Annotated in this window: 375 protein-coding genes and 1 pseudogene (1 of these 376 running past the window's edge); 248 read left to right on the top strand and 128 right to left on the bottom strand. The window is 41.0% G+C overall.

What is annotated here, in order from left to right; all coding sequences use genetic code 11:
• The 4 genes in view from B3P16_RS07105 to B3P16_RS07090 are tightly spaced (at most 9 nt apart) and all read left to right on the top strand, a layout consistent with a single transcriptional unit that may run on beyond the window.
• Positions 1 to 588, top strand: partial view of a phytoene desaturase family protein gene (locus B3P16_RS07105; RefSeq protein ID WP_286842086.1) — the 3' end only. It extends 891 nt beyond the left edge of the window; 588 of the gene's 1,479 nt are visible here — the last part of the coding sequence; its start codon lies off the left edge, out of view; its stop codon occupies positions 586 to 588.
• Between the two features lie 4 nt (positions 589 to 592).
• Positions 593 to 1,429, top strand: a complete 837-nt coding sequence (locus B3P16_RS07100) for a phytoene/squalene synthase family protein (protein WP_046675142.1) — start codon at positions 593 to 595, stop codon at positions 1,427 to 1,429.
• Between the two features lie 9 nt (positions 1,430 to 1,438).
• On the top strand, positions 1,439 to 1,897 hold the full coding sequence (locus tag B3P16_RS07095; protein ID WP_115050190.1) for a sterol desaturase family protein: 459 nt from the start codon (positions 1,439 to 1,441) through the stop codon (positions 1,895 to 1,897).
• A complete protein-coding gene (locus B3P16_RS07090) occupies positions 1,894 to 2,595 on the top strand; it encodes a lycopene cyclase domain-containing protein (protein ID WP_286842084.1) in 702 nt (233 codons plus the stop codon). Before B3P16_RS07095 ends, B3P16_RS07090 begins: the two co-directional genes overlap by 4 nt.
• 106 nt (positions 2,596 to 2,701) lie before the next feature.
• Here the strand turns inward: B3P16_RS07090 and B3P16_RS07085 are convergent, their stop codons facing one another.
• A complete protein-coding gene (locus B3P16_RS07085; RefSeq protein WP_286842082.1) occupies positions 2,702 to 3,034 on the bottom strand; it encodes a hypothetical protein in 333 nt (110 codons plus the stop codon).
• A 75-nt stretch (positions 3,035 to 3,109) separates the two neighbouring features.
• On the bottom strand, positions 3,110 to 3,670 hold the full coding sequence (locus B3P16_RS07080; protein WP_286842079.1) for a Crp/Fnr family transcriptional regulator: 561 nt from the start codon (positions 3,668 to 3,670) through the stop codon (positions 3,110 to 3,112).
• A 406-nt stretch (positions 3,671 to 4,076) separates the two neighbouring features.
• On the opposite strand from B3P16_RS07080, the gene B3P16_RS07075 reads away from it, so the two are divergent.
• The 3 genes from B3P16_RS07075 (at position 4,077) to B3P16_RS07065 (ending at position 6,753) form a co-directional block, all read left to right on the top strand.
• The gene (locus tag B3P16_RS07075; protein WP_286842077.1) at positions 4,077 to 5,150 is read left to right on the top strand and encodes an ATP-binding protein; all 1,074 of its coding nucleotides are present in this window, start codon (positions 4,077 to 4,079) and stop codon (positions 5,148 to 5,150) included.
• A 15-nt stretch (positions 5,151 to 5,165) separates the two neighbouring features.
• On the top strand, positions 5,166 to 6,095 hold the full coding sequence (locus B3P16_RS07070; RefSeq protein WP_286842075.1) for a helix-turn-helix domain-containing protein: 930 nt from the start codon (positions 5,166 to 5,168) through the stop codon (positions 6,093 to 6,095).
• 76 nt (positions 6,096 to 6,171) lie between these two features.
• Positions 6,172 to 6,753 (top strand): NAD(P)H-dependent oxidoreductase, encoded by a 582-nt coding sequence (locus B3P16_RS07065; protein ID WP_286842074.1) that lies wholly within the window; start codon positions 6,172 to 6,174, stop codon positions 6,751 to 6,753.
• A 94-nt stretch (positions 6,754 to 6,847) separates the two neighbouring features.
• Here B3P16_RS07065 and B3P16_RS07060 read toward each other — a convergent pair whose 3' ends face one another.
• Together B3P16_RS07060 and B3P16_RS07055 are read right to left on the bottom strand one after the other, a co-directional pair.
• A complete protein-coding gene (locus B3P16_RS07060) occupies positions 6,848 to 9,046 on the bottom strand; it encodes a hypothetical protein (RefSeq protein ID WP_286842072.1) in 2,199 nt (732 codons plus the stop codon).
• A 263-nt stretch (positions 9,047 to 9,309) separates the two neighbouring features.
• Positions 9,310 to 9,828: a ferritin-like domain-containing protein gene (locus B3P16_RS07055; protein ID WP_112375903.1), complete on the bottom strand. Its 519-nt coding sequence runs from the start codon at positions 9,826 to 9,828 to the stop codon at positions 9,310 to 9,312.
• A gap of 365 nt (positions 9,829 to 10,193) precedes the next feature.
• Between B3P16_RS07055 and B3P16_RS07050 the strand changes: the two genes are divergently transcribed.
• The 6 genes from B3P16_RS07050 to B3P16_RS07025 all read left to right on the top strand — a co-directional run bounded on the left by B3P16_RS07050 (position 10,194) and on the right by B3P16_RS07025 (position 15,103).
• Complete coding sequence (locus B3P16_RS07050; protein ID WP_286842071.1) at positions 10,194 to 11,318, top strand: aldo/keto reductase; 1,125 nt, start codon at positions 10,194 to 10,196, stop codon at positions 11,316 to 11,318.
• Positions 11,319 to 11,382: 64 nt separating this feature from the next.
• Complete coding sequence (locus B3P16_RS07045) at positions 11,383 to 12,054, top strand: Imm19 family immunity protein (RefSeq protein ID WP_286842070.1); 672 nt, start codon at positions 11,383 to 11,385, stop codon at positions 12,052 to 12,054.
• Positions 12,055 to 12,233: 179 nt separating this feature from the next.
• Entirely contained in the window at positions 12,234 to 12,785 is a 552-nt protein-coding gene (locus B3P16_RS07040) for a putative glycolipid-binding domain-containing protein (RefSeq protein WP_286842068.1), read from the top strand.
• A gap of 138 nt (positions 12,786 to 12,923) precedes the next feature.
• Positions 12,924 to 13,262 (top strand): hypothetical protein, encoded by a 339-nt coding sequence (locus B3P16_RS07035; protein ID WP_070566791.1) that lies wholly within the window; start codon positions 12,924 to 12,926, stop codon positions 13,260 to 13,262.
• Between the two features lie 165 nt (positions 13,263 to 13,427).
• Positions 13,428 to 13,625 (top strand): hypothetical protein, encoded by a 198-nt coding sequence (locus B3P16_RS07030; protein WP_286842066.1) that lies wholly within the window; start codon positions 13,428 to 13,430, stop codon positions 13,623 to 13,625.
• Between the two features lie 71 nt (positions 13,626 to 13,696).
• Positions 13,697 to 15,103 carry a sialate O-acetylesterase gene (locus B3P16_RS07025; RefSeq protein WP_286842064.1) on the top strand — a complete coding sequence of 469 codons (1,407 nt, stop codon included), beginning with the start codon at positions 13,697 to 13,699 and terminating at the stop codon, positions 15,101 to 15,103.
• A gap of 270 nt (positions 15,104 to 15,373) precedes the next feature.
• Here the strand turns inward: B3P16_RS07025 and B3P16_RS07020 are convergent, their stop codons facing one another.
• Both B3P16_RS07020 and B3P16_RS07015 read right to left on the bottom strand, forming a co-directional pair.
• Complete coding sequence (locus B3P16_RS07020) at positions 15,374 to 16,195, bottom strand: DUF6896 domain-containing protein (RefSeq protein ID WP_286842063.1); 822 nt, start codon at positions 16,193 to 16,195, stop codon at positions 15,374 to 15,376.
• 142 nt (positions 16,196 to 16,337) lie between these two features.
• Entirely contained in the window at positions 16,338 to 17,387 is a 1,050-nt protein-coding gene (locus B3P16_RS07015) for a hypothetical protein (RefSeq protein ID WP_286842061.1), read from the bottom strand.
• Between the two features lie 348 nt (positions 17,388 to 17,735).
• On the opposite strand from B3P16_RS07015, the gene B3P16_RS07010 reads away from it, so the two are divergent.
• A complete protein-coding gene (locus tag B3P16_RS07010) occupies positions 17,736 to 18,251 on the top strand; it encodes a YegJ family protein (RefSeq protein WP_286842060.1) in 516 nt (171 codons plus the stop codon).
• Positions 18,252 to 18,470: 219 nt separating this feature from the next.
• Positions 18,471 to 18,899, top strand: a complete 429-nt coding sequence (locus B3P16_RS07005; protein WP_286842058.1) for a hypothetical protein — start codon at positions 18,471 to 18,473, stop codon at positions 18,897 to 18,899.
• 211 nt (positions 18,900 to 19,110) lie between these two features.
• Here the strand turns inward: B3P16_RS07005 and B3P16_RS07000 are convergent, their stop codons facing one another.
• Positions 19,111 to 19,830, bottom strand: a complete 720-nt coding sequence (locus B3P16_RS07000) for a hypothetical protein (RefSeq protein ID WP_286842057.1) — start codon at positions 19,828 to 19,830, stop codon at positions 19,111 to 19,113.
• A gap of 160 nt (positions 19,831 to 19,990) precedes the next feature.
• Between B3P16_RS07000 and B3P16_RS06995 the strand changes: the two genes are divergently transcribed.
• The 3 genes from B3P16_RS06995 to B3P16_RS06985 all read left to right on the top strand — a co-directional run bounded on the left by B3P16_RS06995 (position 19,991) and on the right by B3P16_RS06985 (position 22,528).
• Positions 19,991 to 20,284: a hypothetical protein gene (locus B3P16_RS06995; protein ID WP_286842055.1), complete on the top strand. Its 294-nt coding sequence runs from the start codon at positions 19,991 to 19,993 to the stop codon at positions 20,282 to 20,284.
• 80 nt (positions 20,285 to 20,364) lie between these two features.
• Positions 20,365 to 20,724, top strand: coding sequence for a hypothetical protein (locus B3P16_RS06990; protein ID WP_286842054.1), 360 nt, complete (start codon positions 20,365 to 20,367; stop codon positions 20,722 to 20,724).
• Between the two features lie 391 nt (positions 20,725 to 21,115).
• The gene (locus B3P16_RS06985; RefSeq protein ID WP_286842052.1) at positions 21,116 to 22,528 is read left to right on the top strand and encodes a DUF4932 domain-containing protein; all 1,413 of its coding nucleotides are present in this window, start codon (positions 21,116 to 21,118) and stop codon (positions 22,526 to 22,528) included.
• A gap of 153 nt (positions 22,529 to 22,681) precedes the next feature.
• Here the strand turns inward: B3P16_RS06985 and B3P16_RS06980 are convergent, their stop codons facing one another.
• Positions 22,682 to 23,143: a VOC family protein gene (locus tag B3P16_RS06980; RefSeq protein WP_286770975.1), complete on the bottom strand. Its 462-nt coding sequence runs from the start codon at positions 23,141 to 23,143 to the stop codon at positions 22,682 to 22,684.
• Between the two features lie 253 nt (positions 23,144 to 23,396).
• Between B3P16_RS06980 and B3P16_RS06975 the strand changes: the two genes are divergently transcribed.
• On the top strand, positions 23,397 to 25,841 hold the full coding sequence (locus B3P16_RS06975) for a TonB-dependent receptor (RefSeq protein ID WP_286842050.1): 2,445 nt from the start codon (positions 23,397 to 23,399) through the stop codon (positions 25,839 to 25,841).
• Here the strand turns inward: B3P16_RS06975 and B3P16_RS06970 are convergent.
• The 8 genes from B3P16_RS06970 to B3P16_RS06935 form a co-directional block, all read right to left on the bottom strand.
• A complete protein-coding gene (locus tag B3P16_RS06970) occupies positions 25,838 to 26,647 on the bottom strand; it encodes a helix-turn-helix domain-containing protein (protein ID WP_286842048.1) in 810 nt (269 codons plus the stop codon). The two genes, B3P16_RS06975 and B3P16_RS06970, sit on opposite strands and share 4 nt — an antisense overlap.
• A gap of 289 nt (positions 26,648 to 26,936) precedes the next feature.
• A complete protein-coding gene (locus B3P16_RS06965; RefSeq protein ID WP_286842047.1) occupies positions 26,937 to 28,079 on the bottom strand; it encodes a TlpA disulfide reductase family protein in 1,143 nt (380 codons plus the stop codon).
• A gap of 33 nt (positions 28,080 to 28,112) precedes the next feature.
• Entirely contained in the window at positions 28,113 to 29,747 is a 1,635-nt protein-coding gene (locus tag B3P16_RS06960) for a S41 family peptidase (protein ID WP_286842045.1), read from the bottom strand.
• Positions 29,748 to 29,766: 19 nt separating this feature from the next.
• Entirely contained in the window at positions 29,767 to 31,770 is a 2,004-nt protein-coding gene (locus B3P16_RS06955; RefSeq protein ID WP_286842044.1) for a TlpA family protein disulfide reductase, read from the bottom strand.
• Positions 31,771 to 31,781: 11 nt separating this feature from the next.
• Complete coding sequence (locus tag B3P16_RS06950) at positions 31,782 to 33,140, bottom strand: RagB/SusD family nutrient uptake outer membrane protein (RefSeq protein WP_286842042.1); 1,359 nt, start codon at positions 33,138 to 33,140, stop codon at positions 31,782 to 31,784.
• Between the two features lie 12 nt (positions 33,141 to 33,152).
• Entirely contained in the window at positions 33,153 to 36,689 is a 3,537-nt protein-coding gene (locus B3P16_RS06945; RefSeq protein ID WP_286842040.1) for a SusC/RagA family TonB-linked outer membrane protein, read from the bottom strand.
• A gap of 28 nt (positions 36,690 to 36,717) precedes the next feature.
• The gene (locus B3P16_RS06940; RefSeq protein ID WP_286842038.1) at positions 36,718 to 37,746 is read right to left on the bottom strand and encodes a FecR family protein; all 1,029 of its coding nucleotides are present in this window, start codon (positions 37,744 to 37,746) and stop codon (positions 36,718 to 36,720) included.
• A 169-nt stretch (positions 37,747 to 37,915) separates the two neighbouring features.
• Positions 37,916 to 38,512 (bottom strand): RNA polymerase sigma factor, encoded by a 597-nt coding sequence (locus B3P16_RS06935; RefSeq protein WP_286842036.1) that lies wholly within the window; start codon positions 38,510 to 38,512, stop codon positions 37,916 to 37,918.
• Positions 38,513 to 38,911: 399 nt separating this feature from the next.
• On the opposite strand from B3P16_RS06935, the gene uraH reads away from it, so the two are divergent.
• The 5 genes from uraH (at position 38,912) to B3P16_RS06910 (ending at position 42,511) form a co-directional block, all read left to right on the top strand.
• Positions 38,912 to 39,307, top strand: coding sequence for a hydroxyisourate hydrolase (gene uraH, locus B3P16_RS06930; RefSeq protein WP_286842034.1), 396 nt, complete (start codon positions 38,912 to 38,914; stop codon positions 39,305 to 39,307).
• Positions 39,308 to 39,351: 44 nt separating this feature from the next.
• Complete coding sequence (locus B3P16_RS06925) at positions 39,352 to 39,528, top strand: hypothetical protein (protein ID WP_286842032.1); 177 nt, start codon at positions 39,352 to 39,354, stop codon at positions 39,526 to 39,528.
• Between the two features lie 88 nt (positions 39,529 to 39,616).
• Entirely contained in the window at positions 39,617 to 40,540 is a 924-nt protein-coding gene (locus tag B3P16_RS06920; RefSeq protein WP_286842031.1) for a TIGR01777 family oxidoreductase, read from the top strand.
• 175 nt (positions 40,541 to 40,715) lie between these two features.
• Complete coding sequence (locus B3P16_RS06915; protein WP_286770988.1) at positions 40,716 to 41,279, top strand: Crp/Fnr family transcriptional regulator; 564 nt, start codon at positions 40,716 to 40,718, stop codon at positions 41,277 to 41,279.
• Positions 41,280 to 41,356: 77 nt separating this feature from the next.
• Positions 41,357 to 42,511, top strand: a complete 1,155-nt coding sequence (locus B3P16_RS06910; protein WP_286842029.1) for an acyltransferase — start codon at positions 41,357 to 41,359, stop codon at positions 42,509 to 42,511.
• 847 nt (positions 42,512 to 43,358) lie between these two features.
• Here B3P16_RS06910 and B3P16_RS06905 read toward each other — a convergent pair.
• Positions 43,359 to 43,925 (bottom strand): fasciclin domain-containing protein, encoded by a 567-nt coding sequence (locus B3P16_RS06905; protein WP_312744988.1) that lies wholly within the window; start codon positions 43,923 to 43,925, stop codon positions 43,359 to 43,361.
• A 275-nt stretch (positions 43,926 to 44,200) separates the two neighbouring features.
• On the opposite strand from B3P16_RS06905, the gene B3P16_RS06900 reads away from it, so the two are divergent.
• Together B3P16_RS06900 and B3P16_RS06895 are read left to right on the top strand one after the other, a co-directional pair.
• Positions 44,201 to 44,599 carry a hypothetical protein gene (locus B3P16_RS06900; RefSeq protein ID WP_120336466.1) on the top strand — a complete coding sequence of 133 codons (399 nt, stop codon included), beginning with the start codon at positions 44,201 to 44,203 and terminating at the stop codon, positions 44,597 to 44,599.
• Positions 44,600 to 44,782: 183 nt separating this feature from the next.
• Entirely contained in the window at positions 44,783 to 46,939 is a 2,157-nt protein-coding gene (locus tag B3P16_RS06895; protein WP_286842027.1) for a TonB-dependent siderophore receptor, read from the top strand.
• A 364-nt stretch (positions 46,940 to 47,303) separates the two neighbouring features.
• Here the strand turns inward: B3P16_RS06895 and B3P16_RS06890 are convergent, their stop codons facing one another.
• The 7 genes from B3P16_RS06890 to B3P16_RS06865 form a co-directional block, all read right to left on the bottom strand.
• Positions 47,304 to 47,753 (bottom strand): DUF1569 domain-containing protein, encoded by a 450-nt coding sequence (locus tag B3P16_RS06890; RefSeq protein WP_286842026.1) that lies wholly within the window; start codon positions 47,751 to 47,753, stop codon positions 47,304 to 47,306.
• Between the two features lie 186 nt (positions 47,754 to 47,939).
• Positions 47,940 to 48,755: a KilA-N domain-containing protein gene (locus B3P16_RS06885; protein ID WP_286842025.1), complete on the bottom strand. Its 816-nt coding sequence runs from the start codon at positions 48,753 to 48,755 to the stop codon at positions 47,940 to 47,942.
• A 233-nt stretch (positions 48,756 to 48,988) separates the two neighbouring features.
• Positions 48,989 to 49,216, bottom strand: a complete 228-nt coding sequence (locus B3P16_RS24315; protein ID WP_376752079.1) for a helix-turn-helix domain-containing protein — start codon at positions 49,214 to 49,216, stop codon at positions 48,989 to 48,991.
• A gap of 152 nt (positions 49,217 to 49,368) precedes the next feature.
• On the bottom strand, positions 49,369 to 49,911 hold the full coding sequence (locus B3P16_RS06880; RefSeq protein WP_286842023.1) for a carboxypeptidase-like regulatory domain-containing protein: 543 nt from the start codon (positions 49,909 to 49,911) through the stop codon (positions 49,369 to 49,371).
• Entirely contained in the window at positions 49,889 to 50,419 is a 531-nt protein-coding gene (locus tag B3P16_RS06875) for a hypothetical protein (protein WP_286842021.1), read from the bottom strand. The genes B3P16_RS06880 and B3P16_RS06875 overlap by 23 nt, the downstream gene beginning before the upstream one ends.
• Positions 50,420 to 50,517: 98 nt before the next feature.
• Entirely contained in the window at positions 50,518 to 51,027 is a 510-nt protein-coding gene (locus B3P16_RS06870) for a GtrA family protein (RefSeq protein ID WP_286842019.1), read from the bottom strand.
• A 487-nt stretch (positions 51,028 to 51,514) separates the two neighbouring features.
• A complete protein-coding gene (locus tag B3P16_RS06865; RefSeq protein ID WP_286842018.1) occupies positions 51,515 to 52,411 on the bottom strand; it encodes a helix-turn-helix domain-containing protein in 897 nt (298 codons plus the stop codon).
• A gap of 194 nt (positions 52,412 to 52,605) precedes the next feature.
• On the opposite strand from B3P16_RS06865, the gene B3P16_RS06860 reads away from it, so the two are divergent.
• The 5 genes from B3P16_RS06860 (at position 52,606) to B3P16_RS06840 (ending at position 56,036) form a co-directional block, all read left to right on the top strand.
• The gene (locus tag B3P16_RS06860; RefSeq protein ID WP_286842017.1) at positions 52,606 to 53,172 is read left to right on the top strand and encodes a sugar O-acetyltransferase; all 567 of its coding nucleotides are present in this window, start codon (positions 52,606 to 52,608) and stop codon (positions 53,170 to 53,172) included.
• 5 nt (positions 53,173 to 53,177) lie between these two features.
• Positions 53,178 to 54,230, top strand: a complete 1,053-nt coding sequence (locus B3P16_RS06855) for an alpha/beta hydrolase (RefSeq protein ID WP_286842016.1) — start codon at positions 53,178 to 53,180, stop codon at positions 54,228 to 54,230.
• Between the two features lie 187 nt (positions 54,231 to 54,417).
• Positions 54,418 to 54,834 (top strand): cupin domain-containing protein, encoded by a 417-nt coding sequence (locus tag B3P16_RS06850; RefSeq protein WP_286842014.1) that lies wholly within the window; start codon positions 54,418 to 54,420, stop codon positions 54,832 to 54,834.
• A gap of 84 nt (positions 54,835 to 54,918) precedes the next feature.
• A complete protein-coding gene (locus B3P16_RS06845) occupies positions 54,919 to 55,572 on the top strand; it encodes a carboxymuconolactone decarboxylase family protein (RefSeq protein WP_286842012.1) in 654 nt (217 codons plus the stop codon).
• 23 nt (positions 55,573 to 55,595) lie between these two features.
• Positions 55,596 to 56,036 (top strand): putative quinol monooxygenase, encoded by a 441-nt coding sequence (locus B3P16_RS06840; RefSeq protein WP_286842011.1) that lies wholly within the window; start codon positions 55,596 to 55,598, stop codon positions 56,034 to 56,036.
• 190 nt (positions 56,037 to 56,226) lie between these two features.
• On the opposite strand, the gene B3P16_RS06835 is transcribed toward B3P16_RS06840, so the two are convergent.
• On the bottom strand, positions 56,227 to 56,667 hold the full coding sequence (locus B3P16_RS06835) for a DUF1569 domain-containing protein (protein ID WP_286842009.1): 441 nt from the start codon (positions 56,665 to 56,667) through the stop codon (positions 56,227 to 56,229).
• Positions 56,668 to 57,252: 585 nt separating this feature from the next.
• On the opposite strand from B3P16_RS06835, the gene B3P16_RS06830 reads away from it, so the two are divergent.
• The 10 genes from B3P16_RS06830 (at position 57,253) to B3P16_RS06785 (ending at position 74,223) form a co-directional block, all read left to right on the top strand.
• Positions 57,253 to 57,789, top strand: coding sequence for an RNA polymerase sigma-70 factor (locus B3P16_RS06830; RefSeq protein WP_070566790.1), 537 nt, complete (start codon positions 57,253 to 57,255; stop codon positions 57,787 to 57,789).
• Positions 57,790 to 57,862: 73 nt separating this feature from the next.
• Entirely contained in the window at positions 57,863 to 58,843 is a 981-nt protein-coding gene (locus B3P16_RS06825; protein ID WP_286842007.1) for a FecR family protein, read from the top strand.
• Between the two features lie 85 nt (positions 58,844 to 58,928).
• Positions 58,929 to 62,435, top strand: a complete 3,507-nt coding sequence (locus B3P16_RS06820) for a TonB-dependent receptor (RefSeq protein WP_286842005.1) — start codon at positions 58,929 to 58,931, stop codon at positions 62,433 to 62,435.
• A 10-nt stretch (positions 62,436 to 62,445) separates the two neighbouring features.
• Entirely contained in the window at positions 62,446 to 64,437 is a 1,992-nt protein-coding gene (locus tag B3P16_RS06815; protein ID WP_083295986.1) for a RagB/SusD family nutrient uptake outer membrane protein, read from the top strand.
• 85 nt (positions 64,438 to 64,522) lie between these two features.
• Complete coding sequence (locus B3P16_RS06810) at positions 64,523 to 66,025, top strand: alpha-L-fucosidase (RefSeq protein ID WP_286842003.1); 1,503 nt, start codon at positions 64,523 to 64,525, stop codon at positions 66,023 to 66,025.
• Positions 66,026 to 66,152: 127 nt separating this feature from the next.
• On the top strand, positions 66,153 to 68,684 hold the full coding sequence (locus B3P16_RS06805) for a glycoside hydrolase family 2 TIM barrel-domain containing protein (RefSeq protein ID WP_083295985.1): 2,532 nt from the start codon (positions 66,153 to 66,155) through the stop codon (positions 68,682 to 68,684).
• Between the two features lie 207 nt (positions 68,685 to 68,891).
• Positions 68,892 to 70,343, top strand: a complete 1,452-nt coding sequence (locus B3P16_RS06800) for a hypothetical protein (protein ID WP_286842001.1) — start codon at positions 68,892 to 68,894, stop codon at positions 70,341 to 70,343.
• Entirely contained in the window at positions 70,330 to 71,889 is a 1,560-nt protein-coding gene (locus tag B3P16_RS06795) for a hypothetical protein (RefSeq protein WP_286841999.1), read from the top strand. The genes B3P16_RS06800 and B3P16_RS06795 overlap by 14 nt, the downstream gene beginning before the upstream one ends.
• Entirely contained in the window at positions 71,870 to 72,268 is a 399-nt protein-coding gene (locus tag B3P16_RS06790) for a hypothetical protein (protein ID WP_286841998.1), read from the top strand. The genes B3P16_RS06795 and B3P16_RS06790 overlap by 20 nt, the downstream gene beginning before the upstream one ends.
• Positions 72,269 to 72,273: 5 nt before the next feature.
• Complete coding sequence (locus tag B3P16_RS06785) at positions 72,274 to 74,223, top strand: leucine-rich repeat domain-containing protein (protein ID WP_286841997.1); 1,950 nt, start codon at positions 72,274 to 72,276, stop codon at positions 74,221 to 74,223.
• Between the two features lie 148 nt (positions 74,224 to 74,371).
• On the opposite strand, the gene B3P16_RS06780 is transcribed toward B3P16_RS06785, so the two are convergent.
• Positions 74,372 to 75,217 (bottom strand): TlpA family protein disulfide reductase, encoded by an 846-nt coding sequence (locus B3P16_RS06780; protein ID WP_286841995.1) that lies wholly within the window; start codon positions 75,215 to 75,217, stop codon positions 74,372 to 74,374.
• 125 nt (positions 75,218 to 75,342) lie between these two features.
• Here B3P16_RS06780 and B3P16_RS24310 point away from each other — a divergent pair, with 125 nt between their 5' ends.
• A complete protein-coding gene (locus B3P16_RS24310; RefSeq protein WP_376778176.1) occupies positions 75,343 to 75,594 on the top strand; it encodes a helix-turn-helix domain-containing protein in 252 nt (83 codons plus the stop codon).
• 282 nt (positions 75,595 to 75,876) lie between these two features.
• On the opposite strand, the gene B3P16_RS06775 is transcribed toward B3P16_RS24310, so the two are convergent.
• From B3P16_RS06775 to B3P16_RS06745, 7 genes are all read right to left on the bottom strand, one after another.
• Positions 75,877 to 76,155, bottom strand: a complete 279-nt coding sequence (locus B3P16_RS06775; RefSeq protein ID WP_376778175.1) for a zf-TFIIB domain-containing protein — start codon at positions 76,153 to 76,155, stop codon at positions 75,877 to 75,879.
• Between the two features lie 183 nt (positions 76,156 to 76,338).
• A complete protein-coding gene (locus B3P16_RS06770; RefSeq protein ID WP_286841993.1) occupies positions 76,339 to 77,118 on the bottom strand; it encodes a TerC family protein in 780 nt (259 codons plus the stop codon).
• A gap of 520 nt (positions 77,119 to 77,638) precedes the next feature.
• Positions 77,639 to 78,169: a hypothetical protein gene (locus B3P16_RS06765; protein WP_286841991.1), complete on the bottom strand. Its 531-nt coding sequence runs from the start codon at positions 78,167 to 78,169 to the stop codon at positions 77,639 to 77,641.
• Positions 78,153 to 78,671 (bottom strand): hypothetical protein, encoded by a 519-nt coding sequence (locus B3P16_RS06760; protein WP_286841990.1) that lies wholly within the window; start codon positions 78,669 to 78,671, stop codon positions 78,153 to 78,155. The genes B3P16_RS06765 and B3P16_RS06760 overlap by 17 nt, the downstream gene beginning before the upstream one ends.
• 186 nt (positions 78,672 to 78,857) lie before the next feature.
• On the bottom strand, positions 78,858 to 79,397 hold the full coding sequence (locus B3P16_RS06755) for a hypothetical protein (protein WP_286841989.1): 540 nt from the start codon (positions 79,395 to 79,397) through the stop codon (positions 78,858 to 78,860).
• Between the two features lie 341 nt (positions 79,398 to 79,738).
• A complete protein-coding gene (locus tag B3P16_RS06750; RefSeq protein WP_286841987.1) occupies positions 79,739 to 80,086 on the bottom strand; it encodes a hypothetical protein in 348 nt (115 codons plus the stop codon).
• A gap of 124 nt (positions 80,087 to 80,210) precedes the next feature.
• Positions 80,211 to 80,465 (bottom strand): KilA-N domain-containing protein, encoded by a 255-nt coding sequence (locus tag B3P16_RS06745; RefSeq protein ID WP_286841985.1) that lies wholly within the window; start codon positions 80,463 to 80,465, stop codon positions 80,211 to 80,213.
• Between the two features lie 309 nt (positions 80,466 to 80,774).
• Between B3P16_RS06745 and B3P16_RS06740 the strand changes: the two genes are divergently transcribed.
• Positions 80,775 to 81,305: a cysteine hydrolase family protein gene (locus B3P16_RS06740; protein WP_286841984.1), complete on the top strand. Its 531-nt coding sequence runs from the start codon at positions 80,775 to 80,777 to the stop codon at positions 81,303 to 81,305.
• A gap of 115 nt (positions 81,306 to 81,420) precedes the next feature.
• Here the strand turns inward: B3P16_RS06740 and B3P16_RS06735 are convergent, their stop codons facing one another.
• Positions 81,421 to 81,807: a hypothetical protein gene (locus B3P16_RS06735; protein WP_286841982.1), complete on the bottom strand. Its 387-nt coding sequence runs from the start codon at positions 81,805 to 81,807 to the stop codon at positions 81,421 to 81,423.
• Between the two features lie 304 nt (positions 81,808 to 82,111).
• On the opposite strand from B3P16_RS06735, the gene B3P16_RS06730 reads away from it, so the two are divergent.
• From B3P16_RS06730 to B3P16_RS06685, 10 genes are all read left to right on the top strand, one after another.
• Complete coding sequence (locus B3P16_RS06730; RefSeq protein ID WP_182983839.1) at positions 82,112 to 82,696, top strand: RNA polymerase sigma factor; 585 nt, start codon at positions 82,112 to 82,114, stop codon at positions 82,694 to 82,696.
• Between the two features lie 54 nt (positions 82,697 to 82,750).
• On the top strand, positions 82,751 to 83,959 hold the full coding sequence (locus B3P16_RS06725; RefSeq protein WP_286841980.1) for a FecR family protein: 1,209 nt from the start codon (positions 82,751 to 82,753) through the stop codon (positions 83,957 to 83,959).
• Between the two features lie 177 nt (positions 83,960 to 84,136).
• A complete protein-coding gene (locus tag B3P16_RS06720; RefSeq protein ID WP_286841979.1) occupies positions 84,137 to 87,676 on the top strand; it encodes a TonB-dependent receptor in 3,540 nt (1,179 codons plus the stop codon).
• Positions 87,677 to 87,710: 34 nt separating this feature from the next.
• Complete coding sequence (locus B3P16_RS06715; protein WP_286841978.1) at positions 87,711 to 89,462, top strand: RagB/SusD family nutrient uptake outer membrane protein; 1,752 nt, start codon at positions 87,711 to 87,713, stop codon at positions 89,460 to 89,462.
• A gap of 11 nt (positions 89,463 to 89,473) precedes the next feature.
• Positions 89,474 to 90,355: an endonuclease/exonuclease/phosphatase family protein gene (locus B3P16_RS06710; RefSeq protein WP_286841977.1), complete on the top strand. Its 882-nt coding sequence runs from the start codon at positions 89,474 to 89,476 to the stop codon at positions 90,353 to 90,355.
• Positions 90,356 to 90,420: 65 nt separating this feature from the next.
• On the top strand, positions 90,421 to 91,488 hold the full coding sequence (locus tag B3P16_RS06705) for an SGNH/GDSL hydrolase family protein (RefSeq protein WP_286841976.1): 1,068 nt from the start codon (positions 90,421 to 90,423) through the stop codon (positions 91,486 to 91,488).
• A 76-nt stretch (positions 91,489 to 91,564) separates the two neighbouring features.
• Positions 91,565 to 91,837 carry a DUF6984 family protein gene (locus tag B3P16_RS06700; RefSeq protein WP_313158820.1) on the top strand — a complete coding sequence of 91 codons (273 nt, stop codon included), beginning with the start codon at positions 91,565 to 91,567 and terminating at the stop codon, positions 91,835 to 91,837.
• A gap of 11 nt (positions 91,838 to 91,848) precedes the next feature.
• A complete protein-coding gene (locus tag B3P16_RS06695; protein WP_286841972.1) occupies positions 91,849 to 92,241 on the top strand; it encodes a hypothetical protein in 393 nt (130 codons plus the stop codon).
• Positions 92,242 to 92,590: 349 nt separating this feature from the next.
• On the top strand, positions 92,591 to 93,718 hold the full coding sequence (locus B3P16_RS06690) for a TlpA disulfide reductase family protein (RefSeq protein WP_286841970.1): 1,128 nt from the start codon (positions 92,591 to 92,593) through the stop codon (positions 93,716 to 93,718).
• 227 nt (positions 93,719 to 93,945) lie between these two features.
• Positions 93,946 to 94,437 (top strand): hypothetical protein, encoded by a 492-nt coding sequence (locus tag B3P16_RS06685; protein ID WP_286841969.1) that lies wholly within the window; start codon positions 93,946 to 93,948, stop codon positions 94,435 to 94,437.
• Between the two features lie 27 nt (positions 94,438 to 94,464).
• On the opposite strand, the gene B3P16_RS06680 is transcribed toward B3P16_RS06685, so the two are convergent.
• Positions 94,465 to 94,671, bottom strand: coding sequence for a hypothetical protein (locus B3P16_RS06680; protein WP_286841967.1), 207 nt, complete (start codon positions 94,669 to 94,671; stop codon positions 94,465 to 94,467).
• Between the two features lie 174 nt (positions 94,672 to 94,845).
• Entirely contained in the window at positions 94,846 to 95,877 is a 1,032-nt protein-coding gene (locus B3P16_RS06675; RefSeq protein WP_286841964.1) for a PDDEXK nuclease domain-containing protein, read from the bottom strand.
• 480 nt (positions 95,878 to 96,357) lie between these two features.
• Between B3P16_RS06675 and B3P16_RS06670 the strand changes: the two genes are divergently transcribed.
• From B3P16_RS06670 to B3P16_RS06650, 5 genes are all read left to right on the top strand, one after another.
• Complete coding sequence (locus B3P16_RS06670) at positions 96,358 to 96,792, top strand: hypothetical protein (RefSeq protein WP_286841963.1); 435 nt, start codon at positions 96,358 to 96,360, stop codon at positions 96,790 to 96,792.
• A 156-nt stretch (positions 96,793 to 96,948) separates the two neighbouring features.
• Positions 96,949 to 97,704, top strand: coding sequence for a helix-turn-helix domain-containing protein (locus B3P16_RS06665; protein ID WP_286841961.1), 756 nt, complete (start codon positions 96,949 to 96,951; stop codon positions 97,702 to 97,704).
• A 64-nt stretch (positions 97,705 to 97,768) separates the two neighbouring features.
• Positions 97,769 to 98,305 carry a dihydrofolate reductase family protein gene (locus tag B3P16_RS06660; RefSeq protein WP_286841959.1) on the top strand — a complete coding sequence of 179 codons (537 nt, stop codon included), beginning with the start codon at positions 97,769 to 97,771 and terminating at the stop codon, positions 98,303 to 98,305.
• Positions 98,306 to 98,485, top strand: coding sequence for a peroxiredoxin family protein (locus B3P16_RS06655; RefSeq protein WP_172393929.1), 180 nt, complete (start codon positions 98,306 to 98,308; stop codon positions 98,483 to 98,485).
• 74 nt (positions 98,486 to 98,559) lie between these two features.
• Positions 98,560 to 99,258: a hypothetical protein gene (locus B3P16_RS06650; RefSeq protein ID WP_286841958.1), complete on the top strand. Its 699-nt coding sequence runs from the start codon at positions 98,560 to 98,562 to the stop codon at positions 99,256 to 99,258.
• Between the two features lie 133 nt (positions 99,259 to 99,391).
• On the opposite strand, the gene B3P16_RS06645 is transcribed toward B3P16_RS06650, so the two are convergent.
• Together B3P16_RS06645 and B3P16_RS06640 are read right to left on the bottom strand one after the other, a co-directional pair.
• Positions 99,392 to 99,631 carry a hypothetical protein gene (locus B3P16_RS06645; RefSeq protein ID WP_172394862.1) on the bottom strand — a complete coding sequence of 80 codons (240 nt, stop codon included), beginning with the start codon at positions 99,629 to 99,631 and terminating at the stop codon, positions 99,392 to 99,394.
• On the bottom strand, positions 99,628 to 100,089 hold the full coding sequence (locus B3P16_RS06640; RefSeq protein WP_286841956.1) for a hypothetical protein: 462 nt from the start codon (positions 100,087 to 100,089) through the stop codon (positions 99,628 to 99,630). Before B3P16_RS06640 ends, B3P16_RS06645 begins: the two co-directional genes overlap by 4 nt.
• A gap of 57 nt (positions 100,090 to 100,146) precedes the next feature.
• Between B3P16_RS06640 and B3P16_RS06635 the strand changes: the two genes are divergently transcribed.
• From B3P16_RS06635 to B3P16_RS06620, 4 genes are all read left to right on the top strand, one after another.
• Positions 100,147 to 100,332, top strand: a complete 186-nt coding sequence (locus B3P16_RS06635; protein ID WP_286841955.1) for a hypothetical protein — start codon at positions 100,147 to 100,149, stop codon at positions 100,330 to 100,332.
• A gap of 271 nt (positions 100,333 to 100,603) precedes the next feature.
• Positions 100,604 to 100,936, top strand: a complete 333-nt coding sequence (locus tag B3P16_RS06630) for a DUF6984 family protein (RefSeq protein ID WP_286841953.1) — start codon at positions 100,604 to 100,606, stop codon at positions 100,934 to 100,936.
• On the top strand, positions 100,933 to 101,298 hold the full coding sequence (locus B3P16_RS06625; protein ID WP_286841952.1) for a hypothetical protein: 366 nt from the start codon (positions 100,933 to 100,935) through the stop codon (positions 101,296 to 101,298). Before B3P16_RS06630 ends, B3P16_RS06625 begins: the two co-directional genes overlap by 4 nt.
• A gap of 76 nt (positions 101,299 to 101,374) precedes the next feature.
• Positions 101,375 to 101,782, top strand: coding sequence for a hypothetical protein (locus tag B3P16_RS06620; RefSeq protein WP_286841951.1), 408 nt, complete (start codon positions 101,375 to 101,377; stop codon positions 101,780 to 101,782).
• A gap of 72 nt (positions 101,783 to 101,854) precedes the next feature.
• Here the strand turns inward: B3P16_RS06620 and B3P16_RS06615 are convergent, their stop codons facing one another.
• From B3P16_RS06615 to B3P16_RS06590, 6 genes are all read right to left on the bottom strand, one after another.
• Complete coding sequence (locus B3P16_RS06615) at positions 101,855 to 102,559, bottom strand: hypothetical protein (RefSeq protein WP_286841950.1); 705 nt, start codon at positions 102,557 to 102,559, stop codon at positions 101,855 to 101,857.
• A 115-nt stretch (positions 102,560 to 102,674) separates the two neighbouring features.
• Positions 102,675 to 103,286: a Crp/Fnr family transcriptional regulator gene (locus B3P16_RS06610; protein WP_286841948.1), complete on the bottom strand. Its 612-nt coding sequence runs from the start codon at positions 103,284 to 103,286 to the stop codon at positions 102,675 to 102,677.
• 74 nt (positions 103,287 to 103,360) lie between these two features.
• Complete coding sequence (locus B3P16_RS06605; protein ID WP_286841947.1) at positions 103,361 to 104,989, bottom strand: hypothetical protein; 1,629 nt, start codon at positions 104,987 to 104,989, stop codon at positions 103,361 to 103,363.
• Between the two features lie 5 nt (positions 104,990 to 104,994).
• Complete coding sequence (locus B3P16_RS06600; RefSeq protein WP_286841945.1) at positions 104,995 to 106,065, bottom strand: HlyD family secretion protein; 1,071 nt, start codon at positions 106,063 to 106,065, stop codon at positions 104,995 to 104,997.
• A gap of 2 nt (positions 106,066 to 106,067) precedes the next feature.
• Positions 106,068 to 106,661 (bottom strand): TolC family protein, encoded by a 594-nt coding sequence (locus B3P16_RS06595; RefSeq protein ID WP_286841943.1) that lies wholly within the window; start codon positions 106,659 to 106,661, stop codon positions 106,068 to 106,070.
• Positions 106,662 to 106,733: 72 nt separating this feature from the next.
• Positions 106,734 to 107,291 (bottom strand): TolC family protein, encoded by a 558-nt coding sequence (locus B3P16_RS06590; protein ID WP_286842383.1) that lies wholly within the window; start codon positions 107,289 to 107,291, stop codon positions 106,734 to 106,736.
• A gap of 353 nt (positions 107,292 to 107,644) precedes the next feature.
• Between B3P16_RS06590 and B3P16_RS06585 the strand changes: the two genes are divergently transcribed.
• Positions 107,645 to 108,547: a helix-turn-helix domain-containing protein gene (locus B3P16_RS06585; RefSeq protein WP_286841941.1), complete on the top strand. Its 903-nt coding sequence runs from the start codon at positions 107,645 to 107,647 to the stop codon at positions 108,545 to 108,547.
• 89 nt (positions 108,548 to 108,636) lie between these two features.
• On the opposite strand, the gene B3P16_RS06580 is transcribed toward B3P16_RS06585, so the two are convergent.
• The 11 genes from B3P16_RS06580 to B3P16_RS06530 all read right to left on the bottom strand — a co-directional run bounded on the left by B3P16_RS06580 (position 108,637) and on the right by B3P16_RS06530 (position 119,188).
• The gene (locus B3P16_RS06580; RefSeq protein ID WP_286841939.1) at positions 108,637 to 109,749 is read right to left on the bottom strand and encodes an NAD(P)-dependent alcohol dehydrogenase; all 1,113 of its coding nucleotides are present in this window, start codon (positions 109,747 to 109,749) and stop codon (positions 108,637 to 108,639) included.
• A 63-nt stretch (positions 109,750 to 109,812) separates the two neighbouring features.
• Positions 109,813 to 110,703, bottom strand: a complete 891-nt coding sequence (locus B3P16_RS06575) for an alpha/beta fold hydrolase (RefSeq protein WP_286841937.1) — start codon at positions 110,701 to 110,703, stop codon at positions 109,813 to 109,815.
• Between the two features lie 95 nt (positions 110,704 to 110,798).
• Positions 110,799 to 112,367, bottom strand: a complete 1,569-nt coding sequence (locus tag B3P16_RS06570) for an ABC transporter permease/substrate-binding protein (protein ID WP_286841935.1) — start codon at positions 112,365 to 112,367, stop codon at positions 110,799 to 110,801.
• The gene (locus tag B3P16_RS06565) at positions 112,364 to 113,287 is read right to left on the bottom strand and encodes an ABC transporter ATP-binding protein (protein WP_286841934.1); all 924 of its coding nucleotides are present in this window, start codon (positions 113,285 to 113,287) and stop codon (positions 112,364 to 112,366) included. Before B3P16_RS06565 ends, B3P16_RS06570 begins: the two co-directional genes overlap by 4 nt.
• Before the next feature lie 12 nt (positions 113,288 to 113,299).
• Entirely contained in the window at positions 113,300 to 114,478 is a 1,179-nt protein-coding gene (gene egtB, locus B3P16_RS06560) for an ergothioneine biosynthesis protein EgtB (RefSeq protein ID WP_286841932.1), read from the bottom strand.
• A gap of 18 nt (positions 114,479 to 114,496) precedes the next feature.
• Complete coding sequence (locus B3P16_RS06555; protein ID WP_286841930.1) at positions 114,497 to 115,492, bottom strand: L-histidine N(alpha)-methyltransferase; 996 nt, start codon at positions 115,490 to 115,492, stop codon at positions 114,497 to 114,499.
• Between the two features lie 22 nt (positions 115,493 to 115,514).
• Positions 115,515 to 116,483, bottom strand: a complete 969-nt coding sequence (locus B3P16_RS06550) for a zinc-binding alcohol dehydrogenase family protein (protein WP_286841928.1) — start codon at positions 116,481 to 116,483, stop codon at positions 115,515 to 115,517.
• Positions 116,484 to 116,488: 5 nt separating this feature from the next.
• Complete coding sequence (locus B3P16_RS06545) at positions 116,489 to 116,887, bottom strand: YybH family protein (RefSeq protein WP_286841926.1); 399 nt, start codon at positions 116,885 to 116,887, stop codon at positions 116,489 to 116,491.
• Positions 116,888 to 116,920: 33 nt separating this feature from the next.
• Positions 116,921 to 117,142: a tautomerase family protein gene (locus tag B3P16_RS06540; protein WP_286841924.1), complete on the bottom strand. Its 222-nt coding sequence runs from the start codon at positions 117,140 to 117,142 to the stop codon at positions 116,921 to 116,923.
• A 247-nt stretch (positions 117,143 to 117,389) separates the two neighbouring features.
• Positions 117,390 to 118,115 carry a LytR/AlgR family response regulator transcription factor gene (locus B3P16_RS06535; RefSeq protein WP_286841923.1) on the bottom strand — a complete coding sequence of 242 codons (726 nt, stop codon included), beginning with the start codon at positions 118,113 to 118,115 and terminating at the stop codon, positions 117,390 to 117,392.
• Positions 118,112 to 119,188: a sensor histidine kinase gene (locus B3P16_RS06530; RefSeq protein WP_286841921.1), complete on the bottom strand. Its 1,077-nt coding sequence runs from the start codon at positions 119,186 to 119,188 to the stop codon at positions 118,112 to 118,114. Before B3P16_RS06530 ends, B3P16_RS06535 begins: the two co-directional genes overlap by 4 nt.
• 248 nt (positions 119,189 to 119,436) lie before the next feature.
• Here B3P16_RS06530 and B3P16_RS06525 point away from each other — a divergent pair, with 248 nt between their 5' ends.
• Both B3P16_RS06525 and B3P16_RS06520 read left to right on the top strand, forming a co-directional pair.
• Entirely contained in the window at positions 119,437 to 120,453 is a 1,017-nt protein-coding gene (locus B3P16_RS06525; RefSeq protein ID WP_286841919.1) for a hypothetical protein, read from the top strand.
• 239 nt (positions 120,454 to 120,692) lie between these two features.
• Positions 120,693 to 121,463, top strand: a complete 771-nt coding sequence (locus tag B3P16_RS06520) for a sce7726 family protein (protein ID WP_286841918.1) — start codon at positions 120,693 to 120,695, stop codon at positions 121,461 to 121,463.
• Between the two features lies 1 nt (position 121,464).
• Here the strand turns inward: B3P16_RS06520 and B3P16_RS06515 are convergent, their stop codons facing one another.
• From B3P16_RS06515 to B3P16_RS06500, 4 genes are all read right to left on the bottom strand, one after another.
• Positions 121,465 to 122,562 carry a beta family protein gene (locus tag B3P16_RS06515; RefSeq protein WP_286841917.1) on the bottom strand — a complete coding sequence of 366 codons (1,098 nt, stop codon included), beginning with the start codon at positions 122,560 to 122,562 and terminating at the stop codon, positions 121,465 to 121,467.
• An 11-nt stretch (positions 122,563 to 122,573) separates the two neighbouring features.
• Positions 122,574 to 123,671 (bottom strand): HigA family addiction module antitoxin, encoded by a 1,098-nt coding sequence (locus tag B3P16_RS06510; protein ID WP_286841916.1) that lies wholly within the window; start codon positions 123,669 to 123,671, stop codon positions 122,574 to 122,576.
• A 19-nt stretch (positions 123,672 to 123,690) separates the two neighbouring features.
• Complete coding sequence (locus tag B3P16_RS06505; protein WP_286841914.1) at positions 123,691 to 124,020, bottom strand: type II toxin-antitoxin system RelE/ParE family toxin; 330 nt, start codon at positions 124,018 to 124,020, stop codon at positions 123,691 to 123,693.
• 143 nt (positions 124,021 to 124,163) lie between these two features.
• Positions 124,164 to 126,569, bottom strand: a complete 2,406-nt coding sequence (locus B3P16_RS06500; RefSeq protein ID WP_286841912.1) for an NACHT domain-containing protein — start codon at positions 126,567 to 126,569, stop codon at positions 124,164 to 124,166.
• Positions 126,570 to 127,415: 846 nt separating this feature from the next.
• Between B3P16_RS06500 and B3P16_RS06495 the strand changes: the two genes are divergently transcribed.
• Positions 127,416 to 128,285 (top strand): HEPN domain-containing protein, encoded by an 870-nt coding sequence (locus B3P16_RS06495; protein WP_286841910.1) that lies wholly within the window; start codon positions 127,416 to 127,418, stop codon positions 128,283 to 128,285.
• A gap of 2 nt (positions 128,286 to 128,287) precedes the next feature.
• Here B3P16_RS06495 and B3P16_RS06490 read toward each other — a convergent pair whose 3' ends face one another.
• Positions 128,288 to 128,557 carry a helix-turn-helix domain-containing protein gene (locus B3P16_RS06490; protein ID WP_286841907.1) on the bottom strand — a complete coding sequence of 90 codons (270 nt, stop codon included), beginning with the start codon at positions 128,555 to 128,557 and terminating at the stop codon, positions 128,288 to 128,290.
• Between the two features lie 513 nt (positions 128,558 to 129,070).
• Here B3P16_RS06490 and B3P16_RS06485 point away from each other — a divergent pair.
• From B3P16_RS06485 to B3P16_RS06470, 4 genes are read left to right on the top strand one after another with little or no spacing between them, the layout of a single operon-like run.
• Positions 129,071 to 129,424, top strand: coding sequence for a hypothetical protein (locus B3P16_RS06485; RefSeq protein WP_286841906.1), 354 nt, complete (start codon positions 129,071 to 129,073; stop codon positions 129,422 to 129,424).
• 1 nt (position 129,425) lies between these two features.
• Positions 129,426 to 131,009: a TlpA family protein disulfide reductase gene (locus B3P16_RS06480; protein WP_286841904.1), complete on the top strand. Its 1,584-nt coding sequence runs from the start codon at positions 129,426 to 129,428 to the stop codon at positions 131,007 to 131,009.
• Positions 131,010 to 131,029: 20 nt separating this feature from the next.
• Positions 131,030 to 134,209 carry a SusC/RagA family TonB-linked outer membrane protein gene (locus tag B3P16_RS06475; RefSeq protein ID WP_286841903.1) on the top strand — a complete coding sequence of 1,060 codons (3,180 nt, stop codon included), beginning with the start codon at positions 131,030 to 131,032 and terminating at the stop codon, positions 134,207 to 134,209.
• A gap of 11 nt (positions 134,210 to 134,220) precedes the next feature.
• Positions 134,221 to 135,582 (top strand): RagB/SusD family nutrient uptake outer membrane protein, encoded by a 1,362-nt coding sequence (locus B3P16_RS06470; protein ID WP_286841902.1) that lies wholly within the window; start codon positions 134,221 to 134,223, stop codon positions 135,580 to 135,582.
• 44 nt (positions 135,583 to 135,626) lie between these two features.
• Here the strand turns inward: B3P16_RS06470 and B3P16_RS06465 are convergent, their stop codons facing one another.
• The 4 genes from B3P16_RS06465 to B3P16_RS06450 all read right to left on the bottom strand — a co-directional run bounded on the left by B3P16_RS06465 (position 135,627) and on the right by B3P16_RS06450 (position 138,700).
• Positions 135,627 to 135,962: a hypothetical protein gene (locus B3P16_RS06465; RefSeq protein WP_286841901.1), complete on the bottom strand. Its 336-nt coding sequence runs from the start codon at positions 135,960 to 135,962 to the stop codon at positions 135,627 to 135,629.
• A gap of 170 nt (positions 135,963 to 136,132) precedes the next feature.
• Positions 136,133 to 136,705 (bottom strand): MauE/DoxX family redox-associated membrane protein, encoded by a 573-nt coding sequence (locus B3P16_RS06460; protein WP_286841900.1) that lies wholly within the window; start codon positions 136,703 to 136,705, stop codon positions 136,133 to 136,135.
• 110 nt (positions 136,706 to 136,815) lie between these two features.
• The gene (locus B3P16_RS06455) at positions 136,816 to 137,601 is read right to left on the bottom strand and encodes a hypothetical protein (protein WP_286841899.1); all 786 of its coding nucleotides are present in this window, start codon (positions 137,599 to 137,601) and stop codon (positions 136,816 to 136,818) included.
• A gap of 106 nt (positions 137,602 to 137,707) precedes the next feature.
• On the bottom strand, positions 137,708 to 138,700 hold the full coding sequence (locus B3P16_RS06450; protein ID WP_286841897.1) for a helix-turn-helix domain-containing protein: 993 nt from the start codon (positions 138,698 to 138,700) through the stop codon (positions 137,708 to 137,710).
• Positions 138,701 to 139,017: 317 nt separating this feature from the next.
• On the opposite strand from B3P16_RS06450, the gene B3P16_RS06445 reads away from it, so the two are divergent.
• The 17 genes from B3P16_RS06445 to B3P16_RS06365 all read left to right on the top strand — a co-directional run bounded on the left by B3P16_RS06445 (position 139,018) and on the right by B3P16_RS06365 (position 156,139).
• Positions 139,018 to 139,158: a hypothetical protein gene (locus tag B3P16_RS06445; protein WP_153847820.1), complete on the top strand. Its 141-nt coding sequence runs from the start codon at positions 139,018 to 139,020 to the stop codon at positions 139,156 to 139,158.
• 76 nt (positions 139,159 to 139,234) lie between these two features.
• On the top strand, positions 139,235 to 140,119 hold the full coding sequence (locus B3P16_RS06440) for a hypothetical protein (protein WP_286841895.1): 885 nt from the start codon (positions 139,235 to 139,237) through the stop codon (positions 140,117 to 140,119).
• 46 nt (positions 140,120 to 140,165) lie between these two features.
• Positions 140,166 to 141,197, top strand: a complete 1,032-nt coding sequence (locus B3P16_RS06435) for a hypothetical protein (protein WP_286841894.1) — start codon at positions 140,166 to 140,168, stop codon at positions 141,195 to 141,197.
• The gene (locus B3P16_RS06430; RefSeq protein ID WP_286841892.1) at positions 141,194 to 141,937 is read left to right on the top strand and encodes a LytR/AlgR family response regulator transcription factor; all 744 of its coding nucleotides are present in this window, start codon (positions 141,194 to 141,196) and stop codon (positions 141,935 to 141,937) included. The genes B3P16_RS06435 and B3P16_RS06430 overlap by 4 nt, the downstream gene beginning before the upstream one ends.
• A 34-nt stretch (positions 141,938 to 141,971) precedes the next feature.
• Positions 141,972 to 142,265, top strand: a complete 294-nt coding sequence (locus B3P16_RS06425) for a helix-turn-helix domain-containing protein (RefSeq protein ID WP_220801679.1) — start codon at positions 141,972 to 141,974, stop codon at positions 142,263 to 142,265.
• A gap of 357 nt (positions 142,266 to 142,622) precedes the next feature.
• Complete coding sequence (locus B3P16_RS06420; protein ID WP_159727975.1) at positions 142,623 to 142,793, top strand: hypothetical protein; 171 nt, start codon at positions 142,623 to 142,625, stop codon at positions 142,791 to 142,793.
• Positions 142,794 to 142,855: 62 nt separating this feature from the next.
• Complete coding sequence (locus B3P16_RS06415) at positions 142,856 to 143,497, top strand: DUF6266 family protein (protein WP_159727973.1); 642 nt, start codon at positions 142,856 to 142,858, stop codon at positions 143,495 to 143,497.
• Between the two features lie 89 nt (positions 143,498 to 143,586).
• Complete coding sequence (locus B3P16_RS06410; protein ID WP_286841888.1) at positions 143,587 to 143,973, top strand: hypothetical protein; 387 nt, start codon at positions 143,587 to 143,589, stop codon at positions 143,971 to 143,973.
• The gene (locus B3P16_RS06405) at positions 143,892 to 144,506 is read left to right on the top strand and encodes a CHAP domain-containing protein (protein ID WP_286841886.1); all 615 of its coding nucleotides are present in this window, start codon (positions 143,892 to 143,894) and stop codon (positions 144,504 to 144,506) included. Before B3P16_RS06410 ends, B3P16_RS06405 begins: the two co-directional genes overlap by 82 nt.
• A gap of 32 nt (positions 144,507 to 144,538) precedes the next feature.
• Complete coding sequence (locus B3P16_RS06400) at positions 144,539 to 144,964, top strand: hypothetical protein (RefSeq protein WP_286841885.1); 426 nt, start codon at positions 144,539 to 144,541, stop codon at positions 144,962 to 144,964.
• 397 nt (positions 144,965 to 145,361) lie between these two features.
• A complete protein-coding gene (locus tag B3P16_RS06395) occupies positions 145,362 to 145,967 on the top strand; it encodes an RNA polymerase sigma factor (RefSeq protein WP_159333192.1) in 606 nt (201 codons plus the stop codon).
• A gap of 104 nt (positions 145,968 to 146,071) precedes the next feature.
• Positions 146,072 to 147,244 (top strand): FecR family protein, encoded by a 1,173-nt coding sequence (locus B3P16_RS06390; protein WP_286841883.1) that lies wholly within the window; start codon positions 146,072 to 146,074, stop codon positions 147,242 to 147,244.
• A gap of 213 nt (positions 147,245 to 147,457) precedes the next feature.
• Complete coding sequence (locus B3P16_RS06385) at positions 147,458 to 150,895, top strand: TonB-dependent receptor (protein WP_286841881.1); 3,438 nt, start codon at positions 147,458 to 147,460, stop codon at positions 150,893 to 150,895.
• A gap of 11 nt (positions 150,896 to 150,906) precedes the next feature.
• Positions 150,907 to 152,532: a RagB/SusD family nutrient uptake outer membrane protein gene (locus tag B3P16_RS06380; RefSeq protein ID WP_286841879.1), complete on the top strand. Its 1,626-nt coding sequence runs from the start codon at positions 150,907 to 150,909 to the stop codon at positions 152,530 to 152,532.
• Between the two features lie 74 nt (positions 152,533 to 152,606).
• Positions 152,607 to 153,749: a SusE domain-containing protein gene (locus B3P16_RS06375; protein WP_075993610.1), complete on the top strand. Its 1,143-nt coding sequence runs from the start codon at positions 152,607 to 152,609 to the stop codon at positions 153,747 to 153,749.
• Between the two features lie 13 nt (positions 153,750 to 153,762).
• The gene (locus B3P16_RS06370) at positions 153,763 to 154,887 is read left to right on the top strand and encodes a glycoside hydrolase family 76 protein (RefSeq protein WP_075993609.1); all 1,125 of its coding nucleotides are present in this window, start codon (positions 153,763 to 153,765) and stop codon (positions 154,885 to 154,887) included.
• Between the two features lie 67 nt (positions 154,888 to 154,954).
• Positions 154,955 to 156,139, top strand: a complete 1,185-nt coding sequence (locus B3P16_RS06365) for a glycoside hydrolase family 76 protein (protein WP_286841877.1) — start codon at positions 154,955 to 154,957, stop codon at positions 156,137 to 156,139.
• 201 nt (positions 156,140 to 156,340) lie between these two features.
• Here B3P16_RS06365 and B3P16_RS06360 read toward each other — a convergent pair whose 3' ends face one another.
• Positions 156,341 to 156,796 carry a PA2169 family four-helix-bundle protein gene (locus B3P16_RS06360; protein ID WP_286841875.1) on the bottom strand — a complete coding sequence of 152 codons (456 nt, stop codon included), beginning with the start codon at positions 156,794 to 156,796 and terminating at the stop codon, positions 156,341 to 156,343.
• 305 nt (positions 156,797 to 157,101) lie between these two features.
• Here B3P16_RS06360 and B3P16_RS06355 point away from each other — a divergent pair, with 305 nt between their 5' ends.
• Both B3P16_RS06355 and B3P16_RS06350 read left to right on the top strand, forming a co-directional pair.
• The gene (locus tag B3P16_RS06355; protein ID WP_286841874.1) at positions 157,102 to 158,085 is read left to right on the top strand and encodes a YihY/virulence factor BrkB family protein; all 984 of its coding nucleotides are present in this window, start codon (positions 157,102 to 157,104) and stop codon (positions 158,083 to 158,085) included.
• Between the two features lie 97 nt (positions 158,086 to 158,182).
• Positions 158,183 to 158,368: a CsbD family protein gene (locus tag B3P16_RS06350; protein WP_046675215.1), complete on the top strand. Its 186-nt coding sequence runs from the start codon at positions 158,183 to 158,185 to the stop codon at positions 158,366 to 158,368.
• Between the two features lie 51 nt (positions 158,369 to 158,419).
• Here B3P16_RS06350 and B3P16_RS06345 read toward each other — a convergent pair whose 3' ends face one another.
• The 6 genes from B3P16_RS06345 to B3P16_RS06320 all read right to left on the bottom strand — a co-directional run bounded on the left by B3P16_RS06345 (position 158,420) and on the right by B3P16_RS06320 (position 167,931).
• A complete protein-coding gene (locus B3P16_RS06345; RefSeq protein WP_286771067.1) occupies positions 158,420 to 158,683 on the bottom strand; it encodes a SemiSWEET transporter in 264 nt (87 codons plus the stop codon).
• 46 nt (positions 158,684 to 158,729) lie between these two features.
• Positions 158,730 to 161,060, bottom strand: coding sequence for a BamA/TamA family outer membrane protein (locus B3P16_RS06340; protein WP_286841873.1), 2,331 nt, complete (start codon positions 161,058 to 161,060; stop codon positions 158,730 to 158,732).
• Positions 161,026 to 166,419, bottom strand: a complete 5,394-nt coding sequence (locus B3P16_RS06335) for a translocation/assembly module TamB domain-containing protein (RefSeq protein ID WP_286841872.1) — start codon at positions 166,417 to 166,419, stop codon at positions 161,026 to 161,028. The genes B3P16_RS06340 and B3P16_RS06335 overlap by 35 nt, the downstream gene beginning before the upstream one ends.
• A gap of 94 nt (positions 166,420 to 166,513) precedes the next feature.
• A complete protein-coding gene (locus tag B3P16_RS06330; RefSeq protein WP_156167705.1) occupies positions 166,514 to 166,672 on the bottom strand; it encodes a hypothetical protein in 159 nt (52 codons plus the stop codon).
• A 302-nt stretch (positions 166,673 to 166,974) separates the two neighbouring features.
• Positions 166,975 to 167,703: a PRC-barrel domain-containing protein gene (locus B3P16_RS06325; RefSeq protein ID WP_286841870.1), complete on the bottom strand. Its 729-nt coding sequence runs from the start codon at positions 167,701 to 167,703 to the stop codon at positions 166,975 to 166,977.
• A 45-nt stretch (positions 167,704 to 167,748) separates the two neighbouring features.
• Positions 167,749 to 167,931, bottom strand: coding sequence for a hypothetical protein (locus B3P16_RS06320; RefSeq protein WP_046675220.1), 183 nt, complete (start codon positions 167,929 to 167,931; stop codon positions 167,749 to 167,751).
• Positions 167,932 to 168,521: 590 nt separating this feature from the next.
• Between B3P16_RS06320 and B3P16_RS06315 the strand changes: the two genes are divergently transcribed.
• The gene (locus tag B3P16_RS06315; protein WP_286841868.1) at positions 168,522 to 170,003 is read left to right on the top strand and encodes a TlpA family protein disulfide reductase; all 1,482 of its coding nucleotides are present in this window, start codon (positions 168,522 to 168,524) and stop codon (positions 170,001 to 170,003) included.
• Positions 170,004 to 170,314: 311 nt separating this feature from the next.
• Here B3P16_RS06315 and B3P16_RS06310 read toward each other — a convergent pair whose 3' ends face one another.
• The 3 genes from B3P16_RS06310 to B3P16_RS06300 all read right to left on the bottom strand — a co-directional run bounded on the left by B3P16_RS06310 (position 170,315) and on the right by B3P16_RS06300 (position 172,855).
• Positions 170,315 to 170,686, bottom strand: a complete 372-nt coding sequence (locus B3P16_RS06310; RefSeq protein ID WP_286841867.1) for a helix-turn-helix domain-containing protein — start codon at positions 170,684 to 170,686, stop codon at positions 170,315 to 170,317.
• Between the two features lie 189 nt (positions 170,687 to 170,875).
• Entirely contained in the window at positions 170,876 to 172,636 is a 1,761-nt protein-coding gene (locus tag B3P16_RS06305; protein WP_286841866.1) for a hypothetical protein, read from the bottom strand.
• Between the two features lie 27 nt (positions 172,637 to 172,663).
• Positions 172,664 to 172,855 carry a hypothetical protein gene (locus B3P16_RS06300; RefSeq protein ID WP_286841864.1) on the bottom strand — a complete coding sequence of 64 codons (192 nt, stop codon included), beginning with the start codon at positions 172,853 to 172,855 and terminating at the stop codon, positions 172,664 to 172,666.
• A 606-nt stretch (positions 172,856 to 173,461) separates the two neighbouring features.
• Here B3P16_RS06300 and B3P16_RS06295 point away from each other — a divergent pair.
• From B3P16_RS06295 to B3P16_RS06270, 6 genes are all read left to right on the top strand, one after another.
• Entirely contained in the window at positions 173,462 to 175,024 is a 1,563-nt protein-coding gene (locus tag B3P16_RS06295; protein WP_286841862.1) for a hypothetical protein, read from the top strand.
• Positions 175,025 to 175,074: 50 nt separating this feature from the next.
• Positions 175,075 to 175,239 (top strand): hypothetical protein, encoded by a 165-nt coding sequence (locus B3P16_RS06290; protein WP_286841861.1) that lies wholly within the window; start codon positions 175,075 to 175,077, stop codon positions 175,237 to 175,239.
• 575 nt (positions 175,240 to 175,814) lie between these two features.
• Positions 175,815 to 176,144, top strand: a complete 330-nt coding sequence (locus B3P16_RS06285) for a helix-turn-helix transcriptional regulator (protein WP_286841860.1) — start codon at positions 175,815 to 175,817, stop codon at positions 176,142 to 176,144.
• A gap of 553 nt (positions 176,145 to 176,697) precedes the next feature.
• Positions 176,698 to 178,194: a tetratricopeptide repeat protein gene (locus B3P16_RS06280; protein ID WP_286841859.1), complete on the top strand. Its 1,497-nt coding sequence runs from the start codon at positions 176,698 to 176,700 to the stop codon at positions 178,192 to 178,194.
• A 497-nt stretch (positions 178,195 to 178,691) separates the two neighbouring features.
• A complete protein-coding gene (locus B3P16_RS06275; protein WP_286841858.1) occupies positions 178,692 to 178,880 on the top strand; it encodes a hypothetical protein in 189 nt (62 codons plus the stop codon).
• A gap of 32 nt (positions 178,881 to 178,912) precedes the next feature.
• Positions 178,913 to 180,406, top strand: coding sequence for a hypothetical protein (locus tag B3P16_RS06270; RefSeq protein ID WP_286841857.1), 1,494 nt, complete (start codon positions 178,913 to 178,915; stop codon positions 180,404 to 180,406).
• A 118-nt stretch (positions 180,407 to 180,524) separates the two neighbouring features.
• On the opposite strand, the gene B3P16_RS06265 is transcribed toward B3P16_RS06270, so the two are convergent.
• Positions 180,525 to 181,394 carry an AraC family transcriptional regulator gene (locus B3P16_RS06265; RefSeq protein WP_286841855.1) on the bottom strand — a complete coding sequence of 290 codons (870 nt, stop codon included), beginning with the start codon at positions 181,392 to 181,394 and terminating at the stop codon, positions 180,525 to 180,527.
• Positions 181,395 to 181,689: 295 nt separating this feature from the next.
• On the opposite strand from B3P16_RS06265, the gene B3P16_RS06260 reads away from it, so the two are divergent.
• The gene (locus B3P16_RS06260; RefSeq protein ID WP_286841854.1) at positions 181,690 to 182,292 is read left to right on the top strand and encodes a Crp/Fnr family transcriptional regulator; all 603 of its coding nucleotides are present in this window, start codon (positions 181,690 to 181,692) and stop codon (positions 182,290 to 182,292) included.
• Between the two features lie 164 nt (positions 182,293 to 182,456).
• The gene (locus B3P16_RS06255) at positions 182,457 to 184,901 is read left to right on the top strand and encodes a glycoside hydrolase family 95 protein (RefSeq protein WP_286841852.1); all 2,445 of its coding nucleotides are present in this window, start codon (positions 182,457 to 182,459) and stop codon (positions 184,899 to 184,901) included.
• A gap of 68 nt (positions 184,902 to 184,969) precedes the next feature.
• Here B3P16_RS06255 and B3P16_RS06250 read toward each other — a convergent pair whose 3' ends face one another.
• Positions 184,970 to 185,437, bottom strand: coding sequence for a PA2169 family four-helix-bundle protein (locus tag B3P16_RS06250; protein ID WP_070568325.1), 468 nt, complete (start codon positions 185,435 to 185,437; stop codon positions 184,970 to 184,972).
• 206 nt (positions 185,438 to 185,643) lie between these two features.
• On the opposite strand from B3P16_RS06250, the gene B3P16_RS06245 reads away from it, so the two are divergent.
• The 5 genes from B3P16_RS06245 to B3P16_RS06225 all read left to right on the top strand — a co-directional run bounded on the left by B3P16_RS06245 (position 185,644) and on the right by B3P16_RS06225 (position 193,128).
• Positions 185,644 to 187,359 (top strand): FAD/NAD(P)-binding protein, encoded by a 1,716-nt coding sequence (locus tag B3P16_RS06245; protein WP_286841850.1) that lies wholly within the window; start codon positions 185,644 to 185,646, stop codon positions 187,357 to 187,359.
• A 138-nt stretch (positions 187,360 to 187,497) separates the two neighbouring features.
• Positions 187,498 to 191,112: a response regulator gene (locus B3P16_RS06240; protein WP_286841848.1), complete on the top strand. Its 3,615-nt coding sequence runs from the start codon at positions 187,498 to 187,500 to the stop codon at positions 191,110 to 191,112.
• Between the two features lie 77 nt (positions 191,113 to 191,189).
• A complete protein-coding gene (locus B3P16_RS06235) occupies positions 191,190 to 191,564 on the top strand; it encodes a response regulator (RefSeq protein WP_159333172.1) in 375 nt (124 codons plus the stop codon).
• Positions 191,561 to 192,388, top strand: coding sequence for a CheR family methyltransferase (locus B3P16_RS06230; RefSeq protein ID WP_286841847.1), 828 nt, complete (start codon positions 191,561 to 191,563; stop codon positions 192,386 to 192,388). The genes B3P16_RS06235 and B3P16_RS06230 overlap by 4 nt, the downstream gene beginning before the upstream one ends.
• Positions 192,389 to 192,471: 83 nt before the next feature.
• Positions 192,472 to 193,128 (top strand): response regulator transcription factor, encoded by a 657-nt coding sequence (locus B3P16_RS06225; protein WP_286841846.1) that lies wholly within the window; start codon positions 192,472 to 192,474, stop codon positions 193,126 to 193,128.
• Positions 193,129 to 193,217: 89 nt separating this feature from the next.
• On the opposite strand, the gene B3P16_RS06220 is transcribed toward B3P16_RS06225, so the two are convergent.
• The 3 genes from B3P16_RS06220 to B3P16_RS06210 all read right to left on the bottom strand — a co-directional run bounded on the left by B3P16_RS06220 (position 193,218) and on the right by B3P16_RS06210 (position 200,959).
• Complete coding sequence (locus tag B3P16_RS06220) at positions 193,218 to 194,759, bottom strand: hypothetical protein (RefSeq protein ID WP_286841844.1); 1,542 nt, start codon at positions 194,757 to 194,759, stop codon at positions 193,218 to 193,220.
• A gap of 20 nt (positions 194,760 to 194,779) precedes the next feature.
• A complete protein-coding gene (locus B3P16_RS06215; protein WP_286841842.1) occupies positions 194,780 to 197,824 on the bottom strand; it encodes a SusC/RagA family TonB-linked outer membrane protein in 3,045 nt (1,014 codons plus the stop codon).
• 405 nt (positions 197,825 to 198,229) lie between these two features.
• Positions 198,230 to 200,959: a DUF5695 domain-containing protein gene (locus tag B3P16_RS06210; RefSeq protein WP_286841841.1), complete on the bottom strand. Its 2,730-nt coding sequence runs from the start codon at positions 200,957 to 200,959 to the stop codon at positions 198,230 to 198,232.
• A 273-nt stretch (positions 200,960 to 201,232) separates the two neighbouring features.
• Between B3P16_RS06210 and B3P16_RS06205 the strand changes: the two genes are divergently transcribed.
• Positions 201,233 to 204,634 (top strand): family 43 glycosylhydrolase, encoded by a 3,402-nt coding sequence (locus B3P16_RS06205; RefSeq protein ID WP_286841839.1) that lies wholly within the window; start codon positions 201,233 to 201,235, stop codon positions 204,632 to 204,634.
• A gap of 33 nt (positions 204,635 to 204,667) precedes the next feature.
• Here B3P16_RS06205 and B3P16_RS06200 read toward each other — a convergent pair whose 3' ends face one another.
• Positions 204,668 to 205,147 carry a hypothetical protein gene (locus tag B3P16_RS06200; protein ID WP_286771094.1) on the bottom strand — a complete coding sequence of 160 codons (480 nt, stop codon included), beginning with the start codon at positions 205,145 to 205,147 and terminating at the stop codon, positions 204,668 to 204,670.
• A 189-nt stretch (positions 205,148 to 205,336) separates the two neighbouring features.
• On the opposite strand from B3P16_RS06200, the gene B3P16_RS06195 reads away from it, so the two are divergent.
• A complete protein-coding gene (locus B3P16_RS06195; RefSeq protein WP_286841838.1) occupies positions 205,337 to 206,260 on the top strand; it encodes a hypothetical protein in 924 nt (307 codons plus the stop codon).
• Between the two features lie 51 nt (positions 206,261 to 206,311).
• Here B3P16_RS06195 and B3P16_RS06190 read toward each other — a convergent pair whose 3' ends face one another.
• Both B3P16_RS06190 and B3P16_RS06185 read right to left on the bottom strand, forming a co-directional pair.
• Positions 206,312 to 207,772 (bottom strand): tagaturonate reductase, encoded by a 1,461-nt coding sequence (locus B3P16_RS06190; RefSeq protein WP_286841837.1) that lies wholly within the window; start codon positions 207,770 to 207,772, stop codon positions 206,312 to 206,314.
• Positions 207,773 to 207,962: 190 nt separating this feature from the next.
• Positions 207,963 to 208,934, bottom strand: a complete 972-nt coding sequence (locus tag B3P16_RS06185; RefSeq protein WP_286841836.1) for a helix-turn-helix domain-containing protein — start codon at positions 208,932 to 208,934, stop codon at positions 207,963 to 207,965.
• 95 nt (positions 208,935 to 209,029) lie between these two features.
• On the opposite strand from B3P16_RS06185, the gene B3P16_RS06180 reads away from it, so the two are divergent.
• Complete coding sequence (locus B3P16_RS06180) at positions 209,030 to 209,527, top strand: transposase (protein WP_286841835.1); 498 nt, start codon at positions 209,030 to 209,032, stop codon at positions 209,525 to 209,527.
• A 53-nt stretch (positions 209,528 to 209,580) separates the two neighbouring features.
• Here the strand turns inward: B3P16_RS06180 and B3P16_RS06175 are convergent, their stop codons facing one another.
• Complete coding sequence (locus B3P16_RS06175) at positions 209,581 to 209,796, bottom strand: hypothetical protein (RefSeq protein WP_115050329.1); 216 nt, start codon at positions 209,794 to 209,796, stop codon at positions 209,581 to 209,583.
• 512 nt (positions 209,797 to 210,308) lie between these two features.
• On the opposite strand from B3P16_RS06175, the gene B3P16_RS06170 reads away from it, so the two are divergent.
• The 3 genes from B3P16_RS06170 to B3P16_RS06160 all read left to right on the top strand — a co-directional run bounded on the left by B3P16_RS06170 (position 210,309) and on the right by B3P16_RS06160 (position 216,923).
• Entirely contained in the window at positions 210,309 to 213,416 is a 3,108-nt protein-coding gene (locus tag B3P16_RS06170; protein WP_286841834.1) for a SusC/RagA family TonB-linked outer membrane protein, read from the top strand.
• Positions 213,417 to 213,431: 15 nt separating this feature from the next.
• On the top strand, positions 213,432 to 215,036 hold the full coding sequence (locus B3P16_RS06165) for a RagB/SusD family nutrient uptake outer membrane protein (protein ID WP_286841832.1): 1,605 nt from the start codon (positions 213,432 to 213,434) through the stop codon (positions 215,034 to 215,036).
• A 252-nt stretch (positions 215,037 to 215,288) separates the two neighbouring features.
• On the top strand, positions 215,289 to 216,923 hold the full coding sequence (locus B3P16_RS06160) for an alpha-L-fucosidase (RefSeq protein WP_286841830.1): 1,635 nt from the start codon (positions 215,289 to 215,291) through the stop codon (positions 216,921 to 216,923).
• Positions 216,924 to 216,928: 5 nt separating this feature from the next.
• Here B3P16_RS06160 and B3P16_RS06155 read toward each other — a convergent pair whose 3' ends face one another.
• Entirely contained in the window at positions 216,929 to 218,635 is a 1,707-nt protein-coding gene (locus B3P16_RS06155) for a trypsin-like peptidase domain-containing protein (protein ID WP_286841828.1), read from the bottom strand.
• Positions 218,636 to 218,873: 238 nt separating this feature from the next.
• On the opposite strand from B3P16_RS06155, the gene B3P16_RS06150 reads away from it, so the two are divergent.
• From B3P16_RS06150 to B3P16_RS06120, 7 genes are all read left to right on the top strand, one after another.
• Positions 218,874 to 219,461 (top strand): RNA polymerase sigma factor, encoded by a 588-nt coding sequence (locus tag B3P16_RS06150; protein WP_046675251.1) that lies wholly within the window; start codon positions 218,874 to 218,876, stop codon positions 219,459 to 219,461.
• A gap of 65 nt (positions 219,462 to 219,526) precedes the next feature.
• The gene (locus tag B3P16_RS06145; protein WP_286841826.1) at positions 219,527 to 220,723 is read left to right on the top strand and encodes a FecR family protein; all 1,197 of its coding nucleotides are present in this window, start codon (positions 219,527 to 219,529) and stop codon (positions 220,721 to 220,723) included.
• Positions 220,724 to 220,835: 112 nt separating this feature from the next.
• Positions 220,836 to 224,207 carry a SusC/RagA family TonB-linked outer membrane protein gene (locus B3P16_RS06140; protein ID WP_286841824.1) on the top strand — a complete coding sequence of 1,124 codons (3,372 nt, stop codon included), beginning with the start codon at positions 220,836 to 220,838 and terminating at the stop codon, positions 224,205 to 224,207.
• Between the two features lie 43 nt (positions 224,208 to 224,250).
• On the top strand, positions 224,251 to 225,744 hold the full coding sequence (locus B3P16_RS06135; protein WP_286841822.1) for a RagB/SusD family nutrient uptake outer membrane protein: 1,494 nt from the start codon (positions 224,251 to 224,253) through the stop codon (positions 225,742 to 225,744).
• A gap of 12 nt (positions 225,745 to 225,756) precedes the next feature.
• Entirely contained in the window at positions 225,757 to 226,563 is an 807-nt protein-coding gene (locus tag B3P16_RS06130; protein ID WP_286841820.1) for a DUF4843 domain-containing protein, read from the top strand.
• Position 226,564: 1 nt separating this feature from the next.
• On the top strand, positions 226,565 to 228,016 hold the full coding sequence (locus tag B3P16_RS06125) for a PKD-like family lipoprotein (protein ID WP_286841818.1): 1,452 nt from the start codon (positions 226,565 to 226,567) through the stop codon (positions 228,014 to 228,016).
• Between the two features lie 32 nt (positions 228,017 to 228,048).
• A complete protein-coding gene (locus B3P16_RS06120) occupies positions 228,049 to 229,191 on the top strand; it encodes a TlpA disulfide reductase family protein (protein WP_286841816.1) in 1,143 nt (380 codons plus the stop codon).
• A 139-nt stretch (positions 229,192 to 229,330) separates the two neighbouring features.
• Here B3P16_RS06120 and B3P16_RS06115 read toward each other — a convergent pair whose 3' ends face one another.
• The 8 genes from B3P16_RS06115 to B3P16_RS06080 all read right to left on the bottom strand — a co-directional run bounded on the left by B3P16_RS06115 (position 229,331) and on the right by B3P16_RS06080 (position 244,546).
• Positions 229,331 to 230,146 (bottom strand): sialate O-acetylesterase, encoded by an 816-nt coding sequence (locus B3P16_RS06115; protein WP_286841814.1) that lies wholly within the window; start codon positions 230,144 to 230,146, stop codon positions 229,331 to 229,333.
• Positions 230,147 to 230,246: 100 nt separating this feature from the next.
• Positions 230,247 to 231,977, bottom strand: coding sequence for an RICIN domain-containing protein (locus B3P16_RS06110; RefSeq protein WP_286841812.1), 1,731 nt, complete (start codon positions 231,975 to 231,977; stop codon positions 230,247 to 230,249).
• 31 nt (positions 231,978 to 232,008) lie between these two features.
• A complete protein-coding gene (locus B3P16_RS06105) occupies positions 232,009 to 233,694 on the bottom strand; it encodes an endo-1,4-beta-xylanase (protein ID WP_286841810.1) in 1,686 nt (561 codons plus the stop codon).
• 23 nt (positions 233,695 to 233,717) lie between these two features.
• Complete coding sequence (locus B3P16_RS06100; RefSeq protein ID WP_286841808.1) at positions 233,718 to 234,743, bottom strand: DUF5627 domain-containing protein; 1,026 nt, start codon at positions 234,741 to 234,743, stop codon at positions 233,718 to 233,720.
• Positions 234,744 to 234,759: 16 nt separating this feature from the next.
• On the bottom strand, positions 234,760 to 236,523 hold the full coding sequence (locus tag B3P16_RS06095) for a RagB/SusD family nutrient uptake outer membrane protein (RefSeq protein ID WP_286841806.1): 1,764 nt from the start codon (positions 236,521 to 236,523) through the stop codon (positions 234,760 to 234,762).
• Between the two features lie 21 nt (positions 236,524 to 236,544).
• Entirely contained in the window at positions 236,545 to 239,424 is a 2,880-nt protein-coding gene (locus B3P16_RS06090; protein ID WP_286841804.1) for a SusC/RagA family TonB-linked outer membrane protein, read from the bottom strand.
• Positions 239,425 to 239,451: 27 nt separating this feature from the next.
• Entirely contained in the window at positions 239,452 to 241,350 is a 1,899-nt protein-coding gene (locus tag B3P16_RS06085) for a RagB/SusD family nutrient uptake outer membrane protein (RefSeq protein ID WP_286841802.1), read from the bottom strand.
• 13 nt (positions 241,351 to 241,363) lie between these two features.
• Positions 241,364 to 244,546 carry a SusC/RagA family TonB-linked outer membrane protein gene (locus tag B3P16_RS06080; protein WP_233789149.1) on the bottom strand — a complete coding sequence of 1,061 codons (3,183 nt, stop codon included), beginning with the start codon at positions 244,544 to 244,546 and terminating at the stop codon, positions 241,364 to 241,366.
• 439 nt (positions 244,547 to 244,985) lie between these two features.
• Between B3P16_RS06080 and B3P16_RS06075 the strand changes: the two genes are divergently transcribed.
• The 14 genes from B3P16_RS06075 to B3P16_RS06010 all read left to right on the top strand — a co-directional run bounded on the left by B3P16_RS06075 (position 244,986) and on the right by B3P16_RS06010 (position 268,158).
• A complete protein-coding gene (locus B3P16_RS06075) occupies positions 244,986 to 249,062 on the top strand; it encodes a hybrid sensor histidine kinase/response regulator transcription factor (RefSeq protein ID WP_286841800.1) in 4,077 nt (1,358 codons plus the stop codon).
• A 183-nt stretch (positions 249,063 to 249,245) separates the two neighbouring features.
• Positions 249,246 to 249,914, top strand: a complete 669-nt coding sequence (fsa, locus tag B3P16_RS06070; protein ID WP_115050365.1) for a fructose-6-phosphate aldolase — start codon at positions 249,246 to 249,248, stop codon at positions 249,912 to 249,914.
• Positions 249,915 to 249,921: 7 nt separating this feature from the next.
• On the top strand, positions 249,922 to 250,779 hold the full coding sequence (locus B3P16_RS06065; protein ID WP_233789148.1) for a transketolase: 858 nt from the start codon (positions 249,922 to 249,924) through the stop codon (positions 250,777 to 250,779).
• Between the two features lie 28 nt (positions 250,780 to 250,807).
• The gene (locus tag B3P16_RS06060; protein WP_286841796.1) at positions 250,808 to 251,770 is read left to right on the top strand and encodes a transketolase family protein; all 963 of its coding nucleotides are present in this window, start codon (positions 250,808 to 250,810) and stop codon (positions 251,768 to 251,770) included.
• A gap of 113 nt (positions 251,771 to 251,883) precedes the next feature.
• The gene (locus tag B3P16_RS06055) at positions 251,884 to 252,720 is read left to right on the top strand and encodes an alpha/beta hydrolase (protein WP_286841794.1); all 837 of its coding nucleotides are present in this window, start codon (positions 251,884 to 251,886) and stop codon (positions 252,718 to 252,720) included.
• 121 nt (positions 252,721 to 252,841) lie between these two features.
• Entirely contained in the window at positions 252,842 to 255,298 is a 2,457-nt protein-coding gene (locus B3P16_RS06050) for a glycoside hydrolase family 95 protein (RefSeq protein WP_286841792.1), read from the top strand.
• A 28-nt stretch (positions 255,299 to 255,326) separates the two neighbouring features.
• The gene (locus tag B3P16_RS06045) at positions 255,327 to 256,886 is read left to right on the top strand and encodes a glycoside hydrolase 43 family protein (RefSeq protein ID WP_286841791.1); all 1,560 of its coding nucleotides are present in this window, start codon (positions 255,327 to 255,329) and stop codon (positions 256,884 to 256,886) included.
• Between the two features lie 6 nt (positions 256,887 to 256,892).
• Complete coding sequence (locus B3P16_RS06040; RefSeq protein ID WP_286841789.1) at positions 256,893 to 258,269, top strand: glycoside hydrolase family 43 protein; 1,377 nt, start codon at positions 256,893 to 256,895, stop codon at positions 258,267 to 258,269.
• A gap of 11 nt (positions 258,270 to 258,280) precedes the next feature.
• Entirely contained in the window at positions 258,281 to 260,185 is a 1,905-nt protein-coding gene (locus tag B3P16_RS06035; RefSeq protein ID WP_286841787.1) for a sialate O-acetylesterase, read from the top strand.
• A 78-nt stretch (positions 260,186 to 260,263) separates the two neighbouring features.
• The gene (locus B3P16_RS06030) at positions 260,264 to 262,363 is read left to right on the top strand and encodes a hypothetical protein (RefSeq protein ID WP_286841786.1); all 2,100 of its coding nucleotides are present in this window, start codon (positions 260,264 to 260,266) and stop codon (positions 262,361 to 262,363) included.
• Positions 262,364 to 262,532: 169 nt separating this feature from the next.
• On the top strand, positions 262,533 to 263,945 hold the full coding sequence (locus tag B3P16_RS06025; RefSeq protein WP_286841784.1) for an MFS transporter: 1,413 nt from the start codon (positions 262,533 to 262,535) through the stop codon (positions 263,943 to 263,945).
• A gap of 13 nt (positions 263,946 to 263,958) precedes the next feature.
• Positions 263,959 to 265,110 carry an endo-1,4-beta-xylanase gene (locus B3P16_RS06020; protein WP_286841782.1) on the top strand — a complete coding sequence of 384 codons (1,152 nt, stop codon included), beginning with the start codon at positions 263,959 to 263,961 and terminating at the stop codon, positions 265,108 to 265,110.
• Between the two features lie 5 nt (positions 265,111 to 265,115).
• Entirely contained in the window at positions 265,116 to 266,087 is a 972-nt protein-coding gene (locus B3P16_RS06015; RefSeq protein ID WP_115050380.1) for a glycoside hydrolase family 43 protein, read from the top strand.
• Between the two features lie 19 nt (positions 266,088 to 266,106).
• On the top strand, positions 266,107 to 268,158 hold the full coding sequence (locus B3P16_RS06010; RefSeq protein ID WP_286841779.1) for an alpha-glucuronidase: 2,052 nt from the start codon (positions 266,107 to 266,109) through the stop codon (positions 268,156 to 268,158).
• 33 nt (positions 268,159 to 268,191) lie between these two features.
• Here the strand turns inward: B3P16_RS06010 and B3P16_RS06005 are convergent, their stop codons facing one another.
• Positions 268,192 to 269,055 (bottom strand): helix-turn-helix transcriptional regulator, encoded by an 864-nt coding sequence (locus B3P16_RS06005; RefSeq protein WP_286841777.1) that lies wholly within the window; start codon positions 269,053 to 269,055, stop codon positions 268,192 to 268,194.
• A gap of 366 nt (positions 269,056 to 269,421) precedes the next feature.
• Between B3P16_RS06005 and B3P16_RS06000 the strand changes: the two genes are divergently transcribed.
• Together B3P16_RS06000 and B3P16_RS05995 are read left to right on the top strand one after the other, a co-directional pair.
• Complete coding sequence (locus tag B3P16_RS06000; protein WP_286841776.1) at positions 269,422 to 270,438, top strand: zinc-binding alcohol dehydrogenase family protein; 1,017 nt, start codon at positions 269,422 to 269,424, stop codon at positions 270,436 to 270,438.
• A gap of 122 nt (positions 270,439 to 270,560) precedes the next feature.
• On the top strand, positions 270,561 to 272,999 hold the full coding sequence (locus B3P16_RS05995) for a mechanosensitive ion channel family protein (RefSeq protein WP_286841774.1): 2,439 nt from the start codon (positions 270,561 to 270,563) through the stop codon (positions 272,997 to 272,999).
• Positions 273,000 to 273,328: 329 nt separating this feature from the next.
• Here B3P16_RS05995 and B3P16_RS05990 read toward each other — a convergent pair whose 3' ends face one another.
• Positions 273,329 to 274,612, bottom strand: a complete 1,284-nt coding sequence (locus B3P16_RS05990; protein WP_286841772.1) for an MFS transporter — start codon at positions 274,610 to 274,612, stop codon at positions 273,329 to 273,331.
• Positions 274,612 to 275,706 carry a zinc-binding dehydrogenase gene (locus tag B3P16_RS05985; protein WP_286841771.1) on the bottom strand — a complete coding sequence of 365 codons (1,095 nt, stop codon included), beginning with the start codon at positions 275,704 to 275,706 and terminating at the stop codon, positions 274,612 to 274,614. Before B3P16_RS05985 ends, B3P16_RS05990 begins: the two co-directional genes overlap by 1 nt.
• 202 nt (positions 275,707 to 275,908) lie before the next feature.
• Here B3P16_RS05985 and B3P16_RS05980 point away from each other — a divergent pair, with 202 nt between their 5' ends.
• Positions 275,909 to 276,802, top strand: coding sequence for a sensor histidine kinase (locus B3P16_RS05980; protein WP_286841769.1), 894 nt, complete (start codon positions 275,909 to 275,911; stop codon positions 276,800 to 276,802).
• A gap of 167 nt (positions 276,803 to 276,969) precedes the next feature.
• Here B3P16_RS05980 and B3P16_RS05975 read toward each other — a convergent pair whose 3' ends face one another.
• A complete protein-coding gene (locus B3P16_RS05975) occupies positions 276,970 to 277,656 on the bottom strand; it encodes a class I SAM-dependent methyltransferase (RefSeq protein ID WP_286841767.1) in 687 nt (228 codons plus the stop codon).
• 221 nt (positions 277,657 to 277,877) lie between these two features.
• Entirely contained in the window at positions 277,878 to 278,582 is a 705-nt protein-coding gene (locus B3P16_RS05970) for a hypothetical protein (protein ID WP_286841765.1), read from the bottom strand.
• 134 nt (positions 278,583 to 278,716) lie between these two features.
• On the opposite strand from B3P16_RS05970, the gene B3P16_RS05965 reads away from it, so the two are divergent.
• The 6 genes from B3P16_RS05965 (at position 278,717) to B3P16_RS05940 (ending at position 282,530) form a co-directional block, all read left to right on the top strand.
• The gene (locus tag B3P16_RS05965; protein WP_286841763.1) at positions 278,717 to 279,094 is read left to right on the top strand and encodes a hypothetical protein; all 378 of its coding nucleotides are present in this window, start codon (positions 278,717 to 278,719) and stop codon (positions 279,092 to 279,094) included.
• A gap of 83 nt (positions 279,095 to 279,177) precedes the next feature.
• Positions 279,178 to 280,032, top strand: a complete 855-nt coding sequence (locus B3P16_RS05960) for a FixH family protein (protein ID WP_286753604.1) — start codon at positions 279,178 to 279,180, stop codon at positions 280,030 to 280,032.
• A gap of 42 nt (positions 280,033 to 280,074) precedes the next feature.
• Positions 280,075 to 280,566 (top strand): c-type cytochrome, encoded by a 492-nt coding sequence (locus B3P16_RS05955; protein ID WP_159333138.1) that lies wholly within the window; start codon positions 280,075 to 280,077, stop codon positions 280,564 to 280,566.
• A 9-nt stretch (positions 280,567 to 280,575) separates the two neighbouring features.
• Positions 280,576 to 280,962, top strand: a complete 387-nt coding sequence (locus tag B3P16_RS05950; RefSeq protein ID WP_286841761.1) for a hypothetical protein — start codon at positions 280,576 to 280,578, stop codon at positions 280,960 to 280,962.
• Positions 280,963 to 281,002: 40 nt separating this feature from the next.
• Entirely contained in the window at positions 281,003 to 281,869 is an 867-nt protein-coding gene (locus B3P16_RS05945; RefSeq protein ID WP_286841759.1) for an AraC family transcriptional regulator, read from the top strand.
• 487 nt (positions 281,870 to 282,356) lie between these two features.
• The gene (locus B3P16_RS05940; RefSeq protein WP_167450493.1) at positions 282,357 to 282,530 is read left to right on the top strand and encodes a hypothetical protein; all 174 of its coding nucleotides are present in this window, start codon (positions 282,357 to 282,359) and stop codon (positions 282,528 to 282,530) included.
• A 49-nt stretch (positions 282,531 to 282,579) separates the two neighbouring features.
• On the opposite strand, the gene B3P16_RS05935 is transcribed toward B3P16_RS05940, so the two are convergent.
• Positions 282,580 to 283,338 carry a TIGR03915 family putative DNA repair protein gene (locus B3P16_RS05935; protein WP_286753607.1) on the bottom strand — a complete coding sequence of 253 codons (759 nt, stop codon included), beginning with the start codon at positions 283,336 to 283,338 and terminating at the stop codon, positions 282,580 to 282,582.
• On the bottom strand, positions 283,338 to 284,591 hold the full coding sequence (locus B3P16_RS05930; protein WP_070568095.1) for a putative DNA modification/repair radical SAM protein: 1,254 nt from the start codon (positions 284,589 to 284,591) through the stop codon (positions 283,338 to 283,340). The genes B3P16_RS05935 and B3P16_RS05930 overlap by 1 nt, the downstream gene beginning before the upstream one ends.
• Before the next feature lie 183 nt (positions 284,592 to 284,774).
• On the opposite strand from B3P16_RS05930, the gene B3P16_RS05925 reads away from it, so the two are divergent.
• Complete coding sequence (locus tag B3P16_RS05925; RefSeq protein WP_201638912.1) at positions 284,775 to 285,281, top strand: pyridoxamine 5'-phosphate oxidase family protein; 507 nt, start codon at positions 284,775 to 284,777, stop codon at positions 285,279 to 285,281.
• 106 nt (positions 285,282 to 285,387) lie between these two features.
• Here the strand turns inward: B3P16_RS05925 and B3P16_RS05920 are convergent, their stop codons facing one another.
• Both B3P16_RS05920 and B3P16_RS05915 read right to left on the bottom strand, forming a co-directional pair.
• Positions 285,388 to 285,540 carry a lmo0937 family membrane protein gene (locus tag B3P16_RS05920; protein ID WP_112376008.1) on the bottom strand — a complete coding sequence of 51 codons (153 nt, stop codon included), beginning with the start codon at positions 285,538 to 285,540 and terminating at the stop codon, positions 285,388 to 285,390.
• Positions 285,541 to 285,604: 64 nt separating this feature from the next.
• Positions 285,605 to 286,102, bottom strand: coding sequence for a ClbS/DfsB family four-helix bundle protein (locus B3P16_RS05915; RefSeq protein ID WP_286841757.1), 498 nt, complete (start codon positions 286,100 to 286,102; stop codon positions 285,605 to 285,607).
• Between the two features lie 366 nt (positions 286,103 to 286,468).
• On the opposite strand from B3P16_RS05915, the gene B3P16_RS05910 reads away from it, so the two are divergent.
• The 5 genes from B3P16_RS05910 to B3P16_RS05890 all read left to right on the top strand — a co-directional run bounded on the left by B3P16_RS05910 (position 286,469) and on the right by B3P16_RS05890 (position 291,195).
• Positions 286,469 to 286,918, top strand: a complete 450-nt coding sequence (locus B3P16_RS05910) for a protein-disulfide reductase DsbD domain-containing protein (RefSeq protein WP_286841755.1) — start codon at positions 286,469 to 286,471, stop codon at positions 286,916 to 286,918.
• Positions 286,919 to 287,113: 195 nt separating this feature from the next.
• Complete coding sequence (locus B3P16_RS05905; RefSeq protein ID WP_286841753.1) at positions 287,114 to 287,536, top strand: hypothetical protein; 423 nt, start codon at positions 287,114 to 287,116, stop codon at positions 287,534 to 287,536.
• Positions 287,537 to 287,561: 25 nt separating this feature from the next.
• Complete coding sequence (locus B3P16_RS05900; protein ID WP_236560245.1) at positions 287,562 to 288,158, top strand: outer membrane beta-barrel protein; 597 nt, start codon at positions 287,562 to 287,564, stop codon at positions 288,156 to 288,158.
• 444 nt (positions 288,159 to 288,602) lie between these two features.
• The gene (locus B3P16_RS05895) at positions 288,603 to 289,814 is read left to right on the top strand and encodes a GTP-binding protein (protein ID WP_286841751.1); all 1,212 of its coding nucleotides are present in this window, start codon (positions 288,603 to 288,605) and stop codon (positions 289,812 to 289,814) included.
• A 694-nt stretch (positions 289,815 to 290,508) separates the two neighbouring features.
• On the top strand, positions 290,509 to 291,195 hold the full coding sequence (locus tag B3P16_RS05890; RefSeq protein ID WP_286841748.1) for a class I SAM-dependent methyltransferase: 687 nt from the start codon (positions 290,509 to 290,511) through the stop codon (positions 291,193 to 291,195).
• Here B3P16_RS05890 and B3P16_RS05885 read toward each other — a convergent pair.
• The gene (locus B3P16_RS05885) at positions 291,179 to 292,156 is read right to left on the bottom strand and encodes a hypothetical protein (protein WP_286841746.1); all 978 of its coding nucleotides are present in this window, start codon (positions 292,154 to 292,156) and stop codon (positions 291,179 to 291,181) included. The two genes, B3P16_RS05890 and B3P16_RS05885, sit on opposite strands and share 17 nt — an antisense overlap.
• A gap of 417 nt (positions 292,157 to 292,573) precedes the next feature.
• Here B3P16_RS05885 and B3P16_RS05880 point away from each other — a divergent pair, with 417 nt between their 5' ends.
• Entirely contained in the window at positions 292,574 to 293,446 is an 873-nt protein-coding gene (locus B3P16_RS05880; RefSeq protein WP_286841744.1) for a sensor histidine kinase, read from the top strand.
• Positions 293,443 to 294,156 (top strand): LytR/AlgR family response regulator transcription factor, encoded by a 714-nt coding sequence (locus B3P16_RS05875; RefSeq protein WP_112376016.1) that lies wholly within the window; start codon positions 293,443 to 293,445, stop codon positions 294,154 to 294,156. Before B3P16_RS05880 ends, B3P16_RS05875 begins: the two co-directional genes overlap by 4 nt.
• A gap of 12 nt (positions 294,157 to 294,168) precedes the next feature.
• Here the strand turns inward: B3P16_RS05875 and B3P16_RS05870 are convergent, their stop codons facing one another.
• Positions 294,169 to 294,408: a hypothetical protein gene (locus tag B3P16_RS05870; protein WP_286753615.1), complete on the bottom strand. Its 240-nt coding sequence runs from the start codon at positions 294,406 to 294,408 to the stop codon at positions 294,169 to 294,171.
• Between the two features lie 260 nt (positions 294,409 to 294,668).
• On the opposite strand from B3P16_RS05870, the gene B3P16_RS05865 reads away from it, so the two are divergent.
• A complete protein-coding gene (locus B3P16_RS05865; RefSeq protein ID WP_159333130.1) occupies positions 294,669 to 295,697 on the top strand; it encodes a sulfite exporter TauE/SafE family protein in 1,029 nt (342 codons plus the stop codon).
• 134 nt (positions 295,698 to 295,831) lie between these two features.
• Entirely contained in the window at positions 295,832 to 298,288 is a 2,457-nt protein-coding gene (locus B3P16_RS05860; protein ID WP_286841742.1) for a PIG-L family deacetylase, read from the top strand.
• Between the two features lie 164 nt (positions 298,289 to 298,452).
• Here the strand turns inward: B3P16_RS05860 and B3P16_RS05855 are convergent, their stop codons facing one another.
• Positions 298,453 to 299,220 (bottom strand): DUF4382 domain-containing protein, encoded by a 768-nt coding sequence (locus B3P16_RS05855; protein ID WP_286841741.1) that lies wholly within the window; start codon positions 299,218 to 299,220, stop codon positions 298,453 to 298,455.
• A 133-nt stretch (positions 299,221 to 299,353) separates the two neighbouring features.
• Positions 299,354 to 301,645, bottom strand: coding sequence for a family 20 glycosylhydrolase (locus B3P16_RS05850; protein WP_286841739.1), 2,292 nt, complete (start codon positions 301,643 to 301,645; stop codon positions 299,354 to 299,356).
• A 369-nt stretch (positions 301,646 to 302,014) separates the two neighbouring features.
• On the opposite strand from B3P16_RS05850, the gene B3P16_RS05845 reads away from it, so the two are divergent.
• From B3P16_RS05845 to B3P16_RS05775, 15 genes are all read left to right on the top strand, one after another.
• Complete coding sequence (locus B3P16_RS05845; RefSeq protein ID WP_286841737.1) at positions 302,015 to 306,010, top strand: hybrid sensor histidine kinase/response regulator transcription factor; 3,996 nt, start codon at positions 302,015 to 302,017, stop codon at positions 306,008 to 306,010.
• 361 nt (positions 306,011 to 306,371) lie between these two features.
• The gene (locus B3P16_RS05840; protein WP_070568055.1) at positions 306,372 to 309,494 is read left to right on the top strand and encodes a SusC/RagA family TonB-linked outer membrane protein; all 3,123 of its coding nucleotides are present in this window, start codon (positions 306,372 to 306,374) and stop codon (positions 309,492 to 309,494) included.
• Position 309,495: 1 nt separating this feature from the next.
• Positions 309,496 to 311,346, top strand: a complete 1,851-nt coding sequence (locus B3P16_RS05835; protein WP_115050423.1) for a RagB/SusD family nutrient uptake outer membrane protein — start codon at positions 309,496 to 309,498, stop codon at positions 311,344 to 311,346.
• Between the two features lie 12 nt (positions 311,347 to 311,358).
• The gene (locus B3P16_RS05830; protein WP_046675306.1) at positions 311,359 to 312,036 is read left to right on the top strand and encodes a DUF3823 domain-containing protein; all 678 of its coding nucleotides are present in this window, start codon (positions 311,359 to 311,361) and stop codon (positions 312,034 to 312,036) included.
• A 123-nt stretch (positions 312,037 to 312,159) separates the two neighbouring features.
• Positions 312,160 to 314,073, top strand: a complete 1,914-nt coding sequence (locus tag B3P16_RS05825) for a family 43 glycosylhydrolase (protein WP_286841735.1) — start codon at positions 312,160 to 312,162, stop codon at positions 314,071 to 314,073.
• 26 nt (positions 314,074 to 314,099) lie between these two features.
• Positions 314,100 to 316,598 (top strand): sugar-binding domain-containing protein, encoded by a 2,499-nt coding sequence (locus B3P16_RS05820; protein WP_286841733.1) that lies wholly within the window; start codon positions 314,100 to 314,102, stop codon positions 316,596 to 316,598.
• A gap of 250 nt (positions 316,599 to 316,848) precedes the next feature.
• Entirely contained in the window at positions 316,849 to 317,640 is a 792-nt protein-coding gene (locus B3P16_RS05815; protein ID WP_046675309.1) for an alpha/beta hydrolase, read from the top strand.
• A gap of 125 nt (positions 317,641 to 317,765) precedes the next feature.
• A complete protein-coding gene (locus tag B3P16_RS05810; RefSeq protein ID WP_286841732.1) occupies positions 317,766 to 319,616 on the top strand; it encodes an FAD-dependent oxidoreductase in 1,851 nt (616 codons plus the stop codon).
• Positions 319,617 to 319,640: 24 nt separating this feature from the next.
• On the top strand, positions 319,641 to 321,068 hold the full coding sequence (locus B3P16_RS05805; protein ID WP_286841731.1) for a DUF5009 domain-containing protein: 1,428 nt from the start codon (positions 319,641 to 319,643) through the stop codon (positions 321,066 to 321,068).
• Between the two features lies 1 nt (position 321,069).
• The gene (locus tag B3P16_RS05800; protein WP_286841729.1) at positions 321,070 to 322,386 is read left to right on the top strand and encodes an MFS transporter; all 1,317 of its coding nucleotides are present in this window, start codon (positions 321,070 to 321,072) and stop codon (positions 322,384 to 322,386) included.
• Between the two features lie 5 nt (positions 322,387 to 322,391).
• Positions 322,392 to 323,081: a GDSL-type esterase/lipase family protein gene (locus B3P16_RS05795; RefSeq protein WP_286841727.1), complete on the top strand. Its 690-nt coding sequence runs from the start codon at positions 322,392 to 322,394 to the stop codon at positions 323,079 to 323,081.
• Positions 323,078 to 323,797 (top strand): GDSL-type esterase/lipase family protein, encoded by a 720-nt coding sequence (locus B3P16_RS05790; protein ID WP_286841725.1) that lies wholly within the window; start codon positions 323,078 to 323,080, stop codon positions 323,795 to 323,797. The genes B3P16_RS05795 and B3P16_RS05790 overlap by 4 nt, the downstream gene beginning before the upstream one ends.
• Positions 323,794 to 324,732 (top strand): DUF4434 domain-containing protein, encoded by a 939-nt coding sequence (locus B3P16_RS05785; protein WP_286841724.1) that lies wholly within the window; start codon positions 323,794 to 323,796, stop codon positions 324,730 to 324,732. The genes B3P16_RS05790 and B3P16_RS05785 overlap by 4 nt, the downstream gene beginning before the upstream one ends.
• Positions 324,733 to 324,867: 135 nt before the next feature.
• On the top strand, positions 324,868 to 326,034 hold the full coding sequence (locus tag B3P16_RS05780; protein ID WP_201638931.1) for an AGE family epimerase/isomerase: 1,167 nt from the start codon (positions 324,868 to 324,870) through the stop codon (positions 326,032 to 326,034).
• Positions 326,035 to 326,044: 10 nt separating this feature from the next.
• Entirely contained in the window at positions 326,045 to 327,886 is a 1,842-nt protein-coding gene (locus tag B3P16_RS05775; RefSeq protein WP_286841722.1) for a carbon starvation CstA family protein, read from the top strand.
• Positions 327,887 to 327,923: 37 nt separating this feature from the next.
• Here B3P16_RS05775 and B3P16_RS05770 read toward each other — a convergent pair whose 3' ends face one another.
• Both B3P16_RS05770 and B3P16_RS05765 read right to left on the bottom strand, forming a co-directional pair.
• Positions 327,924 to 329,153, bottom strand: a complete 1,230-nt coding sequence (locus B3P16_RS05770; RefSeq protein WP_286841720.1) for an ROK family protein — start codon at positions 329,151 to 329,153, stop codon at positions 327,924 to 327,926.
• 164 nt (positions 329,154 to 329,317) lie between these two features.
• Positions 329,318 to 329,440: a hypothetical protein gene (locus B3P16_RS05765; RefSeq protein ID WP_262896106.1), complete on the bottom strand. Its 123-nt coding sequence runs from the start codon at positions 329,438 to 329,440 to the stop codon at positions 329,318 to 329,320.
• 25 nt (positions 329,441 to 329,465) lie between these two features.
• On the opposite strand from B3P16_RS05765, the gene B3P16_RS05760 reads away from it, so the two are divergent.
• The 5 genes from B3P16_RS05760 to B3P16_RS05740 all read left to right on the top strand — a co-directional run bounded on the left by B3P16_RS05760 (position 329,466) and on the right by B3P16_RS05740 (position 338,225).
• Entirely contained in the window at positions 329,466 to 332,675 is a 3,210-nt protein-coding gene (locus B3P16_RS05760; protein ID WP_286841718.1) for a SusC/RagA family TonB-linked outer membrane protein, read from the top strand.
• Between the two features lie 23 nt (positions 332,676 to 332,698).
• Positions 332,699 to 334,402, top strand: a complete 1,704-nt coding sequence (locus tag B3P16_RS05755) for a RagB/SusD family nutrient uptake outer membrane protein (protein WP_286841716.1) — start codon at positions 332,699 to 332,701, stop codon at positions 334,400 to 334,402.
• Positions 334,403 to 334,420: 18 nt separating this feature from the next.
• On the top strand, positions 334,421 to 336,088 hold the full coding sequence (locus B3P16_RS05750) for a DUF5018 domain-containing protein (protein ID WP_201638935.1): 1,668 nt from the start codon (positions 334,421 to 334,423) through the stop codon (positions 336,086 to 336,088).
• Positions 336,089 to 336,159: 71 nt separating this feature from the next.
• On the top strand, positions 336,160 to 337,353 hold the full coding sequence (locus B3P16_RS05745; protein WP_286841714.1) for a copper amine oxidase: 1,194 nt from the start codon (positions 336,160 to 336,162) through the stop codon (positions 337,351 to 337,353).
• The gene (locus B3P16_RS05740) at positions 337,350 to 338,225 is read left to right on the top strand and encodes a hypothetical protein (protein WP_286841713.1); all 876 of its coding nucleotides are present in this window, start codon (positions 337,350 to 337,352) and stop codon (positions 338,223 to 338,225) included. Before B3P16_RS05745 ends, B3P16_RS05740 begins: the two co-directional genes overlap by 4 nt.
• A 122-nt stretch (positions 338,226 to 338,347) precedes the next feature.
• Here B3P16_RS05740 and B3P16_RS05735 read toward each other — a convergent pair whose 3' ends face one another.
• Both B3P16_RS05735 and B3P16_RS05730 read right to left on the bottom strand, forming a co-directional pair.
• Positions 338,348 to 339,046 carry a type 1 glutamine amidotransferase domain-containing protein gene (locus B3P16_RS05735; RefSeq protein WP_286841712.1) on the bottom strand — a complete coding sequence of 233 codons (699 nt, stop codon included), beginning with the start codon at positions 339,044 to 339,046 and terminating at the stop codon, positions 338,348 to 338,350.
• A 132-nt stretch (positions 339,047 to 339,178) separates the two neighbouring features.
• On the bottom strand, positions 339,179 to 339,754 hold the full coding sequence (locus B3P16_RS05730; RefSeq protein ID WP_286841711.1) for a Crp/Fnr family transcriptional regulator: 576 nt from the start codon (positions 339,752 to 339,754) through the stop codon (positions 339,179 to 339,181).
• A gap of 687 nt (positions 339,755 to 340,441) precedes the next feature.
• On the opposite strand from B3P16_RS05730, the gene B3P16_RS05725 reads away from it, so the two are divergent.
• Entirely contained in the window at positions 340,442 to 341,794 is a 1,353-nt protein-coding gene (locus B3P16_RS05725; RefSeq protein WP_286841709.1) for a MutS-related protein, read from the top strand.
• Between the two features lie 256 nt (positions 341,795 to 342,050).
• A complete protein-coding gene (locus tag B3P16_RS05720; RefSeq protein ID WP_286841707.1) occupies positions 342,051 to 344,894 on the top strand; it encodes a hypothetical protein in 2,844 nt (947 codons plus the stop codon).
• Between the two features lie 221 nt (positions 344,895 to 345,115).
• On the opposite strand, the gene B3P16_RS05715 is transcribed toward B3P16_RS05720, so the two are convergent.
• Positions 345,116 to 345,664, bottom strand: coding sequence for a hypothetical protein (locus B3P16_RS05715; RefSeq protein WP_159333120.1), 549 nt, complete (start codon positions 345,662 to 345,664; stop codon positions 345,116 to 345,118).
• A 706-nt stretch (positions 345,665 to 346,370) separates the two neighbouring features.
• On the opposite strand from B3P16_RS05715, the gene B3P16_RS05710 reads away from it, so the two are divergent.
• The 5 genes from B3P16_RS05710 to B3P16_RS05690 all read left to right on the top strand — a co-directional run bounded on the left by B3P16_RS05710 (position 346,371) and on the right by B3P16_RS05690 (position 350,372).
• Positions 346,371 to 347,138 (top strand): pentapeptide repeat-containing protein, encoded by a 768-nt coding sequence (locus tag B3P16_RS05710; protein ID WP_286841705.1) that lies wholly within the window; start codon positions 346,371 to 346,373, stop codon positions 347,136 to 347,138.
• A gap of 377 nt (positions 347,139 to 347,515) precedes the next feature.
• On the top strand, positions 347,516 to 347,854 hold the full coding sequence (locus tag B3P16_RS05705; RefSeq protein ID WP_046675346.1) for a PadR family transcriptional regulator: 339 nt from the start codon (positions 347,516 to 347,518) through the stop codon (positions 347,852 to 347,854).
• Positions 347,851 to 348,525 carry a hypothetical protein gene (locus tag B3P16_RS05700; protein ID WP_070568014.1) on the top strand — a complete coding sequence of 225 codons (675 nt, stop codon included), beginning with the start codon at positions 347,851 to 347,853 and terminating at the stop codon, positions 348,523 to 348,525. The genes B3P16_RS05705 and B3P16_RS05700 overlap by 4 nt, the downstream gene beginning before the upstream one ends.
• 18 nt (positions 348,526 to 348,543) lie before the next feature.
• On the top strand, positions 348,544 to 349,536 hold the full coding sequence (locus tag B3P16_RS05695) for a hypothetical protein (protein ID WP_070568012.1): 993 nt from the start codon (positions 348,544 to 348,546) through the stop codon (positions 349,534 to 349,536).
• A gap of 170 nt (positions 349,537 to 349,706) precedes the next feature.
• Entirely contained in the window at positions 349,707 to 350,372 is a 666-nt protein-coding gene (locus tag B3P16_RS05690; RefSeq protein ID WP_286753677.1) for a hypothetical protein, read from the top strand.
• A 106-nt stretch (positions 350,373 to 350,478) separates the two neighbouring features.
• On the opposite strand, the gene B3P16_RS05685 is transcribed toward B3P16_RS05690, so the two are convergent.
• Positions 350,479 to 351,414, bottom strand: coding sequence for an alpha/beta hydrolase family protein (locus B3P16_RS05685; protein WP_286841703.1), 936 nt, complete (start codon positions 351,412 to 351,414; stop codon positions 350,479 to 350,481).
• 665 nt (positions 351,415 to 352,079) lie between these two features.
• Here B3P16_RS05685 and B3P16_RS05680 point away from each other — a divergent pair.
• Together B3P16_RS05680 and B3P16_RS05675 are read left to right on the top strand one after the other, a co-directional pair.
• The gene (locus tag B3P16_RS05680; protein WP_286841701.1) at positions 352,080 to 353,480 is read left to right on the top strand and encodes an inorganic phosphate transporter; all 1,401 of its coding nucleotides are present in this window, start codon (positions 352,080 to 352,082) and stop codon (positions 353,478 to 353,480) included.
• Between the two features lie 81 nt (positions 353,481 to 353,561).
• Positions 353,562 to 354,395, top strand: coding sequence for a universal stress protein (locus B3P16_RS05675; RefSeq protein ID WP_286841699.1), 834 nt, complete (start codon positions 353,562 to 353,564; stop codon positions 354,393 to 354,395).
• A gap of 181 nt (positions 354,396 to 354,576) precedes the next feature.
• Here B3P16_RS05675 and B3P16_RS05670 read toward each other — a convergent pair whose 3' ends face one another.
• Positions 354,577 to 354,948: a nuclear transport factor 2 family protein gene (locus tag B3P16_RS05670; RefSeq protein ID WP_070568001.1), complete on the bottom strand. Its 372-nt coding sequence runs from the start codon at positions 354,946 to 354,948 to the stop codon at positions 354,577 to 354,579.
• A 263-nt stretch (positions 354,949 to 355,211) separates the two neighbouring features.
• On the opposite strand from B3P16_RS05670, the gene B3P16_RS05665 reads away from it, so the two are divergent.
• Positions 355,212 to 356,798: a glycoside hydrolase family 16 protein gene (locus tag B3P16_RS05665; protein WP_286841697.1), complete on the top strand. Its 1,587-nt coding sequence runs from the start codon at positions 355,212 to 355,214 to the stop codon at positions 356,796 to 356,798.
• Between the two features lie 58 nt (positions 356,799 to 356,856).
• Here B3P16_RS05665 and B3P16_RS05660 read toward each other — a convergent pair whose 3' ends face one another.
• Positions 356,857 to 357,612 carry a helix-turn-helix domain-containing protein gene (locus tag B3P16_RS05660; protein ID WP_286841695.1) on the bottom strand — a complete coding sequence of 252 codons (756 nt, stop codon included), beginning with the start codon at positions 357,610 to 357,612 and terminating at the stop codon, positions 356,857 to 356,859.
• A 158-nt stretch (positions 357,613 to 357,770) separates the two neighbouring features.
• The gene (locus B3P16_RS05655) at positions 357,771 to 359,027 is read right to left on the bottom strand and encodes a hypothetical protein (protein ID WP_286841693.1); all 1,257 of its coding nucleotides are present in this window, start codon (positions 359,025 to 359,027) and stop codon (positions 357,771 to 357,773) included.
• A 144-nt stretch (positions 359,028 to 359,171) separates the two neighbouring features.
• Here B3P16_RS05655 and B3P16_RS05650 point away from each other — a divergent pair, with 144 nt between their 5' ends.
• The 3 genes from B3P16_RS05650 (at position 359,172) to B3P16_RS05640 (ending at position 361,050) form a co-directional block, all read left to right on the top strand.
• On the top strand, positions 359,172 to 359,738 hold the full coding sequence (locus B3P16_RS05650; RefSeq protein WP_286753690.1) for a Crp/Fnr family transcriptional regulator: 567 nt from the start codon (positions 359,172 to 359,174) through the stop codon (positions 359,736 to 359,738).
• A 52-nt stretch (positions 359,739 to 359,790) separates the two neighbouring features.
• Positions 359,791 to 360,240, top strand: a complete 450-nt coding sequence (locus tag B3P16_RS05645) for a DoxX family protein (protein WP_070567990.1) — start codon at positions 359,791 to 359,793, stop codon at positions 360,238 to 360,240.
• Positions 360,241 to 360,339: 99 nt separating this feature from the next.
• Positions 360,340 to 361,050, top strand: a complete 711-nt coding sequence (locus B3P16_RS05640) for an HAD family hydrolase (RefSeq protein WP_286841691.1) — start codon at positions 360,340 to 360,342, stop codon at positions 361,048 to 361,050.
• Positions 361,051 to 361,128: 78 nt separating this feature from the next.
• Here B3P16_RS05640 and B3P16_RS05635 read toward each other — a convergent pair whose 3' ends face one another.
• The 3 genes from B3P16_RS05635 to B3P16_RS05625 all read right to left on the bottom strand — a co-directional run bounded on the left by B3P16_RS05635 (position 361,129) and on the right by B3P16_RS05625 (position 365,534).
• Positions 361,129 to 363,660, bottom strand: a complete 2,532-nt coding sequence (locus B3P16_RS05635) for a TonB-dependent receptor domain-containing protein (protein ID WP_286841690.1) — start codon at positions 363,658 to 363,660, stop codon at positions 361,129 to 361,131.
• Between the two features lie 154 nt (positions 363,661 to 363,814).
• On the bottom strand, positions 363,815 to 364,504 hold the full coding sequence (locus B3P16_RS05630; protein ID WP_286753693.1) for a LytR/AlgR family response regulator transcription factor: 690 nt from the start codon (positions 364,502 to 364,504) through the stop codon (positions 363,815 to 363,817).
• Positions 364,494 to 365,534, bottom strand: coding sequence for a sensor histidine kinase (locus B3P16_RS05625; protein WP_159333108.1), 1,041 nt, complete (start codon positions 365,532 to 365,534; stop codon positions 364,494 to 364,496). The genes B3P16_RS05630 and B3P16_RS05625 overlap by 11 nt, the downstream gene beginning before the upstream one ends.
• Positions 365,535 to 365,842: 308 nt before the next feature.
• Between B3P16_RS05625 and B3P16_RS05620 the strand changes: the two genes are divergently transcribed.
• The 3 genes from B3P16_RS05620 (at position 365,843) to B3P16_RS05610 (ending at position 368,380) form a co-directional block, all read left to right on the top strand.
• Positions 365,843 to 366,799, top strand: coding sequence for an aldo/keto reductase (locus tag B3P16_RS05620; protein ID WP_201640178.1), 957 nt, complete (start codon positions 365,843 to 365,845; stop codon positions 366,797 to 366,799).
• A 19-nt stretch (positions 366,800 to 366,818) separates the two neighbouring features.
• Positions 366,819 to 367,301, top strand: a complete 483-nt coding sequence (locus B3P16_RS05615; protein WP_286841687.1) for a YdeI/OmpD-associated family protein — start codon at positions 366,819 to 366,821, stop codon at positions 367,299 to 367,301.
• A 92-nt stretch (positions 367,302 to 367,393) separates the two neighbouring features.
• Positions 367,394 to 368,380: a Gfo/Idh/MocA family protein gene (locus B3P16_RS05610; protein WP_286768519.1), complete on the top strand. Its 987-nt coding sequence runs from the start codon at positions 367,394 to 367,396 to the stop codon at positions 368,378 to 368,380.
• 283 nt (positions 368,381 to 368,663) lie between these two features.
• On the opposite strand, the gene B3P16_RS05605 is transcribed toward B3P16_RS05610, so the two are convergent.
• Both B3P16_RS05605 and B3P16_RS05600 read right to left on the bottom strand, forming a co-directional pair.
• Positions 368,664 to 369,641, bottom strand: a complete 978-nt coding sequence (locus B3P16_RS05605) for a cyclase family protein (protein WP_286841685.1) — start codon at positions 369,639 to 369,641, stop codon at positions 368,664 to 368,666.
• A 9-nt stretch (positions 369,642 to 369,650) separates the two neighbouring features.
• The gene (locus B3P16_RS05600) at positions 369,651 to 370,634 is read right to left on the bottom strand and encodes an aldo/keto reductase (protein WP_286841683.1); all 984 of its coding nucleotides are present in this window, start codon (positions 370,632 to 370,634) and stop codon (positions 369,651 to 369,653) included.
• A 332-nt stretch (positions 370,635 to 370,966) separates the two neighbouring features.
• On the opposite strand from B3P16_RS05600, the gene B3P16_RS05595 reads away from it, so the two are divergent.
• On the top strand, positions 370,967 to 372,649 hold the full coding sequence (locus B3P16_RS05595) for an FAD-binding dehydrogenase (RefSeq protein ID WP_286841681.1): 1,683 nt from the start codon (positions 370,967 to 370,969) through the stop codon (positions 372,647 to 372,649).
• 170 nt (positions 372,650 to 372,819) lie between these two features.
• On the opposite strand, the gene B3P16_RS05590 is transcribed toward B3P16_RS05595, so the two are convergent.
• A complete protein-coding gene (locus B3P16_RS05590; RefSeq protein WP_286841679.1) occupies positions 372,820 to 373,689 on the bottom strand; it encodes a DMT family transporter in 870 nt (289 codons plus the stop codon).
• Between the two features lie 348 nt (positions 373,690 to 374,037).
• Between B3P16_RS05590 and B3P16_RS05585 the strand changes: the two genes are divergently transcribed.
• Positions 374,038 to 375,321, top strand: a complete 1,284-nt coding sequence (locus B3P16_RS05585) for a Gfo/Idh/MocA family protein (RefSeq protein WP_286753697.1) — start codon at positions 374,038 to 374,040, stop codon at positions 375,319 to 375,321.
• Between the two features lie 12 nt (positions 375,322 to 375,333).
• Positions 375,334 to 377,094 carry an alpha-L-fucosidase gene (locus B3P16_RS05580; protein ID WP_286841677.1) on the top strand — a complete coding sequence of 587 codons (1,761 nt, stop codon included), beginning with the start codon at positions 375,334 to 375,336 and terminating at the stop codon, positions 377,092 to 377,094.
• Between the two features lie 115 nt (positions 377,095 to 377,209).
• On the opposite strand, the gene B3P16_RS05575 is transcribed toward B3P16_RS05580, so the two are convergent.
• Positions 377,210 to 378,076, bottom strand: coding sequence for a cold-shock protein (locus tag B3P16_RS05575; RefSeq protein ID WP_286753699.1), 867 nt, complete (start codon positions 378,074 to 378,076; stop codon positions 377,210 to 377,212).
• A 300-nt stretch (positions 378,077 to 378,376) separates the two neighbouring features.
• Here B3P16_RS05575 and B3P16_RS05570 point away from each other — a divergent pair, with 300 nt between their 5' ends.
• From B3P16_RS05570 to B3P16_RS05545, 6 genes are all read left to right on the top strand, one after another.
• Entirely contained in the window at positions 378,377 to 379,276 is a 900-nt protein-coding gene (locus B3P16_RS05570; protein ID WP_286753700.1) for an SPL family radical SAM protein, read from the top strand.
• A gap of 662 nt (positions 379,277 to 379,938) precedes the next feature.
• On the top strand, positions 379,939 to 383,205 hold the full coding sequence (locus tag B3P16_RS05565) for a SusC/RagA family TonB-linked outer membrane protein (RefSeq protein ID WP_286841675.1): 3,267 nt from the start codon (positions 379,939 to 379,941) through the stop codon (positions 383,203 to 383,205).
• Positions 383,206 to 383,209: 4 nt separating this feature from the next.
• Entirely contained in the window at positions 383,210 to 384,952 is a 1,743-nt protein-coding gene (locus B3P16_RS05560) for a RagB/SusD family nutrient uptake outer membrane protein (RefSeq protein WP_070567962.1), read from the top strand.
• 482 nt (positions 384,953 to 385,434) lie between these two features.
• The gene (locus B3P16_RS05555) at positions 385,435 to 386,676 is read left to right on the top strand and encodes a quaternary amine ABC transporter ATP-binding protein (RefSeq protein ID WP_046675375.1); all 1,242 of its coding nucleotides are present in this window, start codon (positions 385,435 to 385,437) and stop codon (positions 386,674 to 386,676) included.
• A 2-nt stretch (positions 386,677 to 386,678) separates the two neighbouring features.
• Positions 386,679 to 387,506: an ABC transporter permease gene (locus tag B3P16_RS05550; RefSeq protein ID WP_046675376.1), complete on the top strand. Its 828-nt coding sequence runs from the start codon at positions 386,679 to 386,681 to the stop codon at positions 387,504 to 387,506.
• A 1-nt stretch (position 387,507) separates the two neighbouring features.
• Entirely contained in the window at positions 387,508 to 388,347 is an 840-nt protein-coding gene (locus B3P16_RS05545) for a glycine betaine ABC transporter substrate-binding protein (RefSeq protein ID WP_088162284.1), read from the top strand.
• Positions 388,348 to 388,414: 67 nt separating this feature from the next.
• On the opposite strand, the gene B3P16_RS05540 is transcribed toward B3P16_RS05545, so the two are convergent.
• On the bottom strand, positions 388,415 to 388,675 hold the full coding sequence (locus tag B3P16_RS05540; RefSeq protein ID WP_286841672.1) for a hypothetical protein: 261 nt from the start codon (positions 388,673 to 388,675) through the stop codon (positions 388,415 to 388,417).
• Between the two features lie 185 nt (positions 388,676 to 388,860).
• On the opposite strand from B3P16_RS05540, the gene B3P16_RS05535 reads away from it, so the two are divergent.
• The 16 genes from B3P16_RS05535 (at position 388,861) to B3P16_RS05460 (ending at position 409,744) form a co-directional block, all read left to right on the top strand.
• Positions 388,861 to 389,847, top strand: coding sequence for a helix-turn-helix transcriptional regulator (locus B3P16_RS05535; RefSeq protein WP_070567956.1), 987 nt, complete (start codon positions 388,861 to 388,863; stop codon positions 389,845 to 389,847).
• 160 nt (positions 389,848 to 390,007) lie between these two features.
• Entirely contained in the window at positions 390,008 to 390,832 is an 825-nt protein-coding gene (locus B3P16_RS05530) for a siderophore-interacting protein (RefSeq protein ID WP_070567954.1), read from the top strand.
• Between the two features lie 15 nt (positions 390,833 to 390,847).
• Complete coding sequence (locus tag B3P16_RS05525) at positions 390,848 to 392,197, top strand: MATE family efflux transporter (RefSeq protein WP_070567951.1); 1,350 nt, start codon at positions 390,848 to 390,850, stop codon at positions 392,195 to 392,197.
• 118 nt (positions 392,198 to 392,315) lie between these two features.
• The gene (locus tag B3P16_RS05520) at positions 392,316 to 395,537 is read left to right on the top strand and encodes a SusC/RagA family TonB-linked outer membrane protein (protein ID WP_286841669.1); all 3,222 of its coding nucleotides are present in this window, start codon (positions 392,316 to 392,318) and stop codon (positions 395,535 to 395,537) included.
• A gap of 12 nt (positions 395,538 to 395,549) precedes the next feature.
• The gene (locus B3P16_RS05515; protein ID WP_070567949.1) at positions 395,550 to 397,043 is read left to right on the top strand and encodes a SusD/RagB family nutrient-binding outer membrane lipoprotein; all 1,494 of its coding nucleotides are present in this window, start codon (positions 395,550 to 395,552) and stop codon (positions 397,041 to 397,043) included.
• Entirely contained in the window at positions 397,043 to 399,505 is a 2,463-nt protein-coding gene (locus B3P16_RS05510) for a phosphocholine-specific phospholipase C (RefSeq protein WP_286777422.1), read from the top strand. The genes B3P16_RS05515 and B3P16_RS05510 overlap by 1 nt, the downstream gene beginning before the upstream one ends.
• A gap of 146 nt (positions 399,506 to 399,651) precedes the next feature.
• Positions 399,652 to 400,416 carry a response regulator transcription factor gene (locus tag B3P16_RS05505; RefSeq protein WP_254667741.1) on the top strand — a complete coding sequence of 255 codons (765 nt, stop codon included), beginning with the start codon at positions 399,652 to 399,654 and terminating at the stop codon, positions 400,414 to 400,416.
• A 10-nt stretch (positions 400,417 to 400,426) separates the two neighbouring features.
• Positions 400,427 to 401,785 carry a HAMP domain-containing sensor histidine kinase gene (locus B3P16_RS05500; RefSeq protein ID WP_070567946.1) on the top strand — a complete coding sequence of 453 codons (1,359 nt, stop codon included), beginning with the start codon at positions 400,427 to 400,429 and terminating at the stop codon, positions 401,783 to 401,785.
• A 124-nt stretch (positions 401,786 to 401,909) separates the two neighbouring features.
• Positions 401,910 to 402,392 carry a hypothetical protein gene (locus B3P16_RS05495; protein ID WP_070567944.1) on the top strand — a complete coding sequence of 161 codons (483 nt, stop codon included), beginning with the start codon at positions 401,910 to 401,912 and terminating at the stop codon, positions 402,390 to 402,392.
• Between the two features lie 67 nt (positions 402,393 to 402,459).
• On the top strand, positions 402,460 to 403,461 hold the full coding sequence (locus B3P16_RS05490) for an ABC transporter transmembrane domain-containing protein (RefSeq protein WP_286753707.1): 1,002 nt from the start codon (positions 402,460 to 402,462) through the stop codon (positions 403,459 to 403,461).
• Positions 403,451 to 404,812 (top strand): HlyD family secretion protein, encoded by a 1,362-nt coding sequence (locus B3P16_RS05485; protein WP_070567940.1) that lies wholly within the window; start codon positions 403,451 to 403,453, stop codon positions 404,810 to 404,812. Before B3P16_RS05490 ends, B3P16_RS05485 begins: the two co-directional genes overlap by 11 nt.
• Positions 404,813 to 404,819: 7 nt before the next feature.
• Entirely contained in the window at positions 404,820 to 406,250 is a 1,431-nt protein-coding gene (locus B3P16_RS05480; protein WP_070567938.1) for a TolC family protein, read from the top strand.
• 129 nt (positions 406,251 to 406,379) lie between these two features.
• Entirely contained in the window at positions 406,380 to 406,898 is a 519-nt protein-coding gene (locus B3P16_RS05475; RefSeq protein WP_070567936.1) for a hypothetical protein, read from the top strand.
• Positions 406,885 to 407,385, top strand: coding sequence for a hypothetical protein (locus tag B3P16_RS05470; protein WP_070567934.1), 501 nt, complete (start codon positions 406,885 to 406,887; stop codon positions 407,383 to 407,385). Before B3P16_RS05475 ends, B3P16_RS05470 begins: the two co-directional genes overlap by 14 nt.
• A complete protein-coding gene (locus B3P16_RS05465; RefSeq protein ID WP_046675390.1) occupies positions 407,369 to 408,118 on the top strand; it encodes a YoaK family protein in 750 nt (249 codons plus the stop codon). The genes B3P16_RS05470 and B3P16_RS05465 overlap by 17 nt, the downstream gene beginning before the upstream one ends.
• 162 nt (positions 408,119 to 408,280) lie before the next feature.
• Complete coding sequence (locus tag B3P16_RS05460; protein WP_070567931.1) at positions 408,281 to 409,744, top strand: glycoside hydrolase family 76 protein; 1,464 nt, start codon at positions 408,281 to 408,283, stop codon at positions 409,742 to 409,744.
• A gap of 52 nt (positions 409,745 to 409,796) precedes the next feature.
• On the opposite strand, the gene B3P16_RS05455 is transcribed toward B3P16_RS05460, so the two are convergent.
• Both B3P16_RS05455 and B3P16_RS05450 read right to left on the bottom strand, forming a co-directional pair.
• Complete coding sequence (locus B3P16_RS05455) at positions 409,797 to 410,576, bottom strand: response regulator transcription factor (protein ID WP_046675391.1); 780 nt, start codon at positions 410,574 to 410,576, stop codon at positions 409,797 to 409,799.
• Positions 410,577 to 410,578: 2 nt separating this feature from the next.
• Positions 410,579 to 413,734: a sensor histidine kinase gene (locus B3P16_RS05450; protein ID WP_175442027.1), complete on the bottom strand. Its 3,156-nt coding sequence runs from the start codon at positions 413,732 to 413,734 to the stop codon at positions 410,579 to 410,581.
• A gap of 176 nt (positions 413,735 to 413,910) precedes the next feature.
• Between B3P16_RS05450 and B3P16_RS05445 the strand changes: the two genes are divergently transcribed.
• The 9 genes from B3P16_RS05445 to B3P16_RS05405 all read left to right on the top strand — a co-directional run bounded on the left by B3P16_RS05445 (position 413,911) and on the right by B3P16_RS05405 (position 429,711).
• Entirely contained in the window at positions 413,911 to 415,071 is a 1,161-nt protein-coding gene (locus B3P16_RS05445) for an aldose epimerase family protein (RefSeq protein ID WP_070567927.1), read from the top strand.
• A gap of 200 nt (positions 415,072 to 415,271) precedes the next feature.
• Positions 415,272 to 418,433 carry a SusC/RagA family TonB-linked outer membrane protein gene (locus tag B3P16_RS05440; RefSeq protein ID WP_286841664.1) on the top strand — a complete coding sequence of 1,054 codons (3,162 nt, stop codon included), beginning with the start codon at positions 415,272 to 415,274 and terminating at the stop codon, positions 418,431 to 418,433.
• 5 nt (positions 418,434 to 418,438) lie between these two features.
• Complete coding sequence (locus tag B3P16_RS05435) at positions 418,439 to 420,259, top strand: RagB/SusD family nutrient uptake outer membrane protein (protein WP_070568304.1); 1,821 nt, start codon at positions 418,439 to 418,441, stop codon at positions 420,257 to 420,259.
• 10 nt (positions 420,260 to 420,269) lie between these two features.
• Positions 420,270 to 420,944 carry a DUF3823 domain-containing protein gene (locus B3P16_RS05430; protein WP_046675395.1) on the top strand — a complete coding sequence of 225 codons (675 nt, stop codon included), beginning with the start codon at positions 420,270 to 420,272 and terminating at the stop codon, positions 420,942 to 420,944.
• A gap of 2 nt (positions 420,945 to 420,946) precedes the next feature.
• Positions 420,947 to 422,992, top strand: coding sequence for a beta-L-arabinofuranosidase domain-containing protein (locus tag B3P16_RS05425; RefSeq protein WP_286841662.1), 2,046 nt, complete (start codon positions 420,947 to 420,949; stop codon positions 422,990 to 422,992).
• Positions 422,993 to 423,030: 38 nt separating this feature from the next.
• Positions 423,031 to 424,875, top strand: a complete 1,845-nt coding sequence (locus B3P16_RS05420; RefSeq protein ID WP_254667740.1) for a glycoside hydrolase family 2 protein — start codon at positions 423,031 to 423,033, stop codon at positions 424,873 to 424,875.
• A gap of 90 nt (positions 424,876 to 424,965) precedes the next feature.
• Positions 424,966 to 427,440 (top strand): glutaminase family protein, encoded by a 2,475-nt coding sequence (locus tag B3P16_RS05415; RefSeq protein ID WP_286841660.1) that lies wholly within the window; start codon positions 424,966 to 424,968, stop codon positions 427,438 to 427,440.
• A gap of 53 nt (positions 427,441 to 427,493) precedes the next feature.
• Complete coding sequence (locus tag B3P16_RS05410) at positions 427,494 to 428,582, top strand: family 43 glycosylhydrolase (RefSeq protein WP_201638972.1); 1,089 nt, start codon at positions 427,494 to 427,496, stop codon at positions 428,580 to 428,582.
• A 67-nt stretch (positions 428,583 to 428,649) separates the two neighbouring features.
• Positions 428,650 to 429,711 carry an acyltransferase family protein gene (locus B3P16_RS05405; RefSeq protein WP_286841659.1) on the top strand — a complete coding sequence of 354 codons (1,062 nt, stop codon included), beginning with the start codon at positions 428,650 to 428,652 and terminating at the stop codon, positions 429,709 to 429,711.
• Here the strand turns inward: B3P16_RS05405 and B3P16_RS05400 are convergent.
• Entirely contained in the window at positions 429,703 to 430,647 is a 945-nt protein-coding gene (locus tag B3P16_RS05400; RefSeq protein ID WP_286841658.1) for an alpha/beta fold hydrolase, read from the bottom strand. The genes B3P16_RS05405 and B3P16_RS05400 overlap by 9 nt on opposite strands.
• 424 nt (positions 430,648 to 431,071) lie before the next feature.
• Here B3P16_RS05400 and B3P16_RS05395 point away from each other — a divergent pair, with 424 nt between their 5' ends.
• The 8 genes from B3P16_RS05395 (at position 431,072) to B3P16_RS05360 (ending at position 438,757) form a co-directional block, all read left to right on the top strand.
• Positions 431,072 to 432,577: an ankyrin repeat domain-containing protein gene (locus B3P16_RS05395; RefSeq protein ID WP_286768544.1), complete on the top strand. Its 1,506-nt coding sequence runs from the start codon at positions 431,072 to 431,074 to the stop codon at positions 432,575 to 432,577.
• A gap of 118 nt (positions 432,578 to 432,695) precedes the next feature.
• A complete protein-coding gene (locus B3P16_RS05390; RefSeq protein WP_070567915.1) occupies positions 432,696 to 433,181 on the top strand; it encodes a DUF2271 domain-containing protein in 486 nt (161 codons plus the stop codon).
• A 13-nt stretch (positions 433,182 to 433,194) separates the two neighbouring features.
• Positions 433,195 to 435,393 carry a PepSY domain-containing protein gene (locus B3P16_RS05385; RefSeq protein WP_046675402.1) on the top strand — a complete coding sequence of 733 codons (2,199 nt, stop codon included), beginning with the start codon at positions 433,195 to 433,197 and terminating at the stop codon, positions 435,391 to 435,393.
• 85 nt (positions 435,394 to 435,478) lie between these two features.
• A complete protein-coding gene (locus B3P16_RS05380; RefSeq protein ID WP_286841656.1) occupies positions 435,479 to 436,459 on the top strand; it encodes an FAD:protein FMN transferase in 981 nt (326 codons plus the stop codon).
• 326 nt (positions 436,460 to 436,785) lie between these two features.
• Entirely contained in the window at positions 436,786 to 437,343 is a 558-nt protein-coding gene (locus B3P16_RS05375; protein ID WP_286841654.1) for an RNA polymerase sigma factor, read from the top strand.
• A gap of 12 nt (positions 437,344 to 437,355) precedes the next feature.
• Positions 437,356 to 437,694 (top strand): hypothetical protein, encoded by a 339-nt coding sequence (locus B3P16_RS05370; protein ID WP_286841653.1) that lies wholly within the window; start codon positions 437,356 to 437,358, stop codon positions 437,692 to 437,694.
• Between the two features lie 238 nt (positions 437,695 to 437,932).
• Positions 437,933 to 438,226: a hypothetical protein gene (locus B3P16_RS05365; protein WP_070567901.1), complete on the top strand. Its 294-nt coding sequence runs from the start codon at positions 437,933 to 437,935 to the stop codon at positions 438,224 to 438,226.
• 75 nt (positions 438,227 to 438,301) lie between these two features.
• Positions 438,302 to 438,757 carry an Hsp20/alpha crystallin family protein gene (locus B3P16_RS05360; protein ID WP_286753724.1) on the top strand — a complete coding sequence of 152 codons (456 nt, stop codon included), beginning with the start codon at positions 438,302 to 438,304 and terminating at the stop codon, positions 438,755 to 438,757.
• A 671-nt stretch (positions 438,758 to 439,428) separates the two neighbouring features.
• On the opposite strand, the gene B3P16_RS05355 is transcribed toward B3P16_RS05360, so the two are convergent.
• Positions 439,429 to 440,013: a DUF4126 domain-containing protein gene (locus B3P16_RS05355; RefSeq protein ID WP_112376080.1), complete on the bottom strand. Its 585-nt coding sequence runs from the start codon at positions 440,011 to 440,013 to the stop codon at positions 439,429 to 439,431.
• A 266-nt stretch (positions 440,014 to 440,279) separates the two neighbouring features.
• On the opposite strand from B3P16_RS05355, the gene katG reads away from it, so the two are divergent.
• The 21 genes and pseudogenes from katG (at position 440,280) to B3P16_RS05250 (ending at position 459,585) form a co-directional block, all read left to right on the top strand.
• Positions 440,280 to 442,559, top strand: a complete 2,280-nt coding sequence (katG, locus tag B3P16_RS05350; protein ID WP_286841652.1) for a catalase/peroxidase HPI — start codon at positions 440,280 to 440,282, stop codon at positions 442,557 to 442,559.
• Positions 442,560 to 442,966: 407 nt separating this feature from the next.
• The gene (locus tag B3P16_RS05345; RefSeq protein WP_159333077.1) at positions 442,967 to 443,368 is read left to right on the top strand and encodes a hypothetical protein; all 402 of its coding nucleotides are present in this window, start codon (positions 442,967 to 442,969) and stop codon (positions 443,366 to 443,368) included.
• A gap of 82 nt (positions 443,369 to 443,450) precedes the next feature.
• The gene (locus B3P16_RS05340; protein ID WP_046675411.1) at positions 443,451 to 443,795 is read left to right on the top strand and encodes a hydrogenase maturation nickel metallochaperone HypA; all 345 of its coding nucleotides are present in this window, start codon (positions 443,451 to 443,453) and stop codon (positions 443,793 to 443,795) included.
• An 11-nt stretch (positions 443,796 to 443,806) separates the two neighbouring features.
• Positions 443,807 to 444,535 (top strand): hydrogenase nickel incorporation protein HypB, encoded by a 729-nt coding sequence (gene hypB, locus B3P16_RS05335; RefSeq protein ID WP_159333076.1) that lies wholly within the window; start codon positions 443,807 to 443,809, stop codon positions 444,533 to 444,535.
• A 155-nt stretch (positions 444,536 to 444,690) separates the two neighbouring features.
• The gene (locus B3P16_RS05330) at positions 444,691 to 445,221 is read left to right on the top strand and encodes a hypothetical protein (RefSeq protein ID WP_286841650.1); all 531 of its coding nucleotides are present in this window, start codon (positions 444,691 to 444,693) and stop codon (positions 445,219 to 445,221) included.
• Positions 445,222 to 446,223, top strand: coding sequence for an ABC transporter substrate-binding protein (locus tag B3P16_RS05325; protein WP_286841648.1), 1,002 nt, complete (start codon positions 445,222 to 445,224; stop codon positions 446,221 to 446,223).
• Entirely contained in the window at positions 446,220 to 447,236 is a 1,017-nt protein-coding gene (locus tag B3P16_RS05320) for a FecCD family ABC transporter permease (protein WP_236560239.1), read from the top strand. Before B3P16_RS05325 ends, B3P16_RS05320 begins: the two co-directional genes overlap by 4 nt.
• Positions 447,233 to 448,060, top strand: a complete 828-nt coding sequence (locus B3P16_RS05315) for an ABC transporter ATP-binding protein (RefSeq protein ID WP_286841647.1) — start codon at positions 447,233 to 447,235, stop codon at positions 448,058 to 448,060. Before B3P16_RS05320 ends, B3P16_RS05315 begins: the two co-directional genes overlap by 4 nt.
• A 79-nt stretch (positions 448,061 to 448,139) precedes the next feature.
• Positions 448,140 to 448,733 carry a GNAT family N-acetyltransferase gene (locus B3P16_RS05310; RefSeq protein ID WP_286841646.1) on the top strand — a complete coding sequence of 198 codons (594 nt, stop codon included), beginning with the start codon at positions 448,140 to 448,142 and terminating at the stop codon, positions 448,731 to 448,733.
• A gap of 42 nt (positions 448,734 to 448,775) precedes the next feature.
• Positions 448,776 to 451,214: a TonB-dependent receptor gene (locus B3P16_RS05305; RefSeq protein ID WP_286841644.1), complete on the top strand. Its 2,439-nt coding sequence runs from the start codon at positions 448,776 to 448,778 to the stop codon at positions 451,212 to 451,214.
• A 186-nt stretch (positions 451,215 to 451,400) separates the two neighbouring features.
• A complete protein-coding gene (locus B3P16_RS05300) occupies positions 451,401 to 451,751 on the top strand; it encodes a hypothetical protein (RefSeq protein WP_070567885.1) in 351 nt (116 codons plus the stop codon).
• A 176-nt stretch (positions 451,752 to 451,927) separates the two neighbouring features.
• Positions 451,928 to 452,230: an urease subunit gamma gene (gene ureA / locus B3P16_RS05295; RefSeq protein ID WP_070567883.1), complete on the top strand. Its 303-nt coding sequence runs from the start codon at positions 451,928 to 451,930 to the stop codon at positions 452,228 to 452,230.
• Between the two features lie 18 nt (positions 452,231 to 452,248).
• Positions 452,249 to 452,554: pseudogene (gene ureB, locus B3P16_RS05290) on the top strand (urease subunit beta); the annotation flags it as partial.
• A 65-nt stretch (positions 452,555 to 452,619) separates the two neighbouring features.
• Positions 452,620 to 454,341 carry an urease subunit alpha gene (ureC, locus tag B3P16_RS05285; protein ID WP_070567879.1) on the top strand — a complete coding sequence of 574 codons (1,722 nt, stop codon included), beginning with the start codon at positions 452,620 to 452,622 and terminating at the stop codon, positions 454,339 to 454,341.
• Positions 454,342 to 454,499: 158 nt separating this feature from the next.
• Positions 454,500 to 455,087, top strand: coding sequence for a hypothetical protein (locus B3P16_RS05280; protein WP_159333071.1), 588 nt, complete (start codon positions 454,500 to 454,502; stop codon positions 455,085 to 455,087).
• A gap of 3 nt (positions 455,088 to 455,090) precedes the next feature.
• Positions 455,091 to 455,666, top strand: coding sequence for an urease accessory protein UreE (locus B3P16_RS05275; RefSeq protein ID WP_159333070.1), 576 nt, complete (start codon positions 455,091 to 455,093; stop codon positions 455,664 to 455,666).
• 42 nt (positions 455,667 to 455,708) lie between these two features.
• Complete coding sequence (locus B3P16_RS05270) at positions 455,709 to 456,398, top strand: urease accessory protein UreF (protein ID WP_286841642.1); 690 nt, start codon at positions 455,709 to 455,711, stop codon at positions 456,396 to 456,398.
• Between the two features lie 12 nt (positions 456,399 to 456,410).
• The gene (gene ureG / locus B3P16_RS05265) at positions 456,411 to 457,049 is read left to right on the top strand and encodes an urease accessory protein UreG (protein WP_046675418.1); all 639 of its coding nucleotides are present in this window, start codon (positions 456,411 to 456,413) and stop codon (positions 457,047 to 457,049) included.
• A gap of 2 nt (positions 457,050 to 457,051) precedes the next feature.
• Positions 457,052 to 457,849 carry an urease accessory protein UreD gene (locus B3P16_RS05260; protein WP_159333069.1) on the top strand — a complete coding sequence of 266 codons (798 nt, stop codon included), beginning with the start codon at positions 457,052 to 457,054 and terminating at the stop codon, positions 457,847 to 457,849.
• A gap of 10 nt (positions 457,850 to 457,859) precedes the next feature.
• Entirely contained in the window at positions 457,860 to 458,750 is an 891-nt protein-coding gene (locus tag B3P16_RS05255) for an urea transporter (protein ID WP_286841640.1), read from the top strand.
• 28 nt (positions 458,751 to 458,778) lie between these two features.
• Positions 458,779 to 459,585, top strand: coding sequence for a DUF2490 domain-containing protein (locus B3P16_RS05250; protein WP_286767941.1), 807 nt, complete (start codon positions 458,779 to 458,781; stop codon positions 459,583 to 459,585).
• On the opposite strand, the gene B3P16_RS05245 is transcribed toward B3P16_RS05250, so the two are convergent.
• Together B3P16_RS05245 and B3P16_RS05240 are read right to left on the bottom strand one after the other, a co-directional pair.
• Positions 459,582 to 460,469: a helix-turn-helix domain-containing protein gene (locus tag B3P16_RS05245; RefSeq protein ID WP_159333066.1), complete on the bottom strand. Its 888-nt coding sequence runs from the start codon at positions 460,467 to 460,469 to the stop codon at positions 459,582 to 459,584. The two genes, B3P16_RS05250 and B3P16_RS05245, sit on opposite strands and share 4 nt — an antisense overlap.
• A gap of 150 nt (positions 460,470 to 460,619) precedes the next feature.
• Positions 460,620 to 461,198, bottom strand: a complete 579-nt coding sequence (locus B3P16_RS05240; RefSeq protein WP_159333065.1) for a DUF1572 family protein — start codon at positions 461,196 to 461,198, stop codon at positions 460,620 to 460,622.
• Positions 461,199 to 461,373: the final 175 nt, after the last annotated feature.

Below are 461,373 nucleotides of genomic sequence, written 5' to 3'. Positions count from 1 at the left end.
AAGAGTAGGACCTTTGCCCCTTCGAGTTTGATATATTATCTGGGGATGAAATCGTCCATTCCAAATCTAACGCACCACACACTGTTCTTTGAGCATCCGTTGGACGATCATATTGACTGTATATATGGTGAAAAAAAATGGCCCCAAAATCCACTGTTCTATGTATGTTGTCCATCCAAAACGGATCCTTATGTGGCTCCTGCAGGCAGTGAGAACCTCTTCTTGTTGATGCCATTGGCGACAGCTATCTCAGACGATGATGAAACACGTGAAAAATACCTAATTAAGATGTTAGAGCGTTTGGAAAAGCATACTGGTACAAAAAACCTATACGAGCAGATTACATACAAGAGAAGTTACTGCGTAAGCGACTTTATCAGCGATTACAATGCTTACGCTGGAAATGCTTATGGGCTAGCAAATACATTAAAACAGACAGCGGTATGGAAACCCAAGATTAGAAATAAGAAAGTCCATAATCTTTTTTATTCAGGTCAGCTGACAGTTCCTGGTCCCGGAGTACCTCCATCCATCTTATCGGGGAAAATTGTTGCCAAAGAAGCCATTGAATTATATCGTAAAACATAAGACCATGAAAAAGCTATTTGATGAACTCGCTTATGAAGTAAGCAAAAAAACAACTGAAAAGTATAGTACAAGTTTCTCGCTTGGTATATTGGCCCTCAAGCCAAGCATTAGGGCTAGTATTTATGCAATCTATGGCTACGTAAGGTTGGCTGATGAAATAGTCGATAGTTTTCATGGTTATGATAAGCAGCGACTTTTGGCGCGGTTGTACCTCGAGACTAACTGTGCTTTAGAGGAAGGTATCTCATTAAATCCGATATTACAGTCTTTTCAGGAGACGGTGCATAAGTATGCTATCGACATCGAGCTAATCCGACAATTTCTGCATAGCATGGAAATGGATCTGAATAAAGTCGACTATAATTCCGAACGTTATAAAGAATATATTTATGGTTCGGCTGAAGTGGTGGGGCTGATGTGTTTACAGGTTTTTACAGAAGGTAATAGAGAGCGCTATGAGGAGTTAAAACCTTACGCCATGAAACTGGGTTCTGCATTTCAAAAAATAAACTTCTTGCGTGACCTCAAGGACGATTATCAGGTGCTTGGACGTACCTATTTTCCAAACCTGGATATGGCGGTGTTTGACAATGCACTCAAAAGCCAGATTGAGGATGAGATACACAGCGAATTTAAGGAAGCGCTTTTGGGAATCAAAAAATTGCCTGCATCGGCAAAATTTGGCGTTTATCTGGCTTATAAGTATTATCTTTCACTATTTGCGAAGATTCGGAAAAAATCCTCCAAAGAAATTTTGGAAAGCAGGATTAGGATACCTAATGCGCAAAAAGCCTATGTAGCTTTTAAAAGTTATCTACGTTACAAAGCTGCTTACTTATAAAATAGAGCTATGAATTTTATTACAGTATTGGTCACTTTTATTGCTATGGAGGGCGCCACCTGGCTTATCCATAAATACATTATGCACGGCTTTCTCTGGATATTGCATCGCGATCACCATGATCACAGCAATGCGGGGTTTCTGGAAAAGAATGATTACTTTTTTATCATTTTTGCCCTTCCCACGATCGCGTTGATGTATTTTGGGTCGTTAAAGGGGTACAATTATCTGTTTTATATTGGATTGGGAATTATGCTCTACGGTATGGCATATTTCTTTGTGCATGATATATTTATCCATCAACGTTTCAAATGGTTGAGTAAAACGAATAACCGTTACTTTTTGGCGCTTCGTCGCGCCCATAAACAACATCATAAACATTTAGGCAAAGAGGAGGGCGAGTGTTTTGGCTTTTTATATGTTCCAATGAAATACTTTAAAATGTATACTAACAATGAAAAAATATGATGCAATATACTTATTCGCTTATCTTATTTTTTACGGTCATAATCTGTTTTGTCGCATCCTTCGACAAGCGGCTTCGATTCGATCGTGAGTTGACCCCATTTTTAAAGGCATCAGCGCTTGTTGCTGTATTTTTTATAGCTTGGGATGTCTGGTTTACCAGTAAGGGAGTGTGGTGGTTTGATACAAGATATACCTTGGGACTGGCTATAGCAGGACTACCATTGGAAGAATGGCTATTCTTTATCTTCATCCCTTTTTCATGTATTTTTACCTATTTCTGCATCGATAAATTTTTTAGATTGCAATCGCTATCGGCCTTCAATAATATTGTTGTCTTTGTAAGTGTCATTATATGTGCTGTTGTTGCTCTTCGATATGCTGACAGAATCTATACCGTAGTTACCGCTGCTGTGACTATGGTGACATTGGTGCTTTTTCACTTTGTATTTCGGATACAATGGATTACGCAAGCCTCTTTAGTCTTCACTTTGCTGATGCTGGGCTTTTTACCTGTCAACGGCATACTAACCGGAACAGGATTGGAGTCCCCTATTGTCAATTACAATCCAATGGAATTTATGGGGATTAGGGTACTTACGATTCCGGTTGAAGATGCAGTGTACGGATACACTCAGTTTTTGTGGGTTCTTTACTTTTTCAAAAAGTTTCAAAGTATGCCCCTAAAATCCAATCTATAAAGTGGATGCATTTGGACAGCTCAAATAAGCTCAGAAATCCGCTGCTTTATTATTTACTTTATCGACTCTCACTTTGAATTAAAAATACCTTAATTAAATTTTTTTCTTATTGTTTTACCCAGTAAAAAGTTTTTGAAAAGATGCCTTTATGGGCCACAATTTTCAACGTTTTTCCCTGCAGGTACATTTCGCAATTGCCCTTTTGGCCGGTATCATGGTTTTGCACAGTCCCCTTCCATTCATTTTTTTCAAAACGCACATTGTAGAGGGTTGGACGTCCTTTGGGATCAAGACCAGAAAATTTTCCGTTGCTGTAAGTGATGGTGATAATGAAGCCTTCCTCGGTTTTCCATTTACCTGCAAAATTATCATTGGAGGATTGAGCAACACTCATTATTGCCATGAAGATGATGACAAGGGATGACAGTATTTTTTTCATATGTAATGATTTCATACTGCAAAGCAAATTAAAATAATCTGCAGTGTTTTTAATATATCTTAAAAATGAAATCGACTACCTGCACGCGCGTATCACGCTTAGTGTTTGTTGGGTAATACCCAGATAGGAGGCAATATGTCCCAAGGAGGCTCTTAGCAATATGCCAGGAAATTTGTCGAGCATATTTTTATAGCGTTGCTCGGCAGTTTGAAATTGTAATGCAAGAGTTTTTTCGGATAGCATACTAATCACTTGCAGCGATACCTGCAGCCGGAAGTCCTTAAAAGCAGGGATGCTATTACAGAGTTCGTCGAGTTTGCTATAGGGGATAGCACGCAAACAAGCTTCTTCCAATACCTGTTTACCATAGGGGTGGGGGCGGTCAAAAAAAACACTTTCAAAAGATATCAGGAAATTATTCTCGTCGAAAAAATAATGAGTGATATCCTTTCCATCTAAATTATAAAAAGCGCGTAATAATCCTTTTTCAATAAAATAAACATTTTGGTGGTGATTGTCAGGATGTGCCAGTACAGTACCTTTCGCAAATATTTGTTTACTAAAGGCTCTGCCGATAGCATCACATTCGGCGCTGTTCAATTTTATGTTTCTAAGTAGATAAGATAAGAGTTCCATTTACTTCAAATATAGAAAAATGCAACAGGCTGCCCATAATTCCTCTCCAAATTTATTTGAATATTCTCCAAGTCCATCAGGCAATAAATGGATTAATTTCACCGTTGGCAAAAGAGTGTGAAATGTATGCCCAAGATTGAATTTTTTAATACCTAATGGATTTTGCAGCAAGTTGCTTTAAGTAGGAGATAGTATCTGGTATAAGAAATGATATTTCAGCCCTTACCAAGCTTTCTATTTTGTAGCAATCCTGTAACGATTGATGTCAGTAATCAATTCAGGCCTATTGCTGTTTAAAATGAATTTAAAAATTTTTAGATGGACCCAAATTACGGTTTTGAGCTTTAATACCGCAAAACAATATCTGTTTTTTTCTTGTTTTTATTCATAATATATAGGCTATTTTATGAATAAAAACAAGAAAATTAGTGACTTAACTCAACTCAACGAAGACCTGGAAAACTATTTTAGCAATACCATTATCCCGCAGTTATTCGTTGATTCTAACTTAATTTTAAGAAAGTTCACTCCACCAGCAATGAAGCAGTTTGATCTTAAATCTGAATTCATAGGAATGCCGCTAGAGGATATAAGAGAAAATTTTAGATTTCCGACCTTTATCAGTAATATAAACACGGTGATAGCGACAGGTAAAATCTTGGAGAAAGAAATACAGACTACAGATTTAAAGTGGTACCAGATGAATATACTCCCTTATCATGTCCGTAATGAGAACCGGACGAATGGAGTCATTATTACATTTGTAGATATTACGCCAAGAGTAAAGGATCTTAAAGAACAAGAACGGCTTGTTCTAGAACATGAGTTGCTGCTCGATACAATAGCCCATGATATTAAAAATCCATTATTGGTACTTAAACTAACATTTGGGTTAATGAAGGAATTTAAGGATAAAAATTCAGCGAAATTCTTGCCCTTAATGCAAAATCATGAGAAAAGTTTGGTAGAAATAAAAAAAATAATAGATGATCTGACCGAAAGTCGTTGGGAAAAGCAGAAGTATCAGGCATCAACTGAACTGATCGATCTTCCAAATATTCTAGAGGACGTGCGGTTGAGTTTAGCACCGCAGCTGATAGAAACCGATGCAATCATCCGACAGGATTTAAAAGTTTCGGAATTTACTTTTGTACGACGTAAGCTGCGTAGTGTGCTCTATAATCTGATGAATAATGCGATTAAATATACACCAGAGTCACAGTCTCCAGAAATTCTAGTGCAATCTTTCAAGGAAGATGGCTATGTCGTTATTTCTGTAAAGGATAATGGGATAGGCATGGGGCCAGAAGTGCAGCAGACGATTTTTGAGAAATTTAAACGCGCAACCAAAATGGTCGATGGATCTGGCGTAGGTCTATATTTGGTCAATACGATTGTGACACAAGCTGGTGGAAAGATCGACTTAATAAGTGAGCCTGGGCATGGAACAGAAATAAAGATCTTTTTGAAGCAAGATTAGGTTTGAACTTCGGAAATGATTGATTTAATTGATCATGTTGAATTTGTTCGTAGATTAGAGGAGAAACACCAAAATAGCAGTAGCAAAAGATCAACAGTTTTAATATGGATGCCACAAATCATGAAAGCAGACGAACAGACATATCGTAGTTACAGGCTTTCCATTGCAAGCGAATTTGAAACGGTGTTTTCTCATTTTTATTTTGCAGAGAACAATTCAGCAACTGCCCTAACGAAAACATTGTTGCCGTCTTTTCAGACTATTATGGTGTTCAACTTTGGTACAATAGTCCGATTGGTTTCTGATGCCAAAAATGAAATCGAGGTGGGCAAATGCATCGTACTAGGTCCCTTAAAATCTGCCTTTGAATATACACTTCTCCCCGGATCACAAATTTTAGTGGTTAATTTCAAGGGCGATGCGTTTTATCGTTTTTTTGGAAAGGCATTTCTTTCAGACCATTTGCCAATAAACCCAGATGAAGTTATGGGTGAAAATTGTTTTAGCTACCTGTGGCATCAGTTGAACGGTATGACAAGTGTATCAGACCGAGTAAACTGCATTCTCGATTTTTGCAGACCTTATTTAAAATCACAGCACATCACCGCGGCTTTATTGGCTAATTTTAAAGACAGTACACGCAATCCAGTCAAGACCATTGCCGAAGAAACCGGGCAAACTGAAAGAAATGTGCAATTGACGCAAAAAAAGCATTTTGGCTATAGCTCCAAAGAGCTTAGTCGATACCAGCGTTTTGTAAAAGCAATTGAACTGATACAACATGTTCTTTTATCATCGAAAAAAGTGGACTGGTTTGAAATTATAGCTGAATGTGGATATTACGACCAAAGCCAGCTTATCCGGGATTTTAAGCATTTTATCAATCTTTCCCCAAGAAATTTTGTTCGATTTCAGCAAGATATCTGCCGGGCTTCAGGAGAATAGCCTTTTCGTTTTCTTACAATTTTTCCGTTTACTTTCAGGCTACTTTTGTTTTATTCAATTACTTAAAACAAAAAAAATGAAACATTTTATTATTTATGCCCATCCAAATACGGCAAGTTTAAATCATTTATTCAAGCAAACAATTGAAGAAACACTCCTGCAACAAAAGAACGAAGTTGTAGTCAGGGATCTGTATCAGCTTAATTTCGACCCTGTGCTGTCCCTTGAAGATATGGACGGACAACGCAGGGGCATCGTAAGCGAAGCAATTAGAAAGGAACAGCAACATATTGCCTGGGCTGAAGCTGTTACCTTTATTTATCCGATATGGTGGACAGGTATGCCGGCTATGATGAAAGGGTATATCGATAGGGTATTCAGCTACGGATTTGCCTATAGGTACGATAACGGAGTACAAAAAGGACTGTTGGCCGGTAAGACCGCCTACATTATCAATTCACATGGAAAATCAAAGGCTGAATATCAGGAAATAGGAATGGATAGGGCGCTGATACTGACCTCCGACAGAGGTATCTATACCTATTGTGGCTTCGATGTGAAGTGCCATTTATTCTTTGACCGTGCCGACCGTGCAGCAGCAGAAACGATAGATGAATGGAAAATGGAAATCGTTGATGCTTATTCCTTGGTTCGATAAAGTCCTTTTACCAAGAAGTTAATTTCAGCTATATTAACTTCTTGGGAGGACGGAGGTGATCTTGATCGGATATGCTATCAACTTTTTTGTTCATCTATTTTCTTGTTATTCTAACCATCCCAGCTCCGGCTAATTCGTAAAAACCAGTACGACTTGAATGCACACGTTTATATGATGATTTAACTTTTTGTTCTACGCTTATTTTGGTTAATACTTCCCTGGAAAAGCCTAAAAGCCTCATTTGTGCCCGGAGCAGATCACTGCCCTCCAATCGGAAAGTGACTGAATCTTTGCCGGCTCGAAAGTTTGAAATTGGGTAATTTATAAAAACTATTCCACCCCAATTGGCCACTTTAAAATACTGTCGTGGTATGATACCAAAGGCCAGTCCGGCGCCATATACTTCCTGGCCGACTTCACCGCTTTTCTCCCAGCCATCATGTATGTCTTCAAGTGGAATCCATAGATCTTTTTGTATTTCACCCGTTTTGGTTTTTTCGACAATCATTTCTGTCGGAAGTAGCGGAGGGTAATAGTAGGCGAGTCGGCCTGCAGCATACTTGATAAATTCCGGGATCAATATTTTTAGCGATGGAAGAATAGCCATTCCTGCTGCCACCTCAAGATAATGATGCAGGGCAGCAAATACTTCCAGCTCTTCGTATGCCGCGGTATAGGGGGCATCTTTCAAGGGAAAAACAGAAAAAAAATAAGGAAAGTTTTTGCCGTAACCATAATTGCAGTCCCACAATTGACAGTTTTTAAATATGCCGGCGAGGCAGCAATAGCTTAGTTTTAGGTAATGCTCATCGTCGGTCACCTTATACATCTCCAAAAAGGCCCCCGCAGCAAATGCCGTATTGTTGGCCTGATAAAATATATCAAAGGCCAGACCGTCTAAACTTTTAAGTGCTCTGCTTGCTTCCAGAAAAAATCGTTTTTCTTTGGTCAGCTGCCAGGCCAGGAGCATAACGTGTGCATATGATCCCGGGACGTCTTTTTCACCACCTTTACCTGGAGTCGTTTCGGCTTTTAATACCTCCAAAGTGGTCATCTTATAAAAGACAGGCCATTGATAGTCAAAATGTTTGGCAACCTTTATCGCATAATCTATCGAATCCAGAAATAGTTTTTCAGCCATCTTGTCGCCCCGCAATGCAAGCCTGGCGAGGTTTAACAAGGGGTGATGTAGATACCAGGAGTCCATTACCATCTCACTCTTTTGCTCTTCGGAATGATCCAAGTCATCTTTTAACGAAGGGTGCCACCTGACTAAACTCTTTATAGACTTATCATAAAATGAGGTGAGTCCATCGGAGAGCTCCTGCAACAAAGGGTGATGTTCTCCGGTCCAGCTAAGATACTCATGCAATGGGAGTATGACGGCAAGCTGCACCATGATTTCTGCAGGCGTTTTGTAGTCGCCCACATAAGCATTCAGATAAGGACTGCCGTCTGTTTGTGTCCAGCAACCTTTGTTGTTCGAAATATTATCCAGGATCTTTTCAGCCGACTGCAGCCAATTATGTTGGCTGGCTTCAGGCTTAGGAAGGAGGAGGTATATTGATGCCAGTGAATCGAGGTAACTTTCAACGACCTCGACGTCACTTTCGGGAATCTTTTCATCGAGCTGTACAAAAGCATCCGAAATGATATATTCTTTATTGGCCGGCAATGGTTTTTCAGCGTTTACAGGAAACTGGAACCCCAGTTCTGGCCATTCACCGCCGACAGTTTCCCGGAGTGATACTTCTGTTTCCTGGCAATAGGGAGACATGGCTGTGAGATTCTGAAAATAGAACACCGAACCGGCTTTTGGCTTTGTCATACTAAAATAAAGCTGTCCTGACCGGGATCCTACCTGTTTGGCATGTATTTTCCCCACTGTATTTTCAGTATTTCCATCTTTAGTCAAGGGAACAATATCGCGGGGCCAAAACGGGATAAGAAGCGGTAATTTCGTTCGCAAGGTCGTGGTATAACGAAAGGTGGCGCGCAGACTTTCGGGAAAGAAGACAATGATTCGATAATAGGCTAACCTAGTAGAAGCAGTGATCAGGATCTCATCGGGAGCTTCGGAGATCGTCACCTTTTCAAACCTGCTATTCATCCCAAAGGCCAGTCTAAAGGCTATGCTAGCGGGCGTTGGCCAGATAACCACGAGCCAAATCGAATCGCCTGCATTATGAATTTTGAGTCTGTATGTTTTTAGGTCTATTTCAAAAATAGACGTAGAATCTGCTATATCAGCCTGGACCGTTGCTGTCCAAGGAGTGACGGGATTTATCATCATGCTAATTTCTTAACTGTATAATGTGCTTGTCTCCTTATAGGAAGAGGAGCAAGGTAACAATCGTTTTAACAATTGATGTTTATGGTACAACTACGGTGAAAACGTGTTTGTCCTGTTTTTCAATTAGGCTGATGAAAGGAATAACTAAGCTTTGAAGAAAATAAAGTGATTGTGGCTAGGGATAGGATGTGTTTTGCTAAAGATACCTCAATGGACGATTGCACAGGTATAATAAATGCCCGGATTACCGGGCATTTATTAACTTATGACGCAGACTCGTTTACTGACGAGACGGCTATTTCTGTGAGTAATGTATCGGTTTGCTTTTCCTCATCTAGTGTTTGTTGAAGCAATTGCTCGGCTTCAGTATGGTTCATTAATTTTGCAAATGTGACAAGGCAACCATAGCTGGCGATTTCATAATGTTCAACTTTTTGGGCTGCAGAAATGAGTGCCGCATCTAGTGCTGGATCGCCTTCAAAATTTTCGATGATTTCATCAGCTTCCTCCAGCAGACCTTCCATAGCTTTACATTTTTTCCCGCGGGCAGCAATGCCCAACGCTCCAAATACTTCTTTAAGCCGCTCGATCTGTCCTTCAGTTTGGCTGTGGTGCTCCTCAAATGCTTGTTTTAATTGTTCGTCTTCTGCGGCTTTGCTCATTTTCTTTAAACCTTTTAAGAGCTGTTTCTCCGCGCCTAAAATATCTTTTAATTCGTCTACAAATAACTCATGTAAATGCTCGTTTGGCATTTGTTGCTGATTTTGATTCGATTTTGCCATAATTCTTTTTAGAGATGGACATGAGTGGGGAGAAGATCGTTTTTAAAAATTCTTAATTTTGATTTCCGCTTTGTCAAATCGGTAGTACAATTATTGGAAAAGGTCTAAAACGTATTGCCGGGGATCAACTATTTCTAATTTTTTTCAGTGTGATTGATCATACCAATCTATTTCTTGGTGTGGTCACTAATAGTATGCGATCGTCCTTCATGCGATAGCGATGGTCTGCTATAGTGATGATCTTCTAAAACAAAGCAGGCCTGAGAATGGTTTTTTTAGCAAGAATCCTGATTGCTATATGCATATTGAATTTGGCCATTGCAAATAAATAGAACAGTCAAGGGAATTTAGATAAGGTGCCGCGTATGAAAAGAAAAAAATTTATAGTGCAAACAGGCCTTGCAGGATCGGGCTTAATCTTTAGCGCAGCGGCACCTAATATTTTGGTAAGAACAATTAAAGAACTTAGTATGGTAAAACCTGATAATTTAAGCAAACACAGACGTTTTCGCTCCAATAATAAAGCCGGGTTTGGTGGCGTGGCATTAGGGAATGGCTTTCAGCAAAACGCAGATCTAGAATGTCTCCAAGCAGTAGAAGCAGCTTGGAATGCTGGGATACGATTATTTGATACTTCCCCATGGTACGGATTAGGCATCAGCGAACGCAGAATGGGCTTGTTTTTAAAAGATCAGCCACGCGACAGCTTTACCCTTTCCACTAAAGTAGGACGACTCTTAGAACCTAAAGAGGACTTTACCATGGAACAGTTGTTATGGAAGGGTAAAATGAATTTTCGTTATCAATACGATTACAGTGCTGCCGGTGTGAGAAAAAGCGTAGAGGATAGCTTACAGCGCATGGGATTATCATCTATAGATATCGTATATATTCATGATCTTTCACCCGACAATGGTGATATGAAAGACAGCTATGGAAGTTACTTTGAGCAAGCGGCGAAAGGAGCGATGCCCGAGCTGACTAAAATGAGAGAAGAAGGCATAATAAAAGGATGGGGGCTAGGTGTCAATACCATCGAACCAATTTTGCAAACATTAGACGTGGCAGATCCCGATATTTTTCTTTCAGCCTGCCAATATTCGTTGATTAAACATGATGACGATTTGAATAAGGTTTTCCCAAAGATCGCTGAGAGAGGGTTGTCGATTGTTGTAGGCGCACCACTGTGTGCTGGATTTCTGTCAGGCAGGGACCGCTATCTGTATGATGGAACGTTTCCTGCTGGGGTTAAAGAAAAGTTGAATGCTTTACAAAGGGTGGCTGACGATCATGCTGTAGACCTGCGGACAGCTGCATTGCAATTCGCTGCAGCACCAGACGAGGTTTCAGGAGTGATACCCGGAGCACATACCGTAAAGCAGGCCATTCAAAATGCGGAATCTTTCAAGACTAAAATTTCCGCCGATTTTTGGGAAGAATTAAAACATGAAAAATTAATTGCGGCAAATGCTCCCGTACCAAAAGCATAGCATTTAGAATCGTACCTTAAATAAATTGGCTTGCCGTATCGAATTTGAATAACAGTATCTAAATATGAATAGACAAATTACACAAAACAACATAAAAGACAATACATTCTTTTGGTATAGCTATATTAAATGGTTCAATGGATACGACGAAATAAACGAGATCAACATTGACGAAGCATTAGAAGTTATCGGCATTGACAAAGAAAAATTAGCGGAATGGGAAGAACGATTTTTTTCGCTAGATGACTTTGGAGAAGTTTCAAAATTTATCGAAGGAAAATTAGATGGAGATACGACCTTCTTAATTGAATTTCAAGATCATGAAATTAGATTTTTTCTTAACGACATTTACTTTGGGAAGTTAGGTGGGCATTTTGAAGCTTGGTTTCTAACTTGGGATGAACTGTTATCACTTCAACAGTTTGAACAATTATTTCTGCTTATGTTACCAATGACAGCAATTGAAAGAGAGCAAAGAGACCATGCGAAGCAGATTATATATAACCATTTAAAGACAGTACCACAGTTTGAGCAAAGTGCGGAATATATTTCTAAATGTATTTTAAACGGACTTTTAATTGACGAGGTCTTTTTTGAGCTTGATGAAGTGGGTACAGTAAACAATCAAAATCATAGTGTTCGAAATATTCGAAAATATCCAAGATATAAAGAAAACATAATTGAATTGAATAAAATCTTAAAAAAAAAATGCAATAAAAAACTCGGCTCATTATAGTTACGCCAGATCCGCGGCTCATGAAATTCTGGTGCGATCTTTCAAAGAAAATGGCTATGTTGTTATTGCTGAAAAGCTCTTTGATACTTTGCCAAATAAAAAGTTTTTTTAAAATGCCTTAATGCGCCACAATTTTGATTAAAGTCTCTGCAAAAATGAGCGATAAATAAATTTTAAAGATGAAAATATTAATTTGGAAGGGCATTATCTACAATTCCCTCGAATATTTTAAACTGACACAACAGGGAGGCTTTTTTATGGTCGATTCCAACATTATTGGGTATTATGAAGATAAAATCTATACCCTCAAATATCATTTGAAGATTGACGAGCATTGGAATGTTCAAGGTCTTGATTTAGAATATGAAGTGAATGGCGTTAATAAAAGAATAAAAGGAAATAAAGTTAAAAATGACTGGGAAATAAATGGATCGATTATAATCGATTTTCAGGGTATTGATTATATTGATATCTCCCTCACACCATTTACCAATACACTTCCGATCAATAGTTTGAATCTCGAAGTCGGTGAGAGTACGGATATCAAAGTGCTCTATTTTGATATTCTAAACGACGGCATAAAACCAGTTCATCAGAACTATTCGAAAACGAACATGTTAACCTTTCAATACAAGAATGTTCCGAAAGATTTTGATGCCGACCTTGAAGTAGATCATTTGGGTTTAGTGGTCAATTATCCGGGGTTATTTACCAAGGTAGCCGAAATTTAGCAAGCATCTTCCGGAGCTCAGAAAAACCTCGATTTATAGTCCCTGCGTTTGCACCGGAAAAGGCGAAATCGTGACGAAGTTTCTAAAAACAATATTCCTTTTAGTGCTGTCTTAGCTATGTAACATAAACAGAGCACAATGAATTTTGATATGATTAAATGTGAGGACCTCGGCCAGGCCATACATATACCAAACACGACGGACGACCATCACGAAGAAACCTGGTTTGTGAAATTTGGCGAGGAAATAATAGGTGTTGGACTTTTTCCAAAACAAAGCTCGAACTGCGTTTTGGCAATCGTTGGCGATAGCTATGACGACAAGAAAATACTGGGCGACATTGATGCACATGATAAAGTGATTATTGAAGGATTGAATATCGCTTTTGAAGGCTACTTAAGATCCATCCGCGGTGATGTAGTCATCGGCGAAAAGCAAGTAGATGATTTCTCGCACAATAATCAAAAGTTGGATTAATACCCTATAAAAAAACTGCTCAACTGTTGAGGCAGTTTTTTTTATCCTTAGCGAAGTACGCTTGTGCGGCTTTCATTTCCAGAGCAATGGTATTTCTAGGACGGACGTAACCAAGGTCGTGCAGGAGATAGACCTTAAGGAGTTGTTTTACAGGTAGCTTTGCTTATGCCGACACATCTATCGCCCTACAATGAACAAGGTGTTCCGGTTGGCAGAGCCAGATTTGACAATCTATGGCTGTTATTAGGCTACTGGCATACCATTGGCGCATTATTGGGAAATATGTTAAAGGGAATTTATTTTTCGCTGACATCTGCAGAAGGTGCGTATATTAGAATCGCGATAGTTAATATACCAAAATAAAAAGACCTCTTCGAATTGTACTATTATTCGAAGAGGTCTTTTGTGGATAGCTTACACTATAAATCAATATTATGAACAAATTTCTTTTCTTTCTAATTCTATGTTTTTTTGCGTTATCATCGCGTGCGAACATTCGGTTACCGAGTATTCTGGCCAACAATATGGTGCTACAGCAACAATCGTTGTCCCAAATATGGGGGTGGTCCAAGCCGGGTGAAAAAGTCCGAATTACCACATCATGGGACAATAAGACCGTGGAGGTAACAGCAGATGGAAATGCTAAATGGCAAACGTCAGTTCATACTCCGAAAGCTGGAGGACCCTATACGATTGTATTTGAAGGAGAAAATAAAATTGTTCTTGACAGTGTATTTATTGGTGAAGTGTGGGTTTGCAGTGGGCAGTCCAATATGGAATGGAACTATTACAATGGTATTTCCAGTATTAAAGATGAGTTTTCACAACTTGACAAGCTTAATATTAGATTATTTCAAGTGACTAAGACAACTGCACAAACGGTACAAGATAATAATGAAGGAAATTGGATGGTTTGTGACAGCAATGCCCTGAAAAATTTCAGTGCAGTTGCCTATTATTTTGGAAAAGTCCTCAACAAAGAATTGAATGTTCCGATTGGTTTGATTAGTAGCAACTGGGGCGGTACCCCAGCCGAGGTATGGACCCCTGCAGAACTGATTGAAAATAATAGCATTTTAAAAGATGCGGCATCTCAAAAGAAATCTACATCATGGTGGCCCATTGCACCAGGCTATGCCTATAATGCAATGATCGCACCGTTTACTAATTTTAATATTGCTGGCGCGATATGGTATCAAGGAGAAAGCAATGTTGAAACAGCTTCGAGTTATACCCAATTAATGGAGACCATGATTGCATCCTGGCGGAAGTCTTGGCATAAAAATTTCCCTTTCTATTATGTACAGATTGCGCCAAATAGGTATTCCAACCATCATGTAGGAGCCCTACTCCGAGAAGCACAGACTAAGACTCTCGCAACAGAAAATACAGGTATGGTTGTCATTTCAGATTTGGTCAACGATACATTGAATATCCATCCGACAAATAAAAAAGACGTTGGTTTACGTCTTGCAAACTATGCTTTGTCGGAAACTTATGGCCTAAGTATAGGTAATTATAAAAGCCCAATGTACAAGTCATTTGTCGTGCAGAATAATCAAATTGTGGTTGATTTTGACCATGCTGAATCCGGTCTGACAATAAAAGGAAACGAAGGTAAGGAAATTTTTATTTCGGGAGTCGATAAGATATTTTATCCTGCCATTGTAAAACTAAAGGGTCAGCAGATGATTGTTTCAAATAAGCAGGTAAAAAATCCAGTGGCTGTTCGGTACCAATTTAGTAATACGGGGATTGGCAATTTATTTAGTAAAGAAGGCTTACCTGTCGCTCCTTTTAGAACGGATACTTGGCCTGTTGATACGAGCAAAATTAAATAGCATTTTGGTATGATAAATATGAATACAGTTAATTTGTTTGTTTCCATTTATTGTTGCCCCCAATTTGGTGGATATCCCATTCCATTTTGCCCTAAAAAGATGATAAAAGGTTTTTTGTTATCTTTCCAAATATATACTTGCGCGGCATAGTTCATTGTAAATCCAGTGTCAATGTCTGGGTTAATGGGAAATGTAACAATATAGTATTCTCTATTGTCTTCGGTTTCCTTCCAAAGATTAGTTGGATCATTTTTAATTTCTTAAGAAACTTTATCGATTGCGTTGGTTTATTCTATCACCAAGAAACTTCCAAAGGTTGAATTTGGATTTCTTCTTAATTCCCTCAATATGCTTTCCGAATATTTTTTCTAAATTCGGGTCGTATTTAATCTCAACTTTCTCTCTATCTGCGACAAAAGTGCCAGTGTGGCCAGGAACAGTAGAAGGGATTTCTTCAAATTTTCCTAGTGCGGTCATTTTATTTATTATTCTTAAACCGTCGGCATATTCTACAAATAGGGGAATTGGCAGAGGCCTATAGCCTGGAGACGACAGGATAAATTTCATAAAAAAATATGGATCTAAATCGCCAAACTCGAGTCCAAAGGCAAGAGGAACCTCAATACATTGTTCCGTTGTCAAATGTTGAAAACCGCAGTGAAAACCATGGATGAAATATCTCCATTCAGCAACTGTTCCTATCTGTCGATCGTCTCGTTTTAACTCGTTAAATGTATCAAGTGGAAAATCCTTGTTTAAGTTTAATTCAAGTTTGTCGACCAATAGAAATACTAATTGCTCACCTAGTTTCCTGTAATCTTTCGCACATTGTTCGAAAAAGTCCTGTTGGTCTTCAATCTCTTGATCTGTAATAAGCTTTACAATGTTTAGTTCAGGTTCGACCGTATGGGTCAAAACTTGGAAACCTGAAAGTGCATGTTCGAGGTAGTGTCCGACTTGTTCCCGTTGTTTATTCGTCTTTCCTTCAAAAATAATCTTTAAAGCTATTTCCCTTGAAATGGATTTAATTTCATCTACTGTCGGAATTTGGTCAATTGACTTAATCGTGATTATATCTGTTGTTCTGTCCAATGCAATTCGTTTTAAATCGATCAGTTATGGCTATTTTTTATTCGTTTTTCCATGTCTACTGCCCATTTTTGCTATTCACCTTGTTGAGAAAATACGGTCATTCATCTCGAATGCCAAGCGTTTTAAGTAGATTTTTTTGAGGTTATTCGTAAACAAAATCATCATTCTTAAAGGTCTTTTTGTGATACTGCCGAGCTAGTTCGGCAAAGCGGTTATTTCTTTTATCACTGCCCAAAAAGCCGCCGACACTTTTTACATTAGTATTTTCAAATACAGGTATGAAATTTTCGGCATTTTGATTTCCGTTCCAAATAATGAATTCTTGTAGATTTGGAGCATTTTTTAAGGAAGATAGGTCAGATAATCCTTTCATATCTTCGAGTGAAATCCGTCTCAGTATTTTATTGCTAGATAGATCTGGGAAGATAGTTACCTGTTTCAGCGATTGGATAAACAGATTTTGGAGTGTGGGTAACGCTGAAATGAATGATAGATCCGAAAGTGCACGTACTTGCCAAAGTTCTAGGTATTTAATAGATGGTAAGGTTTTTAGTGCCTCAAAGCTTTTTATTCCCCCCAACTTAATATCGACGGACCACAGGTATTTTAAGCCATTAAGATAATCAATGTTGGGAGTCGAGATCGAGCGGAGAACAATTTTTTTGAGGTCCTTTAGTTTGCTGATTGCATTGATTCCCTTTTGGTGTCCTTCAAGATAGAGGTATTCTAGGTTTTTGAATCTTTCAATACAGTCAATTTGCGGTTTCTTGGATCTGGTGCGATATAAGGATAATTCTTTTAGATGGGGATTGATCTTTTCTAAAAAATCAAAATTATCCAAATTTAAAATACCCACAGCTAGCATTTCTAAGTTTTTGAGCTGGGCGATAGTATTAATTCCTGTAGCTTCGATCAGACAATCTATTGAAATCCTTCTTAGAGAAGGGATACGCTCCAGAAAAGTTAAGTCACAAGCTGTAGCATAATGTCCAAAAATCCGTAATGCAATATCTGGCCTTTGGGAGAAGAAGATCCTTTCCAATAAATCTATTTCCTTATTTGATAAAGGATCGGAAAATTGGATGGATTTTGTATTGATATCCTTTGCAAGAGCCTTTAAATCTGCCTCTTCAAAACCTGTTGAAATACTGTAATGTCCTGAATCTCTATTTATACTGTGTATGCTCATCATAAAAGGTTTGACAACTAAACATAGCAAAAAATTGTTGAATATAAACTGTTTTCGCGCACATATTAACGTGAAAATTGATATAGATTGGGAAGGATCTTTGAATGAGGGACAATTCGGTATTTCTTCAGATTATCGTGAAACACAAAACTGATCTGGGGATGATGTTGTGCCGAAAAAAGTGCGCCATCTCCGAATACCACAATTTTTCTTATTTTTAGGATATGCTGTTTAAAAAAATGCCCTTTAAAAGAAGGTAAACGTTGTCGACGAAATTCGAAATGCTAAAGCCGAGTTCTTTTGCGCTATTTAAATCGCTCAGTAAAGATTGTATATGCAAAATATTAAAAGATGAGATCAAATATTTTAAGACCTATTTTATTTGTTGCCGTCAGTAGTGCGCTGCTGCTGGCATGCCAGTCTCCGTCCATAAAAGATAAAATTGAAAATGATGAGGTTATCGGTTTCCGTTCTGATGATGAAGCAATGAACGCAGCTATAGTAAAGGCGAAAAACTCACTCAACCAGTTTGTACAGGCTGTTGAAAAACCGCAAGAAGGGTATGAAGCATTTGCACTTAAAATAGCATATGATACTCCTGATAAAAGTTTAGAGCATATTTGGGTCGGCGATATCAGCTATCAAAATGGTCAATTTACCGGCGTTGTCTCTAACAGTCCGGTCTCTACAAAAGAGGTCGCTTTTGGCGATACCGTGGTGATTGATAAACAGAATATATCAGATTGGATGTATTTAGATAAGGGAATATTACGTGGAGGTTATACGATCCGAGCCATGCGTGATCAACTGTCAGGATCGGAAAAGGAAGAATTTAATAAATCGATCGATTTTGTTATAGAAGACTAGGAGTATTTTTACTGGTTAAAAGCATTTCCATATCCTAAACTTTTGCAATATTGTTTCATAAATGAGAGCCTTATTAATTATAGATATGCAATTGGGGAGTTTTAGACCCTATGAGCTACGGCATGATACCTTCGCTGTTATTGATCGGAATTATTAATATGAGTTAAAGTATAGCATAATATATCGTTAAATGCGAGTCTACATTTAAAGAACTAAGAAATGACTAGGGGAAAAATAAAGAGAAAGTTTAGTTTACCTCAATCTGAATTATTTAAAAACGATGCAGCGATAGATTTGGATGGTATTTATCTTGATCTACATAATGATTACGACTGTGTTAGATTAGCATATAACGCAGCATCCAGTGAATTTCGTCTTAATTTTAAACGTATCGACCTCGAAACTGATCTTAATTATGATCTAGTTGAGTTAGTGTTCATAGATACTGTTATGGAGACTTGCTTGCTTGTTTTTGACGAAGATTTCTTTGCTGAAATTAAGACTATTGATCTGTTGTACCGTGGTCGGTTTGAAAAGGGCAATGAGCTAGCTGAGTTTGATAGTTCTGGACGATCATTGTACTATATAAGTTTTTATAGCGGATTAGAATTAAAGGTATTTGCAAGAGCACTAGAAGTTGAGTTATAGAATAACTTTTCCTAAATACCCCCCAATTTAAGAAGCAGTAAATGTGCAGTAAATTTTCTCAAATTCGATAGTCTTGTTTTCCGAAGTCTATTTAAAACCAATTGGAAAATCATTTGACAAAAAGAAATTTCCACACCTTTTCACATTCCACTTAGTAACTGGATTCATCTGCAAGTTTTTTGATAGTTTATATACGACACTTGCCTGCTGTTTAGTAATATTCGTAATAATTGCTTTGAAAATATTGCGCCCTCCTTAGAGCGGAATTATCCGCAATGAGTTGATTTATGTCGTCTATTATTGCGTTAAGCCGTTTGATTTGATTTAATTTCCGCTGAGGTTCAATTCCCCCATTATTCGCTGTTTCATCAGTTACAAGCTGCCGTAGGCCCTGAATATACAGCTGTTTTTGTTTGTTGATAGCATATGTTTTCCGAAGCCCGCTCTTATCTTTTGGAATTAGGTAAATTGAATATTCTACTTCCGCGAGTAGTCTTTTGTGCTGATGTCCAAAGTACGAACCTCCTTGTTCTATTAATGCAAATAATTCATTTATTTTTGAAAATAGCTGAAATAATCTTTTGCGCTGCGTAGTATATTTCTGCTCACCATTTACCTGCATTAAGAAGTAGGAATAGAGCATACAATAATTATCCTGTCCAGCCTCGCTGGTGAACTCCACATCGTGTTGGAGGTGATAGCTCAATGTAGGATCAAAAGCCTCTTCAAATAGAAATTCAGGATGATTACTTAAAATATTGTCAAAATCCTCCCGACTGTAAACCAGCGAGTCATTCGTTTGAAAATGCAGTACGATTAATGAATCTGTTGACCGTGATATTGCAGCAGCTTTTGCCAAGGTTCCGTTTTTATATCCCAATAGTAGTAATATAATAATACAGATCTGAGGTATTTTTACAACTAGCTTCATAATATGGCTTTAATGGTTTTGAATTTACAAAACAGGAGGTAAAAAGGCAAAATATATAACTCATTAACAAATCCTACTTCCAGCCATCATCATTGTCATTCTTAGCTCTTGTAAAAAAGATGAAAAGATAGCCATTGATAACCTGATCGGCAAATGGACCGTGGCAAATGATGATCCTAGAATGGCCGTTGATGGTTCCGTTACCTACAAATTCAATTCAGATATGACCTGTGTTAAAAATATCTATGATGCGCTTTCAAATCGAGACACGACTATTTCCCGGACCTATGTATTGAGCAATGATAAGACTTTAGTGACGCTCTACGATGAGCGCAAGATATATACAGAACAATATCTGATTAAAAAATTGAATACGAAGGAAATGAAATGGGAAAATGCTTCCCCAAATGACGGTAACGAGAATAAGAGGTTAATTCGATCTAGCGATCAATAGGTTTCAATAACTTTTAATTTACCCACTAGATTTTGGTTAACAATTCTGATGATATAAATGTCATCCAATATGAACCAACCATGATAAAATTCGACGGATCGATTTTAACACTGATAGCAAATGGGAAAGAATTGCTTTTTGGTGACCAAGCGCAATATCCAGTAGACCAGATAAAGATTTATAAGATAATCATGAATGACATGGGTGTGCCTCTGAAATATAGCATCAATAGGGAAGGGAAATTTATTATGATTATTTTGGATAAAGTTGAATCCAGTACATTCTACATACAACTTAACTCCAAGGCCTTCAAAATTAACTATAATTCAAAAATTGATCAAAAGTCGCCCTGTAAGAATTATAAACTTATAGATATAAAACAAAATAACCTTTCTGGAAGCTATGATGGAAAAAATCAAGTTTGGATATTAAAAAAATAATAACATACCTGTCGAAAACAAATTAGATCTAACGGAAAGCATCTGCCAATTATATAACGCTATACATTCATTACTTTTAAGAGATAAAGATGTTTTATCAACTCGTCGAAATTTATGGAGTCCAATATTTTTTATAATATTCTAACTGCGATTTAACATCGGGATCTTTCCTTTTTAATTTCCTGTAATATGTATTAGTGAATAAAAAGACTATAGAAAACGGCTGACAGCCTGTTCAATACTGAACGGCTAGTGTTCAATAACGGTCAGTATTAAAAAAGGAATTCAGTCATAGTGTGTTGGCAAATAGCGTATTATATTTATTGGCAAACTATTTGGAATCCCCATACATGTATCAAATAAATAAAAGATAGTAAAACCTATTTCCAATATGTTCGAAAAAACTTCTAAATATGTATTGATTGTCCTATTCAGTTTATCATTTATGCTTACCTATGGGCAGCGTAATCAAATTATGGATAAGCCAAAAGTTGATGAGCGTATCGAGATTCTAAGTATAGTATTTAGACTTGCCGGCAATCAAGAGTATAGCTCAACTATTTTTAAGAGCTATGTTGATCGGATCAATCAACACTACGGTCCTTTTAAAGAACACGAATTGATCACCTTTGTCAATAAGATTAAAAATGAAAATGGCATAGGTTACGATGCCGTGATGAGTATGGCTATACATCTAGATGATAAATTCAGCATTAAGCAAAAAAATATCGACGAAACCCTAGACAAAAGGTGGAGTAGAGCTAATGCTCTTCAATTCGCAACACTGTTAAAGAAGTTTTACAAAGACAGTAATAGTAAACGATTTTTTCAGGATAACCAGGCACTGTACAATGAGGTACAAAAGCGTTTTCTTCCAATTTATGAACATATTGAATTGGACTGGTATCCTAAATTCTATGGTAAGAAACCATCCGAAAAGTTTTTGGTTGTGAATGGTTTGGGGAATGGTGGCGGTAACTATGGGGTAGCTATTAAAAATCCACAGGGTCATAAGGAAGTCTATGCTATTATGGGCACATGGAATATGGATAGTCTTGGCATGGCGCAATTTCCGTTACAGAGCTATTTCCCTACATTACTTCACGAGTTTAACCACTCCTTTGTTAATTATTTACTAGAAAAAGACACGACAATTTTTAGAGACAGCGGTGTAAAATTATATAGCATCGTGAAGGAGAAAATGAACGGGCAGGCCTATGGTAGCTGGCAAACGATGTTGAACGAGGCGTTGGTTCGAGCTGCGGTTATCAAATATCAAAAAGATCACAATTTCAGCTCCGAAGAAATCTCAAAAGAAACCAATGAACAGCTAGATAGGGGATTTCTTTGGATTGAAAAACTTGTTGATGAACTTGAAAACTTTGACCGTCAACGAAACAGATATCCCAGTTTAGAGAGCTATATGCCTGTACTTGCCAAGGCTTATCAATCCTATGCTACAGATATTTCTTCTTTAGATAAGACCTTTGAAGAAAAAAGACCAAAAATCATATCTTTTGAGGGAATTCAGGATGGACAAATTAATGTCAGCAGTACATTAGGGGAGCTGAAGATAAATTTTGACAAGCCGCTATTAGGACAGGGACGGTCATTTAGGGGAATCTCCAAAGAAAGTTTTCCGGTGATAAAAGGACAACGCTATTCCCCAGATAAGAAGTCTGTTATCATTGATTGGGAATTGGAACCGAACAAGACCTATGAAATTATCATGACAGGAAAAGCATTCCGGACTGCAGATGGGATACCGATGAAAGACCATTATCTAAAATTTAGTACAAAGTAATTGATTTGTATATTTAATTTGTCTAACATGCCCGAAATACAAAGAAATGAAAATCCCATTCCTCGTTTAGCATGGCGTGGTCATCCGATCACCCTTTTGCGTTATGCAGTATGACTAGGACGTGCTGGAACATGGCTTTGTCGTTAATTAGTTTTAAAAATCGGCAATAATGATTTTTTTCATTCCCATCATTTTTTTGAATGCGCCGGGTCTTTTGTTGAGTTCCTCCCAATTTTCAGGACAAACCTGCCAACTTAATCCATATTTGTCTTTCAGCCACCCACAAACGCTCTCCTGTCCTCCATCCGATGTGAGTGCTTCCCAATAGTAGTCTATTTCAGCCTGATCTTTGCAGGGGATCATCAGCGAGATAGCCTCGTTAAATTTGAATATCGGTCCGGCATTGATTCCGATAAGACGCATTCCCAGAATCTCAAACTCAACGGTAAGCACTTTTCCAGCAAAGTCTTTCTGGAAATCAGCCAGTCCTTCGGCTTCTGAATTCGGGTAATACGTAATATTGATTATTTTTCCATCTTTGAAAACCGATAAGTAATATTCTGCGGCTTCATGTGCGTTGCTGTCAAACCAAAGGTTTGGAATAATCTTTTGCATAGCTTTATATTTTTGGGTTATTTTTTCTTTTTCAGTATAGCCTACAATTGATACTCCGCTATTTCATTCAATTTGGATTTTGATCATTTGCAGTCTTACAAATCTAATAGATTTGTTATTTGATCGACTTGGCATAGGATAAGAAATAGAAATACATCATTATTGGGGTCGATTTGAAAATACTGTGGTATAATTTTCAAGTAATTGTTGCATGGTTATTAACTTTTCTATTTTTGGGGAAACTTAAACATCAGTGAAAAGACTAATTACCCTACTCTGCCTTTTATTGTCGATAACAACAGCGCTTGCACAAAAAGCCGTACTTTTTGGAAGTGTCAAGGATTCTATTACAAATTCGCCAATCTCTTTTGCCAGTATAGCTGTCCTCGATATGCGCGGTCATGTTGTCGATGGGACGGTAGCAGACTCAGTAGGTAGTTTCCGTTTCTTCAAACTGAAAAAAGGACAATACACTATTGTTTTTAAATTTATCGGTTATCGTCAGAAAAAACACGTTGTGGATTTTGATGGAAAAAGTCCGGTCGCTCTTGCAGAAGTACCGCTGGTGGGTACAGAACAGCGCTTGACCGAAGTCAAGATTGATGGAGAGCTTGCTGCGCAGAAGCATTCAGCTGATAGACAACTTTATCAAACTAGCCAGTATAAAAACGCGGTCGGTGGTACAGCTTTGGATATTGTAAAAAATCTACCATCCGCTGCTGTGGATGGAAACGGTAATATAAGTATGCGGGGGAATACAGGTATTATTGTTCTTGTCAATGGTAAGCTTTCGTTTTTAGATCCAGCAACAATTTTAAGCCAGATTGCAGCGAACGATGTGAACGATGTCGAATATATCACCAGTCCATCAGCACAATTTGATCCTGACGGCAAAGGAGGGATAATCAATCTTAAGACAAAAAAAGCTGTATCGGATGGATTTGGCTGGATAATCAATCTTCAAGGGGGATTGCCCAGTATAGACAATTATGGGAATCACAAAAGCCAAAAGCGATTTGGCGGAGATATTTCTTTCCAGCTCAAAAAAGATAAACTCGAGCTGAATGGTTCGGCCAATTATCTGCGCAATGACAACGCCGGTTTTCGAGAAGGTGACGTATATACCATCATTGGGGATAGGCAGACTTTCTTCCCGTCTAAAGGCGAACGTAGTTTTGACAAATACAATTTTGGGGTCAGACTGAACGGTGTATATGAGCTGTCCAAGAAACAGCAATTTAATCTTGGTTTGCTGGCATCAAGGAAATTCCAGGACCGATTAGCAGATATCTATTATACAAATCGAACGATCCAACCTTCAACAGGAGCTGAACTCTCAACAACAAATTATTTTAACTCTAATCTCCAGAATAAACAGGGGGAGTTCTATCTTATTGATTTCAATTATCAGTATAAATTCAATGACGCCCATGTCTTGCAGGCAGCTGCAATTTATGAATATGCCAATATCTATGGATCGACCAAGAATGCGAATATCGAACGCGGGATTGATACTGTCCAATGGACAAATAACAATTACACCAATCCTTTACGCGGATTAAGGATATCTGTCCAACATCAATGGAAATTGCCACATGGTGAGCTTTTAAGTGGTTACCAATTAAGAAACGATAGGCAGAGCGGTAATTTTGAATATTTCGCCACTGAAAAGCCAGGTGAGGCCATGAAAATTATTCCTGAATTTACAGGGAAATTAAATGCAACAAATAGGGTACATGCTATTTTTAGCCAATATGATCATAAACGTGAAAGGACACAGCTTTCACTTGGACTTCGTTATGAATATTATCAACGTGATGTACTTTTAGTTCATACTGGGGTAGAATATCCATACGCTGTCCACCAATTGTATCCTTCTTTCAGTTTGATCCACAGCCTAAGCGACGATTGGTCCTGGAAGTTTGCTGCTGCGCGGCGGGTTCAACGCAATAACAATTTTGAGCTTAATCCTATACCCGAACGTGAACACTCAGAGACCTTAGAACAAGGGGATCCCACCTTGTTGCCAGAGTTTACAACGAATATTGAGACAGGTGTCGTAAAGAAGTTAAAAAAGGGAAGTATATTCTTAAATACATACTACCAACACACGCAAAATCCAGTCCAACGCGTTAATTCTGTCTATGCAGATACCATCCTCAATCGGGTATTTACCAATGCAGATTACGCTACACGATGGGGAGCAGAAATAGGAGGGGAGGGGAAGATCCTTCCTTGGTTAAGAATGAATGGTGGAGTGAACCTATATCGTTATAAAATTTCAGGACAGGTATTGACTTATAAAATGATAACTAGCAATAGTGATTGGGTCTATTCCATGAATGCTGGGGTTCAAGCAGATTTCGCTAAGGATTGGAGCACGGGTCTACAGGTTAATTACCTCTCTGCAAGGCCTACGGTACAAGGAAGAGATTCTAGATTTTTTACCCCTCACTTTAATCTGAGTAAGGCTTTTTTGCAAGGGGCGATCAAAGCACAGCTCCAATGGCAGTTCATTGAACTTGGCAATTGGGGAGTCAATGAACAACGTATTACGACATCCTCCAATGATTTTTTTACGACTACCAACTATATTTATGAAAAAAATATAGTGATGCTCAACCTTAATTTTAATATTCACAAGTTAAGTCAATCCTCAAAGCTACCTAAGAGTGAGTTTGGTGAGAAGGAGTTTTAGTCATATTGTTTCTTGAATTCTGAAGGTGTAAAGCCAGTAAATCTTTTGAAATATTTTGAGAAGTTTGATTTATCGGTGAAGCCCAATGAAAAAGCAATTTCGGCGGTAGACTTGTTGGTATAGAAAACAAGTCTCTTTGCCTCTTTGATAATATAGGTTGCCAGTATCTGGGAAGCCGTGTTATTTGTGTCTTTTTTGCAGGCAGCAGTCAGATTTTGAGGACTTGTATGGAGCAGATTCGCATAGTAAGCAACATTATTGATGATTTTTGAATCCGTATTTAATAGTTCAATAAATCTGACATATAAATCGTTGGATAGCGATGTGGGTTGCTCGGTTTTGTCTGTATTTTCGAGTACCTTAGCCAATAATGATCTAAACAATCCCTCTTGGCATATTTTGTTTTCTTCTTGTGCTAATAGCCTGAGGAGGGTGGGTATGATCCCGTTTTCTTTAAGATATATGGTGTCTAATTTACTGATCTCATCGATCATTCTAGCGATTTCAAGATCTAAGCTCAGGTCTATAAATGATTTTTTTACCAAGAGCACAAAACCTTCGATTGGGGTCGTCAGCTCCCAATGGTGTACAGATTCCTTCCGAATGATCAGTACGCAGGGCGTTTTGATAGGGCTTTCATGGCCATCAATTACATGGCGCCCCGATGTGGACGATAAAAATACAAGTTCCAGGTATCCATTGTGCCTATGCGGTTTGGTTACAGCTTTTGAATTGTCAAATGCTGCAATCTTTAACAATTTCTTGGGCTCGAGCTTATCTTTTATTAAGATTGTTTTGCTGATCATGTACGTTCATTAGAAAGGTAAAAATAAAATAAATCCTTGTATCGAAGGCACAATTTATTATCTATGAACTCAGCATATGCCGACGGATCTGACGATGTAGATCCATTTCAGTTTTGAATGACTTTGGCTAACCTTATCGTCGCAGGCAGTTTTAGTTTACTTTCAATTTGCAGAGTAGGAATGGAAGGCTGATTGCGCAAAAGGAAGAACGGCTGCCTTGAGGGGGCAACCGTCTCCACTAACTAAACATATGACTACACTGAGCAAAGTCTACCAGTGCAGGTTTTAACTATTTGCCAAAAATTTCAGCTAGTTTTTTATCTAACTCTTCACCACGCAAATATTTAGCAATGATTTTTCCATTTGGATCAACCAGGAAATTCATGGGAATAGCCTTGACATCGTACATGGCCCCAGCTTCATTTTCCCATCCCTTAAGATCACCCACCTGCTTCCAAGTCAGTCCATCATCCTGAATAGCTTTTAACCATTTCGCTTTATCTGCGGCTTTATCCATGGAAACCCCTAGAATTTCAAAGCCTTGTTTCTGATATTTCGCGTAGGCTTTTACTAAATTTGGATTTTCACGACGGCAAGGGGCACACCAAGATGCCCAAAAATCAATGAGGACATACTTTCCACGGTAGTCCGATAACTTGACCGGTTTACCGTCCACATCGGGTTGTGTAAAATCTTGTGCTTCTACCCCTTCGCTTGTTTTTTTGACCAAAGCGATACGCTTAGCAAGATCCTTTCCGAGAATAGAGTTCTGTAAACTCGGATCCAATGTGCCAAATATTTTTTCGGCTTTGATGGCATCAAATTCGGGTGGTAATGTGGAGTTAAAAGCCATTAATGCCATGTAGCTTTTGGGATTTTTGGAGACGTAATCCAGTTTTGCATCTATCGTCTGCTGTTGTATCGCATTAGCCCGATCCTCTAGGGTTTTGATATATTTGGGATCTTGTTGATCTGCAAGCGATTTGGATTTATACTCATTTTCAAGTCCCTCATACTGATCGTATATTGGTTTTAACATGGTATTAACCCGTTCATTTTCAGCATTCAAAGGCGATCCAGTTATTTTCGCATGTTTGATAGAATCTGCAGCTGCGAATTTGATCGTTGTTCCTTCTATCAAAAATGCTAGTATATCCTGCTTGGGTGGTTTAGCGGGATTAAAAGGAGCATTGTCGTGAATGATACGCAAATGTGCTTCCATCGGTGAAGGAATGCTTCCTTTAAACTCAAATTTTCCGTCTTTCATATCTACGGAATCAATGCGTTCTTTTCCGTCATAATTAAGACGAAGATAGGCTTTTGCAGGTTTGTTTAGTTTACCTACAGTTCCTTGCAAGGTATAATTTTGTTGCGCATATCCTAAAGCTGGCAATATGCAGGCTAACGCTAAAGCCCATTTTATCTTCTTCATATTCATATAATAATTCTTGTACTATCCTAAAATCTATTTAGACACTTTCGTCACGCCTATTTTTACGCTTTGCCCAACGATGTTTGTCTGTAATAGTTGTTTATAAAGCTTATCATCACGAAGGACAAATAAGGCCTCCTTGAAACTTTTGTTCGACTCATTTCTGACACGTGCCATATAATCGCCACCGGTGTAAAGCAAAGAAGCAACCTGTGCTTTAAATTCAATATCAATGGCATCATGAGCGTCTAGATGACTTTCCGACGGGATCGCAATGGATCGCTTATGTGCTCCAGCAACTAGTTGGCGGTGAACTTCTTTAGGGACTTTAAAGCGGGAATTAAATGCATCAAAGTTCGGATATGCACTCAGAAGCGCTGTACGATTTTGCTGCACAAATTCAATCCCTCCTTTAGCGACAATACCGTTGTTCATCAGCTGTGCCATCCACGTGCTATATTCATTGGTATCGATAGGCACAAAACGGTCTGGCATAATTCCGCCGCCTCCATACACCGTTCTTTTATTTCCCAAAGTGCTATACTTTAAGGAATCTGGAAAAGAAATATGTCCTTCTTCCAGCAGCTCTTTGGATGCCATACGGCGACTAAAATCCTGAAAATAATCTTCCTTTCCTTTTGTATAGGGTTTCTGAATCGACCGACCGGAGGGGGTATAGTAACGTGCGCCGGTAAGCTGCATTTGTGAACCATCGGGTAATGGGACGGGTTTCTGCATTAACCCTTTTCCAAAACTGCGTCGACCGATGACCACGGCGCGATCCCAGTCCTGAAGTGCTCCTGTAACGATTTCACTGGCTGAAGCCGTAGATTCATCAATTAGAACGACCAATTCTCCATCATAAAATTGACCATAACCACCAGTGAAGTAGTAATCTTTTCCGCCTTGGTTTGGTACGGAATAAAAGACAATTTTTTCTTTGGGCAAAAACTCGTCAGCGACACCAATAGCAGATTGCACATATCCGCCACCATTACTCTGCAGGTCTAGGATCAATTTTTTCATACCCTTATCTTTGAGACTCTTTAAGGCAGCGTCTATTTCCTGACGCGTAGTCTGATTGAAAATTGAAAGGGAAATATAACCAATCTGGTTGTCGACCATATAACTTTCGCGAACAGATTTCTCCAGTATATTTTCGCGAATAATGCTTATCTCCTTACTTTCCTTGCTTCCCGGAGACATTATCGTTAACAAAACTGGCACATCTTTTTCGCCACGCAATTTTTCCATAATCTCGCGGTTGCCCCATTTTTCCCCAACGATGCTATCGCCATCGATCCGGAGTATCTGATCGCCCACGCGTAATCCTGCACGCATGGCTGGCCCATCAGCATTTACTTTAGAGACGAAAGTCTGCTCATTGTCTTTTAGGAATTGGATGCCAATTCCAGCGAAACTTCCACTCATGGCCACATTCATCTGCTCCGCTTCCTCACGACTAGTGTACCGTGAATGGGGATCTAAATCAGATATCATCGCCCTAATCGCGGCATCTACCAAATGTTCTTCATTTACCTGGTCGACATAATTCTGCTGAATAAGCTTAAGTGCCTCCTCAAATTTATATTTTGGATTCATCTGCGCCTGCAGCGATAGCCCCACACCAAGCATTCCCACGAGTAAACTCGTTGCTTTCCTATTCATATTGTATCTTGATTTAAATCTATTTTTCGTGTTTAAGGATTTCAATCGCAAGGGATAGTTCATCCATCAATTTACTGGGACTTCCTGAATACCCGCCTGAGCAATAGCGCACACGACCGTTTTTAACAATGATCTTGCGTGGAATGGATGAATCACCAAATAGAGGAACCAATTGTCCGAATACGAGATCTTGCCCGTTAGTCTTTGGATTCACACTGTCGTGCAATAAATTGAAACGGAAGCCTTCCCCACGAACATAGTTCACGGATTTATCTTTATAGTTCCCATTCTGCATGGTTCCAAGCATATATATCGCAACCTCTTTATTCTGTGCATATTTGTCGACCAAAAGCTGCATTCCCGGAAATGCCATGATACATGGGCGGCACCAGGTCGCCCAAAAATCCACAACAACAATTTTATCTTTCCAATCCTCTGGTGTGATAAATAGCCCTTCAGCCGTTTCCAGACGAAAGTCAGGCATCGGATGATCCACCCAGTTATGGTCTACATAGGCTTGCATGGCAGCTTTTTCCTCGTCCGATTTTAACCCCGCCAGATAAGCTTGATAGCCACTATCATCATTGAGGTGTCCTTTTAAGTAAATTGATTTTAGTTTATCAAACATCCGCGGAGTCATTGCGTTGTAACGGGCACTCATTTCCAGTAAAGGCAAAATTTGCTTTTCATCATTTAGTGCCTCCAGCACTTGAAGATTAATTTGATTGAGTTCGGCGTTATTGTATTTGCCATCTTCAGAGAGCAGTAAAAAATATTTTCGCGCTTCCGCATATTTTTTAAGATCGTTTAGCAAAGAAATATGCGTAAAAAGGCGGTCATCTAAATTTTTTACCACATTGGAATCTGCCTGAGCCTGACGATCAAAATCATCTTTGTAAGAATTATCGCCGCGACGAGCAATCATTTTGGGTAGGATTGCTTCAGACACCTGATAGAGGCTATCTTTACCGACCATTTTAAACATATAGGCACGCATAATGTTCCAGCGCATCAACTCATTTCCTGTTCTAAAATCGAGATCATCGTATAACTTCGCAAACTTGTCGAGCTGTTTGGTTTCGAAGTATGCCGATCCTAGTCCTCGGTATACCGCATAATAGATAAACCCCTGACCATTGGGATGCTGACGCCACTGCTGAACAGGAAAACGTTGTAAAAACTTTTCATAGGAAGTGATTATTTCAGCGTTACTGTGATTGCCACTCATCGTATTACTATAAGCAATAAAACGAGCGGTTGCACCTGTCGGATAATCGGTATTAACCCTTTTCTCGATCAATTGTATCACTTCATTGTCTTTTAGTCTTGAACTAGCAAACGAATAAAGCTGACCGAGCACTTCATCGCTTAAATCTTTTTGTTGTAATTGCTGCGTAATCAGCTTTCTGGCATATGCAGGAAAAGCATCCCCCAAAGCCAATTTTTGTAAATTCATAAATGACTGAAAATAGCGAAGGTATTGTTTACCTGATGAGGCAAATTCCTTATCCGCTAAACTTCTCATATAGTCAGCAGGCATCGCAGCCGGCTGCGTATTATAGTATGAAAAAATTCCCCCGCCAGCGATCTCAGGCTGCTGGAAAGCAGCTTCTCCAAGGTAGGCGCCAGGAACAGCTTTTCCTTTCGCATCACTTAAAGCTACCGCATAGCCCCGATCCTGATTGTTATCTGTTACGTCGGGATGATCAAATTCGCCCTGATAGAATTTTACCGCTATAAAAGCTGTCGACGGTTTAACGGGTACAGTGGCTGTCCATATTCCCGCTGCATTTTTGTCCATGGGAAGACTAATTTGCCTCCACGAAAAATCTTCGAACAGAAAACAGGCCGCATTTATTGCATCGCTAAATTCAAGATCTTTATCCTTTGCATTGTATAGTATTTGAACAGGTTCAGATGTTCTAGGTTTGGCTGGTTTAAAAACACTGCAGTCAAATCGAGGCTGTGCATATGACACAGCCTGAACAAACAACAGTACTAAAAAAATAAGTTCTTTTTTCATTTTATATTATATTACATTGGTCTTTGACCTATTTCTGGATTGAACTGTAAATATTTATTTGCTACTGGGTATACATAGCTAGCACTATTAATTTTGAGCGTATAGTCTTGATTTATAAATTGTCTTTTAAATTCTTTCGCCAATTTATCATCAAGATTGAACCGACGCATATCCAGCCATCGTAAACCTGTTCCGAAAAACTCCCTTCGGCGTTCATCGACTATAAGCTGAAGTGCTTGATCAGCAGAATTCGCCACTAGAGGTGTAAAATCCTGTTGCTTGAATCGCTTTGAGCGCAGCTTGTTAACAAATTCCATTGCTGTCGTCGTATTTCCTTTTCGCGCCTCAACTTCTGCTTTGATAAGCAACATCTCTGGAACAGAAGGTCCAGCATTAGGAGCACCGACCATCACGCTCATTTTTTTTGAGCGCAACGCGCCACTTGGCATCTGACCGGTGCCGGCTTGCATATAAACTGTACGTCGAAGATCTTTGATATCAAAAAGAGAAACCAGCTCGGGATTTAATTGTTGATCAATCATTTGTCCAACCTGCTTTAAAAAATAGGTTTCTGGATGATTGAACGGAAGAGGGTATCCAGATGCCGATGTCGCGAACTGTTGTAAATCTAAAAGTGTTGCATTGTATTGAAGGGCTGCATCTGCATGCGTAGCAGCTAAATCGAAATTACGCATATGAAGATGTACAATGGCCAACAATGCTTCTACAGCTGCTTTATTGGGATGCCTTTTAGTACTTGCTGTGGTCGGAATATCAACTAATGCTTCGTTTAGATCCTGAAGTATTTGCGCATACACCTGGGCGAGCGATGCCCTTTTTAGCGAAGCAAATAAATCAGGTTGTAAAAGCAGTGGTACCCCCATTGCATTTCCGGCAGTCTGTGGGTCATAAATGTCGCCATAAAGATTAGCCAACACAAAATAAGCATAAGCTCTTTGGATTTTCGCTTCTGCCAACAGTGCACGCTTCTCCTTCTCTAAACCATCTTGGCTCTGCATAACTCCAGCAATGACTTCATTGGCCGTATAAATTTGTTTATAAGGTCTTGACCAGTTTAGATCTTCTGTATTATCCGGCACAAGCTGCGAGGACCAAATATAGGGCCACGCGACACTTTCAGTTTGTTGTTGTTGGTATGCCAGGTTAGCAAAAGTGATGTCGTCACTAGATAATATCGGTGTACTAAAAGTAGGCGAAAATACCGTTGAATTATTTAAGAGATAAGCATAATCTGTGGTATACTTTAATTCCCTACGATTATACTGTTCAACTTCCACATACTTACGGCAGCCCTGCATTACGGCTGTCAGCGCAAAAATCGATGCAAAAAAAATATATTTGGTTTTCATGCTGTTTATTTTTTAAAAGGTGGCGTCAATGGTTAAGAAAAAATTCTTGGTAGGCGGCAAATTATTATAGGTATTCGTGCGTACATACAGCGGATCAATTCCTAGTTTATTTGCTTTCCAAAGAATACCTAAATTTCGTACGGCAGCGTTTACACCGACAGATTTAAACGGCGTCCGCTTCAGCGAAGTTGACGGTACGCTATATCCCAACGATATCTGTTGAAAGCGTATATGGCTAGCATCAATGACCATCGGATCGGAATCCCTAAACCTGTTGAAGCTATTTGTATTTATGTTTTTTAAGCCCGGTACATTTGTTGTTGCTTCATCACCCGGATTTCGCCAACGCTCCGTCTGCATCTTGTTAGTGTTAAGCACGCCATAGAAAGTTCCTTGGTATTGTGGATAATTACCAAATGTTTCTAGACGTTTGACATTTCCCAGATCGTAGGTTATGCGAAAGCCAAGATTAATACCTTTATATGAAAATGTATTCATAAAACCACCAAAGTAAGGCGCCGTTTTACGTCCCATATACACGAGATCTTCACGGACAAATACATTGCGTCCCCCTTGTGTACTCTTTACGATGTCACCGTTGGCTTTGGCGATCTGTGACTGTCCCGTCTCATCGAGGCCGGCCCACTTATAGGCGTATAGATAATCTAAGGGCATCCCCTCTAAAATCGAACCATTGATGTAGTTACTAATATCTGTTGCTATTAAACGTGAATCCGTAACTTTGTTGGTGTTGTAGGAGAAATTAAGAATGGAGTTCCATGAAAAGTCTTTCTGGCGAATGATAAGTCCCTGTATTCCGAGATCGATCCCATTAGATTGCATTGTTCCGCCATTAAATTGAAGGTCTGTCCACCCATATGTCGCATTATAAGGAAAAGTGTATAGGATATCACGCGTGTGTTTTTTATAAAGATCAAATGCTATGTTTAATCTGTTATTGATCAAACTGACATCAAGTCCGTAATTTTGTGTATACACTTTTTCCCATCCAACCTCGGGATTTCTTGGCTGTGATATTGAGGCTGGTATTTCACCTGTTGCATAATCAGCCCCTTCAACGCTGATGATGGTAACATTGGATCCGCCCTGTGGCACTGTACCACCGACACCATAGGTAACACGTAGATTCAGCGCATTCAGCCAATTGACTTCTTGCATAAAACGCTCGGACTTGATATTCCATTTGGCACCAGCTGACCAGATTGGTTTAGCTCGCTTCGATCTTGAAATACCAACCAACGTAAGATCGTCAAAACGTGCACTTGCAGACAAAATATATCTATCTTTGAGAAATGATAATGCTCCATTTGAATAATAAGACATCTTGCGTAGGTTAGCTCTGCTAATGCCATCTGAACCTGTAATCGATTGCTGCCAGCCCTCTATCCCCATGAAGCTACCAAGCTGATTATAAGGAGCGATTGAATAGGTGTCTTCATTAAAGCCATATCCCGTTTGTGATGAGCTAAAGCCTGTTTGAGAACTGATCTCTGCTCCTGCGAGAAGATTTAAATTAACGAAGTCACCCCATGTCTTATTGACATTACCTTGCAAGCGAATATTATACTGTGTGGCATTTTGGTCTCGCAATGCTATTCTTCCGCCCTGTACAAAATTTTTAGTGAACGTATTATTTTGGAAATTGACAGTTGAATAGTAATTTAAAAAGTCACGCATCGAATAACTTTTCAATTCGTCAAGATTTCGACTGTTTGCAATAGTACGTTGGAGCATACCTGAGAGGCTGATGCTAGCCCAACTATTCACTTTGGCGTTGAGATCAGCATTGATTCTTATCCGATTGTCTACCGTGGTATATTTGTTGTATTCCAGTTCATCTATTGGGCTATAGGTCCAGTCATATAATCCAATCTCTTTTAGATCTGCTGCTACAGACTCTGTAAAACGCAATGATCTCCGATTTCTACTCCCATCGGGATTAACCAACAATTCGTATGGCCTTAATCCCTCAGTCGAATTACCGATGGCATTTGCCGCAACTTGGTTAGCAACAGTATTTGTATAATTATAATTCAATCCGGTTGTCAAACTTAATCGTTGATTTAAAAAGTTTGTCGATAAAGTTGAGTTCATAAAAAAGGACTGGGCCTGATTGGATCGAAACACAGGAACATCCTTTGCGTAGCTGCCCGAAAACGCATAGGTTGTCCTTCCATTTCCACCTGAAAGGGAAAGGTTATGCTGTTGGGTCACTGCATTCTGTAGCAAGTATTTCCGAATTTGGCTGGTATTGTCAATTTGACCTAAACGATCGAGCTGTTTAGCTAATTCATCATCGCTGATCAATCCCTTTTTATTTTTATACATCCATTGAACCGCTTCACTAGCTGGTTTATTGGTGTTAAAAGGTTGCCATGACGAATTCCAATCTTCCGGATCAGCTATCCATCCATAATCGAACATTTCTTTTTCAAAATCAATATACTGTGCAGTTGTCATCCGATCCAAGCTATTGAGATCAGCTGGAGCAGAAATACTGAGGCTGGTATTATAAGAAATGACGGGTTCGCCTATACGTCCTTTTTTTGTTTCAATGACGATAACACCATTTGCGGCCTGCGCACCCCATATGGAAGCTGCTGCCGCATCTTTAAGTACGGTTATACTTTCGATATCTGCCGGATTTAAACGACTCAATATTGAATTGTTGGCAAATTGCGTGGTATTTTTTACCAAGTCCTGATCGATTGCGGGAAAGCCGTCTATGACAATAAGCGGACGCTTGGAATCGCCGTCTGTATTGAAGGTGTTTATCCCTCTGACGGTGATTGAATTCTTCACCGGGTCAATCTGTACGCCAGGAATCATGCCAGCAATGCGATCCAAAAGATTAATGGATGGCACTTCCTTCAACTGTTTAGCGGTAATTTGGCCAAATGCCCCAGTTGCACGATCTTTTGCAATTTTTTGGTATCCTGTCGACACAACTTCAACCTCATCCAGTTGATTGTTAACCGAGCCCAAGGTGACATTGATCTGTGTATCGTTGCCGATGACCTTTCGAGTAGGCTCCATACCAACATAAGAAAAAATGATTGCCTCTGCTGGATCCTTCAGGCGCAGGGTATAGCTTCCATCACTACTGGTGGTTACACCCGACCGCACGGCGTAGCCATCCGGTATGACAGTAACACCAGCAAGTGCTATCCCGTTATTGTCTTTAACCTTACCCGTAATGATTTTCCAGAAGCGATCGTCTCCATCATTGTCACGTTTACCCCGCGAATCCTTTATAATTGTGAAGTAATTGTTCTGTACATAAAGAAACAAGAAGTTGTTTGGATAAAGAAGTTCTTTTAACACTGTCTCCACAGGAAGCCTTTTGTTTTTCGGAATATGCTCACTGTTGACAAAGGCATCCCGGATCAACCCCTCTTCATAGGAAAATTTAGTTCCGTAGATCCGGGTAACTTCGCTTAGAGCCTGACTGAGACTAGCTCTTTTTTGCGCAAAACTACCCGTGGTACTCAACAGGCAGACTATAGGCACAAGTAATTTAGTTTTCATAAATTTCGATTGATTAGTGTTCGTTTTTTTAATTAGGCTTTATTATTATTTGTTTGTTTTTCATTTCGATGTTTACATTCATGGTATGTTTGATAACGAAGAGGATGTCATCTACTTTTTTGACTGGTATAACACCTGTAAATCGCTTATTGAGTAATGCTGGATCTTCTACTACGACTTGATAGCCATAGTTATCTTCCAAAACATTTACAATATTTGCTAAGCTATTATGTTCTATACTGAGTTCACCGCGTGTCCAGGATAGCGCTCTGTTTGTATCGTTAGTGAAGACCTGGCTTGCTTTTGCCGATGTATCATAGACGAAGGTCTCTCCTGGTTTTAGTATACGATCTTCACCGTTTTGTCCCTGAATACGGATGCTCCCTTCAAACAGAGCCACTTCAGTACGTCCACGACGGTCTTTCACATTAAACTTTGTCCCCAACACAGTCAATGAAAGATCTCCCACGTGCACAACAAAGAAGTCGTTTTCGCGCAACCGATTTTTAACGGCTGTATGTTTTACCTGAAACATACCTTCTCCTTCAAGCCAAACTTCGCGCGGTTTATCCGTTTTCCAACTACGTACGTATGAAATGTGAGAATTACTATTTAGTCTGATGATTGAAGAATCCGGAAGGGAAAGTTCACGTTGTTCACCGAAGGCCGTATTTGTCTCTTTTGTCCCAAATTGGCTAACATCATATGTCACCATAATAAGTAGCACGATTGCTGCTGCGGACGCTGTCCACCTAAATAAACTGCGTAAGACACGACTACGTTGTTTTTTCCTTTCGAAGATTGGAATTTCAGCTTGAATCCTCTTCCAGCGCTCGTCACTACTTAAGGTACTTTGCGCAGTCGTCTGATTTTGGATCAACAAGATCCATGTTTTGGCAAGAGCCATTTCGTCCAATAAATATGGATAATGAAGATGAAGTTCAGACCAAAAATCGGTTGAGGCGTCTGCCGGCATTAAAGCCGCCAATACAAAATCCTCATCCGCAAAAAAATCTGCTGCCTTGTAATCTTTATATTTTGATAATCGAGAGTTCATACTGTTTTATATAGGTTACACCCCTCGACAGAATTTTACCCCAATAAATTTTATTTTTTTTTGAAAAATAGGTCGCACCAATCAAATCATCAGAAGACAGCGTATAACTGAACAAGATGAATAAATACTGGTTATATTTATTGGAGAAAATTTGCCTGTAGGCGAAGATCTAATTGTAACGGAGCTGGTTGAGTATATAAAATAGTACCAATAGACCAAATGTTCCGAAATGTTTTCTCAAACTATCCAATGCACGGTAGTACAATTTGTACGTATCTTTGGTAGAGAGCGCCATGATCCCGGCGATTTCATCATACGACAATTCTTCAAAAAAACGCAGGTGGATAATTTCTCGTTGACGTGCTGTCATCTGCATAAGTGCTTGATCAAGCTTGATTTTTATCTCTAGGGCACGCTCATGGCGTATCATGCTGAGATCATGAGGTAGCTCGATGGTAAACGGCAAATAATCGACAGAGGATTTTGTAACATCGGCTCTTCGGAATGATTGTTCAATTTTCTTGATCAGCGTCCGCCGAAAAGCCTTAAAAAGATAGTTTTTTACAGCTACTTCTGAACTTAAAGAATCTTTGTTACACCAAAGTTTGACAAAAAGCTCTTGAATGCTGTCTTCGATAATTTCTTCGTTCTGGGTAAATTTGAATCCGTAATTGAACAACAGTTTGTTATAGCGTTCAAAAAGTATTTTGAACGAAGGTTCATGTCCAACTTGAAACATTTTCCAAATCTGTTGATCAGAGTTCATTTATAAGTTTGAGATGTTTTGTTTTTCAGTTTAAGTAGATAAAATTTCATCCAAATCTAGTAATTTTTTTCAATCAACCTAATCTTTGGTTAGATATGACTACAGCGCTTCAAACACTTTTTATTTGATTCTACCTTGGAAATATTGTTATTTTAGTATAATTTTATACTTAATATCGTGTTTTTTAGAATAAACATATTCTAATTAACAAGCAGTGCTGGCCTTTAGGGAGTTAAACCATAATTGGACAGTTGGCAAATAACTTGAGGAGAAAATTATAGTGGTGACAGTGATCAAGCTATTAAATAAAACAGTCAAAATTGAAAAAGCTAATCATTAGTAAATGAATTATTTAACGAAACAAAGATGAATATAGCGATGATGCATAAAAAAAGGTACATGATCATGTTGTTATGTATGTTGGTGGGATTGACGGCATTTAGCCAGAACAGTAAATATCAATTATCAAGTCACATTCTGGATCTTTCAAAGGGAAGCCCTGCACCCGATGTTAAAGTTGATTTGGAGAAATTGATGCCAAACAAGCAATGGGTAACTGTGGCCAGTGAAAAAACGGATAACAACGGTCGCATCGGTAATTTCCTGGAAACCGGTAAAGTAGACAATAAAGGGGTATATAAACTTAAGTTTTATACGGAAAGTTATTTTCTTAACCAAAAAATCGAAACATTTTACCCATTCATCGAAGTTGTTTTTGAAATCAAAGATGATAAGCATTACCATGTTCCGATCACTGTTAGTCCATTCGGATATGCAACATACAGAGGTAGCTAAGTAAAATGAAATAATCGTAGAATCGGAAGATAATCTATAGGACTATGAAGAGACTATTTGATGAACTCGCATATGAAGTGAGCAAAAAAACGACCGAAAAATATAGCCCCTACAAATATTATCTTTCACTTTTCGCGAAGATCCGTAAAAAATCTTCAAAAGAAATTTTAGAACATAGGATTCGCATACCGAACACCCATAAAGCGCTTGTTGCCCTTTAGAGCTATTTGCGTTACAATATTACTTATTTATAAGACAGCGCAGCACTCCGTTTCACGATGTTGTAGAAAAAATTAAAAAAGCTTTTATATGAAAAAGATCTTAATTGCCGGGGGTACTGGTTTTGTAGGTGGGTATCTTACTGCACACCTTAGGAAAATTGGTTATGAGTTACACCTCCTTACGCGGACACCCAAAGATCAATCTTCAAGCGGCATAAAATATTTTGAGTGGGATCTGAAAAAAAGCTTTATAGATATCAATGCCTTCGATGGAATAGATGCCATCATTAACCTCACTGGTGAAAATATTAGTGCAGGTCGATGGACTTCCTCGCGTCGCCTTGAGCTTATCGAAAGTCGTGTATTATCATTGAATTTACTATTTGAATACGTCAAACGTCACGACCTTAATATTGATAAAATCATTTCATCATCTGCAGTAGGTTATTATGGAGCATATACTTCGGATAACATCCTTTCTGAAGATTCTAACAGTGGAAATGACTTCTTGGCTCATATTTGTAAGGTATGGGAAAAGGCTGCATGGCAGTTTGAAAGCTTGGGTGTCAAAACCATTATTTTACGGAAAGGTATTGTCCTAGGCCGAGATGGGGGAATGTATGCCAAGCTTGCTCCTTTGGCAAAACTTGGTATTAATGTTTCTCTGGGCGATGGAAAACAATATATTCCCTGGATAGACATACATGATGTCGTACGCTTGTATGAATTTATACTTGATCGGACGGATATTCGGGGTGTGTATAATGCTGTTGCTCCACAACATATCACGATGAATGATTTTGCGTATGTGCTGCTCAGGTCATTTGGTAGGAGCAGCTTTTTGCCAAATGTGCCTGGTTTCGTTATTAAACTATTGTATGGTGATATGGCTGCTATGCTATTAAATGGTTCTCCTATAAGTGCCGAAAAAATTAGGAACAGAGGATTTAAATTTAATTATGATACCATTGCAAGATCACTAAACAATTGCAGTAAGTCATTCTTTATTTAAGTAGGTTGACTTGGTAGCTATCTTTTTATTTATTTCCACTGAAATTGACGGATACCTTCATTCTTTTATAGTCAAAAATTAAACAGTAAGACAGCCTTGAATGCAGAAGTGGTGCGGCTTTATAAATTTCTTTTCTTTAGCTTTGTCGTTTACCAAAAATTGAAAATAACCTTTCATGGATAATATCATCGCATCTATACGTAGGCATTTTGATATAAAAGAAGAGTCTTTAGAAATTTTGCTTAGCAATTTAAAAGAACTGAGTGTGCCCAAAAAGGCCATATTGATACAACCAGACAGAAGTGATCGGAATATTTATTTTGTAGAAAACGGAATTGCCCGCGCCTATACGGTACGCGATGGAAAAGAAGTTACTTCCTGGTTTAGCAAAGAAGGCGATCTACTTTATTCAACGAATAGTTTCCACGGACCCGTACCGGGTTATGAGAGTGAATCAGTACAGATTCTTGAGGATTCGGTGTTATATTTTATGCCAATTGATCAGCTGGAAGTACTTTGTCGTAGTCATATCGATATTGCTAACTGGATGCGGTATGTACATCAAAAAGCCTTTTTGGAGATGGAGCGCAGGTTAATCAATCGATTTTATCTTTCGGCCGAAAAACGTTACGAAGATTTTATGGCAAATCACTCAAAATTAATCCAAAGGGTAAATCTGGGCTATATAGCGTCCTATCTTGGCATATCTCATGTGACACTTTGTTCCTTGCGAAAATAGTGCTATTTCTTTAACTACTTAAAAATTGTTCAGCGGTAGATTGTCTATTTTTGCATCTTAACCAAACTACGTTGAACATGCAAACCTCTACTTCTAATTTTGATCAGCAAAGAATTGTCTGGGTTGATGTATTGCGTTTTATCGCTATAATTATGGTGATTGCCATTCACTGTTCCGATCCATTTAATGTGTCGCCCGAAGCGCGATCAAATCCGGATTTTAACTACTGGGGTGCTATATACGGCTCACTTCTCCGGGCCTGCGTGCCGATTTTTGTTATGATTACCGGGTTGCTTTTGCTTCCTGTCAAAATGAATATCGGTGACTTTTATAGAAAGCGTCTTCTGCGCATTACAGTTCCTTTTTTATTGTGGTCTGTACTGTATAACCTCTTTCCTTGGATTACGGGTATACTCGGTCTTCCCTCAACGATCATATCAGGAGTGTTTGCCTATGCTCCGAAAGACGCTGCCCAAACTTTGGAGAGTGCGCTTGTTCAAATTTCTTTGATTCCAGTTAAATTTAATGTGTATACCGTGCCTATGTGGTATATCTATATGTTAATTGGCGTTTACCTTTACATGCCTTTCTTCTCTGCTTGGGTAGATAAGTCAACTCCAGGGCAGCAGAAAGTTTTTTTAGGAATTTGGATGTCCACGCTTTTTTTGCCTTATGCCTATTCATTTTATTCCAAAGAGCTATTTGGTCTCAGTGCTTGGAACAGTTTTGGTACATTTTATTATTTTGCTGGATTTAATGGGTATTTACTGCTTGGGTATATATTGACACATCGCTTCAAAGTATGGTCCTTTCGCAAAACACTTTTAGTTAGTATACCCTTATTTGGTATTGGGTATGGAATCACATTTAGTGGTTTTAAATGGATGGTAGCCGATCCCAACTCTAGTGAGGACCAGATCGAACTGTTTTTCTTATATTGTTCACCACAGGTATTAATGATGACATTAGCCATTTTTTTGTTGGTTCGAACCATTAAGTTGAAGTTACCAAAATGGAGAAAGCTGTTTTCAAATATTACAAAATGCGGTTTTGGAATTTATCTGATACATTATTTTATTGTAGGTTTTGGTTATTGGCTCGCTAACATAAGTGCTATTCCGATATCGTTAAAGATCCCTGTTACTGCAGCTATTGTTTTCTTGGTCTCATGGGGTTTTGTCGCTTGTTCATATAAAATGATTCCTCGGGCATCAAAATGGATCTTTGGATAATCTGCTTTATAAAGTAAGCTAATGATTATAAGGTCGTGTGTTTTCCTGAAAAATAGGTTGCATCTAGATGTAGATAAATGAAAATAAATATATTGTATCTTTAGTGATGGCTAAAAATAATGTATTTACGTTCAATCAGGTTTTACCATATCCTACAAGTTGGAGCCTCTTCATTATTATTCCCTGTTTGATATGCTATAGTATCTTATACTATATTTTTTTTAAGGCAATATTCCATCTGTCGTTCATGATGTTTTTCATGCTTATCTACTTAGGTACATGTTATATCATTTTAAAAGCGTTCTCCGTACGTATGACAATTTGGTTTGATGAAGATTGTATGTATGTACAAAAAGGAAGTGGAGCTCCGAAGAGGTTCTTAAAAAATAATATTTATGGATTTTATGCTTACAATTATGAAACCCAAGCAGCTAACTTAAAAACCTCAAAGATATATTTCAGGTTCTGTTTGACAATTGGGAAAGATATTTATTTAAACGATGTCGAATATAAAAACAAATATGATGACATTAAGGGCAGCAATCTGAAGAAATTTCTCAAATCGGCACAAACAGAATTCCACTTTTCGAAAACACCTAAAAACAGTCTTCAAAACATATATTGGTATTCCAATCAACATTAGGAGGGCTATTTTGGTTTGAGAAAAACGAAGTATACTAAGTTTAATGAACGAATTCCTTATTGAAAACCGTTCGGATGAGAGGAAAGAATAAAACGAGCAATGTAATATTGCTCGTTTTATCATTATTGACAGCACTTTGATGTGATAAGAAAACATCATTGAATCTATGCCGACAATAGATAGTTGATTCTATGGTAACAATATTTAGGGCATCAATACAGCATCAACCACATGGATTACCCCATTGGATTGATTGACGTCAGCGACCGTTACCTTTGCGCTGTTGCCTTTTGCGTCTTTTACATATACATCGTTCCCTTTCATCCAAAAAGTAAGGTTGCCACCTTGCACTGATTTGGCCACGTAAGTTCCTTTACCATCTTTGATTGCTTTGGTGATCTGCGCGGCACTCCATTTTCCAGGAATCACATGGTAGGTCAATATTGAGGCTAATTGAGCCTTATTTTCTGGAAGCATTAAGTTATTTAGGGCCTCTTTGGGTACTTTAGCAAAAGCGTTATTGGTAGGAGCCAAAACAGTAAAAGGACCAGCTCCCTGTAAGGTTTCTACAAGTCCAGCAGCTTTTACTGCAGCAACCAAGGTAGTATGATCCTTGGAATTGACTGCATTCTCAATAATGTTTTTGGAAGGATACATCGGTGCACCACCTACCATAACAGTTTTTTCCTTTGTTTGAGCCTGACCCATATAAGTGCTTCCCAATAATGTTGCTGCAGTGGCAGCCGCCCATAAGATTGATTTAATTTTCATGATCTTTATTTTTTATCTGTTATTTAAAAGCTTTATATGATCATTTACGATGAAATGGAGAGCTTGGATTGCATTGAAGAATAAAATTTGCTGATCCTGATAAAATAGCGATTAGTAAATGAAAAAATTGATAAGAAAACTATAAAGCGGGTTTGTATTTGATTTAAGCGGCGTTTGTCAAATTTATCAATTATATAGCTGTTAATCTGAAAAATGAGCTATGATATTAGATAAAAAATGTACGGAAAACATTTATATTTGCAGCAATTATACAAATGGATGTAAAAAGATTTAAATCGGGTACAATAGCTATTCTTTTGCTATGCTTCATGTTGATGAGCTTCAGCCGGATTTTTATTTTGATAAGTTTTTATGCAAACCGTAGTGAAATTGTCAGCACCTATTGTGTAAATAAGAAAAATATTTCGTTACGCTGCGAGGGGAAATGTTTTTTGATGCGTATGTTAAAAAAAGAGGCAGAGCGTGAAAAAGACGTTCACGAATATTTCTCAAAAATTCCAGTTATGCTTTGCCGCCATTATTTCCCAATAAATATCAGTAAAGCAATTGTATCAATACGTATAAATGAACGGCATAAAGCGCATGATACTTTATTTCGTAAGTTTGATTTTTTTAATAAAATACTTCGGCCGCCCACGGCTTTGGCAGCATAAGTCTGTATGATTTGTTTGGCTTTATTCAAGTTGGACTCAACAGATCCTCTACCCTATAATCTTCACTTATTAGTTAGAATTGAACTTTAGTCGACATCCTGCCCCGGTTTTTGCCGCTTTTGCTGGATATGGTTTAATTCTAATTTCACATTGGCTATTGGTCGAATTTAATTTATTACACTCTTGAAAGCGCTATATTTAAAGTATTTTTTAATTTTTACACTTCTATTTACATTTTTCAGCGGCGATGCACAGACGCAATATTTAGATACGCTATTGCCAAAACAGCTTGACTCCGTTTTTATTAGATCCCAGTTTAGGAAAGATAGATCTAGCTATCAGTCTGCACGCATAAACATTCCTGATTACGAGAATCCGCAGGTTACAACAAGCGTAGGTACCAGCCTAACCAAAAATAGAAACTATTATACCCAGACGGCTATGTTGGCAAATGCAGCCGGCGTAACCCCTAGCTGGGCAGGTGTTGCACCTTATTTTACAATTCGTGGATTTCGGACCAGAAGTAATTTTAGAAATGGCCTCAATGCTTATCTACACTACAGCGATGAAAATAGTAATGTACAGCAGCTGGATGTCATAAAAGGACCTAGCGGTACATTGTTTGGCGGTACAAATATGGCTTTCGGTGGATTGATCAATGTGCTTACCTATATTCCCGTTGATAGTATATTTACAAATTTTTCGCTCGCTACGGGCAACAATGCCCTCCATCGCGCCAATATTGAAATAAATACACCACTGGATTCAGCACATAAATCCCTTTTCAGAATGTTTGGGACATATATCTCTAGAAAGAGTTTCCAGGATCAGGGATTGAATAAAGGCCTTTTCCTGGCACCAAGTTTTAGCTATCAGTTGAGTCCTGACCTTAAGATTAGAATGGAGGCGGAATTCTTGCACAGAAATACCACAAATAATCCCTTGTTTACACCGAGTAATCCGCTTATCGGCGGTATTGCTACAAACGTACAGCATTCTAACGATCTCAATTTGGACTACTACAGCTCTTATACGAATAACAGCTTGCTATGGCGAACGTCTTCATTGAATTTTTATGGAAAAATAAGTTATGCCATTTCGCCTGACTGGCAGTCTGAAACAAATCTGGCCAGCACAAACAGTACATCAAATGGCGATTATCAAACAAACCTTCTCGCCAACAATAATGCTGCCGTAGCAAGGAAGGTATTACACTATGAATCCGAGGATATCAGTAACTATCAGGTCCAACAAAACTTTATCGGTAATTTTAAGATAGGGGGCTGGGCAAATAAATTATTGATCGGTCTTGACTACCAACGCTATAGTTATGGAGCAAACTATAAAAATGCTGGTTACGTGGATACAGTAGCTATTGCTGGTCCTTCTGCTGCAGCTAATTTATTTCATGCAGATCTGATCCGTAATCTCGTAGTTTCCAAGCAGCCCAATAATTCGGTCGCGCCTCAAAATAGCTATTCGGCTTATGTTTCAGACGTTATCAAACCTACCGATGCGTTGACGCTGATGCTCAGTGCCAGGTACGATAGATTAATCAATTTGGGTACAAAAGATCTATTGACTGCCGTCACAACTGGGGATTATAAACAGTCGTCCATTACGCCTAAAATAGGTCTGACTTATCAGCTTATTCCAAAAGTTATAACAGTTTTTGGAAATTATATGAGCGGATTCCAAAATCTCGCTCCGACGAGTGCAAATGGCATTGTTTATAATTTTAAACCCCAATACGGAAGCCAGCTCGAGTCTGGTGTCAAAATAGCGGTTCCTAACAATGCACTTGACCTTACTCTGAGCTACTATGATATCAGGGTGCGCAATTCGGTGATTACAGATCCAGAAGATGCCACAAAATATATTCAGGGAGGAAAACAGTATAGCCGTGGTGTAGAGTTCGACATACAGTCCGAACCATTATCCAATTTTTTTATACATGCGGGTGGAGCTTACAACACCAGTAAGTTAACGGTTGCAGATGCAGCCGTTCAGGGATTAAGGCCTGTAAACGCTGGTCCAAAATGGTCTTTCACCTGGTATGCTAGCTATGAACTGCCGGTAAATAGTGACAGCAGGTGGAATGCTGGATTTGGAGGGAATTACGCTGGTGAGGATCTCTTTATCAACAGTAAAAGCGCTGGGAGTTTTTATACCAATGCTTATACACTTTGCAATGGCAATATAGGTTATGCTTATAGACAGTTTCAATGTAGATTGACTTCCGAAAATTTATTTAATACACGTTATTATTATGGTGGAAGGGGTTTTATTACACCAGGCAACCTGCGGCAGTGCATTTTGTCCATGACTTTGCGTTTTTAGTGCTGTTATCATAATAAGCCTATTGATGGGTTATTTAGTGCTTGTTCTACAACCTAAAACTGGAAGAGTTTGTAAAATCATACTGCGATGAGGTGAGTGGTTGCATCTCGTTGGTGGTCCGATACAGTTTGCTGAAGAACATTAGTTATATTTATTCATCAAATTATCGTTAAGCGTGTTTAACATGAAGGAATTATTAATTATAAATATTTGCGTATTTGGAGCACTGTAGACAGAAAGCTAGAAAACATATAGAAGAACTCACACCGAGCAGAATCAATGCCCGTTGGATCAACGAATCTAAAAACTTTTCTTTCCTTGAGATTCTATTGTATAATATGCGGCATATTTGTGTTTTTTTTGGTTATGCTCCAAACTGCTTTAAATGGTGGTTGCAATGTTTGTATATGAACTGACCTAATTGGACTCTGGACATTCTACCAAAGAACCAATGTACAAATGTATCTTTTTCAAATGTTTCATATTTCTCGATTAATAATTTCCAATTTCGTTTCTCCATTTCTAAATCATGGATGTCTTCATCTACGATAAATACAGCGGATGTGGGTGCGTTTTTGCCAAAACTTGTTGTTTCATCTTTCAATATCTCCTTTATCGAATTTTGACCAAACATTCGGCCTAAAAATGAATGCTTAACTTTTATGGATCCTTGGTAATATTGTTCACATAATATACAATGCCTGACCATTTGCGTTACTGTCATTTTTCCCCAAAGCACATCGCTGTCCTCGTTTAATAAATTAATTCTTTCGATGACCGCTTCTCTTATGTTTTTCTCAAATATTGATTTCATATTAGGAACATTTATCTATTCTATCTGGATTTTGATCATTTGAGTCTTACAAATCTAACAGATTTGTTCTTCGATCGACTTTGCATAGGATAAGAAATAGAATTGCTTATCTAACACTTTGATGATAAGATTTATTTAAAACTCGTCATATTTCCAGTTAGAGGAATGGATAAATAAGAAACCTTTCTATTTCAATTTTTTAACAGCCTTATTTTCTACGAGTGACCTCATTTGTGTTACCGCTACTTTATTCAGTTGCATAAGCCGTTCATTTTGTGGTAACCCTTGTTGAATTAATAACGCGTTTATACTTTCCATGTTGCTTAGCACGACCAGCTGTTCTATAATCGCGTAGTCCCGGATATTGCCTTTCTTATCAGGATTTGCATCTCTCCATTCCTTAGCGGTCATACCAAATAGTGCGACATTCAGTATATCGGCTTCGTTGGCATAAACGGAATTCGCTTGCTGCTTGGTAATTTCTGCTGGAATGAGGTTTTCCTTTATTGCATCAGTGTGAATGTGATAATTTACTTTGGCTAGTGTCCTTTGTAAGTCCCAGTTCAATTTCAAACGATCATTTTCTTCATCTTTTAGACGCTGAAATTCTTTGATTAAGTAAATTTTAAAATGGGGGCTAATCCACATACCGAATTCAAAAGCTATATCAGGATGCGCATATGACCCCCCATATCTTCCTGCGGTTGCTTTTAAGCCGATAGCATTTGTCTTCTCAACCCAATCTTTAACACTGATTTTATAACTGTTAAGTCCGGCCTGACTTTTAATTATGGCGAATTCGCCATAATTAAAAAGAGGGTTATAAATGCTTTCCCAAATACCCAGATATTCAACTGTGTTTCTGTTTCGAAGCCAATCAGAAATGAAAAAGTCTCCATCTTTAGCTTTTAGCATATCAGTAAGTGAAATAAACTCGTTACCATTGTCGAGGATGATTGTTATTTCCTTTCCCTGTACATTAATTTTTTTATTCTTTGCCATACATTTAGATTTGATAAATTATTCTTTGTCAGTTTGAGAAAACTAGACGGAATAACTGGCTATTACAGTTTTTATTTTACGCGGGTAAATATACTAAAAAAAATAGCATTTTATAATCCGGCGTATATAAAGATTTAGAATAAAAACTTTAAGAAAACCTTAAAATCTCTGACTTTTCGGCGGTTTATTACAAGATGCTGAATACATCAAAACGGCACATGCTTGTTTATTGGTTACCTGATATCAAATAATTGGTGTTGAATAATTGTTATTTTATGGTGGATTTTATGTGGTCTCCTACTAAGTTCACTTAGACCATCAATACCAGACTCTTTAAATCGTTTAACCCATTTTCTCAGTGTCGGCCTAGTTATGCCACACTTTAAACATACAACACCTGCATTACCAATGGCCTCATAAAGCATTACCCATTCAAAGCGCTTTTTTACCTCATTTTTCATTACTGCTGACTTATGTTAAAATGATGGTAAAGCTGGTAGTTCTACCATCATTTTAACATAAAGTTATTGAAAGGATCTATATGAATCCCACATCTTATACGTGGTTTTTTAAGCAACGAGATCACAGCTTCAGCTTAGGCGGTACGATGCTATTACCTCTTTCGTTTTTTCATTTCTTCTATCTCTCTCTTTAGCTGGTCTCGATCTTTTTTCTTGGAAAAGTCTTGCTCCGTTGCAGAATAATCGTACTTGAATAGTCTCGCTTTTACCTTGGTGTTATTGACAAAAATACCAAAGTCTATGTTTGCAATCGTAAGAAAACCAGCACTGTTTCCATCAATTTCGATACTTCCAAATTTTTTGAGTTTTGCCAGTTTTGTATGAAAAGCCCCATCATTGTCAGAAGATGTTTTTTTAAGTGTATTTCCTTCAGAATCTAAAAATTGTATCTCGGCATTGGGCACCTTTCTTTTTGTCTTAGCTTCAGTGACAATGCCTGAAATCGTTACCGAGTCTTGCGAATCGTTCTCGTCTAAATAGCTAGAAGCTTCGTACCCGCCCAATACGTTATTGTTTTCTGTTTTGGGTCTGATGATAGCGCAGGATGAGAAACAAAAGATCCAAAAAAAGACAGAAATTTTAATAGCCCAGATCAAATTACAATACCTATATCTATTTTCTATTTGCTTTTTCAACTTCTTTCCTCAACTTTTTCTGATCCTTTTTTGAACCTATTTCATTAATATACATGGGCTGCCTTGGTAATTTTATGTCTAAGGCGTAGGTTTTAAAATTTGGCGCAATGTAAACATGTTCGATAGTCATCCCCGTTCCAAATGTATCTACAATAATTTTTCCATGGAGCAATCCCTCGGATGGGATCGTTAGCGAAAATTCTCCTTTTTTATCTGTGATGGCTGTACCAATTGTATCACTCTCTGAACTAAGAAAGAAAACTCTAGCAGAAGGAACATTTTCATTATTATGGCACATGCTCACTTTGCCTTTTATTAAAGGCGATATCTCATCATCTGTATAACCTTTACCACATTGGCTATAACTGCTGCAGTTGTTTTGGTCTATATCAACCCAGTCGTTATAATTCTTCTTAGTGGAACAGTTAAAGAGTGTAAGCAAAAGAAGAAGTTTAACACCCCAAACGCGATCCTTTTTGTTTAATACCATTGTCTTTTCTACTATCATATTGTTCGACCCGTTCATATTAAGCAACAAAAATCGGATGTATTTTATCGCTCATCTTGGCAATGCTGTTTTATAATGCTAACCTGATATTTAATTGACTATATTTTTTTTCTAAATGAAAAAACCTGTTGCAATACATAGCTGAAAACAGAAACTACTACCGTCGTAAGTAGCGCGGAAGGAGTCGGATAGAAATGAAGTTTTTCAACAAAGAATTTGATACAGATATAATTTAAGACAATACATAGCAATACAACGAGAAAATATCTGAACAGATGTATCCTCCTTTTACGATTTGCTTGTTGACTAAAGACAACATACATATTCAAATAAAATCCCAAGGGAAAGGTGATCAGGAAAGCCACTATAAAAGCAGCAATATGCGGAGTTACCGCTAATGTTTCAGTAAATTGTATAATTTTCTTTCTAAAAATAAAATTATACGATATGAAATAAATGAAGATGTTTAGGGCAGCCACTCCACCACCACAACTTGCATACCTAAATGTTTTGATTGGTATAAAATGAAAGAAAATTTTATGGATGTAATCCAATATTGTTATTATTAGATCTTTAGCGACTAAATGAAGTTTTCTTAACAAAATCATATATTATTTCGAGGTATCTTTTTAGACAGATGCAATACTAGCGTTTTATTTTAACAATTTTCCTTTTATACCAAAGTGAAGCTAAATTTTTAAAACTTATTGGAATAGCTTTGGGTTGTCTAGCAACTATTCTAACATTAACTAGCTTTAAAGCAAACGATAGTAGCGCTTTAGGTATTTCGCACTATGTAATTCACACAGGAATTTATATTAATGATGGAACTGCAATGACAGCGTGCGGATATGAAAGCTACAACAGCCAAATTAAGTTGGAGGAAATCTTCATTACAGTAAGGCTTATGCAATTTTCGATTAACCTGTTTAGTGGTCGGATCCGGTCCCTGTTAATTCCGACATTGATTTAGCTCTTTCTCACGATGGAACCATTTCTTCCACCAGTATTTCCACCGTTGTTGGTGTCTGTATTTTTGTAGAAGCCGTAGGCCCCAGATCCTCTTGCATTACAGTTTTTGTGCAGTAAAATTTATCAATTTAAATTCCTATACTCATTCGGTGTAACACCCGTTTTTTGTTTAAAAAGGCGGGTAAAATGCTGCTGATATTTAAAGCCTAGTTCACTGGCGATTTCGTTAATGCTTTTGGAATGATCAAAGATTCTTTCTTTCGCTTCATCTATCAATTTAGCTTGTATGTAATCCAATGCTGTGCTTCCTGTTTCCTTTTTGATAAGGTCTCCGAAGTAATTCGGAGAAAGATGTAGTTGATCAGCGCAATAACTGACCGAGGGAAGTCCCAGTAAAAGTGTTTTGTCTGATTTGAAATAATCGTTCAACAACTTCTCAAACCGTACCAAAATATCACTATTGACATTGCTTCTTGTTATAAACTGCCGGTCATAAAAACGCTGGCAATAATTTAGCAAAAGCTCAATATTGGAAACGATCAATGTCTTGCTATGCTTGTCGATATTTTGATCAATTTCTTCTGCTATTTTTTCAAAGCAATGCACAATGGTTTTGCGCTCCTTTTTGGATAAATGCAGTGCTTCGTTCACCTCATAAGAAAGAAAGGTATAATCTTTTATATGCTTTCCCAGGTTCGTTCCTTTTATAAAGTCGGGATGAAAGACAAGTCCATACCCGGAGGGTTTTATGGCAACACCTTTACTGTCAATTCCATAAATCTGTCCGGGCGATACGAATACCAATGTTCCATCTTCATAGTCATAGGGCTGACACCCATACCGCATATCGCCACATTTAATATTTTTCAGAAATACAGCATAAATGCCCATATAACGCCGGAAATTCTGAACAGTTGGTATTTCATTGAAATTGACGACACTGACTAGCGGATGCAAGGTGTCTACCCCCATGCTGTCATTGTACTGCTTGACCGTATCATATCTATCGACCTGCTCCATAACTTAACAAATTTGAATTCAAATCTACTAAACCTCAATCTGTTTTTCCCATGATCGGGCGTAATCTGTAAAACTGGTAAATAAATCCGTATCCTGTATAAACAATCAACCTGGTTAAAAGAAGAAATTTGTATAACCATGGTGGAGGTAAACTATACTCCATATGATGATGTTTCTTAAAATTACTTTAATATATGGAATCAAACCCCACAGACATTTTTCAGCGGTTACGAAATGGAGAGATGATATCGTCCAATGATCCGCAAGCCTATAAGATGCGTGAAGCCGCGCACGCGACAAAAGAGCTCCTCGTTCAGATGAACAACAGCGCTGATCCTACGGAAGTTAGAAGCTTTCTAAGCAAGATAACAGGCAGCGAGATCGATGAAAGCGTTACTGTTTTTACTCCGCTTTATATCAACTATGGTAAAAATACCCGTATAGGAAAAAATGTGTTTATCAATTTTGACTGTACGTTACTGGATTTAGGAGGCATTACAATTGAAGATAATGTACTCATTGCTCCGAAAGTCAGTATCTTATCAGAAGGGCACCCTATAGCCGCAGCGGATCGGCAGTCTCTTGTTCCTGGCCATGTCCATATCAAAAAGAATGCATGGATCGGTGCAAATGTAAGTATTCTGCCGGGCGTCACCATCGGCGTAAATGCGATAGTTGCAGCAGGAGCGGTCGTAACAAAAGATGTTCCTGATAATACGATTGTGGGAGGCGTACCGGCAAAAATTATTAAATCAATCTAAGATAAATGAAACAGATAGCCCTAACTATACTTATGATCATGGCCGTTTTTACACAGGCATTCAGCCAGACCAAATCAGTTAATAAATTGAGCAAAATGAATACAGCAACAGAACACTATACCTTTGAGTTAAGTAATAAAGTAGTCCGTCAGAAAGTGAGTTTTAAAAATCGTTACGGGATTATATTGAGCGGAGATCTTTACCTTCCCAAAAAACAGGGCATTGAGCCATTAGCCGCACTTGCCATTAGCGGCCCATTCGGAGCGGTAAAAGAGCAGTCTTCAGGATTGTATGCCAACCAAATGGCAGAACGTGGCTTTGCAGCTTTAGCATTTGACCCCTCTTTTACGGGAGAGAGTGGCGGGGAACCCCGCGCCGTTGCTTCGCCCGATATCAACACGGAAGATTTCAGTGCGGCAGTAGATTTCCTCGGGATCCAGAGAAATATTGATCGAAGCAAAATTGGGATCATTGGTATCTGTGGATTTGGTGGCTTCGCGTTAAATGCGACTGCAATCGACAAAAGGGTAAAAGCCGTAGCGACGACAAGTATGTACGATATGACAAGGGTCATGTCGAAAGGTTATAATGATGCTGTCACACTAGAAGATCGTACAAAAACATTGGAACGATTGGGCGAGCAACGCTGGAAAGATGCGGAAGCAGGAAGCTTTCACTCCGGACCACTATTAAATCCCGAAAAACTGAAAGGCGATGAACCACAGTTCGTGAAAGATTATCACGATTACTATCGCACAGCAAGAGGGTTTCATGAACGTTCACTTAATTCAACGGGAGCATGGAATGCAACGAATGCATTATCGTTTATGAATATGCCCATATTAACCTATATCAAAGAGATATCGCCAAGGCCGCTTTTGATCATTGCAGGGGAAAAAGCGCACTCCCGTTATTTTAGCGAAGATGCTTTTAAAGCGGCATCTGAACCAAAGGAACTACTTATTATCCCGAATGCTGTCCATGTTGATTTATACGACAGGACTGATGTAATTCCTTTCGGCAAGTTGGAAACATTCTTTAGGGAATATTTAAAGTAAAAGATATGAGAAGATGCCTTTTGACAATCCTAGGGTGGATTTCCGTTCTGTGTAGCAGCTTTGGCCTCTGCATGGAGAATCGAGAATGTAACAGTTACTTTGAATGGACAAAATGAAACTTCTTATCCTAACAATTGTTGTACTGTTTACTTGTACACAGTCATTCAGTCAGATTAAATCAAATAAAATGGAGACAACAGTACCAAAAATCAGTGATTTCCCAACGGGAGATGAAAACACAGGCTTTGCACAATATTTTAGCGGAAAATCCTGGAATGCACCGCTCACATCCAACAAAGACCTCAATGTACCGATGAATAACATCACCTTTGCACCCGGTTGCCGTAATAATTGGCATAAGCACACAGGAGGTCAGATACTTATTTGTATAGGAGGGGTAGGGTATTATCAGGAGCGTGGAAAAAAAGCCCGCCGATTAAATCCCGGAGATGTAGTTGAGATAGCGCCAAATGTAGAGCATTGGCATGGAGCTGCACCCGAAAGCTGGTTTTCACATATCGGCGTGGCCTGTAATCCGCAAACAAACGAGAACATCTGGCTCGAACCTGTTACTGATGGAGAATATAAGGTAGCGGTTAAGTAGCAGTTAGAATTCGATATTATGCACAAATTTAAATTCCTAAAATGGATATTGTTTTTTGCTATTATCCTCTTAAAAATAAATAAAATGAATGCACAAAATAGTGCGGAGAGGTTGAATGCAATGCAGCAAAGCTTAGTTGCTATTTCAGCACTTACCGCTACAGGAGATCTCGAAAACCTGAAAGTACAGTTAAACGCTGCTCTCGATGCGGGAGTTTCCATTAATGAAATCAAAGAAGCTTTGGTCCAACTATATGCCTACTGTGGTTTTCCAAGAAGCCTCAATGCCCTCAATATATTCAAAACCGTTTTGGAAGAAAGAAAAGCAAAAGGCATTACGGATAATATTGGAAAGGAAATCGTAGTGGAGAACAGCACAGCCGACAGATACGAACAGGGGCGAAAAGTGCTGGAGACATTGACGAAGACAGCACAGGCAAAACCTGCTCCCGGTTTCGGAGAGTTTGCACCACGTATAGATGCCTTTCTGAAAGAACATCTTTTTGCCGATATTTTCAATAGTGATGTGCTTAGCTATCAGCAAAGGGAACTGGTTACAATTTCTGCTTTAGCGGCAATGGCGGGAACAGAGGGACAGTTGCTGGCGCATATCGGAATGGGATCGAATACAGGTATTACAGCGGGACAGATAAAGACACTGTTCGAAGTTATTGAAAAAACTGTAGGCAAGGAGCGGGCCGAAACCGAAAGAACTGTTATTTCTACAATGGAAAAGTAAGCACTATTAAACATTTAAATGATATGGATAAAAATATTTTCGAATACCGTGTTTGGGTTAGATGTACTTTGCAGGTTGTTATTGCAACAGCGATGCTTTTTGGTATGATCCATATAGCCCAGGCTCAACAGCAGGACATAATGGTGCGCATTTCAGAAATTGAGATACATCCTGAACATTTGGAACAGTATAAAGACATACTCAAAGTGGAGGCCGAAGCATCGGTAAGGCTTGAAGTAGGTGTTATCGCGATCTTCCCGATGTTCCAAAAGGACAGCCCAACACAGGTAAGGATACTAGAAATGTACAAAGACAAGCAAGCCTATCAGGCACATTTGAAAATCGAACATTTCCAAAAGTATAAGACCGGTACGCTCCACATGGTCAAATCATTAAAGCTTGTGGATATGGAGGCATTGGATTTGAAAACCGCAATACAGCTATTTAGCAAACTGAAAGAATAGATTGGATGAATACCTAACATTATTCGCCGTAGAGATTCGAGGAGAAAATATACATCAATAAATAACGATATAAAGGGACTGGAGTATAATTCGATTACCACTGGATCTGTAAGGCAGCTACAAAAAAATGACCTCCCCCCAAAAAACAGTATAACGCCTGACCCATGTAGAGGTTTCGTGGTTTTTTTGGTTACGCTCCAAACTGCTTTAAATGGTGGTTGCAATGTTTGTATATGAACTGGGCTCTGGATATTCTACCAAAGAACCTATGTAGAAATGTATCTTTTTCAAATGTTTCATATTTATCGATTAATAATTTCCAATTTGGTTTCTCTATTTCTAAATAATGTATGTCTTCATTTACGATAAATACAGCGGATGTGGGGGCGTTTTTGCCAAAACTTGTTATTTCATCTTTCAATATCCCCTTTATCGCATCTTGACCAACCATTCGCCCTAAAAATGAACGCTTAACCTTTATGGATCCCTGGTAATGTTGTTCACATAATATACAATGCTTGACCATTTGCGTTACTGTCATTTTTCCCCAAAGCGCATCGCTGTCCTCGTTTAATAAATTAATTCTTTCGACGACCGCTTCTCTTATGTTTTTCTCAAATATTGATTTCATATTAGAAACATTTATCTATTCTATCTTGATTTTGATCATTTGCAGTATTACAAATCTAACAGATTTGTTCTTCGATCGACTTTGCATAGGATAAGAAATAGATTTGCGTATCTAACGCATTGATGATAAGTTTAACTTCAAACGGTCATTTTCTTCATCCTTCAAACGTTGAAATTCTTTGATTAGGTAAATTTAAAAATGAGAACTAATCCATCGGCCTGAAAATATCCGCTCCGAAGTATAAACGTCGTGACAACCATTACGTAAATACAATAAATTACAAAGGATAAAATTTTACCCGCTTTGCTCATAATCCTCTGTTTTGTTAAAGTTTTCATTCCGAATATTCTTCAACCAAGTAAACATAATATAGTTTTAATTTAATAAAAAGAGATTTATAATTACGAGTCCTCAACAAAATTTAGACTAATTTTTTATTTAAAAATTTTATAGATCATTTTATACATTTGTAAAAAAATGTTAATATTGTACTTATGTAATACATAATATTGTTGGCATTTTTCATAATCTAACCAATTAGTCTTAAACATCTGCTAACCATTGAAGAACAATTTAATTACCGATATGGAATCGAATCAAGTGGAAAGTCAAATAGAGCACAAAATTTTGCGCTGTCTAAAAGACGGAGATATGCAAGCATTTTCCTTAGTATATAATTTTTACTGGGATGGCCTCTATACCTTTGCTTTACGATTGATGAAGGAAGAATCACTAGCACAAGATGTTTTACATGATGTCTTTACTGAGTTGTGGGCCCGTCATAAAAGATTAAACATCCAATCATCGTTAAAAGATTATTTATTCATTTGTACAAAAAACAGATGTTTTAAACTGCTGGGGAAATTACGTAGGTTAAATGAATTAGAGGAACACCTGTTGTTAGACATAGCTGTTGAGCATGATGAGCTTTCATATAAAGAACTCTCTGATCAGCTTGATGGATTATTAGCGAGACTTCCTACCAAAACAAGAGCAATATTTATCATGAGTCGCGAAGATGATTTATCCTACAAACAAATCGCCAAAAAAATGAACCTTAGTATCAAATCTGTAGAATATCATATATCAAAAGTCTTGAATAAATTACGAAAAGCCTTATAATTATATTCACCTTTTCGTTATTTTGTCATATTAACAAATTAAAATCTTTCAAATTCATCCGTATTATAAGCATATGCCCCTAAACGATAGAGAAGATATAAAAAAACAGACTTTTGATCGTATTCTAACAACGATTAGTAGAAAGAAACGTAAAAAGCGTTTGTTGAACGGGGCTATCCTATTTTTTGTTTTATCTATTTGTTCTACTAGCTTATACATTTTTTATCCTCGCTCCATTAATATCTCCCCCCAAAAATCTGAGCACATTTATGCGGATATTACAGCTGGAGACATCACAATTTCAGGATCAAGGCCCATGTCCCTTGCTGAATGGGAGAATAATAAAAACAAACCTTTCAAAGTCAGTAAAAAGAAAGATATGTTGATTATTGAACAGACAGAATCATCAACCTCCGAATTTGATGATGTTGTTCTGCGCGTTGGGGTTGGTGGATTGTATAAGGTTTTGTTAAAAGATGGAACTATAGTATTTCTTAATTCTAATTCTGAGCTGAGTTACAAAGGCGATTTTTTAAAAAATCGGATTTTAACTTTAAAAGGAGAAGCCTTTTTTGAGGTTGCTAAGAGACAGCAGGCTGATATTAAACAGGAGTTTATTGTTCTGACAGATAAACAGCGGATAGCTGTTTTAGGTACAAAGTTTAATGTTTTGTCTCGTGAAGGAGCCGAGCAGACTGTATTAACAGAAGGAAGTATAGCTTTAAAAAGTATTAAATCAGGAAAAAACAAGTTGCTTGTTCCTGGAGAGATGGCCATGCTGGATGATCAAGGATCTATTGATAAAACAATTGCTATAACCGAAGATTATACGTCGTGGAAAGATGGTAATTTGTATTATGAAAATAAAAGCTTGCGCTATATTCTCTCAGATCTTTCTAATATCTATCCAATTCATTTTGATCCCAATAAAGTTCCTAATCGAAATTTTACACTTTTTCTTAAAAGAGATCGCTCGTTTTCTGAGATTTTGGATCTCATAAAAAGATCAGGCAATTTGAACATCACGTTAAAAGGTCATGAATTAATTTTTTAAAAAAATTTTTTAGGGTAATCGCGTTTGGGAGACTCTTTATTGTAAGAATGGGAATAATGCCCCTTTTACAATAAAGCCTAAAAATATGAATAAAAAATTTCACCTGAGAAAAAACAAATTTTGGTTTGTTCGGGACCAATCTGCTTTAACTTTTCTAAAGCGATCGTCAAGAATAGGTACTATCCTTGGTTTAATAGCTCTCCAAAGCCTTCCCTTAGCCAAGGCACAAGAATTAAACCTCAATCTAAAAAATGCAACCTTATCAGAGGTCCTAAAAGAGATACGTAAACAAACGGGATATCAGATTATTTATGATTCGGATATTTTGCAAAACAAAAAATTAATCTCTTATTCTGGTTCCAAATTGGATTTGAGGTTAGTGTTGAAAAAAGCGCTCACGGAGCAGGATCTAGATTTTGTGATTGAAGGTAAAACTATTATTGTTAAACCACAGGAAAGGAATAGTTTCAAAAATATCCCAAATCAAAAATTAGAAAAGATAGAGATTAAAGGTACAGTTTTGAATGCATCGGGAAAACCAATTGCGGGTGTGACTGTGACAGAAAGAGGTACCTCAAATACTGTATTGACAGCAGAAGACGGAACATTTACTTTAAAAGTAGCAAATGAAAAATCTATTTTGGATTTTTCCTATGTGGGGTATGCTTCTTTAAGTGAAAACGCTAGTCGCAACCCAATGCTGTTGACAATGGTTAGTCAGGATAGAGCCTTGGAAGAAGTTGTCGTAGTGGGGTACGGAACTCAAAAGAAGGCAAATTTGACTGGTGCGGTTTCTTCCCTTGATGGTAAAGAGTTAGAGTCAAGACCTGTGCAGAATGTTGGACAGGCGCTGCAGGGCATGATTCCTGGGTTGAATTTACAGACAACTGGATTGGGCGGCGAGCTAAATCAAAATCTAAGCGTCAATATCCGTGGTGCGGGGACGATAGGCGTAGGGTCGAGTTCATCAGTTTTGGTTTTAATTGATGGGATGGAAGGTAATATGAATGCGCTGAATCCTCAGGATATTGAAAATATCACCGTGCTTAAAGATGCAGCAGCTTCTGCTATTTACGGCTCCAGGGCACCTTTTGGAGTTATCCTCATTACAACAAAATCTGGAAAATCGGGGAAGATAACAGCAAATTATAACAATAATATAAGACTGGGCAAGCCAAGAGGGCTACCAACGATGTTAGATTCCAAAACATTTGCTTACTATTTTAATGAAGTCGCAGCAAACGATGGTGAGGGTGCAAAATTTTCGCAGGAGGTATTGGAACGGATTGACGCTTATCAGAAAGGAGAAATAGAAACGACAACTACCCCAAATGCTAGTGACAGATTTCAATACTATACGGGATCTAATGGGAATACAAACTGGTTTAAAGAGTTTTATAGGGACTTTACAACTTCCCATGAACATACGCTCAGTTTGAATGGCGGTACTGAAAAGCTAAATTTTTATAGTTCTGCAAATTACATGGATCAAAATGGTTTGAACAGATTTGCTAATGATAATTTTCAACGATATTCGATAGCTACGAAAATCAATGCAAAGATTAGCGATAAGGTGGACCTCATGTACAATACGCGTTTTGTACGTGAAGACTACGAAAAAGCAAGCCATATGAATGATTTATATTATCATAATATAGCGAGAAGATGGCCTACGATACCTTTGTACGACCCAAATGGAAATTATTCCGAACCAAGTGAAATATTGCAGCTGCAGCAAGGAGGACGTTCAAAATTTCAGAAAGATTTTCTTTATCAGCAGCTACAATTACATTATCAGCCAATCAAAAACTGGAATATAACAGGAAATGTCAATTACCGCATTACGACTCAAAATGACCATGCCGAAATTTTGAAAGCTTATTCAAATGATGCAAAAGGAAACCCGTTTCTCCTTGCAGTAGGATACAATGCTGCGGGGTATACCAATGTGTCTGAATACAATCGCAAAGACGAATATTTCAGTACAAATTTCTTTTCAGATTATTCCTTTGACCTCAACGATGATCATCATTTCAAAATTTTGGCTGGTTTCAATTCAGAGCTCAATAAGTATAGAGATCTCAATGGAAGCATGAGCGATCTGATCACAGATAATATACCGACATTGAATACTGCCACCACCAATCCAAGGGCTTCTGGGGGCTATCAACATTGGGCTACCGCTGGTTTTTTTGGACGATTAAACTATAGCTACAAAGATAGGTATCTTTTTGAGGCTAACGGACGATACGACGGCTCTTCACGTTTTCCAAGAGATTTGCGCTGGAATCTCTTCCCCTCAGTTTCCGCTGGATGGAATGTAGCAAATGAGTCATTTTGGCCTATTAAGGAGCATGTTTCCATGTTTAAGTTACGTGGTTCCTATGGCGAGTTGGGAAACCAATATACGGACAATTGGTATCCTTTTTATGCAACAATGCCAGTAAGTATAGCTAATGGTACCTGGCTTTTGAATGGACAAAAAACAAATACAGCCAGTGCACCTGGGCTTATTGCCTCAACTTTGACCTGGGAGCGTGTATCAAGCTGGAATGTGGGGTTGGATCTGCGGGCACTTTCCAATCGTTTAGGTTTATCTCTTGAAGTCTATCGTCGGAATACATTCGATATGATAGGACCAGCACCAGAACTTCCCGCTATTTTGGGTACAGCTGTGCCGCGATTAAACAATGCCGAGATGAACTCCAGAGGCTTTGAAATTGAGTTAAATTGGAAAGATCATATCGGTAAATTGAATTATAGCGCGCGAGCTGTCCTTTCCGACGACCGTCAGACAGTCACCAAATATCCTAATCCTACAGGTACGTTGAGTACCTGGTACGATGGCCGCAAGAATGGGGAGATCTGGGGATATCAAACTTTAGGAATAGCACAGAGCGCAGAAGAAATGGCTGCACACCTCGCTAATGCCAAACAGTCTTTCGGGACAAACTGGCAAGCTGGGGATATTATGTATGCTGATCTCAACGGGGACGGTCAGGTTAATAATGGAGCCAATACGTTGGCGAACCCAGGGGATTTGGCAATTATAGGAAATTCGGCCCCACGCTATCGTTATAGTTTTGATTTAAATTTCAATTATAGTGGATTCGATTTAGGGATTTTCTTGCAAGGTGTTGGAAAACGCGATTATATGCCCAATGGCCCATATTTTTGGGGGGCGAATGGCGGGATGTGGCAGTCTGCTGGATTTGTTGAGAATATGGACTTCTACCGCGATGAGAATTCCACGATGGTACAGAACGGTGTTTTAGGTGTTAATAAAGATTCCTATTTACCAAGACCTTATTTTAACACCTCAAAAAATCAGCAAACACAAACTAAATATTTGCAGAGCGCCGCTTATTTACGTTTAAAGAATGCTCAATTTGGATATACGTTTTCTCCACAGCTATTGGCCAAGATAGGATTTACCAAAATTCGTATTTATGCATCAGGTGAGAATTTGTTGACTTTTACCAAAATGGCTAAGGTTTTTGATCCGGAAACCGTTGGACTAGGAGGATGGAACGATGGAAAAACATATCCATTTTCGACGACTTATTCTTTTGGCCTTAACTTGAATTTTTAATTAGATATATATGAAAACGACATATTATTTTTCTACAATTTCTTGGTTGTTATCGATGACCGTGCTGTTCACTTTGCATTCCTGTAACAAGTATCTGGACAGGGAACCCTTATCCAATGTAACGCCGCAGGAATATTTAAATACCGAAGCTGATTTAGCCGCATATACGGTTGGACGTTATGCCTTTCCATCACATTCTGGCTGGGGGCTTGGCACATTTGCCAACGATAACGGTACCGATAACCAGGTGACTTCAAGTTATTCGACTCGTTGGGTTCCGGGAGAATGGCGTGTGCCGAGTTCGGGCGGCGAATGGGATTTTGCTCAGATTAGACAGTTGAACTATTTTCTCGAACAGGTACTTCCAAAATGGAAGAGCGGTAAGTTAACAGGAAATTCAGCAAATATAACTCATTATGTGGGTGAAGCGTATTTTTTGAGAGCGTATGAATATTTTAATAAAGTACAGGCGCTGGGTGATTTTCCGATTGTTAAAAATACACTCAAAGATAATATGGAGGAGCTGACGGCTACTTCCATTCGACAACCTAGAAATATGGTGGTTAGATTTATTCTTTCTGATTTGGATTCGGCAATTACGTTGTTGAACGATGTAGCCCCTGACGGAAAAAACCGTATTTCAAAAAAGGCCGCTTTACTTTTTAAATCTCGTGTAGGGTTATTTGAAGGCTCTTGGCTAAAATACCACAAAGGAACTGCTTTCGTCCCTGGCGGAACTGGCTGGCCGGGCGCAAAATCGCACCCAAATTTTTCGATCAATATCGATAATGAGATCAATTATTTCTTAGAACAGTCGATGACTGCAGCTGCTCAGGTAGCCGATGCAGTCGAACTTGTCGGAAATACAAAGGATGATGGTTATAATTCATCTTCGAACCCCTATTTCAAAATGTTTGGCGACGAGAATCTAAATGGTTACAGCGAAGTACTTTTATGGCGGAGTTATTCAATGCCTTTAGGAATTACGCATGCTGTAAATCACTACATGAACCGTAATGGCGGAAATTCTGGATATTCTAGAGGCCTTGTGGAAAATTTTACGATGAAAAACGGACTGCCTATTTATGTTTCGAACTCCGGTTATGCAGGCGACGATTCCATCAGCCTCGTCAAAAAAAATCGGGATAATCGCTTACAGCTCTTTATGAAAGCACCTGGTGAATTGAGTTATACCAACCAGATTTCTTCGACAGGTGCTGTACAGACAGAGCCGAGACCAGATATTATCGGACTAGCCGAAACAAGGTACGTGACAGGTTATGCCGTGAAAAAAGGAATGAGTTATCTTTTTGCCCAAGCTGAGGGACAGACTGGTACCACAGGCTCAATTATATTTCGTGCTGTTGAGGCTTATTTAAACTATATTGAAGCAAGTTATCTTGCAAAGGGAATGATCGATGCAAAAGCGAATAGTTACTGGACAAAAATCAGAGAAAGAGCAGGTGTAAATACAGATTTTATGGCAACCGTAAATGCGACAGACATGCAAAAGGAAGCTCAAGGTGATTTTGCAGCATATTCTGCTGGGCAGTTACTATCCGACAAACTTCTTTATAATATTAGAAGGGAGCGCCGTTTAGAACTAGTTGCTGAGGGATTTAGATTTAATGATCTTAGGCGTTGGCGGGCGTTGGATCAATTGGCAAGCAATCCATACATTATTGAAGGGATGAGACTGTGGGGGCCTATGCAAGACTGGTACAAAGATAAAGGTGTATCGACTTTAATCGTACCCGGCACAGCAGGAAAAACCGCAAATGTGTCCTCACCACAGGAAAGTCAATATTTAAGACCCTATCGGATTAATCTTTCGGCTAACAATCTTGTTCTAAAAGGCTATAGCTGGACCAGTGCCCACTATTTGTCTCCTATAGCCATAAGTCATTTGAGCATAACTTCAACAGATGGTAGCCCAGCTGGTTCAATTATTTATCAAAATCCGAATTGGCCTTTAGTTGCCAATCAGGGAGCCAATCAATAATTGGTCGGAACCTTTACGAAAACTTTGAAGATAAGATAGTTCGGAGATTATTCCGGCTATCTTATTTTTGTCAGATAAATATCAAATGAAGAAAATTAATATCATTACTTTACTATTATTGGCAGCGGTATTTGATGCTGCGGCTCAAAATATGATAGCCTTACAGCCCGGAGAATCAGAATCTGCTATTGTAACCAAGGCCGCCAACGTGATACCGACCCAAAGACAGCTTGATTGGCAAAAGCTGGAAGTGACCGGATTTCTCCATTTTGGGATCAATACCTTCACAAATAAGGAATGGGGTGAAGGGAAAGACGATCCAAAATTATTTAACCCGACACAATTAGATGCAGAACAATGGGTTAGGACTGCAAAGGAAGGTGGAATCAAACTTTTGATTCTTACCGCGAAGCATCACGATGGCTTCTGCCTCTGGCAAACGAACACAACAGACTATTCGGTTAAAAATTCTCCTTACAAAAAGGGAAAAGGAGATGTCTTTGGCGAACTTGCTGCGGCCTGTAAAAAATATGGTATGAAGTTGGGCGTATATCTTTCCCCTTGGGATCGACATGAAGCTTCTTATGGGTCAGAAGCTTATAATGATTTTTTTGTTGCCCAATTGAGCGAATTACTGACCCGATATGGTCAGATTGAAGAAGTTTGGTTTGATGGTGCTAATGGAGAGGGACCTAACGGTAAAAAGCAGGAATACGATTGGAATCGTTATTATCAGGTTATACGTGAAAAACAACCTGAGGCCGTTATCGCAGTTATGGGACCCGATGTAAGATGGGTCGGTACAGAAACAGGGTATGGACGGGACACAGAATGGTCAGTTGTACCGGCTAGTAACCTAGCACAAAATCATATAGCTGCAGGATCGCAACAACAGATGAATATCAAACCGGCCGGAGATATGCGTCATAAAGATCTTGGGAGCCGAGAAAGGATCAAAGAAGCAAAAGGGCTGGTATGGTACCCAGCGGAAACTGATGTTTCTATACGCCCGGGATGGTTCTATCACGAGGAAGAGGATAACAAAGTCAAAAGCCCGGGTAAGTTGATGGATATTTATTTTAATTCGGTGGGGAAAAATGGTGTCTTGTTGCTTAATATTCCACCAACAGCTGCAGGCTTGATTCATTCGGTAGATGCTGCAAATTTAAAAAAGTGGAATGACTGGCGCACAGCATTGTTTTCGAAAAATCTTTTAAGCAAAGCCAAACTCCAGGCTGCAGGCCTCGTTTTAAAAAAATGGAAAAAAATGCCATTCTGGACGACGAAAGATGAAAAAATCAGCATAGCAACTTTTGAATATACCCTACCTAAAGCAACCGCGTTCAACGTTCTTTCCTTACAGGAAACCATCGCTTTAGGGCAACGTGTCGAGCGATTTAATTTGGAGATCTGGCAAGATGGAGTCTGGAGAGAAGTGTCGAAAGGAACTACTATCGGTAACAAACGTTTATTGACTTTTCCGACAGTTAGTGCCCAGAGATTAAGAATCAACATTTTACAATCTCGCCTAAACCCGCAAATAGAACAGCTGGGACTCTATTTCAATGAAAGAGGAGCATTTGAATAGCACATCATGATTTCAGCTTTAATTCCAATCACAAAAGATCTGAATAATTTTATTATGTTATACATAAGTTGTATTTTCGGATCTTCAATTTGTTTTTATGAACAAACTCAACCTTAAAATGCTATAGATGCAAAAAGAATCTAAATCTTATTTATCCATTTTTTCAACCCGAGGACTGAAATTTATACTATGTGCAATAATATCTATTGGACCAAATACTTTATTTGCTCAGGAACGAATAGTAACCATGCTCGAGGATGGATGGAAATTTACAAAACATGATCAGCCAAACTTCGCTGATATCGGATTGATTACAAGCGAATGGCAGACTGTTCGTGTTCCGCATGATTGGGCAATTTATGGCCCATTTAGTGCCAACAATGATAAGCAGCATATGGCTATTGCTCAAGATGGACAAAAGGAAGCATTGGAACATGCAGGTCGGACTGGTGGACTTCCGTTTGTAGGCGTTGGCTGGTATCGTAAAGAATTTGAATTGCCACAAAACGTTCAAAATAAGCGCACGGTTTTACAGTTTGATGGTGCTATGAGCAATGCTGTCGTTTTTGTGAATGGGAAAAAGGTCGGCAATTGGCCTTATGGCTATAATAGTTTTTATTTTGACGTTTCCGAGTATGTGAGTCCGGGTCAAAATTTGGTCGCGGTAAGATTAGAAAATAAGTCTGAGTCATCCCGCTGGTACCCTGGCGCAGGATTGTATCGAAATGTTCGATTGGAGATCACTGAAAAAACAAGTATTGCACATTGGGGCACCTATATTACGACGCCTGAGATCACAAAGGATTTCGCTCGAATTCAGGTTCGGACTGATTTAGCCGGTATAGATCTATCGAAAGATTCTCTTTCCTTAGAAACTATTCTTATCGATAGCCATGGACGCATCGTGGCGAAGAAGAATGATCAGATAGGCAACTACCAGATCCAGCAGATGCAACAGGAATTGTTCGTTGAGAAACCACAATTGTGGGAATTGCAATCCCCCAATTTATATAAGGCTGTCAGCAAGCTCTATCAGAACGGCAAATTAATCGATAAATATCAAACCGTATTTGGAATCAGAAGCATTGCTATGGTACCCAATAAAGGGTTTTATTTGAATGGAAAACTGACCGTATTTAAAGGAGTGTGTTTGCATCATGATTTGGGGCCTTTGGGAGCAGCTGTGAATGATGCCGCTATTAGGCGGCAGTTACGAATAATGAAAGATATGGGCGTTAATGCCATTCGCACTTCCCATAATATGCCGGCTCCGGAGCTGGTGCAAGCCTGTGACGAAATGGGTATTATGCTAATGGCGGAAAGTTTTGATGAATGGAAAATTCCCAAAATGAAGAATGGGTACAATCAATATTTTAACGATTGGGCCGAAAAAGATCTTGTAAATCTGATACGGCATTACCGCAATAATCCAAGCGTTGTGATGTGGTGTATTGGAAATGAAGTACCCGAACAAGGAAGTCCTGATGGATCTAAGGTCGCGAGATATCTGCAAGATATTTGCCATCGTGAGGATCCATCTCGCCCCGTTACCCAGGGGATGGACAACCCTGATGCGGTTATAAATAGTAGCTTTGCCTCAACGATGGATGTTGCAGGCTTTAATTATCGTCCATTTAAATACCCCGAAGCCTATAAAAAGTTACAACAGCAGTTAATTCTTGGTACTGAAACTGCGTCTACTTTGAGTTCTAGAGGTGTTTATAAATTTCCCGTTGAACGAAAATCGATGGCAAAATATGACGACCATCAGGCTTCGAGTTATGATGTAGAGCATTGTTCCTGGTCGGATTTGCCTGAAGATAACTTTATTCAGCATGACGATCTACCTTACGCAATAGGTGAATTTGTCTGGACAGGGTTCGATTATTTGGGCGAACCGACACCCTACTATACAGATTGGCCAAGTCATAGTTCTTTGTTCGGTATTGTAGATCTTGCCGGTATCCCTAAAGATCGATATTATCTTTATCGTAGCCATTGGAACCAGGAATTGCATACTCTTCATATTCTTCCTCATTGGAACTGGAAGGGACGCGAAGGACAGAAAACGCCAATTTTTGTCTATACAGATTACCCTGCAGCGGAAATTTTTATCAATGGAAAAAGTCAAGGAGTAAAAAAGAAAGATTTTGATGTTACCTTGGTAAATTCTAACGATAAAAAGGCACAAAATGATTTTATGCGTCAAAAGCGCTATCGTTTGATGTGGATGGATACTAAATACGAACCGGGTACGGTTACGGTAGTTGCCTATGATTCTTTAGGAAATATAGCTGCAAGAGATAGTGTAAAGACGGCAGGTAAGTTATATACTGTACGTTTAGACGTTGATCGGAAACAATTGAAAGCAAATGGAAAAGATATTGCTTTTATCACAGCTACGCTGGTTGATAAACAGGGGAATATAGTGACAGGCGAAGACCGAGAATTAAAATTCAAGGTAAAAGGTCAGGGGGCATTTAAGGCTGTGGCGAATGGAGATCCAACAAGTTTGGAATCATTTCAGAAGCCTTTCATGAAGTGCTTTAATGGTCAATTGGTTTTTCTTGTTGAAAGCAGAGACTCTGTTGGGGAAATTATAGCAGAAGTAGAAGGAAAAGGATTGAAGAAAGCAAGCGTCAAATTAACGGTGAAGTAAAAGATATGTTTCATCCTATAATGCTGTACAATCAGATAATATAGGTGTGTGTATAGATGGAATTTGCTTGTGGGGCACGATAATCTCATAAAGGTCTATTAAATATTGTAGAGAATTATTTGGCCTAATTAATGCATCAATTAATTATGTTTAAAAAAATGCTTTTGATACAACCTTTTTAATATCTTTGGTGAGTAACTTCATTTTATGAAAAGAGCTATTTTTTACCATTGTGCTCAGCTATTTTTCTTAATTCTAATTTTATTAATTGGAGGATGTTCCAAGAAGGAGAATATTGCGAGCAAAACCGATGAATATATTGATCAGGCAGAAATATTAAATCCTTTGAATCTTGTTGTAAGTGCTGCAAACAAAGATTTAATAGAGTTATCTTGGGATAAGGTGAACAGTTCGCATTTTAAGCCAGTATCCTATGCGATATATGTCGATAATAAGCTTGTAGCGAAGGATCTTAGTATAACAAAATACAGCTTAATTAATTTGCTTGGCGATACAAATTATAAGATCCGTGTAATTGCGAGTTCCCAAACGGGAATAACACAAGAACAAAGCATAGATGCAAGAACTGTTGGAGGCAGCACAACTAACGGAAGTACTTATGTTGAATACAAAATTCATACGCAATCACGTATAACGGGCAATAATAGCATCCGTCTTCTGGAAGATGGTGGACATTTAATCTGTACATTTTTGCAGCATGAGGGGGGAGAAACAAATTTTAAACTGATTGTATATCGTACAAATAATAAAGGCCAGATTATATGGTATCGCTTGATCCAGGATCTAAATTATTATGATTTACCACCACATGTAGTGTTGCCTTCTAAGCAAGATGAAGCTTTCATTATTGTTAAACACGATATTTATGTCATTGATCAGACAAATGGTAAACTGAAACTGGAGAAGCCCGTTTCGATAGATTTGTCTCCGAATGATTACGTTTCATCAGTTCAGTTTGACGCGTCACATAACATGATCATGGGTACAGGTGGGGGAGAGCTGTTAAAGGTTACTACCAGCGACTTTAAAGTTGTTTGGAAACGTAAAAATAGCTCCGTTGGCATTTCTTCAATTCAGTTAGACAATGCGCAACAGATCTATTATAGTTTGCTTGATTCTGAAGCAACAAAAATTAAGGTGCAAAAAACAGATCGGGACGGTAATGTGCTGGCTACTTTTGAGTTTGATGGAAAGCTTCCTGGCGATTACGAACGTCAATACCATATGCCTATTTTACTGAAAGATAAAAATGATATTTTTTATCTCTGGGGTTTTGACTTCTATTCCTATTCGTTAAGGTATGTCAAATTTGATAAGAATGGCAATGTCAAGGCAAAATTGGGTGAGTACGTCAATTTAAAGCCAGCAGGAGCTTTTTTTGATAATGATAACAATATTGTGGTCTATGGACAGCAAGAAGGTGGTGGAATATCCACTTATGGTACTATAAATAAGTATGACAGTGATCTGAAGCTCTTATCGACTTTACAATATCCTAATTTGGAGATGCATATGTTTAAAAATATGACCCAGAATGTCGATAATTCATACAACCTGTTTTTCTATTATATACAAACCTGGTCCTATGAAAATTTGAATTTCATTTATATTAAAACAAAATCAAATGGGCAACTTTAACAAATACCTTTGTCTACTGGGGCTTGTTTTTCTTATGTCGGCCTGTAAAACTGAAAAAAATGAGGTTTTTCCAAGGATTATTAATGAGGCCATCACTAGTGTCCGGGATAAAGAAATTTCAATGACCTATCAGATTTCCAGTCTAGGATATACAAAATCGGGCGTCAGGTACTATAAAAAAGATAATCCCAGTCAAGGAAAAAGTGTTGAAGCTGTTCGTGAAGGCGATATGTTTCGACTCACATTGAATGAACTGGATTCCGAATCTACTTATATTTTGGTGCCTTACCTCGAGTATAATGGCAACACAATAGAATCTGAGCGTAAAACTGAAGTAACCACAACTGCTCCATTCCCAGAAGATTTTACGCTCTTTTGGCCAAATACAGAGGCAGAGTATGATGAAAGGGGCCAGTTTAGGACTGTGGTTGAAGGGAAGAATCTTAATAATATTAATCTGAGGGATATTAAATTTCTATTTGGAATGGACACGCTTCACATGAACTATCCCATTGCAACGAAAAATGGAACCTATCAGATCAGTCTAACGGGTTATTATCCGTATCGAGACGGCAATTATATGTTGCGCGTGATTTATAAAGAGAAAGAGATCATTGGTCAGGCTATTGATTTTATTTATAAGGGAAATACATTGGCCATAGGACTGAAAAAGACGAACTGGAGAACTAATTATCCTTCGATCTGCAATGACCAAATCTATTATTTTTGGAACAATTCCGTTTCACATTTTGATCCTGAAACGAGCCGGTTGCAGAATATTGCTCATATTCCCGATACGATGGGGGTTATTCCGCCAAAGTCCGTATCCATTGGAAATCGAATATTTTTTCTTGCAGTGCCAGTTAGCCATATTTTGCCTTCGCTAGAGCCGGACCTTTTCAATGGTTATGAGTTGTTTTGTCAAGCTTTTGACATTGAAAAATGCGAATTTTCAAAGTACTATTTTAGCCGGCCCCAACTTAAAGAATCGCACGGTTATAGTAATCATAGTATCTTTGTGCACAATAATGCGGTCTACCAAACGTATACACTTACAGTGAATTCTCGTGGAATAAAGAATATTGTCGCCAAATATAACCCGACAAAAGATAAATTTGAGGAGATCGCCACTTTCGATACTAATTTTTCCAGTGAATGCTTTGTCTCAGTTAAAGGCAGATTATATGCACTTGGAGTTTCAAATGTATTTGACCAAGGTTTCAATATCGGGTATACCTTAACGATATATGCTGTTGACGCGAACACATTTAAACTTACAGAATTATATCGTGTCGGAACAACAAATCAAACCTATCCTTATGCGCCTGTCGGTGCCATAAATTTTAATGGTGATATATTACTGGCATTGGACGTCAATAATTTTATGATGTACAACATAGTAAAAAACACGCTAAGTCCTATCTATTTAAGTATTAATGGAAATCATATGTATTTTGGCGGAATGTTCACTTATAAAGACAAGTATTACCTCAATGCTGATATTAACTTTTTAGAAGGCTCAATTTATGAAATGTCTATTCAATAAAATTGCTGTAAGCTTGATGTTTGGGGTTCTATTATTCCTGTTCAGCTCCTGCAAAAAGGAAACCATATACAACGAAATAGATGCTTTTGCAGATATTCAAAATAAAGTTACTTTAGATAAAGGCCAGTACATACTGTCTTTTACACTTGCTTCGTATCCATATAGTAAAGTTGAAGTATATGTACACGATGATCTTGCTGTTATGTACAAACAGACCGGAGGAAAAATCTACAATGCCGTGAGTCAAAATAACAATAAGTATAGTGTGTTCTTTTCCCCTTTAGAAAAATCGAAAAAATACTATTATCAACTGATTGTTAACGACAGCAACGGGAATTCAGTGCGTTCAGCAATATTTAATTTTACAACTCAACCTTAATATCCATGTATAATAAGTCTGCATTATTTTGGTGTTCATTTCTTTGTATTTTTTTTGAAAGCTTTTTATTTGTAGCCTGTTCAAAGAAGGAATACCAGGATGTCCTGAAAACAGTATATGAACCTAAGGCCGAGCCCACTGAACTATATGACGAATTCACCGTCCAGCTAAAGGGTAGCGCCTTACAAAAAGGGGAAACAGGTACATGGAGTATAACTAAAGGAACTGTGGTAGAAGATTATGTGAAAATAGATGATCCTAGTAACCCTAATTCATTTTTTAGGGGAATACCTGGTGAGGAATATGAACTTACATGGACAGTAACACGTCTCAGTAATAGTAATTCGGCCACAGTGAATGTTAAAATACCCGAGTTACATATCGAGATTAAAGAAAACACACCTTCATCTTTTAAGACGATACTTCACTTTGCAGTGGATCCTAAATATAAAGGTAAATGGTCTTTCGATAAAGCTTATGGTCACCTACATAGTACATACCACGACGGATTGGCTAGACCAGTAGAAGAAAACCCTACTATTGAACTGCATGGTTATTCGAATACCAGCTACCAAGTTACCTATACGATGACTTATGCTGGGAAAAATTATCAGTTTACCAAAAAGGTACAGACCGGCGAATATCAGGAAGACGAGGCATTAAATGAATTGCAAATGGGGCGCGGTGGGCGTGTTGTTGAAGATAAGGACGGGCATATTATTGAAATGAATATGCAGGCTTCGGGTATAGCACATCGTTTTAATGATCCGGGCTCTTTTCCTGCGCTTAAGGCATTTAAATATCTGAGGAAGCTTATTTTAGGTGGATCTTCATTGAAAGATGTTCCGACTATTTTCGGCGATCATTACCTTGCTCTTGAAGAACTTAGTCTGGATGGGGTAGGCTATTATCTTACCATTCCCGATAATTTTGGCAATCTAACCAAATTGAAATCATTTCACCTCACACCGATGCGAACCCCCGATTTGGGATATACCGTGGTATTGCCAAGAACTTTTGGAAATTTAAAGTCGCTTGAAACCCTTATTATGCGGTATGTAGGAGATGTAGATTTCAACGGCACGTTGGGTAAACTGGTCAATTTAAAACACCTCGATTGCTTTGTTACTCAGATCCCTTCAGACTTTGGAAACTTGACTCAATTGGTTTCTACAGAAATTCTAGCTCAGCAAGCCTATATCCCGTCAAGTTTGAGTAAATGCCATAATTTGAGGTTCGCACGGTTCAGTTTCGTATATCCGGGATCATCGCCAGTCACACTGCCATCCGATATTGACAACATGGTGAAGTTAGATACATTAGAAATTTATGGAGAAAGCAGGCTTCAGCAGCTGCCACAATCTTTTGGTAACCTCAAAAGCTTAAAACAACTTTGGATTCAAGGAGAAAGCTTGCAATCTATTCCTGATAATATTGGAAATTTGTCTAATCTTAGATTCTGGTTAGTGGGCGGTAATTTTAAAACTTTACCGGCTTCGATAGGTAACCTTAAAAAATTAGAAGATCTTTGGCTTTCCCCATCAGTGGAGAAGCTTCCAGATGAGTTCGGCGGATTGAGTAGTTTATCCTACCTGAATATGGAGAATAGTAAACTGACAACTCTACCGGAAACATTCGGAAAGCTTAAGAGCCTGAAGGAAATCAATGCAAGGGCATCTTCGATTACTGGTTTTCCAAGCAGTTTTGGACAATTGGACGGTCTGCTAAAACTGGATTTCAATTATAGCAAGCTCAAGAAATTTCCTGTAGAGATTTGTGCTTTGAAGGCTGTGAATAATGTTATTTTGAACGGTACAAATTTGGGTCGACTTCCCGATGAAATTTATTCCATGCGCTCAGGTGTGATTTTTACGCTATATCAATGTTTGAATATGGACTATGATCAATTAAAGGAAATCACTGCGAAAAGAGATGGTCTTGTATTTTATTATTGATAAACGGAGCATTTTTTATATGAACATGTCTAGCTTTGCATGCTAGCTTCCTCCTTAATAAAAGCAGGCCTTTCCAAAAGAAGGAAATGAGACTAAGAGGTTGGTTATTGTTGTCGGTTTAATGTAAGATGTTAAAGTCTACCACTTGTCAATCCATCATTAATTGTTTTCTTAGCTCAGCATACTCTTTGAGAGCTCCATCGGGTATACCTTTATCCATTGCAATCAATTCTCTATTTCGTATAAGTATTTCCGTAGGATAGCTATCGATATTGAATTGTTCGGTGAATCTTCCATCTGGATCGTATAGAAAATTAATTCCTTGCAAAGCTTGGTTATGAATCGTATAATAGTCCTGGAAGGCTGTGTATGAATCTATTTTCCCGTCAACGATAACATAAATAGACAGATCAAGGTTTTTGATTGCCTGTAAATATGTTAATTTTTTGAGACATGGGCCACAGGAAGTAAACATAAAGTCTATTAGCACAGGGCGCTCAAGATGAATGTTTACAGAATCTTTTTGGACAGAAACAAAAGGGTGTAACGTAATACTATTCAAGCTTAATGAAGTTTCAACAATTTCTTTTCGGACGATCAATTTTGGGTAAATTCCAAAAGAATAGAATAAAATGATAAAGGAGCTGACCAATATCATGATCATCCTGTTTTTTGGAAGTATTATAAGGATAGCGAATGCGAGAAAAAAAAGAATTGTGATAACCGGAAAAACAAACGGTACTAGGCCATCAGAATTCACATAAAGTCCAAAAACTGTTAAAAATAAAATTGGTAATACTATTAGTATTTTGTTTTTTTTAATAGGCATTACTCGGTCTATTAAAAATAAACCGAGTAGAAACAAAGAAAAAATTGGTAAGTATTTAAATCTGACATCGGCCTGAAAATATCCGCTCCTAAGTATAAACATTGGTAGAACCATTACATAAATACAATGTATTACATAGGATAAAATTTTACCCGCTTTGCTCATAATCCTCTGTTTTGTTAAAGTTTTTATTCCGAATATTCTTCAACCAAGTACGAATAATATAGTGTTAAGTTAATAAAAAGAGCTTTATAATTACGAGGCCAAAGCAAAATTTGGACTAGTTTTTTATTTATGCAGATAGGTTATTTATCTCTAGAAAGCATCTGACTCGTATCGTCAAAGATGTCACAGGACTCGGCCGCAAATCCATACTAGAAGAAATTGCTATCTCTGAAGCTGTTATTTTGATGAATGTATCAAGTATGTCTGTGAAAGATGTGATGCAGGAACTAAATTTTTCAGATTATGGCACTTTTAGTAAATTCTTTAAATTGCATTTGGGACGGTCACCTATGACCTATCGCAATCAAAGTCTTTAACGACAATTATCTGAAAAAAATCTTGATTAGCATTCTTTGTATTTAGTTTCACTCCGCTATGAAGCGTATTCTCACGGCGAGTAACACATCCCTGCATACCAATCGATAATATACACATTGGTGCCTAGGCTAAATTGTTTCGTGCCATAGCGGGTTTGTAGTTTCCCTATCAATGGCGTAATCATGGCATATTACAAATATCTTGGTATTGTTCGGCGATCAAGTAAAAACAGAAGCCCGATCTGCATTGGGCTTCTTGTCTTAAAATTCTTTAGACTATTTTTAATCAAAATCAAATAGGTCGGAGAGAAAAGATTTCTTTTTCCGACCATGCGGGTACTTGTGATTGTCCGCATATCGATCCTTATCACGGTAATATTGCTGTGATTGATCATTTTCTCGTTCGTACTTATTGTAATTGTCAGCATCTTTGTTGATAGTAGGGTTACCGTTGTTTTCGGAGCCTGCTTGTTCCAATAATTTATCCAGTTCTCCTTTGTCCAGCCATACACCTCTACAATTTGGGCAATAGTCTATTTCAATTCGGTGACGTTCTGTCATAAGCAGTGTTTCGTTACAATTAGGACATTTCATATTTTTCGACATTAATGAGAAAACAATATAATCAATAATAGAAAGACTGCTGCTTTATCAATTTGATATTTAGCAATTTTTAACTTATGGAAGCTTTGGCAATTAGTTATTTTAAGTAACGCGCAAGTTATTCAGAATTAGGAATTGGTCTTACACATCTTTCTTGTTTAGATCTGAAATTTTCTTAATTGCCTTATTTTGCGACCGTATATTCAAAAATTCAACCATGACGGAAAACGCCATGGCAAAATAAATATATCCTTTTGGAATATGCTGATCGAATGCTTCCGCAGTCAAAGAGACGCCAATAAGCAATAAAAATGCAAGCGCTAGCATTTTGACCGAAGGATGATTGTTTACAAACCTGCTTATAGGCTCAGCCGATACCATCATAATTCCTACAGCGACAATCACTGCGGCTATCATCACACCTATTCTGTCTACCATTCCCACAGCGGTAATAACTGAATCAAGAGAAAATACAAGATCCAGGATAAGTATTTGAATAATGATATTTGTGAAGGTTACCTTTTTTAAGTTTTTTGATCCCGCTTCTACATGGCCTTCAACACGATGATGAATTTCAGTTGTCGATTTATAGATTAGGAACATTCCACCAAAAAATAGTATGAGATCCCGACCCGAGAGCGAAAGGTGCCTAGTAATTAAAGGATTATTTGTATTAAACCAACCTGCGATATCTACGATTGTTGCTGTAAGGCCCATAACCCATTTGATTGAAAATAGGAGCGCAACGCGCATAATCAATGCCAAAGCAAGCCCTAGTTGCCTCGCTTTTTTTTGTTGGTCAGTTGGAAGTTTACTACTTTGTATCGAGATAAATACAATGTTGTCAATACCCAGAACAATTTCTAGTACTGTAAGTGTAAAAAATGAAATCCAAATCTGAGGGTCGGTTATCCATTCCATAGTTTTGTTTTTATATAATTTTTCTAATACAAATCGAATTTTTAAAAGTTCCTGTATGGAATTACGTTTTATTCGTTCTCTCAGGTTTCTCAATTAAGTAACCTATAACTTCCTCATTTGGTTTTGATCGAATATCAATTTTAACTATGCCATTGGAACAAATTGCTATTAGTAGTTGAACAAATTTTATGTTATTCATTGCTCTGGAATCACAATTCCAAAAGAAGCAACTAAATATAAGCGATTAAAGTTTCCAAGAGGACAAATCCTTACTTTTTCGATATCTCCTCTCACTATTGCTTATATATCAGTGAAAACTAACTCTAATTGGTATAGCAAATGTTGCTATCAAATTGAGATCGACTGCTGCTTCTATATTGCTGTTCCAAATTGGCTGGTGCGGCCATTTTTAAAAATTTAATCCAATGACGCTGTTGTGTTACACGCCCTTTAAATAAAAATGTGAAGTCCTTTCGAACTCCACATTTCTATAATTAATACACTTTGTGGTACGATGCTGTTACCTCTTTTGTTTTTTCATTTCTTCTATCTCTCGCTTTAGCTGGTCTCGATCTTCTTTCTTGTAAAATTCTAACTCCGTTGCAGAATAATCGTACTTGAATAATCTCGCTTTTATTCTGGTATTATTGACAAAAATACCAAAGTCTATGTTTGCTATAGTGAGAAAACCAGCACTATTTCCATCAATTTCGATACTTCCAAATTTTGAGAGTTTTACCAGTTTTGTACGAAAAGACCCGTTGTTATCAGAAGATATTTTTTTAAGTGTATTTCCTTTAGAATCTAAAAATCTTATCTCGGCATTGATTACCTTTCCTTTTGTCTTAGCTTCAGTAATAATGCCTGAAATCGTCACAGAATCTTGCGAATCGTTCTCGTCTAAATAGCTTGAAGCTTCGTACCCGCCCAATACTTTATTGTTTTCTGTTTTGGGTATGATGATAGCGCAGGATGAGAAACAAAAGATCAAAAAAAAGACTAAAATTTTAATAGCCCAGATCAAATTATAGCACCTATCTATGTTTTTCATTTGCTTTTTCAACTTCTTTCCGCAATTTTTTCTGGTCCTTTTTTGAACCTATTTCATTAATATACATGGGCTGCCTTGGTAATTTTAAGTCTAAGGCGTAGATTTTAAAATTTGGCGCAATGTAAACATGCTCGATAGTCATCCCCGTTCCAAATGTATCTACAATAATTTTTCCATGGAGCAATCCCTCTGATGGGATCGTTAGCGAAAATTCTCCATTTTTATCTGTGATGGCTGTACCAATTGTATCACTCTCTGAACTAAGAAAAAAAACTTTAGCAGAAGGAACATTTTCATTATTATGGCACATGCTCACTTTACCTTTTATTAAAGGAAATACCTCCTCATCTGTATAACCTTTACCTCGTTGACTATAGCTGCTACAATTATTTTGGTCTATATCAACCCAGTCATTATAATTCTTCTTTGTAGAACAGCTAAAGAGGGTAAGCAAAAGAAGAAGTTTAAAACCACAAAGGTTTAACTTTATGCGTAATGCCATTATTAATTTGGACCTTTTTTATATTTCAAATAATAAACAAAAATTCTTTATATGAATAGATTCCGTTGTAAACAAGATGAAATTTTTAGCACCATAAAAAGCTGTTTTTTTACTTGCTTGTACCTACCTCTAAAATCTAACTCATTTCAATATTAATAATTTTTCTGAGTTGATTCTCATTTATATCTATTTATTATTTTGATTCTTGATTTCTTTAATCTCTTTTTTCGAAAGGGGTATTGTGCTTGTCATAACTCCATTTATAATAAACAGTTTCACAGCTATTTCTATTTGTGAATAAAATCGGCCCATATCAACTTTCGCGATTTCAAGTTCACCTAATGAATTTCCATCGGATCCATTTATATTAATATTCCCGACAGTAGGTTCAGCTTTTATGGTAAACTTAAATCTTCCTTGACTATCAGCTGTTTTTCTAACAATTAATTTATTATTTGTATCCCGAACTTCAATTTCTGCATTTGGTACTATTTTATTACTTCCTCCCATGCGTACTTCTCCTTGAAGTGATATTATTCCTTCCAGATCTTTATCATCTTTTAAATATTTTATATTATAGCCCCCACTGTTTTTTCCTTTAAAATAATTGGCATCTCGTTTCCTAATCGATATACAGGAAAACAATGTTACGGAAAAAATTAAAAACAAGAATTTAATAGCCAAGTTTTGTACCTTTTCTGGATGTACCCTCTTTAATAATTCCATATTGTTCTGCTTTAATAGTATTAGTTATCCTAGTTTTTGTCTCATCGTCCAATTTGTATCCCATCAATTCACCATAACTTTTAAGACTTGTCGATATATCAGTAATAAAGTTTTTAGTTATTATACCATGCTGTAAGCTGTTTTGATCTACGTTCAAAGATAGTTGTATATATTTTTCAAATAATTGTGGATACGCTAATTTACTGTTTACAGGATCATCTTTTGCCCATGCAACAATAAAAGCGCGTATAGATTCATGCTGGATCGACTATTGACCTGTTGTTAGCTACTAGTGTCCATAATGGATGCCGCCAGTTGCCTTGGCTCATCATGGCGACGTACTATTTCAATTTTTTAGCGGCTTTATTTTCTACGAGCGACTTCATTTGTGTTACCGCTACTTTATTCAGTTGCATAAGCCGTTCATTTTGTGGTACTCCTTGTTGAATTAATAACGCGTTTATACTTTCCATGTTGCTTAGTACGACCAACTGTTCTATAACCGCGTGGTCTCGAATATTGCCCTTTTTATCAGGATTAGTATCTCGGCATTGTTTGGCAGTTATTCCAAATAGTGCGATATTAAGTATATGGGCTTCGTTGACATAAACGGAATTTGACTGTTGTTTGGTGATTTCTGGCGGAATAAGATTTTCTTTGATAGCATCTGTATGGATTTGATAATTCACCTTAGCTAGCGTTCTAAGCGAATTCTAGTGCTATGTCCTTATGAGCAAAAGTTCCCCCCGCACCTTCCAGCTTTAGAAATTATACCAGTTGCGTTGGTATTTTCTATCCAGCGTTTGGGAGTCATCACAAAACTATTGAGACCAGCTTGTTTTCTAAACCCGTCGAATTTGACGGGTTTAAAATTGGGATTATATATACTTTCCCAAAACCTAAGAGTTCAATTGTATTGCGATTTCTCATCCAGTTTTTAATTAAATCGTCAGTATGTGCCGAATCTTTGTGTCTGGCAATATCGGTAAGTGATATGTAATCATTTTGATGTTCTTGATACAGGAGAATATCTACTCCTTGTACATTAATCTTTTTATTCTTTGCCATATATTTAGATTTGATAAGTTCTTCCCGTCAGCTCGAGAAAACTAGACTGCATATTGGCTATTAAAATTTTATTTTACTTTTTATGAAGATAAATGGACTAAAAAAAATAGTAATACATAAATAGATATATCAAGATTTAGAATAAAACCTCAAGCCCTTCTTCCTTTTACTTCGAATCCACAGGTTTGATTGCTTAAATTGTTCCTATATAAAAAATGTTTTTATCTAAATTTTTGTCCGATACCAGACGGATGATGTTGAATAATGAACATTCGGTATATTTATCAATAATATAGATTTAGTTCACAAATGAGAGCCTTACTAATTATAGATATGCAACTGGGGAGTTTTAGACCCTATGAGCTGCGGCAGGATACCTTTGCTGTTATTGATGGGATAAACAGGCTTTCTGATGCATTCAGAAAGAACGGAGACTTGGTCATTTTTATTCAGCATGATGGGACAAAGGAAAACTGTTTCATACCCGGGACAGAAGAGTGGTCTTTGTTACCTGAGTTGATCAAAGGTGCCGCAGACATATTTGTTTCTAAGACAGCGAATGATTCATTTTATAAAACTGATCTTCAGACGATATTGAGGAGTAGGGGAGTGAAGGAACTGATCGTGACCGGATGTGCTACAGATTTCTGTGTGGATGCCACTATAAAATCAGCCTTGACGAGAGACTATTCTATTACCGTGGTTGCTGATGGACACACCACTGCCGATAGGCCCATAATTCCAGCTCGGCAAGTAATTCAGTATTTTAACTGGCTATGGTCAAAGATGACGCCAACAGAAGGAGGGATTAAAGTCGAAACATGTGATGCAATTTTATAATTTATATCAAAACAAGATAAGACTTCTAACATATAGATAAGGCAATCCTTAATTTTTGGATTAAATAGCAACAGGAATTGATATTGTTAGATTGTATTCAATGACCCGCCGTCAACTAACTGAGCGGTTCAATCCATTGGGGTATACCGATAAACATATCATTTACAAATTTTTCTGTATACCGTTGCATTCCAGTTTCTTCCTTATCAAAGTAGGTCTTTATTTTTGAGTATACTTTAGGATTGTAGCATAACTTGACACGGAAGTTTTCAACCCATTCAGCCTGTATAACGATGGTAATTAATTTTTTCGTATCTCTGGACAAGCCGATTACGGTAATAGCTTGGCACATCCCGGCATACCAATCGATAATATATACCTTGGTGCCCGGGCTAAACTGTTTCGTGCCATAACGGGTTTGCAGTTTTCCTTGACCATAGCTAATTTCCTGTTTGATGTTAGCTACTAATGTCCATAATGGTATAGGTTCTAAATGATCCATATGACTTTACTGGTTTTTGAATTTACAGAAAAGAATCTAACATGGCAAAATATGGAGCTCATTAACGATGATTTCTATCTCTATTTGTAATACTGGTATTACGTTGCCCAGATATATAGTGTCCGTTGTGAATAAACTTTTGTGAAAGAATGGCCTATAGATCGCTTTGTTGGGTAGTAGCCCTGCTGAAAACTGACTGAAATTTTGGGATACTCATATTTCATTTTGAAATAACCTTGCATTTATATAGATTTAATATAAGTTTTGTTGCTTAGACCAAGTGTAACCTAGGGAAAATATAACCATGGATTTAAATGCAGTTCCATTGAGTCTTGATGAGTTTAATCGCTTTAAATTGGGAGACGAGAAGGTTTTTAAAAAGATTTTTGATTTTTATAGGCCTTTGATGTATCACAAGGTACGTCGTGTATGTTCTTCCGAATTAGACGTGGAGGAGGTTATGCAAGAGATTTTTGTGCAACTTTTTCTAAAACGGAATTCAATCCCCTCTGCGGAAGCTATCTTTCCATTTTTATTTTTAGTAGCAAAGCGAACGGCCATCACTTTGTTTCGAAAAGAGTTGTCTAGACAAAAATATCAAGTATCACAATTGGCAGAATGGGATGAATTAAGTGATGAATTAGAGCGGACAATCGCTCATAAAGATTTAGATAAAGTACTCAAGACGATTGTATCCTGCTTACCGCCACAGCAAAAACTTGTATTTCATAAGAGCAAAATAGAGGAAATGAGTTATGCAGAAATTTCCGAAGAAATTGGTATTTCCAAAAATACCGTACGCAACCATCTTGTAGCAGCATGCCAGTTTGTACGTTTGAAACTTGACGGCTTACTTTTAATCCTTTTTTTAATAAAAAATATCTTTTGACTAGTTCATCGATCCTAGTTGTACGAATAATATTATAGAGTACAATAGATAAGTATGTCCAAAGTAGAAGCATATAAGATTATTATCAGCCAATTTTTGGCAAAAACATTAGACGAGCGTGCAAAGCAAAATTTTGCCAATTATCTCAATGATCCGGATTTTTTGAATGCGTGGCAACAGCTTATGGACGAGGGAGAGAAAGAGCAGTCTCCAGACAATCAAATTGCGCACGATAATCTTTTTAAGACAATCATTGAAGATGAAAGAATAAAAGACCAAGTTGTTTCCAGCCCAATTGCAAAGAGATCATCAATTCACATTCTACAGTATGTCAGTATTGCAGCTATATTGTTGCTAGTTGGTATATCTGCTTCGATCTTCTTCTTTATACAAGAAAATAGACCGGATGACCGGGCAATGGTCAACAGTCTACCTGCGGTAGTTCCCGGATCCCAAAAAGCCGAAATAATTTTAGAAAGTGGCGAGCGTATAGATCTCGAAAAATTAAAATTGGATACGATTATAGATAATGGTGCGTTTGAAATTATCAAATCCGACAAAGGTGTTATATCCTATCGTCTGAAAAGCTCAGGGACTAGCAATCAGCAGACAGCGTATAATACAATCGTTACGCCACGAGGTGGAGAATATAAGCTACTATTGGCAGATGGCACAAAGATTTGGCTGAATGCCGCTACTACACTACGTTATCCAATTAGTTTTAATGGTGATGAAAGAAAAGTACAATTGCAGGGTGAAGCTTATTTTGAGGTTGCTAAACAGGTCTATCAAGGAAGACGAGTGCCCTTTATTGTTCATGCAGGTAATCAGAAATTGGAAGTTTTAGGGACAGCATTTAACCTTCAAAGTTATGGCAAATCGATCGTGACAACTTTGGTGGAAGGCAAGGTGAAATTAAATGTTCAAGATAGCCCACAGGACAACCTCTACTTAAGTCCTGCTGAGCAAGCAGTGTTTCAATTTACGAGCAAAAAGTTTCTAAAGACAGCTGTTGACCCGCGCTATTTCATTGCCTGGAAAGAAGGAAAATTTGCTTTTTACAATACACCTATTGACGAAGTCATGGAAATTATCAGTAGATGGTATGACGTGGAAGTCCACTTTGATTATCATCCCGAAAACTTTGCTTTCTCGGGCACAGTGTCAAGATATGATAATATCGACAAACTACTCCGTACGATCGAACTAGTCGGAGATATTCATTTTGAATTGAAAGGGAGGAAAATTTATGTGAAAAGATAACCCATAAAGAAGAGTTCAGGAGCGTTACGACCGCCCCTGAATTTGTCTTCGAAAAGACCAGGCTGAAAAAGATTTAATAGACTTAAAAACCATTACAACCGTATGCAAAAGTACAAAAAAAAACGGTATGGAGATCCTTTGCCTAAAAGTAGGATCTCTGCCAAAAAAGAATTTGCTATGAAAATGTCATTAGCGATTCCCTTGTTGCTGGCCTCTAACCTCCAGTTGAGTGCAATTACATTTGGGCAAGGAGTCAATTTCCAAAAGAAAAATGCCAAACTCGAAACCATATTAAAGGTTTTAGAAGAACAGAGCGGTTACAATATTCTGTATAAAGCTACTTTGCTAAGCAATGCCAAGCGTATCGATGTCGATTACAAAAATGTACCTTTCGAATATGCATTGAAGGATGTGCTTGAAAACTATCAGATCGTCTATAAGATTATGGACAATAATGTCGTATTAAGCAAGCCAGCTTCTACAGCAGCGGGAATCCCGTGGAATCGATATGTTCCAGGTCTCAATAATACTCTTGTCCTTCAACAGCGTCGCGTAGGGGGAAAAGTGGTCGATTCAAAGGGCAATCCAATTAGCAATGTTATTATAACGGAGAAAGGTACGGATAATAGAACAACTACCGACGACAATGGTAGGTTTGAGATTCGCCTTAAAACAAATAATGATCAGCTTGTATGTTCAATGTTAGGCTATCAGTCCAAGGAGGTCAATGTAAGTGGACAAAATGAGATTCAAGTTAGCCTAGATATGGCTATTACTGCTATGGATGAGGTCGTTGTAGTCGGTTACGGTGAACAGAAAAAAGTTAACCTAACCGGGGCGGTGAGCCAAATATCGGGTAAGGAGTTTGAAGATCGTCCTGTCACACAGCTTACCCAAGCCCTTCAGGGCAATATTCCCAATCTCAACATTGTCTTTGGATCAGGAAAACCCGGTACAAGTGGTTCAGTCAATGTGAGGGGAAATACATCCATTAACGGTGGTGGTCCATTGATTTTGATTGATGGTATTCTAGGTACCTTGGATCGTATTAATCCCAATGATGTAGAGTCCGTAACGGTGCTTAAAGATGCTTCCGCAGCGGCTGTTTATGGAGCGCGTGGTGCCTTCGGTGTTGTTTTGGTCACAACCAAAAAAGGGGGTAAAAATGGAAAGACCTCCATTGAATATAATAATAATATTGGTTTCACTACCCATGCCACAAATACTGATTTCATAACGAGTGGTTATTGGAATGCGAAGATCAACGATGACGCTATGTACAACGCATTAGGGTATCGGACCACGCGTTATACCGATGAGGATTATGAAGAATTACTTGCACGTGTTAACGATAAGACTGAAAATCCGGACAGACCCTGGGTTGTGGTTAAGAAAGATGCTAGTGGTAATGACATATATCGTTACTATGCCAACTTCGATTGGTTCAATTATTTGTACAAAAAAACAAGGCCAAAAAACGAGCATAATCTTTCTTTTTCTGGATCTTCTGGCAATACACGTTATGCAATATCTGGTTCCAAGGCGAGTGAACAAGGGATATTCAATATTGATCCCGATAAATTTGGACGTTATAATCTACGTGCAAATATCGCTTCAGATATCCGAAGCTGGCTGACCATCAGCAATAGCACACATTTTTTCAAATCCAGCTATGATTGGGCCGGATTGGAAAATAATTTCAGCACCGTTGCCAACAACGTGAGCAATAGTCCGACCTACCATTATCATGCGATGTACGTGCCGCGAAATCCGGATGGCACACTTACGGGGTATTCGGGTATTAATAGTTATCCTATTGGGTACGGCCTGCACAATGCGCTCGAAAGCGGCACAATGCGTGGCTATACGCGGGGTACAGAATTTACCAATATGACAGAAGCGGTTTTGAAATTGGGAAAAGGCCTATCCCTAACTGGAAACTATTCCTATCGTGAATATCGTTCTGACTATTCCTACCGACAGACCAAACAGTACTATTCGAAATATCCGGGACAGCTCGAATTGTCTTCACTCGGAGCTTTAAATCAGGATAAGCTTCGGGAAAATATGGGTAAATATGCTTGGCATTTTATCAATGTTTTTGCTACTTACCAAAAAGATTTTGGCGATCACCACCTTACTGTGATGGGCGGTTTTAATCAAGAAGACCGTTTTTATAAGCGTATTGGAGGAATTGGTCAGGATCTATTGTCTGAGAATTTAAATGATCTTGATTTGGTGATCGGGGAGAAGCAGTTTGAGGCAGGTGGCGATGAATGGGCAGTACGTGGAGGGTTCTATCGTGCCAATTACGATTACAAAGGCAAATACTTGCTAGAGGTAAGTGGTCGATACGATGGTACCTCACGTTTTCCAAAGCACAGTCGTTTTGGATTCTTTCCATCCTTTTCTACAGGCTGGCGCATCAGCGAGGAGAAGTTCTTCGCTCCACTGAAAAACAAGATCAATAACCTGAAGATTAGGTATTCGTACGGCTCACTTGGTAACCAGGAGGTGGATACCTATGCTTATATTTCATCCATGGGTACAGGTCAGATCTCCTATTTAGTCAATGGTCAAAAGTTAAATGTTGCCAATAGTCCCGCGCCGGTAGCGCCCACATTGACTTGGGAAAAAATTACCACCAGCAACATTGGCCTTGATTTTAGTTTACTTAATAACAAGCTCGATTTTCAATCTGATTTTTATGTCCGGCAGACAAAGGGTATGCTGAGTAAAGGCAAAACCCAGCCGGCTGTATTTGGTGCATCGGAACCCAAGGAGAATGCAGCCGACCTGAAGACCAAAGGTTTTGAGCTTTCCCTTTTATGGAAGGACCATTTTGATGTAAGCGGAAAACCTTTTAATTATTCCGTTAGGGCAATGCTGTCAGATTATCAGGCTGAAATTACCAAGTTTGCCAACGATGCTGGGCTATTGAGCAATTATTATACAGGACAAAAATTGGGCGAAATATGGGGGTATCATTACGACGGATTTTTCAAGACAACCGAAGAAGCACAGGAGTATGCGAAAATCGTCAATCAAGATCAGATCAATAGGCGTCGTGTTCAGGCTCCCACAGCAGACTTGCGTATGCTTCAGGCAGGTGATATCAAAATCTTGGATCTCAATGGCGATGGTATCATTGATGCTGGCGATAATACGCTTTCCAATCCTGGTGATCGTACCATTATCGGAAATGATCAACCGCGTTATTCCTATGGGTTAAACCTAGGAGCGAATTGGAATGGCATTGATCTTTCCGTCTTTTTTCAGGGAGTAGGGAAGCAAAACTGGTATCCTAATCTTGAAGCACAAGCTTTTTGGTCCGTTTATGCCAGACCATACGATTCATTTATTCCGTCTAATTTTCAGGATAAGATATGGTCGCCAGAAAATCCTGATGCTTATTTCCCTTTTTTACGCGGCTATACAGCACAAAACTCTGAACTTTCTGTCGCCAACGATATGTATATGCAAGATATAGCCTACCTAAAGCTGCGTAATCTGACTGTAGGTTATACATTTCCAGTCACACTTACTCAAAAGGCAAAGATCAATAAGCTACGTGTGTTCTTCAGTGGAGAAAACCTACATACCTGGACGAAGTTGAAGACCGATTACATCGATCCCGAACAAGTAATGAGCGATAATACGGGGCGGAGTTATCCTGTAGGCCGCGTCTATTCTTTTGGAGCTCAGTTATCGTTTTAATTTATACATGACGATTATTTAAAATGAAAACATCATGAAAAGAAATCTTAATATTTTTACACTTATTGTTGGACTTGTGGTTGGCTCATGCAACAACGACTATCTGGAACGATATCCCATAGCAGAGCTGGCCCCTGAAAACTATTTTCGGACCGCTTCCGAGTTGCAGACCTTTACCAATGCTTTTTATGCAGATCTTCCTGATGCGCTGGCCATACATTACAATACACCGGGTCAGGGCGATGACGAAGCACGTAATACGCTCGCTTCTGAATTTCAGGGCACCCGTACTACTCCAGCAAGTGGAGGAGGGTGGACATGGACATCCCTTCGCCGTATAAATTTCTATCTTGAAAATTCGCACAAATGTGCAGATGAGGCAGCACGGTTGCAGTATGATGGTATTGCTCGATTTTTTCGTGCATATTTTTATTACGACAAGATCGTTCGCTTTGGTGACGTACCATGGTATGACAAAGTAAATCAGCTTGATGATCCTGCTATGTTCAAACCGAAGGATTCCCGTAAAGTTGTTTTCGCTAAAATACTTGAAGATCTTGATTTCGCTATAACCAACTGTAGCACAACTAAAAGCGCTCAATTGATCAGCAAATGGACCGCTTTGGCTTTTAAATCCCGCATGTGTTTATTTGAGGGTACATTTCGCAAATACCATGGCTTGGGCGATTGGGAAGACATGCTTCAGCAAAGTGTGTCTGCCGCCGACGAGTTAATGAAGTCCAATACCTACAGTATCTACAAAAGTGACCCAAATAAAGCCTATCAGGAGCTGTTCATTGCAGAAGATGCCAATCCTGCAGAAATGATCTTGGCGCGGCAGTATAGCGCATCTGTTCCTTTTGTCCATTCTGCGAATTTCTATATTTTGTCCGCTTCTTACGGCCGTCCGGGTATGGTTAAAGAACTTGTGAATAATTACTTGATGAAAGATGGAAGCCGATTTACCGACAAGCCTAACTTTGATAAACTATCGTTTTACGAAGAAACGCAGAATCGCGATCCGCGGCTATCGCAGACGGTTCGCACACCTGGCTACAAGCGTATTGGTGCGAATACAACATCAGTTCCTGATTTTGCAACATCAGTAACAGGTTATCAATATATTAAGTATATTCTTGCACCGGGCTTTGATGCTGGGCAAAGCACCAATGATATGCCCATTATCCGTTATGCAGAAGTATTACTTAACTATGCCGAAGCAAAGGCCGAATTGGGTACAATCAATCAGAATGATATTGACAGATCCATTAAATTACTTCGGGATCGTGTCAATATGCCCAATTTGGTGTTGGCCGATGCCAATTCCAACGCTGATCCCTATCTTTTGGCTGCTTACCGCAATGTTAGTAAGAGTGGCCAAACAGGGGCAATCTTGGAAATTCGCCGAGAGCGCCGTATCGAGCTTGTAAAAGAAGGGTTACGCTATAATGACCTGTTACGCTGGAAAGAAGGAGCGAAAGTTGCCAAACCATTTTATGGAATGTATTTTCCTGGAGCAGGCGAATACGATTTGGATCAAGATGGAAAATTGGACCTGGTGATTTACGAAGGCACTGCGCCTACCAAAAAACCTGGTGTCCAATATCAGAAACTGGGTGAACTGGTTTTGGAAAATGGAAAAAATGGTGGCCGTATTGTCAATTTGCCAGACATTCTAAAAAAATGGACAGAGGAAAAAGATTACTACTATCCAATTCCGACACAAGAGCTTCAGTTAAATACCAAGCTCGAACAGAATAAAGGTTGGGATAAATCAGGTACTTAAAGAAAAAGAAAATGAAAAATTATAAAAACTTATTTGTTATTGCCATCATTGTGGCTGCGAATGCGTGTATTGCAAATGCGCAGGAAACATTAAAGATTGTCTCGTATAATGTCCTTTATGGATTAAAGAAAGATTCGGTCAATATATATCGGTTTGTAAACTTTGCAGAGGACTGGAAGCCGGATGTGATTGCCCTGGAAGAAATGAATGGATATACCCAAAAGACGCTGGAACAATTGGGACAGCGTATCGGTCACGACTATGTTTTACAATCTAAGGAAGATGGATTTCCTGTGGCCATTACCTCCAAGTATCCTTTGGTCAATTTTAAGAAGGTCACTGAAAATATGTGGCATAGCTACATCTATGCGAAAATAAAAGGTGTACACTTTTTTGTCATTCATTTTTCGCCATTCAGTTATGAGAAGCGATTGAAGGAAGTGACGGATATCTTGGCGCAAGTCAATGAGATGCCGAGTAACGAACCTATACTCATTATGGGTGACTTTAATTCTCTGGATATATCGGACAAGGACAAATATGGAAAGGAAGTTTTGGACGCTATGAAGCAAAGTGAGCAAAAACATGATCACATCCGTAACTTGCACAATGGAGCGATCGATTATTCTGTATTGGGGAAACTGCATGAAGCAGGATTTAAAGATACATATCGTTTGTTACATAAGGAGTTTGAAAGTTCTGTTCCGACTTTTAAGGATGGTAATGGCAATATCAAACAAAAGAATACCGGTCATCCTAAACGTATTGATTTTATTTGGGCCAATTCAGTAGCAGCCTCACGGGTTACCAAAAGTGGTATTGTCAAAAATGAATATACACATTATATTTCTGATCATTACCCAACATTTATAGAGCTTAAGCTCAGTAAATAATAAAATTCGCCCCCATAGGGGGCGAATTTTATTACGACTTTTGTTTATCATTAATTTAAAGTGCAATGAAAAAAAAGATCAGTACGCTTCTCTTTATCATCCTTATTTGTAGTTCATTTTCTAGCTATGCGCAACAAGTTATTCCTGCATCTAAATTTGAGATTCAAGGAAAGCCTTTTGAAAATACCCGTAGATATCATCGTGTAGACACATTAAAGTATAAAAATCTTCCTGCTGCCGTAAAGAAATTGTATACACATGGTACTGGAATGTATGTCACTTTTAAGAGTAATACCGGTAAACTATCCCTGAGATGGAAAACAGTCGATGCGGAATTGGGTAATAATTCGACGCCGATCATGTCACGGGGATTTGATGTATATGTAAGGGATGTAGACGGTTGGCGCTTTGCGGGGGTGGCTCGTCCCGATCTCAAGAACGCAGAAAGTAAGGCTATATTGGTCGAGGATATGGCTAAAACCGAAAAAGAATTTCTTCTTTATTTTCCTTTGTACAAAGAGTTAGTGGATTTTGACGTGATTATTGATGAGAAGGCATCCTTTGTAGCCACTAAGCAATCATTTAATAAAAAGGTGGTGGTTTATGGCTCCAGTATTGTCCATGGTGCTTCGGCAAGCCGTCCGGGCTTAGCTTATCCGGCGCAATTAGGGCGTAAGTTGAATGCCAACGTGCTTAACATGGGGGTCAGTGGCAATGCCCGCATGGAGCCCGCCGTAGCTGATATGCTTAGCGATATCGGTTCTATAGATTTGATTATCATGGATTGTGTTCCAAATAGCAGTCCGGAGGAGGTGAAAGAAAGGACCTTTAATTTCGTAGCGCGGCTACGTAAATCACATCCGAAGGTACCCATATTGCTCATAGAAAGTATCACACGTCAGATAGGCAACTATAATCTTAAATGGCGTGCCCGATTGATTGCGCAAAATAACAATTTTAGGCAGCAATATGAAAGACTGAAGCAGACGGGATATAAAGATTTATATTATTTACCAACCGATCATTTGATAGGTGATGATTCCGAAGGAACGGTGGATGGCACACACCCAACAGATGTCGGATTTGAAAGGATGCTAAAAATAATTGGCGCTAAAGTAGAGGCTATCCTTTAGCGCTCGCATGAGGAAGAAAAATAGAGGCAAAAGAAGACTGCCCACTACGGAATCAAACTAATTTCCTGTTTGGTTCGTGTTAGGCTATTGGACGACGCAATTATCTCTTTTTTGGAGCTTGTTTGTTGAGGAGATGGACGATGGTGGAATGGGCAGCCTTCAAGTAATTGTAGAAGGGGAGGATCATAGGCGCTTTGGTGGCGTACTAGCCGATATGGATTCGCATGATACAGATGGTATGTATCTGCTTATATCTGTTGTAGTAGATACCGATGATAATTTTTATGAACTGGATATTTTCAAAGGTGATTTTTCTCCGTTGATAAAACTGCCTGAATTTTCACTCTAATAGATTACAATATGGATGAAATAACTATAAATGAAGAGTTTGGAGACTTATTCGCTTACAATCTAAGTGTGAATTTTCAAAAGAAAGTCACGGAAATATATTACGGTGAGTATATAACAGAAAACGCGTCTCCGATTAAGAAAATGATTTTCGAAAATGTTGTCTGGCAGGAGTTTTCGGAGTTTGATTTTGTCAATATCTTCAATCTAATAGAAATTGAAAATAGCTTTGAAGTGTTTTTCAATAGCCATTTGCGCTATTTTAATCGCATGAAAAATTATATTGCTGAGGATAAAATGAATGCAATGAAAATGCCAGATTTGTTCTATTACACTTTTCGTCAAACGAGTGGTTTCAACTGCTTCATAATTACCAAGGCAGCATTGAGAATCGAATTTCTATAATGCTATTATCCTAGTATATTGGAGAATAAAATTCTTGTCATCCTCAATATCTAAATTCTTGAATAGAATACCAATTGCATTGGTGTTTTCTATTTTTAAACCCTTCAAATTCGACGGGTTTAAAATTGGGGGCAGTACAGGGAAATACATTCATTCCTCATCTGAACGTTGGACATCGGATATGAGCGGCGTGCTCAGAGCTCCCTGCTGAAATACGTAGGTCTAAAAGCGATTTTTAATTGTTTTCTAGAAATATATTATGCTAAAAAAATCATTAAAAATTTTCTATTTTCGCATTTGGAATTAATCCGAAATCTAAGTTAAATTATACCCCTGAACATATAAATTTATGAAATTAGCATTTCTCGCTCTAGCCTTGCTATTAAGTGGACAATTGTTGTATGGACAACAAAATTATTTTACTATTGAAGGAAAGCTGACCAAGAAAACGGCCTATAAATATATTTATCTCAACTATGAAAGTACGGAAGGTTTTAAACAGGATTCATCTCTTATAAAAAATGGAGCTTTCTATTTTAAAGGCGTTCCCGTGTATGGAACATATGCCTCTATTCAGTTAAAAGAAAGCGGGAGATTGAATCCAGATAGTGGAAATCAATTTGATTTTATGATTGAGCCCGCCAATATTAAGATTCATGTGGATGGAAATTTTAATGAGTCCCGTATTGATGGATCTCAGATCGCTAAAGACTTCCAAGAAATCAAACGTATTTTAAGGCCTGTGGAACTAGCGCGAACAAGATGGTACGAAAGATATAATCAATTCAAGATGACGGCGAATCCAGATAGTAACGAACTGAATAAGTATAGTATCGAATATCAAAAAATTGAAAAAGACGAAACGGATTTAGTCATTGATTACATTGGTAAACATCCGGGAAGCTTTTCCAGCTTAATGGCACTGGGAAAGTTTTACCGTCGATTAAAAGTAAGGCAAATAGAAGATTTATGGGACAGTTTGAATGATCCTCTCAAACAAACTTCTTTAGGTAAGGAATTTCGCAGGCAAATCGATCGTATGAGTGCAGTTCAAATTGGAAAAATAGCTCCTGATTTTAGTGCTAGAGATACATCCGGAAATTTGGTGTCGTTGAACAGTTTAAAAGGAAAATATCTGCTGTTGGACTTTTGGGCTAGCTGGTGCGGACCCTGTAGAGAGGAAAATCCTTATGTGTTGAAAGCCTATCAAAAATTCAAAGCTAAAAATTTTGAAATTTTAGGGATTTCTTTGGATGATGAAACTACAAAAGAAAAATGGCTTAAAGCCATTCAAGAAGATCAATTAGTGTGGAAACAGGTTTCCGATCTTAAAGGCTGGCAAAGTGAGGTAGCTGAATTATATCATGTAAGAGGAATTCCCCAAAATTTTCTTTTGGATCCGAAGGGCCTGATTATAGCCACTAATCTTAGGGGAGAGGAGCTTTTAAAAACACTGGAAGATATTCTAGGGAAATAACTGAGTAAGCTAAAAAGATTCCTTTAGAAACAGTTTGCAGGCAAATAAAAGTGAAGCATTTTTATAACTGGAAAAAATATGATAAAGTATCAAAAAAAACAACGAGTAACATTTTTTAATGCTTTGGCCTATGTTAGTATAGGTACTTGATCACCTTTGTTCTGAGGAGGTACCAAATGTGTTCTAACCTAGAGAAAAAATAAATGATTTCTTTTAAATAAAAGCTAATGTATTTTAAACTAAAATTATCAAGTGATCCCAAAATTATCGGTGTGAGGAACGGGATCTATCAAGTTGAATTGATGGAAAAGGTTTTTACAAAGGAATACTTAAAGAAACTCGATGCTTATTTCCATACGGGAAGTTCTTGGACGCTGAAAGACGCATTACCCGATTTCTCTGTTTATTTTCAATTTAAAAAGTTGAAACTGACAAAAGAAACGAATTTCATGAGCTTCTGCCCTCACTTTAATAACTGCCTTTTTCTAATTGACGATAGATCGCTTAAGTTATTGGAATCATTTAATATTCAATCACATCAACTTTATCCAAGTATTATCTCTGACCCTATTAATTCAGCGGAAATTCATTCGTATAAGATGTTCTTTGCCTTAATGCAAGATTATGATATCGTTGACTTTAGTAAATCGGTCTTTTATACGGGAGGAAATGAGAAATTTCAGGCCTTTTCCTCAAATAAAAGTATTAGCGCTGAATAATGAATTTGATTCAAAACTGGACCTTTTCTATTCTCGCGTAGGTGGAGTTTTCATTTCTGAGAAATTGAGATCGGCCCTTGAAGAAAATGGCGTTACAGGTCTTGAATTTGATAATTCCGTTGAGGTAATATTTTGATCAACAATTTTTGCTCGTATGTCCATTGGTGAACTACCCTGACCGCTGCGCTCATGCTTTTCGTAGCCAAGGTGGCCGTCCATTTGTCCTTCGAGCATTAGCGATACTGCTCGTGCCTGTATTCGCGGAAAAACGATTGCAGCTCCAAGCCGTTCTTAAAACTCTTTAAAACTCCTTCTCGTTTAAATACATCACGGTAATTCTTTGAGTGTTATATGCTATATGGTCGCTAACCCCATGTTGTTAAGCCTTTTGATATCCCCAAAAGATAATCAAGGTTGTAATTCATCATCTTTGAAAAATATGCTTAATTTTTCTTCTATTTCTTTTGCATTTGGCAGTAGTTGTTTGTATTTTTTTGGTAATGATTTTGTTGTGCTATACGTCGCAACTCCAATAGGCAAAGAAGATGTGCTTAGCGAATATTCAACAATAGTTCTGTCCTTGGATTTACATATTATTATACCAACGGCATTATTCTCATGTTCGAGCTTTACTTTGTCATTCAACACTGAAAGATAGAATTCCATTTTTCCTTTGTATTCTGGTAGAAATTCGCCAATTTTCAATTCGATAGCAATAAGACATTGTAGTTTTCGATGAAATAATAACAGGTCTATAAAATAAACTTTATCATTGACCTCTAATTTATATTGACTGCCTAAAAAAGTGAAATCATTTCCCATTTCAAGCAAAAAGCTTCTTACATTTTTTATTAATGCCTGTTCTAGTTCACTTTCTTCATGTTGATCGGCCAAGTTCAAAAAATCGAAGGTATAGTGATCTTTTATCGCTAACAACGCATTTTTTTTTAAGCTATCACTTAATGTTCTGTCCCAGTTCGTTTGATTAAGGAGATAGCTTTCGAAACTCTTATTTTCAATTTGATTAATTAATACGTCTTTTGTCCAGCCGAATTTTTTGGTTGCTTGGATATAAAATTTACGCTCTTGTTGATCCTTACATTTAGATAATATGGCGATATGTTTTGTCCAACTAATTTCTCCAACCAATGGTTGGAGATTTGGATTATCATTATATTCATTATAAAATTGAGCCATATACCACAGGTTTGTTGTAGAAAATCCACCTATACCCGGAAACTCCTTTTGAAGCTCAGCAGATAGTTTTTGGACTATTGATTTTCCCCAACCGTCTTGCTGCTTGAACGTTATTGCTTTACCAATGTCCCAATATAATGCAATTAGCTGAGTGTTAACGACTTTTAAAGAATCATATTGTGCCTTTTTGACACGATCTTTTATTTGTACAAAAAATTCCTGTTCAAGCTTGCTTAAGTTCATGGTTAAACTATTTACTTTCCAAAAGTAACCCCGTTTCGATTTTTGGGTATCTTTACGAGACTCCTTTCTCTGAATAAAAGTTTAAATATACTAAAAAAAATAGTAATATATATCTTGTTATATATAGAAATTTAAAATAACAACTCAAGAAAAGCTTAAAACCCCTGACTTTTCGGTATCTCCCCAATACCGCTTACATACACCTTCTTTTCCTCAAATAGCGGTTCCAGCCCGTCGACTTTTACTATACACTTTAAAGAAAAGAACTATGGCAAATCAATTTTTAATTAAGAATACGATGCAGGACTACAAGGCACCACTCCAGTCTATTCAGGCGTTAAGCTACTGGGCTATTACAAAAAAGGAGATACCCCGGCACCAGTTATTTATTATTTCTCTTAAAACTATCCTGGACCAGACGATGGGGGTAGTGTTATTGCAGCGGGCGGGATTAAATTGATCCATAATTTCGTCGGTAACGTGAATATGTTATATTTTGGCGCTAAAGGTGTCGAAACGGGCGGACAGTTACCACATCCAGATGATCATCCTTATTTACAAAATGCGTTAAACTACTGTGCAGGCAAGGGAAAATGTATCAGCCTTCCGGGGCGCAAATTCTATACTTCAAAAACACTTAGTATACCACATAACAGCATCGGAGGGGGCATTGTTAGCGAACGAGGGAGTAATTCCTATGTTAAATCCTGTATCGAATTGATGGCAAGCTCTACGGACCTATATACCATAAGAAACTACTCGCAGGGGACAACATTTAAAGATGTAGCCATTAGAGGTAGATCCGTCAGTATTGCAAATTCTGTAACCGTATTGTTCAAAAGGGTGGATGCATACCCCAATTCGGGCGACCCATGGAAAGACGATCTGGAACAAATTCTTCTATTCATTCGATAGTGGCAATGCCAATCGGGAGAATTTTGTCTTGATCAACAATAAGACAACAGATGGCTGAGTATAGGGATTATATAAATCGATAGTTCCGAAAAATAACCTTTATATTTATCTGTTTCTATAGTATCAGTGCAATTGGCTTACTCAGAAATAATAAAAATGATTGAAGAAATAGCTTACCGGCCAAAATATCCGCTCAGTGAATTTATAGATTATATCTGGGTAGGAAAGTCGCCTAATCTTACCATGGATTTTATTCATCATGCTGCTTTGTTTACCGAACTTATTTTCAGTTATGGTGATGAGTTCGACATCAGAGGCATCAATACCGAAAAGATAAACGGTCGTACAGGAGTTCAGGTGCTATCGGGTTTAAAAAATCGACCTTTTCTGACCACAACAAATGGAGCTTACGCGTGCATAGGGTTAATCTTAAAGCCGTTTTGCTATGGCATACTGCTCCCAAAATTAGGGAGCTCATCTTTGGAAGAAGTAGCTTCGATTTTATTTGATTGTCTTTTTGCTGCCGAGAATCCTGATTTTGCCCAAGCCGAAAAATGTTTGTTGAGGGTATTCGAAACTTTAAATACCGACCCTCACTTGATGAGGTTCGAAGCACATCTGGCTACTGAAATAGCAGGAAAGGGAATGCTGAGGGATTTCAGTAAAGTGCTGCTGATTTCGCAGAAAAGTTTCATTCAGAAATTCAGAAAGCATTATTTTTTGACTCCCAGTGAATATCTGAATCTTTACAAAGTGAATAAAGCGATCATATTGCTTCAGAACAATTCGCTGGAACGATTGACTGACATTGGGCTGAAAGCTGGATTCTATGACCAGTCTCATTTTATTAGGGTATTTAAAAAACTCAGTGGTTATACTCCAAAAGAATTTTCAAAATTTGGAGCAGGGTAAATTCTGTACAATTTTAAATGTGTCGAAGGATTTAATTTTGTGGTATAACTTTAAATACATAAAAATGAATCAAAAAAACAAAGTCTTCATTGCCACCAGTCTGGACGGATATATTGCCGATAGGAACGGAGAAATCGATTGGCTGCTTTCCATACCGAATCCCGAGAAGGATGATATGGGCTATAAGGAATTTATTGCACAGATTGATGCACTGGTCATGGGCCGCAAAACCTTTGAAGTGGTTTGTGGTTTTGACGAATGGTATTATGATAAGCATGTTTTTGTGTTGAGCGACAGTATGACGGAGATCCCCGCAAAATTCAGGGATAAAGCTTCTCTTGTCAAAGGCTGCCTAAACGATGTACTGGCTGAAATTCATGGAAAAGGATATCATAACCTGTATATCGATGGGGGAAAGACCATTCAGGGCTTTTTGAAAGAAGACCGGATTGATGAGATGATTATTACCCTGATTCCTTATCTGCTAGGGGAAGGAATCCCTTTGTTCGGAGATCTTTCCGAAATGTTGAAGTTCGAAGCTGTGGGTACAAAAATCTTTCTAAATTCAATCGTTCAAAATCATTTTGTAAGAAAAAGATAAATGGATGGAGATTTCGGAGGCTTTGATCATATGATTGGCTGGCAAAGTGAGGTAGCTGAATTATATCATGTGAGAGGAATTCCCCAAAATTTTCTTTTGGATCCGAAAGGCGTGATTATAGCCACAAATCTTAGGGGAGAGGAGCTTTTAAAAACACTGGAAGATATTTTGGGGAAATAACTGACTAAGCTAAAAAGATTCCTTTATAAACAGTTAGCAAGGTTTATTACTTTTGTCAAATTATTAAACTATTTATGCGTTTTATATTTTCATTCTGTGCTGTACTTTTAGCAAGGGAAATATTTGAGACCATTAACCGTGGTTCAGATGCTTATGATATTTTACTTGGCGCAGTAGCTTTCCTACTTGTTTGTGGTTACCTTTATTTGGAAAAGGCTTACGGTTGGCTTAAGTTTATTGGTTTAGCAAGCTTGATTTCCTTTTGTTTTAATATTGAAGCACTAAATCAAATTAACATCTTTAAAATATTTGTAAAATCCCTGCCTATATTATTCAATATTTTCATTGGTTTAATCGCTATAGTTAACATTGCAGTATTTATTTTGATGACACTTGATTGGTGGCATAAAAAGTTCAATAAGCCTAAAAATAGGATAAAGACAATGAGCGAAATCTTTCCAAATCAGAAAGAAGACATACCAGCTGAAAACTTTCAATTTATGCAGCAGGTATTTATATCATTTTTAACTGCCCACAGCGTGAACGATGTTTGCGAAATTGACGAAAATGCAGACCTTCTCATCACAGAACTCCACTCAGATGATGAATATGATTTGTTATTCCATATTGACATATTAGGCCTAGTAAAGGATTATTCAGCGCTCGTTCCACAGCCTAAACTGGAAGAATTTGTTATTCTTTTTATTAAGTCATACTACGATGAGGTGAGCGAGTACCATACATTTAGATTTTCAGATTCATTTTCTTCTTAATAACCCTACATCTTATTTATAAGCATCCTGCCTAGTACCTTAAGTTTTTCCTAGGCGATTCTTTTTTAATAATTCCATATTGTTCTGCTTTAATGATATCCGTCTCGTCCTGAAAAAACTTTACGCCCGGCTTTTATATTTCCTCCTCATAAACCACCTCAGCTTCGAAATGTTCCATAAAAATAGTCAGTTCATCGGTGGTTAGCCAGGATTTATTATTGCGGTGCATTTTCCATTCGCCATTCAATATTGATATAGAGGTTATAAAAAAATTGTTGATCATTACTTGGAAGGAGCCACCCCCATACAGCTTTGAAATGTCGACATATTGAGGAATACCATCCACTAAACAGCGGAACATAATAGACTTCATCGCTCTTTCACCCATTTTATCTCCCCTCGCTGAATCATGGCAATATACTTCTGGATATGGTCATCAGTCAGCGGTGTTTCCGCTTCCAGGTGATATTCGAATTTCTTAGAGAACTGGTCATACTGTATCGAAGCAACATAGAAATTGTTTACATACACGTGCCATACTCCACCTTTCTTTGCGCTCACACGGACAATATTTCTTTTCCCGTTCGTGTAGAACAATTGAGGTGAATCGTGATCGAACCGAAGAATAAGCGCATCTATACAAGCGTCTTTCAAGTCATCTGGCATTACACCATAGGCGAGTTCCCATTCTCCCTGTGAACGCCTGAAGACGTAGAAACTTAGCCCATCCTTGCCATACAGATGATAATCACGCATGCCCATACCTTTATCCTCTATGTTCATCCGAACATACATTACCCGATTTCTACAATGGACTTCTAACGGTTTCATAGATCAAAATTACTAATAATATTAGTAATATATCAAGATAAATTTTAATTTTGTGAAATGAAACTAAGCAAAGAACCACCAACAGGGTATATAGACCACATTCGGAAAATGGCTTTATCAGCTGCACAGGGCGTAGGAATTGAAGCCGGGGCACGTATTTTGGAAGAGGGATTAAAGGCTTGGCCCAGTGAACTGGATGTCGCAATAAAATGGATTGTTATGGAGCGTAAAAAACTTAAATAGTGCTCGGCACTCTCTGTTGAAATGCTTAGGTCTAAATGTTCGAATTTGTATCATGTCAATGTTTCGCTGTACGGTTATCCACCGTCGGAGCCCATAAGTCTGTCTCTTCAAAACCTGTCGGAATACGATAATGTATGGATCCTCTATTTATATTGTGTATGGTTATCATAAAAGGTTTGGCAAATAAATATAGCAAAAGTTTGATTTGTTTAAGTGATTATTGATCTTTATATAGATGAATCTTTGATAAGCCAATAGAAGTATGCGAAATATGAAAAGAAGACTTAGCTCTGCGGAAGTAAAGCTGATTTCCTATTTGGTGCGGGATACACCAGAGGGAGCCCGCATCATAGCTTCATTGGAAGACCTATTTGTTGAGGAAATGGACGACGGCGGGATGGGCAGCCTCCAAGTAATTGTCGAAGGAGAAGACCATAGACGTTATGGAGGCACTGTAGCCGACATGGATTCTCATGATGTCGACGGAATGTATCTGCTTATCTCTGTTATAGTGGATACTGATGATAATTTTTATGAATTAGATATTTTCAAAGGTGATTTTTCTCCTTTGATAAAGATTCCAGATGTACCAATAAATTTATGATGCGGTATTTAAACGAAGATGAAATTCAATCCAGATTGAGACTTGGAAAATCAGTGGAGCAGTGGTTGGGTGTTGTTCAGGAAACAGATTATACCATACTCAGATGGTTGAGCATTGATAAGGTAAGCGACGAAAGTTTTTCTGTGGCTTATTTCGAATCATTTGATGAGGGAAATGAAGATTTCTTGGATATCTATTCGTTTTCATTGGTTGATCCAGATGAGCCATTTGGTGTGATACATACTTTTTCTTCAGTTGCTGATGCGTTAGAATTTGTAGGGCTAACTTACAAAGCGTCTCCTCATAAATATACTTCGGCTGGAATGGTTCAAGAAGAGTATCGGGATTATATTAATAGTTGACCTTATGTATGTAGACATACATAAGATTCCGCAAAGACTGTATCGCAATGTCATTCATTGAAGTAAATTACTAAATATGAAAACCACAATTTTTCTTTTTTTCATTATCGTACTAGTCTCTTGTAGTTACTATACTGGTGAAATGATAGGAACTTACAGCCCTGCTAACTATACAAACACCTATGATACAATTCAGCTAGGGACTAATAATATATATTATCGCCGGGTGTATGATCGGAATAAAAAGCTAGTGCTGAAAACCAAAGGAAAGTGGAAAGTAGATCACGATTTAATAGTGTTTGAACCACCTTATTTTTGGAATTTAGATAGAGATTTAGTGAAGTTTCCTGAGCTTTTAAACGATACAATAAGTAATGGGATTGGATATATAGATGTAAATAGCGGTAGGATAGAATTTTGTGTTGGCCATTATTCTGCTGATATCCCAAATCAAAATTGTTATAAAAGAGTAGCAGATGAATAGCACTAAATGCTTATTTCTTACTTTATTGCCGGTCGGTGTGACTATAATGCCCCCTTCAGAAAAGGTGCGCTATTACTTCCTACTTGTCACTTTCAAATCCCTAAAAAAGCCTTCAGTTCCGATATCCACAAAAAGACCGATTGCTCCAGTTCTATCAGCTCCCATTTTGAGATCATTGACAATAAGGTAGGGCTCTTTCGCATCATTGATAAATAGCTTGGCTGTTTGACCCTTTACCTCTATTTTTAATTTGATCCACTCATTGGGCGCAATAGGTGCATAAGATTCATATTGTCCTGGAGCAGTAGCTCTTGAATCCGTAAATTTAAAATTCGGATAAGAAAAGTATTGAATAGTCCGGTTTCTTCTCAGCTGATCATTGGCGACGCTATTTGTAGGACGTACATAGATACTTTCAAATCGGGAATTATCCTCATTGATCCGAAAGGCGAGACCGATAAAACCTCTGGCATGTGCAGGTGCGTCTGGCAGCAATCGGGATAAAACTTTTACCTCTATCACGCCATCTTTAAAGTCTAAATTATTAACCCTAACATAAGTAGCTTCGTCATCTGCCAGCACTTTTGGCGATTTGGTCACTCTGACCGCTTTTTTACCATCAATGTTTTGGATAGACATAGAGGTCTGAATTGCAGTGAGCCGACTTTCTTCCAGTTTTATTTTTTGTGCAGCTGCCGTATTTAAATTTAGGCCGATAGCTAAAACCATTGCAAAAATAAGGGTATAATTCCCCGTGTAACGCTTAACTTTCTTCATCTTATATTCTGCTATTAGTAACTTCAACAAAGTTAGTCTATTCATTCCTCTATTAGCTATGAACAATTTTAAGAAATACACTTGGACTAGTTTAAGCATCACATATAAATCAACTTTATTCCTTTTTACCCAGGGCCTTTTTTCGGATCTTGCTCAGAAATTCAGAGGTGATGCCCAAATAAGAAGCAATCTGTGTACTCGGAAGTCGATTGAGTAGGTGAGGGTATTGTTTCTGAAAGGCAAAATAGCGTTCATCTGCATTAGAACTTATATTTAAGAGAATCCGGTTTTGGTATTCCATTAGCTTCTGTTCAATGATGATCCTAAAGTTGCGGTCAAATTTATGGTAGTTTGTATATAGATACAAAAGATCTTTGTGTTGTATCTGTAATACAATGGCAGGTTCTATCGCTTCTATATACAACCTACTCGGTTCTTCATTGTAAAAACTTTGAAAATCTGCTATCCAATCACCTTCGGCTGCAAACTGTAGCGTGTGTTCCTTAAAATTCGTGTCTATGGCAAACATCTTAAAGCAGCCTGAGATAACAAAATAGTAGTTGCGGCAAACTTCCCCTTCCTGGAGCAGAAAACCTTTTCGTTTGACTATCCTTTGTGTAAAAAGCCGCTTCACCTCGTCCTGTTCATTTGTGTCGAGAGGAAAAAATTGCTTGAAATTATCAATCAGTATTTGCAGTGGCTCTTCGTTGTGCTGTATGTGTTCCAACTGGATTGTGTTTTAATACTAAATTTACATGTTAATGCTAAATATACTATTTTTGTTTCCATCCAAGTAATTGTCTATCGGTACTTTTTCGAAAGGACGTGACGTAATTTTCTCCAAGGAGGAATTCGGCTGATAAATGGCTTGCCAAAATGAATACCTATCAACAATACGACTACCAAAATCCCTAAAAGGGTCATCAATCCAAATATTTCACGGCCAGCCAATAGTGCTGCCTGCTGATTTAGCTTTGCATATAACGCTTTTCCCGCAATTTTAGCAGCGTCTGCACTCGTATGCCCCATTCCTAACATTTTGGTATAGCTACTCCGATGTAAGTCTGACGCTAGTTGGTTAAATTGGTCAACTTTTGTTGCTAGTTTATTTTGATAATCCAGAGTACGCCAGTATTCTACATAACCTATTATGGAACTAGGTATGAGACTTCCCAGTGCATTCCTTGCCATGGCAAGATAACAGAGAACCTGCGTGAAAATGTGGAGTCCAACATTCTTGGTTACATATTTTCCTACTCCTGCAAACACAAGCATATTTCCGAAACCCCGTAAAAGGTATGGGAGTGCTAAAACTTCTGTATCGGCATAGTTTCCTAACGTAAAAAAAAATAGGAGATAATACACTGTAAGAGCAGTGAAAGCGATCATAAAAAACATTTTGAATGGGCCGTTGATTCGCAAAAACCAGTAGTAACTGAAAAGAGCACCGAGAATGATGCCAAAAACTATCCACCAGTTCAAATTGCCGGAGCTGAGATCATCCATACCCAAAACTCCCGTGGTAAAAGGTCGCAATACACTACCACTTGCACTTAAAAATGGCTGAAGTAAAAGTATAAGCAAAATAGCAATATTGACCGATTTAATCGTAAATACTTCCACTTTGACATACGGCCGTCTAGCAGTGATCATTCGTGAGATCGTCAGAACGAGAAACAAAATCGACGCCCAAAGTGAATATCTTATTTTTTCGGATTGAAACCAGTCTAAAACTTGTCCATAGGTAAAAAGGTAAGTGAGGCTGGAAAACAAACAAGTCCATAGAAAATAACCCAGCCAATCTATACCAAACAATGGTAGTTTTTTTGCAACGCGCGTATGTCGCATAAGAAGTTGTACAAGAAGGATCATCACCGCATGCAAAGCGATCATTATTTTATAAATAGCCTTCCAGTCATAATCATAATTAAGTCCGATTGCCCAAATTCCTGATAACTGGCCGCTCAGTAGGACGATACCTAAGGCTACACTAAAAAATACCCCGTAATCCTTGGAGGGCGTAATAATGAGCTGAATCGAGACCAAAGTTTCAAAAGTTCCCAGCATTTTTGCTGTTCCTAGCATGAACGAGGCTACGGCCAGTATGGGCATGGCGTCTGTTAAGGTCGTGATGTACATCATAACGATAACAACAATTGAACAGCCTATGATAAGTTGCTGAGAGGTAAACCTGAGCTTAAATCGAAACAGCAGCGGATAAACAAAGCATATCCCTACCATGCTCATTTGATAAAGGAAGTTTAGATCTTCCTTTAACATCTGATTTATTCCCGTGATCGTTCCTGTCAATGTCAGGTAAGCTGTGTTTGAAAACTGGAATATAAATGCAAAACAGACAAACAGAATAATCCGTAAATGACGAGGTACAGCGTCTTTAAAAGCAACAATAGCATGTTGTGGAGGAGTCATGGTAATTATATTTTTTGATGCTGAATTTCCACGATTACATTCATGCCAGCTTTCAGCTGCTCCAGAATCGTCGGTTCTGTATCTTTTTCAAAATCTATTCTCACCGGTATTCGCTGTTGAATCTTAACAAAGTTTCCTGTAGCATTGTCAACAGGTACCATAGAATAAACTGAACCCGTTGCTGAAGCGAACGCCTGTACATGTCCCCACAGAATTTTATCTGGGATACCGTCTACCTTGATCTGTACACGGTCACCGATTTTTATTTCAGACACCTGCTTCTCTTTGAAGTTTGCCGTGATCCATCGGTTGTCATTATCTACGATATTGGTTACTTGCTGCCCAGCCTGCACCAGTTGTCCGCTGGTAACCGTACGGCGACCTAAAAATCCATTGCATGGTGCCGTGATGACGGTATAATTTAGGTTCAATTCTGCTATTCGCAACTGAGCCTGTGCCCTTTTAAGAGCCGCAGTGTTGACATCGATTTTGCTGGCCGCTTCCTTCACATTTAAATGATTTCCTGTTCTGCTTCTTTCGAGTGTTTCGAGTTGGGCTTTTAATACCTCATAATCACTTTTTACCTGATCAAACTGCTGTTGCGTAACCGATTCTTTTTGAAGAAGAAAAGTATATCTGTCATAATTTTTCTGCGCATTCCATAATTTGGCTTTTAGCTCAGCGATATGGCCTTCAGAAATATTGACGCTATTTTCAACAGTATTAATATTGGACACAGTTATTTTTTTGCCCGCTTGTGCATCCATTAGCGCAGCTTCGGCAAGTTCCTTTTGCGCTAGATAATCTGTATTATCAATAACAAGTAAGGTGTCACCTTTCTTTACCCACTGAAAATCTTTGAAGTGTACACTTTCAATATATCCGCTGACCCTTACATTTATTGGGGTGAGTAACTGCTGTACCTGTGCGTCGTCCGTATAGAGATCTTTATTGAACCGTATGAAATATTTACAAACATAAAAAATTAGAAATAAGGCGATAATCCCAATTGTAAGGTTGATGACTTTTTTTAGTTTATTTTTTTTATGCAGGATTTGATGATCTGTATTGCTCATGTCTAAAGTTCTCCTAAAGTTTTTAACAGTTGATAATAGGTGTATAAAATTTGCACTTTGGCCTGAGTGATCCGTAGGCTGGCTTCAAGTTTCTGGTTGCTGGCGTCCATGACTTCGGTATTTAGAGCCAACTGTTCGATGTAGTTGTCAGTAATTCGTCTGTAATTTTCATCAGCCAATTCTTGTTGCTTATAGAGTGTTGTCAGTTGGTTGTAGGCTTCTCTACATTTAATAAATTGATTCCTAACATCCCGAGTGATCGTTTCTTCGGTCAGTTCTTTGTCGATGCGACTTATACCTACGTCCTTTGAGGCGATTTCTATTTTCTTTTTTGAAAGATATAGATTGGAAATAGGGAAGGTTAATTTAGCGCCTATCGCGTTGTTATTCGCAAATATATCCTTGGCTGGTATATCAAAAGTGTAAGGTCGCGTAAGCGCGCTGGAGAGAAAAAGTGACAATTCAGGTAGATCTGATGAGCGGGCTAGTTTTAATTTTTTATCCGCCACGGCCATTTTTATTTTAGCTACACGATTGTCCGTATTCTTTTGTAAAGCGCTTTTCTGCAGCCCATCGGTTGTTGTTAAAAAAAGCATCTGACCGATTTTCTCTGGAATTTCGATTTCTGTATCTGGAATAACGACCGTGTTTTCGGGTAAGGATAAAGTTCATACAATATTATTGTTGGCTATCGTAATATGCTCCTTTAAATTGGCCAAGGCGAGCTCAAAAGTTGATACCAATAATTCATTGCGAATTCTATCGCTTTTTAATGCGATACCGGTCTGGTAACGACTATTTATTTTTTCTAATAACTCTTTACCTAGGACAATGTTCTTTTCATACACTTTCTTTTGTTGGTAGAGCTGATATAGATCCAGATAATAACCTGCTATTATAAGTTTTACAGACTGTGAATTCTTTTGAATATTGAGCGCTGCAAGTTCACGCTCTAATTCAGCTATGTTAATATCGGCCGTCAACCGTCCACCGGTATATAAATATACACTGGCTTGCATCGCATAGGAATTCGAAAAATGGGGCATTGGATAAAACCCGGTTGCCATTGTCCCCAATCCCAAAACGCCTACATCCGTTAGATAGCCGGCAGAGGCAGCGAAGCTTGCTGTAGGGAGTCTATTGTTTTTTTTGTCCTGAACTACCGATTCTGCCCGAGAAAGATATGCTTTACTCAACTTTATCTCACGATTTTTTTCCATAGTCATGTCAAATATATTTTCCATTGAAAGCCGGAGAGAATCTTGTTTGGCAAATAGACAATTATACTGTCCTAACAAGCATACCAATAAAAACAACTGTTGAGCCTTAAGCATTATACTCATTTTTGTATCAGATTAATATGCAAAATTCCAAAGTATTTATTTAAATCACCATAGATGAAAGCAATCAAAACATATCTATAAGTAATGTTGTTTTGATAGCTATCAATGGCTGAGTAGTAACCGGGTTTTAATAAAATGCATTTTTTAGCGATTTTGTTCGTAATAAATTTAATTCTCCATCGATTGTAAGACGATGTATTTTTATATATTTATATATATAAGTTATATTTGTTTACATGGAAAATTTATCGATTCATCCATTGAGGGAAATGGAAATTCCAGCCATAATTCAGGGGATGGGTACCGATCAGCAGACCCCCGATCTACTGGTTTATGACTCGTTAAGATATACCTCAGGATTTATTCAGTATAAACCTTTTCGCTCTAGACACTTTTCGGTAATCTTGGTTGCCCGAGGAGTCCTCGAGTTGAACGTCAATCTGTTTGAGTACAAATTAAAAGCTGGAAACGTAATTATCATTCCACCTTTGGCCATCAGGGAGATGAACTGGAAAGAGGGGGAGACGCATTTTATATCGCTTATTTTCACGCCGGATTTTCTGCGGGGTTCTGGGATCTTGGGCAAATATTTTGATATAGCCAATTTTGTAAAGGAAGGTTTGGTGCCATATAGAAAGATAGATGAACAAGATCATCATTTACTTGTTGATCTCATTCGTGTTATTAACAATCTGCTGGAAAGGGATAAATTATATGGAACTGATCTGGAAATTCTGAAAAACTTATGTGGGAAGATCCTTTTAAAAATTCAGCAATATTATGATGATCTGGAGACAGACAAAGATGTATCGTCTACTATCATTTATCGATTTTTAAAGCTTCTGTCCCTGCATTACCTTACTGAGCGGGAGGTAAGATATTATGCTGGACAACTTCATGTGCATGAGAAATACCTCTCGCAGTTGCTCAAAAAAAAGACCGGGAAAACAGCACGTCAGTTTATTATAGATATGGTTATTCTCGAAGCAAAGGTTTTATTGGATAATAGGTCGCTGGCAGTCAAGCAGGTTGCTGACTTACTTAATTTTGAAAATCAGTTTCATTTTAGCCGTTTTTTTAGGCAATACGCTGGCGTATCGCCAACTCTTTATCGAAAAGGTATAAGGGATCAAAAATGAAATATCCTATCGATAAGCTTGGAGAATAGATCTGTATGCTTATCGATAAGATATTTACCGCTTACATTAAAATAAGTACAGAAGGAGTACTATTTTTTGTATTGCCCGATTAATAGGACAGATTTTATTGTTTTTCCCTTTTCAGAATCTTCCACGGCCTTATTAATATCTTCAAAAGCATATGATCTGATCAACCTGTCAAATGGGAATTGTCCATTTTTGTACATTTTGATTAATTTAGGGATAAATTCTTCAGAGACGCTGTCGCCTTGGTTGACGAACTTAATTTTATAACCTTTTGTCAGGAAGATATTTGTTTCCAGTTCCAATGGTTTCGTTGCCACGCCAATAATAGCCATTTCACCTACAGGTGCCATGCTGTTTAGGCTATTATTGATCACCTCACTTCTTCCAGTAGTATCCACGGCAAATTGGGCTCCGTTGGGTAAAATCTCCAGAATCCGTTGGGGCACATTTTCATGGAGCGAATTGATGGTATGCGTTGCTCCTAATTCCTTGGAAAAGGCTAATCGCTCATCGTTGATATCTACAGCAATGATTGTTGTGGCAGAAGATGCTTTGGCTGCCATCACAGCGGAGAGACCTACAGCTCCCGCACCAGAAATGACAATGGAGCTTCCCACCTTAATCTTTAGGGTATTGATGACTGCTCCGGCGCCGGTCTGAATACCACAGCCCAAAGGACCTAGGATCTCCAAGGGAGCATCTTTCGGCACCGATATAACATTGTTTTTGTGCGCTATGGCATACGTCGCAAATGATGATTGCGAAAAGAAATTATCGCTGATATCTTTCCCGTCTTTATCATGGTGGTGATGATGACCGTCTATGTTGGCTCCTGAAAAGTTGCGGTCAAAAAACTCGTAACAATAAGCCGGGTTTCCCGTTCTGCAGATTTCACATTCGCCACAAAAGCCATAGGTCAGGACAACGTGATCACCCACTTTTAAATGATGAACGTCCTGCCCGACTCTTTCAATTACGCCAGCGCCCTCGTGTCCCAATATAACTGGAAAATTGGGTGAACCCATAATAAAGTCTCGGGCCACCATATCGGTGTGGCAGATGCCTGTGGCAACGATTTTAACAAGGACTTCTTCCGCTCCAGGTTCATCCAATGTTACTTTTTGCAATTCAAATTCGCTACCTTTTTCTTTAACTATTGCTGCTGTAATTTCCATGGTTTCAAAATTTTATGATTGACACTCTATTTCAATACATTTATTTCCTTACTTTATCATCTTTTAGTCCGTGTTATTCAAAAATGGTGTGATAGTTGTCCATACTGCTGGGAAATTTGCCAGAAAAGCCGGATGAGGGGCATTGGGTATAATACCAAGTTGCACATTGGGTAGCAGGCGATAAGCGTCTATCACGGTGTTGAGCGGTGCATTTTGGTCCTTTTCACCCGCCAGAAGCAATACAGGACATTTGATTTGATCAAATATATTTTTCCGAATATCTACAGTATTATAATAATTATTAACATTGCTGAACCATTCATCAATTTGCTTTGGTTCAGGTCTGAGCTGTAGCTGTTGCTTCCAATACGCTTCATCAAATGTAAGTGCTGAAGATAGATTCATATCAAATTTTCTAAAACCCTTTTTCCATTCACCTGCTCCGATAGCGACCAGTTTACTTATCTTTTCCGGATAATTTTTGGCAAAGAAATAACCTGTATATGCTCCGTCGCTAAAGCCCAATATTGTTACTTTTTCTTTTGTGATTGATTGAACAACATGCTCAACGTCCCTGGCTTTTTGTTCATAGCTTGGTACCGATGATCCTATCTCAGATTTGCCATGACCACGCGTTGAGATTGCGATCACTTGATAATAGCGGGAAAGGCTATCTATAAATTGTCCCATGTCCAAAGGTGAACCAACAATCCCCCCATGTAGGACCACAAACGGTTTGCCTTTGCCATAGATTTCATAATAGATCTGAGCGCCGTCAGATTTTATATAGTGGCCCGCTGCAGGATTATTTCCGTAAGGAACAGCGGAAACAGGATTGGCGTCCGTTTGCATAAAATACCGTAATTTTTTTATTTCCTGCGCAAAACCGGATAGCGATATTAAAAGAACAGCAAAGGATAATAGTGCTCTAGATTTTAAGATTTTAATATTCATTTACTTATAAAAATTAAATTTCTAAGTCATACAAAATTCCTTATAAAACTTAAATTTTACTCTTGAACAAGTTTAAGAAATGATGTTAATCTTGTTTAAGATTTACCTTCCAGAAAATGTTTGAGATCGGATATTTTCTTGATATTGAGCTCTTCGGATTGCTTTTTACGCATCATCAGTGCATAGGAATTGTTAAACCCGAGCGGTTTTAGCCATTGTATGCCATACGTTTTCTTGAACGCTGTATTTACATAATCGTAAGTTTTTGTTGGGCTTTTCGTTACCTCTTTTATGGTCTGTTCCGTCGGTTTTAACAATACCAAGAGTCCTGTGCCCGTATATTCGGGATAAAAATCTATTGCATCATCCATTAGAGCATCGAAGCAGATCTTGGTTCCACCCAGACCGGTCTTTGTCTCTGCTTTATAGTCCGTCTGGCCTTCTATCAACATGCTGTAAATTTCTGCGAGAATATATTGTTCGCCGAAGATTTTGGAGCCAATGCGCACTGTTCCCGTTTTTAGTTTGCCGGGAGTTTTAAATAAATTATTCTTTACTAGGAAATCTTTGGCTATTTTTTCAGGAGTCTGATTTTGGTAATCCGATCGGTAATTGAGTTCGGTCATTGTGCTGTCGTCTATTTTCCCGGCCAGCAGATTGAGCGTTTCTTCCAGTCCAGCAAATTTTTGCAATGTTTTGGTTTTGATAATGGGAGCGGCGTAATAGGGCGGAAAGATTTTCTTGTCATCATCGATTACATAAAGATCAAAGGCTTTGATTCGACCATCAGTTGAATATCCGCTGATGACATCCAGTTCACCATCGAAAGCCGCCTTGTACATAATCGCATCGTTGACGATTGTTGGGTTGAGATTGATGCCATAGACTGATCGTATGCCAATATCCCCGTCCTGTCTCCCCATAAACTCTGGGGTGAAACCTGCTCTTAACATTTTATGCGAATCTCTAGGCCAGAGATAAATTGCAGTAATGCCCAAAAGAACGGCTGGAATAAAGTAAGTGAGTCTACGCAGTTTCCTTAAGCTGGATTTCTGGATCAGAGCAATAATCTGATCCAGCAGTATGGCTAGCAATGCTGCCGGAATAGCGCCTGCCAGGATCATATTGCTATTATTGAGGGAAATTCCGCCGAAAATAAATTCGCCCAAGCCTCCCGCTGCCACAAATGAGGCTAGTGTAGCTACACCGACGTTTATCACTGCAGCTGTCCTTATGCCGGCAATGATGGTAGTCATTGCCAGAGGAAGCTCGATTTTAAACAGCAATTGGCTTTTGTTCATACCCAAGGCCTTAGCAGCCTCCATTACCGTTGCATCTACCCCCGAGAGTCCAGTATACGTATTTCGGATGATCGGTAGCAGTGCATAGATCAGCAATGCAATGATAGCTGGTTTTGCTCCGATTCCGAAAGCCGGTATCATAAAGCCCAGCAAGGCTATACTGGGGACAGTCTGCAATATTCCAGCTATTCCTAACACGGGATTAGCAAGAGTACGTTTTCTAGCAATGAGTATACCTAAAGGAACACCAATACCTATAGCCAGCAATAACGATAGGAAAGTCAGCCCAAGATGTTGGATGACCTGAGTAAAGAGTTTTTCGTGTTGCTCGACAATAAATTGCCATAGGCTTTGTTGCATCATCTGACTTGTAGTTTTCTATAATCGCTAAATGCTTTTGTTAATTTTTCATAATATTCAGTATGCCTGTTATCAATTCCTAATTTTTGCAGGGCATCCCAGATGCTGGTATTGTCCTGGAAATGCAGTTCTTTTTTTAGTGCCGCGAGTTCCGTTAAAAAAGGGTTTAAATCAGTCAGCATTGTGATTTTGTATTCAAGTAAAAGCCGATTTGCTGCGAAGAACTGCTGTACAAAGTCATTTTTTGGCCGGAAAAGTATTTCTTTCGCAGGTCCTATTTGTACGATTTTCCCTTTATCCATTAAACAGATTCGATGGCCCAATTCAAAGGCTTCCTGTACATCATGAGTAACCAACAGAATAGTTTTACTTTTAATTTCCTCGAGCGATTTAAATTCCGAATGAATATCGGTTTTCGTCAAATTGTCGAGTGCACCAAAAGGTTCGTCCATCAACAGTACGGGAGTGTTGGCAATCAGTGCCCTAGCGATACCCACGCGTTGTTGCTGTCCACCACTCAGTTGATTTGGAAATCTTGCAAGGACATCTTCTTTGAGGTTAAGTTTATTGATCAGTTCCTCTGTTCTGGTCTGTATCCTCTTTTTATCCCATTTTAGCAGTTCTGGGACTACAGCGATATTCTGCCGGATGGTATAATGAGGGAATAAACCGGCATGCTGCATGACGAAACCGATGCCCATGCGGAGGTTTTCTATCTTCGTGCTCCGGATATTTTGACCATCAATGATGATATTGCCCGAGTCGGGTTCGATGAGGCGATTGATCATCTTGAGTGTTGTGGTTTTACCACAGCCACTCGTACCCAACAATACCAATATTTCTTTGTCATTGGCCTTTAACGAGATATCGTCAACGGCGGTTATACCATTAAAACTTTTAGAAACCGATTCTATCGTAATCATAGGTGCGAATTTTTATTTGGCAAGTCTGATCCCTGTAAACTGCGAACGCAGATCGGCGTGAAAAAAATTACGATATGTATTTCGGCTATGCCCATTAGGCGTAGCTACCGAGGCTCCCCTCAATACCATTTGATTAACCATAAATTTTCCATTGTATTCACCCACGGCACCAGCCTCTTTCTTAAACCCGGGGTACGGAAGATAAGCACTTCCTGTCCATTCCCAGCGTTCACCCCAATGAAATTTTTCAGAAGCGATTTCCCATTCCGCTTCGGTAGGCAGTCGCATACCTTTCCATGCAGCGTAAGCAGATGCTTCATAATAATTGATATGGCATACCGGTGCCTCCATGTCAACTTCCTGGAGGCCTGACCAATCATAATTCATCCATTTACCATCTATTAGATGCCAGTATAATGGGGCTTTAGCATTGGCTTTTTTCACCCATTCCCAGCCTTCGGAGTGCCAATATCTAAAATCGGTATAGCCTCCATCCGCTATAAATTGTAAATATTCTCTATTGGTGACAAGGTTATTCGCTATTTCAAAATCATGTAGATACACCCGATGACGTCCCAGTTCATTATCAAAACAGAATCCGCTTTTATTAAATCCTATCTCATATATTCCCTCCATTATTTTAACCATGGTCGGTAGTTGGTTGTTTTGCTCTACAGAAATAGCATTATTGGTATATGGAGGGAAAAGTGGGTTATGCCCCAAGATATATTTGATGTCTGTCAATAATAACTCCTGATGCTGCTGTTCATGATTGAGTCCGAGTTCAATTAGGTTAATTATATTTTCGCTCAAATCGCCATTTTCAATAAAATCCAGCATCTGGCGATCCACATAATCTCTATATCGATATATGTCTGCAACCGATGGACGACTTAGGTTACCTCTGTCGGTACGAATCACTCTTGACCCTACAGTTTCGTAATAGCTATTGAATACAAAATTATATTGCTGATCAAACAGCTGATAGGCCGGGGAGTTTGCTACAAGAATAAAAGTCTCGAAAAACCATGTTGTATGCCCGAGGTGCCATTTTGGGGGGCTTACATCTACGATTGGTTGTACGACATAATCCTCAATTTCAAGGGGTGCACATAGTTGTACTGAATGCATGCGGATATTCTTAAATTTTGATTGCAATTCATTGATGTTCTCAGTCGTATATGTAGTCATTGTTTCTGTCTTAAAAATTTATTGTACTTGCCAAACTGCGTCTACAAACCAGTTTTTCCGGTCGCTTATTCTCCCTATACTACTAAAACCAGCATACCTGGCTAGTTGTTCGATTTCAGCTATAGAAAATTTCTGTGACACCTCCATATAAGTAAGTTCATTTTCGCGGAAATGGAATGTTTGGCCTGCAAGTGAGACCTTTTGATCTATTTGACTGACCAGGTAACTTCTGCATGCTCCACTGATCGGATCATAGTGTTGATAATGCTGGAATTTGTTCAAGTCGAAATCCGCACCCAGTTCGTTGTTGATCCGGTTCAGAAGATTGAGGTTAAAAGCTGCGGTGATACCCGTTTGATCATTATAGGCATTTAGGATCGTAGCTGGATTTTTTCGTAGATCAAATCCAACAACAAGCACATCTCCTGTATTCAGCTTGCTATTGAGCTGCTTGCAGAACTCATCGGCCTCCTCTAGTTCCATATTGCCAATGTTACTTCCCAGAAAGAGGACAATTTTTCTACGTGTTGAAAGGGTACTAGCTTTATCGAGCATCTCAAAATATTCTCCTTCCAAGGGTAAGATATCTAAGCCGGGTATTCCCATACGGAGATTTTGCTTGAGTACAGAAATGATATTGCCTGAAATATCGATGGGCATATAAGTAAAATCCATACCCTGATCTACGAGATATTTAAGAAGAAAGCTGGATTTCATGGCGTCACCTGCTCCCAGTTCGATGAGATCGAAGGGCTGATCCGAACCTGCCGTTACGATATTGGCCAACTCCCTAGTTTTATTGGAGAAAATATCCAGTTCGCAGCCTGTCAGATAATATTCCGGCATTGACATAATGCGTTGAAACAGTTTGTCTCCGTTGCTGTCGTAAAAATACTTTGAAGACAGTTTTTTGGGATAGTGGCTCAGACCATTGACGACATCGCAATAAAATTTCTCTTGCACCTGATTTTCTGCGAGTATTGTGCTTGTTTGTACAGCTAAGTTTAACTCCATAGATTCACATTATATTTAAGGTTTAGGTTAGCACGACTATTTTTCCACCGCCTGCATTGCTCTCCATGTAGCGGTGAGCTTCCACCAGCTGATCCAGCCTAAATGTATGCTTGATTATAGGGGAGATCTTTCCGTGTTCGATGTTATCTACAAATTGTTGAAAATACTTGCTTTCCACACGTAGCTGACCACTATCGTAGCTGGTCAGCTTGACCGTTGGGGGGATATATTCCATTGGTGCAAAGTCGGCAATTGACCATTGTTCGGATAGCATTCCTGTCATGCATACCGTACCTCCTGGACGAACACATTGCAGAGAGTCTTTTAATGTAGATGTTCCAACCAGTTCCAGCACTTTATCAATAATGAGGTTTTCTTTATGAATTTTTTCAGTTAGGTTTCCATCATCGATCAGTACCCGATCCACACCCTTTTCTAGCAGAAATCTTTCTTTTTCTACGGTACGTGTCGTAGATATTACTTTCAGCCTATTTGTTTTCGCCATCTGAGCGGCGAGTAAGCCAACTGAAGATGTGCCACCACGGATGAGTAGTGTTTCACCGCTTGCAATGCCAAGGGCGAGATGCAGTGAGCCGTAGCAGGTTTGGAACATCTCAGGGAGCGCACCTAAGATTTCCCAAGAAAGGTCACTTTCAAAAGGCATGAGAATCGTTACTGGTAGAAGTGCATATTCCGCATAGCTGCCATCAAAATCACGACCCATTCCACCCATAAAAGCAGCAACTTTTTGGCCTTTAAGTAACGTTCCACTGGGATCAATTTCCACTTCGCCTACACATTCAATTCCAAGTACGCGAGGAAATACAACATCGGGTGAAAGCCCTTTCCTGGTCATGATTTCAGAGCGGTTGAGACCAAAAGCTCTGACTTTGACCAGTACTTGCCCCTCGGAAGGTGTTGGAATAGGTTTCTCTGACATACAGAGATACTCTGGATCACCAGGGCGGTAGAGTATGAATGCTTTCATCATTTATTCTAACTCGCTATGGTCGATAAATTATTAAACATATAGCGAAAGATCTTCCACTGACCAGCCTCTTTACGGAAGACGAAAAAATCCTGGCTTTTCTTTTCTGAAACGATATCCGATACGACATCTTTTGTCGATGTGCTGGCTGCGGCAGCGACAAAAGCGTAGTCTGTATCAATACTGATGTTTTCAATAGCATAGGTAATATTGAATTCTTTTCTTTCAAAAAAATTACCTGATCTCTTGAATAAAAGCTGTGCTTTGGCAAGTGTTTTAAATCCTTCAGGCATAAATAATCCATCTTCGGTATAGAAGGAAGAGATCATATCCGTCCTTGCAGTATTAATGGAGTTAGCGTATTCCTGGAGTATGCTAGTAATTTCCTTTTCTGCTAAATTTCCCATAACATTTTTGTGTTTAGAATTTCTTATTAATGATTAATAGCCCGGTTTTTTATAAAGCTTATCCAAGTTGGGCTTTATCTCTGTTTCATAGACCTGCTCCATCCATTGTTCTTGGGGTACATCTTTTATATCAACAGATATATACTCTTGGGGCTTTTCGGCATGTTGCTGAACAACCTTGGTGATTTCCTGGGCAATTATTGATTTCTGTTCCTCAGAAACACCCGGATACAATTTTACGACGATGTGTGGCATTTTTTTTGATTAAAAGTTGAAAAAAATTGATAGCTAATTCATCATATGGGAGCTGTTATCTGAACAACATCATCAGATGATGTACAAATTTGCGGACAAATAGTTTGTTATAGGAATAAACAAGTTTAAGAACTACTCTTAAACTTGTTTAAGACTGAGGAGTATATGGAAGGGGGCAGTAAGGGGGGCAGGTCAGCTAAAGAGCAATCAGGGGAGATCATAATGATCGAAGAGATATAGCCCCATGCTACATATCTGGGTTCAATGTTCCGCCGGCATATATTTTGAAGAATTCCTTTTTGTAAACATCGCCCAAGGGAATTTCGTTTTCCCCCATATAAATGGTATGGTGATCAAATGAATCTATCAGATTGATATTAACGACATAGGACTTACTGACCCTTAAAAATAATTCGGGCGGTAGCTTCTGGTAAATCGTCTTTAGATTCATGGCCGTTATAAGCTTTTGGTTCTTGGCATGTATCACGACATAATCTTTCAGCCCTTCGATATAGCGGATATTGACAAAGTTTATTCTAAAAAAACGACGTTCAGCTTTGATGATAAGATAATCTTTTGTATTTCCTGCTAAAGTACTTTTCTCATTATTTTCTGATAAGAGTTTATGATACAGTTTAGCCTTATTGATTGCTTTCTCCAGTCGGATCTTATCAATTGGTTTCAATAAATAGTCGATCGCATCGAGCTCGTAGCTATCCAGTGCGTATTTTGGGTAAGCTGTAGTAAAAATCAGAAGTATATCTTTGGAGAGTTGGGCGGCAAATTCAAGGCCGGTTACCATGGGCATCTCAATATCCAGAAAAATGATATCCACCTGTTCTGTTTCTAAAAATTTGAGCGCCGCGGGTGCATTTGAAAACATACCTAAAATTTCCAGGTCAGATACATCATTTATCAAAGCGCGCATTTCCTGCCTTGCCAGGGGTTCATCATCAATTATAATACAGTTCATAATGGGAGTACTAATTTGATTTCATATTTTGTTTTTGTCGACACGATGTCGAGTGAATACTCGCCACCATATAACAATTCGAGCCGACGTTTTATATTGACCAGCCCCAGACCATTACTTTTCCCCATAGTCGAAAGTTTAAAATTGGGATCTATTGAATTGACACAGTGAAAGTAAAGGATATTATCCCTGATCAGGATAGTTACCCGGACGAAAGATTCCTCATCATTGATATCTACACTATGTTTCACTGCATTTTCGACAAAGGTCGTGAAAAGATTTGGCGGAATAAAAATGCTCCCTATCGTCTGGTTATCGCTCTGACTATCGATTTCAACGCGGAGGTTTTCCCTTCTGAGTTTTTCGAGGTCCAAAAAATTGGTCAAAAAGTTAATTTCTGATTTTAGCAGCGTGTATTCGTCATTATTTTCATAGAGTTGATATCTCAAAAACTCCGATAGCTTCATGATCACCAGTCCTGCTTTGTCGGGATCTATACGTACCAGAGATTTGATACCATTGAGCATATTAAAGAGGAAATGTGGGTTAATCTGATTCCTCAGTTCATTCAGTTCCATGTTGAACGCAATGCTGTTTAATTCAGCTATCCGTTGGCTGTCTTTCATCCAGCGCTGAAAGAGTTTGATCATGGTCGTCACCAGTAGGATAGGGATCAATATGATAATGGATTCATAAAACCTTCTTCCGTACGTATCCATTTGAGTAGCTGCTATATTCTTGGGGAATAATATATTTAAAATATAAGAGATCAAATTTAAAGAAAGTACGACCAATAGGATGACCAGTATAAAATAGATGACATAACGTCCTTTGAAGAAAAACAAAGGCACAAGTAGATTGATATTGATATAAAACATCAAAATCAATGGGACATATACTACAAGGAGTTTTAAGTATCTGACAGAACCATTGTATTCTGTTACTTCTTTGGAGTAGGCAAGCATAGCGAGTATTCCGAGCAAGAGCACTACGTGCCGCCATAGCCTATACTTGTCTTCGGTGACAAAGCGGATAACTTTTATATCCTGTACCTCCATTGCATTGTATCCCATGATTCAAATTAAGCGAAATGTTAAACAAATATAAGCGATGCGTGTAGCCTATACACTGTAATTTATACAAACCCTACCTCATTTTTATACTAAATCAATTGGCGGAGCTATTTAGTATAAAATGTAAGTCTGTTTGTATAAAATTAAAAAATAAGCTTTTTTCTAATCCTTTCTTTGTCCTGTTCATTCCATATGCTGATGTGCTCCCTTCACATATGCGATACGTACTTTAAACGAGATATATTGAAATGATAAAAAAACTAGTGTTGGTCCTGATGGTTATCTTCCAAACTGTTCAGGCATTTTCCCAAGATAAAGAAAGCGGTGTCAAAAGTATAAAAGACAGTACAACAGTACCGAGGCGTGTGGTTGCCTATGCCGCGGATAAATTCACGATAGTGCGACCACTAAACATTGAGTTTTCCAATGCTTCCCCATATAATTTCACTTCTAAGCGAGGCGGCTCCAATTTGCGGGAAAGCAGAGTCAGTAATTTTACGCAGCCCAAGGTCAGTGCCAGTTTTAATTTTATCAAAAAGAAGACCTGGCTACTCGGAGCTACTGCGGGGTACAGATATACCAGTGCCGAGGCCAATATGATCGATCCCTTTACAGGCAATATGACCGTGCTCGACCAAAAATTCCATTATCTATTTTCTGCTGTCAACTTTACTTATTTCTCAAAGCTATTTGGCAAAAGAACGATCTATTCCTCCAGCCTTATCGCCGATGGTAGTGAGAAGCACGTTGAGCGTGTCAAGGGATTACTTACAGGCGTTATGGTGCTCAAGGCCACCGAACGTACAAAAATGACAGTTGGCTTAGCTGTTAACATTGATCCGACCACGCAGATTCCGGTCATCCCTGTATTTACCTATGAGCATAAATTTAATAATGGACTAATTGCAGACATTACCCTTCCTAAGAGTATCTATCTCAGGAAATATATGTTCAATAATACTGGACGGCTTTCTTTAGGTACCGAAATGGATCAAACGACATTTTATTTGTACGATATAGATGGTACCGATCAGCGATATCAATATCGGCAATTGGATATTAATAGTGGGGTGATCTATGAACATGCCATTGGCGATTTTGTGGTTACAGGCAAGACAGGGATTAAAATGACCCCATCAGGACGGTTATTCAGAAAAGAAGATTCCTTTAACGATGCGGTATTTGAGACCAAGCCAGATCCAACTTTTTATTTTAATGTTGGTGTTTCTTTCAATCCGTTCACTGTACTGAAAAAGAAAAAATGAGGTGTCCGGAAAATTTTTATTTCTGTGGCTTAAATATTAAATTAGCCAAGATAAACTGAAATTGGATTGAAAGATTTTCCTCTCCTTTTGCTGTAATTTTCCCAACTTTTTATGTAAGTTTGTCCAGCTAGGCCCGCGTAAGTTATTAGAAAAAATCAAACTATTTTTGTGTTTCAGATTAAAATATGAAGGCCTATATTTTGTTAATAGGTCAAAAATAATCTTTAAAAGTTTTCTAGATGAATCAAGTTTGCGAATTGAATATAGATTCCAAGATTGTTAAAGAAATAGCAAAAGCTTATAGTACATTGGACTATGTACCGAAGTTGCGAAATCTTTTGAATCTTGTTTATCCAGAAAAGAAAACGAACAAATTTTGTAAACTCGATTTGCATAAAGAGATTAACAATCTTTTGTTGAATAGTTATGAAGGAGAGCCTATTTTAAAGTACAAGTTATTTAAAGCTTTTGTTAATAGGGATGTCGTAGCGGCTTATGAGATCAAGGTTAAAAATAGCCGAGTAGATTTTCTTACTGTAGATGATGCCACGACGAGTTTTGAGATCAAATCAAGCCTCGATAATTTAAACAAGCTTTCAAAACAATCTAGCGATTACTTAAGTGCGTTTGACTTTAATAACATAGTTATTCATGAACGGCATTTGGTTAAATGTTTAGAAATTGTACCGAAAAGTTTTGGGATTATTACAGTACATCAAAATGGGTACGAAATCGTCCGTAAACCTACCTTCAATAAAAGTACAGATCCATTTGAACAGTTGAATCTGTTAACGAAAAAAGAGTTGTTGAAGAATTTCGGTATGATAGAGACCGATGATATTTTGAAAAAGCTTGACAATATTGAAATTAATAAAATATTCAAGTTAGCACTCAAAGAACGTTACAAAACGCGGTGGGATTTTATTGTCAAGAATTCTGCCGACATCCTTCCAATAGATCTCCAGTTTTTCTTCAAGACAAATGTAGAGCCAGCTCTTATCTATAATTAGGCTAAAGAATTCCAGCCTCTATTTTGCGTTTGATACAGTGGAGATAATGTAGCATCGATATTCGTTTAAACTTTGGTTGGCTTTTAGATGGTTCAATGCCGCTTACCATATCATTTATCAATTTCCATCCTTGATTTCCACTGTCGAGAAATTGTATTGTAGAATTTTGCATTCTGGTTGTCGCGTCTGATTTTAATACGTCTGGAATTATTATGTCGAGAAAGTCTTCAAGTTTAGGTTTGTCTCTTTTCAGTCCCTTATAACCATAATAAGAGTTTTCTATAGCATCATAATAAATAAAACCAGGGCTGACCACACCGCCTTTTGTTAATAGATCCTTCTTTATTCCCGCATAGTCAGCGAACCCATTTCCTCCCCATAATCTGAAGTTTAATTGTAATGAGTTGTCAGACTTTTCAATTCTATTACCATGATCTAATCCTGAATTAGTTGTTTGGTGGTGTATCGCACTGTTTATAAATATAATGTTGCACAAATCAAACGTCTTAGCATAATCGAACATAAAGTTTACTGTATCTAAATCTTCATCGTTTGATAAACAGTATTCTTCAAGATCAATGAATAAATAATCAGTTGATCTTGCTACTTTGGCAATTTGTTGAATATCGTTATTGAAAGTAAGAATAGATGTTCTAAATGCTAGATCAATGAAGTCAGGTCTAAGATCATTTTCTTGTAGAATGATGGAGTTTGGTTCTCCAGTTCTTTGTGAAAATGTTGTTATCACAGGAATTATTTTACTACGTAAGGCTTTCAAACCTAATAAGTGTGATGTTCTTGATTCTCTTTTTCCCACAACAGAATTTAGAAAAACTAAAGCTTCTTTATCCATTCTAGAGAGTACTTTCAAATGAACCGGTAGATCAATAAAGACTCTATCACTTTTTATTTCTTTAAGAAAAGGTAGAAAGGCTTCATGAAACTCAGGTTCAGCTTTTTTCTTTGAAGTATGCTTTCGTTCGAGTTTCTTAAATATTTCGATATATGGATATATCTTATCCCCAAAATCGAAGCTTGACAGAACTTTTTTCTCTTCTTGACGATATCTAAATATTGGTGTATAAATAGGTGTCCCCATGGCTAATGACTTTAATATTTTATGAAATAATCTAGATTGATTTTTACTTTCAAATTTCCTCCAAAATGAAATGGTACCCTGTTTAAATTTTGAAGACGTCCTAATACAATTGCAGGATGGGTATTATATTTTCTTGCTACTTTTCTAATTGCGCCTTCTGTAATAGTATCTTCAATGTCTTCTAAAAAGGAATCAGGGAGGAGCCAGTCTCTAGCAAAATCATTAGCTTCTTGTTCTTTATCTTTATCATTCGCTACCTCCTCAAACTCTTCAATAAAAACGTCCTTTTTACCATGTAACAAAATATGCCCAGCCTCATGATAGAAAGTAAACCAAAAATGATCATTGGTCTTATAGCGATCCGTTATCTGAATTATGGGAGTGCCGGCAATCCATCTTGTTGCACCACTGATAGGCGCCTTTGAAAGACTCTTCGAATAAATGACTGCGACTCCAACCTCATTACATTTTTTTTCTAATTGTTCTGCAAAATCTTCTGGTTGCTGTTCAACAAGAATTTTAATGTCCAACAAAACAGATTTAAAAGCATCTTTATTGTAACTTGGTAGTTCTAATTTACGTAGTCTCAATTCCCCAATCCGTAGCCACGCAGCCATATTACTTAAGAGAGAGTTCAACTTATTGCTCATTCTAAAATCTGTTCCAACATAATTATCAATATAGACATGCCGCCATTGAATAGGCGAGGCTACACCATAAAATCTTAAACATTCTTCGGCTAATTCACTGTTAGGCTTTTTGGAAGATAAAAATCCCAAATCATTTAATTCTTTAAGAGGTTGTTCTTTGACCCAATCAATACATTGTTCCAAGAACTCCTCTTGCTCTATTCGGGCCAATTTTTCACGATAATTAGCTTCCCTGTTTAACCAAAACTGAGTATCAATACCTAATACTTTTTCAAGTTGAAGTGCAGTGTTTACTGTAATAGGTGCCTTGCCTGAAATTAAATCATTTACCTTTCCTGGTGTTTTGCCAATCCTCTCAGCGAATTCTGCTTGCGTCATTTTTAGAAATTCCAATGTTTCTAAAATTGTATCACCAGGTTTTGATAGTAATTCTCTCTCTATTTCTAAGTTCTTGCTCATATCTATATTTCAATTAGAATTAATGATAGTCTGTCGTGTCAATAATTCGAATGTCGGTCACTCTTATTCTATCTATCTCACCTGTTGGGGTGAGCGGAATTGGATCGTTGTCTATTTCAAAAATCAACCGGTGATTAGGAGAAATATTTACAGCCCATTCACCATCTCGATTTCCGGAAAGCGCATGACAGTTGGCAGCTTGTATTTGCATGAGGACATTGAGGTTGGGTGATGCCTCAATATCATCTAATCGTGCTTGTACCTTTTTTGCCATGGTACCAAATGCTTTCTTGATCTCAGCCGCCGATGAAAATTTTTTTTTAATTTTATTAGAATAAGTGATCTTCATTCTTTAATATTTTTATTACCTAAAAAAGGTAATAATTTATACAAATATAAATAAGATTTTATAAACTCAAAGAAATAACAAATCAAAATTTATGATTTGTTATTTGGAAGTTTCATCTGTTAAACAAAATTATTGGATTAAATTTATTGTAATTTAAGGTCGTTCTTGGTTAGATCTATCTGGTTTCTTAACACCTCTTGAATTAGAAATTTATTTTTAGTCATTTTTCGTTTCAACCTTAAGTAGACTTTATCGTCAACTTGCTTTTTTAGTTTTAAGAAGTTTATATCTACATATAAGATTCTATTCCAAACTACATCATCATTAATTAGCTCAGAAAAAATTTCAAAAGAAGTACCGTCATGACTTTTAAATGCAATGAAATAAGCGATATTGTATAACGTTATGAGATTATAGTTTTTATTTCCCTCAATTAATGTGTTTTGGAGGTAGTTGAATATTTCTTCAGTAGCAATATGTTTTGAACTGAAAGTTTGATTAAATATTATTCTCGATTGGTTTATTATATTGACAAAAGGAAGACCGTGAAATACAGAACTTTCATCTCTAGCACCAATATTTATTTGTTCTATAAATTCATTAAATTGTTTGAGGAGTTTTTTTGCAACAAGTTCTCTGTTGCTGATAGAGACTGCATGACTTGCTTGTAAACATTTGGAATGTTGATTGAGGTATTTCATATTGTCCCAACTATTTAAAGGAATTACTTTTTCCAGTATTTTTTTATGAAAACTAAACTTTTTTGGCTCCTTTCCACAATAAAATACTTGAGCATTATCCCACCACTCAGTCAGAAAATTATCAATTAATATGTCATCATTTTCGTCATCTAAGATAAGGCTGGCGAAAAATTCTTGAAAAAAATGGTTGAAGAAATGAAAGCTATCTCCCTGTACTTCGTAGTTGATAACACCCCGTTTAGTTTTTAAATACTCAATAAAATTATCTACATCGTCAAGTTCTTCATAGCTATAAGATTTTCGTAAATCATTTAAATATTCTTTGAGAAGTTCACTACTTATAGTATTTCTCCCTTCGTCGTGCATCCTGTAAGAAACAAATCCTAAAATCAACTTTAATTGTTCATATTTATATTGTGAATTAACACCTTTATTACTATCCCAACGATCCAGATATATATCTGTAAACTTATTATAAAGCTCAAATATATTTGCGGGTAATTCCTTTAAATCTACTTTATCATCTCGGTACATAGTCGCGATTAATGTAAGAGATAGAGGAGTTCTCTGCAAAGAAGTATCAAGAAGGCTGTTTTTTATAGCTCTTAAAAATGTGTTAGCTTTATTGTTATCGTTTGGTATAATTTTTTTAACAAGCTTAACGGCTTGGTTAAAATTAAAAGGGAGTATTTCAACATCTTCAAAGTTTTCTAATTTCGAATTGTTTTTCGCAAAATTTAGATGTCGTGTTGCAATGATTATTTGAATGTTATCGTGGAAGTTGGATTTTGAAAACTCATCAATCTTATTAAGAAATTCTAATCTATCATCTTCGTTACTTATAAAATCAACAGAATCTACTAATACAATTAATTTATTAAATTCTTTTACATTAAAAGGGTCGCCACTCGTTAGTCCTTTATATTGTTCTTGAATTAAATCATCAATGTTGATGTTAAAATTTTGATCATTAATATCTAGGTAAAAAACACCTGTTTTTGTATCAGAATTATTCGTTAAGGCCAATAATCCAGTCCGTTTTAATAAAATTGTTTTACCAGAAGTTGGAATTCCGTGTATTATATAGTTCTTACTTGATGAAATTATTTCTTTTGATATATCAAACTCCCCTTCTTGCAATTTACTGTCTTTTTCATCAAAGGTTAAGTATTCATTTATCTTTCTAATTTCTTTTGAAAAACTCGTTTGAACGTTTATAAATATTTCATCAATGTCATCAATCTTAAGATCATATATGTCGTTAAAACTACTTATATCAGATAATTGCTTTATTTGTTCTTTAATAAACGTGTTTAAAATAGGTTCTTTGTTGTCTAAGAACTCTTCTTTGCAATTCGTTGAAAATTCTCTTTCTAAATCTTGATAATCCCAGATCTTGATATTCTCTTTTATAGCATCTGATATATTGTCTCCAATTACATCAATACAATTTTTTGTTACATTACCATTTATAATAATAAAGAATCTCGATATACGTTTGTCTATCCCTTTTAAATCTTTATAAGGTCTTGTACTAGCCAGCTGTATTTGCATGCCAATTTCACCTCCAGGAAGAAAGTCATTTTGTTTCGCAGGTTTATTCTTAACAATAGCACAAAACCACTTGTCCTCTTCGAAATCAGAATCATATTTAGAAAATACTAGATCCTTTCCATACTCATTATTGCCATGAGTGATCTTTACATTTTGGAAACCTTTATTTTTAAAAAGTTGTTGTAAGTATTCGAATAATACAGGTTCTAAACAATTTTTTTGAATATATTCTAACTTTTCTTTTACGCTATTGAAAATTATCTCTTTAGGATTTGTTGATTTTCTTTTATTCATAACTTTTAAGGATACTACGGGAATTAATAAAATAGGTTTGATAAATATAGTTAAACAAATCGAATAAAAAAGAAATCTCTGAATTACGTTATAATTTTAATCGCAGAGATATTTTTATTTCATATGATATGTGATTCAAAAGATTTGTTTGATTATCACTTTAATAGGTACTTTACTTATTCCACAAGCAGCAATTCTTTCATAATTTTCGTTAATTTACCCTATGAACCAAGTTTCTCATTTACCTCAATAGAAGTAATATGAATTAGCTGAAATCGTGAAGATCATCTGTGATATAACCAATCCGGCTTAGGTAATTTTGTTTGGAAGTCAAGCTACTGGTAAGTGGGTAGAGGATGAGTATGTAGATAAAGGAACGACCTATAACTATATTAGTGATTACGATTTATTGGCGGCACTATAGGAAACTAAAAATATCAACAAGTAGAAATGTTAAGATTTATAATCATACCCTATTGTATAAAAATAGAGTCAGTGCTAAATTAAATACCAAACATGATTGATAAACCAACCGCATTTTACACGTATAACCTTCTTTTCGGAATCTTTTCGTTTCTTATAACAGTTACGGTTAGAACGAATATAGTCTATGGCGCTGTCGACAATTTTAGTCTAGCATCCACTATTATAACAATATGGAATTGGTTCATGCTCTTAAGTTTAGCTATTGCGGCTCTTCAAACTCTGGCATTTACTTATAAAAATGGAGGGATTCGATACGTGTTTATAAGTATACTAGTTATAATTTGTTTGATTATTACGTTTATAGGTATGTTCTTTATTCCATCAGGATCAATTCTATCATAATTTTCGTAAATTTACCCTATGAACCAACTGTCTCATTTACCTCAACACAAACAAGACGAATTAGCTGAAATCGTTGGAATTATCTGTGATATAACTAATCCGGCTAAGGTAATTTTGTTTGGAAGTCACGCTACTGGCAATTGGGTAGAAGATGAGTATGTCGATAAAGGAACCACATATACCTATATTAGCGATTACGATATTTTGGTGGTTCTATCTGATAATGAAAAAGGGGAGGAAGTTGAGATTGCGAGTAAGATTGATAACCGTACAGGGAAGTTTAAAAATGAGGTAAGCGCGATTGTACATTCAATTTCTTATATCAATAGCGGTTTAGAAAGGGGGCAATACTTCTTTAGCGATATTGTCAAAGAAGGGATAACGCTCTATGATAGCGGAGAATATTCTTTTGTCGAAAGTAAGCCTTTGACTAATGAACAGCTAAAAGAACTTGCTATTGAAGATTTTAATAAATGGGTTAAAAGTGGCTCGAGGTTTTTGGAAGCCACTAAACTTCTGTATGATGATTTTTCTAAAAGGAATTTGCCTTTGAACGAAGTGATTTTTAATCTTAATCAATCAGCAGAAAGATTTTATAGTGGCGTTTTATTAGTATACACTGGATATAAGCCTAAAACCCACCGTATTAAAGCTTATCGTAAATATGCTAAACATGTCTCAGAAGATCTTTATCAAGTCTTTAGATATCCACCCACAGACAGTGAAGAAAATAGATTGTTTAAAATCTTAAACGATGCTTATATAGATGCCCGTTATAAAGACGATTATTATATTGCACCTAGCGATCTAAAAAAATTAATTAGTAAAGTTGAGAAATTGGAAGCTGTTGTCACTGACCTTTGCGAAGGCAGAATCAATTCGTTATAAGGCTATTTAAAATTACAGAGATCGTCAATCTTCACTTCCAAAGCTTTCGATATTTGATGAATAATATAGATAGATGGCGTGACTCGGCCATTCTCGATCCTACTTATTGCTTGATAATCTTTAAAGCCAATTAACGCGGCTAATTGAGGTTGAGTTAATTCCTTATCTTGTCTTAATTCCTGAATCCGGGCACCTAGCTGTTTTCTGAATTTTATTTCCTTATCATCCATGTAAGCTAATGAAGGGATAAAAAGAAATATTTTAATAAACATATTTGTTTAGTCTTAACTCTTTTTATATCTTTGTGTAGTCATTCATTGGTGCCAGCGTGAGAAACTGAAAACCAAGACGAATGAACATTATAAGCTTAAAAGAATACAGAAAATATTTAGATAGGGCCTCCCTTATTTATTTAAGGATATGGTCGCGTAGTTTCTCACGCTCAACCATTGAGCAGGGGAGGTTCCTTTTCTATTCATCATATGCTGGGAGTATAGTATTTAAGGATCAATTGATTCTTAAAATTTGCCCTCCGGAATAGTTTTTAAATAATTATTCCTTTTCGAATTCAGGTTCGGAGAGGAATAAATCAGTCTACAAAAAGTCTGAACTTCTTTAACTGATGCGGTACCGTTTTTATTAAATCCTCGTGTAATTGTTTTATAACCGCATTTGAGACGCCCTTTTATTTACCACGCGTAACTTTTTTCAAGGGGACCATCATATGCGTTAATTTAACGTAATGGGGTCATTTTGTTTAAAGTTATGCCCTAAAAACTTAAAAAATGAAACCCAAATGCAATTACATTCTCGCGTTAGAAAGAACTCTTTATGACGTTCATCAATCTGATTATTACCCTTTAAAAGACATTGAAGCTTTTTGGAAACAATATCCAATTGGTCTAATCAGAGACAATCTTATTGAACTCCAGTCAAAAGTAAATTCAGAACAGCTTTCTGCATTCTCACTAGACTTATTGAAAGCTCTTGTTGCTTATCTGACAGCACATTTAAACAATTTGGATTTGACTCCACTATCTCTTTCGGAGGGTTTCGAAGCGAGCAAAGAAGAGTTAAAGGCAACTAAGGAAATCTCGGATTTCTTTGATCGTGTATCTCCATCAAATACCAATTCCTAAAATGATGAAAAAATTAAAACTACAATCCAATAGCAGTGCACTGCTATATATTCAACTACTAAAGATCACGGTACTTGTGATCTTATACTTCTTAGTTTCTATGTTTAGTTTATCAGCTCAGACGCCCCGCAAGAACAACGGGGCCGATGGGCTACTTTCAAGATCAGCAGTTAAAAAACTGAATCTTTTAATTGCTTTATGTTCATTGTGCTTTCCAACTATGCTAAAGGCACAATTTTATACGCCAGATTCGAGTTCTTTATATGTAGGCGATAAAGTGCCGGAACACTTTTATACTAAAAAGTATAAGTTATTTGACCTTAAATCTAAAGCTGAATCAATCGGTGATCTGAGTGCCGATCGTGACAAGTTAATCGTATTGGACTTTTGGGCCAACTGGTGTAAGCCTTGTCTCTACTACCTGATGAAAATGGATTCCATCTCCAAAGAATTGGATCCGTCCAAAGTAAAGATTATCCCTGTTACTTATCAGTCTAGTAAAGATCTGATCAAAATAGCCGAGCGTTTTGGTTGGAACTATCGATCCATTACCGAGGATACGGTATTGGCCAAAATGTTTCCGCACCAAAGCCTACCGCATATGATCTGGATCTACAAGGGGAAGGTGGTCGCTAAACCTAAGTCAGACTATGTCTCCAAGGAAAATATCGCATTGATCCTACATGAAGATATGCCCAAGATGGTGCAGAACAATGCCATCAAAGCGGTAGATCCAAACAAGCCCTTGTTTACAGCGAATAATGGTAAAGCAGATCTTTTGGTAGATCAAAAGGGCTTTAAGATGGCTGGTTTTGTGGATCAATATTTTACGGTTCCCCTGACTATTTACCGTGGCAGGGATAGTATGTTGATCTATTCAATCAATAATCCATTGGACCAGCTTATTTATCAGGCTTTCCGTCAGGATGTCTTCCAGCTATTTGATATTACATCGGCCTTTCAGTGGAATGTATCGCCATCTATCCTGCAAAAGCAATCTTTTCATGAGCCTGTACCAAGCTATCAAGGCGACTATGCACATGACTTGAAAGTAAAGGATTGGATGTTGTACAATTACTATAGCTATGCCCTACAACTACCGGCATCGCATACTGATGCTGACGCTATGCATCTCTTACAGCAAAGGCTTCAAAAGGCAATACTTGCTCATTTTGGGTTAAAAGTAGAGCTTGTTCGCGGTCCTCGAAAGCGGTACGCTGCACTGCAAAGAAATCGGCCATTATCGGTCGTAAAACAGCTATTGCGGCAGCCCTTATCGGCAAAGCAATCTGCCGATACTGTACAGGCAAAGGTTGCCTTTTTTGATCAGCCACATTTTCAGCTATTTGTTTCTGCACCGCTCAGAAATATGAAACAACTCGAGCTAGATGAAAATGCTGTCATTAACGAAACGGATATACCAAAAGATTTCATAGCATCTTTTGCATTCCCTAAATCTATGCGACAGGCAACGGAGCTACAATCTGTACAACAGGAACTGAAACGCTACGGTATGAAAATCGTTATCATGGATCGAAAAGTACCCATGCTACGCGTTTCGGAAGTCAAAAAAATCAATCGCTAATCCTTAATCTTTGCTAGAAAATGAAACGTATCATTTTACTCTATATCTATCTCTTCCCAGCACTATTATGGGCACAATATCGGGTCACCGGGATAGTATCCGATAGTATCGGAAACCCCTTAGAAAAGGTGTCAATTGTGTTATTGCCCCAGGGGCTGCAGCAATCGAGCGCAAAGGATGGTTCCTTTGTTTTCCTCCTGGGCAGTAACGCCCGTATCCAATTTAGTATGGTTGGGTATGAGCGCAAGGTAATAGAACTGGAAAAGGGGCGGGACCAGCGTATTAACGTTGTGCTGTCCGCTAGTCAACAAAAATTGGACGAGGTATTGGTTAATACGGGTTATTACAAAGTGGACAAAAGTCGTGTAACAGGTTCGTTTAATACCATTGACAATAAACAACTGCAGTTTAATCCCAATGGTAACATCATTGAACGACTCGAAGGCATTACACCGAGTCTCCAGTTCGATCGGAAGTTTAACGTCAATGAAAATGTGGGCGAACCCGCATTACGACTTCGGGGGCTGAGTTCCATTCAGTCCAGCACTGAGCCATTGATTATCCTCGATAATTTTCCATACAAAGGAAGTATCAATACGATCAATCCTGATGACATTGAAAGTATCACAATATTAAAAGATGCCGCTGCCGCCAGTATATGGGGGGCACGTGCCGGTAACGGAGTGATTGTGCTTACAACAAAAAAAGGACGGGCAGGCGATGCCATAAAAGTAAGCTTCGGTACTCAGCTTGTCCTGTCCGATCGGCCCGACCTTTTTTACAATCTCAATTTTCTGGATTCCAAAAGCATGATGGAGATCGAAAAAACATTGTTCGACCGTGGTTATTATAAGAAAGCCAATCAGACAATGCTGCCCGATTATGTCTCGCTCTTGTTCAAATTGAAGGAAAATAAGATCGATCAGACCGAATTTGACCAGATTAAAAACCGTATGGAAATGCAGGATATTCGGCAGGAAGCCAGGGAGGAACTGTATCGTCAGGCAGTAACGCAGCGTTACAACCTAATGCTTTCCGGTGGTTCTGCCAAAAACCGTTTTGTGCTTTCGGGTAGCTTCAATAAGGATCTACTGAATGTAATCGGTAATAAAGCACAGCAGTACACACTGCGTGGAGCCAATGAGCTTAAGTTAACATCCCAGCTAACACTGAATACAGAAGTGCAGGTTGCAAGGTTAGACAATGCCAATAATGGTTATAACCTGACGAATCTGAACGGAACAAGAACCTTATCTCCATATACTTTTCTGCGTAATGTGGATGGCACTGCAGCTTCAACCAACTATAAATATCTACGTGAATATGTAGAACAGGCTGAAAGCACAGGCTTGCTCAATTGGGATTTTAAGCCATTGGAAGACCGTGAGCTCTTAAATAAATCAAACCAAAGCAAGAATCTGTTGCTCGCGGCCGGATTAAATTATAGGTTGCTTGACGGATTGTCTCTGGATTTCAAGTATCAATACCAGAATATAAGCAACAGCTCGCAGTATTGGTACGATAAGGACAGTTATTATGTACGTAACCTTGTCAACCAATACACGCAGACGGATATGACGCGGATCATCCCATACGGTGGTATATTGGAAGGTGGTACCAACCGTAATATTGTTAATCATAATTTTCGTTTGCAAGGAAATTATCAGAAAAAGTTTGCTACTAATTATGAACTCAGCGCATTGGCTGGAGTGGAGATCAGTGCCAACCTGACGAAAGATCTGCCTGGATTTCGTTTATTTGATTACAATAGGGATATATTGACGAATCAGATTGCTTTCGATTATACTAATCTGTACAAATTGCGACCAAACGGTTCGGCCCGTGTTCCTGTCCCGCCCAATAATATGCAGGATATCACCGAGCGATTCTTGTCCTATTTTGCAAATGCTTCATTAACCATACAAGACCGACATAGTTTCAGCGGCAGCGTACGTTGGGATGCCTCGAATATCTTTGGTGTAAAGACCAATCAAAAAGGTGTACCGTTATGGTCTTTGGGTGCCAAGGAAAAGCTAATTGCCTTTGACTTCCTTAAAAATAACTGGCTTTCGCAACTGGATGTTAGGGCTACCTATGGAGTCAATGGAAATATCAATGCCGCATTGAGTGCCCTGCCCTCGGCCTTCTTTAATAATTATGATCTGATGACCGGTTTGCCTTATAGTCAGCTCCGCAGTGCGGGCAACCCGAATCTTCGTTGGGAAAAAATAAAGATCTTAAATCTTGGACTAGACTTTGGCTTTTTGAAACAGCGACTAACTGGTTCGGTCGAGTACTTCCATAAAAAAGGAACAGATCTCATCGGGCAGAAATTGTATGACCCCACCACAGGAATTAGTCCTGTAGACGGTACTTATTACATCGATAACTCAGTGAATTATGCCAACATGATCACAAAAGGTCTTGATTTCAATTTACGTGCTTTGCTATTGCAGGGTGATTTTAAATGGTCAGTCAACACACTATTGAGTTATACAAGCAATAAGGTGACGGATTACATGGCTGCTTCTCGGGTCTCGACCTCAAGCTATGTAATTAGTCCTGTGCCAACAGTAGGGAAATCTCTGGATCAGCTTTACGCATGGAAATTTGGTGGACTAAGTTCCGAAAACGGAATGATCTTAACACCGAACGGTGACCAGGATTACCTGAAGTATATGAACAATGCAAAGATTGAGGATCTTGAGTATGTAGGGCTGAAATTCCCGCCCTGGCAAGGCAGTTTGATGCAGAGCTTTAATTATAAGGGCTTCGAACTAAATGCAAACATCGAGTTTAAACTGGGATTTTACCTCAGAAGAGAATCAATTGATTACAGCAAACTTTTTGCGAATGGTATAGGCAATCGTGATTATGCGCGACGTTGGCAGAAAATGGGGGATGAGCAGTTTACAATGGTGCCTGCTATGCCAACAAACGTGGATAATAGAAGGGATGCGCTGTATGCAAACTCGATGGCATTGATTGAGAAAGGTGATTTTGTACGGCTTTCCAATATACAAATGGCTTATACCTTCAAATGGAGGAATGCCAGATATGTTCAAACCCGGGTATTTGGCGCTATTAATAATTTAGGCATGCTGTATAGAGCGAACAAATCAGGATTGGATCCCGATTTTTATCAGGCTAATTATCCTAAACCAAGAACTTACACAATAGGCTTTCAACTTGATTTTTAAGAGCTAATAAGATGAAAACATTTCTATTATTTTTATGCAGCATGTTTCTGCTGGCATGTAATCCGGATTATCTGGATCTAAAACGGGACAAAAGTCAAACCGTCCCCACAACCTTGGATGATTTTGATGGGTTGCTAGGCAATTCAATGACAATGAACCAGTCTTCAAGTCATACATTAGGAATGATTAGTGGCGATGAGTACGAAGTTCATGATGCCTCCGTCGGTCTCGTGTCAAGAGATTTCGAAAGGACTGCCTTTTTATGGCAACCTGATATATTTGGAAACGCAGAAAGCGAAGACTGGAACGGTGCATATCGTAGGATATTGTATTGTAATATTATTTTGGAAGGGCTGCAAAAAGTTGCAAGAAATGAGACAAATAAAGTACGTTATGATCGTATTAAAGGTGAATGCTTGTTTCAGCGATCTTTAATGTTTTTTAATTTGGCGATGCAATTTGCTGCATTACCCGCAGATAAGCAACGATCTATCTATGGAATTCCGCTGCGTACAGAAAGTGACCCTGAGCAAAAAAATGCAAGAAATACTGTTCAGGAAACTTATGATAAGATAATAGCAGATCTGTTGGAGGCAGAATCGCTTTTGCCACAGGAAGGACTTTCGATTTATAGAGCTGATAAAGTTGCCGTACAGGCCTTGCTTGCCAGAGTTTATCTCGTTCTTGAAGATTACAATAGTGCTTCTGCCTATTCCATGAAGACGATTCAGGCTGATCATACCTTATTAAATTACAATAGCCTTGACCCGAATTTGAATTTTCCATTTCCATCCTATGGATCAGGAAATACGGAAATATTATTTTATGATATGCCAGACTATGCCGAACTGATAAGCGAAACGCATGCAAAAATTCCGGATGTCTTTTATAATTCCTTTGATAAAAATGATCTAAGAAAAACCCTGTTTTTTAGATCGGAGGATCCGGAGAAAATAACGTTCAGAGGTACATATGGTGGAAATTACGTGGATTTTTCGGGATTATCCCTTGATGAGTCTTACCTCACACTGGCCGAATGTTTAGTCAGACAAGGGGAGATAAATCAGGGCATGTCATACTTGAAAAAGCTACTGACTAGTAGGTTTAAGCGAGAAAGTACCGTGTATATTCCAGTATTGAACCAGCAGGAGGCATTAAAATTTGTGCTTAATGAACGCAAAAAGGAGCTGCTTTTTAGAGGAGTTAGGTGGATGGATCTTCGGAGATTAAATCTATCGGAGGAAACGGCAATTGTATTACATAGGAACTATGAGGGAAAGGAACTTGTCCTTAATCCAAATGATGTACGATATATTTTCCCAATTCCGCAGAGTGTGTTGCTAAATTCAGATGTGATACAGATACCGCGTTAAACTTAAAAGGCCCTGCGTATTGCAAGGCCCTTTTTTGTTTTTCATTAGGGTCTATAGGCTTTCTTTGCTATAGATACACCAGACTGCTGCAATGCTTCCTCGACGGTCATGTCTGTAAGATCATGATCGTTTGGATTGTTGAATTGGACAGCACAACGTTGGGGTTTAACTGTCAAAACACAAGGACCACTACCTGTTGTCGGATCTGAAATCTCATCGCCCAATTGATCTTGATTGGGATCGGATGAAGAGTTAGTTGTTACTTCGATCCATGGAGTTGAGCTTTTCTTGCTCAATCCTGCTGAGGTCAATGTAACCCCAGTTACACCTGCAACGGCCAAAGCTACTAAGGCCATTACATTAATTTTGAATTTTCTCATATGCATAGCATATCGATGTTTAGTGTTTAAAAATTGTATTAGTTATTCTCTTTTTGATCGGCAAGTGAAGCTTATCAAGGGCGAGAAGCCCGATGTCTTTTGGCAGACGTACCCTTCCGCCGAACCAGCCTAGGGTTCAGCTTCCGCTGTAACAGCTATTGCTAATTTTTTTATGAACCTAACCTCGTCATCAATTTCCTCTGATGCGAAATCCTTATCTTTCTATCAAGCAGTAAGCCTATAATACATGCAATTGTGATCAGGCAGTTGACCCAAAGATGGGCTTTCCAGCTGATCGGAAACTCGAGTATACAATCACAGGGGATACTGCCCCAGGTATCGCGCAAGGCAAGGATCACATAGCCTGAAAAAACGAGCATCAGGAGGGTCGTGAACCAAAATCCCACTCTTTTTGTGGCTTCAAAAATAAAGAGGATACCGGTGGCTAATTCCACGGCTGGCAGGATATACGACAGTACAATGCCATATTGATCGGCCAAAGGCTGCCTGATCATGGATGCGCGAAATTCGGTGTAGGTGAATACTTTTTTCGATCCGACATAGATCCACAGGCAGAGCAAAGCAAAAGTCAATACCTGCAAGACAAATTCCTGGGGATGCTTCCTGATGTACGAAACCGCCCCAGTAAATTTGCGCCCTAACCAGCTACGTGACGCCACGCCTTGAACCGTATTCGCTGATGCAATTCCATCATATTGTCTATATTTTTCGCTTCGTTCCATAGTCTTTTTGTTAACCGTTTACCAAGTTTTACAATGCTAAATTACAATCTCTAACTGCCCCGGCGTTAGGCAATTGCTGACTGATGGATAGGCATCTATTGATGATTAGCTCAAAACAGATAGTCCGTTAGTTGATAAGGGTAGCCTGTCGGAAACTCATGATAGACATGGAGGTAAGCAAGCACAAGAGGGCAAACCGCCCGCCGGTTAAATAGATCAAGGACCGCCCGGAAGTCGAGCGGATCGATCGCTGTCCGGCCATAGGCATAGAGGATCTCCAAAATATCCGCTATCACTTGTTGGCGCTGCTTTTCTTTTTCCTCCGCATCAAGGTCACGAAATAAGAGATCTTCGTGTAGCTGTTGTAGTTCGGCAATGCCCATCAGCTCATCATGATAATAATCGAGCTTGAAACCGTGTCGTTTCAATATGGAAAATAATACTTCGAGACAATAATGTACTTCCATATCGTCCAGGTAGGGTGGGGGAAAAGCAAAATTCATGATGGCTGCCCAGTCTTTACTGATTTGCCCGTTTTCATGGGCCACCTGGATCACCATTTCTTCAAGGTCAATCTCGTCAAAGTAATAGATGCCGGGTACATCAGGCTGGTATAGGTTGGAGACAAAGGTGATGTCCAATAATATGCAGCTCAGGATGTAAAATAGTTCAAGATAGTCGTTGTGAAGTGGAGGAAAGGTGATGTATAGGTACTCTTCCATACTCATTTCATTTTCTTGCAATGGCGTATAATCCAAGAGCATGGAGTTGCCTTCCTGACCGTTGTTCTGGTTGGTGTCCTCATTGCGATAGTCGTTGTAGAAGACCTGGCGACAGGCCATCAGCTCCTGATGAAAGGAGCTCAGTTTCCAACCCGCCGGTGCGAGATGTGCCATCGCGACGGGAATGGCATCATAAATGTCTTGGAGGATGTCGTGAGTAATTTTTGAATTCAGTTTTTTGTTGTTTTCAAATTTCATGTTTCGTTTATCTGGTTTGTTTCTAGCGTTTGAGTTTTTGTTCGCTTGCTGCTTTAAACTGGCTGGCAGTCATCCCGGTTGCATTGTGAATAAACCGGTTCATTTCACTATGACCGCTGAATCCCGTTTCCTCGGCAGTCGCGGCGAGCTTTTCATGCTCAACAATCACCTGCTCGATCAGTGCGAGTAGCAAATTTTTCCTTTCTTCCTGAATGGTCATATTGAAATATTTATGATAAGTCCGGCTTAAGACCTCAGGGGCCGTATGCAGGATCTGCGCGATTTCCCCAATGCGGCTTTGTGCGCCTTCATGTAAAATCATGACTGCAAGAAGTTGTTTGGCCTGTACCGGTACTGGAAGATCACTATACGCATCTTCCAGTAGTTTAAAGCGGCTCAGATTGATCAAAAAGATCAGGTGTTTGAGCAGGATATGCTCATTGTTTAGTGTATGTGGATTTAATCTGCCAAAGATCATACGCAGGTATTTGATAGTCGTGGGACCAACGCGAAAATCTATGCTCTTCATCGACAGTGGTGACCGCTCTTTTTTAGCTTGAATGAGCTGCCGGAGAAACCTAAACTGCTGTAGGGCTGGTGGTCTAAACATACCAGCATCGATGACGAAGCCGATCAAGAGATGATGGCCGGTAGGGAGCTGTAGTTTATACTTTCCTTTTACGAGATAAAAATAAGTCCCTAGACCTGGCGATAGCTCGAAAGTAAAATCCTGATTTTCCTTTTTACCAAAAATCGATTGTTCGGTGAGTAAAGGGTAGATGACATGGAGATCTTCCAATGTAATCTCAAAAGGGATCTCCATGGGTTCCGATAGCCAATATTCATAATAATAGAGATAAGCAAAGCGCCCGTCAAAAAGTTGTTCAGAAATTTGGTTCGTTGGCGATTCCCAGTGTGTTTCTTGTGCATAACGTACGGGGAAAGTGATAGCTTGCTTTGCGCAAGAAACTATCTTATAATCTGGTGGTAAGGTGAAATTGTATGGCTTTTTCATCTTTTGTTTATAATAAGTTAAAAGATGATTTTATGAAGTTTAATTAGAGGAAGCCAAATAAAATTGCACATAACCTGTTTTTTAAATGTAGTTGACGAGATTATATTTCAGTTGACGTTTTTTGATTGTGGATGACAGATCGAAGCTGTATTTGAATTGTAGATGACCATAATCCGTATATGTACAATTTTTTTTGAACGGATTTATTTGTTCTAACATATTTGCCGCCGTTGGATCCGATATGGAGTAGTCAAGCGTTCGACAAAGGGAAGGTACAATCCTTTGAAGGACCAATTGTAAATCAAAGATAGTATGAAATGAAAATCTTGAAAGATCAGGTATTCAATGGCATAGATCAGGCAATGGAAGCGCAGCCTATTTTACAATGGGATGAGCTGCAATCTTTTATTTCCGGTGAGGTCAAAGATGAGGAAAGTTGTCCCATCTTAACTTTCTAATTCGCGCAGCCAAATACCCTTGAGGGAGGAACGAAAACAGGGATGTTTTCTTCCTCCCTTCAATAAATCGCCTTAAATGATATATTCAGAAGACAACCACAGCTGGAGCTATGCGCTATTTTCGGCGCATCTGCACCGCTACATGCCCCGATTGAAATGGGAGCAACACCAATTTATTTACCAACAATGGTGCAATTATCATTTGCCCAAACCCTTGCATTCTAATCTGATTTGGAATACTGACGCTATAGGATCGCTCCCGAAAGCCGAACCGAGCATTTTGGTACTATATCACTTGGGGATGCATGCCTATATCCCCCAAATACTAGCTGAAAATAACATCCAGTTCGATATCTTAATGGATAGAAAAGTATTTGCAAAGCATCAGGAAGAAATGTCAGCACTTCGTGATCTATGTCATGAAAAGGGAACATTACACAGCTTTTTGATGAGCGACGATCCAAGTGTACTATTGAAGGCCAGGACGACGATGCGTGCGGGGAGACACTTGCTGATATTTGCCGATGGAAATAGTGGAACTAAAGATACGCTGGAGAGAAAACTGAAAGTTAGTTTTTTGGAAAGCTCTATCTATGTACGAAAAGGTATTGCTGTACTGAGTTTTTTACTTCAAATGCCGATTGTCCCACTAGCCCATTCCGTCAAAGACGGCCGCTATTACCTTTTTATGGGGGAAGAGATTTTTCGATTGAGCCACGAAAGTAGAGAAGATTATCTATTGCGCAGTATGCAATCGCTATATCAATTTTTAGCTAATCAAATCAAAGACGAACCTTGGCGTTGGGAATGCTGGGGATATCTCCATGAACTCAATTGTTATAAAATCAGGTCCTATAATAACGTGAAATTTGATCTGGAATTGGAAGAAAATATTCAGATCCAACTCAACGAAAAGAGAGGAATTTTTAATAGAAAATATTTTTGTTACCAATTTGTATAAAAATATTTTTTTAACTTAAACTTGTTAAGTAAACTGACGGGTTACCATGCGAAACATACTTCATTTAGCGTATCAGAATATGCTTGTTTTTACTTTTATGTTGACTATAGTATGGTTGGCGAATTTGTTATGGAGTGAAGAAGTTATTCCCTTTGTTCAGATTGCGATTGTTGCATCTTTGTATACGCTATACAGTTACATAATTACTGTACTGTACTTTTATAGCTGGAAAAAGGGAAACAAACGAAGAATAGTCAGCTTAATGCTGTATCTCCTTATTTCATTGACCGTTATTCCCTGTATTCATACCTTAATTTATACGATACTTCCCCTGGTTAATATTCGTTTCTCTCGTCATGTGCAATCCGCTAATCTACCAAAGTTTTATTTTAAAATTATAAGTGGATATCTGGTCGCTAATTTATTGGCAGCCGGAGTTTTCTTTCGTTACAAAGCATCGCTGCTAAAGAAGGAAAGAAATGAGCTGAATAAGGATTTGAAACAATTTAGAGAAAGGGCATTGGGTATTCAATACACCTCGCATTTCCTGACAACAATATTTCTGACCAGCTTTGGTAAGATGTTGATCGATGAGGAACCATCCGATAAACGTACCAAACGGGATATCATCCAGTTTTTGGCTTATTTGCTGGAAATCGAGAAAAATGGTGAACTCAAACCTTTTGAGGAAGAGCTTGACGAGCTCAATTGTTTCGTTCGACTGCTACAGGATTACTATGGAGAAAGAGCTGTTCGCTATGAGCCTACAATAGGAAAGCCTACTTACCCGGCAATACCAACAGGCATATTATTCTTCCCGCTGGAAAACTGTTTAAAACATGCCCTGATTTCGGCAGATTATCCAATCGTATTTACGCTCCTTGGCAACGGGGGTGAAATGTTTTTGTGTTGCACAAACCATTGGGCACCCAAAAGCGATAAAATCAGTGCTGAAACTGGCTTTGGATTACTGCGGGCGAAACTGGAGCAAGTAGATTATCAGACCACACTGGAGACCGAGCAACAAAATGGGATCTTTTCTATACATATTAAACTAAAATTTTTTGAAAAGAAATGAATAAGCTAAATTATAGGGTATTGATCGTGGACGATGAACCCAGTTCGTTGGTATATGTGCTGATGTCCTTAAAAGAGCTTCCTTTTATCAATGAGGATATCGAGATCGTGAATAAACCCGTGCAAGCCATTGAATATTTGAAAGAAAATGAAGTGGATATTTTGATACTGGATATGGACCTTGGCGATGCCGATATTGATGGAATCAAACTGGCTAAATTGATCCCCAATCCGCCACTGATGGTGGCTTGTTCTGCGCATACAGATTATGTCTTTAAAGCCAATGAGGCTGGTATCTATACTTATTTCAGTAAAAAGATTAGTTTTAACGCCTTAAAGGCGAAAATGGAAGATGTAGTCGAGATGGTCGACAAAAGATTGGATATGAAAACGCGTGATGTAAAAACCCTGAAGGTGAAAACCTTGGATAGCAAAATAATTGATATTGAGGTGGAAGAAATTTTTTATGCCACGGTTAACAATCTCCTGATTGATATTTTTATGAAGGAGGAGAGCCATCGCTATAGAGGAAGCCTTAGAGCATTACAATCCGAGCTTCCGGTCGCTAAGTTTGCGCGTCCACGACGCAATACCTTGGTTAATTTAGCGAAGGTTGATCTAGTACGCACAGATGAATTATACTTGATGAAACCAAGAAATACTTTTCCTATTTTAATGACGAGATCTTATAAAGCGAATTTTAAACACCAATATGAAGTATATAAACAAAATAATAAGTAAAGGGTAGGCTGCCCTCATTTCATGGTATCGACCAATGGAATATTTTATGTCACAATTGGATGAAATCGTACAATTGTTGCGAGAAATCAATGCAAAACTATCAGCACACCACCTCTCTTCGGAGTCTGGACAAATGACAAAGTGGAACATTGATGAATTGATGACCCGCATGGCTGTGGTGTCAAGATTAGGGATCTCCGAACGAACCTACAACCGCTGGGTGAAATCGGGTGTCCTTAAGCCCATTTATCTGGGTAACAAACATTATTACCGCGAAGAGGATCTGCAGGATGCGATCAAGCGGAGTATCACTAAGGGACTAATTTGAGCCCTAGTGTTTAGTAGGCCGATCTTTTATGAAAAGGTTGGCCCCTTTTTATTCTCTTTTTTTATTGCTGATTTATGGCCAATTCTTTACTTTTTGTGGCGTATTGATTTGGTATTGCTAGTATACCGACCTGCTATTTCCTTACTGATAGCTTACCTACACTAGGCTACTTCATTGCTTATCCTTTAGTCTTTCTCTGTATATCCTTTGCTATTCATTTGCCTATTCTTTGGTATTTCTTTGCCATTTCTCTGCCTGTTCTTTGGTGATTCTTTGCTGTTTATCTGCTTAGACCTTGTCATATTAGCAATGCAGCGGCCTTTGAATGGCCTAAAAATAGCCATAAACTGACAAAGAATGACTAATCCAGAAGCGGGCGAGCCCGGACCGAAACCCCTCGAAAAATACAGTATTTCCCAACATATAGCTCGGTTTTATGTCGCCATAAATGGCAATTTCAGACAAATGGCGTCAGATGGCGTCGTTAGACCAAATGCGCTTCTAAACCACTTTACCTTAGTGTCATGATATCGATATCGTGGCTGCCTGCAGCGCCACATGATGGTTAAATATTTTAAAAAAATAATAGTATGGCAAGATTTATAAAAGGAATTCACGGGGCCTACCAGGGTAAGGTTGGCAACATCGTAGGTTCGTCGTGGCGGGGTATAGACTATGTACGCTCGCTACCAAAGAAAAGTTCAAAGGCAGCATCGGAAGATCAGCTGGCACAGCGCATGAAATTTGGGATGACAACCAGTTTTCTCAAATCCATTAAAGATATCCTGATGCTGGGTTTTTCGGACAGCAAACAAAGAAACAAAACAGGCTACAATGTAGCTTTCCAACAATTTATCAATAATGCGTTTCAAGGGGCTTATCCCAATTTTACGGTCGACTATAGTGTCGTAAAAATCGCAAGCGGTGGTTTGGCCGCTCTGGTAGGGTTGCAGACAGTTGAATCTTTTCCCAAGGTATTGTCTTTGACCTGGGATCCGATCGGAAACCGCTTCAATGCGTTTGACGATGATCAGGTCCTTGTGATTCTGTACGACGTAATAGAAAACCTCTTTTTTGCATTTGAAGGTGCAACACGACTTGATGCCGCAATGGATATTACACTGCCAGACAGCTATACCGGTAAGACAATAGTCGGCTGGACATTTAACATCCATCGGGACGGAGTGATGACATCAAGCAGCCAGTATTTAGGTGAATTTGTGCTCACCTAGCTGTGTGGATTTATGGAGACTGCTCTTTCGGGAGCAGCTCTTTTTTTGAAACGAATTGATTCGATAAGGTAAAATTTAAAATCAAACAAATGAAAATAGTACAACAACAATTGGTCGCGGATATCGAGGATATCTATTGGCCTTTGACAGGGAGATGGGTACTGGGCATTAGTCTGGTCTGTCTTATGGTATTTTTTATTGCTGCAGGCTTTCTGCTGCAAGCGATAGATCCCACGGCAGGGGTATTGGATATTGGTATTCTTTCGGTATTGTTCTTTGCCGTTTTGGCGGCCCTATTAATCATATACTGCTGCTTTTGGCTACAGGAGATCCTCTGGCAGCCTTTTAAGCTCTTTAGTCAGCAATTTAGTGTTCACTTTAATCAATTGACATCATGGCAACAATGCGTTATTTATTTTTCGGTTTTCTTTCTGTCGCTGTTCTCTTTCTTGGCGGTGCTGGCAATGCTGCTATAGCCGATAAGGAGCAGTCAGGCAGTTATGCTGAGCTCCCAAATACCAGCTCTGGGCTGGAGCAGGTGGATGACCCATCAGTGAAACGCTACGCCTGTTCGGGTGTACGCGAACGCATTGTCGATATTGCGGTACACGAAATTGGTGTGCAGGAAGCCACAGGCAATAACGATGGCATGCGGGTCGAGGAATACCTAGCGTATACTGGTCTTGGAAAGGGCCATGCCTGGTGTGCGGCTTTTGTATCCTGGTGTTATGGCCAGGCGGGCCTTGCTGTTCCGCGCAATGCCTGGAGTCCGGCACTTTTTCCGTTGGCGCGTCGGTATACGGCCCAGCAGATCAACCCGGGGACTGTCCGCCAGGCAGATCTCTTCGCGATCTATAGCTCCAGTATCCAGCGTATCAATCATGTAGGGATTGTGCGCAAAAAGGAGGGTAATTGGATCCTGACTGTGGAAGGAAATGTGGATAATCGCGTATTGTGCAAGCGGCGTCCCTTGTCTACCATTTATGCGTTTTCAAATTGGCTGGACTGAAAGGAGGAATGATGAAAACAAGGCTATGCCAGATGATATTTTACGGGGGACTCTTATCCTTGCTGGTCTCCTGTAAGGTCTACGAAAGTAAAAAATATCAGAAACAACAAGAAACGGATACGAACCGGCAGTATACCGAGCAGCTCCGAAGGTTATATTCCGACCATCAGGATACGCTTTCCCGCCTTTGGTACTTTTGGACGGACAGTGCTTTTCGTTTCTATCCCGATAGTGGTCTGTCTGCCCGGTCGGGAGGTTTATTATTGCATGAGTCGGCCAAAAGAGTCAGTAAACAGGTACTGGAGCTGGCTGAAAAAAGGCAACAGGAAAAACAAAAGCAGGTCGGCCATGAAAAAAGTGGCAGCCAAATGCGCTCTGCCCAGCAGGTTTGGATCATGGTCTTCGCCTTGCTCCTGTTTCTCCTTTGGCGATGGTGCCGATCTCATCTATTGCCCTAGTAAGCGTTGGAAGGAGGTCTGGAGAAAGGCCTCGACAGGTACTATTGGGCTATGAAGGAGACACGAAGTAAATCGTAGTCTCCTTTTTATGTGCCGGATGAATTCCTGCTATGCATGTTTGAGAAAAATCGAAATTTGTTAATCTTTTTAAATTTTTATTAAAAAAAGCAAAACCGTTTTAGTTTTATTATATTTGTTCGTAACCAGATTAAGGGAGTAATCCACAAATTACTAGACACAGTGCGTGAAAGACCAACTTATGAAATATTCCTGCATCATGTAATTGTTTTTTGTGACGCTTATTAGCTTGTAAGCAAATGTTAAGATTGGAGATCAATAACCGGATATTATAAACAAATAGCAATCTTTGCTAGTAATGAAAGGGTAAAACGTGACAATGTACGCACAAAAATACGACGATACTGAAGAGAAGTCTGTCTTGATCTCCCTTCGTTCTGGCTGCCAGCGTGCTTTTCGGCAGGTCTACAGTAGGTATAGTGGGCGTATTTATCTCAACATCCGTAAGATGGTCAAGTCCGAAGAAGACGCAGTCGAACTATTACAGGAAGTATTTATTAAAGTATGGGATAAACGGGAGTTGATTGATCCCGAGCAGTCTTTTCGATCTTATCTATTCCAGATCGCCAAATATACTGTCTATAATTTTATCCGGCGAAATAACCTCGAAAAACAAGTTCAGGCATATCTTAGCCTTCACAATACAGCCTTATACAGTCACGTCGAAGAAGAGCTCTATGAAAAGCAATATGAAGAATGGTTGTCTCAGACCATTGACCAGCTGCCGCCACAACGCAAATTGATCTACAAACTTTGTAAAATTGAGGGCAAAACCTATGCCGAAGTAAGCGACTTATTGAGTATATCGACATCCACCATCAACGACCACATCGTAAAAGCTACAAAATATATCAAAGAGAAGCATGGGATCCTGGATAAATCCACATTGCTCATTATTTCTTTTATACTTCTCCAACAGCATTAACGCATCTAATTTTCATTGCACAGAAAAAAAGTAAAATAAATTTGCAGGTAGAGCAGATGACGTTTACCGCTGAAGTGTATTAGCTGAAAAGAGGATAACCAATTGTGGAAAAGAAAACACTTCGATATACGTTAAGGCGCTATATACAGGGGAAACTTAGCGAAGAAAATTCCCGTGCGTTTTTGTCCTATGTAAAATCAGGCAAGGATAAAATATTACTTCAAGAACTCATCCAGGAGGTTTTAGATGATCCCATCGATCAACATCTGTTGGATGATCCAACCTTATTGGCAGTACTGGATAATACCTGGGACCAATTGCATCTCCAGATCAATAAACCGAAAACAAGATCGCTGTGGGATTGGAAACGTATCGGCGCAATCGCAGCGGCTATTATCGGACTATTATTTATTGGTCGCTGGTTTCTTGCCGTTGAAAATAAAAACGTATCTCCGCAGACTGCACAACATGTGATATCACCCGGAAAACAATCGGCGACCTTAACGCTAGCCAACGGCAAGCAGATTCATCTACATGAAACACAAAACGGTCGGATTGCGGAAGAATCGGGTATAAGAATTTCTAAAACAACGGATGGCCAATTGATTTACGAAGTCAGCGATAAGTCGCAGGGCGAAATCGAGCAAAATACCTTATCGACAACCAAAGGAGAAACCTATCGGATTAAGCTACCTGACGGTACACAAGTATGGCTCAATGCGGCTTCTTCGCTCAGCTATCCGGTTCGTTTTGCAAATCAAAAAAACAGAACTGTCACACTGACCGGTGAAGCTTATTTTGAAGTAGCGAAGGATGCCAAACACCCCTTTATTGTGCAGGCAGCAGATCAGCAGGTCGAAGTGCTGGGTACCCATTTCAATGTAAACAGTTATACCGACGAATCGGCGGTACAGACCACCCTTCTGGAAGGTCGTGTACAGGTCAGTTCCCACAGTCAAAAATTGTTATTAGCACCGGGTCAGCAGTCGAGCCTTACAGCTCATGGGGTGCTAAAATCCCGCCCAATAGATACAGCGCCGGTTATTGCCTGGACAAACAACGAATTTATGTTCGATGGAGATGGTATCGAAAGCGTCATGCGCAAGGTGGCACGCTGGTATAATGTGGAGGTCATCTATCAGGGTAAAAAAACGACCGAGAAATTTGGGGGCGGAATATCGCGTTTTGATGATGTTCAAAAGGTCTTAAGCCTGCTCGAAAAAACGGGTGCCGTTCATTTCAGAATAGACGGGAAAAAAATACATGTACTTCCCTAATAACCTAAAAATAATTAATGACACAATAACCTAAATAAACAAACCGATGAACAAAAAACGACAAAACGAATAGCCACAAAGGTGGGGTATAAAAAAGCAACCAAGATCCTGAAGGAGCTCGGTTGCCGTTTGGGACAATTAAATTTTAACTATCCAATCTGCAGTATGTTTCTGTTTTGGACGACTCGAATACACTGCAAATAAACCTTACAAATGTATCAAAATTATATCAGAAAAAAGGAGATAGCGTATCTGCTATTCCGTAAACTATGGCTTATTATGCGATTGACAACCATAATTATCTTGGTTACTTTTATGCAGGTTAGCGCTACCACCTTTGCACAAAAGGTAACATTAGAATACTCCAACATGAGCCTTAAGAAAATATTTAGGGAACTCAAATCTCAGACGGGATACAATTTTCTGTACACTGAACGGCAGATGGTAAATGCGAAGCCTGTTGACATAAAAGTTAGGGACCGTCAATTGTCGGATGTATTGGACCAGATCTTTAAAGATCAGCCCTTGTCTTACCAGTTGGATAATAAGACTGTGGTCATTTATGATAAGCCAAAAGCTTCCATAACGTCCGTACCGATGGAGTTTACGATGATCCCAAATCAAGTCCCTGTAAAGGGACGTGTGACCAATGAACGTGGCGAACCGCTCGCAAATGTCTCTGTACGGGTCAAAGGAAATGAATCTATAGGTACTACCACCAATAGTGATGGTATGTTTACCCTCACAAATCTCTCACCCAAAGCAACCCTGGTATTTTCCTCTGTTGGTTATGATGCATTGAGCGGAGAACTGTCTTCCCTGCAGACCGATGGATCGGGGCAGCTCAATGTGATCATGAAAAACAGCAACAGTCAGCTCGAAGAAGTTATCGTAATCGGCTATGGTACCACGACACGTCAGCGTGTTGTCGGGGCCGTTGACCAGATCAGTGCGAAGACTTTCGAAAACCGACCTGTAGGCAATGTAACGCAAGCCCTTCAAGGAGCCTCACCCAGTTTGACCATCCAACAGAAAAGCATGGACCCCAATGATAATTCGATGAATATCAATATTCGTGGGATATCTACCATAAACAGTAATGCGCCGCTGGTGGTGATCGACGGAATTATTACAGAAGGCGGAACACTCAATAAGATCAATCCGGATGACATCGAAACAGTGTCGTTATTGAAAGACGCAGGTTCTACGGCTATATACGGTTCGAGGTCTGCAAATGGCGTTATTTTGGTAACCACCAAAAGAGGACGCCAAAACCAGCGGCCTGCGGTGACTGTCGGCACCCAGTGGGGCGTGCAAGAACCTAAGATTTTATTTTCACCGGTTGCAGGATATGAAAATGCGACCCTTCGTAATCTTGCACTGACCAACTCAGGAATGGATCCACAGTTCTCACCGGAGGCTATTGCAGACTTATATGCCCATCAGGATATGGAGCGGTGGAACTTGCCGGAAATCATGAAAAACTCTTTCCAGCAAAAATATAATATCAGTGTGGCCGGAGGCGGCGATAAAAGTTCCTATTTGTTTTCCGGCGGCTTTTACAATCAGCCCAGCAACTTTGTTGGACAGGACTTTGGTATTAAGCGGTACAATTTGCGGAGCAACCTCAGTACAGAGATCGGACGTTTTAAATTGACTTCAATCTTAGCCTATACCCGCAACAACAACATGAGCAATACGGCCGGAAGTGCCATTATCAATGCCTCCCGACTTCCGCCTTATTACTACTATCGCATGCAGGCTGATAATGGAAAATATCTTGTCAACAATGCACTGACAGATCAAAATCCTCTGGCCGAACTGAATGAGGGCGGCTATATTAAAAACGATAACGACTATTTCAATATCAACCTGAATCTCGAAGCAAAACTGTTCGAAGGTTTAAAACTGCGTGGTATCTTCGGAGCGGACATCTATGCAGATCACCGTTTTATCCGTAGAATCCAGGTGCCATTATATTCCAGTCCAGATGCCACGCAAGCACAGGTCTACGTCAATTCAGACCGCAATACCGAAGATTTTAACGAAAAAGCTTCGTTGTTAAACTTTCAGCTGCTTCTGGATTATGATCGAAATTTTGGCAGTCATCATGTATCAGGTCTGTTTGGAGCATCCAACGAATCCTATACACGCCGACAAAACGAACTGAAAATGAAATTTACTGATCCTGTCCTCGGCACACCGACGACAGGGACAGTTATCGATCCCGTGAGTGCCCGTGTGACACCAAATGGGACACTGCAAAATAGTATCAATTCGATCTTCGGTCGTGCCGGATACGACTTTGCAAGTAAGTATTTTGCCGAATTTAGCTTTCGCTACGATGGATCTTCTAAGTTCTCGAAAGCTAATCGCTGGGGCTTCTTTCCTTCGGGATCCCTCGGATGGCGGGCATCCGACGAAGTATTTATGAATTGGTATAAACAACGTGTCGGTAGCCTAAAAATCAGATCTACCTATGGTGTTCTTGGCAATCAGGCCGTAGACGACTATGCGTATTATTTTACCTATGAATCCTATCAGAACAGTTATGGATTTAACAACAAACCTGTTTCTGCTGCGGGATTTAATTATGCCAGCCTGGATCTACGCTGGGAAAAAACCTATAATTTCAATGTTGGCTTGGATGCCACCTTCTTTCATGATAAATTAACGGCCAGTTTCGATTATTTTAAAAAGCGTACAGTTGATATCTTGATGTCGCCTCAAATACCTTCCACATTCGGAACCTCCCTAAAGAACCAGAATTTAGGTGAAATGAACAATGAGGGCTGGGAAATCAACCTTAGCTACCGTGCTACAACAGGCGATTTCCACCATACGATCAATGCGAATATGGGCGATAGTCACAATAAGATTATTGCGATGCCCGGCGATGACCGTATTTCGACAGTCGATAACATTACTAAATTAACGCGTGTTGGGCTACCCTATAATTCCTATTATGGGTACAAGATGGCCGGATTCTTTCAAAATATAACGGATATTGAAACTTCGGCCTTGCCGAGCGGTATTACGGCAGCAGATCTGCGCCCCGGCGATGTAAAGTATGTCGACCGCAATAACGATGGAATTATCGATGCACGGGACCGCTTTGTGTTGGGCAATGGTTTCCCCCGGTTTACATTTGGTCTTACCTATAACCTGAATTATAAAGATTTTGATTTTAGTATGTTCTGGCAAGGGGTAGGCAAGCGCGATATGATGATCCGGGGAGAATTGATCGAACCATTTCATCAGAATTATTCCTATACCATTTATCAGCATCAACTCGATTACTGGACGCCGACCAATATTGATGGGCGCTGGCCACGATTGACTGCAAATGGATCGACAGCATCGACCAACAATTTTGGGAAAGATTCTGATCTCTATCTTTTCAACGGGAAATACGCGCGATTGAAAAATATACAGGTAGGTTATTCGTTGCCAAAAGAAGTGGTGTCGAAATTGGGATTGCAGCGTGTTCGCTTTTTCGTCAATGCCCAAAACCTGCTGACTTTGAGCAAAAACTCCTGGATAGATCCCGAATCCTCCGAATTTGATTCTAACATGGGTGGTTCGGCCAATAGTGCCCGCAATTATCCGACGTTGAAATACTATGGCGGTGGATTAAATATTCAATTCTAACCTTTTATGTAATGAAACTATATAAGATACTTATAGGAGGCTTGAGTTTAATGGCAATTCTCCAATTAACATCCTGTAATAAGTTGGATACGCTGCCAACAGACCGTTTTACCGATGAAAATTTTTGGGACTATCCAGACAATGCCGAAAAAATGGTCAATATGGCCTATAATCAGCTGTATTCAGCAGATCGTATGTGGAATGATGAAGCCCTGAGTGATAATATTTTTGAGGGGCGCTCAAACACAGACCAGCGCGCAATCCGTAATGGAACCGCCGATCCAACACTGGGCCGTTTTGGGGCAGAGTGGTCCGATCTCTATGGTGGTATTAAGACCTGCCATGTCTATCTGGAGAATGTAGAGCGTGTACCCGGAATGGATGCGGCACTCAAAAAACGCCGTATCGCCGAGGTACGCTTTATCCGTGCATTTCTCTATTTTAGACTTGTTAATTTCTATGGCGCTGTGCCTTTCTTCACGAAAGATATCTCACTGGAAGATTCTAAGACTCTTCCTCGGACAGAAAAAGCGACTATCATGGCCTTTATTCATCAAGAGTTGGACCAATGTATGACCGATCTACCGAACAGAGATGCTTTACCCGTAGACGACCGTGGCCGGATTACCAAGGGGGCCGCTTCAGCCTTTCAAGCCCGGGCATACCTCTATGAAAGCAACTGGAATAAAGTAGTGGAGTACTGTGAAAATCTGATGAAAAAACAAACGGAATTTGGCACTTACGCTTTATTCCGCAGTTATCCGGAGTTGTTTACTGCAGCCAATGAATATAATTCAGAGGTTATTCTGGATTATGCCTATGTACCTTTATTAAAAACCTGGAATAAGTTATATGATGCAGCGCCAATCTCTGCACAGGCACGTTTAAACGGTTATGCACCATTACAAAGTCTGGTCGATAACTATTTGACACTGGGCGGAAATACCATTGCCACGGATCCGCAATATAACGACAATAATCCCTATGTCAACCGCGATCCACGTATGGCCGCAACCATCGTTTTTCATGGTGGGCAATGGACTGATTTTGACGGTACAACACGCAAGATCTTTATTAAACCCGGCTCTGGTACAACCGATAAGGAACGGCTCGACGAATATCAGGGTGCAAGTGCCAACGCTTCCGCCACAGGGTATTACGTAAAGAAATACTACGATGTAACAGCAACGGTAAAATACGATGCCGGATTGAACATCATCATGTTTCGGTACGCCGATATCTTATTGATGTATGCAGAAGCAAAAGAAGCACTGGGACAACTCAATGCAACAGTGTGGGATATGACGATCAGACCTATTCGTCAGCGGGCTGGTTTTGAAGCATCAAAAGCACTGGACTTTCCGACTACCGGGGATCTGAAAACAATTGTCCGAAACGAGCGGCGAAGTGAGCTCGCTCTTGAGGGATTGCGTTACTATGATATCATGCGCTGGAAAGCTGGTAAAACCTATTTGGACGGCCAGGTATTGGGTGCTAAATATGGTGGTAACAATAGTAATATCAAACTGGATATCCGCCGATTTGATGAAAGTAGAGATTATCTCTGGTCGATACCACGAACCCAGATCGATCTAAATAAAAATTTATTGCCTAACAATCAGGGCTACTCAAACTAAATTTAATTAAAAAACTAGCGCAAACGGCGCATTAAAAAAATGTACGTTTCGAACCATAAATTAATGATATAAACATGAAATGGTATTTTAAAGTTATAGCAATGGTCGCATTGGCTGCGAGCATCGTTTCCTGTAAAAAAGACGATATGAAATACGCCGACGCAGAGGTGTCGGCTGTTGAGAACCTATATGCCCCTGCAGATGGAAAAGCTGTCAAATTATTAAGCTCCAGTTCCGCCGCGCTCTATTTTGAATGGGAGTCGGCCTTGGTGGCCGACGGTGGGGCAGCGCAATATGAAGTTGTTTTTGATAAGCTCGATGGTGATTTTAGCAAGCCTCTTTATACAGTCACGTCGGATAATAATGGAAACTCAAACGGCGCCAATATTAGTCACAAAATATTGAATCAGGTAGCAACGAAAGCTGGGATCAACCCTGGTGAGAGCGGCGATGTGATCTGGTCCGTATATGCTATCCGTGGAATGAAACGGGTATTGAGCAAAGCAAAGAAAGTGTTGAATATCAAAACACTGGAAGGCTTTGCGGAGATCCCCGATGAATTATTTATCACTGGAGAGGCGACTGAGGGTGGGACGGATGTTGCCGCATCTTTACCTTTTAAATTGGTAGGTAATGGTGAATATGAGATCTTTACAAAATTGGAAGCCGGAAAAAAATACACCTTTACGGATCGCAAGTCTGCTGAGGGGCGTGTTTTCTATTCGGAAGATCAAACCAAAATAAAAGAAGGTGAAACCGGAAGTAACAGCATTGCCAAGACGGCAGTATATCGTATTCGAATTGATTTCAATGTGGCAGCAGTTACTTACACAGAGATCAAAAACATGGGCGTTTATTTTTCTCCATCCGGAGCTGTGGTGTTGGATCTACCTTATCAAGGTAAGGGAATTTGGTCTGCAACAGGTATCATCAATTTTAAACAGGAAAGTTGGGGCCGTGACCAACGTTATAAGTTCCAAATGGAAACCGTCAAGGCCGGAAAGGCTGAGACCTTACAGCTGGGAACTCAAAACGGGACGGACAGTCCTCCCAATAGTTCATCAGCTCCTTCTTATTATTTCGTCCGAATATTGCCCAATCTTTCACAGTGGGACGATAAATGGAAATTTGCGGATGCAGTAGACGGCCATCCAACAAAAATATCGATGATTTTACAAGGCGACAAAGACTATACGCATACTGTCGTACCAAATTAAAGGAGGAGACCCCATGAATAAAATGATTATACTGTCATCCCTATTGTTTCTACTCTTAGGATGCACCAAGATTGAGGACAGCTACCCCTATGACGACACTGTACAGGAAAGCTGGACAACTATTGCAACGCAGGTTTCCGATAAGATGATTGCCGGATTCTGGAATGAGTCCGGGTATTTTAACAATGCGATCAATCAATCCGATCTGGGATTTCAATATTGGCCCAATGCACATGCGATGGATGTTGTTATCGATGCCTATCTACGAACGAAGGACAGCAGATATAGTGCCTATTTCAGCAAATGGTTTGAAGGTGTGAAGATCAAAAATGGCAATACCTATTATAACGTATTCTATGATGACATGGAATGGAATGCACTGACCATATTGCGCTTATATGAAATTACCAAGGATCAAAAGTACCTCGACACGGTATTACTTTTATGGACAGATATTGCTGGCGCATGGGATGAGCAATATGCAGGCGGTGGATTGGCTTGGAAGAAAGATATGCGCTATAGCAAAAATGCTTGCTCGAATGGGCCAGCTAGTATTCTGGCAGCTAGACTATATCGTTTGACAAAAGATGAAAACTATCTGACCTGGGCCAAGAAGATCTACGAATGGCAAAAAGCAACACTGTACAATCCGTCAACGGGCGCTGTTTATGACAATATTAATGGTCAGACAGGTAATGTGGATATGACAACACTGACTTATAATCAGGGTACGTTCCTTGGTACCGCAGTGGAGCTTTTTAAGATTACTAAAGATCAGCTTTATCTGGTTGATGCGCAAAAAATTAGTTATTACACAATCACACGTTGTATCGATGGCGGGAATAATATTTTGCGCGACGAGGGAAGCGGTGACGGCGCATTGTTTAAAGGGATATTTATACGATATTTTGTAGACTATTTAAATCAGGAAGGAATTGATGCAGCCTACCGCAGTAAGTTTGAGAAATTTTTGGTCAATAATGGTAAAATTGCCTGGACTAAGGGAACAAGTCTACCGACGCTGTTCTTTGGTCCATCCTGGGCGCAGCCACCTATTGGCAACAGTGAAATTACTGCCTATGCAAGTGCTGCGATGCTTTTTGAAGGATTAGCAAGCTATGAAAATAAATTAAAATAATGGAATGAACACAAAGAAGCCTTCGTGACCCAAAAGGTTTCGACGGCTTCTTAATATACATATGCTGATGAGACAAATCACTAAGATAACGACAACTGTGCTGCTGTCGGGTTTATGCTATTTAACAGGCTATGGGCAATTCAATAAAGGACAGTCTGCCGAACGTGCCCAGAGAACGTTAGCTATTATTTACGCTAAGTATGGAAATACCAAAAATCAACTGTTGACTGAGAAATATCCCTTCGACGAAACCTTTAAAGCGGACTATCTTGATAATCCCGAACAGGCAGCCGGGCAAAAGAAATATGCTTACCTATGGCCCTTCTCGGGGAGCTTTTCCGCTGTAAACACATTGATGGAACTACCAAAGAACAAAGCGCTTTACCAAAAGATCCTGGACCAACGCGTGCTGCCAGGATTAATGGAATATAGGGATCATTCCAGAGAGCCCGTTGGTTATGCTTCCTATATCAATTCTGCTCCGCCATCAGACCGGTTTTATGATGATAACGTCTGGTTGGGTATTGACTTTGCCGATAGTTATCTGCAGACAAAAAAGGTCGATTATCTTAAGCATGCGAAAGAGATCTGGGCTTTTGTAAAAAGTGGTGCGGATGACAAGCTCGGTGGTGGAATCTATTGGTGTGAACAGAAAAAAGAATCTAAAAATACCTGTTCCAATGCTCCTGCGGCAGTATTTGCACTAAAGCTGTTTGAAGCTACTAAAGAGGGAGACTATCTGAATGAAGCGCGACAACTCTATGCGTGGACAAAGGCAGGTCTGCAAGACCCAACGGATAAACTCTATTGGGATAATATTCAGCTCAATGGAAATATTGGTAAGGCCAAGTATTCCTATAATTCCGGACAGATGTTGCAAGCAGCAGCGTTGCTTTACAAGCTTACCAAGGAAAAAAAATATCTGATTGATGCCCAAGACCTGGCAAAAGCTTGTTTAGCGTATTTTTTTCAGACCACGGACCAAGATACTTTTCCAATGTTAAAGAATAGTAACTTATGGTTCCATGCTGTAATGATGAGGGGATATATCAGTTTATTTGAACAGGACGGAAATAGAAAGTATCTGGACATTTTTGCGAAAAACCTAGACCGCGCATGGAATAAAATGAGGGATCACGACGGGCTGTTTGATGTCGACTGGACTTTGGAGAAAAAGCAAAAATCCAAGTGGCTGTTAGATCAATGTGCTTTTGTGGAGATGTACGGACGCTTGGCGCGACTAGGATATTAATGTAGTAATTTGCTGACGACAATAGGGGTGAGCTAGCGCTGCTCAGACGGATATTTTGAGAAATTTTTAAAACATTCTTACACTGACAGTGTTTTTTTTGATACCTTAGGCAAGTTAGATTATTGTGTTTTATAGGCTAGGTTTTAGTTTCCTAGCCTATTTTTTATTAGTTTCTTCGAAATTTACCCATCAATTCAGAATTTAAATGCCGCACAGGATTTTAATATTTTCGTGGGCTTCGCGCTGCTGGCTGAGCTGAATCTGGATTAGGTTTTTGGCCCCAATAGACAGCTTGTTTTCCTCCGCAAGTGCTTTCTCATAAACTTCACTGAAAGCCGCCTCACCCCGTTCACATTGCTCCAACAAAGACTGCATCTTACCACCCGATAGTTTTGATCTGATCACCATCCAAAGCCGGAAAAGTTCGCCGCTCAGTTTTGTCCGGTCCGTGGCGTATTGACCGGCAAGCTCAACCAGCGGACTGAGTTCAGCAATAAATTTTTCAGACTGCGCAGCGAGCTGGTTAAAAACAGCCTCCCGGGCACCTTCGCCCTGCTCGTTGGCCAGATCAACAGCTAGCTTGTATCCTTCGATGCGGTCATTATTGATTTTAATAAGGTCATTTAAAATATTCGGGTCGTTCTGATTACTTTTCATCTTTTCGTTATACTATTTTTAATCTTGTGTGCTGTTTAAATCTTATATGCTGTTTGTAGAGGAACAAGGAAGATTAATCATTAGTTTGTCTTTATTTCTTTTATGATAATTATAGCGGCTTACTGCTTGATTTTGAGTGGACTTATTTCGTGTTTCCTCGCATAGGCTATGTTGCTGACCAGACGGAAAACGTATAACGTAGACTTTATTTTCCTAAAAAAACAAACGTTCTGTCCTATTTAAGAGTTTCTTTCTTAGAAAACAAGATAGATTTTGAACAATAACGATTAAAAAACACGACAGCAATGGATGTAAAAAAGGAAAAGACAAGCAAGCTACAAACCTATTGGACCATACTGAAAAATACGGTATCGGGATTTATCAATGAAGACTCCATGAAATACAGTGCTTCATTATCCTATTATACCGTTTTTTCCATTGGCCCCATTTTAGTTTTAATGATCGCACTGGCCGGTATATTTTATGGTGCCGAAGCCATTCAGGGAAAGGTTTTTACCGAATTGAATGGTTTGGTGGGCAATAGTGCCGCCAAACAGATTGAAGAGGTCATTCAGAACCTCCAGCTGTCGGGCAAATCCAATATGGCGCTGGTGATCAGTATAGTGACGCTGATTATTGGAGCAACCACGGTTTTTGGCGATATGCAAAACTCCATCAATAAAATATGGCATGTACGCCCAAAACCAAAAAAGGGTTGGTTAAAACTAATTCAGGACCGGTTGCTATCGTCTTCGCTCGTAATCGGCCTGGGCTTTCTGTTGGTGGTCACCTTGATCGTCAACGGCATTATTTTGGCCCTAACCGGGCAGCTGCAGCGCTATTTCCCAGAAATAACAGTCGTGCTGATGAACGTCATTAATTTTGTCATTTCCTTTGTGGTTATTGTCATCCTTTTTAGCGTAATCTTTAAAACCTTGCCCGATGTCAATATTGAATGGAAAACTGTTCGGGCGGGCGCGCTATTTACGGCTATATTATTTGTGATTGGCCGTTACCTGATCGGCATCTACCTCGAACGTTCGGCCACGCAGGATACCTATGGAGCGGCAGGTTCCTTTGTACTTATTTTGCTTTGGGTATATTATACTGCAGCGATTCTTTATTTCGGTGCGATTTTTACGCGGGAGTATGCTACGGAAATGGAAATACCAATTGAACCGTCTGAATTCGCAGTCCATGTGGAGACGCAGGAAATCGAGCGGAACGTGGATGAAATACCGCCGGCACCATTGGATCTCGAAGAAACGACCATTGATAAAACGGAGTAAGTCGCCGTGAACATTTTTTAACATTTGATAACAATTTTTTTTAAACGATTCCAGCTGCAGGATGTTCTATCTATAAAAAACGAAAGGAAAAAATATTATGAGCGAATTAACTTGGAAAGGTCGTTGGAACGAAATTAAAGGTAAGGTAAAACAGCAATACGCTGACCTTACAGATGATGATTTACTATATGCAGAAGGCAAAGAAGATGAGTTGGTAGGTAAACTTCAAAAGAAAACAGGTAAAACACAAGATGAGGTGAATAGCTGGTTGAACGGTTTGTAGAATAGTGTTTTCAGGTTAAAGGCGGATAGCAGTAATGTTATCCGCCTTTTTTTATGCCTTTTTTCTGTAAATCAGATAGCTGCCTAACAGACACAGGTTTACGAGAACAGCAAAGCTGTTTGAATAGATAATGGGCGCCTCGCTTTTCATTACCCCGTACCACACCCATAGGGCAAGTCCTATGATTAAGGTTAACAGCATAACAGGAGAAAGGTCATCCACATTCTTTTCTTTCAATACCTTGATCAGCTGCGGCAGCATCGAAATGGAGGTTAGGATCCCCGCAATAATTCCCAATAAGTTTTCGTTGATCATAAGAGAAATAGCTGTTTAATTGTATCATGCATTTTGCTCAAATCGGCTAAAATGGATAACCGATCGCGAGATTAAACATCAAATTGTCTTTCCGCCATCTTGAACTTCCAAAGTCGATATCTTTCAGTACCCAGCGCTCGCCTTCCGGTAAATAAGGAATGCGGAACGGGATGGAAAAGTCGGTACGCAGGATCAGAAAGGTAAAGTCAAAGCGTAGCCCCAGGCCACCGCCCACGGCAAGCTCCTTGAGGAAATCCTTGCTGAATTTGCCCCCGGGCTTATTCTCATCCTCACGTTGCAGCCACACATTACCGGCATCAATAAAGGCAGCCCAATGGACAGGACCAGCTATTTTGGCTCGGTACTCGGTATTCAGCTCCAGCTTGATGTCGCCCGTCTGATCGGCATAAAAAAGTCCATTTCCGAGGCGCTCGGGTGCCACCGTACCTGGTCCGATCGCACGTGCGCCAAAGGCACGGATGCTGTTCGGTCCACCCACATAATATTGCTTCAGATAGGGGAGGGAGCGCGAATTGCCGTACGAGTAGCTCATCCCGATGCTCACCCGGGAAGCAAGTTGTGAATTTTCGCTGAGCTTGAAATAATGCCTGCCATCAACACTGGCTTTGATATACTGCGAGAAGTAGGCGTCAAAGAGTTTAAACGTCTTCCCCTTGTTAAAATCTGCACCTTTGATCAATCCCAGAATATTGCCCGACAGGTCCAGATTGCCCTTAAAATAAAAGGTATTCTGCAGATGCTTTTTCATGGTATTCTGAAAGGTGAAATTATAATTGGGCCCTATCGTGAATTGGGGATCGATCACATGCCGCAACGCCGGAATGGTATCCATTTGCATTTTGTAGCTTTCCGAAATACCTCTCGGCTGTACATAGGTGATTTCCATTAACGCCAGATCATGCTGTTTCTCTTCGTTCTCTTGCCAGGTATAACCGTAGCTCAGCGCCATGGAATTGAGGGTATAGGTTTTTCGCCGGTTTAAAAATTCATAGCGTGCCTTGATATAGGTGTTCGGAATAAATTGGCGCGAAGGATTGATGGTACCAAATGGCGTCAATATCCTCGGAAAGGTTAAGGTGGCCTCGGTACCGTACCGGAAATAGCTGGAGTTCAGGTCGGCATTGCCTCCCGTCTGCAGTTCGTAGCCGCCAAATAAATTGATATTGAGCTTTTCGGCTCCTTTAAAAGCATTCCGTAAGGTCCAGTTAACATTCACTTCCGTACCGTTGTAGACGGAAGCCATCTTGCCCAGCAGCTCTACCCGAATGGATTTCTTGGGCAGGGGGGTAAGGTAATAGTACACATCCAGTGCGTTGGGCACTTCCTTGCTGTCCACAAAGTTATTTTTGACAAATTTCCAGCTATTCAGGTTTACCAGATGGCTGATCGTCCGGTTGTGGGCATCGCGGTTGTACAGGTCGCCCTGCTTGAAAAAGATGTGATTGGCAATAACAGGTTTGCGAAAGCTGTGTTTTGGATCGATAAAATAATAACTGCTATCAAAGGGCTCGGCATTCCGGGCCGACCGCTGGTAGCCTGCCCCGGTCTCCGTATAGTTGGGGTAGATATAAATCTTGTTGATTTTGGACGGTACCCGGGCCTGCTCAGGGGCTTCTTTTTTTACCGTGACATACAGATTCACCTTATGGTTGCCGATGGTGCTATCGACCTGCACCAGGATATAGTCGGGGCTAAAATAATAGTAGCCCTTATTTTTAAGGACATTGTCTATCCGGTCCCGTTCGTTGAGTACTACATCCAAGCTATAGTTGTTGTTTGGTCGTAGCAGGCTCTCACCGGAAGTTCCCTGAATATCGCGGCCGAGCTGGGTCGTGCTGTCCACATCAAAGGTGACCGATTTAATGCGGTAGATCAGATTGGGCTTGGCGGTATAGTCTACCGTTGCTTTTTTATTTTCAACGGTGGTATCAGAGGTTACTTCGGCATTGAAAAATCCGATATTCTCCAGTCGGTTGCGCAGCAGATTTTCATTGTACTCCCGGTTTACATCGCTCAGCAGTACGGGTTCCTCACCAATTTTTTTGAGAAAACGTTTTATAAAGTTGCTATGGGCGGTATCGCCGGCCATATTGTTAAAATAAAGCTTATAGGGCATGCCCAGCACCCGCTTATTGGGTTTGGGGCGCAGCGATTCGGCCAGGTAGGCCGCTAGCTTCTCCTTGTTTTTTTTTGAAATGGTATCGGATGCGATGTTCACATTCCCCTTCACATAAAGGCTCTCGCCTTCGGGCAGGTTTTTGGTCGACGAACAGGCCGCAATGATGCCGCTTATTATAAATAGGCCAATCAGACCCTGTAGTTTAATTTGCATGGTAAGCCCTTTCCTCGTCTTCATTTTTAATTGCTGTAGTTTTGATCGTGTCTAACTGCTTCGGAGCATTATTTTTCCCTTTGCTGTTTGCTGTGCTGTCCAGCTGTTGGCGGCGCTGCTGTTCTTTTTCCTGTTCTTCCATGCGTTTGCGGTATTCGGGACTATGGAGCATCAGGCTGTCGCGGATGACGGTGCGGACGCTGTCCCGATAAGCCGAATCCTGCTCCATACGATCGACATCAAAACGTTTCCTAAACTTCTTGCTGCCTGTATTGTAATATTCCTTGAGTTTTTTGGAGCGCATAAAGATCTCCTTAAATCGGTTGTAATCCATGGTAATGATAAAGCCGATACCCGTTTCAACAAACTGCCCCTGCAAGGTGACCTGGTATTGGTTTTTGCGGTAGAAGCGCGCAAAGTAGCGCCCATCTTGTGAAAGTTGATAATCCAGCTGTATATCACCGGCAATATTATTGGCCGCCTCACCAGGGCGTGAATTTCCCTCGACTTCAAAATTGGATCCAATATTGACTTTCAGTCGGTCGTTGAGCAGCATTTTGGATACCCCGATGTTTAGGTCGGTACGCGTCTGGGCGGTGCCAGTGCTGTAGTCGTCTGCTGAGGTCAGGTTGAAATCAAGTTCCACGCCGGTAATTAAATCGGAGGCCAGGCGGTTGAGCTGCGAACTCAAAAACGAACTGACGCTATTGCGTACCAGTGCTTCTGTACCACCGCCACCGGAAAGGCTTTCAAATGGATTGGCCGACATAAAACGCCCCAGCACTATCAGTGAAAAGACTTGTTTATTGAGGTCGGAAGGATTATCGCGTAAGGTCGTCAGGGCATTGTCTACCTTACTGATCACATCCTGCGATACGATGGCATTGTTGGCATTCAGGTCGATGTCAAAATTGAGCTGTGGCTGAAATAGTTGGTCTGAAATTTTCAGTAGCACGTCAAAAGGTATCTTTTGCTTATATAAGTTAGCGTTCTGTGTTCCAAGCTGTGGCGCTACCAGTTCTAGCGTAGGGGCTTTTAAGGTATATACTGCCGTAATATTTAACTGCGCGTCCAATGGATCGCCATTCCAGGTAATTGTACTTCCTTTCTGAAATTTGAAGTCTCTGCTGACGGGGCCAAAACTGAACGAATAACTTCCCCGCTCCACGGTAAAAGTGCCCGACATGGTTATTTTACCGCTGGCATCTACGCCGGCATTTAATTCGGCCTCGCCCTGAATGTTTAGGGCATCCTGCGAGCCTGCATCGAGCAGAATCTTAAACTTAGCATCCTTATCGGTCTGCAGGTTCAGGTCGACATCTATGCCCGTCAGTTTGGTGACGGTCATGGAATCTAATCGGGCAAGGGCATTTGCGGTGGCCGTATCGCGTTTGTCCACAAATTCGACCACACCCTTCCGATCGGCCATACCGGGATCATTGTTGGGCATTACCATTGTAAAATCGGTACTGTCGAGTACTTTGATGGTACCGTCCACAACAGGCTTGTCCAGATTACCGCCTACATGCAGGTCGGTACCCAGAAACATTTTTCCATAAAATAAGTCGTTATCGGACTGAGTGGAATTGAGTACTTCAAAATTGTCCATCGCAATATCGAGGTCAAAATCAAAGGCGGTGTAGGTCTGTGTATTGACAGCACCGCTCACCTGCGCCCGATTACCTTTGCTATCTTCGAGTTCAAATTTGGGGAACGATATTCCATTTTGGTCAAAACGGATCTGTTCGTCTTTTGCTTTGAACAGGGCATTGAGCATGGCTACATTAAATTCGGCTTCCCTGAAATTGAGGTCGCCCATGATCTGTGGTTTCGAAGGAGATCCCTTTATTTTTAGCTGACCTTCGAGGTTGCCCTTTGCGTCTTTGAGGTTGCCCATGCTGAAGGCCTGTACGGTCTTCATGGTCAGTGGCGCAATATCCAGGGTGAAGTCCAGTGTTGCGTCGCCTTGTGGCGGATTGATGAAATCGCCGCTCAGGACGAGGTTATTTCCGTTCTCGGTGATGCTCACGTTGGCATTGTAGGTGTTTTCGCGTTCATTATTGACTTTGATATTGACATTGCCCACGGTATCTTTTCCGAAGTAAAACTTGTCGACGACAAGATCGGCAACAAAAACAGGACTGCTTTCCAGTCGGGAGAGGGTGGTTTGTCCGTTGATGCCGCCGCCGACATCCATGCTGTCACTCATGACCATCTTGCTCAGGGTCTCGATGCGGAAATTTTTAAAAGCCACATCAATTGGTGAGTTCAGGATGCTGTCCTGTGAAGCGATGCGCAGTTCCTGTCCCTTGTTGCTGAGGACAAAATTGTTTGCCAGCAAGCCGGCGCTGCCAAATTTTAAGCGGTTGCTGGGCGCTACCTCCCACTTATCGTAGTTGAGCATGAGGCCGTCCTGTAGGAGGCTGAATTCAAATAGGCCATTTTTGGCCTCCATGTTGGCGCCCAGGTGGTATTGTTCTTTGTCCTGTTTATCCTTGATCCAAAGCCCCATGTTGACGATGTTCTGAGCAACCTTACCACTGAAAACCGTATTGGTCAGCTCAATGCTGCTCATTTTAACTTTGTTGATTAAGGCCGAATAATAGAGCGCACTATCCAGACTGTTGATATCCAGGGTCACATTGTCAATCGCTGTACCCGCATACACAATGCGTGGAGCATCCAGTTTGGCCGAGAGGTTTTTGGAGGTACTATTGAAGAGACCGTCCAAGGTAATGGCTTTCATTTCTGTCAGCTGTGGCAGCAAATCCTGAATCAGTCTATTGCGGGTCAGCTGTGCCGAAAATTCGATCACCTGCGGCGAATAGGCCGGAATCTTGACGGGCTTTTCGGGTTTGTAATAAACCTGAAGCAAATCTTGGACGGCACTTTGCAGCTCCAGAATTTTGTATTTGCCGACCAGGTGGGCATTCAGAAAATCAGAACGCAGCACCAGCTGATTGCGGCTGGTATCGGCCTTGGCCAAGAGTGAGACAGTATCCAGTGCGTAACGATCGGAGTTATATTGGATCAACGAATTGGTAATATGGGCTTCACCATTCAAAAAGTTCGGATCTGCCGTGCTGAAGTTACCGCTCAGTTTACCCCGGTAGCTGAGCGCATCCTGCATCAGGTGTAGCTTTTGGAAGTTGATGCTGTCGACCAGCAGTTCGAATGCTACTTTGGGATAAGTCGATTTCATATTGGCGCTGGCATTTAGCTTAAGTTTGATATTCGGATCGGGGCTCAGAATGGATGCCTTCATCGCACCTTTATCGGCCGATATATCCATGTCGATATCATGGTAGCGGTAGCCCATCGCATCCAGTCGGTTCACTTTACCGTCAAAATTGGCCATCAGTTTTTTAGGGTCGGTACCCCTGCCTTTGATTTTCCCTTCGAAAGAAAGGATGCCCAGGGTACTGTCCATTTTCATGATTTGACCAATATTGAGGTCGCGAACGCTGACTGCCGCATCGTATAGGGTATCACGCTTGGTCATTTGGACCGTTCCATTAACCTTGGCTGTGCCTTTTTCGGTTACCAATGCGAGGTTGGTCTTGAAGGCAGTCATTCCACCATTAAAAGTTCCGCTCAGACCGATGGTATTGGGTAATTCGATTCCGGCAGGCAGCATCGATTTAGAAACCAGTTTTTCGATATCCGAACGGCCGGTCGTCAGTTTTTTCAGGTTGAGGTCTACCGACAATTTATTCATATCGGGTAGTCCTTTCAGATGCAGGCTGGCAATCAATCGGGTATTGGAAAGTGTCCTGAAATCGATATTCGGAATATGCAGATCATCGACACGGCCGGCCACGCGGGTGTCGATATAAAATTTCTTGTCGAGCAGGGGCTTCATCACCTGCATGGTGTCCAGGAAGGGCGCGAGAAATCGGATATCGCGCATATCGATATAGCTTTTTGTGATGTTGGCATTGACCGTGATCAATTCTGGTCTTTTGGCGATGATATCCAGGGAAGGATAACTTAGCTTAACGTAATCGCGAATCAGGGTGCGTGGTGTTTCGGCATAGAGATTTTTGATTTCGGCACCGGTATTGGTATACTTAAAATCGGCCTTTAATTGCTTGATGACAAAGCCGGAGTGGTCGGCTGCGACGAGTTCTTTCAATGATCCACTCATGGAGTCGGCGCTGTAATATAGATCGGTTAACGTGGTTTTAAGACCGGGCATGTGGATATTAAAGTAATCGAAGCCTTTGATGCGCGGCTGATTGTCGTCTTTAAAACGGATACTGGTATTGTTGATGATGATGTCTTTTGCGGAAACTACCCAATTCATTTTTGTGGCCGAACTGGTATCTGTTTTTGCAGGGTCGTTCTTTTCTGCCTGGGCGTTCGATTTCTTAGTTTTTGCTTCCTTGTTTTCTGCGTTGGTTGTTGTCGCGTCTGCTCTCGCTGCGTTGGTTTTTGTCACGTTGGCCACAGCCCGTTGAATTTTTCCGAGCAGGACATTGTTATCCGAGCCGTCGAGATCGAGCTTTTGGATGTCGACAACCTGTTTGTTCAGATCGATCTTATTGATGTCGGCATGGAATCTTTTTAGGACAAACTGTGACTTCAGTGCACTGGACTGATCCTCATAGCGGACCAAAATATTATTGAGGTCGGCCACCTGAATACCTACATCGGGGAGTAGCGAAGTCGTCTGTGCCGTTTTATCGGTGATACCAAAATCTTCTACCGATGGGGCTGCGCCTTCTACGGCGGGCTTCCACTGCTTGACCGTGGCATTAAGTCCGTCGATGTTGATTTTAGGTAGCTCAAAGGCCATGTTTTTGGTCAGGTCAAATTTCTTTATGTTGGTATTTAAACGACCGAGATAGACGTCGGCACTGGTGCCGATCACAGCATCGGCATAAACCACATGTATTTTTTCAAACTGTATTTTATCGAGGTTAAACAGCAGGGCAGAAGTTGTGTCGGCGGTAGGTTCACTTTCTTTTTCAGAAGCAAAGGCTTTAACTATATAATCAAAGTTGAAGGCGCTGTCGGGAAGGGTACGTCGTATTTTGGCGGTAATTCCGTGGGCTTCCAGGCTTTGGATCTCTACCGTATTTTTCAAAAGCTTGAGCATATTGATATCGACGGCAATGCTTTTTCCCGCAACCAGGGTATCCTTACTTTGGTCTTCGACGTAAATGTTTTCGAGGACCAATTTTTTGGGGAAATCAATATTGATGTAACCGATGCTAACGGGCGTGCCGATCTTGCCTTCGACATAATGCGTTACTTTTCCGGCGATATAATTTTGTATACTGGGCAGGCGCAATAGAAAAAGGATCAGCATAAAAAGCGCAATGATGCCGCCAATAATCCACAGTATTGTTTTTAAAGCAATTCGTGTAAATCTGTTCAAGGTGTTTTTCGATTTAAGTTTCCATTAAGGACAACACCCGACAGCAAATAGTTTGGATAATATGTAGCAAAATCCCTGGTAAAATGGGATTAGCTTACCACAGCAGCCAGGTCAGAATGGCCAGAAAGCCACCCCGAATAAGCAGCTCCTGTGTCAGCTCTTCGCGATCTAGCTTATACCAGCTATATTTTTCATAATACTTCCGGATGGTCTGTCTGTTCTTTTCAATGACGATTTTATAGCTTGTTTTCATAACCGATTTATATTGATGTCATGGAAGAACATGCAATTTTAATGCAGTTTTAAGTGCAGGCAAGCGCATTTAGGTAGTTTATGTGGTACTATTGGTTATAAAATACGGGGGGAAGGGGTACTTCTCACATGATACTTTACCAAATACGTGCGGGAAAGATACCTGTCGAGTATCGGTTGCTGTTTTCGGAAAGAAAGTTGCCATTTTTCGGACAATAATCAGGCTTAGCTTGAGTAGCTAAGCCTGATTGCTCCATGAGGTGTGAGTATTATCTTCGAAATTCTTGTCTATAGGATTATTTTCTACAGTTCGTTGTTGTCGATTGTGCCGGGTTCATGTCCTGTGTTTTTGTCATAGCGCGCGGCTACTCTTCGTGTACGCTGTGTCTGATCCGAAGGAAGAGTTTCGGTCTGTTGTCCCCGGCTGTAGAATGTGTCTTCGCTAAAGTGATAATGCTTGTAAAATTCGGTAGGATCGTAATTGTTGGCGCTCACGATAAACCCCACATCACCGGTTCCTTCAAACACATGCCGGACGCTTAGCTCCGTCTCCGGATCGAGCTGATCAGGTTGGTAAGCCGGCAGTCGGATAGCCTGGTCTTCGCTAATGGAGATGACCACCACTTCGCCATCATCGGCAGGATTATACAAATAATCGGTGGCGGGTTCTTCCGTAGGAATTTCATCTACAGTAAAGATCACGCTATGATTGATGGGTTCGACGGGCGGGGTTGGGTAGGCTTCATCATTGCTCGCCTGAATCTTTGTGCCGTCGTAGAGCGACGCAAGGCCTATCGGCACCAATACCTTCTTATCGTCTTCCACAACAAATTCGGCATCATTGAGATCAACAATGATATAACGGACCTGTTGGCTTTCAGGATCAAAGAGCAGATCATCGACCCTGCCGATCAGCTGACCGGCCTCATTTTTTACTTTCCAGCCGCGGATATCAGGTTCGCCATCGACAATTTCAAAATCGCTTCCACCGAGTTCAATCAAATGATTATAGTTTTTTTCTTCTAATGCCATGTCTTCAAGTTTTTTGCGTTATCAATTCGTATGTTTGACAGTGATTTAAAGGGTATCCCGTTGCGGTGCGGTACTATTGATGCTTGTGTCGGGCGTAGATTCAGGTAGCCTGTCGTCGCTGTTGTAGCGGTTCACAAAATACAGTACCAATGCCAATGCAATCAATGAAAGCAGGATCCACAACCACTTGGGCGCTCCGTTTCTAGGTTTTACTTCTAAATGTGCCATAAATTCTTTTTTTAAAAAGAACAACCCCTGAATGGCTTCGTTTGAAAAATTTTTCAGACGTTTTCCTCGCAGTAGTTCTTGTTGTTCTGTTTTCGGGGGATTGCATACCAACATTACAAGGAAATAGTTAAGGGCAGAAATGGCCATGACCACGGCGAGGGCTTCGGTAGAGCCTAACAAGCACGAGGAGCAGCGTTCATGCGGGATGAATGGGCGGTGAATGGCCGGACTCCTTTCACAGCTTTTGGTCGCCCTATATCAAAAAAGAAAAATAATTCAAACGATTTTCCGCTGACACTGTTCTTTGCTCGGAAATGTATTAATTAGTTAAATAAACAGAGGTTAAAGGATTGTTTTTTGTAAAGGCTAGGTTCGTGGTTGACCTAGCCTTTTTCTGTTGTCGGCTATAGTCTAATCATCCAAGAGCTGTCTCGCTTAAATTTTCGATCAGCTGATGGTTTTAGGTCCTCCAGCGGTTACTGATTTCCGTCGACTGAATATCCCCGTATAAAATAGTCCTATTTGATAATTTATAAAAATTATTTATTTTTAAAGATAAATAATCTAATGTACATTATAAATACTGATTTATGATCAAAAAAATTAATCTTGTCATCGTACTGTGCCTTGTATTGCTGAGTTATACTTTTGCACAGGGACAATCACTATCAAGCGGCTTTGTATCTTTGATTATTAAGCTAAAGGGTGATACAAATGTAAAAGAACTTGACTTGAGCATTCCTTTTATGAGTAATCCTTTCCAGCAGGATAAGCCACTGCCATTTACACAAGTAAATGATTCTATATGGATGGCATCGGCCTATTCCTTTGGCCCTTCGTCGGTTTATTTAAGGCTAAATGGCCAATACCTCGCTTTTTTGCTTGTACCAAAGCAAGTGGGCACATTAACTGTTGCGATGTCGAATGACGGAAACAGCAGCTTGCATTATCAGGGGCCATTTAAGCAGGTTTTCGACAATTCGGCGAAGCAGGAAAAATTGCTGATGGGGCTGTTTAGCTATCCTGCGGATAAAAAAAATGAAGAAATACCCTTTAAATCGGCAAATGATTTTATAATATATCAGTTGGGTAAGGTAGAAGAAATGACTAAAAAGCTGATTCCAGACTCAACTTCAGGATTTCTGAGGGAATACTATACCAAAATTGTCGAAGGTTTTCGGATACCAAGTTTTCTTTTAAATTATGCGGATATTTACGAGCACAATAAAAAGGCAGGACTGGATTCTACGCAGTTTCCATTGGTGCCAAAGCGGGATATTTCGTTTTACAAGGAAATACTTAGCCCCAGATATCAGGATACCCTGAGTCTTTTTTCTGCTGCTTATGCTGCTATTCAGGCTGCCATCCTGCAGGATTCTCTGTTGCATCTTCCGGATATTACCGAGGTTGGCCCCATGGCTTTCAGAGAACAGCTGCAACAGCGCCTGGCCCCAATATTTAAACAGGATGGAAAGCTGTTTTATGAGATGGCCACAGCCAATGCTTTTGTCCAAAAAATGAATAAGGGCTATCAATTAAGCGTGCAAAATAAGTACGACATTACACATAGTTTTACCATAAAAGATCTGGTCGAATACCTTCTTTATCAGGATGAGCAAAATGCACTCCGAAAACAAAGGTCCACGGCAAAGGTCGTTATGTTTCCTTTTGCCGCCGATAAGGAAGATGTCCTTGAAGAACTAATAAAGCCCTATCGGGGAAAAGTCGTTGTAATCGATCTTTGGGCGACCTGGTGTGGCCCCTGCATCGCATCTTTTTCAGAAATGGAAAAGGTCAAGAATCAGTATAGCAATCGGGATGATGTCATATTTGTATATGTGACGGATGAAAGCTCTGATCGCAAAAAATTTCAGGAATTTACAGATCTGCTCAAAGGCGATCACTATTACCTCTATAAAAAACAATTTGCAACAATCATCAAACAGTTTAATAACGCTATCCCCAGTTACCTCGTTTTCGATAAAACAGGTAACTTATCCGACCGTGCCACAGCTCCGGAAAATCAGGCTGTGGTCGCCAAATCCTGGATAGAAAAGGCCCTGAACAATTAGGGAAGAAGGTTATACAGTTGTAACTGAATGGACGATGGCTCAGGATAAAACAGACAAAAGCCCGGCGACGGAAATCCATGCCGGGATTTTCAATGCATTGCTCCCGATAGGAATTATTTTATGCTGTTATTCCTGCACTTTTTCATATTCCAGCGTACCGGTTTTGTCGCTGCTGATGACACGTTTCTTGTTGTCAAACGATTCTACCTTAAATTTGATGGAGATGATGCTTATTTTATAAAGTAGATGATATGGGTGGCTGGAGCAAGCATGAGACGCTTTGAATTGTTTCGGAAAATAGCGGTGGAAAATTAATGCTTGCTAGCTCCGAAGTCTTTTTTTCTGAAACTTCCTGGTGTCTCCCCAGTCCATTTCTTAAAGAATTTCGAAAAGTTTGAAGCGTCGTATGTTAAGAGAAGGGCAATTTTTGCGATGGACAGGGTTGAATTATTCAGAAGTTCTTTAGCGCTGCTGATAATTTTGAGATTGTAGAAATAACCAGGATGGTAACCTTTCTCTTTTTGAATGGTAAAACAGAGATGTTTTGGAGAAACTGCGATTTCTCGGGCGATCTTGTTAAGCTCCATAAACTCCATGGTACGTCCATGAATAACATCGTCAATATGTGTGTCCAGAAAAGACAGATATAGTTTGGTGATTTGAGAAGACCTCGTTTCTTTCATGGCTTTGAAGATTTAGCATTTGCGATTCAGCTTATGTTGCATTCGTCGGATAAATTAATGGGTGAAAAAGCCCGGCGATGGATTATCCATGCCGGGCTTTTAAGTGAACCGCCCCGAAAAGAGCTTTCTAGTAGATGTGACTTTTAAACAATTAACTTAACTATCGTTGAAGTTCAATTAGCTTCGTGATTATTTGTCCTGAATACAGCGTAAAGGATAGCCTGCAACTTTGAAGTAATTGGATGTATCCCATCCACCGTTTTCAAAACCACGACCCTGTAATGCTCTATCATTACCGCCCACCGCTGTATTTAGCCAGTAGATAGCCGAGCTTTGACGAAGAACCTGTGCTCCGTTTGTGGATGATCTATGGCCGGCTGCGGGAAAGCTCAATTTTATGTCGCTACTCTTTTTACTGGTCATAATATGGGCTGCGGTAAAGTCTGACAATCCAGGGCCAGATCCATTGCCTGAGAATGCGGTCCAAGTACCGATGGACGTGTGGCGCGTATAATTACCTAAACGAGTGAATTCAGCCTGACTAGGAATTCTGTTGCCTGTAATACAAGGATCTGTTGCTGCTTTTATAGGCGCAGTAGGCGTACCATTATTCCATGTGCCATCTGCAACCGGAGTCGTATTCCATCCCGCAATGGCAGCATCGCCACTGGACGCATTGGCAACAGGAGCTTGACGACCCCATTGATAATAGTTACCATACAATCCTTGGTTTGAAGGAACTGCATCCGGATTGTTGGTCGAAGGATTTAAAGTAGCTACCCCGAGATTATATCGTTCCCAACGATGACCTCCAATCACAGCGTAAAGCGCATCTGCTGCATTAGTGGTTCGCGTTACATTGTTTGCATTGACATAACGGTCGCTGTTAAAACGCAATTTCATGGTGTACGAGGAACCTGGTTTTAAACCTTGGCTACCATTTGAAAAAGTAAAGTTGACAACTTGTGCATTGACATCATTACCCACCTTGATTTGACCCGAAGGGATAGACAAGGCAATGGAGAAATTGGTGTTCTGCACCTGGTTGACAATAAAGGTCTGCCCTGTGGCGTTCAGATTTGAAATTGGAGCTACACTCGCGTTGGTAACAGAAGCCACGGTTGCGCCTGTACTTAAATCAATAGTCGGATTAGTGAAAGCTGAACCCCAATTGGCTTGTACAGGAACTTCGGAAAGATAGCCACCTTTAACATAGTTGGCCGTACCAAATGTACCGGTCGCATCGCTATTGTCGATAAGGATGGTAACGCGGGTAAACATATGCTGTAATGGTGTGGTCAACGGAGTTGGCGTGTTGTTGGCCAGGATGGTGACATCTTTTTGGATCGCATACATAAAGTCGGCACCATCTTGGGCATAGTTTGCAAAGCTAAAATTAACCTGACCGGCACTATAAAGATTGGTGGTCGGCGCAGCAGCTGGTGCAGTAGTCGTAGAGCCCAAAGAATAGGTCACAAAGGTATATTTGTTGCCTGCAATCAATTTATCCCCAAAAAATACCTGGGTGGAGTCTGCTGCATTACCGACCGCCTGATCAATATAGGTCCCATCGGTCTGATACGCGACTACTCGATAGCTCACTGCTCCACGTAGCGACAGCAAGGAGGTTGCAGCTTTTGTACCACTTGTGGAGGCTTTCAGCCCACTGCCATTTGCCGTGTTTTCGGTCAGTTCAGCAGTCACGTTAAACGGGCCCGACTGTACTTCTTCCGTTAGGACGAATGGCGTTGTTGCGCTAGCTTTTGTGGATGCTTTGGCCACAGCTACTTGGTCCCCGCCAAACTCGGCTTCTGTCAAAGTCAGTTTTACACCACCATGATTGTCTGCAGGTATCTGGCTACTTTTTTCCTTACTACAGGAAGCAGCAACGATTAGAAGCGCAATAAAGGCTAGTTTTATCTTTGTATTCTGATATTGTGTTTTCATCATTGTCGTTAATAGTTATAAAGCAAGTTATTAGTTCCACCATTCACCGCTAGGGTCCTGGGTTTCGGATCCACCATTGTTCCAATCCGTTTCACTGACGCCAGATCCACCACCTGGTTGAGCCGATCCGTTTGATCCGGCAGCAATGCCTTCCTCCATTTCTACCTTTAACTGCTCGATGGCAGGCTTCAGGTAAATCTTTTTTTCAGTTCTTTTTTTCATGTGCGTAATATTATTTGGTTTAAGATTTAACAGATGCGCGGTAAGCCGCTTCTTGCAATGATGTAGCAAGTTCAGCTAACCTTCTCGCAAATGCCTTTGTTAGTCGAGATTTCAATTGTTTGCCCTATTTCGAAACGATCTAAGCTCTATTTTAAAGGTTAGTTTCTCTTCAATTAAATAGTTGTCTGTTGCAACTTGTTTATTGAACGCGTGACAACCTTAATCACTTGGGCTATACTATATTTCTTATCGTAAAGATACCTCGGTTAGAAAATAATCGCGAAAATTGAGCTATCACAGAGTTATCACATAATTATCACATTTTTTGTAAGTTACTTTTATATAGGTATTTACGTGGTGTTTTTGTAATCTATTTTGAGACTACGGAAAGTAATTTAATGTTATGACATATAAATTGTATCTTTTTATGTTTTAATGTTTTTTTTTAAGGTAAAAAATTATATTCTTTGTGATGTTTATAATTTAAAGATTGATTTACAGATGTGATAGCGATGTGATAGCTAACTGATATTTCGTTTTTTGAAATTATTTTAATATTTGTGCTCGATTAATTAAATATTTATTCTCATAAAAATTAAAGAAAACATGATTTTAGAAGCACAGACAAGGAGAAGCTGGAGAGCACTCGTTCTAACAGTTTTGATGTGTGGATCGTTGTATTCCTGTAAGGAAAGCAAAGACAGTGTAGAGGCTAGTGGCAAGGCAAACGTCAGTATCCAATTACTTGGCGTAGAAAACCCAGTTGTCGCAACAAAAAAAGCAAGTATGGGAAACAACACTGCTGGTACAGCACAAACAGTTGTCGTCCCTTTGACAAACTCAAGTTCTTTTGAGGCAACATTGACCAGCGAACAGTCAGCAACAAGTGGTAACCTGTTGCGCGCTTCGTCGGGTAAACAGGCAGCTGCGACGGAGCAAAGAACACCGTTGGCTGCAAATATTAAATACAAAATCGTTGTATACGGCGCCAACGGTGAGTTTGTTACGGAAAAAACATACACTAATACGGTCGATAATAGTACCGAAATCGTATTGGAAGCAGAAAAAACCTATACTTTTGTTGCTTATTCGGTCAATAGTACAGCAACAGTTCCGGCTGTGACAGCACAAGCCAATCTTACCAATGCGAGTTTGGATAACATCAGTGCCGACCTGATGTATTTTAAGAAGGATCTGACTGTTCATTCGGGTGATAACAATTTGGATGTTGTCTTGAAACATCAGTATAGCCAGGTAACGACCAACTTAAGTATGGCAACGGAAATGACAGGTGCAATCACAAGTTTGGTGTCACCGACAATAAACCCGACACATCCCAATGCAAGTTTAAAATTAGCCGACGGTACCCTAACTTATAATGGAAGCACGTCGAGCACCGCAGTGCAATTCCCGTTATTAGGCGCTGGTTTACGGACCGTATCTAGTATTCCCACGCTTTTAATCCATCCGGGAGAGACCAATGGAATATTCAATTTCGGTTCAATTACCATTGATGGTGAAACCAAATCCAACGTTTCTGTTCCGGGCTTGCAAATTTTGCCGGGACAACGCTATAACCTGAACCTGAATTTCAAAACCTGTACACAGCCTGTAACAGGTGGAGCAGACCTTAACTGGAATTACCCAGCTTCAGGATCTGGCGCTGTGGTGAATGGGCAGACTGTTCCTGCTGGTTATGTTGTAACCCAACAATTGACTGCCCCGGGTGCAGATTATGGTTTTGTGTTTGATATTCTTCAAATGGATAACTCCTTCAACATGGAAGTGAACGGAACTAAACTTGCGACGCAAGAAATCCAATTTGAAGGAAACATCGCTATTGCACCTAAAAATATCCAGTTTGCTGACGGTAGTATTTATGGCGGAAGCAATGTAGAAGGCGGTACAGTTCCGCAGATCTATAGTATGGTGGGAACGGCAAGCAATCCAATTATTCGCGTTGTCATCAGCCGTTCGGGAGAAGTTTCCATTTACGGTAGTAAAGTAGCAGGTGGCGAATTGTACCCATTGGTTTTGACACAAGGTTCATTTAACATCGTGCCTTGGAGCACGACTGCGAATAATGTGAAGATCACCCAGGTTGTTCAAGGAAAAACAACGATGATCGGATCGGGTAGTGGTAGACGTAAAGTAGCCTGTACATTATAAGTAACAGTTAGCTACTTGAGGCATCGAAAATAGTATTAAAAAAATAAGACATGAACACAAACAATTCAAAAAAAATATATGTCAGCCCAAAGATCGAGGCGACAAACATAGAACTAGAACAAGGTATCGCTGCAGGTTCTGCTGCTACGACCAGCAATGACCCACAGGAGTCTTGGGATAAAGCCGATGACGACAATCGTTTAATCAACTGGTAGTTTTTCCAGATTTAATCGTTGCATAATTCATGCAGGATTGGCCCGACAGGATTTCATGGGAATCTTGCCGGGCCTTTTTGTTTTTATCATGACCATTTTGATGTGCATTTTTTGAGATATCAAGTTTTAAACCATTTGCTCAACATCTTGACCTGAATTGTTGACTGTCTTTTTTGTGTCATTAATGTATTGTTTTTCAGTTTTTTACAAAGTGTGATATGAATGTGAAAGGCTCTTTTTTCTGTTTCTTTCTTTTAATGCAAATATTTGTCAAGCAGAAATTCTGATCTGTAATTGATGGGAGAATCCAACCTATGAAGGCATTATAAATAGGGTGATTTCAAAAACTTTGGGAGGATGATCAGTACTGAATTATCGCCCGGATCTTAATGCGTGGAGATCCGAGATAATATATTTGGATGAACTCGGTGGGGGCAAATTTTGCCCTCTCGAGTTTAATTGATCCGGAGGCTTATTGACTAAGGAGAATCGAAATGATCGAGCGATTTGCGGAAAGGAAATTTACCCAAACTGGGAAATAGGAATATAAAACTTGCTGAAAAAACGATGTAAAAATGGAAAGAAACGACTTTAATAATTTAATTGCTTTAGCGAAAAACAACGATGCCGAATTTTTGGCTTTGTTTAATGAAATCTATCCCGGCTTTGTCGCCTCATTAAAGACTATACATCCAAAAATCCGCAGCAGCGAACTCGAGTTCTGCGCGATGACCTTTCTGAATTTCTCCACCAAACACATCGCGCAATATACCTATGTTACCGTGCGGGCTGTACAGATCCGCAAAAATAGATTGCGTAAAAAGTTCAATATCCCCTCCGATTTGGATTTTAACAACTGGATGCGGGAGCAGATTCCGCGCAATTCGTTTGCTGAACTGGGCTAAAAGCTAAACTTGCCATCGGAAAATCAGGAGAACGGGCTGCTTTATTTTAGCTTTATCGTCGCTCAGGCAAATTGCTCGAAAAATTTAGTGTAAAGTTTTACTCACCTATTGAAATGTGTTATATCTGTGATAGCACATTTTTCTGCTTTTATATTTTTAGTATCTATATTCGCTTTCAACACGTGCGATGTTGCAATTCAATCTGATTAAGGTTGATGCCAAAATTGTGACTAGACGTATTCCCTGTGAACAGAAAAGGTACTGCCAATCTACGGGTAAATGAACATGTTATCTATTACATATTATTTGGATAAATTAATGGGAATAGTCGTCAGTTTCGGCTGATGACTATTATTTTTTAACCAAGTAAGGAAAAATTAGTGTCATAAAGACGGCTGTACACCTGAGTTTTATAAGTTATAAAATTGTTTTTGGCTTTGAAATAATGATGGTTTCATCGTTTAAAAATACTAGATTTGCAAGAAGAAATTTAAGGAAGTTAAAGAGCCTGAAATGGATTGAACAACGACCTAAAAAAATTGATTGCCTATACATGAAAAGACATTTTCTATTTTTAATTCTGTTCTTATTTACATTGAGGGTTTCTGCTGGTGAGGCCAACCCAACGCAGCAGGCGGTAGATTCGCTTTTGGCAAAAGCCATGGGTTTCGCTAGTAAAGGAAATTTGGTGACTTATATCGAGTTGTCGATCAAAGCGCTTAATTTGGCCAATGCAGCCAATTACGATGAAGGAAAAGCGAAATCGGGTTCCTATGTAGCCGAAGGTTTGGTGACTGCCGGCCTCTTTAAAGAGGGGCTGAAACAGCTGGATGCTGTTGAAAAAACGGACTCCTATAAACATGATATTTTTATGCAATCCGAAGTTCGTCGCATGCGAGGAAGGGCTTATGGAGGCCTTCAGCTTTACCAACAGGCTATTCGCGAATTTCGTCTGCAACAAGGGCTGATCAAACAGTTGACAGGTGAAAAGCAGGTCAAATCCTATCAATATAATTACGAAAATTTAAGCGCAGTATTTGAGTTTTTGGGCCAATTGGATTCCATGCAGAAATATACCGAACTTCAATTGGACAACCTCAAGGTTTTTGCAGAAAAGGACGCATCAATGCGGTATCAGATTGTCTATGAAAACCTTGGAAGTTTGTTTGTTCAGAAAGGCGATTTAGTAAAAGCGCAACAGTACCTCGACAAATCGCTGGAGCTCATCAAAAAATATAAAATTCCTATCGTACTTAATACCTATAATTCATTAGCTCTTTTGGAAAAAAAACGGGGCAATTTAAAAAAGGCTGCGGCTTTTTATGAAGAGGGCCTGGCCAGAAAGCGGGCGGTAGGGAGTAGGATTGGGATGAAAAACTCGTATCGGTCCTTGGCAGATTTTTACCGGACAACCAACCTGGATAAAGCAAAAGCCGACCATTATGAAATGGCCTTTAGCCGGCTCAACGATTCGCTTGAAAATGAAAATAGAGCGGTCGTCGATCAGGTGCTCAACCAGATTTTGAAATTAAAAGACCAGGAATCGGAGAGTAAGGTATCTAAGGCTGCTACAATTTCAATTGTTATCTTGGTGCTGCTTCTAGTAGTAATCACATTTTTTATCTGGCGTTCTAAACGTAACCGGAGGCTACTGGGACAGAAAGAGGAGGCACTGCAGGAAACAGAAACCATCAATAAGCAATTGACTGAACAGATCGGGGAGAATAAATTTAATACGCTGATCGAGCTGGCTAAAAGTAACAATCCGGAGTTCTTAACCCTGTTTAAAGAACTTTATCCGCAGTTTATTTCAGCGCTTAAAACCTTTGATCCCAATCTGCGGAGTACCGAACTGGAATTTTGTGCCATGGCCTTTCTCAATTTCTCGACCAAAAATATTGCGGAATATACCTACGTTACCATCCGGGCCGTACAGGTGCGAAAAAATAGATTGCGCAAGAAATTTGACATTCCCTCGGATGCTGATTTTAATAATTGGATGCGTGCACTGACAGATAAAGTAGATCAATCGCTGCCCAGCGAGCACTAAGCATAAGTGATGCGATAGACATCATCGTGTTTCGTGCTGGCCTGATAATAGGCTTGGCGAGCACATCGGGGAACTCGCATAACGGAATAATTATAGTTTTTTTAAGGCTAGGTCAGCAATGATCTGGCCTTTTTTACGATCCATCATTTATTCCTATTGGGTTTACCTGTAATCAAGTTGTTAACAACCGCTTCTTTTCGGCAAAGGATTTGATCTGATATTTTCCGCCATCCATAAAAACGTAACTTTCATCTTCAGATCTAAACATCCCGTCAGACATTTGGTTGTCTGGCCAAGTTCGTTAGCTGATGATTATAACTAAGAGTTAATAGCTTAGTTTTATGTATTAAATTGATTAGTAGTGTTTTATTGGTTTTAAAATTAAGTGTGATAGCGATGTGATAGCCTATTTTTTTGTGTCTAATTTATTTAAAAGCAACTTTGCGCAGCCATTGAAACGAAATATAAAATAGAACAATGTTTTTTCATTTAAAATTATGGAAACAAAACACACACAAAACATCAAACTGGATAAATTGCCTTACGAGGCACCTCAAATTAAGGTTGAAGACATCATTTTAGAGTACAGTGTTGCAGCCGGTTCGGTGCAGAAATCTGGAACTGTACAGCAACAATGGGACGGAGAAGAGCCGTCTACATCAAGCCAAAGTGAAGGCTGGTGGTAACCGAAAAGTCTCAACTTAAATTATTATCAAGAATGAAAAGAAATAGCACAACAATACTACTGGCGCTATCCCTAATGGTGGCTGCCTGCAACAAAAATAATGAAAACGTAAGTAATAGCGATAATGGCCAGGTAAGCATCAAGATTGCCGGCGTCTCTTATTCGGATACCGACTACGATTTACAGCCCAAAGCTTCAACAGCCAAAAATAGCGCGTCTACTTCTACTGCACAAAATACAACTGTTCCCTTCAACAATGAACTCGACGTTAAAGCAACCTTAACAGCAGTCAGTTCAACGACCGCTTTACGTGCCTCGACTGGGGCAACCAAAATGGCTACCACACCGACCGTATTGGATAATGGGGCTAAATACCTGATCGCGGCTTATAATGCTTCGGGAAACTATGTCAACGCGACGGGTGTATTGACTTATTCTAATACGGCTACCAATTGGTCCTTGGACTTACCGGCGGGAACTTATACCTTCATTGCATTGGCAGTCGATCCGGGACAGACTTTTCCAACCATTAATCTGAATCAAAACCTCGCCGATATTACCTTTGGCGTGACAGGGGCGGATACGGATCTTTTATGGAAAAAACAGTCGGTCACCGTTGTTAGTGGACAAAATAACGTTCAAAATCTCGTTTTGAGTCATGTATTTACCGAAGTAAAAGCGACTTTAGAAAGTACTTCGGCTAATGTGGTGGGTAATATAACTTCCATGGTAGGTGGTACAATCACACCAAATTACCAATCGGCATCGTTTAGCTTTGCCAGCGGAACATACACGCAAAGTGGACAGTCCTTAAATCGTACGCTTTCATTTACCGGTACGGGATTGACATGGTCCAGCAATCCGGCTTTGATTATCACCGAAGGTACAACGACTGGTAAGATCAATTTTGGAACAGTCACCTTAAATGCGACACAAGGTGGTGTCCGTTCGGGACTGATTGATCTGGCTAATCTGTCATTGCAAAAAGGAATTAAATATGATTTAAAACTACGTTTAGTGCCCCGTGGTGCATTGGATATTCCTAACGCTAACTATTACTGGGGTTCGGCCAATTTAAAAGCGGGTAATCCGCCTACAGCCGTCGAAGCAGCACAATACCTATTGGGTGGCTCTCACAGTGGAGGTGGCTCTCAGGCTTACTGTTCGTCTGTTTTGGGTACAGGCTGGCAGACACCTGCGCAGGCTGAATATGAACAGCTTATTGCTGCCGGAAAGGTGAGGGGGACCTACAATGGCCAAACAGGTTGGTTTTTGGGTACATCAACATTGCCAACGGCAAACCTAGACAATTACATGTTCTTGCCGGACAACAAATCGGTCATTGTAGAAAGCGGATCTGGAAATGCCAGTACACATATCCCAGCTGATGCGCTGGGGGTTTACTGGGCCGACCGCACCGTACAGGGGACTGCCAAACCCGCCGTAATTTTAACGGCTACCAATGTGTATGTAATGCCTATCCATCAAAACAATGCCGTGGGTATACGCTGTATGCGAAGCAAATAATTTCCTTTAACTATTTTTTGGAGAATATATGTAGTGGGATAGTTATCAGCGAAAGCTGATAACTATTTTTTATATGCAGGCAGCAAGCTGCGTAAAATGCTTGGAGAATTGTTCGCTATTATTTGCTAATCAGAAGCTTGTTTTTATAATCGGTCGGTGTAAGTCCTTTAATAGCTTTAAAGAACTTGTTGAAGTTGGGCAAAGAGTTGAAACCACAGGCGTAAGCGATATGGGTGATCGGGTTTTCTTCCTGAACCAAAAGCCTGCAGGCTTCGTTGATCCGGACTTCATTGACGAATTTTGAAAATGTTTTCCGTGTACGTGCTTTAAAAAAACGACAAAAAGACGGCTTGGTCAAGTTGGCCAATTTGGCTGCTTCGTCCAGGGAAATGTCATCACTGAAATTTTCAAAAACATACGTGTAAATACTGAAGATAATTTCTCCATCCTTACCCGCCAGGCCATCAATATAGGGTTTATTGGATAGTTTACTGTATTCCTGAGTATGCAACAGAATCCCTAAAGACTCGAAGAGATAGGCTGTTTTTTGTACTTCAGGAATAACGAGCATCTTGTGCAGTATTTTTTTGAGTTTATTTTTTGCTTCTCCATAAAACAGCATTCCCTGTCTCGATCGCTCAAGAAAGTCTTTTAGCTGGCTTGTTTCAAATAATAGGGAGCAGAAAGACAGCAGGGCCTCTGGATCGAAATACAAGGTGATAAATTGTACGTTTTGCTCCTGGCCGGTTTCTGTGGGCGAGTTGTGCCAGACGTGTGGCAAACCAGGACCAATAAAAGTCAGCTCATCGCTTTCAAAGTCTTCCAGCTGATCTCCTATGCAGCTTTGGCCTTTACCCTTAATGATGTAAGTAAGCTGACATTCACGGTGAAAATGGTACTCGGAAAGAAGTTTGGGACAATTTTCGTGTCGGATTTCAAAAATCCTGTTTCCTGAATTTGAAAGTGCTTTCGCGTAAATTGGCTGCATAGATTCTTAACATATTTAATGAAATAAATGGGAACGTACACCAATCTTTATAATCGATTGAAAGTGATCACTCAAAAAACGTTTTTTAACGGTTAAAAGGCATGTATTAAACGCTTAAAATCATGTAAAATATTACTTTTTTCCAGTTCGTCGGACGGCAATCAAACTATATTAATCAAAGTTTAGCAACCCGTTGCCTATATTTTTTGCCAAAAAGCAAAAAATATAGCATGCTTATCGTGTATATTTAGGGTAATTTATTGCTGGCACGCCATTAGTGTGATAGATTCATTGTATGCAAAAAAAGACCAATAGATATAGCCGACCGGCCACAGATCTTATTGTAAAACTGTTTGAAAGCATCCATCCGCTGTCGGACGATTTAAAACAGCTGATCGAAACGCATAGTTATGTGATCGATGTGAAAACCAGGGTTCGCCTGATTGATATCGGACAGGTGCAAAAGCAGATCTATTTTATTCTGCAGGGCGGTGTACATTCTTATTATATTGATCCCGCCGGTAATAAGGTCAGCTCTTGGCTGCTGTATGAAGGAGAGCTCGCGATTGCCGTCTATAGTTTTTTTAGTCAAAAACCGAGCTTCGAAGCCATCGAAACACTGGAGCCCTGCCGTCTATTGGTTCTGAGTTACGAGAAACTGAATGAGCTGTACCATACATTCCCCGAATTTAATTTTATCGGTAGGGTATTGACCGAACGTTATTATATCAAAAGTGAAGAGAAAGCCAATGAACTGCGAATGTTGCCCGCGGTGGACCGATATAGAAATCTTGTTGAACGTTATCCTGAGATTTTAAAACGCACACCATTGGGAATCGTCGCCTCGTATTTGGGGATAACGCAATCTACATTGAGCCGCATAAGAGCAAAAGTTTAACATATACGGAAGGAACACAATGTGTTAATAGGGCATCTAAAAAGAGCAATAAAGTGTAAGTGTTTGCCAATAGCTATCCTTATTTTTGATGATATGGCGAGGATTCAGTGCTTTTCTATTGCGAACAGTTGGCATTGCATCCCTAAATCGAATCGTAAACCTCAATGAAATTGAACACATCAATGCTAAACCGTATATGTACTGGTCTTGCACTCTGTTTTCTCCTGTCGGTGAAAATTGCTGTTGCGCAGACTGGAGCCAAGAAAGAAAACTGTATCTGGTTTGAACAACCTGCAAATGCCTTAGCCGTAGATTCCAAAAACAGCTGGGAGAGTGACCCCGAGTGGCTGAAAGCCCTACCCATTGGTAATGGGAACCTTGGGGCTATGGTTTTTGGCGATGTCAACCACGAGCGGATTCAGCTAAACGAAATGACGTTATGGAGTGGAAGCTTCGACGCAGGCGACAATCCTACGGCTTCACAGTCCCTGCAAAAGATTCGTGAATTGCTGTTTCAGGGCAACTATAAAGAAGCAACCGAACTGACCAATAAAACGCAGATTACAAAGGGAAAAGGATCGGGGAGTGGTAATGGCGCCAATGTTCCCTTTGGCTGCTTCCAGACCTTGGGCGACTTACGGCTTGACTTTGGTACGGATGCCGCTTATCAGAATTATCGCCGTGAACTGGATCTGATGAAAGGGATTGCTTCCAGTTCTTTTGTCCAAAATGGCGTCAAGTTTACACGGGAAGTTTTCGCTAGTCATCCCGACCAGGCGATCATTATCCAGCTCACTGCAGACAAAGCTGGGGCAATCAATGTGCTCTTCAGTCTGGACCGGCCGGAAAGGTTTGCGACAGAGGTTACGGCAAAGCACGGACTGCGTATGTTTGGCATGCTCGATAATGGCCGGGGTGGAAATGGTATGCAGTATGAAGCTGAGGTGACACCGGTCCTGGAGGGCGGAAAAATCAGTAGCCAGACCAAAACCGGTATTCAGGTTACAGGTGCTAATGCGTTGACGCTTATCGTAACCGCAAAAACAAATTATAAACAGCATTATCCAGACTATATTAATGCCAATTATCAAAAAGAACATCTCGAAATACGGAAAGCAGCCACGGGCAAATCGTACCAGACGCTCCGGGATCGCCATATCAAAGACTTTTCTTCGTTTATGGGACGGGTGAGTTTTCAGCTGGGAAATAGTACCAATAATATGCCTACCAATGTGTTGATGGCTAATAATCTGCGTAGCGGAAATGAACAGGCCTTATATCCCCTGTATTTTCAGTACGGCAGATACCTATTGCTTTCTTCCTCGAGAGCAGGCGGACTTCCTGCCAACCTGCAGGGAATCTGGGCCAATAAGATACAAACACCATGGAATGGCGATTACCATACCGATATCAATGTACAGATGAACTACTGGCCTGCGGAGGTAGCCAATCTATCCGAATCACATCGTCCCCTGATGGATCTGATCGCATCGCTTGTGGCACCAGGTAGCAAAACAGCCCAGATACAATATGGGATGCGGGGATGGGCGTTGCATCCGATAACGAATGTTTGGGGCTACACTTCTCCGGGGGAAAGTGCAAGTTGGGGGATGCATATCGGGGCCGGAGCCTGGATTGCCCAACATATCTGGGAACATTATGCCTTTACACAGGATAAAGACTTTTTAAGAAAAGCTTATCCGATTCTAAAAGAGGCTTCGACTTTTTACCAAGATTGGCTGACAACGGATCCTAAAACAGGGCTGCTGGTTTCGGGGCCTTCACCTTCGCCGGAAAATTCCTTTAAAGCGCCCGATGGCTCTGTTGCGCAGATCAGTATGGGGCCATCGCATGACCAGCAGGTTATTTTCAATCTATTTGAGCACACACTGGCTGCGTCGGAAATACTGGGTTTAAAGGACGATGCTTTTGGAAAGGCATTGAAGGCCGCAAAAGACAAACTGGCCCGTCCAAAAATTGGTCATGACGGGCGCCTGATGGAATGGGCCGAAGAGTTTGAGGAGGTAGAACCTGCTCATCGTCATCTGTCCCATCTGTTTGCGCTATACCCGGGTAATGAAATCACGTTGGACCGTACGCCTGCATTGGCAAAAGCTGTGCAGCAGTCGTTGGAAAGACGGGGCGATGATGGGGTAGGCTGGACCTACGCCTGGAAAATTGCGCTTTGGGCACGATTGCAGCAGGGCGATCGGGCACTGAAATTGCTCAATAAACAACTGCGCCCTACAGCGGATATGGATACCAAATATGACGGCGGTGGCGGTACCTATTACAATATGTTTGATGCATGTCCTCCATTTCAGATCGACGGTAACTTTGGCGTGATTGCCGGAATGGCGGAAATGCTCCTGCAAAGCCATGAAGATTTTATTGAGCTGCTTCCGGCGCTTCCGGCCAGCTGGAAAGATGGCGAGATAAAGGGCCTGGTAGCTAGGGGAGCGATCGAAATTGATCTGAAATGGACAAATGGTCAACTGGTCAGCGCTGCAGCAAAAGCCAAAAAGAAACAGAAATGTCGGGTGAAGTATGCCGGGAAATTGTTCGAGCTTGAACTACCGGCGGGTGAAAAAGTCAATCTAAAAATATAACTTCAAAAAAATACCGAAGGGATTTATCCTTCGGTATTTTTTGTGAAAAAGAAAATTACAATTTAAAGTTAGATGGTTTTGCTGTCACGCAGCATCTTAATGATATTGTGCGCTTCAAGCTGCTTGCTGAGCTGCGTGTTGATCAAACTATGCACATTTTGCGAAAGCTCTTCCGAACCATCAGCCAAAGCGGTTTGATAGGTCGATTTGAATGCATCTTCGCCCTGCTCACAGGTTTCAAGCAAACTTCTTTCGTCATCTCCCGTGATATTTACTTTTATTCCCATCCAAGCGCGGAAAAGCTTACCGCTCAGCATAGTGCTATCTGTCGGTTCTTTGCCTTCAAGCTCAACATAAGGTGTCAATTCGGCAATAAATTCTTCCGACTGTCCGATAAATTTTTGAAATGTTGGGACTAGTTTATCCAAGCCGTGGCTGGTTGCCAGATCAATTGCTTTTTTATATCCTTCGATGCGGTCGTTGTTGATTTTGATAATATCGTTGATGATCTCCGGATTGTTGATGTTGTTTTCCATAATATTGTTATTTGTTATCATTTTTGTTTATTCGAAAAACAGCAGGCGTTGCATGATCGTTTGCAGAATTCGAGATTCAGGTATTTAAATCGTAGCCCGTATTTATCGCATTTTTTATTGCAGGGGAATAAATCTGTTTAAAACTTTCTGCAATTTGCCCTTGTTCTTAAAACCGAATACTGTCCATTAGGCAGGCAACGAAAACTATGCAACAAAACATTCATGTAGCCATTATCGGGGGCGGACCCAGTGGCCTGTTTATGTACAAAAGATTGATCGAAAGGAATATCCCCGGTCTCAAAGTATCTATTTTCGAGTCCCGCAAGCAATTGGGGGCAGGAATGCCTTACAGCTATGAAGGTGCTACGCCGGAACATCTGACTAACGTATCGGATCACGAAATCCCCGCATTGGTCACGACGATTGAGGACTATGTTCAATCCCTGTCGGAGGCCACGCTCCGTACCTATGGAATCGATGTGGACGATTTTAATCGCTACAAAGTGGTTCCACGGCTGCTCCTCGGCCGCTATCTGTCGGAGCAGTTTATGTTATTGAAGCGGATGGCGGATGAACAGGGTATTGAAACGCAGGTTCACCTCGGTAGCCAGGTCAGTGATATAATTGACCTCGAAGGCCAGGCGCAGGTTAAAATCACGGTGGGCAGCACCGATACCTATATCGTGGACAAGGTAGTCATCTGTACCGGACATAAGTGGCCAACCAAGTATGAGGGCAATGTCGAACATTATTTCGAATCGCCCTATCCACCGTCCAAGTTGGCCTTAAAAACCAATCACGCCGTCGGCATACGTGGTGCTTCGCTCACAGCAATCGACGCTATCCGTACGCTTGCTCGCCACAATGGTTCTTTTGAAACCCTGGAGACAGGAGAGCTAAGGTATCAGATCGACCCGGGAAGCGAAAATTTTAAGGTATTGATGCATACCCGCAGTGGACTGCTTCCTGCGATCCGCTTCCATCAGGAAGAACCCTTCCTGGCCAATAACCTGGTGATCTCCGAAGAGGAGTTGATGCTTAACAGGCTAGAGAATGAAGGTTTCGTCTCGCTGGATTTTCTGTTTGAGCGCAATTTTAAAGCGCAGTTCAAGGAAAGAGATCCCGACTTTTATGCGATCGTGGAAAAGCTCAGCCTGGAAGACTTTGTAGAGGCAGTACTCCATTTAAGGGAACAGAAAGATGCCTTCGAGGGATTTCGCCAGGAGCATGAACAAGCGCTGAAATCTATTAAAAGGCGCCAATCCATCTATTGGAAGGAAGTCCTTTCTGCCTTGAGTTTCACCTTAAATTACCCCGCCAAGTACATGTCTGCCGAAGATATGCTGCGTTTAAAAAAAGTACTCATGCCGCTGATTTCTATTGTCATCGCTTTTGTGCCGCAGAGTTCCAGTCGTGAGATGCTTGCACTGTACGATGCCGGCCGCCTGGAAGTGGTCAATGTAGGTACCGAAAGCCGGGTTGAACCAGCGAGCGATCGCGGCGCCAATTATTTTTATACTGATGAATCGGGGATCGAAATAAAAACGCATTATAAGACATTTGTGGATTGTGTGGGACAGCGACCACTGAACTTTGAAGAATTTCCATTCAAGAGTTTGGTCGACAATGGCCATGTCAGCCCAGCCTACTTACGGTTTCGCTCCGTGGAACAGGCCAAGGAACAAATGCTGGCCGGTAATGACCACATGTTTGTGGCACCGGATGGCGCTATTTTTTTGCAGGTACCCGGTGTAAAGATCGATGACAGCTTCCGCTTGGTGGATCACAGTGGTATCGCTAGCCAACGTCTTTTTATGATGGCCGTACCTTATATGGGGGGGTACAATCCGGATTATTCAGGCCTTGATTTTTGTGCTGCGACATCGGCTATCATTGCTGGGAAGATTGCGGAGAGCGGATAAATACGCAACTTTTTGTTAAAATACGGTAAGATGGTTGAGGGCCGGCGGCGCAGGATTTAATTTAGACGCCCTATTGCTATATTTGGCCGCCATCTAGACCATCGGTTGGCATAGTCTTAACTCAATTGATGAAAAAGCATGCCTAAAACTATTTTAAGAAATCTGCAGATAGGTTTCGGAATATCCTTGTTGATCCTGTTAGCGAGCTCAACGGCTTCTTATATTAGTATTCGTAAGCAGAGCCATAATAGTGCGATGGTCGACCACAGCCGACGTGTCATGAGCCGCGTCAACAAAATTCTGCAGGATCTGCAGAATGCCGAAACTGGCCAGCGCGGCTTCCTGCTTACAGGTATGGACAAGTTTCTGGATCCTTACAAAACCGGCCTCCAGTCGCTGCCCCAATCGCTGAGCCGTGCGCACGATCTTACGTCCGACAATCCCGAACAGCAGCAGATAATCGATACGCTATCCACACTCGTGCAATCCCGACTGGCAAAGCTTGAAAACCTGGTCAATATCAAAAAGCGTGGTGGAATGGTCACCGTTTCGCAGCTTGAGGAGGGCAAGACTTATATGGACAGCTGCCGTTTGCTCATCAGCAAAATTATCGATCGTGAAGAACTTTTGCTCAATAAGCGTTCGGAAGAACTGAGCCGCTCTTCGGGCTATACCTCCATCTTTGTTTTGTTGGCCGCTGCTGTATCCTTATTGATTACCCTCTTCTTTTACTTCCGCCTGCGAGCGGATTTCTTTCAACGGGAGCAGCTGCAGAATGACCTGAAACGTAAAGATGAAGAGATCCAGCGGCGACTGAGCATTACCCAGCGCATCGCACGGGAGATAGCGGCCGGGCATTATGATATGCAGATTCAGGATGGCGAACAGGACGATCTGGGCAGCCTGACGGGATCCCTCAACGAAATGGCGCGTTCGCTCAAAACATCTTTTGAAGAACTCAATAATAACAACTGGCATCAAGCTGGACTAACCCAACTGGGCAACCTGTTGATGGGTAATAAACAGCAGGAAGAGCTCACGGCCGTCACGCTGAGCCATCTGACAAAATATGGCAACTGTGTCAACGGCGCCATCTACCTGATGGAACAGGGGGAGCTTGTCTTAAGGGGATCCTATGGACTTGAAGATCCCGAACGTAAACGCTTCGCCCCAGGTGAGGGCATGGTCGGCCAGGTCTTTAAAGACAAGAAAGAAAAGTTATTCGAAAACCTCGAAGATACCGATTATGTCATCAGCTTTGCTGCTGGGAAGGTACTGGTGAACAACCTTTTTATACTGCCTGTTTTCGATGGTAACGAATGTATCGGTGTAATGGAGCTGGGCTCACTACAACCTTTTTCGAGCATTCAGCTGGCATTTTTTAGGGATGCGGTGCAAAAGGTGGGTACGACACTTGCGGCGGCCCAAGCCAGACTGGTGGTACAGAATTTATTGGAAGAAACCCAGGCACAGACCGAAGAATTGCAGGCACAGCATACCGAACTGGAATCGCTCAATTCGAGCCTCGAGATGCATACCCATAAACTGCAGGCATCGGAAGAGGAACTCCGCGTACAGCAGGAAGAATTGGTGCAGTCTAACCGGGAATTGGAAGAGCGCTCCAAATTGCTGGAAGATAAAAATGTGGAGATTGCCGAACGCAATCAGGAAATACAGAAAAAGGCGGCGGAGCTTGAACAGAGTACACGCTATAAGTCTGAATTTTTGGCCAATATGTCGCATGAACTGCGTACACCGCTCAATTCAATTCTGTTACTTTCACGCTTGATGGCCGAAAATTCGGATGGTAACCTGAATGAAGAACAGATGGAATCGGCAGCTGTGATCCAAAGTTCGGGAAAGAGCCTGCTAACCTTGATAGACGAGATTCTGGATCTTTCCAAAATAGAATCCGGGAAAATGGATCTGGATGTACAGCCTGTATTTTTTGCCGATATATTGAACGGGCTGACGGCGATGTTCGCACCAATCGCCGCCGATAAGCAGCTCGGATTAGAAATGAGCGTTGCGGAGGGAATGCCACTGCAGCTCGAAACAGACAAGCAGCGCCTGGATCAGATCTTACGTAATCTATTGTCGAATGCCATCAAATTTACAGCTTCGGGTAAGGTTACCTTGCATATTGACCGCGAACAGTCGCAGACAAACCGTATCGTATTTGAAGTGCGCGATACCGGAATCGGGATACCGAAAGACAAGCAGCATCTGATATTTGAAGCATTCCAACAAGCAGACGGTTCTACACGCCGCAAATTTGGCGGTACTGGACTGGGGCTCTCCATCAGTCGGGAACTGGCGCGTCTGCTCGGCGGCGAAATCTTGCTGGATAGCGAAGAAAACAAAGGCAGTGTATTCCGACTGATCCTTCCAGCGAAGACTTCGGATGCCACGCCAGCTGCTTTCGGCACGGTGCAATTGTTGCCGATAGAGCTAGACTTCGCTGAAGAAGCATCTACAGATGGAGTGCAGACTTCGGAAACAGTGAACTTGCCTGCCAAAAAGACACTGGAGATACCTATCCCAGCCGATATTCCTGATGATCGCGATAGTATCGTCGCAGGCGACCGCTTCATTTTGATTGTTGAGGATGATATTGAATTCGCAAAGATTCTGCTGAAATATACGCGCCAGCAAAACTACAAGGGTATCGTGGTCGTCCGTGGTGATATCGCGGCTGAGATGGTGGCCCGTTATATGCCGCTAGCCGTTCTGCTGGATATTCAGCTTCCGCTCAAAGATGGCTGGCAGGTAATGGCTGAGATCAAGGAAAACCCCAAGACTCGACATATACCGGTGCATATTATGTCTTCTTTACAGGTTAAGAGGGAAAGTCTGCTGCAGGGCGCCATAGACTTTATCAATAAACCGATGGCATTGGAGCAGATGGGTGACATGTTCCGTAAAATAGAAGATGCCCTCACGCGGCATCCAAAAAAAGTACTTATCGTTGAAGAAAATCCCAAACATGCGGCAGCGCTGTCGCTCTTCCTCGGAAGTTTTGACATCGCCTCGGAGATCAAGAGCAACGTAGAAGATAGCATTGTGGCGCTGAGCTCAGACACTGCCGACTGTGTGATACTTGATATGGGGGTTCCAGACCGGGTTGGCTACGAGACATTGGAAGCTGTAAAACGGAATCAGGGTCTTGAAAATCTGCCGATTATTGTTTTTACCGGTAAGAACCTTTCGCAGGTAGAGGAAATGAAATTAAAACGGTATGCGGATTCTATCATTGTAAAAACGGCTAACTCCTATCAGCGTATTTTGGACGAAGTGGGTTTATTTCTACATCTCGTAGAGGAAAATAATGGCCCCTCTACCAAATCTCCGGGTAGACTTGGCTTTTTGCGGGATGTTCTGCAGGGCAAAAAGGTACTTGTAGCGGATGACGACATCCGAAATATCTTCTCGCTCACTAAAGCGCTCGAAAAATATCAGATGACCGTGGTCCCGGCAACGGACGGAAAAGATGCGCTGCAACAGCTGGAAGATAATCCGGATGTAGCGGTGATCCTGATGGATATGATGATGCCCGAAATGGATGGTTACGAAACGATAGCTTCGATCCGACAAGATCAGCGATACGAAAACATGCCCATTATTGCTGTTACAGCCAAATCAATGATGGGGGATAGGGAAAAATGTATTGCCGCAGGAGCGTCTGATTATATATCCAAACCGGTGGATATTGATCAGCTTTTGTCCCTACTTCGCGTATGGATGTATGGATAATAGGTATATAAGGATGACGGATGGATTGATTATTAGTAAGGTATTAAATATAGACAATAGGGGGATACTAAAACTGCATGGATAAGAACAAAATCATATTGATTATCGACGATGATCAGAACAATATATTTGCATTGAAATTGGCCCTGAAGTCAAGAGGTTTTCAAGCGATAGGCTGCCTGTCTGCTGAAGAGGGACTTGCTCAGTTACGGGATCATGCCGGCATAGGCCTTGTCCTCATGGATATGATGATGCCCGAGATTGACGGTTATGAAGCCACTCAGCTGATTCGGAAAACAAAGAATGCCTGTGAATTGCCCATCATCGCTGTGACGGCACAAGCCATGACCGGCGACCGTGAAAAATGTCTGGCTGCAGGAGCAAATGGCTACATTTCGAAACCGATAGACATTGAACTTCTGGTGCAGCTAATAGGGGAAATAAAAGGATGATTACGGGAAAAAAAATTGTCAGCCAAGAGCAGGTGATGATGCTGATGGAGGATGTGGAGCGTCTCTATGGTTACGATTTTACCCATTATACGAAAGCCTCCTTATCGCGGCGAATCAACCAACTTTGCTTGCTGGATAATTTTGCGAGCTTTGCCGCACTGCGTTACCGTGTTGTCCACGATCCGGAATACCTGCAGCGATTTGTCGAAAAGATGACGGTCAATGTGACCGAAATGTTTCGTGACCCTAGCTTTTTTGCACATCTTCGCCAGGAAATCCTACCCAAATTGCGCACCTACGCCTTTATCCGTATATGGATAGCTGGCTGTGCAACAGGTGAAGAAGCGTATTCACTGGCCATTCTATTGCAGGAACATAATCTGCTGCACAAATCGCTGATCTACGGCACCGATATCAATCCCTCGGTGCTCGAGCAGGCAAAGAAGGCTGTCATCCCGATGGCAAATCTAAAATCCTATGTTGAAAATTATCAGCTTTCAGGCGGTAAAGCTGATTTTTCATCGTACTATACCGCGAATTATAACTGGGTGAAACTCAATCCCGCATTGCGGGAACGAATTGTATTCGCTTCGCACAATCTGGTGAATGATGCTTCTTTTAATGCTTTTCAGCTGATTCTATGTCGCAATGTGCTGATCTATTTTGACACAGAGCTGCAGGCCAGGGTATTATCGCTCTTTGATGAAAGCCTCGAGACATTTGGTTACCTTGCCTTAGGCAGTCAAGAGACGCTGCGCTTCTCTGCGCTGGCACCCAACTATGATCAGGTAGGAAACGAAAAAATATGGCGTAAGGTCAAGTAGAATCGAATACTATTTTTAACTGGATAGTATTAAAAAATTAACTTATTAAAAAAATTAAGTATCTTAGTAGGATTGGAGGAAAAATGACTAAAATTCTTTTAGTTGATGACCACCGGCTTGTACGCAATGGGATACGCTTGATAATTGATACCCACGACAAGCTTACGGTGGTAGCTGAAGTGGATAGTGCGGAGGATGCACTGATCTACCTCGAACAAAATACATTGCCGGATCTGGTGTTGACTGATGTGAATATGCTGGGGATGGATGGCATAAGTTTTATCCGTATGGCCAAAAAAATCTATCCGGATGTTAAGTTTGCCATATTATCCATGATTGAAGAGCCCTCTCAGGTAGCCGAAGCTTTTCGGAGCGGAGCGGACGGCTATCTGTCCAAGGGTGGCGATTATGATGAGATCTTGTTTGGCTTATTGCGCTTGGCGCAAGGTCACAAGTATCTGATGACCAATTTCGGTTTGCGCTTTATGGAAGATTATAACGTTGAGAGCAGTGCTACGGTCGATGTAGGTTCGCGCCTGGCACAGTATGAGATTTCCGATCGGGAGTTTGCTGTGCTGGAACTGATTGCCCAGGGCTTCACGGCAATAGAGATTGCGGATAAAATTTTTCTAAGCAAACGAACCGTTGAAGGACATCGCCAGAACTTGATGGATAAGACAAAAAGTAAGAATACGGCAGATTTGATCCGTTTCGCTTTTCAGCAGAAGCTTTTGCAATAAGCAGACGAAAAATAGGCCTTTGTTTTCGCATTGTTTGGTACAACGCAGAAAACATAAGGCCTCTATTAGCGGTGGTTAGTTGCCGCTGTTTAAGGGGAAGCTGGCTTCCAGCCATTGTCCCGCGCTGTACCGAGCTCGCCGAACTTGCCTTTTTCACCGGCAGACTCATTCCCACCGAAGGTGTAGACAGGTTCTCCGATGAGTTCCAGTTGAATCTGTGGTATCGGAAATTGGGTTGGCGTGCCGCCCTGTAGCAGATCATTTCTCCGCATGAAGGTGAAGGGTACAAAAGTACCACCTGCTCCGTCTATTTCTATCGCATATTCATAATGAATCGCGTCACGTAGCGCACTGGCAGTGGCGACCACATCGGGAAGACCACCTTTTTGTTTGCGGGCGGCATTCGAAGCGTTCAGCTCTGCCGCAGCGCCATCGTAATCTTTCAACCAGTATTTTGCTTCTGCCCGCAATAAGCGTGTTTCTTCAGCCAAAAAGTAAGGATTGACAGCGCCGGCAACATTGAGGGTAGACAATTTGGGATACATCCATCTGGACCGCATGTAATTGCTAAAGAGGCCCCTTCCCCTTGCTTCCAGTAGAATACCAAAGTTATTGGTGTAGGTAAAATATTGGTAGAAACGTTTATCATCAGACTCAATAGGGCCCAAGATAACGCTGTTGTTGGTTGGATAAGCTGTGGGTGTTTTTTTTGTTTTATCCGCCAAATAGGCGATTTTGATATCAGCAGGAACATAGGAGGCCGTTCCGTACGGCCGTTCGAGTACGTCCACCAGGGCATTGTAGTAGCCGCCCACGGTAGTGGTGATGGTGTAATCGGTGGTAAAGCCTTTGTTGGCATAGGTAAGAACTCTGTTCCAATGCGGGGAACCCAGATTTTCTGCTTCGGCCTTATCCCGTGCTACCGAGGAAAGAATCCGGGCAGAAAGCGAATTGATCAGTAATACGAGATCGCCTTTGGAAATGGTGATCCCCTTTAAAAAATCGAAATTCAGGTTGGGTGTTTCGGCAATAAGCTGCAAGGTCTTATCAAGATGTTTGACGCCATTCTCGATCAGCTCTTTATAGGAATTGGGAAACTCCTTGAGTTTAAGGTTGACATCGTCGACGATCAGTCCGCGGTCGAATATTGCGCCCAGGTAACCCTGGGAAACACCCTTTGCATAGTAGGCACCAATAAGGCAGTCTTTGGTTCGGTCGGCACCCTTGTCATCATAGATCGTTAACTTTTGATGCTCGATCAGGTCGATCACTTTGGTGGCATCCAAATTGGATTGATAAAAATTGGAATACACCTCACGAACGGCTGCATTACCGCGGTAAGCCGAATTGTTGTTCAGACGCAGGCGCGGTTCGTTCGCAAAATCCCACCAGGACTGGCTACCGTTGGTATTGGTTGACTGGTCTGCCCAAAGACTAAAATGGGAACCACCTGCGTTGTTAGTCGTGGTATTAAAGGCGGTCTGTACACTGCTTGTTGTGAGCACATAACCCAAACTTTTTATCTTTTCTATGGCTTCGGCATTCGTCAATGTCGAGGGGTCATCGAATCCGATCGATTCGCATGAGCCTAGTGAGAAAAGAACGGCTAAGCCAAAAAATATCTTCTTCATGTTTTACTTGTCTGATTAGGTTAAAAATTGAAGGTTAGTTTCCCTGAAATAATACGGTAGGAAGGGTAATTGAATCCATCCTGTCCGATTCCATCTACATTAACGCCCTTGTAGTTTGTCCAGATAAACAGATTTCTACCGATAAGGGATAAATTGGCATTTTTCAGAACCTTGGAAAGGCCTAGTTTTTCTGTCGGGAGTTTATAGGATAAAGAAAGCTCGCGAAGGGCAAGATAGGTCGTTTTTTCAATCCAATAATCTGTCACTTGGGAAGCGTTGAATACCTGGGTGGTAAAGTTTAGCGGTTTGCCGGCGGCCGCACTTCGGTCAGAAAATTCCGAGCGATACACATAGGTCAGGTATTGTGCAGTTTCATTGAATTTCTGTCCTCCTTGCTGCCAGTCCAGCACGCTGTAAAGTGAAAAACGCCCGTAATTAAAGGTGTTGGCAAAGCCCAGTAAAAAATCTGGATTCGCATCCCCGATAATTTTGGCATTACCCGTTGCGGCATTGACATAAAATACGGGAGCTTCATTTGCCGTACCCAAAGCTGCTTTTTCGACGACAACACCAAAGTCATTCACAACATAATCTTCAATCCGTTTTGTACCGTTACCGGCATTGATGACAAATCCGTCAGCATTGGTTTGCAGCTGCGCGAGATCCGAGTGGATACTGTATCCATAGATTGCTGTGGTACTGGCGCCGACAGCTTTTCGGTAACCGTTGTATGTAAATTCGGGAACATCGCCCAGTGATGTAATCCGGCTACGGACACGGCTGAAAGTAAGGCCCGATGACCAACTAAATTTTTTATGCTCGAGCACTTTTCCATTGATCTCCAGTTCGAGTGAATTTGATTTTACAGCGCCCAGATTGTCGTAGATGCTTGCTGAGCCCGAAATTGGTGTAAAGGCTGGGACAGATATAAAATCGTTGGTACTATTGGAAAAAGCGTAGTTGAACTGCACATTAAGTCGCTTAAATAAAACGGCATCAAAACCAAGTTCCGTTTCCGCGGTAACTGCCCGCTTCAGGTCGGTATTATCATTTTGTGTATAGCTGACACCCCCTGTATTGGTGATGCTGACCCGGCTGTCTTTGGCTCCAAAAGGAGGAAGGCTTCCCGCTTTTCCGTAAGCCACCCGCAGCTTGAATTCTGTCAGTGGATCGAGCTTGATATCCTGCGTTAAACGGTAGGCCGCAGAAATCCGGGGAAAAAAGGCCGTACCCACATCGCGGCCAAACCGTGAACTCTGATCGAGCCGACCCAGAGCATCGACAAATAACTTATCTGCCCAGGCAAACTTCGCATTGAGGAAATAGCCATGATTAACTGTCTTTTCCCAATTGGATGAAATGACCCTGGTGCTCGGTTCGGTTACATCTAAGCTTTTGACCGGTGCCGTCAGATTTCGCCCCGATGCATTGAAACCTGTCTGTGATGCAAATTCATACACATACTTGGCGGTAAGCCCCCAATCCAGCTTTTCCGTTCTGCGGTTATAATTTAACTGTAGCTGACCATTTTTGCTGGTGCTTTTATAGGTTCTTAAAGCATAGTTTCCGTTGTTGAGGATGACATCCGGGACAATGGTTTGATAACCTTTTGGATAGTATTCTTCGGTATTATATTGTTTTGTCTGTAAGGAAAGAGCACCTTCGGCACTCAGGTGTTCGGTAATTGCATATTTTAATTTTCCGCCCAAGAGCAGATTCTCGGTCTGATAGGCATATTCCTCATTGCTCAGTCGATAGAAAGGATTCGTCCATTGTTGCCCCGAAAGATTGCTCCCCTTGGGAAGGTAGACATATTTTCCCGATTCATTCTTTTCACTGAGATCGATAAAAGGTTCGACAAGTAACGTCGAATAAAGCAATCCATCCGAACGGCTGGATACAGCACTCGAAGGTGTATTGAAGAAGCTGTACTGCGTGGTCAGATCGGCTGTAATCTTGGGTGAAACCCGGTAGCCAAGATTGAACAGGATGTTTTGTCTTTTGTCTGCATCGACGACTGGTGAAACACCGCCTTTGTGTTGGTTTTGCGCAGATAAATAGATGTTATATTTTTCACCACTTGCTGCCGCAGATATGGAATTTGTAAAATAGCTGGTCCGACCCAATAGATTTTTGGTATTGTCCACATAGTCTTTATAGGGATGCAGATTGACCGAAAAACCATTTTCCTTGTAGTCGATCACCCGGGCACCATTGACCAATAGGAAAGATCCATCTGGGTTGACCTTGAAATGATGCTGATAGGATAGGGGAGGAAGTAATAACAGACTCGAATAACCAAGTTCGTTGTCAAGGGCGATATTCAGTTTCCCCTCCTTTTTGCCATTTTTGGTCAATACCTGAATGACTCCGCCCTCGCCGCGGGTTCCATATAAGGCCGAAGCTGCAGCTCCCTTGACAACTTCAATGCTCTCTATGTCGTTGGGATTAAAATCTGAAAGACGGAGGGCAGTGACAAAGCCATCCACCACGATCAAAGGTTCTATTTCTCCGGTCACGGACTTTGACCCACGGAGATATACCGATGCCCCGGCATTGCCCCCCGACTGGTCGATACGAAGGCCGGCGACTTTTCCGCGTAAGCTCGTGGAGGCATCAAGAGCAGGAACGGTGCCGATCAGTTCCTGGTCTACTTTGGTCAATGCGAAGGATAGTTTTTTGCGGCTTGTACCTTGAGCAACACCGGTTACCACGACTTCTTCCAGGTCTTTACTTGCTGGGCTAAGCTCAATAACAATGGGGCTTTTGTCGATAACAAGGGCTAGCGACTTGTAATTGAGATGCGTTAGCTTGACCTTAAAAGGGAGCTTCTGTCCAGTAACAAATTGAAATTTACCCTCCCGGTCGGTTTTCACAGCGTGGGTGACAGCTTCCAATTGCACAGTGACATCTTCTATAGGCTGTTTGGTAGAAGCGTCAATGATATGGCCCTCAAGGGTCGCATTTACGATAGGTTTGGGTTTGTTCTGTGAATAAGTGGGTTGTACCCCAAAAAAGAACAATAGAAAATAGATAGAATACAGCCGTACTCCAATGTTTTTCATAGGATTTGGATTAATAGTTAAAATTAAACAAGTGCCAACGCCAATTGATTACTTGCAGGATTTCTAGGGAATGTTTCTACAGCAGAACACCGTAGCTTTTTGTTAGCGACACATTCGCATGGATAGGATGTGGAATAGTTGATTTTTCATAAAGGATCTTAAATGTTAAAAAAGTTTAGTTGATTGAATATGATAGGCAAATATAGGAAATAATAAATAAAGTCTATAATATTAGTAGATTATTTTTTTAGGTAAATTGAGTTTGGTGGTTGCCACTAAATCAAAGCAGGCTTCCATCTAAATGGAAGCCCGCTTTTTTGGAGTCTTACGATCGCTTTTGTTTCTAGCGTGAATGCTAGCGTAGATATAGCCCATGTTTAAGTCGACCGTTGCCTGGATTTTTTGCTACTTCAGCTTTTTCAATTTTACCGTTTTTGTTGATAGGGGTATTATATAGCGATTCATCGCATCTTTGGCTATTCCTTCCACATCATAATGGCTTTCTGGATTTACATTGAGCAGCATATTCGTGCTATATTGGTTCGCCTCCGTATTGAAGATTAGGGTGACGCTTCGGTCTTTTTGATCGTACTGTAATTCGGCAATTTCTCCGGCGTCGGTGGTCAGCCAAAGATTTTCTTTTGCCAGAAAGACACGCCCTTTGGAAGCTGTAGTCAGGGCAACCTTAACCAGCTGTTTTTCGGTTTTTAGATTACCACTGAAAGCCAGCCAGCCAAATTCGGGATGGTCGACAATATAGGTTCCCGAATTGACGGCATAGCCATAAAAACCGGTTCCATAATCGCCCGAGATACCGTCATTGGCCAGTGTGGACGGGTAAGAGTGGAATGCTCCCGGGCCAAAGCCGTCTTGGGTGACATTGGCCAATGCACCCATCATGCCGGCATGTCCGATACGGAGTAGGTAGAAGTCGTCCGGATGATCGCGGTAGGCAGTCAGGACGGGAATGGCATTGAGGGCCGAACCATAATGATGCAGCTGCCGCTCGATACGGGAGAGCTTGCCGCCATAGACAAAATCCCAGTAACGGCGCGCACTGCCATTGTAACCCCAGTGCGGAACGGTTGGCATGTAGGCGATGATGGCATTTAGGGTGACTTGAGCCTTTTCATCGAAACCAAAAAAGCGTGACCAGAGGTATACCTCTTCCTGACCGGTAGAGTCCCAGGGCATCTCGCTTCCGAATGGATAATTGAGGGTTTTCCAATGCTCTGCTCGTTTGCGCATGGCAGCTTCAAGCTTATCGGCCATGGTGGTTAATCCTTCCTTTCGGAGGTCATTGAGGACGATAAGGAAAATACTGCCTTCCATTTGACCGAACTGCGCGTAATAAGGCGCTTTTTCGACCATGGCGATACTGGTCTGGTACGCCCGTTCGAGGTACTTGTCCCAAGTTTCCTCGTTGACCAGATTGTTGTAGTTGCGGGCAAGCCTGTACATCACCCAGTGTGCTGCCGCCACGTGTGGGTAATTGTAGGACCGCCCAATGTCGTCGGCTTCTTTTTTAGGCCAAGCAGCCCAGGTCTTCCAGTTGATGTCCGAGCGGTATGTTCCTGCGGGCATCGAGTCGGGTTCATAATAAAAGAGGCTTTTGACAACGCCATATTTCTTGTCGCCTTCTTTATGCTGGATATGGCCATATAGCGTCTCATTGACAAAACGTTTCAATTTGGCTATTTCCTGCTGATTGGGCTGTAGTACCTGTTTCATCAGGGCGGCAAGCCAGCTTGCGGCACCGGCTTCATCGCTTAGACCCGCAAACCAGGCACTCTTATTTTGGGTGATGGGCTGCTGTTCTTCATAGTCGTAGGATATAACAGATGGTGATCGGTCAAAAAGATCTTTATCATTTTCATACCACTGCTTAGTAGTGAGGAAATGGCCCAGATCTTGGACGACTTCTTTTTCAGATTTGATCACTTTATAGTGTATCGTCTGTGTAATGCCATCCAGGTAGTTGATGGTAAGCCGCGCACGTCCCCAACGGTTGCCCTTCACTTCGTATTCGGTCCAGTGCTGTGCCGTACTTCCTTTTTTTGTCAGGGTCAAAGCACCTTCAGGATAGACACTGACATTTTTGACCGCTTTGCTATGCTTAACAAAAAGTTTGGCGGGATTGTCCATGGGGACAACATATCCGGGAAGCCCAACAGCAACAGGCCTATTATTTTTCAGTAACTCCGATTCAATTTGTCGGATACTTGGTGCGAGAACGAATTTTAAGGCAAAGGTCTTTGATTCCTGTGGCTTCAGGAGGGTAGAAGTCGGTGTATTCCATTGTTCTACGCCTTTCCAGTCAGTCTCAGCATGGGCCTTACTGTGGATCAGCCATTCATGAAATCCCTCAAAGGTAATACTTCGGGGGGTCGGGTCGGTATTGAGCGGATTGTAGGCTTCAAAGCCTGCATTTTTATAGGGCAATACCAATAGACTCGGTCCATTGCCATGTAGACGGTTGACCTGTAGATAACCCGCATCTTGGCCGATATAGGGATCGAAAAACACATTCTGTGCATGCGCCTGATCGAGATTTTTCCAGTCCATGTTGTTATTGAATGGAAGGGGGATCCCCAGCGCGCCAATTTCGATGGTATAATCAGTTGGATTTGAAATCTCAAAGCTAAGGATCAGGTCGCCATGGTCATCTTGCCAGTTGCGGATGACCTTTAAGGGGATGTTGTTGAGCGTAGGACTAATATCCGCGCTGGCCAGGTTGTTTTTTGTAGGACTTAGCGCCTTTACGTGCTTACGCGCTGTAGCCGATGAATAGGCGCTCCAGGAGCTATCGCCCTGACGACGCAAACTGATCGTGATATCACCGATATGAAAAAATTGATTACGGTCTCTTTTGCGCAGGAGTTCAACAGGTGTATAGTCAAAGTCTTTTTCGCTTCCGTTGGGACGAAAAGAAGATAGCGTCTGCGACGCATTGAGAATGGCTACATTGAGGTTTTTGAGGGTAAAGCTTTTGGCGCCCTCTTCTACGCCTAAGGTGGCTTGCTGCGCTTTGACTGCTTTCCATACGGGGTGTTCGTCCTGCTGGCTATATACGCTGCTTGGCAACTGTGTGCATACGAGCGCAAATAGGATCCAATAGCATTTTTTAAGATTCATTTTAGATATTTTAATACTCATTATAAGACAGCTAAGGTCAATGCTCTTACAAAGATGAAGGATTGTACCCTGTATTTATGGGTAGATTTTAACCTTCAATAGCCCATTTTTAACCAGTTAGCCCTCAAAATTTGTAATGTGATGACTGAAGTTATAAATTTAATGTTAAATAGACATTTATCGTAGATTTTATTTGTTGTAAAATCTGTTAAATGGCAATATCGTTTCTTATGTACCTGTAAACTCTTATGTACTTGTAAACCTTGTGTTATCATGAAACATCATTTTTCTTTCGCTATTTTGGCAGCAATGGTTATGTCGCTAACAGGGCTGGTGGCTCAGCCATTGAAACCGTACCAACAGCCTAATGTATTGAATCCACTGCTGCCCGGATATTTTGCGGACCCGAGCATCAAGAAAATTGCCGATACATATTATATCTATGCGACTACGGATGGGAACGGTTGGGGCGCAGGCCCTTCACAGGTGTGGAGTTCCAGGGATCTGAAGAACTGGACCATTCAACCCATGAACTGGCCCAATACACATTGGTACTGGGCGCCTGATATGACGCAGGGATACGACGGACGATATTACCTCTATTATAGTCAGCCTGTAGAAATTTTTGGGGCAGTGGCCGACAGCCCAACGGGACCTTGGGAACCTTTGGTAGCCGAAGGCAAATCGATGATCCCTAATTATATGATTCCAGGTGTAATTACTCTGGACGGGCAAACCTTTCGGGATGATGATGGCCGCATTTATCTATTTTGGGGAACCTGGGGAATCTACCCCAATCATGGATGTGGGGTGGGGATACTCAACAGGGATATGAAAACGTTCGAAAAGACAGCATTGATACCCAATACGGTGGCAAAGGACTTTTTTGAGGCTCCTTATATGTTTAAGCGTAAGGGCATCTATTACCTGATGTACTCCTCGGGGCATTGCGAAGATGGTACGTATCGTGTTCAGTACGTTAAAAGTAAAACCGGTCCCATGGGGCCTTTTGAATACCCATCGACCAATCCAATATTGATTACAAACGAGGATGGCAGTATACACGGTCCAGGACATCATAGTATTCTTGAACAGGATAATCGTTATTTCATTGTCTATCACAGGCACAACAATCCACACGCTGGGGGTGGCTTCCATCGTCAGGTTGCCATGGACGAGCTATTCTTTACGGCTGACGGCGATATTGAGCCGGTGCGGGCCACACATGCTGGTGTACCGGATTTGTTTCCAGCAGTAGTAGAGCCAGTCGATTTGGCTTTTGGTAAAACCGTGACGGCCTCTTCCTGGTACAATACCGACTTTAGGCCTTCTTTTTTAGTAGACAACAACAATGGAACGCTATGGCGGGCCAAAAATAATCAGGGACCCGCCTGGGTAGCTATCGACTTAGGTAAAACAATGGATATACAGACCATATCTATTCAGTTTGAATACCCGACGTATGCCTATCGATACCGACTCGAAACCTCTATGGATGGTATCGTCTGGGAAAATTTTGTGGATCGCTCGGATAACGACCGCTGGGCGAGTCCTATTGTAGAACATGGCAAAGCTAGGACGAGATATGTTAGGCTAAATGTATTGAACAGCCAATTGAATGGACTTCCTCGTGGCGTTTGGAACATGAAGGTGTATGCACAAAAGCTTCCACAACAGACGCTATGGTCTGCAGCACAAAAGATGCCTGTGCAGGAAGTCGCAGTGGGTAATTTGATCCATATCGATGCGGCCAATTACCAGGAAGGACAATACGTAAAAAGTATTCAGAATAAAGGGCTACTCGGGGGCATGTTCAGCACGGAACAGGCCCTGGCTGTTAAAAATTATCAGGGTAAAAAGGCATTCTTCTTTGATGGTGGAACTGCGCTGCGATCGACATTCGCCGTGCCACAGTCGTTGGCTGCAAATGGCTCCTATAGTATAGGACTATGGGTCAATAATCCGGACATAGCGCGGTTTGAACAGCTGGTTGCCTGGTCGTCGGGGCAGCAGGATCTCAGTAAAGCGATTTTTGGTTATGGTACTGATGCCGGACGTGGGGCCATCACGCATGGCTCCTGGCCTGATTTGGGATATGCATCGGTTCCGGACTCAAATGTGTGGCATCATATTGTATTTTCCTTTGACGGCTATCAGGAGTCTGTTTATGTGGATGGAAAGCTGCAGCGTAGGGAAAATAGGATGCTGTTTGTCAAGCCCGGGGATGTTTTTGTCCTGGGAGCTTCGGATATACTGGACCAGCATTTTTCGGGCTATGTATCCAGTTTGCAGGTATATAATACGAGCTTGGATGAGGAGGAAGTGGTTAGGTTGGCCAATGAAGTGCCGAAATCGAATTTCTTTGCGCTGCAAACTGACGATTTAAACCTCGGAAAGCTCAGCACCTTGCGGAACCAGGGAACAGCAAAGGATACCTTAGTGACGGTTGACGATGCGGAAGTTATGATAGCCGGAAATAGATTGGCACTGAAAGGTAAGGCTTTTGAAAGTGCGGCGCTAAGGGAGATTCTTCAGCAGCAGCGGTATACGCTTTATTTTGATTGGTATGACGATGGTTCCTGGCAGCATGCTGTGCTTGTCAATGATAAAGGCAAGAAGAGCTTTTATCGCAATGGGAAGATTGAAAAGCGCGTGTTTTCTGACAAACTGCTGCGGGTAAGTAAGAATGCCCTCGAACTGGCTTATCCATTTCATTTCTTTCGCGCCTATGCTGGTACCGTAACATCGGATGAAGTAGACGCAAAGTTCAGTCAGTGGAAAGCGGGCCTAGCCAAGGGACTGGACGGGTATGTTCCGCAGGTGCTTTCTCCGCCGCGCCTGATCAATGCCGATAAGGTATTTGCACAGGTAGAGAAAAAGCCAGGAATGTGGTATTTATTCCGTTCTGATGGTGAGAGCTCAGGCTGGAAGCAGCAGTCTTACCATCTTTTTAAATCATCCGGACCCGGAAAATCTATCGAAGTTCTTGCGAAGGATGCCTTTGGCCATGTCAGTAAACCGGTAGTGGAAGCGATTTCGGCGCAAAAGCCGAAATTGGTGCAGCCAGCACAGGATGAAAGCTATTCAGCCAAGGATCAGGAAATTCCTTTCTGGGATGGTTATCACTACAGTGAAAAAACCGATAGTACGCAGACAGCGCTTTCCTACCTAGCTGGAACCTGGAAAATCCAGTCCAAAAATACCAAATGGGGCGATGCAGATCTTCTAGCCCCGTTTGTTTTTAAAGAGCTGGAGGGCGATTTCACGCTAGAGGTTAAGGTAAGTGATGTGGTAGGCCTGGGCCGTAAAGTACGTACATCAAGTGAAGCTGGTGTCATGATTCAAAGCATGGATCGTAAGGATGCCTACATCAGCAATTGTATTTTGACGGGATGGAACCTGGGCAACCTTTCGCGGAGCATCGGTCCACAGATTTTTCAGGAAGAGAATACAGGAACGGGCCTTAATTTTTCGCCTTACCTTCAGGTCCAAAAGGTCGGTAGTTATTTCTTTTTGCGTTGCTCGATAGATGGTGTGGATTGGAAAGATCTGCCTGGAACACCGTTTCTACGTCCCGATCTGAACGGCAAAAGACTGCGCGTCGGCCTTTATCAGATTGCTGGTAACAACCAGCTGGGTTATGGTGAATTTGAAAGACTTCGTATCTGGAAATAAAAACAGTGAGTAGATGAAAAACGGTAAGAAGGATCACTTGGAGTCATTTGGCGTTAAAGTGCTGATTAATGAGTCAGCCTCCGCCTTTCCGACAAGCCTGGTGGATGATATGGTCTGCAATTTATAGCGGATATCCAACACTTTCGCTTGTATATTATAGCGAGTCATCACTTTCAGGACCTTGGTATATTGCCTCTTTTCGGCATCGTACCCGAAAGCGAAAAGATCCAGTTCTTCCTTGATGTTGCAGCCTTTAAAATAAACATTTTTCCAACGATGTCCTAAATTGCCGATGGGATTATACCAAATGATGGAAGAATCGAGGTTCCTTCTGCCCCAGCTATCGGGAATGGGATATAGGCCCAGTTTCTTACGCTGTTCATTGTAATGAACGCCATATTTTTCGGTGATACAGGTTTTGCTGAAATACGACCGGATGGAAGGATAAATGGGCAATAGAATAGCAATAAAAGATAGTACGACAAATAGATTCCGAAAAGTGGTCTTCTTCATAAGTGGTCTTTTGATGTTGCTAGGCTCGTATATTGTGCACCCTTATTGCATCTGTCTACAATGGTTTTCTTGTTTTCATTTTAAATATATTAAAAAATATGGAGTGAGGCGCTTCTAAAGTAAAATTAGGGCGATCAAAAACATTATGAAAAGGTTATTGTTGTAAAAAATAAGGTATAACCTCAGGTAATGAAAATAATTATTCTAACGCTTAGATCCTTTCTCTTTTTGTCCGTATTGCTGTTGACAGCCTGTTCGACCTTGATCAACAATGTTCAGGTAAATACGTTGACAACAAATTACTGCGCGCCAAATGTGGCCTATAGATCAATTCCAATACAGGAAATCACTGCCTCGGACAGTATTCAGTTAAGGAAAATCTTTTCTTACCATGATTTTGTGCTGATCAGATATCTCAATCTGGCAGAACCTATCATCCAGTATTTGGGTACTGCGAATAATGCTACGCTGAAATTGGCGGCCAAGCAAAAGATGACTGAAAGGTACATGCTGTTTGAGACAGAGCTGAATGCCATCGCAGCAGAGTTGGATTGTAATGGTGAGCGTATCGATAAGCTCGCAGGTTATATAGACGAACTGAATGCGAAAACGCAGACCCGTCTGACTGTGGCTTCTATACTACTGGGAGCCGTTACAGCTGTGACTGCAACCACGGTCAAAAATGATGGTCTTAACAATGGGTTGAGTATTGCTGGCGGGGTCGGCACCGCCATATTGGGATTTATGACACTAAACCCCAAAGGTAAAAGGATCAAGATGCAGCTGCAGCGAAATATGCTTGAAAGTATTTGGTATCAAAATAATAAGCAGCAGATCTACCCAAGCTCAGTTTGGGGAATTCTGTCCGAGAAAAAATTTAGTAACGCTGAAAATTTTTCTTTGATTGAAACAATGCGGCAGCGCTGGCTGCAATATGGTTTGGATGATGAACCGGATAGTCCCCGGCAGCAGCTTTATTTTAAGGATGGCGGAACTTTTTCAGCCGAGGAACTACATGATCTAGCCAATATGCACAATGAATTACAGGCGACCATTCGTTCCATTCAGCAAGATATGCGAAGTTTAATACTGGCCATTCATACACTGGAATGAGGTTAAGTCGTTTCATTACTGAAATGACTAGTCACATATCTAATTTTGGTCCTAGTGGGCGTTGATCTTTAGATATTTTTCAATTGCTTGCCCGATACTGTTGGCCTCGATAAATTCAACTAACTCCTGTACCAGGTTAGAAAATTCAGGATAGTCCGCGAATGATAGCTCCCAGATATCCTTATCGGACAGTAAGTCGTGAGTGGACTTTAAACCATTGATATACTGGCTCAGCTTGGGTTGGAGGTCGTCCTGAATAACAAGCCTTCCACTGGCGGCTTCACGAATGACCAGCAGATAAGCCGCAACACCAATGGCTAGACCCACTGGTGGTTTGCCCTGAAAAGAATACCATGGGGCGATCAGCGGAAACACACGCATTTTCATCTTGGTGGTATACTGTAAAGCAATAGCATGCCAGCGGTGGGCAAGAAAGGGATTTTTAAAACGGTCGATCACCGCCCTGCCAAACTCTTCCCATGCTGCTTGCTCAATATGGGCATAATGCTGTAGTGTGGGGCCGATTTCGTTGAAAAGAATATGGCGGATATACCGTTCAAACGCATGAACCTGAAAAAAGTCCTTCACATATTCTACAGAAGACAAAAGCGCGATGCCGCAGCATAGGGTGTGGGTGGCGTTTAATAAACGTAGTTTGATCTCTTTGTACTGCTCGATGTTGGCTACAAGTTTAACTGCAGGATCAATTGCTGCAAATGAAAGTTGTTTCTTTACGGTTTCACTGTCTGTTTCTATTGCCCAGAGACAATATGGTTCGGCCATAATGGCGAGTAGATCTTCATAGGGGAACTTGCTGCTCGAGATACTCCCTGGGACGATACGGTCGACGAGTGAATTGCAAAAGTGATTGGCCTCTTTAATCCAGCTGACAAATTCGGGATTAAGATTTTGCCGTTCAGCTATCTTGAGGATGATTTTTTTAAGTACTTGTGCATTGTCGGGAACGAGTTCGGTCGGGATAATAATAAGTCCTTTGCTTGGATCGCCGTTAAAATGACGGAATCTGGTATAGAGATAAGCGGTTACTTTAGCTGCAAAGCTTGCCGGAGGATTATCTCCGATGTCACCTTTATCTTCGACCAGACCCGCTTCTGTGGTATTGGATAGCAGGATTTCCATCTGCGGATTTGTAGCAGTTTCCAAAATTTCTGACCAGCTTTGCTGTGCCGACAATACCCTGGAAATGGAGGCATTTACTTGCTTACGATCGACAATCTTTCCATTTGAATAACCCTGCACGCAGAGGGTATATAGCGCATCCTGTGTATTGAAAGCTGAACTGTCACCTTGGGTAGTTGATTTTACAACCAAAATTCGTCCATTAAATAGCCCTGCCTGATTCGCCCGATGGATAAAATCATCGGGTAGTCCTCTCAAAAGGGAACCTGTCCCAAACTGAATCACTTTTTCGGGTAAATCGAAAATGGAGGAGTGGGGTAGATCTATATTGTGAACAGCTATATTAATCAGATTTTCTTTGGACAGCTTCATGTGGCGTAAGATTAGATTCTAAAAATCAAAAATGATGACGCAACTATTTATGACGCGCGCATATTTATCTAAGTACAAGTCTAACGGATCTCCATCTTATTTACAAATGAAAATAATCTAGCAGCCTTCATTGGTCGATATTGTACTATTTTTGGTCGATAAGCATCCTGTCTTCGAAAGGAATAGTATGCTACTTGACCTGGCTGGGACTGACCGCAAACTTTTTCTTAAATGCAGTACTGAAATGCTGCAGCGAACAATAGCCCATTTCAAATGCGATTTCAGTAACCGGTTTTTTACCCTCGAGGAGCTGGTTTTTAGCAAGCTCTAGACGCAGGTCGGAAAGATAAGAAAATGCAGTTTGATGGAATACTTCTTTAAATCCTCGTTTGAGTTTATATTCATTTAGACCGGCTATCTTTGCCAGTTCGATCAGCGAAGGTGGTGATTCCATATTTTTGACTAGATAATCGCGTGCGAATATAATCCGTTCTCTATCGTGGTCATATTTGAGGTAGGCGGAGTTTGAATGTTGGATAGTATTGAAGGACTCTGCTTGCAGGACAAGTAATTCAATGGTCTTCGAAAGAAAAAATAACTTTTTGAGATCGGCAGTGTAATTACAGTTCAAAATCGAATGAATGCAGTTCAGTTGGGATAGATCGATGTTCAAATTGGCTTTGGAAAATAGGATGGGCTTCCCTGCTACAATGCTATCGGCAAATCTTTTGAGAGATTCGTTTCCATTTTTTGATATATCCAAAAAAGCATCCTTCTGGAATTGGATCATAAAGGATTTCATTTTTAGTTCATCAAACCTCATTTTACCGGAAGCCTGTGTGCCGTAAAACAAATTGTGCTGATTTTTTTTCAGTTCAAAAGCACCATTCATCCCATCCTGTTGGATCGATGTGCTCCCTTGCAGGTTAAAATGCATGCTCACCAGTTCGGTATCGCCTGTCCAGTCAAGTTCAGCGGGCCTGTCAAGGTTGGCTTCAGCATACAGGATTTTGATCCCATCAAAAATCCACTGTTTTGACGAGAGCTCACCATTAGATAGCTTGATTTTAAAGACCTCATCTTTAAAATCACTGCCCTTAAAGCTTTCTTCGTCAAAGGCCATTTTAAATGGCTTTCCTTCGTTGGTGAATTCAAATCCCATGGTTCCCTAATTTACTAGTTTTACTCCTTTTTTTGCAAGTTGATGCGATGGAAGCGAGGTAGTTTTGTATAGAAAATTAACGATAATTCCTCAACATGCAAAATACTTTTACATTCTCCAAAGCTACCCATTGGCTATTTTATTCAATCTGTGCATACTTTCTGATGAATGGCGCCCAGCTTTGGGAGACAGCACTCATGGTGCCTGCGTGGACAGTAGCGCCGCCTTCTTCCCTGATTGTTTTTCAGAAGCCATATGCCCTGGATTTTAAGGTTTTCTGGATTGTCATGCACAGCCTACATGAAATTATCTTTATCGTCGCTTTATGTTATAATTGGAAAATAAAAAAGCGCCGTTATTTGATGGTCGCCGTGTTTTTGGCCCATCTGAGCGTTCGGATTTGGACCTTGATCTACTTTGCACCCACCCTGATGGAATTTCAGCGATTGCCCTACAGTGATACCGTGGACCAGATCCTGAAAGAGAAAGCCATGCAGTGGCGCAATCTCAATATTGTGCGTGTGGTACTATTTTTTATGCTCAACTTTTTACTGATCTGCGGATTAAAAATAAAAGGTAACAGCAATGAATAAAAATGCAATTATAATACGTGTCGGAGCCGTCGGAACTATACCGCTGAAAAATATCAGACAGCAGCCTCTTCTTCCTGTAACCGATTAGTTTGTTGTCTTTTAATATCTTTGATGCCTTTACTCCCCAACCATTCCATAAAATGATCGGGATTGTCCGGTATAAAATGGATTACCTGACCATTTTTAAGAAGTAAAGAAAATATACCGCAATTAGCGATGAATTTAATGATTTCATCAGAACGATGTTTCAATAGTGAAAAATATTCCATTAAGTTTGGTTCGTTTTTTTTCTTTAAAAAATAGGTTGGGTAAGATTACCCAAAATATGCGTTAAATGGTTAATTCAATCGATTGCATAAATCAATTCAAAGATGTGAAATATAGTTGATATTTCTTCAAAAGATGAAAAATTATGAGGGATTATTTTTTGCGTTAAATTGTTTTTCGTAGCGTGCTGATCGCTGCATTTTTATAAGCCTTCCCGAAAGGCTTTTCCCATAGACTTGCTGTTTTCGTTCGAAAGGTTGGCTTTGAATCTTTAGCTAAAATCAATTAGAGATGTCCTTGATAACAGGTTTTAAACATTTTTACCCTTCTTTTAAATATTCGTTGCAAAGCGATCTTACCGAAACTTCTAGCTTTGTTTTATAACCAATTGGCGAATAGCTGGCTCATTCGAATGACTGATCCGACAAAGGGAATAACGAATAACCAATTTGTATAAATAAATAACCAAGTTCTCGCCTCTCGGGGCAAAAAGACATTTATCTCAAAAAAGATTATGAACAGAAATTATGTGTCTTCTTTCTTTTGTTTTCCTAAAGAAAGGAATAGGAAAGTGAAGTGGTTGTTAATGGCTTCCATGTTAATGTCCATTGGACGACTGTCTGCTCAAGAAAAGGTGATCCATGGAAAGATCGTAAGTGATCAAGGAAAACCCATTATCGGGGCGTCGATCAAAGTAAAGAATAAAACCCTCAGTACTTCAACCAATGAGAAAGGCGAATTTGTACTCAGGCTCAATCCGGGTGAAATCCTAATTGTATCCAATGTGGGTTATAATCAGGCAGAATATGTAATCGGTAATTCTTCGGAAATTAGTATCCCGCTTGTTGCCGCAGAAATTGCGGTGGATGAAGTGGTTGTTGTGGGCTATGGCAAACAGAAAAAGGTGGATCTGACCTCTTCAATCGCTGTTGTGGACACCAAAGATCTGGTGAAAGTACCTGGAGGTACAATTGCTACGCTTCAGAGCGCCGTGCCTGGAGTGCAGGTAACCAATGGCGCTATCCGTATCCGTGGCGTTGGATCCATTAACGGAACCGATCCGCTCTATGTCGTGGATGGGATGATCGGCGGAGCTATGCCGGATGAAAATAATATTGCCAGCATTCAGGTTTTGAAAGATGCCGCATCAAGTGCCATCTATGGCTCCCGTGGGGCCAATGGCGTTATTTTGGTCACCACAAAACGGGGTAAAGCCGGAGACGTGAAGCTCGATTATAATGCCTTCGCCGGCATCAAAAATATTTCCCATAATATACCTCTGCTGAACGGACAGCAACTGGCCGAATTGATTAATGAGGAAATGTACAATAAGGATCCCTCGCGCAAAGATTATCTGGCCGCGCTGTCTAAACCCTCCGACATCGGGCAGGGGTATAATATGATGGACGAATTGCTGCAGACGGGCAATTATCAACGGCATAATCTCTCGGTTTCCGGCGGATCTCAAAACGCCAATTTTCGGCTTAGCGGTATCTATGCGACAGACAAATCCATTATTATTCAAGATAAAAATAAGTATTATGGCGCCCAATTTATCTCTGATTTTACCAAAGGAAAACTCAAGATAGGCGAAACCCTTTCCTTAGGTTACACCCGCCGCAACTGGAGCGACAAAAATATCATCGATGCGCAAAAGTGGTCCTCGACATTACCGCTCTACGATGCCAACAGCAGCACTGGTTTTGCCGGAGCTGGCAATGGAACGGATGTGCAGAGTGCATTGGCAAATGCATACCTCAATAAAAACGTCAATGACAACTTTTCGGTAAACGGCAATGCCTGGGCTACTTATGAGATCATCAAAGGACTGGTATATAAATTTAACATGGGCATTGATCTTAGCCGCATACGCAATGAAGGCTATATTGGTAATTACTCCGTTGGTCAATATCAGAACCATAATCCGGATGAACTTAATATTTCCAGCAGTCAGAATAACCGCTGGTTGTTTGAAAACACGCTGACTTATGAAAATAACTTTGGTAAGCATGCGATTTCGGCTTTGGCGGGAATCACTTCAGAAGAATCCCGCTATAATGCTGTCAATGCTGGGGCCCGTGCTTTGCCGAGTCCGGATGTTTTGATCCTTAATTCGGCATCCCTGGCGAGTTCCCGTCTTGTGGGGTCAGGTGTGGGACAGTCGGCCATGTATTCCATGCTGGGGCGTATCAACTATAATTATGACAATCGTTACCTGTTGACCTTTAACATGCGGCGGGATGGATCGGCCAACTTCAGTAATCAATACCGCTATGGAAATTTCCCTTCGGTATCTGCAGGCTGGCGCATCAGCCAGGAGTCCTTTATGAGAGCGTTTCCTGCAATAAGCGAATTGAAGCTCCGAGCTAGTTACGGGCTTCTGGGTAATTCGGATATTGCACAATATCAGTATCAACGGACGGTTAGTTTCGACCATGTCTGGTATTACCTGAACAATGTGATGGTCACGGGGGCTCTGCCACAGACTCCCTCGAATCCGAATGTAAAATGGGAAAGTCAGTATTCAACTGATCTTGGTCTCGATCTGGAGCTTTTTGATCATAAATTGGCTTTGACAGTTGATTACTATAATAAAAAGACCGAGGACATGCTGATCAATGTACCCATTTCGTTTACCGCAGGCTATGGTAACAACTTTCCCGTGCTGAATGCCGGTAGCATACGGAATCGGGGCTGGGATATCCTGGCTTCCTACAAAGATCAGGTCGGTAATTTTGGCTATCGTATCGGCGCCAATATTTCTTTTGTGAAAAACCGCGTGCTGAGTCTGGGCAACAATAATGAAATTTTATGGGGAAGTATCTCTCCTGGGGGTGAAAACGTCACAAGAACAGCAGTTGGTCGTTCGGTAGGGGAATTTTGGGGCTACACCACCAACGGTTTATATACCAGTCAGGCACAATTGGATGCTGATAAAGCTTTTGCACCCCATGCAGCATTGGGCGATGTACGCTTCAATGACCGAAATGGCGACAAGGTCTTAAATGATCAGGATAAGGACTTCTTGGGAAGTCCGATACCTGATTTTAGCTATGGTTTCAATGCTGACGTTAACTACAAGAGTGCTATTGGTACCTTTGACCTATCGATGATGTGGCAAGGAAGTCAGGGAAACGACATCTATAACAATAGCCGCTACTGGGGCGAGGGGATGTATCATTACTACAATAATTTTGCGTCAACGCTTGATCGCTACCGCGCAGAAGAACTTGTCTTCAAAAATCCCATATCCGGTGAAACAACCATCTATCCCAAAAATACAGATACCAATATTCCACGTGCTGTACTCGGCGACCCGAATCAAAATTTAAGGGCATCCAACAGGTTTGTGGAGGATGGTTCTTATCTGCGGCTCAAAGTCGTCAACATTGGTTACAGTTTTTCGAGTCCGAGACTTGAACGTTGGAAGATCGACCGACTGCGGTTTTACGTAGGCGCAAAAAACCTACTGACCTTTACCAAGTATTCAGGTTATGATCCTGAAGTGGGCTCGGGCGATACACGCTCCAATCTAAGCCGTGGTATCGATGGGCAAACGCCTTGGGGGTTGAGCTTTCCAAATTCAAGAGAGTATTTTATGGGTATTCAATTTACATTCTAATCCCTTATTGACATCATGAATAGAAAATATATAAAACTTGCAGCTGCTGCATTGCTGATACAATTTTCAAGCTGCAAACCGAATCTGGATCTCTCCAACCCGCAGGAATTGTCGACAGACACCTATTATAAAACAGCAGATCAATTGGAAAATTCGGTCATACCGGCCTACCAGGCACTGATCGGCCGCACACAGGGTGGATATGCGCGCAGTTTGTATTTCGAGCTCTTGGCTCCTGGGGATGATTATAATCATACCTTCAAATGGGAACCCATGTATCAGGATACCTACAATACCCCTGCGAGCGATGGGATGGCAGCCCAGACCTGGAGAGATTTTTGGAACGGGGTGTTTGCGGCTAATTTAGCCATCGATCGGATTCAGAAGTTTGAAGGCGAAATAGACCAAAATAGAAAGAATAGACTCTTGGGGGAAGCGTATTTTTTGAGAGCGCTGAACTATTTGCACCTGAGCATGTTGTTTGGCGAAACCATTCCGCTGATCAATAAACCTGTCGAGACCAACGAAGATTACTATCCCGGCAATGCACAGGCGGGGGCCGTATATGCCCTAATCGTGGATGACTTTAAGAGGGCCTCGGAATTGTTGCCAACGCGGGCAGCACTCTATGCCGATAGTAAAATGATCGGTCGGGCAACCAAAGGTGCAGCACAGGCTTACCTGGCTAAAACCTACCTGTACAAACCGATTTTGGCAAAAGGACAGGCAGCGGATTTTGCAAATGCCGAGATTCAATTGAAAAGCGTTATTGATAGCAAGGAATATCAGTTGATGTCCGCATACAGCGATAATTTTTTGGAAAAGAAAGAGAATAATCAAGAATCGGTTTTCGAGGTGCAACTTTACAATGGCCCGGGTTGGCTAGGGGACGATATATCGAGTTCATGGCGGTGGCAGGAAATCGGTATGTTTGACGGAACGGGTGGAGCCTGGTGGAATCTGGCACCCAATAAAATGGCCCATGATGAATTTGAAGAAGGAGATCCCCGAAAATATATGACGCTTTGGTGCGAGAATGGTGCAAAGTTTACGCAGCTGGACGGTAAGGTCACGACCTATACGGACTGGATGAAAAACCTGGCGACCAATAAAGATTTCTTTGGTACCCGGAAATATTGTCCGGATGTTCAGATCGCTGACTTTGATAATGGCAACAATGATCGTATTTTTCGCTATAGCGATGTGCTGCTGCTTTATGCGGAATGTCTCAATGAACGTGGCGATATCGCCGGAGCGAAACAATACATCAACCTGGTGCGTAAGCGCGCCAATAATATCGTTCCCGATGAGCAGCCACACCTATGGTATCAAAAATCCAATGGAACAATTCCTGACGTAGATGGGTTGATCGCTCAGGGATTAGTAAAAAACGGCGTTCCTTTAAATACGATCAAAAATATTATCGTGCATGAGCGATTTGTTGAATTTTTGGGTGAATATCAACGTTATTTTGACCTGTTACGGTGGGGGATGGCCAATCCAAGCTGGCTGGAACCTTTAAAAAAAGGGGGCTGGTCTACCAAAGCAATGTTCTATCCTTTTCCACAGTCGGAATTGGACAATAATAAAAATTTGAAAGGCAATGATATGAACAATTGATCTGGGAAAATAGATGTTTTTATTTATTCATAGTTAGTGTTAGGTGGAGGTGTCCTTTTTAGGGCACCTTTTTTTGGTTCAACTGATCAAAAAGAATCCTGTGTCGATATTGTACTAGTATTGATCGATTATGTAGTTTCTTTCCTGATCCAATACAGGTATTTTTGGTATTCAAGTAAATAACAAATTATAAACCGGATGCCTTTGTCGTGCAATTTGTGTCGAGGCATTCTGATCGAAGATCATTGTATAATGGACAGAAGAACAGCAATTAAGTTTCTCGGTGCAACTATTCCGACGCTTTTCCTTGGCAAATTTAGCGCTGCACACACCTATTTGGGAAGAGTACCTTTTCATCCCGACTGGCGCTCACTTGAAAATTATCAGGTACCTGATTGGTTTAGGGATGCCAAATTTGGTATATGGGCACATTGGGGCCCACAGTGTCAGCCGGAAAGGGGCGACTGGTATGCACGCGGTATGTATCAGGAAGGATCCGATCAATACCAGTATCATCTCGAAAAATATGGACATCCTTCCATTTTTGGTTTCAAGGATGTGATCCATCAATGGAAAGCCGAAAATTGGAATCCGGAAGAGCTGATGGACCTCTATAAAAATGCCGGTGCCCAGTATTTCATGGCCCTAGCCAATCATCATGATAATCTGGATCTTTACAGCAGTAGCCACCATCAATGGAATAGCGTCAATGTTGGCCCCAAAAAAGATATTGTAGGCGGCTGGGAGCGTGCTGCCAAAAAACGAGGACTCAAATTTGGTGTGAGCGTTCACGCAGCCCATGCCTGGACCTGGTATGAGACAGCGCAACGAAGTGATAAAGCCGGAAAGTTTGCCGGAATACCATACGATGGGAAGCTGACAAAGAAAGATGGCGTCGGAAAATGGTGGGCAGATTACGATCCACAGGAGCTCTACGCTCAGGATCATGAGCCTAGTTTAGATAGCAAAGACGACAACACGGTTCATCGGCAGTGGCATTGGGATGTCGCCTCCGGCGTGAGCGTACCGCATAAAGCGTACTGTGAAAATTTTAAAGCGCGCACCCTGGAACTGATGGATAACTACAAGCCCGACATGGTTTACTTCGACGATACGGTACTGCCGCTTTATCCAATCAGCAATGTTGGACTGGAGATCGCGGCCGACTTTTATAATAAAAGTATGCAGGCAAACAAAGGCAAGGTTGATGTGGTCATCAATGGTAAAATCCTGAATGAACAGCAACGGAAATGCCTGGTATGGGATATCGAACGGGGACAGAGCAATACCATTGAACCGCAGCCCTGGCAGACCTGCACTTGTATAGGTTCCTGGCATTATGATCGCCGGATTTATGAGAATAATCAGTATAAATCGGCCAAAACCGTCATTCACATGTTGATTGATGTAGTTAGTAAAAATGGTAATTTACTATTGAGCGTACCCTTGCGCGGCGATGGTTCTATCGACGACAGGGCGAAGGAAGTGGTACAGGGCATAGGAAGCTGGATGGCCATACACAAAGAAGCCATCATTGGAACGCGTCCTTGGCGCATTTTTGGTGAGGGACCCGCACAAGAGGAAGCTCCAACATTGCATGTGCAGGGCTTCAATGAAGGAAAAGGTAAAGCTTTTACCGGCGATGATGTCCGTTTTACGACAAAGGGAAATACAGTGTATGCCTTTATTATGGGAACAACGACCGGAACGCAGATTACAATCAAGTCATTGGGCCGTTCGAGAGGCCATACGCGAAAGGTCAGTCAGGTAGAGCTGCTCGGAACGGATGATCGAATTTCCTTTCGACAACTCGACAATGCCCTGCAAGTATCGCTACCCGACGACTTCGTTCAAAACAATATTGCGACAGTATTAAAAATTACCTGATAACATCATCTTTTTGAGCTGCTAATGAGGTGTTGCGCTTTGGATAAAATGTCCAGAATAGTATCTCGGGGGATAGCAAGGCAAGCTGTATGACTAAAGCGTGCAATATTGAGTCCTATAAAATTGCCTTCGCTGTCGATGATCGGACTTCCGCATTCGTCGGCATGAATGCGGGAATCGTGGAGAAATACACGTGGAAAATTATCCCTGCGCGTTGATTTTCCTTTGGGAATGTGATTGGCGGGATGTGGGTTTTGCTGCACTGCCCATTTGGACAGAATGACCTGGGTATGTAGTGCCGTCACCCCGCGACGGAATTGAACTGCTAGTGTATCGCCTGCAGAAAATTGCTGCATGGCAGCATTGATTTTGAGGGCACTTGCAACATCCTGGCCGTTTAATGCCATGATTTGATCTCCAATACGAAGTCCAGCCCGTCCTGCAGCACCCATACTGTCCACTTTTGTTAAGGTTGGAAGACCTGCAATCTCCTGCATCTGCGCATCGAACGTGCCCGGAATAGGTATGCGTGGAAAGGTTCGCGGCGGCATGCCTAGGACACCGCTTTTACGTTTAGTGTCTGCAAGCAGCGACCACAGCTTTATACCGAGTAACGAATCAGGAATGGCTAGTCCGGTGTTCGCCGATACAGTGATTGCCGGAAATTTATGATCACTTATAAGTGCGATCAGGTCGTTTTCTTCATCTCTAAGCAGGATCTTCAAAGCATAGGTGCTGTTGCGAAATTTGGCCATTGGCGCAGCGCCAATCTGGCTACTCTTGGATACTATCACCTGCTCGTTGTTTGCCAGATTAAATGCGGTGCCTAATATATGCATGCTATCTCCCTGCAATGTACTGTGGATAGGGATAGACTGAATATTTGTTTTGGGATCTTGTGCCGGTTTTTTGCGTCCCAATACCATAAGTTTTTTCGATAAGGGATCGCTACCGATTGAATCAGTAGCAGTGGGGTAACTGTTTATTGCAACCGAATGGGTCAGCGAGCTCCAATAGATGCGATAGCTGTTTATAGGTACTTCAAAATTGATGCCCTCCGCAGCATCGATACGACTATGTAGGCCAATTACGCGGCCTAAGGCGTCAAATAATGGACCGCCGGAATCACCGGGCTCCATAATACTGCTACTTTGAATAAAACCGTAGTCATCCATTTTTTTTAGAATGCGCCCAGTGCGGAGAAAAGGGATGTTGAAGGGCAGGGTTTCGGGATAGGATAATCCAAAGCAGGGTTGCTTTTCGGCGATGGATGACGACCAGCCCATTTCAGCAAAGGGCCAAGGACCTTCGCCCTGCATCTTCATCATCGCAATATCGGGCAAGTTGCTCTGTTGATCGACGACCAGTCGTCCGAGCGCTTTGGCAATACCCTGCTTGCCATCAGGAAAAATCACCCGATAAAAATTACCCGGCTTGGTGGAATGCGCGACCGTAAGGATTGTTCCATCCGAGCGCACGATGACTCCACTGAAAGGCGCACTGTTTTGTTGACTGCTCACACTGTCTATACCATACATTTTTATGGAGGCCGCTAGCGCTCGGTCAATAATAGATCTCGGTATCTCGCGTTTCGCGGTCTGCTTGTGCTGCGCTAAGCAGTAATTGAAGCCTGTGATCAAGCACAAAATTGTCCAGATAACGAGGTATCGGAAAAAGGTGCTATCAGAAATTTTGTTGGAGCAAGGTGTCATAGGGCAAATAGGTTGATTTATTGGATTAGGTTTTGCTTTAAAAAGCGACAGCTCAAAGGTAGGGCATTTGGCAACGAAAAAACAAGGGTAGGGAAACAGTTCTGAATAAATTACTGACCTGAGCTTGTTTTTTATGTGCTTGGCTGAAAAATTTATGGCTTGATGAGGTAAATGGTGAAAATTAATTTAGTTATCTTTAACCACGAAAAGATGAACTGCTAGCTAAACCGATCTACCAATGAACTATACGAGCGAAAAAGAGCTGCTTGAAGATTTCCTCAACGGGGAGGAGCAGGCTTGTGCGCATGTATATAACCGTTATTTTAGTCGCATTTGTTTATACGCATCGAGCTTTGTGGATGAAAGCAAAGAAGCTGAAGATATCGCCGAGGAGGGATTTCTCCGCTTATGGCAGAGCAGACGGCGTTTTGAAAGTTTATCACATCTGAAGGCGGCGCTTTATCAGGCTACGCGTCATGTAGGCATCAATCACCAGACCGCTCGGCAGCGAAGATTGAATCGAGTCGATAGTTATGTGGCACAACAGGAACAGAATCAAAAATCTTATCTACATGAAATTGTGTATACCGAAGCCATGGCCGAACTCTACGAAGCCATTCAGAAGCTGCCACCCAAAGCACGTGAAATTATACAGCTGAGCTACCTCGAAGGCAACAGCAATCAGGAAATTGCGGATCTATTGCAACTAAATATTCAAACAGTAAAAAATCAAAAGTTACGTGCCCTAGGCCTGCTACGCCAACATTTAAAACGCGATTCCTTTAATTATCTACTCTCATTGATCGTCCTTTTTGGAAAAATTTAATTTTTTTTAATTGTCTTTGGTACTTTTTTAAATCGGCGTGGTATCTATAGATGAAATAGCGTAAAATGGACCCTAAAGAAGAAGAAAAACTTATCCGTATCAGTTCGCTTGTCCTCCGTGAAATGCGGGGAACGCTCAGCGGCGAAGACCGTCTTTTTTTGGAACGCTGGCTGCAAGAATCCGTGATGAACAAACAGATTTATTGGCGTTGCCTGGATAAGGCGCAGCAACGTGAGGCTTATGCCAGTCTACAGCATTTTGAAAAGCAACGTAATTTTGAGTCGATAAAAGCTAAGCTTTCCTTTCGTTCTTCAACTAAAAGGTCCGGGCTGCTGCAGCGTCTATGGCCTTATGTTGCTGCCGCTAGTGTGCTGTTAGCACTTTCGGTTGTGTGGTATTGGAATCAGGATAACAGCCGGCCGGTTCAAACCCAATTTGAGGCTGTAAATGACCGCCTTCCGGCTTCCCATCGGGCGATTATAACACTCTCAGATGGTAGACAATATGCTTTGGATAGGGGCGAAAAGCAAGTCGTGATCGATGGCGGAGGTATACGTTATAACGATGGTCACGAAGTGGCGTCGATCGATGCAGCGGTATCTGCCCGGATAGAAACTCCGCGTGGTGGTACCTACGAGGTCACTTTGCCCGATGGCACTCAGGTGAAGCTAAATGCTGGGACTACACTTGCTTATCCGACGGTATTCGCGAAAGACAGACGCGAGGTCAGTCTCCAGGGCGAGGCCTATTTTGAAGTTGCAAAACGCAAAGATCAACCCTTTATTGTGCACACCAAAAATCAACAGGTGAAGGTGCTTGGAACGCATTTTAATATCAATGCCTATCCGACAGCAGCACAGACAAAAACAACCTTGCTGGAGGGAAAAGTACAGGTAAAAGAATTGATCAAAGGCCAAAAAGTAACCTTGCTCCCCGGCGATCAGTCGGTCAATGCCGGAACGCAGCTTACCAAGCATCCGGTCAACATAGCGCAGGAAATGGCTTGGGTATATGGCAAATTCAACTTTGACGGAAAATCACTTCGGCAGGTCATGGATGAACTGTCTCAATGGTATGCGGTTGATGTGATTTATAAAGGCGATGTACCCGATGTTTCCTTCTTCGGGGGAACATTCAGAACGAGCAAGTTATCAACGATCCTAAAAATATTAAAAGACCAGGATCTGTCCTATCACTTGACGGACGATGGGAAACTCATCATTGAAAAAAATAATCCTAAAGCACAGAAAGGAGGGCAGTAAAGAACGTAAAATTATACTTGACCAAACGATATGAATTAACAAATTGGGCAGTGGATCTTGTCATCTATGCAATCGATCCTGCAATCTAACCTAACTAAACTAACTAGAATTAATGAAATTAAGTTGTTTTTCACAAGCGACCAGACCCTTTTTATGGCTCATTTTGGCTGTCTTGCTACAGCTGGGTCATAAGGTAAATGGGCAAACCGTAACCTATGCCGGGCGCAATGTTCCACTGATGGATGTGCTGCAGGTGGTCAAAATTCAGACGAACTATGAAGTGCTCGGAGCCAAAAAGATATTGGAGTCGGCGAAGCCAATTTCAATTAAAGCGGACAAAATGCCGCTTAAATTATTTCTTGATAAAATTTTAAGTCCGCAGGAAATCGGCTACACGATTGAATCGAAGACGATTTTCCTGGAAAAAAAAATAAGTCCACGGAAATCCGAGCCCAAAAACCTCCCCCCGGTAGAAAAATCATCCCAAAAACAGATTCGCGGACAAGTCCTTGGGAGAGACCGTACGCCGCTTTCCGACGTGAACATTTCACAGTTGGGCAATACCATCGCAGTGGCCGATAAAGAGGGACGCTTTTCTTTTGTCGGTACAATGCAACCGCTTACATTAAGTCGGGTGGGCTATAAAAACTACACACTCGCCTTGGTCGAAAACAAAGATGAGTATAGTGTAGTGATGGAAGAAGAAGCGAATGCACTAGAGCAGGTCGTTGTTACCGGTTATCAGATACTAAAAAAAGATTCCTATACCGGAACTGCTATTACCAAAAGTGGTGATGAACTACGGCAGGTCAATCCGCAGAATGTGCTGCAGGCCATGCAAGTGTTCGATCCATCATTTAAATTGCTCGACAACAATCTTGCTGGATCCAATCCCAATGCTTTGCCAAATATCAATGTGCGTGGATCTTCTTCATTGCCCACCGGAGGGAATGAAGTGCTGCGAAGGGATAATATCACGACCACAATCAATATGCCGGCCTTTATATTAAATGGTTTTGAAGTAAGTGTACAGAAGGTGCTCGACCTGGATATGACCCGCATTGAAAGCGTCACGATCTTGAAAGATGCTGCTGCAACCGCCATATATGGTTCGAGAGCGGCCAACGGTGTGATGGTCATTACGACCAAAATGCCCAAGGACGGTAAATTGCAGTTGACTTATACGCATGAGAGCAATGTGAATATGCCCGACCTGACCGGATATGATGTTTTGCATGCTGCTGATAAATTGGCCTATGAGAAGCTGGCCGGGCTGTATGATGCCACGATTCAGCGGCAGCCACAGGATGCCTTGGATGAACTGTATTATCAAAAGCTGGCCAATGTCCTTGGCGGTGTGGATACCTATTGGCTGTCACAGCCTGTACGGACTGCGGTTGGGCAAAAGCATGGCCTTTATCTGGAAGGTGGTTCGGAGACGTTTCGTTATGGCGTGGACATGCGTTATCAGACCAGGCCCGGTGTGATGAAAGGATCGGGAAGAAATCAATATTCGGGCGGATTAAACTTTAGCTATAACCTCAAAGGTAAATTTAGATTTCAGAACGAGCTTGCCGTAACAGTGGTCGATGGACGTGAATCTCCCTATGGAAATTTTGCAGATTATGTCAGAATGAATCCTTATTACCGCATGACAGATGATCAAGGAAATATAATACAGGAGGCCGATGTATGGACAAGGGTAGCAAATTCGGGAAGTGCACAACGGGAATATGTCTTGAATCCACTTTACAATGCGACGTTGAATAGTTTCAATAAACTGGGATATACCGAATTGCTGAACAATTTCTCCGGTGATTTTGACCTCAGCAATGGACTGCGCCTGCGGGGACAGGTGAGTTTGTTGAAACGCTTGAATACCGATGATAATTTCCGCTCGCCCTTAGCCAATGATTTTTATTTCTATCCTACAGCACAAACAGATGAAAAGGGTAGTTATACCAGCTATACAAATAATGAATTGTATTGGGATGCAAACATACGGCTCAATTGGATGCGTACGATTGATCTACATAGCTTCAATGTGGTCGGGGGAACCAATATCCGGACGGAAAGCTATGATGAGCGTTCTTTCAAAGCGATAGGCTTTCCAAATGACCGATTTACCAGTGTGGGATTTGCCAAAGGATATGCTGAGAATGCGAGTCCTTCGAGTAGCTTGGGTGCCTCCAGGCTATTTGGTGCCTTTCTCAGTGCTAATTATTCGTATGATAACCGTTATCTGATGGATGCTACCGTCCGTATTGATGGCTCCTCCAAATTTGGGTCCAACAAGCGTACTGCTCCATTTTGGTCGACGGGGATCGGCTGGAATATGCATAAGGAAAAATGGTTTGCCAAAAATGTGGTCAGCCAGTTGCGGCTCCGTGCTACGATAGGACTGACGGGGTCTGTACAGTTCGATCCTTACATGTCGCGGACAACCTATAGTTATGATAAGAGTAATTGGTATTCCTCAGGGTTGGGAAGTACGGTCCGTAATTATGGCAATGAAAATCTGACCTGGCAGAAGACCCAGAGTACCGATGTCGGTCTTGATCTTGGACTTTGGCACGATCGTCTGACACTTTCGCCACGCTACTACCATAAGATTACCCGAGATATTTTGGCCGATATCAACTTGGCACCTTCTACGGGATTCAGCTCTTATAAAGAGAATCTGGGCGATCTTGAAAACATAGGATTTGAACTCAACGCCAATTGGATTGCCCTTAAAAAAGAAAAATGGACGCTGAGTCTATTGGCAAATTTGGTACGGAACAGAAATAAAATCGTACGTATTTCAAATGCACTGAAGAGCTACAACGAACGCGTCGATGAAGCACAGCAGGGGAGTGATTTAATGGCCGTACCCTTGCTTCGCTATAAAGAAGGTCAGTCGTTGGACGCCATATATGCCGTCCCTTCCTTGGGGATAGATCCGGAAAACGGCAAGGAAGTGTATATCAAAAAAGATGGCACATTGTCGTATGACTGGGATGCACGGGATATTGATGTCGTCGGAGTGGCCACACCAAAAATGGAAGGATTTTTCGGCGGGACACTACGCTATAAGCAATTTATGATGGTCGCTTATTTCCAGACGCGGATAGGAGGTAAAACCTATAATCAAACCTTGGTAGACCGTGTCGAAAATGCCGACCCGCGTTATAATGTGGACAGTAGAGTCCTGGAGGAAAAATGGAAAAATCCTGGCGATGTGACCTTTTACAAAAGCATACAGGATCTGGGGCAAACGCGGGTATCCTCGCGTTTTATCATGCCTGACAATTTATTTGCCCTGCAGTCACTGAATCTTTCTTACGATGCTGGAAAAGCGCTGTCGAAAAAATTGGCGCTATCGAGCCTGCGTGTTGGACTTGTTGCAAATGATATTTTTCGTTGGTCTTCGGTGAAAGTAGAACGCGGAATTACGTACCCATTTGCCCGCAGTGTGACTTTTACCCTACAGGCAGGATTATAAAAGATGGTAAGTATCATCCTACGGATGGAAAAAATATGTACAGATGAAGAAGTTAACTATAGTTTTAATACTGTTCACAGCCCTGAGTACGCTTTCTTGCTCCAAGTGGCTGGATATACAACCTGAAAGCGAAATCGACAAGTCGGTCCTCTTTTCTACCGAGGACGGTTTCAAGGAAGCCCTGATCGGCGTATATACGCGATGTGCTAAAGATGATCTCTATGGCAAGGAGCTGACCATCGGAACGCCAGAAGTACTTGCGCAGAACTATGCGCTGTCAAGTAATGATCCCTTGCGTTATCAACAGACCAAATTGTTTAAATACAATGATGGTAACTTTATTGGTCGAAAGGACAATATCTGGAAGGGTTTATACAATGGTATTGTCAATGCCAATCTGATACTTGGTGAAATTGACCGTAAAAAGCAGTTATTTACGGGAAGCAACTATCAATTGATCAAAGGGGAGTCGCTGGCTTTGAGAGCCTACCTACATTTTGATGCTTTACGCCTATTTGGTCCGGCTCCGATTGTGAATGACAAAATTGAAGCCATTCCCTATGTAACGACCTATTCCAATAAATCCACTAAACTGTCCACGGTGTCACAACTTCTGGATTCGGTGATCCGAGATCTGGAAGACGCTAAAGAATTGCTCAAGGTTGATCCCATCCGTCTGAAATCCTACGTGATTGGTTATCCTACCGTCGGAGACACCTTGAAAAACTCAGAACTGCAGGATAAGAGTCTCTTTTTACAAAACAGAAGGCACCGGCTCAACTATTATGCCGTGTGTGGGCTGCTAGCGCGTACCTATCTCTATAGTGGAGATAAAGTAAAGGCATTGCTGAACGCACGTGAAGTGATCGATGTCAAAAAATTTCCATGGACCAATGCCACGGATTTCCTTGCCGTCGATGCGGATAAAAAAGATCGGGTTTTCTATAAAGAGCTATTGTTTGCCTGGTACATTCCAGGCATGAACAGCACCTATAACAACGACTGGTTCCAGGATAACAACAGCGCGATTTATCTAGATCAGGATGAAGCAAAAACCATTTATGAGGTTGCAGGAGCCGGTGGCGGTGACATGCGCTATACGCAATGGTTTGGAACGGTAAGTGTTGGGAATTCCTTTATATCATCTATTCACAAATATCGAAGGAATACACTGGGCGACAGTTTTGCAGCCAATCTGCATTATTTGGTCGCGCCTGCGATCCGCTTGTCAGAAATCTATTATATCGCTGCTGAATGTAGCTACGAGACATCTCCCGCTCAGGCTGCAGCATGGCTCGATGAGGTACGTGAACATCGCGGCATTGGTCAGAAAGTAGATATATCAACCGATTCCAAACTTCGAAACGAACTTCTTAAGGAATACCGTAAGGAAATGTTTGCCGAAGGGCAATTGTTTTTTGCCTATAAGCGGCTCAATGTACCAATTGTCGGACAGCAAGGCACCACAATTCCAGCCAGTCAACAAATTTATGTTTGGCCGCTGCCTGATGATGAAATAATTTATGGACAACGGTAAATAGTAACCACAATGAAAAAAAATATTTTATTACTTCTGCTACTACCGCTGCTGCTACTGTGGTCTTGTAAAAAGGCGGTTTTAACGACTTACGATAGGTCGGCTAATGTTTATTTCGATCTGAGCGACACGGATCGGGATAGCATTGTATACACCTTTGCCTATGATATGACCAAGGCACAGGATACCATTTTTGTTCCTGTCAAAGTGATGGGATACCGTGATCAGCAAGCGCGACAATACGAGGTTTTCGTGGAAAAGGATTCATCAACGGCCCGTGCTGATCTGCATTATGAACAGTTGAAACCGGCCTATACCATAGAAAGTGATGCAGGCCGGGCACAGTTGCCCATTATCGTACACAATATCAGCGAACTTGAAAATCAATCTGTATCACTGCTCATAAAACTAAAGGCAAGCGATGACTTTGCTGTTGAAAATCCAGCCTTGATACGCGCGCGCATCATAATTTCTGCCCGATTGGAGCAACCGGCCTGGTGGACCATGTGGCTTGATAATTATTCGCGGGTAAAACATCAGCTCTTCTTGATTGTGACTGAACAGCGCTCGCTTTCTACAGTCGGACTTGATGCACCCAAGAATCTCTACTTTGTCAATCTCCTGCTGATGATGCTCAATGATCCCTTTAAATGGGTGAAAGATCACCCGGAAAAGAATTATGTGCTGAGCAGTAAAGACGACGGACAGACCTATCAGTTCTATCACGTGGACAATCCAAACCGAAGCATCTTATTGAGAAAGAATAGTGCTTCGGGTAAGTATTATTTTATAGATGAATCAGGAAAGGAAGTCAGATAAGATGAAAAGAAATGTAAAGAGATCAAGAGCAATACTATTTTTTGCCATTGCGGCTTTAAATTTAGTGGTTTTGGGTAGCTGTTATAAGGACAAGGGGAATTATGCCATCGATATGCCTGAGGGCCCGCAGATTACCGGATTGGATACTTTGTATGAAGCTTCGGTTGGCGATAGTCTTATTATAGCACCTAAAATTACGGGCATCGATGCGGCTTCACTGAAATGTAACTGGCGCATCGATGTACCGGAGGCAATTGTCCCCGAAGCCAACCACTACGAAGGGCCCACCCTACGCATCGTTTTTGGGCTTCAGGCCAAAAGATACACGGCGCGTCTTACGGTGACCAATACGGCAAATGGAATGAAATATTTCTATAATTTCAAAATCCAGGGAGCGACGGCTTTTTCGCGAGGATCACTTGTGTTATCCATCAAGAATGGGGTCAGTAAGCTGTCCTTTATAAAACCTGACAACAGCGTACAAGCCAATATTTATGAGGCGATCAATCGCGAACCATTACCACCTGATCCGATGCATATCCATTACCTCAAAAATCAGTTCACGGGAAATACCCCATTAGGATACTGGATTATTTCCAAACAGGCAGGTGTGCGCCTCGATGTCAATAACTTGGTTAAAGAAGCGGTGAAGCCCGGTACGCTGCACGATAACTTTTTTCTAGCTCCCGCAACGATTGCTGTCGGAAATTTGCTCGCCCATCCGCAAGGAGTAATGATGGGCGTCATTAACGGCAAATTTTATGGAGGAACAACGAATACCTGGGATCAATCGAATACCTATGGTATGTTTGGAACTTACGCGGATGGGGACTACGAATTGGCACCGGAGATTTTATTGACAACCGTCGACAACAACTATAGTGTAATTGCTTTCGAAAAAAATAAAAAGCAATTTATCCGAATCAATATGTATGGCAGTCCGATGTATTTTGGTACCCAGTATAGTCCCGTAAATACTGAAATTTTTGATCCGACAAAGGTGGGTATGGATCTGATTAAAATGGTACAGATCAATAACACAGATACCTACGCTTATGTGAAGGATGGTAGCGGCCAACTGTATGAACTGAAGTTCAATGCAAATTTTAACGGACCGTTTATGATTACGGCAATACATAAGAGACTCTTTATAAAACAAGAATGGATAAATACCGAAACAAAGATGGTGGCCACCCGCAATGGGTACATCTATGTGGCCTACAAAAATCAGATGTTTCGCTATAATCCGCTCAATCAGCAGGTGGAACTGTTGAAGGCAGCCATCAAATCGGATGTCAGCCTGCTCAAACTGGATGATGATGAGAATACATTGATTGCAGGGGCAGAAGGCGCGCTGTATTATATAGATATCCGGGTAGGGAAAAACGGCGAGCTGCTTAAAACAATTGACGGTCTTCCCGGAAATCCCGTGGATATGACCTGGCGTAAGTAAAAAGGAACAATATACAATCTAATTATATAAACATGAAAAATTTAAAAATAGCTGCCTTAGCGCTGGCATTTTTTCCCTTGACATTATTTGCGCAACAAGCCAGTTTTCAGATCAAAGGAACTGTACCACAAGCTTTCAATGGCAAAAAAGTGTATCTCGATTACACAAAAGATGGATTTCCAGCCTCGGATTCATCGGCTATTGTGGATGGCAAGTTTAGTTTCAAAGGAACGGTGGAGGAGCCAGCTTACTCCCGAATGGTGTTTGATCAGGACGGTAAGGGTAAATTGATCGCACAAAATATTGGCGATCGATTATATTTTTATTTGGGTAATGAAACTTACAACATGACCATCAAAGATTCACTGCGTACCGCTGCCATAAAGGGGTCGCCCTTGCATAACGCCTATGTCGCTTATTTAAATGAGATTGGCGGTGGTTTTATGGATATTATTGATGCGGGTAACAAGGCCTTTTCGGCCGTAAAGCAGGATGCTCCTGATGCCAATGAGCAGTATAAGGCTATCCATGAGAAGTTTGAGGCGCGATTTGAAGCGCGACGGGTTAAAGAGCTCGCATTTGCTGCCAAAAATCCCAATTCAATCTTTGCGGTGGACGCGCTTATTGATGCGGCCAATAAACGCAAGCTCAGTGAGATCGAACCTTTGTTTTTGAAGCTGTCCAAAGAGGTCCGTCAAATGACAAATGCGCGACAGTTGGAAGCACGTTTCCTAGCGGAGAGAAGTGTGAAAATCGGTAATAAGGCACCTGATTTTTCCCAGCCGGATACGGAAGGGAAATTGGTCAACGTATCCGATTTTAAAGGTCAGTATGTGCTGATCGACTTTTGGGCAAGCTGGTGTAGTCCCTGCCGTGCTGAAAACCCCAACTTATTGAAGGCATACAACAAATATAAAAATAAGGGCCTGGAAGTGCTCGCGGTTTCGCTGGATGATACAAAAGGAAAAAATGCCTGGTTAAAGGCCATTAAGGATGATGGATTGCCTTGGATACATGTCGCCGATCTAAAGGGCTGGAGCAATGAGGCAGCAGTGCTGTACGGCGTGCGTGCCGTACCGCAAAATTATCTGGTGGATCCTCAAGGAAACATTGTTGCTATCAATATCAAAGGTGAATTGTTACACCAGGAATTAGCCAAAATTTTTGGAAATTAAAGGACAACAGTATGTACTGTTATTGCCTTAAGCCATAAAGGATACTATTATTAGAACGAATGGCCATATCGATCATGGTGTGTATCACTATGGCTGATTATCTGTAAAGGCTAGGGATTGATTCCCTAGCTTTTTTATTTCATTGCTTTTTCAGCAATTTAAGCATGCTTGCCGCATAGTTTTTGCCTAGCTGCCGGTATCCCGCAGGACTGAAATGCAGTCCGTCGCCAATACCTTCACAGCCTTTGGACGAGATGATATGGGCCGTGGGGATCGTAGCGGGCAGTGTCTGAATGATAGCGTTCATGCTTGCGCATTTACCGCCGGCTTCGGCCGAAAGGACTTCGCCGGCAAGCAGCGGGACATCTTTGGCGCTCAGGTGCAAATCGCGCAGGAGGCTTTCATAGACCTTTTTTACTTTATTGGGCCATTGCCGATCGCCAGTGTTGGACTCACCCTGATGAAGCAAAATACCTTTGATAACACCTTTCTGCTGCGCCATCCTGGCTAGGGCTACCAGTCTCTGATAAGGATTGTTGTCATAGGCAGCAAGCATGGATTTCATCCACTCCGGTGACTTTGCAACATAACTTGCTGTGCTGTCCTGATCAAATAATTGAATATGACAGCCGCCTACTGAAACGTTGATGACACCGACCTCAATATTTTTGGGAAGATTTTCTACAAGTGTTCGGCTAAAATAATCTGCAGGTGTAAGTCCGGTGTGGCAGCGTGTGAGCGGTGCCCGGGCCGGCGACCATCGGCCATATTGCCGCCCTAAATCGGGGCAATCTACTGCCGATAGTACCTTGAACCGTTCGATGGCCATGGTATCCTGAGGTTCGAATTTACCGTGCCCTTCCATATTGGATTGTCCAAAGCAAAGGTAAATATGGAAGTTTTTGTCTTGGGCGAACGCTGCTGTACCTGAAAAACCGCATAGTAGGAAGATCATTAACAGGATTTTAAATTGTGTTTGTCGCATGGTGAAGTTTTTCATGTGATTAAAATAAACTATTTCGCGGTAAGAATAGCTTACCGCGAAAAGATGACCTTTAGTTCATCGCTATAAATTTGAATTTAAACAACTGACAGGATGTACCATAGTAATCCCAAAGCTGCAGATTGGAGTTGCCATCCATGGTACAGTTGGGTACGTCCCAACCGCGTGTGGCATCTACCTTTGAGGTAATTTTGTAATAGCCATTAGCTACAGCTGTAACCTTCCAGGCCTGCGCATCATTGCCATAGTTCTGCCAGAGCCGGATCGCAGTTCCGAGTACATTACTGTTACTTGTCAGATCGATGCAACGACTGCTTGCGCTTGCTTTGGAGACAAAGCGCCAGTAACCATTGCCTGCATCGATGGCTACCCAGCGCTGTGCGTTTGCACCATTTCGGGTCCAGGGTCTGAGTGCTGCACCGTTGGCATCTTCCCCTGATTTCAAATCAAGGACTTTGTTGGCATCGGTCTGAAATTCAATTTCGTAAATCCCATTGTTCACCAAGCTGGTGACGGTGCAGTTAGACATGGGGTAATTGGCGGCGGCATATTGCTGAAACCATTGTTTGCTCGGTGCAGCGCAGGCTTCCCAATCGTTATTAAAGGCGGTGCCGGCATTGGGGTCGCCTTTGTGAAGCAAGTCATCGGGAGCAAGGAGGTTCCAGCTCACATTGCTGGACTGATCGACGATATATTTCAAATTTGCACCAAAACCATTACCACCAGCGGTGCCTGTAGATCCTGTGCCGAAAGTACCATATCCTTGTGGAGCCCAGTCGGTCTCTGTAATAGCGATTGGCGCAATGTCAGCAATAGGTTTGACATTGGTATTCCAGGCATTTTGGAAAGCTTGATAGGTATTGACACCGCCCCAATAACCCGGATAGATATGTACGGCGTAGCCGATATTTCCGCCGGTAATCTGATTAGTGACATAACCCTGGTAATGGGATTGCCAACCGGTACCGGGTATCCAGCAGACGTTGTTGGCTCCGTTGTTACGGATGATATTGACTAAGGGCTGAAAGAAATTTTTCAGCGCAGCAAAATGTTCATTTCCCGTCATTCCCCAAGTACCGTTCGTCCCAAGGATTTCAACAGGCTCGTTAGCCAATTCAAACATCACATTGTCTGCATTTTTCAGGGCAGTGTGCTGCGACAGAAAGGTCCATACGGTCTTGAGATAGGTATGATAGGCATCATTGACGGCGATACGGTGCGGACATACACCTGGAGGACGCAAGATGACATACATACCGCGGCTGCGGGCATGATTGATTAAGGGGATAATGACCTGGTCGGTGTAGGTAACCAGACGATTGTAGTTGAACCGTGAGATATCGTCTTCGGGAATGGGTGCACCTGGATCATTGGTCCAATAAGGATCAATATGCAGACGGATATAATTGAGGTACCATCCGTCGGCGGCGCTGCTGAGCTTGTCCATGACCGCCTTGTTGTAATTGAGCGCGCCCTGCACATTGTAATTGTCCCAGGTGCAGTAGCCCGAGTTGGCTCCATACTGACAGCCATTGAACCAAGGGCTTGGCGTAATGGCTACCCCATGCAGGACAATATTATTGTCGCAGGGATCTTTGAGGTACTTGCCACCGACATGTAGGGTCGGGGTTGGCCGCGGCCAGCTTGTAACGGCTTGCGCGGAAACATTGGATTTAAGACTTCTTTCGGATTCGCTGGTCAATGTTTTTTCTTCCAGCCGCGAGCAGCTGGAAAAAATAGCTAATAAAAAGATCAGCAATAACCACATGTTGTTTGTTCTCATAATTTACATATTTAAAGGGTGATTAATGATCTTATTTTTTAGCTGACAATGCCTCAGCAACAGCCTGGTAGGCTGGCTTTCGGACAAATCCTTCGGTCCATAAGCCGATGGGCTCTCCACGTCGCCAGAATGAACCCTCTTGGTCTGGACTATCCAATGGGCTCCATAGGGTGATACCGTACTGTTTATCCTTGGGAATGATCTCGAGGTATTTCTCAACGACAAACTTGTATAAATCAGCCTGTTTCTGATACATTTCAGCTGTTGCATTGCTGGTCTTTATGCCGCTTCCAAGGCCGATATCGAGCTCAGACACTTTAATCAGCTTGCCTGTTGCGGCCAATAGATTGAACATGCTGACGATTTGGTCTTTACTGGTATTGATATCGATGTGCATCTGGGTGCCGATTCCATCCACTTTGGCCCCTTTGCCTTCGATGTAGCCGACATAGGCGATGAGCCCTTTGCATTTGTTGCCACTGCCTTCCAAGCCATAGTCATTGATGAAAAGGAGATCATTGGCATTACCATATTTGCGGGCAAACTGGAAGGCTTTCACGGCATAATCTTTACCCAAATAATCCTGCCAGTAGAATTCATCATCCGCCAGATCGGTTTTGCCGACTCCCGTCTTTAGGGCATATTGGTCGGGCCAGTCGGACATCGGTTCGTTGACTACATCCCAAGCCTTGATGTAGCCTTTGGTTTTCTCAAGCATGCCGGCAATAAATGTCTCCATCGCTTTCGCGAGAATGGCTTCTTTCTCGGCAGGGGTTTTCTCGATCGTGCTGCCCCCAGGGCTTCCATAACCTTCGCCATTGGCGGACTGCGCTCTGGAGGAATTGTTTCCCCAGCCAAACCAACCATCAATATTGTTTTCAAAATCACTGTTGGCAATAAGGCTTGCCGAACTACCTGTTTTTGTCAGCACGACTTTGTCGATGAAAATAGTTCCATCATATTGACCAAAATTGATGATAAAACGGTTACGTGCTGCAGTTGCGGTGACTTTGAGTTCGTATTCTTTGTAGCTTGTTGTTAATGCCAATGAACCCATATTGTCGCCCGTATAATTGGAGGTGCTCTGCAGGTCGATACCAATGTTGCCCGCTTTACTGCCCCGTGCTACAATCTTCAATACATATTCTTTCCCTATTTCCGTTGGGTTAATGTCTGTGGCTGTCTGTGCTTCCCAGGCATTGACAACAGAGGGATTGCTCATTTTTAGTGCATGTCCCGCTAGAGCTGGTCCTCCAGAACCTGGTATAACCACCGGAGCGATTAACTTGTTCAGGTAGGCGGCATTCTGTCCCGAATGCCAGCACAACGTGTGGCCATACAGTGCCATGTTGTTTTCCTGTGCAGCTGTGAGCAGCTGTTCTACACGAGATAGATTCAGGCTTCCGTCGGCTTGCACAATGGAACCATGCTTCATTTCATAGCCCATCACCATTTCTTCGAAATTACGATTAGCCAAGCGGTAGAGTACTCCTTTATTAAAATAATCGTTCATATTGAGCGCGACACCAAGTTTAAATGCGGGGTTTGCCTGTCTGTCTAAATAAGTTTTCAGGGGATTGTAAGCATTTATATCTTCCTGCGCCAGCACTTCCTGCGGTTTATCAACAGCAAATTCCAAGGGTTGATATTTGGAGCAGGAACTCCAGACAGTGCCGAGCGAAAGTAGGATGACGATAGTTTTATTGATTTTTTTCATCGTTGTTCATTATTGAATTGATACTACTTTTTGACGGGCGTAAAAGTTTCCATTTTTACGGATCGGTCCCGCATAACGAGGGTATCCTTGCTTGTGACGGTCATTTGTGCCATATCGATCGTGTAGGATAGATATAGTGCATCTCGGTCTGCATTGCCCCAGCTGTTTTTTTCGCCCCGTTTGACGAATTTTCCACTTCCGGTAGCTGATACGCCGGCACTAGCCGAGCTAACACTGCAATTGTTGTCGTCGTCAAAAGATAGGTTCAGATTGACATTGATATTGACATCACCTGCTCCCTTAAAAGATAGGGGCAAGACTGATTTCTTAAGTGCTGCCGTACTGATGTTTTTGACTTCATCTTTTTCGACATAGGCCTGATGCCTGACAACGCTTTTTGTCAAGCTACTGTTGGCGCCTTTGCCAACGATCTGATCGGTACCGCGGCGAAGGTAATTGCCATGCCAGGGATTGATATATTTGAGGGCATAGAAGATAAAATCTTTCGGTGCAGCGTCCCAGTCGGATGCAATTGCCCTATTGGCAGTCTGCAACGAGGTTTTACCGGAGAGTATTGAATCGGCATTGACAACCTTTGTCATCCGGAGCGGTAAAACGTAATAGGTTTCCAACGACTTGGGGTCGGCAAAAAACGCGTCGGTCAGCTGTACCTCCACACCGCCCGTGAGGCTACCGCTGGGAATGCTGATCTGGTTGCTGGCAAGCTGATAATAATTGTCAGGCAGTGCGGTAACAGCCTGCCCATTTGGGTAGTGAAGCCCATTTGTGAGACTGTTGTCGACAACGAAGTCGATACGAATATCTTTTTTGTTGTTGTACACGCCGCCTGTAGTTGCCATGACTTTGACCTTATGTTGGTTGTCTAGGCTATTGTCAAAGATGTCTTCGCCCAGGGTCATTGTTCTGACCGGTGTCTGATAAGCGAAGTATACCGATTGAAATTCAAAGTCAGGGAACTCCCAGTCGTTATTTTTGCAGGACGCCAAACTTACTAAAGCCATTGCGTACAGGATATTGATTTTTTTCATCGTATGCATGTTAAGTTTAATTCCAACCTATATTTTGTACAAGATTGCTGTATTTAAGTACCTCGCTGTACGGGATTGGGCCGTAATTCATATAGTTTTCATAGAGTCTATTCTCGACAGGTATTTCGGTATAGCTGTTGTTGTTGATACTCATGCCCTTTGCGGCGACATTGATATCCATTTTCCAACGGCGAAGATCCCAAAATCGGAATCCTTCAAAGCAAAGCTCCAGTCGGCGTTCGTTTCGGATCAGCTGCCGCATTTGATCTTTATTGTTTTTGACTTGCTCCAGGTAAGGGTCGCCATTGTTGGTGCCTACACCTGCACGCCGGCGAATAGCTTTGATGATGTCGTAGGCCGAGAACGTAAAGGTACCCATACCTGTAGGTCCCCAAGCTTCATTGGCCGCCTCGGCATAGGCCAGATACATTTCCGTCATGCGTATACGCGCATTGAAGTGCATTTGTTGCGTAGAGGATGAGGGGTTGAGGTTGACATCCTGACGCAGGAGCTTTTTCAGGTAATAACCGGTTCGTGTGGATGTTTCGACTTTGTTCAAGCCGTCATTGGTCGGACTATTGGCTGTCGTATTGATCGCTGAATTGCTGACACCGGCTGTCGCACCATTGACAATGATATAGGTCTTCAATCGTGGATCCCGTTTATCGTAAGGATTGGCCTTATTGTAGGCCGAATTGGCATCTGCAATGGGATAGCCATTTTCCATAGGGAAGGCATCGATCAGGTTCTGCGTTGGGTTGAGCCGGCCTCTGCCGAATAATGTTGGCGGAAAATGATCTTGTTCCATACTGTTACTATTTCCTTTGTCTGTACGCCAAAGAATTTCGGCCGGATTGGAGCCGGAGGTTAAACCGTCGACCACCTCTTTATTGTACCAGGTAAATCCTTTAGGGTCGATCCCACTGACACCGCCTTTGGCTTGGATGACCTGCCCCGCATAGATCGCGGCTTGCTCCCAGGTCGTTTTACTCCCTTCACTGTATGCTGGACTTGCTGCTAATAGCGCTGCCCTGGCACGAATGGCCTGTGCAATGCGCTTGGTCATCCGTAATTTAAACGTGGACCCAAATACGCGATTGTAATCGTTGGCGTTTACGGTTCCTGCATATTTAACTGGAACCTGGCTGTCGCTAGCTATATTTTCATAATCCATCGGCAATAGATCCTCTGCTTTGTTGATGTCGTCGTACAATTGCTGCATACAGGCTTCAAATGAGGCTCGGGGTTGATTGAAATCCGAATTGACGGTCTCAGGAGTCAAATGGATCGGAACGCCCAATATCTCTCCTGTGCCTGACTTGCCGGCATGCGCCTGTAGGAGATGGAACATAAACAGTGCACGAAGGCCATAGGCTTCGCCTTTCATCCGGTCGTTGAATAGGGCGCTAACTTTTGGCTCCATGGCCCATTCAACCTGGTCCGTTAAGGACAGAAAATTGTTCAGGTATTGTATGGCCGAATAGCTGTTGCGCCATTGATCGAAGGGGTTGTTGATACTTGTCCACTGGCCGGTTGCCGTTTTTAGAAATGTATTGTTCTTATCGTTGCTCACCGCATTGTCAGTCGCAACGTCATCAAAGCTGTAGCTATTGCTTGGGATTCGGTTGTATCCGTTTAAAAGCAATCCCTGAGCATATAACGGGCGGCTATTGGCCGTTTCAATTTCAAGATTATTCTCGAGAGCCGGTTCAAACATATCTTCGCAGGAAGAAAATAACAGGCTGCTCGCGATGGCTAGCGTTAATAGTTTTTTCATCATTCTCATTTTAAATATTCACGATTAAAATAGAGCCTTTAGGCCGACGTTGAAAAATCGCGTTTGAGGCGCTTGTCCGATATTCAATTGCATGATTTCTTTTTCTTTTGCAATCATCAACAGATTGGATCCGTTGGCGTAGATACCTAATTCATGGATAAATTTGGAACTGAGTATACGTTTTGGGAAATCGTAGGAAAGCTGCACTTTGGACAGGTTGATGCGATCCGTCTTATAAAGCCAAAAATCTGAGCTTCGAAAGTTGTTATCACTGTTGAAGGTAGTTAGGCGTGGATAAGTAGCGGTTTCTTTGGTCGACTCTGTCCAGCGGTCGCGGACGACCACCGAGTATTTATCCTCCGCATCTACCCAAAAGTAAGAACTGTTTTTCATGGCCTTGGCACCAAACTGGCCTGTAGCGGCAGCAAAAAGGGTGAAGTTGTTCCATTTGACCGTCAGGTTGAGTCCTAATGTAAGTGGAGCTCCGCTCCATCCGCCTTTGCCCAGATAGACTTCGTCACGCGTATCAATCGTGCCGTCCCCGTTTTGGTCTTTATACTTAATATCCCCCGGTTTTACTTCACCAAATGAAGAGAAGGCCGAATTTTCAATGTCGGACTGGCTCATATAAAAACCATCATGCTGTAAACCCCATAATGCATCGAGCGGTTTCCCGGCTTTATTTTGATAGCTAAACTGATAAAGTTCGTCCCTTTTTACGGCTTTTGTCGTATAGTACATCCCATTGAATCCCAGTGATACAAAAGTCTGGTTTATCTGTTTGTTCAGGTTGACTCCAAAGTCTACACCCCGCCGTTCGTCGCTGTTGTAATTGATAAAGGGAAGATCCGAATAAACAGGCCAACCTGTGGTAAAATACATCGGGTATTGCGTTGCCGCTTGCACCAAACCACCGCTCATGCGGTTAAAAAAGTAGGATGTATTGAAGGTGATTAGGTTATTGTAAAGTCCACCTTCAAGGCTGATGTTAAGTTCTTTGCGTTTTGGAAATTTCATGTTTGGATTGTCGCCTCTCCGTCGGTCAAAAGAGTGTACCAATGCGCCATCAGCCCAGCTATACCAGGCCCCATTGTTGTAGGTATAATAGCCTTGATACAGGAAATAATCGTTAATGTCCAGATCTGTGTTTAAGATCCCCGCCGAAGCGGACAATCTTAGGTCATTGACAACTTTGCTATTGACAAGAAAGTTTTCTTTTGACAGGCGCCAGGCAAGGGCTAATGTCGGGGAGAGGGCCTGTCTGTTCCCCTGCGGTAATTTCGCCGAATGGCTATAGGCACTACTAAAATCAACATAATATTTACCGGAATAGTTGTAGCCTAACTGTAGCCCTAGATTGGCATTGCTGAGTTTATGATAACTGCCAGAGGCAGCGATCTGAAATGCATTGGCCAATAGGATTGCCGAAACATGGTGGTTGTTATCGTAGGTGCGGTTAAAGTTTAAGGATCCATTGAGTCCGATGGTCTGACGATAGGTGCTGCCGCTGATGTTTTGCAAACCCGAAATGCGGTCATCCCCATATTTTGTAAGGCTACTGATTCGATCTTTTCCGTCATAGTTGTTCCATGAAGCTTGATATACTGCATAATTGTTGTTGTAGGCCTGGTTGTAATTGGACTGATAGTCCACGGCGAGGTTGGTTTTGAAAACCAGTCCTTCCAGGATATTTTTCAAGTCAAAATTCAAACCTGTATTAAATTGAAACTGGCGGTTAAGATAGCGGTTGGTGCCACCGGCATAAATGTTAGCAAAGGCATTGGTCTGATCCAGCTGACTTCCCCCCAGAAGGTATTTACCATCAATGAGAAAATTACTATTGTTGACATACACCATCGAATTGATGTCACCTTCTTCGATCATATCGATCGGGATGAGTGGGGAGAAGCGATGCGGCCTAGCGATGGCGGCTGCTCCCCAATAATCTGCGTTGACTCCTTTTAACATGTAAAAGCTGGCCGAAGCGTCCACATTGAGCGAGATCATTTCATTGACTTTGACGTCGATGTTACCACGCATATTAAATCGATTGGCACCACCATTTTTCTTGGCCTGTCCAAAATTGAGCATAGACCCTTCGGACCAAAAACCAAAGTTGGTATAATATTGTGCCCGCTGATTTCCGCCTGAGATTTCGGCGGTGGCATCGTAGCGATTATAATGATCCTTGATATAGTCCGAGGAATAGTAATCAACATTTGGGTAGCGGAAAGGGTTTGTTCCGGCTGCATGTTGGTAGATGGCTTCGGCACCGTAGAGTGCCGAGAGACCGTCATTTTGCCGGGCCTCGTTGTATAACGTCATATATTCGGCAGAGCCCAGGTATTGCGGATAACTGATCGCCGTATTGATACCGCTATTAGCCCTGATTTTTATCTGCTGACCGCCAGCTTTTCCGCGTTTGGTGTTAATGCTGATTACACCTTTTGCCGCACGGCTACCATAGAGTGCAATGGCATTGACTCCTTTTAGGACACTGATCTGATCGATCTCGGTTGGCATAACGTTATTGGCGTCGCGCGGAAATCCATCCACTAAGACCAGATAACCGCTCATCCCCCAGATATTACCGTTATATCCGGAAATAAAGGCATCGAGATTTTCCAGACTGTAGGTGTTGTAGTTCTTGTCGAGCAATTGTGGGATGTTGATGGACTGGACATTGCCCATGAGGTCTTTTTTCTGAACTTTTCGGAAAGCAACTTGTACAAGTGTTGTACTGTCTTTGCCGATACTGTCCTGAAGACCAGTTTTCGAACATGTTGAATGTGTATTTTTATATTGTCCAATGGTTGGATTAAGCGATTCTTTGGCCATTCCTTCCGTGGTGGCGATCCAGCTTAATCCAAGACATAGTGCTATACTTAATTTTTTGTACTTCATTTTTTAAATGATTAAATGAAAAACTCGTTACCAGCCTGGGTTCTGATAGAACTCGGGATACATATTGACATCTCTGACCTTTAGTGGCAGCCAATAATGCTTGCTCGTAAATTTGCGTTCCAGAATAACGTTCTCTTGGATATTGACTACGCGATTTTGAGACGGATCTTGGTTGTTAAACATACCTGCTCGATCAAACGAAACTGCCTTCTTTAAGGTGTAAGGCGCTTCGGTCAATAACAACCAACGTCGCAGATCATTAAAACGGTGACCTTCGAAGGCAAGTTCCACAGCACGTTCGCGACGTAGCTCGGGAAGCAGGGCGGCCGCGGAGCTGAGAAATTTGCTGTCTATATGGCCCACACCGGCGCGATCGCGTACGATATTGATGGCATCGACAGCAGTTTTACCGTAATTGTCTGCTTTGCCCGTAGCCGAATTGGAAGCCATTAGGGCAGACTCGGCATACATCAGATAGACATCAGCAAGACGCATGTAAGGGACGTAAATATGAAGATTGGTACCGTAACTGTAGGCTTGATCATATTTATTGGATGTTAAAGGGATAAATTTGCGTAATACGTAGCCCGTCTGACTTCCGGTACGGGTATCCCGATAGCTTCCGCCTGTGAATAGATTGGCATAGCGGTTTTTTTCTTCTGATGCCGACATATTTCCCTGTACGACTTTTGTGCCGTCAAAAATAATGTCCTTATAAAAGCGTGGGTCGCGATCTTTCCAGGGGTATTCGGCATTGTATCCCGACTCCGCATCGGACTGGGTAATGTCCTTGATTGGTAAGCCGCTTTTCATGCCATAGTAATCGACATAATTTGCCGTTGGGTTAAACTTAAGGTCGCCATCTCCAACCTCCAGTGGAATATATTGTTTGCTTGTTCCCCAGTTAGACACCCAAGCGTCAATATAAGGGCCTCTGAATATGGCCTCTGTACTTCCTGGCATGGCCCAGTTTTGTCCCGTGGTGTAAAAGTTTAAATGAATATTGGCCAGGGGTACCAGTGCATAATTTGTCTGGCCGCTCTCCACAAGGGACAGCAATTCGCCAAAGGCATGGGCAGCTTTTTTGCAGTAATCAGCCTGATAGGTTTTACTTCCGGTGGACTGAAAATTCATCAGTGGACTTCCTGCCCAAAGGTAGTTTTTGCCAAGATAGGCCAGTGCCATGATTTTATTGATGCGCAACTGGTTTTTACCGAGTGTACGCTTTCCAGCGGTTGTATTGTCCCAGTCGATCGGCAAGAGGTTGGCCGCTTCTCTAAAATCGGCCGCGGCAAGGTCTGCACAGGCCTGGTAGCTAAGTCTTGGCAACCGGAGCTTTTCGTCACTTGGAAGTACATAATTGATGTACGGCATACCGCCAAAGTATTCCATCAACCGGTGGTGAAACCAACCCCTGAAAAATAACAATTGCCCTTTGATCAGGTTTCTTTCCTCCTGCGTCGCTTCGGTCAGTTTATCGATGTTCTCTAAGCCAAGGCTTATTTTACGAAGGCCAAACCAGGAGGCACTCCATAGATCTCGGAAGGCACGGTTGGCAAATACATCGTCGTTTCTGGTGGTAAAATCGCCCTGATCCATCCAACCGGCACCCCAGCCGTCGAATTCCCTTTGCCAACCCCAAAAATTGCCTTGATCGATCTTGTTTACATAATGAAAGTTGTTCGCTGTGGAGGTTATTTCATCTTCACCCCAGTTCCAGGAGTTGGTCCAGTAGTTGTTGCTGAAATTGACCACACAGTTGTACAGTTCTTCAGTATAACCCTGAAAGTTGATAAAGTTTTTAAATGCTTCTTTGGATGATACATTGGACTGTTCCTCTTTGTCTAGATATTTATTGCAGGATAGTAGTGAGGCAGTGGACCACAGTACACCCGTTATAAAGATTACCTTAAAATATTTTTTCATCTGTCTAATTGCTTTAAAAAGTAATGTTTGCACCTAGATTGAAACGCTTTACCGTAGGATAGGCTCCTTGAGAAGCCCAACCGGTACCGGCGTAATTGGATTCTCGGTCATCCGGCATTTTCGACCAGAAGACCAGGTTGTTGCCATTCAGGAATAGGCGGAGGTTTTGAAGGCCCAGGCGTTTGATTACGCCGGATTCGCGATTAAAATTGTAAGCAATTTCTGCTGTCTTTAATCGAATGTATGAACCGTCAAACATATATCTGTTGCCAGGGGCGTAGCTGCTTGACTGGGATAACCACCGGGGGAGTGGTACATCCGCATTGATATTGTCCTTTGACCAATAAGAACCTTCATCGTAGGCTAAATTTAGTTGCCCCGAGAAACTATTGAAGACAACCTGACGCGTCACATTATTGACGGCATACCATTGTGTCATGACACTGAAATTCTTCCAGTCAAACCCAATTGTACAATTGTAGGTGTTTTGTGGAACGGAGGGAAAGGCATAAGGAATATTGTCTTTGGCATCGATAATACCATCGCCGTTATAGTCCAGGATGTGGTAATTGCCGGGAAGCTTCGCAAGGTCATTGCTTTCATGTATGGTGCTGCCATACAGTTCATCCCAGGTATTATAATATCCGGAGCTAACATAGGAATAGGTTTGACTCACCTGTTTGTTATCCGGTTTTTGATATTCGGGTAGCAACTCAGGTGCATCGGCATTAATGACTTTATCCTTGGCATGAGTAAAATTGACATCGGCCCATATCCGCCAATCGGGGTTAAGTTGTTTATTGAATTTCAGTTCGACCTCATAACCTTTATTTTCTACCTCTCCAAGGTTGGCCGTTGGAGCCTCGACCCCAAAATAGGATGGAATAGACCGACCGCCACCTGTGATAAGCACATTCGTCCGATGATCTTTAAAGAAGTCTACCTTTCCGGAAATCTGTCCATTGAACAGTCCGAAATCCACGCCGAAGTTTAATTTCTTCACTTTTTCCCAACGGATATTGGGGTTTCCAAGCACATTTTCTTTATACCAGATGTAAGGACTGGTATTTCCATCCGAGTAGGAAAACCGGCCATCTACCCCCATTCCTGAAGTACCGCCATAAGCCCATTGCGTTAAATAAAGAAACTGTCCACCACCACTATCGTCGCCAATATCCCCATAAGAGCCACGCAGCTTTAAGGTGTTCAAAAAGGATAAAGGTTTCATAAACTCTTCTTCCGAAACTAACCAGCCAATACCACCTGAATTAAAAAAGGCAAATCTGTTTTCGGGGGCAAATTTCTCCGATCCTGTATATGCGCCGTTATACTCCAGCATATATTTGTTTTTATAGTTGTAGGTCGTGCGGAATACCCAGTCCTCGCGATAGGAGGGAACGGTGCTCCCCCTACCGTATTGATTTCGGTTGACAAGTCCCATTGCCGAAATATTGTGGTGTTGCGCAATGGTTGTTGCATAATTTAATTGTAGCTGATAAAATAATCTTCTGTAAGTGGCTCTGTCGTCGACAAATCCTGCTCCTGTTGTCCAGTCAATACCCTCCACAAAATCAAATCTATTGGTGCCATCGAAAGGGATCTGATACGTAGGAAGTCCAGTTTTGGGATCTATCCACTTGCTCTGTGTGTTATTATTCGCGTCGTTGATACCACGATTGGCTTCAACAAAAGTGTTATCCAGCGAGAGTGTTCCCCGTATATTGAGTCCTTTTGCTAAAAACTTAAGATCCTGTTCCAGTGTGAAATCGCTTGTAATGCGACTTGTAGTTGTATATTCCGTTCCACTGATGGCCAGAACACGCGCGGAGTTTATTCCGGCATTCGGATTTGGCGCATTAAATCCCCAGGTACCATCGGAATAACGTGGGTAAATAACATCCGGTGCTACGGTATAGGCTGCAATCCAATAGGAATAATTATTGCCGCCACCAAATGGACTTTTTCGGACACCACGGGAGCCCGCTAGATTCGTTGAAAATTTTGTTGTTGGCGTAAGCTGGAAATCCAGATTCGAACGTACATTGAGCCGGTTAAATCCATAACCCGCTTTATAACCTCTGGCGTTTTCAAACTGGCGGAACATGTCACCTTCGTAGAGATAATCTGCATTGGCAAAGTATTTGACAAATGGTGTACCGCCGGCAATATTAACACTGCTATTTTGCGAAAATGCTTGACTTTTAAAGAGTTCTTTTGCCCAATCGGTATTTACATAGCGCTCCCGTTCCGTTTGGTCGGCCGGGAAACGGTATTTATTGATAATATCCTGTGGTGAATAATCGGCCCAACTTGCAGGGTTAATGCCTAATTCATACTCAATCACTTTATTGCGTAGCATCAATGCATCGTATGAATCCATTTTGCCCGGAAGCTGGGACACGGTCTTAACAATGTTATTGACGGTACCGCGTATCAGCATCTGCCCTTCTTTCCCCCGCTTGGTGGTGATTAAAATAACGCCGTTGGCTCCTCTGACACCATACACGGCGGTTGCTGATGCGTCTTTGAGCACGGAAATAGTTTCGATGGAACTGATATCAACAGCGGATAATGGTCGTTCCACCCCATCGACCATGACTAATGGGTCGGTATTATTCCAGGTACTGCGCCCGCGGATCACAATACGAGGGTCTTCTTCCCCCGGCATACCGGTACTTGCCGTGGTAATGACCCCGGGCACATTACCGGTCAATGCCGCTCCTACACTAGAAACACCACCTGCGCGCTCGAGTATTTTACCGGAAGTTTGCGCAATGGCGCCAACAACGGTTTCTTTTTTCTGACGACCGTAACCGACGACAACGGTTTCCTCGATTTCGATAGACTTATCGGTTAATTGTACTTCTACCGTGTTCTTATTGTGGATATCCACTTCGAGTTGACCATATCCTAGTTTGGAGATGGTCAATAAATTATTATCTGCAGGGACTTGGATCGTGAAAACTCCATTGTCATCGGTAGCCGTGGCTAGCGAGGTGCCCTTTACCCTGATGGAGGCGCCGCTCACCTTTTTATGGTTACTATCGACGACAATGCCCCTTATCTGCCTTTTGGCCTGAGCATAGAGTGTTGCCTGTCCCACATAAAGCAGGAACAGCAGTAAAGTGAATGGCTTAGCTATACCCCATAGCTTTTTCCAATACCTTACTCGTGTGATTGTACATGTAATCATCATCGCATTTTTGGATTGATAAATAGGTTGAAGAATTCGTGGTTAAATTTTCTCTAATTGGCTAGATACGTTTGTATCCGTATTCCCTTTGATTATTTTGATAAAAAATCAAGGGACAGTCATGGATCATCAGGTACTGTCATATGCTGTATAATAATTGGTTAAATTTTCTTTTATAATGACATAGCAACCGGTTGCATTGGTTGCATATAGTTTTCCCTATATTGGGAACGCCTTTCAAAGCCGTTTATAATTGTAAATCAAAGCTAGCCATTGGAGAATTTAGTGGATAGCAAGAATGTTTAAATGAAGGATAAGAATGTCAAAAATTACCCCTTACATGGTGTAAATGATAGTGGAGACTAGTTTAGTAGGGATTAATTTGATAATTTAGTTGACAGCTCACTTCAAGTTTTTATGGTGAGATGATATACCTAAAGATATGATACGGATTTTACTGGCATTGAGCTGGATATTGCTGACCTTTTTTTCGTACGGGCAAAACCAGCCTGTAACATTTCAACGCTATTATTCAAAAGACGGGCTTTCTTCGAATACCATCTATAGTATCTATCGCGATAGCTATGGTTTTCTTTGGTTAGGAACAGAGGATGGACTTAACCGCTTCGACGGACGTCATTACAATGTGTATCGCTATGATGCCAATAAAGCAAACAGTTTAATGGCAAATCATATATCGGCCTTAAGTGAAGACAGAAAGGGAAGGATATGGATTGGTACTAATGGAGGTGGATTAAGTTATTATGATCGGGAAGCTGACCGCATCCGCTCGTATAATCTTACTCCCGACGGTAAATGGCTCAGCACCGCTATTAATGCAATTGATAACGACGCAAACGGAAATATTTGGATCGCTTCCTATGGTGCTTTGTTTATCGTGGATGTGAATGATCTACAAAAGAAGATGGATCCCACCTATCGACATATTGTGGAAACGTTTGCGGGTAAAGTGACGGGCTGTGTCTTTCGTGATCGACGAGGTAACATGTGGGTATCCTCAGAGAATGGAATTTTTCGTATCTCAGCAGATTTAAAGACTATTAAACGTTTTGAAGTCCTTTCGGAGCAGGAGAGGTATGGGAATGGGATTGAAGTTACCTCCATTGTTGAAGACGATGAGGGGAGAATCTGGATTGGGTCTATGCTTGGACTTAAATATTTGAGTCCTGGCGACGTTCAGTTCAAAAAATTTGGTACGGGATTAGGAAAAGGTGCTTTGAGCAGCCCACGCATTTATACGTTGTGTTACAATCAAAAGCGGGACTTATGGATCGGAACGGATAATGGTCTCGATGTACTTAATACCAGCGATTTTACAGTTCGGACCTTTAAGCCTGATCCAAGTAATGTACATAGCCTTTCTCATAAATCGATACGGTCTATTTTTATGGACAAGAGTGGAATCTATTGGATAGGTACATTTCAGGGCGGCTTAAATAAGTTCGATACCAATTTAAGTCAATTTAGTTTGAAAAGCCTGGATTTCCTGGAAGGAATGACTGGGGACCCAGCTATAGTGACTTCGTTTGCGGCCTATCAAAATAAGATCTTTCTGGGGGTCGATGGTGGTGGTATTTGGAAATACGATCGAACGACGGATCGATTGTCGCCTGTTGTACTATCTGCGAGCCTGCCTAAAGATCTTACGGTGCTGACCTTGGAAAGAAAACTCGATCAACTTTGGATCGGAACTTATCAGCAAGGGGTGATGAATTACGATCTCACTTCAGGAAATCTCAAAAGATACACCGTTGGGAATAGAACAGACAACTTGAATAATAACGATATTTTTTGTTTGAAAGTCGACTTTCAGGGAAATACATGGGTTGGGACAAATGGAGGCGGTGTGAATATCATCCAAAAGGGAAGTGGAACTGTCAAAAAATACAAACGGGAAGAACACTCAGACGATGGGATCGAGTTGCCGGGGAATTTTATACGTGCCCTAGCTGAAGACCAAGGCCACAACATGTGGATAGGAACGTACGGCTCGGGTCTGGTGATGTATGACCCTTTGAAACAACGGACTACACAATATGATAAAGCGAAAAATAAGCTTCCAAGCAATTATGTATTGGCCATACATATGGATAAAAATGGGAATTTATGGGTTGGAACAAATGGCAATGGGGTAGGCTTGCTACGAAAAGGGAAAGTACTATTTGAAACACTTTCCGAGAAAGATGGACTAGTAAATGGTGCTATCCAGAGTATTGTGGAAGACGACAAAGGAAGAGTATGGTTTTCAACAAACAAAGGATTGAGCTGTTATTCTCCGGCACATCATACGTTTAAAAACTATTCAAATGCCGTGGGATTGCAAGAAGGTGCTTTTATGCTGGGTGCGTCGTTAAAAACGGACGATGGAGAAATTTACTTTGGCGGTCAGAAGGGATTTAACCATTTTTATCCGGCACATTTAAAAACAAATAGCAATCCTGCCAAGGTCGCACTGACGGATTTAAAAATTGACAATGTGATCGTGCAGCCCACGGAGAAAGGTCCAATTCAGCAGTCTCTGTTGACTGCCGATCGTATCAACCTGAAGTACAAACAAAATTTTTCAATTTCTTTTGCGGCTCTAAATCTAACTGTGCCTGAGGATAACCAATACGAGTACCGACTTGTCGGTTTTGACAAAAATTGGATTCGCAATGGCAAGGAAAACAGTGCCTATTATACAAATTTGGATCCCGGAGACTATGTCTTTGAGGTACGCGCAAGCAATAATGATGGCATTTGGAACAAGGAGATCAAATCAATTGCTATACACGTTGCTCCACCGTTTTGGCGTACCATTTATGCCTATCTATTTTATGTGCTTGCAGTGTTGGGTGTACTTCTATGGATCAGGCACCGTGGCATTCAAAAGTTAAAGCAAAAATTTGCGATTGAGCAGGAACGTATCCAGGCGCGGCAGCTTATTGAGCAACAGAAAAGGGATGCAGAGACCAAACATCAATTGGATGCAATGAAGATTAGGTTTTTAACTAATTTAAGTCATGAATTCCGCACACCAATCTCTTTGATCATGGGCCCTATAGATGCATTGGTTGCTAAAAATAAAGATAGTAAGCTGGGGGAACAGCTTAATTTGATCAGCCGTAACGCGCGCCGCCTGTTGAATTTAGTCAATCAGTTACTTGATTTTCGAAAAATGGAATACCATGAACTGAAAGTGCAGGATGAAGAAGGTGAATTGGTATCTTTTGTACAGGAAGTATACCGCTCTTTTCAGGACATGGCCTTGCAAAAAGGAATCGATTATTCTTTTTACCCTTGCCAGGAGAAATTATATTGTCGATTTGACCGTAACAAGGTTGAGCGTATTTTGTTTAATTTGATCTATAATGCTTTCAAATTCACGAAAAAAGGTGGGGACATCGCCGTAAGTATATCTTCGGTAAATATGGTCAATAAAAAGCTGCATGTTTACTTTGAAGTGCGGGATACTGGTATCGGAATTCCCGAGCAGTTGCAACAATCGATATTTGAGAGCTTTTTTCAGCATGATACTGAGGGTAAAGTGGCGAGCCAAGGTTCAGGAATCGGACTGTCAATTGCACAATCATTTGTTCAGATGTATCATGGCGAGATTTCGGTAAGCAGTCAACCTGACAGCGGAAGTGTCTTTAAGTTTGATCTATGGTTGGATCAAGCTGATCCAGTTTACGAAGGTGTTCCTGAACCAGAAGGGGTCGCTTTGGCACAACCTGCCGAGCTTAGACAATGCCCACTTGTGTTGATTATTGAAGATGATGAAGATTTTAGGTATTACCTCAGCGAGTCTTTAAAAGAGTATTATCAGGTTATCGAGGCTACCAACGGGAAGGATGGCTGGCAAAAAGCACTTTTCCATCATCCTGACCTTGTGGTGAGCGATGTACAGATGCCGTATATGAATGGTATGGAATTTTCACAGAAGCTTGCACAGGATAAGCGGACAAAACATATCCCTGTTGTTTTGCTAACGGCTTCGCAAGTCGATAATGGTCTTGTCTGTGGCCTTGAGTCTGGGGCGGTGGGTTACCTGACCAAACCCTTTGATATGGATGTACTGGTGGCGAAGGTTAACAGCCTGCTCCAGCTGAACCAAGCATTCAAGGAAGTCTATAGTAAACAGGTATCTATTGTAGCTCCCGAAATGACGATTAAATCCGAAAAAGATAAATTTTTACAAAAAGTGCTCAAATATGTGCACGATAATATCGATAATCCACAACTTTCGGTAGAAGCGCTGAGTGCCCACACATCGATGAGCCGAGCCTCCCTATACAATAAGTTGCTGGAACTTACGGGAATGTCACCCGTAGATTTTATACGCTCGGTAAAACTAGAAAAGGCTGCGGGCTTGCTTGAAAAAAGTGATAAGTCCATTTCTGAAATTGCTTACGAGACGGGATTTGCCAATCCAAACTATTTTACAAAAGTCTTTAAAGCGAAATATCAAATGACACCAAGTGAATATATCCAATTGCAAAAAAGCACATCCGTGTAATAAGCACAAAATTGTTGTTTAAAAAGGTCGTTTTAGATCAGTTTTTTGGAAGGGTAATCTGTTTTAAACATTTTTACCCTTCTTTTTTTTATTTGTTGCAATCCTATCTGGTTGAAAACTATAGTTTTGCCTTATAACCAATCGCTAGAGATCTAGCGAATACAAAACTAATCAACTAAAAAAATGAAATTTTTTATCGATACAGCAAGTCTCACTGAGATTCGTATGGCTCAAAATTTAGGTGTCCTAGATGGAGTGACGACCAATCCTTCGCTCATGGCCAAAGAGGGCATTACAGGAACAACTCATGTACATGCCCATTACAAAGCTATCTGTGATATTGTGGAGGGTGATGTCAGTGCTGAAGTGATTTCGACTGATTTTAACGGGATGATTGACGAAGGTTTGCTCTTAGCGGCCTTAGACAATAAGATTGTTGTTAAGGTTCCGATGACTGAAGACGGCATTAAAGCGATTAAATATTTTAGTACAAAGCAAATTAAAACCAACTGCACCCTGGTATTTTCTGCCGGGCAGGCACTCTTGGCCGCGAAAGCTGGAGCTACTTATGTGTCGCCTTTCGTGGGCAGGCTTGATGATATATCTGTTGATGGATTGGCGCTGATCCGTGAAATACGGACCATTTATGATAATTATGCTTTTGAAACCCAAATTCTTGCGGCTTCGGTACGTCATAGTGCGCATATACTAGGTTGTGCCAAGATTGGTGCGGATGTTATGACGGGACCTTTGCAGGCGATCTTCTCCCTCTTAAAACATCCGCTGACGGACAGTGGGCTCGCTCAATTTTTAGCTGATCATAAACGCGTTGCTGCACAAAGTAACAATTGAGATGGTCATGACAAAACATAGTATACATAATTTAGAAGCGATTGTTAAGCAAGTCCGAAGGGATATACTCCGCATGGTACATGGTTGCCAGTCGGGGCATCCGGGAGGATCGTTGGGTTGTACTGAATTGTTGGTCTCTTTGTACTTCGAGTTGATGCAGCGAAACGATCATTTTGACTTGAATGGTATGGGGGAAGATCTGTTTTTCCTTTCCAATGGTCATATCTCTCCGGTATTTTATAGTGTGTTGGCGCGATCGGGGTATTTTCCAATCGATGAACTTGCTACTTTCAGAAAACTCAACTCACGGTTGCAGGGACATCCGACAACACACGAAGGACTGCCAGGTATCCGGGTCGCTTCGGGCTCCTTGGGACAAGGGCTTTCTGTCGCTATTGGTGCTGCTCAAGCAAAAAAACTAAATAAAGATAACCGCTTTGTTTATGTGCTGATGGGCGATGGTGAATTACAGGAAGGGCAGGTATGGGAAGCGGCCATGTATGCAGCCCACAACGAAATGGACAATTTGATTGCTATTGTAGATTACAATGGTGCGCAGATTGATGGGGCTACCAATGATGTCCTTTCGCTGGGTGACCTACCTCGCAAATGGATGGCATTTGGCTGGAAGGTTATTGAGATTATGCGTGGTAATGATATTGGTTCTGTGATTTCAGGACTTCAAAAGGCCCAAGCTTCAACCGGAGTTGGCTTGCCAGTAATGGTGTTGCTCCATACGGAAATGGGTAATGGCGTCGATTTTATGATGGGCTCGCATAAATGGCATGGCATAGCGCCCAGCGATGAGCAACTAAGTTTGGCCTTAAACCAGAATGCAGAAACATTGGGAGATTATATTGCCTAATCGTAGGGTGATTTTGAAATAGATTAACATGAAAAAATATACATACACAGAATCGAAAGACACACGTTCTGGATTTGGAGCCGGTTTGCTGGAAGCGGGAAAGGAAGACGAAAATGTGGTTGCACTCTGTGCAGACCTGATCGGTTCCCTCAAAATGAACGATTTCATCAAGGCCTTTCCGGAGCGTTTCTTTCAGATCGGCATTGCCGAAGCAAATATGATGGGTATTGCGGCTGGACTTACCATTGGTGGAAAAATACCGTTTACAGGTACATTTGCCAATTTTTCAACGGGTCGGGTATATGATCAGATCCGACAGTCTATCGCCTATTCAGATAAAAATGTGAAAATCGCAGCTTCGCATGCCGGCCTTACATTGGGTGAAGATGGAGCGACCCATCAGATATTGGAAGATATTGGATTGATGAAAATGCTTCCGGGCATGACAGTTATTAACCCTTGCGATTATAATCAGACGAAGGCTGCAACCCTAGCTGCCGCCAAACACAAAGGGCCGGTCTATCTGCGGTTTGGACGACCTGTAGTACCGGTTTTCACGCCGGAAGATCAGGAATTTGTGATCGGTGAAGCCGTGATGCTCAACACGGGTAATGCAGTGACCATTTTGGCAACAGGGCATCTCGTTTGGGAAGCTATACGTGCGGGGGAAGAATTGGAAACATTGGGTATTGATGCCGAAATCATTAATATCCATACCATCAAACCCCTAGACGAGAAAGCGGTAGTGACTTCTGTCGCTAAGACGGGCTGCGTTGTTACAGCCGAAGAACATAACCGTATCGGTGGACTCGGAGATAGTGTCGCACAACTGTTAGCAAAACAATTGCCTACTCCGCAAGAGTATGTGGCTGTAAACGACAGTTTCGGTGAATCGGGACCGCCAAGTGCGCTGATGGATAAATATGGCCTAAACGCCGACGCTATTGTAGCTGCGGTGTTAAGAGTACTAAAAAGGAAAGTGGCGACCTAATTGCCATGGGCTATTGTTCTATTATGAAATTAGGCAACTGTTTCTAGATTGGATGTGCGCTGTTGCTTTTATCGGTTGCTTACCTAAAATTGATGTACTGTTAAACCAATTATATGATGAGAAAAATGATCTACACGTTATTGTGCGTGTTTTCTGTCAGCTTAATCGCTCGGGCGCAGCAGGCTGCTCCACAAGGATTCGATGTGGAGCGAAAATTGGCGTCCACTGGAAAAATCGACTCCGTAGTTTATCCTTCGAAAACTGTAGGGGTTACTAGGAAAGCCTTAATCTATACGCCGCCGGGATATAGTACCGCAAAAAAATACCCTGTACTGTACCTGCTGCATGGAATCGGCGGTGATGAACGGGAATGGTTCAGACATGGAAATCCACAGGTTATTTTCGATAACCTGTATGCGGAAGGAAAAATGGAACCCATGCTGGTGATCATGCCTAATGGCCGTGCCATAGAAGATGACCGTGCTGGTGGAAATGTGATGGCACCGGATCGGGTAGCGGCGTTTTCAACTTTTGAAAAAGATCTGCTCAATGACCTGATTCCATTTGTTGAAAAGCAGTTTCCCGTTATCAAGGATCGTGAACACCGCGCGATTTTTGGGCTGTCTATGGGAGGAGGCCAGGCGCTGAATTTTGGACTGGGCCATATGGATACCTTCTCCTGGGTCGGGGGCTTTTCTTCTGCGCCCAACACCAAGATGCCACAGGAATTACTGCCTGTTCCAAAAGAAGCTAAAGATAGCCTAAAAATGCTATGGATCTCCTGTGGTGACCAGGACGGTTTGCTCAATATCAGTAAGCGTACACATGAGTACCTTTTAGAACACGGAGTGCCTCATATTTATTATCTGGAGCCTGGAGGACATGACTTCAATGTGTGGAGAAATGACCTATATAATGTTTCGCAATTGTTATTTAAGGATAAGAAATAAAAGACCTTAATAAGTTGATCATAGCAATAAAATATTCGACGGTTGGCCTTGGCCTATCTTACAATGAGTTTATTGGTCCTCTGCGTTAATCCCGAAACTGCAAAAAACGGTATCAAGAAAAATGATTGAAAACTTTATTTGGAAGTACATAAGTATATTCATTGTGATCTTGTCACTGAATATGACGTTGTTGTTTGCCCAAAAGCGATCGGCATTGACCCTATGGTATGATCGGCCTGCAGACGAAAGGGTATGGGAACAAGCTTTACCGCTGGGAAATGGTCGGTTGGGCTCGATGGTTTATGGAATTCCATCTTGTGAACGCATACAGCTCAATGAGGAAACTATTTGGGCGGGTGGACCTTATCGCAACGATAATAAGAGAGGTGGGGCGGCATTAAAAACTATTCAGCATTATATATTCGATGGAAAATCAGCTGAAGCCGATAGACTTGCGAATGAAACCTTCTTCACCAAAACCCATGGCATGCCCTATCAGACCGCAGGAAATATACTGCTGCGATTTCCTGGGCACGAACAGTATCAGGATTATTATCGCGAACTGGATATTGAACGGGCGGTAGCACTGTCCCGTTATACAGTAGATGGGGTAACATTTACCAGAGAAGTTTTTACTTCGTTTGCTGATGATGTCATTGTCATGAAAATAAAGTCGAGCAAGAAGGGGAAACTCAATTGCACATTAACTTATGAGAATGAGTCGAAGCATACTATTTACAAAAACGGTGATAAACTTATATTAGCAGGACGAGGATCCGATCATGAGGGTATTAAAGGGCAGGTTGTTTATCAGATTCATACGGGAGTAAAGCATATCGATGGACAGCTTGTTGTGAAAGACCAATCGATTGATATAAAAGGTGCAAGTTCTATTTCTCTTTACATTTCCATAGCGAGCAATTTCCAAAATTACAAACAATTGGGGGTTGATCCCCATAAGGTGGCTGCTAAAAGGTTGCAAAAAGCGATGGATAAGGATTATCAGCTTGCTTTGCGGCAGCACATCGCTTCTTATGGCAAACAATTTAACCGCTTCCAGCTCCATTTGGGCAGTTTGAGCAGTGAACATCAGGAGCCTATTGCAAAGCGTATCGCAAATTTTGCCCATACACAGGACCCTGCGCTCGTGACTTTGTTGGCTCAATTCGGCCGCTATTTGCTTATCTGTTCTTCACAGGCAGGTGGTCAACCTGCTAATCTGCAAGGCATCTGGAACCGCTCCATGCAACCAGCCTGGGACAGTAAATATACGATCAATATCAATACCGAAATGAACTATTGGCCAGCAGAGGTTACCAACCTTTCTGGCACGCTCCAGCCGTTATTTTCGATGATTAAAGAGCTCAGTGAAAGCGGAGAAGAGACAGCGAAGACATTGTATCATGCGCGCGGCTGGGTAGCGCATCACAATACCGATATCTGGCGCGTGACGAGTCCGATTGATTTTGCGGCTGCCGGAATGTGGCCGAGTGGAGGGCTGTGGTTGTCTCAACATTTGTGGGAACATTACCTTTTTACGGGAGATAAGGTCTTTTTAAGGCAATATTATCCAGTAATGAGGGGAGCTTGCGACTTTCTTTTGTCTGTGCTTGTCGAGCATCGTGGTTATCCGACTAAACAATGGCTCATTCTGAGTCCTTCAATTTCGCCCGAGCAAGGGCCACTTGCGGCAGGCGTAACCATGGATAATCAGCTATGTTACGACATGCTGACACGTACCGCTTTGGCGGCAGAAGCCCTCGGTGTTGATGCAATGTATAGGGACACATTATTGGCAACGGCACGGCGGATTCCACCAATGCATATAGGTCGTTATAATCAGTTACAAGAATGGCTGGAAGACGTGGATGATCCGCACAATCAACATCGGCATGTATCCCATTTATATGGATTGTTTCCAGGTAGTCAAATTTCACCGTTCCGCACGCCTGAATTGTTTGAGGCAGCACGTAATTCGTTGATCTATCGAGGTGATTTTGCGACGGGATGGTCAATTGGATGGAAAATAAATTTATGGGCCCGTTTATTGGACGGAAACCATGCCTACGAAATTATAAAAAAGATGTTGACGGTTTCCGATGAAAACCATCCCGAGGGACGTACCTATCCCAATCTGTTTACGGCACATCCTCCATTTCAGATTGATGGTAATTTTGGCTTAACGGCCGGAATTGCGGAGATGCTGGTCCAAAGCCAAGATGGTGCTGTGCATCTGTTGCCAGCAATTCCTGATCAATGGAAAGAGGGCTGGGTAAGGGGGATCAAGGCGCGCGGTGGATTTGAAATTGAAATGCAATGGCAAAAAGGAAAGATAAAGGAGGTGACGGTCTTTTCATCTTTAGGCGGTAATTTGCGGCTACGGACCGCTACGCAATTGAAAGGACCTGAACTTCAACTAGCAAAAGGCGATCAGACGAATGCCCTTTTAGCTCCTGTAATAACACCAGCGAGTATTCATTCGGCAGATTCACATCTGAAAGGAATTGAATTACCAAGCTATTATGAATACGATGTACGAACCTTGCCTGGAAAATACTATACATTTAAGGTTTACTAAATTAATGCGACTCATAAAAACTGTCAATATGTTAAGAATGAAAATCAGCGCTTTTGTCTTCTCCTTGATGATCACGTTTTTGGGAGCGACAGCGCAACAGGCCCATAATCCAATCATCTTTGCTGACGTGCCCGATATGTCCATGATACGCGTCGGTGATACCTATTATATGAGCAGCACGACCATGCATATGAACCCCGGTGTCCCGATTATGAAGTCCAAAGATCTGGTCAATTGGACGATGATTAATTATGCTTACGATCGTCTTGGCGATCAGGATGAACTCAATCTGTCAAACCATAAAAATGCGTATGGGCACGGCTCCTGGGCAAGCAGTTTGCGCTTTCATGAGGGGCGTTACTATGTCAGCACATTTTCGGCCAATACAGGAAAAACGCATATTTACCAGACAGCAGATATTGAACATGGACCCTGGACTTCGAAAGAATTTCAACCGATGATGCACGATCATAGCTTATTCTTTGACGAGGGGAAAATTTATATGATCTGGGGTGGGGGGCGCATCTATATTGCTGAATTATCGCCAGATTTTTCAGGTGTTAAAGCAGGAACACAACGGGTATTGATAGAGAATGCCTCTTTACCCGCCAATCCTAAAGAAGGCAAAGCCGGGTTACCTGCTGAAGGATCCCAAATGTTTAAGATCAATGGTATGTATTATCTTTTTAATATTTCATGGCCAGCGGGAGGGATGCGCACAGTAATTGTACATCGGGCCAGCCAATTGGAAGGTCCGTATGAGGGGAAAGTGGTTTTGCAGGATCAGGGTGTGGCACAGGGAGGGCTGATCGATATGCCCAATGGAAAATGGTATGCTTATCTTTTTCAGGATTATGGTGCTGTAGGCCGAATTCCGTTTTTGGTTCCGGTCTACTGGGAGGATGGCTGGCCTGTGCTTGGAATTGATGGAAAGGTACCAGCCACATTGGATCTTGCCGCAAACAAAAGCTTAAGCCCTGGAATTGTTAGCTCAGATGATTTTGAGCGGAAAGCTGGCGAACCCGCCCTTTCCCTAGTATGGCAATGGAACCATAACCCAGCTGTTGATCTATGGTCAGTGACCGAACGCAGTGGCTTTTTGAGACTTCGAACCGGCGACCTTACTGAGGACTTTCTGTCGGCCAAAAATACATTGACGCAACGCACCATCGGCCCGAGCTGCAGCGCCGCTATTGCTGTAGAGGTTTCTAACATGAAAGATGGTGATTTTGCCGGATTATCACTATTGCAAAAAAACTATGGTTTAGTAGGCGTTCGGATGGAAGGAAACACAAAATCATTGGTAATGATCAATGCGATGACGGGGGCACCACAAGAACTGGCCAAGATCGACCTCAAACAGCAACGTGTATTTTTTAAAGCGAGCTGTGATTTTTCAAACAAAAAAGATACGGCCCAATTTTTTTATAGTACGGATGGACACAATTGGAACAGAATAGGTAACGTGTTAAAAATGAGTTATACCATTCCTCATTTTATGGGGTATCGGTTCGGACTTTTTAACTATGCGAGTAAAGCAGCTGGCGGCTATGTAGACTTTGATTACTTCCATTTGACCAGCAATTAAAATGATATGAGAAAACAATTTTTTACGCTATTACCGGTCGGGTTTCTGATCATGTTTTTTGTTACGATAAATGCATTGAAGGCACAAAATCCGATTGTACAAACAGCCTATACGGCAGATCCTGCACCTTTGGTATATAATAACCGTCTTTATCTTTACACCACACAGGATGAAGAAGAGTCCACCTGGTTTAATATGAACAATTGGCGTGTGTATTCAACCGATGATATGGTAAACTGGACGGATCATGGTGCGATTCTTTCTTATACCGATTTTGATTGGGCAAAGGGTGATGCCTGGGCGGCACAATGTGTTGAAAAAAACGGTAAATTTTATCTATACGTGCCTGTTATTTCTAAACAGAACAACCGCGGTGCGATCGGCGTTGCTGTCGGGGATAGCCCATTAGGTCCATTTCATGATCCTTTGGGCAAACCGTTGCTGCAGAGTGAATGGGGCGATATCGATCCGACTGTATTTATTGACGACGATGGTCAGGCGCATATGTACTGGGGTAATCCCCAATTGAAATATGTCAAGCTGAATGAAGATATGATCTCCTATGCAGGTGATATCGTTGAGGTTCCAATGACGGCAGCTTCTTTCGGAAAACGAGCGGGCGACCCGAAACGACCAACAAGCTATGAGGAGGGCCCCTGGTTGTATAAAAGAAACGACTTGTATTATCTCTTTTGGCCGGGAGGTCCTCTACCTGAATTTATCGGTTATTCGACCAGCGAAAAAGTCGAAGGTCCCTGGAAGTATGGCGGAGTAATCATGCCTGCGGAAGGAAAAGCATTCACAAACCATCCAGGTGTTGTTGATTTTAAAGGAAAGAGTTACTTCTTTTACCACAATGGAGCTTTGCCCGGCGGTGGAGGTTTTACGCGCTCTGTTGCTGTTCAGGAGTTAAGCTTTAATCCAGATGGTAGTATCCCGCCGATGAAAATGACAGCTGGAATTACTCGTGCGCTAGCAGCGGTGAATCCCTACGAGCTCCATCAGGCCGAAATGATTGCTTGGTCCGAATATGTTAAATCCTATCAGAATGAAAAAGTAGGCGTTTTTATAAAGGCAAAGAAAGATGGAGCTTATACCTGTGTGAAAAACGTTGACTTTGGTGAGAGAGGTGCAAGCAATTTTTTTGCGCGAGTGGGAACAACACATAACGGTGGTGTCAGTATGGAGGTACGTTCGGGAGCGATCGATGGGGCTTTACTAGCTACGATACAAGTTCCCATGACAGGAGGCGATGACCGCTGGACTACAGTGGAGACTATACTAGCCAATAAAGTGAAGGGAGTACATGATTTATACTTTGTTTTTAAAGGCAAGGCTCCGTCAAATATCCTGTTTTTCGATTGTTGGAAATTTGGAAGGTAAAGTGGTAGAATATGTTTTTTAGAATAGAAAATTTCTTTTGCTTTTCATCTTTTTTTAGTCGTCTAACACTGGTTTTTGTTTGTCTTATCGGACTGCTGCCATGCGCTGCCCGTGTACGGCTGCCAGCAGTCATGGGAGACCAGATGGTTCTACAGCGGGATATCGAACTCCATATTTGGGGATGGGCATCGAAAGGTGAGAAGGTTACCCTTCGTTTTAGAGGGGCATACTATTATACAGAAGCCGGACAGGATGGCAAGTGGAATGTGCAGATCCCGCCACAGCGTTATGGGGGACCCTATACGATGGAGATTAATGACATTGTTATTCGTGATGTGTTAATCGGCGATGTCTGGCTTTGTTCGGGTCAGTCTAATATGGAAACGCCAATTAAGCGTCTTGTCGAACGTTTTCCTGAAATAAATGAATCTAATAATCATATGATCCGTTATTTCAAGGTTCCGACACAAAATAGTCCCATTGAGGTAAAGGAAGAGATACCGCCTGGTGAACGTTGGCATTCGGGCATAGCTTCAGATGTGATGAATTGGACGGCATTAGCCTATTTCTATGCATTGGAGTCCTACCAACATAACGGTATTCCGGTCGGAATGATCGTATCCAGCCTTGGTGGATCGGGAATAGAACGCTGGGTCGACCAGAAGTCTCTAAAGCAATTTCCAGAGCTGTTGCTAGATCAACATGCGATCGATAGCCTTAGGTTGGCCGAAAAAGATGACGGGGTAGATCTGTGGACCGCAGAAAATTATAATGATTTGCATTGGCCAACAGTGCCGGTTCCCGAATACTGGAGCAAACCGCATCGATTAAACAGAGGTGTCAGTTATTTTCGGAAGGATTTTGCTGTTCCGACGGCTAAAGAGGGGCGGCATGCCAAGTTGTATTTGGGAACGTTGATTGATAGTGATTCCGTTTATGTAAATGGTCATTTTGTCGGTTCTACGGCCTATCGGTATCCACCACGGATTTACGATATACCAGCGGGGGTACTTCGCGCTGGAAGAAATAATTTAACTGTACGTCTGCGAATGGACGACAAGGATGGTGGATTCACACCTGATAAATCCTATGAGATCAAGCTCGACGACGTACGCATTGATCTCACAGGCGAATGGCATTGGCAAGTTGCCGTGGACCAAGATAAAGTTGATCGCTATAAAAGCCGCCTACAGAACTTGGGACAGGTTGGCTCAGGCCTCTACAATGGAATGATCTATCCGTTGCATGACTACGGGTTAAAGGGAGTAATTTGGTATCAAGGGGAGGCCAATACCGCCAATCCATTACGTTATCAGCGGTATCTTACGTCGTTGGTCCATAGTTGGCGCGCGCATTTTGGTCAACCGCAGCTCCCCTTTCTGATGGTACAGTTGCCGAATTTTATGGTCAAGGATACAGTACCAGCAGAATCCAATTGGGCACGGATCAGAGAAGCTCAGTTTCAGGTCAGCAAAGAAATACCATTTACAGCACTAGCGGTAACATATGATCTTGGTGAGTGGAACGATATTCATCCGCTCAATAAAAAGGATATGGCCAAGCGACTATTTGTATGCGCACGCAAGATGTTGTATAAAGACCAAGTCGTTGCTTCAGGTCCTCAGTATAAGCAGATGCGGGTTGATGGGGATCGGATTATTATTTCATTCGACGAAATTGGAAAGGGGCTGGCTATCCGTCAGGGAAAAAAACTACAACATTTTGCAATTGCCGGTTCAGATCAAAAATTCTTATGGGCGAATGCCGTCATACGTGGGAATGAGGTCGTGTTGAGTCATCCAAAGATCAGCAATCCAAAGGCAGTCCGCTACGCGTGGAGCAACAATCCTGAAGATGCAAATCTAATCAATAAAGAAGGAATGTTAGCGGCACCATTTCGTACCGATAATTGGTAAGCATGCGTAGTTGAAGCCAAAGAAATCAAATGAACAGCATAAAATATAATTCAGCAATTTAATTAATTTAATCAATTTATGAAGGGACTAAATATTGTCTTAAAAAAACGGACAATGGTATTGTTATTATCCGTTACGGGAATTTTATCAACAACAAGGATACTGGGGCAGCAGCAAAATATGGTGAAAGATCTCAGTAAGGGGTTTGTGCACCAGTCTATCGGTAATCCATACCTACCACTTTGGGAGCATCTCCCTGATGGTGAACCCCGTGTTTTTGAAGATCCTGACCAACCCGGCAAATATCGCGCTTATATTATTGGTTCCCATGATCTACGTTTTACCAGTTATTGTGGGCCTGACATTCGGATGTGGTCAGCGCCGATTGAAAACTTAACGAGTTGGCGCGATGAGGGGCCTATTTTTACCTATCCGATCGATGGAAAATGGGATGTGATGTATGCCCCAGATCTGGTAGAGGTCAAACGTAAAGATGGGAAAAAAGAATACTACTTGTTTCCACACAGCAGAGGAGATAAACGTGAAGCAATGGTAGTCAAAGGCGATCGGCCGAATGGGCCCTTTAAACCGATAAACCTCACGGAAGATGGCAAGCGTACCCTGCCTGGAAGTATCCTTGGATTTGATCCGGCCGTTTACATTGAATATGTGACGGATCCCAAAGATCCTGATTACGAAATTGGATTCCGGGCATACGGTTTTTGGGGGTTTCAACGCTCGATGGCGGCACAATTAGATCAGAAAACGATGTATTCGCTGCGACCGGGTACCGAGATTATTAATTATCTATTGCCGGCAAGTGCACGATATGGTGAATTGCGAGATCCAAAAGGTACTGCGTACCCTAATATTTTTGAAGGGGAGGATTTAGGAACTTTTAATTTTTTTGAAGCGTCGTCAATTCGTAAAGTCGGCAACAAATATGTATCGGTATACAGTGGCTATTCAGGTCCAGAATATGGGGTAGGGAGCTCAAATTCAACCTTACGGTATGCGGTCGCAGATTCACCCTTGGGGCCTTGGAAGAGCGGCGGTGTCCTGGTCGATTCGCGTGCTCCAGTATTAAATAAAGACGGATCGGCTATCGAAACCAGTAATGCAGGGCATAATACCCATGGGAGTATCGAACTGATTAACGGACAATGGTACGTATTTTACCATAGACCACCGCGCGGATTTGGTTTTGCACGTCAGGCTGTGGTCGAACCTATCAAAGTTGCATGGGATGAAAAAAGTGTCAAAGAAGGGGGAATGGTTTCTATCCGGGCTTTTGACCCTTTTCAAGAAAATTTAACCATCAAAGATAAACAAGGAAAAGAATATAAAGGTGCAGAGGTAACATCAGAAGGATTTCATTTTTATGGATTAGACCCTTATCGGTACTATTCTGCTGGATATGTCTGTTACCTTTCAGATATCAGTTTGCAACAGGATTCATGGGATGTATGGGATAACCATATGCCTGTGACAAATATGAAAAATGGAACTATCGCAGGTTTTAAATATTTCGGATTCGGTGGTCTGAAACAGGATAAGTTTGGGTTAAAGGCTTTTGAGGGAACGAAAAAGGGAAACCGCACTGCCTTTAATCTGTTTATTGCACCAAAGACACAGACTTCATTTAAGGTCAACGTGTGGCTTGATGGCCCTTGGGATAATGATACCTGGAAAGGAAAGCGGATTGCCCAAATAACCGTTCCGGAAAATACTGCGACAACAGTAAAGCAATTTACGGTCGATGTTTCTAACTATGTGGATCAACTGGATGGCAAACATGCCTTGTTTCTGGTCGCTGAGGGTGAAGAAGGCATGCCGCTTTTTGATTTTATAGGATTGGGATTTAGTTCGAAAGACAAAAAAATTGAACGTCCAGTACCACCTTCGGTTACGATTACAGTGAATGGCAAAAAACTAATGTTGCCTTCGATTCCTGTGCGATCGACTGATGAGAATGGCATCGTTGGTTACAACTATTATGAAGTTACTTTTCCAATGGAAACCAACGACAAGAAGATTCCAGTAGTGAAGGCTGTGGCAAATAATGCTGAAGTTGAAATCAAAGTTAAACAAGGCAGTTCGTTGACCGGTTACGCACAGGTAGATTGTGTTTACAGAGGACAAACCAAAAGCTATCTTGTAAAGTATGTAAGGAATTGAACCTTTAGCCGGTAAGTGGCTTTACCAACCATGTAGAAAATGGCTGTCTAAAAAATAGACGGCCTTTTTTAAACATTTTTATTGGAATATAAAACATTTGTATTGGTTCCCGGTCCAAAGCTACTTGTAGTTTTACCCTTGTAATTCAACTAATCGAATAACCAATTATATGGATCAAAGTATGACCGAGGTAAAGCCTATTAAAGGTTTTTACAAACTTTCAATGAAACAACGGGTGGGGTTTGGTGCTGGTGATCTTGCCCAGAATCTTATTTACCAGACTGTTTCGATGTACCTCCTGATTTTTTATACCAATGTTTATGGAATTTCTGCTGCTTCGGCAGGAGTCATGTTTCTTATTGTCCGAATCGTGGATGTACTGTGGGATCCCATTGTAGGCGCATTTGTTGATAAAAGAAATCCACGGATGGGAAAGTACAGATCTTATTTGGTGTTGGGAGGAATTCCGTTGACGGGTTTTGCAATTCTGTGTTTTTGGAATGGATTTTCGGGTTCTTTGGTCTATGCCTATGTCACTTATGTTGGGCTATCCATGCTTTATACCCTGGTGAATGTCCCCTATGGTGCTTTAAATGCTTCCTTGACGAGGGACACAGACGAGGTGACAAAACTAACATCGACGCGTATGTTCATGGCTAACGTTGGTGGGCTTGCGGTCGGATATGGCGTTCCGTTGGTTGTACAGTATTTCTCTCCGGATGGAAAGATAAACTCAAAAGATTCGGCAGAAGCTTGGTTTATAACGATGCTGATTTACGCTTTAGTCGGGTTGGCCCTTCTAATGTTTTGTTTTTTACAAACAAAAGAGCGGGTTATTATGGATGAAAAGGATACTGATAATGTGCGTGTATCTGATCTATGGCGAGAATTTAAGCACAATCGGCCTTTACGCATTTTGGCCTTTTTTTTCATTACAGCATTTGCGATGATGGCCATCGGTAATTCGGCAGGATCCTATTACATGATCTACAATGTACATGCTCCGGATATGTTGCCTTATTTCATGGCCCTGGGGTCTTTACCTGCTTTCATCTTTATGCCATTGGTGCCAGCTATCAAACGTGCAATAGGTAAGAAGCAAATGTTCTATGTTTTTCTGGGTGTCGCTATCCTTGGAATGCTCATGTTATATATGATTTCATCCAACGAGACACTTAAGGGCAATATTGGATTGGTATTGACAGCTCAGTTTATTAAATCAACTGGTGTAATCGTAGCTACGGGGTATATGTGGGCGCTTGTACCCGAAGTCATATCCTATGGCGAGTATAAAACCGGTAAGCGTATTTCGGGGATTGTCAATGCACTGACAGGTATTTTTTATAAGGCTGGCATGGCACTGGGAGGTGTAGTGCCCGGGTTGGTACTCGCCTATGTTGAATTTGATAAAGATAATGCTATAATACAATCTGCATTGGCTGAAAAGGGAATTTTATGGTTGGTGGCCGTTATTCCAGCAGTACTTTTGGTACTCGCCATGGTTGTTATCTCCAGATATGAACTGGATGATGTAACGATCGATAAAATTAACCGGGATATAGAATCAAGACATACACATTAATCAAAAATAAACCATGAAGATGTTAAAAACTATTGTTGTAGCTGTATCAACATTATTATTTGGTCCTACTGCCTCAGCCACTTTGCAAAATCCGAAGCGAGCCCCAGATTCATTGACCTTGAAAGATGCATTTGAAGGTAAGTTTTATATAGGAACAGCATTAAACCTTGATCAGATATGGGAGCGGGATGAGGCTGCGGTAGCGGTGGTCAAAAAGCAGTTCAATTCCATTGTTGCCGAGAATTGTATGAAAAGTATGTTTTTACAACCAAGGGAAGGTGAGTTCGATTTTAAGGATGCGGACCGTTTTGTGGCGTTTGGAGAAAAAAATAAAATGCAAATTATCGGTCACACGCTGATTTGGCATTCGCAGACTCCAGCTTGGTTTTTTATCGATAAAAACGGGAAAGAGGTCACCCGGGAAGTACTTATCGCACGCATGCGGAAGCATATACAAACTGTAGTGTCGCGCTATAAGGGAAGGGTGTTTGGTTGGGATGTGGTGAACGAGGCTATACTGGATAATGGTGAATGGCGTAAAAGCAAATTCTACCAGATTATTGGACCGCAATTTATTGAATTAGCATTTAAATTTGCTCATGAAGCAGACCCAAAAGCTGAATTATATTATAACGATTATTCGACAGCAATCCCCGAAAAAAGAAAGGGCATTATGCACATGGTGCAACAGGTAAAGGCTGCCGGTGGTCAGGTCAGTGGGATTGGCATGCAAGAACATAATGCGCTGGACAATCCACCTATTGAAGAAGTTGAAAAAACTATACTTGGATTTGCGGGCCTTGGAGCAAAGGTAATGGTAACGGAAATGGATATTTCGGTCCTGCCACATGTACGCCCCAATATGGGAGCCGAAGTTGGGGAACGTCATGCTTACAGCAAAGCAATGAATCCCTACGAAAAAGGGCTTCCAGCGGAGAAAATGGACGAGCTAGGAAAGAGATATGTAGCGTTTTTTAAATTATATCTCAAACATCGAGATAAAATATCGCGTGTGACATTGTGGGGTGTAGGCGATGGAGATTCATGGAAGAATGGTTGGCCTATTCCGGGACGTACAGACTATCCGTTGTTATTTGATCGGAATTACCAGCCCAAACCATTTGTAAAAGATATTATTGCGTTGACTCAAAAAAAAAAGAAATAAGAAATATGAGCAAAAGTAGGTATTTATATTCCGAAGATTACATGGCTGATCCTTCAGCTCATGTGTTTGAAAACAAAATTTATATTTATCCCTCTCACGACAGGGAGAGCGGTATTCCCGAAAATGATAACGGCGACCATTTCGATATGCAGGATTACCACGTGTTTTCTCTTGAAGATATCAATGCGGACATTGTTAACCATGGAAAGGTACTGGATGTAAAAGATATTCCTTGGGCTGGTCGTCAGCTTTGGGACTCTGATGTGACTGAGAAAGACGGAAAATACTATATGTATTTCTCCATGAAGGATAGAAACGATATTTTTAAACTCGGTGTTGCTGTGGCAAGCCATCCTTATGGACCATTTGTTCCGCAGGAGCATCCTATCAAAGGAAGTTACAGTATTGATCCATGTGCTTTTAAAGATACAGACGGTTCCTATTATTTATATTTTGGTGGTATATGGGGTGGACAACTTCAATTTTATCGGAATAATAAAATTATTTCGCCCAATGAATTGCCAACATCTGATGAACCCGCATTGTCTCCAAAGGTTGTCAAGCTGTCTGCTGATATGATGGAGTTTTCGGAACAACCAAGGGATCTTCTTATTTTAGATAAAGAGGGCAAACCATTAACGCATGGGGATACGGAAAAGCGATTTTTTGAAGCTTCCTGGATGCATAAATACCAAGGTAAGTATTATTTTTCCTATTCTACAGGCGATAGCCATTTGATTTGTTACGCCATAGGAGACAATCCATATGGACCATTTACCTATCAGGGTGTGATTCTATCGCCCGTAGTTGGCTGGACCACGCACCACAGCATTGTCGAATTCAAGGGTAAGTGGTACCTATTTTATCATGATTCGGTACCTTCTGGAGGAAAGACCTGGCTTAGAAGCATGAAAGTTATTGAGTTGAGCTATGATGAAAATGGTCATATTAAGCCGATTGATGGATTGTCTTCGTAATGATATATTTTAGTTCAAGATGAGATATATCATGCGTTTTCATTTCTATTTGGTGATCATACTGTATTGTGTTCCCACTGCTTTACGAGCTGAGGACGGTAGTCAGTTATGGCTGCGGTTTTCAAAACAGGAGAAACCAGTAGGCACCGTCCAGATTATAAAAGGAAAATCAACTGATGTTACATTGGCATTGGCAAAACAGGAACTGGAATATTACTGGAAGGGTGGGGATGTCATTTTAAAACTTGATCATAGCAGAAAGGATTTAAAAGATGGCTATCAAATAAGCCAACATGAAAATCAGGTTTATGTGGTTGCCGCCCGATCAGCAGGTATATTATATGCTGTTTATCATTTATTGCGGCTTCAGAAGACAGGAGCAGGGATACCTCCTACAGGATTCATTGCAATACCTTCTTACGATATTAGGGTCTTGAATCATTGGGATAATTTGGATGGGACGATAGAACGTGGATATGCAGGGCATTCGCTATGGAACTGGGAGGAATTGCCGAATAAACTTTCACCCCGATATGAACAATATGGACGGGCCAATGCTTCGATTGGAATTAATGCTACCGTGTTGAATAACGTGAATGCTTCTTCGGATCTATTGAAGAAGGAGTATCTGATAAAAGTTAAGGCTCTGGCGGATGTCTTCCGTAAATATGGTATAAAAATATATGTGTCGATCAATTTCTCTGCGCCGAAAAATTTAGATGGCTTAGCTAACTCGGATCCCTTAAATAAGGATGTTCAGCACTGGTGGAGATCCAAGGTGAAGGAGATTTATGCGTTAATTCCGGATTTCGGCGGATTTTTGGTCAAAGCAAATTCTGAAGGACAGCCAGGCCCCCAAGATTATGGACGAACCCATGCGGACGGAGCCAATATGCTTGCCGATGCGCTCAGCCCCTATGGCGGTACCGTGTTTTGGCGTGCTTTTGTCTATCATCCGACTAAAGATGACCGTGCCGAACAAGCCTATCAAGAATTTGTTCCACTCGATGGTCAGTTTCGTGACAATGTTATTCTTCAAGTAAAAAATGGCCCGATAGATTTTCAACCCCGGGAACCTTTCAATCCTTTATTGGGGGCGATGCCAAACACAGCGAAGATGCTCGAATTTCAATTGACACAAGAGTATCTAGGATTTTCCAACCATTTGGTCTATTTGGCACCTTTGTTTAAGGAAGTATTGGATAGTGAAACCTATGCCACTGGAAAAGGCGGAACGGTGGCAAAGCAGACCGACAGTAGTAGGCATTCGGGGCGTAAAACGGCAATCGCTGCAGTAGCTAATATTGGTTTGGATACCAATTGGACGGGGCACCATTTCGCGCAAGCCAACTGGTACGCTTTCGGCCGTTTGGCTTGGAACAATAGCCTGTCTTCAGCAAAAATAGCGGATGAATGGATACGGTTGACGTTTACGGGAGCGCAGGAGTTTCTCGAGCCAGTCAAGAAGCTGATGTTGGAATCTCGGGAGGCAGCGGTCGATTATATGATGCCATTAGGTCTACATCACCTTTTTGCTTTTGAGCATCATTACGGTCCGGAACCTTGGGGCGATATTCCGGGGGGGCGTCCAGACTGGATGCCCTGGTACTACCATAATGCGGATAGCGTGGGATTGGGTTTTGACCGAACAGCCAAGGGAAGTAATGCCGTATCACAGTACAATCCACCATTGAACGAAATATATGGAAATAGAGCCACTTGTCCGGAACACCTTTTATTGTGGTTTCATCATGTTTCCTGGAATCATCGAATGAATAGCGGCAATACGCTTTGGAGCGAATTATGTTTCCGTTATGATCACGGGGTCCAAAAAGTGAGAGCGTTTCAAAAAGTTTGGGATCGTATGGAAAGATATATTGATCGATCACGTTTTTCAGCTGTTCAAGCTAAACTGAGAATCCAAACTAGAGATGCAGTTTGGTGGAAAGATGCTTGTCTGCAGTACTTTCAGTGTTTTTCACGTCAGCCGATTCCTTACGAGTTGGAGCGGCCAATACATAATTTAGAGGAGCTAAAGAAAATCAAGTTGCCGATGGGGCATCATAATTAGCAACTTCAAGATCTTATTCATAAATGGATTACTTCATCTGCTTATCCGACGTTTGTAGCTCATCGGTGTCTCGCCTGTTAGTTTTTTAAATAGTCTATTAAAGTAAGATATATTTTCAAAGCCGAGTCTAAAACACAGTTGTTGAATATTGTCTTCCTCAACTAACATCATTAGTTGTGCTTTTTCTATTTTCTTCTGATTGATGTAATTCACTGGTGTGGTATTTATATGCTTTTTGAACAGTCGGATTAGGTGATCTTTGGAAATAAAAATTTGATTGGCGAGCTGTTCGATGGAAATTGGATGATGGATGTTTTCATCTATGTAATCGAGTACGCGTAGAAGGCGTTTTTCGACTTGGGGTATTTTGTTGGTTGCTTCCGAAAGGAACCTGCTCATCAACAAATGAATGATCGCTTGGTTTTCGGAAGCTCTGGCGAAAGGTGAAGCCGTCTGTAGTGCCATGTTTTTCATTAATTCTATTGAATTATCGTAGCTCTTTGGATCGTAAATTTTTAACTCACGACCTGGATTTAATGCATAGAGATGCTGGATGACTGTCTCCAATAGCTGATCCGATTTGATTTCCTTCGGAAAAGTGTAACGGTCGAAAATACTCGATCTTATTTCGGGGTTTTCATAAATATGGATATAATAGAGGGATAATTTATCGGAACAGTCATAGCTGTGATGGGCATAGGCTGGGGTGAGATAGAGATGGCCAGGTCGGAGTTTAATGACCTCGTCATTTACAATAATAGCTGCTTCTCCTTCAGAGACATAGTGTATTCTGGCAAAAGAACTCTTAATATCTTTAAAATTCCAATCTGCCTGATGTTCCGCATAGCCAATATTCAATAGTGTAAAATCAAGTTTATTCTTTTCGTTATTTATCATTATGCGAAGAGGAAAATAATTAGATACAATATTAATCTCAGATACAATAATACTCGTTTTCTCCAAAAAAAAATAGCGTTTTTTACGTGCAATTATCGATAATGTTTCTTTTTGGCACAATCGATGTATCTCTAGGAAATTAATTGTGTTTTTTAAACGGAGCATTTTGTGATGCTTAGTGGAGATGGGTCGATATCGTATTATTTTTTATCGCTAATGTAGTTTCTTTCTCCATGCTATATAATTATTTTTGGCTATATGATAATACAAAGATTTTGAAATAGGAAACCTTCGGAATTCTGATATGATCTTTGGTAGCACAATAACCCATAGCAGTTGCTGTTTAAATCTTGATACCATTTATAAATGAAAGCAATAAGAATTATTAAAGCGGGGAGTGTGGAAATCACGGATGTACCGCGCCCCACTGTTAAAGAGGGACATGTCCTGTTAAAAATTGATTATGTTGGATTCTGTGGTTCGGATCTGAATACTTTTAAGGGATTGAATCCATTGGTCAATTTACCGGTGATACCGGGGCATGAAATTGGGGCAACGGTGGCGGAATTGGGCGCTAATTTGGTGACTGATCTTACGATCGGTACAAAAGTTACCGTCAATCCATATTCCAATTGTGGTGTTTGTACGGCCTGTAGAAATAACAGGCCCAATGCCTGTCGTTACAATGAGACTATGGGGGTGCAGCGTGATGGTGCCATGGCCGAATATCTTGTTGTACCTATTGACAAGGTTATCGCAGGGGGACAACTTTCATCCAAAGAGTTGGCTTTGGTAGAGCCTATGAGTGTAGGATTTCATGCTGTTGATCGCGCTTCAGTAACGGACAGCGACGTTGTATTGGTATTTGGATGCGGTATGATCGGGGTGGGGGCAATCATTCGGGCGGCATTACGAGGGGCCACAGTCATTGCAGTTGACGTCAGTGCTGAAAAGCTTGCTCTTGCAAGAAAACTCGGTGCAAAGTTTACAATTAACAGTGTTGAAGAAGATCTGCATGCGAAGTTGGCAATGTTGACCCAGGCCATGGGGGCTGATGTCGTGATCGAAGCCGTTGGCCGAAAAGAAACGTACTTAGCTGCTATTGCTGCAGCGGCCTATACGGGTAGAGTGCTATATATAGGCTATGCAAAAGATGCTATTCCCTTTGATACACAGTTTTTTGTCAAAAAGGAGCTCGATATCAGGGGGTCGCGCAACGCTACGTCAAAAGACTTTGTCGCAGTAATGAATTACCTGGAAATGAAGACCTGTCCATTGGAAGATCTGATAACAGCTATTTATCGGGCGGAAGATGCGCAATTCGCTTTAGAAGCCTGGTTAAATGATCCTGGACGAGTTTTTCGGCTATTGATTGCGTTTTAAAACGATGGCGGTGTGCTACATTTCCACATAATCTAACGCGTGTTTTTTGAAGTAATATATGTACATTTAGATGTTTAGCGTACAATTTAAATACCTAAAGGAAAAAATAAACTTCAATTGTGATGAACAGCAAAGTTTTAGCGTGTTTTTTCATCATGCTGTGTTCGAAAATGCTTCTAGGCAATTCGCAAGATTCGGTCCAATCGGGTTTCGTCGCCAAGATGGACCGATTTTTTAAAGAATCGGCAAAAAAGAGTGTCCAGGATTTGGAGATGGATCGTGCGGCCATCCGCCAGAATCGGGTACTGGAAGATGTTAAGTTATTGGCGAGTCAATCGCGCTCTTTCCTGCATAAAGGTTTCGATTCGTTGAGTGTGGACCAAGGGTTGAAAGAATTGGTCGCTTTACACGATATAGCTAAGGACGGTGTTTTTGAGAATAAAGGGTCGGCACAGTCTTCGCGCAATCTTACCGTAACATTTAATATTTTGAATGCTTTGTCCATTGAAGTAAGGAGCTTAAAACGTGACATAGACCGCTATCAGGATCGGCTCACAAACTATCAGCTGGAACTTGATTCATTAAGTAATGATCCTGCACTTTTTGTTATTTCCAAAGATTCTGCTAACCTTGCCCGTTATCTGGGCAGGATTCGGGTGATTGCTTTGGAGATCGCACCCATCACCTTGAAATTGGCAGAACGGATTAACGGTGTGCATGAATTACAAAATAAAATTAATTTAGAGCTGGCACGGCTGGAATCGGATATGGAGGAGGTATTATATTACCAGAACCGACTCTCAAACCGAACGATAGGCCGCAACTTTGTCAATATTTGGGTCCCTAGTAAGTTTGAACGACCCATGAATGAAATCCTTTACTTCTCATTCGTGAAAGCCAAATTGCTCTACTTCTATTATTTAAGGGCGCATCTTGGAAAGCTGTTTTTCTTTTTCTTGGGGACTTTGATTGTGGTCATCTATGTCCATGTCTTGCGTAGAAAGATCAACGATGAAAATGTGATTCAGGCAAGTCTGTTACTGCATAGACCGCTATTGAGCGGATTGACGATTGGATTGTGTGTTATGCAATTTATATTCCCGACGCCGCCTTTTGTGTTCACGATCACAATTTTGACGATTGCATCAATCTTTTTATCTCTTGTTTTTAGACCGGCAATAACGGGGTACTGGATGAAGGTTTGGCTTTCCATTTTAACCCTTTTTATTTTTGCCGGATTGGATAACCTGGTGCTTCAACCTTCACGGTTGGAACGCTGGCTGATTCTTGTCATTGCCGCCCTTGCCTGCCTGGTGGGTCTGCTTGCGCTCTGTCATAAGAAACGTCGCGATGAGATAAAAGAACGTTGGATACTTTTTCCGATCGCATTTATGGTTTTCCTGGAATTTGCGTCCATTATACTGAATCTTTTCGGCCGTTTTAACCTCAGTAAAGTTCTTCTGGTAGCAGGGTTAACAAATGCTGTAGTCTTTATTTTGTTTTTGTGGGTGATTCGATTGGTCAATGATGGATTGCAATTGGCTTCTTCGGTGTATCAGAAGCAGGAAAGAAGACTATTTTATATTAATTATAATAGGGTAGGCAAAAGAGCTCCAGCTTTTTTTTATGCGGTATTGATTGTTGGATGGTTTGTGCTCTTTGGCCGAAATTTCTACGAATTCAGATTCCTCGCAGACCCCTTGCGAGATTTTTTGGAAACCGGACACCGCTTGGTTAACTATCAGTTCTCCGTCAATAACCTCCTGGTATTTCTATTCATTATGGTCTGTGCGACGGTGCTTTCAAAGATTGTTTCCTATTTCGCAGCAGATTCCCAATGGGAGAAAAAGGAAGGGGCAGCTCAGAACAAATTTCGACTGGGAAGCTGGATTTTACTCGTTCGGATCACGATTATCGTGATTGGATTTTTTCTGGCCTTTTCGGCACTGGGGATCCCTGTTCAACAGATTGGTATTATCTTAGGGGCATTGGGGGTAGGAATAGGCTTTGGCCTGCAGACGCTGGTCAACAATCTGGTGAGTGGTTTGATTATTGCCTTTGAAAAGCCTGTGAATGTGGACGACCTAATTGAGATCGGTGGGCGATCGGGAAAAGTGAAATCGATAGGGTTTCGCAGCAGTGTCATTGCGACGGCCGAGGGCGCGGATCTGATTATGCCCAATGGGGACCTGCTCAATGCGCATGTGATGAACTGGAGTCAGGGTGGGGCAAAAAAACGTCTCTGCATTCGGCTTGAGGTAAAATATGGGGTAGATCTTGAAAGGGTAACTCAGTTGCTCAAAAAAATAATGGATGAGGACGAGCAGATTCTCTCTTCTGGGGGTAATGCTGTGCAGTTTGCACAGGTAACCTCACAGGCAGTGGTGGTCGAACTCTATTTTTGGGTCAGAATATCTAAAGACGGTGGTAGTGTCAAGAGCGGACTATTAACCAAGATTTATAACGCGTTTGCTGATGAAGGTATCGATATGGCTTTGCCGATTCAACAGGTAATCCTCAATCAGACCAATAGCGAAACAAAAGTGAAACCCAATCATTAAAGTTGATCAGGAGATTATTTTACCATGGTATTGACTGATGGTCGAATCAGCACATTAGTTTACGAGAGTCAACTTTTGAAGAAATGGGGTAGAATGTCCTCCTTTGGGAACACAAAAATCACTTAAGGAAATAATAAAGTCGGGTTGTTCGTGGTTCATTTCATCGATAAAGCGTTGGGCACAACGGTTCCCATCCTGCATCAGATCGTAATGTAGATCGGTGATAACACCGAATTTTAAGTTCTGATGTCTAGCATCAACTTCTAGGTTGGAGCTGTGTCAAAGTCGGTACGCATTTTTGCAAGTTTTTAAGAATTGTTTTCGGTTTATCATGGCTTTTTATTTGATATTGATTTTGGACTTCGGACAAAACCAATGATTGTTGCACATATCGCACATATCAATGCAACAAAAAGAAATATATTGGCCGTGTTGCCTGTGTAATCTATCAGCTTACCAAACAAAGGTTCACCAACGGCCGCAAATACATACGCAAACATGTTCATCACGCCGATACCTGTTCCAACAAGTTTGGTTCCAAGCAGATCTGGGCTCAGGGTCCAGAAATTGGCTTGCGGACCATACACAAAGAATCCTGAGGTAAACATGAGTATGCCCATCAGGAGGTGATTGTGAACAGGTACCAAATAAATGAGAAGGGCAATAATGCAGCTGATCATCATACCCGCAGCGATCGATTTACTTCTGTTTTTGTTAAAGACGAGGTCTGAAATGTATCCGAAAGAAACAGCACCAAGGGCCATCCCAATGGGGATGAGTAAGGTTAACCACATATTGCCTGATGATTCTTTGTAGTTGTTCCCTAAAAAGTGGATCGGTACCCAAAAGATTAAGCCATAACGTGCCATACTTTGAAAACCAATGGCGAGCGAAGCGATCATAAAGTTGCGATGCTGAAATACATGCAGATAGGACTGCTTCCAGTTTTCTTGTTTTTCTGATGCTGCAACTTGTTCTGGTGTGTCTTCCTGATCCGCTATTCCTTCTTTTTTGTCAGCAGGAGTATATCCTTTTTTTTTAGGGTCGCTGTATGCGACAAAAAGAAAGACCAATAATGCGCCGGCGAGAAATAGGATAGGATAGCGAAATAGGGTACGCCAGCTTTGTTCCTGTTGGACGAGTACCAAAGCCATCAGAAAGGTCAAAACGGAGGAGCTTCCGGCAGCCATGGTATAAAAGCCAAAAGCCTTGCCACGTTCGGAGCTGCTCCACCAATTGGAAATAAGCTTACCTCCTGAGCCCCATGCCATGGATTGGAAATAACCGTTCAGCGTCCAAAGAACCAAAATAGCTGTATAAGAACCAGCGAAACTGATGGCGAGATTACAGAGAATGGACAAGCCTCCTCCAGCGACAATCATAATTTTGGGACTCCATCGATCGGCTAGATTTCCATTGATGAGCTGGCCGATCGCATAGCCCATTAACATTGCAAAACTGATCCAGCCTACTTGCTGAAAACTGATGTCTAGCTCTTTGGCAATACCTCTTGCTGCCCATCCAAAATTGTGTCGACCTGTGTAAAAGAATAAGTAACAAAACATGGTTACAAACAACATTTTCCACTGATCTTTTCTAAATTTTCTTTCCATTAAAGCTGCTCCGTTGAGGGGTGGACGAATAAACCTGCTCGTATTGGTTTGTGCGTTAACGCATAGCTTATTGCATCATTGACTTCAGCAAGTGGGAATTCACGTTCGATCAATGATTCAAAGGGATACTTTTGCCAGTTTTCAATGATAAAGTCTACAGCGACAGAGAAATCGGTATAGTTGTAATTATGCAGTCCTTTGATCGTGAGCATCTTTCGAATTACTTTTTCGGCGTCTATCCCAGTAGCGCGCTGCTTAAACACGGCACCTACGAGAACAGCATTCCCATGGAGCCCCAACGTATCGATGCCAAGCTCCATCGCCTTTGGCGAGCCGCTCATGTCGATAAATCGGTCTATAACTGTAGCTTCTAATGCTGTGCTGGATGTGGTTTCACGTAGATCTATTGTAGCTGTCGCGCCAAATTTTTTAGCGAGTTCTAAACGTGCAGGATTAATGTCAGAAGCGATGATACTTTTAGCACCCATTTCCTTGCACATGGCAATGCTAACCAGTCCCAATAATCCAATGCCTGCAACATGAATGTTTTTTTTCGTAATGGTCTCTGCCAGGCGAAGGGCTCCTGCCGAAGTAGCAACAGCACAATTGATGGTGGCAGCTACTGCAGGAGAGATATCTTTTGGAAGTACTCGTATGCAGGTATTTGGCCGTAAGATGATATGGGTTGCCAATCCACCATGAAGGTCATCCATTTCGGTTATCTGACGGTGACCATATTTGTAGATCTTATCGTTTTTCTGCGGAATCTCCGGCTGATAATTGGCACTATTGGGATCACTGGAAAAAACAGTCCAGGTAATTAGGTCGCCAATCTGTAGCTGATTGCCTCGTGCATCAAGTCCGCTATGATCAGAAGAAATCGCTGCGATAACGCCCACAATCTCATGACCTAAAATCGTAGGACATGGTTCGTTTCGCAACCCACAATAGGTATGAAGATCACTACCACAAAGAGTGGTATAGCGTATGTTGACCAAAATTTCGCCATCTTTCAAAGGTGGAATAGGTTTGCTCACTTTAGCGAGCGCCGTATTAGCTTGATCAAAAACGTAATATGTTGCTAGTTGTTTCATTTTGCATAAAAATACATAAGTTATGTAATACTAAACAAAGTTTATTTATACTATATTTTCAAATGATTAAGTTTTTGTGAATAAGGTCAACGATTGATCAAAATTAATGAGATTCGTTTTAAGGTAAATTTTTTAATTAGCACGTGATTGTTTAGCTTTGATATTCCATTAGTCATTATTATTAATTTATTACCTAAAAATTGTGCAAAGCCAAACTATTATTACTTTACTTATTGTTGGAATAGTCATCAGTAAAACGCTGATAGGTGTACTGATCTACTTTTTAATCCGAAAGAACCGGTTGCTAAAGGTCGAACAGCTCAAATTAACGACTGCCAACAGTGTCCTCAGTGAACAGGCAATTCGTATTCATCATTATAATGAGGAGTTAAAAATTGCTGAGAGTTTCAAGACTAAAGTCCTATCCATTGCATCGCATGATCTCAGGGCACCATTTGCATCGGTCGAAATTTTGCTGGCGATTGATGATATTTCTCTCGTTGATAAGGAGGATCTTAAACTCATTTTTTTAAATCTAAAAGGTCAGGTGGCCAGATCGCGGACGATGTTGGAAGAGGTTTTACTTTGGACAGAATCACAACTTCGAGATAAGCTTGAAAATACCGAGAACTGTAATATTCGCGATCAAATTGATGCGGTATTGGGAATCTATGCGCTAGAAATCCAACGTTTCAATATACAGATCATAAATTCGGTGAATCCGGATTTTTGCGCGGATACACATAAAGGAATTCTCGCTTTTGTGCTAAGAAATGTGATTAGCAACGCCATTAAATATGGACGAGTCGGCGGTAGCATCGTGCTGCAATTGATCGATGACCAAAGCGATCGATGGGAGCTTATCGTTAGCAATGATGGGGAAGAACTTTCATCGGAAGTCCTCCACAATTTAAATTTTGTTAATAGCTGGGACCGTAAAAGATCTGAAAACAAAAATGGTGCAGGGTTGGGTATCTCCCTCTGTAAGGATTTGATCAAACGGATTGATGGAAAAATGCAGTTCGAGAATCAGCATGGTATAGGCGTTTCTGTTCGGATCTCGTTTCCGCGGAAGGCTTATCAGGCTGTCTCTTGATAACAATCAATCTACTATAAAAGCCCGATCTATATCGGGCTTTTTTTATGAAGAATTAAATGACAAACTTAGTTTTTTATGAATGATCAGTTGGTATGAAAGATCCGTAAACCAATCATTTTGCGGCTTTTCCAGACGAAAAACACCTCAAAGGTCTTGAAAAAGTTTTACTTTTTGAGAGCTTCTAGCATAAAAAGTCCTTCAGTTTCGAAAGGGAGTTCAAGAATACGATTTTGGGCATCCATATCGACTTTAATAGAACCAAATCCAACTGCTTCCAATAGTTCGATGTCTTTGGCAGGACGTTGATGTGCACTGATGTCTAATGCCGATTTGATGTCATTGATCTGATCTATAGCGCCCGATGGACATTCATCGTGCCTTTCGGTACTAAAGACCGTTTTCCCAAAATCGGCATCTAGGTTGATCATTTTTCCGCCCAGCTTGAGCACACGTTCCATCTCGCGGTAGCATTTTTCGAGATCGGGGATGGTCCACGTCATCAACCTGGTGAAGACGAAGTCAAAGGTGTTGGCTTCAAACTGTAGTACTTGCGCATCCATGACCCGATAGTCTACGCGAAGTTCTAGTTCTTGGCTGACGAGTTTTGCATATTCAATCATCTGCGGGGAGAGGTCAACGGCAGTAACCTCAAAACCCGCAAGGGTCATAATGTTGGCGAAATATCCCGTAGCAGTACCAACCTCAAGTACTTTATTGCCCGTAGTCTGGCTACGGACGGATTTGAAAAACGCTAGCCAGCGTTCGGTCTCCGGCCTGGACCAAGCTTCATCCCTTTCCTTGCGCCAGGAGCTACTACGGTCATTCCAATATGCTGTTATTCTTTTAATCATCGCAATAGTGTTAGCAGGTACAAATTTATCCATTTTATCAGCAACAATTGCTGGAATTTATGTCATATCTCTGACCAGCTTATTTTGGATTTTTATTCTGCTTGCCTCAGCTGCGGACATAAATATCACCCAGCCAATCCACAAACGTAATATTAAATAATAAGCAATACCTATTGAATGTTGCACGACGACGTGGGTGAATTTGCCCAGGAAAACAAATTTTAGCTGTTTTTTGATTGTTTTAGTTCATCAATCGTCCGGTTGTATCGATCATAAATAACTTTTTCAGGTTCAAAATTTGGATTAGGTTTCCAATATTCTTCGATCTGAATCGTATTTTCCTTTAAGATGGTCTTTGATCTCAGTAGTGTACCTTTTCCATGGACTTCGTTTATGTCAACAGGGTTGATGGAGGAAAAATGTTTTTCTAGCATTTTCGGGATTTCGCGAAAATTGATGCAATTTTCGTAAATAACGACCTTTTTACTTGTTTTAATCAAGGGTAGGAGAACTTTCGCTAACCATCCTGGCTTTTCTGACGCGATTTGAATTGCCGGTTGTGTCAGATAAAAGCTGAACTGCGCCTGATCGTCGCTGTGGTAGTTGCTGTAGATAATGGTCTCGATAATTTCCCAGGAGATAAATTGGGTTGTTTTTAGCAAGGGGATTTGATAGGATATGCCTTTATGATCGGATGTTACACTTTCCTGTTGGGCAATCTGTCGTGTTATGGTTTTCTCGGATACTCGAAATCCAAGGGTCATACCGTACAGGATAATACCGGGGAATAGTATGAAAAGTACAGAAACGACATAAGCCCCCACAATTTTGCTGCCATGAACCATCATCAATATTGTCAAAGCTATTCCGATACAGATAAACAGCCCAAGTAATAATTTAATGACTGAAAGAGGATTAAACTTCATTTGTTCAAAGCGCGTGATTTTTAGCTAAATGTACTAAAACTTCTTGATGTTTTAGAAAACATTTGAGCGTTTTGAAAAGAGGCAGTTCGTTGCTGGTATGTCAATAATTAGTATATTTGCTGCACTAGCGATACATGAAAGCGAAACAATTGATATGGATTCTACTGCCGCTGATGCTCCTGCAGAGCTTCTCGTCGGTATGGCTATGGACTGTTTTTGAATTTAACAGAGATTATATTGCTAAGAATGAGTGTATCAATCGATTCAACGAAAAGGCACTTTCCTGTAGAGGACAATGTATCTTGATGAAGAAAATGCGTGAACATGAGGAGAAGGAACAAAAGAACCTGGAATCTCGTATAATCGACGTTGTATTTATCAATAATCAGCAATGTTTTAACCTTGATATCGCTTTTTTTGAAGAAGAGGCTGCGGAGACCTTACTTCCAGCATATCAGGCAAACTATAGCTATAGACCAATCTTTACTATTTTTCATCCACCTTTGGTTTAAGTCATTTTGCTTTTCGTACGGGCTGTCGGCATATTGACTGATGGCAGGTACTGTCTATTTTCAAAAGATTTAAATCAATACATATGAATTTATATTCCCGTGTCGGGACTGTCGGGGGCGTAATCTTACTGCTACTCGCATTTTCAGTTGCTTTTTCAACTTCATCCTGTACTGCCGATCATTCAAAAAAGAACGGTAAGAAAGCTACGGATTTTATCTTGCCTAAGGAATCCGATCTGGTCCGTATAGCGGATACTGTTTGGGATGTTACCAATTATACCATATATGCGGATGCCAAACTCAACAATAAATACCATACCATTTATCTGCGTTTAAGAGATACCTCGGGAATTCCGATCAATGACAAATCCCTTGATTTCTATCCAGAAATGAGTATGGGACGTATGAAGCATGGAGGCCCCTTTGAGCATCCCGTCGCGCTCGGCGAAGGCTGGTATAGCAGCCCAATGGTTTTTATTATGGCGGATATCCCGCAGATGGGGAAGGGCTGGCAATTACATACGATACGTAGTCACAATCGCATAAAAGATACACTTGCCATCAAGATTCCGGTTACTGCAGCAGCAACCATGCGAACAATGAGCTCTGGAACCAGAGACGATAGCCGCGTATTTATTTCCTGCCTATTGCCTGATAGCGTAAAGCAGGGAAGGCATCCCATCCGATTTTTAATGAATAAAATGGATGGTCATCATTTTCCGGTATTAGATCATTATGTCATTAAACTAAAGACCAATAGGCCTACTACGGAAACGGGGTCTTCGGAAAATTTTGCTGCTGAAAGTACAGGTAATGGTTACTATGAAGGCACTGTTAATTTTTCTATGCCTGGTCGTTGGGAAGTCATTGTCGAACTATGGAAAGCGGGCAAAAAATCAAATCAGGATGATATAAAATATCTAGTGCAGGTCACTTAATACAAACAGAATTTATTTTACCAATATACTTAAACAATAAAAATGAAAAAGAGAATCAACGTAATCCTAGGCTGTTTCGGTTTTGTAGCTATACTGGCGTGTAGCGGAAATGAGGCGACAAAAGTCAAGAAGGAAAATAGTGCCCAGCAACCTTCCGCAGTTGAGTCTGGGACCATGCTCGATTATAAAACCGAGGGGCCCAAAGGGGTGGGAACTATTTCTTCCTTCGAACACAAACCTTTTGATGCGCAGCTTGCAAATAGGGGCGTAGAACTATTTGTGTCGAAATGTGCAATGTGCCATAGTTTTGATCGTACATTGGTAGGTCCATCGTTGGACGCTGTCATCAAACGTCGTACCCCGGAGTGGATTATGAACATGATGCTAGATCCGGCAACCATGCTGGAGAAAGATGCCGACGCGAAAGCACTGAGTAAGGAGTATGGGTCGCCAATGATTAGTTTGGGCTTGAAGCAAGAAGAGGCACGTGCCATTTTAGAATATTTGCGCGAACGTAATAGCACTACAAAATAGATCGGATCAATGAAGTCTCAACACTGTAGATGGTGGTTTTGTATGACAATGGCTTGGGCAATATGTGTGCAGGCAACCAATCTGTTGTGGGCATTTATTGAATTTGAGTGCAATCGTACCTATATCGAGCAAAACCTCTGTGTCAATCGTTTTGAACCGGCAGTGAGCTGTAAAGGCTTCTGTTTCCTTAGCGAAAAGACGGTTGAACAAAAGGATGTGAACAATGTGCTCGCCAAAATGAAGGGGATGGAAATATTGGTCTTTGTGCAGTATGTGAAGGAAGTCTTGCTGTACTCTCCAATAGTACCTGATGTGAAAACTGTCTATCCGAAAGACTTTGTCTCCGATACCTTCGGAGGTATACTGCCTGAAGTTTTTAGACCGCCAATCATTTGATTATTCCACAAATATTTTTTCACAGAATAATCATAAAGAAATGGTAATACGAAAAGAGAAACTAGATTTTCTAAAATTAGAAGATATTGATTCCACTTCGCAGGGAATCGTTATTATGCCTATAGCAGCTTTTTTACAAGCTAAAGCAAATCAAAATACGCTCCACCTAAGGTCTTTTTATACCCTTTTGTTTATCAATAGTGGTGAACTGTCTATGGTAGCGGATCAGAGCGTACAGATTATAGCTGCCCATGATATAATCAGCATAAATTCAAATTGTGTGTGTAGTTTTCATGCAGGTTCGTCTGTAGAAGGATACAGTGTCTTATTTACAGCATCCTTTCTCATGGAAAGTCAGAACACTGCTGTAAGAAACTTCTTTCATTTTTTAAGGAGTAGATGTAAACACGCTTTTGTGCTATCGAAAGAAGATATCATCAGTTGTCTACATATAGTAAGTTTGATGGAAACAGCTTATAATTCAGTTAAATTGAGTGCTCACGGTGTATTGAGCCGCTACTTAACCATGCTGCTCCAGATTTTGGGACGGCAAATCGTGGTCGATCATATGGCTGCAAAGCAGGAGGAAGATGACGATAAAATCCGGAGTTTCGAATCTTTGGTTGATAGTCATTATGCACAGCAGCGTTATCCGTCATTTTACGCAGAGCAATTGAATATATCGATCAACTATCTTAATCGGATTTGTCGAAAAAACAGATCGACGAGCTGCGGCACTATTATCCGCGGACGGATACTATTGGAGGCCGAGCGATTGCTTTATCATACCTTTAAAACGGTAAAAGAAATTGCCTTTGAACTCGGTTTTGAAAATGTACCATATTTCAGTACTTTTTTTAAAGCAAATAAAGGAATGAGTCCTAAAGAGTTTAGGAAAAATTGTTGATGTAAATATGATTAAAAGCCTTTTTCATGTAGTTAAAAAAGGCTTTACTTTTCAAAAAAAATGTCCTATAGCCTACGCAACCTTATTTTTTCTTTTCCGATTTTTCCTTACCATCAACAGGTAAATCCAATATAGCCATTAGTAATAGATAATAACCTTTTTCCAATCCCATTTTTTGTGCTTTTTGGTGTATCGTATCCATATCTTTAGTCAATTGTTGTTTAAATTTTATTTTGCTATTTGTGTAAACAGAATCAAATGCTGTACCCAAAACTTTCCCGAGGCTCGCTAACCGTATTTTTAGGGCATAAATAACGTAGAGCGTTCATTATTTGACAAAAAAATACGGACTGCTCAGGTATTTAATACAGTGAAAATATCAGATGAATCGGCAATGAGAAGTAAAAAGTACATGAACGTCTTTGCTGTAAAACATTTTCTATGCCAGCATTGTCATACTTACGATTAATAATAAAAACAGGTATTTATGAAAAAGATAATTCCATTTGCGCTCATGTCGAGTTTATTGATGCTCGTGTCGAGTTGTGCAGCAATTGAAGGTATATTTAAAGCAGGCGTATGGTCGGGCATCCTATTGGTTGTTGTCGTAGTCGCAATTGTCATTTGGTTGATCAGCAAGTTGTTTGGTGGATCAAAATGATTTTATGAACGGGATTTTCGCTATTTTGGGACTTATTGTATTTAGGCACTTATTGTTTTTCGACGAGATATTTCCAGTAACGTTTGGGAACATGTCTTAAGTGAAGCTTCAGGTTTTTACGTGATTCAATAGAGGTACTTTTAAAATAAGTCTTCCAGAGATGCTGATAATCTTTTTCTTGAGGATCGAGATCCACTTCTAGCTGATATGGATCTTGAACCTCGTCTTTATTGTTGTTGTATACCTCCAAGATATTTTTGCCATCATAATGGAAGCCATAGTTTCGCCGTATATCATAAATTAACCAGCACTGGTCGGCGAATCGGTTTTTAAAGAAGTCTACAACCAGGGGAATCACATTGAAATCGGGTTCAACGATGGCTGTGTAGAGATTATCATTAGACTTGACAAATCGGATAAAAGCTTTCATGCGGTGTCGTTCGCGGCTGATCTTTTTGACTGTCTGATGGATACGGAGTATGGGTGGGTATCCATAATTGCGTATATCTAATTTTCCCCTTCGAAAAAGTTCAACAATCAATTGAAATCCATTGAGCCATTCAGATTGATTATCGGACAAAAAATTATGATAAAAGATTTTTGTTTCTTGTGCTCCAAGTATTTTTTCCATTCCCACTAAAATGCGCATGGCTTTTTTAACCTCAGTATGAACCTGTCGCTTTTCCGAAAAAATACTAATTGCCATAGACTTTTCTGTTGTGGGAATGCTATCAAATTCTTTCCGTTCAAAAGCTTCAAATACACAACAGAGGTAACCGGAATAACTTCCGTCAAAAATATAGTCCATTAGAAAAGTGTTAGCTGTGTATTGGAAGCCTTGGCTTGTGTACGAGGATTACTTTCAAGAATAGACTTTCTGATGTTTTCGGGATAGTGGAAGCCTCCAGCGATGAGTGTATCCTGGCAAACCATAAAATATTTGGCGCGATTATAGGCAATTCCCATTTTTCGAAGTTGATATTCCTTTAATTTTCCATATTTGCGCGACTGTACAATTTTGTTGGCAGATTGTCTGCCAATACCCGGGATTCGGATAATCCACTCATAAGTAGCGCTGTTGATGTCGATAGGAAAGAATTGCGGGTTGCGTAGCGCCCAAGCAAGCTTAGGGTCTATTTCTAGATCGAGATGTTGATGCGTGCTGTTGAGTATTTCATGAAGCGAAAAACCATAAAACCGAAGGAGCCAATCTGTCTGATAAAGTCTGTTTTCACGTACAAGAGGCGGTGTTGTTCCAATTTGGGGAAGGTTGGAATCGGTCGCGTTGATGGGAATATAACCCGAATAATACACCCGTTTGAGATTGTAATCTTTATAGAATGTATTGGCCGCCTGCATAATCTGTAGGTCGCTCTCTGGAGTTGCTCCAATAACCAGCTGCGTACTTTGGCCTGCTGGTACAAATAAGGGTGCTTTCTTGTCTTTTTTTCGATCCTGACGAAGATTGAGAATTTCATTTTTAATAATCCCCAGAGGCTCGCGAACGGACTGATGATCCTTTTCCGGAGCAACAAGTTTGAGTCCCTCCTCAGTAGGAATTTCGAGGTTTACACTCATTCGGTCAACATATAAACCTGCTTCTTTTAATAATGATTCACTTGCTCCGGGGATGGCTTTGAGGTGGATATAACCATTAAAACGTTCTTCCGTCCGAAGTTTCTTGACAACTAACATTAAGCGTTCCATGGTGTAGTCTGCAGATTTGAAAATACCCGAACTTAAAAAAAGACCTTCGATGTAATTTCGACGGTAGAAATTCATGGTCAATTCGACAACTTCCTTCACCGAAAATGCTGCGCGTTGCACGTCGTTGCTACGTCGGCTAACACAAAAGGAACAGTCGTAGATGCAGTAATTGGTCATTAAAATTTTTAGTAGAGAGACGCAACGGCCATCTTCGGTGTAGGTATGACAAATGCCACTAGCCGATGAATCGCCTATTCCACCACTATTTTTTCGTTTACTTCCACTTGAACTGCAACTTACGTCGTATTTAGCGGCATCAGCTAATATTTGCAATTTATCATCAAAACCAAACATGATATGTTCTCCAGTAATTTGCTGTAAAATTACTAATATTATTAGTAATAAATACCCGTAAAATTACTTGATTTGCCTTTTTTAGATTCGTACTATTCATCTTCAACTGCGGGAGGATGCCCAAATTTGCTAAAAAAATAAACGATTTGTGACGGGATTTTGTTCATGAATAAACTACATATTATGGCAGAGAATAATTTGAATAATAAAGAAGCGCTAGAAAAGCTAAAAGGGATCGTCGATCAAATTGATGTAGGAACAGTCTGTTCATTTCCATCAGATTCTGACTATCCCCATGGTGTTCCGATGAGCAGACAGGAAGTGGATGCAAATGGTGACATTTGGTACATCTGTTCGGCAGAAAGTGAGACGTTTAAAAATATTTCACAGGATCCCAAAGTTTCCCTATTTTATGCCGATCCCAAAACCTACACCTTTTTGAGTATAAACGGTAAAGCAAGTCTTTCGCGGGATCAGGAAAGGATAGACCGTTATTGGAACAAAATGATGGAAGGCTGGTTTAAGAAAGGAAAAGAAGATCCCAATATCCAATTGCTACAGATCACACCTGAAGAAGCGCATTATTGGGATTCAAACTCAAATATGGTCATCAACTTGTTTAAACTGTTGAAAGCGGCTGTTACAGGCAATACACAAGATATAGGTAAAGAAGGAGATCTTAATATTTAATATAAACGGAATCTATAATATCAACACAGTAATTAGCACCCTAAAAAGGTCCTCTTTTCCAAAATGAGGACCTTTTTTCTAACCAAACTTTTATCGAAAAAATCTGTTACGCGTTTCCTTTGATCACACGTAAAAGTACTGCGATGATTGCAATTACCAAAAGAATATGAATTAGCCCTCCGCCAACAAAGCCTCCAAAAAAACTGATTGCCCATATCAGGACCAAAATAACAGCGATAGTATATAATAGATTTCCCATAGTAATGAATATATATGTGTTTATTGAATAACAATACTTATCCAGCGATGGTTTAGTATTTTTTCTATTTTTTCCACTTACGGATCCTCCCGACTGCATTTTGATAAGGTGAAGCGGTGTTAAATTGAATCATTCTGCCTAAGGTCCATTTTTCATACCACGATACACCATAAAGCTGCATGTCTGTCTTTTGCTCAATGAGTTCCACAATTTTTAAAACAGTTTGGTCTAGTTTTGCGCACAAAGTATTAAAATCTAGATTGTTATAATCCTGATAAAATTTTTGAGCCAGTTTGCCTAGCTCATTCCATTTAAAACCAGTCTCCGGAAAATCAACCTCTTTGCCATCTTCACTTTTCTTATTCCATTTGAGAACCAGCTCACCCCAGCCAATTAAATAGGAAATTAGGTTATTTATACTCATTACTGTTCCTTTAGCATGACCCTGGAGTATAAGAAGATTAGTTTGATCGTTCGGAATATCGGAAAGTTCACAGACAAGCTTGCTGTAATTTATACGGATAGCTTGAAGGAGTTCGTCTTTTGTGGTTGGTATAGCCATGGCATAAATGTGAATTATACATAAGATACAAATAATTATGTATAATTGATTAGCTTGGGATGGAGTTGTAGAGCAGAACGTGTTCACAAGCCCACAGCAGACAATGTTTGACAATGCCTTTTGTTTTAGTCTGATAGGCTTTTTGAATATATTATTGTAATTGAAAAAACAATAAACCTTAAATCGTAAAAAATATGGTTTTATGTGTTTTTTTTGGTAAAATTTATTGTTTTATTAAAGTGGTGTTGTATTTTATTCTGTTTATAACGAATATTGTTGTAAGTATTTAGACAGGATCTTTCATAGGGGAAATACTGTCTAAGATGTACTGCCAATGAAATAATAAACTGAAAAATTGATACAAAGATGAAAAAGATTTTATTGTTACTAACCGTGGTTATGTTCGTCGTTTCGGGCGCATTCGCTCAGATTCATAAGCCTGTTAAATGGACTGTGGCCAGCAAAAAATTGAACAACAAGGAAGCTATGGTCTATGTGAAGGCCACTATTCAAGATGGTTGGCACATTTACTCCCAAAATGTAAAAGACGGTGGCCCAATTCCAACATCTTTCAATTTCGGTAAAGCTGCTGACTACGTTTTGGTCGGTAAGACGGCTGAACCAAAACCGAAGATCAAACACGAAGAGGTTTTCAAAATGGATGTGGGATACTTCACCAATGAAGTGATCTTTCAGCAAAAGGTTTCGCTCAAGAAAGGAACAGCAACAGTAAAAGGTACCGTGGAATGGCAAGCTTGTGACGCTTCACAATGTCTTCCTCAAGATGAATATGCTTTTGCTGTAACGATCAAATAGTCTAATAAATAAAAGCAATTAACGATCTAAAGCGATTTGGTGCTTAGGATAATTGATAGAAAAAGGAAAATTAAGGATAAAGGCTAGGTAATCACACCTAGCCTTTTTTGTTTAAAGGGGGCTTTTGGTATAAAAAATAAGCCCTTTGGTATAATATGTTAAATCTATTTTTTACGAATTTTTAGCTTTGTTTAAATGGATTACACAAACTTACTTGAGCAGGCAGATCTTTTTTTAGTGCATAGTTACCGCAAGAACCACAACCCACAGCTATATTTTCACACCATTGAAAGGGTTCGAGATATTGTAAACGCAGTAATGACCCTAAGTGAAAAATATGCCTTGACGGCCGAGGATAGATTTGTGGTTGCGGATGCGGTCTCATTTCATTTGGGAAGTAAAAGCTTTGTTGACCTTAACCAAAGGATGTATCTGGAGGTAAATTATAGAAAGAATCAGGTGATCGATGAACGCATATGGTATGCACTGACCCTGGTCTTCTTACGAAACCATACGTACTTTACAGAGGAAGCACGCCTATTGAAGGAAGGTATAAAGAAGAATAATATTGCCTATTTTGTGAAGTTGCAAATTGCAGGAAAACAGTCATCGGTCTAATGTAATGGTGTGTTTTATGATAAAAATGATAAAGATAGATCGATTAAAGTTGAAACATTGTACACTAGTTAGTTTTTTGGTCATGGGATTGTTATGTTTCGAGACCGCATGTTACGGACAAATGGGGTTTGGACTTCGGGTGGGTGGTAATATTTCGCGTGCAAGTGGCAATACATTTGGCGCCAATAGAATGGGATATCAATTGGGAGGGGATTTGATTTTTGGACTTAATAGCAAGATGGATATTCAAGTTGAGCCTAGTTACAACTTAACCAGAATTCGTGTCAATGGTAACACGGCTTCTCTTGCTGGAGGCTTATCCAAGGGGACCCGTTCGCTGAAATATCTCAATACACCCGTATACCTAAAAATTAATTTTACGAGAAAATTTTCAATCTTGGGTGGCCTAGACTTGAATATGTTGCTCAACGACGACAGGTATAAACTTAATGATGGAAAACCAGCGTTCAACAGTCGTACACGGATAGGTTACGCATTAGGGATAGATCTTGGCGCGCTGTATTTTAGATACCGACAATTCAAAAAGAATAATAAAATTGTAGACAATTGGGATGCACATATTGACCAGTATCAACTGGGATTTAAAGTGCGTTTGTTTTAAGCTAATAGTTCCACTGGTAGGTAACCTTTACAGACTTTCCTGTGCTGTAAGCTGAGCCGTTCTGATTTTGCTACATCAGGCGGCTTTAATTTTATTAATGATTTACGATTTGTTGTGGAGATATGTATTGCTGGATATCAAGGATATTTGCAGGACTAGCTCGACACACCAATCGATGTACTTGTAACGGGCTGATGGAGGATGGAGCTCCTATAGGGCTGAAGGATTTTCCCCGTTTATCAAACTAGACTGCAAATACTGGGATGCTGATCGTGAACGTACGTTACGACAAGGGGATGCTGATCATGTTAAACGAGGTTTGTACTTCATCATGCGAAAGTTTTTAAGGAAGTTCACCTGTTATTGTTTTAGCGTATATCTTTATATAGCAACAATGTTGCATTTGTGTTGTTTTGTTTTTATATTTGTTTAAACGAAATTACTATGAGCAGCATTTCCAAAAAAGTTAAATTACCTGTCACTGTTTTAAGTGGATTTTTAGGTGCGGGAAAAACCACACTATTGAATCATATTCTACACAATAAGGAAGGCAAGAAAGTTGCTGTTATTGTTAATGATATGAGTGAAGTGAACATTGATGCACAAGCTGTTGAACGTGAAAATGTGCTTTCGCGAACAGAAGAAAAGTTAGTGGAGATGAGCAACGGATGTATTTGTTGTACCTTAAGGGAGGATTTGATGGTGGAGGTGGAGCGACTAGCGAAAGAAAATCGCTTTGATTATCTTCTTATCGAGAGTACTGGTATTTCGGAGCCTATTCCAGTAGCGCAGACATTCAGTTATAGTAGTGCTGACAATGGGATTGATCTGTCTACGTTCAGTTACATTGATACTATGGTAACTGTGGTGGACTGTTTCAATTTTGCTAAAGATTTTGGAAGCGCCGATACCTTATTAGATCGGAAACTGACGGATGACGACTATGACAATAGGGCAATTGTAAATCTGTTGACTGATCAGATCGAATTTGCCAATGTTATCCTTTTGAATAAGGCCGATCTGGTATCTGAGGAAACTTTGGGCACTCTCGAGTCTGCTATTGGGCGGCTCAATCCTGGAGCCAAATTAATCCGTACACAATTTGGACGTGTTGATCCAAAGGAAATTATGGGTACGAGCTCGTTTGACTTTGATGAAGCTTCCTCTTCGGCTGGATGGATCAGAGAACTTGAAAATGAACATAGCCCCGAAACAGAGGAGTATGGTATTTCATCTTTTGTCTTTCGATCGCAACGGCCTTTCCATCCCCAGCGACTGCACAGTTATCTCAATGAGCGGTACCCACATAATATCATACGCGCTAAAGGTCTCCTCTGGTTGGCATCCCGGCCGAATCTTGCGATTAGTTTTAGTCAGGCAGGTGGCAGCGTAAGATTGGAAAGTGCAGGCTCATGGTGGAGTAGCATGCCCGAAGAGCAGCGTTATCAGTATCCCAGTTATGCCGAAATCAGCGCTGAACTTCTTAAACGTTGGCACCCGGAGTGGGAAGATCGAAAAAATGAATTGGTATTTATAGGTCAGCATCTGGAGAAAGAAAAATATCTGTCGGAGCTTGAAGAATGCCTATTGACCGAAGAAGAAGGCGATGACTGGCGTTTTACTTGGTGGAAAGACGAATTTCCTAAAAATATTTAAAACCATTTGTGATCGGCATCGGTTAAAAAAGTAAGTAATGTAGGTTAGATATTGTATTTTTCGAAGGCCAGAATTAATTTTCTGGCCTTTTTTATACTGATTTGCCAGATGTTATCAAGATACGGTTATCAGCCTTCATCAATCGCGCTATTAAAAATATAGAAATCTATCCCTAAAACGCTTAATCATGATGGTCGAAAATCATCTTTATGATTCCGAAAATTTCAAAGAGTCATAGCAAAGATGTCATGGTAAAAGAACAGTATAGTTAAGGAACAATCATAGTCACTATGCATGATATAATTAACAATGAGCAGACTGCTTGATTTTAATAATACTTAAAAGGTTTAATTTCATACCTAAATCAATACTGAAAAAGCATCAAAAAAAGAATAGGCTAAACTTGAATGCAATTGAACGCATGCATACGCTGGGTAATATCTTTAAACCTGGGGTGGTGAAAGGAATTGATCTGAAAAAGTAATTGATAGACTTTCAAAAAAACAGCACTGATAGTCTAAAGATAAAACTCGCTCACGCATCAAAGAGGTGAAATTAGTAACGGGATTGTCAGAATAGTAGTATGTTATTTAGAATTGTTTTAAACTACTGGTTTTCCATGTATATTTGAAATACCGAAGGGCACCCTTTCAATTGAATGCTAATTTTATATTGAATGATTTTTGTTATATAAATGAATAAAGTAGAACTGTTTGAAAATGAGCGCGCAAGAGGCTATGACCAATTTGTTGAGAGCTGGATTCCCAATTACCATTATTTTTTAGATCAGTTGCCAAAGCTCCTCCGAGAAACTGAAAACAAGGATTTACTGGTGGTAGGATGTGGTACTGGAAATGAAATAGGACGTTTTGTCGACACAGCAGAATCTTGGACAATAACCGGGGTAGATCCGTCGCCTGAGATGATTAGCCAGGCCCTGGAAAAATTTGAAGCGGATGAGAATGTTCATCTTGTCGAAGGTGTGGTAGGTGATTTGGACGAAGAGAAACAATTTGGTGCTGCGACGCTTTTGCTTGTATTACACTTTTTAGAAGACAATGGCGAAAAATTGGTTATGCTCCAAGATATTTCCAAGAGAATGATGTCGCAAGCACCCTTGTTATTATTAGATATTACGGGCAATAAGGAGCAGATTCAACAAAACTTGCAGTTGTTGCGGCTTCTTCTGCCCAAGGGGATAGATGAAACACAGGTCGCTCAAAGATTGCGAAGAATCGAGCACGAATTGTTGCATGTCTCGGAAGAACGATTAGTCGAGCTCTGTGAAGAAGCCGGATTTGAACCTCCTATTCGATTCTTTCAATCATCGATTTATATGGGGTGGATAACCCGAAAAAAAGATATTATTTCCTTTTCTTAGCAAAGGGATTGAAGGAAAGCCCCGCATTAATATAAAACGAAGGACCGGGATTTGCTTCCCATACATAATCGCGCTGGGTTTTGTTTTTTTCAAATACGCGTGCACGGGGTATGGTTTTTAGTCCTGATTTAAGGGTGGCAATAAAAGATCGGCCCAGGTTATGTTCATAAGTCAGACCCGAATTGATCTCCATCTGACTGAAGGTATATACTTTTTCAGCGCCTTGAAAGTTATAGAGGTAAAAGATCGTACTATTTAAATCGGAACCTATTGAAACGCGGCCATTCCGCAAGACCTCTTTTCGAAGGTAGACTCCTTTAGGTAAGATGACATCAAGTATCATCCCATTGGCAAATTGTTGCTTGTAGGCAAAGGTTGGTAAAACCGGAATAATTGCTGCCGGATCTATAAAGCCGATGAGGCCCACCGCCATTTGAATCTCCCGCGTAGCTTTTAGTACCACAGTAGCAGATAATATCCCATTAATGCGTTCTATTGCTTTTTCACTCCCATTGGCAGCAACCGTTGCGGTATAAAATGCTACCTTGCCCCACAAACGTGAATAACGGGTAAGATTAAGTGATTCGTAATGATAATGATATTGATGGGTTGACTGTATGGTGGATTGTGCGATGGGGTCTAAACGATTGGAGTTTACAGAAGTGAACTGATAGCCAATATTGGTACCCAAGTTCCAGGTTCTGCCCTTTAAAAAATTAATGTTGATACTACCTCCGGCTTGGTACATCGATTCTACTTTTGTTTTAGGTAAATCCTGACCTTGGAGCTTTGATGAATAACTGTATCCTGTATTGGATTCATAGGTCAAATTGAGGACCCGTGTTATGGGAAATTTGTCGGTAACCACAGCCCTCACTTTTTGCTGCACGCTATCTTTAGTCTGTGCGATGGACGTGGATAGGCTAAGTAACAGCACAAACATTGAAAGTGTTTTTTGCATAAATATATGATTAAAATCATTGTAAGAATAGCCGAAATTTGTTGGTGGGATTCTTTTTTTAGACCAACAGGTCTTCTTTTTATACAAAAGTCCATTTTGGGGGAACAGCGGAAAGAAAAGTTAAAAATCATCCATTAGTTTTGGTATAAAAAAAACAGGCCTTCGTATAAGAGATCGGGTACTTGCCAAGAAAAGCGCTATTTTTGTTATTCAGGTTAAAAATTGTTCTAAAGCATGCAGGACTTCAATAATAGCGTTGTTTTAAGGTATTTTACAGAAAATAAATTCAGGCCACTGCGACATGTGTTTTTTCTGATCGGTTTACTTTTACTTTTTGCAAATGCAAATTCGAGTTCTCATTTTCAGGGTAGTTATCGGTTTTATTTTTCTATTATCTTGTGGCTTGTATTTGTATGCATGTTTTACGCTAATATGTATGTACTGATACCCAAGTTTTTCTTTAAGGCTAAATATGAGCTATATGTCTTAGCATTGATACTGCTGGTAACGGCCAGTTTGCTGGTGGTCATGTACATTGCAAATTACATCTATTCCATTCATATTCCCGCTATAAAAAAACCGGAGTCGGACTCTATGGGGCTAGTCGCCGCATTATTTATCTGTATTCCGATTATTCTGACGACGACGACATTTAAGCTTTTTAAGCGTTGGTTGGAAGACAATAAGCGCATTTCTGAACTGAAAAATTTGGCGCTGACCACAGAGCTTATATCCTTGAAGAACCAGATTCAGCCACATTTTTTATTCAATATGCTGAACAATGTTAAGGCTTTAATTCGAAAAGATCCGAATATGGCTACGGAGGTCATCATGAAACTATCAGACTTTCTAAGATATCAGCTCTATGAAAATAATGATGATAGGACGCTTTTGAGGTCTGAAATCAACTTTATCTCCAATTTTCTAAAATTGGAGGAAATACGCCGTGATAACCTCACAACGCGTATATCCTGCCCAGCAGAATTGGAAAAGAAAGGTATATTCCTACCACCACATCTTTTTACAGCCTTTGTTGAAAACGCAATTAAACATAGTCTCAGCTCCGGTGATACCTTTATTACAATTCATTTTTCTGAAGCTAATCAGCAGCTTTGTTTTGAATGTGAAAATTCGAAAGATCCCGACAGCTTATTTGTCCGAAGCAAATACAGCGGACTGGGATTGGCTAATGCCAAAAGACGACTGGATCTCCTATATAGAAATGATTATGAACTGTCGGTGTCAACGACTGAAACATTGTATAGCGTTAAACTTACTATTCCATTATGAATTGCATTATTGTAGACGATGAACCCCTGGCTAGGGAAGAAATGAAAAATTTAATCGAAGAAATTTCGTCCATTCAGATAGTCGGTACATTTTCCAACGCGATATCGGCATTAGAATGTATTAAAACAAATTCGGTGGATTTGCTTTTTCTGGATATTGAGATGCCAACGGTTAATGGACTCGATTTTGCACAGTCTCTTCCCAATGACAAGCTGGTTATCCTGACGACTGCCTATGCGCAATATGCACTGAAAAGTTACGAATTGGATGCAATAGATTATCTGTTGAAGCCGATCAATAAAGACCGCTTAGCCAAAGCGATCGATAAAGCAATAGCCTATAAAAAATTACTAGCGTTAAAAGAAAATCAAAGTACGGTTGAGAAGGCCAGTGAGGATGCACTTTTTATTAAATCGGATAGGAAATACTATAAAATTGCATTTACTGATATTCGCTTTATAGAAGCACTCAAAGATTATGTGGTTATTTATACCCGGAACAATAAACTGATTACTGCAATGAATTTGAAGACAATTCACCAGAAACTTCCGGTGAGCCTCTTTGCACGCACCAGTAAATCCTATCTGATTAATTTGTCCTTTATTGATTCATTTGACAACCATACTGTTTACATCGACAAATTTGAAATTCCGATCGGTGAAATCTATCGAGAAGCTTTCTTTAAACAATACACGGGAGGACTGCTGTAATCTACTGGCGGCTTAGGCAACTACAAAGCGATCCAGGAAATCAACTTGGATACCATAACCATGTAGGAACTTCGTCAGGTAGTCGATGGAGCACTCTTCTGTTTCGAACCTGAATATGGCATCCTCATCATCTAGATCGACAGTAGCATCTTGTACTTGTGGAAGATGAGTTTTGACCAATTGCATCAAAAACTCTTTCTTGCTTTTGGTCTTTACAGAACTTTTAAAAATCAACACTTGCCTAACTTTCATCCCGACTAATTTATATGTGTTCAAAATTATTTGATACCCTTAACGTATGGGATATCGTTACAAATCTATATTCTTCATTGCTTAACGCAACCTATATTATACGAAAGCATTTAGTTTTTATACAAAAACAAGGTTGAGCATTGAGCAGATGAATGGTGTAGATTATATGGAGGGCTAGGGATATCAATTCTAAATTTCTACAGAAAGTCGGTGCATTTTTGTCAGAGGCTACAGTGAAGTAGTTTTTTTGTTGAAATCCTATGATAAATTTAGTTGTCCTGTTTTTAAGTACCATAGTCGCTTTTTGGATCAGCGCCATATGTGGAGGGGGAGCAAGCCTTATTCTTATTCCTTTATTGAATTTTATGTTGCCTTCATCGTTAATTCCATTTTCGTTGACGATTGGTACGTTTACCAGCTCAGTATCGAGAATAATTGTTTTTAAGCGGCATATCAACTGGAAGATCTTTCTGTGGTTTGTACCGTTTTCAATTCCGGCTGTACTATTAGGTGGATATCTGATTAAATATATAGAACCTTCCTATTTGCAGTTGATTGTTGCTTTTTTCCTCATGGGAAATATCCCTCAATTGTTTAAATCAAAAAATGCAGCGTTATCTTCGGAAAGTAAGTGTTCGAAATCTTTTTTGGCAATTATAGGTTTTCTTTCGGGCTTTATTTCAGGAATTACAGGTGCAATCGGCTTGTTGTTCAATCGGTTTTATTTGAAAATGGGGCTTTCCAAAGAGGAGATTATTGCCACCCGTGCTGCAAATGAAGTGTTTTTACATCTCGTAAAACTTATTATTTATATTATTTTAGGTCTGTATTCTAAGGCAGCGCTGGGACTGGGCCTGGCAATTGCCGTTGCAACAATAGTCTCATCATTTACTGTTCAGTTTATATTACCCTACCTCAGCGACCAGGTATTTAAAAAAATAGGTTATGGTGCTATGGTGGTTTCAGGGGCGATATTGCTGACAGGTAGTTCGCGTAAGATTGTCGATCAGAATGACGTGCTGATAGCCTTAGATCGCTCGAAGAATAAAACTGAAATTGCATTGAGCTGGCGAGACACAAATTTTGTCTTGGAATTTAGTCAGACGCATGGCTTAGAACTCGAACGATCTATTCACTGGACTGGTTTACCACTCAAACTTCAGCAAAAGTATTTTGCCCTTAGCAAAAAACATAATAGTATCTATATCGAAAAGGTTATACGTTTTAGAAGGAAGGCTAGTTATGAATTTTACTGTCATAAAGAAGGTGTGTTAACACGATTGGATTAAATTGTCTCTTGCCTTTTTATTTTAAAATGCTTATTTCTACTGGTTTTAAAGTGTATTGATATATAATCTATCTATTTAGTAGATTATTGAAAAATATTCCTATATTTGAACCGAAGAATTTTAGCAGGAAGGATATGGCAATGGAATTTTTAGCACAACAGGCACAAACGCAGCATTTAAATCAAGCTTTTTCAGGTAAAAAACAAATGATGATGCGCGGGCTATCTATGCTTAAAATTTCGGATCGTGTTTTATATACCGGTGCCCATCCAGACGATGAAAACAATAAATTATTGACATTTCTATCGCAGGATCAGGTGGTCGATACTGCCTACCTTTCTGTTACGCGAGGTGAGGGAGGACAGAATTTTATAGGTAGAGAAAAGGGATTGGATCTGGGGGTACTTCGGGTGCAGGAGTCACTTGCGGCACGTGAAATTGAGGGAACAAAACAGTTCTTTACACGGGCAAAGGATTTCGGCTTTGCAAAATCAGTCGATGAGACGTTGGCGCGATGGGATGAAAATGGTGTACTGGCAGATATGGTATGGACTATCCGTTATTTTCGTCCCACTGTAATTGTAACGCGATTTTCGCCGAATGTCCCTGACTCGCATGGGCACCATCAGGCCTCAGCAATCCTAATGGCGAAAGCTTTTGATCTGGCCGCTGATCCAACAGCTTACAGCGAACAGTTAGCAGAACTAGCACCTTGGCAAGCTCAGCAATTGCTGTGGAATGTATATCAGGAGAGTGGTGTTAAAGATATTGGCGGAGAAGTAACACCTTTGCCAGCATATATTTCTTTGGATATTCCTATAAGACATGGCTCTTTTGACTTACATTATGGTGAAATTGCAGCAGAAAGTCGTAATCGACATCGTTCTCAGGCCATGGGAAGTTTGGCGCAGCATCACTCTAGTATCGAGTATTTTGAAGTATTAAAAAGTGCATCGATCAATTCAGAGGCTGTGAATACTATTTTTACGCATTGTTCAGTGCAAGATTCTTATGCAAATGTATTCAATCGGTTGGTGGATGACCTTATCGCAAAATGTGAGTCTGATACGGCAGAGCTTACATTGGAGCTTGCTTCGATTTTATTTTGGATGAAGATCGTTCCCGAAGATAATATTATTCATAAAAAACGAGCTGAGGTAGAACGTCTGCTACTTGATTTTGCTGGTGTCTCCTTAGAAGTACAGGCTTCTAACGCCCTATGGGTGCCGGGAACCGAGGTTAATATGATCTTGCATGCGCATATTCCAGTGGAGTCTAATTTGCAGTTGACAGCGGTAAATGTTCCTTTTATAAGGGGGGCAAGGCAAATAGATCTTCCCTCGTCTCCATCGAAAATGATCCATTTGAATGGTCAGCTTCTTGATACAATTTTACCTTCTTTTCCAACTTGGCTTAATGCTAATGGTGACGCACATAATTATACACCAGAATCGTCTGCTGATGTTGTATTGACACAATATGGGACCGAATTGTTGGTTCATCTGGAACTGGAATTTGCCGGCTTACCGATCGCGATTAAGCTTCCTGTAAGACATGCAGGTAGTCTCGTTGTCGTAGCTCCCCCGGTAACAGCAGCATTTGATTCGGACATCGTTGTGCTGTCTAAAGCGACCCAACGTTTAGTTGCTTTGGAGCTGCAATCCAATATAGCCGAATCCTTACCTATTAAAGTGAGGTTAACGCTTCCGGACGGATTGAGCGCATTTCCGAAAGAAATTGATCTCAACATCGCAGGTAATGCAGCGGAAAAACTTTATTTTGAGTTGAGTTCAGCAGCATCACAGGAAGAGATTCAAGAGATTGGATTTGAGATTGAGACCAGTTCAGGTATATATCCGTTCACAGCTAAAAGTATTGTTTATCCGCATATTAACAAAGTAACTTACTTTCCCAAGGAAATACTACGGGTGCTGAACTTGCCAGTGGATATTACGGCCCGGAAAGTTGCTTATATTTCGGGGATGAATGATGAACTTGGAGGGAGCTTGTGCCAACTTGTTGAGCAATTGGATGTTATTCCATTTGAGTCCATTGGTGAAATAAATCTCTTCGATTTTGATGCAGTGGTCCTGGGGGTACGGATTTACAATACTCATCCTTTAATTGCGGAATTTCATCAGCTTTTCCGTGACTATGTGGAGCAGGGCGGTGTATTGATAGGGCAGTATAATACGCCATATGATTTGCATTTGACTGAGGTTGGGACTTATCCTTTAGTTGTTTCTCAGGAAAGAATTACAAATACAGAAACCCGCATTTCATTTTTGGACCCATCCCATCGTATATTGAACTACCCTAATGTAATTGGGCAGCATGATTTTCAAAATTGGGTGCAGGACAGGGCACTTTTTTTACCGCAAAAATGGAGTGCAGACTTTGAACCAATACTACGGGGGCAAAACGCAAATAATCAGCATGAAGATGGTTTGTTGCTGCTTCGCAAAACAGGAAAAGGTTATTATATCTACAATAGTTTGTCTCTATTTAGACAACTGCCTGCAGGAGTAGCGGGAGCATATCGTCTTTTTGCCAATATGCTTTCACTTTCATCGGTCTCAGATACTTATTGATCAATAAGTGTTGTAGGCGAGATGATCTAAAAATTGAATCAACACATTTTCGTGGATGGATTAGAAGACCGCTACAATTAAAATGCCCCAAATAGTGGCAACTATTTGGGGCATGTCCAATTTTACAATAGGTTTCTTATCAGATACTTTAATCCGATCGTACGTTATTGTACAGAAATAATTCCTAAATCTTTCACACTTCCTTTGGCTACTTGCACGCCTTCAATGCTTTTGTTCATGTAACCAGCTACCGAAGGTTCGACAACAATCTTGTAAGTGCCTTCAGGCATCCCAGGAAAGTAAAACTTTCCGGCTGAGTTTGCCAACGTACCTACAGTATCTACACCGGTAATAGCAAATACATTGGCTTGTGATTCCGCAGGACTAATTGTGCCAGTGATTGCTCCAGATGTGGCCACTGGGATGGCGCGAATAACGGGTTTAAGAAGATATTGATCGTTGCCCGTCTTTACAATCGATTTTGACGCATCAAAATCCAAAAGAAGTGTGTACGCTACATCCGGAATTAATTCATCTTGTACTTTGAGTTTAACGCCGGAGGACTGTCCGCTAGGTGTTTTTAGCGGATGTACAACGCCATTGACCCAAATTTCATTTCCTGAGTCATTAAGTTTGAGCCGAATTTCTTGGATCATACCAGAAGGAACATCCTGTCCGGCTATGACGGTATCTTTTCCCATTGTATAATTCAAAATATTAAATGGATCGGCGGCGACATCTATCGTTGTGCTACCCGAAGTAGTTCGGATCTCGATCGCATCGATGTGAAGATTGATCGCGTCATAGTAACCTGGAGCATCCGTAATTTTTACTGTGACAGGTGTTTTTTGTGAGGAGGGACCATCATTTTTGCTGCAGCTGCCTAACAACACCAGGGTCGCTAGAGCAAGGAGAATAAAGTTCTTTTTCATAGTTAGTAACATTATGGTTACAGCTAGGCAAAACTTATGCCATTCTATAAATAAAGCAAAGTCCCTAGGCCCGAAAAAATAACCCCAGATGGAATTGACCATACTGGGGTGTTTCTATACTTCATAATGATTATTAATCCTTTTTATGGAAAAAGGACTCTTTGGGAATATCAATTACCTTTGAATCATTGAGACTGTATTGAAGTTTTAGGGTAAATCCGCCTCCAGCTTCAAGGAAATCTACAGCAATTGGATGGTAGCCTGGTTCTAAAGCAATCTGTCCACTTTTCATAATCGGTGCATGCTGCCCGTCATTATTGACGACGAGCTGATCATGTATCCGCAAGACACCGCCATCATCGCAGGTGAAGTAGAAATTATAGATTCCTTTTTCCTTGACATAGATATATCCCCGTATTTTTGCACCAAATGAAGGCATTTTGATGGTATCGTTTAAAGCGATATTGCTGATCACTTCCTGGCGTACTTCGGGCCCTGTAATGGCCGAAGTGTTGGCAAAAGTTCCATTGAAAAGTGTTGCCATAAGCCCTGGGGCTATGCTATTTTCATTGGGTTTTACGCTCTTTTTCCAGGTATCATTTTTAAAATCAACCTGATAAAGTTCACTTTTTGCACCGGAAGAGGAGATTGTTGCAAAACGAATTGGCCCTTCTTTTTTAACCACGAGCGAACCGTTCAATACTGGGCTCTGCTGTGTTGGAAGGCTACCATCCGTTGTATAGTGTATTTGATTCTGTGGAAGTTCGTTTACAACCTTTAGAACAGATTGTCCGTCAACAATAACCTGTGTTTCGGCGAATCCTGTGAGGTCTGGCATACGATAGCGTAAACCCATTTTGTTCCAAAGTCCAAAGTGCGCAATTACTCGATTTCTATAGCTATCATACAGCGGTTTGTTGGTCCATACACGTTCTGATAAAGCGCTTAACCGCGGGAGAATCATAAACTCCAACCGGGCGGTGGAAGGAATCATTTCTGTCCAGATATTGGCCTGTGCACCTTGGATCAGCGGTGCTTTTTGGCTGGAAATATCCGTAGGTTCGACATTCATATTGTACACGGCATCCAAACTGCTGCTATTGGGTAAATAATCAAAATAAAGCGGGTTTGTAGGTGTCATAATGACCCGGTGACCACGGTTTACAGCTTCTATCGGTGCATTTTTTACCCAACCACGCCAGTACATCACCATCATGCTCGTGTCCGAACTACCGTCTAATATTTCATCCCAACCAATGCTCTGTTTATTTTTTGAACGAATAAAACTGTTTACTCGTTTGACGAAATAACTTTGAAGATCATGTAAGTTCGCTATTTGCTTTTCTTTCATAAAAGCTTGAGCCGCTGCTGATTTTGACCAGGAGTCTTTTTCGACCTCATCGGCTCCGATGTGAATATAATGCGAAGGGAATAAGTCAATAATTTCGCCTAGTACGTTCTCAACAAAGGTATAGCTGCTCTCTTTCCAGGGGCTGATGGGGACAGAAAATTGCTTTCCCCAGCCTGCGGATTGGCTGTCTAATAGGAGTTCAGGATAAGCCTTGGTAGCCACCATCATATGTCCGGGCATGTCTATTTCAGGAATAATTTCTATCTGGCGACTGGCCGCATAGGCAACAATGTCCTTGATATCTTGTTGTGTATAGAAACCACCATATTCTTCCTTTCCGTTTGTTGTGCGGATCAATTCCTTCGGCAGATTAAAATCGGGGTTCTCTTTGGCTTTCACAAAGCAGGCCGAATCTTGGTTGTTATAAATACGCCAAGCCCCCTGTTCGGTTAGTTTAGGGTATTTCTTGATTTCTATGCGCCAGCCTTGATCGTCCGTTAAGTGCAAGTGAAATTTGTTGAACTTATAGGTTGCAAGCAGATCAATGAATTTATAGATATAATCTTTTGGAAAGAAGTGGCGGGCTACATCGAGCTCAACACCGCGCCATTTGAAAGCGGGCTGATCTTTTACGGTTACATAGGGAAGAGTAAACTTACCTGTTGTTCCCGAAAGTAGATACAATTGCTGGACTGTCTGTAAACCATAAAATGCGCCCTTTTCTGAAGAAGCGATTATTTGTATACCTTTTTGATCTATCTTCAATTCATACGCTTCATTTGAGAGGCCCTGGACTTTGATCAATTGCAGCGTGGCGTTTGTCTTCTTCACGCTTTTTTTGTTCAGTTGACCGAATAGCGATTGGTTGATCCATGCCGGCAGTGACGTAGAAGAAAATGCTGGATCAATAGCGTAGCCCAATTCTTGACCATTTAGCTGAAAAAGGCCCGGCCCGGCTTCCAGCTGTTGAGGAAACGGAATAAGTTGAGGAAGTATGTTTTTTTGTTGTGCAAAACTTAATGTCGGCAGGTACAGGGCACAGGATACAAGTAAGGTTGAGAAGATTTTATTCATAAATGTGTTTTTTGTGATTCACAAGTAGTTTTAGATTTTGCTGCAATATACCAATATTTCGGGTATCGGCCGGCAATTTTGGTTGATCTGTACTTCTTAGCATTATAAGCAAAGCATTTCTCCTAATATTGTTATAAATGTTTGTTTGACATTTATATATTTATTCTTATCTTTAACTTGAAAATAACCTGTATTTGAATAGGCCTATAGTATGTTTATATCTTGAATATTTTCATTGCATAATTGTTTTACTGCTGTTTTAAACAAGATCGTAAAAAGTTGCCTGTGGGTTGACTGCTTTGATATTTTGCAGAGAAGCCTTTCAATAAAGTAGGTTGGTGTTGTTAATTTATTGGTGGTGGTAGAGCTATGAAAAATTTTCTTATTAGCATTGTTTTCTTTTGGCAGTTGGCCCACGTTTATGGACAGCCTAATCGTGTCCATTTTTTCTCCCTTCAAGATGGTCTGACCAATCAGCAGGTGCTGGATATTGTGCACGATGATGACGGATTTATGTGGATAGCCAGCGAGCTGGGATTGAACCGGTATGCAGGGAAGTCTTTTAAATCATTTTATGCAACAGACAAGCCGGATGGGCTATCGGTCAATAGTAATGAAATCAATACCTTGCTTTATACCGACAAGAAATTGTATATCGGAACGCGGTCCAATGGCCTGAATGTACTTGACTTACGTACAAATAAATTTAGCTATTACACACATGACGGTACTAATCCGAAATCCATCGCGACAAATGATATAACCGATATGATTGAAGGGAAAGATGGAAAACTGTGGCTGGCCACCTATCATCAAGGTGTACAGCATTTCGATCCAATAACCAAAGAGTTTAATCATTTCAATAAGAAAAATTGTCCCGGACTTCCCGAGAATAGTGTTTGGTCTTTAGTTGAAGATCGCAGTAACATGCTTTACATTGGGCATGTAAATGAAGGCCTGACAATTTTGGATCCCGCCCGTCGGTCACTGAAACGATTGACTAATCAGAATACATTGGGTAAACTTCCTGATAATGAAATTAAAGTCTTGTTTTGCGATCAGGGGGGGAATGTGTGGATTGGAACCCGTAAAGGGTTGGCTGTATATCATCCGGCTTCAGGTCAATTACAGCAAGTCCCTTTGGCAGGATTAGCAAAAAATGGGAATGAACCTTTTGTCTACGCAATCAAGGAAATTGGCAATACCTTATGGATAGGAGGCGAGTCGTCGCAACTATTTTTGTTGCAGCCGAAATATACGTTTGATAAACGTTTTGAAGGCGTCCAGCACATACAGCTTGTTGATCTTGGCAAAGGTAATAATACCATGGTCCAGCATATCACTCCGGATCGGTTCGGAAATATTTGGCTGGCGTTATATGGTGGAGGTGTAGGGGTTGTTTCGCATATGGCTCCTTTTTTTAGTGTTTTTCCTTCAGACAATATGTTACCTGACCGATTGGCAACAGTGAGTAATGTATTAACTGGTGAAAATCGGACTCGACTGGTAACTGAGGGCTCGGGTATAGTAGAAATGAATGCTGGAGGCCGTTTGTTGGGACAAATTACCCAAAAAAACGGATTGCCCGACGATTTTATACTTACGGCATTTAAGGATCGGCATCAGCATGTATGGATGGGATTGCGGAAGGGCGGGATTGCTGTCCAATATGCTGGATCTTCCGATTGGCATATGATCGATTTAGGGGAGTCGGTGACCGAAGTTCGTGCGATATATGAGGATCATTTGGGGCACATTTGGATTGCTGCCCATCAAGGTCTTTTTATATACGATGGAGTGGCACACCATGTTCAAAAGCTTCTGATCAATAAGCCTATGCTTGGTGATTATGCACCGCGAACGCTAGTGGAAGATGGTCAGCACAATATGTGGGTAGGAACTTATGGGCAAGGACTCTATGTATATAATTCCGACCGTAAACTGCTTCGTAAGATGGACAATAAGAGTGGATTACGTAATAATACAATCAATCATTTGCTACGCGATAGGGATAATAATATTTGGATCGCTACAAACCACGGATTGGCTATGCAGGATGCAGGTAAGAAGATCGGTGATCTCGCTTTATTGTTGCCGCCGGGAGGTAATGCTTGGTTGTTTGTCAATGGACTTGCGGAGGATCATACCGGAAATATTTGGTGCGCAACCAAATCGGGGATGTTACGCTATGTCTTGCAAGAGAGGCGTTTTCTCCACTACGACCAATCCTTTGGTTTACCCTTGGGCGGATTTATCAATGCAAGTGTAGGAAAAGACCGCGAAGGGCGACTGTATTTTGGCATGCAGGAAGGAATGTGTTATTTCAATCCTGCTAATATTCCGTCCGATTTCCCTACTTCGCCTGTAAGCCTGAGCCGATTTATTGTTTTTCAATCGGGCGAATCCAATGCGCAGGTTGATAAATATCCGTCGGATACAAAGACGATTAAGCTCAATTATGATGAAAATAGTTTTCGCATCGAACTTGCTGTCATGGATTTTGCTTTGGATGGATTGGTCGAATTTGGGTATCAATTGGAAGGACTCAATAATGACTGGATTTTTTTGGGCAATGAGACAAACCTCGACTTTCGTAATATTCCCTATGGTGAGCACGAGCTGCTCATTCGTACGCGAATGAAAAACGGTCAGTGGTCGCAAGAGTATCAACGGCTGCTGATTAACATCGCGCCACCTTTTTATTTGAGCTTACCTGCTAAGGCATTTTATATGCTACTCGTGCTTCTGATTGGATATGTGATTATATCCTTTTATTTCAAAAGGATGAAAGCCGAATCGGAACTCAAACTTAAAGAACGGCAACATCTACAAGACGAACAGCTGCATGCCGAGCGGATGAACTTCTATACGCATATTACCCATGAATTACGTACACCCCTGACGTTGATCCTGGGTCCCCTTGAGGATCTGTCGCAAGAAAAGCAGCTTGCTGAGAAACACCGTGCGTTGGTTCAGACGGTTCAGAAAAGTGCCAATAGACTTTTCACATTGGTCAACCAGCTTTTGGAGTTTCGGAAGGTAGAATCGCAATTTAAACCCTTTGTTCCCGAAGCAGGATCCTTGGGCGAAATGCTCGCCGATCTGACAAATAAATATAAAACATTGAATCACAAACCTGGTCTTCGCGTGTTGTGCGAACTCCCTACAGCGGATATACGTACGTTGTTTGATGCAGAAATTGTGCAATTGATTGTCGATAATTTATTGTCGAATGCGTATAAATACACAGCTTCGGGCTATATTAAACTAAGTCTGCGCTACGAAGGTGCAGATCTAAATCATTGGGCCATATTGTCTGTAGAAGACACGGGGGTTGGTATTGCCGAAGAAGATATTGAGCGGATTTTCAAAAAGTATTATCAGATTCTAGGCACAGGTACGCAAGGTACAGGAATTGGCCTTGCTTTGGTCAAGGAACTAGTTGCAATACATCATGGAAAGGTAGAGGTAAGTAGTACGTTTGGGCTAGGCACTAGATTTACGGTCAAGCTAAAAGTAGACCAAGTTGTCGCACAAGAAAGCGAACCGCCCACGGCTTCGCAGCGCCCCCTGATTCTACTGGTCGAGGACGATTCGGAGCTCCGGGAGTATCTTGGAACTACCCTGCAAAGGCATTATGATGTGGTACTTGCCGAAAATGGAGCTGCGGGCTATAAAACGGCGATGGCACGAATACCTGATCTGGTGATCAGTGATATTATGATGCCCGATATGGATGGCTTTGAGCTGGTACAGCAGCTCAAACAGGAACGCAGTACAAGTCATATTCCACTGCTACTATTGACGGCGAAAAACACCGATGCAGACCGGCAACGGGGCTATGATCTGGGGATAGACTCCTATCTGATCAAGCCTGTTACGGCAGCGTTACTCTTCAAACGTATCGACAACCTATTGAGCCGACAGAAACAGATCAATGAACTGATTTTGGAAAGTTTAAACAGCAAATCACCCTATTCAGATGATTATACCGAGCAAAAACCTCCTGAGGAGCTGTGGCGGGAAAATGAATTTGTTCAGGACTTTATGCAGATTGTCGAGCAGCATATGCAGGATGAAGTATTGGACGCTGCTGCCCTTGCTGACCGAATGAATATGAGTCAGTCTACCTTATACCGCAAGTTGAAGGGGATCACAGGTAAAAATATCAATCAGCTGGTTCGCAAGATACGTATCCATAAGGCTGCGGATCTACTTCGGACGGGGAAATATAATGTGACTGAAGTGTCGTTTATGGTCGGAATCAATAGTGCGATTTATTTTCGGCAGTGCTTTAAGGAAGAGTTTGGCCAGCTACCTTCCGAATACCAACGAGCCGACAATAAGATCCGGGTAACGTATTAAAAGAATACACAAAAGCTCATAATGCCCCTGCTACTCCTCCGTGGCGAGGGGCATTTTTTTTCGCATAAAACAGCCTCCCCATGGCAGACCGATAAAAGCAGGCTCAGGTTTCATCAAACAGGAAATATGCCTTAAATATATTATAAAAGCTGTTTTTGACTGAAAATTATATGATTTTTGACGGATTTGTATATGATGTAATGCTGCAAAATGGGCTAAGTTTGAGGTATTATCCAATTATAAAATCTAGGTAGGGGTGGCAACGATGCAAAAGAAATAACCAAAGTAGACCATAGTTTACCATCATATTGTCTTGTCCGGCTAGATTGTATTATTTACTGTTTAATTCGTATTTAAATTTATGAAAAACTTAAAGATTGCTTCTTTTTACACCATGTTGAGTGTGATGCCAACATTGCTGTATGCGCAGGAGAAGGTTACGGGACAAGTTTTCAACAAAGCAAACGAGCCTATCGTTGGTGCGAGTGTACTCCTCCTAGAAGGGGGAAAGGGAACCTCAACAGACAAATCGGGGAAATTTGAGCTGAATGCCAACAAAGGAACGCTCGTTGTGTCATTTGTTGGATATAAGACTCGCCGAGTTCCATTGGATGGAACAACAAATTTAAAAATCCAGCTCGAGGCAGATGAAAATGTTTTGGAGGATGTCGTCGTTGTTGGTTATGGTAAACAGTCCAAACGTAATATTACGGGGGCAGTAAGCAATATTAAATCAGAGGATATTGTACGGTCATCATCGACGACAACTGCTGGGGCTTTGGCAGGAAAGGTGCAGGGGATCTCCGTGCGTGCCAAAGACGCGCGTCCCGGTCGTGGTGCAGCGATTGAAATCCGGAATATGGGCTCGCCATTATATGTAATTGATGGGGTTGCCTACGGAGGTCAGGAAGGTACGGACTGGGTCGGTACACAGAATGGCTCCGGAGCAGATATCTTCAACTCGCTAAATCTCGAAGATATTGAGAGTATCTCTATTTTGAAAGATGCCGCAGCGGCAGTATATGGATTCCGTGCTTCTAGAGGTGTTGTACTTATTACCACCAAAAAAGGAGCAAAAGGAGAAAGTGCAAAAATCAATATTAATGGCTACCAAGGCTGGCAGAATTTGACACGTTTTCCGACCATGGCAAACGCGAAACAATACACGCGTGGATTGGTTGAGGCTGCGCAGAATGAAAACCGCGATCCGAAGACGGTTTATACGCCCGAGGAGTTGGCTAAATGGCAGGCTGGAACAGAGCCTGGCTACCAAGGCTATGATTATTATGATATGGTGATCCGTAAGAATATCCCACAGCGATACATCAATGCCAATGTCACCGGTGGAAGTGAAAAATCAAATTATTTCCTGTCATTGGGCCACCTCAATCAGGATGCAATGATCAAGGATTTCAATTATAAGCGAACCAATTTCCAGGCCAATATGGAAGCTGAGGTACTCAAAGGACTTACTGTCGGGACGCAGATTTCAGGAAGACATGAAGGAACACAGGATGTTGGCTTACCAGGTGGGGATGGATACTTCTCGTCTATTTTGGCTATTATGAAAAATAGGCCGACTGTAGGCCCCTATGCAAATGACAATCCAGAGTATATCAATCATACCAATGATTTTCCCTATAACCCGGCGCTCTTTAGCCGCGATATTGCCGGCTATAAAGACAATAAATACCTTGCTGGAAACGTGAATCTCTTTGCGGCCTATAAGACAAATTTTGGTTTGTCGGCAAAGGGAACTGTTTCTTACAATTATACCAACAATAAATTTGAAGGCTTCCAATATACCTATGATGTATATCGATACGAAAATAATGCCTATAAGCGAACTGGCGGAAGTGATGCTGGCTGGCGTTACGATACCACGAGGGAGATTGTTTCTCGGTTTGCACAGTTCCAGATCGATTATAACAAGCAGATTGGCGATCACACTTTCGCGGGAATGTTAGGCTATGAGCGCTCAGACTGGGACCGGACGTATAAGGCATTGGGCGCAAATCCTTCAAACAATTATATTCCGTTGTTAAGACTGTCGGAGCTCAATAGTTTGGCCGATGAATGGGCTTACGAGGCTCGGGCTGGATATATTGGCCGTATCAATTACAACTACAAGGGCAAGTATCTTCTGGAAGTTCTGGGCCGTTATGACGGCTCCTTTAAATATTATGAGGGTAAACGCTGGGGATTGTTTCCAGGAGCATCAGTAGGTTGGCGTATTTCGGATGAGGGGTTCTTCAAGCCTTTGAAATCCGTCGTGAGTGACCTTAAAATCCGTGCTTCGATCGGGCAAACCGGACTTGAAGAGGGTGTGGGAATGCATGATTACCTTGCCGGATATAATTGGGCGGCTGGAAGTGCTGTCTTAGACGGAGCCTATGTACCCGGGGTACAGCCAAGAGGTTTACCAGTGCGCAACCTCTCCTGGGTTAAAAATACCAATTATAATATGGGGGTCGATGCAACCTTGTTGAATAATAAGCTGACATTGACGGCCGATATCTTTAAAATTATCCGTACTGGATATCCTGGAAAACGATACGATGTCCTATTACCAGCTGAAATCGGTTATGACCTTCCCAATGAAAACCTCGGTAAGAACGGCTATTATGGTGCGGAAGGTATCATTACCTATACCGATAAGGTCGGTGAACTTAACTATGTTGTCAGTGGGAATATGACTTTTTCACGTTATCGTGACCTAGAAACCTATAAGCCTCGTTTCAGTAATTCGTGGAATGAATACCGTAACTCGATTGAAGACCGCTGGGGTGGCGTATGGTGGGGATACCAAGTTGTCGGAAGATTTCAGTCCGAAGAAGAGATCCGCAACCATCCGATCAATAATGATGGTCAGAACAATAGGACACAACTTCCTGGTGATCTGATTTATAAAGATGTAAACGGCGATGGTGTTATCAATGATATGGATCAGCGTCCGATTGGTTATCCGACAGGTTGGGCACCGATGATGAGCTTCGGTGGCCGGATAGGACTTGACTGGAAGGGTATCAACTTAAATATTGATTTGGCCGGTGGTGCGGTGCAATCCTGGTTTCAGGATTATGAGTTACGTAATGCCTTCCATGGTGGTGGTAATTCTCCAGCCTACCTGCTGGAAGATAGATGGCATCGCAAAGACCCTTATGATCCAAACAGCGAATGGATTCCGGGACGCTACCCTGCGATTCGTAACGGCAACTCAGGTCCTAATAGTCGAAACAGTGATTTTTGGTTGACCAATGTGCGTTACCTCCGAGTCCGCAACCTGGAGGTTGGATACAATCTGCCAAAAGCATGGATTCAAAAGATTAAGGCCGAAAAAATACGGTTCTATATCAATGCTTCAAACTTGATTTCGTTTGACAATGTCAAAGACTACCAGATTGATCCCGAGATCGAAGCGAGAGCAGCAGTAGTATATCCACAGCAAAGGGTATTTATGGTTGGATTTAATATGACTTTTTAACATGAAACTACGATTTAAACTTACTTACATAGGCGTTGCTTTATTGACCTTGTCCTCGTTGAGCAGCTGCAATCACGACGATTGGTTTGACCGGGATTCAAAATCATTGATTACCGATGCACAGCTTTGGAATGATCCGAAACTATTGACTTCACTCGTCGCCAATTATTACGATAGAATGCCAACGTTACATGGTGTTTTCAATACAGGAGGAATGACCGAATTGGATGATGCGATGTGGTCGGGACATCGCGATCAAAACTGGCGTAACGATTACCAATTTGGTGACGATTACGGTCGCTATTGGGACTATGGACTTATTCGGGATCTGAATCTTTCCCTAGAAAATATCGATCAGTTCAGTACACAATTGTCTGATGCACAACGCAAGCAGTATAAAGCCGAATTACGCTTCATCCGCGCTTTTGTTTACTTCGAACTCGTCAAACGCATGGGAGGGGTTCCGATTGTCACTACGCAACTTATCTATGACTTTAGCGGCGATCCAACACCATTGCAGGTGGCACGTGCCAAAGAGTATGAAGTCTACGATTTTATTTACAAAGAACTGGAAGAGATTAAGGAAGATCTCGCCGTCTATAATGCCAGTAAGACCAGAGCCAACAAGTATACGGCATTAGCTTTGGAAAGTCGGGCAATGCTTTATGCGGCATCCATCGCGAAATATAATAATCTGATGGCCTCACCGATAACGACTGCAGGGGGAGAAGTGGGAATTCCTGCCAATATGGCTACTGGTTATTATACCAAGTCGCTGGCTGCCTCCAAGGAAATTATGAACGGTCCCTATGCGCTTTACAATGAGAATGCCGATAAAGGTGCCAATTTTTATGATATGCTCAATAAGAAAACTGGTGCTGAGGTCATCTTTGCAAAGGATTTTGTAACGAGTTTAAAAGTTCACCGCTTTGCTTATGACAATATCGTCAGAAGTCTGACCGAAGACAATGAGTCGTCATCGACGATTTCGCCTTCATTGAGCCTTGTAGAAAGTTTTGATTATCTAGACGGTAGCAAAGGTACATTACATGATAAAAACGGCGCAGGAAATTACGTAGCCTACCAAAATATCAACGATATTTTTGCAAATAAAGATGCCCGTTTGTTTGGAACGGTGATTTATCCGGGAACTTCATTCCGCGGACGTGCTGTAAGTATTCAGGCTGGAGTGGCAACTTGGGGGGCGAATGGCGCTTACCAGTTTACAGCAGCTCCACAATTGGGACAGAATTATGCGAGTGGTGGTTTGTGGACCGGCTTTGATGGACCGCTTTATGATGCACAGGACGTCAGCAACACCGGTTTCTATATCCGGAAATTTGTCAGTGATGCGCCGGCGGCCAGCACACGTGGTACATCAGCTGCTAACTGGTGGCCGTGGTTTCGTCTGGGTGAAATTTATCTCAACGCGTCAGAAGCTGCATTTGAGCTGGGGCAGACTGTAGATGCAAGAACTTATGTCAATAAGTTGCGGGAAAGAGCAGGATTTCCGGCCAATAGCATCAGTAACCTAACGATGGATATCATCCGTAATGAACGCCGTGTCGAACTTGCCTTCGAAGATCATCGTTACTATGATCTTAAAAGGTGGCGTATTGCACATTTGGTGTGGGACGGATCTGAAAATGATCCCAACGCGGTTGTATATGGACTATATGCTTATCGTGTCGTGCGTCCAGGGCATGCCGATGACGGTAAGTATATCTATGAACGGGTAAGACCTGCGCGTTTCAGAAAGGCACGCTTTTTCCGTATGGCCAATTATTATGCGTCCATTAGTCAGGATGTCATCAATAAAAATCCTAAAATAGTTAGAAATCCATTCCATTAATCTAATTGAACCATGAAAATAAAATTTTTAAGCTTATTGATAGCTTTTGCAAGTCTACTCGTTGTAGGTTGCGAATATGATAATTTTGAAGCTCCAAAATCAACCCTTTCAGGACGCGTTGTTTATGAGGGGAAGGCGATTGGCGTTCGGAATAACGGCCCTCAATTGGAATTATGGCAGGATGGGTACCCGCTTCGCTCAGCAATACCCGTATATTTTGATCAGGATGGCTCTTTTTCTGTTAGTCTTTTTGATGGCGAATACAAATTGGTGCGGAAAGGAGATTCACCATGGCTGCAACAGGCAACTGATACGGTTTTGGTACAAGTGAAGGGCAATACGACCATTGATGTACCTGTAACACCCTATTTTACGGTGACAAACGAGTCTTTTCAAAAAAATAATAACAGTATTTCGGCTAACTTTACGGTGAACAGAATAGTAGGTACGGCAAATTTGGAGTTTGTGCGTCTTTACCTCGGTAAATCTGTCTTGACAGATCAGGTACAACGCGAGCTACGTGTGGACGCCAATTTGGCTAACGTTGCTTTTGGTCAACCGACGAGGATTGTCGGAGAGTTGCCGGACAATTTGAAAAACCTCGATTATGTGTTTGCCCGAATAGGGGTGAAAGCTACGGTATCGGGAGAGTACTACTATACTGCCGTTCAAAAAATAGCTTTAAAATAGGTACTGACGACAAGTTAAATGGTCAGATTACGAAGCCACGGGATCAAATCCCGTGGCTTTTAGAGATGCAAAAATGTATAGACGCAAAAATATGCCAATGCTTATTTCTTCAACTAAATCTTCATGAAAAAAAACAGAATTTCAATCTTAATTACCTTATTTTTAATACATGCTACGTGCGGTGTTTTTGCACAGGCTTATCGCAGCGGACCTACCGACAAAGATTTTGCAGGTTACTTATTTGCCTATTTCAAAGGGAATGCTGTTGTAGACGAAGCTGTTTGTTTTGCGATCAGCACAGATGGCTATACCTATCGCGCGTTGAATGATAATCAACCTATCCTGGATTCGAAGATAATCAGTAAAACCGGCGGTGTTCGGGATCCGCATATTCTCCGTGGCGAAGATGGAAAAACATTTTATATGGTGCTCACCGACATGACTTCCTCCAAAGGCTGGGATTCTAATCGGGGTTTGATCCTGCTAAAATCCGAAGACCTTGTGCATTGGTCCCATCAGGCAATCGATATACAGCAGCGTTTCAAAGGTCAGGAAGCGTTGAAAAGAGTATGGGCGCCCCAGACTATATTTGACCCTTCGGTCGGTAAATACATGGTGTACTGGTCCATGCAGCACGGAAATGGTCCAGATATCATCTACTATGCTTATGCAAACAAGGACTTTACAGATTTTGAAACCGAACCTAACGTGCTGTTTCTTCCAAAAAATGGTAAATCCTGTATCGATGGCGATATTATTGCAAAGAATGGTTTGTTCTACCTTTTTTACAAGACCGAAGGACATGGAAATGGTATTAAGCTGGCGATAACTGATTCCCTGACTTCGGGTAAGTGGATTGAACAACCGGGCTATAAACAGCAGACCAATGATGCTGTGGAAGGATCCAGTGTCTTTAAACTCAATCAGTCGGACAAATATATCCTGATGTATGATGTCTATGGTAAGGGGAAGTATCAATTCTGCACCTCTGAAGACCTTGATCGTTTTAAAGTAATCGACCATCAAATTGACATGGATTTTCATCCACGGCATGGGACCATCATTCCTATTTCAAGACAAGAAATTCTAGATTTGACCACCAAATGGGGGAAACCCAAAGATATGGAATTCACATTCAGAAAGAATCCAGTATTGGATGGCTTTTATGCCGATCCGGATGTCCTCTATTCCAACAAAACAAAGAAATACTATATCTATCCAACGAGTGATGGCTTTGACGGTTGGGGTGGTTATTATTTTAAAACTTTTTCTTCCACAGATCTAAGTCATTGGAAAGATGAGGGTGTGATTTTGGATCTGAAAAAAGATGTTGCTTGGGGGCCTCGACATGCATGGGCACCTACAATTACGGAAAAGAAAATCAAGAACGATTATAAGTACTATTATTACTTTACAGCGGCCCAAAAGATTGGTGTTGCGGTGGCCGATTTGCCAACAGGCCCATTTAAAGATTCAGGTAAACCCTTGATCGATTTCAAACCAAATGGTGTAAAAGGAGGGCAGGAAATTGACCCTGCAGTGTTTAACGATCCGAAATCGGGAAAAAGCTACCTGTATTGGGGAAATGGCTACCTAGCTGTTGCTGAACTCAATAAGGATATGATCTCGATTAAAAGAAATACAATCAAAGTGTTAACACCCGACAAGACTTTCCGGGAAGGCGCCTATGTTGTCTACCGAAAAGGTCTTTATTATTTCTTTTGGTCGGAGGATGACACCCGAAGTGAAAATTATCGGGTACGTTATGGAACCGCGACTTCTCCAGATGGACCGATCACTGTTCCTGAAAATAATTTAGTCTTGCAAAAGGATCCTACCCAAGGAATTTATGGTACAGGACATAATTCTATTTTGCAGATTCCAGGTAAAGATGAATGGTATATTGTATATCATCGTTTTAATTATCCCAAAGGTATCGATATGGGCGATGCAGCTGGGTTTAATCGAGAGGTGTGCATGGACCGGTTATTTTTTGATGATCAGGGCCATGTATTGCCTGTCGTTCCTACACTTTAATCACTAAACCTAATGCATATAGTACAATGAAAAAAATAATAAGAAATCTGGCCGTTTTAGCTGTGTCAAGTTATTTGGGTATGAATAGCTTATATGCACAGCCCGGATTTGGTATCGCCGAACGTGTGAATTCGGATTGGCGTTTCCATTTGGGCGATATTGAAGGACAGGCAGGCGCTGAAAAGAATCGCGCAGGCTGGCAGCCCATTAGTTTGCCCCATGATTGGAGCGTCAAATATCCACTGAGCCCAACGCTCGCCAGTGCGACGGGCTTTCTACCGGGCGGTATTGGTTGGTATCGAAAACAACTGACCATACCAGTGGAAGATCAGGGGAAAAGGTTGTTTCTATATTTTGAGGGGGTTTACAACCGAAGCGAAGTTTTTGTCAATGGTAAATCGGTTGGAAAGCGGCCCAATGGCTACGTTTCCTTTTCGTACGATATCACACCATACATTGAGTTTGGGAAGGAAAATACCATTGCTGTTAAGGTCGACCATAGTAAAAGCGCCGATTCAAGATGGTATACAGGATCAGGAATCTATCGCGATGTATGGCTTGTAAAGGCGAATACGCTGCATATCGATCAATGGGGAGTCTATGCCTGTCCAGAACTAAGACAAGGAAAAGGTATTTTAAATACAGAAGTAGCCCTTGTCAACAGTACGCAAGTTGCTGCCCCGATTAAAGTGGAGCAGGAGCTGCTTGATCCAACAGGAAAGGTGGTTGCCAAAAAGTCGCAGAAAGTGCAGGTCGGGGCCGCGAATAAGGCAACTGTAACACAGCAATTGGCAGTATCGAATCCATCGTTGTGGAGTTTGGATCAACCCACACAATATACCCTGCGGACCATCGTAAGCCAAAATGGAAAGCGGATTGATCAGTCAGAGGTGAAAACAGGCTTTAGGGCCTTTACATTTGATCCGAACAAGGGCTTTGCCTTAAACAATTCCTGGATGAAAGTCAAAGGCGTTTGTTTGCATCACGACGCTGGGGTATTGGGAGCTGAAATGTATACTGAAGTATGGCGCCGCCGACTGCTTACCTTAAAATCTTTGGGGGTTAATGCCATTCGAACCAGTCATAATCCGCAGGCATCATCGCTTTATGCTTTATGTGATGAGCTCGGTTTACTTGTTATGAACGAAGCCTTCGACGAGTGGGAGTACCCGAAGAGGAAATGGTTACAGGGATGGAATGTCGGGACACCGGGTTTTGAGGGATCATACGACTTTTTTGAATCCTGGGGAGAGCAGGATCTGGCCGATATGGTCAAAAGAGACCGCAATCACCTTTCGATCTTCGCCTGGAGCATAGGCAACGAAGTGGATTATCCAAATGACCCTTATTCACATCCTGTCCTTAACGGCAAGAAGAAGGAAGGTGGTTTCACGCAGGCCTCGTATGGTGGTTACAAAAAGGATGCACCAGATGCGATGCGATTGGGGGATATCGCCAAACGCTTGGTAGCGGTTGTAAAAAAATATGATAAAAGTAGGGCTGTTACAGCAGGGCTTGCCGGGGTAGCGATGTCGAATGAAACAGCCTATCCGGGAGCACTTGATATTGCTGGATACAATTATACCGAAAGTCGTTATCAGCAGGATCATCAGAGCTATCCAGCACGGGTAATTTTTGGAAGTGAGAATCGACACGATCTTCCAGCATGGCTTGCGGTACGTGACAACAACCATATATTTGGCCAATTTTTGTGGACAGGTATTGACTACCTCGGAGAGTCGGGGCGTTGGCCTTCACGTGGATTTTATTCAGGACTGCTGGATTTCGCAGGTTTTATCAAGCCGCGAGGCTATTACCGTCAATCACTGTGGTTGGATAAACCGATGGCTTACTTGGGTACTTATCCATTGCAGGGAGGTGCCGCAGCCACAGATGTTTGGTCTGCATTGGAATCTGAACAGGGGCAACGGAAAAATGAGGCACCTTCCATGGACGCCTGGCCAGTCTGGAACTACCAAGAGGGGCAGCAGATCAGGGTGGTCTGTTATACCAATAGTGCTAGCGCGCGCTTAGAATTGGATGCTCAAGTGGTGGGCGAAAAGAAAAACTACGATCAGAAAACAGGGATCATCTTTTGGGACATTCCTTATAAAGCAGGAAAGCTAGAGGTTGTGGGTCTGGATGCGAATGGCAAGGAGGTCGTTCGGCATGCGATTCAATCCAGCGAGAGACCCGCAGTTATTCAAGCTGTCATGTTGGGTAATCAGCAAGTCGAAGCTGGTGGAGTGATCCAGATTGCTTTGCAGATCCTGGATGAAAAGGGGGTTCCTGTCGTTATTTCGGAGGATGAAATTACCTGTGATATCGTGGGAAATGCGCGTCTACTAGGAATGGAAGCTGGAAATAATGCCGATATGGGCGATTATACGGACAAGAAGCAGCGCGTTTATCACGGAAAGATGATCACTTATATTCAGGCTTTGGGTAAATCTGGAGAAACGGTCGATGTACGTTTTACCGCACCTTGGTTGAAAACAGCAACGGTAAAATGCCGGATAAAATAAAGAATAAATAAGGTTTACGAAATAAGTAAGTCAATTCATTACCAGGTGTTTCATCTTGGGGATAAAAAGAGCATTGGAAAAACCTTCCATGCTCTTTTTTATTTCAGCGGTCTATCCGTAAATTACTTCGTTATAAAATACCGTAATAAAGCAGTATTAAATAAAAAAAATTATTAAATACTTTTTTTATTATAAATTTTATTATTAATTTAGCTTCACTATAAATCTAAAGACTGACTCAATTATACCAATGCGTTTAATCATATGCCTTTTATGTGTGCTCGGCAGCATGTTGGCCAAAGGACAAAAGCTTTATACCTTACAGTCTGCTCATCTTTCTGGAGTAGATTCTGGCTACGTTTATACACCAAAGATGAAGCCGGACAACCGTGCGTTACCTGTTGTATATGTGTTGCATAGCCATGGGGCGAATTATAAAAGCCTGTCAAGATTTATCGATTTTCAGGCATTGAGCGATCAATATGGCTTTGTCGTTGTATGCCCTGATGGTCTTGGTACGAGCTGGTTTTTAGACAGTCCACAAAAAGGCAGAGCACAATTTGGTCGATTTTTGACAGGGGAATTAATGCCTTACATACAGGATAAATATCATACGGATCGGGACAACTCATTTATTACGGGTGTGAGCATGGGGGGGCATGGTGCACTTTGGCTCTTTTTTAACTATCCATCTTTTTTTAAGAGTGCCGGTAGCAGTTCGGGAGTTGTCAATCTGAGACATTCGGCTTTCAAGAAGACAAGTCTAGCACAACATTTAGGGCAATACAGCGATCAAAATCCATTATTCGATCGTTTTAGTGCCATTCATAATGTCCATAAGATCGTAGGGACTGAAAAGACATTTATTTTTGATTGTGGTACTGAAGATTATCTATATGGGGCCAATAAGTCCCTTCGGGATAGCTGTGATGTACTCAAGATCAAAGCCACTTATATTGCTCAGCCCGGCGCTCATACCTCTGGCTATTGGGCTAAAACCATTCCGGTTCATTTCGCTTATTTTAATCGTCTGATCCATTAATCGATAACCTATGTTTTATTCACCTCATACTGATCCTTTAGTCCGACAACAAAACCGTGTATCTCTGGTTCTTACGTCGGTATTCGGCGCGTATTTTTCAAATTATTTACTGCAATTAACTTCATATGAATTGGTTTAAATCTTTTTTTTCTATTTTATTGGTTTCTGTCACGCTCTCCTCGCAGGGGCAGGCTGTTGCTTCATACGATGTATTGATTGTTGGGGGAGGCGCAAGCGGTGTTTCTGCGGCTTTGCAGGCTGCCCGTTTGGGAAGTAAGGTCCTTGTGGTGGAAGAGACAAGCTGGTTGGGTGGTATGCTCACTGCCGCTGGGGTCTCCGCTATTGACGGTAACCATCGTATGCCTTCGGGAATATGGGGCGAATTTAGGACAGAGCTTTATGCCTATTATGGTGGTCCAAAGGCCGTAGAAACAGGCTGGGTAAGCAATACGCTATTTGAACCTTCGGTCGGTAACCGTTTGCTAAAAAAGATGGTTGGAGCCGAAAAAAATATTGACGTTTGGTATAAAAGTACCCTTTTAGACCTGAAAAAACAGGCTAAAGGCTGGACCGTTGCCATTGAACAGGAAGGAAAAAAGAAAACCGTAAACGCTTCTATTTTAGTCGATGCGACGGAATTGGGTGATCTCTTGCCGCGTGCGGGTGTTGCTTACAGCATCGGTATGGATAGCCGCTACGATACGAAAGAAGAATTTGCCCCCGAAAAGGCCAATTCAATAATTCAAGACCTTACTTATGTCGCTATTCTGAAAGACTATGGTGCTGATCCAAAGAGATTGCTAAAGAAACCTCAGGGTTATGATCCTAAAGAATTTGAACATGCCTGTGATGTTAAAGATCCTGCTTCACACAGTGATACGCCTATCATCAATTGTGATCAAATGATTACCTATGGGAAATTGCCGAATGGAAAATACATGATAAACTGGCCTAAAGATGGAAATGATATCTACCTGAATATTATCGAAATGTCGCCAAAGGCGAGGGCTTTGGAGTTGCAAAAGGCGAAAGATCATACCTTACGTTTTGTATATCATCTTCAAAATCAGCTTGGTTTTAAAAACTTGGGGCTTGCCGATGATGAATATGATACAGCCGATAAACTTCCCTTTATTGCTTATCATCGCGAGTCTAGACGCGCTAAGGGCTTGGTCCAGTTGACATTGCCCTATGTGCAGCGTCCTTATGAGCAGGAGCTGCCTTTGTACCGCACAGGTGGGATAGTAGGCGATTATACCATCGATCATCATCACCTGAAGAACCCGGATGCACCCAAAATTGATTTTGTTAAGATTCGGGTACCATCCTACAATGTACCCCTTGGAAGTTTGATTCCTGAGAAAATAGCGGATTTTATTGTTGCTGAAAAAAGCATCAGTGTGAGCAATATTGTGGCTGGGGCCACCCGCCTTCAGCCAGTTGTATTGGGTATTGGTCAAGCTGCTGGAGTGCTGGCGGCGCTGTCTGCAAAACAAGGTGTTACGCCCAAAGATCTTTCATTAAGGGAGGTCCAGCAAGTACTTTTGGACCATCATGCCTATCTCATGCCCTTTATCGATGTTGATCCAAAAGATAGTCGTTTTCAGGCAATCCAACGTGTTGGAGCAACCGGGATTCTTAAAGGAAAAGGGGTGCCCTACAAATGGGCCAATCAGACTTGGTTCTATCCCGAACATCGCATAAGCGAAGTAGACCTGATTGATGGTATGCGTAGTTATTATCCATCGGCTGATAAAGTCGCTGGCTCGGGTGCCGATGTCACAGCAGAATTTTTTGCGGCTCTATTGCTCCAGGTCGACCCCACTTTGAATAAAAATAAAGTCTGGTCCGTCATTGCAGCAAAAGAAAATCAAGTGTTAACAAGGGCTCAAGTGGCGGTTGTGTTGGATCATATCCTAAAGCCGTTTGAACGGCCGGTGGATTTTACCGGCCAATTTATAGCAACAAAAAATTGATTTCCGAACGCATAGAAAAACGAGATGATCCCAATTTTACCAAATTCTACAACGACTCCACAGCAGCGAAACGATAGTTTGGATGTTCTGCGGGGAATTGCCATCCTTTTAATGGTGCTTTCATCGAGCATTTCATTTGGAAACCTTCCTGCTTGGATGTACCATGCACAGGTGCCACCGCCTAAACATTTATTTGATCCCAGTATAGCGGGTATAACCTGGGTAGATCTGGTTTTTCCGATTTTCCTTTTTACGATGGGGGCGGCCATCCCATTGGCTATGCGGAAAAAAGTGGCTAACCTAAACGCTTTGCCTATCGTGGGTACAATTTTTAAGCGTTTTGTTGCTTTATTCTTTTTCGCCTTATTTTCTTTTTATATGCGCGCTTGGGTTATGAGTGGAGAGCCTGCTGCGTCACAGTATATCTTGTCAATCGTGGGGTTTGTCCTGCTCTTTGCACTCTATGCCGATTTAAAGTCGTATTTACCGATGCGGACCGCGAGACTTGTTCACGTAGCGGCCCTGTTGCTATCTGTAGGGATGCTATATCTGCTTTATGCACAAACGGATAAATTTACCCTCGAGAAGACAGATATTATTATTCTGGTACTGGCCAATATGGCTTTGTTTGGAACACTGTGGTGGTGGCTGACGGCGAAATCCATGTGGTTACGTATGGCGATTTTACCATTTATTATGGGCGTTTTTTTGGGCGCGAAAGAAGTCGGTAGTATCAACGAATTTATCTACAAACTTAGCCCTGCGACTTGGCTTTATCAATTTTATTACCTCAAATACCTCTTTATTATCCTTCCGGCTACAGTTGTCGGCGAGTGGATTATTGCTGATAGGTCGTTGGCCGACAAACCCAAGATGCGGCGGTCTCAACTAGCGTTACAAGGCTTGCTCTGTGCCATTCTCATTGGGCTGAATGTCTTCAATCTCTATATGCGTTATCTCGATATCAATATCGGACTTACCCTGATGTTGATCTTTTCACTATGTTTCTGTTCAGATATTTTTCGGAAGGGCGAAGTACTGACACTACAGGCAAAAATGGCTGTGCTCGGAAGCTATCTGCTTTTTTTAGGACTGATCTTCGAAGCGTATGAGGGTGGAATAAAAAAGGATTATTCTACATACAGCTATTATTTTGTCTCTACGGGCTTAGCTTGTTATGCGCTAACAATGTTGTGTTGTATCGAGAAACTTGCTTTTGGAAAATCGCTGTTTCGAGGTATAGCACTGGTTGGTAAAAATCCGATGGTCGCCTATACCGCAGGAAATCTAGTGTTGATCCCACTTTTGGCGCTTACGGGACTACAGAGCGCTCTTGATCAGATGGGGGCACAGGGTGTTTTTGGGGGAGTGATGCGAGGTGTATTATTCACTGGAATCGTGGCGCTGTTGACGATCGTGAGCAGCCGGTTAAAACTTTATTGGAAGTCATAAAATGAATGAATTATTAGAACAAACGATGGAGCTTCGCAAAGGGCGTAAGGCACTTCCGCCTATTTTTTGGATCTCCACAACATGGTTTGCCATGGGGCTACCTTTTGTTGCCCTTTCGGGTGCGAGCTCCATTATGTATAAAAATTTGGGGGTATCGGACGCAAAGATTGCTTTTTGGACCTCTTTGATTATGCTGCCCTGGACAATAAAACCCTTATGGGGTCCTTTTTTGGAGCTGTATAAGACCAAGAAATTTTTTGTCTATACCACGCAGCTGCTCACGGGACTACTCTTTGGTCTGCTTGGTCTTACGCTGCAGTTGGATCATTTCTTTAGCTTCTCCATTGCCTTATTGACCCTGATTGCATTTAGTGGTTCCACACATGATACCGCAGCCGACGGGGTATATTTGAATGAACTGAATGCAAAACAACAGGCAAAATATGTCGGCTGGCAGGGTGCCTTCTATAATGTGGCCAAAGTGTTTTCTGGAGGCGTACTCGTTTATTTGGCGGGGCAATTGGAGCAGGAAATCGGCATTAAATCCGCGTGGATGGTGGTGATGTTTGCTTATGGATTTATTATGTTGGCGATTGGATTGTACAGCATACGTGCTTTACCTGCTCACCACGAAGCTCCCAAATCCACTTCTTTAAAGGAGGGGATGGATACGCTTAAAGACGTTATCATAACATTTTTTCAGAAAAAGAATATTTGGTTTAGTTTACTTTTTATTGTCTTTTATCGTTTTGCTGAAGGGCAGGCCATTAAGATCACTCCGTTATTTTTTAAAGCACAACGTACCGAAGGTGGGCTTGGCCTGAGTACTTCGGAAATTGGATTGCTTTATGGTGTATTTGGTGCCATAGCTTTTGTGTTGGGGTCGATTGTCGCAGGGCATTTTGTATCCAAAAAGGGCTTAGACCGCAGGACACTTATGATCCTTTGTGCCTTCTTTAATATTCCATTTGTAGCTTATGCCTTTCTTGCGATCACATTGCCGACAAACCTTTATCTCATAGCTACTGCTGTCGCCATCGAGTACTTTGGATATGGTTTTGGCTTTATCGGAATTATTCTTTTTATCATGCAAAATATTGCCCCAGGTAAATATAAGATGGCGCACTACGCTTTCGGAAGTGGACTTGTTAATCTGGGATTTATGATTCCTTCGATGATCAGCGGCTGGCTGAGTGATCATTTGGGCTATAAAGAATTTTTTATCTGGGTGTTGATTTCTACTATTCCAGCCTTTTTGGTTTCCTGGTGGGTGCCATTGCGAAAACCCGAAAAAGAGCATACCGACGAAAATAATTAATGCATATGAACATACTTTCTTATAGGAACTGGAAGGCCTTGTTGTTGCCTTTTTTTTTACCGGCATTGACTTTAGCGCAATCAAAAGGTATTGATTCTACGTTTGATAATCAGCATTATCGCGCAAGGCTTGAGTTTTTTAAAGCGATGCCCAATCAGAAGGACGAAATCGTTTTCCTTGGCAATAGCATTACCGAAGGTGGAAAATGGCAAGAAATCCTCCAACGTAAGCATGTGATCAATCGGGGGATTAGCGGTGATGTGACTTACGGTATTTTAGCACGACTAGACGAGATATTAGCGTCCAGACCACGAAAAATATTTCTGCTCTGTGGGGTGAACGACATGAAAAGAGGAATACCGCTTTCCATTATTTCAACGAATATAGAAAGGATAATAAAGCAGGTTAAAAAGCAGTCGCCAAATACAGCGCTTTTTGTGCAGGGAATTCTGCCTGTGAATGAAGCTTTACTGCCAAAAATCTATGAAGAGGTTCGGAATGACAGGATAGTGCTACTGAACAATGCGTTGAAGGAATTGTGTAAGGCACATCAAGTTCGTTTTGTAGACTTACAGCCGATATTGGCGGACGGTAATGGGGAACTAAAAGCTGAGCTAACAATTGATGGCTTACATCTGAAGCAAGCCAGCTATTTGATCTGGGCCAATTATTTAAAACAGCAAAAACTATTATGAGATCATTGGAATTTTTTAAGGTGTATCGTATTTTCCAAGGTTGCTTCCTCATTGGAATATATCTATCGGTATTTTCCCAGCCCCTCTCAGCTCAGGAGATTAAAATAGATAGCAGTTACGCCAACTGGTATTATCTACAACGAATGGCCTATTTCGAACAAAGTCCAACCATTAAAGGAGCAATCGTGTTTTTGGGAAACAGTATTACTGAACGGGCAGAATGGCAGGAATTGCTTGCAGATTCAAGATATCCTGTACTGAACAGGGGGATAGGCGGAGATAATTCGTTTGGGATTCTTGCGCGTATCGATGAGGTGTTGCGCGGACGTCCGCGGGCAATTTTTCTGATGGATGGCATTAATGACCAATTCAGAAAGCTTCCGCAGGAAGTGTCGGTCAATAACTACAAGCGTATCATTAAACGAATAAAAAAGATCTCACCAAAGACCCTTATCTATCTTCAGAGTGCTTTACCAATCAATGAAGAACTCACAAAAGAGCCCTATACAAAAGATAGAAATGTGCTGGTTCCAATCTTAAATGAAAAACTAAGACAGCTTGCAGCAGATGAAAATATTCCATTTGTCGACCTCTGTCCACTTTTTCAGGACAATGAGGGAAAACTTAACGCGGTTTATTCTGCTGATGGTATCCATCTGATACCAAGTGCCTACATAAAATGGGTACAATTATTAAAAGAAAAGAAATATTTATGAGAATTACAGGAACATTTATTGACGAGATTTCCCACGATATTCCGCACCAGAATTGGGGTCCGGAGGAGTGGGATCGGGATTTTGCATATATGAAGGCAATTGGTATAGACACTGTTATTATGATTCGCAGTGGCTATCGTAAATTTATAACCTATCCATCGGCTTATCTGATGGACAAATATGGCTGTTTTAAACCATCGTTGGATCTTGTAGCGCTTTATCTGCAGCTTGCAGATAAGTATGAGATGAAATTCTATTTTGGACTTTATGACAGCGGTATATATTGGGAGACAGGAGATCTGAGTCACGAAATCGATGCCAATCAATATGTAATTGAAGAGGTCTGGGCTAAATATGGGCATTATAAAAGCTTCGGTGGATGGTATATCAGTACGGAAATCAGCCGTAAAACGAAAGGGGCTGTTCATGCTTTTCGTACACTTGGCTTACAGTGTAAAGCCGTCAGTGGGGGCTTGCCGACATTCATATCGCCCTGGATTGATGGGAAAAAAGCCGTGCTTGCTGCTTCTCCAGAGCTTAGTAAAGCCGATGCAGTTTCGGTATTGGAACATGAAAGGGAATGGGGCGAAATTTTTGAAGGTATACAAGGAGCTGTCGACGCAGTGGCCTTTCAGGATGGACACATTGATTACGATGAGCTTCCCGATTTCTTTGAGGTCAATAAGAAAATGGCTGATAAATATGGTATGGCCTGTTGGACGAATGCCGAATCTTTCGACCGGGATATGCCGATCAAATTTCTTCCGATCAAGTTTGATAAACTAAGGCTAAAACTTGAAGCTGCAGCGAAGGCTGGTTATGATAAGGCTATTACTTTCGAATTTTCTCACTTTATGAGTCCGCAATCCGCTTATTTACAGGCAGGACACCTTTACAATCGGTACCGAGAATATGCACTGAACCACAATTGGTGATAGGGATCACGTGTTTACAGCACGCGAAATGACGACAAAAGCAATCTCGAAGAAGTCAGAGAACAAGAAATAGCATTATTGATAAGAGTAGGCCAGAGATTTTAAATGGCCTTTAAAGAGCAAATTCATTTATATATGAATCATTACAGTACAATTTATAAAGACGAATTATTTAATCATATTCTTCCTTTCTGGACGGAGCATTCGCTCGATAGGGAGTATGGTGGCTATTTTACCTGTCTGGATAGAAGAGGTGGAGTTTTTGACACGGATAAGTTTATGTGGCTGCAGGGGCGGCAAGTTTGGCTCTTTTCGAGTATTTACAACAAAATTGAAACACGGTCATCCTGGTTGGATATTGCAGTTCATGGTGCCAGCTTTATGGAAAAACATGGACGTGACGAAGAGGGGAACTGGTATTTTTCACTTGATCGGCAAGGGAAGGCGCTTGTGCAGCCCTATAATATTTTTTCCGATTGCTTTGCTGCTATGGGATTTGGTGCCCTGTATACAGCAACTCAGGAGCAGCGTTACGCGGAAATTGCTCAAGATACCTTTCATAATATATTGAAACGTCGAACACATACGAAGGGGATATACGATAAGGCTGTTCCAGGGGTACGTCCATCAAAGAATTTTGCTTTGCCTATGATCTTGAGCAATCTCTCCATCGAACTGGAGCATTTATTGGAACCTAATCTGGTGCAGGAATTGATTGAGGATATCGTGGTCGAGGTAATGGATGTGTTTTATAAAGAGGAGCAGGGGCTTGTCTTTGAAAATGTAAGTCCCAATGGTTCATTGCTGGATAGTTTTGAAGGAAGATTGCTCAATCCTGGACATGCGATAGAGGCCATGTGGTTTATGATGGATTTGGGAGAAAGACTGCAGCGACCAGCGTTGATTGAAAAAGCCATGCATATTGGTCTTCGTATGTTGGAGCATGGGTGGGATGAAAAATATGGAGGTATATTCTACTTTATGGATGCGCAGGGTAAACCAACCCAGCAGTTGGAATGGGACCAGAAGTTATGGTGGGTGCACTGTGAAACACTGGTCTGTATGGCGAAAGCCTGGGTACTGACGGGGAATGAAGAGGCTAAACGTTGGTTCGAACGGGTTCATGAATATACCTGGACACATTTTAGGGACCCCGAACATGGCGAATGGTTTGGCTACCTCAATCGAAGAGGTGAGGTATTACTCGATCTCAAAGGCGGAAAATGGAAGGGATGCTTTCATGTGCCTCGTGCCTTATGGAAGGTATATGAGGTGTTTGAAAAAGCAAAAATAATCGTGTAACTTAACTGCTATGGATGCTCTCAATGGAATAAATGCGTTGACCTTAGTCTTCGCAGCGATATTGATCTTTGCGATCGCGTATCGTTTTTATGGCTTGTTTCTAGCAAATAAGCTGCTCAGGTTGAATGGAAGTCGCCAGACACCAGCGGTGGAGTTTGCTGATGGACATGATTATGTGAAAACCGATAAAAAAGTGTTGTTTGGCCATCACTTCGCGGCTATAGCTGCGGCGGGACCATTGGTTGGTCCAGTACTCGCGGCACAGTTTGGTTATCTGCCGGGCGCCATGTGGATATTAATTGGTTGTGTATTAGGTGGTGGTGTGCACGATATGGTCGTGCTTTTCGCTTCTGTACGACATAAAGGAGAAAGTTTGGCAACCATTGCCTCCAAGGAGGTCAGTAAACCTATTGGCACTATTGCTGGTATTGCTGTACTTTTCATTCTGATCCTAACGTTGGCCGGATTATCGCTGGCCTGTATCAGTGCGATGCACGAGGCACCATGGTCTTTATTTACGATTGTACTGACAATGCCAATTGCTATTTTCATGGGCTTGATGATGCGCTATCGGGAGGGCTCGGTGACCTTGGCGAGTATCATTGGCGGTATCCTGCTTATTGCAGGTATTATAGCCGGTCATCACCTGATGCAAGTTCCAACTTTTCACGCACTTTTCAACTGGGATGTGAAGACGATCTCTATCGGTATTGCTGTATATGGTTTCTTCGCTTCAGTATTGCCCATCTGGCTATTATTGGTTCCGAGAGACTACTTGTCGACCTATCTCAAAATAGGTACAATTATTATGCTGACGGTAGGAATATTTTTTGTTGCACCAACAATTCAGATGCCCGCCTTGACCTCATTTATCCATGGTGGCGGCCCCGTAATTTCAGGAACTGTCTTGCCCTTTATCTTTATTGTGATTGCTTGTGGAGCCATATCGGGATTTCACGCTATTATCGCAACCGGGACGACACCCAAAATGATCGGTAATGAACGCGAGATCTTGTTTGTGGGGTATGGCGCCATGCTTGTTGAAGGCTTTGTTGCCTTGATGGCATTGATTGCAGCTTGTACGTTGATGCCTGGTGATTATTTTGCAATCAATACGCCGGTAGTCGATTATGCACAGTTTCTAGCGCAGCACCCCCATCTTTCAGCTGTGGATTTACCGCATTTTATAGACAGAATAGGTGTAGATCTGCACGGTAGGACGGGCGGAGCAGTGTCGTTGGCTGTAGGGATGGCTCATATCTTCGATAAGGTTCCTTTTATGAACGATATAATGGCCTATTGGTATAATTTTGCTATTATGTTTGAAGCTGTTTTTATTCTTACAGCGATTGATGCAGGTACCCGTGTGGGACGTTTTTTTCTACAGGAAATGCTAGGAACTGTTTTTCCTAAATTTAGCGATAAAAACTGGAAACCAGGTGTATGGATTTGCAGCGCCCTGTTTACGTTTTCCTGGGGATATTTGGTTTATACCGGTAACGTAAGTAGCATCTGGCCATTATTTGGTATTAGCAATCAGCTCTTGGCAGCCTGTGGTCTAATTGTATGTACAACTATGCTCATCCGGATGAATAGACGAAAATATGTCTTGTTTGCAGCCGTTCCCGGTGTCTTTATGGCCGTGATTACATTTTGGGCCGGCTATCTTCAGGTGGTACAAGGATATGTGCCTAAAGGACAGTACCTACTGGCGGGCTTGGCCGTAGCTGCGATGTCATTGATGGCGATTGTATTTATCGGAACGTTTAAGAAGTGGATATACCTTGCACAAAGGAAAGAGCAGGTGAAAGATCAATATGGAGAGGTTGTGAAGGAGATTGTAGAAAGATAAAGTAGCGTGGATTTCACTGAAATCCACGCCTTATGTCTTAATCGATAATAGAAAGCAGACGGTCCCGAATGAGAAGGCAAGCTCCAAAGGCCGCAAGTTTTTCCCCATTATTTGAATAAGCAAGTTTGGTGTCCTTGTTGACAATGGATAATGAAAACTTATTGACTGCATTCTTCAGCGGTAACATCAGGTATTCCTCACTTTTGGCTAAAATTCCACCGACGATGATGATTTCTGGATTGAAAATATTGATCAATGTGGCAAGTCCACGACCTAATTTTTCCCCAAGTTCATTGATCAACTCAATAGCGAGATTGTCATCTTTTTTTGCAGCAGCGATAATATCGTTGAGCCGGATATCTTCCAGATCATTGAATTTTTTTGTTAGGATGCTCGTTGCGCCATTTTGCAGTGCTGCTATTACACGGTTTCTAAGTGCAAAACCAGATGCTTCCGTTTCGAGGCAACCCTTTTTTCCGCAGCGACAGATGATATCGTTGTCAAAAATGGGAATATGTCCAAATTCACCCGAGAAACCCGATTTCCCATAATAGATCTTTCCGTTGATTAAAATACCCAATCCGATACCGTTGTCTACATTGACAAAAAGTGCATCTTTCTCGTCCTTTAAAATTCCGCTGGAAAATTCCCCATAGGCAAGCGCCTTACTATCGTTTTCAAGATAGGTACGTAATTGCAGCTCCTGTTCGAAATATTTCGATAAAGGATCTTCATAAAAATTAAAATAACTGTAGGAATAACCTGTTCGATAGTTGATACGGCCAGAAAGATTGATACCTACCCCCAATATTTTGTCTTTCTGAATCTGGTGGGTGGCAATAAACTGATTGATCTCCCGGCATATATTTTGGAGTGATTCCTGATTATTCTCCAAACGATGTGGAATTTCCTCCTGACTGGCAATAATGTCTTTTTTCATATTCATGACCACAATACTGAGATGATCATGGCTTACCTGAACACCGACAAAAAATGCTGCATTCGGAAGTAGACCGTAGGAATTCGGTTTTCTGCCAATTCCCGAAGTCGATTTTCCATTGTCCTGAACCAATGCGTCTTCGATGAGTTCATTGATGCATTCGTTGATCTTGGGAATGCTAATGTTGAATTCCTTGCTGAGCTCAGGAATAGTCGAAGGACCTTTGGTCGCAAAAAAGGTTAAAATTTCCTTTTTAAGTAAAATGTTTTTATACGCTACACCGCTATAGCTCGCATCATGTAAGTCACTCAAAAATTTTATACCCATAACTTGGTTACGTTAACTTCTGGGTAAATATAGTAAATATCTCATCATCGCAAATTAAGTTTATGTTTTTTCTTCTTTAGTCTGTTTGAATTAATAAAAAAAATTAGAAATAATTTGAATATTTAAAATTTTATTTCTTATTTAGTGTTGTATAAATAATATACCTAATAATTGTAAACCAAAATACGTTGCCTTGTCCGTGTCAGAACGTTGCGTGTTTTATCCAATGGAAAACGTCTGATCATGGTGTAGGTAACCGAGTGACCATAAATACTATTTTTTAACATAACACTATTTTTTCATTCCTAAATTATGAAACCAACACATGTAAAACGCAGGTATCTTTTTAAGGCATTGGGATTACTTATTGTTTTTATGCAATCCGCAATAAGCTTTGCTCAATCCATTGTAAATGGTACCATACGAAATCGCGATGAACAGCCTATTGCTGGGGCGACGGTTAAAGTAGTGGGGACTTCTGTAACAACACGTACGGATCAAAAAGGGAGTTTTACCGTGCAGGTAGACCGACTTCCGGCTGAACTTCAGGTAAGTTATATCGGCTATTTGTCGCAGTCGCGAAAGATTACAGTTGCCGGCACACAGAGTTTTGTTTTGCAGCCCGATGAACGTCAGATTGATGAGGTGGTTGTTGTGGCTTATGGTACGCAAAAAAAGAACAACGTCGTTGGATCTGTCGTACAGATTGGAGGTGATCAGCTCAAGAAAGCCCCGTCGATGAACTTGACCAATGCACTTGTAGGGCGTGTTCCCGGATTGACAGCATTGCAACAATCAGGACGCCCTGGAGCAGACAATGCGACATTATATCTGCGCGGAGTGGGGACTTATGGTGGTAATCGAAGTCCTTTGGTGATTGTCGATGATATCGAGCGCCCACTTTCTACCCTAGCTTACCTGGATCCAAGTGAGATTGAAACCATTTCCTTTTTAAAGGACGCCGTCTCCACAGCGGCTTATGGTGTACAGGCTGCCAATGGTATTATATTGGTTAAAACAAAAAATGGACGAAAGGAGCAGACCAAAGTAACCTATGACTTTGGATATAGCATTGGCCAAAATACCCGCTTTCCAAAATTCCTCAATGGACCGGATTATATGAACTGGTACAATAAAGGGACAGAATTGGACAATGATTTTCTTCGAAATACGAAGCAAACTGAAGCACCCTACATCTACACGCAGGAACTTATCGATGCGGTCTCAAATGGAACCAATACCAATCCCTTGTTTGGCAACACCGATTGGATTGGACTATTGGCAGATAATAATAGCTATTCGCAACATCATGCCGCGACAATTTCTGGTGGAGCGAGCAAAACGCAGTATTTTGCATCGGTCAGTCACATGAACCAGGATGGGGTGATCGATAATACCAATTTCAAACGCTACAACATTCGTACAAACCTTAAAAGTGAGCTTAATGAATACCTGACGGTCGGTTTGAACATTGGTTTGCGTAATCAGAATACCAATTTACCGGGTATTTCACCCGACAACTCGGCCTATATGAATCCATTTTACCAGGCTGTTCGGATGCTGCCCAATCTGCCGATGTATGCTCCAAATGGACTCCCAGTAGCGTATCAGGCCGGAGCAGGCTGGGTCAATCCAATTGCTTCCGTAGCAAATTCGGGCTATCAGAAGCTCAAAAGCAATATCTTTCAGGGAACGGCAAACATCGATTTTAAAGTTCCAGGAGTAACAGGTTTGCTGGCAAAAGTTCAGGGTGCGTACGACTATAATTCGGATGAATCCAAATCTTGGCTGACTCCGTATCCGACGATGGGAAGACAGCGGGACCAGGTTGCAGGCGATTTCGTAGCCATGACCACATTGCCCGGGATCACCAAAACATCCCTTCGTCAGAGTTTTGCGGCTAGCTACCGAAGCACATGGCAAGCGAGTTTAAATTACAACCGGACTTTTGGTGATCATAGCATCGGTGTGTTAGGTTTATATGAATATGCAAAAACTCATGGTAATCAATTTGGTGCCGGCGCAAGTAATTTTCCGATCAGTATTATTCAGGAAATAAACTATGGTTCGGCTTCCCAGGAAGATGTTATCAAGTCTACAGGTTCCAGTGATGCGGAATCTGCACGGGCGGGATTTGTGACGCGACTGAATTATGCTTTCCGCGATCGTTATTTAGTAGAGTTGGTGTCGCGTTGGGATGCCTCCGCTAACTTTGCCAAGGAAAACCGCTGGAAATCTTTTCCGGCCATTGGATTGGGCTGGGTTGTCTCAAATGAGTCCTTCTTTAAGGAAGCTGTCCCTTTTGCAGATTTCCTTAAATTAAAAGGATCTATTGGGCGTACTGGCAATGATCGTGCGCAGGTGGGTAGTTTCCCTTACATTAATACCCTTTCGCAAAATACAACACCAGTCATTGTCATAGACGGCAAACCGGTCAAAGCTTTATATACCAATGCACCTCAAAACCCTTTGTTGAAATGGGAAGAATCAACCACATCAAACGTGGGTTTTGAATCAAGGTTTTTAAATGGCAAGTTTGGTTTTGATTTCGAATGGTTCTACCGTTATACTTCTGGTATTCTGGGACAGGTAGGAAACCTTTATCCAGCGTCGATGGGTGGATATTTTCCGAGTTTGGCCAATATAGGCGAAGTTGATAACCGTGGGTTCGATGCGCAATTGCGTTATAACGACCATTTTGGCGAATTTAAATTGGGTCTGACTGGGAATATCAACTGGGCGAAAAACAGGTATCTGAAACTCGATGAAGCCAATGGGATTCCTTCTTGGCAAAGTCTCATCGGCAAACCGATCGGAACAAAAGTCGGCTTTGTCAAAGAGGGGATGGTGCAGACCTGGGAGGAAGCCCGTAACACACCTTCACCAAGTTCGGGATTTATGGCTCCCGGTTTTTTCAAATTTAAAGATTTGAATGGCGACGGCCGGATTACCCGAACGGACGATATGACCTATATTGGACGCTCCAACGTACCTGAATTAACATTTGGTTTGAATTTCGATATGGCTTATAAAGGCTTCGACTTTTCGGCATTGTTGCAAGGTGCCGCACGAGTTGATGTTGCCCTCGCAGGAGCGTACGAAGGATCGTCAGGAACTTCAGGGGTAGAGGATAATACACCTTTTACGCGTCCTTTTTACAACTATGGAAACTCTCCTTATTTCTTGGTTGAAAACTCCTGGCGTGAAGACAATCCGAACGCCGAATTTCCACGTATGAGTGCCTATAAAGCAACAGGCATGTCGACGAACAATGCAAATGCCAATTCAGGATGGATCAGAAAAGGCGATTATCTGCGACTTAAATCCGTGCAGTTGGGCTACACATTCCCGAAAGGATTGCTGAATGCCGCGAAGATTGAACATGTACGTGTGTTTGCTTCGGGCTCAAACCTTTTCACATGGGATTACCTGAAATACCTCGATCCCGAAATGCCAAATGTCAATAATGGATTTTATCCGCAGCAACGGATTTTTGAATTTGGCTTAAGCGTTACTTTTTAATCTCCTAAAAATTACTATTTCAGATGAAATCAACTCTATATACCAGCTGTCGGCAACTTTCATTTTTAGGCCTGTTGTTTATGGCGTTGCAAGGTTGCTCTGTCGATCTAATTCCACAGGACCGGATCGCAGAAGAGAAAGTATGGGCTGACCCCAATTCGGCCGAACTATATGTATCGGGCATCTATGCTGAATTTAAAAAATTCCAGTTTGGTCAATTTCCCAATTTAGGCTATGACAATGCAATGGATGCCTTAGCCGATGGAATGAAATTTACCTCAAATACGGCTGGGAATGGTACAGTCAATATTCTTGTATCCAACTCAAACCAGTTTTCTTCCGCGAGCGTGGGTCTGAATTATTGGGCGAGCGGATATGAACGTATCCGTCGTATCAACGAAATGATCAATGGGATTAATACGAAGTCCACTCTTTCCGATGCTCAAAAACAGGTTTATGAGGCTGAGGGCAGGTTCGTGCGGGCATATGCCTATTTCTGGCTGGCAAAGATCCATGGAAGCGTGATTCTATTCAAGAGTATGGATCAGTATACTGAAAAAGATCACGAACGCTCCAGTGAGGAAGCCGTTTATGATTTTATCCTGGAGGATCTCCAATTTGCAGTGGATCATCTTCCGCTCAACAATCTTGCCGGCAGGGCTACCCAGGGCGCGGCCTATACCTTGATGGCGCGTGTAGGACTGTATGCAGGCTCTATTGCTAAATATGATCTCAAGCAGTTCAATCAGGATCCTTTGACGGGTATTTCACAGGCGAGGAGTGCGGAGTATTTTAAAAAATCAGCCGATGCAGCGCAAAAAGTCATCGATATGGCTAATGGGGGACTCTATGCCTTGGACGATAATTTTGCAGGCATTTTTACCAATAAAAATACAAAGGAAGCAATCTTTCGCGTAGATTTTGCAGCACCTGATGTAACGCATCAATACGACCTGGGCTATGCTCCACCTCGGGATGCTCCGGGTAATACATTGGTTTATGGTGTACCAACCGCGGAACTGGTCAATGAATTTGAAATGGCTGACGGATCCAAATTCTCCTGGCAGAATGCTGCGCAGGCAGCGGCTCCCTATACAAATCGTGAACCTCGTTTCTATGCGACGATCTTGTACAATGGTGCAACCTGGAAAGGAAGAACACTGAATACGTCGACGACCGATGCGATAGAAGGATTTACAACATTTGGCGCGAGTGGCGACCCCAAACGTACCGTTACGGGATACTATGTACGCAAAATGCTTGATCCTACAAACACGACATTCGTTCAAAATAAGAGTACACAAAGCTGGATTGAAATGCGCTATGCCGAGGTCTTGTTGATTATGTCGGAAGCGAAAGCGCAATTGGGCGATTTTGCCTCAGCAACAACCTACATCAATCAGCTCCGCCAGAAACGTGGACTTAATGCTCTTAGCCTTGCCAATAATAATCAGGCAATGGCCGCTGTAGAGCATGAGCGTAAAGTTGAACTCGCTTTCGAGGGACACCGTTTTTGGGATTTGCGCCGTTGGCGAAAAGCTCACCTCTTGTTGGATAATGTGAAGTTTACAGGGCATAAGATCAGTCCGAACGCAACAGGATTAACGTATGAAGTTGTCTCAGCAGACGCAACCAACAGAAGTTTCAGTACAAAATTATATTATCTGCCCATACCTGAAAATGAAGTGCAGTTGAACGGTGCGTTGACTCAAATTAAAGGTTGGTAAAAATAATAAAGACTAACAATGGACAAAATAAAATTTTATAGTTTATGGGCCTGTGCAATCCTTTTGGGAGGATGTCAAAAACCTAATTATCTGGAGCGGAATGTGAAAAATCAATTGATGGATTTTTACGCTACGATTGATGGGAAAGGGCAAGATCGCCTCTTCTTGAGTACGATCAGCAATGATACGGTGTATTTGCACGTAGATTATTATTATCCGATCGATTCGGACAATGAAGTAGATCTTTCGCGACTGATGTTGCGTGCTTCCGTTCCAGCTGATGCCCAGGTGACGCCGGGTTTAAATGGATTTACAGACTTGACGGCACCCAAGAAAATTACTGTCACCGCGGGAAACGGTGACGCAAAGGACTATGTGGTCATTGCGGAGAAAAAGGGCAATACCGATATTTCGGGGATTAAAATTACATTTAAGGATAGCGAACAGAAAGTCAATGAAGTCGAGGGGATTTTAAATGGGAATACAGTCACGTTTTATGTCGTGCCGGGAATGGATCTATCGCAAGTTAATTTGAGTTATGTCATCAACAAACACTCCAGCGGTTCAATAGTAAGCGGCGGACAGGTGAATTTGGCAAACGGTGTGGAAGTGCCGCTGACAATTTCAGGTGCAGGGAATATCAAGAGACAATTAAAGTTAGTTGTCAAGGAGCCTGTAAAGCTTGATAAAGGGGTGGGCATTAGCCGGCGCTTGTTCCTGAAGAAAGCGGCAGACTTGGGCTTCACTGCAAATAGTGAAACGTCCTGTTTTGTGAGTGGCGATTACTTGGTGATTGTGAGCCGGACTTCACCATCTGTATTTAAGGTGTACAACCGTTTCACAGGAGCTTATTCCCATAACCTAACAAATCCTTTCCCGGCAGGTCGCTTGATCTTCCAAGGTGTGAGCGATGAAAAAGGACGATTTATGCTAGGAACTTATACGCCGAATGGACAGAGCTTTGTGTTATACAAATACAAAGATGTTTTTGATACCAGTCCTGTCAAGTTATTGGATCTACCTTATAGCAAACCTGCTGCGGTAGCTGCCGGCGATGGCAATATCGGTCGTAAACTTAACTGGGTAGGGGATATGGACGGAAACGGTCAGTTACTCGCTTCGGTTGCAACCAGTCGTTACCTCCTGCGTTGGACAGTCGAAAATGGCCAGATAAAATCTACAGCTGCCGATGTCCTGGAATATAAGGATGGTGCGGCATCATTAGGCTTTCTACCGGAATATCTTCCTTTAGGGGTCGGCGCTAACGCCGAACTGATCGCGAGCACTAACGCCGAACTTGCTTATGTTTCGGGAAGTACATGGGGGCGGCTAGCAGCATTCCCGGCAATTACCGGTACTGCCATGAATGGTGGTATCGCCTTTCAGCGTTTTAACAATGCAGATATTTTGGCTCAGGTCAAATTGTTTGGAAGCAATGAGATCGGGCAGATGTATGTCTATGATATTAGCGATCGAGCCCGCATTGGTACCACACTGAGTTCACCTACCTATAACCAATTGCGTGTTTATGAGTCGGAACTGTTTACTGGCGGTACCAACGGTAATGCAACCAACGACATCTGTATGGGAACCTCAGAAAATGGACAAAGGCTTCAGGTGTATATGTTGACAACCTTTGGTTATCTCGTTGCGCAGGAGTTTACAATTTATGCCGATTCAAATTAAAATAATCGTTCCTTCATGCAGCTTGTGTTGCAGTGGAGGAACATTGTATTCATTCGTAAAAAAATAAAATTATGAACAAGCACATCAAAACAAGCTTATTGTTGATGTTAGGTTTAGTTTCGTGTAAAGTTGGATTTGCACAAAAAAATGATTTAAGTAGCGTGTCCAAAAAGATTGTCAGCGCAAATAAAGGCGATATCGTCCTGTTGGAGAATTTTTTAAAAACGGACTTTCCTAAGTTGCCTTACACAAAGACCGTATTACCAGGACCGCAGTATATCATATCTGATGATCCCGAGTATATTCGTGTTCCTGAGGCTATTGCATTACAGGAGACGGTTGACCCTGGGGCTGTTAGGTTGTATGTCTATAACGTCAATGGTGTCAAAGAACCACAAAAAATGCCGCGTAAGATTTCAGCGGTCATTAAAAATCTAGGCCATGAAAATATGCATTTTCGCATGCTGAAGTATGCTTCACAAAAACCGAGTTCAAACTATTTTGAAATTGGAAAGAAGGGGCTTGAGGACTACTTTTTATCTGCTGTAAACAATCAGGTGAAAGTGCTTAAACCAGGAGAAGTAATGGCTATCGATGAAAAACTGGAAAAACAGCTGGTACAATACGATGAACTCGTCCATGGGTTTTATGAGTTTGTGGTTGACCAGCCGGCGCAGATCGCTGTCATTCAATTTGCTCCAGATGAGTCTGGGCCAAAAGTGTTTCCGCGGATCAAGACCTTGATTCCTCATAGTCACGCAAACGCTGGTCGCGGTATTTTTCCGATTTCTAATTATCAGATTAATCCGACGGATACGCTCGATACCAAAAAAGGAGCAGTGCAGCTGATTGTGGCCGACGGGCAGGACGATCCATGGATCACGGGAACGATTGGTGCGAAAAAAGAATTTGCCAAGAATGCCGGAAACTACGGTGTGCTGTATAAAACAAAGATCAAATGGAAGAGTACAGACGGAAAAGGATTGGCTTTGGTCAGCTGGAACAGCCGATCTGGTGACAACCAATGGTGTGGTGGCATGGGGCTGACCATGGAACTTGTGGGTAAAGATGGTCAAAAGACCGTGATGCAATATCCCAAAAATGCGCTGATTACAAAAGGTTATCCAGAGGCAATTCTAATCGAAACTTATTGGCCCGACCCGAAGAAGGAAATACAGGAAATTGAATTCACCTATTCTCCTCCGGGAGCTTCCTGCCTACCGACCCCATTAATTTTTGTACCCATTGATCCGAAGAAATTATGAAACACATACGCTTACTTTTTTTACTAAGCTTGACCGCCTGCAGTGCAAAAAATGAATTTGTTAAACCAGAATTTCCGGTTGTAGGTGTTGATGGGAATGAGTATCTCAAAAATGAGGTGCGTCCGGCTTCTTCAAAAGCTTGTTTTCAAGGAGCCTACTATCGAAAAGTCGTTTCCAGTACAGATGTCTGGGTCGGCATTAAGGCCGAAGTTACCTTACCAAAGATGGAATTTGATCCGGCGCGATTGAACCCGGGCAAACCCAAGCAATACCTGGATAACCCCTCTGTTTATATGGGCGGTAACATGGGGGGACAAGAAACGGATATTGGCCTTACCTGGGAAGTTGTAAAAGATGAAAAAGGAAATGTGACCGAAGACAGGCGGGCTTTCCGACCTTTTTTGCGAAGGGCAGCACACAGCTCTGGTCAAGCAAGTCTTTATCAAAATGCACCGGCACAAGACGAATATTATTGGTATCCTGGCGAAAAGGTGCTGATGACATTGGAAATTGTTGGTCCAGGCATATTAAAATTTGCTATACAGGGTAACGGCAAGAAATATGAAGCTACGTTTGAAAGTGCAGGATATACCTTGGGTGGATTGGGGGAGTTTAAACGAGTGAACGCCATTGATCAGGTGGCCAATGAAGGAAAACCTGTGCAGGCAACAAAAACGAAAGTATTGGAAGCGATTTGGTCCTACAGCACTTTACTCCGCTATGATGCAAAGCAAGTGATCGAAGTACCTATGCATGCGGGACGGATGACGCAGATGGCCTGCCCAGCGGCACAATATTTTAAAATCCAACAAGATGCAGCCAACCTCAATAAAGGAGGGGAGAATGTACAGATAAATGGAGCCGGTTTTTAAATATTGCTCACAAAAAATATAAACGGCCAAAGCCAGTTTGTACTTTGCTGCTACCTATATAAAAATCAACAAGGTTTTTTCCTTTCAAGGAAATAACCTTGTTGATTTTAGCTAATTGTTTATTATACCTTGCTCAATAGAGTAAACAAAGCTTTAGCAGTTTCTTCCGAAGACGCAGGGTTTTGCCCGGTAATGAGATGGCCATCTTTGACTACATAACTATGCCAATCTTCCCCTTTGCTGTACTGTGCACCCAATTTTACGAGTTCATCTTCTACTAAAAAGGGAACAACAGCCGTTAATTGAACCGCTTCTTCCTCGCTATTTGAAAATCCGGTAACTTTTTTACCTTTGACCAGTGGCTGACCATTACTATCCTTGACATAGCGAAATACAGCTGGCGCATGGCATACGGCGGCGACAGGTTTGTTGTGGGCCCAAAATGACTCGATCAATGCAACGGATGTCTTATCGTTGGTTAAATCCCACAAAGGACCATGGCCCCCAGGATAGAAAATCGCATCGTAGTCCTGTTCATTGATCGTATCCAAGGCTAAGCTATTTGCCAATTTTGTTTGGAGCTCCTTATCTGCATCAAAACGTTTGGTTGCTTCTGTTTGAAAATCTGGGAGCGCACTTTTAGGATCGATTGGTGGTTGCCCTCCTTTTGGAGATGCTATGGTGACGTCCACTCCTGCATCTTGTAAAACATAATAAGGCGCTGCAAATTCCTCCACCCAAAAACCTGTTTTTTCTCCTGTATCACCCAATTGGTCATGTGATGTCAATACAACCAATACTTTTAATTTGTCTTTTTTCATATTAAATAACCAAGTCTGTTAAAAAATTATATGTTTAAAACGATAGTACAAAGTAGGGGATAAATTGCCGGAGCCCTATGTGATATACATCACAATTTGGAGAATGGTTTTGCTTTTGTGATCTAGATCACATTATTTGGCTTGGTATAGCCTGCTTAGTGTTTCGCGGGAAACGCCCAGATATGCTGCGATCAAATGTTTGGGAACGAGATTATAGAGTTCAGGGTATTGCTGCATGAGTTCCTCGTAGCGGCTCCGCGCATTGTTGTTCAGCAGTGACATTATTCTTTTTTGCAGCCCAATGTATCCTTTATTAGAACGCCATCTGAAAAAGGTTTCAACTTCGTGAATTTCCTTACATACTTTTTCCCTGTCCTCATTCGATAAGCAGAGCGTGTCTGCCTCGCTTACACAATCTAAATTGACTGTAGCCCTGCTCTGATTATGCAATGCATTATAATCAGAAGCCCACCAGGTCTGTGTGGCAAACTGTAAGATATGCATCTTTTGTTCATCGTTGGTAAAAAAAGTCTTTAAACAACCATTTAGCACAAAATACTCTTGTTCGACCAGATCTCCTATGCTGATAATCTGTTGTTTCTTTTTAAGGGAGATCGGTTTAAAAAAAGAAAAGAAGTAGTCGAATTGTTCGTCGTTCAACTGGACGGTCTTGTCGATATGTTGTCTCAGAATTTCACGTTCGTTCATAGCTAACAGTTACTTGATCGATTTAAAATTAACAAAATCTCACAAGGATAGCGAAGGGATGCATCAAGTTCCCTTCATATCCCCAATTAATAGGGAAATAACAATCTTTTTACAGCGTATTAACAAGGGGTTAGTAGGGGTAAATCCCCTACTAACCCCCTGTTATACCCCTGTTAACCCCCTGTAATATCCCTATAATATATTAAAATAATATTAATTTGATTTTAACTTGTTCCTAGACAAAAAGGGGACTTGAAATCCTTTAGCCGTGCTGCTAAATTTCCATGTTTAACCGGTTTAGTGATTTATAAAAAATGATTTTTTTAAATTTTATTTTGTTTATACAAAGTTATTTTCTATTTTAGTGTTGCCCATTCAAGGGCACTTTTCATAAAATAGGTTAATAATATGGCTAAAACACCCGGAGTACCCCATGCTTTCGGGTGTTTTTTTGTTTTTTACCCTTGCGTTATTTCCTTGGATATGTCCTATAAATTTAAATGCTTAAGAACCTATATCTTGCCTGATTGGCTCATTAGTTAAATATTTCCGTTTTAATATTCTAGAATAATCGCTAGTAATCTCATGATTATGAAAATTTATTTCGCTGTATAACGATTCTGCTACAGTGTTGCTAATTATAATGACTTTGAGTAAGTTTAAGGAAAGAGCCACAATAAATAAATTATGTCGATCGTTGACAAGCAAACCTTAGCGGATTTAAATGTTACCAACAATAGGTATAAGGATATGGTCGATTTTTTCGATTGTACAGTTACGCTAGGTGGGCGGGATATGTTGTATAGTTATTTTCTTAAACCTCTTTCCTCTAAATTGGAAATAGAAAGCAGACAGCATCTAATTCTTTTTATGCAAAAAGTTGAGATTTCGGATCTATTGGATAAGTATATGATGCAGGATCTGGAGCAATATTTGTCTCTGCCGCAAGAACCCTATTCACCTTCCAGGGCTACTTATTATCTCGAAATGGTATCAACGAATTTTTTGTCTTTGGATTTTAAAAAACGCGAGATACTTATTAAGCGATCTATTCACGAGATCGCTAAGATTACAGATGGTCTTGCTATTTTTTTAGCATCTGCAAAATCAGAAGGTCTTAGTTTAGCTATTCTCAAAGAATATCGTAAGCACGTAGATTGTGTTTTGGAAGATATCGATCGGGATGAGTTTAAGCAGTTGCTGAATAACAAATTTTCTAAGGAGCTGATGATCAAATACGATTATCTTTTTAGAAATATAAAACGAAATGCAATACGTGAGATTTTCGATGTTTTGTATCATTTGGATGCTTTGTTCAGTGTAGCAAAAAGTATCAAAGGAAAGAATCTTGTTTTTCCTCAAATTGAGGAAAAGACAGGGGGAGAGGATATGATCACCATACGTGGAGCTTATAATTTATTTATTGAAGATGCCATTAAAAATGATGTAGAAATAAAAAAAGAAAACAACCTTTGGTATCTGACCGGAGCAAATATGACGGGTAAATCTACCTTGTTGAAGACAATTGGAAGCTGCGTTTATCTGGCACATCTTGGTTTTCCGGTTTCAGCAGATGCGATGAAAACAGTACTTTTTGACGGAATATCGGCGACCATAAATTTAGGTGATAATATAAATGCAGGTGCAAGTCACTTTTTTAACGAAGTATTACGGGTTAAACATTTGGCGGAGTTACTGGCATCCGGTAAGCAAATGTTTGTTCTGATGGATGAGCTATTCAAGGGGACAAACCATGGTGATGCCAGTGAAGCAACCCTGGAATTAGTTAACTGTTTGAAAGGATACAAGAACTGTGTATTCTTATTGTCCTCACATATTACGGAAATTTGCCCCATACTGTATAAAGAAGGTATTGCACTGAAATATTTGGGGGTTCAGTTGGATGAAAAGGAGGGAATTATCTTTACATACCGACTTTTGGATGGTGTTGCCGAAGAAAAGTTAGGCATGTGGTTATTGCGCAAAGAACGGGTATTTGAGATTTTAAGGGAATTTGATTTGGGAATACAAAAAGAATGAGATTATTGTGATATTGATTATCTTGTTTCAGTTTTATAGTCTATGGTAAACTTTTGGTCAAACCGAATCAATTGTTTAAGCATTTTTTTAGGTGGTAAAATTGCAGATATCTTTGGATCCAGTAGACTTGACGAAGTAATGGGGAACGAACCAAATAAACAATGGGGCTCGGTAATACTGTTGAAAGCAAATAAAATCAAAGTTTTAAGCAAGTATCTGAAAGTCGCGTCAGTAAATGTATTGGCAAACTAAAAAGATGAATTACTTTAAAAAACAACTCTATATCCTGTGTCTACTAGGCGTGTTGGGCCAGGCAAAGCAGAGCTATAGTCAGCAGCTGCCGCTATTTAACAAAGAAAGCAACAACCTGTCTGGAGACTGGCTAATAGGAACTCCCCATGCGAAAGCAGGGCTCTTCAAGACGAAAGAAGGTCATTTGGTATTTTCCAACGGCTTGGTCAGCCGTACATTTACGACTTTTCCAAATGTAGCCAGTATTGGTTTGGACGAATTGACTGGAAATACAGCATTTCTAAGGTCGATTCGACCTGAAGCCAGTGTAACAATCGATGGGTTTACCTTTGATGTCGGTGGATTGGAAGGACAGAAAGTACATAATTACTTACTAAAAGAATGGATACCGAGTTTAAAGGCTAATCCCATGGCTTTTAAGTTCCATGACTATAAAATTGAAGAGACAAAACCCCGTTTTGGCTGGAAAAAAAGACCAAACTGGATGCCTAAAGATATGCCCTGGCCAGTGCCGGGCAAAGAGCTGACATTTAACTATACATTGGATCAACAGGCGATTGATGCTCTTGCCGCAAAGAGCAAAAGTGACCAAAACAGATCATTGCTGTTGGAAGATAAATTTCAGCGTTTAGCGTCCGACTGGAAGTTGATGGTGTCAAAATCACATGCACGTAATTCCTTTGTCAATGAAGGAAAAGTGGGCGAGATTATGGCACTGGAGAATGCGGCAGTATTTGCTGAAAGAGCGGTTCCTCAAGACGCAAAGGTACTCGTCGCCAAGATGAATAAAGGTACTGATCAATCCAACGATTGGGGATTGGGTTTTGGGCTAACACTAACGAATAGTAGCCCCAGACTTTATTGGCGAGCAAGCGAAGGCAAAGTAGTCTTTTTTGATGGCAAACGCGATAACGGAACCTTCGAAGTTGGTAAAGCAGATCAGCTATGGTTTAGATATGAAATAGCGGATAAAGAATTATTGGCACAAGCCTCTTTGGATGGACAACAATGGCATACTGTCGGTCATCTTTCGCTAAAGTCAGGTGACAAGATACAGTTGGTTCGTGTCGGAAAAATGGATCCAAACGGCGGGAACAAAGATGGAAAGGCTTCTACAAAGGAAGGTCGCTCCAAAATAGAAGGTTTTTGGGCATACGGTGATTTTTCATCCCAATTTGCAGGCGATCTGTCCAGTAAACTTGCTTATATGAAAAACGTTACGGTACAGGTTCATTATGATCTTTATGATGACATGCCGATCTTTAGTAAGTGGATTACTGTGCAGAATCAGTCGGACCGGGAAATTGTGGTTAATAGCTTTAAGAGTGAGCAATTGGCTGTATTCGAACCCGAAAGTTCGGTAGATCAACGCAATCGATGGCTGTTGCCAAACATCACGTTGGAAACGGATTATAACTTTGGCGGGATGAGCGAAGAGTATATTTATTCGTCGAGTGTGGAATGGAAAAAAGACCCCCTATATACAACACAGGTACACTATGACCGGGAGACGCCCTGTCTGTTGGAGGTTGCACCTAAAATGGGACCTGAGCAGAGGGTATCTTCTGGTGCTGAGTTTGCGAGTTATCGCGTTTGGGAACTGTTGAACGATAGCTGGGAACGTGAACGTAAGAGCCTTGGATACAGAAAAATGATGCGTTCCATGGCGCCATGGGCAACTGAAAATCCGATATTGATGCATGTACGGAGCTCGGATAACGAGTCGGTTAAAAAGGCAATTGATCAAGCAGCGGAAGTGGGTTTTGAAATGGTGATCATGACCTTTTGGTCTGGATTCAATGCCGAAGATGATTCTCCCGAGAATATTAAGCGCATGAAGGAGCTCGCTGACTATGCACATAGCAAAGGGATTGAACTTGGGGGCTATTCGCTCCTGGCCAGTCGGCATATTGATGCTAAAAATGACGTTGTGCTACCTGAAGGCATGCATCCTCGCTTTGGAAGTTCACCCTGTATTGAGAGTGAATGGGGCCAGACTTACTTCAAAAAGCTGTATAACCTGTATGAAAGTTCGGGACTGGGTGTATTTGAGCATGATGGCTCTTATCCAGGGGATTGGTGTTACGCCACCGATCATCCCGGACATCACAATGAAAAAGACTCGCAATGGAATCAGTTTAAACGGATTACTGACTTTTACAAATGGTGCCGTGAAAAGGGAATCTACCTGAATATTCCGGATATGTATTTCTTGAACGGCGGCAACAAAGTAGGAATGGGCTACCGCGAAGCGAATTGGTCATTACCGAGGGCACAACAGGAAATTGTGGAAAGACAGAATATCTTCGATGGTACCTGGGCGAAGGCACCATCGATGGGGTGGATGTTTGTTCCATTGGTAGAATATCAAGGTGGCGGCAAAGAGGCAACGATAGAGCCTTTGAAGGATCACCTGCCTCATTATGAACAACGCTTGGCCAATCTATTTGGCGCAGGTGTACAGGCTTGTTATCGTGGACCACAGCTTTATGACTCCCCAGAGACGAAAAATGTAGTAACCAAATGGGTGAATTTTTACAAGAAACACCGTGAAGTTTTGGACAGTGATATCATCCATGTGAGACGTCCTGACGGGATGGATTATGATGCTATTTTGCACGTAAATCCAGCGGGAAAAGAAAAGGGATTACTAATGATCTATAATCCATTGGACGAAGCGATAACACGAAAAATTAAGGTCAACTTATACTATACCGGACTGAAAGGAAATGTGCAAGTGGTTGAGCAAGATCAGAACAGTATGACAATGCCATTAAATGCAGCCTCGGAAGGGATCTTTGAGGTCAATATACCAGCAAAAAGTCAAACTTGGTTTGTGATTAAGTAAAGAGTCTTCTCATCATTGTGATGAGAAGACTCTTTTTTTACCCGATGGGATAGGGCATTCTATACGTTATTCAATATGGAGCAATTTTTTGCTCTGTTTCGAACGACCATTTTCATTAAAATCCTCCACCTAAAAATAGTAATCCTAATCGCTGTTGAAACTGCGGGCATCAAAGTTGTCGTCGTAGACGATGATCGCATTTTATCATAATTCATTGCCGGCTATTTGCCGTCCTCTTTCTTGGGGGGGCATTTTACAGACACGCCCGTTTCGAGTGTCAGTTCACCGGTCGTAGGGTTATAAATATCCTTGGATAGAATAGGAATTTCACCGGCAACTTTACTTTGTTCGGGGTTGTGTGTACGGTTATGGTAAGTCGGCACTTTTTCAAACTTGACCAATTTACCATTAATGCGTAGATTTTTTTGAACAATGGTTACTTTAGGTAATTTGTCGTATCGGATGACATTTAATCCTTCAAGATCCCTCGGCCTTTGTGCAAAATCGATGAAATACTTGTATTGCTCTAAGAACGATGTGATATGCCCTTTCATCTGAATCTTTTTACCCGGGAAGGCCAGTGAGCCTACATTGACCACTTTTTTTGTGCTTAAATCTTCGACATACATAGTGACCCAGGAATGTTCATAATCGCCCCAGCTGAAATAGGTTTCTTTAGGCTTAATAGGAATTGGTATAGTGTAAAGGGGATAAGATGAGGCTATCGGGAAAGACATATTCCGTAGCCATCTTCTTCTTGAGCTCTTCATCTATACTGCTGTTTTCATATTTTTTTTTAAGCTCCTCTTTGCTTTGGGAAAAGGTTATGCCGCTGAATAAGGTAAGCGGTACAAGCACTACCAAGATATTTTTTATCAATTTCATAAACAGTTTTAATTGCGTCCACCGATATACTTTTTTTTCTTATAGCAGTAAAGGGCTAATTAACCAGCCGATTAAAATAATACAATAAACGAATCGTAAATCATTTTTGGCGAATTGTAAACGGTGGCTTGAATCGCTGACCGAGCACTTTATATTTGGATACAAGAAATGCCGAAACAAATTCTGACGCTTTTGTAGAGTAAAAAATGAGCCAATCTTAATTTGTTAATTTATTGTGCTGCAGATTTATGTGCGACATTTTAATTTTAATTGTCATAGTAGATAGTGCCTTACACGTAAGGTAAATGTTTTTCATAGGTAGTAAGCCGTAAAGGACTCCCGTCCTTGCGGCTTTTTTGTGCCTATTGGTCAGTTGAAGAATGGCTGACATATTCCTATAATTAGTTTGCAACGACATGTTATATGTCTTGGCTGTTTTAGGCTGGGATAAAAAAAATAAAAAAAGTCAAAATTCCTTTAGGACGTTTTGTCTTTCCCGTTGTCATCATTGTATAAATGGAGATTTTGGCCGTTAAATATCCATTTGAAATGCAACTACTATGAAATTTTAGCCTATTAATCATTTTTAGCATGGCACTGACTAATAAAATATTCCAGCAAAGTGAGATTGAAAGTTTTGAATTCAATCACAAAGTCTTAAAAAACTGTTCTTTTATCGATTGCAAGATAAAAGGGAAAAGCTTCATGAACTCCATGTTTCGTGATTGTAAGTTCATTCGCTGTGCCTTTGTAGACTGTAACTTTCAGTCTGTTGTTTTTCAGGAATCTGGGCTTTGGATGGAAAGTACATTCGAAGCGAATGATTTTTCGAAAGCCATCATTGGAAATCTAAAAATTGAAAAATCGTCCTTCCTTTACAATACATTTGACAAAACAACTTTCGACGGGACGAATTTGATTCATGTGGTATTTAAGGGAAAGATCAGTTCTTCATGGTTTTATGGAATTCCTTTTACAGAAGATTTATATTCCACCAATCTTTTTATTCTCAAAAAAGCCAAACCATTAAAGACTCCCTTGGTAAATTTTGGTCATGCAGAATTAAAGGACGTTATATTTTCTCGAGGGCTAGATCTCTCCAGTACAGTTTTTCCAAACCAAGAGCATCTTAAAATCATCAATAATCCCAGACGTTTTTTTGATAGTTTCCTCAAAAGGTCAAGAGAAGTGTTTACGGATAATGAATCGTTGGTTTTCTGTCGGGACTTGGTGGATAATGTCTTGTATAAGCCCGAAAATAGGGGGATGCCAATTATATTGGTCGATCTAAATCAGTTTTACCCCTCATTGAATGAAAATAGAGATCGTCTTATTGTTGATCTATTAAAAGCAGGATAATCATATCATTCTATATATAATTGTTAATGCAAAGCCGTTTGGAGTTCCCAGCTCTAGCGGCTTTTTCGCTCCCGACCTGCTTATGCCTTTATTCGCTCCTGTCATTACCTTTGTTCGCTCTTGTCCCTAGTAAACACTTAGCTGAAACCTTGTGTTTACCTAGTGAACTAGGTTAAGACTGGGCGATTCATAGGGATTTGCTAGGTGAATTCCAAAAGCAAGGCAAAAGCAGGGTAGAAGCAGTGCAGTCAAAAGGCCGTGCAAAGACCAAATCTGATGATTGAAGTTAAAATGCAACCTGCTGTATCATAGTTTTTTTATGTTTTTGTATATATAATAAAATTAGGTATATTTAATTACTTTTTTAAGATGAACGAATGAAAGATACGAAGTTATTAAAAGGCACTTTACAAACGATTATTCTGAAGCTATTGTCTGGAACGGAAAGAATGTATGGCTATGAAATGACCCAGCAGGTAAAACTCTTAACAGATGGGGAGTTTATCCTCACTGAGGGAGCGCTCTATCCTGCATTACATAAGCTAGAAGCGGAAGGGCTTCTGGATACAGCAATAGAAGTTGTCGATGGAAGAGCAAGAAAGTATTACTCCCTGACAGTGAAGGGAAAAAAAGCGCAGATAAGTAAAATGAAAGATGCGTTGACCTTTGTGGAGAAGTTGCAGGTTATTTTGAACACGAAACCAATTGTATCATGACAGAAAAGAAATTGACCAAAGCGGAGTTAGGTATTCTGATGGATTTTATCCGTTCTAAAGGATATCATTATGTTGATGTTCAACTTGAAATTTTGGATCACTTCGCCTGTAAGGTAGAGGAACTGATGTCTTCAGATGCCGGCATGTATTTCAATCGAGCCATTGATCTCGCTTATGCCAGTTTTGGAGAGGCAGGGTTTGGAAGCATTGCAGCTAGTTATGAATTGAATCTGCAAAGAAAACAGATCAATAAATTTCCTGCTGATTTTTTACAGTTCGTCAAGCATTGGCATAGTGCAATTTATATCGTGTACTTCACATTGTTCTATTATTTTGTGCCGCTCGATGCAGATGCTTTTTGGACGGGATTAAAATTAGGGATGATTGGTACACTAGTTTTTTATATTCCAGTATACCTATTGCGGCATCGGCCTCGAGGGAACAAATACTGCGTTTATCGCAATTATCTTGGTTTAACAATACCGATTATGGTTTTGATCATCGGGTTGGTTTCTTCGGAATGGATCGTTAATTATGTTCCTTTAGCTTTGTATCGTGTTGTTATTCTTATTTTTATGTATATTGGATTAGGAATTTTGTCTATCTTTGAGAAGAATCTAAAGGCCATTGTCCGACGGGTAGATGAGATCGAAGTGCTGCACCAGAGCTGACGATTAATTTTTTAAATTATGAAATATCTTTTCCTGTTGTTATTAAGCATTTGTTTTTTGTCCAGTTGTGACAAAGAAGATAGTGATTTTGACGCTAGGGAGATCGGTGATGGAACAATGGCTAAAAGGTATCAATTTGTAGGGCGTTCCGTCGGGTTTTCGGTTAGCCAGATCTACGTGGATGGCACTACAGATAAAAACTTCTATTTGGGGACAGTTTGGGGATTAAAAGATACTACGCCGCAACTAAAACTAACTTCCCTTCGCAATTATAAACCTTTCAAGAGCACAATTTCTTCTACACAGCCAACTTTAGCTCCAATCCGTATCATTCCTGGATTTGATGCTGTGCGAGCTTTCGCTAAGAAAAGCAAGGGGGAACCGGCTGTTTTGAGGCAGTCGTCTGTAGGGGCATTTTTCGATTATAGAGCGATACGCTACCATCTTAATAATAGCCCTGACGTAGATAGTGTACTCAAATTGGTCCGTCACCATGATTCTACCACGATAAAAAGAGCTAATAGCCTGTTATTGCGTCGAGAACATATTACATTTAGTCTCCATGCGGATCTGAAAGACTATGAACAGGCTTTTAGTAAGGATGCACTAGGGAAGTTAAAAAAATCAGGATATAATCCCTACTATGTTTCGTCAGTCAACTATGGTACCCACTCGATTATGATGGGAGAAAGTGATTTTCCACGTGGTGATCTTAAAAACGTATTGGAAAAATTGCTGTACAATCAATTTCTGACGAAAACCGACGAAACGGTGTTAAATCGTTCCGATGTGCTGGTTTATTTGCGTGGTGGACGTCAAACTAGTTTTATTAGACGCGCAACAGGTTTGGACGCTATTAAAAAACTTGTCATTGATTATAAAAATGAACTTGAACTGCAACAGAATAGCTTTGACTACCCCATTAGCTATAGTCTAGGAAACCTTAATTCCTATGGGGACCTGAAATTCTGGTACTCTTATGATTTTCTCGTCCGTGAGGAAAAAGAATGATTTTTATTTAAACATTTGGATAATTAAAAGGATATTTTTTACATTTGGGCTATTGTCGCAAACGGCATCATAGCGCAGTTTCCTGTCTATCTATTTTAAACATGGCATAACCATTAATTAGCCTTTTTGCTTCAATACCATTATTAGCTAAAAACAATTAAAGAAGAACTATGGAAGAAACAATTAAGACATTGATCTACATTCACGCGTTTTTTGGTGGGGTAGGATTGATTACCGGCCTGATCAGTGTGGCTGTAAAAAAGGGAGGAGCAGGGCATAAGAAAATGGGGATAATATTTTCCTATGCGATGGTGATTAGTTCTTTAATTTCACTCGTTATTGCGAGAATGCCGGGCCACGAAAACACATTTTTATTTTTGATCGGTATCTTTACCATCTATCTCATTCTGGCGGGTAATCGCGCGTTGACTTTACGCAGTAAGATTAAACAACAGGCCGATTGGAAAGACAAACTTATTTCGGCTACGATGCTGCTTGCATCGGTTGGTATGTTATGTCTTGGTTTAATTGGATTAATACAGCAGGTGGCAAATTCTGTTTTATATGTCTTTTTTGGTGGTTTTGGTGCATTTATGAGTATTCGGGATTTTCAGCTGTTTAAAAGTTTCAAAGAAAAGAAAAATGGCTGGCTGGTCAGTCACTTGGGTCGTATGGTAGGTGCATTGATTGCGTCGGTGACTGCCTTTTTAGTTGCCGGGATTCAGCTTGGTTCAACGCTGGTTTGGATTACGCCAACCATCATCGGCACCTTGTATATCATCTATTCCAATAGAGCATTGAACAAAAATAAAGTGCTTCGTGCAGATTTGCATTAATCCAGCGAGTTAAACATTTGAATTGATTGAAGAAAGGCCTAAGTTTTTTATTTAGGCCTTTTTTAATGCTTGATCTTATGCTCATGAAACCTTGTCAAGAGGTTTTTTATGACTTTTTTTTACTCCTACTTTTGATCCAGTTCAATGCAATAGTGCTAGGTTCGCTAGATGCCGAAAGGCTTGTATTGTGATCTAATAAAGGAAATAGGCAATATTCGAAAGGCTTTCCTTGTGCTTTAAGTGCATTGAGATGTTCAATGGATAAACCTACAGGTATTTGGATATCTTTGGATCCAAAAAGCCAGAGCCCTGGAGTTGTTATCGTTTTAAGTGGTGTCATGGGATCGGTATTTGTAAATTGATAGCGATCCGGATCATTTGCCACATGTTGTCTAGCATCGGCTTCCGTATGTTTATCCCAAAAATCTTTTTTCCCATTCGTAAAGAACTGGAAGCGAAGCTGCTCACGGGCAGGGATGACTGCTCCACTGTACAAGACAAAAAAGTCGACCAAAGGATTTTGGTTGGTAGCTAAGGGAATGATCCATCCTGCTTGGCTGAATCCAAGTAGTCCCATTGGAATGTTCGCCTTCCCGAGTTGCTGATGGAATGCTTTTACCGCTGCTTGTGCATCTTTGGCCAGCAGGTGGAGGTTGGCAGAGTCGATATTATTTGTACCTACCTCAGGACCAGCATAGGTTCCCTCAGATTTACCAACTCCGCGCTTATCATAAGTAAATACAGCAATACCGTTTTGGGCTAAATATGAGGCAAACTCCATCATCCTTTTCTCTTGTCCAGAACCATGGATAAGGACAATGGCAGCATGGGCACGGCGAGGCTGAAGTATGGTTCCTGTTAACTTAATACCCTCACTCTTAAATACAATATCTTTTGTGGACCAGTCTAAAGATTGGGCTTTTGCATGTTGCGCAAAGAACAGACAATAAATGGCGAAGAGAAAAGGTAGCGCACGAAGTGTAAGCCACTGTAAGGGAGCATAGTTCGTCAGGGAACAGTTTAATGAGGAGGATTTAGGCATAATTAATTCGGTGTTAAATTTATTTTTGTCTAAAGTAACGAGTTTAAATTTAAAAAGTTTGTGCTTTTCGGTGGACTGTAGGTTTGAATCGGTAAATCGTCCTGTTTTTGCTGTAAATGGCGGATCAAAATTCCCTTGAATCGTCTGCTTGGTTTTTTGCAGATAGCAATGTCCATTCTTGAAAAAGGTTTAACACGGCTTTTACTTTACGGTTGGTCTAATACGACTCTTACTTCACAGCTGGTCTTTTACGGGGTTTTGATTTGTCATATTTATTTGGGTAAAAACTAGTGGTCAAATTTGATTTTATTCCGTTTTATAATCATTATTTCTACGGAACTTATTCGGTCTTTATTCGCTTTCATCCTTATGAAGTCCGAATGAGGTCCCTATAAAGTCCGTATTAGCTCCCTGAAAATTAAGAAATTTGTGAGAAATAAAATAGCGACGGAATAAGATTCGTTAACAGTGTTTTAAGTTTTTCTTTCTTGTTTTATAAGGTAATATTTCCTTTATCAAAAGTTAATATGTGAAAATTACTTTTGATTTGAATGAAGCGATTGTTCCTGCGGTAGTTTTCCTTGAGAAAAACTCAGTAAGTAAGAAAAACTCAGCAAGGACAGCCATAAATCTTATGAAAGAATAATATGCACATTTTCTGCAACATGATTCCTCTCTTAGGGGAAACCGACCTTAGTACTGGACTTCTTATTGTTTTTGCCCTTTGTTTATTTGCCGTTGTGGCCTTTGAATTTGTCAATGGCTTTCATGATACCGCAAATGCTGTTGCAACGGTCATTTATACCAAAGCACTTAAACCAATTGTAGCCATTCCTTGGTCTGGTTTTTGGAATTTTCTAGGTGTTTTTGCAGGTGGGATAGCCGTGGCTATGGGAATCCTTAAATTGGTGCCTCTGGATACCTTAATGGCACTTCCGGTTTCCGTAGGCGCTTGTCTGGTCCTTTCTGTATTATTGGCTGCTATTATCTGGAATTTAGGGACCTGGTATTTTGGTATTCCTTGTTCGAGTTCACACACCCTGATCGGTGCCCTTATCGGGGCAGGTATAGGTTTCACCTGGTATTATGGGGGCAGTGGTGTCAATTGGCATAAGGCCGAGGAAATTGGTCTTTCTTTGATTCTGTCACCTTTGATTGGTTTTGGTCTAGCAGTGTTATTGATGCTCTTTTTGAAGCATGTCGTCCGTTATAAAGCACTTTTTCACATTCCACAAGGGGAAGATGACAGACCCCCATTTTTAGTACGGGGTATTCTTATACTGACCTGTACATTGGTCAGTTTTTTTCACGGAAGTAATGATGGACAAAAAGGAGTAGGGCTGTTTATGCTGATCTTAATTGCATTTCTGCCTGCCCGTTTTGCAATAAACCATTCTGTACCAGATGCCGCTGTCATTAAAACGCTCGATCAAACGGAGATCGTGTTACAGACAATTGCTTCCAGTAATGTAACTCAGGGAATGATGTTTGCGCAAGTCAATCAGGAGATTGAGCTAGTCAAGCTACATTTGATGGATAAAAGTGTAACGGATAAAGCCGGGACGTTTAAATTCAGAAAAGAGGTTGAAGGTTTAGTCAAATCCATCGCTACATTGGAGCGTAATAAACAGATCAATATCAATGCTGAAAATAGATTGGAGCTCAATCGTAAGTTGGGCGAATTGAAGCATCTTACGGACTTTGCCCCGATCTGGGTGATCTTAACGATTTCGGTAGCATTAGGTTTGGGAACAATGATCGGTTGGAAACGTATTGTCGTAACGATTGGTGAAAAAATAGGAAATGAACATTTGAGTTATGCTCAGGGGGCCTCAAGCGAGATTGTCGCAGCTTCGACAATTGGTATCAGTACCGTATTGGGTTTGCCTGTTAGCACAACGCATGTGCTCTCAAGTGGTATTGCCGGTTCAATGGTCGCTTCTGGCGGAAAGAGCAATCTAAATAAAGGAACACTTAAAAGTATCGGTCTTGCTTGGGTACTTACTTTACCTGTGTCGATTGGCTTGGCCCTATTACTATTTGTGTTCTTCCATCTTTTTATTTAGTTGATTGTTATCTGAATGTTTTTGTCATCCATTGACTTTGTACACATGGCTATTGGCAGGTTAATATTAAAAACTTAAAAAATGAAACAAATTCTTGTTGCCTCCGATTTTTCAATCAATGCAAGTCATGCTTTGCGTTATGCCTTGTCTTTGGCTTCTCGTTTGAATATGGAAGTTGCTGTTGTACACGCCATACACCCGACAGAAGGAATCAATAACAGTACTTATAACGCGATCTTTATAGAAGATTATTACGCTAGAAAACGCGCTGCTTTGCAAGAATGGACTGATCAGGTAGTCCAGGAAAATAAATACAATGACCTTAAAGTGAGATCTGTTGTCGAAGTAGGTTATCTGCGTAATGTAGTCACAAAGTATGTTGAATATACCGATGTTTCTTTTTTGGTGATGGGAATCACTGGGGCGACGGGCATTAAAGAAATTGTCGGTAGTAATGCAAGTATGGCTGTGACAAAATTGCGTATTCCGACCTTGATTGTACCTCCTGAAAGTAATCTGTCCGCTATTCCGGTCATTACATTGGCAACGGATTACAAAACCACAAAATTGTCTGTGCGTGATGTCAAAGCGCTCAATCGTATTTTAAAACTTTCGGACCCCAAGAAGTTGGAAATTCTACATGTTTCAGAAAGGGATTTGGACGAAAAGCTGGTGCGTAATGGGGAGAAAAAAATGTGTCAGTTGCTTCCTAACGTAACTATCAACTTTAACTATGTGGATGAGGATGATACACGCCCATCGTATGCGATCGTTGATTTTGTGGAAAACAATCAGACCGATATTCTATGTTTGGTCAAACGCAACCATAATATGATTTATCGTTTATTTGCAAGTAGTACGGTGAATGAAGTTCTGAACCGATCGGTTAAAGCGGTTTTGGTGTTGCATGAATAGTCTATGTCGAAACTTTTTTACGCTATATATCAAGCCGTTTTGGATTTTCCAAGCGGCTTTTTTTCAATGACAAAATGATGGATTGATAATTCAGAAACCAATTTTGAGCCAGCAGGCAATCAGTATCACCTTAAATTAACCTAAAAATCTCCACAAGTCATCGTCCTGTGGAGATTTTTCACTATAGTCCCTTATAGTGCGCTGAAACTTTGCATATTTTTCCATGTACGTCTAATTCCATATATTCCGCGGAAAGCGAATCGTTGACGCTTTTATAGAAAAGTACCATGGAGTTTACGCCCGTAAGTATGTGGTAAAGCTCAAAATGAAGTTCTGGATATTTTTCCAGTGCGCTTTTAAAATAAGCTTTTAATTCTTCTTTGTTCTTTATATTTCCCGCCGTATTCACACCCATTTTCTGAATAATGGGGGAGCGAAAGTCAATGTCTTCACTATAGTGTCGCATAATTGTATCTAGATCGTGTTGGTTCCAGGCATCAACCCAATGTTGCGCAAGATCTGCAGGCTGATTAAAATTATCTAGTGTATTCATGTTGTATTAAAAATTAATCGATGTATCTGACGGAATTGTCAAACCAAACCGCTTAAAGCAATATACATAATTTAACTGTTTTATCTGCCGTAAGGATGGATAAACCGTTATTGACCCACAATTTGTTGGAATCGCTAAATTGAACAAACGGTTGCGTTTTGATCAGAGTTGTCAATGCTGATAATTCTCGTTATTATCGTAAGGTTATAGTCTGTTCGTAAGCAGATTGACTATAGTTTGTTCGTTTATAAAATAAGAAAATTGTGAAAAAATATCTATTTCTTGCGGGTATTCAGGTAATGTCAGTGCTAGGGTTATCAGCCCAAACGACAAGGTCAACTGTGCCATTACAGCTATTGGGTACCCGGAGTTGGATCCGTGTAGACACGAAGGATAATCAACCGAGCATGTCCGGAGCGAAAGTCTTTTGGGCAAAAACGAATAAGAAACCGCAAACAGCCAATGCGATATTAGCAGAAGGTGCCAAACGTTATTATATTCAGCAGGTGGAGCCTGAAACGACCTATTATATCTGGATAGAATCTGCTACAGGAAAATCCTTGGCGAATGGAAAAGTGTATACGAGCAAGAAGTGGCAGCTGGATGATACTGAACTCGATGAGGAGCAAAAGAATCCAAGCTCAAGAGCTGTTCCTATTGGTATGGAAGTCTATTGGCAGGATGAATTTAACGATCAGTTACTTAATCGGAATAAATGGACGACCAACTATTTCTCGTCCCTGAACTATCTGAATGAAAAATCCAAGGATGAAATGTTGCATGATCGTTTGCCACAACCCGCTTATACTTTAAATGGATCAGCGATCAATCTGTATGTCAATGATACCATTCCCAAGCGGATTTTTACGGAGGGTGGCAACCAAAAGATTTCATCCATCCAAACCTACGATTGGAAGTCCAATGAAAATCTATTGGACAACAGCAAAGGTGGGTACTTTGAAGTTAAGGTGAGACGCAACCGCCAGGGTAATCCAAAGGGAACAAATACAGCTTTTTGGTTTGATTCACCAGGACCAGATATTCGTTATTATCTTCAAGAAGGATCTGAAGTGGACGGAATTAAAGGCATTCGTCCCAAGGGACAGCTTTTTGAAATAGACGTTTTCGAGTATATTACAGCTCAATTTGTGATACATGGACATGTCGATCAAAAAGGGGTATTTCAACGTAATCTTGCTACACATATTGCGGAGGGGTATGAACATGTGGGACAATGGGTAACACATGGGGTATTATGGACACCTACCAGTATTAAACATTATATCAATGGAGACCTGATCAAGGAGTATACGAATAAAAATCAGATTTATTCACCCAACCACTTTTTGAATGTATTTCTTGGAGCCTATGGTTCTGAAGGCGGAGTCAATATGGAGGTCGATTATATTCGGGCTTATAATTGGCCTTTAAAGGATGGTAATGAACTGCCGAATCCGGATTTTGAGGGCAAGGCTGGCCTTGCACCTTGGGAAGGAGCAGCGGTCATCGAAGAAGGGCGTGGAGAAAAAGGCAGTAAAGCGGTCGTACTTGCGCCGGGTCAAAAAATAGAGCAATATGTTTATTTGAATCCTCAACAAGACTTCAAGCTTGGCTATTGGAGTAAAGGAGGTAAAGTTCAGGCGGAAGTGGATGATGTTGCTGTCGTAACAGGAAAGTTATCGACTTTAAAGACTTTAATAGCTGATTCAGGAAAGAGAGGTGGAAAACAGGCCGTTGATTTTGTTACTGGCAAGGAGATCAATCCGAATAAAAAAATAGTTCGGATCGGATTTATCAATATAGGAACGGAAAAGGCATTATTGGATAATATCACGTTGAAAAAAAGATAGTTATAGTGTTGTTTTCTTAGTAAATAACGGCTCTATGTATATCACGTAGGAGCCATTTTTATGTTTTTTTATGTGGTAAATGTTTCTTTTGATATGCTGAAGGTGACATATTTGTCTGTTTTTTGAAGAAATGAGAGAACGTAGCGGAGTCCTCAAAACCCAATTCAATTAGCGTAGTCTTGATTGGATTGGCCCCCAAACGCAGCAGGTGTATAGCTTCCTTTAACAAACGATTATGAATCAGTTTGAGGGGGGTAGTCTCCATGTATTGCTGTGTTTGTATCCAAAGAGTTGTTGCAGTTATATTCAATAAATTTGCGTAATAAGCGACATGGTGTTCTTTTTTATAATGAAGTTCTATTAATTCAAGAAAGCGATTCAGGATGGCTGGATAAGTATATGGTGCTAAATTATCGATGTGTTTGGTTAAGGAGCGGTTAATCTCTAGTAAGCTAGTTCCCAAACGTGATAAAATGAGTGATAATAGTGGCTGATAACGAGAGAGTTCCTCACGGATCTTATCGAATTCATAGCGAAGCCTCTCAAATTCATATGCTGCGATTTGAAGTATCGGATAATCTTTAAGAAGTTTTATGTTGATTGAAAGCGTATGACATAATTTTTCAAAATTTTGCCAGGGAATTCTAAAATGATAAACAGCGGTTTCTTTGAAAAAATAGAAAGAACTTGACTGACCAGGGAACATTAAATGAATTTGATAACCCATTATATTAAGTTGCCCTTGATCAATCTGACGGATACCTCCTCCCGAGTGTATTAAGATAAGGGTCAGCACCTCTTTGCTTTTGAGCATATGGCAGGTGTGTACTCTGATATTCCGCATTCGATATAAAAAACCGAGATGCTCTACCTGTTCGTCGCATGTTGTTATGTTTGCAGTATTAAACATAGTTATTTTGGTCTGAGAGGCGTTAAATGCACGATTTGTTTATTCAATTTTGCGATTCTTATCTAACGATTATAGGGATATTCCTGTACCCAATGGAACTTGCGCTGCTTTAATTCGAAAGCTTGCACGTCTTGTTTAATCAGTTTAATTTGCGCTGTATGGTCATCGAAGGTTTTTGTCAGAAGAATATTTCCATCTTGGTTGATTTTATAATCAAATTGATAATTGTTTAAGGTAATTTTCTTCCCCGCAGCATCAATAACAACGCTCTCTCTTTGCGGGCTATAGTCTGTGTTGCGTATTAAGACCTTGTTGTTATCAATTTCGAAAACAATAAGTCGCCAATTTTCGGGGATTGTTTTGCGTGGTGTTCCCGCTTGATCAATACGGTAGATTCCATATAGTGGTGACTTCGTTAGGTACTCAGCGATCATTTTTTTTGTACTTAATATGCCCATGCCCTGTTGCACTATAAAGAGAAGTAACACGGCCAATTTGATGATAAACAAACTTTTTCTTTTCCAGCGTTTATTGAATAGGGGTTGTTGAATAGGAAGTAACTGTACAGGTTTTCCTGAAATAAAAATTTCGCACAATGCTTTTAAGTAGGGAAGCAGTAGAAATATGGAAAATAGCAGGAGTGCTGTGGAGACCATTTTGACAGGAACATCATAAAAATAATTAACAGCCATAATATTGATACTTGTCGCAACCGTGATAAGTGCACCCAAAACCATCATTTTTCTGAAAAGCAATAGGCCCGATAATATTTCAATTGAACCGATGAGTATATTGTAGCCTTGAGAATAACCGATATAAGTCCATGCGAGGCCCATGGGGGAATACTCGCCCAATGGCTGCAGGAGTTGTGTTAACCTCGGCGGCTGCATTTGCATATAGAAGACTTTGATGAGACCATAGTTGATGAGCATAAAAGCAACATAATAACGTATTGCTGTGGTTAACCAGTAAAAAAGGATCCTATAGTTCGCTCTTTTTCGATCTAATATGGACCATAAAGCTGCCCCGACTAATGCTAGTAGGAATAAGATCAATAAGGATATCCAAGCATAGGAGGTATCCCCACTTCCGTTGATGAAGATGCTGTGGTCGTAAGAATAGCGCAATATATTTTCTGCAAACCAGGGAGTCAACTTTTGCATAAAATGGTTGAGGGGAGAGCTGATATAGCAATATAATGGATAAGTGCCGTTGTTGAAAACAAGAATAAATGACAAAATGAAAATAAAAGAAAATCGAAAACCTAATTTTCTAAAGGCAGGCCAACGTTCTGAACCGTTTTCGTTAAGAATAAGCATGATTAAAGTTTATAGTATTTAAGTTAATATTTTTTGGTAAAATAGACCGTATGTTTGTTGAAATAAATAATCGATTAAATAGTAAATAATCATTACGCTATATTTGGACAGAAGTTTTTATCTTGCTCCTAAAAAATAAGAATCATGGACAAGATCAGAGAGTATTTCGAATCGCTCGTTGTCATGAATGATACGGACTGGGAGGTGTTTTCTTCTAAGCTTGTTAAGATGGAGTTTCCAAAAAAATCACTGATTTTGGAAATCGGAAAAACTGAACAGTATTTATCTTTTATTGAAAAAGGAATTGTACGTTTCAATATCCCAAAACTGGACTATGATTTTACTTTTGGATTCGCTTTTGAAAACTCTTTTGTAAGTGGGTACGATTCCTTCTTGACACAGCAGCCTTCATCGTATCATCTCGAGGCAATAACGGATTGTATTTTATGGCGGATATCGTTTGAGGATCTCCATGCGGTATATCAAACAACAACGGTTGGGAATCTAATTGGTCGGAAAGCGGTTGAGGACATTTTTCTAAAAAAAATGAAACGGGAACTGACGCTACTCGAAGATTCGGCAAAAACCAGGTATATCAATTTGTTGCGTGAGCAGCCCGAGCTGATTCGCAATATTCCCTTAAAATATCTGGCTTCTTATATTGGTATTAGACCGCAATCATTGAGCCGAATCAGAAAAGGCATTTATTAACAAATGTTCATTGATAACAAAAAGAAGGGTACCTATTTTTGTTATAAAAAAGATGAAACCATTTTTTGTATTGATCGTTGTCTTTGTTGTCTCCAATTTAAGTACCCTGTTGTTGAAAGGCACGGTGGATTATTTTTTTTCTGGCAAAATAGCACTAGCCGTTATGTTGCTGTTTACATCATTGGGGCATTTATTATATACGGAGGGAATGACCTTGATGCTGCCCGAATTTATTCCATTTAAAAAGGAAATGATCTATGCAACCGGACTGTTGGAAGCCCTTGCTGCTATTGGGCTATTTGTCCCGCAGATGAGCCGCATAACGGGAATCCTTTTAATTGTCTTCTTTCTACTGGTATTACCCACAAATATCCGGGCAAACTTGAAGCATATAAATTATGAGACGGCTACTTTCGATGGACCTGGTCCAAACTATTTGTGGTTTCGTATTCCGTTTCAAATCTTGCTTATCGCTTGGACTTATTATTTTGCGATTCGTTAAATTAAGTTTCTTAACTAAAATATAGCATTAAATTAACACGGTATTGTTTAGTTTTATTTAACAATTTTTTATTTTTGCTAAACTTTTAGGTTTAATCAAATGAAAGAAGCAATTAGGATGATCGTATTTGACATGGCAGGTACGACAGTGAACGAAAATAATATTGTGTATAAGACGCTTAGAAATGCAATAAATACGGTAGGAGGCTATGAACTTACATTAACGGAAGTATTGGCGCATGGCGCAGGTAAGGAAAAGTTACAAGCGATCAAAACAGTACTTAAAAATAGCCTGAATCTTGTTGATGATGAATTGGCACAACGCATGTTTACGTTGTTTTTAGGGGAGCTGGAGCATGCTTATGAAGTGGAAGAAATTTATCCAAATACGAATGCTGAGGAGCTTTTTGCCAAATTGAAAGACCGTGATATCTTACGTGTGTTGAATACGGGATATGACCGAAAAACTGCGGAGTCGCTTTTAGAAAAGCTTAACTGGAAAGTAGGAAAGGATGTAGATGCATTAATTACAGCGTCTGATGTGCCTCGAAACAGACCCTATCCAGATATGATTGAATTAGCGATGCAAAAATTTGAAATTGCTGATCCAGGTGTTGTCGTAAAGATTGGAGATTCTATTATCGATATACAGGAGGGGCAGCAAGCAGGCTGTGGTTTAAGTATCGGTATCACAACCGGTGCACATAATGTGGCTCAACTCAAATCCGCAAATCCCGATTATGTGATTGATGATCTACTGGAAATTGTTCCAATACTTGAAAAGAAGAATATATCCAATACAGTTGTCTAGTTCTTTGACACTGTTGAATAAAAAAGCGGGTATTTCCTACAAGAAATACCCGCTTTTGATTGCGATATGATCCACATGCTATTGCATTTGTATGCCTTCCATTGAATTCTGGTTTTTGTTTTTCTTAAACATGTTCATATCCATTTTTCCGAAACGGTAGGAAAGATTCAATTTGATCAACTGCGGATTGGAAAGTCGATAATAGGTTTGAGAGAATCCTTCACCCGATGAAACAATGGTATTGCCACGTGTTCTGAAGATATCATTGATGGCCAATGTTGCGGAGGCAGCCTGATTTTTCAAGAAGCTTTTCTTGATGGCAAAGTCGATACCATAGAATGGTTTGATATAGCCTTGGGAAGAGCTTTGTGCCTGGTTCATTGGTGGGCCGAATGTCTGGCCCTGTGTAACTGGCATATTTGTTTTGCCTTGATATTCAAAAGCAAGCTGTAGGTTCCAGTTTTTCTGTAAGTTGAATGTATTGTTCAATTTTCCAAATACTGTCCACATACCTTCCGATGGTGTTTTCTCATCAACTTCAATTTTAGAATTGTAGAAGTTGAGGTCTGCTGTCAGATCCCACCATTTTTTGAGATTATTGGTATACGTGAATTCGGCCCCATAATTTTTGCTGGAATTGGCATTGATATAGGTATTAATGAAGTCCATTTTGTTCGTCACCGGATTGAGTTCCTGTGTCAGGTAACGTGTAATTAGGTTGTTTGTAGATTTATAGTATACCGTTGCCAAAAATGTACCTTTTCCATGTGTACGACTGTAAGAAAGTTCGCCCGAAGTGGTGAATTCTGGTACAAGATCGGGGTTACCACGTGTAATATTTAAGCTGTCTGTGTAGTCAACAAAAGGGATAAGCTGAAAGAAGTTCGGACGGTTGACACGACGGGTTACGCTCATCTGTATTTGGTCTTTCTCGGTTAGCTTTTTGCTTAGGAACAAAGAAGGAAATAAGCTAAGGGGATACTTGTTGTGGAACTTTTCGTTTGTATTCAAAAGTTCGCCGTCGTACGTTGAGCTTTCTGCGCGCAGCCCAACTTTATAGGAAACCCAGTCTTTGAGATTTCCTCCAAGTGAGGCATAAGCTGCATAGACGCTGTTTTTGTTATTATAGTTTGCTGAAGCTGCGGTGATATTTTCAAAATCAACTTTGTCTACTGCTTTTAAGGAATTATTGTTGAGGTTTTTGAGTTTATTGATCTGGGCACGCACACCGGTCTCGAGTTTCATGCCATTTTTGAACGGTTTAACATAATCTGCCTGCACAGTCATAAATTTATTGTCACCGGAGCCTATGTTTTTTTGGATCTGTGTACCGCTGACCTCATCGCTAGCATTGCGATAATTGGTCGTATATAGCCCATTGGATGTGTTGGTGCCGCCAAAGTAATTGAAATCGACAGACAATTCTTCGCCTTCAGTTTTGAATTTTTGGACAAGACCGGCTTGCAATCCGCGGGGTTTAAAGCTTCTTTCAGATTCGGAAATCCGATCACTAACCGATTCGCTCCCTCCGGACTTGGTTAAGATCGACGAGTTCTCATTAGGCTTAAATTTACCCTGAACCAACACTCCGGCGACAGATAGCGTTGTTTTGGGACTTAAGTCGTAATCTACGCCAAGCCGGCCAAAGGTAATCATACCTTTTGTTTTGCCCTCGATATCTTGATCTACTGTCGATTCTATGCCATTAATTGTACTGGTACGGTGGCTGTCGCCCTCGGTGTTGGTCCGCATGCGCATATTCATTCCCGTCAGTGAGATGTTGAATTTATTCTGACGCAGATTTAAACTACCCATAAAGTTGGTCCCGCCAAAGCGGTCAGCTCCTAAGGTGACCATACCATTGTATCCAGCTTTCTTATTTTTTTTCAGAATAATATTGAGGATACCGGCCATACTTCCAGAAGCGTCGTATTTGGCAGATGGATTTGTGATGATCTCGATTTTATCAATGACATCAGCCGGAATTTGATCCGGTGTAAGCGTGGTCGGTTTTCCGTCAACAAAAATCGTTGGCGCTGCATTTCTCAATTTTACATTACCGTCGATATCTACTTGTACAGAAGGCATATTGCGGAGTACATCGATTGCTGTACCGCCAGCCGCGACGATATTTTTCTCTACGTTGAAGACTTTTTTGTCGATGTCCATTTCGAGTAATGCCTTGCGGCCAGTCACGGTGACTTCATCGAGCTTACGGTTGTCATTTTCCAGTTTGATCGCGCCGAGATCTTTGGTTGTTGTTTTGCTATCGCTATAGTCTACAGCTAGATCGATCGGTGCATAGCCTACAGAGCTAATTTTTAGCTTCCATTTTTCTTTTGGTGAAATGGCTGCGAAATTGAATTTTCCATTTTCTGAAGAGCTGGTACTTTTTACGAGAATTTCCCTTTCTTTACCTGTAGCTTGATCCTTGATGACCTTCAATAAATTCACGGAAGCTTGTGCGATCGGTTTCCCGTTGTCGTCCACAATTTGGCCGGAGAGCTGGCCTTCGGACATGGCGAAAGCAGGACGACCGCCAGCAGGGGCTTGAGCGTGTACAGAAGCAACCGCAGTTGCCATTAATGCTATTGCTATAAATCTTTTCATTTTTTCTTTGCTATGCTATCGGCTACGCGGATTAAGCTGTTCGATAGTACGCAAATTTGAAAAGGATTTTTTAGCTATGCAATCATCTGTAGACCGAAGCGGCGAATGTGTAGACGAACGGATAGTTGTATCGATTCAATTTGTACCTGTAGCATTAGATAAACTGTTCGATATTTTTAATATATTTTTTACCGATAGGAAGGGCAGTTTCGGGTAAGGTGAGTTTGCTTTGACCGATCTGTTCAATACGATTTTTGTTGACAATAAAAGAATTATGTATGCGTAGAAAATCGACTGTAGGTAATATTTTTTCCATCCCTCGGAGGTTGCTGCGCGTAAGAAGTGGCGATTCACGGTCGACCAGGTATATTTTCACATAGTCTTTCAAGCCTTCGATGTAGCTGATTTCATGGAGGAAAATTTTCGTCTTTTTGTATTCTACATTGACGATAATATGATCCTGTTCGGGTAGCTGTTTTGCACGGAGCAGCATACTTTCTTCCACTTTTCGGACTGCGGCTGCGAGTCGTTCTTTTGAAATGGGTTTAAGCAGATAATCTACGGCATTTAGCTCGAAACCTTCAACAGCATATTGGTGATAGGCCGTGGTGAAGATAACTAAGGGGCGTGGGGTGAGTTCGCGAATAAACTGCGTACCCAATTGATCGGGCATTTCAATATCCAGAAAAATCAGATCGATAGCGTGATCTTTTAAATAGTCTTCAGCTTCGGCCGTCGCATTAAATTTACGGGCGACTTCGATTTGCTCAAAATTCAATAAGTCGTCTTCTAAAATGTTGAGCGCGAAGGGTTCATCATCGATTAGTATACATTTAATCTTCATCGGTCATCAGTTTTAAAGTCACTTCGAAATCTCCAGCATCGGTTTTTCCGATCCTGAGGTCATGTCGGTTGGGATACAGTAATTGTAATCGTCTGCGTACATTGGTCAGTCCTATCCCTTCGTTTGGACGCGGTTCCGTATGTTGTAAAATGCTATTGCGAGATATAAAGATAATGCCACCTGGAGTCTCCTGAAATTGAAACTGTATCTGTGGTTCAGTTTTGCTATCCACACCATACTTGAATGCATTTTCCACAAAATGGATGAAGAGTAATGGGGGGATCATTCTATTTTTGACTCTGTCTTCGATATCTAGTGCCACATTTCCTTGAATAGGAAGACGAAGGGTCTGTAAGGCGATAAAATTGCGCATATGGTCGATCTCTTTAAAAAGTTCGACTTTGGGGCCGTCTACTTCGTAAAGTATGTAGCGTAGCATTTCGGACAACTTAACAATAGTGTCTTCGGAATCTGATGATTGTTTACGAATGAGCCAACGGATATTATTGAGCGTATTGAATAGGAAATGTGGGCTGATCTGAAGTTTTAACATCGTTAGTTCTGCCGTTGTTTTTTCAAGCGCAATCTGTTTGTTGAGCTCCTTTTGTCGGGCTTGCTCATCGTAGAGAAAGATCATCGAAGAGGTGATCATACAGAGTGAGTAAATAATGCCCGGGCCGATGACCAATCGTACGAAAAGAATATTTTCCTTGCTCAGATGAGCGAGCTCCCCATCTGGATTAAAATAGACTATACAGTAGTTCAGTGCTACATAGGTGGCGAATCCAAGTGCCATTAATAGTACAAAGATCTTTCTGCGACCAAAAAAATAGGTAGGTGCAACAACGTAGCAGTGCAAGTAAAAATGAGTAGCCAGGAACACAATATTTACTAAATGCGATAATGCCGAATAAGGCTTGAAATCCGCGATTTTATCCGGCTGGTAGAGGTACGTAATAAAGGGCAAAAGCAGTAATATGGTCCAGATGACAATATGTAAATAGAATTTTCTGAAGAATCTGCCGATCATGTTATATCTAATTAATCCCCTTACTTTTGGATAAGACCAAACTTAGATAAATTGCTTTTTATATGCAATATAAATACGTTTATAGGTAAAAACAATTATTCATCAAAGCTGTTCTCCGAAGGTTATCATGATCTGTTGTCAATCGATATGGTGTTATAAACATAAGCAGCTATTAAATGAAATGATGTTAAAAAGAGGTTCAGGAAAGAACACGAAAACGGGAAATAGGCTGGACTGTTGGAAATAGTTTTGTATTTTGCAGGTATAAACTTTGTAACGTGACGTTCAATCCAAACCGATATCAGCATATGCCCTACAGACGCTGTGGGAAGAGTGGCATTCTCTTGCCAGCCATTTCATTGGGGCTTTGGCAAAATTTTGGTGAAACCGATATTCAAGCGGTGTTCCGCAAAACCTTGGTGACCGCTTTTGATCACGGGATTACCCATTTTGACCTTGCCAATAATTATGGTCCGCCTCCGGGAAGTGCAGAAGAGAACTTTGGACATATATTGCGTAGCGATTTTGTGGGCTATCGTGATGAACTTTTAATTTCCACTAAAGCGGGATATACCATGTGGCCGGGTCCGTATGGTGACTGGGGAAGTCGTAAATATTTGATGGCCAGCTTACACCAGAGCTTAAAACGGATGAAGCTCGATTATGTGGATATATTTTACCATCATCGACCGGATCCGAATACACCGTTGGAAGAGACGATGGTCGCATTGCGAGATATTGTTCATCAAGGAAAGGCCTGCTATGTGGGTTTGTCCAATTATCCTCCTGATCTTGCTCAGAAAGCTGCTGCGTTATTGCGTGCAATGGGGACACCATGCCTTATTCATCAGCCTAAATATTCGATGTTGGTGCGGACACCTGAGGAGGGGCTTTTGGATGTGCTGCAGGCAGAAGGAATCGGAGCGATCGCTTTCTCTCCTTTGGCACAGGGACTGTTGACCAATAAATACTTAGGTGGCATTCCGGCAGATTCGCGCGCTTCGAAAGAGCATTTTTTGAAAAGTGACATGATCACTGCTGAATTGATGGAGAAGATAGACCGGTTGAATAATCTGGCGATACAAAGAGGCCAAACATTGGCTCAAATGGCAATTGCATGGTTGTTGAAAGATGAACGTGTAAGCTCCGTTTTGGTAGGGGCGAGAAATAGTGAGCAACTGGTTGATTCACTCAAGGCCCTGGACAGGCTAGACTTTACGGCGGATGAATTGGCACTTATTGATGCTATTCTGAAGTATAATTAATCACCTAATTGATCGTGTCATGTTTGCTTTTGAAGCACAATTGGAAATTATCGGTATCAATCCTTTTGTTTTTGTTCCTGCTGATATTCTGGAAAACCTATTTAAGGATGCGGGAATGAACAAAGGTTATATTCCTGTGAAGGGAAAAGTTAATGAAAAAGATTATGTTCAGACCTTGCTGCGATTTCAGGGGGAATGGAGACTGTACATTAACACGGTTATATTGGCGAACTCGCCGAAACGAATCGGCGAGACCTTAACCATAACAATCGCTTTTGATCCGGAAGACCGGACTATTTTGCCTCATCCAGAACTCGAAGCAGCATTTGCGCTAAATAAGGATGCACTAAAGGTGTTTGATGGATTGTCTCCATCAAAGCAAAAGGAAATTATCCGTTATATTTCTAACTTAAAAACTGCGGATAGTCGAAGAAAAAACATCGCAAGGGCGATCGGTTTTCTATTGGGTAAAAATCGATTTGTGGGGCGTGAAAAGCCCTAAGAACTCAGACCAGTACTTCCATGTATGTCCTGTAATTACGGCCAGATATAGGGAGGATTGGTTAGAATTTTAGTGATAATTTGAATATACTTATGGACAATCCTAAAATAGTATGGGGTATCATCGGCTGTGGTGATGTCACAGAAAAAAAAAGTGGACCTGCGTTTAATCGGATAAATAATAGTCAGCTAATGGCTGTCATGCGAAGGGATGCGGCGAAAGCTGCTGATTATGCTAAGCGACATCAGGTACCCCTATGGTATTCAGACGCTGACGATTTACTTGATAATATCGATCTCAATGCGATTTATGTCGCAACGCCACCGTCCTCTCATCTCGCGTATGCACTATCAGCCCTTCGTAAAGGGAAATCTGTTTACGTTGAAAAGCCCGTTACGTTAAATGCGATAGAGGCTGAATCATTATTGGCGGAAGTAAAAAACAGGAACGGGAAATTGGTTGTTGCGCATTACCGTAGACAATTGCCTTTGTTTCTAAAGGTTAAAGAGCTTGTTGAAAACGGTGAAATTGGCCAGCTAAGGACGGTGCAACTCCGTTTATGGCAAAGCAGAACGCCCGACCTGGTAACTAAAAGTGGCGGAGATTGGCGTACTGATCCTGCTGTTTCGGGCGGCGGCTACTTTTTTGATTTAGCCCCTCATCAATTGGATTTGATGCTCTATTTTTTTGGAATGCCGATTTCATACGATGGTTTTAGCTTAATTCAGGATAAGGACAGTGCTGTTGCCGATCAGACCACAGGGACCATTTTATTTAATAACCAGCTTGTTTTTAATGGAAGTTGGTGTTTTAATGTTGCCAAAGAAAATCAGGTAGACAGTTGTGAAATTGTTGGAAGCCTTGGTCATATTACTTTTTCCATTTTTGGAAATTCAATTGTTATCAAAACAGGGGATGGAGAGCAGGAATTCAGATTTGACCATCCCGAAAATATTCAATTGCCGATGATTTCGCGTGCGGTAGACTATTTTAGCGGCATCGGGCCAAATCCATCTCCGATTGAGGAAGCCTTGGTCCTGATGCAGATCATCGATAACTTTTCGACAATAAGGCAATAATATTTTGCTTTGCTGATAAGCTGTAGTCTTTAAGGATGAAGCATGTATAATGGAAAGCCTATTTGGAAGATAGTTATGATTTTCGTCTTCCAAATAGGCTTAATTTTTCTGACAGTGTCTGATCTTATTGGCCACAAAGAACCTTCAGTTTGCTTTCATTGCTGTTGGTGTCTGCGAAGTTATGAAGGTTTTATTAAGTATTCTTCTTTTGAATGGACCCATTGGAGCAATGAGTTCTAAGTTGGTGCCATAAAGAGGTGTACCGAACTGATCTTAAAAGCAATTAATAGATCGCTACTGGATTGACATTGACCTGTGTGGATCCTACATATAAGGGCTGTCCAAGGACAAATAGAAATTCCCAGACTTTTTCTTTTACCAAGGGGCGTGTATCGATTAATTCAAGATTGTATATGCCACGTTTGGCCAATAAAAACTGATTGATTGGAAATTCCTCGTTGGTATTGGGGTTTGGATATACTTCAGATGCCCACGTGTCACCACCAAAAGCAACGATACTTTGATCTGCTAGCCATTTTGCTGCATCCATACCGATACCGGGTTCAGTTTCCAGGAACTGTTGGTTGTTGTTGCCGATCAATTCTAACCAACCTGTGTTGAATAAGACGATGTCACCTTTTTTGATCGTGATCCCTTGTTTTTTTAACACCGATTGAATGGCTTCAACGGTAAATTCTGTACCACCGGGAACGATATCTTTTCCATAATAGGCTGTCATATCCAAGACAATAGCACGGGTTACCAGTGGTGGGACTTTTTCTATTCCAAGTTTTTTAACGCCTTCTACCGTAACGAAATCCTGCGCTTTGTTGCCATTGTAGTAGATATTGTTGATTCCGATATGTCCAATACCGTTCAATTGGGTGCCGACACCGGTCCAGGCATTTACCAATTCGTCGTTGAAAGTGAATTTATTGGGACCAAGTGTTGCACCAGCCTGTTCTCCGGGTTGTATATTATACAAGTTAAAACTACGGTGGCGGAAAGCTGGGAGCTGTTTGTTTACAGGGACAGCAAGAGGGACAGTTTTTCCCTTTTTGACAAGTTTTAACGACTGTAGCACCAATTTTGGTGATATTAAATTGGCAGCTCCGATCTCGTCGTTCTTACCATAAGCAGCATGATGCCATGTACTATCTGTTGGGTCTACCAACAGTGTTTTATTTTGCGCATTGCTTTGCAATGCTGTGAGTGACAGTACCCCCATGAGGAGTACTGTCAACTGATTGAATTTTTTCATCGTTGAATATTAAATTTTTGCTAATGCAAGATTGATAAAGGATAGTTCTTCTGCGGTAAGCGTGATGTCGATGGCCTGCGCATTTGCGATGGCCTGCTCTGCATTTCGGGCACCTGCCAAGACCACAGTGATCGCCGGCTGCAAACTAGTCCAGCGTAATACCAATTGGGAAAGCGTGACACCTTTGTTTGCGGCAATTGGACTGATGGTATCCAAGAAGGTCTTTACCTTGGCCAGATCAAATTGTTGGAAATAACCATTGCGGTGATCGTTTTCTTTTAATTTACCAGTATTGAAATATTTACCGGTTAACAAACCACGCTCCATAGGGCTATATACAATGATACCCAGATCATTTTCCTTTGCGTAAGGAACAAGGTCCTGTTCGATACCTCGGTTCAGCATGCTGTAACCAACTTGATTACTCGCTATATTGAGGGTTTTTCGTGCTTCTGAAACTTGATCAACGCTATAATTGCTGACGCCGGCAGCACGGATCTTACCTTGTTGTAAAAGAAGATCCAAGGCTTCCATCGTTTCGGGAATCGGAGTTGTACTATCTGGCCAGTGAATCTGTAGTAGATCGATATAGTCGGTGCGTAAGCGTTTTAGGCTATTCTCTACTTCCTGAATTACACTAGCTTTTGATGCATATTTATAAACTGGAATAGTTTTACCAGCTTCTTCTGCGTCAAAGAAAAATTCACCTTTTCCTTGGTTACTACCGTCCCATACCAAACCAAATTTGGTCAATACCTGTATTTTGGTCCGATCATAACCTTGAATTGCCGCACCGATCATTTCTTCACTCAAACCAAAGCCATAAAACGGGGCTGTATCTAATGTAGTGACACCGTTGTCGATCGATGCTTTCACAGAATCAATAGAATCTTTCTTTTCATTGCCGCCCCACATGTTGCCGCCAATTGCAAAAGCTCCGTACGTAATTGCTGATAATTCTAAATCTGTTTTTCCTAATTTTCTGTATTCCATTTTTTTATTTTTTATGTCTCTTGTTAAATTTTATTTGTTATTCTAATGCGCCTTTTTTTACTAAATAAATCTGTTCGAAAGGATGCTTACTATTATCTGAATGATTGATGGCACAAAGTTATAACGCTATTTTTTATTATTAAAATAATTTAAATTAGGTTATTCTATTATTTTTATGATATAGTGCTAGATCCTTTTTTTGAAAAGCGCCAGCAGATTTCTGTTAACTTTTTCTTGTACATTCCTACACAAACTAGTAGATTTATATAGTGTGGTAGGTCTTGTTAGTACTTACATTTTTATTGGGATAACCGTTCAGTAAAAGAATATCTATGCAAACAGTTGAACAATTTAAACCTGATGTGATTATTATCGGAGCGGGTTTAGCAGGGCTTACAGCAGCAATGGAGGTTACCAATGCTGGTAAGAAAGTGCTTCTTGTGGATCAGGAGACAGCTGAAAATCTTGGTGGTCAGGCCTATTGGTCCTTTGGTGGGCTTTTTCTTGTCAATTCATCTCAACAACGTCGTATGGGCATCAAGGATTCTTTTGAACTGGCTCGGCAGGACTGGATGGGAACTGCAGGATTTGACCGCGAGGAGGATTATTGGCCGCGACAATGGGCAGAGGCCTACCTGAAATTTGCGACGGAAGAGAAGGCTGCTTACGTCGCTCAGCTCGGTATTAAGCTGATGTTTATGGTCGGTTGGGCTGAGCGCGGTGACGGATCGGCCTCGGGGCATGGTAATTCCGTTCCTAGATTTCATGTTAGTTGGGGGACTGGAACTGGCGTTGTGAAACCTTTTGTGGATAAAGCTTTTGCTGCGCAGGAAAAAGGTCTGCTGCGGTTTTGCTTTCGACATCGCGTGACAAAATTGCTAACGCAAGATGGCGCGGTCTTCGGAATTGCGGGCGATGTTTTGGAAGATGATAACAAAGCAAGGGGTGTTGCTACCAACAGAAATATTCTTGCAGCGTTTGAATATTATGCAGATCAGGTCGTTATTGCTTCGGGAGGGATTGGAGCAAATCATCAATTGGTACGCGAAAATTGGCCTGAACGATTAGGGAAAGCACCAGTGCAAATGATTTCAGGTGTTCCCGCCTATGTCGATGGAAAAATGGTTGGAATTGCCGAAGAGGTTGGGGCTCATATGATAAACCGCGATCGCATGTGGCATTATACGGAAGGGATTGAAAATTGGAATCCAATATGGCCTATGCACGGCATCCGTATTTTACCTGGGCCGTCTTCATTGTGGTTTGATGCCCGCGGTAATAGGCTTCCAGCTCCTTATTTACCTGGATTTGATACCTTGGGTACACTCAGGCACCTGCAAGAGACAGGCTTTTCTTATTCCTGGTTTATCCTGACACAGAAGATTATCAAAAAGGAGTTTGCTCTTTCAGGTTCAGAACAGAATCTGGATATCACCAACAAGGATTATAGGTTATTTTTGAAACGCATTTTTGGGAAAAATGCACCTGGACCAGTTGAGGCTTTTAAGGAAAAGGGACCTGATTTTATTGTTTCGGACAATCTAAAGGATCTGGTCGCTCGTATGAATCGTTTGACAGGCGAAGATCTTTTGGATTATGAAACGATTAAAACGCAAATTGAAGCGCGTGACCGGGAGGTCGATAATAAGTTTTCAAAGGATACGCAAGTAAATTACATTCGAAATACACGAAACTACCTTGGTGATAAATTAGGTCGGGTGGCAGCCCTCCATAAAATCCTGGCGCCGGAAAATGGACCGCTCATTGCGGTACGTCTCCATGTGTTGACGCGTAAAACCTTAGGCGGTCTCAAAACGAATCTCCATTCGCAAGTACTAACAAAGGATAACAAGGTGATAGCGGGTTTGTATGCAGCAGGCGAGGTGGCTGGATTTGGTGGTGGCGGCATGCATGGTTATCGAGCGTTAGAAGGTACTTTCTTGGGCGGTTGTATATTCTCAGGCATGAAAGCCGGACAACATATTGCGCGTTTGCCAAAGGCAGCATTTACCTAAAAAATGTTTATGAAAGTCGATCCTTTTCTTTATAATGCCAGCTTTTCCATCCGATGTTGTTGCCGGATAGCGTCGGCCCAGGCCATCGGTGGTTACATTTAACGTTAAAACAACATTTCTAGTAGGCAATCAATGCGATGTTTGCCTATTCAGATCAGAGTAAGAAATTATTAAGTTTTTTTCTGGATAGAGCGCAGCGTTTGAAGAAGAACAGAAACAAGTACAAAAGCGAGCCCCACATAGAAAGAAGCATTGACTTGTCTGCCTTCGTTGAAGAATAAAAAAGCAATGATAATCGAATAGATGGGCTCAAGATTGAAACTCAAATTGACCGTAAATGCAGATAGCTTCTTGAGTGATTCGGCAAAAAGAACATAAAGACCAACCGTACAAAATAAAGACAGCAAGATTAAATAGATCCCATCAGAAAAGCTTGGTATAAAACGTTCGGTGGGAAATAAATAATAGAAAATAGGCAGTCCAAGTCCCAATACAATGGTTCCACTAAGCATTTGATAATAGTTGAGTAATTTACTATCATATTGTTTGACCAATCGCTCATTGTAGATGGTATATAGGGCCGCGAAAATAGTTGAAATTACACCCAAAATAATGCCCACTTGATAAGAGCTATCAAAATGAAAGATTAAACTGATTCCGATCAAGGTCAACATGCTTAACATCAGCTGCGCCGCACTAAATCTTTTTTTATTGATGATAGGTTCTAGAATGGCTGTGAAAAAACTGGTCAGGCAATAGCACACTACGCCAATGGAAATATTGGAAAACTTGATACTTCCATAGAAAAATATCCAATGGATGGTGAGCAATAATCCACCTCTTGCAATATTCAGTATATCTTTTGTCGATTTTAATCGCTCAATCTTGAATAATTTGAGGACAACGAAAAGAATAAGTGTTGAAAGTAAAACCCTAAACCACACGAGTGGTATCTGATTGAGGGTAATGAGTTTGCCGAAAACTCCGGTGAAGCCTGCGAGCAGTACCGCGGTATGAAGTACTAAATATGATTTTTTCATAAAAAAAATGTCTTTCCCATAAAGGGAAATTTAAAAGCTAAATAAATAGTTAATCCTTGTATCATCCGAATTTGCTCCTGATCAGATATCATTATTCGTTTGACATTGCGCTATGTTATTTTGCTGGTGGAGAAAGACAAGTTCTTCGGTCCATGGTTTTATGCTAGTTTTTAACAAATATAGAAATTATCTACGGTATTCAAAGTCCTTTATTTCAGCCATTTTGTTGGATTAATATTCTTCATCCTAAAGACTAAATCTTATATTAGTGATCTCACTAGGGGGATGCCCAAGATAATCGTCTTCCTAGTATTGAATATGCAATATCAATATAAACCAAACTAAACAATGAAGAGGAAAGAATTTATTCGAAATACGAGTCTGTTGGCGGCATCGGCACTTTTTGCACAGACGAAAGTATTCGGTTTTCAAGCTGATACGGTCCGTGTGGGACTGATCGGTACCAACGGTATGGGTTGGTCTAATCTGAACGCTATCTTGAAAGTACCAGGCGTGCAGTGTACGGCATTATGTGATGTCGATGAAAATGTTTTGAAGAATCGCGCTGAGGAATTAAAGAAACGCAATATTGATGTGAAGACTTACATCGATTATAAAGATCTTCTGAAAGCAAATGACGTTGATGTTGTTATTGTCGCTACGCCCGATCATTGGCATTGCATGCAAATGGTTGATGCTGTTGCGGCAGGAAAAGATGTATATGTCGAAAAACCGATTGGCAACTCCATTCGGGAATGTGAAATTATGGTTGCAGCTGCTAAAAAGTATAAACGTGTTGTACAGGTAGGGCAGTGGCAACGAAGCCAACAACATTTTAGAGATGCGATGGATTTTGTTCATAGCGGAAAATTGGGAAAGATACGCCTTGTTAAGGCTTGGGCTTATCAAGGTTGGATGAAGAGTATTCCGGTTCAGGCAGACGCTAATGTTCCTACTGGAGTACATTATGATAAATGGTTGGGGCCAGCCCCAAAACGTGCATTTAATCCCAATCGTTTTCACTTCAATTTCAGGTGGTATTGGGATTATGCGGGTGGCCTAATGACCGATTGGGGTGTACATATGTTGGATTATGCGCTGATCGGAATGAAAGTGTCAGATCCTGTTTCGGTAATGGCTGCTGGTGGTAAATTTGCTTATCCCGACGACGCCGCTGAAACACCAGATAGTCTAACAACGGTGTATGAGTTTGATGGATTTAATGTTCAATGGGAACAGGCGACAGGTATAGATTTGGGCCCTTATCAGAAGACTCACGGCGTTGCTTTCATTGGTAATAATGGTACCTTGGTCGTTAATCGTGAAGGCTGGGAAGTTATTCCCGAGAAAGGACGAATGGACGCTGTCTCTTTCCAACGTTCGCAGGACAATGGACTGGACAAGCATATGGTTAATTTCGTTGAAGCTGTTAGAAAGAAATCAGTAGAAGGTCTTCATGCTCCGATAGAAGCGGGGGCTCATATTGCGATATTCTCACAGATGGGAAATATTGCATACCGTTCTAAAAAGAAATTGTTTTGGGACAAACAAAAGCGCAGTTTCAATGATAAAGATGCGGACGGGTACTTAGCGAAAGTTTATCATAATGGCTATAATCTGCCCAAAGTCTAGGGAAATATGGGTATGAAAGGTATCGTATTGGGGCTCGCTCTGGCGACATTGTCTGCAAAGCAAGTTTCGGCGCAACAGATGGAAAAAATGTGGGATGGTCAAGGAGGAAAAAATTCCATTTCCCAAAATAGAGGGAAACTGTTCCGTGACGGCAAATATGCGATGTTTATCCATTGGGGAATCTATTCGCAGCTGGCAAATACCTGGAAGGGGAAAACGTTTTATGGCATAGGGGAATGGCTCATGAACAAGAGCATGGCCAATATCCCCGTCGCTGACTACATGGCCGCGGCGGCGTCATTTCATCCAGATCATTTTGACGCTAAGGCGATTGTGCAGCTTGCAAAAGATGCGGGGATGCGCTATATCGTGATTACGAGCAAACATCACGATGGATTTTCGATGTTTCATTCGAAAGTGAATTCGTTTAATATTGTTGAGGCGACCGATTTTAAACGTGATCCGATGATTGAGCTCGCGAAAGCCTGTCAGGAAGCGGGGATCGGTTTTGGCTTCTATTATTCGCAAAATCAGGATTGGACTTATCCCGGCGGAAATGGAGGTCCCAAGGTGGACGCAGCCGGTCATTCGAAAACATTTGACGATTATTTTTGGGAGAAATGCTATCCTGAGGTGAACCAGATTACGACGCAGTATGGGCCGATAGAATTGGTCTGGTTCGATACGCCTGGTGGGATGGATAAGAAATACGCCCAAAAACTTGTCGAATTGGTTCATAAAAATCAACCTGGGGCTTACGTGTCGGGACGTGTTGGACACGGACTTGGTGATTATTCTACTTTGGGGGATATGGAAGTACCACGGCAGAATGTTCCAGGTCTTTGGGAGGCAGTCGATGTAACCAATGACTCTTGGGGGTATGCCTGGTACGACAATAATTGGAAGAGTGCCCGTGAAATCTTGTCTCGTACATTGTCGACTATTAGCCGTGGCGGGACTTACATGTTAAATGTTGGGCCTAAACCAGATGGGACTATTCCTGAGCCAGCGAGCTTAGCTTTGCGTGGTGCTGGTGCGTGGATCCGAAAGTATCCAGCGGCCGTTTATGGTGCGCAAGCTTCACCTTGGGGGCACGCTTTGCCTTGGGGGGATGCTACTGTACAAGGACGTAAAATTTCATTATTGGTCTATCACTGGCCAACTAATGGAAAGTTGTTTGTTCCGGGCCTAACAAAGGGGATAACGTCGATCAATCTTTTAAACGCAGATGGGAAGAAAAAGTTAAATTATACGACCGATGGAAAATGGTTGGAGATCAATATCCCATCGGTAGCTCCAGATCCACTGGTTTCTGTGATTGAGGTCGTTATGCAGGGGACACCTCTTATTGATAAAATGTTGGGTGTCGATCCGGCGATGGAGACAATTCTTCCTGTAGACTTTGCCGAAGTTGAAGGATGCCATAAAACCGGGAAATCCTGGATGGAGAAATTCGGTGAATGGAAACATGTCGTTCAAGTAGGGCAATGGAATGATCAAAGTAAACTAACGTATGCTATAGACATTGTTAAGCCAGGCTATTATCAAGTTGATCTAAATTATACAGGGCAGGGGAGAGTGGTGTGGAAGATCGAAAACTCGGCTGGAGAGATCGTGCAGAATCAACAAGCCGCTGCTTCAGTGTATAATTGGTACCCATGGGGATGGATGAAATTTAAAGCCGCAGGAAGATACAGCGTTACTGTTTCATTTCTTGAAGGTGATGGTGACAAGGTCAGTCTCAGTGCACTTCGATTTAAACCTGTAGAATAGGCTGTTGCTGTCTATTCTACAGGTTTTTCAATCATCAATTTCTGTGCTTTCTGCCTTAATTGATGATATTCCCAAAAAAATCAAACAGGGATTTTTAGGCAGGCATTCGATTCAGCTAGTCTTGCATAAGAGTCTGTATTTTCTCAATAGAATCCTCATTCTCCAAAAACTCAAGATACGGTAACAAAGGTTCGATATCTTTTTTGTCCATTGTTTCTATGTCTTCAAATAAAGCATTTACAAAATCACTGCAAAAAGATTTGCCAAAGCTATACGTGATGATTCTCGCAAGATCATCACAATCGATTTCCGTGGCATTCAGATTAAATACAAGTTCAGGTATTTCGTAGTCGCCTTCTGCCGGATAGCCGATATACCTAAACATGCTTTCCTTCCATACACGAAATAGAATTTGATGCGAGACATGTTTTCCAAAGTATTCGAACACCTTGGAAAGTAGATCGCAAGCTGCCTCCTTCTCAAAAACACCGGTAATGCTTTTGTCTATCAATTCAGCATAAGGAATGAAAATCGAGCTATCGAAATGAACATCAAAATTAGCGGTAAGCATAGCCAATATATGTTCTTTGGGCTGGATTCTTAGAAGTTGTCTTGCTGTTAATGAGGTTAAGTTGTGCTTTTGTTCTCGACCGTGGCTATCGGGGAGGAGCACGGTGTGTTCTTTGTCGAGGAGCGAGATGACGAATTTCCAGTCTTCGGGCCTTTTGAGAATCCTGCAGTTCTGAGCGAGATAACCGCTTCTTTTTGGGTCAGGTTTCTTGTCTCCGACAATAACTTCTCCAGGTTGAATAACATGTTCTGGAGGAACTTTAAACCTGCGTATATGCACAAAGAGTTCTTCTCCGGAAGGTAACGCAAGAGTACCAAATCCTTTGTTATTGTCGAACCATTTGACAGCGCCGATAAACATGGCTGGAGTTGAGTTTTGTTTCAATAGCATAAAGGTAATGAATAAATGCATTTATTATGCATTGAAAATGAAATATTTGTAATTATTTGCCGTGAAAGACTTTTAACGGATCCGATGGATTCTTAGTCTACATGGTTAAGAACGCTTTCTAAACAGCCAAAATGTTCGTAATTTCAATAGAAAGCGACAATCAAATTAGTGGGACGGAATTGGACAGGAGTCAAAAGGCGTTTTGAAAAATCGATTGAGAGAATAATTTCATAGCATTTTTTGTCGCCTAGGCGTAATTTTGAGCTAACTTAGTCTGTTGAAATCTGTTCTATAAAATCGTTCAATAATATAACGTATCCTATGCAGTCTGTAATTGTCAAATCTATTCTCAATAAAACAAAACAAAGAGATCCTTGGTTTCTTGACGATTACACCGTTAACCCTTATAGCGGATGCTCGTTCAATTGTTTATATTGTTATATCAGAGGTAGTAAATATGGTATTAATATGGCCGAAAAGCTAAGTGTAAAGCGCAATGCGGTGGATTTGTTGGACCGAGCCCTAGCGCTTCGTGCCCGTAAAAAACAATATGGAATAATTGTATTGTCGTCTGCAACGGATCCTTATTTGCAATTTGAGCAAACCGAGCTACTGACGCGGCAATTATTGGAAATTATACTACATTATCGTTTTCCAGTGCATATTATCACCAAATCGGATCTAGTAAGTCGGGATTTTGATTTGTTGAAGCAGATCGATGCTGAAGCGATACTTCCATTGGATCTGCAGGGTAAATTGACACATCGCGCTTTTATTACTTTTTCCTTTTCAACCATCGATATGGAAATTGCCAGCATATTTGAACCAGGTGCACCATCGCCTGAGCTTCGTTTGAATACATTGAGTGAAGCACGTAAGATGGGATTGTGTAGTGGCGTAAGTTTAATGCCTTTGTTGCCCTTTATTTCGGATACCGGAACTCATCTTGATCAGATGTTTGGGACTTTTCGATCCATTGATGCAAATTATATTTTTCCAGCAACCTTGGCCTTGTATGGTTCTGATCCTGGTGACAATCGGACGTTGGTTATGCGTGCGGTTGAAAAACACTATCCACAACTCGTGGAAAAATATCAACGATTGTTTGGTGCGGACGGCAAACTTCCTAGCTATTATCGACAGGCATTTGCGGAAAAGGTTAAGGGACTATGTCTGCAATATGGACTTAGGGACCGGCTGACGAATAATGATCCCTTATAAATTCCTGGGTATTTTTGGCGGTTGATCAATACCAAAGTAGCTTTTTCTCCTTCTCTGTGATGTGTGTTAAGTTGAGCCTTTTGCATTTTTTCCTTATTGATAGGCCATTTAAGTTGAATGTGACGGTCTTGATTCTAATCTTTTTAATAAGCAATCTTATTCCGTAGTAAATACAGGTTTTTAGGTATGCTAACTGTTTGAATTTTAGCTTTTAATTGTATGTTTTCGCCCTGACTAAAACCGATAGAAAACAGATGTATTGGATAAAGGATTTTTTATGACGAAGTTTTACGTTAAAACGAAGAAAATAATTAACCTAATTGTTTAAGTGTTTTGTGAAATAAGTGATCCCTCGCTTTGTTGTTTTTTGTATTGTATTGTTTCAAATATGTTACATTTTATTTCGTATAAGGTTTTTGTGAATATTATTTGTTTAATATTATTTAACATGTTGATTTATAGTGTTTTGATTCATTATGTCAGACTGATTGGTTCTTTGTTTTATTAAAAAATTAAAAAAGACATTCTGTTTCGTGTTAAAATTGTATTATCTTAATATTGATTTAACCAATTGTCGTTTAATTGTTTAGTAATGCTTTGTTAATAATTTACAAATATTAAATAACCTTTCTTTGTAACCGAAGAAAAACAAAACCAAATTCATGAAAACGAAACACGTATTACTTCCTGTAATGATCGGGATGTCTCTCGGCGCGTGGGCCAAGAGCAAACCTGTCTTTCTGACATCTATTCCGGATGTTGAAATTTCCGCCAAATTTCAGGGGCCTATTCGAGGCATTGTAAAAACAGCAACCGGTGAACCTATCTCGGGTGTGTCAATTTTTAATTCAACTACTGGCAAAACTACGCAAACTGACCAACAAGGTGCTTTTGTCATCGAAGGGAAAACTGGGCATACATTGCGCTTGTCGATGATCGGTTTTGAAACACAGCACGTAAAAGTAGAGGCAATACCTTTAACCATTCAGTTAGTTTCGACAGATCAATCCCTTGATGAAGTAATTGTTGTCGGGTATGGTAAGCAAAAAAAGGTAAACTTAACAGGTGCTGTTACACAGATTGATGCGAAGATACTTGAAAATCGCCCAGTTGCCAATGCAACTCAAGCTTTGCAGGGAGCAATACCAAATTTGAATATTACATTTACCAATGGTAGGCCAGGAGGGGAAGGAAATGTTAATATCCGGGGTTTTGCTTCGATAAACTCAGCTAATGCACAGCCCCTTATTCTCATTGATGGGGTTCCGGGTAATATCAATACAATCAATCCGCGTGATATTGAATCGATATCGGTTTTAAAAGACGCTTCTGCGGCAGCGATTTATGGCGCTCGTGGGGCATTTGGTGTTATGCTCGTAACAACTAAAAAAGGAAAGGCCGGAAAAATGAACATTAATTATAGTAATAATTTTGGTTGGTCTGGACTGACGGTGCGGACAGATTTTATGACGAGCGGTTATGATGCTGCTAAACTAAATGATGAAGCTTTTATTCGTGCCACCGGTAATAGTTATACGGGATATACAGAAGATGACTATGCTGAACTATTGAAACGAAAAACAGATCCTAGTCTGCCTTCCGTAGTGGTTCAGAATAGAAATGGAAAAGATCAATATGTATATTATGGCAATACAGATTGGTGGAATGAGATGTATCGAAAAACACAGACCTCAATGGAACATTCGTTAAATTTCTCTGGCGGTAGTGAAAAAATTGATTACTATGTGTCGGGGCGACTTTATGAAAAAGGGGGGCTAATGAAAATTAACCAAGATAAATTCGATGCTTATAATGTTCGATCGCGCATAAATGCGCAGGTGACCCCTTGGTTGAAGGTAAGTGCAAATACCCAGCTGAATTACCAAAACTACACCTATCCAGGATGGGCGACAAGTCCAGATAATAACAATAATTTTATTTCAACAACGGTACACGCTTTACCATCTTATGTGCCCATGAATCCCGATGGTACCGCAACCTATAGGACGGAACTGAACAATTATAATATTGGCGATGGTATATATGCAGATTTGTTGCATGGAAAGTCAAAAGGTGGCGAGGATAAATATGAGTTTATCAATATGTTTGAGACTGTATTTCAGTTGGCGCCAAACTTGACCTTAACGGGTAATTATACCTTTACTTATAATCCGATCCATAACTGGAATAGAAGAACGGCCGCTCCTTGGTCTGTTTTTCCTGGTGTGATCAATTACTTGGGAAATGATACATATACCGAAACGATCATCAATAGGCCAAAACATTCACTCAACCTATTCGCCAATTATAGCAAGCAATTTGGAGATCATCAGTTTGCCGCCACGGTAGGCTTTAACCAGGAAACCACAGGATACAAACGAATCGGCGGTACGCATACTAATTTGCTGTCGGAGGATTTGAATGATTTTGCGCTGGGGACTGGTCAAATGCAGTTACTCGGGAATGCAAATACCTGGGCATTACGAGGCTATTTTGGAAGGTTGAATTACAATTATAAAGGGAAGTACCTGTTGGAGGTGAATGGTCGCTACGATGGAACGTCTAAATTTCCATCCAGTCAGCGATATGGTTTTTTTCCCTCTTTCTCGGGCGGATGGCGGATTTCGGAAGAGTCGTTTATGGCTAATCTGAAGCCTGTTTTGAATGAAGCTAAATTTAGAGTCTCCTATGGGGCGTTGGGTAACGCACAGGAAGCTACTGAGTATGGTTATATCCAATTGTTGAATGCGGGATTGTCCAATTACATAACCAATGGTACAAAAACACAATATCTGAGTGCACCAACTCCAATTTCGGCTGATTTAACCTGGGAGAGAACGAATACATTAAATTTCGGAACGGATCTCGAATTTTTTAGAACTCGACTGAGTGTATCTGCTGACTATTTTATTCGAAATACGCTCGATATGTTGATCCCGGGCAAAACATTGCCAGCGGTTTTTGGTTCGGCGTCGCCTCGGACAAACGCTGGAGACCTAAGAAATAAAGGCTGGGAGGTTTCTGTGGCTTGGCGTGATCAATTTGACTTGGATGGAAAATCTTTTGGCTATAATATTGGGTTGGGATTGTCGGATTCTAAAGCGAAGATCACACGTTTTGACAATAAGGAAATGCTGCTAAGTAACTATTATGTCGGCCAGACTTTGGGCGAAATTTGGGGGTATAAGGCTGATGGTTTTTTTCAGTCTCAGGCGGAAATCGACAATTGGAAAGTTAACCAGGATTATGTGGATAAACAACGATTGGCAGCACCGGGAGACTGGTCCAAGCTTCATCCTGGAGATTTGAAATTTGTTGATATTGGTGGAAAGGATGGCGTTCCGGATGGAAAGGTTGATGCTGGAGACAATACATTGATGAACCCTGGGGATCAAGTGATCATTGGGAACAACAGAGCCCGTTATACATTTGGTTTTAATTTGGGGGCAAATTGGCAAGGATTCGATATTTCGGCCTTCTTTCAGGGGATAGGTCGACAACATTGGTGGCCTGGAGCAAATGCAGATAAGTTTTGGGGACCATACTCAAGACCGTACTATTCGTTTGTGCCGAAGGATTTTGAACAGGATATTTGGACGCCTGAAAATACAGATGCCTATTATCCATTGTTAAGAGGCTATATTGCCTTGAATGATCGTGGATCTTTGAACGTCAAATCGGATCGTTACTTACAGGATTTGGCCTATATACGACTAAAAAATCTAACCGTAGGCTATACGGTTCCTCAGGCCTGGCTAAAGCGCGTGAAATTGGCCAATGCGCGGATTTATGTGTCTGGTGAAAATATTTGGACTGCGACTAAGCTCCGTTCCAAATATATTGATCCCGAACAGTCGGCTCAAGAGGTCAACGGAAGATCATATCCAATCTCTAAAACATTTTCATTTGGTCTAGATTTAACATTTTAATAGTATGAAAAAGATAGTATATATATATGCATTGTTGAGCTGTGGCATGATGGCTTGTAGCAAAGATTATTTGGAACGTTTGCCTGAATCGTCAGTTACTCCTGAGGCTTCCTTTAAAACAGAAAAGGATTTGGCGTTATTTACAAAGTCATTTTACGATGCCGCACTACCTTCGGCCGAAGGAGTTTATAACGAATCGGTCGATAATATCGTTAAGACAACATTGGATGATGAATTGACCGGAAAAAGACAGGTTCCGATAAGTGGCGGTGGATGGACTTGGGCAAATCTTCGTAATATCAATTACTTTTTGGCGAATTGCTTTAATACAGTTTCAGAAACGACTGCTGCGCCCTATGCTGCCGAGGCGCGCTTTTTTAGGGCATATTTTTATTTCGATAAACTGAAACGTTTTGGAGATGTGCCCTGGTATGACAAGGTCATTGATCAAAATGACGAAGAACAACTTAAGAAGGCGAGGGATCCGAGAACTTTGGTTGTATCAAACATTCTCGCTGATCTGGACTATGCGATTGCCAATCTACCGGCTACCAAAAGTGATGAAAAAGTGACCAAATGGACTGCATTGGCCTTAAAGTCCCGGGTCGCACTTTTTGAAGGAACATTTCGTAAATATCATACAGAATTTAATTTACCCGATGCAAACGGCCTGTTGGAGAAGGCGGCCGATGCAGCCAGCAAGCTTATGGAGGGAGCGCAATACAGCGTATACAATGCCGCGGGAACAGACTCTTATGGTGCATTGTTTTATAGTGTTAATAGTTTGCCACAAGAGGTTATTTTAGCGCGGAAATTCTCGGATGCTTTGCAAATCTGGCACAATGTAAATTATTATACGATTACAGCTTCCTACGGAAAACCCGGATTGGATAAAAATTTGGTGGATTCTTACCTGATGAAAGATGGAACGAGATTTACCGATAAATCAAATTACCAAACAATGACGTTTAAGGAGGAGGTCCTAAATCGCGATCCACGTCTAAGCCAGACGATTCGTACGCCGGGCTATAAGCGTATTGGAGGTGCCGCTGCTGTTGCTCCGAACTTTGGGAATTCAGTGACGGGATATCAATTGATCAAATTTGTGGGAGATGTAAAGTATGATAACTTCAATCGTTCTGAAAATGATATGCCGATTTTTAGGTATGCCGAGGTTTTATTAAATTATGCTGAAGCGAAAGCAGAGTTAGGCACATTGAGCCAGGCCGATTTGGACAAATCAATTAAGTTGTTGCGCGATCGTGTAGGCATGCCAAATCTAAATCTGCAGGCGGCTAAATCAAATCCAGATGCATTTTTAGCGAAAGACTATCCGAATGTAGTTGGTGATATGAAGGGGGTACTATTGGAAATAAGAAGAGAACGCCGTATTGAATTGGTGATGGAATCTTTCCGTTGGGATGATATCTTAAGATGGAAAAGCGGCCAGTTGGTCACGAGACAATTTAAAGGGATGTATTTTCCGGGTACAGGCAAGTTTGATTTAGATAATGATGGTAAGGATGACGTTTGGATTTATGAAGGTGACAAGCCGAGTGCCTCGGGAATTCAGCTATTGAAATTGGGCTCGGAAATCTTATTGGAAAATGGGAATAAAGGAAATGTGATTATTAATGCGCATATCAAAAAAGTTTTCGATGAAAAGAAAGACTATTTATATCCAATTCCTGTCCAAGAACGACAATTAAATCCTAACCTTACCCAAAATCCAAACTGGGGAGAATAATACACCTTAAAAAATGCGATCAGTGGTCGAGTGCTTCTCCCGCTGATCGTATTTTTAATATTACGATATGTTTTTTTTAACTAGCTGTATTTTAACTATATAGGTTGTGAAAAATGCGTTTAATTTATTTTTCGTACCTTTGTATCGTCAAAAGACAGAATGGCGTGAGTTTATTCCGCTATGGCTTTGTGCCTTTGGCACAGCCTAGGTTGTTCGTTATACTTGTTGAAGTATATTTTGGAGATGCTTTATAAATGGAGCATTTCGTCTTTAAAAGATTAGTTTCTTTTTCATCATTGCTCTTACCGAACCGAGAGTAAAGTATGTTAGTTAATAAGTTGATTGAACTGTACGAGTAAGATTTCGATCAAACGGACTCAACTGTAGGGATATTTTTTATTTGTAAGAAAATAGCGTAGGCGTATGGCCTTAGTGGATCACTTATGCCCTTTTGGTTTATTTATGTTCAAAAAAATTAAAGAATGGATAAAACTAGCAAGGTAAAAGTAAAAGTTGAAGACTTGGTACTTGTTTTCGGAAAGCAAAAGAAGCAAGCTTTGCATTTACTGAACGAGGGTTTCTCGAAGAAGGATATTTTAGCGAAAACGGGCTGTACTATTGGGATTAACAAAGCTAATTTTGAAATCTTCGAGGGGGAATTTTTCGTTATAATGGGGCTTTCGGGAAGTGGGAAATCTACCCTGCTCCGTTGTCTGAATCGATTGAACGAACCGACATCAGGAAAGGTTTATATCAATGGTGAGGATATAACAGGGAAAAATAATAAAGATCTTCTTGAAGTCCGTCGAACAGAAATGAGTATGGTCTTTCAAAAGTTTGGTCTGTTGCCACATCATACCGTGTTGAGCAATGCTGCTTTCGGTTTAGAACTACGAGGGGAAGAACGGGACAAACGGGAATCTAAAGCGCAGCAAGCGCTTGATGTCGTCGGGCTCAGTGGATTTGAACAACAGCTACCTTCTCAGTTATCGGGTGGTATGCAACAGCGGGTTGGACTGGCTCGGGCACTTGCAAATGATCCTGAAGTACTACTGATGGATGAGGCATTTTCAGCTCTGGATCCCCTGATTAAAACAGAAATGCAAGATCAGTTACTGGAGTTGCAGGATAATCTACAAAAAACAATCGTATTTATTACCCATGATCTCGATGAAGCGATCAAATTGGGCGATCGTATTGCTATTATGAAAGATGGTGTCATCGAACAGATCGGTACTGCGGAAGATATCTTGACAAATCCAGCAAGTGAGTATGTTAAAGCCTTTGTTGAAAAAGTGGATCGCAAGTCGATCATTTCGGCAGGTTCACTGATGTTTGAGAAACCTACTGTTGTACGTTTCAAAAAAGATGGCCCTGAGGGGGCGCTGCGGAAAATGCGGGCGACAGGAATTGAAATTCTCCCCGTAGTCGATGCGCATGATACTTTCCTTGGTTTTGTTCATATGAGTGAAGTCATTCAATCGGCAAAGCGTAGGGAACCCACCGTAGAATCCATTATACATGCCAACGTTCCAACCGTATCAAAAGAGGTGACCGTTGAAGAAATGTTGCCCCTGATATCGGAGATCCGGTCGCCAATCGCTGTGGTGAATGAACATAATCGTTTGTTGGGGATCGTAACACAGACATCGTTGATTATCGAAGCGACAAAGTATAATGAAGAAGAAATTATTGAATTAAAAGAGAAAGCAAATAATCAGTAGAAATGAATAAAGTAATCGATATAGGACAATACATCGCTGTAGCCGTCAATTGGCTGACAGATCATTTAGAGCCATTTTTTAACCTGATAAAAAATACAGGGAATGCATCCATTATTGGACTGGAATGGGTGTTAACAACGATACCTTTTTTTATTATCATCGCATTATTTACAGCATTAGCCTGGTGGAAATCTGGGAAAGGGGTCGCACTGACGACATTGTTGGGATTAACATTGATCTATCTGATGGGATTTTGGATTGCAACGATGGAGACTTTGGCGCTGGTATTGGTCGCTACCTTGACAGCCTTGGTTATATCAGTTCCTTTGGGTGTGTGGGCCGCGAAGAATAAACTAGCAGCGAAAATCATTCGGCCCTTACTTGATTTAATGCAGACGATGCCTGCCTTTGTTTACTTGATTCCAGCGGTGTTATTTTTTAGTATCGGTAAAGTCCCGGGAGCTTTTGCTACCATTATTTTCGCTATGCCACCTGCCGTCCGTTTGACGACTTTAGGGATTGATGCGGTTCCAAAAGATATCGTTGAAGCTGCACGTTCATTTGGCGCGACCAATAGTCAGATCTTATTTAAAGTAGAACTGCCCTTGGCTACAAAAACAATCTTAGCAGGGATCAATCAGACCATATTACTGTCTTTATCTATGGTTGTTATTGCCGGAATGATTGCTGCTGGTGGCTTGGGAGAAAAAGTGCTTGAGGGTATTAATAACTTGGATATTGGTCTTGGTTTTGAAAGTGGTTTGTCCGTTGTGATTCTCGCTATTATTTTGGATCGAATCACGCAGGGCTTTGTAAAAAAGAAAGCATAGTATGAGGAAAATAAAAAGTATGGTATTGTGTCTGATGGTGTTGTTGCTTGCGTCATGCAGCACAGGTCGGAATAAAAATATTATTCATATCGGTATGGTCGATGGCTGGGCCGAAGGGGTCGCAATGACAGAGGTCGCAAAAGTTATTATGGAAGAAAAGGGATATCATGTTGTTGTCCAGCGGGCTACGCCAGATATGATCTTAGCCTCCATGAACAATGGCGATACAGATCTATATATGGATGTCTGGCTGCCATTGACCCATGGAAGTAAAGTGGCTAAATTCCCCAATATTGAAGAGCTTGGAACGAGTTATAACCATGCGCGAAATGGACTTGTTGTACCGGATTACGTAACAATTGATGGAATTGAAGAGTTGAAAAAACATGAAAAAGAGTTTGATAAACGGATCATTGGAATAGAAAAAGGGGCTGGAATAACACGTGCCGTGGATCAGGTGATCAAAGATTATAGCCTCGATTATAAGCATGTGAACTCATCTACCGTAGCTATGATCACGGAATTGCAAAATGCAATCAAAGCAAAACGTTGGATTGTGGTAGCTGGCTGGCAGCCGCATTGGATGTTTGCTAAAATGAAATTGAAGTTTTTGGATGACCCCAAAAAGACATTGGGTGATGCCGAGCAAATTAAAATTTTTGCACGGGGAAACTTTAACATTGAGCAGCCTGAGCTAGCCCGATTTTTCTCCAAAGTCTACTTCGATGAATCAACAATGGCTGATTTGTTGTCAAAAATGCAGGGAAGCCAGGACAAAGCATTTACGGCAAAAGAATGGGTCAAGAAACATAACGATCTCGTAAAGGGCTGGTTATTGTAAACTGAGGTGATAAATAGTTATGCTCCCCCAGTACGCTACCCGGCATAGCATAAGGAGGGCATTGTCATTACGACAATGCCCTTAAAAATTTACGGGCCAGTTGAATTTGTTGTTGTTGTATGCTGGATAAAGGATATCTGCTATCATCAATCCATGTGTCGAGCCCCTTTGGAAATTCCCAGGCGAAATCTAAGACTTTCGCTTTTTCTGCGGATAAAATAATGTCATGTTTCGTTGCATTTGGATTGGCAATCTTGATGTTATTATAAATGCTATCCTGGATGAGTGGAAAGTTGTCTGCCATATCCTGATTTCTATTTGTATCCATAGTGAATTATTTTTCAAATAATTAAGAATGATTCTAAATAATTTTATACTTTAGTCAAAGATAGCAGGCATTCTATTGTTATGGGGTCTGCATAAGGGAGTAAAATGTCCGTCGAAGGGAATATTTCTGTTAAGGTATATTACCTAATGTGCGTAAGACTATTTGAATCCTAAAAGGAATTAAAAATGGCACTAAGATTATATGATATTGATTCACCCAATTTATTATTGGAGCGGACTTACCCAAGTACCTACTTTTCTGTCGACACTGGAATTTATGAATCTGTAACACATTTAGATACTAGATTTGGAAAAGGTTTTTATAAGGAGGTTTTCTTCGATGGTATTCATATTGGTTACGGTCATGCACAGTTATTTAAACGGATGCGGTTTCGTTTTGAAAGTGATTTTGAAACAGTTGAAATGCACTTTGCCTTAAAAGGCAATAGTCAGGCGAGTGGCGAAATGATGCCCTTAGGTGTAAATTTTGAGACATACCAGCATAATATTATTTACGGAAATTCAATGTGTGGTCAAATGGAGTGGGGGAATCAGGAGTTTCAGTTATGTGAAATAAACTTATCGCCCGAATTTTTTAAAAGATTCCTGCCCGAAGATTCTAAATTCTTTGCAGATTTTCGGAATGCTATTGACCGTGGTAAATCGGGATTGCTAACCAATATGCATAGACGGATTACCCACGATATGTATGAAATTATCGACGATGTAATCAATTGTCAACGAAAGGGAATTTTTAAGAAAATTTTCCTGGAAGCAAAGATTATGGAGCTCTTGCTTCTTCAATTGGAACAGTTTCAGGAAGAGGATTTTGTAGCAGTTTCGTTAAAAAAAGCCGATATCGATAAGATATATGCCGTTCGTGAGTTTCTACTAAAAAATATGGATACCAATAGTACACTAGTCAATCTCGCGCATCTGGTGGGTACCAATGAATTCACATTGAAAAAAGGTTTTAAGGAGCTATTTGGTACGACTGTTTTTGGTTTTTGGCATGACGCAAAAATGGAACATGCCAAGAAACTGATCTTAGATGAAGATCGAACAATCGGTGAAGTTTCTGATTTGGTTGGTTACAAAAATCAACGCCATTTTTCGGACGCCTTTAAACGTAAATTTGGAATCCCACCGAGTAAGCTAAAAAATACCTTGTAATGTGGAATAGTTTTTTTTACACTTTACGGACCTTTTATTCCTTCTTACGGAAGTTTTAATAGCGCATGAATCGGGTTTGATAAAAGTCGAATAATTACCTTTGTTTAGAAAGATTCTTAATAATGGTCTTTTGATCAAATATGTACGTAATTAGAAAATCATGGGAAAAACTGAAATGAAAGTAATACAGCTCGCCCTGACTGTAAGTAGAAAAGAATACCTGACGCCACATTATATTCGTGTTTATTTGACTGGTGATGGTGTAGATCAAATCGCTAATACGACCGTCGGAGTCAATAACAAGATCTTGATTCCGCCAAAGCATGTAGATCGCATTTATTTTCCAGAATTTGATTATGAACGAGGGCAGTGGAAGCCGATGGATGAGGCGATTAGGCCAACAGTTCGAACTTATACACATCGCGGTATCAACCTTGATAGAAATGAAGTATGGATTGATTTCGTTGCCCATGGTGATGAGGGGCCAGCTTCAGCTTGGGCTATGGCTGCAAAACCTGGCGACGTGCTTGGGATTCTGATGAAAGCAGGTAAGACGTCTCTATATGAAGTTGCAGCTAACTATCTCCTTGTTGGGGATGCAACTGCAATTCCTGTTCTGGGGGCAATCTTAGAAGATTTGCCACCTTTGGCAAAGGGAATCTGTATGATTGAAGTACATGGTAGCGAAGATATACAGCAATTGAAGACTAAGGCTGCTATTGATTTTATTTGGTTACATAATGATACGCCACAGGAAGGTAGCCTTTTGGCGGATTTGGTGAAGATCAGATCCTTGCCTGTAGCGGATAAATTTGCTTATGTAGCTGCTGAATTTTCGACAGTTAAGGAGATTCGCAATTATTTGCGTAAGGATCTCGGTTGGGGAAGAGAGGAGCTTTATGCTTATTCGTATTGGAAAGCTGGAGTTGCTGAAGATAAATCTGCTACAGATCGCCGTAGTGAGAGTGAAGAAATCCAGGCCTAACGTTTACGATAGGTTATGGAGAAACAGAAACAACTGATCTTAAACGGTAAGTTAAGTAGGGTGATGTGGCAGATGTCGTGGCCTGCCGTGATTGCAATGGTCCTGTATGGTCTGAATAATTTTCTGGATGGTATTTTTGTTGGTCATCTGATTAACAATACAGCGTTGGCAGCTGTCGGTGTAACCTATCCTTTAGCCCAATTTGCACAAGGTTTTGGTACCCTGATCGGAACAGGTATGGGGGCAGCAATTAGTATTTGGATAGGTGGGGATCAACAGGAGAAATTACATAGGTCATTTGGTACGGTGCATTTTTTGGCTATTATTTTCTCTCTTATAATTACGCTCCCTTGCTATGCATTTGCCGACAAATTAGTCTACATGATGGGGGGTAGAGGTGATTTATTGGCTCTTGGGGTGGATTACTTTCGAGCAACCATATTGGGTAGTTTTTTCTGGATTTATGGTTTGTCCCTCAACATGATTATTCGTGCAGAGGGTCGTATGAAAACTGCGGCCTGGATGATTGCAATAGGATTGCTTGTTGATGTCCTACTTAAACCGGTTTTTATAGAACACTTTGGTTGGGGTGTTTCAGGAGCAGCTTGGGCAACCAATATATCGATGATCATCTACACATTTTTAGGTGTATGGTATTACGCCGGGGGAAAGGCTTCGTTCAAAACAAAGTTTTGGTCTTTATCTTGGGATTTATCGATTTTAAAAGAAACGCTTTCATTAGGAATGCCCGGCTTTGTCATGATGGTCATGATTGTAATCCAGAATATTGTTGTCTTCAACGCATTGGCCAATTACGGAAATAATATGGATATTACGTTTTTTACGGCGATCAATCGGCTTTATATTTTATTAAATACCCCACTATGGGGGCTTATGCGGGCTTTGCAGCCTGTAACGGGGATGAATTATGGTGCTGGGCAGTATACGAGAAGTATCAATTCGTACCGTTTATTTGCCATTACTGGGCTGCTGATTCTGCTCCCGTTCTGGTTGCTGGTGATGCTGCATCCCGTTGCTGTGATATCGATCATGATCCCAGGAGCGATTTTTTCAATACAGCAGCTAATGGATTTCAGAATTTACATGAGTGTTTTATTGGTTCTTCCATTTATTTTTATGGCGATGGTGTGGTTTCCTTCCATTGATCATGCCAAGCCTGCGACTTTTATTAGTGTATTGCGACAGGTTGTATTTTATATTCCTATCTTAATTATTGCGCCAAAATATTTTGGTGTACACAGCATTTATGTAGCGAGCGCGGCGATAGACTGGATTATTTTCATTATAGTCATCTATGCGGTTCGACGAATCACGCGGAAGCTCAATATGCAAACTGATGTATAAGACATTGCAGCACGAACGATGTTAATGTTAAGTTAAGCAATCTTTAAGATTGCATTGTTAATATACTACTCATCTTCTAGTAATATAGGTTTCATTTTTTTGGGCAAAATTCAAAATAATGAAACCTATTAAACTACCTCAATTTAGGAAAACAGCTCAGGTGACCTTAGCTATTGCATTGCTGAATGCGGCACATGTCGATAGCGTATGGGCAAACTTTGCGAATGAAACTACCAAGCTCGAAATTGCCGATCAAGCTATTATTAAAGGGATTGTTAAGGATCAGGACGGCAAACCTATTGACGGCGGCACGATCATCAATGAAACCAGCAAACAGAGTACGCGTACAGAGTTTAATGGTAAATTCAATCTGAAAGGTCAGGTTGGCGACCAAATCCGTGTTTCTTCTTTAGGATATAAAACAGCTACAATAACTGCTACAGATGGGGATCTTGTGGTGGTTTTGGAAAAGGATGATTCAAAGTTGGATGAGGTTGTTGTCACGGCAATTGGTATCAAGCAACAAAAGAAGCAAATTGGTTACGCTACCCAAGAAGTCAAATTAGACGTACTTAAAGAGTCTAAAACAATGAATATTGGTACAGCGCTAACGGGACAAGTATCTGGTCTTATCGTTAATAATCCAACGGGGATTTTTCAGGCACCATCTTTTCAATTGCGTGGTAAGATCCCTCTTATTGTCGTAGATGGTATTCCTGTAGAATCTGATTTTTACGACATGTCCAGTCAAAACATAGAAAATATCAATGTGCTGAAAGGAACAGCTGCTTCATCTTTATATGGATCGCGCGGTAAAAATGGCGCGATCTTAATTACAACCAAAAGTGCAAAAAGTGATAGGCTGGAGTTTTCGGTTGGAACCAGTAATATGTTTTCTGCTGGATTTACAGTTTTTCCTGAGTCGCAAAAGGAGTTCGGAAGTGGATCCAACGGTAAATATGAGTTTTGGGATGGTGCTGATGGGGGGATTTCAGATGGAGATATGACATGGGGACCCAAATTGAACTCCGGAATAAAGGTGGCACAATGGAACAGTCCGATTCGTGATAAGCAAACTGGTGAAGTGATTCCTTGGTGGGGCGATGTGAGTGGAACCAAGTATAATGATAAGTCACGTTACGAAAGAGTGCCGATTGATTGGGTCGCACATAACAATTTAGAGGATTTCCTTGGAACTGGACTGATTACCGAGAATAATGCGACATTATCGTATCGTTCGGAAAAGGTAAGCATATTTGGAACAGGAAAATATGCCTATCAAAAAGGTCAGGTGCCCAATACAAAGCTTTCTACAGGTGGATTAAATTTGAATACCTCTTACCGTTTTACTCCTGAGGTACAATTAGATCTTAACTTATCCTATAACAAAGTGAAATCTCCAAATTATCCAAGGTATGGATATGGACCTAAAAATCATATGTATACGATTCTGTTGTGGATGGGAAATGATGTAAATGGACAGGAATTAAAGGATCACCTCTATATTCCGGGACAGGAAGGCTATCGTCAAGCAAACTATAACTATGCTTGGTACAACAACCCTTATTTTGCAGCTAATGAGCTGAACCAAGTATACGATCAGGATATTTTGGCCGGGCAGACTGCTTTAACTTGGCGCATTTCACCTGAATTTACCATCAAAGGTCGTGCTGCAGCAAGACAAAAAAATCTATTCCAGGACATGCAGAGTCCCAAGTCTTACATGAATTATGGCGATTCACGGAATGGGGATTATAAAAACTGGGATAGCAAGCAGCTCAATTTTGATGCGGACGTCTTAGCAACCTATATTAAGCAGTTGTCTGATAATTTCGGTGTAACCGTTAATGCGGGATCTTCCACTTTCAAAAGAGATTATCGTGAGCTTTATCAAACTACTGATGGTTTAGTTGTACCATTTGTCTACAACTTAGGCAATACCCAAGGTCCAGTTAAGGCAACAAATACAACAACTGAGAAAATAATCCGAAGTGCTTATGCGTCGGTAAACTTAAATGTGTTTAAGTCCACCTATCTGAATTTTTCGGGAAGAAATGACTGGTCTTCCACATTATCAAAAGCAAATCAGTCATTCTTTTATCCATCGGTTTCGCTAAGTAGTGTTATCTCCGATTATTTTAAACTGCCAGCGCAAATTGACTTTGTTAAATTGTACAGTTCCTGGGCATCGGTATCTTCTGATCTGGATCCTTATAGCATTGCTGCGACTTATAAAAAAGATGTTACCTATGGTTCGACGCCATCAGTAACCTATCCTGCAGGTATTATTAATCCTGATATCCTTCCACAGCAGTCCATTTCTTTAGAAATTGGTGCTTCTATGGCTTTCTTTAAAAATAGGCTTTCGGCTGATGTAACGTACTATAATGTTGTTGATAAAAATCAGATTATCGATTTGAGTATTTCCCAAGCATCCGCTTTTACTTCGCGCAAGGTGAATGGAAATAAATACCGTACAAAAGGACTGGAAATTTCTTTGACAGGAAATATAATTAAAAATGAACAATTTTCGTGGACGTCGACTGTAAACTGGTCCCGTGCAATTCAGCGTTTGGAAGAAATTTACAATAACCAAGCGAAATACGGTAATCTTAAAAAAGGCGATCGTGCAGACAGCTATTATGGTACTGTCTGGGAAAAATCGGCTGATGGTAAGGTTATCTTGAATCCGAATACGGGTATGCCGACCAAAAATCCATTTCCACAGTATTTAGGTTACTTTCAACCGGACTGGCAATTTGGTTTTGCAAACCAGTTTAAATTTAAGGGATTTCAGGTAAATCTTGATTTCGACGGATCTATTGGCGGCGTGATGAACTCGACAACCATAGAAAAAATGTGGTGGGGTGGAAAGCATCCTTCTTCGGTCTTATATCGTCAGGAACAATACGATGCAGGGAAACCAGTTTTTGTGCCAGATGGGGTGATCGTAACAGGAGGTGAGCTTACCCGCGACGTGAACGGTAATATTACTTCAGATACCCGAACGTATACAAGTAATACAAAAGCTGTTGATTGGCAGGCTTGGAGTCAAAATTATCCTTATCAGGCCAGAGTTACAGAGTCTGAAAGTAAACTGTTTGCCAATGTATTTGATCGATCATTTGTAAAACTACGTAGACTGTCGGTAGGTTATGATGTCAATAAGGTGTTTAAATTAAAACAGCTTACGGCCTTAAATGCATCACTATTTGGCTATAATTTGGCTATGTGGAAGAAAGTACCTTATATCGATCCTGATTTTGGTGTTGGAAACGATGGAAACTTACAAGATCCTTCCACGCGATATATTGGTTTTTCTCTAGATTTTAAGTTTTAATAAAGTAGTACGATGAAATTATTTAATAAACATATATTTCTTGGATTCTTTTCTCTTTCAATCATGACTTCTTGTCAGAAATTGACGGAAGTAAATGTTAATCCAAATGAAGCGACAACAACCCACCCGCAAGCTTTATTGACGAAGGTAGAATGGGATGCTTTTCGGACCTGGCACGGTACCTCACCACTATATGCCTTGAAAATGATTTTGCAAACAGATGGTGAAAATGCGAATCAAATTTATAATTGGCAAAGGGGAAGCTTTGAGCAATATGGTAATCTTCGCAATATTACCAAGATGACCGAAGAAGCTGAACGTATTGGCGCTGAAAGTTATTTGGCATTAGCAAAATTTTTCCGTGCGTATTATTTTTATAATCTTACCTTAACGTTTGGTGATGTCCCTTATTCAGAAGCAGCAAAGGGTGAAAATTTAGCAATTTTTGCGCCGAAATACGATACACAGAAAGACGTTTTGGTGGGTGTATTGAAGGAGCTCGAGGAAGCAAGTATTATTCTGAAGAAGAACAATAACACCATAAATGGGGATATTATTTATGGTGGAAATAGTGGCAATTGGAACAAGTTAGTCAATTCATTTCGCCTAAAAGTACTATTGACGCTTTCGAAGAAAACGACTGATCTTCCATTTAATGCAGCAACAGAATTTTCAAAAATATTTACCAATGAGTCTAGAATCACTGATGTTGGTGGTGGTGAAGATGGGCAACTCATCTTTTTGAATCAAGAGGGTAATCGCTATCCTGAATTTAACTCTAGCGGTTATGGATCGGGAATGTATATGGATTCCACTTTTATCCAACGATTGCAGGACCTGAAAGATCCGCGGTTATTTGCCGTCGCTACACAAACAAGACTGGGTAAAGAAGCGGGTAAAGCGATTAATGACTTTACGGCTTATGAAGGCGGAGATCCGATTGTTCCTTATGCACAGGTGAATGCAAAAGCTGTATTAGGTAAATTATCGAAAGTCCACGAACGATTTTATCAAGATCCCACAGCTGAGCCATTGGTCTTATTGGGCTGTTCGGAGATGCAGTTTATTTTGGCTGAAGCCATTTTGAAAGGTTGGATAACGGGCGATCTCAATGCAACGTATACCAAAGGAGTACAGGCATCGTTCAAATTTTATGAAAAGTATGCGAAAAATATAGGAACTTATACAAATGAAGCACAAGCTGCCAAATATCTTGAACAAAATTCGGTAAGTCTTGACGGGGCTAGCTCCAATGAGCAAAAGCTCGAACGTATCTTGATGCAGAAATACCTGCGCTCATTTCATCAGGGGGGATACTCGGCTTATTTTGATCATTTGCGCACGGGATATCCGAGTTTCCGTAAATCGGCGAATGTGAAAACAGCCTATCGCTGGATGTATCCTCAAGATGAGTACAATAATAATACAGCGAATGTATCTGATGCGATCAAATCACAATTTGGCGGAAATGACAATATTAATTTACAGACTTGGTGGTTAAAATAATGGATTCAAGGAGGGTATTTTTAAAAAAAGCAGCCATGCTGGCAGGGAGTACAGTCGCCATAAACTGGCTGCCTGAATCAATACAAAAAGCCTTGGCGATTGAAGCTCCAAAAGGATCAACTTTTTTGGATGCCGAACATGTTGTCTTTTTGATGCAGGAAAACAGATCGTTTGACCACTGTTTTGGAACTTTGAAGGGTGTACGTGGCTTTAACGATCCCCGCGCGATGAAATTGCCGAATGGTCTACCTGTATGGATACAAGGAAATAAGGAAGGTGCATATTTTGCACCTTTCCATTTAGATATCGTCAATAGTAAATCGACTTGGATGGGGTCGCTTCCGCATGGTTGGCGTGATATGGTTGCTGCTCGTCATGACGGGAAAATGGATAATTGGTTGGAAGCAAAGAGCTCTGGCAATTCAGAATATAAGGCTATGCCTTTAACAATGGGTTATTATAACCGTGCGGATATTCCTTTTTATTATGCTTTTGCAGATGCATTTACAATTTGTGACCAGCATTTTTGTTCTTCACTGACGGGAACGAGCGCTAATCGATCGTATTTTTGGACTGGTACAGTGCGCGAAGAACCCCGTAATCCCGAATCTGTTGCGCATGTAGACAATGGTCAGATCAACTACAAGGATGTCAAATGGAAAACCTATCCTGAACGACTGCAAAAAGCAGGGGTCTCGTGGAAAGTTTATCAAAATGAACTAAGTTTACCAGTAGGCTTTAAAGGAGAAGAGGAAGATTGGTTGGCCAATTTTACAGATAACAACCTGGAGTTTCACCAACAATATGGTGTAAGATATCATTTGGCACATTATCAGTGGATGAAAGAACGGGTAAAAGAGCTGCATAAATTTTTGGAAACAAATCCAAAAGAAGAATTGCTGCACAAAGCCAAAGCGGAATTGGAGGATTTGAAAAGGGATGTCATTCATTATACGCCCGAGAATTTTGAAAAGCTATCCCAGTTCGAAAAAGATATCCATCACAATGCATTTGTGACTAATCTAGCTGATCCCAACTTTCACAAACTTGATAAATTAAGTTATAAAGAAGGTGGAAAGCGGCAGGAAGTTGAGGTGCCAGCCGGAGATGTTTTTTATCAGTTTAGAAAAGATGTTGAAGATCGCCAATTACCTACAGTGTCGTGGTTAGTGGCACCTTGTCGTTTTTCGGATCATCCGGGCTCACCTTGGTATGGGGCATGGTACGTATCCGAAGTCCTCGATATATTGACCAAAGACCCTGAGGTTTGGAAAAAGACGATTTTCATCTTAACTTATGACGAAAATGATGGATATTTTGATCATATCGCTCCTTTTGTTCCGCCATTGAGCACGAACAAAGATCGGGGTGCCGTGTCAGAAATCGACACTTCGGATGAATATGTTACGCTAGAACAGGAGCGAAAAAGGAGAAATAGTAATAATGTAAGTTTTGAAAGTCCTATTGGTTTGGGCTATCGCGTACCAATGGTGATAGCTTCACCCTGGTCTAAGGGTGGTTGGGTCAATTCCGAAGTTTTTGACCACACCTCCTGTCTTCAATTTTTAGAATATTTTTTGGAGAAGAAAACGGGTAAGGTGATACGGGAAGAAAACATCAGTCAATGGCGAAGAATGGTCTGTGGCGACTTAACAACTTCTTTTCGTCCTGTAGATAACATTTCCAAAACAAGGCTTAATCCGGTAGACAGAGACGGGTATGTTGAACGTATATTCTCCGCCAGGAATAAAAAACTCCCAACAGATTTTGTGAAAATCGACAGCCAAAAACTGGAGGAAATCAAATCGACAGGTCAGTATCATGCAGCTATGCAGATGCAAGAGCAGGGATGGAAGGATGCTTGTGCTTTACCTTATGAATTGCAGCTAAAAGTACAACATACACCAACGATGCTTTCCATCAGCTCAACCTTGGAAAGAAGGCTCAATACAGCTAAAGCGGGAGCGGGCATGCCTTATTATGTTATTTCCTATGAGGCGTATGATGGCCATCCGGCGGGTAAAGTTTGGAATTTTACGGTACGGGAAGGGGATCAATTAGCGTATGAATGGGAACTCGATAAAATTGTAGGAGAGTACATATCATTTGCATTGCATGGCCCTAATGGTTTCTATCGTGCGATTGAAGGCGCAAAGTCACATATTCCAGCTATTGATGTGTATACGAAAGTAGTTGCTGGAAAGCCTATTCTTTGTGTACAATCAGAGTCGCTAAATTGGGATTTACATCTTAAAGACTGTTCCTATGATCTTTTCCATGCGAAGGCAATGCGCAAGGATGATCCTGCTTTGGTTGAAATCGATTGCAGCAAGAGTGAAGGTTGGTATGATATCGAAATAACGTGTTCAGAAGATCATGCGGTCAAATTCTGCTATGCTGGACATATAGAGACTGGTAAATCAAGTAAGACGGATCCGTTGATGGGTAAAGTAAAATTATAACTGAACCAATTAAATACTAGGACGAAAGCGCTGTTTCACGATCGATGAACACAGCGCTTTCGCTTTTGCAAAATAAAGCACGGATCTTTTTGTGTGGATTCGGGCAAAAATGGGATTTGTGTCTCTTGTGTCAAAACGTTATTTTTATGGTTTGGATCGTAGTTCATTACAGAGAGCTACACATCATGACGAATATGGAGGAGCAAAAAATTATTTTGGTTGAAGATGAACAGGATGTTGCTGATTTGATCGTACAAGGCTTAGGCGAGGATGGCTATAGGGTCATTCATCTGGGGCGTTCGGAAGGTCTGGAACAGCTTTTGGCGAAGCAAGATGTCTCTCTTGTGCTATTGGATATTCTTTTGCCGGGAACCAATGGCCTGGATATTTGTAAGCAGATCAGACAGTGGGGGTATACCGATTTACCTGTTATGATGCTGACTGCACTTGGTACTCCAGAAAATGTGGTGCTCGGACTCGATAATGGTGCCGATGACTATCTTTCCAAGCCCTTTAAGCTAATTGAATTGAAGGCTCGGATACGTTCATTGATCCGCAGGCAACAGTCTATCGTACAGGCAACACAACGTGAGTTACAGCCCTCGAAAGACACATTTAGTTATGGTTTTCTGCGTATCGATGATTATAAAAAAATAGCCTACTGTGAGGGGCAGGAACTCAATCTGACAAGTACAGAGTATCGTTTACTTTTGTTGTTTATTCAGAGCCCCAAAAAGGTATTTGAGCGCACGGAGCTTTTGGACAAAATATGGGGTATAAATTTCGATATCGGATCAAATGTTGTCGATGTTTATGTGAATTATCTGAGAAAAAAGATTGAAAAAGTAACGAGCAAAAAAGCGATCCATACGGTTATTGGTATGGGATATGTTTTAAAAATAGAAGACTGAATATTTAAACATGCACAATTATAACCGAAAGCTTACTTATCTCATTGCAATTCTAGTCATTTATGTGAGTTGTTTTGTTGGCTTTATTTTTTATTCCATTACGAATTTTGCTTTTACAGATTTTTATAAGCGGCTGGACCTGCGGCGAAATATTGCTGCAGAGAAATTTCTGAATAGTAAATCTGCCTCCCAAACTGATCAGTGGAGCCTTGATTTTATTGAAAATCTCAATAATCAGCATGAATTTTTGGTGGAATTTGATAGCAATGGTGCTATTGTAAGAAGCCAGGGATTCCATAAAGAGCTTTGGGATAAAATCAATAAAAACGGAAGCTCAAATTTCAAGTCGGGCAATCAATTCTATTCAACCAAATATTTCTCGCAAAATGGTCGAAAGTATATCGTGGGCGCTTCTGCTGAAAATTACTTTTATACACACCATTTGGCCTATCTTCGTAATCTCCTTATTATAAGTCTGATTTTGGGAATTCTCTTTATATTCGTTGTTTCGGTTTTTATGAAGCGCTCGTTTTTAAAGCCCATATTGACCATGATGAAAGAGGTGCAGGAGATTGGTTCTGAAAATCTCTATAAACGATTGGATGAGGATAAATATAAAGGGGAGCTTCATGGTCTGGCACTCACCTTTAATCGGATGTTGACGCGCTTGGAAACCTCTTTCGAAACACAAAAGAACTTTATCAGCAATGCATCACATGAACTGAATACGCCATTGACATCCATCATAGGACAGGCAGATCTTGCTTTATCAAAAGAACGCACAACGGAGGAGTACCAACGAACATTATTTAAGATCATTGAGTCGGCAGAGCATTTGGAAAAGAAAACAAAAGCACTTTTACTGCTGGCGCGTACAGGTTTTGTTAATAATGCGACTGCATTTAGCCCCGTTCGTATTGATCAGATTGTGATGGATGCCGAACTAACAGTTAAGGCCATCAATGACAAGTTTAAGATTATTACAGATTTCAGTCTATTACCAGATGATAGTATGCGACTTAAGGTGAATGGAAATGCAATTTTGCTACAGCTTGCGCTATCCAATATTATCAGCAATGCATGTAAGTATTCATCGGATAGAACAGCATACATTGCTTTGGGTGCATTGGACAATAAAGTCTTTATTCTAATAAAAGACAAAGGTATCGGAATACCTTCCTGTGAATTGGACCATATTTACGATCCCTATTTTAGAGCTTCCAATACGAGTGGGATAGATGGTTATGGTATAGGACTTCCCTTAGCCAGGAATATTATTAAGCTGCATGGTGGGACATTGAAAGTCAATTCTGTTGTGAGTGAAGGTACCACTGTAGAAATTGAACTACCCACTTACCTTCGATTCTAATGTAGTTTTAATTTAGATGGCATTTCTAATCTCATTTTAATACAGTTGCGAGCTTTCTAATGAAAAGCTAATTTTAGATTCATTCCGTTGTCATATGTGCGTTTTAACTTTGCTAAAAAAAAGCATGGTTAAAACAACGCGTATATTAATACCCAGTGATTTTACAGTCGACTCCCTTCATTTTGTGCGTCAAAGTATTGAAGAGTCAACGGCTGATTGTATCGATATTATCCTTGTGTATGGCAATAAAAGCAGCACTTCTGCGAGTGAATTACTCGGAATTGGATTGGAAGATCAACTGGAAACACTTCAATCGGATTCTTTTTTAAAAGGCTGCAGCGTAATCTATCAGCGCTATAAAAACCGTGGGCTCAGTATTTTTGCAGATATCTTGGGTACCGATAACAGTCATTATTTGCAGCATTATCTTAGGGGACAGTCTGTTGATGAGATCATAATACCGCGAGATTATACCTATAAAAAGAAAACACGCAATTTTTTTAATGTCGCTAATGCACTCCGTAAGGTTGAGGGCCAAATTTGTTCTACGATTATATTTAAAGAGCAATCAAGTATCGGAAACAGAGCAACCGGACTAGTTGAATGATCGCTCGGAGTTTTACTATTGTTTTAGCCGAAATTCATCATTTCTAACTTATCTTCTATCTATTTTTATGGGGCATATACAAGGCGGACCATCCCCCTTACAGCGGTTGGCAAGCCTATTACATACTGAACGGAAAACGATCAATTATATATTTATTTATGCTATTGTGATCGGTATTTTTAGTTTGACTATTCCAATAGGGATAACAGCAATATTTAATTTTTTAAGCAATGGAGCGATGTATAGCTCTACCTATATCTTAATTGCTTTTGTGTTATTTGGCGTGATCGTGGGTGGAGTATTATTGATCGGACAATTGACCTTGGTCGAGTATTTGGAGCAGAAAATCTTTCTAAAATCGGCGATTGAATTTTCGTATCGACTGCCAAGAATTAAACCTAAAGAGTTACTTGGAAAAAACCTAGTGGAGTTGGTCAACCGATTTTTTGATGTCATCATTATTCAAAAGGGAATTATCAAACTTTTGATCGATATCATCGCCGCGGTCGTGACAATTTTCTTCAGTGTGGTTTTATTATCTTTTTATCATCCCGCATTTTTGGCCTTTGGCCTTATTGTCATTTTTTCTGTCATTACGATACTTGTTTTATACTATAAAAGAGGCTTGAAAACAAGTATTGAAGAGTCTGAATACAAATATGAGACGGTAGCCTATTTGGAAGCTGTTGCCGGACAAATCGACCATTATCGTGGAGATGAGATGAAAATGAACGAAGTGACGAGAACAACAGATTCCATTGTCAGTAAATATTTATCGGCTCGAAACGATCATTTTAAAGTTTTAAAGCGTTTTTTTCTAGGTTCTGCCCTGCTTCGGACGCTATTGTTTGGAGCGATGCTCCTGCTTGGATCCTATTTTGTTGTCGAGCGGCAAATGACTTTTGGTCAATTTGTAGCTGCTGAAGTTGTGATCGTTCAAATTGGTTATGCCATTGAAAAACTGATGACTAACTTAAATACGATTTTTGATATGCTTACGGGAGTTGTCAAACTGGCGGCTGTAACCGATCTTGCGTTGGAGGAGGACGCTGCGGTTTATGTTGATTAATAAGGATCATTCGAATCGAACAACGCTCTCTTGGAGAGATCTTTCTCATGATGCTGTTGATAGCTTATTGAAAGAGCGGGGATCCTTAGTTTTGGGGCGGATCCTTGTGTTATCTGGGATTGTTTTTGTACTGGCACTTTTTCTCCCCTGGCGGCAAACAATTCTTGGAGTAGGAACGGTTACCGCTTTACGTCCACAAGATAGACCGCAGACTATCCAAAATCAGATTGGTGGCCGCATCGAGTATTGGGCAGTTACCGAAGGGCAGGAAGTGAAGAAAGGTGACACAATTTTGGTCCTTTCGGAGACTGCACAATCCTATTTTGATCCCATGCTACCTGTGAGATTAGAAGAACAATTGCATGCCAAAAGGAGTGGAGAAGATGCCGCTAATCAAAAGATGCAAGCTACCCAAGCACAGATTGAAGCATTGAAAAATGGGCTGGATTTTCAGCTTGCATCAGCTAAAAATAAGGTGGTTCAAGCACAAAATGTGGTAAAAATAGATAGTGCAGAACTTGTCGCTGTCATGAGCTTTTTTGAGACCAGTGAAAAGCGGCTTAAACGGTACGAAGAGGGGTATCGTGACGGTTTATTTTCATTGACGGATATTGAAACAAGACGCTTAAATCTACAAAATGATCGAGCTAAAGTAGTAAGTGCAGATAACAAATTATCAAATTCAAGACAATCACTAACAAATGCGAGCATCGAATTAAACAACATCCGTGCAAAGTATAATGAATCATTAGCGAAAGCGCAGTCTGATTTAAGTTCCGCTTTTTCTTCCAAGGCCTCAGTACAGGGCGATATCGCTAAACTGAGAAATGAGATCTCCAATATCGATGTCCGACGAGGATTATATGTCGTGAGGGCCCCACAAGATGGTTTTATAGTAAAAACCTTTAAAGCAGGAATCGGTGAAAATATGAAGGAAGGGGAGTCCGTTGCGACATTGCAACCTAAAAAACCACTGCTGGCCGTAGAGCTTTATGTAAATGCAATGGATGTACCATTGATAGCGCCGGAGAGTGATGTAAGGCTGCAATTTGATGGCTGGCCATCGATCCAATTTTCCGGATGGCCTTCTGTCGCGGTGGGTACCTTTGCCGGAAAAGTTTCAGTCATCGATAAAGTGAGCAGTACGAATGGTCGATTTAGGATTTTGATACGCGCGACCGATCCGGTTCCTGAGGGTGACGAGCCTTGGCCAATCCAGTTAAACCAAGGTTCAGGTGCTTATGGAAGGGTTATTTTAAACAAAGTTCCTTTGTGGTATGAGATATGGCGACAGTTGAATGGTTTTCCCCCGAGTTTGGAACGAGAACCAAAAGAAAGTGAGAAAAAGTAATTGTTATATGAATAAATTGAATTTTATTTTTATCGTGTTCTGCTTTTTTTTCTATTCTCATCTTTTGGCTCAGGAAAAGGAATATGGAGCACCGAAGACTTTTACAGTTGATGACATGGAAGAGCTTTTAATGGCTAATCATCCCATTGTTAAACAAGTAAATCTACTGAGTGAAACTGCAAAAGCCCAAGTAACACAAGCGTTAGGGAAGTTTGATCCAACACTAAATTCGAGCTTTAAAAATAAGCATTTCGGTCATACGGATTATTACAATCAGTGGAATAGCGAGTTGAAAATCCCACTTTGGTTAGCAGGAGCTGATCTGAAAATAGCTTATGATCGAAATGTAGGTGAATATACAAACCCACAATCCCGAACGAATAATGCGGGGCTCTCTGCAATCGGTTTAAGTATTCCTTTGGGGCAAGGTTTAATCGTCGATAGCCGAAGGAATACGTTACAGCAGGCAAAGGCGATGATCAGCTATCTGGAAGGCGAAAAGATCAAGCAAATTAATGCCATTTGGTTTCAGGCACTTTCAGATTATTGGAACTGGTATTTTGCTTACCAGCAATACCAACTTTTATTAGAGGGCGTTAAATTAGCGGATCAGCGGTTTAGCGCAATCAGTGAGCAGACTATGCTGGGGGACAAACCTGCAATCGATTCTATCGAAGCTTCGGTCGTCGTAAAAGAACGACGGATAGAACTTTCAAAGTATGAAGTAGAACTTAAAAATGCGAAAATTGTATTGTCCAATCATTTGTGGAATGATCAACAATTTCCGGTTGAACTTCCCGATCACGCCATACCACATAAGCTCGAAGACCAAGTTATTTTGCCGGATAATCGTGTGATCGAGGCACTACTGGATTCGGCAAAAATTGCTCATCCCGAAATGATCAAGTTGGCTAGTAAAAATCAGCAACTGCTATTTGAAGAACGTTATCGAAAAGAAATGCTTAAACCTAAATTGAATGTGTCGGGTACGCTCATTTCTAGCCGTCGCGGTTTAAATGATTTTGTACCACCGCAGTATGATTTTAATTGGCAGAACTATAAGCTAGGTTTTGAATTTGCATTTCCACTTTTTATTCGCGCCGAACGTGGGAAGCTCAAAGAGGTACGGATTAAGCAAGATCAACTACGATTTGAGCAGGTAGCGACTGAAAGAAATATTTACAATGACGTCGTTAAAAAGTACAATGATTTAAATGCTTACAGTAAACAGATTGAACTTCAATCGATCAATATAAGTAACCAGGAATTGCTCCTTAAGGGTGAATTAAATAAGTTTGAGCTGGGTGAATCAACCTTGTTTGTTGTCAATAGCAGGGAAAACAAGCTGATTGAAATGCGTATCAAGCAAGAGAAGCTTTTTACGGACTATCGGAAGGCACTGGCAGAGTTATACTACAAGGCCGGAACTAAATTTTAATCTCATTTTAATCTACATTTTATTTTTAATCTCATTTTAATACAAGTCCTAAAATTCTAATAGAAAGTTAATTTCAGATTCATTCGGTTGCCATGATGACCTGTTAATTTTGTATAAAAATAATTGGATATGGCAAAGGCAACGCGTGTATTGATTCCAAGTGATTTTACGATTGATTCGCTCTTTTTTGTGATTCATAGTATAGAACAATCGTCAGCTGAAGAGCTAGACATTATTTTGGTCTATGGCAATAAGAGCAGTACTTCGATTAGTGAGTTATTAGGGATTACACTGGAAGATCAGCTTAATAATCTGCAATCAGAAGATTTTTTGAAAGCCTGCCAGATGATCTGTCATCGTTATGAAAATCGTAAGCTAAATATCTATACAGATATTATCGGCTCTGACAATCTCAATTATTTACAACATTATTTGCGCGGAGCTCGGATTGATGAAGTCAAGGTTCCCACAGATTATGAATTTGAAAAAAGAACAAGGCATTTTTTTGACGTCGGACGGGCTTTGCTTCACTTGAGTAAAAGTAAACAGAAGAATGTCTCGATTGTAGCAAGACCTGGGACAAACAAAACAGGAGGAAATGTCTTGGCGGATTTATTTTTTAACAAGAAATGGGATGTTAATTATTAAGAGAAAAATATTGGCGAGGTTCAACTTCGTCTTGTTGTCATTTTTGCTTTTAGGAGCTAGTTCAATGGTTATGTTTTATGAAAACCCCGAGCGGCTTTTAGAAGGGGAGTGGGAAGAGCAAGGTTGGTACTTTGAGAAAGTGGAGAAGTCTCCAACGTTCAAAAAACAGGCGGTTATCCATGAGGGAATAAAAGATGCTGCAATCGCTCACCTTCCACCCTTGCAGGATGGATTATGGCATTTTGAAAAAATGGGTGACAAAAATTTTATTGCCCATCACGAGGACAAACAATACAATTGGTTTTTGAAGGGACGAGGCCATATCCTTGAGCTTCGGAAAAATGATGAGCTTATAGAGAGCTTTGTCATACAAAAATTAAATAAAAACCAATTGATACTGCATCTTAATTTGGATATGCAGACGAAAGGAATTGCACGTATCGTGCTGAAAAAAGGAGGAAAGGAAAAGTATGCTGAGAAAATATAGTAACCATAGGACGATTCAAGATAACATTAGGCTGGGGGGAATTACCGCGTTTTCTGCAGGAATGGTCAATGTCGCATCTGTCATTGTCTTTTTCTCGTTTACCTCGAATGTAACGGGTTATTATGCTGTTTTTGCACAGGAGATAGCGAAAGGGAATTGGTACCAAGGTGCTGTGGTGCTTTTTTGGATTTTACTTTTTCTAGTAGGGAGTATGCTTTCTAATCTGATCATCATTCATGGTAAAGGACGTTTTAGCTCCTATTTGACACATTCCATTCCCTTGGTATTGGAAATATTGAGTATATTATTTGTTGGGATATATCTTGATGTATTTTATGAGGATTCTTTGAAAGAAACTGAGATACTTGTCGGTGCATTGCTCTTTGCGATGGGGCTACAAAACGGTTTGACTGCGAGCATATCGAATTCTGTTGTGAAAACAACACATTTGACCGGGCTAACGACAGATTTGGCCATATTGATTTCGATGTTCACCAAGGAGTCTAACCGGAGCAATAAGGCATTGGTCGACAAATTCCATTTGCTATTGAGCATCGTGAGCGCGTATGTCGTTGGCGGACTTGTGAGCGGTATTTCATTCACTTACCTATCAAATAAAACATTTTACGTGGTTTGTTTTGTTCTTTTAGTCATCGGTTTATACGATCACTACAAATTGTATCTGTTGAAAAAGCAATTTGTGAATCGTCATCGTCAACCAGTGGCAGCTTAGTTGACTGAGCAAGTTCTTGGTTAGCTAAGCAAAAGGGCAAATAGTTTAATCGCATTTCAAAAAATGCGATTTTTTTTGTCCAAAAAATGCTTATCTTCATACACAGTTATCACGCTCTACCGAAGCGAATGAAAGACTACTTAATCAATTTAAAACCGTATCATGATCAAATTCTTTTCCAACCGGCCTTTTTGGGCACTTTCTCTAATTTCGCTGTCAGTATCACCCCTCTGCGTAAAACAGGCTTATGCGCAAGAATTGCACACCCAAAGATCAGTACATGATCAAAATAAAAGCCAGCAGAATCTTTTACGGGCAATCCAATTGATTGATCGATCAATGGACGTCTATTTTTCCGGTGAAGATTTCAAAATGCATCGTTTTTATAACCCATTTACGAAGGTTCGATCCGAAGAAACAGCTAGTGTATGGATGTATTCTGCTTCCATAGAAGCTGTAAACGCTGTGTTGAGTGGCTTGAAAAAGCAACAGAAGGTAGATAACGGCAAGCTTTATAAAATGTATTATTCCCGCTATGTAGATTTATTGGCTAAGCTTCATGCAAATGCAGCCTATTATTTAGGGACCTTTACGCTAACGTCGTTTACGCAGCATAAAGAATGGACAGTGTATGCTGTCGATCGCGTTCGAGAAAAAGGAAAAGCAAATGTAACGGGCGTATTGAACGTCTATGATGATCAGATGTGGTTGGTACGGGAATTATTGGAAGCTTATCATTTGACCGGGCAAGATCGCTATTTGCAAGAAGCGGAGTACCTTACGGCTTATGTTCTTGATGGTTGGGATTGTACTTTGGATGAGAAAGGGAAAGAGCATGGCGGAATTCCATGGGGACCAGGATATGTAACGAAGCATGCCTGTAGTAATGCACCGATCATTAGTCCGCTTGTTACATTGTATGAAATCTATAAAAACAAAGGAGACCAAATAATTGCACATTCGATCGATCAGAAAGATAAACTAACCCGTATTGCTAAAAAAGAGCGGAAGGCCGATTTTTATCTTCGTTATGCTAAAAGGATTTATGACTGGCAAAAAGCAAATCTTCTTAATGAAAAAGGTGTTTATGCGGATATGATGGGTGATTGCTTTCCAGATTGTTCGATAGCTTATGAAACGGTCAATGGTGTACAATATCGAAAAAATACTGAGCTCAGAAAAGCGGTTGGAACAGCATTTTCCTATAATAGTGGCACGATGATTTCCGGAGCAGCAGACTTATATCGTGTTACGAAAGCAAAAAGCTATTTAGAAGATGGCAAGAAACTGGCCGATGCGACTTTTACTTATTTTGGAAAGTTAGGGCAGCAGATTCCTGAGCACTATACCTATGCGACAGATGGTTTTAATAATTGGTTTAACGGCGTGTTGTTAAGAGGGTATACCACTATATCTCCGAATTACAGCAAGGCTGGACTGTATGCAAAATCTTTTCAGGATAACTTGGATTATGGCTATACCCACTTCTTGAAAGATGGATTTCTGCCGAATGACTTGCTTGGAGGCTGGGCAAATGACAAAGGTAAGAATGATTTGGAAGGAATGTTCATGTTCACTTATGCAGCACAGTATGCAACACTTGCGCAAGTTGAACCAACAAAATAGGTGCACGCGTGGACGGACACCTATTTTTATTCAGATATGATTATTTGCTTGTTCAAGATTTAGATAAAGCAGTTTGGGCGTCTTGAAATTCAGTAGGGCTCTGTCCAAACTGCTTCTGAAAATTACGAGAGAAATGAGTCGCGGAGCTATAGCCTAGTAAATTAGAAATTTCGTAGACTTTATGCTGCTTTTGGATGAGCAGTTCTGCTGCTTTTCGGAGCCGCGTTAAATTAATCAGTTCATTGGGCGATAGGCTCGATACCACATTAATTTTGCGATAGAGGGTAGGTCTACTCATGCAGAGAATATCGGCCATCCGATCGACATTAAACTGTGGGTCATCGAGGTGTTGCATGATGATTTCTTCAATCTTCAACAAAAACTCTTGTTCACTTTGATTTTGACCGATTTGCTGTATTTGCGACATCGGATTTTTAATAAAAAATTCCTTGACTTTAACTCTATTCTTTAATAAACTCGCGATTTGTGCTCTTAAAAAGGCAGGTGAAAAAGGTTTTTCAATATAAGCGTCGGCACCATACTCCAAACCCTGAATTTTTGATTCAATACTATTTTTTGCCGTTAAGAGTATAACTGGAATGTGTGCATATGCGATATCTTCTTTAATTTTTTGACAGAGTTCAAAACCATCCATTTCTGGCATCATCACATCGCTGACGATCAGATCAAAATATTCAGTGGCTAATAAATCCAGCGCTTCCCTACCATTGGAACTCGTTGTTATCTGATAATCCTCATTGAGATCATCCGCAATGAATTCAAGTAGTTCAGTATGATCATCTACTAATAATAAATTGGATTTGGCATTCATAATTATGGGTTTGTATTGTGATTCAAAGGCAATGTCAAACTAAATACGTTCAATTGGAGGTCGTTTGTACTGTATAACAGGGTACCTTGGTGTTTTAACGTTAAGGACCTTGTCAATGCCAAGCCTAGGCCGCTTCCAGGAACATTCTTATTTTGTTTTAAGCGATTGAATGGTTCAAAAATTCTTTCCCTTTCTTCTGAAGGAATTAAAGCTCCGTCGTTTTTCACGGTCAATATAAAGATATTTTTCTGTTTATCCATATTCAAATTCACTTCAATATAGGATGAAGAATATTTCAGGGCATTATTCAATAGGTTGTAACATATCTTGTCGAATGCGTCGATATCGACTTGACCTATGATATCTGGCATAATGTGCGATACCATCTGCTTGTCCTGCGCCTGCAGTGTGACTGTAAAATTGTTGATAATTTCCTGGACCGTTTGGCTTATGTTTTCTGATTCAAAGTGTAATTTGAATCCTTCCGTTTCGACCTGTCTAAAATCCAATAGCTGATTGCTAAGGGCAATCAACTTCTCCGTGTTGTTTTGCATGGTCAATAGTAGCTTGTCGGTTACAGGATTGTGATCGACTTTGTCCATAAGTTTCTCTAAGGGGGCCTTGATCAATGTCAACGGTGTGCGTATTTCGTGCGCAACATCGGTGTAAAAATTGATTTTTGAGCGATAGAGTTCTTGCTCGCGTAGATTTTGTACGGTTAAAAGATGTTGTCGATTGCGTTGTTTGATCTTTTCATTGAAATGATGAATAACAAATATAATCAGCCCCACAAGGATTAGAGCATAGCAAACAAAGGCCGGTATACTTGCCCAGATCGGAGGAAGAATAGTGATTTTAAGACTAGCAAAAGTGGGGATTGTATTGCCATTTGGATCTTCTGCTTTTACAGTAAAAACATAGTTTCCGGGCGCTAGCTTGGTGAAGTAAGCCCGTTGATTGCTTGTAATGTCTATCCAATTGTCGTCGAGACCATCCATTTTGTAGCTATAGTGAATGGAATGGGGGGCTTGGTAGTGTAATGCCGCAAAATCAAGACTGAAGGATGACTCGTCGTGTTTCAGTTTGATTTTATCCGTGAACAGAATTGATTTGGACAGAATATTTGTATCGGTGTACTGATTGATCGCCCTATTGTTGATGTAAAAATTAGTGATGTAAATCGGAATTTGATTCTTGTAGTTGATTTGGTTGAGCCTTTCGGGATTGAAACGTATCAGTCCATTGATGGTGCCGAAATAAAAGTTTCCATTGTCATCATTAAAGGATGAATTGTAATTGAACTGAATCGTCGGTAGGCCAGACTCCAAGTTGAAGATGCGTTTTTTTCCACTGGGAAGATGGTAGCGTACCAGGCCCTTGGAAGTACTCACCCAAAGGTTATTTTGTTTATCTTCTAAAAAGGCGAGTGTCACATTACTGGGCATTCCTTCTTCCAGGCCAATGTTTTCAAAGCCATCCTGATTTGATTTCTTTTTAGCCATCCCACCTTCGGTAGCTATCCAAATTTGATTTTTTGAGTCCTCAAATATACTGTTGACCCTATTGTTGGGCAAGGAATTGAGATCGTTCTGATGATGCGTATAGTGTTTAAAATAACGTGTGGTCGGATGATAACAGAATAGTCCATCACGCCACGTTCCGACCCAGATATTCCCCTTTTTATCTTCCAAAATGCTTGTATAAAACATGTATTCTGGGACATTATCAATAAGGTGGAAAGATTTTTTTTCTAGATCAAAGCGGTATAGGCCGCGTGTGGATGCAGCCATGATTTCTCCTTTTCGAGTTTTATAGAGATAAAAAAGAAAATTACTTTGGAGATCGGATGTTGATACATTGCTGTTACGATCGATGTGATAGATAACTTTTTGAAGCTTTGGCGAAAAAATGTCCAGACCATTGACGAAAGTACCAATCAGTAGTTTGTCGCCAATAGGGAGAATACCGTGAATATTGTTATTTGCCAGATTCCCCTGTTTATCGGAGAAGTTCTGGATATAACCCGATTTAGGATCCAATTTAGATAGACCTCCGTTTTCGGTGCCTATCCATATATTGTGGTTGATGTCTTTTTTGATAATCCGAACGACAGAGCCTTTTAAGCTCCCGGGGCGATCTTGTGGGAGGAATTTTTCGATTATACTATTATTCTTGTGATAATAGTTAATCCCACCAAAGTAGGTTCCCAGCCAAATACCCTCATCCTTATCTTGTAGGATATTATAAATGGCATTGTCAGATATCCCCCAAGGGTTTTCTTGTTCTTTCTGAATGTTGATGTAATTTCCGCTCGCTATTTGGTAAATGAAGAGGCCAGATTCGGTTGCAAACCAATATTCATGATCGTTTGGCTGTATAATATCTCTTACATAGAGAAATTGATGCAGCCTGTCCGGACCAAGAATTGACTTGAGGGACTTGTTTTTAAAATTGTAGCTATAAACCCCAGTTTTCGACGTGCCAATCAATAAGTCTCCATCGCGGTTTTCCATTATTTTCTCAATACTAAACCAGTCTTTAGGACCATATTTTGCTTGAAAGTCAAGCATGAGTGCGGGTTTTCCAGAAGAACCTATCTGGAAGATCTTACCTTCAGGAGTTCCAAAAAATACAGTTCCATTTTTTGTGCAGCTGATAGACGTAATATAGAGGTCCGATTTTGTAAATTGTTGAATTGCGTGACTAACCAAATCATGGCAATAGAGCATTCCATTGGATATAAACCAGATCCTTTTGCGTTGATCGGTAACAATGACGGGTACGTCCGCATTTTCAAATTGTTTGCTCAATAGTCTAAATTGCTCGTCGACGGGGTCGTAGCAATAGATTCCCTGATCTGTTCCAATCCAAATTCTTTTTCGAAAGTCCTCTTTCAAGGAGATGATATTATTACCACCCAAGCTGTTTTTCCCAGATTGGGTGGCATCAAAATGTTTGAAATTGTTACCGTCAAAGCGATTTAATCCATCCTTTGTGCCGAACCAAAGAAAACCCTGACTATCTTGCATGCTACAAATGACAGCATTGTTTGACAAACCTTCATTGATTTGATAATGATTGAAATAGTAGGGCTGCGCATATAGCAAGGAAGGGAGTAACAGGATAAATAGCAATCGTAAAGGCTTCAGGTTGATCATGATCATTTTTTGGTTATTGATACAAAATAGAGCTAAAATGAAACAATTTAATCTTAAAATTTCTAAAAAATTTAAGACTTTAGCTTATAGATTGTAATCGTTAAAATTATAAAAAATCTAGAAAAGGACGTAAGTTCTATCTAAACAAAGATTATAAACCCTTTAAAATATTACGAATGAGAGGAAAATTGACCTTGCTTGGTCTTTCTGCAATACTTGCTTTTAGTGTGTCTTGCCAGCAACCGACTGGTTCTAAAACTCCCAAAGCAGATTCTTTATCGGCCTTCATGGATACCGCGCAGTTCAGCGGAACTATTGATCAAAAACAGGCGTATCTATATGAACTGAGCAATAAAAATGGCGTACAAGCTTATTTTACCAATTTTGGTGCACGTTTAGTGGGATTATGGGTGCCTGACAATAAGGGTGAGTTATGCGATGTGGTTTTGGGTTTTTCTAAAGCGGCTGATTATAATAATCCCAAAGAACCATTTTTTGGTACTATTGTAGGGCCTTTTGGTAATCGGATCGCCAAAGGCAAATTTAAGTTGGATGATAAAACCTATACATTGGCAGTAAATAACGGTCCTAATACGCTGCATGGCGGTTTTAAAGGTGTGCATTTTGCCAATTGGACATTAAAATCGTCAGATAAATCATCCCTTACATTTGCTTACACCTTACCTGACGGACACGAGGGCTTTCCAGGAAACATCCAAATGGAGGTGACTTATACGCTGAACGATAATAATGAATTGATGATAGCTTATCGTGCTACTTCCGATAAAAAGACGGTGATCAATTTGACCAACCATGCTTACTTTAATTTAAACGGTGAAGGAAGTGGTACCATTCTGGATCATCAACTTCAATTGTTTGCCAATGAATACACACCAGTAGATAGTACACTAATACCCACAGGGCAATTAGGACCGGTAAAGGGAACAGCTTTTGATTTTACAACCTTGAAACCGATAGGAAAAGATATTAATGCCAATGACCAGCAGCTTAGTTTTGGAAAGGGCTATGACCACAATTTTGTCTTAAGTAAAGAGAAAGATGGCGACTGGTTTAAAGCGGCACATGTGATCGGTGATAAATCAGGGGTGGTCATGGATATTCTGACAACCGAACCTGGTATTCAATTTTATAGCGGCAACTTTATGAACGAACAAGTACAGTTGAAGAATGGTAAAAAAGATTCCTTTCGTACGGCTTTTTGCCTTGAACCGCAGCATTTTCCGGACGCTCCGAATCAGCCAGCTTTTCCAACAACAGTCCTAAACCCGGGGCAAGTATATCAAACGAAATCCCTGTATCGTTTTTCAGTAAAATAATACATATTTAATAATGATTGGTTTGAAAGTATACCACTGAAAAGAGGTGTACTTTCTCTGTTTAATAGACTTTAAAACGTTTTAGGTTGTATTAATTATTTGATACAAATAGGCAGTTTTTTGAGAAAAAACGAAAGCCTGTCCGATTGAATATACCTTAATTTTGGACAAATCAATTATACAAACTAATCAATCTAGGTATGTTTAAGGGTCTCAAATGTCTGCCAATTTCTGCTACTTTACTCTGCTGTGCGAGCAGTTTTATTCCTTTAGCAAAGGGAGCAGATTTATTTCCAGTTCCTGCAGAAAGCATTGCTTTGCAAAAATTAATTAAGGGTGTGGTTAAAGATAAAAGTGGCAATCCGATCGTAGGAGCGACAGTCGCTTTAAAATCCAAACCAAGCACTGCCGTTTCAACGGATGCAAAAGGTAATTTTAGTCTAATAGGTGTGAATGCTGGGGATCTACTGACTGTAAGTTCAGTTGGGTATCTCTCAAAAGAAGTGGCCGCGAGCGCGGATTTAGCTATTACATTGGACGATGAAAATTCACGTATCGGCGAAGTGGTTGTGGTCGGGTACGGTACACAAAAGAAGGAATCTGTTACTGGTGCAATCACGGCAATTTCTTCGCAGGATATTTCCAGATCTGTTGCGACTACAACCTCGGGAGCTTTGGTCGGGAAGATTGCAGGGGTCAATAGCCGGATGTCGGATGGACGCCCTGGAGCATGGACGGGGATCAGCATCCGGAATATGGGAACTCCCTTGTATGTGATCGACGGTGTTCAAAAAGATGAAGGCCAATTCAATAATTTGGACTTCAATGACATCGAATCTGTTTCGGTTTTGAAGGATGCGTCCGCAGCGATTTATGGTGTACGCGCAGCCAACGGAGTGGTGGTTGTAACGACAAAGAAAGGAAAGCGTGGCGATAACAATACCTTTTATATCAATTCCTATTACGGCTGGCAAAGTATGTTTCGTTTTCCTAAGCCTGCAGATGCAAGTACCTATGTAAAGAGCTACATTCAATCGGATGCCATTCTTGGTGTGAAGGATCCCAAGTATTCATTAAGCGATCTTGAAAAATGGCAGCAGGGGACGGAAAAAGGTTACCGCCCATTTGATTGGTACGATTATATCTTAAAAACTAGTCCGCAAACCTATGTTTCTGGAAATGTGAGCGGTGGGTCCGAAAAAATAAATTATTACTTAAGTGCTGGGCATCTCGACCAACAATCCATTATCCGTAATTATGGTGGTTTCAAACGTACTAATGTACAGATGAACATTGATGCGAGCGTATCTAAACGATTAAAAATCGGAGCCAATTTGAACGGACGGATCGAACAGCGCAAACAACCTGGGGTACCCGGTGCTGACGATACTTGGCAAGCCTTATTTGCCATTTACCGCAACTTACCTACTGCGCGGCCATTTGCCAACGACAATCCGCTCTATCCAACACAAACTGCCGCCAATACCGAGACGAATTTTGCGATGCTGAATTATGATCTATCGGGTACATATCAGGAAAAATGGCGGGTGATGCAATTAAATTTTAATGCCGAGTATAAGATTACAGATGATTTGGTTGCCAAAGGAACGGTAGGGTACTATTTGGCTAATAAGTGGATGGATAATCAGGAGTTCACTTACAAATTGTATGGCTATGATGAAAAAACGGATACCTATCCAGTTATATTTAGCATGGATAACCCTTGGCGGGAGCGGTCTATCGCTCAAATCGAAGAAATTTCAACACAATTCACTTTAAATTATAACAAACGTTTTGGAAAGCATGGTGTAAATGCTGTATTAGCCGCGGAGTCAATAAAACGAGATAACCCCGATATTTATGTCCACGACAGACCAGCATCGAATGCATTGAGTTTGATTTATTTTCAAACGATGGATACCTATAATGATACTGGAGTAAATACGCAAGCAAGAGCCGGCTTTGCAGGTCGGGTCAATTATGACTACGATCAAAAATATCTTTTAGAACTTTCATCGCGTTATGATGGATCCTGGAAGTTTGCTCCTGGAAGTCGATGGGGATTTTTTCCTTCAGCATCCGCGGGATGGCGGATCTCTTCTGAAAAGTTTTGGACAGATGGCATGCGGAAGGTACTTGATGATGTTAAGCTTCGGGGATCTTACGGGATATTGGGGGATGACAATTTGGATGATTGGAAATATTATGCTTTTGGTTACCTGAGCGGATATACCTATAATTCCAAAGGTTCGACGATTGACGGAAAATATGTTATTGGCACCCAACCCCGTGGACTTCCTGTTAAAACACTTTCCTGGATTGAGGCGCACATGTTGAATGTGGGGCTTGATTTTAGCACATTAAAGGGAAGATTGACGGGTAGCTTGGATTTCTTTCGAAGGAAAAGAAGTGGTCTACCGGCTTCCAGAAATGATGTATTGATACCAAATGAGGTTGGTTTTAGTCTGCCTTATGAAAACCTAAACTCCGATATGCATAAGGGTATCGATGGCTCAATTATGTGGCGGAGTAAGGCTGGCGATTTCAATTACTTTGTCGGTGGTAATTTTACATTTGCCCGTCAGATTGATGGTGAACAATATAAACCCCGGTTTGGGAATTCCTGGGATCAGTATCGGAACTCCATTTTTGACCGCTACGCCTATCTAAATTGGGGCTTACATGCTACTGGACAGTTTCAGTCCTGGGAAGAAATTGCCAATTACGATGTAGACAATGACCGTCAAGGTAATTCTACCTTGAGACCAGGAGATATAAAATATGAAGACATCAATGGGGATAAAGTGATCAATGAGCTGGATCAGCGGCCAATAGGATATCGGCAAGGCGGACTTCCTTATTTCAATTTTGGAATTAATCTGGGCGGACAGTTCAAGGGATTTGATCTGGCCATGGATTTGACAGGAGCAGCATTTGCATCCTATCGTCCCAATTACGAAGCGATGAACCCTTTCCACGATGGTGGAAATAATCCGCAATATTACATGGAGAATCAATGGATGCTCAGTGATATTACCAACCCGAATAGTACATTGATTCCCGGCAAGTATCCAACATTGATTCGCGGAAATCAAAACCATAGTAATTATTGGCATAGCGATTTTTGGCTCACCAATGTAAATTATATAAAACTAAGAAATCTTCAGATTGGATATACCTTGCCAGACAAGTGGATGAAAGCTCGTGGAATCCAAAAATTACGAATATATACGATGATGCAGAATCTCTTCAGTATAGATAATTTGGGTGATATGAAGATCGATCCGGAAATCACAAGTGATTCGGGTGTTCAATACCCAACAAACCGGGTTATAAATGTGGGTGTTAATTTAACTTTTTAATGAAAATGATAAAGAGGAAGGTTATTTTATGGGGTGTATGTTTAGTATGTGCATTCTCAAGCTGTAATAAGTTTTTGGACAGGGAATCACAGGCTATTTTTACCGATGATCAGATATTTTCAGATCAAAATATGGTGAAGTCAGTGTTGGCCAATTACTATGGAAGAGTCAGCTGGGGCCAGCAATTTGGCGACAACGGCTCCTTTGCGATGCTAGATGAAGCAGGATTTTCCAGTGGTTCTCCCAACAATATGCAGGAGTTTCCAAATGATTTTTGGCGGATGTATGATTATGAATTGATCCGAAATCTAAACCAATTTATTGTAGGTGTCCGACAATCAACATTAGATGACAACAATAAAAAGAGCATTGAAGGTGAGGCCCGCTTTATCCGTGCCTGGACTTATTTTAATATGATCAAGCGTTTGGGGGGAGTGCCAATGGTGGGTGATAAAGTATATGATTATACAAGTGGAATGGATCCAGCAGAATTACAGTTGTCGCGTGCAACCGAGGCTGAAAGTTATAATTATGTCATCAGTGAATGTACTGAAGCGGCTAAAATGCTCGGTACAGAGAAAACCATCAATTCGGCGAGAGCCAATAAATGGACAGCTTTGGCGTTAAAAGCCCGCGCAAGTTTATATGCTGCTTCCATAGCCAAGTATAACTATAAAACTCCAGACGTGAAGACTGCAGGAAATGAGGTGGGCATCCCTGCATCTGAAGCAATTAAATATTATCAGACAGCTTATGAAACTGCTTTGGATATTATAAATAATAGTCCTTATGCGCTGTATAATGCAAATCCGGATAAGGGCAAGAACTTTTATCTTGCCGTAACCTCAAAATCAAGCAATGAAGTAATTTGGGCAAAAGACTATGCTTATCCTGGTGAGACCCATTCTTTTACCAATAATAATATAGCCTCATCTGTCCGCGGTGATATTGATGCCAATTTCGTAACTCCAGTACTCAATTTGGTGGAAGCATTTGAATATACAAATGATCGAAAAGGGGATCTGAAAACGAAGACTGCTGCTGGTGACTATGTTTATTATACAAATCCCGAAGATCTTTTTGCCAATAAGGATGCACGCTTGTATGGTACGGTAATTTACTCCGGAGCAGATTTTGCTGGAACGAAAATAACTTATCAGGCGGGGGTTCGGTATAAAGAAAATGGTACATGGAAGACAGTAACAGGTTCGCCTGGTTCCTCAAATGATAAATTTGGCGGACTTGTTACGAGTGAGGATGGCCCTACGACTTCCAACGATATGTATGTCAATAAAACTGGATTTAATATCCGGAAGTTTATTGACGAAAATAAAGATGCCTCTACACGCGGGCGCGGTTCGGATATTTGGTTTGTCCGTTTTCGTTATGCTGAATTTCTGTTGATCGCTGCAGAGTCGGGGCTTGAACTTGGTAAACCGCAAGCTGAGTTGACTGGATATATCAATAAGATCAGGGAGCGCGCGGGAATACAAGCATTGACGACTATTTCTTTAAATGATATCATTCAGGAACGTCGCGTTGAATTTGCTTTCGAAGATCATCGTTATTGGGATTTGAAACGTTTGCGCATCGCCCATGAAATCTGGAACGGAAGTGCTGATAATTACAATGCGGTGCACTATGCCCTATTTCCGTATAAAATATATGCTCCTGGGGATCCTAACAATGGCAAGTGGGTTTTCGAGAAACAGAAATCTAGCCATACGCTCTATCCGCGAAATTTTAAATATCAGAACTATTATAATTTCATTGACCAAAATTGGATTAACAACAATCCGAAGCTAGTCCGAAATCCTTATCAATAGCATTATTCTTATGAAAACTTTTTTTTGTAAATTAATAGTCGGTTTGTGTTTACTCTTGGGTGTTTTTGCTTGTGGCAAAGATAATTATGATGCACCACAAAGCACATTAAGCGGACATGTAACCTATAATTCCAAACCTTTGGGGCTGAGAGGATCCAATCAATCGGTCTATCTTCAACTCTGGCAGGATGGTTATCAATTTCGGTCTCCTATTAATGTTTATTTAACTCAAGATGGTTCGTTTTCTACGAAACTTTTCGATGGAAAGTACAAATTGGTGACAACCAGTGGAAATGGACCATGGGTGAGCAGCGCCGATACGTTGCTAGTTGATGTGAAGGGCAATACCACAGTGGATTATCAGGTGAAACCCTACTACATGATGAGTAACATAACCTATAACACACAAGGAAATATCCTTAAAGCATCTTTTGATATCGAAACGATAGATGCTTCAAGAACGATTGATTTAGTCACCTTATTGGTCAATGATACAAAATTTGTGGATTTGGGCCAATATACATATAAGATGGAAAAAACTGGATTAAATGCCGGCCATGTCGAATTGGAACTGGATATCAAAGATATTTTGACCAAGAGCGCAGCGGTGTATGCGCGCGTAGGGTTACGGGTAAATGGGATTACCGAGGCGCTGTACGATAGTGAACCAAAGAAACTAAAATAAAAATGATTAAAAGAATTGGCTTTTTAAGCTTATTGTTGGGGTTTGGCTTAGCTACGTCGGCTCAATCAAGAATAGCAACTTCCGTAAACCAATTGCCGTTGACAGGTAAGAATACACAATACGTGAACAATAGGGCTCCACTGAGACAAAATGCCTTGCTGAAATTGCCGGTAGGCAGTATAGTGCCTGAAGGCTGGTTAGGGAAGTACCTAGCGTTGCAAAAAGATGGTCTCACAGGTCATTTGGGCGAAATTAGCGCTTGGCTATCCCAAAAAAATAATGCTTGGTTAAGTACGGATGGGAAAGGAGATTATGGCTGGGAAGAAGTCCCTTATTGGCTAAAAGGTTATGCTAATCTGGGCTACATCTTAAAAGATCCTACAATCCTAGCGGAGTCAAAGATATGGTTGGAAGCCGCACTAAAAAGCCAGCGTCCTGATGGATACTTTGGGCCATTGATGCTGCGTAACAACAAACCAGATCTTTGGGGGAATATGTTGATGTTGTGGTGCCTGCAATCTTATTATGAATATAGCGGTGACCAACGTGTCTTAACCTTGATGACCAATTATTTTAAATGGCAGGCCAATTTGCCGGATAGTTTTTTTCTTAAAGACTATTGGGAAAATAGTCGGGGTGGTGACAATCTGCTCTCGGTTTATTGGCTCTATAATAGAACACAGGGGAATGAATGGCTGATGGATTTAGCAGATAAAATCCATCGGAATACCGCCAATTGGCGCCAGAAAGATGATTTGCCGAATTGGCATAATGTTAATGTAGCGCAGTGTTTCAGAGAGCCGGCAACCTATTATCTGAAAAGCCAATCGAGTGAAGACCTGAATGCGACCTACGCTAATTTTCATTTTGTCAGGCAGGTATTTGGTCAGGTTCCAGGCGGTATGTTCGGTGCCGATGAAAATGCACGTCCAGGATATACCGATCCCCGTCAAGGGGTGGAAACCTGTGGTATGGTCGAACAGATGGCGTCCAATGAAATCCTTCTTGGGATAACAGGCGACCCATTTTGGGCAGATCATGCGGAGGAAGTCGCTTTCAATACCTATCCAGCAGCCGTAACAGCAGATTTCAAGGCCTTAAGGTATATTACAAGTCCAAATATGACCATCAGCGACAGCCATAATCATGCTCCTGGAATTGATAATAACGGGCCATTTTTAATGATGAATCCCTTCAGTTCACGCTGTTGTCAGCATAATCACAGTCAGGGCTGGCCATATTATGCTGAGCATTTGTATATGGCAACGAATGATAATGGTGTTGCGGCAGTACTATATGCCGCATCAAAGGCTGAAATCAACGTCGGAAACAAGCAGGCTATTCAGATCCGGCAAGAGTCCAATTATCCTTTTGAAGAATCGCTACGATTTGAAATAGGAACACAGGGTAAAACGGTTGATTTTCCCTTTTATCTCCGTATTCCAGCCTGGGCGAAACAAGCGAAAGTAACGGTTAATGGTAAAAGCCAAGCTGTGGAAGCTGGTGCAAAATATATTCGGATTCAACGGCAGTGGAAAGACGGCGACAAGGTCGAACTTTCCTTACCAATGACCATAGATCTGAAAACATGGACAGCCAATAAAAATTCAGTGAGTATCCAGCGTGGACCATTGACCTATGCCCTTAAAATCAAAGAGAATTATGTAAAAAAAGATAGTAAGGCTTCGGCAATAGGAGATTCCAAATGGCAGGAGACTGCAGATCCATCCAAGTGGCCATCCTATGAAATCCTTCCTGCAAGTGATTGGAATTATGGACTTGTACAAAATCAATTGCAAGCTGTTGACCACCTAAAAGTGGTCAAACGACCATGGCCTAAAGATGCATTTCCTTTCGACGCAGAAGCAGTACCTATTTCGATTCTTGTGAAAGCGAAACGTATCGATGGGTGGAAAATTGATGAAAACGGGTTAACGGGGGTATTGCCTCTGAGCCCCGTGGAAAGCAAAAGCGAGGTACAGGAAGTTGAACTAATTCCAATGGGAGCAGCACGTTTGCGAATTGCTGCTTTTCCCACGGTGAAATAATATAAATACGATATAAATAAATGACTTAACGATTTTTTATGATGAAGAAAACCTTATTTTTTGCCAGTTTGATGATGGCAGCACAATTGAACTTTGCTCAGGATTGGAAACCCGCCGGATCACATATATTAACCCCCTGGGGCGAGAAAGTAACGGCCCAAAAGCCACATCCTGAATACCCTAGGCCACAATTAATCAGAACCAATAACTGGCAGAATTTAAATGGACTATGGAAATATGCTGTCACTCCGGTAGGTACTAAAGAGATTCCTCGGAAATGGGACGGCAACATCCTTGTTCCTTTTGCTATTGAATCGGCATTGTCCGGTGTTGGTAAAGAGGTTGGAAAAGATAAAGCCTTATGGTATAACAATACCATAACATTGGACAAGTCTGTCCATAAAAATAAGGTCCTGTTGCATTTCGGTGCCGTAGATTGGCAGTGTGATGTGTATGTAAATAATCAATTGGTCGGAAGACATGAAGGTGGTTTTGATCCATTTTCGATGGATGTGACAAGCTTCCTAAAGAAAGGAGCGAAACAGGAAATAGCCATTCGGGTATGGGATCCGACTGATGATGGTCCACAACCACGGGGTAAACAGGTGAACAAGCCGAATGGAATATGGTATACACCAGTGACGGGAATTTGGCAGACCGTTTGGTTAGAAAGTGTTCCACAAGCTTATATTGTAAGTACCAAACAGACGCCGCGATTGGACGATGCTGTCTTGGCCTTTCAAGCTTCCGTAGAGGGAAGCCAAGCCGGTGACGAAATAAAGGTGCGTGCATTGGATGGCGGAAAGCTTATTAAAGAACAAATAGGACAACCCAATACATCTTTTGATCTTTCGGTACCCAATCTGGAGCCCTGGTCGCCGAGTAACCCTAAACTCTATGATCTGGAAATTCAGCTGATTCGAAAAGGAAAAATCGTAGACCAGGCGAAAAGCTACTTCGCCATGCGGAAGATAGCCATGCAGAAAGATGAAAACGGCGTTCAACGTTTAATGTTAAACAATAAGTTTACTTTCCAATATGGTCCATTGGATCAAGGCTGGTGGCCGGATGGTCTACATACCGCGCCAACGGATGAAGCGCTGAAGTTTGATGTCGTCAAAACAAAGGAAATGGGATTCAATATGATCCGTAAGCATATCAAGGTAGAACCGGCACGTTGGTATCGGTACTGTGATAGTATAGGTATGCTTGTCTGGCAAGATATGCCTAGCGGCGATCTTGGTGGAAATCATTGGGATATGCAACCGGGAAAGATTTCAGGTGGCAATCGGGATAAAGTACGTTCACAGGAATCTGAGAATTACTACCGGAAAGAGTGGAAAACCATTATGGAGGTGTTGCACAACTATCCAAGTATTGTCATCTGGGTGCCTTTCAATGAGGCTTGGGGGCAATTCAAAACGAAGGAAATTACGGAATGGACCGTGGCTAATGACCCGTCAAGACTCGTAAATAGCGCCAGTGGTGGTAACTTTATGGAAACTGGACATATCTTGGATATCCATAATTATCCGGATGCAGCCATGCCTGATCCAAATTTGTTTGGTGCTAAACAAGTGCTTGCATTGGGTGAATTCGGTGGTCTGGGATTACCGATAGACGGACATTCTTGGCAACAGAAAGACAACTGGGGATACCAAAGTTTCAAGAATAAAACGGAATTATTGGAGCGTTACAAACGTCTTATCCATGATTTGACACGTCTAATTCCGATGGGATTGTCGGCCGCTGTTTATACACAGACAACAGATGTGGAAGTAGAAACAAATGGTTTGATGACTTATGATCGTAAAGTTGTAAAAATGCCTGAAGCAGAATTGAAGGCTGCACATCAGGCGCTTTATAATGCACCTACCAAATAATTGATAGCGATATGGCCGCAACACGGGTTGCGGCCTAAATTTATCGCTGAAAATATACCGGTCAACCTAAACCTATTTTATACGAAATCAATGAAATTAAAATTACTAATTGCAACGGCTATTGTATTTCAATCGGTATCGTCGTTTGCACAAAAACAAGTCCTTAAGAATGATCTTCGCGCGCCTGCCTATCCTTTAGTAACAATTGACCCGAATACAAGTGCCTGGTCCTATAGCAACGAATTGAATGCAGATGTTGTACGCCATTGGACCGGAAAATCCTTTCCCTTATTGGGCGTCCTTAAAGTGGATGGAAAACCCTATCGCTTCCTGGGCAAAGAAGAGGCTGAACTCTTGCCTTTGGCCCGGATGGGCGAACATGCGGCTTGGACGGGAAGTTACGTTGTCAGCGAACCTGCCTCAGACTGGATGAAACCTTCATTTGATGCACGGCAATGGAAAATGGGGGCAGCGCCATTCGGTACCAAGGACAAAGAACCCAATGTGGAGACTGATTGGCAGGAACCTAAAATTTGGGTTAGAAGGGAAGTTGAACTGACTGAGGATCTTACGGGCAAATCCGTATATATCGAATTTACACATGACGATGACGCTATTTTGTACGTCAACGGTATTGAGCTTGCTAATACAGGCAATTCGACAGGTAAAAATAGTCGGGTCAAGCTGCCCGAACATGTCGTAAAAACATTGAAGAAAGGAAAAAATATACTCGCGGGTTATTGCTATAATAGGGTAGCGAATGGATATTTTGATTTTGGACTCTTTACAGAAAAAGAAGGTAGTATTCAATTCGACAATGAAGCGAATCAGATCACTTCCAATGTGCAGGCAACACAAACACATTATTCGTTTAACTGCGGGCCCGTGGACTTAAATATTACATTTACTGCGCCGATGTTTTTGGATAAATTGGACTTAATGGCTAGACCCGTAAATTATCTTTCCTATACAGTCCATGCGAAGGATGGCAAGAAACACCAGGTACAACTTTATTTGGAGGCGGCACCAAATTGGGCACTGAATTCTCCTCTTCAAGATGCGACAAGCAGTTCCTTTATTTCCGGAAATCTCCAATTTGTAAAGACAGGAAGCAAAAGCCAGCAGGTTCTAGGAAAGAAAGGTGACGACCTACGGATAGATTGGGGGTATTTCTATATGGCAGGTGCAAAATCAAAGACAAAGTCAGCGGTCGGAAGTAGCCATCAATTACGCTCTAATTTTCTGAAGAGTGAAAATAGCTCTTCTCCAAATGGAGGGCAACAATTGGCACTGATGCAAACTTTTGATGTCTCATCAAGCTACCAGGATAAGATCTTGTTGGGCTATGATGACCTGTACTCGATCCAATATTTTGGACAAAATTTACGACCTTATTGGAATACCAATGGAAATAGTTCCATTGAGAAACAATTTGAACTGGCCGACAAAGAGTATACTGTTCTCAAAAAGGCTGCTGATAAATTTGATGCCGAATTATGGGGTACAGCTTTGCGCAACGGAGGTGAGGACTATGCTGCATTATGTGCCTTGGCCTATAGACAGGCAATCGCCGCTCATAAACTTGTAAAAGCACCCAATGGCGATCTGCTTTTACTGTCCAAGGAAAATGATAGCAATGGGTCAATAGGAACTGTTGATGTAACCTATCCTTCGGCTCCGATTTTCCTTTACTATAATCCAGAACTGGCAAAAGCACTAATGAACGCCATTTTTTATTATAGTGAAAGCAATAAGTGGACAAAACCTTTTGCTGCGCATGATGTTGGGACCTATCCTTTAGCGAATGGCCAAACTTACGGTGGAGATATGCCTGTCGAAGAATCGGGAAATATGCTGCTATTAACTTATGCTTTAGCGAAGGTGGAAGGCAATGCCGCTTATGCCAAAAAACATTGGAAAGTGTTGTCTACCTGGGTAGATTATCTAGTCGATAAAGGTCTTGACCCCGAAAATCAGTTGTGTACAGATGATTTTGCAGGCCATTTTGCGCATAATGCCAATTTATCCATTAAAGCTATTTTGGGTATTGCATCTTACGGTTATCTGGCCCAAATGCTTGGTGAAGAGGCTACGGCGAAAAAGTATTTGACCGAAGCAAAAGCAATGGCGATGAAATGGAAAAAGATGGCCGAAGATGGGGATCACTACAAGTTAACTTTTGATAAAACCGGAACCTGGAGCCAAAAGTATAATATGGTCTGGGATAAATTGCTTAAGATGGATATTTTTGACCCTTCTATCCGTGAAACTGAAATTAAATACTATCTCAGCAAACAAAATAAATACGGACTTCCCCTGGACAATCGTCAGCCTTACACCAAAACGGATTGGATTATTTGGACGGCGACCATGGCAGATGATAAGCCTACCTTTGAGGCATTTTTGAAGCCAGTCTACCGTTTTATGAACGAAACAACCGATCGCGTTCCCATGTCGGATTGGACCTATACAGACCGTCCTGAAAGAGCTGGATTTAAAGCAAGATCCGTTGTCGGGGGCTATTTTATCAAAATGTTGGAAGAGAAATTGGGAAAAGCAAAATAGCTTTCCCATGATATAGAAAATAATATAAATAGAATAATAAGATGTTGAATGCAATGTTGTTCAGATATTGGATTGGCGGAGTTGCCGTACTGAACCTGTTGAGCTCCTGTGGAAGCGCTACAGGTTCAGTGAAGCCGTCGGGACAAATAACAAATGCTACGGCTCAGCATAAAACCTATAGCAATCCGGTTTTTGAGCCCATACTTGCTGATCCTACAGTCGTTAGAGACCCACAGCGCAAAATGTTCTATGCGTACGGGACAGCCGACAATTGGGGCGACGGAAAGGGGCAACGTTTGGTGTCTATTCTACAATCGGCTGATCTTGCTCATTGGACTTGGATTGGTACGGCCTTCAGCTCAAAACCAGGTTGGAAAGTTGAAGGCGGAATCTGGGCACCCGATGTGGTGCAGTTAAATGGTAAGTATCTCTTATATTATGCCTATTCCACATGGGGTGATCCCAATCCCGGCATCGGTGTAGCCCTAGCAGCTAGACCGGAAGGCCCCTTTATCGATCAAGGTAAACTTTTTGATAGCAAGGAGATCGATGTGCCTAATTCAATAGATCCTTATTTTTTTACTGAAAATGGGCAGAACTATCTATTCTGGGGCAGTTTTAGCGATGCGAGCACGCAGGGTACATATGGTGTTGAACTGGATAAAAATGGGACAGTGGTACCCGATTTAAATAAAAAATTTAAAGTTGCCGCAGGAGATTTTGAAGCCGTTGTGATTCATAAACGGAAAGGGTACTATTACTTTGTCGGGTCCAAAGGCTCCTGTTGTGAAGGAGAAAAAAGCAGTTATCATGTTCTTGTGGGGCGCTCTCGTGATCTGAAAGGACCCTATGTGGATCAAGAAGGCCGCAACCTTACACAGCGGGGGAGTGGAACGCTGTTGTTAAAAGGAAATGATCAATTTGTGGGGACGGGCCATACTTCGCGCATTATTACAGACGACAAAGGAAAAGATTGGATACTCTATCATGGTATTGATCCAAAGCAGCCTCGTGTCGCTACGGGGGGAAATCGCCGGATGCTATTGTTGGATCAGGTTGTTTGGGATAGGGACTGGCCCAAAATTGAAGGGGCAACCAGCAGTGTTGCGCCGCAACCGGCACCAACGTTTAATACTAAATAGAATTTTCAATAGCTAGCAGCGGATCTCCGATCTTCGTCGGTCTTAATTTTCGCTGCCAATAAAAAATATGATACATCAAACGAAGAAACATTTTGAACTTCTTGACGCCATGCGTGGGGTAGCCGCAATCGCAGTCGTCCTGTTTCACTTTATGGAAATTGCACAACCGGATTATCGCAATAGTTTTATTCCACATAGCTATTTAGCCGTTGATTTTTTCTTTTGTTTATCGGGTTTTGTCATTGCCTATGCCTACGATCAGAAGCTGGCCACAATCGGTCTAAAACGATTCTTTCTCTTGCGTTTGCTGCGATTGCACCCATTGGTTATCATCGGTACGTTGATTGGTTTATTCGCATTTATTTACGATCCATTCAGCAGTTTGGCTGGCTCATTTTCTGTTTTGCAAAAGATGGGGATGTTTATTAGTGGGATAACGTTGATTCCATACCCGGTTGTACCAGAACGCTATTTTAATCTTTTTCATTTAAACCCACCTACATGGTCGCTATTTTGGGAGTATATCGCCAATATAGCCTATGCTTTGGTACTGGTACGGATTCCAAAAAAGTTTCTTTGGGGGATAGTGCTCCTTGGTGCAGCAGCGCTATGTGCCGAATCATTTCGTTCGGGCTATTTAGCTGTCGGTTTTGGAGCAGACAACTTTTGGGCTGGTGGAATTCGTTTATGGTTTTCGTTTTCAATGGGACTACTTATTTTTAGATCGAACTGGACCATTTCCAACAAGCTTCCTTTTTTCAGTGTTCTAGGTCTACTTGCCGCCGTATTTTTTATTCCATTTTCTGAAGCTTATGGTAAATACATTGATCCTATTGTCGTTATCTTCTATTTTCCTTTATTACTCTTACTGGGGATAGGAGGGCAGCCTGTGTTTGGAGGGGTCAAGAAGTTATGCAAGTTTTTAGGTGATATCTCCTATCCGCTCTATATCATTCATTATCCATTTATCTGGATTTTTATGAGCTATGTAGAACTTAATCACCCATCGAATAAGCAAATGGCTGTGATTATTGTTATTGGAATGCTGTTGTTGATTTTTTTATCTTTATTAGTCTTTAACTATTTAGATGAGCCTATTCGGAAATATTACGGTCGAAAACTAAAGTAAATGGCGATGAAGCCAGCTACTGATGAACTGGAATACCTCCATTTTGCAGTCTTCATTAAGAATTTCATGCCGCATGCCTGCATATAATTTAAGGGTTATATCGGTCTGTCCCTGTGCCCTTAACTGTGCCGCACTTTTTTCAACGCCTATGCCAAAATCTCCAATTGGATCATCCTGTCCGCTGATAAATACAATTGGTAGGTTTTTTGGGATATTCTTGGTAGCCTCGATAGCTGTCGCTTGCAAGGAAAGGTCTAATACGGTATGAAACCCATTGTTGGTAAACAATCCCCCACAAAGAGGATCTTCCAAAAATGAAATACGGTTTGTCTTGCTTATGCTTAACCAATTGCTGTTATTTTGGTTAGGCTCGTTCTTAAACCGAGCATTATTACGTTTGTCAAAAATGCGATTGATCAATTTACTTCTTCCTTTAGGGGCAATACTATTGAGAAGAGTGAGTAAAAGGCGAAAGGCCATGGATCCTTTTTGACGTTGGCCTGTCCCCACGATAATGGCCCCCTTAAATTGCCGACCAATTTTTTGTAAAACACAACGTGTGACAAAGGATCCCATGGAATGCCCTAAAATAAATTGAGGCAGTTGCGGATAGGTTTCACGTAAGAAGTTACTCATTGTAATGGCGTCATCAATAAGTTGTTTTTTAGCCCCATGCTTTTTAAAATAACCCAATTGATCGACCTGTAGCGCCGTTTTTCCATGGCCCAATTGATCGTAGCTTAAAACCGCAAAATTCTGTGTAGTCAGATAACTGGCCAATTCTTCGTACCGACCACTATGTTCCTGCATGCCATGAACCAAGAGTAATGTTGCCACTATTTGATTGTCGTCGGGTACATACAGACGATAGAAAATTTTATGTTCAGGTTCAGTCGTTGCGCTGATTGTATAAATATTGGAAACTACCTTGCTCATTATACCACTTTATTTTAAGTAAAGTAAGATAATTTTAGTGCATTTACAAGTTTAACAATCTTCTTTCAGATGTTGTTCGGATGAAGCCGAAAGCCTTTCAGGGCAATTGATCAATAAAAATTAGCACGATTAATTTTTGTGGTTTGGGAATATTTTTTAGATTTGCATTAATTTAGAATTAATTTAAATAAAGTAGCTGATCTATTTTAAACATGGGCTTGTCTGTATGCAGAAATTGTTGCAAACATCGAATTCGGAACGCATCCATGTTCTAAAAATATACGCGTTTACACATATTCTGATGAAACCAACACGATATATTCCGACCCGTGTTATCGTATAATTAAAGCTCAATTTGCAGAATAATTGAGTAGGGAATGAATAGGTTATGTTGCTCCATCACCTTCAAAAGACAAATAAAAGAATGAAAAAGACACTTTTGGCAGCTTTATTATTCGCTGCATCTTATGCACAGGCGCAGACAAACTCGTTGATGAACGGCGAGTTCTGGAAGGGCAAACCTACATTGACCGTTGTTAAAGCAGAAATCAGCAAAGGAAATAGCCCTTCTCAGCCGAATGCGGCATCCTTTGATCCGGTCACTATGGCTATATTAAATGGTGCTCCGACTGATGTCGTCAAATTCATGATCGAACAAGAAGGGAATAGTGTAACCAAGAAGACACATCACAGCCGTAGTTATTTACACTGGGCAGCGTCAAGTGGAAATGCTGAATTGGTCGATTTTTTAATAGCGAAGGGATCTGATGTCAATTACCAAGATAGCCATGGTTACCCAATTGTCGCTTATGCAGCTTCAACAGGAAATACAAATACTGCTGTGTATGATGCCTTGTTTAAAGCAGGTGTGAATCCCAAACAGAAATATGAAGGTGGTGCAACTTTGATGATGCTTGCAGCGTCTGCAGACAAGGACCTGGCATTGACGGATTATTTCATAAAAAAAGGATTATCTATTCAAGATAAAGATGAGTCGGGCCGTACGGTAACGGATTATGCTGCTAAACTTGGAAATACCGCGCTTATGGAGAAATTCATCGCCCGTGGTGTAAAGCCGACCAACAATGCGTTGTTTTTTGCGACTCAAGGTTCTAGACAAGCTTCTAACGGTTTGGCGGTTTATACCTATTTGGTTGAAAAGTTCAAATTGGATCCTAAGGCGGTAAATAAGGAAGGTGCTACGGTACTTCATGCTTTGGTTCGTAGGCCAGATATGGATGTGATCAATTATTTTTTGGATAAAGGTGTAGATGTCGCAAAAGCTGACAACGAAGGAAATACGGCACTTATGGTGGCTGCTAGTGGTAAAGATACTAAATTGGTCGAGTTGCTGCTTACTAAAGCGAAAAATGTGAATGCTGTAAATGAAAAAGGAGAATCTGCATTGACTAAAGCAATAGCAAATGGAACTCCTGAAGTAGCTGCGGCATTGGTTAAAAATGGAGCCGATACCAAGGTATTGGATAAGGAGGGCAATAACTTAGCGTTCTATTGGTTTAATTCTTACAAGGAATTGCCACAGGGGGGCAGACCAGGTGGTCAGGGAAATGTGTCACAAGGGGATGAGTTTAAAGAAAAATTAGCGATCCTTAAGACGAACGGATTGGACGTTATTGCTCCGCAAAAAAATGGTAGTACATTGTATCATTTGGCAGTAGCCAAAGAGAATGTGAAGCTTATCCAGAAAGCTAGCGAACTTGGAGTAGACATTAACGCACAAGATAAAGAAGGAACGACGGCACTACATAAGGCAGCTCTCCTAGCTAAAGACGATTCCATATTAAAAACATTGGTTTCGCTTGGTGCAAAAAAGGAATTGAAAACAGAATTCGATGAAACAGCTTATGACCTGGCGAAAGAGAACGATTTCTTAGCTAAGTCCAATGTGCAGCTTGACTTTTTGAAATAAGACAACATCGTATTTCAGTGGTATTTCTAATCATATCGATGAAATATCCCGATAAATAATAGAAATATTGGTAACGCTGAATGGACTACGGATACCTTAAAATTAGATACAATTGAAGATGAATAACATATTTAAAACAACGATAGCCACTCTTTTATTTTCAATGGCAGCCCTAAGCTCTTTCGCACAGGCAGCTAAATATAAGTGCATGATCCAAATGAATGCCTACGAAGGTGAGAAAGCCTACGTCGTGATTTCACTGATTAATCCTAGTGGAGCTTATGAAAAAACACTCGCCGTATTGGGATCTGATAAGCAATGGTATAATACGATCAAGGAATGGTACAAGTTTCAAAATAAGACCAAAGAGAAGCTAAATGCGGTGACGGGTGCGTCAGTTGGTGGCGGTGACCGTGCCATGCGTACATTGGATATTGACGAATCGAAGTTCAACAAAGGGTATAAACTCCGTTTTGAATCTGCTGTAGAGGAACAAAAATATCATACTGCCGATGTTGAAATCCCTTTAACAAAAGAAGCCATTACCGAAAAAGCGAACGGCAAGGGATACATCAAACTTGTCAAGTTAAATAAAATACAATAAAAGAGGGGTAAAAATGCTGGTATCTATTTGGAGGTATGCACATTTAGCCTTAGCTATTGTTTCTTCTGTCTTTTTACTTTTATTATCGATAACTGGCGTAATATTGGCCGTTGACGCTGTCAACGAAAAAATTCCACCTTATCGGGTTGAACATATTGAAACTTTAAACCTTGCGCAGTCCGTAACAGCCTTGCGCAAGGTTTATCCCGAAATCATAGCGATTTCGGTAGATCACAATCAATTTGTGAGTATTGATGCCATAGACGCTGATGGCAATACCGTGAAGGGTTATATTGATCCGAATACCGGGCGTCTGCTTGGTCCCCAATTGAATAAGTCCCAATTTATTCAATGGGTTACAGCTTTACACCGCTCGCTCTTTCTGAAAGTGACCGGCCGGGTGATTATTGGTGTGGTTTCATTTCTGTTGTTTCTTATTACTATTTCAGGAATTGTTCTGATTGTTAAGCGTCAACAGGGCGTTCGACACTTCTTTGCCAAAATCAATCGGGACTTTTTTGCCCAGTATTTCCACGTTGTTTCAGGACGTTTATTTTTGATACCAATTTTGATATTGGCCCTAACTGGTACCTATTTATTCCTGGTACGTATTGAAATCTTAAAGAAGCCGAATCAAACCATCGAATATCCCAATAAGATGAAGGAAGATATCGAATTGGAGGTGGCAAAATTTTCAATATTCCAAAATACAAAACTTGTTGATTTGAAGACCTTGGAGTTTCCGTTTATGGAAGGCGATCCTGACGAATATTTTGTATTGAAGCTTCGCGATCGGGAATTGACCATCAACCAGTTGAATGGAAGCTTGCATAAAGAAGTCAAGTACCCCTTTACTGCATTGGCCGAAGAGTTGTCTTTGGACCTTCATACGGGTAAGACCAATATTATATGGGCTATTGTACTGGGGCTCGCATCGTTGAATATTGTGTTCTTTATTTATACAGGGTTCGTCATTACATTCAAGCGCACGCGTACAAAAATCAAGAATAAATATAAACCTGAAGAAGCGGAGATTGTTATTCTTTTCGGAACGGAAAATGGAAGTACGCTGTTTTTCGCCAATCAGATCCATAAACAGCTCTTGGCGGATGGGCAAAAATCGTTGCTGCTCGGAATGAACCAATATCAGTGCTTTCCAAAGGCAAAACACTTGCTTGTGTTTACTTCGACATACGGGCTAGGAACAGCACCCTCCAATGCACTTCAATTTGAACAAAAGCTCAATAGCCATCCACAAAAACAAGATGTACAATTTTCGGTTCTCGGCTTTGGTTCAAAAGCCTATCCCGATTTTTGTGCTTATGCGCGCGAAATTGATTGTTTACTAGAAAAACAAGGTTGGGCTTCGCGTTTAACAGACTTACATACCGTTAATGATAAGGATGTTGATGAACTTATTTCATGGATACATGACTGGTCTTCGCAGGCCACTATTGCACTCGCTTCTGCACCAGCTATTTATAGTGCTAAAGTTGTCGGACTGACGAAATTTAAGGTGGTAGTGAAGTCTGCTGTTTCAGCGACTAACACGACCTTTACTTTAGTGCTGAAGCCTGCAAGTAAAATTAACATGCAATCGGGCGATTTATTGGCAATCTATCCCGCGCAAGATCAACGTGAACGTTTTTATTCGATCGGCTACAAAGATGGAATGGTGCAGCTCGTGGTGAAATTGTTTCCTGATGGATTTGGTTCTAGCTTCCTCTATCGATTGGAACCGAATCAAACCCTCCAGGCACGTGTCATGGTTAATCCAAGTTTTCATTTCCCGAAAGCAGCAAATGCAGTCGCTTTAATTGCGAATGGTACAGGGGTAGCACCCTTTCTTGGCATGATTTCAGAAAATGAAAGTAGGACGCCTTTGCGTCTGTATGCTGGTTTTCGCCATCGAAATGAAATGACTGCGCACTATGTGGATTTTGCTGATCAACAGCTGAAATTAGGGCATCTGCAGCAGCTTGAACTGGCTTTTTCGCGCGAGGAAAATCCACAATATGTCATGGACCTGATCCGTCGGGATGCGCTATATTTTGTCGAATTGCTTGAAAAAGGAGGTTGTGTATTGCTTTGTGGTGCATTGCGTATGCAGCATGATGTTGAACATACTTTAAATGAACTTCTCCTGGCGCATGTCGGCAAAACTATTGCCGACTACAAAGAAAGTGGACAAATCTTAACGGATTGTTATTAGTAAATTGATGGTACAATGGTAAATCCCGTCACGAAGACTACTTTTGGTATAGATCGACTTTATAATTCCTTTTTGGATCAATCTCATGAAGAACAATAAACAATGTGCCCTGCTTTTAATGCTCTGCTTTGTGTCCATTACTTCGGGGATTGCGCAGGTCTTGGTCAAGCGGCAGGTTACCCTTATGGGCTCTGTTTTTGAAATCAGCTTGGTAGATCGGGATAGCGCGATTACAAATCAGCATATCGATGAAGTCATCTCCGAAATAGATCGAATAGAAAACCTGATTTCAGAATGGCGTCCGCAAACCCAAATAGCAGCGGTGAACCGCAATGCAGGAATTAAGCCCGTTAAGGTGGATAGGGAAGTTTTTGAATTAACAAAGCGAGCGATCCAGTATGCTCAAAATTCAGGCGGAGCCTTTGATATTAGTATTGTTGCCTTGGATAAAGTTTGGGTATTTGATGGTAGTATGACCACGATGCCTACGGAAGATCTGGTTAAAAGGTCTGTCGCCAAGGTGGGCTATCAACACATCCGTCTCGACAGTGCATCTTCGACAATTTTTCTGGAATTGCCCGGTATGAAGATCGGTTTCGGCTCGATCGGGAAGGGCTATGCTGCTGATCGTGGCAGGGACATAATGAAGGCAAAGGGAATTGAAGCAGGTATAGTTAATGCTTCCGGAGATCTTTCGGCTTGGGGAAACCCACCCCGGGGGGACGCCTGGAAAGTGGGTGTAAACAATCCGTTCAAACCCCATCGAATGGTCAAAGTTCTTCATTTGAATGAAATGGCCGTAGCCACTTCAGGCAGCTATGAGAAATACGCGGAGATCAATGGGAAACGGTATTCACATATTATAAATCCAGTGACAGGTTATCCAGCTACGGGATTAACTTCAGTGACGATTTATGGACCTTCCGCCGAGATTGCAAATGCCCTCAGTACCTCAATCATGGTACTTGGTGAGAAAGAAGGAAAAAAATTAATTCAGCGTTTCCCAGCATACCGTTATATTTTTATTACCGATAAAGGTAAAGTCATTCAGCAGCGGTGGAAGTAATAGACCACACAGCATCATTTTTTTTCTGAAAGTGTCTGATCTTATTGGCCAGAAAGAACCTTCAGTTTGCTTTCATTGCTGTTGGTGTCTGCTAAGTCATGAAGGTTTTGTTTTATTCCCGATAAAGTAGGTTGAATGCATCAGCTATTAGCTGATTATCTCGTATCTTTATCCTAACAAAGCGTATACGAAAGAAGACGGTAGAGAACGTGTGCTTATTGGTCAGAAAGTTGAAGTCAGCAAGAAGAAAGATTCATGAAAATAATTTAAAGTAAAAGTTTGACTAGTTCGTCTATGCTGCTATGGACATTGCATACCAAAATCATATGGCAGAAAAAAATTCCAGATCATTTACGGATATCGTTAAGACTTATGGAAGTCAGCTGCTACGTTTTGTTAAGGGAAGCGTAAAGAAAACGGAGGATGCAGAAGATATCTTACAGGAAGTCTGGTATCAATTTAGCCGTTTGACCAATATGGACGAATTGGAGAATGCGGGAGCATGGCTCTATGCTGTCACACGAAATAAGATTACAGACAGCTACCGGAAAAAGAAAAGTGAATCGCTTGATGAGCTTATAGCGGGTGACGAGGATAGCGAAAGTACGTTTCCTATTCGTCAGCTCCTTTTAGCTGACGACTCCAATAATCCTGAGCTAAAATTATTTAAGGATATTTTTTGGGATGAGCTGATGAAAGCATTGGAGGAATTGCCGGAAAAACAACGTCGGGTTTTTGTGCTCAATGAACTGGAAGAGAAAACTCTTCAGGAAATTGCAGTCATGGAAAATGAGAACCTAAAGACGATTATCAGCCGAAAAGGGTATGCAGTGAAGCACCTGAGAATACGGTTGCGAAGTTTGTATGAAGAATTAAAATTTTAAAAGGATTAAGCTATGAATGGAAGAATGAAAAGACAGCGGAAGGGTAAATTCGCTTTTATGGTTGTCGCTATCATCGTTGGTGTTTTTTTGTTGGTAGCATTACTACAATATTTGTGGAATACAGTAATGGTTGATATTTTCAATCTGAAAGCAATTACCTATTGGCAGGCGCTGGGACTCTTTGTCTTGTCGAAAATCTTGTTCGGCAGGGGCTTCGGTAAACCGGGAGGTGGCCGATTCCGACGGGATTTTCCGCCTCAGATGGAAAAAGGAGAAGATCTTTCCGATGAGGAAAGGGAACGTTTGCGCGAAGAATGGAAGCGTCGTTTTGGAGGACGATGCGGGTTCTGAAAAAAAGAATAAAAATTTTAAAGTAAAAACTGTTGTTGGGCGTCTTCTTCTATAAAGGCGCCTTTTTTTATGCCGATATCCTGATGGTAAACAAGTAACAGAACGCGAGGATCTGTCAGCAGGGATGTTGGATAAAACAAATAGTTAATTACAAATACCAAATGATCTAGGAAAATTCTATGTGCAATGTGCTGAAAATAGATATAATCCGCAATCATTTTTAAAAAAATGTATTCAAATGAAAAATAAACTTCGATTTATATTGCCACGCCTTATTGTGCTTACGGCAATAGCAGGATTAGCAACATTGATTATTGGGACGATCTTTAAGCTCTTGTTGTTTGGGACAATTCTCTTTGGTATAGGAAGCTTTGCCGCGGCAAGAATGCGTAGAAGAGATAGACAAGCATTCAAAATGGATAGGGCTCCGGTATATCCGAACGTTCACCGTCATTATAACACTGTGGTTGCAATTGTTCCATTACAAGGGCAAAAACGTGCTAAGAAAGCAACAATAGTTCCAGTTTACTAAGGTTAAAAATTGCAAGACGAGGAAATTCATCCCACATCAGTTTACACGTATTATTCAATATTAAAAATTAAAGACATGTTTAAAAGAAATCATTATACCAACGGATATTCAAATCATAATAAATTTTGCGGACAACATTTCAAAGACCGCTTTGAAAAATTCCAACAACAGTTTTTTGATAGTGAAGCCGGGCACAATGCTGGCGTACAGCAAGCTGTTCCTGTAAATATTGCCGAAAATCAAGAGTTCTATGAAGTGCAGCTTTTTGCCGCTGGACGTAAGAAAGAACAATTCCAAGTCAGCATAAATGACGGGATACTGAAGATTTCATGTACAGAAAACACCCAGGACAATGCCATAGATTATATCTATAAAGAGCAGGATGGATTGGCATTTGAACGTGAATTTCAATTAAATGAACAAGTACTTACAGATAATGTGCATGCAAGTTTCGAGGATGGGGTATTGACGGTTATCCTTCCAAAAGATCTTGAAAAAGTGAAACGGCCACAAGAGGTTGTTATTGATTAGTAAAAACCAGTTTTAGATCTGGGCGCACATCAAGGCTGCTGATGTGCGTAGCCTTAAATCAGCGTAAGAGCTGATGTTGAAAAAGGACAGCATCGAATTTTGCTGTCCTTTTTCTGTCTCTTAATTTACCGCCAACCGGTGCCCAAAAGCAGTGAACAGTAAACGAATTTCGAATAGCTGTATGGCGCTATGGTCCTTATATCCGTACTACTTTTCTAAGTATTCCCAAAATTTGTCTCGATTGTTGACGAGTGCCATAATTGCTCAATAAGGGCCTAGATCAAGATAATTTCAAAACGGAAACAAACTAATACCAGATTGTAAGTAACAACAATTTTTAATCAATTTTTAAACAGTACTCAGTCATTGTTTATTCAGTCTACACTGAACGATCACTGAACAATCACTGAACAAGCACTGAACGAGCACTGAATAAACACTGTCGAAAGGCATAACATGATACCTGCCAGGTATTCGCTTGATTGAAAGGTATAAAGGTTAGGGATTTGGAGTTTACGCAGCTATAGATCAGCTAGGGCTATAAGATGTTTACAATATCCCTAGTTGGTTTGTCTGCGCTAAATTTGCTTACGCCTGTGCTGGTGAGGCTTGGCTTTATTGTCGCTCGTATGGCACTGTGTGAAGTTTATTTAGATGTTATGTTGTGAAAGCTACTCCGTTCTTTTAAGTTTTTTATTGAGTTGTTCTTTGCCAAATCGCCAAAAGAAATAGAATAGGCCTATAACAACTATAATTGCCATAAAGGGCACAAATATGGCGAGTATGGTCAAAATGGTTGAACCGATGGTTTCCATGGTCGAGATCATAAAATTGCCAAAACCTGCCGTCCCAACAGACGAGACTGCACGGGTACCAGCTAGCGCTGTACTGATGGTCGCCGCGGTACCGCCACCAGCGATGATTGCCATAGCCCAGCGGAAAAACGGTGAAATATCTGTAAACTGTATGGCAAAAAGTAAGGTGCCTGCTATCGTCGCGAGAGGAATTGAAAGGCTGTCCAATATATTGTCAATAAAAGGAATGTAATATCCTGCTATTTCCAGGATCATGGCTAGGCTTGTCGCTGCCAAAACAATAGGTGAGCCCGCCCAAGCCAATTCATTGCCAACCTGGAACAATTCAAGCCGACAGCCAAGGCTCAATAAGAATAGCGGCATGAAAACCCGGAAGCCGGTAGCTGCAGCCAGACTCAAGCCTATAAAAGCACTTACCAAAAATGTGGATAGCTCACTCATGGTCAATATTTTTGATACAACCTAATTATAGAATAGTAAAAGAATCGCTTTTGTTTTTCAGACTTCCAAAAATCGTCATATTCTAGCTGCTCATTAAAAGATGATTTTTAGCATTTTATATAATTATATATTGTGTATATAGATTTTGATTATAGTGTATCGAATCATTCGATGTACAAGTGGGATCTCATTTGTGTAATTTTATGAAAGTGAGAGTCAAACAATTTGATCACTTAAGATATTATATAAATAAACTTTCTTTTCATATGGACAACAACGAAAAAGACATTAGCAAATGCCCATTTCATAATGGTACGATGCGCAACGCCGTTGCGGGAGGGGGAACTCAAAATCAGGACTGGTGGCCAAATAGACTTCGTGTAGATCTGTTGAGACAACACGCGAGCAAGTCAAATCCGATGGACGAGGGCTTTGATTATGCGGAAGCATTTAAACAATTGAATTTAGAAGCCGTAAAAAGAGATTTGCATGCCTTGATGACCGATTCGCAGGACTGGTGGCCTGCTGACTTTGGACATTATGGACCATTATTCATCCGGATGGCTTGGCATAGTGCAGGAACCTATCGGGTAAGCGATGGTCGAGGCGGAGCTGGGTCTGGGCAACAACGTTTTGCACCACTGAATAGCTGGCCTGATAATGTGAGTTTGGACAAAGCGCGTCGCCTGTTGTGGCCTATCAAACAAAAATATGGTAAAAATATCTCCTGGGCAGATTTATTGATTTTAACAGGTAATGTTGCTTTAGAGTCTATGGGCTTCAAGACTTTTGGTTATTCTGGTGGACGTGTGGATGCTTTTGAACCTGAATTGGATGTCTATTGGGGTTCTGAAAAAACATGGTTGGGCGGTGATGTACGCTATGCTCATGGTTCAGAAGGCGTAGTGGAATCACACGGTGTATTATCTGCCGATGATGATGCAGATGGTAAACAACATTCGCGCAATCTTGAAAAACCGTTGGCAGCGGTACAGATGGGATTAATTTATGTTAATCCGGAAGGACCAGATGGAAATCCAGATCCTATCGCGGCTGCAAAAGATATACGGGATACTTTTGGTCGGATGGCGATGGACGATGAGGAAACTGTCGCTTTGATTGCTGGAGGGCATACGTTTGGAAAAACACACGGAGCAGGTCCTGCCGACAATGTCGGAAAAGAACCTGAAGCAGCCGGCATAGAACAACAAGGGCTTGGTTGGAAAAGTACCTATGGCAGTGGAGTGGGAGCAGATGCGATCACGAGTGGCTTAGAGGTTATTTGGACACAGAAACCGACAGAATGGACCAATCTCTTTTTTAAAAATCTCTTCGAAAATGAATGGGAATTAACAAAGAGTCCTGCAGGAGCGCATCAATGGGTAGCCAAAGGAGCTGATTCGACTATTCCAGATCCTTTTGATCCAACTAAAAAACGTAGGCCAACGATGCTGACGACGGATTTGTCCTTGCGTTTTGATCCAATTTATGAAAAGATCTCGCGTAAATTTTACGAAGATCAAGACGCATTTGCCGATGCATTCGCTCGCGCCTGGTTTAAATTGACGCACCGTGATTTGGGACCACGAGAGCGTTATTTAGGTGCCGAAGTTCCTGCTGAGGAATTATTGTGGCAAGATCCTATTCCTGCTGTCGATCATGCTTTGGTCGATGCTGATGATATTAACATATTGAAATCTACCCTATTGAGCGCGGGGCTCAGCACTGCAGAGCTCGTAACGACCGCTTGGGCTTCAGCTTCTACTTTCCGTGGGTCTGACAAGAGAGGTGGTGCAAACGGTGCGCGGATACGGTTGGCTCCGCAGCGTTATTGGCAAGTCAATAATCCAGCACAATTGCAAAAAGTTCTTACTGCGCTTGAGCAAATTCAACAGGACTTTAATGGAAAGCAACAGGGCGGAAAGAAGATTTCCTTGGCAGACTTAATTGTCTTAGGTGGTGTTGCTGCGATAGAGCAGGCCGCTCGTGCAGCTGGACATGCTGTCAACGTACCGTTCCATCCGGGGCGTATGGATGCATCACAGGAACAGACGGATGTAGAATCCATGGGCTATCTTGAGCCAATTGCGGATGGATTTAGAAATTACCGTAAAGGTGCTTACACCGTGTCTACGGAATCATTATTGATCGACAAAGCACAATCACTTACGCTATCTGTTCCGGAATTAACGGTATTGATCGGCGGACTTCGTGTTCTTCAGGCAAATTTTGATGGTTCTGCATTAGGAGTGATGACAGATAGGCCAGGCCAATTGACGAATGATTTTTTTGTCAATCTATTGGATATGGGAACAGCTTGGAAAGCAATCTCTCCGGACCGGGAAGTTTTTGAAGGATCAGATCGTAAATCTGGTGTTAAAAAATGGGAAGCCGGACGTGCAGATCTTATTTTTGGTTCCAACGCTGAACTGAGAGCTGTTGCTGAAATATATGGCAGTGCCGATGCAAAAGATAAATTCGTACAAGATTTTGTGAAGGCATGGACTAAAGTGATGGAGTTAGACCGTTTTGATCTGCATCGCTAATTGTTAAGAATATCAGTTTTTCAAGAAGCCAGGTCCGACGCGAACCTGGCTTCTTGTTATTTTAGATTTATCCAGATAACCCTGAAATTAACCTTTTGCTCCGGCGCTAAGATTGGCTCAGATTTTTATGATGTACCTGACCAATATTTATCGCTATGGTCTACGACATGGACCAATTTATTTAATGAGAATAGCAGCCAAAAAAGAACCAATTTTTGCCTCTAATATCATTTTAATCTCACTTTAACCAAATTTTAATTTAATATATGAAGAATTATGGAATTTTCTTTGGGTGTTTCCTATTTTGTGAAATAAAATTCAAGATTTGTGCTACTTTTTCTTCTTTGATCGGTAGTAACTTTGTAATGGTTTCAAAGGAATCTTTGATACATTGTTAGGTTAAAGCTATGTGGAAGCACTTTATTTTTCTGTTTGCAGCACTGTTGTTATCATTTAAGAATTTAAATGCAAACAGTCTTGTACTGAAAAGTGAAAGTGTCGAATCCCAGTTTTTATCTGCAAAAATTCCTTCCAACAATGCGGACCATACACACATCGTCCATTTTCATAAAGATCATAGTCAATTTTGTTCGCTTTACCCATCGCTTCAATCCATTGTTGCGGAATTGGACGCCGAAGTGGCACAAGATTGGTTGATGGAGCGTTGGTTGGTTACGGTTGATTTGCTATGGCATGAACTTCTGCCATCCCCACAACAGAAAGATTATCGGTATGAACATACCCTTGATCTAGAGCATATACCCATCGCTCGATTTTTGCTGTTTGAGCAAATCAAAATTCCATGCTAAAGCATACGCTTTTCTTCACATCATACAGGCAAAGAGAACTGTCATTTCTTTTCTAAATTTATTTATTTCTTAAAATATACCAATGCACGAGCTAAGTATAGTAAAGGATATTTTTGATACGTTGACCTCGCATTATGAGGCTAGGGTAGATGATATTCAAAAAATTCAGGTCACAGCAGGATTGTTATCCAACGTCCAGCCTGTATTGATCCAAAATGCATTTGATGCTTTTATTGCTGAAAATACGCAATACCAAGATATGGAAATGGAAGTCGTTGTAAACGATATCATTGCATATTGTGAACATTGTCAGAAAAATTTTCCGGTTCATTTTCATCGATTTGTATGTGATTGCGGACAGGCTTCTAGTACAATTGTTCAAGGGAATGAACTCTATATATCAAAAGTAATTTTTAAACAAGACTAATATCGTTTATCATGTCAGACAATACTTCAAATCCTAAAAGTTTAGGTAACCGTGTAGGTTCGGTTCAATGTGAAAATACAACGCTACATTTATTAAAAGCAAATGATTTTGTCGCAAAAGCCATCCGCGATAGACTGAAAGAGGTTTGTGTGATCAATGTATGTTCTTCTCCGGGTTCGGGTAAAACTACCTTGATGCAAGAAACGGGAAAACGTTTGGCCAAAGATCTGAATATTGCTGTTTTGGTGGGTGATCCGGAAACCGAACGTGATGCGGTTCGTATGCGTGAGGTAGGCATTAATGCATTGCAGATTGTCACTGGTGGAATGTGTCATATTGAGGCACAAATGATCTTACAAGCCCTGGATCATATCGATATCGAAGGAATAGACCTGTTGTTTATTGAGAACGTCGGGAATTTATTGTGTCCATCAGCGTTTGATTTGGGTGAAGATTACCGCGTGACCTTATTGGCGACCACAGAAGGGGACGATAAACCGAAAAAATACCCACGTATGTTTTTAACAAGCGAATTGATGTTGGTTTCCAAAGCTGATTTATTGCCATATGTACCTTTCTCGGTAGATGCGGTAACGAAAGATGCGCGCGAGGTGAACCCCAATTTGGAAGTTATTACAATCAGTACATTAAATGGTGACGGTCTTGATACCTGGTGTGATTGGTTGAAAGAAAGAGTTCAGGCGAAAAAAGATCAATATAAGGCGCTTGAAGTAAAATAACGGCCAATTGATAAAAAGAGTGGTATAGCAATGATCCGCGCTTCATTGTTATACTGTATATGTTGACATGTTATTTGTGTTTAGAGGAAATAGATTTGACGGAGAACGAAACTGTGTCAGTGCCGTTAACGAAATGAAGAAGATAGGTTTACAATATGAATGAGCTACCTGTACCAATAGATAAAATTGTAGCAAAGCATGAGTTTGCTCTTAGTGAAGTCGATCAAGTGTATCTTGAATGGTATGAAGTCCACAAAAGGCGCCTAACACGCAATACAACGGGCGGAAAGACAATCTTTATGCAATTGGAGCAAGGTGCGGAATGGCATCATGGTGATGCTTTATTTCATCAGGAAACGCTACAGGCGATCCTGGTTGTCAAGCCTACGTTGACCATAAGATTCAATCCAATAGATTTGGTGCAGCTTGCAGATTTTGGTTATTTTATTGGAAACAGACATCTGCCCATATTCAACGTAACAGATGCCCAATCACTTCGTCTTCCTTACGATGGACGGCTCTATGAGCAGGTCCTGGCAAAGTATGGAACCTCGATTCAATTGGAGGAAGCCTTACTGTTATCCGAGAATTTGATTCGACTGCAGGCGAGAAATAAAAAGAAAGCAGATTTAAGCGGAACAGATGAACATGTTGATCCGCGTAAGCAAGTCCTAAAAAATAAGTAGATGAAAGTGAATCGTATTATACCTGTATTGCTTTTGGCATGTTTGTGTTTGGTGAGCGCCTGCCAAAATCGGCAAGCAGGTGCGGTCAGCAATCAAGTGAAAGCTGTGGACAGCCGTGGAAAAGAAGTGGTATTAGCGCATACGGCACAACGTGTGGTTGTATTATTTCCGTCCCTTGTTGATGAAGTCTACATGTTGGGTGCTGAAAATAGCCTTGTTGGTATTCCTGAACAGGTTTATCAGGTCGAAGATACCTATAAGTTTTTATCCAAATTGGATGATAGGATCGCACAAAAAACACTGACGACACCTACTTTCGCAGGCCAGGCAAATAATGTGGAAAGCATAGTGAGCTTAAACCCTGACCTTGTTTTGACGTTTAATACCGATCAGGATAATATTTCCCAACTAGAAGATCTTGGAATTCCAGTGTTCACTTTTTCTTCGCAGGATGAAAAAAGTATTTTTAATGAACTGACAGGGATGGGAGCATTACTCGGAAAGAAAGCGCGAGCGGAAGAAATTGTTCAGTTTGTTTCGGCGGAGATCAAAAAAATGACTGCTCCCAAGGATCAAATACAGAAGAAGGTTTATTACGCTTGGTCTAAAGGTCGGGTACTTTCGACATCCGGTCGTGGTAGTTTGATTGATATGGCGATCCGCCTTTCGGGCGCAGCTAACGCCTGTCCGTTGGAAATGGAAGCCCCAAATGTCGGCGCAGAGACAATTTATAAATGGAATCCGGACCTCATTATTCTTTGGAATTCGACATTGGCAGACGTCTATAACTTAAAGGAACTCGCGGCCTTACCTGCAGTGCGAAATAAACAGGTATTTGTGATGTCACCGTCGTTTCCATTCGACCCACATACCGTCAAATTTATGCTTTTTGCCAAACAGATAAGGCATTGGTGTTTTTCGGATTATACGAAACAGCAACTTGACCAGGATATGGCTATCGCTTTTGAAAAACTTTACGGTAAAGCAGGACTACTTCAATGATGCATCAATTAAAAAAGCTGTTATTGCTCGTTGTTCTGCCATTGTTGGTTTTATTGTTTTCCCTATTGGTGGGCTCAAGCCAGAACATTGGTTTTGTTGAGCTCTGCCAACGCATTGGATCGGAAGTGGGGGGATATTTAGGTCACCCTACTGCGGTATTGAAGGATAATATGGATACGATATTGTGGCAGGTACGTTTACCACGGATTCTGCTGACCTTTATGGTCGGAGCTGCTCTAGCGTCTTCTGGCGGAATCGTGCAGGCCATTTTTAGGAATCCAATCGTTGATCCCTTTACATTGGGTATTTCTTCGGGATCTGCTTTTGGGGCTGCATTGGCTATGTTGTTTCCGCTATTGCCGGTCAATATATCCGCATTTTTGTTTGGTGTATGTGCTGTGGGGTTGACTTATTTTGTTTCAAATGCTGGTTTGAAAACCTCGATTATTGGGATGGTATTGGCAGGAATGGTTATTTCCGGTGTATTTACAGCCATGTTAACCTTGTTGCAATACATCAGTGATCCCTATAAATTACAAGCTATTGTACAATGGACAATGGGGAATCTGCATACGGCCTCCTGGTCGAAAGTACAGCATGCTTTTCTGCCGATAACAATAGGATTGGCTATCCTGATCCTGTTTCGTTGGAAGCTGAATCTTTTAGCCTTGGGCGATCAAGAAGCAATTGCTGTTGGCGTCAATCCGAAAATATTGAAACTGGGATTTATTGCTGTAGCTACACTAATTACAGCATCAGCCGTTGCAGCTGTAGGGGTAATAAGTCTATTTGGATTAATTGTTCCACACATCAGCCGGATGATCTTTGGCCCCAATAACAATATTGTTGTGTGGGCAAATATCAGTATTGGTGGTACTTTTCTTCTACTGATCGATGGTTTTTCTAGGGCGGTCATGCCATTTGAAATTCCGATCGGTGTATTTACAATGATTATTGGCGCTCCCTTGTTTATTTACCTGATGCGTCGTAATGAAATCAACTGGAATTCATGAGTAATTCGATTCATATCAACAACCTTTCTTTTGCCTACGGTAAGGATATCATTTTAAATGATGTAACCATGTCATTCCCAAAAGGAAAGCTTTCTGTTATTCTCGGTCGGAATGGAAGTGGTAAATCCACGCTGTTCAATATTATTGCAGGGCTGGAAAAAAAATATGATGGATCGGTTCTTATTAATGAAACGGAGCGTCGCGATTGGAAGGTTGGTCGGGCTAATTCATTGAAATTGGGTTTTCTGAACCAGTTCCATCAGACCACATTTCCTTTTAGCGTTGTTGATGTTATTCTGACGGGACGAGCTTCATTTTCTCGTTTTTCACCAAGTAAAGAAGACTTCGAGGCAGTAGAACAGATCTTGGATAAATTTAACCTCACACACTTAAAGGACAAACCCTATACGTCGTTGTCTGGAGGGGAGCGACAATTGGTGTTACTATGTCGGGTATTGGTACAGCAACCTGATTTATTATTGCTTGATGAGCCTACGAATCATTTGGATCTGAAATATCAGATTGCGGTTCTGCAGACCGCCAAAGAGCTGGTCAAGGAGGGGACAACCGTGTTATGTGTAATGCACGACCCTAACATGGCGTTTCTTTTTGGTGATCAGTTTTATCTGATGAAAGACAATAGGCTCCTGGACCTCCATGGTCTGGATCGGGAACAAGTAAGAAATTTATTGGAACAGACCTATCAACTTCCTTTGATTAGTTTGGAGAATCAAAAGAAATGGATGTTTGTTCCGAGGCTGAGTGGTGCTGCGGCATTTGAACCTATGGTGGAGGCACAGCATACTGACGAAGTGCTGGAGTAAGCGCCTTTGTAAAAACATCATGGTTTGTAGGTGAAATGCCCAGTTTACGGGGCGATTATTTTAAAATAGCGATAACACTATGAATATATTTAAAGACAGTGGTCATATATTGATTGAAAATAAACGGATGAGTAAGGGATCTCTTCCCGCTCAACCTCAGTTGAAAAATATAACCATATCTCGTGTTGAAGAGGAGGATATTGATGTCGTATTACCTTATGTCATTGAATTTCGGAAACAGTTGTTTCCGATGTTGGATTCCAATAAGCTTCCTAAGGATCTACTCGCATTTTCAGCCGTGTATCTTGAGGCTGAAGCTGCTGCATTCTTGCAGGCAAAAGATCATCGGGGTAATTTGATCGGCGTGGTTGGTATGTCGGCTTATGACTACCGTTTTCCGCATTTGGATATAGACAGAAGGAAAACGGTGGAAGTTGCCCGGCTTTTTGTGGATCCGAGTTATCGTAGGTCAGGTTTAGGAACAGCCTTATTCAAAGGCTTGGTCGCTGTAGCTAAGGAGAAAAGTATTGAAAGGCTTTACTTACATACGCACCCATTCTTGACAGGAGCCTATGAGTTTTGGGGAAAACAAGGCTTTCAATTAAAGGACTATTGTAATGAATCGAATTTTCCAACGATACACATGGAATTATTCGTTGATCGTATTGCTTAAACCCAATTTGGGTAAGCCAAAAAAAAAAGAAAAATTATTCTAATGAACAACATGATGAAAGCGCTAGCTTTCGCTTTATTGACAAGTGCTTCCGTACCGGGAGCCGTATATGCACAACAAGGTGTAGCATTATTTGGAAAAATTCAGGATGAAAACGGTGATCCCATCGCTGGGGTTACACTGACCTTAGTCGATGGACAACAACAGACAAGTTCTAATGCTCAGGGCGAATTTAGTTTTACCGGAATAATTTCTTTTCCTGTACAGTTACGTGCAGATGCAATTGGGTATAAGCCTGTATTGTTGGATTTGAACGCCGCTAGCTGGAATGCAAAAAAAGGAGTTCGATTACTGATGGTGGCCGGTGATAATACCTTGGATGAGGTATTGGTAACAGGTAGACGCAACAATTCTTATTTGACAAACGACATGGAGTTGGGCGGAAAATTTGCTGGAAAACTAAAAGATCTTCCACAATCTGTTGCTGTTTTAAGTAAGGAATTTATAGAGGATAAGCAAGCATTCACCACTGGGGCATTGGTTCAGGATTTGGCGGGTGTGACCGAAGCATCTTCCTATGATGATGTTGTCATTCGTGGCTTTAAAAGCGGTTATGAAACGGGTGTACGGCTTGTCAATGGCTTACGCTCGGGGTATGGTTATGGTAATAGTTATTATAACTCTCCCTTAACAATCAATCTTGAAAATATCGAGGTTTTGAAAGGGCCAGGAGCATCTTTGTTTGGAGATATCGTACCGGGTGGTACAATTAATATGACGACCAAGAAGCCTTTGGAAGATTTTAGAGGGCATGTGAATTTTTCAGGTGGTAGTTTTGAAACGGTGCGAACAACTGTGGATCTCGGTGGACCTCTGGACAGTGCCAAACGTATTTTATATCGTTTTAATGCGGGTTACGAAGATACAAAGACTTTCCGCGATGTAAATCGCCAGAAACGAATCATGGTGGCTCCTTCGTTCACCTTTAAACCAGCTGAGGGCACGGTGGTGGATATTGATATGGTGTATAATCAGTTCAACGGTTATCTTGATCGGGGAATGGGTATTAAGGAAAATAACTTTTATGCTTTGCCAAGATCATTTACGTTGAGCCAGCCTTCCGATTTTTATAATTCCAAGACTTTTTCGTTAAGCGGCCGCTTGTCTCAGCGTCTGGCAGAACATGTTAGTTTGAATCTGAGCTACATGAAATCCATCTATCAGGAGGATGTCAACGAACATCGGACAATGAACACCTTTGCTGATGCGCCACATAATACCATTATGAATATGCGTTTTTTTGATCGTCATGGACGTGACTATACAGATAATGTTGTGGGTTATGTTAAGTGGGATCTTTTGGGCGATAGAGTCGATCATCATTTTGTTGCAGGAGTTGATTTTGCACAATATCGGGGCGACAAAGAAAATCAATTGCGGGAAGCGCGGCAGAAAACTGTAGATGGCAAAGTCGTCCCGTTGACTTTTGATTTGAACAATCCCACTTATACCACGCATGATCTAACGAATTATGTGTGGCGCACGGGAGTCGCTTATCCTTTTTTGAGTCCCTACAAAACAACGGGTAAATATATTCAGGATCAAATCAGCATTGACGAGCGATTGAAACTTATTGTAGGTCTTCGTCATGAGCACTATTCTTCTGAAACACTTGATGGACAAAATCGCTTTCATGCAACGCAAAATGCCTTATTACCTCGTTTTGGTGTAACCTATGGAATCAATAAGCAAATTAACTATTTTGCAAGTTATTCACAGGGCTTTGTGCCTGTGGGCGCCAATTTTATTCAGAACTATAAAGATTATGGTGCCGATAAACCCTTTGATGCCGAGCGGAGTTTCCAGGTGGAAACGGGGATGAAGGCTGGTTTTTTTAAAGAGCAATTGCAAGTTGATCTATCCTTATTCCGAATTGAACGACGGAATATGCTCATTGCCACAGGGGCTATCAACGATTCAGGGCTGCCGGAGTATAGACAATCTGGCAAAGCGCTATCGCAGGGTGTCGAACTCGATGTGCGTGGGCAGTTGACACGTGAGTTCCAGATTATGGCCAATTATACCTATAATGATACGGAGGTAAAATCATCTTCTGTTCCTTCTGAAATCGGGCAGTCCCTACCGGGAGCACCTAAAAATATGGCGAGTGCCTGGTTGAAATATGTGTTTTCAGCTAGTACATTAAAAGGTTTGGGTTTTGGTGCCGGTGTTTATTATGTAGATCGTAAAAGGATGGATAACAGTATCGGAAAGGATAGCGAAGGAAATGCACTCTGGGGGCAATGGCCTTCGTATACCACTGTAAATGCTGCTGCCTATTACCACATTGGTGCGATGAAAATGGCCTTAAATCTGAACAATGTATTCGATAAATATTACTTTTTAGGTGGTTTTGACTACACGAGAGCCTTTGCTGGTGCACCGCGAAATGTCATGGTATCAGTGGGTTACTCTTTTTAATGCTGAAATAGTAATCTAAAACCGCCAAAGCGGGCTTTTTCAACAAATTTGGACTATTTAATTCAAGATTTGTGCTAGTCAAGTAGCCCGCTTTGGTTGTAAATTTGAACAACAAATAATAGTATTGTGAACGCAAGAATGAGGTATAGTTTAATCTTTTTAGTTTTTCTTTTGAGCACCCTGCTCATGAAAGGAATAGCTATGCCATCACATTCTACTGTTCAGCATTTACCCCTCGTCCGCCTAAGTCTGTCTGTATTTCCTTCTCATGTAGATAAAGCTTTAGGACAGTCAGAACGGGAAAATCTGTTAGCTGCGGTTAAAGATCATGATGTCTATGATATCACCGAACAGATGGACCTCAAAGATGAATGGAGCAAGCTGCTCTATTGGGGCGTGCTTTCAATTTGTCTTTTTGTATTCTGTTATCCTGTACGTCTCAAAATTCAGAATAACAGAAGGCCTTATATGGATCGATTGATTCTTCCGCCAAAATATATTCTTTTCCAAAGTTTAAAGATCCCATTTCTGGGGTAAAAATTTCCATTTCTTACAAGGGTTGAGAAAAGACAGACCTTGCGCTGTGTAGGGGTGTAATCTGTCCTATTCATCACGATTTTGAACGATTTTTTTAAGTCGTATGACCTTGTCGTGACCTGTACCCACCGTGACTTGTTTTTAATTCGAATAACAACAATTTAAATAATATTTATATGCATTTATTACCTAGAGAGACAGAGAAGCTATTGCTTCATCTTGCCGGCGAACTAGCGAAAAAACGTAAAGCTAGAGGACTTAAATTAAACTATCCGGAGTCTATTGCATTGATCAGTAGTGAACTTTTAGAAGCTGCTCGTGACGGGCGTACTGTTGCCGATTTAATGCAGTTTGGTGCAACATTGTTGACACGTGAAGATGTTATGGAAGGTGTGCCCGAAATGATTCATGATGTACAGATAGAAGCAACATTTCCAGATGGTACAAAACTGGTTACTGTTCATAACCCGATTCGCTAATTGTTAAAAATATAATCTATGATCCCAGGAGAATTTTTTATTGCAGATGGCTATGTGATCTGCAATGAAGGTAGAGAAGTTACAACCATCACTGTGACAAATACAGGCGATAGGCCCATTCAGGTAGGTTCACATTTCCACTTCTTTGAAGTGAACAAAATGATGGAGTTTGATCGCGAGAAAGCTTTTGGTAAGCGCTTAAATATTATCGCAAGTACTGCAGTACGTTTTGAACCAGGCGAATCAAAAGAGGTCGAATTGGTTCCGTATGCAGGTGCAAGAAGGATCTATGGCCACAATGATTTGGCAAATGGAGATACCGAAACCGAAGTTGCGAAAGCAAATGCAATGAAAAAAGTAAAAGAACAAGGCTTTAAAAACAAAGTGTCATGAGTTTAAAAGTTAGCAAATTAAATTATAGCGCCATCTTTGGCCCTACAAGTGGAGATAAAATCCGTTTAGGAGATACAGATATCATTATTGAAGTCGAAAAAGACTACGCTTACTATGGCGATGAAGCCAAATTTGGCGGCGGTAAGACCGTGCGTGACGGGATGTGCCAATCTTCCGTTCATACACGTGATGAAGGTACACTGGATATGGTGATCACTGATGCTATTGTTATTGACCACTGGGGTATCGTGAAAGGTGATATTGGTATTAAGGATGGTAAAATTGTTGGTGTTGGTCGTGCTGGAAATCCGGATACCATGGATAATATTACACCAAATATGATTATCGGTGCTTCTACGGAGGTGCATGGTGGATCAGGATACATCTTAACTCCAGGTGGTATTGATACCCATATCCACTATATCAGTCCAACACAAGTTGAAACGGCTTTATATAGTGGTGTTACAACAATGATCGGGGGCGGTACAGGTCCAGCGGATGGAACAAATGCAACTACAGTAACACCGGGTAAATGGAATTTACGCCGCATGTTACAAGCTGTTGAAGATCTTCCAATGAACTTTGGTTTTTTTGGTAAAGGAAACGTTGGTACTGAACAACCTATTGTTGAACAAATTGAAGCTGGTGCCTTAGGTGTTAAAATCCACGAAGATTGGGGTGCTACACCAGCAACAATCGACAGAGCGTTGACGGTTGCTGATCAATATGATGTGCAGGTGGCTATCCATACCGATACGCTGAATGAAGCGGGTTTCTTGGAAGACACGATCCAGGCAATCAACGGACGCGTGATCCATACATTCCATACGGAAGGTGCTGGCGGTGGGCACGCTCCGGATATCATCAAATCTGCGATGTATCCAAATGTATTGCCAGCATCGACAAATCCAACACGTCCATTTACAAAAAATACAATTGACGAGCACTTGGATATGCTGATGGTTTGTCACCACTTGAGCAAAGAAATTCCGGAAGACGTGGCTTTTGCCGATTCTCGTATCCGTCCAGAAACGATTGCAGCTGAGGATGTACTACAAGATCGCGGTGTATTCAGTATCATGAGTTCCGATTCGCAGGCAATGGGACGTGTAGGTGAAGTCATCACACGTACTTGGCAGACTGCAGACAAGATGAAGAAACAAGTAGGTCCATTGCCTGAAGATGAAGGTAAGGACAACGACAATTTCCGTGCACGTCGCTATGTCGCGAAATACACGATCAATCCAGCAATTGCCCACGGTATTTCGAAGTACGTTGGTTCTATCGAGCCTGGTAAAATTGCCGATATGGTGATCTGGCGTCCAGCTTTATTTGGCGCAAAACCAGAAATGATTATTAAAGGCGGGATGATTATCGCTTCAAAAATGGGGGATGCGAATGCTTCTATTCCTACACCACAACCAATCATCTTAAGAACCATGTTTGGCGGTTTAGGTAAAGCCGTTCACCAAACTTGTTTTGACTTTGTCTCTAAAATTTCATTGGAAAAGGGAATTAAAGAAGAGTATAAACTGGAAAGAACCTTACTTGCCGTAGAAAATTGTCGGAATATCTCCAAAAAAGATATGATCCACAATGATGCCACACCTGAAATTATCGTCAATCCAGAGAATTATGAGGTAAGTCTTGACGGCGAGATCTTGCGGTCAAAACCTGTTGATACAGTTTCGTTGGGACAACGATACTTCTTGTTTTAACCCTATAACTACTTTTTATGGCGTGATCCGATGTCACGCCATAAGCTATGAAAAACAATAGGTTGATGAAATCATCATGGGCTTATCAAAAGCGCATAAAAGAGAGGGAATACTGATTGCTCATGATGCTTCATTAAGCTAAAATACGATTTACGCTAATGAAAAATTTGAAGACATTTTTAGGCTGTTGTATAGCAATGGCGTGCTTAACCATACAATCAGCCTATGCGCAAAAGGGAGGTATCATGATTTATGGGTCACTGAATTACCACGAAACAACAGCTGGGCATCAATTTAGTGCCGCTCCGGTGGGTGCTGCTTATTTTTTCACTGACAACATGAATGCGGGGCTAAACTATGGATTCAATTCTGTTAAGGATAAAGCACTGGATTTTACGGATCATTCGCATGAAATAGGACCTTTCTATAGCAATACTTGGCCCCTGAGTGAGCATTTTATGTTAATTGGCCAGGTTGATGTGCATTATTTGTGGGGCGATCAACATGTCGCTACCGGTGGTACTATGGTAGATGGTAAATACAATGGCTATCTATTCAGAGTGTACCCGCTTGTGGGTATCGCCTTGGGAAAAGGCTGGGCATTAAAAGCTAAAGTAGCAGAATTGTCTTATAAAAAGAGAAATAGTAAAGATGCTGCAATTCCCAATGATCACGAACTCATTACGGGAATCAATGGATCTACAGTAGGTTTAGGCTTGTCTAAAAATCTATTTATTAAAAATTAAAAAATGATAATCACGGAAATCACAAGGAATATTCATGGTGAGCAGATCACTAAGCGTCTCGATTTGCTTGCTATTGAATGGTATGAGTCGACCAAACGTATTCAACGTTTACGTACAGCGGAGGGAATGGATATTGCCGTCAAATTGTTGGGTAATACATCCAGCCTGCAGGATGGTGATATCTTGTACGAAGATGAGGAGAAAATTGTTGTGGTAACGATCAAACCTTGTGAAGTCATCCGTGTCATGGCAATTGATTTCCTGCGAACTGCTTTTGTAAGCAGCGAAATTGGAAACAAACATTTGCCTCTATTTGTGGAGGCAAATGAATTGCTTATGCCTTATGAACGGTCAATGTACGAATGGCTAAAGAAACAAGGATTTGACCCGCAGCGTGGCGAGCGCCAACTTTTACGTCAGCTCAATGCAAATGTCGATCCCAAGCATCATCAGAAGATGAAGTCTTCAACGAAGAATATACCGCTCTTGATCAACGACAAGGCCTTCGTGAATTTGCAAGCGGCAACAGCCGGTATCGCTTTAATGCCCAATGATAGAGAAGATTACGCAAGGAGCTGATAAATCCTTGAAGATATATACTTATATAAAAAAATAATGTCAATGAAAAATACATTTCTAGGCAAGTTACTCCATCTCGCAGATCCTACATTACCAATTGGAGGGTTTACCCATTCAAATGGACTGGAGACTTATGTGCAACAGGGCTTGGTCTGTGATAAAGTTACGGCGGACAATTATGTGCGTCATAACCTCTGGTATAATCTGAAGTACAATGATGCTGCTTTGATGAAATTGGCCTATGAAGCAACTTCTTCGCAGAACATGGATGCATTGATCGCGTTAGATCAAGAATGTACAGCATTAAAAAGCCCAAGAGAAATTCGCGATGCCAGTAAAAAACTGGGTGTACGTATTTATAAAATATTCAGTCGTTATCAACAGCAGGATTTTATGCTATCCTGGGGTGAATTAATCCAAAAGAAGGAAGTAGATAGCCATTACTGTTTGATGTATGGCATGTTGGCGTCACTTTTAGAAATTCCTTTGGAAGAAGCATTACATGGCTTTTATTATAATGCCGCCATTACGATGGTGACCAACGCTGTAAAACTTGTGCCATTAGGACAGTTGGATGGCCAAGATATACTTTTTGGTTTACATGATGATATACTTGATCTCTGCAAAGAGACCTTAACCGTTGAACGGAATTTAGTGGGCTTATGCAACATTGGATTTGACATCCGTTGCATGCAACACGAACGATTATATTCTAGAGTTTATATTTCTTAAAAAACAATTAAAATGGAAAATAGAAAATATGTTAAAATAGGGGTTGGTGGTCCAGTAGGGTCTGGTAAGACAGCATTATTGGAACGATTGAGCAGACGGTTGATGAATGAAATTGATCTTGCCGTAATTACGAATGATATTTATACCAAGGAAGATGCGGAATATATGGCCAAAAATAGTTTGCTTCCCCGTGAACGAATTATCGGTGTGGAAACTGGCGGTTGCCCCCATACAGCGATACGGGAAGACGCGAGTATGAATCTCGAAGCTGTAGATGAACTAGCTAGCCGTTTCCCGGATTTGGAGTTGATTTTAATTGAAAGTGGTGGTGATAACCTGACTTCTACTTATAGTCCGGATCTTGCCGATATCACCATTTTTGTCATTGATGTTGCCGAAGGTGAAAAAATGCCTCGTAAAGGTGGGCCGGCAATTACAAGATCAGACCTGTTGTTGATTAATAAAAAAGATTTGGCACCCTATGTGGGCGCAAGCCTAGAAGTGATGGAACATGATGCACGTAAAATGCGTAAAGGTTCTCCATTCCTGTTTTCAAATCTAAAAACCGGCGATGGTTTGGAAGAGATCGTAGGCTGGATTAAAAAATACGCACTCCTTCAAGATATTGAGGAACCTAATTTACTACGTTAATTATGATTTGTTCTTTAGCTATTAAGATAGCACATCGCGAAGGAAAATCCTTTTTAAAAGATGCATATGCGACACAACCGTTTCGTATCGTTCCTGTTGGGCAATATCAAAAAGACAATGCAGCGTACTTGATGATTATGAGTTCATCGCCTGGTTTGTTGGATGGAGATGACCATCGTATTCAAGTTGATATTGCTCCGGGGTCTAAGTTACAGTTACAGACGCAGGCTTACCAGCGTTTGTTTCATATGAAAGGTCATTCGTCCCAAACGATGGAAGTGAATGTAGGCGAAAATGCTGTTTTTTCTTATGTACCCCATCCCGTCGTACCTCAGCATTCGTCTCATTTTTTGAGCCATAACATTGTACATCTTGCTTCAAATTGTCACTTATTGCTGAGTGAAATCGTGACCTGTGGCCGGAAAATGTCCGGTGAAGAGTTTATGTACAATCACTTTCAAAATCTGACAGAATGTTATGTCAATGGTAGGCTTGTGGTGAAGGATAATGTATTGCTTCAGCCAGATCGTATGCCTATACAAGGTCTGGGTATTTTGGAAGGCTATACGCACCAGGGAACGTTGATCTATCTGAATAGTGCCGGCTTGAATCCAAGCGACTGGATCGAGGCTTTCCATGAACAGTACGGGGAAACCAAAGACGTCGCGTTTGGGATTAGCGAATTGCAGCATGACGGTTTTATGGTTCGCGTTTTAGGTAACGGTGCCGAACAGCTTTATCTTCTTTTTAAAGAAATGCAAAGCGCACTATGGGGCAACATATTTTTGAATAACAACTAATTATATTCCAATGAAAAATAACATCCTAGCTTTTATAAAAGCTTTTTTTAAAGGATTTGGGCAGATTATGTTACAGGGTAACATTTGGACGGGTATCTTATTTATCGGAGCCATTATTTATGATTCGGCACTTATGGGCTTTGCAGGGGTTCTCGCTAACATCGTAGGCGTACTGACGGCCAAGTTGATGAAATTTGATGAGGATCATATCAATGATGGACTTTTCGGATTTAATGCTACGCTTTACGGTATTGCTTTGGTTTTCTATTTCCAGACAAACGTTTGGGTATGGGGAGCCTTAATCGTAGGATCTGCGTTGACCACCATTTTGATGGGGTTTGCATTAAAGAAGAATCTGCCGGTATTTACATTTCCTTTTATCTTAATTACCTGGATCGCATTGTATGTGTTGAGTATTCCAGAACTGGCCTTGCGGACTGTACCCGAGCATTTTGTTGATATTCAGGAAATGGATGACTTCCTAATTGAAGGCCATGCCTTTGGTCAGGTTATTTTTCAGGGTAGTTTAATTGCTGGATTGATCTTTTTCATCGGGGTTTTCCTGAGCAATCCCATGGGCGCACTTTACGGTTTCGCTGCTGTTATCATCAGTGTTTATATATCGCACCATGGCCATGAATCTGTAGATATGACCAATAATGGCATTTTTAGCTTCAATGCGGTTTTGGTTGGAATTGCCCTAAGCGGCCCCCGCGTTAGAGATGGTGTATATGTTCTAATCGGAACGATTATCGCAACATATTTCGATCATTTTTTGATTCACAACGGATGGACAACATTGACTTTTCCATTTGTTTTTGCGATGTGGGCTATGCACCCTGTCAAACTTATCGATCAATGGTTGGTGAATAGGTTTTCATCGGCTGAAGGGACTTCCTAGTCCTTTTTTGTGAACTAAAATTTTATGTATGTTTAAGTTTCGTTTAATAAAACTATTCCCAATAATGCTCTTATTGGGAATTCATGTAAATACGGTGTACGGACAAGTCAGTCCGCCGGGATTAGGAAAAGCAAGGACCGCATCTTGGTCGGTTTTGGGCTTGCGTAGGAAATTAGACAGTGCTGGAACGAAGGAAGCATTGACCTATATTGGTTTGGGAACTAAAAGTACACCCGACGATTCAAATCCATTTCACAAGCAGGCTATTTGGGTGTTAAACCATGAGGTCTATCATAAATTTGCTAAAAATCAACAATATAGTTATGCGTTGAGTTATCGTCGCCAAAACGTTTACGATGAGGCCGCCCCATATCATAACGAAGGTGTTGAGCAAGAGTTTAGGTTGTATGGACGATATGCGTATACATTGACCCTTAATGATCGTTTGAAATGGAAAAATACATTAAGACAAGAGTTCCGAAAGTTCTTTACAGCCGATTTTCAAAAGGCAGAAGAGAATTTTCAATTTAGGACCCGCTTGAAGTCGCAGCTAAATTTCAAAATTTCGGCTAAAAATAAGCAGGAATTGGCGTTGAGCGCTGAAGGACTTTTTGCAATCAGCAAGCTCTACGAACCTGTTAGTACCTGGTCTAGCTTTGGCTATAAAGAGACCCGTTTGGGTTTTTATTACATGACAGATATTCCAAAGACACCTTTGCGATTGGATCTGGGTTATATGAACGACTTAATTAAAGGCTATGACAAAGTAGATTTTGGGGTTCATTATTTAGCCGTAGATTTAATCTGGAATTTACCTTACCGTAAAAAGCATTAGCCCGCCATAAACTTATGTTTCCGATAGTCACTGGGTGAATACCCAGTGATTTTTTTGAATAGCCTGGTGAAATAGGAGGGCGATTGAAATTTCAATTCAAAGGCTATACCGGCAATATCTCTCGTAGCATCCTGCAGCAGAATCTGACTATGTAAGATACTTATTTCACTAATCCATTGCTTCGGAGGTTTATTTGTCGCTTCCTTTACACATTTATTGAGGTAGTTTTCTGAAATATGCAATAAATTGGCGTAGAATAACACGTTTTTATGATCGATATGAAATTTTTGTACATATTCGCGGAAACGGAAAGCAATATCGAGCTGTCGGCTCATCGGCGCCTTAGTCTCTATATCCGATTTTATCACCTTCAATAGGATACACTGCATCATGGATATGCAGACTTCCATTACGCGGCCCTCGGTAAAAAGTTCCTCTTCCAATAACATCAACATTTGCTGGATCCAATGTGCTACATGTGGTTTAAGTGTGGTAAAAGGATGGGAATTGAAAAATTTAATATCGTTTATGCCAAGCTCAATATCAGTTACAATTTCATTTTCATAAACCACGAAAAAACCTTCTACATCATCAGAGATTGCCAGCGTAGCCGTAATATTACCTTGTTTGATGTTAATGACTTGATTTTCGGTTAAGGTATAAGATGCGCTTTCGAGATGTTGGGTCAGGGACCCCTTCGTTACAAAAATGAGAAAATTAAACGTCGTACGATAGGGGATGACAGGCATCAGGATACTGCGGAGGTAATTCTCGATTCGATAGACTTGAATTTTATTCTCATTGAATAAATTGTGCTCAGAAACATCCGGTAAAAATAACTTTTTGTACTCGTAATTGTTGATGATCTTAATCGAATTTTTCATAGTTTTAAAGACAACCTACTTACCAATGAAATCAAAAAAAAGGAATAGTTGTATGTATGACAAATATACTTAAAAGTTTGCGGAAATTAGGTTAGCATCCGATGCTTTCCAATCAAGTAATTATTGTGTTAACTAAGTGAAAAAGCTTATTTAAGACAAATTGTCCTGATTCCCTTTTATAAACTCCGACGTGAAATGTTGTTGCTGTTTTTCATGGCTGAATTTCTCCCTATTATAGGACGCTGAACTACCTTTGGGTATTGATAAGGAGGTCCATTTATCATCCAAACATATTTTCCCAATATAGAGCATCTGACCGATGTGGTAGGGATAATGTGCTAGCTGCCGCAAGATCGCTTCCATGACGGTATGTCCTTGATTACGGATATAAATGATTTTAGCGAGATCTTCTTCTTCGAGGGATTCAATTGCTTGAAACAGACAGGACCATCCAGCATTCCAATAGGTAATAAGCTCATCGCGATCTACCCAACTGTTCTCAAACTCCTGGTCGCGGTTTCTATTTTGTTTTTCGCCATCTGTGGTGAGGAAATCGGTCCATCGGGAAAGCATATTTCCACCTAAATGTTTAACAATTAATGCAATGCTATTGCTCGAATCATTGGGTTGCCAAAAGAGTTGTTCAGTGCTTAACTGTGCCAATGTTTTATCACCCAAAGATTTATAATATTGAAATTGCTTGATACAAGTCGCTAAAAAATTGTCCATTGCGTCGAAAGTTTGGCATTTATATGAATATTAATATACAAAAATGTCCTGAAACCGAGACCTAAAATAATTTTTTTAGCTGAAATCTGGTTTTGCTATCGATGTCATTAATTTCCTGATACAGTTTTTTGAGGTGATAAATGTGTGAATTTATAAGGAGAAGGAGAAGGAGAAG

Source organism: Sphingobacterium sp. UBA7631 (genome assembly GCF_002483935.1).
Lineage (GTDB): Bacteria > Bacteroidota > Bacteroidia > Sphingobacteriales > Sphingobacteriaceae > Sphingobacterium > Sphingobacterium multivorum.
The sequence above is the reverse complement of the archived record's forward strand: the minus strand, read 5'-3'. Positions and strand labels throughout refer to the sequence as shown.

Excerpts from the sequence above, each read along its gene's own strand:
- B3P16_RS06845 (WP_286842012.1), top strand. The coding sequence starts at position 54,919 with ATGAATGCACAAAATAGTGCGGAGAGGTTGAATGCAATGCAGCAAAGC.
- B3P16_RS07070 (WP_286842075.1), top strand. The coding sequence starts at position 5,166 with ATGATTGATTTAATTGATCATGTTGAATTTGTTCGTAGATTAGAGGAG.
- B3P16_RS06530 (WP_286841921.1), bottom strand. The coding sequence starts at position 119,188 with ATGGGATACAATGCAATGGAGGTACAGGATATAAAAGTTATCCGCTTT.
- B3P16_RS05275 (WP_159333070.1), top strand. The coding sequence starts at position 455,091 with ATGATAATCACGGAAATCACAAGGAATATTCATGGTGAGCAGATCACT.
- B3P16_RS07035 (WP_070566791.1), top strand. The coding sequence starts at position 12,924 with ATGAATTTTGATATGATTAAATGTGAGGACCTCGGCCAGGCCATACAT.
- B3P16_RS07085 (WP_286842082.1), bottom strand. The coding sequence starts at position 3,034 with ATGAAAAAAATACTGTCATCCCTTGTCATCATCTTCATGGCAATAATG.
- B3P16_RS05580 (WP_286841677.1), top strand. The coding sequence starts at position 375,334 with ATGAAAGGTATCGTATTGGGGCTCGCTCTGGCGACATTGTCTGCAAAG.
- B3P16_RS05425 (WP_286841662.1), top strand. The coding sequence starts at position 420,947 with ATGATTAAAAGAATTGGCTTTTTAAGCTTATTGTTGGGGTTTGGCTTA.
- B3P16_RS06630 (WP_286841953.1), top strand. The coding sequence starts at position 100,604 with ATGAAAAGAAGACTTAGCTCTGCGGAAGTAAAGCTGATTTCCTATTTG.
- B3P16_RS06080 (WP_233789149.1), bottom strand. The coding sequence starts at position 244,546 with ATGATGATTACATGTACAATCACACGAGTAAGGTATTGGAAAAAGCTA.
- B3P16_RS06620 (WP_286841951.1), top strand. The coding sequence starts at position 101,375 with ATGAAAACCACAATTTTTCTTTTTTTCATTATCGTACTAGTCTCTTGT.
- B3P16_RS06290 (WP_286841861.1), top strand. The coding sequence starts at position 175,075 with ATGAACACAAACAATTCAAAAAAAATATATGTCAGCCCAAAGATCGAG.
- B3P16_RS06645 (WP_172394862.1), bottom strand. The coding sequence starts at position 99,631 with ATGAAGTCTATTATGTTCCGCTGTTTAGTGGATGGTATTCCTCAATAT.
- uraH (WP_286842034.1), top strand. The coding sequence starts at position 38,912 with ATGATCATGTTGTTATGTATGTTGGTGGGATTGACGGCATTTAGCCAG.
- B3P16_RS06740 (WP_286841984.1), top strand. The coding sequence starts at position 80,775 with ATGAGAGCCTTACTAATTATAGATATGCAACTGGGGAGTTTTAGACCC.
- B3P16_RS05310 (WP_286841646.1), top strand. The coding sequence starts at position 448,140 with ATGAATATATTTAAAGACAGTGGTCATATATTGATTGAAAATAAACGG.
- B3P16_RS07090 (WP_286842084.1), top strand. The coding sequence starts at position 1,894 with ATGATGCAATATACTTATTCGCTTATCTTATTTTTTACGGTCATAATC.
- B3P16_RS05565 (WP_286841675.1), top strand. The coding sequence starts at position 379,939 with ATGAAAACGAAACACGTATTACTTCCTGTAATGATCGGGATGTCTCTC.
- B3P16_RS07095 (WP_115050190.1), top strand. The coding sequence starts at position 1,439 with ATGAATTTTATTACAGTATTGGTCACTTTTATTGCTATGGAGGGCGCC.
- B3P16_RS06720 (WP_286841979.1), top strand. The coding sequence starts at position 84,137 with ATGAAAATGTCATTAGCGATTCCCTTGTTGCTGGCCTCTAACCTCCAG.
- B3P16_RS06210 (WP_286841841.1), bottom strand. The coding sequence starts at position 200,959 with ATGAATCTTAAAAAATGCTATTGGATCCTATTTGCGCTCGTATGCACA.
- B3P16_RS06440 (WP_286841895.1), top strand. The coding sequence starts at position 139,235 with ATGATATATTCAGAAGACAACCACAGCTGGAGCTATGCGCTATTTTCG.
- B3P16_RS06190 (WP_286841837.1), bottom strand. The coding sequence starts at position 207,772 with ATGAAGCTGTCCAAAGAAAATCTGATTAATATAGCTGTTCACAATATA.
- B3P16_RS07045 (WP_286842070.1), top strand. The coding sequence starts at position 11,383 with ATGAATAGACAAATTACACAAAACAACATAAAAGACAATACATTCTTT.
- B3P16_RS05435 (WP_070568304.1), top strand. The coding sequence starts at position 418,439 with ATGATAAAGAGGAAGGTTATTTTATGGGGTGTATGTTTAGTATGTGCA.
- B3P16_RS06710 (WP_286841977.1), top strand. The coding sequence starts at position 89,474 with ATGAAAAATTATAAAAACTTATTTGTTATTGCCATCATTGTGGCTGCG.
- B3P16_RS06430 (WP_286841892.1), top strand. The coding sequence starts at position 141,194 with ATGAATAAGCTAAATTATAGGGTATTGATCGTGGACGATGAACCCAGT.
- B3P16_RS06000 (WP_286841776.1), top strand. The coding sequence starts at position 269,422 with ATGAAAGCAATAAGAATTATTAAAGCGGGGAGTGTGGAAATCACGGAT.
- B3P16_RS05590 (WP_286841679.1), bottom strand. The coding sequence starts at position 373,689 with ATGAAAAAATCATATTTAGTACTTCATACCGCGGTACTGCTCGCAGGC.
- B3P16_RS06490 (WP_286841907.1), bottom strand. The coding sequence starts at position 128,557 with ATGTTTATTAAAATATTTCTTTTTATCCCTTCATTAGCTTACATGGAT.
- B3P16_RS05370 (WP_286841653.1), top strand. The coding sequence starts at position 437,356 with ATGAATGGAAGAATGAAAAGACAGCGGAAGGGTAAATTCGCTTTTATG.
- B3P16_RS05940 (WP_167450493.1), top strand. The coding sequence starts at position 282,357 with ATGAAAAAGATAATTCCATTTGCGCTCATGTCGAGTTTATTGATGCTC.
- B3P16_RS05925 (WP_201638912.1), top strand. The coding sequence starts at position 284,775 with ATGGCAGAGAATAATTTGAATAATAAAGAAGCGCTAGAAAAGCTAAAA.
- B3P16_RS06545 (WP_286841926.1), bottom strand. The coding sequence starts at position 116,887 with ATGGGAAATTTAGCAGAAAAGGAAATTACTAGCATACTCCAGGAATAC.
- B3P16_RS06515 (WP_286841917.1), bottom strand. The coding sequence starts at position 122,562 with ATGGGGACACCTATTTATACACCAATATTTAGATATCGTCAAGAAGAG.
- B3P16_RS06840 (WP_286842011.1), top strand. The coding sequence starts at position 55,596 with ATGGATAAAAATATTTTCGAATACCGTGTTTGGGTTAGATGTACTTTG.
- B3P16_RS06480 (WP_286841904.1), top strand. The coding sequence starts at position 129,426 with ATGATGAAAAAATTAAAACTACAATCCAATAGCAGTGCACTGCTATAT.
- B3P16_RS05300 (WP_070567885.1), top strand. The coding sequence starts at position 451,401 with ATGAAAGGAATAGCTATGCCATCACATTCTACTGTTCAGCATTTACCC.
- B3P16_RS06025 (WP_286841784.1), top strand. The coding sequence starts at position 262,533 with ATGGATCAAAGTATGACCGAGGTAAAGCCTATTAAAGGTTTTTACAAA.
- B3P16_RS06060 (WP_286841796.1), top strand. The coding sequence starts at position 250,808 with ATGAAAAAATATACATACACAGAATCGAAAGACACACGTTCTGGATTT.
- B3P16_RS05840 (WP_070568055.1), top strand. The coding sequence starts at position 306,372 with ATGAAAAACTTAAAGATTGCTTCTTTTTACACCATGTTGAGTGTGATG.
- B3P16_RS06695 (WP_286841972.1), top strand. The coding sequence starts at position 91,849 with ATGGATGAAATAACTATAAATGAAGAGTTTGGAGACTTATTCGCTTAC.
- B3P16_RS06155 (WP_286841828.1), bottom strand. The coding sequence starts at position 218,635 with ATGACACCTTGCTCCAACAAAATTTCTGATAGCACCTTTTTCCGATAC.
- B3P16_RS06460 (WP_286841900.1), bottom strand. The coding sequence starts at position 136,705 with ATGGAACGAAGCGAAAAATATAGACAATATGATGGAATTGCATCAGCG.
- B3P16_RS06580 (WP_286841939.1), bottom strand. The coding sequence starts at position 109,749 with ATGGAAATTACAGCAGCAATAGTTAAAGAAAAAGGTAGCGAATTTGAA.
- fsa (WP_115050365.1), top strand. The coding sequence starts at position 249,246 with ATGAAATTTTTTATCGATACAGCAAGTCTCACTGAGATTCGTATGGCT.
- B3P16_RS06940 (WP_286842038.1), bottom strand. The coding sequence starts at position 37,746 with ATGAACTCTCGATTATCAAAATATAAAGATTACAAGGCAGCAGATTTT.
- B3P16_RS05990 (WP_286841772.1), bottom strand. The coding sequence starts at position 274,612 with ATGGAAAGAAAATTTAGAAAAGATCAGTGGAAAATGTTGTTTGTAACC.
- B3P16_RS05670 (WP_070568001.1), bottom strand. The coding sequence starts at position 354,948 with ATGAATACACTAGATAATTTTAATCAGCCTGCAGATCTTGCGCAACAT.
- B3P16_RS06565 (WP_286841934.1), bottom strand. The coding sequence starts at position 113,287 with ATGATTACGATAGAATCGGTTTCTAAAAGTTTTAATGGTATAACCGCC.
- B3P16_RS06255 (WP_286841852.1), top strand. The coding sequence starts at position 182,457 with ATGAAATTGAACACATCAATGCTAAACCGTATATGTACTGGTCTTGCA.
- B3P16_RS06805 (WP_083295985.1), top strand. The coding sequence starts at position 66,153 with ATGCAAAAAGAATCTAAATCTTATTTATCCATTTTTTCAACCCGAGGA.
- B3P16_RS05410 (WP_201638972.1), top strand. The coding sequence starts at position 427,494 with ATGTTGTTCAGATATTGGATTGGCGGAGTTGCCGTACTGAACCTGTTG.
- B3P16_RS06935 (WP_286842036.1), bottom strand. The coding sequence starts at position 38,512 with ATGAACTCTGATCAACAGATTTGGAAAATGTTTCAAGTTGGACATGAA.
- B3P16_RS06330 (WP_156167705.1), bottom strand. The coding sequence starts at position 166,672 with ATGAAAACAAGCTATAAAATCGTCATTGAAAAGAACAGACAGACCATC.
- B3P16_RS06910 (WP_286842029.1), top strand. The coding sequence starts at position 41,357 with ATGCAAACCTCTACTTCTAATTTTGATCAGCAAAGAATTGTCTGGGTT.
- B3P16_RS05780 (WP_201638931.1), top strand. The coding sequence starts at position 324,868 with ATGAATCATTACAGTACAATTTATAAAGACGAATTATTTAATCATATT.
- B3P16_RS06300 (WP_286841864.1), bottom strand. The coding sequence starts at position 172,855 with ATGAAAAAAAGAACTGAAAAAAAGATTTACCTGAAGCCTGCCATCGAG.
- B3P16_RS05675 (WP_286841699.1), top strand. The coding sequence starts at position 353,562 with ATGAAACAAATTCTTGTTGCCTCCGATTTTTCAATCAATGCAAGTCAT.
- B3P16_RS06120 (WP_286841816.1), top strand. The coding sequence starts at position 228,049 with ATGAAAAATTTAAAAATAGCTGCCTTAGCGCTGGCATTTTTTCCCTTG.
- B3P16_RS06260 (WP_286841854.1), top strand. The coding sequence starts at position 181,690 with ATGCAAAAAAAGACCAATAGATATAGCCGACCGGCCACAGATCTTATT.
- B3P16_RS06315 (WP_286841868.1), top strand. The coding sequence starts at position 168,522 with ATGATCAAAAAAATTAATCTTGTCATCGTACTGTGCCTTGTATTGCTG.
- B3P16_RS05965 (WP_286841763.1), top strand. The coding sequence starts at position 278,717 with ATGAAAGCGAAACAATTGATATGGATTCTACTGCCGCTGATGCTCCTG.
- B3P16_RS06005 (WP_286841777.1), bottom strand. The coding sequence starts at position 269,055 with ATGATAAATAACGAAAAGAATAAACTTGATTTTACACTATTGAATATT.
- B3P16_RS06725 (WP_286841980.1), top strand. The coding sequence starts at position 82,751 with ATGTCCAAAGTAGAAGCATATAAGATTATTATCAGCCAATTTTTGGCA.
- B3P16_RS05700 (WP_070568014.1), top strand. The coding sequence starts at position 347,851 with ATGACAGAAAAGAAATTGACCAAAGCGGAGTTAGGTATTCTGATGGAT.
- B3P16_RS05445 (WP_070567927.1), top strand. The coding sequence starts at position 413,911 with ATGAGAGGAAAATTGACCTTGCTTGGTCTTTCTGCAATACTTGCTTTT.
- B3P16_RS06730 (WP_182983839.1), top strand. The coding sequence starts at position 82,112 with ATGGATTTAAATGCAGTTCCATTGAGTCTTGATGAGTTTAATCGCTTT.
- B3P16_RS05680 (WP_286841701.1), top strand. The coding sequence starts at position 352,080 with ATGATTCCTCTCTTAGGGGAAACCGACCTTAGTACTGGACTTCTTATT.
- B3P16_RS05545 (WP_088162284.1), top strand. The coding sequence starts at position 387,508 with ATGAGGAAAATAAAAAGTATGGTATTGTGTCTGATGGTGTTGTTGCTT.
- B3P16_RS06385 (WP_286841881.1), top strand. The coding sequence starts at position 147,458 with ATGTATCAAAATTATATCAGAAAAAAGGAGATAGCGTATCTGCTATTC.
- B3P16_RS06505 (WP_286841914.1), bottom strand. The coding sequence starts at position 124,020 with ATGAAGATCACTTATTCTAATAAAATTAAAAAAAAATTTTCATCGGCG.
- B3P16_RS06570 (WP_286841935.1), bottom strand. The coding sequence starts at position 112,367 with ATGATGCAACAAAGCCTATGGCAATTTATTGTCGAGCAACACGAAAAA.
- B3P16_RS05305 (WP_286841644.1), top strand. The coding sequence starts at position 448,776 with ATGAACAACATGATGAAAGCGCTAGCTTTCGCTTTATTGACAAGTGCT.
- B3P16_RS05600 (WP_286841683.1), bottom strand. The coding sequence starts at position 370,634 with ATGGAATACAGAAAATTAGGAAAAACAGATTTAGAATTATCAGCAATT.
- B3P16_RS07030 (WP_286842066.1), top strand. The coding sequence starts at position 13,428 with ATGCCGACACATCTATCGCCCTACAATGAACAAGGTGTTCCGGTTGGC.
- B3P16_RS06370 (WP_075993609.1), top strand. The coding sequence starts at position 153,763 with ATGAATAAAATGATTATACTGTCATCCCTATTGTTTCTACTCTTAGGA.
- B3P16_RS06965 (WP_286842047.1), bottom strand. The coding sequence starts at position 28,079 with ATGAAGAAGATAAAATGGGCTTTAGCGTTAGCCTGCATATTGCCAGCT.
- ureA (WP_070567883.1), top strand. The coding sequence starts at position 451,928 with ATGCATTTATTACCTAGAGAGACAGAGAAGCTATTGCTTCATCTTGCC.
- B3P16_RS24315 (WP_376752079.1), bottom strand. The coding sequence starts at position 49,216 with ATGAAAAATGAGGTAAAAAAGCGCTTTGAATGGGTAATGCTTTATGAG.
- hypB (WP_159333076.1), top strand. The coding sequence starts at position 443,807 with ATGTCAGACAATACTTCAAATCCTAAAAGTTTAGGTAACCGTGTAGGT.
- B3P16_RS06375 (WP_075993610.1), top strand. The coding sequence starts at position 152,607 with ATGAAATGGTATTTTAAAGTTATAGCAATGGTCGCATTGGCTGCGAGC.
- B3P16_RS05895 (WP_286841751.1), top strand. The coding sequence starts at position 288,603 with ATGAGCAGCATTTCCAAAAAAGTTAAATTACCTGTCACTGTTTTAAGT.
- B3P16_RS05480 (WP_070567938.1), top strand. The coding sequence starts at position 404,820 with ATGAATAAATTGAATTTTATTTTTATCGTGTTCTGCTTTTTTTTCTAT.
- katG (WP_286841652.1), top strand. The coding sequence starts at position 440,280 with ATGGACAACAACGAAAAAGACATTAGCAAATGCCCATTTCATAATGGT.
- B3P16_RS05535 (WP_070567956.1), top strand. The coding sequence starts at position 388,861 with ATGGCACTAAGATTATATGATATTGATTCACCCAATTTATTATTGGAG.
- B3P16_RS06410 (WP_286841888.1), top strand. The coding sequence starts at position 143,587 with ATGAAAATAGTACAACAACAATTGGTCGCGGATATCGAGGATATCTAT.
- B3P16_RS05455 (WP_046675391.1), bottom strand. The coding sequence starts at position 410,576 with ATGAATGCCAAATCCAATTTATTATTAGTAGATGATCATACTGAACTA.
- B3P16_RS05505 (WP_254667741.1), top strand. The coding sequence starts at position 399,652 with ATGGTTTGGATCGTAGTTCATTACAGAGAGCTACACATCATGACGAAT.
- B3P16_RS06900 (WP_120336466.1), top strand. The coding sequence starts at position 44,201 with ATGGATGTAAAAAGATTTAAATCGGGTACAATAGCTATTCTTTTGCTA.
- B3P16_RS05240 (WP_159333065.1), bottom strand. The coding sequence starts at position 461,198 with ATGGACAATTTTTTAGCGACTTGTATCAAGCAATTTCAATATTATAAA.
- B3P16_RS05245 (WP_159333066.1), bottom strand. The coding sequence starts at position 460,469 with ATGAAAAATTCGATTAAGATCATCAACAATTACGAGTACAAAAAGTTA.
- B3P16_RS06890 (WP_286842026.1), bottom strand. The coding sequence starts at position 47,753 with ATGAAATCAATATTTGAGAAAAACATAAGAGAAGCGGTCATCGAAAGA.
- B3P16_RS06780 (WP_286841995.1), bottom strand. The coding sequence starts at position 75,217 with ATGAGCAAAGCGGGTAAAATTTTATCCTATGTAATACATTGTATTTAT.
- B3P16_RS06815 (WP_083295986.1), top strand. The coding sequence starts at position 62,446 with ATGAAAACGACATATTATTTTTCTACAATTTCTTGGTTGTTATCGATG.
- B3P16_RS05585 (WP_286753697.1), top strand. The coding sequence starts at position 374,038 with ATGAAGAGGAAAGAATTTATTCGAAATACGAGTCTGTTGGCGGCATCG.
- B3P16_RS06320 (WP_046675220.1), bottom strand. The coding sequence starts at position 167,931 with ATGGCACATTTAGAAGTAAAACCTAGAAACGGAGCGCCCAAGTGGTTG.
- B3P16_RS06550 (WP_286841928.1), bottom strand. The coding sequence starts at position 116,483 with ATGATGAAAGCATTCATACTCTACCGCCCTGGTGATCCAGAGTATCTC.
- B3P16_RS05470 (WP_070567934.1), top strand. The coding sequence starts at position 406,885 with ATGTTAATTATTAAGAGAAAAATATTGGCGAGGTTCAACTTCGTCTTG.
- B3P16_RS05635 (WP_286841690.1), bottom strand. The coding sequence starts at position 363,660 with ATGAAAAGATTTATAGCAATAGCATTAATGGCAACTGCGGTTGCTTCT.
- B3P16_RS06415 (WP_159727973.1), top strand. The coding sequence starts at position 142,856 with ATGGCAAGATTTATAAAAGGAATTCACGGGGCCTACCAGGGTAAGGTT.
- B3P16_RS06405 (WP_286841886.1), top strand. The coding sequence starts at position 143,892 with ATGGCAACAATGCGTTATTTATTTTTCGGTTTTCTTTCTGTCGCTGTT.
- B3P16_RS06115 (WP_286841814.1), bottom strand. The coding sequence starts at position 230,146 with ATGATCTTCCTACTATGCGGTTTTTCAGGTACAGCAGCGTTCGCCCAA.
- B3P16_RS06325 (WP_286841870.1), bottom strand. The coding sequence starts at position 167,703 with ATGGCATTAGAAGAAAAAAACTATAATCATTTGATTGAACTCGGTGGA.
- B3P16_RS06180 (WP_286841835.1), top strand. The coding sequence starts at position 209,030 with ATGCAAAATACTTTTACATTCTCCAAAGCTACCCATTGGCTATTTTAT.
- egtB (WP_286841932.1), bottom strand. The coding sequence starts at position 114,478 with ATGACTACATATACGACTGAGAACATCAATGAATTGCAATCAAAATTT.
- ureC (WP_070567879.1), top strand. The coding sequence starts at position 452,620 with ATGAGTTTAAAAGTTAGCAAATTAAATTATAGCGCCATCTTTGGCCCT.
- B3P16_RS05550 (WP_046675376.1), top strand. The coding sequence starts at position 386,679 with ATGAATAAAGTAATCGATATAGGACAATACATCGCTGTAGCCGTCAAT.
- B3P16_RS05955 (WP_159333138.1), top strand. The coding sequence starts at position 280,075 with ATGAAAAAGAGAATCAACGTAATCCTAGGCTGTTTCGGTTTTGTAGCT.
- B3P16_RS07050 (WP_286842071.1), top strand. The coding sequence starts at position 10,194 with ATGAAAAGAAAAAAATTTATAGTGCAAACAGGCCTTGCAGGATCGGGC.
- B3P16_RS07025 (WP_286842064.1), top strand. The coding sequence starts at position 13,697 with ATGAACAAATTTCTTTTCTTTCTAATTCTATGTTTTTTTGCGTTATCA.
- B3P16_RS06215 (WP_286841842.1), bottom strand. The coding sequence starts at position 197,824 with ATGAAAAACATTGGAGTACGGCTGTATTCTATCTATTTTCTATTGTTC.
- B3P16_RS05520 (WP_286841669.1), top strand. The coding sequence starts at position 392,316 with ATGAAACCTATTAAACTACCTCAATTTAGGAAAACAGCTCAGGTGACC.
- B3P16_RS06775 (WP_376778175.1), bottom strand. The coding sequence starts at position 76,155 with ATGACAGAACGTCACCGAATTGAAATAGACTATTGCCCAAATTGTAGA.
- B3P16_RS05420 (WP_254667740.1), top strand. The coding sequence starts at position 423,031 with ATGATGAAGAAAACCTTATTTTTTGCCAGTTTGATGATGGCAGCACAA.
- B3P16_RS05325 (WP_286841648.1), top strand. The coding sequence starts at position 445,222 with ATGAAAGTGAATCGTATTATACCTGTATTGCTTTTGGCATGTTTGTGT.
- B3P16_RS05485 (WP_070567940.1), top strand. The coding sequence starts at position 403,451 with ATGTTGATTAATAAGGATCATTCGAATCGAACAACGCTCTCTTGGAGA.
- B3P16_RS06305 (WP_286841866.1), bottom strand. The coding sequence starts at position 172,636 with ATGATGAAAACACAATATCAGAATACAAAGATAAAACTAGCCTTTATT.
- B3P16_RS06090 (WP_286841804.1), bottom strand. The coding sequence starts at position 239,424 with ATGAAGTACAAAAAATTAAGTATAGCACTATGTCTTGGATTAAGCTGG.
- B3P16_RS06535 (WP_286841923.1), bottom strand. The coding sequence starts at position 118,115 with ATGAACTGTATTATAATTGATGATGAACCCCTGGCAAGGCAGGAAATG.
- B3P16_RS06245 (WP_286841850.1), top strand. The coding sequence starts at position 185,644 with ATGCAACAAAACATTCATGTAGCCATTATCGGGGGCGGACCCAGTGGC.
- B3P16_RS05660 (WP_286841695.1), bottom strand. The coding sequence starts at position 357,612 with ATGCTCAAAAGCAAAGAGGTGCTGACCCTTATCTTAATACACTCGGGA.
- B3P16_RS05710 (WP_286841705.1), top strand. The coding sequence starts at position 346,371 with ATGGCACTGACTAATAAAATATTCCAGCAAAGTGAGATTGAAAGTTTT.
- B3P16_RS05825 (WP_286841735.1), top strand. The coding sequence starts at position 312,160 with ATGAAAAAAAACAGAATTTCAATCTTAATTACCTTATTTTTAATACAT.
- B3P16_RS06985 (WP_286842052.1), top strand. The coding sequence starts at position 21,116 with ATGTTCGAAAAAACTTCTAAATATGTATTGATTGTCCTATTCAGTTTA.
- B3P16_RS06075 (WP_286841800.1), top strand. The coding sequence starts at position 244,986 with ATGATACGGATTTTACTGGCATTGAGCTGGATATTGCTGACCTTTTTT.
- B3P16_RS07005 (WP_286842058.1), top strand. The coding sequence starts at position 18,471 with ATGACTAGGGGAAAAATAAAGAGAAAGTTTAGTTTACCTCAATCTGAA.
- B3P16_RS06205 (WP_286841839.1), top strand. The coding sequence starts at position 201,233 with ATGAAACATCATTTTTCTTTCGCTATTTTGGCAGCAATGGTTATGTCG.
- B3P16_RS06500 (WP_286841912.1), bottom strand. The coding sequence starts at position 126,569 with ATGAATAAAAGAAAATCAACAAATCCTAAAGAGATAATTTTCAATAGC.
- B3P16_RS05775 (WP_286841722.1), top strand. The coding sequence starts at position 326,045 with ATGGATGCTCTCAATGGAATAAATGCGTTGACCTTAGTCTTCGCAGCG.
- B3P16_RS05360 (WP_286753724.1), top strand. The coding sequence starts at position 438,302 with ATGTTTAAAAGAAATCATTATACCAACGGATATTCAAATCATAATAAA.
- B3P16_RS05805 (WP_286841731.1), top strand. The coding sequence starts at position 319,641 with ATGATCCCAATTTTACCAAATTCTACAACGACTCCACAGCAGCGAAAC.
- B3P16_RS06265 (WP_286841855.1), bottom strand. The coding sequence starts at position 181,394 with ATGCAGCCAATTTACGCGAAAGCACTTTCAAATTCAGGAAACAGGATT.
- B3P16_RS05860 (WP_286841742.1), top strand. The coding sequence starts at position 295,832 with ATGGCAATGGAATTTTTAGCACAACAGGCACAAACGCAGCATTTAAAT.
- B3P16_RS06145 (WP_286841826.1), top strand. The coding sequence starts at position 219,527 with ATGGACCCTAAAGAAGAAGAAAAACTTATCCGTATCAGTTCGCTTGTC.
- B3P16_RS06825 (WP_286842007.1), top strand. The coding sequence starts at position 57,863 with ATGCCCCTAAACGATAGAGAAGATATAAAAAAACAGACTTTTGATCGT.
- B3P16_RS06850 (WP_286842014.1), top strand. The coding sequence starts at position 54,418 with ATGGAGACAACAGTACCAAAAATCAGTGATTTCCCAACGGGAGATGAA.
- B3P16_RS05365 (WP_070567901.1), top strand. The coding sequence starts at position 437,933 with ATGAAAAATAAACTTCGATTTATATTGCCACGCCTTATTGTGCTTACG.
- B3P16_RS06980 (WP_286770975.1), bottom strand. The coding sequence starts at position 23,143 with ATGCAAAAGATTATTCCAAACCTTTGGTTTGACAGCAACGCACATGAA.
- B3P16_RS06010 (WP_286841779.1), top strand. The coding sequence starts at position 266,107 with ATGAGATATATCATGCGTTTTCATTTCTATTTGGTGATCATACTGTAT.
- B3P16_RS05250 (WP_286767941.1), top strand. The coding sequence starts at position 458,779 with ATGTTTAAGTTTCGTTTAATAAAACTATTCCCAATAATGCTCTTATTG.
- B3P16_RS06525 (WP_286841919.1), top strand. The coding sequence starts at position 119,437 with ATGATAAAAAAACTAGTGTTGGTCCTGATGGTTATCTTCCAAACTGTT.
- B3P16_RS06635 (WP_286841955.1), top strand. The coding sequence starts at position 100,147 with ATGAAACTAAGCAAAGAACCACCAACAGGGTATATAGACCACATTCGG.
- B3P16_RS05495 (WP_070567944.1), top strand. The coding sequence starts at position 401,910 with ATGGTTAAAACAACGCGTATATTAATACCCAGTGATTTTACAGTCGAC.
- B3P16_RS07065 (WP_286842074.1), top strand. The coding sequence starts at position 6,172 with ATGAAACATTTTATTATTTATGCCCATCCAAATACGGCAAGTTTAAAT.
- B3P16_RS05385 (WP_046675402.1), top strand. The coding sequence starts at position 433,195 with ATGCTGGTATCTATTTGGAGGTATGCACATTTAGCCTTAGCTATTGTT.
- B3P16_RS06140 (WP_286841824.1), top strand. The coding sequence starts at position 220,836 with ATGAAATTAAGTTGTTTTTCACAAGCGACCAGACCCTTTTTATGGCTC.
- ureG (WP_046675418.1), top strand. The coding sequence starts at position 456,411 with ATGGAAAATAGAAAATATGTTAAAATAGGGGTTGGTGGTCCAGTAGGG.
- B3P16_RS05755 (WP_286841716.1), top strand. The coding sequence starts at position 332,699 with ATGAAATCAACTCTATATACCAGCTGTCGGCAACTTTCATTTTTAGGC.
- B3P16_RS05560 (WP_070567962.1), top strand. The coding sequence starts at position 383,210 with ATGAAAAAGATAGTATATATATATGCATTGTTGAGCTGTGGCATGATG.
- B3P16_RS05415 (WP_286841660.1), top strand. The coding sequence starts at position 424,966 with ATGAAATTAAAATTACTAATTGCAACGGCTATTGTATTTCAATCGGTA.
- B3P16_RS06640 (WP_286841956.1), bottom strand. The coding sequence starts at position 100,089 with ATGAAACCGTTAGAAGTCCATTGTAGAAATCGGGTAATGTATGTTCGG.
- B3P16_RS05995 (WP_286841774.1), top strand. The coding sequence starts at position 270,561 with ATGAACAGCAAAGTTTTAGCGTGTTTTTTCATCATGCTGTGTTCGAAA.
- B3P16_RS05910 (WP_286841755.1), top strand. The coding sequence starts at position 286,469 with ATGAAAAAGATTTTATTGTTACTAACCGTGGTTATGTTCGTCGTTTCG.
- B3P16_RS06195 (WP_286841838.1), top strand. The coding sequence starts at position 205,337 with ATGAAAATAATTATTCTAACGCTTAGATCCTTTCTCTTTTTGTCCGTA.
- B3P16_RS05625 (WP_159333108.1), bottom strand. The coding sequence starts at position 365,534 with ATGATCGGCAGATTCTTCAGAAAATTCTATTTACATATTGTCATCTGG.
- B3P16_RS06055 (WP_286841794.1), top strand. The coding sequence starts at position 251,884 with ATGATGAGAAAAATGATCTACACGTTATTGTGCGTGTTTTCTGTCAGC.
- B3P16_RS06715 (WP_286841978.1), top strand. The coding sequence starts at position 87,711 with ATGAAAAGAAATCTTAATATTTTTACACTTATTGTTGGACTTGTGGTT.
- B3P16_RS05855 (WP_286841741.1), bottom strand. The coding sequence starts at position 299,220 with ATGAAAAAGAACTTTATTCTCCTTGCTCTAGCGACCCTGGTGTTGTTA.
- B3P16_RS06675 (WP_286841964.1), bottom strand. The coding sequence starts at position 95,877 with ATGAACTTAAGCAAGCTTGAACAGGAATTTTTTGTACAAATAAAAGAT.
- B3P16_RS05475 (WP_070567936.1), top strand. The coding sequence starts at position 406,380 with ATGGCAAAGGCAACGCGTGTATTGATTCCAAGTGATTTTACGATTGAT.
- B3P16_RS06875 (WP_286842021.1), bottom strand. The coding sequence starts at position 50,419 with ATGATAGTAGAAAAGACAATGGTATTAAACAAAAAGGATCGCGTTTGG.
- B3P16_RS05380 (WP_286841656.1), top strand. The coding sequence starts at position 435,479 with ATGAAGAACAATAAACAATGTGCCCTGCTTTTAATGCTCTGCTTTGTG.
- B3P16_RS07010 (WP_286842060.1), top strand. The coding sequence starts at position 17,736 with ATGAGATCAAATATTTTAAGACCTATTTTATTTGTTGCCGTCAGTAGT.
- B3P16_RS05595 (WP_286841681.1), top strand. The coding sequence starts at position 370,967 with ATGCAAACAGTTGAACAATTTAAACCTGATGTGATTATTATCGGAGCG.
- B3P16_RS06585 (WP_286841941.1), top strand. The coding sequence starts at position 107,645 with ATGGAAAATTTATCGATTCATCCATTGAGGGAAATGGAAATTCCAGCC.
- B3P16_RS06175 (WP_115050329.1), bottom strand. The coding sequence starts at position 209,796 with ATGGAATATTTTTCACTATTGAAACATCGTTCTGATGAAATCATTAAA.
- B3P16_RS06035 (WP_286841787.1), top strand. The coding sequence starts at position 258,281 with ATGTTTTTTAGAATAGAAAATTTCTTTTGCTTTTCATCTTTTTTTAGT.
- B3P16_RS05630 (WP_286753693.1), bottom strand. The coding sequence starts at position 364,504 with ATGAAGATTAAATGTATACTAATCGATGATGAACCCTTCGCGCTCAAC.
- B3P16_RS06275 (WP_286841858.1), top strand. The coding sequence starts at position 178,692 with ATGGAAACAAAACACACACAAAACATCAAACTGGATAAATTGCCTTAC.
- B3P16_RS06455 (WP_286841899.1), bottom strand. The coding sequence starts at position 137,601 with ATGGCACATCTCGCACCGGCGGGTTGGAAACTGAGCTCCTTTCATCAG.
- B3P16_RS05705 (WP_046675346.1), top strand. The coding sequence starts at position 347,516 with ATGAAAGATACGAAGTTATTAAAAGGCACTTTACAAACGATTATTCTG.
- B3P16_RS06590 (WP_286842383.1), bottom strand. The coding sequence starts at position 107,291 with ATGACTATGGAAAAAAATCGTGAGATAAAGTTGAGTAAAGCATATCTT.
- B3P16_RS06050 (WP_286841792.1), top strand. The coding sequence starts at position 252,842 with ATGATTGAAAACTTTATTTGGAAGTACATAAGTATATTCATTGTGATC.
- B3P16_RS05740 (WP_286841713.1), top strand. The coding sequence starts at position 337,350 with ATGAAACACATACGCTTACTTTTTTTACTAAGCTTGACCGCCTGCAGT.
- B3P16_RS07080 (WP_286842079.1), bottom strand. The coding sequence starts at position 3,670 with ATGGAACTCTTATCTTATCTACTTAGAAACATAAAATTGAACAGCGCC.
- B3P16_RS05655 (WP_286841693.1), bottom strand. The coding sequence starts at position 359,027 with ATGCTTATTCTTAACGAAAACGGTTCAGAACGTTGGCCTGCCTTTAGA.
- B3P16_RS06685 (WP_286841969.1), top strand. The coding sequence starts at position 93,946 with ATGTATTTTAAACTAAAATTATCAAGTGATCCCAAAATTATCGGTGTG.
- B3P16_RS06105 (WP_286841810.1), bottom strand. The coding sequence starts at position 233,694 with ATGAAAAAAATCAATAAAACTATCGTCATCCTACTTTCGCTCGGCACT.
- B3P16_RS05720 (WP_286841707.1), top strand. The coding sequence starts at position 342,051 with ATGAATTACTTTAAAAAACAACTCTATATCCTGTGTCTACTAGGCGTG.
- B3P16_RS06810 (WP_286842003.1), top strand. The coding sequence starts at position 64,523 with ATGAAGAAAATTAATATCATTACTTTACTATTATTGGCAGCGGTATTT.
- B3P16_RS06420 (WP_159727975.1), top strand. The coding sequence starts at position 142,623 with ATGACTAATCCAGAAGCGGGCGAGCCCGGACCGAAACCCCTCGAAAAA.
- B3P16_RS05315 (WP_286841647.1), top strand. The coding sequence starts at position 447,233 with ATGAGTAATTCGATTCATATCAACAACCTTTCTTTTGCCTACGGTAAG.
- B3P16_RS06130 (WP_286841820.1), top strand. The coding sequence starts at position 225,757 with ATGAAAAAAAATATTTTATTACTTCTGCTACTACCGCTGCTGCTACTG.
- B3P16_RS05610 (WP_286768519.1), top strand. The coding sequence starts at position 367,394 with ATGGACAATCCTAAAATAGTATGGGGTATCATCGGCTGTGGTGATGTC.
- B3P16_RS06595 (WP_286841943.1), bottom strand. The coding sequence starts at position 106,661 with ATGCTTTTTTTAACAACAACCGATGGGCTGCAGAAAAGCGCTTTACAA.
- B3P16_RS06655 (WP_172393929.1), top strand. The coding sequence starts at position 98,306 with ATGGATGGAGATTTCGGAGGCTTTGATCATATGATTGGCTGGCAAAGT.
- B3P16_RS05355 (WP_112376080.1), bottom strand. The coding sequence starts at position 440,013 with ATGAGTGAGCTATCCACATTTTTGGTAAGTGCTTTTATAGGCTTGAGT.
- B3P16_RS06945 (WP_286842040.1), bottom strand. The coding sequence starts at position 36,689 with ATGAAAACTAAATTACTTGTGCCTATAGTCTGCCTGTTGAGTACCACG.
- B3P16_RS05760 (WP_286841718.1), top strand. The coding sequence starts at position 329,466 with ATGAAACCAACACATGTAAAACGCAGGTATCTTTTTAAGGCATTGGGA.
- B3P16_RS05555 (WP_046675375.1), top strand. The coding sequence starts at position 385,435 with ATGGATAAAACTAGCAAGGTAAAAGTAAAAGTTGAAGACTTGGTACTT.
- B3P16_RS05890 (WP_286841748.1), top strand. The coding sequence starts at position 290,509 with ATGAATAAAGTAGAACTGTTTGAAAATGAGCGCGCAAGAGGCTATGAC.
- B3P16_RS05685 (WP_286841703.1), bottom strand. The coding sequence starts at position 351,414 with ATGCCTAAATCCTCCTCATTAAACTGTTCCCTGACGAACTATGCTCCC.
- B3P16_RS06830 (WP_070566790.1), top strand. The coding sequence starts at position 57,253 with ATGGAATCGAATCAAGTGGAAAGTCAAATAGAGCACAAAATTTTGCGC.
- B3P16_RS05915 (WP_286841757.1), bottom strand. The coding sequence starts at position 286,102 with ATGGCTATACCAACCACAAAAGACGAACTCCTTCAAGCTATCCGTATA.
- B3P16_RS05695 (WP_070568012.1), top strand. The coding sequence starts at position 348,544 with ATGAAATATCTTTTCCTGTTGTTATTAAGCATTTGTTTTTTGTCCAGT.
- B3P16_RS05345 (WP_159333077.1), top strand. The coding sequence starts at position 442,967 with ATGTGGAAGCACTTTATTTTTCTGTTTGCAGCACTGTTGTTATCATTT.
- B3P16_RS05465 (WP_046675390.1), top strand. The coding sequence starts at position 407,369 with ATGCTGAGAAAATATAGTAACCATAGGACGATTCAAGATAACATTAGG.
- B3P16_RS05880 (WP_286841744.1), top strand. The coding sequence starts at position 292,574 with ATGTTTTACGCTAATATGTATGTACTGATACCCAAGTTTTTCTTTAAG.
- B3P16_RS05850 (WP_286841739.1), bottom strand. The coding sequence starts at position 301,645 with ATGAATAAAATCTTCTCAACCTTACTTGTATCCTGTGCCCTGTACCTG.
- B3P16_RS06085 (WP_286841802.1), bottom strand. The coding sequence starts at position 241,350 with ATGAAAAAATATTTTAAGGTAATCTTTATAACGGGTGTACTGTGGTCC.
- B3P16_RS05645 (WP_070567990.1), top strand. The coding sequence starts at position 359,791 with ATGAAACCATTTTTTGTATTGATCGTTGTCTTTGTTGTCTCCAATTTA.
- B3P16_RS06285 (WP_286841860.1), top strand. The coding sequence starts at position 175,815 with ATGGAAAGAAACGACTTTAATAATTTAATTGCTTTAGCGAAAAACAAC.
- B3P16_RS05900 (WP_236560245.1), top strand. The coding sequence starts at position 287,562 with ATGATAAAGATAGATCGATTAAAGTTGAAACATTGTACACTAGTTAGT.
- B3P16_RS07055 (WP_112375903.1), bottom strand. The coding sequence starts at position 9,828 with ATGGCAAAATCGAATCAAAATCAGCAACAAATGCCAAACGAGCATTTA.
- B3P16_RS07000 (WP_286842057.1), bottom strand. The coding sequence starts at position 19,830 with ATGAAGCTAGTTGTAAAAATACCTCAGATCTGTATTATTATATTACTA.
- B3P16_RS06280 (WP_286841859.1), top strand. The coding sequence starts at position 176,698 with ATGAAAAGACATTTTCTATTTTTAATTCTGTTCTTATTTACATTGAGG.
- B3P16_RS06380 (WP_286841879.1), top strand. The coding sequence starts at position 150,907 with ATGAAACTATATAAGATACTTATAGGAGGCTTGAGTTTAATGGCAATT.
- B3P16_RS07015 (WP_286842061.1), bottom strand. The coding sequence starts at position 17,387 with ATGATGAGCATACACAGTATAAATAGAGATTCAGGACATTACAGTATT.
- B3P16_RS05500 (WP_070567946.1), top strand. The coding sequence starts at position 400,427 with ATGCACAATTATAACCGAAAGCTTACTTATCTCATTGCAATTCTAGTC.
- B3P16_RS06800 (WP_286842001.1), top strand. The coding sequence starts at position 68,892 with ATGAAAAGAGCTATTTTTTACCATTGTGCTCAGCTATTTTTCTTAATT.
- B3P16_RS06365 (WP_286841877.1), top strand. The coding sequence starts at position 154,955 with ATGAGACAAATCACTAAGATAACGACAACTGTGCTGCTGTCGGGTTTA.
- B3P16_RS05690 (WP_286753677.1), top strand. The coding sequence starts at position 349,707 with ATGGAAGAAACAATTAAGACATTGATCTACATTCACGCGTTTTTTGGT.
- B3P16_RS05575 (WP_286753699.1), bottom strand. The coding sequence starts at position 378,076 with ATGCATTTATTCATTACCTTTATGCTATTGAAACAAAACTCAACTCCA.
- B3P16_RS05945 (WP_286841759.1), top strand. The coding sequence starts at position 281,003 with ATGGTAATACGAAAAGAGAAACTAGATTTTCTAAAATTAGAAGATATT.
- B3P16_RS06690 (WP_286841970.1), top strand. The coding sequence starts at position 92,591 with ATGAAATTAGCATTTCTCGCTCTAGCCTTGCTATTAAGTGGACAATTG.
- B3P16_RS07060 (WP_286842072.1), bottom strand. The coding sequence starts at position 9,046 with ATGATGATAAATCCCGTCACTCCTTGGACAGCAACGGTCCAGGCTGAT.
- B3P16_RS06575 (WP_286841937.1), bottom strand. The coding sequence starts at position 110,703 with ATGAATATTAAAATCTTAAAATCTAGAGCACTATTATCCTTTGCTGTT.
- B3P16_RS06395 (WP_159333192.1), top strand. The coding sequence starts at position 145,362 with ATGTACGCACAAAAATACGACGATACTGAAGAGAAGTCTGTCTTGATC.
- B3P16_RS06065 (WP_233789148.1), top strand. The coding sequence starts at position 249,922 with ATGACAAAACATAGTATACATAATTTAGAAGCGATTGTTAAGCAAGTC.
- B3P16_RS06540 (WP_286841924.1), bottom strand. The coding sequence starts at position 117,142 with ATGCCACACATCGTCGTAAAATTGTATCCGGGTGTTTCTGAGGAACAG.
- B3P16_RS05765 (WP_262896106.1), bottom strand. The coding sequence starts at position 329,440 with ATGTTAAAAAATAGTATTTATGGTCACTCGGTTACCTACACCATGATC.
- B3P16_RS06705 (WP_286841976.1), top strand. The coding sequence starts at position 90,421 with ATGAAAAAAAAGATCAGTACGCTTCTCTTTATCATCCTTATTTGTAGT.
- B3P16_RS06400 (WP_286841885.1), top strand. The coding sequence starts at position 144,539 with ATGATATTTTACGGGGGACTCTTATCCTTGCTGGTCTCCTGTAAGGTC.
- B3P16_RS05745 (WP_286841714.1), top strand. The coding sequence starts at position 336,160 with ATGAACAAGCACATCAAAACAAGCTTATTGTTGATGTTAGGTTTAGTT.
- B3P16_RS06450 (WP_286841897.1), bottom strand. The coding sequence starts at position 138,700 with ATGAAAAAGCCATACAATTTCACCTTACCACCAGATTATAAGATAGTT.
- B3P16_RS05985 (WP_286841771.1), bottom strand. The coding sequence starts at position 275,706 with ATGAAACAACTAGCAACATATTACGTTTTTGATCAAGCTAATACGGCG.
- B3P16_RS05395 (WP_286768544.1), top strand. The coding sequence starts at position 431,072 with ATGAAAAAGACACTTTTGGCAGCTTTATTATTCGCTGCATCTTATGCA.
- B3P16_RS05340 (WP_046675411.1), top strand. The coding sequence starts at position 443,451 with ATGCACGAGCTAAGTATAGTAAAGGATATTTTTGATACGTTGACCTCG.
- B3P16_RS06950 (WP_286842042.1), bottom strand. The coding sequence starts at position 33,140 with ATGAAAACCAAATATATTTTTTTTGCATCGATTTTTGCGCTGACAGCC.
- B3P16_RS05950 (WP_286841761.1), top strand. The coding sequence starts at position 280,576 with ATGAAGTCTCAACACTGTAGATGGTGGTTTTGTATGACAATGGCTTGG.
- B3P16_RS06650 (WP_286841958.1), top strand. The coding sequence starts at position 98,560 with ATGCGTTTTATATTTTCATTCTGTGCTGTACTTTTAGCAAGGGAAATA.
- B3P16_RS06165 (WP_286841832.1), top strand. The coding sequence starts at position 213,432 with ATGAATAGAAAATATATAAAACTTGCAGCTGCTGCATTGCTGATACAA.
- B3P16_RS05785 (WP_286841724.1), top strand. The coding sequence starts at position 323,794 with ATGAGAATTACAGGAACATTTATTGACGAGATTTCCCACGATATTCCG.
- B3P16_RS06350 (WP_046675215.1), top strand. The coding sequence starts at position 158,183 with ATGAGCGAATTAACTTGGAAAGGTCGTTGGAACGAAATTAAAGGTAAG.
- B3P16_RS06170 (WP_286841834.1), top strand. The coding sequence starts at position 210,309 with ATGAACAGAAATTATGTGTCTTCTTTCTTTTGTTTTCCTAAAGAAAGG.
- B3P16_RS05490 (WP_286753707.1), top strand. The coding sequence starts at position 402,460 with ATGGGGCATATACAAGGCGGACCATCCCCCTTACAGCGGTTGGCAAGC.
- B3P16_RS05830 (WP_046675306.1), top strand. The coding sequence starts at position 311,359 with ATGAAAATAAAATTTTTAAGCTTATTGATAGCTTTTGCAAGTCTACTC.
- B3P16_RS06360 (WP_286841875.1), bottom strand. The coding sequence starts at position 156,796 with ATGAAAAGTAATCAGAACGACCCGAATATTTTAAATGACCTTATTAAA.
- B3P16_RS05515 (WP_070567949.1), top strand. The coding sequence starts at position 395,550 with ATGAAATTATTTAATAAACATATATTTCTTGGATTCTTTTCTCTTTCA.
- B3P16_RS06340 (WP_286841873.1), bottom strand. The coding sequence starts at position 161,060 with ATGAAGACGAGGAAAGGGCTTACCATGCAAATTAAACTACAGGGTCTG.
- B3P16_RS06605 (WP_286841947.1), bottom strand. The coding sequence starts at position 104,989 with ATGACTCCTCCACAACATGCTATTGTTGCTTTTAAAGACGCTGTACCT.
- B3P16_RS06745 (WP_286841985.1), bottom strand. The coding sequence starts at position 80,465 with ATGGCAAAGAATAAAAAGATTAATGTACAAGGAGTAGATATTCTCCTG.
- B3P16_RS06045 (WP_286841791.1), top strand. The coding sequence starts at position 255,327 with ATGTTAAGAATGAAAATCAGCGCTTTTGTCTTCTCCTTGATGATCACG.
- B3P16_RS05930 (WP_070568095.1), bottom strand. The coding sequence starts at position 284,591 with ATGTTTGGTTTTGATGATAAATTGCAAATATTAGCTGATGCCGCTAAA.
- B3P16_RS06015 (WP_115050380.1), top strand. The coding sequence starts at position 265,116 with ATGAGCAAAAGTAGGTATTTATATTCCGAAGATTACATGGCTGATCCT.
- B3P16_RS06495 (WP_286841910.1), top strand. The coding sequence starts at position 127,416 with ATGAACCAACTGTCTCATTTACCTCAACACAAACAAGACGAATTAGCT.
- B3P16_RS05795 (WP_286841727.1), top strand. The coding sequence starts at position 322,392 with ATGAACATACTTTCTTATAGGAACTGGAAGGCCTTGTTGTTGCCTTTT.
- B3P16_RS05975 (WP_286841767.1), bottom strand. The coding sequence starts at position 277,656 with ATGATTAAAAGAATAACAGCATATTGGAATGACCGTAGTAGCTCCTGG.
- B3P16_RS06680 (WP_286841967.1), bottom strand. The coding sequence starts at position 94,671 with ATGCTCGAAGGACAAATGGACGGCCACCTTGGCTACGAAAAGCATGAG.
- B3P16_RS06960 (WP_286842045.1), bottom strand. The coding sequence starts at position 29,747 with ATGAATAGGAAAGCAACGAGTTTACTCGTGGGAATGCTTGGTGTGGGG.
- B3P16_RS06200 (WP_286771094.1), bottom strand. The coding sequence starts at position 205,147 with ATGAAGAAGACCACTTTTCGGAATCTATTTGTCGTACTATCTTTTATT.
- B3P16_RS06760 (WP_286841990.1), bottom strand. The coding sequence starts at position 78,671 with ATGGCATTACGCATAAAGTTAAACCTTTGTGGTTTTAAACTTCTTCTT.
- B3P16_RS06355 (WP_286841874.1), top strand. The coding sequence starts at position 157,102 with ATGGATGTAAAAAAGGAAAAGACAAGCAAGCTACAAACCTATTGGACC.
- B3P16_RS05615 (WP_286841687.1), top strand. The coding sequence starts at position 366,819 with ATGTTTGCTTTTGAAGCACAATTGGAAATTATCGGTATCAATCCTTTT.
- B3P16_RS05870 (WP_286753615.1), bottom strand. The coding sequence starts at position 294,408 with ATGAAAGTTAGGCAAGTGTTGATTTTTAAAAGTTCTGTAAAGACCAAA.
- B3P16_RS06625 (WP_286841952.1), top strand. The coding sequence starts at position 100,933 with ATGATGCGGTATTTAAACGAAGATGAAATTCAATCCAGATTGAGACTT.
- B3P16_RS05810 (WP_286841732.1), top strand. The coding sequence starts at position 317,766 with ATGAATTGGTTTAAATCTTTTTTTTCTATTTTATTGGTTTCTGTCACG.
- B3P16_RS06860 (WP_286842017.1), top strand. The coding sequence starts at position 52,606 with ATGGAATCAAACCCCACAGACATTTTTCAGCGGTTACGAAATGGAGAG.
- B3P16_RS05270 (WP_286841642.1), top strand. The coding sequence starts at position 455,709 with ATGAAAAATACATTTCTAGGCAAGTTACTCCATCTCGCAGATCCTACA.
- B3P16_RS05715 (WP_159333120.1), bottom strand. The coding sequence starts at position 345,664 with ATGAAGAGCTCAAGAAGAAGATGGCTACGGAATATGTCTTTCCCGATA.
- B3P16_RS06555 (WP_286841930.1), bottom strand. The coding sequence starts at position 115,492 with ATGGAGTTAAACTTAGCTGTACAAACAAGCACAATACTCGCAGAAAAT.
- B3P16_RS06855 (WP_286842016.1), top strand. The coding sequence starts at position 53,178 with ATGAAACAGATAGCCCTAACTATACTTATGATCATGGCCGTTTTTACA.
- B3P16_RS05260 (WP_159333069.1), top strand. The coding sequence starts at position 457,052 with ATGATTTGTTCTTTAGCTATTAAGATAGCACATCGCGAAGGAAAATCC.
- B3P16_RS06240 (WP_286841848.1), top strand. The coding sequence starts at position 187,498 with ATGCCTAAAACTATTTTAAGAAATCTGCAGATAGGTTTCGGAATATCC.
- B3P16_RS06795 (WP_286841999.1), top strand. The coding sequence starts at position 70,330 with ATGGGCAACTTTAACAAATACCTTTGTCTACTGGGGCTTGTTTTTCTT.
- B3P16_RS05450 (WP_175442027.1), bottom strand. The coding sequence starts at position 413,734 with ATGATCAACCTGAAGCCTTTACGATTGCTATTTATCCTGTTACTCCCT.
- B3P16_RS06915 (WP_286770988.1), top strand. The coding sequence starts at position 40,716 with ATGGATAATATCATCGCATCTATACGTAGGCATTTTGATATAAAAGAA.
- B3P16_RS06135 (WP_286841822.1), top strand. The coding sequence starts at position 224,251 with ATGAAGAAGTTAACTATAGTTTTAATACTGTTCACAGCCCTGAGTACG.
- B3P16_RS05815 (WP_046675309.1), top strand. The coding sequence starts at position 316,849 with ATGCGTTTAATCATATGCCTTTTATGTGTGCTCGGCAGCATGTTGGCC.
- B3P16_RS05835 (WP_115050423.1), top strand. The coding sequence starts at position 309,496 with ATGAAACTACGATTTAAACTTACTTACATAGGCGTTGCTTTATTGACC.
- B3P16_RS06990 (WP_286842054.1), top strand. The coding sequence starts at position 20,365 with ATGATAAAATTCGACGGATCGATTTTAACACTGATAGCAAATGGGAAA.
- B3P16_RS06475 (WP_286841903.1), top strand. The coding sequence starts at position 131,030 with ATGAAACGTATCATTTTACTCTATATCTATCTCTTCCCAGCACTATTA.
- B3P16_RS06020 (WP_286841782.1), top strand. The coding sequence starts at position 263,959 with ATGAAGATGTTAAAAACTATTGTTGTAGCTGTATCAACATTATTATTT.
- B3P16_RS07040 (WP_286842068.1), top strand. The coding sequence starts at position 12,234 with ATGAAAATATTAATTTGGAAGGGCATTATCTACAATTCCCTCGAATAT.
- B3P16_RS06770 (WP_286841993.1), bottom strand. The coding sequence starts at position 77,118 with ATGGAATGGATAACCGACCCTCAGATTTGGATTTCATTTTTTACACTT.
- B3P16_RS06435 (WP_286841894.1), top strand. The coding sequence starts at position 140,166 with ATGCGAAACATACTTCATTTAGCGTATCAGAATATGCTTGTTTTTACT.
- B3P16_RS05735 (WP_286841712.1), bottom strand. The coding sequence starts at position 339,046 with ATGAAAAAAGACAAATTAAAAGTATTGGTTGTATTGACATCACATGAC.
- B3P16_RS05935 (WP_286753607.1), bottom strand. The coding sequence starts at position 283,338 with ATGGACTATATTTTTGACGGAAGTTATTCCGGTTACCTCTGTTGTGTA.
- B3P16_RS05905 (WP_286841753.1), top strand. The coding sequence starts at position 287,114 with ATGGATTACACAAACTTACTTGAGCAGGCAGATCTTTTTTTAGTGCAT.
- B3P16_RS06835 (WP_286842009.1), bottom strand. The coding sequence starts at position 56,667 with ATGAAATCAATATTTGAGAAAAACATAAGAGAAGCGGTCGTCGAAAGA.
- B3P16_RS05400 (WP_286841658.1), bottom strand. The coding sequence starts at position 430,647 with ATGAGCAAGGTAGTTTCCAATATTTATACAATCAGCGCAACGACTGAA.
- B3P16_RS05885 (WP_286841746.1), bottom strand. The coding sequence starts at position 292,156 with ATGCAAAAAACACTTTCAATGTTTGTGCTGTTACTTAGCCTATCCACG.
- B3P16_RS05770 (WP_286841720.1), bottom strand. The coding sequence starts at position 329,153 with ATGGGTATAAAATTTTTGAGTGACTTACATGATGCGAGCTATAGCGGT.
- B3P16_RS05540 (WP_286841672.1), bottom strand. The coding sequence starts at position 388,675 with ATGGATACAAATAGAAATCAGGATATGGCAGACAACTTTCCACTCATC.
- B3P16_RS06785 (WP_286841997.1), top strand. The coding sequence starts at position 72,274 with ATGTATAATAAGTCTGCATTATTTTGGTGTTCATTTCTTTGTATTTTT.
- B3P16_RS06600 (WP_286841945.1), bottom strand. The coding sequence starts at position 106,065 with ATGAGCAATACAGATCATCAAATCCTGCATAAAAAAAATAAACTAAAA.
- B3P16_RS06485 (WP_286841906.1), top strand. The coding sequence starts at position 129,071 with ATGAAACCCAAATGCAATTACATTCTCGCGTTAGAAAGAACTCTTTAT.
- B3P16_RS06615 (WP_286841950.1), bottom strand. The coding sequence starts at position 102,559 with ATGAAGAAAGTTAAGCGTTACACGGGGAATTATACCCTTATTTTTGCA.
- B3P16_RS05605 (WP_286841685.1), bottom strand. The coding sequence starts at position 369,641 with ATGAAAAAATTCAATCAGTTGACAGTACTCCTCATGGGGGTACTGTCA.
- B3P16_RS06665 (WP_286841961.1), top strand. The coding sequence starts at position 96,949 with ATGATTGAAGAAATAGCTTACCGGCCAAAATATCCGCTCAGTGAATTT.
- B3P16_RS05460 (WP_070567931.1), top strand. The coding sequence starts at position 408,281 with ATGATCAAATTCTTTTCCAACCGGCCTTTTTGGGCACTTTCTCTAATT.
- B3P16_RS05725 (WP_286841709.1), top strand. The coding sequence starts at position 340,442 with ATGTCGATCGTTGACAAGCAAACCTTAGCGGATTTAAATGTTACCAAC.
- B3P16_RS06150 (WP_046675251.1), top strand. The coding sequence starts at position 218,874 with ATGAACTATACGAGCGAAAAAGAGCTGCTTGAAGATTTCCTCAACGGG.
- B3P16_RS06425 (WP_220801679.1), top strand. The coding sequence starts at position 141,972 with ATGGAATATTTTATGTCACAATTGGATGAAATCGTACAATTGTTGCGA.
- B3P16_RS05790 (WP_286841725.1), top strand. The coding sequence starts at position 323,078 with ATGAGATCATTGGAATTTTTTAAGGTGTATCGTATTTTCCAAGGTTGC.
- B3P16_RS05750 (WP_201638935.1), top strand. The coding sequence starts at position 334,421 with ATGGACAAAATAAAATTTTATAGTTTATGGGCCTGTGCAATCCTTTTG.
- B3P16_RS06905 (WP_312744988.1), bottom strand. The coding sequence starts at position 43,925 with ATGAAAATTAAATCAATCTTATGGGCGGCTGCCACTGCAGCAACATTA.
- B3P16_RS05820 (WP_286841733.1), top strand. The coding sequence starts at position 314,100 with ATGAAAAAAATAATAAGAAATCTGGCCGTTTTAGCTGTGTCAAGTTAT.
- B3P16_RS05620 (WP_201640178.1), top strand. The coding sequence starts at position 365,843 with ATGCCCTACAGACGCTGTGGGAAGAGTGGCATTCTCTTGCCAGCCATT.
- B3P16_RS05650 (WP_286753690.1), top strand. The coding sequence starts at position 359,172 with ATGGACAAGATCAGAGAGTATTTCGAATCGCTCGTTGTCATGAATGAT.
- B3P16_RS07075 (WP_286842077.1), top strand. The coding sequence starts at position 4,077 with ATGAATAAAAACAAGAAAATTAGTGACTTAACTCAACTCAACGAAGAC.
- B3P16_RS06470 (WP_286841902.1), top strand. The coding sequence starts at position 134,221 with ATGAAAACATTTCTATTATTTTTATGCAGCATGTTTCTGCTGGCATGT.
- B3P16_RS05875 (WP_112376016.1), top strand. The coding sequence starts at position 293,443 with ATGAATTGCATTATTGTAGACGATGAACCCCTGGCTAGGGAAGAAATG.
- B3P16_RS07100 (WP_046675142.1), top strand. The coding sequence starts at position 593 with ATGAAAAAGCTATTTGATGAACTCGCTTATGAAGTAAGCAAAAAAACA.
- B3P16_RS06970 (WP_286842048.1), bottom strand. The coding sequence starts at position 26,647 with ATGATCAGCAAAACAATCTTAATAAAAGATAAGCTCGAGCCCAAGAAA.
- B3P16_RS05845 (WP_286841737.1), top strand. The coding sequence starts at position 302,015 with ATGAAAAATTTTCTTATTAGCATTGTTTTCTTTTGGCAGTTGGCCCAC.
- B3P16_RS06865 (WP_286842018.1), bottom strand. The coding sequence starts at position 52,411 with ATGGAGCAGGTCGATAGATATGATACGGTCAAGCAGTACAATGACAGC.
- B3P16_RS05800 (WP_286841729.1), top strand. The coding sequence starts at position 321,070 with ATGAATGAATTATTAGAACAAACGATGGAGCTTCGCAAAGGGCGTAAG.
- B3P16_RS06765 (WP_286841991.1), bottom strand. The coding sequence starts at position 78,169 with ATGAAAAACATAGATAGGTGCTATAATTTGATCTGGGCTATTAAAATT.
- B3P16_RS05375 (WP_286841654.1), top strand. The coding sequence starts at position 436,786 with ATGGCAGAAAAAAATTCCAGATCATTTACGGATATCGTTAAGACTTAT.
- B3P16_RS06040 (WP_286841789.1), top strand. The coding sequence starts at position 256,893 with ATGAGAAAACAATTTTTTACGCTATTACCGGTCGGGTTTCTGATCATG.
- B3P16_RS05525 (WP_070567951.1), top strand. The coding sequence starts at position 390,848 with ATGGAGAAACAGAAACAACTGATCTTAAACGGTAAGTTAAGTAGGGTG.
- B3P16_RS05440 (WP_286841664.1), top strand. The coding sequence starts at position 415,272 with ATGTTTAAGGGTCTCAAATGTCTGCCAATTTCTGCTACTTTACTCTGC.
- B3P16_RS06445 (WP_153847820.1), top strand. The coding sequence starts at position 139,018 with ATGAAAATCTTGAAAGATCAGGTATTCAATGGCATAGATCAGGCAATG.
- B3P16_RS06885 (WP_286842025.1), bottom strand. The coding sequence starts at position 48,755 with ATGGCAAAGAATAAAAAAATTAATGTACAGGGAAAGGAAATAACAATC.
- B3P16_RS06820 (WP_286842005.1), top strand. The coding sequence starts at position 58,929 with ATGAATAAAAAATTTCACCTGAGAAAAAACAAATTTTGGTTTGTTCGG.
- B3P16_RS06095 (WP_286841806.1), bottom strand. The coding sequence starts at position 236,523 with ATGATGAAAAAACTATTAACGCTAGCCATCGCGAGCAGCCTGTTATTT.
- B3P16_RS05970 (WP_286841765.1), bottom strand. The coding sequence starts at position 278,582 with ATGAAGTTTAATCCTCTTTCAGTCATTAAATTATTACTTGGGCTGTTT.
- B3P16_RS05920 (WP_112376008.1), bottom strand. The coding sequence starts at position 285,540 with ATGGGAAATCTATTATATACTATCGCTGTTATTTTGGTCCTGATATGG.
- B3P16_RS06520 (WP_286841918.1), top strand. The coding sequence starts at position 120,693 with ATGAATCAAGTTTGCGAATTGAATATAGATTCCAAGATTGTTAAAGAA.
- B3P16_RS05390 (WP_070567915.1), top strand. The coding sequence starts at position 432,696 with ATGAATAACATATTTAAAACAACGATAGCCACTCTTTTATTTTCAATG.
- B3P16_RS06270 (WP_286841857.1), top strand. The coding sequence starts at position 178,913 with ATGAAAAGAAATAGCACAACAATACTACTGGCGCTATCCCTAATGGTG.
- B3P16_RS05320 (WP_236560239.1), top strand. The coding sequence starts at position 446,220 with ATGATGCATCAATTAAAAAAGCTGTTATTGCTCGTTGTTCTGCCATTG.
- B3P16_RS06870 (WP_286842019.1), bottom strand. The coding sequence starts at position 51,027 with ATGATTTTGTTAAGAAAACTTCATTTAGTCGCTAAAGATCTAATAATA.
- B3P16_RS06030 (WP_286841786.1), top strand. The coding sequence starts at position 260,264 with ATGAAGGGACTAAATATTGTCTTAAAAAAACGGACAATGGTATTGTTA.
- B3P16_RS06185 (WP_286841836.1), bottom strand. The coding sequence starts at position 208,934 with ATGGGATTTGAATTCACCAACGAAGGAAAGCCATTTAAAATGGCCTTT.
- B3P16_RS06225 (WP_286841846.1), top strand. The coding sequence starts at position 192,472 with ATGACTAAAATTCTTTTAGTTGATGACCACCGGCTTGTACGCAATGGG.
- B3P16_RS06160 (WP_286841830.1), top strand. The coding sequence starts at position 215,289 with ATGGACAGAAGAACAGCAATTAAGTTTCTCGGTGCAACTATTCCGACG.
- B3P16_RS06955 (WP_286842044.1), bottom strand. The coding sequence starts at position 31,770 with ATGAAAAAAGAACTTATTTTTTTAGTACTGTTGTTTGTTCAGGCTGTG.
- B3P16_RS05405 (WP_286841659.1), top strand. The coding sequence starts at position 428,650 with ATGATACATCAAACGAAGAAACATTTTGAACTTCTTGACGCCATGCGT.
- B3P16_RS06310 (WP_286841867.1), bottom strand. The coding sequence starts at position 170,686 with ATGAAAGAAACGAGGTCTTCTCAAATCACCAAACTATATCTGTCTTTT.
- B3P16_RS06220 (WP_286841844.1), bottom strand. The coding sequence starts at position 194,759 with ATGAAGAAGATATTTTTTGGCTTAGCCGTTCTTTTCTCACTAGGCTCA.
- B3P16_RS06465 (WP_286841901.1), bottom strand. The coding sequence starts at position 135,962 with ATGAGAAAATTCAAAATTAATGTAATGGCCTTAGTAGCTTTGGCCGTT.
- B3P16_RS06510 (WP_286841916.1), bottom strand. The coding sequence starts at position 123,671 with ATGAGCAAGAACTTAGAAATAGAGAGAGAATTACTATCAAAACCTGGT.
- B3P16_RS06250 (WP_070568325.1), bottom strand. The coding sequence starts at position 185,437 with ATGGAAAACAACATCAACAATCCGGAGATCATCAACGATATTATCAAA.
- B3P16_RS06235 (WP_159333172.1), top strand. The coding sequence starts at position 191,190 with ATGGATAAGAACAAAATCATATTGATTATCGACGATGATCAGAACAAT.
- B3P16_RS06100 (WP_286841808.1), bottom strand. The coding sequence starts at position 234,743 with ATGAAAAAAATCAATATCCTGTACGCAATGGCTTTAGTAAGTTTGGCG.
- B3P16_RS06790 (WP_286841998.1), top strand. The coding sequence starts at position 71,870 with ATGAAATGTCTATTCAATAAAATTGCTGTAAGCTTGATGTTTGGGGTT.
- B3P16_RS06660 (WP_286841959.1), top strand. The coding sequence starts at position 97,769 with ATGAATCAAAAAAACAAAGTCTTCATTGCCACCAGTCTGGACGGATAT.
- B3P16_RS06230 (WP_286841847.1), top strand. The coding sequence starts at position 191,561 with ATGATTACGGGAAAAAAAATTGTCAGCCAAGAGCAGGTGATGATGCTG.
- B3P16_RS05640 (WP_286841691.1), top strand. The coding sequence starts at position 360,340 with ATGAAAGAAGCAATTAGGATGATCGTATTTGACATGGCAGGTACGACA.
- B3P16_RS06755 (WP_286841989.1), bottom strand. The coding sequence starts at position 79,397 with ATGGAATTATTAAAGAGGGTACATCCAGAAAAGGTACAAAACTTGGCT.
- B3P16_RS05430 (WP_046675395.1), top strand. The coding sequence starts at position 420,270 with ATGAAAACTTTTTTTTGTAAATTAATAGTCGGTTTGTGTTTACTCTTG.
- B3P16_RS06110 (WP_286841812.1), bottom strand. The coding sequence starts at position 231,977 with ATGAGAACAAACAACATGTGGTTATTGCTGATCTTTTTATTAGCTATT.
- B3P16_RS06295 (WP_286841862.1), top strand. The coding sequence starts at position 173,462 with ATGATTTTAGAAGCACAGACAAGGAGAAGCTGGAGAGCACTCGTTCTA.
- B3P16_RS05570 (WP_286753700.1), top strand. The coding sequence starts at position 378,377 with ATGCAGTCTGTAATTGTCAAATCTATTCTCAATAAAACAAAACAAAGA.
- B3P16_RS06920 (WP_286842031.1), top strand. The coding sequence starts at position 39,617 with ATGAAAAAGATCTTAATTGCCGGGGGTACTGGTTTTGTAGGTGGGTAT.
- B3P16_RS05280 (WP_159333071.1), top strand. The coding sequence starts at position 454,500 with ATGAAAAATTTGAAGACATTTTTAGGCTGTTGTATAGCAATGGCGTGC.
- B3P16_RS05960 (WP_286753604.1), top strand. The coding sequence starts at position 279,178 with ATGAATTTATATTCCCGTGTCGGGACTGTCGGGGGCGTAATCTTACTG.
- B3P16_RS06345 (WP_286771067.1), bottom strand. The coding sequence starts at position 158,683 with ATGATCAACGAAAACTTATTGGGAATTATTGCGGGGATCCTAACCTCC.
- B3P16_RS06925 (WP_286842032.1), top strand. The coding sequence starts at position 39,352 with ATGAAGAGACTATTTGATGAACTCGCATATGAAGTGAGCAAAAAAACG.
- B3P16_RS05865 (WP_159333130.1), top strand. The coding sequence starts at position 294,669 with ATGATAAATTTAGTTGTCCTGTTTTTAAGTACCATAGTCGCTTTTTGG.
- B3P16_RS05530 (WP_070567954.1), top strand. The coding sequence starts at position 390,008 with ATGGGAAAAACTGAAATGAAAGTAATACAGCTCGCCCTGACTGTAAGT.
- B3P16_RS05255 (WP_286841640.1), top strand. The coding sequence starts at position 457,860 with ATGAAAAATAACATCCTAGCTTTTATAAAAGCTTTTTTTAAAGGATTT.
- B3P16_RS06735 (WP_286841982.1), bottom strand. The coding sequence starts at position 81,807 with ATGGATCATTTAGAACCTATACCATTATGGACATTAGTAGCTAACATC.
- B3P16_RS05330 (WP_286841650.1), top strand. The coding sequence starts at position 444,691 with ATGAATGAGCTACCTGTACCAATAGATAAAATTGTAGCAAAGCATGAG.
- B3P16_RS05510 (WP_286777422.1), top strand. The coding sequence starts at position 397,043 with ATGGATTCAAGGAGGGTATTTTTAAAAAAAGCAGCCATGCTGGCAGGG.
- B3P16_RS06125 (WP_286841818.1), top strand. The coding sequence starts at position 226,565 with ATGAAAAGAAATGTAAAGAGATCAAGAGCAATACTATTTTTTGCCATT.
- B3P16_RS05730 (WP_286841711.1), bottom strand. The coding sequence starts at position 339,754 with ATGAACGAACGTGAAATTCTGAGACAACATATCGACAAGACCGTCCAG.